Annotated in this window: 403 protein-coding genes, 4 tRNA genes, 4 pseudogenes, 2 CRISPR repeat arrays and 1 riboswitch (2 of these 414 cut by a window edge); of the genes and pseudogenes, 188 read left to right on the top strand and 223 right to left on the bottom strand. The window is 72.6% G+C overall.

The window, feature by feature from the left end:
• The 6 genes from ACQ9ZG_RS20590 to ACQ9ZG_RS20565 form a co-directional block, all read right to left on the bottom strand.
• Positions 1-943: the 5' portion of a UDP-N-acetylmuramate dehydrogenase gene (locus ACQ9ZG_RS20590; protein ID WP_099219697.1), read on the bottom strand. It extends 113 nt beyond the left edge of the window; 943 of the gene's 1,056 nt are visible here — the first part of the coding sequence; it begins with the start codon at positions 941-943; its stop codon lies off the left edge, out of view.
• Between the two features lie 109 nt (positions 944-1,052).
• Positions 1,053-1,481 carry a MaoC family dehydratase gene (locus ACQ9ZG_RS20585; protein ID WP_028416711.1) on the bottom strand — a complete coding sequence of 143 codons (429 nt, stop codon included), beginning with the start codon at positions 1,479-1,481 and terminating at the stop codon, positions 1,053-1,055.
• A complete protein-coding gene (locus ACQ9ZG_RS20580; protein ID WP_018490779.1) occupies positions 1,481-1,933 on the bottom strand; it encodes a MaoC family dehydratase N-terminal domain-containing protein in 453 nt (150 codons plus the stop codon). Before ACQ9ZG_RS20580 ends, ACQ9ZG_RS20585 begins: the two co-directional genes overlap by 1 nt.
• Positions 1,934-2,049: 116 nt before the next feature.
• Positions 2,050-2,214 (bottom strand): 50S ribosomal protein L33, encoded by a 165-nt coding sequence (rpmG, locus tag ACQ9ZG_RS20575; RefSeq protein ID WP_003956487.1) that lies wholly within the window; start codon positions 2,212-2,214, stop codon positions 2,050-2,052.
• Positions 2,215-2,302: 88 nt separating this feature from the next.
• Positions 2,303-2,375: transfer RNA gene (locus tag ACQ9ZG_RS20570), tRNA-Met, on the bottom strand.
• A gap of 45 nt (positions 2,376-2,420) precedes the next feature.
• A tRNA-Thr gene (locus ACQ9ZG_RS20565) sits at positions 2,421-2,493 on the bottom strand.
• Between the two features lie 285 nt (positions 2,494-2,778).
• On the opposite strand from ACQ9ZG_RS20565, the gene ACQ9ZG_RS20560 reads away from it, so the two are divergent.
• Together ACQ9ZG_RS20560 and ACQ9ZG_RS20555 are read left to right on the top strand one after the other, a co-directional pair.
• Positions 2,779-4,062 carry an amidohydrolase family protein gene (locus ACQ9ZG_RS20560; RefSeq protein WP_084992890.1) on the top strand — a complete coding sequence of 428 codons (1,284 nt, stop codon included), beginning with the start codon at positions 2,779-2,781 and terminating at the stop codon, positions 4,060-4,062.
• Positions 4,063-4,096: 34 nt separating this feature from the next.
• Entirely contained in the window at positions 4,097-4,753 is a 657-nt protein-coding gene (locus ACQ9ZG_RS20555; RefSeq protein ID WP_499281035.1) for an SDR family oxidoreductase, read from the top strand.
• 110 nt (positions 4,754-4,863) lie between these two features.
• Here the strand turns inward: ACQ9ZG_RS20555 and ACQ9ZG_RS20550 are convergent.
• A tRNA-Tyr gene (locus ACQ9ZG_RS20550) sits at positions 4,864-4,945 on the bottom strand.
• Between the two features lie 167 nt (positions 4,946-5,112).
• Between ACQ9ZG_RS20550 and ACQ9ZG_RS20545 the strand changes: the two genes are divergently transcribed.
• From ACQ9ZG_RS20545 to ACQ9ZG_RS20535, 3 genes are all read left to right on the top strand, one after another.
• Positions 5,113-5,601: a YajQ family cyclic di-GMP-binding protein gene (locus tag ACQ9ZG_RS20545; RefSeq protein WP_018490776.1), complete on the top strand. Its 489-nt coding sequence runs from the start codon at positions 5,113-5,115 to the stop codon at positions 5,599-5,601.
• Between the two features lie 206 nt (positions 5,602-5,807).
• Positions 5,808-6,332: a methylated-DNA--[protein]-cysteine S-methyltransferase gene (locus ACQ9ZG_RS20540; protein WP_028416714.1), complete on the top strand. Its 525-nt coding sequence runs from the start codon at positions 5,808-5,810 to the stop codon at positions 6,330-6,332.
• Positions 6,333-6,387: 55 nt separating this feature from the next.
• Entirely contained in the window at positions 6,388-7,071 is a 684-nt protein-coding gene (locus tag ACQ9ZG_RS20535) for an alpha-ketoglutarate-dependent dioxygenase AlkB family protein (RefSeq protein WP_109916920.1), read from the top strand.
• Between the two features lie 125 nt (positions 7,072-7,196).
• Here ACQ9ZG_RS20535 and ACQ9ZG_RS20530 read toward each other — a convergent pair whose 3' ends face one another.
• From ACQ9ZG_RS20530 to ACQ9ZG_RS20465, 14 genes are all read right to left on the bottom strand, one after another.
• A complete protein-coding gene (locus ACQ9ZG_RS20530; RefSeq protein WP_019764833.1) occupies positions 7,197-7,469 on the bottom strand; it encodes a GlsB/YeaQ/YmgE family stress response membrane protein in 273 nt (90 codons plus the stop codon).
• Positions 7,470-7,534: 65 nt separating this feature from the next.
• Positions 7,535-7,927 carry a YccF domain-containing protein gene (locus ACQ9ZG_RS20525; protein WP_018490772.1) on the bottom strand — a complete coding sequence of 131 codons (393 nt, stop codon included), beginning with the start codon at positions 7,925-7,927 and terminating at the stop codon, positions 7,535-7,537.
• A complete protein-coding gene (gene htpX / locus ACQ9ZG_RS20520; RefSeq protein WP_018490771.1) occupies positions 7,924-8,787 on the bottom strand; it encodes a zinc metalloprotease HtpX in 864 nt (287 codons plus the stop codon). Before htpX (ACQ9ZG_RS20520) ends, ACQ9ZG_RS20525 begins: the two co-directional genes overlap by 4 nt.
• A 236-nt stretch (positions 8,788-9,023) precedes the next feature.
• On the bottom strand, positions 9,024-9,479 hold the full coding sequence (mscL, locus tag ACQ9ZG_RS20515) for a large conductance mechanosensitive channel protein MscL (protein ID WP_028416716.1): 456 nt from the start codon (positions 9,477-9,479) through the stop codon (positions 9,024-9,026).
• A 116-nt stretch (positions 9,480-9,595) separates the two neighbouring features.
• Positions 9,596-11,164, bottom strand: a complete 1,569-nt coding sequence (locus tag ACQ9ZG_RS20510) for an NADH-quinone oxidoreductase subunit N (RefSeq protein ID WP_109916921.1) — start codon at positions 11,162-11,164, stop codon at positions 9,596-9,598.
• Positions 11,161-12,867 carry a complex I subunit 4 family protein gene (locus ACQ9ZG_RS20505; RefSeq protein ID WP_181398351.1) on the bottom strand — a complete coding sequence of 569 codons (1,707 nt, stop codon included), beginning with the start codon at positions 12,865-12,867 and terminating at the stop codon, positions 11,161-11,163. The genes ACQ9ZG_RS20510 and ACQ9ZG_RS20505 overlap by 4 nt, the downstream gene beginning before the upstream one ends.
• Positions 12,864-14,864, bottom strand: a complete 2,001-nt coding sequence (locus tag ACQ9ZG_RS20500; protein ID WP_109916922.1) for an NADH-quinone oxidoreductase subunit 5 family protein — start codon at positions 14,862-14,864, stop codon at positions 12,864-12,866. Before ACQ9ZG_RS20500 ends, ACQ9ZG_RS20505 begins: the two co-directional genes overlap by 4 nt.
• Positions 14,861-15,283, bottom strand: a complete 423-nt coding sequence (nuoK, locus tag ACQ9ZG_RS20495) for an NADH-quinone oxidoreductase subunit NuoK (RefSeq protein WP_109916923.1) — start codon at positions 15,281-15,283, stop codon at positions 14,861-14,863. The genes ACQ9ZG_RS20500 and nuoK (ACQ9ZG_RS20495) overlap by 4 nt, the downstream gene beginning before the upstream one ends.
• Positions 15,283-15,969 (bottom strand): NADH-quinone oxidoreductase subunit J family protein, encoded by a 687-nt coding sequence (locus ACQ9ZG_RS20490; protein ID WP_109916924.1) that lies wholly within the window; start codon positions 15,967-15,969, stop codon positions 15,283-15,285. The genes nuoK (ACQ9ZG_RS20495) and ACQ9ZG_RS20490 overlap by 1 nt, the downstream gene beginning before the upstream one ends.
• Positions 15,966-16,541: a NuoI/complex I 23 kDa subunit family protein gene (locus ACQ9ZG_RS20485; protein WP_109916925.1), complete on the bottom strand. Its 576-nt coding sequence runs from the start codon at positions 16,539-16,541 to the stop codon at positions 15,966-15,968. The genes ACQ9ZG_RS20490 and ACQ9ZG_RS20485 overlap by 4 nt, the downstream gene beginning before the upstream one ends.
• Positions 16,541-17,509: a complex I subunit 1/NuoH family protein gene (locus ACQ9ZG_RS20480; RefSeq protein WP_084992948.1), complete on the bottom strand. Its 969-nt coding sequence runs from the start codon at positions 17,507-17,509 to the stop codon at positions 16,541-16,543. The genes ACQ9ZG_RS20485 and ACQ9ZG_RS20480 overlap by 1 nt, the downstream gene beginning before the upstream one ends.
• Positions 17,506-18,897 (bottom strand): NADH-quinone oxidoreductase subunit C, encoded by a 1,392-nt coding sequence (locus ACQ9ZG_RS20475; RefSeq protein WP_499281029.1) that lies wholly within the window; start codon positions 18,895-18,897, stop codon positions 17,506-17,508. The genes ACQ9ZG_RS20480 and ACQ9ZG_RS20475 overlap by 4 nt, the downstream gene beginning before the upstream one ends.
• On the bottom strand, positions 18,894-19,595 hold the full coding sequence (locus ACQ9ZG_RS20470; RefSeq protein WP_109917648.1) for an NADH-quinone oxidoreductase subunit B: 702 nt from the start codon (positions 19,593-19,595) through the stop codon (positions 18,894-18,896). The genes ACQ9ZG_RS20475 and ACQ9ZG_RS20470 overlap by 4 nt, the downstream gene beginning before the upstream one ends.
• Positions 19,586-20,020 carry an NADH-quinone oxidoreductase subunit A gene (locus tag ACQ9ZG_RS20465; protein ID WP_375138373.1) on the bottom strand — a complete coding sequence of 145 codons (435 nt, stop codon included), beginning with the start codon at positions 20,018-20,020 and terminating at the stop codon, positions 19,586-19,588. Before ACQ9ZG_RS20465 ends, ACQ9ZG_RS20470 begins: the two co-directional genes overlap by 10 nt.
• Before the next feature lie 198 nt (positions 20,021-20,218).
• On the opposite strand from ACQ9ZG_RS20465, the gene ACQ9ZG_RS20460 reads away from it, so the two are divergent.
• From ACQ9ZG_RS20460 to ACQ9ZG_RS20440, 5 genes are all read left to right on the top strand, one after another.
• On the top strand, positions 20,219-21,409 hold the full coding sequence (locus ACQ9ZG_RS20460) for a sensor histidine kinase (RefSeq protein WP_109917647.1): 1,191 nt from the start codon (positions 20,219-20,221) through the stop codon (positions 21,407-21,409).
• Between the two features lie 196 nt (positions 21,410-21,605).
• Positions 21,606-23,021, top strand: a complete 1,416-nt coding sequence (locus ACQ9ZG_RS20455) for a sensor histidine kinase (RefSeq protein ID WP_109917646.1) — start codon at positions 21,606-21,608, stop codon at positions 23,019-23,021.
• Between the two features lie 482 nt (positions 23,022-23,503).
• The gene (locus tag ACQ9ZG_RS20450) at positions 23,504-24,175 is read left to right on the top strand and encodes a response regulator transcription factor (protein ID WP_109917650.1); all 672 of its coding nucleotides are present in this window, start codon (positions 23,504-23,506) and stop codon (positions 24,173-24,175) included.
• A 339-nt stretch (positions 24,176-24,514) separates the two neighbouring features.
• On the top strand, positions 24,515-26,479 hold the full coding sequence (locus ACQ9ZG_RS20445; RefSeq protein ID WP_028416728.1) for a 2-oxoacid:acceptor oxidoreductase subunit alpha: 1,965 nt from the start codon (positions 24,515-24,517) through the stop codon (positions 26,477-26,479).
• Entirely contained in the window at positions 26,472-27,545 is a 1,074-nt protein-coding gene (locus ACQ9ZG_RS20440; RefSeq protein ID WP_028416729.1) for a 2-oxoacid:ferredoxin oxidoreductase subunit beta, read from the top strand. The genes ACQ9ZG_RS20445 and ACQ9ZG_RS20440 overlap by 8 nt, the downstream gene beginning before the upstream one ends.
• Positions 27,546-27,742: 197 nt before the next feature.
• Here the strand turns inward: ACQ9ZG_RS20440 and ACQ9ZG_RS20435 are convergent, their stop codons facing one another.
• A complete protein-coding gene (locus ACQ9ZG_RS20435) occupies positions 27,743-28,087 on the bottom strand; it encodes a winged helix-turn-helix transcriptional regulator (protein WP_078562554.1) in 345 nt (114 codons plus the stop codon).
• Positions 28,088-28,291: 204 nt separating this feature from the next.
• Here ACQ9ZG_RS20435 and ACQ9ZG_RS20430 point away from each other — a divergent pair, with 204 nt between their 5' ends.
• The 3 genes from ACQ9ZG_RS20430 (at position 28,292) to ACQ9ZG_RS20420 (ending at position 30,886) form a co-directional block, all read left to right on the top strand.
• Positions 28,292-29,152 (top strand): SDR family oxidoreductase, encoded by an 861-nt coding sequence (locus ACQ9ZG_RS20430; RefSeq protein ID WP_109917461.1) that lies wholly within the window; start codon positions 28,292-28,294, stop codon positions 29,150-29,152.
• Positions 29,153-29,284: 132 nt separating this feature from the next.
• Positions 29,285-30,337 (top strand): EamA family transporter RarD, encoded by a 1,053-nt coding sequence (gene rarD, locus ACQ9ZG_RS20425; RefSeq protein WP_499281026.1) that lies wholly within the window; start codon positions 29,285-29,287, stop codon positions 30,335-30,337.
• A 78-nt stretch (positions 30,338-30,415) separates the two neighbouring features.
• Positions 30,416-30,886: a hypothetical protein gene (locus tag ACQ9ZG_RS20420; RefSeq protein ID WP_084992962.1), complete on the top strand. Its 471-nt coding sequence runs from the start codon at positions 30,416-30,418 to the stop codon at positions 30,884-30,886.
• Positions 30,887-30,911: 25 nt separating this feature from the next.
• On the opposite strand, the gene ACQ9ZG_RS20415 is transcribed toward ACQ9ZG_RS20420, so the two are convergent.
• Both ACQ9ZG_RS20415 and ACQ9ZG_RS20410 read right to left on the bottom strand, forming a co-directional pair.
• On the bottom strand, positions 30,912-31,301 hold the full coding sequence (locus tag ACQ9ZG_RS20415) for an SRPBCC family protein (protein ID WP_109914760.1): 390 nt from the start codon (positions 31,299-31,301) through the stop codon (positions 30,912-30,914).
• A gap of 105 nt (positions 31,302-31,406) precedes the next feature.
• On the bottom strand, positions 31,407-32,111 hold the full coding sequence (locus ACQ9ZG_RS20410) for a CGNR zinc finger domain-containing protein (RefSeq protein ID WP_499281025.1): 705 nt from the start codon (positions 32,109-32,111) through the stop codon (positions 31,407-31,409).
• Positions 32,112-32,133: 22 nt separating this feature from the next.
• Between ACQ9ZG_RS20410 and ACQ9ZG_RS20405 the strand changes: the two genes are divergently transcribed.
• Together ACQ9ZG_RS20405 and ACQ9ZG_RS20400 are read left to right on the top strand one after the other, a co-directional pair.
• Complete coding sequence (locus tag ACQ9ZG_RS20405; protein ID WP_109915422.1) at positions 32,134-32,589, top strand: VOC family protein; 456 nt, start codon at positions 32,134-32,136, stop codon at positions 32,587-32,589.
• A 232-nt stretch (positions 32,590-32,821) separates the two neighbouring features.
• Positions 32,822-34,681, top strand: coding sequence for a glycoside hydrolase family 18 chitinase (locus ACQ9ZG_RS20400; RefSeq protein ID WP_109915421.1), 1,860 nt, complete (start codon positions 32,822-32,824; stop codon positions 34,679-34,681).
• Positions 34,682-34,816: 135 nt separating this feature from the next.
• Here the strand turns inward: ACQ9ZG_RS20400 and araD are convergent, their stop codons facing one another.
• The 4 genes from araD to ACQ9ZG_RS20380 all read right to left on the bottom strand — a co-directional run bounded on the left by araD (position 34,817) and on the right by ACQ9ZG_RS20380 (position 40,209).
• Positions 34,817-35,554, bottom strand: a complete 738-nt coding sequence (gene araD, locus ACQ9ZG_RS20395) for an L-ribulose-5-phosphate 4-epimerase AraD (RefSeq protein WP_375138308.1) — start codon at positions 35,552-35,554, stop codon at positions 34,817-34,819.
• Between the two features lie 26 nt (positions 35,555-35,580).
• Positions 35,581-37,137, bottom strand: a complete 1,557-nt coding sequence (araA, locus tag ACQ9ZG_RS20390; RefSeq protein ID WP_109915420.1) for an L-arabinose isomerase — start codon at positions 37,135-37,137, stop codon at positions 35,581-35,583.
• A 56-nt stretch (positions 37,138-37,193) separates the two neighbouring features.
• Positions 37,194-38,939: a ribulokinase gene (gene araB / locus ACQ9ZG_RS20385; protein ID WP_109915419.1), complete on the bottom strand. Its 1,746-nt coding sequence runs from the start codon at positions 38,937-38,939 to the stop codon at positions 37,194-37,196.
• Positions 38,940-39,156: 217 nt separating this feature from the next.
• Positions 39,157-40,209, bottom strand: coding sequence for a LacI family DNA-binding transcriptional regulator (locus ACQ9ZG_RS20380; RefSeq protein WP_109916059.1), 1,053 nt, complete (start codon positions 40,207-40,209; stop codon positions 39,157-39,159).
• Between the two features lie 344 nt (positions 40,210-40,553).
• Here ACQ9ZG_RS20380 and chvE point away from each other — a divergent pair, with 344 nt between their 5' ends.
• The 4 genes from chvE to ACQ9ZG_RS20360 all read left to right on the top strand — a co-directional run bounded on the left by chvE (position 40,554) and on the right by ACQ9ZG_RS20360 (position 45,670).
• Positions 40,554-41,663: a multiple monosaccharide ABC transporter substrate-binding protein gene (gene chvE / locus ACQ9ZG_RS20375; RefSeq protein ID WP_028416742.1), complete on the top strand. Its 1,110-nt coding sequence runs from the start codon at positions 40,554-40,556 to the stop codon at positions 41,661-41,663.
• 77 nt (positions 41,664-41,740) lie between these two features.
• Positions 41,741-43,378, top strand: a complete 1,638-nt coding sequence (gene mmsA / locus ACQ9ZG_RS20370) for a multiple monosaccharide ABC transporter ATP-binding protein (RefSeq protein ID WP_109916061.1) — start codon at positions 41,741-41,743, stop codon at positions 43,376-43,378.
• Positions 43,375-44,610, top strand: a complete 1,236-nt coding sequence (gene mmsB, locus ACQ9ZG_RS20365) for a multiple monosaccharide ABC transporter permease (RefSeq protein WP_109916060.1) — start codon at positions 43,375-43,377, stop codon at positions 44,608-44,610. Before mmsA ends, mmsB begins: the two co-directional genes overlap by 4 nt.
• Positions 44,611-44,857: 247 nt before the next feature.
• Positions 44,858-45,670: an HAD family hydrolase gene (locus tag ACQ9ZG_RS20360; protein WP_499281022.1), complete on the top strand. Its 813-nt coding sequence runs from the start codon at positions 44,858-44,860 to the stop codon at positions 45,668-45,670.
• Positions 45,671-45,699: 29 nt separating this feature from the next.
• Here the strand turns inward: ACQ9ZG_RS20360 and ACQ9ZG_RS20355 are convergent, their stop codons facing one another.
• The 6 genes from ACQ9ZG_RS20355 to ACQ9ZG_RS20330 all read right to left on the bottom strand — a co-directional run bounded on the left by ACQ9ZG_RS20355 (position 45,700) and on the right by ACQ9ZG_RS20330 (position 53,732).
• Positions 45,700-47,958, bottom strand: coding sequence for an ATP-binding SpoIIE family protein phosphatase (locus tag ACQ9ZG_RS20355; RefSeq protein WP_499281020.1), 2,259 nt, complete (start codon positions 47,956-47,958; stop codon positions 45,700-45,702).
• A gap of 158 nt (positions 47,959-48,116) precedes the next feature.
• Entirely contained in the window at positions 48,117-48,707 is a 591-nt protein-coding gene (locus ACQ9ZG_RS20350) for a TetR/AcrR family transcriptional regulator (protein WP_018490737.1), read from the bottom strand.
• A gap of 249 nt (positions 48,708-48,956) precedes the next feature.
• Positions 48,957-49,937: an ABC transporter permease gene (locus ACQ9ZG_RS20345; RefSeq protein ID WP_109917383.1), complete on the bottom strand. Its 981-nt coding sequence runs from the start codon at positions 49,935-49,937 to the stop codon at positions 48,957-48,959.
• The gene (locus ACQ9ZG_RS20340; RefSeq protein WP_028416748.1) at positions 49,924-50,940 is read right to left on the bottom strand and encodes an ABC transporter ATP-binding protein; all 1,017 of its coding nucleotides are present in this window, start codon (positions 50,938-50,940) and stop codon (positions 49,924-49,926) included. Before ACQ9ZG_RS20340 ends, ACQ9ZG_RS20345 begins: the two co-directional genes overlap by 14 nt.
• 265 nt (positions 50,941-51,205) lie before the next feature.
• Entirely contained in the window at positions 51,206-52,471 is a 1,266-nt protein-coding gene (locus ACQ9ZG_RS20335; RefSeq protein WP_109915526.1) for a LolA family protein, read from the bottom strand.
• Positions 52,472-52,721: 250 nt separating this feature from the next.
• A complete protein-coding gene (locus ACQ9ZG_RS20330; protein ID WP_018490733.1) occupies positions 52,722-53,732 on the bottom strand; it encodes a polyprenyl synthetase family protein in 1,011 nt (336 codons plus the stop codon).
• A 159-nt stretch (positions 53,733-53,891) separates the two neighbouring features.
• Here ACQ9ZG_RS20330 and ACQ9ZG_RS20325 point away from each other — a divergent pair, with 159 nt between their 5' ends.
• From ACQ9ZG_RS20325 to ACQ9ZG_RS20305, 5 genes are all read left to right on the top strand, one after another.
• A complete protein-coding gene (locus tag ACQ9ZG_RS20325) occupies positions 53,892-55,391 on the top strand; it encodes a peptide MFS transporter (RefSeq protein ID WP_028416751.1) in 1,500 nt (499 codons plus the stop codon).
• A gap of 67 nt (positions 55,392-55,458) precedes the next feature.
• Positions 55,459-57,453: a CocE/NonD family hydrolase gene (locus tag ACQ9ZG_RS20320; protein WP_109915525.1), complete on the top strand. Its 1,995-nt coding sequence runs from the start codon at positions 55,459-55,461 to the stop codon at positions 57,451-57,453.
• 247 nt (positions 57,454-57,700) lie between these two features.
• On the top strand, positions 57,701-58,930 hold the full coding sequence (gene fahA, locus ACQ9ZG_RS20315) for a fumarylacetoacetase (protein ID WP_028416753.1): 1,230 nt from the start codon (positions 57,701-57,703) through the stop codon (positions 58,928-58,930).
• Entirely contained in the window at positions 58,927-59,643 is a 717-nt protein-coding gene (locus ACQ9ZG_RS20310) for a GOLPH3/VPS74 family protein (protein WP_499281019.1), read from the top strand. The genes fahA and ACQ9ZG_RS20310 overlap by 4 nt, the downstream gene beginning before the upstream one ends.
• 121 nt (positions 59,644-59,764) lie before the next feature.
• Positions 59,765-60,373, top strand: a complete 609-nt coding sequence (locus ACQ9ZG_RS20305; protein WP_109914769.1) for a Uma2 family endonuclease — start codon at positions 59,765-59,767, stop codon at positions 60,371-60,373.
• Positions 60,374-60,395: 22 nt separating this feature from the next.
• Here the strand turns inward: ACQ9ZG_RS20305 and recQ are convergent, their stop codons facing one another.
• The 15 genes from recQ to ACQ9ZG_RS20230 form a co-directional block, all read right to left on the bottom strand.
• Positions 60,396-62,492: a DNA helicase RecQ gene (recQ, locus tag ACQ9ZG_RS20300; RefSeq protein ID WP_499281624.1), complete on the bottom strand. Its 2,097-nt coding sequence runs from the start codon at positions 62,490-62,492 to the stop codon at positions 60,396-60,398.
• A gap of 189 nt (positions 62,493-62,681) precedes the next feature.
• On the bottom strand, positions 62,682-64,346 hold the full coding sequence (gene nuoN, locus ACQ9ZG_RS20295) for an NADH-quinone oxidoreductase subunit NuoN (RefSeq protein WP_181398085.1): 1,665 nt from the start codon (positions 64,344-64,346) through the stop codon (positions 62,682-62,684).
• Positions 64,343-65,914, bottom strand: coding sequence for an NADH-quinone oxidoreductase subunit M (locus ACQ9ZG_RS20290; RefSeq protein WP_028416756.1), 1,572 nt, complete (start codon positions 65,912-65,914; stop codon positions 64,343-64,345). The genes nuoN and ACQ9ZG_RS20290 overlap by 4 nt, the downstream gene beginning before the upstream one ends.
• A 4-nt stretch (positions 65,915-65,918) precedes the next feature.
• A complete protein-coding gene (gene nuoL, locus ACQ9ZG_RS20285) occupies positions 65,919-67,814 on the bottom strand; it encodes an NADH-quinone oxidoreductase subunit L (protein WP_109914454.1) in 1,896 nt (631 codons plus the stop codon).
• Between the two features lie 13 nt (positions 67,815-67,827).
• Positions 67,828-68,127 (bottom strand): NADH-quinone oxidoreductase subunit NuoK, encoded by a 300-nt coding sequence (nuoK, locus tag ACQ9ZG_RS20280; protein ID WP_018490724.1) that lies wholly within the window; start codon positions 68,125-68,127, stop codon positions 67,828-67,830.
• A complete protein-coding gene (locus ACQ9ZG_RS20275) occupies positions 68,124-68,993 on the bottom strand; it encodes an NADH-quinone oxidoreductase subunit J (RefSeq protein WP_109914453.1) in 870 nt (289 codons plus the stop codon). Before ACQ9ZG_RS20275 ends, nuoK (ACQ9ZG_RS20280) begins: the two co-directional genes overlap by 4 nt.
• Positions 68,990-69,688 carry an NADH-quinone oxidoreductase subunit NuoI gene (nuoI, locus tag ACQ9ZG_RS20270; RefSeq protein ID WP_078562540.1) on the bottom strand — a complete coding sequence of 233 codons (699 nt, stop codon included), beginning with the start codon at positions 69,686-69,688 and terminating at the stop codon, positions 68,990-68,992. Before nuoI ends, ACQ9ZG_RS20275 begins: the two co-directional genes overlap by 4 nt.
• Positions 69,681-71,081, bottom strand: a complete 1,401-nt coding sequence (gene nuoH / locus ACQ9ZG_RS20265; protein ID WP_050451264.1) for an NADH-quinone oxidoreductase subunit NuoH — start codon at positions 71,079-71,081, stop codon at positions 69,681-69,683. The genes nuoI and nuoH overlap by 8 nt, the downstream gene beginning before the upstream one ends.
• Entirely contained in the window at positions 71,081-73,591 is a 2,511-nt protein-coding gene (locus tag ACQ9ZG_RS20260) for an NADH-quinone oxidoreductase subunit G (RefSeq protein ID WP_028416760.1), read from the bottom strand. The genes nuoH and ACQ9ZG_RS20260 overlap by 1 nt, the downstream gene beginning before the upstream one ends.
• Positions 73,588-74,961, bottom strand: a complete 1,374-nt coding sequence (gene nuoF / locus ACQ9ZG_RS20255; RefSeq protein WP_181398381.1) for an NADH-quinone oxidoreductase subunit NuoF — start codon at positions 74,959-74,961, stop codon at positions 73,588-73,590. Before nuoF ends, ACQ9ZG_RS20260 begins: the two co-directional genes overlap by 4 nt.
• Positions 74,958-75,782: an NADH-quinone oxidoreductase subunit NuoE gene (gene nuoE / locus ACQ9ZG_RS20250; RefSeq protein ID WP_018490718.1), complete on the bottom strand. Its 825-nt coding sequence runs from the start codon at positions 75,780-75,782 to the stop codon at positions 74,958-74,960. The genes nuoF and nuoE overlap by 4 nt, the downstream gene beginning before the upstream one ends.
• Positions 75,783-75,811: 29 nt before the next feature.
• A complete protein-coding gene (locus ACQ9ZG_RS20245; RefSeq protein ID WP_018490717.1) occupies positions 75,812-77,134 on the bottom strand; it encodes an NADH-quinone oxidoreductase subunit D in 1,323 nt (440 codons plus the stop codon).
• Positions 77,134-77,865 (bottom strand): NADH-quinone oxidoreductase subunit C, encoded by a 732-nt coding sequence (locus tag ACQ9ZG_RS20240; RefSeq protein ID WP_028416762.1) that lies wholly within the window; start codon positions 77,863-77,865, stop codon positions 77,134-77,136. Before ACQ9ZG_RS20240 ends, ACQ9ZG_RS20245 begins: the two co-directional genes overlap by 1 nt.
• Positions 77,862-78,416, bottom strand: a complete 555-nt coding sequence (locus ACQ9ZG_RS20235) for a NuoB/complex I 20 kDa subunit family protein (protein ID WP_018490715.1) — start codon at positions 78,414-78,416, stop codon at positions 77,862-77,864. The genes ACQ9ZG_RS20240 and ACQ9ZG_RS20235 overlap by 4 nt, the downstream gene beginning before the upstream one ends.
• An 18-nt stretch (positions 78,417-78,434) precedes the next feature.
• Positions 78,435-78,794, bottom strand: a complete 360-nt coding sequence (locus tag ACQ9ZG_RS20230; RefSeq protein WP_018490714.1) for an NADH-quinone oxidoreductase subunit A — start codon at positions 78,792-78,794, stop codon at positions 78,435-78,437.
• Positions 78,795-79,604: 810 nt separating this feature from the next.
• On the opposite strand from ACQ9ZG_RS20230, the gene ACQ9ZG_RS20225 reads away from it, so the two are divergent.
• Positions 79,605-80,465 (top strand): C40 family peptidase, encoded by an 861-nt coding sequence (locus tag ACQ9ZG_RS20225; RefSeq protein ID WP_109915049.1) that lies wholly within the window; start codon positions 79,605-79,607, stop codon positions 80,463-80,465.
• A gap of 67 nt (positions 80,466-80,532) precedes the next feature.
• On the opposite strand, the gene ACQ9ZG_RS20220 is transcribed toward ACQ9ZG_RS20225, so the two are convergent.
• Complete coding sequence (locus ACQ9ZG_RS20220; protein WP_109915048.1) at positions 80,533-81,093, bottom strand: ATP-binding protein; 561 nt, start codon at positions 81,091-81,093, stop codon at positions 80,533-80,535.
• Between the two features lie 267 nt (positions 81,094-81,360).
• On the opposite strand from ACQ9ZG_RS20220, the gene ACQ9ZG_RS20215 reads away from it, so the two are divergent.
• The 3 genes from ACQ9ZG_RS20215 (at position 81,361) to ACQ9ZG_RS20205 (ending at position 83,060) form a co-directional block, all read left to right on the top strand.
• The gene (locus tag ACQ9ZG_RS20215) at positions 81,361-82,215 is read left to right on the top strand and encodes a helix-turn-helix domain-containing protein (protein WP_028416765.1); all 855 of its coding nucleotides are present in this window, start codon (positions 81,361-81,363) and stop codon (positions 82,213-82,215) included.
• 11 nt (positions 82,216-82,226) lie between these two features.
• The gene (locus ACQ9ZG_RS20210; RefSeq protein ID WP_026238006.1) at positions 82,227-82,424 is read left to right on the top strand and encodes a DUF397 domain-containing protein; all 198 of its coding nucleotides are present in this window, start codon (positions 82,227-82,229) and stop codon (positions 82,422-82,424) included.
• A 192-nt stretch (positions 82,425-82,616) separates the two neighbouring features.
• Positions 82,617-83,060 (top strand): hypothetical protein, encoded by a 444-nt coding sequence (locus ACQ9ZG_RS20205; protein ID WP_146225658.1) that lies wholly within the window; start codon positions 82,617-82,619, stop codon positions 83,058-83,060.
• Here ACQ9ZG_RS20205 and ACQ9ZG_RS20200 read toward each other — a convergent pair.
• The 3 genes from ACQ9ZG_RS20200 to ACQ9ZG_RS20190 all read right to left on the bottom strand — a co-directional run bounded on the left by ACQ9ZG_RS20200 (position 82,969) and on the right by ACQ9ZG_RS20190 (position 85,844).
• On the bottom strand, positions 82,969-84,258 hold the full coding sequence (locus ACQ9ZG_RS20200) for an MFS transporter (RefSeq protein WP_499281623.1): 1,290 nt from the start codon (positions 84,256-84,258) through the stop codon (positions 82,969-82,971). The two genes, ACQ9ZG_RS20205 and ACQ9ZG_RS20200, sit on opposite strands and share 92 nt — an antisense overlap.
• A gap of 462 nt (positions 84,259-84,720) precedes the next feature.
• On the bottom strand, positions 84,721-84,930 hold the full coding sequence (locus tag ACQ9ZG_RS20195; RefSeq protein WP_109917441.1) for a hypothetical protein: 210 nt from the start codon (positions 84,928-84,930) through the stop codon (positions 84,721-84,723).
• A gap of 176 nt (positions 84,931-85,106) precedes the next feature.
• Complete coding sequence (locus tag ACQ9ZG_RS20190) at positions 85,107-85,844, bottom strand: metallophosphoesterase (RefSeq protein WP_109917440.1); 738 nt, start codon at positions 85,842-85,844, stop codon at positions 85,107-85,109.
• Between the two features lie 140 nt (positions 85,845-85,984).
• Between ACQ9ZG_RS20190 and ACQ9ZG_RS20185 the strand changes: the two genes are divergently transcribed.
• The gene (locus ACQ9ZG_RS20185) at positions 85,985-86,575 is read left to right on the top strand and encodes a CGNR zinc finger domain-containing protein (protein WP_499281622.1); all 591 of its coding nucleotides are present in this window, start codon (positions 85,985-85,987) and stop codon (positions 86,573-86,575) included.
• 5 nt (positions 86,576-86,580) lie between these two features.
• Here ACQ9ZG_RS20185 and ACQ9ZG_RS20180 read toward each other — a convergent pair whose 3' ends face one another.
• Positions 86,581-87,864 carry a geranylgeranyl reductase family protein gene (locus ACQ9ZG_RS20180; protein WP_018490705.1) on the bottom strand — a complete coding sequence of 428 codons (1,284 nt, stop codon included), beginning with the start codon at positions 87,862-87,864 and terminating at the stop codon, positions 86,581-86,583.
• Positions 87,865-87,961: 97 nt separating this feature from the next.
• Here ACQ9ZG_RS20180 and ACQ9ZG_RS20175 point away from each other — a divergent pair, with 97 nt between their 5' ends.
• Positions 87,962-88,495, top strand: a complete 534-nt coding sequence (locus ACQ9ZG_RS20175) for a GNAT family N-acetyltransferase (protein ID WP_109915462.1) — start codon at positions 87,962-87,964, stop codon at positions 88,493-88,495.
• Between the two features lie 13 nt (positions 88,496-88,508).
• Here the strand turns inward: ACQ9ZG_RS20175 and ACQ9ZG_RS20170 are convergent, their stop codons facing one another.
• From ACQ9ZG_RS20170 to ACQ9ZG_RS20130, 9 genes are all read right to left on the bottom strand, one after another.
• Positions 88,509-89,201: a demethylmenaquinone methyltransferase gene (locus ACQ9ZG_RS20170; RefSeq protein ID WP_018490703.1), complete on the bottom strand. Its 693-nt coding sequence runs from the start codon at positions 89,199-89,201 to the stop codon at positions 88,509-88,511.
• 30 nt (positions 89,202-89,231) lie between these two features.
• Positions 89,232-90,158, bottom strand: a complete 927-nt coding sequence (locus ACQ9ZG_RS20165; protein ID WP_109915461.1) for a TauD/TfdA dioxygenase family protein — start codon at positions 90,156-90,158, stop codon at positions 89,232-89,234.
• A 90-nt stretch (positions 90,159-90,248) separates the two neighbouring features.
• Positions 90,249-91,070, bottom strand: coding sequence for an ABC transporter ATP-binding protein (locus ACQ9ZG_RS20160; RefSeq protein WP_109915460.1), 822 nt, complete (start codon positions 91,068-91,070; stop codon positions 90,249-90,251).
• Entirely contained in the window at positions 91,054-92,106 is a 1,053-nt protein-coding gene (locus ACQ9ZG_RS20155) for a taurine ABC transporter substrate-binding protein (protein WP_109915459.1), read from the bottom strand. Before ACQ9ZG_RS20155 ends, ACQ9ZG_RS20160 begins: the two co-directional genes overlap by 17 nt.
• A 76-nt stretch (positions 92,107-92,182) precedes the next feature.
• The gene (locus ACQ9ZG_RS20150) at positions 92,183-93,055 is read right to left on the bottom strand and encodes an ABC transporter permease (RefSeq protein ID WP_109915458.1); all 873 of its coding nucleotides are present in this window, start codon (positions 93,053-93,055) and stop codon (positions 92,183-92,185) included.
• Positions 93,056-93,476: 421 nt separating this feature from the next.
• A complete protein-coding gene (locus tag ACQ9ZG_RS20145; protein WP_499281009.1) occupies positions 93,477-94,184 on the bottom strand; it encodes an imidazolonepropionase-like domain-containing protein in 708 nt (235 codons plus the stop codon).
• A 7-nt stretch (positions 94,185-94,191) separates the two neighbouring features.
• Positions 94,192-95,391 carry a cyclic dehypoxanthinyl futalosine synthase gene (gene mqnC / locus ACQ9ZG_RS20140; protein ID WP_018490697.1) on the bottom strand — a complete coding sequence of 400 codons (1,200 nt, stop codon included), beginning with the start codon at positions 95,389-95,391 and terminating at the stop codon, positions 94,192-94,194.
• A gap of 71 nt (positions 95,392-95,462) precedes the next feature.
• Entirely contained in the window at positions 95,463-97,496 is a 2,034-nt protein-coding gene (locus ACQ9ZG_RS20135) for a serine/threonine-protein kinase (protein ID WP_499281007.1), read from the bottom strand.
• 254 nt (positions 97,497-97,750) lie between these two features.
• On the bottom strand, positions 97,751-98,644 hold the full coding sequence (locus ACQ9ZG_RS20130; RefSeq protein ID WP_028416778.1) for a menaquinone biosynthetic enzyme MqnA/MqnD family protein: 894 nt from the start codon (positions 98,642-98,644) through the stop codon (positions 97,751-97,753).
• Positions 98,645-99,077: 433 nt separating this feature from the next.
• On the opposite strand from ACQ9ZG_RS20130, the gene ACQ9ZG_RS20125 reads away from it, so the two are divergent.
• Positions 99,078-99,281 (top strand): cold-shock protein, encoded by a 204-nt coding sequence (locus ACQ9ZG_RS20125; RefSeq protein ID WP_003967102.1) that lies wholly within the window; start codon positions 99,078-99,080, stop codon positions 99,279-99,281.
• Between the two features lie 104 nt (positions 99,282-99,385).
• Here ACQ9ZG_RS20125 and ACQ9ZG_RS20120 read toward each other — a convergent pair whose 3' ends face one another.
• Positions 99,386-100,606 (bottom strand): amidohydrolase family protein, encoded by a 1,221-nt coding sequence (locus ACQ9ZG_RS20120; protein WP_109914776.1) that lies wholly within the window; start codon positions 100,604-100,606, stop codon positions 99,386-99,388.
• 323 nt (positions 100,607-100,929) lie between these two features.
• Here ACQ9ZG_RS20120 and afsR point away from each other — a divergent pair, with 323 nt between their 5' ends.
• On the top strand, positions 100,930-103,887 hold the full coding sequence (gene afsR / locus ACQ9ZG_RS20115; RefSeq protein WP_109914777.1) for an SARP-family global regulator AfsR: 2,958 nt from the start codon (positions 100,930-100,932) through the stop codon (positions 103,885-103,887).
• Positions 103,888-104,124: 237 nt separating this feature from the next.
• Positions 104,125-104,304, top strand: a complete 180-nt coding sequence (locus ACQ9ZG_RS20110; protein WP_018490692.1) for a hypothetical protein — start codon at positions 104,125-104,127, stop codon at positions 104,302-104,304.
• A gap of 160 nt (positions 104,305-104,464) precedes the next feature.
• Here ACQ9ZG_RS20110 and ACQ9ZG_RS20105 read toward each other — a convergent pair whose 3' ends face one another.
• The gene (locus ACQ9ZG_RS20105; protein ID WP_499281621.1) at positions 104,465-106,021 is read right to left on the bottom strand and encodes a FadD3 family acyl-CoA ligase; all 1,557 of its coding nucleotides are present in this window, start codon (positions 106,019-106,021) and stop codon (positions 104,465-104,467) included.
• Positions 106,022-106,124: 103 nt separating this feature from the next.
• Here ACQ9ZG_RS20105 and ACQ9ZG_RS20100 point away from each other — a divergent pair, with 103 nt between their 5' ends.
• From ACQ9ZG_RS20100 to ACQ9ZG_RS20090, 3 genes are read left to right on the top strand one after another with little or no spacing between them, the layout of a single operon-like run.
• The gene (locus tag ACQ9ZG_RS20100) at positions 106,125-107,273 is read left to right on the top strand and encodes a lipid-transfer protein (RefSeq protein WP_109917604.1); all 1,149 of its coding nucleotides are present in this window, start codon (positions 106,125-106,127) and stop codon (positions 107,271-107,273) included.
• Between the two features lie 12 nt (positions 107,274-107,285).
• Positions 107,286-107,741, top strand: coding sequence for a Zn-ribbon domain-containing OB-fold protein (locus ACQ9ZG_RS20095; RefSeq protein WP_109917603.1), 456 nt, complete (start codon positions 107,286-107,288; stop codon positions 107,739-107,741).
• A 3-nt stretch (positions 107,742-107,744) separates the two neighbouring features.
• Positions 107,745-108,536: an enoyl-CoA hydratase/isomerase family protein gene (locus ACQ9ZG_RS20090; protein ID WP_499281002.1), complete on the top strand. Its 792-nt coding sequence runs from the start codon at positions 107,745-107,747 to the stop codon at positions 108,534-108,536.
• A gap of 170 nt (positions 108,537-108,706) precedes the next feature.
• On the opposite strand, the gene ACQ9ZG_RS20085 is transcribed toward ACQ9ZG_RS20090, so the two are convergent.
• The gene (locus ACQ9ZG_RS20085) at positions 108,707-109,240 is read right to left on the bottom strand and encodes a hypothetical protein (protein WP_109917224.1); all 534 of its coding nucleotides are present in this window, start codon (positions 109,238-109,240) and stop codon (positions 108,707-108,709) included.
• Positions 109,241-109,482: 242 nt separating this feature from the next.
• On the opposite strand from ACQ9ZG_RS20085, the gene ACQ9ZG_RS20080 reads away from it, so the two are divergent.
• Complete coding sequence (locus ACQ9ZG_RS20080; RefSeq protein WP_499281000.1) at positions 109,483-110,217, top strand: hypothetical protein; 735 nt, start codon at positions 109,483-109,485, stop codon at positions 110,215-110,217.
• A 238-nt stretch (positions 110,218-110,455) separates the two neighbouring features.
• Here the strand turns inward: ACQ9ZG_RS20080 and afsK are convergent, their stop codons facing one another.
• Entirely contained in the window at positions 110,456-112,918 is a 2,463-nt protein-coding gene (afsK, locus tag ACQ9ZG_RS20075; RefSeq protein WP_032755086.1) for a protein serine/threonine kinase AfsK, read from the bottom strand.
• A 240-nt stretch (positions 112,919-113,158) separates the two neighbouring features.
• On the bottom strand, positions 113,159-113,968 hold the full coding sequence (locus tag ACQ9ZG_RS20070; protein WP_109917661.1) for a VOC family protein: 810 nt from the start codon (positions 113,966-113,968) through the stop codon (positions 113,159-113,161).
• A gap of 515 nt (positions 113,969-114,483) precedes the next feature.
• Between ACQ9ZG_RS20070 and ACQ9ZG_RS20065 the strand changes: the two genes are divergently transcribed.
• Positions 114,484-115,131, top strand: coding sequence for a TetR family transcriptional regulator (locus ACQ9ZG_RS20065; protein ID WP_026237999.1), 648 nt, complete (start codon positions 114,484-114,486; stop codon positions 115,129-115,131).
• A 105-nt stretch (positions 115,132-115,236) separates the two neighbouring features.
• Here the strand turns inward: ACQ9ZG_RS20065 and ACQ9ZG_RS20060 are convergent, their stop codons facing one another.
• On the bottom strand, positions 115,237-115,755 hold the full coding sequence (locus ACQ9ZG_RS20060) for a nitroreductase family deazaflavin-dependent oxidoreductase (RefSeq protein WP_109914206.1): 519 nt from the start codon (positions 115,753-115,755) through the stop codon (positions 115,237-115,239).
• Entirely contained in the window at positions 115,755-117,023 is a 1,269-nt protein-coding gene (locus ACQ9ZG_RS20055) for an acyl-CoA dehydrogenase family protein (protein WP_499280999.1), read from the bottom strand. Before ACQ9ZG_RS20055 ends, ACQ9ZG_RS20060 begins: the two co-directional genes overlap by 1 nt.
• Before the next feature lie 160 nt (positions 117,024-117,183).
• Between ACQ9ZG_RS20055 and ACQ9ZG_RS20050 the strand changes: the two genes are divergently transcribed.
• The 4 genes from ACQ9ZG_RS20050 (at position 117,184) to pspAB (ending at position 120,786) form a co-directional block, all read left to right on the top strand.
• Positions 117,184-118,359, top strand: coding sequence for a thiolase C-terminal domain-containing protein (locus ACQ9ZG_RS20050; protein WP_499280997.1), 1,176 nt, complete (start codon positions 117,184-117,186; stop codon positions 118,357-118,359).
• Positions 118,360-118,469: 110 nt separating this feature from the next.
• Positions 118,470-119,159 (top strand): pyridoxine/pyridoxamine 5'-phosphate oxidase, encoded by a 690-nt coding sequence (locus tag ACQ9ZG_RS20045; protein WP_499280995.1) that lies wholly within the window; start codon positions 118,470-118,472, stop codon positions 119,157-119,159.
• A gap of 86 nt (positions 119,160-119,245) precedes the next feature.
• Complete coding sequence (htpX, locus tag ACQ9ZG_RS20040; RefSeq protein WP_028416795.1) at positions 119,246-120,154, top strand: zinc metalloprotease HtpX; 909 nt, start codon at positions 119,246-119,248, stop codon at positions 120,152-120,154.
• Between the two features lie 47 nt (positions 120,155-120,201).
• Positions 120,202-120,786, top strand: coding sequence for a PspA-associated protein PspAB (gene pspAB / locus ACQ9ZG_RS20035; RefSeq protein ID WP_028416796.1), 585 nt, complete (start codon positions 120,202-120,204; stop codon positions 120,784-120,786).
• A 17-nt stretch (positions 120,787-120,803) separates the two neighbouring features.
• Here the strand turns inward: pspAB and ACQ9ZG_RS20030 are convergent, their stop codons facing one another.
• From ACQ9ZG_RS20030 to fepB, 6 genes are all read right to left on the bottom strand, one after another.
• Complete coding sequence (locus ACQ9ZG_RS20030; RefSeq protein ID WP_258312293.1) at positions 120,804-121,277, bottom strand: hypothetical protein; 474 nt, start codon at positions 121,275-121,277, stop codon at positions 120,804-120,806.
• Between the two features lie 182 nt (positions 121,278-121,459).
• Positions 121,460-121,942, bottom strand: coding sequence for a Zn-ribbon domain-containing OB-fold protein (locus tag ACQ9ZG_RS20025; RefSeq protein WP_109916555.1), 483 nt, complete (start codon positions 121,940-121,942; stop codon positions 121,460-121,462).
• The gene (locus ACQ9ZG_RS20020; protein ID WP_109916556.1) at positions 121,939-122,391 is read right to left on the bottom strand and encodes a DoxX family protein; all 453 of its coding nucleotides are present in this window, start codon (positions 122,389-122,391) and stop codon (positions 121,939-121,941) included. Before ACQ9ZG_RS20020 ends, ACQ9ZG_RS20025 begins: the two co-directional genes overlap by 4 nt.
• Before the next feature lie 151 nt (positions 122,392-122,542).
• Positions 122,543-123,649, bottom strand: coding sequence for a FecCD family ABC transporter permease (locus ACQ9ZG_RS20015; RefSeq protein ID WP_499280993.1), 1,107 nt, complete (start codon positions 123,647-123,649; stop codon positions 122,543-122,545).
• Positions 123,646-124,689, bottom strand: a complete 1,044-nt coding sequence (locus ACQ9ZG_RS20010) for a FecCD family ABC transporter permease (protein WP_499280991.1) — start codon at positions 124,687-124,689, stop codon at positions 123,646-123,648. Before ACQ9ZG_RS20010 ends, ACQ9ZG_RS20015 begins: the two co-directional genes overlap by 4 nt.
• A gap of 49 nt (positions 124,690-124,738) precedes the next feature.
• The gene (gene fepB, locus ACQ9ZG_RS20005) at positions 124,739-125,779 is read right to left on the bottom strand and encodes a Fe2+-enterobactin ABC transporter substrate-binding protein (RefSeq protein ID WP_109914088.1); all 1,041 of its coding nucleotides are present in this window, start codon (positions 125,777-125,779) and stop codon (positions 124,739-124,741) included.
• 224 nt (positions 125,780-126,003) lie between these two features.
• On the opposite strand from fepB, the gene ACQ9ZG_RS20000 reads away from it, so the two are divergent.
• From ACQ9ZG_RS20000 to ACQ9ZG_RS19990, 3 genes are all read left to right on the top strand, one after another.
• Positions 126,004-127,197 (top strand): flavin-containing monooxygenase, encoded by a 1,194-nt coding sequence (locus ACQ9ZG_RS20000; RefSeq protein WP_499280989.1) that lies wholly within the window; start codon positions 126,004-126,006, stop codon positions 127,195-127,197.
• A gap of 323 nt (positions 127,198-127,520) precedes the next feature.
• Positions 127,521-129,059 (top strand): M28 family peptidase, encoded by a 1,539-nt coding sequence (locus tag ACQ9ZG_RS19995; protein WP_109916993.1) that lies wholly within the window; start codon positions 127,521-127,523, stop codon positions 129,057-129,059.
• A gap of 163 nt (positions 129,060-129,222) precedes the next feature.
• Positions 129,223-130,173: an AraC family transcriptional regulator gene (locus tag ACQ9ZG_RS19990; RefSeq protein WP_028416803.1), complete on the top strand. Its 951-nt coding sequence runs from the start codon at positions 129,223-129,225 to the stop codon at positions 130,171-130,173.
• Between the two features lie 77 nt (positions 130,174-130,250).
• Here ACQ9ZG_RS19990 and ACQ9ZG_RS19985 read toward each other — a convergent pair whose 3' ends face one another.
• Positions 130,251-131,123 carry an NAD(P)H-binding protein gene (locus ACQ9ZG_RS19985; protein WP_109914706.1) on the bottom strand — a complete coding sequence of 291 codons (873 nt, stop codon included), beginning with the start codon at positions 131,121-131,123 and terminating at the stop codon, positions 130,251-130,253.
• 328 nt (positions 131,124-131,451) lie between these two features.
• Between ACQ9ZG_RS19985 and ACQ9ZG_RS19980 the strand changes: the two genes are divergently transcribed.
• Together ACQ9ZG_RS19980 and ACQ9ZG_RS19975 are read left to right on the top strand one after the other, a co-directional pair.
• Entirely contained in the window at positions 131,452-133,689 is a 2,238-nt protein-coding gene (locus ACQ9ZG_RS19980; RefSeq protein ID WP_109916947.1) for an acetate--CoA ligase family protein, read from the top strand.
• A gap of 146 nt (positions 133,690-133,835) precedes the next feature.
• Positions 133,836-134,720: an enoyl-CoA hydratase/isomerase family protein gene (locus ACQ9ZG_RS19975; RefSeq protein ID WP_258312341.1), complete on the top strand. Its 885-nt coding sequence runs from the start codon at positions 133,836-133,838 to the stop codon at positions 134,718-134,720.
• 169 nt (positions 134,721-134,889) lie between these two features.
• Here the strand turns inward: ACQ9ZG_RS19975 and ACQ9ZG_RS19970 are convergent, their stop codons facing one another.
• From ACQ9ZG_RS19970 to ACQ9ZG_RS19960, 3 genes are all read right to left on the bottom strand, one after another.
• Positions 134,890-135,084, bottom strand: coding sequence for a ferredoxin (locus ACQ9ZG_RS19970; RefSeq protein ID WP_084993072.1), 195 nt, complete (start codon positions 135,082-135,084; stop codon positions 134,890-134,892).
• Between the two features lie 82 nt (positions 135,085-135,166).
• Positions 135,167-136,111 carry a pyridoxamine 5'-phosphate oxidase family protein gene (locus tag ACQ9ZG_RS19965; RefSeq protein WP_109916229.1) on the bottom strand — a complete coding sequence of 315 codons (945 nt, stop codon included), beginning with the start codon at positions 136,109-136,111 and terminating at the stop codon, positions 135,167-135,169.
• Positions 136,112-136,160: 49 nt separating this feature from the next.
• Entirely contained in the window at positions 136,161-136,616 is a 456-nt protein-coding gene (locus ACQ9ZG_RS19960) for a VOC family protein (RefSeq protein WP_109916230.1), read from the bottom strand.
• A gap of 301 nt (positions 136,617-136,917) precedes the next feature.
• On the opposite strand from ACQ9ZG_RS19960, the gene ACQ9ZG_RS19955 reads away from it, so the two are divergent.
• On the top strand, positions 136,918-137,508 hold the full coding sequence (locus ACQ9ZG_RS19955; RefSeq protein ID WP_499280986.1) for a CGNR zinc finger domain-containing protein: 591 nt from the start codon (positions 136,918-136,920) through the stop codon (positions 137,506-137,508).
• A 102-nt stretch (positions 137,509-137,610) separates the two neighbouring features.
• Positions 137,611-138,228 carry a flavin reductase family protein gene (locus ACQ9ZG_RS19950; protein ID WP_109914373.1) on the top strand — a complete coding sequence of 206 codons (618 nt, stop codon included), beginning with the start codon at positions 137,611-137,613 and terminating at the stop codon, positions 138,226-138,228.
• 16 nt (positions 138,229-138,244) lie between these two features.
• On the opposite strand, the gene ACQ9ZG_RS19945 is transcribed toward ACQ9ZG_RS19950, so the two are convergent.
• Entirely contained in the window at positions 138,245-139,573 is a 1,329-nt protein-coding gene (locus ACQ9ZG_RS19945; RefSeq protein ID WP_084993082.1) for an MFS transporter, read from the bottom strand.
• 481 nt (positions 139,574-140,054) lie between these two features.
• Between ACQ9ZG_RS19945 and ACQ9ZG_RS19940 the strand changes: the two genes are divergently transcribed.
• The gene (locus ACQ9ZG_RS19940; protein WP_028416812.1) at positions 140,055-141,044 is read left to right on the top strand and encodes a GlxA family transcriptional regulator; all 990 of its coding nucleotides are present in this window, start codon (positions 140,055-140,057) and stop codon (positions 141,042-141,044) included.
• A 70-nt stretch (positions 141,045-141,114) separates the two neighbouring features.
• Here the strand turns inward: ACQ9ZG_RS19940 and ACQ9ZG_RS19935 are convergent, their stop codons facing one another.
• The 3 genes from ACQ9ZG_RS19935 to ACQ9ZG_RS19925 all read right to left on the bottom strand — a co-directional run bounded on the left by ACQ9ZG_RS19935 (position 141,115) and on the right by ACQ9ZG_RS19925 (position 144,375).
• On the bottom strand, positions 141,115-142,164 hold the full coding sequence (locus ACQ9ZG_RS19935) for a Zn-dependent alcohol dehydrogenase (RefSeq protein WP_109916085.1): 1,050 nt from the start codon (positions 142,162-142,164) through the stop codon (positions 141,115-141,117).
• Positions 142,161-143,309 carry an acyl-CoA dehydrogenase family protein gene (locus tag ACQ9ZG_RS19930; RefSeq protein WP_109916086.1) on the bottom strand — a complete coding sequence of 383 codons (1,149 nt, stop codon included), beginning with the start codon at positions 143,307-143,309 and terminating at the stop codon, positions 142,161-142,163. The genes ACQ9ZG_RS19935 and ACQ9ZG_RS19930 overlap by 4 nt, the downstream gene beginning before the upstream one ends.
• Before the next feature lie 133 nt (positions 143,310-143,442).
• Positions 143,443-144,375 carry an SDR family oxidoreductase gene (locus ACQ9ZG_RS19925; RefSeq protein ID WP_109916087.1) on the bottom strand — a complete coding sequence of 311 codons (933 nt, stop codon included), beginning with the start codon at positions 144,373-144,375 and terminating at the stop codon, positions 143,443-143,445.
• 83 nt (positions 144,376-144,458) lie between these two features.
• On the opposite strand from ACQ9ZG_RS19925, the gene ACQ9ZG_RS19920 reads away from it, so the two are divergent.
• A complete protein-coding gene (locus tag ACQ9ZG_RS19920) occupies positions 144,459-145,385 on the top strand; it encodes a cyclase family protein (protein WP_109916088.1) in 927 nt (308 codons plus the stop codon).
• 45 nt (positions 145,386-145,430) lie between these two features.
• On the opposite strand, the gene ACQ9ZG_RS19915 is transcribed toward ACQ9ZG_RS19920, so the two are convergent.
• The 4 genes from ACQ9ZG_RS19915 to ACQ9ZG_RS19900 form a co-directional block, all read right to left on the bottom strand.
• The gene (locus ACQ9ZG_RS19915) at positions 145,431-145,952 is read right to left on the bottom strand and encodes an ATP-binding protein (protein WP_499280983.1); all 522 of its coding nucleotides are present in this window, start codon (positions 145,950-145,952) and stop codon (positions 145,431-145,433) included.
• A 446-nt stretch (positions 145,953-146,398) separates the two neighbouring features.
• Positions 146,399-147,511 (bottom strand): acyl-CoA dehydrogenase family protein, encoded by a 1,113-nt coding sequence (locus ACQ9ZG_RS19910; protein ID WP_499280982.1) that lies wholly within the window; start codon positions 147,509-147,511, stop codon positions 146,399-146,401.
• 7 nt (positions 147,512-147,518) lie between these two features.
• Positions 147,519-148,676, bottom strand: coding sequence for an acyl-CoA dehydrogenase (locus ACQ9ZG_RS19905; protein WP_499280980.1), 1,158 nt, complete (start codon positions 148,674-148,676; stop codon positions 147,519-147,521).
• Positions 148,677-148,687: 11 nt separating this feature from the next.
• On the bottom strand, positions 148,688-149,887 hold the full coding sequence (locus tag ACQ9ZG_RS19900; RefSeq protein WP_109916372.1) for an amidohydrolase family protein: 1,200 nt from the start codon (positions 149,885-149,887) through the stop codon (positions 148,688-148,690).
• 206 nt (positions 149,888-150,093) lie between these two features.
• Here ACQ9ZG_RS19900 and ACQ9ZG_RS19895 point away from each other — a divergent pair, with 206 nt between their 5' ends.
• The gene (locus tag ACQ9ZG_RS19895; RefSeq protein ID WP_109916371.1) at positions 150,094-151,671 is read left to right on the top strand and encodes a class I adenylate-forming enzyme family protein; all 1,578 of its coding nucleotides are present in this window, start codon (positions 150,094-150,096) and stop codon (positions 151,669-151,671) included.
• 94 nt (positions 151,672-151,765) lie between these two features.
• Here ACQ9ZG_RS19895 and ACQ9ZG_RS19890 read toward each other — a convergent pair whose 3' ends face one another.
• Positions 151,766-152,293 carry an EF-hand domain-containing protein gene (locus ACQ9ZG_RS19890; protein ID WP_018490648.1) on the bottom strand — a complete coding sequence of 176 codons (528 nt, stop codon included), beginning with the start codon at positions 152,291-152,293 and terminating at the stop codon, positions 151,766-151,768.
• Positions 152,294-152,430: 137 nt separating this feature from the next.
• Positions 152,431-152,805: an STAS domain-containing protein gene (locus ACQ9ZG_RS19885; protein ID WP_018490647.1), complete on the bottom strand. Its 375-nt coding sequence runs from the start codon at positions 152,803-152,805 to the stop codon at positions 152,431-152,433.
• 302 nt (positions 152,806-153,107) lie between these two features.
• Here ACQ9ZG_RS19885 and ACQ9ZG_RS19880 point away from each other — a divergent pair, with 302 nt between their 5' ends.
• Complete coding sequence (locus tag ACQ9ZG_RS19880) at positions 153,108-153,701, top strand: RNA polymerase sigma factor (protein ID WP_499280979.1); 594 nt, start codon at positions 153,108-153,110, stop codon at positions 153,699-153,701.
• Positions 153,698-155,278, top strand: coding sequence for a zf-HC2 domain-containing protein (locus tag ACQ9ZG_RS19875; RefSeq protein WP_499280977.1), 1,581 nt, complete (start codon positions 153,698-153,700; stop codon positions 155,276-155,278). The genes ACQ9ZG_RS19880 and ACQ9ZG_RS19875 overlap by 4 nt, the downstream gene beginning before the upstream one ends.
• Before the next feature lie 9 nt (positions 155,279-155,287).
• Here the strand turns inward: ACQ9ZG_RS19875 and purU are convergent, their stop codons facing one another.
• Positions 155,288-156,187 carry a formyltetrahydrofolate deformylase gene (gene purU / locus ACQ9ZG_RS19870; protein ID WP_018490644.1) on the bottom strand — a complete coding sequence of 300 codons (900 nt, stop codon included), beginning with the start codon at positions 156,185-156,187 and terminating at the stop codon, positions 155,288-155,290.
• Between the two features lie 28 nt (positions 156,188-156,215).
• Entirely contained in the window at positions 156,216-156,662 is a 447-nt protein-coding gene (locus ACQ9ZG_RS19865) for an SCO4402 family protein (protein WP_028416824.1), read from the bottom strand.
• A gap of 174 nt (positions 156,663-156,836) precedes the next feature.
• On the opposite strand from ACQ9ZG_RS19865, the gene ACQ9ZG_RS19860 reads away from it, so the two are divergent.
• On the top strand, positions 156,837-158,114 hold the full coding sequence (locus ACQ9ZG_RS19860; RefSeq protein WP_109916875.1) for an ABC transporter substrate-binding protein: 1,278 nt from the start codon (positions 156,837-156,839) through the stop codon (positions 158,112-158,114).
• 97 nt (positions 158,115-158,211) lie between these two features.
• On the opposite strand, the gene ACQ9ZG_RS19855 is transcribed toward ACQ9ZG_RS19860, so the two are convergent.
• Complete coding sequence (locus ACQ9ZG_RS19855) at positions 158,212-159,768, bottom strand: hypothetical protein (protein WP_499280976.1); 1,557 nt, start codon at positions 159,766-159,768, stop codon at positions 158,212-158,214.
• Positions 159,769-159,954: 186 nt separating this feature from the next.
• Positions 159,955-161,337 (bottom strand): NsdA family TPR-like regulatory protein, encoded by a 1,383-nt coding sequence (locus ACQ9ZG_RS19850; RefSeq protein ID WP_028416827.1) that lies wholly within the window; start codon positions 161,335-161,337, stop codon positions 159,955-159,957.
• Between the two features lie 296 nt (positions 161,338-161,633).
• On the opposite strand from ACQ9ZG_RS19850, the gene ACQ9ZG_RS19845 reads away from it, so the two are divergent.
• The 5 genes from ACQ9ZG_RS19845 to ACQ9ZG_RS19825 all read left to right on the top strand — a co-directional run bounded on the left by ACQ9ZG_RS19845 (position 161,634) and on the right by ACQ9ZG_RS19825 (position 166,396).
• On the top strand, positions 161,634-162,320 hold the full coding sequence (locus ACQ9ZG_RS19845) for a bifunctional DNA primase/polymerase (RefSeq protein WP_028416828.1): 687 nt from the start codon (positions 161,634-161,636) through the stop codon (positions 162,318-162,320).
• A gap of 61 nt (positions 162,321-162,381) precedes the next feature.
• Entirely contained in the window at positions 162,382-163,245 is an 864-nt protein-coding gene (locus ACQ9ZG_RS19840) for an ABC transporter ATP-binding protein (RefSeq protein ID WP_109916734.1), read from the top strand.
• Positions 163,242-164,879 carry a transporter gene (locus ACQ9ZG_RS19835; protein ID WP_109916735.1) on the top strand — a complete coding sequence of 546 codons (1,638 nt, stop codon included), beginning with the start codon at positions 163,242-163,244 and terminating at the stop codon, positions 164,877-164,879. The genes ACQ9ZG_RS19840 and ACQ9ZG_RS19835 overlap by 4 nt, the downstream gene beginning before the upstream one ends.
• A 96-nt stretch (positions 164,880-164,975) precedes the next feature.
• A complete protein-coding gene (locus ACQ9ZG_RS19830) occupies positions 164,976-165,545 on the top strand; it encodes an RNA polymerase sigma factor (protein WP_309076642.1) in 570 nt (189 codons plus the stop codon).
• Positions 165,542-166,396 carry an Ada metal-binding domain-containing protein gene (locus ACQ9ZG_RS19825; RefSeq protein WP_499280973.1) on the top strand — a complete coding sequence of 285 codons (855 nt, stop codon included), beginning with the start codon at positions 165,542-165,544 and terminating at the stop codon, positions 166,394-166,396. Before ACQ9ZG_RS19830 ends, ACQ9ZG_RS19825 begins: the two co-directional genes overlap by 4 nt.
• Positions 166,397-166,447: 51 nt before the next feature.
• Here ACQ9ZG_RS19825 and ACQ9ZG_RS19820 read toward each other — a convergent pair whose 3' ends face one another.
• The 6 genes from ACQ9ZG_RS19820 to ACQ9ZG_RS19795 all read right to left on the bottom strand — a co-directional run bounded on the left by ACQ9ZG_RS19820 (position 166,448) and on the right by ACQ9ZG_RS19795 (position 172,850).
• Positions 166,448-167,116, bottom strand: coding sequence for a LysE family translocator (locus ACQ9ZG_RS19820; protein WP_028416832.1), 669 nt, complete (start codon positions 167,114-167,116; stop codon positions 166,448-166,450).
• Positions 167,113-168,411: an ATP-grasp domain-containing protein gene (locus tag ACQ9ZG_RS19815; RefSeq protein ID WP_258312281.1), complete on the bottom strand. Its 1,299-nt coding sequence runs from the start codon at positions 168,409-168,411 to the stop codon at positions 167,113-167,115. Before ACQ9ZG_RS19815 ends, ACQ9ZG_RS19820 begins: the two co-directional genes overlap by 4 nt.
• A gap of 49 nt (positions 168,412-168,460) precedes the next feature.
• Entirely contained in the window at positions 168,461-168,796 is a 336-nt protein-coding gene (locus tag ACQ9ZG_RS19810; protein ID WP_018490632.1) for a Rieske 2Fe-2S domain-containing protein, read from the bottom strand.
• On the bottom strand, positions 168,784-170,205 hold the full coding sequence (locus tag ACQ9ZG_RS19805; RefSeq protein ID WP_018490631.1) for an iron-containing redox enzyme family protein: 1,422 nt from the start codon (positions 170,203-170,205) through the stop codon (positions 168,784-168,786). Before ACQ9ZG_RS19805 ends, ACQ9ZG_RS19810 begins: the two co-directional genes overlap by 13 nt.
• Before the next feature lie 99 nt (positions 170,206-170,304).
• Positions 170,305-171,342: a class I SAM-dependent methyltransferase gene (locus ACQ9ZG_RS19800; protein ID WP_258312280.1), complete on the bottom strand. Its 1,038-nt coding sequence runs from the start codon at positions 171,340-171,342 to the stop codon at positions 170,305-170,307.
• A gap of 350 nt (positions 171,343-171,692) precedes the next feature.
• Entirely contained in the window at positions 171,693-172,850 is a 1,158-nt protein-coding gene (locus ACQ9ZG_RS19795) for a transposase (RefSeq protein ID WP_499280971.1), read from the bottom strand.
• 508 nt (positions 172,851-173,358) lie between these two features.
• Between ACQ9ZG_RS19795 and ACQ9ZG_RS19790 the strand changes: the two genes are divergently transcribed.
• The 8 genes from ACQ9ZG_RS19790 (at position 173,359) to ACQ9ZG_RS19755 (ending at position 181,514) form a co-directional block, all read left to right on the top strand.
• Positions 173,359-174,834: an amidase gene (locus ACQ9ZG_RS19790; RefSeq protein ID WP_109916891.1), complete on the top strand. Its 1,476-nt coding sequence runs from the start codon at positions 173,359-173,361 to the stop codon at positions 174,832-174,834.
• Positions 174,835-174,943: 109 nt separating this feature from the next.
• Positions 174,944-176,446: an MFS transporter gene (locus tag ACQ9ZG_RS19785; protein WP_109916890.1), complete on the top strand. Its 1,503-nt coding sequence runs from the start codon at positions 174,944-174,946 to the stop codon at positions 176,444-176,446.
• A 59-nt stretch (positions 176,447-176,505) separates the two neighbouring features.
• The gene (locus tag ACQ9ZG_RS19780) at positions 176,506-177,177 is read left to right on the top strand and encodes an HAD family hydrolase (protein ID WP_499280969.1); all 672 of its coding nucleotides are present in this window, start codon (positions 176,506-176,508) and stop codon (positions 177,175-177,177) included.
• Between the two features lie 200 nt (positions 177,178-177,377).
• Complete coding sequence (locus ACQ9ZG_RS19775) at positions 177,378-178,610, top strand: glycosyltransferase family 2 protein (RefSeq protein WP_499280968.1); 1,233 nt, start codon at positions 177,378-177,380, stop codon at positions 178,608-178,610.
• A 62-nt stretch (positions 178,611-178,672) separates the two neighbouring features.
• A complete protein-coding gene (locus ACQ9ZG_RS19770) occupies positions 178,673-179,185 on the top strand; it encodes a methylated-DNA--[protein]-cysteine S-methyltransferase (RefSeq protein ID WP_109917115.1) in 513 nt (170 codons plus the stop codon).
• A 116-nt stretch (positions 179,186-179,301) separates the two neighbouring features.
• Entirely contained in the window at positions 179,302-180,087 is a 786-nt protein-coding gene (locus tag ACQ9ZG_RS19765) for a 2OG-Fe(II) oxygenase (protein ID WP_109917116.1), read from the top strand.
• Positions 180,088-180,112: 25 nt separating this feature from the next.
• Positions 180,113-180,844 carry a 2OG-Fe(II) oxygenase gene (locus tag ACQ9ZG_RS19760; RefSeq protein ID WP_109917117.1) on the top strand — a complete coding sequence of 244 codons (732 nt, stop codon included), beginning with the start codon at positions 180,113-180,115 and terminating at the stop codon, positions 180,842-180,844.
• 100 nt (positions 180,845-180,944) lie between these two features.
• The gene (locus tag ACQ9ZG_RS19755) at positions 180,945-181,514 is read left to right on the top strand and encodes a hypothetical protein (protein WP_499280966.1); all 570 of its coding nucleotides are present in this window, start codon (positions 180,945-180,947) and stop codon (positions 181,512-181,514) included.
• 109 nt (positions 181,515-181,623) lie between these two features.
• Here the strand turns inward: ACQ9ZG_RS19755 and ACQ9ZG_RS19750 are convergent, their stop codons facing one another.
• Both ACQ9ZG_RS19750 and ACQ9ZG_RS19745 read right to left on the bottom strand, forming a co-directional pair.
• Complete coding sequence (locus ACQ9ZG_RS19750; protein ID WP_084993132.1) at positions 181,624-182,613, bottom strand: alpha/beta fold hydrolase; 990 nt, start codon at positions 182,611-182,613, stop codon at positions 181,624-181,626.
• A gap of 688 nt (positions 182,614-183,301) precedes the next feature.
• Complete coding sequence (locus ACQ9ZG_RS19745; protein WP_028416843.1) at positions 183,302-183,994, bottom strand: iron-dependent transcriptional repressor DtxR; 693 nt, start codon at positions 183,992-183,994, stop codon at positions 183,302-183,304.
• Between the two features lie 219 nt (positions 183,995-184,213).
• On the opposite strand from ACQ9ZG_RS19745, the gene ACQ9ZG_RS19740 reads away from it, so the two are divergent.
• Complete coding sequence (locus tag ACQ9ZG_RS19740; RefSeq protein ID WP_018490616.1) at positions 184,214-184,969, top strand: SIS domain-containing protein; 756 nt, start codon at positions 184,214-184,216, stop codon at positions 184,967-184,969.
• A gap of 202 nt (positions 184,970-185,171) precedes the next feature.
• Here the strand turns inward: ACQ9ZG_RS19740 and ACQ9ZG_RS19735 are convergent, their stop codons facing one another.
• Positions 185,172-186,650, bottom strand: coding sequence for a PAS domain-containing protein (locus ACQ9ZG_RS19735; RefSeq protein ID WP_499280964.1), 1,479 nt, complete (start codon positions 186,648-186,650; stop codon positions 185,172-185,174).
• 458 nt (positions 186,651-187,108) lie between these two features.
• Positions 187,109-187,735, bottom strand: a complete 627-nt coding sequence (gene pdxH, locus ACQ9ZG_RS19730; RefSeq protein WP_109917075.1) for a pyridoxamine 5'-phosphate oxidase — start codon at positions 187,733-187,735, stop codon at positions 187,109-187,111.
• A gap of 287 nt (positions 187,736-188,022) precedes the next feature.
• On the opposite strand from pdxH, the gene ACQ9ZG_RS19725 reads away from it, so the two are divergent.
• Both ACQ9ZG_RS19725 and ACQ9ZG_RS19720 read left to right on the top strand, forming a co-directional pair.
• Positions 188,023-189,123, top strand: a complete 1,101-nt coding sequence (locus tag ACQ9ZG_RS19725; RefSeq protein ID WP_018490613.1) for a citrate synthase 2 — start codon at positions 188,023-188,025, stop codon at positions 189,121-189,123.
• A gap of 189 nt (positions 189,124-189,312) precedes the next feature.
• Complete coding sequence (locus ACQ9ZG_RS19720; protein ID WP_109917074.1) at positions 189,313-189,876, top strand: VOC family protein; 564 nt, start codon at positions 189,313-189,315, stop codon at positions 189,874-189,876.
• 29 nt (positions 189,877-189,905) lie between these two features.
• Here ACQ9ZG_RS19720 and ACQ9ZG_RS19715 read toward each other — a convergent pair whose 3' ends face one another.
• A complete protein-coding gene (locus ACQ9ZG_RS19715) occupies positions 189,906-190,529 on the bottom strand; it encodes an SMI1/KNR4 family protein (protein ID WP_109917077.1) in 624 nt (207 codons plus the stop codon).
• A gap of 265 nt (positions 190,530-190,794) precedes the next feature.
• Positions 190,795-191,679: a CRISPR direct-repeat array (repeat unit 29 nt; unit sequence GTGGTCCCCGCGCGTGCGGGGGTGGTCCC).
• Positions 191,680-191,900: 221 nt separating this feature from the next.
• On the opposite strand from ACQ9ZG_RS19715, the gene ACQ9ZG_RS19710 reads away from it, so the two are divergent.
• From ACQ9ZG_RS19710 to ACQ9ZG_RS19695, 4 genes and pseudogenes are all read left to right on the top strand, one after another.
• Positions 191,901-193,223 carry a cytochrome P450 gene (locus ACQ9ZG_RS19710; RefSeq protein ID WP_109917073.1) on the top strand — a complete coding sequence of 441 codons (1,323 nt, stop codon included), beginning with the start codon at positions 191,901-191,903 and terminating at the stop codon, positions 193,221-193,223.
• A gap of 263 nt (positions 193,224-193,486) precedes the next feature.
• Positions 193,487-193,819: an SCO4225 family membrane protein gene (locus ACQ9ZG_RS19705; protein WP_109917072.1), complete on the top strand. Its 333-nt coding sequence runs from the start codon at positions 193,487-193,489 to the stop codon at positions 193,817-193,819.
• Between the two features lie 241 nt (positions 193,820-194,060).
• Positions 194,061-194,654, top strand: coding sequence for a DM13 domain-containing protein (locus ACQ9ZG_RS19700; RefSeq protein ID WP_109917071.1), 594 nt, complete (start codon positions 194,061-194,063; stop codon positions 194,652-194,654).
• Positions 194,655-194,785: 131 nt separating this feature from the next.
• A pseudogene (locus ACQ9ZG_RS19695) lies at positions 194,786-195,027 on the top strand (hypothetical protein); the annotation flags it as partial.
• Here ACQ9ZG_RS19695 and ACQ9ZG_RS19690 read toward each other — a convergent pair.
• Complete coding sequence (locus ACQ9ZG_RS19690; RefSeq protein WP_109917070.1) at positions 195,008-195,670, bottom strand: HAD family hydrolase; 663 nt, start codon at positions 195,668-195,670, stop codon at positions 195,008-195,010. The pseudogene ACQ9ZG_RS19695 and the gene ACQ9ZG_RS19690 overlap by 20 nt on opposite strands.
• 195 nt (positions 195,671-195,865) lie before the next feature.
• Between ACQ9ZG_RS19690 and ACQ9ZG_RS19685 the strand changes: the two genes are divergently transcribed.
• Positions 195,866-196,453 carry an HD domain-containing protein gene (locus tag ACQ9ZG_RS19685; protein ID WP_109917069.1) on the top strand — a complete coding sequence of 196 codons (588 nt, stop codon included), beginning with the start codon at positions 195,866-195,868 and terminating at the stop codon, positions 196,451-196,453.
• 123 nt (positions 196,454-196,576) lie between these two features.
• Here ACQ9ZG_RS19685 and ACQ9ZG_RS19680 read toward each other — a convergent pair whose 3' ends face one another.
• Positions 196,577-197,218: an HAD family hydrolase gene (locus tag ACQ9ZG_RS19680; protein ID WP_109917068.1), complete on the bottom strand. Its 642-nt coding sequence runs from the start codon at positions 197,216-197,218 to the stop codon at positions 196,577-196,579.
• A 135-nt stretch (positions 197,219-197,353) separates the two neighbouring features.
• Between ACQ9ZG_RS19680 and ACQ9ZG_RS19675 the strand changes: the two genes are divergently transcribed.
• Both ACQ9ZG_RS19675 and ACQ9ZG_RS19670 read left to right on the top strand, forming a co-directional pair.
• Positions 197,354-197,668 carry a 4a-hydroxytetrahydrobiopterin dehydratase gene (locus ACQ9ZG_RS19675; protein WP_109917067.1) on the top strand — a complete coding sequence of 105 codons (315 nt, stop codon included), beginning with the start codon at positions 197,354-197,356 and terminating at the stop codon, positions 197,666-197,668.
• 202 nt (positions 197,669-197,870) lie between these two features.
• Positions 197,871-198,387: a CRISPR direct-repeat array (repeat unit 29 nt; unit sequence GTGGTCCCCGCGCGTGCGGGGGTGGTCCC).
• A gap of 403 nt (positions 198,388-198,790) precedes the next feature.
• A protein-coding gene (locus ACQ9ZG_RS19670; RefSeq protein WP_375138249.1) for an IS5 family transposase occupies positions 198,791-199,641 on the top strand; the annotation gives its coding sequence in 2 pieces (ribosomal slippage) (positions 198,791-199,115 and positions 199,115-199,641; 852 coding nt in all).
• On the opposite strand, the gene ACQ9ZG_RS19665 is transcribed toward ACQ9ZG_RS19670, so the two are convergent.
• Positions 199,631-200,443, bottom strand: coding sequence for an amidohydrolase family protein (locus ACQ9ZG_RS19665; RefSeq protein ID WP_109914269.1), 813 nt, complete (start codon positions 200,441-200,443; stop codon positions 199,631-199,633). The two genes, ACQ9ZG_RS19670 and ACQ9ZG_RS19665, sit on opposite strands and share 11 nt — an antisense overlap.
• A gap of 207 nt (positions 200,444-200,650) precedes the next feature.
• Between ACQ9ZG_RS19665 and ACQ9ZG_RS19660 the strand changes: the two genes are divergently transcribed.
• Entirely contained in the window at positions 200,651-201,727 is a 1,077-nt protein-coding gene (locus ACQ9ZG_RS19660; protein ID WP_109916278.1) for a MarR family transcriptional regulator, read from the top strand.
• 349 nt (positions 201,728-202,076) lie between these two features.
• Here the strand turns inward: ACQ9ZG_RS19660 and ACQ9ZG_RS19655 are convergent, their stop codons facing one another.
• The 9 genes from ACQ9ZG_RS19655 to ACQ9ZG_RS19615 form a co-directional block, all read right to left on the bottom strand.
• Positions 202,077-207,392: a hypothetical protein gene (locus ACQ9ZG_RS19655; RefSeq protein ID WP_499280960.1), complete on the bottom strand. Its 5,316-nt coding sequence runs from the start codon at positions 207,390-207,392 to the stop codon at positions 202,077-202,079.
• Between the two features lie 128 nt (positions 207,393-207,520).
• Positions 207,521-208,129 (bottom strand): TetR/AcrR family transcriptional regulator, encoded by a 609-nt coding sequence (locus tag ACQ9ZG_RS19650; RefSeq protein ID WP_018490600.1) that lies wholly within the window; start codon positions 208,127-208,129, stop codon positions 207,521-207,523.
• A complete protein-coding gene (locus tag ACQ9ZG_RS19645) occupies positions 208,117-208,851 on the bottom strand; it encodes an enoyl-CoA hydratase family protein (protein ID WP_109916350.1) in 735 nt (244 codons plus the stop codon). Before ACQ9ZG_RS19645 ends, ACQ9ZG_RS19650 begins: the two co-directional genes overlap by 13 nt.
• Complete coding sequence (locus ACQ9ZG_RS19640) at positions 208,848-210,458, bottom strand: 4-coumarate--CoA ligase family protein (RefSeq protein WP_109916351.1); 1,611 nt, start codon at positions 210,456-210,458, stop codon at positions 208,848-208,850. The genes ACQ9ZG_RS19645 and ACQ9ZG_RS19640 overlap by 4 nt, the downstream gene beginning before the upstream one ends.
• Before the next feature lie 216 nt (positions 210,459-210,674).
• Entirely contained in the window at positions 210,675-211,847 is a 1,173-nt protein-coding gene (locus tag ACQ9ZG_RS19635; protein WP_028416861.1) for an acyl-CoA dehydrogenase family protein, read from the bottom strand.
• The gene (locus ACQ9ZG_RS19630) at positions 211,844-213,850 is read right to left on the bottom strand and encodes an acetyl/propionyl/methylcrotonyl-CoA carboxylase subunit alpha (protein WP_499280958.1); all 2,007 of its coding nucleotides are present in this window, start codon (positions 213,848-213,850) and stop codon (positions 211,844-211,846) included. Before ACQ9ZG_RS19630 ends, ACQ9ZG_RS19635 begins: the two co-directional genes overlap by 4 nt.
• Positions 213,851-213,895: 45 nt before the next feature.
• Positions 213,896-215,494, bottom strand: coding sequence for an acyl-CoA carboxylase subunit beta (locus ACQ9ZG_RS19625; protein ID WP_109916247.1), 1,599 nt, complete (start codon positions 215,492-215,494; stop codon positions 213,896-213,898).
• Complete coding sequence (locus ACQ9ZG_RS19620) at positions 215,491-217,221, bottom strand: acyclic terpene utilization AtuA family protein (protein WP_109916249.1); 1,731 nt, start codon at positions 217,219-217,221, stop codon at positions 215,491-215,493. Before ACQ9ZG_RS19620 ends, ACQ9ZG_RS19625 begins: the two co-directional genes overlap by 4 nt.
• 38 nt (positions 217,222-217,259) lie before the next feature.
• Positions 217,260-218,099: a TIGR03084 family metal-binding protein gene (locus ACQ9ZG_RS19615; protein ID WP_499280957.1), complete on the bottom strand. Its 840-nt coding sequence runs from the start codon at positions 218,097-218,099 to the stop codon at positions 217,260-217,262.
• A 207-nt stretch (positions 218,100-218,306) separates the two neighbouring features.
• Here ACQ9ZG_RS19615 and ACQ9ZG_RS19610 point away from each other — a divergent pair, with 207 nt between their 5' ends.
• The 3 genes from ACQ9ZG_RS19610 to ACQ9ZG_RS19600 all read left to right on the top strand — a co-directional run bounded on the left by ACQ9ZG_RS19610 (position 218,307) and on the right by ACQ9ZG_RS19600 (position 219,828).
• Positions 218,307-218,549 carry a ribbon-helix-helix domain-containing protein gene (locus ACQ9ZG_RS19610; protein WP_109916967.1) on the top strand — a complete coding sequence of 81 codons (243 nt, stop codon included), beginning with the start codon at positions 218,307-218,309 and terminating at the stop codon, positions 218,547-218,549.
• A complete protein-coding gene (locus ACQ9ZG_RS19605) occupies positions 218,546-218,980 on the top strand; it encodes a type II toxin-antitoxin system VapC family toxin (RefSeq protein ID WP_109916966.1) in 435 nt (144 codons plus the stop codon). Before ACQ9ZG_RS19610 ends, ACQ9ZG_RS19605 begins: the two co-directional genes overlap by 4 nt.
• A gap of 125 nt (positions 218,981-219,105) precedes the next feature.
• Positions 219,106-219,828, top strand: coding sequence for an NUDIX domain-containing protein (locus ACQ9ZG_RS19600; protein ID WP_109916965.1), 723 nt, complete (start codon positions 219,106-219,108; stop codon positions 219,826-219,828).
• Between the two features lie 39 nt (positions 219,829-219,867).
• On the opposite strand, the gene ACQ9ZG_RS19595 is transcribed toward ACQ9ZG_RS19600, so the two are convergent.
• A complete protein-coding gene (locus tag ACQ9ZG_RS19595; protein WP_028416869.1) occupies positions 219,868-220,839 on the bottom strand; it encodes an EamA family transporter in 972 nt (323 codons plus the stop codon).
• Positions 220,840-220,978: 139 nt separating this feature from the next.
• Between ACQ9ZG_RS19595 and ACQ9ZG_RS19590 the strand changes: the two genes are divergently transcribed.
• Positions 220,979-221,899, top strand: a complete 921-nt coding sequence (locus tag ACQ9ZG_RS19590; protein WP_499280955.1) for a LysR family transcriptional regulator — start codon at positions 220,979-220,981, stop codon at positions 221,897-221,899.
• Between the two features lie 226 nt (positions 221,900-222,125).
• Here the strand turns inward: ACQ9ZG_RS19590 and cpt are convergent, their stop codons facing one another.
• Together cpt and ACQ9ZG_RS19580 are read right to left on the bottom strand one after the other, a co-directional pair.
• Positions 222,126-222,665: a chloramphenicol phosphotransferase CPT gene (gene cpt, locus ACQ9ZG_RS19585; RefSeq protein WP_109917463.1), complete on the bottom strand. Its 540-nt coding sequence runs from the start codon at positions 222,663-222,665 to the stop codon at positions 222,126-222,128.
• A 51-nt stretch (positions 222,666-222,716) separates the two neighbouring features.
• Positions 222,717-225,893 (bottom strand): FAD-binding and (Fe-S)-binding domain-containing protein, encoded by a 3,177-nt coding sequence (locus ACQ9ZG_RS19580; protein ID WP_499280953.1) that lies wholly within the window; start codon positions 225,891-225,893, stop codon positions 222,717-222,719.
• Between the two features lie 250 nt (positions 225,894-226,143).
• Here ACQ9ZG_RS19580 and ACQ9ZG_RS19575 point away from each other — a divergent pair, with 250 nt between their 5' ends.
• The 8 genes from ACQ9ZG_RS19575 (at position 226,144) to ACQ9ZG_RS19540 (ending at position 233,880) form a co-directional block, all read left to right on the top strand.
• Complete coding sequence (locus tag ACQ9ZG_RS19575; protein ID WP_499280952.1) at positions 226,144-227,763, top strand: sensor histidine kinase; 1,620 nt, start codon at positions 226,144-226,146, stop codon at positions 227,761-227,763.
• A complete protein-coding gene (locus tag ACQ9ZG_RS19570) occupies positions 227,760-228,182 on the top strand; it encodes a roadblock/LC7 domain-containing protein (protein ID WP_018490576.1) in 423 nt (140 codons plus the stop codon). Before ACQ9ZG_RS19575 ends, ACQ9ZG_RS19570 begins: the two co-directional genes overlap by 4 nt.
• Positions 228,179-228,550, top strand: a complete 372-nt coding sequence (locus ACQ9ZG_RS19565) for a DUF742 domain-containing protein (RefSeq protein WP_018490575.1) — start codon at positions 228,179-228,181, stop codon at positions 228,548-228,550. The genes ACQ9ZG_RS19570 and ACQ9ZG_RS19565 overlap by 4 nt, the downstream gene beginning before the upstream one ends.
• Positions 228,531-229,214 (top strand): GTP-binding protein, encoded by a 684-nt coding sequence (locus ACQ9ZG_RS19560; protein ID WP_499280951.1) that lies wholly within the window; start codon positions 228,531-228,533, stop codon positions 229,212-229,214. The genes ACQ9ZG_RS19565 and ACQ9ZG_RS19560 overlap by 20 nt, the downstream gene beginning before the upstream one ends.
• Positions 229,211-230,668: a cytochrome P450 gene (locus ACQ9ZG_RS19555; protein ID WP_109915539.1), complete on the top strand. Its 1,458-nt coding sequence runs from the start codon at positions 229,211-229,213 to the stop codon at positions 230,666-230,668. The genes ACQ9ZG_RS19560 and ACQ9ZG_RS19555 overlap by 4 nt, the downstream gene beginning before the upstream one ends.
• Positions 230,665-231,894 carry a cytochrome P450 family protein gene (locus ACQ9ZG_RS19550; RefSeq protein WP_109915540.1) on the top strand — a complete coding sequence of 410 codons (1,230 nt, stop codon included), beginning with the start codon at positions 230,665-230,667 and terminating at the stop codon, positions 231,892-231,894. The genes ACQ9ZG_RS19555 and ACQ9ZG_RS19550 overlap by 4 nt, the downstream gene beginning before the upstream one ends.
• Positions 231,895-231,989: 95 nt before the next feature.
• On the top strand, positions 231,990-233,108 hold the full coding sequence (serC, locus tag ACQ9ZG_RS19545; protein ID WP_028416877.1) for a phosphoserine transaminase: 1,119 nt from the start codon (positions 231,990-231,992) through the stop codon (positions 233,106-233,108).
• Between the two features lie 211 nt (positions 233,109-233,319).
• The gene (locus ACQ9ZG_RS19540; RefSeq protein WP_181398247.1) at positions 233,320-233,880 is read left to right on the top strand and encodes a DinB family protein; all 561 of its coding nucleotides are present in this window, start codon (positions 233,320-233,322) and stop codon (positions 233,878-233,880) included.
• A 142-nt stretch (positions 233,881-234,022) separates the two neighbouring features.
• On the opposite strand, the gene ACQ9ZG_RS19535 is transcribed toward ACQ9ZG_RS19540, so the two are convergent.
• The 6 genes from ACQ9ZG_RS19535 to ACQ9ZG_RS19510 form a co-directional block, all read right to left on the bottom strand.
• A complete protein-coding gene (locus ACQ9ZG_RS19535) occupies positions 234,023-234,436 on the bottom strand; it encodes a DUF4259 domain-containing protein (protein ID WP_028416879.1) in 414 nt (137 codons plus the stop codon).
• 131 nt (positions 234,437-234,567) lie between these two features.
• Positions 234,568-235,008 (bottom strand): Asp23/Gls24 family envelope stress response protein, encoded by a 441-nt coding sequence (locus ACQ9ZG_RS19530; protein WP_028416880.1) that lies wholly within the window; start codon positions 235,006-235,008, stop codon positions 234,568-234,570.
• A 59-nt stretch (positions 235,009-235,067) separates the two neighbouring features.
• Positions 235,068-235,781, bottom strand: coding sequence for a class I SAM-dependent methyltransferase (locus ACQ9ZG_RS19525; RefSeq protein WP_109915541.1), 714 nt, complete (start codon positions 235,779-235,781; stop codon positions 235,068-235,070).
• Between the two features lie 329 nt (positions 235,782-236,110).
• Complete coding sequence (locus ACQ9ZG_RS19520) at positions 236,111-236,407, bottom strand: (4Fe-4S)-binding protein (protein WP_258312304.1); 297 nt, start codon at positions 236,405-236,407, stop codon at positions 236,111-236,113.
• 37 nt (positions 236,408-236,444) lie between these two features.
• Complete coding sequence (locus ACQ9ZG_RS19515) at positions 236,445-236,753, bottom strand: GNAT family N-acetyltransferase (protein WP_018490565.1); 309 nt, start codon at positions 236,751-236,753, stop codon at positions 236,445-236,447.
• A gap of 69 nt (positions 236,754-236,822) precedes the next feature.
• The gene (locus tag ACQ9ZG_RS19510; protein WP_109916665.1) at positions 236,823-237,497 is read right to left on the bottom strand and encodes a hydrolase; all 675 of its coding nucleotides are present in this window, start codon (positions 237,495-237,497) and stop codon (positions 236,823-236,825) included.
• Between the two features lie 136 nt (positions 237,498-237,633).
• On the opposite strand from ACQ9ZG_RS19510, the gene ACQ9ZG_RS19505 reads away from it, so the two are divergent.
• A complete protein-coding gene (locus tag ACQ9ZG_RS19505) occupies positions 237,634-238,098 on the top strand; it encodes a MarR family winged helix-turn-helix transcriptional regulator (RefSeq protein WP_028416884.1) in 465 nt (154 codons plus the stop codon).
• Between the two features lie 59 nt (positions 238,099-238,157).
• On the opposite strand, the gene ACQ9ZG_RS19500 is transcribed toward ACQ9ZG_RS19505, so the two are convergent.
• Both ACQ9ZG_RS19500 and ACQ9ZG_RS19495 read right to left on the bottom strand, forming a co-directional pair.
• The gene (locus ACQ9ZG_RS19500; RefSeq protein WP_109916664.1) at positions 238,158-239,000 is read right to left on the bottom strand and encodes an ABC transporter permease; all 843 of its coding nucleotides are present in this window, start codon (positions 238,998-239,000) and stop codon (positions 238,158-238,160) included.
• Positions 238,997-240,034 (bottom strand): ATP-binding cassette domain-containing protein, encoded by a 1,038-nt coding sequence (locus tag ACQ9ZG_RS19495; protein ID WP_109916663.1) that lies wholly within the window; start codon positions 240,032-240,034, stop codon positions 238,997-238,999. The genes ACQ9ZG_RS19500 and ACQ9ZG_RS19495 overlap by 4 nt, the downstream gene beginning before the upstream one ends.
• Positions 240,035-240,161: 127 nt before the next feature.
• On the opposite strand from ACQ9ZG_RS19495, the gene ACQ9ZG_RS19490 reads away from it, so the two are divergent.
• Together ACQ9ZG_RS19490 and ACQ9ZG_RS19485 are read left to right on the top strand one after the other, a co-directional pair.
• A complete protein-coding gene (locus ACQ9ZG_RS19490) occupies positions 240,162-241,157 on the top strand; it encodes a TetR/AcrR family transcriptional regulator (protein ID WP_499280949.1) in 996 nt (331 codons plus the stop codon).
• Between the two features lie 31 nt (positions 241,158-241,188).
• A complete protein-coding gene (locus tag ACQ9ZG_RS19485) occupies positions 241,189-241,590 on the top strand; it encodes a PPOX class F420-dependent oxidoreductase (protein ID WP_018490561.1) in 402 nt (133 codons plus the stop codon).
• 146 nt (positions 241,591-241,736) lie between these two features.
• Here the strand turns inward: ACQ9ZG_RS19485 and ACQ9ZG_RS19480 are convergent, their stop codons facing one another.
• Positions 241,737-243,023: an esterase-like activity of phytase family protein gene (locus tag ACQ9ZG_RS19480; RefSeq protein ID WP_187330541.1), complete on the bottom strand. Its 1,287-nt coding sequence runs from the start codon at positions 243,021-243,023 to the stop codon at positions 241,737-241,739.
• On the opposite strand from ACQ9ZG_RS19480, the gene ACQ9ZG_RS19475 reads away from it, so the two are divergent.
• Entirely contained in the window at positions 243,022-243,729 is a 708-nt protein-coding gene (locus tag ACQ9ZG_RS19475; RefSeq protein WP_028416890.1) for a GDSL-type esterase/lipase family protein, read from the top strand. The two genes, ACQ9ZG_RS19480 and ACQ9ZG_RS19475, sit on opposite strands and share 2 nt — an antisense overlap.
• A 167-nt stretch (positions 243,730-243,896) precedes the next feature.
• Here ACQ9ZG_RS19475 and ACQ9ZG_RS19470 read toward each other — a convergent pair whose 3' ends face one another.
• The 3 genes from ACQ9ZG_RS19470 to ACQ9ZG_RS19460 form a co-directional block, all read right to left on the bottom strand.
• Positions 243,897-245,522, bottom strand: coding sequence for a right-handed parallel beta-helix repeat-containing protein (locus tag ACQ9ZG_RS19470; protein ID WP_499280947.1), 1,626 nt, complete (start codon positions 245,520-245,522; stop codon positions 243,897-243,899).
• Positions 245,523-245,889: 367 nt separating this feature from the next.
• On the bottom strand, positions 245,890-246,531 hold the full coding sequence (locus ACQ9ZG_RS19465) for a TetR/AcrR family transcriptional regulator (RefSeq protein WP_028416892.1): 642 nt from the start codon (positions 246,529-246,531) through the stop codon (positions 245,890-245,892).
• Between the two features lie 257 nt (positions 246,532-246,788).
• Positions 246,789-247,343 (bottom strand): MarR family winged helix-turn-helix transcriptional regulator, encoded by a 555-nt coding sequence (locus ACQ9ZG_RS19460; RefSeq protein ID WP_499280945.1) that lies wholly within the window; start codon positions 247,341-247,343, stop codon positions 246,789-246,791.
• A 19-nt stretch (positions 247,344-247,362) separates the two neighbouring features.
• Here ACQ9ZG_RS19460 and ACQ9ZG_RS19455 point away from each other — a divergent pair, with 19 nt between their 5' ends.
• Positions 247,363-248,307 carry a DMT family transporter gene (locus ACQ9ZG_RS19455; RefSeq protein WP_181398165.1) on the top strand — a complete coding sequence of 315 codons (945 nt, stop codon included), beginning with the start codon at positions 247,363-247,365 and terminating at the stop codon, positions 248,305-248,307.
• A gap of 192 nt (positions 248,308-248,499) precedes the next feature.
• Here ACQ9ZG_RS19455 and ACQ9ZG_RS19450 read toward each other — a convergent pair whose 3' ends face one another.
• Entirely contained in the window at positions 248,500-250,785 is a 2,286-nt protein-coding gene (locus tag ACQ9ZG_RS19450) for an exo-beta-d-1,3/1,6-glucosidase (RefSeq protein WP_109914925.1), read from the bottom strand.
• A gap of 234 nt (positions 250,786-251,019) precedes the next feature.
• Between ACQ9ZG_RS19450 and ACQ9ZG_RS19445 the strand changes: the two genes are divergently transcribed.
• Together ACQ9ZG_RS19445 and ACQ9ZG_RS19440 are read left to right on the top strand one after the other, a co-directional pair.
• Entirely contained in the window at positions 251,020-251,238 is a 219-nt protein-coding gene (locus ACQ9ZG_RS19445) for a hypothetical protein (protein WP_499280942.1), read from the top strand.
• The gene (locus ACQ9ZG_RS19440) at positions 251,235-251,834 is read left to right on the top strand and encodes a TetR/AcrR family transcriptional regulator (protein ID WP_109914797.1); all 600 of its coding nucleotides are present in this window, start codon (positions 251,235-251,237) and stop codon (positions 251,832-251,834) included. The genes ACQ9ZG_RS19445 and ACQ9ZG_RS19440 overlap by 4 nt, the downstream gene beginning before the upstream one ends.
• A gap of 145 nt (positions 251,835-251,979) precedes the next feature.
• Here ACQ9ZG_RS19440 and ACQ9ZG_RS19435 read toward each other — a convergent pair whose 3' ends face one another.
• Complete coding sequence (locus ACQ9ZG_RS19435) at positions 251,980-253,377, bottom strand: CPBP family intramembrane glutamic endopeptidase (protein ID WP_499280941.1); 1,398 nt, start codon at positions 253,375-253,377, stop codon at positions 251,980-251,982.
• Positions 253,378-253,486: 109 nt separating this feature from the next.
• Positions 253,487-254,131, bottom strand: coding sequence for a dihydrofolate reductase family protein (locus ACQ9ZG_RS19430; RefSeq protein WP_028416897.1), 645 nt, complete (start codon positions 254,129-254,131; stop codon positions 253,487-253,489).
• A 317-nt stretch (positions 254,132-254,448) separates the two neighbouring features.
• Here ACQ9ZG_RS19430 and ACQ9ZG_RS19425 point away from each other — a divergent pair, with 317 nt between their 5' ends.
• Together ACQ9ZG_RS19425 and ACQ9ZG_RS19420 are read left to right on the top strand one after the other, a co-directional pair.
• A complete protein-coding gene (locus ACQ9ZG_RS19425) occupies positions 254,449-254,931 on the top strand; it encodes a GNAT family N-acetyltransferase (RefSeq protein ID WP_109916012.1) in 483 nt (160 codons plus the stop codon).
• Positions 254,932-254,964: 33 nt separating this feature from the next.
• Entirely contained in the window at positions 254,965-255,393 is a 429-nt protein-coding gene (locus tag ACQ9ZG_RS19420; RefSeq protein ID WP_109916014.1) for an NUDIX hydrolase, read from the top strand.
• Between the two features lie 55 nt (positions 255,394-255,448).
• Here ACQ9ZG_RS19420 and ACQ9ZG_RS19415 read toward each other — a convergent pair whose 3' ends face one another.
• The 3 genes from ACQ9ZG_RS19415 to ACQ9ZG_RS19405 form a co-directional block, all read right to left on the bottom strand.
• Positions 255,449-255,922 (bottom strand): hypothetical protein, encoded by a 474-nt coding sequence (locus ACQ9ZG_RS19415; RefSeq protein ID WP_078562549.1) that lies wholly within the window; start codon positions 255,920-255,922, stop codon positions 255,449-255,451.
• A gap of 113 nt (positions 255,923-256,035) precedes the next feature.
• A complete protein-coding gene (locus ACQ9ZG_RS19410) occupies positions 256,036-257,844 on the bottom strand; it encodes an alpha/beta hydrolase (RefSeq protein ID WP_109916016.1) in 1,809 nt (602 codons plus the stop codon).
• A 12-nt stretch (positions 257,845-257,856) separates the two neighbouring features.
• Entirely contained in the window at positions 257,857-258,156 is a 300-nt protein-coding gene (locus ACQ9ZG_RS19405; protein WP_258312215.1) for a hypothetical protein, read from the bottom strand.
• 345 nt (positions 258,157-258,501) lie between these two features.
• On the opposite strand from ACQ9ZG_RS19405, the gene ACQ9ZG_RS19400 reads away from it, so the two are divergent.
• The gene (locus ACQ9ZG_RS19400) at positions 258,502-259,035 is read left to right on the top strand and encodes a GNAT family N-acetyltransferase (protein WP_109916018.1); all 534 of its coding nucleotides are present in this window, start codon (positions 258,502-258,504) and stop codon (positions 259,033-259,035) included.
• A 271-nt stretch (positions 259,036-259,306) separates the two neighbouring features.
• On the opposite strand, the gene ACQ9ZG_RS19395 is transcribed toward ACQ9ZG_RS19400, so the two are convergent.
• A complete protein-coding gene (locus tag ACQ9ZG_RS19395; protein WP_028416904.1) occupies positions 259,307-259,633 on the bottom strand; it encodes a nuclear transport factor 2 family protein in 327 nt (108 codons plus the stop codon).
• Between the two features lie 198 nt (positions 259,634-259,831).
• On the opposite strand from ACQ9ZG_RS19395, the gene ACQ9ZG_RS19390 reads away from it, so the two are divergent.
• Both ACQ9ZG_RS19390 and ACQ9ZG_RS19385 read left to right on the top strand, forming a co-directional pair.
• The gene (locus ACQ9ZG_RS19390) at positions 259,832-260,653 is read left to right on the top strand and encodes a GAF domain-containing protein (protein WP_109917558.1); all 822 of its coding nucleotides are present in this window, start codon (positions 259,832-259,834) and stop codon (positions 260,651-260,653) included.
• Between the two features lie 65 nt (positions 260,654-260,718).
• Complete coding sequence (locus tag ACQ9ZG_RS19385; protein WP_146225933.1) at positions 260,719-261,042, top strand: hypothetical protein; 324 nt, start codon at positions 260,719-260,721, stop codon at positions 261,040-261,042.
• A 174-nt stretch (positions 261,043-261,216) separates the two neighbouring features.
• Here the strand turns inward: ACQ9ZG_RS19385 and ACQ9ZG_RS19380 are convergent, their stop codons facing one another.
• A complete protein-coding gene (locus ACQ9ZG_RS19380) occupies positions 261,217-262,128 on the bottom strand; it encodes a LysR family transcriptional regulator (protein ID WP_499280938.1) in 912 nt (303 codons plus the stop codon).
• Positions 262,129-262,159: 31 nt separating this feature from the next.
• Positions 262,160-262,915, bottom strand: coding sequence for an SDR family oxidoreductase (locus tag ACQ9ZG_RS19375; protein ID WP_099219203.1), 756 nt, complete (start codon positions 262,913-262,915; stop codon positions 262,160-262,162).
• A 239-nt stretch (positions 262,916-263,154) separates the two neighbouring features.
• On the opposite strand from ACQ9ZG_RS19375, the gene ACQ9ZG_RS19370 reads away from it, so the two are divergent.
• Both ACQ9ZG_RS19370 and ACQ9ZG_RS19365 read left to right on the top strand, forming a co-directional pair.
• Positions 263,155-264,006, top strand: coding sequence for an SDR family oxidoreductase (locus ACQ9ZG_RS19370; protein ID WP_375138314.1), 852 nt, complete (start codon positions 263,155-263,157; stop codon positions 264,004-264,006).
• Between the two features lie 467 nt (positions 264,007-264,473).
• Positions 264,474-266,330, top strand: a complete 1,857-nt coding sequence (locus ACQ9ZG_RS19365; RefSeq protein WP_499281620.1) for a serine/threonine-protein kinase — start codon at positions 264,474-264,476, stop codon at positions 266,328-266,330.
• A 232-nt stretch (positions 266,331-266,562) separates the two neighbouring features.
• Here the strand turns inward: ACQ9ZG_RS19365 and ACQ9ZG_RS19360 are convergent, their stop codons facing one another.
• Complete coding sequence (locus ACQ9ZG_RS19360; protein WP_109915635.1) at positions 266,563-267,054, bottom strand: hypothetical protein; 492 nt, start codon at positions 267,052-267,054, stop codon at positions 266,563-266,565.
• 64 nt (positions 267,055-267,118) lie between these two features.
• On the opposite strand from ACQ9ZG_RS19360, the gene pip reads away from it, so the two are divergent.
• Positions 267,119-268,111 carry a prolyl aminopeptidase gene (pip, locus tag ACQ9ZG_RS19355; RefSeq protein WP_109915636.1) on the top strand — a complete coding sequence of 331 codons (993 nt, stop codon included), beginning with the start codon at positions 267,119-267,121 and terminating at the stop codon, positions 268,109-268,111.
• 222 nt (positions 268,112-268,333) lie between these two features.
• Here the strand turns inward: pip and ACQ9ZG_RS19350 are convergent, their stop codons facing one another.
• The 5 genes from ACQ9ZG_RS19350 to ACQ9ZG_RS19330 form a co-directional block, all read right to left on the bottom strand.
• Positions 268,334-269,323 (bottom strand): aldo/keto reductase, encoded by a 990-nt coding sequence (locus tag ACQ9ZG_RS19350; RefSeq protein ID WP_028416915.1) that lies wholly within the window; start codon positions 269,321-269,323, stop codon positions 268,334-268,336.
• 204 nt (positions 269,324-269,527) lie between these two features.
• Positions 269,528-269,815: a hypothetical protein gene (locus ACQ9ZG_RS19345; protein WP_258311881.1), complete on the bottom strand. Its 288-nt coding sequence runs from the start codon at positions 269,813-269,815 to the stop codon at positions 269,528-269,530.
• A 125-nt stretch (positions 269,816-269,940) separates the two neighbouring features.
• Entirely contained in the window at positions 269,941-270,534 is a 594-nt protein-coding gene (gene thpR, locus ACQ9ZG_RS19340) for an RNA 2',3'-cyclic phosphodiesterase (protein WP_499281619.1), read from the bottom strand.
• 442 nt (positions 270,535-270,976) lie between these two features.
• On the bottom strand, positions 270,977-272,311 hold the full coding sequence (locus ACQ9ZG_RS19335) for an MFS transporter (protein WP_109917181.1): 1,335 nt from the start codon (positions 272,309-272,311) through the stop codon (positions 270,977-270,979).
• Between the two features lie 135 nt (positions 272,312-272,446).
• Complete coding sequence (locus ACQ9ZG_RS19330; RefSeq protein WP_028416918.1) at positions 272,447-272,887, bottom strand: MarR family winged helix-turn-helix transcriptional regulator; 441 nt, start codon at positions 272,885-272,887, stop codon at positions 272,447-272,449.
• A gap of 134 nt (positions 272,888-273,021) precedes the next feature.
• On the opposite strand from ACQ9ZG_RS19330, the gene ACQ9ZG_RS19325 reads away from it, so the two are divergent.
• Positions 273,022-273,246 (top strand): hypothetical protein, encoded by a 225-nt coding sequence (locus tag ACQ9ZG_RS19325; RefSeq protein ID WP_028416919.1) that lies wholly within the window; start codon positions 273,022-273,024, stop codon positions 273,244-273,246.
• 132 nt (positions 273,247-273,378) lie between these two features.
• Here ACQ9ZG_RS19325 and ACQ9ZG_RS19320 read toward each other — a convergent pair whose 3' ends face one another.
• Positions 273,379-274,833, bottom strand: coding sequence for an NCS2 family permease (locus ACQ9ZG_RS19320; protein WP_018490529.1), 1,455 nt, complete (start codon positions 274,831-274,833; stop codon positions 273,379-273,381).
• 296 nt (positions 274,834-275,129) lie between these two features.
• Between ACQ9ZG_RS19320 and ACQ9ZG_RS19315 the strand changes: the two are divergent.
• Positions 275,130-275,376: pseudogene (locus ACQ9ZG_RS19315) on the top strand (hypothetical protein); the annotation flags it as partial.
• A gap of 354 nt (positions 275,377-275,730) precedes the next feature.
• On the top strand, positions 275,731-278,208 hold the full coding sequence (locus ACQ9ZG_RS19310; protein WP_109917174.1) for an HAD-IC family P-type ATPase: 2,478 nt from the start codon (positions 275,731-275,733) through the stop codon (positions 278,206-278,208).
• 85 nt (positions 278,209-278,293) lie between these two features.
• On the opposite strand, the gene ACQ9ZG_RS19305 is transcribed toward ACQ9ZG_RS19310, so the two are convergent.
• Entirely contained in the window at positions 278,294-281,509 is a 3,216-nt protein-coding gene (locus tag ACQ9ZG_RS19305; protein ID WP_499280935.1) for a sacsin N-terminal ATP-binding-like domain-containing protein, read from the bottom strand.
• A 512-nt stretch (positions 281,510-282,021) separates the two neighbouring features.
• Positions 282,022-282,957, bottom strand: a complete 936-nt coding sequence (locus ACQ9ZG_RS19300) for a DUF3027 domain-containing protein (protein ID WP_181398062.1) — start codon at positions 282,955-282,957, stop codon at positions 282,022-282,024.
• 462 nt (positions 282,958-283,419) lie between these two features.
• Between ACQ9ZG_RS19300 and ACQ9ZG_RS19295 the strand changes: the two genes are divergently transcribed.
• Genes ACQ9ZG_RS19295 through ACQ9ZG_RS19280 form a run of 4 tightly spaced genes read left to right on the top strand, consistent with a single transcriptional unit; the run spans position 283,420 to position 287,007 of the window.
• Positions 283,420-284,874 (top strand): MFS transporter, encoded by a 1,455-nt coding sequence (locus ACQ9ZG_RS19295; RefSeq protein ID WP_499280934.1) that lies wholly within the window; start codon positions 283,420-283,422, stop codon positions 284,872-284,874.
• A gap of 27 nt (positions 284,875-284,901) precedes the next feature.
• Positions 284,902-285,381, top strand: coding sequence for a hypothetical protein (locus ACQ9ZG_RS19290; protein ID WP_026237972.1), 480 nt, complete (start codon positions 284,902-284,904; stop codon positions 285,379-285,381).
• A 56-nt stretch (positions 285,382-285,437) separates the two neighbouring features.
• The gene (locus ACQ9ZG_RS19285; RefSeq protein ID WP_499280933.1) at positions 285,438-286,133 is read left to right on the top strand and encodes a futalosine hydrolase; all 696 of its coding nucleotides are present in this window, start codon (positions 285,438-285,440) and stop codon (positions 286,131-286,133) included.
• Entirely contained in the window at positions 286,123-287,007 is an 885-nt protein-coding gene (locus ACQ9ZG_RS19280; RefSeq protein WP_028416926.1) for a 1,4-dihydroxy-6-naphtoate synthase, read from the top strand. Before ACQ9ZG_RS19285 ends, ACQ9ZG_RS19280 begins: the two co-directional genes overlap by 11 nt.
• A gap of 18 nt (positions 287,008-287,025) precedes the next feature.
• Here ACQ9ZG_RS19280 and ACQ9ZG_RS19275 read toward each other — a convergent pair whose 3' ends face one another.
• Entirely contained in the window at positions 287,026-287,409 is a 384-nt protein-coding gene (locus tag ACQ9ZG_RS19275; RefSeq protein WP_006126557.1) for a cold-shock protein, read from the bottom strand.
• Between the two features lie 179 nt (positions 287,410-287,588).
• On the opposite strand from ACQ9ZG_RS19275, the gene ACQ9ZG_RS19270 reads away from it, so the two are divergent.
• Positions 287,589-287,828 (top strand): hypothetical protein, encoded by a 240-nt coding sequence (locus ACQ9ZG_RS19270; RefSeq protein WP_018490520.1) that lies wholly within the window; start codon positions 287,589-287,591, stop codon positions 287,826-287,828.
• Positions 287,829-287,988: 160 nt separating this feature from the next.
• Positions 287,989-288,306: a hypothetical protein gene (locus tag ACQ9ZG_RS19265; protein WP_109917040.1), complete on the top strand. Its 318-nt coding sequence runs from the start codon at positions 287,989-287,991 to the stop codon at positions 288,304-288,306.
• 69 nt (positions 288,307-288,375) lie between these two features.
• Here the strand turns inward: ACQ9ZG_RS19265 and ACQ9ZG_RS19260 are convergent, their stop codons facing one another.
• Entirely contained in the window at positions 288,376-289,062 is a 687-nt protein-coding gene (locus ACQ9ZG_RS19260; RefSeq protein ID WP_026237971.1) for an HAD family hydrolase, read from the bottom strand.
• Between the two features lie 319 nt (positions 289,063-289,381).
• Here ACQ9ZG_RS19260 and ACQ9ZG_RS19255 point away from each other — a divergent pair, with 319 nt between their 5' ends.
• Genes ACQ9ZG_RS19255 through ACQ9ZG_RS19240 form a run of 4 tightly spaced genes read left to right on the top strand, consistent with a single transcriptional unit; the run spans position 289,382 to position 293,471 of the window.
• Complete coding sequence (locus ACQ9ZG_RS19255; RefSeq protein WP_499280932.1) at positions 289,382-290,440, top strand: FecCD family ABC transporter permease; 1,059 nt, start codon at positions 289,382-289,384, stop codon at positions 290,438-290,440.
• Positions 290,437-291,513: a FecCD family ABC transporter permease gene (locus ACQ9ZG_RS19250; protein ID WP_109916598.1), complete on the top strand. Its 1,077-nt coding sequence runs from the start codon at positions 290,437-290,439 to the stop codon at positions 291,511-291,513. The genes ACQ9ZG_RS19255 and ACQ9ZG_RS19250 overlap by 4 nt, the downstream gene beginning before the upstream one ends.
• Positions 291,510-292,475: an ABC transporter ATP-binding protein gene (locus ACQ9ZG_RS19245; RefSeq protein ID WP_109916599.1), complete on the top strand. Its 966-nt coding sequence runs from the start codon at positions 291,510-291,512 to the stop codon at positions 292,473-292,475. The genes ACQ9ZG_RS19250 and ACQ9ZG_RS19245 overlap by 4 nt, the downstream gene beginning before the upstream one ends.
• Positions 292,476-292,478: 3 nt before the next feature.
• Entirely contained in the window at positions 292,479-293,471 is a 993-nt protein-coding gene (locus ACQ9ZG_RS19240) for an ABC transporter substrate-binding protein (RefSeq protein ID WP_109916600.1), read from the top strand.
• Between the two features lie 64 nt (positions 293,472-293,535).
• On the opposite strand, the gene ACQ9ZG_RS19235 is transcribed toward ACQ9ZG_RS19240, so the two are convergent.
• On the bottom strand, positions 293,536-294,810 hold the full coding sequence (locus ACQ9ZG_RS19235) for a hypothetical protein (protein WP_499280930.1): 1,275 nt from the start codon (positions 294,808-294,810) through the stop codon (positions 293,536-293,538).
• A gap of 64 nt (positions 294,811-294,874) precedes the next feature.
• On the opposite strand from ACQ9ZG_RS19235, the gene ACQ9ZG_RS19230 reads away from it, so the two are divergent.
• Positions 294,875-297,346: a helicase-associated domain-containing protein gene (locus tag ACQ9ZG_RS19230; RefSeq protein WP_499280929.1), complete on the top strand. Its 2,472-nt coding sequence runs from the start codon at positions 294,875-294,877 to the stop codon at positions 297,344-297,346.
• 59 nt (positions 297,347-297,405) lie between these two features.
• Positions 297,406-298,164 (top strand): YqjF family protein, encoded by a 759-nt coding sequence (locus tag ACQ9ZG_RS19225; RefSeq protein WP_109914892.1) that lies wholly within the window; start codon positions 297,406-297,408, stop codon positions 298,162-298,164.
• A gap of 120 nt (positions 298,165-298,284) precedes the next feature.
• Here the strand turns inward: ACQ9ZG_RS19225 and ACQ9ZG_RS19220 are convergent, their stop codons facing one another.
• The 6 genes from ACQ9ZG_RS19220 to ACQ9ZG_RS19195 all read right to left on the bottom strand — a co-directional run bounded on the left by ACQ9ZG_RS19220 (position 298,285) and on the right by ACQ9ZG_RS19195 (position 307,226).
• Complete coding sequence (locus ACQ9ZG_RS19220) at positions 298,285-301,212, bottom strand: helix-turn-helix transcriptional regulator (RefSeq protein ID WP_499280928.1); 2,928 nt, start codon at positions 301,210-301,212, stop codon at positions 298,285-298,287.
• Between the two features lie 69 nt (positions 301,213-301,281).
• Entirely contained in the window at positions 301,282-302,841 is a 1,560-nt protein-coding gene (locus ACQ9ZG_RS19215) for an ABC transporter substrate-binding protein (protein ID WP_109917165.1), read from the bottom strand.
• A gap of 97 nt (positions 302,842-302,938) precedes the next feature.
• Positions 302,939-304,165 (bottom strand): metalloprotease, encoded by a 1,227-nt coding sequence (locus tag ACQ9ZG_RS19210; protein WP_109917166.1) that lies wholly within the window; start codon positions 304,163-304,165, stop codon positions 302,939-302,941.
• A gap of 77 nt (positions 304,166-304,242) precedes the next feature.
• Entirely contained in the window at positions 304,243-305,019 is a 777-nt protein-coding gene (locus tag ACQ9ZG_RS19205) for a hypothetical protein (RefSeq protein ID WP_499280927.1), read from the bottom strand.
• Between the two features lie 8 nt (positions 305,020-305,027).
• On the bottom strand, positions 305,028-305,624 hold the full coding sequence (locus tag ACQ9ZG_RS19200; protein ID WP_084993278.1) for a papain-like cysteine protease family protein: 597 nt from the start codon (positions 305,622-305,624) through the stop codon (positions 305,028-305,030).
• Between the two features lie 618 nt (positions 305,625-306,242).
• Positions 306,243-307,226: a collagenase gene (locus ACQ9ZG_RS19195; RefSeq protein ID WP_028416942.1), complete on the bottom strand. Its 984-nt coding sequence runs from the start codon at positions 307,224-307,226 to the stop codon at positions 306,243-306,245.
• A gap of 481 nt (positions 307,227-307,707) precedes the next feature.
• Here ACQ9ZG_RS19195 and ACQ9ZG_RS19190 point away from each other — a divergent pair, with 481 nt between their 5' ends.
• Positions 307,708-309,150, top strand: coding sequence for an aminopeptidase P family protein (locus ACQ9ZG_RS19190; RefSeq protein WP_109916674.1), 1,443 nt, complete (start codon positions 307,708-307,710; stop codon positions 309,148-309,150).
• Between the two features lie 107 nt (positions 309,151-309,257).
• Here the strand turns inward: ACQ9ZG_RS19190 and ACQ9ZG_RS19185 are convergent, their stop codons facing one another.
• A complete protein-coding gene (locus ACQ9ZG_RS19185; RefSeq protein WP_109916968.1) occupies positions 309,258-310,241 on the bottom strand; it encodes a TrmB family transcriptional regulator in 984 nt (327 codons plus the stop codon).
• Between the two features lie 394 nt (positions 310,242-310,635).
• Here ACQ9ZG_RS19185 and ACQ9ZG_RS19180 point away from each other — a divergent pair, with 394 nt between their 5' ends.
• Entirely contained in the window at positions 310,636-310,953 is a 318-nt protein-coding gene (locus ACQ9ZG_RS19180) for a hypothetical protein (protein WP_109916969.1), read from the top strand.
• A gap of 290 nt (positions 310,954-311,243) precedes the next feature.
• On the opposite strand, the gene ACQ9ZG_RS19175 is transcribed toward ACQ9ZG_RS19180, so the two are convergent.
• Positions 311,244-311,696: an SRPBCC family protein gene (locus ACQ9ZG_RS19175; RefSeq protein ID WP_258312349.1), complete on the bottom strand. Its 453-nt coding sequence runs from the start codon at positions 311,694-311,696 to the stop codon at positions 311,244-311,246.
• 90 nt (positions 311,697-311,786) lie between these two features.
• Here ACQ9ZG_RS19175 and ACQ9ZG_RS19170 point away from each other — a divergent pair, with 90 nt between their 5' ends.
• The 7 genes from ACQ9ZG_RS19170 to ACQ9ZG_RS19140 all read left to right on the top strand — a co-directional run bounded on the left by ACQ9ZG_RS19170 (position 311,787) and on the right by ACQ9ZG_RS19140 (position 320,789).
• Positions 311,787-312,341, top strand: coding sequence for a MarR family winged helix-turn-helix transcriptional regulator (locus ACQ9ZG_RS19170; RefSeq protein WP_109916971.1), 555 nt, complete (start codon positions 311,787-311,789; stop codon positions 312,339-312,341).
• Between the two features lie 187 nt (positions 312,342-312,528).
• A complete protein-coding gene (locus ACQ9ZG_RS19165) occupies positions 312,529-314,169 on the top strand; it encodes a DNA repair helicase XPB (RefSeq protein ID WP_499280926.1) in 1,641 nt (546 codons plus the stop codon).
• A 29-nt stretch (positions 314,170-314,198) separates the two neighbouring features.
• Positions 314,199-315,065 (top strand): helix-turn-helix domain-containing protein, encoded by an 867-nt coding sequence (locus ACQ9ZG_RS19160; RefSeq protein ID WP_258312259.1) that lies wholly within the window; start codon positions 314,199-314,201, stop codon positions 315,063-315,065.
• A gap of 313 nt (positions 315,066-315,378) precedes the next feature.
• Positions 315,379-316,227: an ABC transporter ATP-binding protein gene (locus ACQ9ZG_RS19155; RefSeq protein WP_109916358.1), complete on the top strand. Its 849-nt coding sequence runs from the start codon at positions 315,379-315,381 to the stop codon at positions 316,225-316,227.
• A gap of 91 nt (positions 316,228-316,318) precedes the next feature.
• Positions 316,319-317,386 (top strand): iron-siderophore ABC transporter substrate-binding protein, encoded by a 1,068-nt coding sequence (locus ACQ9ZG_RS19150; protein WP_109916359.1) that lies wholly within the window; start codon positions 316,319-316,321, stop codon positions 317,384-317,386.
• A gap of 263 nt (positions 317,387-317,649) precedes the next feature.
• The gene (locus ACQ9ZG_RS19145; RefSeq protein ID WP_499280924.1) at positions 317,650-319,719 is read left to right on the top strand and encodes an iron ABC transporter permease; all 2,070 of its coding nucleotides are present in this window, start codon (positions 317,650-317,652) and stop codon (positions 319,717-319,719) included.
• Positions 319,716-320,789, top strand: a complete 1,074-nt coding sequence (locus tag ACQ9ZG_RS19140; RefSeq protein WP_109916474.1) for a peptidase C39 family protein — start codon at positions 319,716-319,718, stop codon at positions 320,787-320,789. The genes ACQ9ZG_RS19145 and ACQ9ZG_RS19140 overlap by 4 nt, the downstream gene beginning before the upstream one ends.
• 112 nt (positions 320,790-320,901) lie before the next feature.
• Here ACQ9ZG_RS19140 and ACQ9ZG_RS19135 read toward each other — a convergent pair whose 3' ends face one another.
• Entirely contained in the window at positions 320,902-321,093 is a 192-nt protein-coding gene (locus ACQ9ZG_RS19135) for a hypothetical protein (RefSeq protein WP_028416954.1), read from the bottom strand.
• 355 nt (positions 321,094-321,448) lie between these two features.
• On the opposite strand from ACQ9ZG_RS19135, the gene ACQ9ZG_RS19130 reads away from it, so the two are divergent.
• The gene (locus ACQ9ZG_RS19130; RefSeq protein WP_109916475.1) at positions 321,449-323,668 is read left to right on the top strand and encodes a HelD family protein; all 2,220 of its coding nucleotides are present in this window, start codon (positions 321,449-321,451) and stop codon (positions 323,666-323,668) included.
• 221 nt (positions 323,669-323,889) lie between these two features.
• Here ACQ9ZG_RS19130 and ACQ9ZG_RS19125 read toward each other — a convergent pair whose 3' ends face one another.
• Positions 323,890-324,579 carry a copper homeostasis protein CutC gene (locus ACQ9ZG_RS19125; RefSeq protein ID WP_018490491.1) on the bottom strand — a complete coding sequence of 230 codons (690 nt, stop codon included), beginning with the start codon at positions 324,577-324,579 and terminating at the stop codon, positions 323,890-323,892.
• 275 nt (positions 324,580-324,854) lie between these two features.
• On the opposite strand from ACQ9ZG_RS19125, the gene ACQ9ZG_RS19120 reads away from it, so the two are divergent.
• Entirely contained in the window at positions 324,855-327,173 is a 2,319-nt protein-coding gene (locus ACQ9ZG_RS19120) for a heavy metal translocating P-type ATPase (RefSeq protein WP_499280922.1), read from the top strand.
• Between the two features lie 54 nt (positions 327,174-327,227).
• On the opposite strand, the gene ACQ9ZG_RS19115 is transcribed toward ACQ9ZG_RS19120, so the two are convergent.
• The 4 genes and pseudogenes from ACQ9ZG_RS19115 to ACQ9ZG_RS19100 form a co-directional block, all read right to left on the bottom strand.
• Positions 327,228-328,106, bottom strand: a complete 879-nt coding sequence (locus ACQ9ZG_RS19115; protein ID WP_084993295.1) for a 5-oxoprolinase subunit C family protein — start codon at positions 328,104-328,106, stop codon at positions 327,228-327,230.
• A 326-nt stretch (positions 328,107-328,432) separates the two neighbouring features.
• A pseudogene (locus ACQ9ZG_RS19110) lies at positions 328,433-329,182 on the bottom strand (5-oxoprolinase subunit B family protein); the annotation flags it as partial.
• 32 nt (positions 329,183-329,214) lie between these two features.
• Positions 329,215-329,964 (bottom strand): LamB/YcsF family protein, encoded by a 750-nt coding sequence (locus ACQ9ZG_RS19105; RefSeq protein ID WP_499281618.1) that lies wholly within the window; start codon positions 329,962-329,964, stop codon positions 329,215-329,217.
• 140 nt (positions 329,965-330,104) lie between these two features.
• Complete coding sequence (locus ACQ9ZG_RS19100; protein ID WP_109914460.1) at positions 330,105-330,806, bottom strand: maleylpyruvate isomerase family mycothiol-dependent enzyme; 702 nt, start codon at positions 330,804-330,806, stop codon at positions 330,105-330,107.
• 82 nt (positions 330,807-330,888) lie between these two features.
• Here ACQ9ZG_RS19100 and ACQ9ZG_RS19095 point away from each other — a divergent pair, with 82 nt between their 5' ends.
• From ACQ9ZG_RS19095 to ACQ9ZG_RS19085, 3 genes are all read left to right on the top strand, one after another.
• Positions 330,889-331,629, top strand: a complete 741-nt coding sequence (locus ACQ9ZG_RS19095; RefSeq protein WP_499280919.1) for an HD domain-containing protein — start codon at positions 330,889-330,891, stop codon at positions 331,627-331,629.
• A 176-nt stretch (positions 331,630-331,805) separates the two neighbouring features.
• Positions 331,806-333,071, top strand: coding sequence for a PQQ-binding-like beta-propeller repeat protein (locus ACQ9ZG_RS19090; protein ID WP_109916994.1), 1,266 nt, complete (start codon positions 331,806-331,808; stop codon positions 333,069-333,071).
• A gap of 336 nt (positions 333,072-333,407) precedes the next feature.
• Complete coding sequence (locus tag ACQ9ZG_RS19085) at positions 333,408-334,784, top strand: Cmx/CmrA family chloramphenicol efflux MFS transporter (protein WP_499281617.1); 1,377 nt, start codon at positions 333,408-333,410, stop codon at positions 334,782-334,784.
• A 109-nt stretch (positions 334,785-334,893) separates the two neighbouring features.
• Here the strand turns inward: ACQ9ZG_RS19085 and ACQ9ZG_RS19080 are convergent, their stop codons facing one another.
• Positions 334,894-335,163 (bottom strand): DUF4031 domain-containing protein, encoded by a 270-nt coding sequence (locus tag ACQ9ZG_RS19080; RefSeq protein ID WP_018489061.1) that lies wholly within the window; start codon positions 335,161-335,163, stop codon positions 334,894-334,896.
• Positions 335,160-335,528: a DUF8819 family protein gene (locus tag ACQ9ZG_RS19075; RefSeq protein WP_109914175.1), complete on the bottom strand. Its 369-nt coding sequence runs from the start codon at positions 335,526-335,528 to the stop codon at positions 335,160-335,162. Before ACQ9ZG_RS19075 ends, ACQ9ZG_RS19080 begins: the two co-directional genes overlap by 4 nt.
• A 127-nt stretch (positions 335,529-335,655) precedes the next feature.
• Between ACQ9ZG_RS19075 and ACQ9ZG_RS19070 the strand changes: the two genes are divergently transcribed.
• The 5 genes from ACQ9ZG_RS19070 (at position 335,656) to ACQ9ZG_RS19050 (ending at position 341,866) form a co-directional block, all read left to right on the top strand.
• Entirely contained in the window at positions 335,656-336,573 is a 918-nt protein-coding gene (locus ACQ9ZG_RS19070; RefSeq protein ID WP_028419813.1) for a MurR/RpiR family transcriptional regulator, read from the top strand.
• Between the two features lie 124 nt (positions 336,574-336,697).
• Positions 336,698-337,696, top strand: coding sequence for an N-acetylmuramic acid 6-phosphate etherase (murQ, locus tag ACQ9ZG_RS19065; RefSeq protein WP_109916837.1), 999 nt, complete (start codon positions 336,698-336,700; stop codon positions 337,694-337,696).
• 53 nt (positions 337,697-337,749) lie between these two features.
• Positions 337,750-339,309, top strand: coding sequence for a PTS transporter subunit EIIC (locus ACQ9ZG_RS19060; protein WP_109916836.1), 1,560 nt, complete (start codon positions 337,750-337,752; stop codon positions 339,307-339,309).
• Between the two features lie 213 nt (positions 339,310-339,522).
• The gene (locus tag ACQ9ZG_RS19055; RefSeq protein ID WP_499280917.1) at positions 339,523-341,379 is read left to right on the top strand and encodes a PP2C family protein-serine/threonine phosphatase; all 1,857 of its coding nucleotides are present in this window, start codon (positions 339,523-339,525) and stop codon (positions 341,377-341,379) included.
• Between the two features lie 76 nt (positions 341,380-341,455).
• Complete coding sequence (locus ACQ9ZG_RS19050) at positions 341,456-341,866, top strand: response regulator (protein ID WP_018489055.1); 411 nt, start codon at positions 341,456-341,458, stop codon at positions 341,864-341,866.
• A gap of 154 nt (positions 341,867-342,020) precedes the next feature.
• Here ACQ9ZG_RS19050 and ACQ9ZG_RS19045 read toward each other — a convergent pair whose 3' ends face one another.
• Positions 342,021-344,450, bottom strand: a complete 2,430-nt coding sequence (locus tag ACQ9ZG_RS19045; RefSeq protein ID WP_109916162.1) for an ATP-binding protein — start codon at positions 344,448-344,450, stop codon at positions 342,021-342,023.
• Positions 344,451-344,617: 167 nt separating this feature from the next.
• On the opposite strand from ACQ9ZG_RS19045, the gene ACQ9ZG_RS19040 reads away from it, so the two are divergent.
• Positions 344,618-344,971 (top strand): PRC-barrel domain-containing protein, encoded by a 354-nt coding sequence (locus ACQ9ZG_RS19040; RefSeq protein WP_028419807.1) that lies wholly within the window; start codon positions 344,618-344,620, stop codon positions 344,969-344,971.
• A gap of 417 nt (positions 344,972-345,388) precedes the next feature.
• Here the strand turns inward: ACQ9ZG_RS19040 and ACQ9ZG_RS19035 are convergent, their stop codons facing one another.
• The 3 genes from ACQ9ZG_RS19035 to ACQ9ZG_RS19025 form a co-directional block, all read right to left on the bottom strand.
• The gene (locus ACQ9ZG_RS19035) at positions 345,389-345,643 is read right to left on the bottom strand and encodes a hypothetical protein (protein WP_202537717.1); all 255 of its coding nucleotides are present in this window, start codon (positions 345,641-345,643) and stop codon (positions 345,389-345,391) included.
• A 143-nt stretch (positions 345,644-345,786) separates the two neighbouring features.
• Positions 345,787-346,053: a hypothetical protein gene (locus ACQ9ZG_RS19030; RefSeq protein WP_018489051.1), complete on the bottom strand. Its 267-nt coding sequence runs from the start codon at positions 346,051-346,053 to the stop codon at positions 345,787-345,789.
• A 108-nt stretch (positions 346,054-346,161) separates the two neighbouring features.
• On the bottom strand, positions 346,162-347,847 hold the full coding sequence (locus ACQ9ZG_RS19025; protein ID WP_109914102.1) for an FG-GAP-like repeat-containing protein: 1,686 nt from the start codon (positions 347,845-347,847) through the stop codon (positions 346,162-346,164).
• Between the two features lie 240 nt (positions 347,848-348,087).
• On the opposite strand from ACQ9ZG_RS19025, the gene ACQ9ZG_RS19020 reads away from it, so the two are divergent.
• The gene (locus ACQ9ZG_RS19020; RefSeq protein ID WP_018489049.1) at positions 348,088-349,131 is read left to right on the top strand and encodes a LacI family DNA-binding transcriptional regulator; all 1,044 of its coding nucleotides are present in this window, start codon (positions 348,088-348,090) and stop codon (positions 349,129-349,131) included.
• Positions 349,132-349,355: 224 nt separating this feature from the next.
• On the opposite strand, the gene ACQ9ZG_RS19015 is transcribed toward ACQ9ZG_RS19020, so the two are convergent.
• Positions 349,356-352,196, bottom strand: coding sequence for a glycosyl hydrolase (locus tag ACQ9ZG_RS19015; protein ID WP_109914103.1), 2,841 nt, complete (start codon positions 352,194-352,196; stop codon positions 349,356-349,358).
• Positions 352,197-352,432: 236 nt separating this feature from the next.
• Between ACQ9ZG_RS19015 and ACQ9ZG_RS19010 the strand changes: the two genes are divergently transcribed.
• The 7 genes from ACQ9ZG_RS19010 (at position 352,433) to ACQ9ZG_RS18980 (ending at position 360,286) form a co-directional block, all read left to right on the top strand.
• Positions 352,433-353,743, top strand: a complete 1,311-nt coding sequence (locus tag ACQ9ZG_RS19010) for an ABC transporter substrate-binding protein (RefSeq protein WP_109914104.1) — start codon at positions 352,433-352,435, stop codon at positions 353,741-353,743.
• A 153-nt stretch (positions 353,744-353,896) separates the two neighbouring features.
• Entirely contained in the window at positions 353,897-354,877 is a 981-nt protein-coding gene (locus ACQ9ZG_RS19005) for a carbohydrate ABC transporter permease (RefSeq protein ID WP_018489046.1), read from the top strand.
• Positions 354,874-355,785, top strand: coding sequence for a carbohydrate ABC transporter permease (locus tag ACQ9ZG_RS19000; RefSeq protein WP_028419802.1), 912 nt, complete (start codon positions 354,874-354,876; stop codon positions 355,783-355,785). Before ACQ9ZG_RS19005 ends, ACQ9ZG_RS19000 begins: the two co-directional genes overlap by 4 nt.
• A gap of 111 nt (positions 355,786-355,896) precedes the next feature.
• On the top strand, positions 355,897-357,363 hold the full coding sequence (locus ACQ9ZG_RS18995) for a GH1 family beta-glucosidase (protein ID WP_109914105.1): 1,467 nt from the start codon (positions 355,897-355,899) through the stop codon (positions 357,361-357,363).
• An 861-nt stretch (positions 357,364-358,224) separates the two neighbouring features.
• Entirely contained in the window at positions 358,225-358,656 is a 432-nt protein-coding gene (locus ACQ9ZG_RS18990; protein ID WP_109915159.1) for a hypothetical protein, read from the top strand.
• Positions 358,656-359,798: a hypothetical protein gene (locus ACQ9ZG_RS18985; RefSeq protein WP_109915160.1), complete on the top strand. Its 1,143-nt coding sequence runs from the start codon at positions 358,656-358,658 to the stop codon at positions 359,796-359,798. Before ACQ9ZG_RS18990 ends, ACQ9ZG_RS18985 begins: the two co-directional genes overlap by 1 nt.
• Positions 359,799-359,845: 47 nt before the next feature.
• A complete protein-coding gene (locus ACQ9ZG_RS18980; RefSeq protein WP_258312127.1) occupies positions 359,846-360,286 on the top strand; it encodes a hypothetical protein in 441 nt (146 codons plus the stop codon).
• A 1,080-nt stretch (positions 360,287-361,366) separates the two neighbouring features.
• Here the strand turns inward: ACQ9ZG_RS18980 and ACQ9ZG_RS18975 are convergent.
• Both ACQ9ZG_RS18975 and ACQ9ZG_RS18970 read right to left on the bottom strand, forming a co-directional pair.
• A complete protein-coding gene (locus ACQ9ZG_RS18975; RefSeq protein WP_109915162.1) occupies positions 361,367-361,855 on the bottom strand; it encodes an ATP-binding protein in 489 nt (162 codons plus the stop codon).
• 70 nt (positions 361,856-361,925) lie between these two features.
• Positions 361,926-362,195, bottom strand: coding sequence for a hypothetical protein (locus tag ACQ9ZG_RS18970; protein WP_109915163.1), 270 nt, complete (start codon positions 362,193-362,195; stop codon positions 361,926-361,928).
• 115 nt (positions 362,196-362,310) lie between these two features.
• On the opposite strand from ACQ9ZG_RS18970, the gene ACQ9ZG_RS18965 reads away from it, so the two are divergent.
• From ACQ9ZG_RS18965 to ACQ9ZG_RS18950, 4 genes are all read left to right on the top strand, one after another.
• Positions 362,311-363,159 (top strand): helix-turn-helix domain-containing protein, encoded by an 849-nt coding sequence (locus ACQ9ZG_RS18965; protein WP_258312128.1) that lies wholly within the window; start codon positions 362,311-362,313, stop codon positions 363,157-363,159.
• On the top strand, positions 363,135-363,332 hold the full coding sequence (locus ACQ9ZG_RS18960) for a DUF397 domain-containing protein (RefSeq protein ID WP_109915164.1): 198 nt from the start codon (positions 363,135-363,137) through the stop codon (positions 363,330-363,332). The genes ACQ9ZG_RS18965 and ACQ9ZG_RS18960 overlap by 25 nt, the downstream gene beginning before the upstream one ends.
• Positions 363,333-363,457: 125 nt before the next feature.
• Complete coding sequence (locus ACQ9ZG_RS18955; RefSeq protein WP_109915165.1) at positions 363,458-363,655, top strand: DUF397 domain-containing protein; 198 nt, start codon at positions 363,458-363,460, stop codon at positions 363,653-363,655.
• A 97-nt stretch (positions 363,656-363,752) separates the two neighbouring features.
• Positions 363,753-363,950 (top strand): DUF397 domain-containing protein, encoded by a 198-nt coding sequence (locus ACQ9ZG_RS18950; protein WP_109915166.1) that lies wholly within the window; start codon positions 363,753-363,755, stop codon positions 363,948-363,950.
• 94 nt (positions 363,951-364,044) lie between these two features.
• Here ACQ9ZG_RS18950 and ACQ9ZG_RS18945 read toward each other — a convergent pair whose 3' ends face one another.
• From ACQ9ZG_RS18945 to ACQ9ZG_RS18935, 3 genes are all read right to left on the bottom strand, one after another.
• Positions 364,045-365,343, bottom strand: coding sequence for a mannosyltransferase family protein (locus ACQ9ZG_RS18945; RefSeq protein ID WP_375138299.1), 1,299 nt, complete (start codon positions 365,341-365,343; stop codon positions 364,045-364,047).
• A 146-nt stretch (positions 365,344-365,489) separates the two neighbouring features.
• A complete protein-coding gene (locus ACQ9ZG_RS18940) occupies positions 365,490-366,032 on the bottom strand; it encodes a hypothetical protein (RefSeq protein WP_499280910.1) in 543 nt (180 codons plus the stop codon).
• Entirely contained in the window at positions 366,025-366,525 is a 501-nt protein-coding gene (locus ACQ9ZG_RS18935) for a SigE family RNA polymerase sigma factor (RefSeq protein WP_018489040.1), read from the bottom strand. Before ACQ9ZG_RS18935 ends, ACQ9ZG_RS18940 begins: the two co-directional genes overlap by 8 nt.
• A gap of 510 nt (positions 366,526-367,035) precedes the next feature.
• On the opposite strand from ACQ9ZG_RS18935, the gene ACQ9ZG_RS18930 reads away from it, so the two are divergent.
• Both ACQ9ZG_RS18930 and ACQ9ZG_RS18925 read left to right on the top strand, forming a co-directional pair.
• Positions 367,036-367,878: a hypothetical protein gene (locus tag ACQ9ZG_RS18930; protein WP_499281616.1), complete on the top strand. Its 843-nt coding sequence runs from the start codon at positions 367,036-367,038 to the stop codon at positions 367,876-367,878.
• Between the two features lie 56 nt (positions 367,879-367,934).
• Positions 367,935-368,522: a Uma2 family endonuclease gene (locus ACQ9ZG_RS18925; protein WP_109915723.1), complete on the top strand. Its 588-nt coding sequence runs from the start codon at positions 367,935-367,937 to the stop codon at positions 368,520-368,522.
• A gap of 4 nt (positions 368,523-368,526) precedes the next feature.
• Here ACQ9ZG_RS18925 and ACQ9ZG_RS18920 read toward each other — a convergent pair whose 3' ends face one another.
• From ACQ9ZG_RS18920 to thrC, 10 genes are all read right to left on the bottom strand, one after another.
• Positions 368,527-370,296, bottom strand: coding sequence for an ABC transporter ATP-binding protein (locus ACQ9ZG_RS18920; protein ID WP_109915722.1), 1,770 nt, complete (start codon positions 370,294-370,296; stop codon positions 368,527-368,529).
• Positions 370,297-370,384: 88 nt separating this feature from the next.
• Positions 370,385-370,861, bottom strand: coding sequence for a lasso peptide biosynthesis B2 protein (locus tag ACQ9ZG_RS18915; RefSeq protein WP_109915721.1), 477 nt, complete (start codon positions 370,859-370,861; stop codon positions 370,385-370,387).
• On the bottom strand, positions 370,858-371,109 hold the full coding sequence (locus ACQ9ZG_RS18910; RefSeq protein ID WP_084993331.1) for a lasso peptide biosynthesis PqqD family chaperone: 252 nt from the start codon (positions 371,107-371,109) through the stop codon (positions 370,858-370,860). The genes ACQ9ZG_RS18915 and ACQ9ZG_RS18910 overlap by 4 nt, the downstream gene beginning before the upstream one ends.
• Positions 371,106-373,160 (bottom strand): asparagine synthase-related protein, encoded by a 2,055-nt coding sequence (locus ACQ9ZG_RS18905; protein WP_109915720.1) that lies wholly within the window; start codon positions 373,158-373,160, stop codon positions 371,106-371,108. Before ACQ9ZG_RS18905 ends, ACQ9ZG_RS18910 begins: the two co-directional genes overlap by 4 nt.
• Before the next feature lie 50 nt (positions 373,161-373,210).
• On the bottom strand, positions 373,211-373,345 hold the full coding sequence (locus tag ACQ9ZG_RS18900; protein WP_018489031.1) for a keywimysin-related RiPP: 135 nt from the start codon (positions 373,343-373,345) through the stop codon (positions 373,211-373,213).
• Between the two features lie 749 nt (positions 373,346-374,094).
• Positions 374,095-374,679 carry a hypothetical protein gene (locus ACQ9ZG_RS18895; protein ID WP_499280907.1) on the bottom strand — a complete coding sequence of 195 codons (585 nt, stop codon included), beginning with the start codon at positions 374,677-374,679 and terminating at the stop codon, positions 374,095-374,097.
• Between the two features lie 293 nt (positions 374,680-374,972).
• A complete protein-coding gene (groL, locus tag ACQ9ZG_RS18890) occupies positions 374,973-376,595 on the bottom strand; it encodes a chaperonin GroEL (RefSeq protein WP_003967345.1) in 1,623 nt (540 codons plus the stop codon).
• A gap of 424 nt (positions 376,596-377,019) precedes the next feature.
• Positions 377,020-377,226, bottom strand: a complete 207-nt coding sequence (locus ACQ9ZG_RS18885; protein WP_003967346.1) for a cold-shock protein — start codon at positions 377,224-377,226, stop codon at positions 377,020-377,022.
• Between the two features lie 409 nt (positions 377,227-377,635).
• Positions 377,636-377,914, bottom strand: a complete 279-nt coding sequence (locus tag ACQ9ZG_RS18880) for a MoaD/ThiS family protein (protein ID WP_018489029.1) — start codon at positions 377,912-377,914, stop codon at positions 377,636-377,638.
• A 53-nt stretch (positions 377,915-377,967) separates the two neighbouring features.
• Entirely contained in the window at positions 377,968-379,263 is a 1,296-nt protein-coding gene (thrC, locus tag ACQ9ZG_RS18875; RefSeq protein ID WP_028419553.1) for a threonine synthase, read from the bottom strand.
• 18 nt (positions 379,264-379,281) lie between these two features.
• Positions 379,282-379,409: riboswitch (SAM riboswitch) on the bottom strand.
• A 153-nt stretch (positions 379,410-379,562) separates the two neighbouring features.
• On the opposite strand from thrC, the gene ACQ9ZG_RS18870 reads away from it, so the two are divergent.
• Positions 379,563-380,513: a glucosyl-3-phosphoglycerate synthase gene (locus tag ACQ9ZG_RS18870; protein WP_109915106.1), complete on the top strand. Its 951-nt coding sequence runs from the start codon at positions 379,563-379,565 to the stop codon at positions 380,511-380,513.
• A 177-nt stretch (positions 380,514-380,690) separates the two neighbouring features.
• Positions 380,691-382,079 carry an alpha,alpha-trehalose-phosphate synthase (UDP-forming) gene (locus tag ACQ9ZG_RS18865; protein ID WP_109917253.1) on the top strand — a complete coding sequence of 463 codons (1,389 nt, stop codon included), beginning with the start codon at positions 380,691-380,693 and terminating at the stop codon, positions 382,077-382,079.
• A gap of 135 nt (positions 382,080-382,214) precedes the next feature.
• Here ACQ9ZG_RS18865 and otsB read toward each other — a convergent pair whose 3' ends face one another.
• The 3 genes from otsB to ACQ9ZG_RS18850 form a co-directional block, all read right to left on the bottom strand.
• Positions 382,215-383,066, bottom strand: a complete 852-nt coding sequence (gene otsB / locus ACQ9ZG_RS18860; protein WP_028419551.1) for a trehalose-phosphatase — start codon at positions 383,064-383,066, stop codon at positions 382,215-382,217.
• Between the two features lie 310 nt (positions 383,067-383,376).
• A complete protein-coding gene (locus tag ACQ9ZG_RS18855; RefSeq protein WP_028419550.1) occupies positions 383,377-383,595 on the bottom strand; it encodes a DUF3263 domain-containing protein in 219 nt (72 codons plus the stop codon).
• Positions 383,596-383,924: 329 nt separating this feature from the next.
• Positions 383,925-385,202: an ABC transporter substrate-binding protein gene (locus tag ACQ9ZG_RS18850; protein WP_028419549.1), complete on the bottom strand. Its 1,278-nt coding sequence runs from the start codon at positions 385,200-385,202 to the stop codon at positions 383,925-383,927.
• Positions 385,203-385,652: 450 nt separating this feature from the next.
• Between ACQ9ZG_RS18850 and ACQ9ZG_RS18845 the strand changes: the two genes are divergently transcribed.
• The 3 genes from ACQ9ZG_RS18845 to ACQ9ZG_RS18835 all read left to right on the top strand — a co-directional run bounded on the left by ACQ9ZG_RS18845 (position 385,653) and on the right by ACQ9ZG_RS18835 (position 388,844).
• The gene (locus ACQ9ZG_RS18845) at positions 385,653-386,546 is read left to right on the top strand and encodes an ROK family protein (protein ID WP_375138264.1); all 894 of its coding nucleotides are present in this window, start codon (positions 385,653-385,655) and stop codon (positions 386,544-386,546) included.
• The gene (nagA, locus tag ACQ9ZG_RS18840) at positions 386,546-387,703 is read left to right on the top strand and encodes an N-acetylglucosamine-6-phosphate deacetylase (protein ID WP_018489021.1); all 1,158 of its coding nucleotides are present in this window, start codon (positions 386,546-386,548) and stop codon (positions 387,701-387,703) included. The genes ACQ9ZG_RS18845 and nagA overlap by 1 nt, the downstream gene beginning before the upstream one ends.
• Positions 387,704-387,917: 214 nt before the next feature.
• On the top strand, positions 387,918-388,844 hold the full coding sequence (locus ACQ9ZG_RS18835) for a 1-phosphofructokinase family hexose kinase (protein ID WP_499280903.1): 927 nt from the start codon (positions 387,918-387,920) through the stop codon (positions 388,842-388,844).
• 71 nt (positions 388,845-388,915) lie between these two features.
• Here the strand turns inward: ACQ9ZG_RS18835 and ACQ9ZG_RS18830 are convergent, their stop codons facing one another.
• Together ACQ9ZG_RS18830 and cdgB are read right to left on the bottom strand one after the other, a co-directional pair.
• Positions 388,916-389,914 carry a CBM35 domain-containing protein gene (locus ACQ9ZG_RS18830; RefSeq protein WP_109916717.1) on the bottom strand — a complete coding sequence of 333 codons (999 nt, stop codon included), beginning with the start codon at positions 389,912-389,914 and terminating at the stop codon, positions 388,916-388,918.
• A gap of 144 nt (positions 389,915-390,058) precedes the next feature.
• Entirely contained in the window at positions 390,059-391,714 is a 1,656-nt protein-coding gene (gene cdgB / locus ACQ9ZG_RS18825) for a diguanylate cyclase CdgB (RefSeq protein WP_084993343.1), read from the bottom strand.
• Between the two features lie 471 nt (positions 391,715-392,185).
• On the opposite strand from cdgB, the gene ACQ9ZG_RS18820 reads away from it, so the two are divergent.
• A complete protein-coding gene (locus ACQ9ZG_RS18820) occupies positions 392,186-392,692 on the top strand; it encodes a flavin reductase family protein (protein WP_018489017.1) in 507 nt (168 codons plus the stop codon).
• A 232-nt stretch (positions 392,693-392,924) separates the two neighbouring features.
• Here the strand turns inward: ACQ9ZG_RS18820 and arfB are convergent, their stop codons facing one another.
• Positions 392,925-393,359, bottom strand: coding sequence for an alternative ribosome rescue aminoacyl-tRNA hydrolase ArfB (arfB, locus tag ACQ9ZG_RS18815; protein ID WP_019762784.1), 435 nt, complete (start codon positions 393,357-393,359; stop codon positions 392,925-392,927).
• 209 nt (positions 393,360-393,568) lie between these two features.
• On the opposite strand from arfB, the gene ACQ9ZG_RS18810 reads away from it, so the two are divergent.
• On the top strand, positions 393,569-394,144 hold the full coding sequence (locus ACQ9ZG_RS18810) for a TerD family protein (protein WP_018489015.1): 576 nt from the start codon (positions 393,569-393,571) through the stop codon (positions 394,142-394,144).
• Between the two features lie 284 nt (positions 394,145-394,428).
• The gene (locus ACQ9ZG_RS18805; RefSeq protein WP_109916582.1) at positions 394,429-396,072 is read left to right on the top strand and encodes a M4 family metallopeptidase; all 1,644 of its coding nucleotides are present in this window, start codon (positions 394,429-394,431) and stop codon (positions 396,070-396,072) included.
• A 50-nt stretch (positions 396,073-396,122) separates the two neighbouring features.
• Here the strand turns inward: ACQ9ZG_RS18805 and ACQ9ZG_RS18800 are convergent, their stop codons facing one another.
• The 4 genes from ACQ9ZG_RS18800 to ACQ9ZG_RS18785 all read right to left on the bottom strand — a co-directional run bounded on the left by ACQ9ZG_RS18800 (position 396,123) and on the right by ACQ9ZG_RS18785 (position 400,468).
• Positions 396,123-397,670 (bottom strand): M1 family metallopeptidase, encoded by a 1,548-nt coding sequence (locus tag ACQ9ZG_RS18800; RefSeq protein WP_499280900.1) that lies wholly within the window; start codon positions 397,668-397,670, stop codon positions 396,123-396,125.
• A 96-nt stretch (positions 397,671-397,766) separates the two neighbouring features.
• Positions 397,767-399,254 carry a YncE family protein gene (locus ACQ9ZG_RS18795; protein ID WP_499280898.1) on the bottom strand — a complete coding sequence of 496 codons (1,488 nt, stop codon included), beginning with the start codon at positions 399,252-399,254 and terminating at the stop codon, positions 397,767-397,769.
• Positions 399,251-399,847, bottom strand: coding sequence for an ankyrin repeat domain-containing protein (locus ACQ9ZG_RS18790; protein WP_018489011.1), 597 nt, complete (start codon positions 399,845-399,847; stop codon positions 399,251-399,253). The genes ACQ9ZG_RS18795 and ACQ9ZG_RS18790 overlap by 4 nt, the downstream gene beginning before the upstream one ends.
• Before the next feature lie 63 nt (positions 399,848-399,910).
• Positions 399,911-400,468, bottom strand: a complete 558-nt coding sequence (locus ACQ9ZG_RS18785) for a GlcG/HbpS family heme-binding protein (RefSeq protein ID WP_109916858.1) — start codon at positions 400,466-400,468, stop codon at positions 399,911-399,913.
• Between the two features lie 229 nt (positions 400,469-400,697).
• Here ACQ9ZG_RS18785 and ACQ9ZG_RS18780 point away from each other — a divergent pair, with 229 nt between their 5' ends.
• The 3 genes from ACQ9ZG_RS18780 to ACQ9ZG_RS18770 all read left to right on the top strand — a co-directional run bounded on the left by ACQ9ZG_RS18780 (position 400,698) and on the right by ACQ9ZG_RS18770 (position 403,358).
• On the top strand, positions 400,698-402,017 hold the full coding sequence (locus ACQ9ZG_RS18780) for a sensor histidine kinase (protein WP_109916857.1): 1,320 nt from the start codon (positions 400,698-400,700) through the stop codon (positions 402,015-402,017).
• Between the two features lie 121 nt (positions 402,018-402,138).
• On the top strand, positions 402,139-402,804 hold the full coding sequence (locus ACQ9ZG_RS18775; protein WP_028419540.1) for a response regulator: 666 nt from the start codon (positions 402,139-402,141) through the stop codon (positions 402,802-402,804).
• 56 nt (positions 402,805-402,860) lie between these two features.
• Complete coding sequence (locus ACQ9ZG_RS18770) at positions 402,861-403,358, top strand: hypothetical protein (RefSeq protein WP_028419539.1); 498 nt, start codon at positions 402,861-402,863, stop codon at positions 403,356-403,358.
• 135 nt (positions 403,359-403,493) lie between these two features.
• Here the strand turns inward: ACQ9ZG_RS18770 and ACQ9ZG_RS18765 are convergent, their stop codons facing one another.
• Positions 403,494-404,231, bottom strand: coding sequence for a pentapeptide repeat-containing protein (locus ACQ9ZG_RS18765; RefSeq protein ID WP_258312158.1), 738 nt, complete (start codon positions 404,229-404,231; stop codon positions 403,494-403,496).
• Positions 404,232-404,331: 100 nt separating this feature from the next.
• Here ACQ9ZG_RS18765 and ACQ9ZG_RS18760 point away from each other — a divergent pair, with 100 nt between their 5' ends.
• A complete protein-coding gene (locus ACQ9ZG_RS18760; protein WP_499280895.1) occupies positions 404,332-405,537 on the top strand; it encodes an NAD(P)-binding protein in 1,206 nt (401 codons plus the stop codon).
• Between the two features lie 120 nt (positions 405,538-405,657).
• Here the strand turns inward: ACQ9ZG_RS18760 and ACQ9ZG_RS18755 are convergent, their stop codons facing one another.
• Positions 405,658-406,614, bottom strand: coding sequence for an aminoglycoside phosphotransferase family protein (locus ACQ9ZG_RS18755; RefSeq protein ID WP_499280893.1), 957 nt, complete (start codon positions 406,612-406,614; stop codon positions 405,658-405,660).
• On the opposite strand from ACQ9ZG_RS18755, the gene ACQ9ZG_RS18750 reads away from it, so the two are divergent.
• The gene (locus ACQ9ZG_RS18750) at positions 406,613-407,389 is read left to right on the top strand and encodes a rhomboid-like protein (RefSeq protein WP_258312290.1); all 777 of its coding nucleotides are present in this window, start codon (positions 406,613-406,615) and stop codon (positions 407,387-407,389) included. The genes ACQ9ZG_RS18755 and ACQ9ZG_RS18750 overlap by 2 nt on opposite strands.
• A 76-nt stretch (positions 407,390-407,465) precedes the next feature.
• Complete coding sequence (locus tag ACQ9ZG_RS18745; protein ID WP_109916535.1) at positions 407,466-408,875, top strand: NAD(P)/FAD-dependent oxidoreductase; 1,410 nt, start codon at positions 407,466-407,468, stop codon at positions 408,873-408,875.
• Positions 408,876-408,938: 63 nt separating this feature from the next.
• Here ACQ9ZG_RS18745 and ACQ9ZG_RS18740 read toward each other — a convergent pair whose 3' ends face one another.
• Positions 408,939-409,568, bottom strand: a complete 630-nt coding sequence (locus tag ACQ9ZG_RS18740; protein ID WP_109916534.1) for a sortase domain-containing protein — start codon at positions 409,566-409,568, stop codon at positions 408,939-408,941.
• 187 nt (positions 409,569-409,755) lie between these two features.
• On the bottom strand, positions 409,756-410,202 hold the full coding sequence (locus ACQ9ZG_RS18735; protein WP_109916533.1) for a MarR family winged helix-turn-helix transcriptional regulator: 447 nt from the start codon (positions 410,200-410,202) through the stop codon (positions 409,756-409,758).
• Between the two features lie 121 nt (positions 410,203-410,323).
• Here ACQ9ZG_RS18735 and ACQ9ZG_RS18730 point away from each other — a divergent pair, with 121 nt between their 5' ends.
• Positions 410,324-411,814, top strand: a complete 1,491-nt coding sequence (locus ACQ9ZG_RS18730; protein WP_499280891.1) for an MFS transporter — start codon at positions 410,324-410,326, stop codon at positions 411,812-411,814.
• Positions 411,815-412,196: 382 nt separating this feature from the next.
• Positions 412,197-412,451: pseudogene (locus tag ACQ9ZG_RS18725) on the top strand (helix-turn-helix domain-containing protein); the annotation flags it as partial.
• Positions 412,452-412,822: 371 nt separating this feature from the next.
• Here the strand turns inward: ACQ9ZG_RS18725 and ACQ9ZG_RS18720 are convergent.
• From ACQ9ZG_RS18720 to ACQ9ZG_RS18705, 4 genes are all read right to left on the bottom strand, one after another.
• Positions 412,823-413,314, bottom strand: coding sequence for a hypothetical protein (locus ACQ9ZG_RS18720; protein ID WP_109916643.1), 492 nt, complete (start codon positions 413,312-413,314; stop codon positions 412,823-412,825).
• 368 nt (positions 413,315-413,682) lie between these two features.
• Entirely contained in the window at positions 413,683-414,189 is a 507-nt protein-coding gene (locus tag ACQ9ZG_RS18715; RefSeq protein ID WP_109916642.1) for a hypothetical protein, read from the bottom strand.
• Between the two features lie 4 nt (positions 414,190-414,193).
• Positions 414,194-420,670 (bottom strand): RHS repeat-associated core domain-containing protein, encoded by a 6,477-nt coding sequence (locus ACQ9ZG_RS18710; RefSeq protein WP_258312302.1) that lies wholly within the window; start codon positions 420,668-420,670, stop codon positions 414,194-414,196.
• A 241-nt stretch (positions 420,671-420,911) separates the two neighbouring features.
• Positions 420,912-424,658, bottom strand: coding sequence for a LamG-like jellyroll fold domain-containing protein (locus ACQ9ZG_RS18705; RefSeq protein ID WP_258312301.1), 3,747 nt, complete (start codon positions 424,656-424,658; stop codon positions 420,912-420,914).
• Between the two features lie 1,352 nt (positions 424,659-426,010).
• Here ACQ9ZG_RS18705 and ACQ9ZG_RS18700 point away from each other — a divergent pair.
• From ACQ9ZG_RS18700 to ACQ9ZG_RS18650, 11 genes are all read left to right on the top strand, one after another.
• Positions 426,011-426,403 (top strand): hypothetical protein, encoded by a 393-nt coding sequence (locus ACQ9ZG_RS18700; protein WP_499280890.1) that lies wholly within the window; start codon positions 426,011-426,013, stop codon positions 426,401-426,403.
• Between the two features lie 105 nt (positions 426,404-426,508).
• Positions 426,509-427,591, top strand: a complete 1,083-nt coding sequence (locus ACQ9ZG_RS18695) for a DUF6907 domain-containing protein (RefSeq protein WP_109915154.1) — start codon at positions 426,509-426,511, stop codon at positions 427,589-427,591.
• On the top strand, positions 427,588-428,007 hold the full coding sequence (locus tag ACQ9ZG_RS18690) for a DUF6907 domain-containing protein (protein ID WP_109915153.1): 420 nt from the start codon (positions 427,588-427,590) through the stop codon (positions 428,005-428,007). The genes ACQ9ZG_RS18695 and ACQ9ZG_RS18690 overlap by 4 nt, the downstream gene beginning before the upstream one ends.
• Positions 428,004-428,201, top strand: coding sequence for a hypothetical protein (locus ACQ9ZG_RS18685; protein ID WP_181398208.1), 198 nt, complete (start codon positions 428,004-428,006; stop codon positions 428,199-428,201). The genes ACQ9ZG_RS18690 and ACQ9ZG_RS18685 overlap by 4 nt, the downstream gene beginning before the upstream one ends.
• A complete protein-coding gene (locus tag ACQ9ZG_RS18680; RefSeq protein ID WP_181398207.1) occupies positions 428,198-428,350 on the top strand; it encodes a hypothetical protein in 153 nt (50 codons plus the stop codon). Before ACQ9ZG_RS18685 ends, ACQ9ZG_RS18680 begins: the two co-directional genes overlap by 4 nt.
• Positions 428,347-428,574 (top strand): hypothetical protein, encoded by a 228-nt coding sequence (locus tag ACQ9ZG_RS18675; RefSeq protein ID WP_109915151.1) that lies wholly within the window; start codon positions 428,347-428,349, stop codon positions 428,572-428,574. Before ACQ9ZG_RS18680 ends, ACQ9ZG_RS18675 begins: the two co-directional genes overlap by 4 nt.
• Positions 428,575-428,793: 219 nt before the next feature.
• Positions 428,794-429,066, top strand: coding sequence for a hypothetical protein (locus tag ACQ9ZG_RS18670; protein WP_109915150.1), 273 nt, complete (start codon positions 428,794-428,796; stop codon positions 429,064-429,066).
• Positions 429,067-429,072: 6 nt separating this feature from the next.
• A complete protein-coding gene (locus tag ACQ9ZG_RS18665) occupies positions 429,073-429,195 on the top strand; it encodes a hypothetical protein (protein WP_258312126.1) in 123 nt (40 codons plus the stop codon).
• Positions 429,192-429,569 carry a hypothetical protein gene (locus tag ACQ9ZG_RS18660; protein ID WP_109915149.1) on the top strand — a complete coding sequence of 126 codons (378 nt, stop codon included), beginning with the start codon at positions 429,192-429,194 and terminating at the stop codon, positions 429,567-429,569. The genes ACQ9ZG_RS18665 and ACQ9ZG_RS18660 overlap by 4 nt, the downstream gene beginning before the upstream one ends.
• Positions 429,570-430,221: 652 nt before the next feature.
• Positions 430,222-430,821, top strand: a complete 600-nt coding sequence (locus ACQ9ZG_RS18655; protein ID WP_109915148.1) for a DUF5753 domain-containing protein — start codon at positions 430,222-430,224, stop codon at positions 430,819-430,821.
• Positions 430,808-430,999, top strand: a complete 192-nt coding sequence (locus tag ACQ9ZG_RS18650; RefSeq protein ID WP_109915147.1) for a DUF397 domain-containing protein — start codon at positions 430,808-430,810, stop codon at positions 430,997-430,999. The genes ACQ9ZG_RS18655 and ACQ9ZG_RS18650 overlap by 14 nt, the downstream gene beginning before the upstream one ends.
• A 74-nt stretch (positions 431,000-431,073) precedes the next feature.
• Here the strand turns inward: ACQ9ZG_RS18650 and ACQ9ZG_RS18645 are convergent, their stop codons facing one another.
• A complete protein-coding gene (locus tag ACQ9ZG_RS18645) occupies positions 431,074-431,613 on the bottom strand; it encodes a hypothetical protein (RefSeq protein ID WP_146225677.1) in 540 nt (179 codons plus the stop codon).
• Positions 431,614-431,824: 211 nt separating this feature from the next.
• Here ACQ9ZG_RS18645 and ACQ9ZG_RS18640 point away from each other — a divergent pair, with 211 nt between their 5' ends.
• Positions 431,825-432,019 carry a hypothetical protein gene (locus ACQ9ZG_RS18640; protein WP_499280886.1) on the top strand — a complete coding sequence of 65 codons (195 nt, stop codon included), beginning with the start codon at positions 431,825-431,827 and terminating at the stop codon, positions 432,017-432,019.
• Positions 432,020-432,078: 59 nt separating this feature from the next.
• On the opposite strand, the gene ACQ9ZG_RS18635 is transcribed toward ACQ9ZG_RS18640, so the two are convergent.
• The 14 genes from ACQ9ZG_RS18635 to ACQ9ZG_RS18570 form a co-directional block, all read right to left on the bottom strand.
• Positions 432,079-432,390, bottom strand: a complete 312-nt coding sequence (locus ACQ9ZG_RS18635; protein ID WP_109915144.1) for a hypothetical protein — start codon at positions 432,388-432,390, stop codon at positions 432,079-432,081.
• A gap of 87 nt (positions 432,391-432,477) precedes the next feature.
• The gene (locus tag ACQ9ZG_RS18630) at positions 432,478-433,320 is read right to left on the bottom strand and encodes a helix-turn-helix domain-containing protein (protein WP_109915143.1); all 843 of its coding nucleotides are present in this window, start codon (positions 433,318-433,320) and stop codon (positions 432,478-432,480) included.
• Positions 433,317-433,850 carry a DUF6879 family protein gene (locus ACQ9ZG_RS18625; RefSeq protein ID WP_109915142.1) on the bottom strand — a complete coding sequence of 178 codons (534 nt, stop codon included), beginning with the start codon at positions 433,848-433,850 and terminating at the stop codon, positions 433,317-433,319. Before ACQ9ZG_RS18625 ends, ACQ9ZG_RS18630 begins: the two co-directional genes overlap by 4 nt.
• A gap of 2 nt (positions 433,851-433,852) precedes the next feature.
• On the bottom strand, positions 433,853-434,056 hold the full coding sequence (locus tag ACQ9ZG_RS18620; RefSeq protein ID WP_097886722.1) for a hypothetical protein: 204 nt from the start codon (positions 434,054-434,056) through the stop codon (positions 433,853-433,855).
• A 100-nt stretch (positions 434,057-434,156) separates the two neighbouring features.
• Positions 434,157-434,621 (bottom strand): TRADD-N-associated membrane domain-containing protein, encoded by a 465-nt coding sequence (locus ACQ9ZG_RS18615; RefSeq protein WP_258312125.1) that lies wholly within the window; start codon positions 434,619-434,621, stop codon positions 434,157-434,159.
• A gap of 660 nt (positions 434,622-435,281) precedes the next feature.
• Positions 435,282-435,716, bottom strand: coding sequence for a hypothetical protein (locus ACQ9ZG_RS18610; protein ID WP_109915141.1), 435 nt, complete (start codon positions 435,714-435,716; stop codon positions 435,282-435,284).
• The gene (locus tag ACQ9ZG_RS18605) at positions 435,713-436,363 is read right to left on the bottom strand and encodes a hypothetical protein (RefSeq protein ID WP_109915140.1); all 651 of its coding nucleotides are present in this window, start codon (positions 436,361-436,363) and stop codon (positions 435,713-435,715) included. Before ACQ9ZG_RS18605 ends, ACQ9ZG_RS18610 begins: the two co-directional genes overlap by 4 nt.
• Entirely contained in the window at positions 436,360-436,770 is a 411-nt protein-coding gene (locus ACQ9ZG_RS18600; protein WP_181398206.1) for a helix-turn-helix domain-containing protein, read from the bottom strand. Before ACQ9ZG_RS18600 ends, ACQ9ZG_RS18605 begins: the two co-directional genes overlap by 4 nt.
• Positions 436,760-437,014, bottom strand: a complete 255-nt coding sequence (locus ACQ9ZG_RS18595) for a hypothetical protein (protein WP_109915138.1) — start codon at positions 437,012-437,014, stop codon at positions 436,760-436,762. The genes ACQ9ZG_RS18600 and ACQ9ZG_RS18595 overlap by 11 nt, the downstream gene beginning before the upstream one ends.
• Positions 437,011-437,481 (bottom strand): helix-turn-helix domain-containing protein, encoded by a 471-nt coding sequence (locus tag ACQ9ZG_RS18590; RefSeq protein ID WP_109915137.1) that lies wholly within the window; start codon positions 437,479-437,481, stop codon positions 437,011-437,013. Before ACQ9ZG_RS18590 ends, ACQ9ZG_RS18595 begins: the two co-directional genes overlap by 4 nt.
• A 58-nt stretch (positions 437,482-437,539) precedes the next feature.
• Positions 437,540-438,145: a GNAT family N-acetyltransferase gene (locus tag ACQ9ZG_RS18585; protein WP_109915136.1), complete on the bottom strand. Its 606-nt coding sequence runs from the start codon at positions 438,143-438,145 to the stop codon at positions 437,540-437,542.
• A 31-nt stretch (positions 438,146-438,176) separates the two neighbouring features.
• Positions 438,177-440,021, bottom strand: a complete 1,845-nt coding sequence (locus ACQ9ZG_RS18580; RefSeq protein ID WP_219995605.1) for an AICE element replication initiation protein — start codon at positions 440,019-440,021, stop codon at positions 438,177-438,179.
• Positions 440,018-440,872, bottom strand: a complete 855-nt coding sequence (locus ACQ9ZG_RS18575; RefSeq protein ID WP_258312124.1) for a bifunctional DNA primase/polymerase — start codon at positions 440,870-440,872, stop codon at positions 440,018-440,020. Before ACQ9ZG_RS18575 ends, ACQ9ZG_RS18580 begins: the two co-directional genes overlap by 4 nt.
• A gap of 247 nt (positions 440,873-441,119) precedes the next feature.
• The gene (locus ACQ9ZG_RS18570; protein ID WP_109915134.1) at positions 441,120-441,365 is read right to left on the bottom strand and encodes a helix-turn-helix transcriptional regulator; all 246 of its coding nucleotides are present in this window, start codon (positions 441,363-441,365) and stop codon (positions 441,120-441,122) included.
• A 126-nt stretch (positions 441,366-441,491) separates the two neighbouring features.
• Between ACQ9ZG_RS18570 and ACQ9ZG_RS18565 the strand changes: the two genes are divergently transcribed.
• Both ACQ9ZG_RS18565 and ACQ9ZG_RS18560 read left to right on the top strand, forming a co-directional pair.
• The gene (locus ACQ9ZG_RS18565; protein WP_146225676.1) at positions 441,492-442,184 is read left to right on the top strand and encodes a helix-turn-helix domain-containing protein; all 693 of its coding nucleotides are present in this window, start codon (positions 441,492-441,494) and stop codon (positions 442,182-442,184) included.
• Positions 442,185-442,353: 169 nt separating this feature from the next.
• The gene (locus tag ACQ9ZG_RS18560) at positions 442,354-443,367 is read left to right on the top strand and encodes a tyrosine-type recombinase/integrase (protein WP_258312123.1); all 1,014 of its coding nucleotides are present in this window, start codon (positions 442,354-442,356) and stop codon (positions 443,365-443,367) included.
• Positions 443,368-443,461: 94 nt separating this feature from the next.
• Here ACQ9ZG_RS18560 and ACQ9ZG_RS18555 read toward each other — a convergent pair.
• Positions 443,462-443,535 (bottom strand) — tRNA-Thr (locus ACQ9ZG_RS18555).
• Between the two features lie 177 nt (positions 443,536-443,712).
• Here ACQ9ZG_RS18555 and ACQ9ZG_RS18550 point away from each other — a divergent pair.
• The 3 genes from ACQ9ZG_RS18550 to ACQ9ZG_RS18540 form a co-directional block, all read left to right on the top strand.
• On the top strand, positions 443,713-444,849 hold the full coding sequence (locus ACQ9ZG_RS18550; RefSeq protein ID WP_028419530.1) for an ABC transporter ATP-binding protein: 1,137 nt from the start codon (positions 443,713-443,715) through the stop codon (positions 444,847-444,849).
• Between the two features lie 246 nt (positions 444,850-445,095).
• Positions 445,096-445,509 carry a hypothetical protein gene (locus ACQ9ZG_RS18545; protein WP_018488994.1) on the top strand — a complete coding sequence of 138 codons (414 nt, stop codon included), beginning with the start codon at positions 445,096-445,098 and terminating at the stop codon, positions 445,507-445,509.
• Positions 445,510-445,642: 133 nt separating this feature from the next.
• A protein-coding gene (locus ACQ9ZG_RS18540; protein ID WP_019762191.1) for a nucleotidyltransferase family protein crosses the window boundary here: on the top strand, positions 445,643-446,082 show its 5' portion. Its footprint extends 280 nt past the window's final position; the window shows 440 of its 720 coding nt (coding positions 1-440); its start codon is at positions 445,643-445,645; the stop codon falls past the right edge of the window.

Raw genomic sequence — 446,082 nt, 5'->3', positions numbered from 1 at the left:
CGCCGCGGTTGGTCAGGGCGAGGGTGTGCTTGGTGGAGATCCGGGCGGGGCCGGTCCCGTACCCCTTGGTGAAGCCCGCCCGGTCGATCAGCCAGGCCGCGGAGGTCTTGGTGCGGCCGTCCCCGGCGGGGAACGCGGGGGGCGTCACCTCCGGGCCGAGGCGCTCGTGGACCCGGGCCAGGAACTCCTCGAAAGCGGCCCCGTCGAGGATCGGATTGGTGAAGAAGGAGCCCGCGGACCAGGTGTCGTGGTCCTCCGGGTCGAGCACCATGCCCTTGCCCGCGCGCAGCTTCAGCACGGTCTCCCGGGCGGCCGTCAGGGCGACGCGCTCCCCCTGCCCGACGCCCATGGCCCGGGCCGTCTCCGGGTACGCGAGGGGCGCGGAGAGCCCGTCGGCGTCCTCCAGCGCGAACCGGACGCGCAGGACCACGAAGCGGTCGGGCTCCGCCTTGAAGCGGCTGTGGCGGTACGAGAAGGAGCACTCCGCGTTGGGCAGGGTGACCGTCTCCCCGGTGCGCCGGTCGTAGGCGACGACCTCCGTGATGGTGGAGGAGACCTCCTGCCCGTACGCCCCGACGTTCTGGATCGGCGTGGCGCCCGCGGAGCCGGGGATTCCGGCCAGGCACTCGATGCCCGCGAGGCCCGCCTCCACGGTCCGGGCGACGGCGTCGGTCCAGACCTCGCCGGCCGCCAGCTCCAACGACGTGCCGGAGAGGGCGAAGCCCTCGGTGGCGATGCGCAGCGCGGTGCCGTCGAAGCCCTTGTCGCCGATGACCAGGTTGGAACCGCCGCCGACGACCAGCAGCGGGGTGCCGCTCGCGTCGGCCTCGCGCACGGCGGCGATCACCTCGGCGTCGGTGGTGGCCGTCAGCAGCCGGGTGGCGGGGCCGCCGAGCCGGAAGGTGGTCAGGGGGGCGAGGGGGGCATCGTGGAGTTCCTGCACGGGACAAGGGTACGGTCCGCGGCTCCGCCGCTCGGGCGGGGCCACGGACCGTGGGTCCGGTTCGACCGTCGTGCGCCCGCTCAGGCCCCGTACGGCTTCCGCGTGCTGCTCAGGCGAGCCTGACGACGGCGCGGGACATGCCCAGCACCTTCTTGCCGTCGCAGACGGCCACCAGGTCCACCCGGACCAGGTTGTCCTCCAGCTTGGCCGCGACCTTGCCGCTGACCTCGATCAGGGCGCCCTTGTCGTCGTTGGGCACGACGACCGGCTTGGTGAACCGCACCCCGTAGTCGACGACCGCGCCCGGGTCCCCGGCCCAGTCCGTGACCACGCGGATCGCCTCGGCCATCGTGAACATGCCGTGCGCGATCACGTCCGGCAGCCCGACCTCGACCGCGAACTTCTCGTTCCAGTGGATCGGGTTGAAGTCGCCCGAGGCGCCCGCGTACCGCACGAGCGTCGCCCGTGTCACCGGGAACGACTGCGCGGGCAGCTCCGTACCGACCTCGACCTCGTCGAAGGAGACCTTCGCCGTCATCACGCCTCCTCGGCGGCGCGCGCCACCAGCTTCGTGAGCGCCGAGACGACCAGCTCGCCGCTCTCGTCGTGCACGTCCCCGCGGATGTCCACGATGTCGTTGCCCGCCAGGGACTTGATGCCCTCGATGGTGGAGGTGACCGTCAGCCGGTCCCCCGCCCGTACCGGACGCACGTAGGAGAACTTCTGGTCGCCGTGGACGACCCGGCTGTAGTCCAGGCCCAGCTGCGGGTCCTGCACCACTTCGCCGGCGGCCCGGTAGGTGATGGAGAAGACGAAGGTGGGCGGGGCGATCACATCGGGGTGGCCGAGCGCGCGGGCCGCGTCCACATCGACGTACGCCGGATGGGCATCGCCCACCGCCTCGGCGAACTCGCGGATCTTCTCCCGGCCTACCTCGTACGCAGGGGTGGGCGGATAGGTCCGCCCCACGAAGGACTGGTCGAGCGCCATGCGCGCGCTACCTCCTGATGGAAAGACGAATAAGGGCACGCCCCTGTGCGGGGAACGACCCCGTACAACGACACGAGGCCGCCCCCAGAGGGGGCGGCCTCGTGTACGAGCCTGATTCAGCGCGTTTCGCGGTGCGCGGTGTGCGAGTTGCAGCGCGGGCAGTGCTTCTTCATCTCAAGACGGTCCGGGTTGTTACGCCGGTTCTTCTTGGTGATGTAGTTCCGCTCCTTGCACTCCACGCAGGCCAGCGTGATCTTCGGGCGGACGTCGGTGGCAGCCACGTGAGTGCTCCTTGGACGGACGATGGACGGATGAACGCATAAAAGAGTAGCCGATCGAAGGACCGACCCAACAATCGGCTACCGTTAGTAGCGGTGACCGGACTTGAACCGGTGACACAGCGATTATGAGCCGCTTGCTCTACCGACTGAGCTACACCGCTTTGATGATGAGTCCCCCCGCCGAAGCGGGGTTTCCCGATCACCAGAGCCCCAATGCGGAATCGAACCGCAGACCTTCTCCTTACCATGGAGACGCTCTACCGACTGAGCTATTGGGGCGAGCGAGGAAGACATTACACGGTCCCCGGCCGATCGCCCAAATCCGTTTCCGCACCGCCCCCGGGCCGTCGGGCCGGGCCCGCCCACACCCCCTGATCAGGCCTTGATCCACCTCACGCGGCCTTCCGGACGGCCTCCTTCCCCGGCTCGGCGCGGCCGCGCCGGTACGACTATTCAGCTCCCCCCGGAAGCCGCCGTGCCACGGGCCGCCGACGCGGCCATGATCGACGGGACCACTCCAGGCCCGGCCGCTCCGTGCGGTCCCGCACCCCTCCCAGGAGCGCGATGCCCGACAGCCGGCCACGGCGGCCCGACGACAACGCGCCGGACAGCGCCGACGCGGCCACCACCGACCCCGCCCCCGCCCTCGTCCTGAGCGGCGCCCGCCTCGCCGACGGACGCGCGGTCGACGTACGCCTCGGCGGCAGCCGTATCGAGGCCGTCGGCACCGCGGGCAGCCTGACCTCCCGCGGCCCCCGCATCGACCTGCGCGGCTACCTCCTGCTCCCCGCCCCGGCCGAACCCCACGCCCACGGCGACACCGCCCTCACCGCCGACGCGGACGGCCCGGGGCCCGCGTCGCACCGCTCCGAGGACATCCAGCGCCGCGCCACCGAGGCCGCCCTGCTCCAGCTCGGCCACGGCGCCACCGCCCTGCGCGCCCACGTCCGGATCGGCGACGTCCAGGGGCTCGCCGCGCTGGAGGCGGTGCTCCAGGCCCGCCGGGCGCTGCGCGGCCTCGCCGACCTGACCGCGGTCGCCGTCCCCCGGCTGCTCACCGGGGTCGCCGGGGCCGAGGGCCTCGCCCTGCTCCGGGACGCCGTGAAGATGGGCGCGGCGGTCGTCGGCGGCTGCCCCGACCTGGACCCCGACCCGACCGGCTACACGGCTGCGGTGCTGGAGGTCGCCGCCGAGCACGGCTGCCCGGTCGACCTGCACACCGACGGCGACGACCCGGCCCGGCTGGCCCGTCTCGCCGCGATGGCCGGGGGGCTGCGCCCCGGGGTCGCCCTCGGCCCCTGCGCCGGGCTCGCCCACCTCCCCCTGGAGACCGCGGGCCGGGCCGCCGACCAGCTGGCCGCCGCCGGGATCACCGTCGTCTGCCTCCCCCAGGGCGGCTGTACGGGCTCCGAGCGCCGCACGACCGCTCCCGTACGCCTCCTGCGCTCCGCGGGCGTCCGCGTGGCGGCGGGGAGCGGCGCACTGCGCGACACGGCCAATCCGGTGGGGCGCGGCGACCCGCTGGAGGCCGCGTACCTCCTCGCCTCGCAGCACGGCCTGCGCGCCGAGCACGCCTACGCCATGGTCTCCGCGACGGCCCGTGCCGCCCTCGGTCTGCCCGACGTCCGGGTGGAGGCGGGTTTCCCGGCCGAACTCCTCGCCGTACGCGGTGAACGGCTGTCCGCCGCGCTCTCCCTCGCGTACAGCCGGATCGTCATCCACCGCGGCCGGGTCGTCGCCCGTACCAGCGCCGTACGGGAGTACTGCGACTCCGAGCCCGATCCGGCCGCCGGTCCCGATCTCCCCCGCCAGGGGCGGCCCGACTCCGGTGGCGGGCCGGGGAGCTGAGCACACGGTGGCCGCCGGGCGTACGGTCGGAGGTATGCGCATTGTCATCGCAGGTGGACACGGACAGATCGCCCAGCGACTGGAGCGGCTGCTCGCCGCTCGCGGGGATGAGGCCGTAGGGCTCATCCGCGACCCCGGACAGAGTCAGACCCTCACCGATCTCGGTGCCGAACCCGTCGTGCTGGACCTGGAGTCGGCCACCGTGGAGGAGGCCGCCGAGGTGCTGCGCGGCGCCGACGCGGCCGTCTTCGCGGCGGGTGCGGGGCCCGGCAGCGGCGCCGCCCGCAAGGACACCGTGGACCGGGGCGCCGCCGTCCTCTTCGCCGACGCGGCCCAGGCCGCGGGCGTACGCCGGTACATCGTCATCTCCTCCATGGGCGCCGATCCCGAGCACCCCGGCGACGAGGTGTTCGACACCTACCTGAGGGCGAAGGGCGCGGCGGACGCCGACGTACGCTCCCGGACCGCGCTGGACTGGACGATCCTGCGCCCCGGCATGCTCACCGACGACGCGGGCAAGGGCCTGGTCCTGCTGGCCGCGAAGACCGGCCGCGGACCGATCCCCCGCGACGACGTGGCGGCCACGCTCCTGGAGCTCCTGGACACCCCGGCGACGGCGGGCCTGACCCTGGAGCTGATCGCGGGGAACGTCCCGGTCACGGTGGCGGTGAAGGACGTGGCGGGGAACTGAGCCGGGGATCGGCGCCGGGGCCGCGGGCCGGGGGTCTCCTCCGGCTCCGGGCCCGCTCCGACAACGAGGAAGCCCCCGACCGGAAGAACCGGTCGGGGGCTTCGTTCGCGTGGCGGCGCCAGGGTTCGAACCTGGGTAGGCTGAGCCGGCAGATTTACAGTCTGCTCCCTTTGGCCACTCGGGCACACCGCCTCGAACGACGCGTCGGATCCCAGCTGGTGGGCTCCTTGGCGACGACGTAAACAATACCTGATGGCCAGGGGTGCTCCGCCACCTCATTGATCAGCAGCCGGAGGGTGCGGCGGTGGCTAGGCTTTGCGCTGTATCCCACGCACATTCGACGCAAGGAGCCACACGTCATGGCCGACTCCAGTTTCGACATCGTCTCGAAGGTCGAGCGGCAGGAGGTCGACAACGCCCTCAACCAGGCCGCCAAGGAGATCTCCCAGCGTTACGACTTCAAGGGCACGGGCGCCTCGATCTCGTGGTCCGGCGAGAAGATCCTGATGGAGGCGAACGGCGAGGAGCGGGTCAAGGCGATCCTCGACATCTTCCAGTCCAAGCTGATCAAGCGGGGCATCTCGCTGAAGTCCCTGGACGCCGGTGAGCCGCAGCTCTCCGGCAAGGAGTACAAGATCTTCGCCTCCATCGAGGAGGGCATCTCCCAGGAGAACGCCAAGAAGGTGGCGAAGATCATCCGCGACGAGGGCCCCAAGGGCGTCAAGGCCCAGGTCCAGGGTGACGAGCTGCGTGTCAGCTCGAAGAGCCGGGACGACCTCCAGGCCGTGCAGACGCTGCTGAAGGGCAAGGACCTCGACTTCGCGATCCAGTTCGTGAACTACCGGTAGTCCGTGAACTGCGGGCAGAACGGTTCGCGCGTGAAGGGGCATGTCGTCGGGGTGGGCCCGGACGCCGTGCCCCTTCGCGTTCCGGGGCCGCCCTGCTCCATGTCCGAATACCGCCAGCCGGGAGCCCCGGCGCGGAGCAGACTGTCCGTGCGGACACGGACGGGCCGTGGTCCGCACGGTTCTCCGGTCGAAGGAAGTGAGCGGTCGTGACGACGGTGTACACGCGGGTGGCGAGTCCCCTGGGCGAGTTGCTGCTGGTGGGCGAGTCGGACGGGACGGCGGGCGGGCTGCGGCTGGTGTCGCTGTCCGTCCCCGGGCAGAAGGGCGGCGCGGCCGTCCAGGACGGGTGGCAGCGGGAGCCCGAGCTGTTCGCGGAGGTCGTGGCGCAGGTGGAGGCGTACTTCGCCGGGCGGTCGACGGGGTTCGACGTGCCGTTCGCGGAAGGCGTGGGTACGGAGTTCCAGCGGCGCGTCTGGAAGGTGCTGGAGGAGATCCCGTACGGGCAGACCCTGTCGTACGGCGAGGTCGCCGCGCGGGTGGGGGCCTCGGGTGCCGGAGTGCGGGCGGTGGGGACGGCGATCGGGAGGAACCCGCTGCTGGTCGTGCGGCCGTGCCACCGGGTGATCGGCGCGGACGGGGCGCTGCGGGGGTACGCGGGCGGGCTGGAGCGCAAGCAGTTGCTGCTGGGGCTGGAGGGGGCCGCCTGTGTGGCGGGCGCGGAGCCCGCGTGACGTGGTGAGGGTGGGCTGTCGAGGCCGGTGTGATGGCTTGAGGGCGGTGTGACGGATGGGCGCGCGTGGGGTTCCGGGGGCTTCGGGCGGGCTGTTCCCCCGGCCCCGGCAGGTGGTCGCGCCCGGCGCCGTACACGTACCGGAGTGGCTTCCGGCGGAGCGGCGGCGGGAGTTGGTGGCGGCGTGCCGGGAGTGGGCGCGGGGGCCCGTTCCGCTGCGGCACACGGTGTTGCCGGGCGGCGGGGTGATGTCCGTGCGGACGGTGTGCCTGGGGTGGCACTGGCAGCCGTACCGGTACACGCGCACGGCCGACGACGTGAACGGGGCCCGGGTGGCCGCCGTGCCGCGCTGGCTGGTCGACCTGGGGCGCGCGGCGGTGGCGGAGGCGTACGGGGACGAGGGCGCGGCGGAGGCGTTCACTCCGGACACCGCGCTGATCAACTTCTACGACGGCGCGGCCCGGATGGGGATGCACCAGGACAAGGAGGAGCGGTCGGGCGCTCCGGTGGTGTCGTTGAGCGTCGGTTCGACGTGCGTGTTCCGCTTCGGGAACACCGAGGGCCGCGGGCAGCCTTACACGGACGTGGAGTTGGTCTCCGGGGACCTCTTCGTCTTCGGCGGTCCCTCGCGCTTCGCGTTCCACGGGGTGCCGAAGGTCTACGCGGGAACGGCCGACCCGGATGCGGGGATGCGGGCCGGCCGGCTGAACGTGACGTTGCGGGAGACCGGGCTGAGTTGAACGGCGCCCTCGGTCGGCCGCACCTACGGCCCTGACGCCCGGTCAGCGGTGCGCGGGCCGAGGCCCAGGCCCCCTGCGGGTGGGTCAGCGGTGCGCGGCCCGACGCCCAAGCTCCTGCGGGTGGGTCAGCGGCGTTCGCGGGAGTGGCCGAAGAGCACCCGGTAGAGGATCAGCAGGACCAGGGAGCCGGCGATGGCGGCGATCCAGGTCGCGGTGTCGTAGAAGTCGTTGCTGATGGGACGGTCGAGGAACTGGCTGGAGAGCCAGCCTCCGACGAACGCACCGGCGATGCCGATGAGGGTGGTCCCGACGATCCCGCCCGGATCGCGACCCGGGAGCAGGATTTTCGCTATGACTCCGGCGAGCAGCCCGAGAACGATCCAACTGATGATGCCCATGTCGACCTACCTACCCCTTGCTCGGTTCTGAAACACAGGACGCCGGGGGTGGGGTGATCGGTTGCTCAGCGGGTGGCGAAGGGCTGGTCGCTGGGGACGATCTCCTTGCCGAAGGGCATGAGCGAGACGGGGATCAGCTTGAAGTTGGCGATGCCCAGGGGGATGCCGATGATCGTGATGCAGAGGGCGATGCCGGTGGTGATGTGGCCGAGGGCGAGCCACCATCCGGCGAGGATCAGCCAGAGGACGTTTCCGGCGCAGGAGGGCGATCCGGCGTCCCGGCGGTCGACGACGGTGTAGCCGAAGGGCCAGAGCGCGTACACCCCGATCCTGAAGGCGGCGATGCCGAACGGGATGCCGATGATGGTGATGCAGAGCAGGACGCCCGCGAGGAGATAGCCGAGGAACATCCAGAACCCGCACAGCACGAGCCAGATGATGTTCAGGATGGTTTTCATGGGCGGCGACCTGCCATCTGTTCCAGTCGGGCGATGCGCTCCGCCATCGGCGGATGGGTGGAGAACATCTTGGCCATCCCCTGTCCGGGGCGGAAGGGGTTCGCGATCATCATGTGGCTCGCGGTCTCGATCTTGGGCTCCGGGGGCAACGGTAGCTGTTTCGTTCCTGCGTCGAGTTTGCGCAGGGCGCTGGCGAGGGCCAGGGGGTCCCCGGTGAGCTGGGCCCCGGAGGCGTCGGCCTCGTACTCCCGGGAGCGGCTGACGGCGAGCTGGATGACGGAGGCGGCGAGCGGGCCCAGGATCATGATGAGGAGCATGCCCAGCAGACCGGGGCCCTCGTCGTCGTTGGAGCGGCCGATGGGGATGAGCCAGGCGAAGTTGACCAGGAACATGACGACGGAGGCGAGGGCTCCGGCGACGGAGGAGATGAGGATGTCCCGGTTGTAGACATGGCTCAGCTCATGGCCCAGGACGCCGCGCAGCTCCCGCTCGTCGAGGATCTGGAGGATGCCCTCGGTGCAGCACACGGCCGCGTTGCGCGGGTTGCGGCCGGTGGCGAAGGCGTTGGGCGCCTGGGTCGGTGAGATGTAGAGGCGGGGCATCGGCTGCCGTGCCGCCGTGGACAGCTCACGGACGATCCGGTAGATCTGCGGCGCCTCGAACTCGCTGACGGGGCGGGCCCGCATGGCGCGCAGGGCGAGCTTGTCGCTGTTCCAGTAGGCGTAGGCGTTGGTGCCGACGGCCACGACGAGGGCGACCACGAGACCCGTACGTCCGAAGAAGCTGCCGATGATGATGATGAGTGCGGACAGTCCCCCGAGGAGTACGGCGGTTTTCAGCCCGTTGTGCCGGCGGTGCACGGTACGCCCTCCAAGTGGTGCAGCAGGGGAACCCTTTGCGTGGTGGTGCTCCACTCCCCCAGTGGAGCCTCCCGTACTGGTCAACGCCAGGCGAGGGGAGCTGGTTCCCCGGTGCGTGCGGCCGGAGGGCGGGCCCGGTGCGGCGTGATCCGGCCGGTCCGGGCCCCTGACCCGTGCGGCGCGGCACTGAGCCGTACGGGTGGAGGGGTGCGACGGTGGGGGCGCGCCCCCGTGCGTCAGCGCTGGACGGGCAGCTTGGCGAGGGAGAGGGCCTCGGGGTCGGGCTCGACCTCGCTGGTGCAGTGGCCGCAGCGGGAGGCGATGGCGGGGATCGGGCTGTAGCAGCGCGGGCAGTCGCGGAGGGCGGCCTTGATGTCGACCTCCTCCTCCTTGGCGAAGCGGTTCTGCACCTTGGTCATGGGGACGACGACGCAGAAGTAGAGCACCGCGGCGGTGATGAGGAAGGCGATGGCGGCCGCGAGGAACTTTCCGTACGGGAAGATCGTGCCCTCGACCGCGAACTCGGCCGCGCTGAAGTCACCCACCGAGCCGGTGGCGAGGCCGATCAGCGGGGTGATGAAGGCGGTGCTGAAGCCGGTGACGACGGCGGTGAAGGCTGCTCCGACGGCGAGGCCGATCGCCATCGAGATGACGTTTCCGCGCAGGATGAAGTCCTTGAACCCGTTCAGCACTGCTCTCTCTCCTCTGTGGATTTCGTACGTCTTCGTCGTGTACGGGACGCATGCAGCCATGACCTTGCCCTGTGGCGGCGGCCCCGGGCAAACCGATCTTCGGGGGCAGGCGGGCGTCAGAAGAGGGTGACTGCGGCGAACCTCAGGACGAGCTGGGGGGCGCCGGAGAGGAGGACGCCGACGACGGCGGTGAGGGCGATCGCCGTGGTCAGCGGGGCGGGGACGGAGGGTCGGCGGGGCGTTCCGGAGGCCGGCGCTCCGCCGCTGGTCCCCGCCTCGTCCGGGCTCCTGAAGAGGATCGCGGTCCACTGAAGGTAGTAGTAGAGCGCGATCACGACGTTGACGGCCATGACGACGGCGAGCCAGCCGAGACCGGCGTCGACGGCCGCCGAGAAGACGGTGACCTTCGCGAAGAGCCCGATGATGCCGGGCGGCAGCCCGGCCAGGCAGAGCAGGAAGAAGCCGAGCGCGAGGGCGGCGAGGGGGCGGGTGGCGTACAGGCCCCGGTAGTCGTCGACGCGGTTGCCGGGGTGCGTACGGGAGACCAGGGCGGCGACGGCGAAGGCGCCGAGGTTCACGACGGCGTACATGAGGGCGTACGCGACGGTGGAGCCGATCTGTTCGTCGCTGGAGTACGCGGCGGCCGCGATCGGGACGAGCAGGTAGCCGGCCTGCGCGACGGAGGACCAGGCGAGCAGCCGGACGGCGCCGCGGTCGCGGTCGGTCCGCTGGCGCAGGGCCGCGACGTTGCCGACGGTCATGGTGAGGGCTGCCAGGACGGCGACGGCGGGGCCCCAGACGTCGGCGTAGGAGGGGAACGCCACGACCGTGACCAGGATGAGCCCGGAGAAGCCGACCGTCTTGCCGACGACGGACAGATAGGCGGCGATCGGGAGCGGCGCCCCTGTATAGGTGTCGGGAACCCAGAAGTGGAAGGGGGCTGCCGCCACTTTGAAGGCGAAGCCCACGAGAGTGAGCACGACACCGGTCTTGGCGAGCGTGTCGAGCGCCGGGGGCACGTCGTCCAGGCGGGCGGCGATCTCGGTGAGGTGCAGGGTGCCCGTGACCGCGTACACGAAGCTGACGCCGAGGAGGGTGACGGCGGTGGCGACGACGGAGGAGAGGAAGAACTTGAGCGCGGCCTCGGAGGAGCGCCGGTCGCCGCGCAGGATGCCGACGAGCGCGAAGGCGGGCAGCGAGGCGACCTCCAGGGCGACGACGAGCGTGGCGAGGTCGCGGGAGGCGGGCAGCAGGGCCGCGCCCGCCGCGGAGGCCAGGAGCAGGAAGCCGTACTCCCCCGCCGGGAGCTTCCGGGTGTCGTCGAGGGAGAGCAGCGCCGTGAGGAAGGCCCCGCCGAGGACGAGGGCCTGGATGACCAGGGTGAAGTGGTCGGCGGTGTAGCTGCACGGCTGGGTGCCGGTGGTGACGCAGAAGGTGGCTCGGTCACCGGCGCGCAGCGGGATGAGGAGGGCCAGGGCGGCGGCGAGGGCGGTGAGGGTTCCGTAGCCGAGGAGCTTCTTGCGGTGGGCGGGGAGGAAGAGGTCCGCGACGAGGACCAGGAGGGCGGCCAGCGCGGTGAGGGTGGGCGGTGCGATGGCGAGCCAGTCGACGCTCTGGACGACGCTGGGGGCGGTGTCGGCCGCGGTGGTGAGGGCGCCCGGGGCGGCGCTGGGGTCCGCGGTCACGACTTGCCTCCTGCGAGGAGCTTCTGCACGGCCGGATCGGTGAGGCCGAGGAGGACCGCGGGCCAGAGTCCGGTGAGGACGGTGAGGGCGGCGAGCGGGGTCCAGGTGGCGGCTTCGTACGTCTGGATGTCGGCGAGTCGGGCGGTGGTGGCGCCCGGCTGCGCGGTGGCGGGCCGGGGCGGGGTGGCCGTGGACGGCCCGGTTCCGGAGGGTTCGGGTGCGCCGGCCGGTTCGGGTACGTCGGCCGGGGTGGCGGCGGGCGAGAGCTCGGAGTGGGGCGTGTGCTCGCCCATGCAGACGCGGCGGACCACGATCAGCATGTACGCGGCGGTGAGCAGGGTGCCGAACGCGCCGATGGCCATGAACGTGCGGAACGCGGGGCGGCTGAGGCCTTCGGCGGGGCTGTAGGCGCCGAAGAGCGTGAGCATCTCGCCCCAGAACCCGGCGAGTCCGGGCAGGCCGAGCGAGGCGACGGCGGCGAAGGCGAGGAGGGCGCCGAGGCGGGGCGCGCGGCCGTAGAGGGCGGCTCCGGTGGCACCGGCGAGGGTGTCCAGGTCGGCGGTGCCGTACCGGTCCTTGACGGCTCCGGCCAGGAAGAACAGCAGGCCGGTGATGAGGCCGTGGGCGATGTTGGCGAAGAGCGCGCCGTTGACTCCGGTCGGGGTCATCGTGGCGATGCCGAGCAGCACGAACCCCATGTGGCCGACGGAGGAGTAGGCGATGAGCCGCTTCAGGTCGCCCTTGGCGCCCCTGCGGGCGAGGGCGAGGCAGGCGAGCGACCCGTAGACGATGCCGACGACGGCGAACGCGGCGAGGTAGGGCGCGAAGGTGCGCATCCCGTCGGGGGCGACGGGGAGCAGGATCCGGACGAATCCGTACGTTCCCATCTTCAGCAGGACGCCCGCCAGGAGCACCGAGCCGACGGTCGGGGCGGCGGTGTGGGCGTCGGGGAGCCAGCTGTGCAGGGGCCACATCGGGGTCTTGACGGCGAGTCCGACGCCGATCGCGAGAACGGCGATGACCTGCACGGACGTGGTGAGGCCACGGCCGTTGTCAGTGGCGAGTGCCACCATGTCGAAAGTGCCGCTCCGCAGTCCGATGAGGAGGAGGCCGAGCAGCATGACGACCGAGCCGAGCAGCGTGTAGAGGATGAACTTCCAGGCGGCGGCGCGCCGCTGGTCACCGCCCCAGCGGGCGATGAGGAAGTACATGGGGATGAGGACCATCTCGAAGGCGAGGAAGAAGAGCAGCAGGTCGAGGACGGCGAAGGTGGCGAGGGTGCCGGATTCCAGGACGAGGACGAGGGCGGTGAACGCCTTCGGGGAGGGGCCCGCAGGGGGCTTGAAGTAGCTGTACAGCGCGCAGAGGAAGGTCAGCAGCGCGGTCAGGAGCAGGAGGGGGAGCGAGATGCCGTCGATGCCGAGGTGGATGCGGACGTCGAGCGCCGGGATCCAGCTGATGTCGGTGGTGGCCTGCATCGTGGCGGGGTGGTCGTGGTCGAAGCCGGTGGCCAGGACGATCGCGGCGATGAGGACGGCGCCGGTGACGGTCACCCCGTGGCGGAGCACGGCCTGGTCGGGGTTCCTGCCCTTGAGGCCGGGCGGGGCGGGGAGCAGGGCCGCGACGGCGCCGAGGAGCGGGGCGACGACGATGAACGCGAGAAGGAACTGCATCACGGACGGGCTGATATCGATCACGGTCACGACCCCGCGTTGACGTTGGCGAAGACGACGGCGGCGATCGCCAGGACGAGGGACCCGGCGAGCAGGGCGCCGAGGTAGGTCTGGACGTTGCCGGTCTGGGCGCGGCGGACGGCGGTTCCGAGGAGGCGAGTGACGGCGCCCGATCCGTTGACGTAGGTGTCGACGACCGTGCGGTCCAGGAAGCGTACGAGGCGGGCGGCCTGCTGGACGGGCCGGACGAACAGCCCCGTGTAAAGGGCGTCGAGGTGGAAGCCGGTGGCCGCGTGGCGGTGGAGCGGGCCCAGGAGGAGGCGCCCGGGGTCGGCCGGGTCGGCGGCGGCCGCGATGGTGCCGTAGGCGGCGGTGTGGGACGTCATGGCCTCGGCTTCGACGAGGGCGGGTTCCGCACCGGGGTGGGCGGCGACGGCACCGATGGGGGTGCGGGCGGCGAGGGCGGTGGTGTGGCGCCACGCCCCGTAGGTGACCACGCCGCCGACGAGGGTGGCGCCGGTGGCGAGGACGGCCGTGGTGAGGGACGGGGTGAGGGCGTGGCCGTCGAACCAGTCGCCGATCACGCCCGCGGTGAGTCCGAAGGCGATGGTGGGGACGGCCAGGATCCACAGGACGGCGGTCATGGCGACGGGCTGGCGGCCGTGGTCGGGGGCTTCGGCGCCACGGCCCTTGAAAGCGAGGAGCCAGAGGCGGGTGGCGTAGGCGGCGGTGAGGACGGCGGCGAGCAGCCCGGCGACGAGGACCGTCCAGCCCGCGGCGGCGGGGGCGACGGTTCGGTCCCCCATGGCGGTGTGCTCGGCGGCGACGAGGACGGCTTCCTTGGAGAAGAAGCCGGCGAACGGCGGGATGGCGGCGAGCGCGAGGAGGGCGACGGTCATCGTCCAGTAGGCGTCGGGGATCCGGCGCGCGAGGCCGCCCATGCGGGACATGGCGGCCAGTGAGTTGGTGCCGGCGGCATGGATGACGACCCCGGCCGCGAGAAAGAGGACGGCTTTGAACGCACCGTGCGAGATCAGATGGAAGACGGCGGCGCCGCGGTCACCGACGGCCAGGGCGCCGGACATGTAGCCGAGCTGGCCGATCGTCGAGTAGGCGAGGACGCGTTTGATGTCGTCCTGGGCGAGGGCGGCGAGCCCGGAGCCGACCATCGTGACGGCGGCCATCACGGCGAGGACGGTGAGGGCAGCGCCGGAGGCGGCGAAGACGGGGAGCAGCCGGGCGACGAAGTAGATCCCGGCGGCGACCATCGTCGCGGCGTGGATGAGCGCGGAGACGGGGGTGGGGCCGGCCATCGCGTCGGGCAGCCAGGTGTGCAGGGGGAACTGTGCGGACTTCCCGGCGACGCCCGCGAGGAGCAGCAGGGCGATGAGGGTGGGGTGTTCGAGGCCGCCGTTGGTGACGGCCGCGAGGATCTTGGTGATCCGGAAACTGCCGGTGTCGGCGGCGAGGGCGAACAGGCCGATCAGGAAGGGGACGTCACCGAGCTTGGTGACGAGGAAGGCCTTCAGGGAGGCCGCGCGGGCCTCGGGCGTCTCCCAGTAGTGCCCGACCAGGAAGTACGAGCAGATGCCCATGATCTCCCAGCCGACCAGGAGCACCATCAGGTCGCCGGAGTAGACGACGAGCAGCATCGCGGAGGTGAAGAGGGAGACCAGGGCCGCGTAGGACGGATAGCGGGCGTCGTTGCGGAGGTAGGCCGTGGAGTAGAGCTGTACGCAGGTGGCGACGAGCCCGACGAGGACGGCGACCAGGACCGCGAATCCGTCCAGGTGCAGGGCCAGGTCGATGGGGACCGACCCGGTGGGGGTGAGCTGGGTGGCGGCGTCGATGGCGCGGCCGCCGCCCTGTCGGACGGCGACGACCACGGCGAGGACGGCCGCGGTGAGCGTCGGCAGGATCGCCAGGGGGCGGACGAAGCCGGGGGCGGTGCGGCCGAGCGCGAGCCCGGCGACCGCACCGAGGAAGGGCAGGAGCGGGACGAGGGCGGCGAGGGTCGTCGTGGTCACGCGGTGGCCTCTGCGTTCTTGGTGTGTCCTGCCGTGGCGTCCTCCGCCGTGCCGTTCTCCGCTGTCGCGGGGTGGCCGTCGGTCCTGGTGTCGGCGGTGCCGGTCCCGGCGTCGGTCTCGGCGGTGTCGCGGAGCCGGTCGATGTCGGAGGAGCCGCGGTTGCGGTAGACGGCGAGGACGATCGCGAGGCCGATGCCGATCTCGGCGGCGGCGATGGCGATGGTGAAGAGGGTGAGGGCCTGGCCGGAGTGGAGGGTGTCGCGGAGCCAGACGTCGAAGGCGACGAGGTTGAGGTTGACGGCGTTGAGCATCAGCTCGACGGACATCAGGACCAGGATCGCGTTGCGGCGGGCGAGGACGCCGTAGAGGCCGGTGCAGAAGAGGAGGGCCGCGAGTACGGCGGGGTAGGCGAGGTGCATCAGCTCTGCTCCTCCTCGCCGGGCCCCTGGCTCCGACTCCGGTCCTGACCCGGGGTTCCGTCCGTGCCGCTGTCCGGCCGCCGTCGGGTGGCGGGCGCCGGGGTGGGCCGTACCGCCGTGTCCGTGTCGTGCTTGCGGGACAGCACGATGGCGCCGACAAGGGCGGCGAGCAGGAGGACGGAGAGCGCCTCGAAGGGGAGGACCCAGTTCCGGAAGAGGAAGGCCCCGGTGACGGCGGTGGAGCCCTGGGTCGGTCCTTCGAGGTCGATCCAGGTCGTACGGAAGGCGTCCACGACGACCCAGACGAGCGCGGCCGCCGAGGCGAGGGCCACCCCGAGGGCCACCCATCGGTTGCCGGAGTCGGCGTCCGGGGAGCGGCCGACGGGGGCCCGGGTGAGCATCAGGCCGAAGAGGAGGAGGACGACGATGGAACCGACGTAGATCAGTACCTGCACCCAGGCGATGAACTCCGCGGTGAGCAGCAGGTATTCGACGGCCAGCCCGCCGAGCGCCACGACGAGCCAGAGGGCGGCGTGCACCAGCTGCTTGGTCGTGACGGTGATGACGGCGGCGCCGAGAGTGGCGAGGCCGACGAGGACGAACGCGATCTCGACGCCGGTCGGGGAGAGGAAGCCGGGGTGGTCGGCGGCCGAGGCGAGGACGAACGGCGCGGTGGGGAACGTCACGGGGCCCCTCCCTCCTCGCTCTGATGAGTCTGCTGGGCCTGCTGGGCCTGCTGGACGGCGAGCTTCTCGGCCGTCTTGCGGGCGGCGGCGATCTCCTTGGGCTCCTCCGCCCCGGGATCGAGCGCGGGCGGCTCGGGCACGGTCCACATCCACTCGCGGAGCTTGTCCCGCTCATGGGTCAGCTCGTGGATGTCGGTCTCCGCGTACTCGAACTCGGGCGACCAGAAGAGGGCGTCGAAGGGGCAGACCTCGATGCAGATGCCGCAGTACATGCAGAGGGAGAAGTCGATGGCGAAGCGGTCGAGGACGTTGCGGCTGCGCTCACGTCCGCCGGGCGCGGCGGGCGGCACCGTCTCCTTGTGGGAGTCGATGTAGATGCACCAGTCGGGGCATTCACGGGCGCAGAGCATGCAGACCGTGCAGTTCTCCTCGAACAGTCCGATGACGCCCCGGGAGCGGGGCGGGAGTTCGGGCTGGATGTCGGGGTACTGCGCGGTGACGGTCTTCTTCGTCATCGTGCGCAGGGTGACGGCGAGACCTTTGGCGAGGCCCGAGCCGGGGATCGGGGACATCAGTTGATCGCCACCTTCACGATGCCGGTGAGCGCGATCTGCGCGAGGGCGAGGGGGACGAGGGTGGTCCAGGCGAGCTTCTGCAACTGGTCCTCCCGAAGCCGCGGGTAGCTGACGCGCAGCCAGATGACGACGAACGCGAGGAGGGCGGTCTTCAGGAGGGTCCAGAGCCACCCGAGTCCGTCGGCGCCGAACGGGCCGTGCCAGCCGCCGAGGAAGAGGACGGTGGTCAAGGCGCAGAGGATGACGATGCCCGCGTACTCGGCGAGGAGGAACAGGGCGAAGCGGAGCCCGGTGTACTCGGTGTACGCGCCGAAGATGATCTCGGAGTCGGCTACCGGCATGTCGAAGGGCGGGCGCTGGAGTTCGGCGAGCCCGGCGACGAAGAAGACGAGGGCTCCGACGATCTGCCAGGGCAGCCACCACCACTCGAAGGCGTCGAGGATGCCGGTGAGCGAGACCGTACCGGCCGCCATGGCCACAGAGGCGGCGGCGAGGAGCATCGGCAGTTCGTAGGAGAGGAGCTGGGCGGCCGTACGGAGGCCGCCCAGCAGGGAGAACTTGTTGGCCGAGGCCCAGCCGCCCATGAGCGAGCCGAGGACGCCGATGCCCATCACGGCCAGGACGAAGAAGATGCCCGCGTCGACGACCTGGCCCACCGCGCCGTCGCCGGGGCCGACGGGGATGGCCACGAGGACGAGGAGGTACGGGAGGAGGGCGACGGCGGGGGCGAGCTGGAAGACGCGGCGGTCGGCGGCGGCCGGGACCACGTCCTCCTTCTGCGCGAACTTCACGCCGTCCGCGACGAGCTGGGCCCAGCCGTGGAAGCCGCCCGCGTACATGGGGCCCAGGCGGCCCTGCATGTGGGCCATCACCTTGTGCTCGGCCTGGCCCACGAGGAGGGGGGCGACCAGGAACACGACGAAGACGATGGCCAGGCGGAGGGCGACGTCGAGTACGTCGTTCACTCGGTATCGCCTCCGGCGGGGTGGGCGGTGTCGGGGCCGGACGCGCGCCCGGCCTGGTCGGGGCCGGGAGCGGGCGTCTCGGGCTCGGGGGCGGGCGTCCTCGGTTCGGGCTGCTCGGACATGGGGGTGGGCTGCTCGGACGCGGGGGTCGGCTCTTCGGGCGCGGAGGGCTCGGAGGCAGGGTTGCCTTTCGAAGGCTCCGGGGGGCGAGGAGGGTCGTCGAACGCCGGTTGGGCGTCGTGCCAGGGGGCGTCGGTGCTGCGGACACGTTGGCCGGCGGAGCCCTCCGACGCGGAGCGGGACCGGCGCGGCGGACGCGGAGCGGGTGCTTCCGGGCCCTGTTCGGACCGCTGGCTCGCGGAGCCGTCCGATGCCGAGCGGGACCGGCGGGGCGGGCGCGGTGCGGGAGTCTCAGAGGTGTCGGGGGTCTCGGGAGTCGAGCGAGCTCCGGCGGTCTCGGACGTGTTGGGAGTCCCGGGAGTCGAGGGGGTGCCGGGGCCCGGCTGTCCGGCCGCCGTCCCCTCCTCGCTCCGCTGGCTCGCCGAACCGCCGGATGCCGAACGGGAGCGGCGTGGGCGCGTGGGCGCGGGTGCGGGCGGCTGTACGGCCTCCGGCCGGGCGGCGCCCGGCGGTTCGGTCGGCGTCCCCGTGCCGGTGGGGGCCTCTGCCGCTGCCCTCTGCGGGCGTTGCGCGGCCGAGCCCTCGCCGGCCGAACGGTTACGGCGGGGTGGGCGGTCGCCCGTAGGGGCGGGCCGGGCCGCGCGGCCCGGGCGGGCGGCGGCCGGGGGGAGCTGGCCCTTGAGGGGGCCCCACTCGTTCGGGTCGGGGACGCCGGGGGGCAGCATCGTGCGGCGCTTGGGGCCGCCGTGTTCGGACTCGCCGGGCTCCTTCGCCCCGGGCCAGGCCTTGGCGACCCGGGCGGCCAGGACGAAGTCCTTGCGGAGCGGGTGGCCCTCGAAGCCCTCCGGGAGCAGGAGCGGGGCGAGGCCGGGGTGGCCCTCGAAGGCGACGCCGAACATCTCGTGCGTCTCGCGCTCGTGCCAGGCCGCGCCCGCGTAGACGTCGACCGCGCTGGGCAGGACGGCCGCGTCGTGCGGGACGGTGGTCCGCAGCATGAGCCGCCGGACCGTGCCGTTGCCGAGAGCCGCGACATGGGCGCAGACCCGGAAGCCGGAGCCCGGCTCGTCGACGGCGCTGAGCCAGTCGAAGTAGGTGCAGCCGAGTCCGTCGCGGGCGGTCCGGAGCGCGGCGATCCACTCCGTGGCGGGGACGTCGACGGTGAGCAGGTCGTAGGCCGACTCCGCCGTCGCGTCCTCGCCGAACAGCTCCGTGACGGCGTCGGGCAGCCCGTCGTACGGGTGGTGGCCCGGGTGCTGACGCTCGCTCACCGCTGCCCCTCCTCCCCCGCGCCACGGCCTGCCCCCGTGCCCGGCTCCGTACCGGGTGGCGTCGGCGCGGCGACCAGGTTGCTGCGCAGCGCCGCCGTGGACGGGGCTCCGCCGGCGGGGGCGTAGCGCTCCGCGAGGGACTCGCGCGCGATCTTCTCCTGGAGCTTGAGGATGCCCTGGAGCAGCGCCTCGGGCCGGGGCGGGCAGCCGGGTACGTACACGTCGACGGGGATGATCTGGTCGACGCCCTTGGTGACGGAGTACGAGTCCCAGTAGGGGCCGCCGCAGTTGGAGCAGGCGCCGAAGGAGATGACGTACTTCGGCTCGGGCATCTGTTCGTAGAGGCGCTTCACGGCCGGGGCCATCTTGTCGGTCACCGTGCCGGAGACGATCATCAGATCGGCCTGGCGGGGGCCGGGGGCGAAGGGGATCACGCCGAGCCGGATGAAGTCGTGGCGCGCCATGGACGCGGCGATGAACTCGATGGCGCAGCAGGCGAGTCCGAAGTTGAAGACCCAGAGGCTGTAGCGGCGGCCCCAGTTGAGGACGACCTTCATCGGCTCGGGCGCGAGCCGGGAGAGGATGCCGAGGCGTCTGGGTTCCGGGAGGAGCACCGGCTGCGGCGCGTCGGGCCCGTCCGACGGGGGCTCCGGCTCGGGCTGCTGTCCTGCGGCGGTCGTCCGGCTCGTCAGGCCCATGCGAGGACGCCCTTCTTCCATGCGTAGAGCAGTCCCACGGCGAGGAAGCCGAGGAAGATGAACATTTCCACCAGCGTGGTCGCGCCGTATCCGGGTGCCGCGAAGACCGTCGCCCACGGGAACAGGAAGATGGAGTCGACGGCGAAGATGACGTAGAGGAACGCGTAGACGTAGTAACGGACCTGGGTGTGGGCCCAGCCCTCACCGACCGGGTCGACCCCGCACTCGTAGGTGAGGAGCTTCTCCGGCGTCGGGACGACGGGCCGCAGCAGCCGCCCCGCCCCGAACGCGACGGCCACGAAGAGGACGCCGACCAGCGCGAGCAGGCCGACCACCGAGTAGCTCTGGAAGTACTCCGCTGCGAGGGCGGTCTGCTGGTGGACCGGCAGGTACGCCGCGTGCGGCACTTCCGGCACGTACGCCACGTCCTTCACGTCCGCCCCTCGCTGCTCGTCATCCAGTTCTGGCCCGGCACGTTCCCGGGCCCCTTACGTACGCACGGGAGTCTAGGCCCTGATAAACGGACCGTAAGCAGCCGCGTCGCGCCCAGGTGGGGTTATCCCTACTTCATGCCACCTACGAGCCCCATGGCGTGGGCGGACAGGGCCCGGCAGGCTGGTTCCATGACCATGAGCCCTCCCGTTCCGGACCCCGACCGGCCGCCGCCCGCCCGCTTCGCCCTCGACCGATGGACCTGGCGCGAGACGGCGCACCTGCTGCTCAATCTGCCGGAGGCCGTCATCGGCTTCGTGTACGCGCTCCTGGTGGTCTCCGTCGGCGTGGGCCTCTCGGTCACGGTGGTCGGGCTGCCGGTGCTCGTCGGCGGGTTGGCGGGTGCGCGTTGGCTGGGCCGGGTGGAGCGGGCCCGGGCCCGGTCGTTGCTAGGGGTGCGGGTGGAGGAGCCGAGCCCGCTGTCGCGCGGTCGCCGGGACGAGGGGGCTCTCGCCTGGCTCTGGTCGGGGCTGAAGGACCCGGTGGGCTGGCGCTCTCTGCTGTACGGATTCGTCCGGCTGCCGTGGGGCGTGCTGACGTTCACGGTGACGCTGGTGAGTCTCTTCGTCCTGTGGCCGGTGCTCCCGTTCATCACGCGGGGGCTGACGGCGGTCGACCGGGCACTGGTGCGGGGGTTGCTGTCGCCCTCGGACGAGCTGGAGCGGCGGATCGCGGAGCTGGAGTCGGACCGGGGCGTGGTCGTGGACACCGCCGCCGCCGACCTGCGGCGCATCGAGCGGGACCTCCACGACGGGGCGCAGGCCCGGTTGGTCGCCCTCGCGATGGGGTTGGGGCTGGCGAAGGAGAAGCTGATGGACGACCCGGAGGCGGCCGCACGGATGGTGGAGGAGGCCCACGGCGAAGTGAAGGTGGCACTCCAGGAACTGCGCGACCTCGCCCGGGGCATCCACCCCGCCGTCCTCACCGACCGAGGACTCGACGCCGCACTCTCCGCCATCGCCTCCCGCTGCACCGTCCCCGTCAGTGTGTCGGTGGATCTGCCGGGGCGTCCGGCGGAGGCGATCGAGGGCATCGCGTATTTCACGGTCTCGGAGCTGTTGCAGAACGTCAGCAAGCACAGCGGTGCCCGGTCGGCCTCCGTCGAGGTGTGGCGGGCGGCGGACCGGTTGCTGATCCAGGTCACGGACGACGGTTCGGGGGGCGCGCGGCTCGACGGCGGTTCGGGCATGGCGGGGCTGGCCGAGCGGCTGGGTGCGGTGGACGGGCTGTTCGTCCTGGACTCCCCGGTGGGCGGGCCGACGGCCGTCACCGCCGAGCTGCCCTGGCGCGACCGGGTCCCGGCGGGCAGCCGGGCGTCCTGAGCCGTTCCGGGTTCCGGGCCCCTGCGGGGCGGGGGTAGGGAAAACCCCCGTACGGATACGGAGACCGGCCTCATGGTGCCGGAGGTGGCGGCCCAGCACCCTTGAGGGAGTAGGGCGGGGACACGGAACCCTCCGCCGGTCGCCGGAAGAGTCGGCGGAAGAGTTTCGGCAGAAGAGACGGAAACGGACGGCACTCATGGCCACGGCATACGGACCGGACACCCGGGACCATCAGGCAGCGGGCTCGCACGGCCACACGGGCCGCCACGGCTACGCGGACCCGCTTGGCTACGCGGGCCGGGGCGGCGGACCTCAGGGGCCGGCGCCGTCGAAGCGGTTTCTCCCCGCGGTGCTGCGCGCGCCGTTGGAGGCGCGCAGCTGGCGCGAGCTGCTCTATGTCCTGCTGGGCCTGCCGCTGAGCACGGTGATGTTCGTCTTCGCGATCACGATGACGTCGGTCAGTGCCGGTCTGCTCATCACCTTCATCGGGATACCCCTGCTGGCGGTCGGCCTGGCCGCCTGCCGGGGGTTCGGGGTGATGGAGCGGGCCCGGGCACGTGGGCTGCTGAAGCTGGACGTGGCGGAGCCGGTGCGGGTGCGGGGCAGGACCGGCGGCCCGGTGGCGTGGATGGGGGCCATCCTCAAGAGCGGGGTCTCCTGGCGCCACCTTCTCTACACGCTGCTGCACTTCCCCTGGGCGGTGTTCACGTTCTGCGTCGCGGTGACGTTCTGGACGTACGGCCTGATGGCGCTGACGTACCCGCTCTGGCAGTGGATCTTCCCGGTCTTCGTGGGGGCCGACGGCATCCAGCTGTACGGGGACCGCACCCACGCGGTGTATCTGGACTCGCCCGCCGAGCTGGTGGTGACGAGTGCGGTGGGCCTGGTGCTGGTGCTGGTGTCACCGTGGATCGTGCGGGGGCTGGTCTCGGTGGACCGGCTGATGGTGTCCGGTCTGCTGGGCCCGTCCGCGCTCTCGGCCCGGGTCACCGAGCTGGAGTCGGACCGGGGCGTGGTCGTGGACACCGCCGCCGCCGACCTGCGCCGTATAGAACGGGACCTCCACGACGGGGCGCAGGCCCGGCTGGTCGCCCTCGCGATGGACCTGGGGCTGGCGAAGGAGAAGCTGACGGACGACCCGGAGGCGGCCGCACGGATGGTGGAGGAGGCCCACGGCGAAGTGAAGGTGGCCCTGCAAGAGCTGCGCGACCTCGCCCGGGGCATCCACCCCGCCGTCCTCACCGACCGAGGACTCGACGCGGCACTCTCCGCCATCGCCTCCCGCTGCGCCGTCCCGGTGACGGTCGAGGTGGACCTGGACGCGCGGCCCGCACAGGCCATCGAGGGCATCGCGTACTTCACCGTGTCGGAGCTGTTGCAGAACGTCAGCAAGCATGCGGGGGCGACCCGGGCGACGGTGGATGTGTGGCGGACCTCGGACCGGCTGATGCTCCAGGTCACGGACAACGGGCGGGGTGGCGCGGCTGCGTCGGCGGGCGGCGGGCTGGCGGGCCTGACGGAGCGGCTGGATGCGGTGGACGGGGTTCTGGTGGTGGACTCGCCGTCCGGCGGCCCGACGACGGTCACGGCCGAGCTCCCCTGGCGCGGCTGACCCCGAAGCTCTCGCCCGCCGCGGCGCGGCTGACCCCGGAGGCATCGCCCGCCGCCCATCCCGCTTCGCCGCCCGCCGCCCTCCGCCTTTGCCGCCCGTCCTCCTTCGCCGCCCGTCACCCTTCGCCTCCGGGGCCCGACCGGCGCGTCCCGGCCCTGCGGGATTGATGGGTCGCCCCGTCGAGGGCTCCGCCCCCAGTCGCCGGACGGGCCGGATGCCCACCGCACCGTCCCCCGCAAAGCCGACGCCCCCCCTCCCAAGGCTCCGCCCTCGAACCTCGAACGCCGGGAGGGCCGGAAATCCCCGGGTGCCGGGCCGGAGCACTCCGAACGGGCCGGAACTCCCCCGGGCCGGCTCTGAAATGGGCGTGGTTATCCACAGGCGGCCCATCTGTGGGGCGGGCCTGGGATGCTGGTGGTGTCGGGCGCAGGGCGCAGAGCAGAACCAGCGGGGGACACAGCGACGTGGAACACGTGAAGCACGTGGAGAACAGGGTTCGGGTGGTCATCGCCGAGGATTCGGTCCTCCTGCGGGAGGGGCTCACCCGTCTGCTGACCGATCTGGGGCACGACGTGGTCGCGGGGGTGGGCGACGCGGAGGCCCTGCTGAAGACCGTGGCGGAGTTCGGCGCGGAGCAGGCGCTGCCCGATGTGGTGGTGGCCGATGTACGGATGCCGCCGACCCACACCGACGAGGGCGTGCGGGCGGCGGTGCGGCTGCGCAGGGAGTACCCGGGGATAGGGGTGCTGGTCCTCTCGCAGTATGTGGAGGAGCAGTACGCCACCGAGCTGCTGGCGGGCAGCAGCCGGGGCGTGGGGTATCTGCTCAAGGACCGGGTGGCCGAGGTCCGCGAGTTCGTCGACGCGGTGGTGCGGGTGGCCGGGGGCGGGACGGCGCTGGACCCGGAAGTGGTGGCGCAGTTGCTGGGCCGCAGCCGGAAGCAGGACGTGCTGGCCGGGCTGACCCCGCGCGAGCGGGAGGTCCTCGGTCTGATGGCCGAGGGGCGGACGAACTCCGCGATCGCCCGGCAGCTCGTGGTGAGCGACGGGGCGGTGGAGAAGCACGTCAGCAACATCTTCCTGAAGCTGGGGCTCTCGCCCAGCGACGGGGACCACCGGCGCGTCCTCGCCGTACTCACCTACCTCAACTCCTAGCGATCTGACACCCTGTCAGGCATCTGCCCGAGCCGTCGCCGCGCACCCGGCGAGCGGACGGCGCACACCCCGCCGATCTCCGCCCGGGGTGTCCGGCGGACCCTCGCCGGGCAGTCCTGGGCGGTAGGACCTAGCACCAAAGACCGACGGACAGGGCACGTCCATCCAGCGATCGGAGGGCTTGAGAAAGATGGCAAAACGGGCTAAAAGGGTGTCTCAAAACAGCGTCCACCATATGATCGGCCTCTGGAGGGCGAACCGCACGGACGTAGGGTTGCCTCTGGAACCGCCGGCCGGCCGGACGATTCCGAGCCGCCGCCCCAAGGGAGGTCCAGTTCAGTGACGAGCCAGGTCAGTAGCGCGGCAGAGAAGGCCGATGAGGCCAATGACGCCGTCCTCGGGGGCCAGCGTGCCCCCCTGTCAGGTACGACGGGAACGACCGGCGGCGACGGAAAAGAGGTCCGCCGCCTGGACCGGGTGATCATCCGCTTCGCGGGCGACTCGGGCGACGGGATGCAGCTCACGGGTGACCGGTTCACCTCGGAGACGGCCTCGTTCGGGAACGATCTCTCCACCCTGCCCAATTTCCCCGCCGAGATCCGGGCCCCCGCCGGTACCCTGCCCGGGGTTTCCTCCTTCCAGCTGCACTTTGCCGATCACGACATCCTCACCCCCGGCGACGCCCCCAATGTCCTGGTCGCGATGAACCCCGCCGCCCTCAAGGCGAACATCGACGACGTGCCGCGCGGCGCCGAGATCATTGTCAACACCGATGAGTTCACCAAACGGCCGATGGCGAAGGTGGGGTATGCGACCAGTCCGCTGGAGGACGGGTCGCTGGAGGCCTACAACGTCCACCCGGTGCCGCTGACGACACTGACGATCGAGGCGCTGAAGGAGTTCGGGCTCTCCCGCAAGGAGGCCGAGCGGTCGAAGAACATGTTCGCGCTCGGGCTGCTGTCGTGGATGTACCACCGGCCGACCGAAGGGACGGAGACGTTCCTGCGCCAGAAGTTCGCGAAGAAACCGGAGATCGCCGAGGCGAACGTGGCGGCCTTCCGGGCCGGGTGGAATTTCGGCGAGACGACCGAGGACTTCGCCGTCAGTTACGAGGTCGCTCCGGCCGCGCAGGCCTTCCCCACCGGCACCTACCGCAACATCTCGGGGAACCTGGCCCTCTCCTACGGCCTGATCGCCGCCGGGCAGCTCGCGGATCTGCCGCTCTACCTGGGCTCGTATCCGATCACCCCGGCCTCCGACATCCTGCACGAGCTGTCCAAGCACAAGAACTTCGGCGTGCGCACCTTCCAGGCCGAGGACGAGATCGCCGGGATCGGGGCGGCGCTGGGCGCCGCGTTCGGCGGAGCGCTCGGCGTGACCACGACGTCGGGGCCGGGCGTCGCGCTGAAGTCGGAGACCATCGGGCTCGCGGTCTCCCTGGAGCTGCCGCTGCTGATCGTCGACATCCAGCGCGGGGGGCCCTCCACCGGGCTGCCGACCAAGACCGAGCAGGCGGACCTGCTCCAGGCGATGTACGGGCGGAACGGCGAGGCCCCGGTGCCGATCGTGGCCCCGCGGACCCCGGCCGACTGCTTCGACGCCGCGATCGACGCGGCCCGGATCGCCCTGACGTACCGGACCCCGGTGTTCCTGCTCTCCGACGGCTATCTGGCCAACGGTTCCGAGCCGTGGCGCATCCCGGAGACCGAGAGCCTGCCCGACCTCTCCACCCCCTTCGCCACCGGCCCGAACCACACCCTGGCCGACGGCACCGAGGTCTTCTGGCCCTACAAGCGCGATCCGCAGACCCTGGCCCGCCCCTGGGCCGTCCCCGGCACCCCCGGCCTCGAACACCGCATCGGGGGCATCGAGAAGCAGGACGGCACCGGCAACATCTCCTACGACCCCGCCAACCACGACCTGATGGTCCGCACCCGCCAGGCGAAGGTCGACAACATCGACGTCCCCGACCTCGAGGTCGACGACCCCGCCGGAGCCCGCACGCTGGTGCTCGGCTGGGGTTCGACGTACGGGCCGATCACCGCCGCCGTCCGCCGGCTCCGCGCCGCCGGGCTCTCCATCGCCCAGGCCCACCTCCGCCACCTCAACCCCTTCCCGAAGAACCTGGGCGAGGTGCTGAAGGGGTACGACAAGGTCGTCGTCCCGGAGATGAACCTCGGCCAGCTCGCCACCCTGCTCCGGGCGAAGTATCTGGTGGACGCCCACAGCTACAACCAGGTCAACGGCATGCCGTTCAAGGCCGAGCAGCTCGCCACCGCCCTCAAGGAGGCCATCGATGCCTGACACCGGGGAACTGCTCCACAACGAACTGCTCCAGCTGGTGCCCAAGGCCGAGGCCAAGCAGTCCATGAAGGACTTCAAGTCCGACCAGGAAGTGCGCTGGTGCCCCGGCTGCGGCGACTACGCCGTCCTCGCCGCAGTCCAGGGGTTCATGCCGGAACTGGGCCTCGCCAAGGAGAACATCGCCTTCGTCTCCGGCATCGGCTGCTCCTCCCGCTTCCCGTACTACATGAACACCTACGGGATGCACTCCATCCACGGCCGCGCCCCCTCCATCGCCACCGGGCTCGCCACCTCCCGCCGGGATCTGTCGGTCTGGGTGGTCACCGGGGACGGCGACGCGCTCTCCATCGGCGGCAACCACCTCATCCACGCCCTGCGCCGCAACGTCAACCTCAAGATCCTGCTCTTCAACAACCGGATCTACGGGCTGACCAAGGGCCAGTACAGCCCCACCTCCGAGCTGGGGAAGATCACCAAGTCGACGCCGATGGGTTCGCTCGACGCGCCCTTCAACCCGGTGTCCCTCGCCCTCGGCGCGGAGGCCACATTCGTGGCGCGCACGGTCGACTCGGACCGCAAGCACCTCACGAGCGTGCTCCGCGCGGCGGCCGAGCACCCCGGCACGGCTCTCGTGGAGATCTACCAGAACTGCAACATCTTCAACGACGGCGCGTTCGAGGTCCTCAAGGACAAGGAGCAGGCCGCCGAGGCCGTCATCCGCCTCGAACACGGGGAGCCGATCCTCTTCGGGGCCGACGGCTCCAAGGGCGTCGTCCGCAACCAGGCCACCGGTGACCTGGAAGTCGTCGCCGTCACCGACGAGAACCGCGCCCAGGTCCTCGTCCATGACGCCCACGCCGCCTCCCCCACCACGGCCTTCGCCCTCTCCCGGCTGGCCGACGCCGACACCCTGCATCACACCCCCATCGGCGTGCTGCGCAGCGTCGAGCGACCCGTCTACGACACCCTGATGGCCGACCAGGTGGAGTCCGCCGTCGAGCGCGACGGCAAGGGCGACCTGGGCGCGCTCCTCGCCGGGGCCGACACCTGGACCGTCATCGGCTGACCGGCCACGCGGCCGTCGTCGGACGGCAGACGGCACGGCGCCACGGCAACGGCCCGGGCCCGCTCCCGCGACCAGCTGGATCGGGCCCGGGCCTCGTCATGCGCCCCGCCCTTCCCGGGGCCGGACCCCGACCCCGCCTCGCCCTCTTCGCGGGCCGGACCCCGGCCCCGCCCCGCCCCCTCCCCGTGAACCGCGCCTCAGCCCTGCTGCGCCCTGTCCTCGTCGTACGCCTTGCGGGCCGCCTGCACCGCGTCCACCTGGCGTTCGGTCCAGCGGGCGAGTGCCCACACCTGTTCGGCGGCCTCGGTGCCCAGCGGGGTCAGCGAGTAGTCCACCCGCGGCGGGATCACCGGTTTCGCGTCCCGGTGGACGAAGCCGTCACGCTCCAGGGTCTGGAGCGTCTGGGCCAGCATCTTCTCGCTCACCCCGCCGATCGTGCGGCGCAGCTCGCTGAAGCGGTACGAGCGCTCCAGCAGGGCCGCCAGCACCAGGACACCCCAGCGGCTCGTCACATGCTCCAGCACCAGCCGGGACGGACACATCGGCTGGTTGACGTCCTGGACGGGCTTGGGCAGCCCCTGCAGACCGACCGGAGCCACCCCGACACTCCCCACCTCGTCACTCACTCCCATGCCAGTACCTTACTTCAAAGTGGGTACTTTCCATTAGTTAGTGTCCGTCCTACGCTCGATCAGGAGCACACCAGCCCACGCAACCCACCGAAGAACCCGAAACAGGAGCCCCCCATGAGCATCGTCGTCACCGGAGCCACCGGAGAACTCGGCCGCCTCGTCATCGACGAACTGCTGGCCACGGTCCCGGCCGGCGAGATCGCGGCGGTCGTCCGCGACAAGGAGAAGGCCGCTCCGCTCGCGGCGCACGGTATCGAGCTGCGGATCGCCGACTACAACCGCCCCGAGACCCTCGCCGGGGCGTTCCGGGCCGGCGACCGGGTGCTGCTGATCTCCGGCAGCGAGGTGGGCAAGCGGGTCGCGCAGCACACCGCGATCGTCGAGGCGGCCAAGGCGGCGGGCGTGGCGCAGCTCGCGTACACCGGGATCCTCGGCGGACCGGACGCCGACTTCGCCCTGGCCGACGAGCACAAGGCCACCGAGCGGCTGATCCTGGACTCCGGGCTGCCCCACACCTTCCTCCGCAACGGCTGGTACACGGAGAACTACACCGCCAACCTCGCCCCCGTCCTGGCGCACGGCGCGGTCGTCTCCAACGCGGGCGAGGGCCGGGTCGCCTCCGCCTCCCGGGCCGACTACGCCGCCGCGGCCGCGGCCGTGGTCACCGGCGAGGGCCACCTCGGCAAGGCCTACGAGCTGAGCGGCGACACCGCCTGGTCGTTCGCGGAGTACGCGGCCCTGCTCTCCGAGGTGACCGGCAAGGAGATCGCGTACAACGACGTCCCGGCCGCCGTGCACCAGGAGATCCTGGTCGGCGCGGGCCTGCCGGAGGGGTTCGCCGCGATCCTCACCGACGTGGACGAGGCCATCGGGCGCGGGCGCCTCGCGGGGACCAGCGGTGACCTGGCCCGGCTGATCGGCCGCCCGACGACACCTCTGGCCACGACCGTACGAGCGGCCCTCGCGACCGCCTGACCGGCACCTCCCGACGGCTGTCATGAGTGTTTACCTGAAACGGCTATGACACGGGGCCCCTCCGGCGTTACCGTCATCCCGTCGGCAGACGTGCCGGCGGAGCGAGCGGCGCAGGTAGTCCTGGAGGGGCCCGTGAAGGGGAAGAACGAACAGCGGGCCGGCCTGCTGTACGGAGTCGGCGCGTACGGGATGTGGGGCATCGTCCCCCTCTTCTGGCCGCTGCTGAAGCCGTCCGGGGCGCTCGAGATCCTGGCCCACCGGATGGTCTGGTCCCTGGCCGTCGTCGGGATCGCCCTGCTCGTGGTGCGCCGCTGGGCCTGGATCGGCGATCTGGTCCGGGACCCGCGGAAGCTGTGCCTCATAGCCTTCGCGGCGGCGACCATCACCATCAACTGGGGCCTCTACATCTGGGCCGTGAACAACGGCCATGTCGTCGAGGCCTCGCTCGGCTACTTCATCAACCCGCTCGTCACCATCGCGATGGGCGTCCTCCTGCTCTCCGAGCGGCTGCGCCCCGTCCAGTGGGTCGCGGTCGCCACCGGTCTGGCCGCCGTGCTCGTCCTGGCGATCGGCTACGGGCGTCCGCCGTGGATCTCGCTGATCCTGGCGTTCTCCTTCGCCACGTACGGCCTGGTGAAGAAGAAGGTCAACATGGGCGGCCTGGAGTCGCTGGCCGCCGAGACCGCCGTCCTCTTCCTGCCCGCGCTCGGCTTCCTGATCTGGCTGACGGCGACCGGCGCGTCCACGTTCACCGCCGGGGGCACCGGCCACGGGGCCCTGCTCGCCGCGACGGGGATCGTCACGGCGGTGCCGCTGATCTGCTTCGGCGCGGCGGCGATCCGGGTGCCGCTCTCCACGCTGGGGCTGCTCCAGTATCTGGCGCCGGTCTTCCAGTTCATCCTGGGCATCGTCTACTTCCACGAGGAGATGCCGCCGGAGCGGTGGGCCGGGTTCGGCCTGGTCTGGCTGGCCCTCACCCTCCTGACCTGGGACGCGCTGCGCAACGCCCGGCGCAACCGGATCCTGGCGGCGAAGCTGCTGGCGACCGCGGCGGCCGCCCCCGCGCAGACGACACCCGCTCAGGCGGCCCTCACGCAGCCGTCCCCGGCAGCGGCAGCCCCCGCGCCGGCGACGCCCGGGACCACGGTCCCGGAGACCGCGGCCCCGGAGACCGCGACCCAGTAGGTGTCCGCGGCCCCGCCCTCGCAGTCGACCTGACCCGGCTCGGTGGACGCCGCGCGGCAAGGCTGGTTGAGTGCCCGGATGGGGACTGTCCTGGGCGGGATGAGGAACGTGCGATGGCACGAGTTGCAGCACGCGTACGGCTCCGCATCGCAGGTCCCCGGGATGCTGTCGCGGGTCGCCTGGGGTGACGGGCCGACCGCCGGGGACGCCCTGGGCGAGCTGGCCCGGTGGATCGGCGCCCCGGCCGCCTTCGACGGGACCGTGGCGGCGGTGCCGTTCCTGTGGGAGCTGGCGGGGACGGAGACGGTCAAGGACCGGGCGGGCGTCCTGGGCCTGCTCACCACGATCCTCGCCGCCGGTCACGCCGAGCGTCCGGAGTGGGCGCGCGCCGCGCACGAGGCGGTGGCGGAGGGGCGCCCGACGGCGGTGCGGCTGACGGCCGGCGCGTCCTCGCCGCCGCACGCCGACCCCGTACGGGAGGCCGCCACCCGGCTGCTGACGGCGCTGGACGGCCACAGCTGCCCGGCCTGCCCGCCGCGCACGGCCTGACCCCCGGCCCGCCGGCCCGGACGGATCAGCCGAGCCCGGCCGCCACCCGGTCCATCACGCCCTTCCAGTGCGTACGCCGTTCCTCCCGCTCCGCCGCGCTCGCCAGCCGCTCCTGGTGGAAGCGGAGGACGGCGCGGCCCTCGGAGCTGCCGGGGGTCACCGTGACCTGGACGGTGGACGGGCCGTAGGTGAGGCGGACGCGGCGACCGGGGCGGTAGCTGCGGACCTCACCCTCGGTCCCGTCGGCCGTACGGTACGGAGCGCCCTTCTCCGCGGGGAGCGGGCCCTCCGCGCCGAGCCACAGGGCGACACCCTCCGGTCCGGTGATGAACTCCCAGACGGCCTGCGGGGGTTGGTGGAGAGTCCGGGAGACACCGATCTCCCAGCCGGCGTCCCGGGTCAGTCCGACAGGCATGGCACACCCCTTCGGTCGGTCGTCGCGCAGTCGACGGTTTCGTGGTCGGTCGTCGCGCCGTCGGTCGGTGCGCAGTCGCTCGTTTCGTCGTCGGTCGTCGCGTCGTCAGTCGCCCCGCGCGGCCGTCCGCGCCCCGGCGGAAGCCGTTGGCGTGTCGGCGGAAGCCTTCCGCGTACCGGCGGACGTCGCCCGTGCCCGGTGGGCCCGGACCTTGTGGCGGTTCCCGCACCGCTCCATCGAGCACCAGCGCCGCCTGCCGGGCCGGGAGGTGTCGACGAACAGCAGGCGGCAGCCGTCCCCTCCGCAGGTGCGGATCCGGTGCGCGTACGCCCCCGTGAACAGGTCGACCGCATCCCGCGCGACGGTGGAGAGCAGCCCGGTCCCGGTCGCCCCGGCGGCCGACCACTCCCGCCCCCCGTCGGCCGTCAGCCGGGCGGTCAGGGGCGGCCGCTCCGCCGCGTCGTTCACGGCGGCGAGGTCGTCCGCCCCGGCCGGCTCCCCCGCCGCCCGGGCCTCCGCCAGCCGCCACAGCGCATCGCGCAGCCGCCGCGCGGCAACCACCTCGGCCGGGCTCACGACCAGGTCGAGCCCGCCCGGCAGCCGGCTCCGCCCCGCCCAGTCCACCAGGTCGGCGGGGCCGTGCAGCACCTCGAAGTACGCCAGCGGCCCGGGCCCGCCGGTCGGCAGGAGGTCCAGGCAGAGCGCGCCCGGGTCGAACCGGAACGAGCTGCCGTCCGGATGCACCAGCAGCATCCCCGGAGGCGCCGCCTCCGCATCCGCCCCCGGCGTGTCCGTTGCCCTTCCGCTCATGTAACCACTATAAACGGTTTCCATGACACGCACACTCGCCTGGAAGCTCGTCGTCGACAGCGCCGACCCGCACGCCCAGGCCGGATTCTGGGCCGGGGCCCTCGGCTATGCGGTCGAGGACAACAGCGCCTTGGTCGAGCAGCTGCTCGCCGCCGGAGCGGTCCCCGAGGCGGCCACCACCCATGCCCACGGCCGCCGCGCGTGGCGCGATCTGGCGGCGGCCCGGCACCCGGACGACCCGTACGACGAGAACAGCGGTACGGGGCTGGGGCGACGGCTGCTCTTCCAGCGCGTCCCGGAGTCGAAGACGGTCAAGAACCGCCTGCACATCGATGTGCACGCACCTCCCGGGGAGCGCGACACGGAGGCGGAACGGCTGGTCGGGCTGGGTGCGCGCATCCTGCGCGCGGTCGACGAACAGGGCGGGAGCTGGCTCGTCCTGGCGGATCCCGAAGGCAATGAATTCTGCCTCAACTGACCGCAATGGGAAGTAATGAAGACATTCGATGACGGAGTCGGCATCCCCGGCGGCAGCTCGACAGCCTCCTCAACAGCCTTTTGGTCCAGACCTCTTGACGATTGGTCTAGGCCTTCTTAGGGTCGCGGAAACACTGCGGGGGTGCCGAGGTGAGGCGCGAAGCGCTCAGGGCCACGCAGGGTTGACAGGCCAGGGGTCCCCCCTGTCCGCCCAGAGTCCCCAGGGAGCATCCTTGAGCACGGAAACACGCCGGCGCCGGACCAGATCGCCGCACGGCAGCACCCCGAACAAGCGGTTCAAGTTCCTCGCGGGCGCCACGGCGCTGGCCCTCCCGCTGGCCGCCATGGTCGGTCTCGCCTCCCCCGCGTCCGCCGCGGCCTCGGCCACCGCCACCTACGCCAAGGCCTCCGACTGGGGCTCCGGCTTCGAGGGCAAGTGGACGGTGAAGAACACCGGTACCACCACGCTCTCCTCCTGGACCGTCGAGTGGGACTTCCCCTCGAACACCAAGGTGACCTCCGCCTGGGACGCGACCGTCACCAACTCCGCGAACCACTGGACGGCGAAGAACCTCGGCTGGAACGGCACCCTCGCCCCCGGCGCCTCCGTCTCCTTCGGCTTCAACGGCTCCGGCAACGGCGCGCCCTCCGGCTGCAAGCTGAACGGCAACCCCTGCGACGGCTCCACCAACCCCGGTGACACGCCCCCCTCCGCCCCGGGCAAGCCCACCGCGAGCGACATCACCAACACCTCGGTGAAGCTCTCCTGGACGGCCGCCACCGACGACAAGGGCGTCAAGAACTACGACGTCAAGCGCGACGGCGCCACCGTCGCGACGGTCACCGGCACCAACTACACCAACACCGGCCTGACCGCGGGCACCGACTACACGTACACCGTGGTCGCCCGCGACACCGCCGACCAGACGGGCCCGGCCTCGGCCGCCACGGCGGTCCGCACCACCGGCGGCGGTGGCGGCGAGAACCCGGGCGGGGGCAAGATCAACCTGGGCTACTTCACCAACTGGGGCTCCTACACGGTGAAGAACCTCGTGACCTCCGGCTCCGCCGACAAGATCACGCACATCAACTACGCCTTCGGCAACGTGCAGAACGGCAAGTGCACGATCGGCGACGCGTACGAGGACTACGAGAAGACCTACACCGCGGCCAACTCCGTCGACGGGGTCGCCGACACCTGGGACCAGCCGCTGCGCGGTCACTTCAACCAGCTCCGCAAGCTGAAGGCGCAGTACCCGCACATCAAGATCCTGTGGTCCTTCGGCGGCTGGACCTGGTCCGGCGGCTTCGGCCAGGCCGTCCAGAACCCCACCGCGTTCGCCCAGTCCTGCTACGACCTGGTCGAGGACCCGCGCTGGGCCGATGTCTTCGACGGCATCGACCTGGACTGGGAGTACCCCAACGCCTGCGGTCTGACCTGTGACAACAGCGGCCCGGCCTCGATCAAGAACATGATGCAGGCGATGCGGGCGAAGTTCGGCCCGAACAACCTGCTCACCGCGGCCATCACCGCCGACGGCTCCAACGGCGGCAAGCTCGACGCGGCCGACTACGGCGGCGCCGCGCAGTACATCGACTGGTACGACGTGATGACGTACGACTACTTCGGCTCCTGGTCCGCCCAGGGCCCGACCGCCCCGCACTCCCCGCTGACCTCGTACCCCGGCATCCCGGCGCAGGGCTTCAACTCGGCCGACGCGATCGCCAAGCTGAAGGCCAAGGGCGTCCCGGCCAAGAAGCTCCTCCTCGGCATCGGCTTCTACGGCCGCGGCTGGACCGGAGTCACCCAGTCCGCCCCCGGCGGCAGCGCCACCGGCCCGGCGGCCGGCATCGAGCCCGGGAACCAGTACTACAAGGTCCTGAAGACCACCTGCCCGGCCACCGGCACCGTCGGCGGCACGGCGTACGCCCACTGCGGCAACAACTGGTGGAGCTACGACACCCCGGCCACCATCAACTCCAAGATGGCATGGGCCAAGGACCAGGGCCTGGGTGGCGCGTTCTTCTGGGAGTTCAACGGTGACACCACCGACGGCGAACTCGTGAAGGCCATCAGCAACGGTCTGAAGTAACCTCCGGCCCGGAGGGTTCCGGCCCGGTCCACTCGGACCCGGAACCCTCCGGCCCGAAGCCCCTCCCGTACGGTCGCGAGCCCGTCCGCCCCCCACCGGGGCGGGCGGGCTCGCCCCGTTCGCGCCCGTCCCGGATCAGACGGCGTCCGGGTTGCCGTAGTAGGCCCCCGCTCCGTGCTTGCGGGTGAAGTGGCGGTCCAGCAGGTGCTGCGGGGGCGCCACGGCTCCCAGGGCGAGGGTGTGCAGCGCCATCTCGGCGACCGCCTCGCAGACGACCGCGTGGTCGAGCGAGGCGTGGGCGTCGGCGCCCCAGGCGAACGGCCCGTGGTGGGCGACGAGCGCGGCGGGGACGGTACGGGCCCGCTCGTCGTCGCCCTCGAGCAGCTCCACGATGATCTGTCCGGTGTTGAACTCGTAGTCCCGCGCGCACTGTTCGCGGGTGAGCGGCTCGGTGACCGGCACCGCGCCGTCGAAGGTGTCCGCGTGGGTGGTGCCGAGGACCGGTATCGGCCGGCGGGCCTGCGCGAAGGCGACGGCGTACGGGGAGTGGGTGTGGGTGACGCCGCCGATCGACGGGAAGGCCCGGTAGAGGCTGCGGTGGGTCTCGGTGTCGGTGGAGGGCCGCAGCTCGCCCTCGACCACCCGCCCGTCCGCGAGGGCGACGACGACGAGGTGGTCCTCGGTCAGCCGGTCGTAGGGCACCCCGGAGGGCTTGATGACGAAGACGCCCGCCCCCCGGTCAACCCCGCTGACATTGCCCCAGGTCAGGGTGGCCAGACCGGCGCGGGGCAGGCGCAGGTTGGCGGCGAGGACCTCGCGGCGCAGCGACGCGAGCCCGGTCCGGGGCAGGGCAGGGCCTCCTGGCGCGGGCACGGGGGAGGCCGGTTCGGCGGGCCGGTTCACAGCGCGTCGGCCAGCCGGTGGTACGCCTGGTTCCAGCGCAGCTCCTGGGCGAACCGCCGTACGGTCGTCCCCGCGTCGATCACCGCGAGTTCGACGGCCAGCATGTCGGCGAGGTCCTCGAACTCCTCGCGCCCCAGGGCCGTGGTCAGCACCGTGTGGTGCGGGGCCCCGGCCGTCAGCCACGCCTCGGTGGAGGTGCGCAGGTCCGGTGCGGGCCGCCAGACCGCGCGGGCCACGGGGAGCAGCGGCAGCGGGGCCGGCGGGGCGATGACCTCGACCTCGTTGGCGACCAGGCGGAAGCGGCTTCCCATGTCGGCCAGGCCGACGACGAGCCCGGGGCCGGGGTCCGCGTCGAAGACCAGGCGGACGGGGTCCTCCCGGCCCCCGATGCTCAGCGGGTGGATCTCGCAGGAGGGGGCCGACGCGGTGAGGGAGGGGCAGACCTCCAGCATGTGGGCGCCGAGGACGAGGCCGCTCTCCGGGGTGAGGTCGTAGGTGTAGTCCTCCATGAAGGAGGTGCCGCCGGGCAGCCCGTACGCCATGGCCTTGGCGGCGCGCAGCAGGGCGGCGGTCTTCCAGTCGCCCTCGCCCCCGAACCCGTGGCCGTCGGCCATCAGGCGCTGGACGGCCAGACCGGGCAGCTGCCGGAGCCCGCCGAGGTCCTCGAAGTTGGTGGTGAACGCGGCGAAGCCGCCCTCGGTGAGGAAGCCGCGCAGCCCGGCCTCGATGCGGGCGGCGTACCGCAGGGAGGCGTGGCGCTCCCCGCCGGGGCGCAGCTCGGGGGCGAGGGCGTAGGTGTCCGCGTACCGCTGGGTGAGGTCGAGTACCGCGTGGTCCTCGACGGCGTCGACGGCGGCCACCAGTTCGTTCACGCCGTAGGTGTTGACGGAGGTGCCGAGGCGGTACTGGGCCTCGACCTTGTCGCCCTCGGTGACCGCGACATCGCGCATGTTGTCGCCGAAGCGGGCGAGGCGCAGCCGGGCGAACTCGGCCCGGCCGACGGCGGCCCGCGTCCACGCGTCGACGCGGCGTACCGCCTCGGGGTCACGGACGTGTCCGGTGACGGTCTTGCGCGCGACGCCCAGGCGGGACTGGATGTGCCCGAACTCGCGGTCCCCGTGGGCCGCCTGGTTCAGGTTCATGAAGTCCATGTCGATGGTGGACCAGGGCAGGGCGCGGTTGGCCTGGGTGTGCAGGTGGAGCAGCGGCTTGCGCAGGGCGGCCAGTCCGGCGATCCACATCTTGGCCGGCGAGAAGGTGTGCATCCAGGCGATGAGGCCGATGCAGCGGTCGTCCGCCTCGGCGTCCAGGCATATCCGGCGGATCGCGTCGGCTCCCGTCAGAACGGGCTTCCAGACGATCCGCGGACCCGGTGCCGGCTCCCGTCCCGCTCCTGTCCCCGGCCCGGCGTGGACACCGGCGGCGAGGCCTGCGGCGAGTTCCTCGGCGGTCTGCCGTGACTGGGCGGCGACGCGGGCGAGGGTGTCCTCGCCGTAGAGCGACTGGCTGCCGGTGAGGAACCAGATCTCGCTGTCGGTGGGAGCGGCGGGCATGGGCGGGGTCTCCTTCGTGCGGGGCGGGGACGGTGGACGGCCGGGGGTCCGCCCGTTCAGGGGGCCGGCTGCCGGGACCTGGCCCGGTTGCGGAGTCTGCGCAGCCGGTGCGGCAGCGGATCGGTACCGGTGCCGAAGTGGTCGTGGAGCAGGCGGTATTCGGCGAAGAGGAGGTCGTAGACGTCGGCCGCCTCCGCGTCGGGGCGGTAGACGTCGTGCTCGACGCTCCCCATCCGGGCGGCGGCGGCGCGGACGTCCGGATAGGCCCCGGCGGCGACGGCGGCGTGGAGGGCGGAACCGAGGGCGGGGCCCTGGTCGGAGGTGGCCAGCGAGACGGGGCGGCGCAGCACGTCGGCGTAGACCTGCATCAGCAGGGGGTTCTTCTTGAGCCCGCCCGCGACGATGAACTCCGTGACCGGCACCCCGTGTTCCTCCAGGGTCTCCACGATGACGCGGGTGCCGAAGGCGGTGGCTTCCAGCAGGGCGCGGTAGACGTCCTCGGGGCGGGTGTCGAGGGTGAGCCCCACCAGGACTCCGGAGAGGTCGTGGTCCACCAGCGTGGAGCGGTTGCCGTTCATCCAGTCGAGGGCGACCAGTCCGTGTGCCCCGACCGGCTGTTTCGCCGCGAGGGCGGTCAGGTGCCCGTGCAGGTCCTCGCCCGCGGCATCGGCGGCGGCGCGGTACTCCTCGGGCACGCCCTGGCGCAGCCACCAGGCGAAGATGTCGCCGACCCCGCTCTGCCCGGCCTCGTAGCCGTACGCCCCCGCCACGATGCCGCCGTCGACCACCCCGCAGATGCCGGGGACGTCGGCCAGGTGCCGGCTGTTGACGACGTGGCAGGTGGAGGTGCCCATGATGGCGAGCAGCCGGCCGTCGTCCACGGCCCCGGCGGCGGGTGCCGTGACGTGGGCGTCGACGTTGCCCACGGCGACCGGTGTCCCCTCGGCGAGCCCGGTCAGGGCGGCGGCTTCGGCGCCGATCGTCCCGGCGCGGGCGCCGAGGGGCAGCAGAGGGTGTTCGAGCCGGGTGGCGGGGAAGTCGGCGAAGTCGGGGTGGAGCCGCGCGAGGTAGGCGGGCGAGGGGTAGGAGCCGTCCTGGTGGATGCCCTTGTATCCGGCGGTGCAGGTGTTGCGGGACTCGGTGCCGGTGAGCTGCCAGACGATCCAGTCCGCCGCCTCGATCCAGCGGGCGCAGGCCGCGTAGACCTCGGGGTCCTCCTCCAGGACCTGGAGGGCCTTGGCGTACTGCCACTCGGCGGAGATGCGGCCGCCGTACCGGCTGATCCAGGTCTCCCCCCGTTCGTGCGCGAGGGCGTTGATGCGGTCGGCCTGGCCCTGGGCGGCGTGGTGCTTCCACAGCTTCGGCCAGGCGTGCGGGCGGTCGGCCCAGTCGGGCTGCTCGGCCAGCGGCACCCCGTCGGCCGTGACCGGGAGGACCGTGCAGGAGGTGAAGTCGGTGCCGATGCCGATGACGTCGGCGGGTGCGACGCCCGCCGCGGCGAGCGCCTGCGGTACGGCGGTGCGCAGGGCCTCCCGCCAGTCACGCGGGTCCTGGAGGGCGTAGTCGGGCGGCAGCGGGACCGCCGAGCCGGGCAGGCTCCGGTCGATGACGCCATGGCGGTAGGTGTGGACGGCGGAGCCGAGTTCGGCGCCGTCGCGGACCCGCACCACGACGGCGCGCGCCGAGAGGGTGCCGAAGTCGATGCCGACCGTGCAGGCGTCGTGGGCGCAGGCCGGTCCGGTGCCCGGGAGGGCGGCTCCGGCGTCGGAGGGGTGGCTGGGCGGGACGGGCTGAGGAGGCACGGACGAGACTCTCTGTCACGGGAATCGAGGTGCGGGGAGTGTCACCGCCCTCTGATTGTTAGCGCTAACAATCATTTTGGGCAAGAGGCGGGACAGGCGGGAACGGGCAGGGGGCGGCGGTGCGGCCGCCGCGGTAGGACGGCTGCGGAGCCGTACGAGCGCGGCGGCCGGGCGGCGGGCGTGGAGCCGGGCGGCGGCGCGTCGGCCGGGCGGCGGCTCAGACGGGGGCGTCGCCCGGGGCCCGGGTGCTGGCGCGGACGATCAGCTGCGGCTCCACCACGACGTGCTCCACACCGGTCGCCACGCCCTCGATGTGCTCCAGCAGGAGTTGGATGCTGCGGCGGCCGATGGCCGTGAAGTCCTGGCGGACGGTGGTCAGCGGCGGCGGGAAGAACCCCGCCTCGGGGATGTCGTCGAAGCCCGCGACCGCCACCTGGCGGGGGGTGTGGATGCCCGCCTCCCGCAGGGCCCGCAGGACGCCCAGCGCCATCTGGTCGTTGGCGACGAAGGCCGCCGTCACGGGGGCCGAACCCCGCCTGGCCAGGGTCAGCCCGGCCAGTTCCTGTCCCGCGTGGTAGCCGGAGAGCGGGCTCCAGTCCCCGCGCAGCACCCGGGGCGGCGCGATCCCGTTCTCCTCCAGGACCGCGCGCCAGCCCTGGGTGCGGGCGGCGCTCTCCAGCCAGTCCTCCGGCCCGGCCACGTGCCAGACCGTCTCGTGGCCGGCGGCCAGCAGGTGCTCGGTGACCAGGCGCGCGCCCAGTTCCTGGTCGAGGGAGACGCCCGGGATGTCCAGGTCGTGGCTGCCCTCCACCGTGACGATCGGGAAGGGCGGGGCCAGCCGGGCCAGCGCCTGGACGCTGGAGCGCTGCGGAGTGATCACGACGGCCCCCTCCACACCCCAGGCCGCCAGGTGGTCGAGTGCGTCGGCCAGGGCGTGTCCGCCGCCGCTGCGCAGGGTCACCGCGGAGACGAGGTACCCCTCGTCGCGGGCGGCCTCCTGGAGTCCGGCCAGCGTGCTGGCGGGGCCGTAGAGCGTCGGGTCCACCGCGACGACGCCGAGCGTGCGGGTGCGCCGGGTGACCAGCGCCCTGGCCGCCGGGTTGCGGCGGTAGCCCAGCCGCTCGATGGCGGCCGTCACCTGCTCGCGTGTGGAGGCGCGCACGTTGGGGTGGCCGCTGAGCACCCGGGAGACGGTCTGATGGGAGACCCCCGCCTCCTTGGCGACGTCCGCCATGGTCGGCGGATGGACGGCCTCCGTGGAGCGGGTCATGGCCTTACTTCCTTCGGACGAGGGCCGCGGCCGGGCCGGGCCGCCGGACGCGTTTCGAAGACGACCGGCTCACCTCGAATACGACAAACACCTTAACGCCTCTTGCCCTGATCATGTGTGAGCGCTAACAATCCAGTGGCCGACAGCCAGTCGCCGTCCCGGTGGCGCTCGTCCGGGCGGTCCCACGGCCGCCCCGCTCCCGCCCCCGTGCCGCCCCGGTCCCGTCGCGACCGCTCCACAGCCCCACCGCAAGCACACCGCGGCAGCTCCGCAAGCCGTCACCAGCCACCACCCCGCAAGCCGACCCAGAGCCGACCCAATGACGGGAATGCCAGGTAACGACCATGAAGAACCGACGAGCCGCTCTTCCCCTCCTCGCCACCGCCACCGCCTGCGCCCTGCTGCTGACCGCCTGCGGTCAGAACAGCGAGGGCGGCAGCCGGGAGGGTTCCGGTGACGGTCCCCGGACCATCGGGGTCGCCATGCCCACCAAGTCCTCCGAGCGCTGGATAGCCGACGGCCGGAACGTGACGGCGAGCCTGAAGAAGGCGGGGTTCACAACCACCCTCCAGTACGGGGAGGACGACCCCGACCAGCAGGTCTCGCAGATCGAGAACATGATCACGCAGGGTGTGGACGCCCTCGTCATCGCCGCGATCAACGGCGAGGCCCTCTCCAACGTGCTCCAGCAGGCCTCCGAGGCCGACATCCCCGTCATCTCCTACGACCGCCTGATCCTCGGCTCCCCGCACGTCGACTACTACGCCTCGTTCGACAACGAGAAGGTCGGCGAACTCCAGGGCGGCTACATCGTGGAGAAGCTCGGCCTGAAGGACGACCCCGGCAAGGGCCCCTTCAACATCGAGCTGTTCGCCGGGTCGAACGACGACAACAACACCAAGTACTTCTTCAACGGCGCGATGAAGGTCCTCAAGCCCTTCATCGACGACAAGCGCCTGGTCGTCCGCTCGCAGCAGACCCGCCTCAACCAGATCACCACGCTGCGCTGGGACGGGGGCACCGCCCAGCGGCGGATGGACGACCTGCTGACCTCGGCCTACTCCTCGGCCCGGGTCGACGCGGTCCTCTCCCCCGCCGACGGGATCTCCATCGGCATCCTCTCGGCCCTCAAGTCCGACGGCTACGGCTCGAAGGCCAAGCCCCTGCCGGTGGTCACCGGGCAGGACGCGGAGGTGTCGTCCGTGAAGTCGATCATCAAGGGCGAGCAGACCCAGACCGTCTACAAGGACACCCGCAAGCTCGCCCAGGTGGCCTCGGACATGGTCGAGGCGGTGCTGAAGGGGGAGAAGCCGGAGACCAACGACACGACGACGTACGACAACGGCGAGAAGGTCGTGCCCTCCTACCTGCTGCCCCCGGTCAGCGTGGACAGGAGCAACTACCGGGCCGAGATCCTGGACTCCGGCTACCTGAAGGCCGAGGACCTGCGGTGACCGCACCGATACCCGGCACCGCCCCTTCCGGGCCGGACACCGCACGGCCCCCCTCCGCCGCGGATCCCGTGCTCGACATGCGCTCGATCGGCAAGTCCTTCCCCGGGGTGAAGGCGCTGAGCGACGTCACCCTCCAGGTCCGGCGCGGCGAGGTGCACGCCCTCTGCGGGGAGAACGGGGCCGGCAAGTCCACCCTGATGAAGGTGCTCTCCGGCGTCCATCCGCACGGGAGTTACGAGGGGGAGATCCGCTACGCGGGCGAGGTGTGCCGGTTCCGGGACATCCGTGCCAGCGAACGGCGCGGCATCGTCATCATTCACCAGGAGCTGGCCCTCGTGCCGCAGCTCTCCATCGCCGAGAACATCTTCCTCGGCCACGAGCCCGCCCGGCGCGGCGTCGTCGACCGGCGGCAGATCCTGCGCCGGACCGCCGAACTCCTGCGCAGGGTGGGCCTGGACGAGCGCCCGCAGACCCGGGTCGCCGACATCGGCGTGAGCAAGCAGCAACTGGTGGAGATCGCCAAGGCCCTGGCCAAGGACGTCGGCCTGCTCATCCTCGACGAGCCCACCGCCGCGCTCAACGACGAGGACAGCGCTCACCTGCTCGACCTGATCAGGGGGTTGAGGGACCAGGGGATCACCTCGATCATCATCTCGCACAAGCTCAACGAGATCGCGGAGATAGCCGACTCCGTCACCGTGCTCCGCGACGGCCGGACCGTGGAGACCCTGGACCTCGCCGACCCCGGGACCACGGAGGAGCGCATCATCCGCTCCATGGTCGGCCGGAGCCTGGAGAACCGCTTCCCCGACCGGACGCCCTGCGCCGTGCCGCCCTCGCACTCCCCGGCGCTGGAGATCCGGGACTGGACGGTCGGCCACCCCGTGGACCACCACCGCAAGGTCGTCGACCGCGCCTCGCTGCGGGTGCACCGGGGCGAGATCGTGGGGATCGCCGGACTGATGGGCGCCGGCCGCACGGAACTGGCCATGAGCGTCTTCGGCCGGTCCTACGGCAGGTATCTCGGCGGCACCGTGCTCCGCGACGGCGGCGAGGCCCGCACCCGGACCGTGCCCGAGGCCGTCGCGGCGGGCATCGCCTACGTCACCGAGGACCGCAAGCACTACGGCCTGGACCTCCAGGACACGGTGAGCCGGAACATCTCGCTCGCCTCGCTGCCCCGCCTGGCGCGCCGCCGGGTGGTCGACGCGCACCAGGAGCGGCAGGTCGCGGAGGAGTTCCGGCGCACCATGAACATCCGCACCAGCACCGTGTTCGAGCAGGTGGGCCGGCTGTCCGGCGGCAACCAGCAGAAGGTCGTCCTCAGCAAGTGGATCCTCGCCGGTCCCGACGTCCTCATCCTGGACGAACCCACCCGGGGCGTGGACGTCGGCGCGAAGTACGAGATCTACACCGTCATCGACCGCCTGGCCGCCGAGGGCAAGGCGGTCCTGCTGATCTCCTCGGAACTCCCCGAACTCCTCGGCATGTGCGACCGCGTCTACACCATGGCGGCGGGCCGGATCACGGGTGAGGCCACCCGCGCCGAGGCCGACCAGGAACTCCTCATGCGCTACATGACGCGGGACCGCACCGCCTCCCCGTCCCCGTCCCCCTCGCCCGAAGCGGCCGGTGCGACGGCCACGGCCCCCGCACCGGCCGGCCCCACCGCGGCACCACAGCACGGCGCACCCGACGAAGGACCCTCCCGATGACCACTGACACCAGCCCGCCCCCTCCCGCCGCCGAGGAACGGCCGTCCGGTGCCGCGCCCGCGGTGGCCAGGCTGCTGATGGACAACGTACGGCGCAACACCCGCCAGTACGGGATGCTGTTCGCCCTCGGTCTCCTCGTGCTGCTCTTCCAGATCTGGACCGGCGGAGACCTGCTGCTCCCCCGCAACGTCTCCAACCTCGTCCTGCAGAACAGCTACATCCTCATCCTCGCCATCGGCATGATGATCGTCATCATCTCCGGGCACATCGACCTCTCCGTCGGTTCCCTGACGGCCCTGGTGGGCGCGGTCGCCGCCGTCCTGATGGTGGAGCACCAGATCGCCTGGCCGCTGGCCGTCGGGATCACGCTGCTGATCGGCGCGGCGGCGGGCGCGCTCCAGGGATTCTTCATCGCCTACATCGGCATCCCCTCGTTCATCGTCACCCTCGCCGGGATGCTCCTCTTCCGGGGGCTCACGGAGATCTTCCTCCAGGGGCAGACCCTCGGCCCCTTCCCCCAGGGTCTGCAGAAGGTGGCCAACGGCTTCCTCCCGGAGGTCGGGCCCGTCACCAACTACCACAATCTGACGCTGCTTCTGGGCCTCGGTGTGATCGCCGTGGTGATCAACCAGGAGGTACGGACACGTCGGCGCCAGGCGGAGTTCGACCTGACCCCGCTGCCCAGGAACCTGTTCGTCCTCAAGCTCGTGGCACTCGTCGCGGCGGTCGCCACGGCGACCCTGCTCCTGGCCAGCTACAAGGGCGCGCCCGTCGTCCTGCTCATCCTCGCCGTCCTGCTCGGCTGCTTCGGCTACGTCATGCGCAACGTGGTCGTCGGGCGGCACATCTACGCGATCGGCGGCAACCTCCCGGCGGCGAAGCTCTCCGGCGTCAAGGACCGGAGGACCACCTTCGCGGTCTTCCTCAACATGGGTGTCCTCGCCGCGCTGGCCGGGCTGGTCTTCGCGGCCCGCTTCAACGCGGCGTCCCCCAAGGCGGGCATCAACTTCGAACTGGAGGCCATCGCCGCCGCGTTCATCGGGGGAGCCTCCATGAGCGGCGGAGTGGGCACCGTGCTCGGCGCGATCATCGGCGGTCTCGTCCTCGGCGTGCTCAACAACGGCATGAACCTGGTGGGGATCGGCACCGACTGGCAGCAGGTGATCAAGGGGCTCGCCCTCCTGGCCGCCGTCGGCTTCGACGTGTGGAACAAGCGGCGGGCCACCACCTGACCCGCCCGGCCGGACGATCCGCCCTCCCCTCTCCTCCCCCTCCCCCGTGGCCAGGGTGCGCAGGACCGCCTGGCCACGGGGGGCGGTCCGGACGCGAAGCTCTCACCCCCACCCCGCGGTTGGGGGCTTCCGGGCCCCTCGCGCAACCGGGAGCGGTGGCGCGCAACCGGATACGGCGGCGCGGGCCCGATACCCGATCCGCCCCTCGTCCGCAAGCCGCCGTCCGGGCCCTTCTAGGCTGTGCCCCATGCCCTCGCCCATGCCACCCGCATACGCCCTCGTCGCCACCGACCTGGACGGCACCCTGCTCCGCCCGGACGACAGCGTCAGCGCCCGCTCCCGCGCCGCGCTCGCCCTCGCCGCCTCGGCGGGCGCCCGGCACCTGATCGTCACCGGCCGCCCGGTGCCCGGCATACGGGCCCTGCTCGCGGACCTGGCCTACACCGGGCCGGTGGTGTGCGGGCAGGGCGCGCAGCTGTACGACGCCGACAGCGCGCGGCTGCTGCGCTCGGTGACCCTGGACCGGGAGGCCGCCGACACCGCGCTCGGCAAGCTGGAGGCGGAGGTCGGGGCGGTGTTCGCGGCCGTGGACCAGGACGGGCCGGACGGCGTCACGCTGATCGAGCGCGGCTACCGGATGCCGAACCCCGCGCTCCCCGCCCTCCGTGTGGACTCCCGGGGCGCCCTGTGGGAGCGCCCCGTCATCAAGGTGCTGGTCCGTCACCCGGAGCTGGGCGACGACGCCCTGGCCGCCGCCGCGCGCGGGGCAGTGGGGGACCTGGCGAGCGTCACCCTGGCGGGTCCGGGCACGGTCGAGCTGGCTCCGTACGGTGTCGACAAGGGCACCGGCATCGCGGCGGCGGCCGAGCTGCTGGGGATCGGGCCCGAGCGGACCGTCGCCTTCGGGGACATGCCCAACGACCTGCCGATGTTCCGCCGCTCCGGCCACCGGGTGGCCATGGGCAACGCCCACCCGGAGCTGCGCGCGGCGGCGGACGAGGTGACGGCCTCCAACGCGGAGGACGGGGTGGCGGCGGTGCTGGAGCGGCTGTTCGGCTGAGGCCCGTACCCGCGCGCCCGGACAGCCGGTCAGCCGCTGCCCGGCAGCTTCTGCTCCGTCCAGAGCACCTTGCCGTCCGGGCCGTGCCGGGCACCCCAGTGGGCGGCGAGGCGGGAGACGATGAAGAGGCCCCGGCCGCCCTCATCGACCGTGTGGGCGTGGCGCAGGTGCGGGGAGGCCGTGGAGCCGTCGTGGACCTCGCAGGTGAGCGTGGTGTCCAGGAGCAGGCGGAGCCGGAGCGGCGGGGTGCCGTAGCGGACGGCGTTGGTGACCAGCTCGCTGACGATCAGCTCGGTGGCGTCGACGGTGTCCTCGTCGAGCCCCCACCCCTGGAGCCGGTCGCGGACGAGCAGCCGGGCGGTGGCGGGGGTCGTCCGGTCCTGGGCGAGGTCCCAGGTGGCGACGCGGTGGTCGGAGACCGTACCGGTCCGGGCCAGGAGCAGCGCGGCACCGGCGGACCGGGTGTCGTCGGGGAGGGCGTACACGATGTCGTCCCCCAGCTGCTGGAGGCCGCGGCCGGACCGGACGCCGTCGGCCAGGACCCGCGTGACGCGCTCCTCGGCGTGCTCGTCGGGGAGCAGGTCGCCGGTGCCGAACGCCAGGACGCTGCCCTCCTCCAGGGTGACGGCGGCGGGGGCGAAGAGGCCGCCGTCGGCGTCGAAGAGGCCCGGGCCCTCGGGGACGTCGAGCGCGACGGCCCGCCCGTCGGGCCCGATGGCCAGGGGCGCCGGGTGGCCGGCGCGGACGACCGTACAGGTGCGGGTGAACGGGTCGTAGACCCCGTACACGCACCCCGCCCGCAGCTCCTCGCCCTGGAGCGCGTCGCTCGGGGGCAGGGCCGCGCGTTCGGAGGCGAGACGGTCGGCGGTCTCCTTGAGGCGGGCCAGCACCTCCTCCGGCTCCAGGTCGAGATCGGCCAGCGCCTGGATGACCGTACGGAGCTGGCCCATCGCGATGGCCGACTGGAGCCCCTCCCCCGCGACTCCGCCGACGACGAGTGCCGTACGGGCCCCGGAGAGCGCAATCGTGTCGAACCAGCAGCCGCTGTCCCGGCCCGGCAGCAGCACATGGGCGGTCTCCACGGCGGCCTGGTGGCGCTCGGCCTGCGGGAGGAGGCGGCGCTGCACGGTGGAGGCGATGACGTGCTCGCGCTCGTAGCGGCGGGCGTTGTCGATGGCGAGGGCCGCCCGGGTGGCGGCGCTGGTGGCGAGGGAGACGTCGTCCTCGTCGAAGGGTTCGGCGGGCCCGCAGCGGTAGAGGCTGAGCAGGCCGAGCACGGCTCCGCGCAGGGTGAGGGGGACAACGATCAGGGAGTGCGCACCGGCCTGCGTCAGGGCACCGGCCCCGTCCGGGTCGGCGGCCAGCCACGGGGTGCCGGCGGTGAGCGGGACGAGCCGGGGCCGTAGGTCCGCGACGGCGCGTGCGTACGGCGTATGGGGCGGGAGGCGGCGGGTCCCGCCGACCGGGCGGCCCCGGGAGGGCTCGCCGCCCGGGGCGGTCCGTACGGTCGCGCAGCGGCCGGTCGCCGCGCGGCGCAACGGGGTCTCGGGCGGCAGCGGCCCCACCGGCGGGTCGGCCCCGCGCAGCACCTCGTCCACCACCTCGACGACGGCGACTCCGGCGAACCCGGGCACCAGCGCGTCGATGAACGACCGGCAGGTGGCCGCCACGTCCAGCGAACCGCCGACCGCGTCCCGCACGGCGGCCAGCGCGGCCTCGCGCGCCCGCGCCCGCTCCCGCTCGGTGACGTCGACGACCGCGCTGAGCAGACCGATGGTGGGGCCACCGGGACTGTCGGTGCCCGTGGGACTGCCGGGGCCTGCGGCTTCTGCGGGTTCTGCGGGTTCTGCAGGGCTCACAGGCTCTGCGGGGCCCACGGGACTGTCGGGCCTTGCAGGTCCTGCGGGGCTCACGGGACCTGCGGGGCTCGCGGGGCCGACGAGGCGGTAGGCGGAGACCAGGAAGGTGCGGTCGCCGGGGGTCCGCCGGAGCCGGCCGCGTACGAGATGCTCGCGAACGGGCCCACCCCCCGCGAGGACCCGCCTCAGGAGGCGCTCGCACCCGTCGGGGTCGTCGAGCCGGAAGGCCTCGGCGAAGGGGAGCCCGATGTACTCCTCGGTGCCGACGCCCTCGACCAGGGAGTTGGCACGGACCAGCCGCAGCTGCGGGTCGAGCACCACGAGCCCCACGGCGGACTGGGCGAACAGGACCTCCAGCAGAGCCTCGTCCAGGGCGCCGGACCCGTCCTTCCCGGCTCCGTCCCCGGCCGGGGTATCGGCGTACGACACGGCTTCACCCACCCTCAGGCTCCGGCCCCGGCTCCCCGGACCACCGGAGCGCCGACACGTGCCGGTCCAGCATCGCCCGGGGCCCGGGGAGCGGCCACCCGGGGGGAGCGGGGGTGTGACAGGCACGCCCGCGCGCCGTCGGGAGCCCGGGGAGCGGGTCAGTACCCCGGGGACCCCAGCGAGCGCAGCACATGCGCGACCAGGGCCGCGATCGTCTCCTCGTCCTGGACCGGTTTGCGCAGGACATGGCGGTAGTAGACGGGGCCGTACAGCATCTCCACCGCCAGCGGGAGGTTCGCGCCGGGCGGGATCTGGCCCTGGTCCTGGGCGCTGCGCAGCCGGGCCACCGCCTCCTCCACGCGCGGGTCGACCAGCTGGTCCCTGAGCGCCCGGGCGAGGACGTCGTCGTGGTGGAGTTCGGAGAGGATGCCCGCGTACGCCGGTCCGAAGGGCGGGACGGTGAGCAGCTTCACCGCGCCCGCCACATGCGTACGCAGGTCGGCGCCGATGTCCCCGGTGTCCACGAACGGCGTGGCGTCCACCAGGGCGTCCGTGAAGGCCTCCAGCAGGACCGCCCCTTTTGACGGCCACCAGCGGTAGATCGTCTTCTTGCTGACACCCGCGCGGGCCGCGATGGCCTCTATCGTCACGCGCCCGTACCCCTTCTCCGTACAGAGGTCGAGGGCGGCCTGGAGCGTCGCGCGGCGTGATCTCTCGCTGCGGCGCAGACTACTGGGCGGCGTGATCATTCGGTGAGCATAGGACGGTTTGAGCCATTCCTTATTGACAGCTAGTCGTCATAGGCCGAACAATACCCAGGCGGAAACGGAACGTACCGTGTCGGTTCGATCCCGCCTTCCGCACCGTTCGTGCCGTTCGTGCCGCGACGAGCCGATCGGGGGACGGCTCGCCCGGCCGACGGCGCGGACGACCGCTCACCGATCCGATCCGGCCACGGGACGACCGCCCCGCGGTCCTGCCCCGTCCCCGCCCGCCCCTCAGGCCGTGATGTCCTTCGTCGTGAAGCGCGCCCAGGCCGCCGAGCCGAACACCGCCGCGTAGACGCCCTGGAGCTGGAAGTTCTTCACCAGGTCGTCCCAGAGGACCGGCTCGCGCAGGACGTCCGTGAAGGACATCCAGTAGTGCGGGAACAGATAGGGGTGGATGCCGCTCAACTGCGGGATGCTGTCCAGGATCTGCGCCGTGATCAGCAGTCCGACCGTCGCCGCCATCGCCCCGATCCCGCTGTCGGTCAGCGTCGAGACGAACAGGCCCAGCGCGGCGAACCCGGCCATCGACGCCGCGACGACCGCCGCCGTCAGCCCGGCCCGGGCCAGCCCCTCGCCGAACCCGATCCGGGTCCCGGAGATCGTCGTGACCTCCCCCACCGGGAAGAGCAGCGCCCCGACCGCCAGCGCCGAGGCCGCCACCACGAAGGTCGCGACCAGGCAGAAGGTCAGGACCGAGGCGTACTTGACCAGCAGGAGCCTGGTCCGGCCCGCCGGGGCGACGAGCAGATAGCGGAGTGTCCCGGCGCTCGCCTCGCCCGCGACCGCGTCGCCCGCCACCACCCCGACGGCCATCGGGAGGAAGACCGGGAGGGTGGCGGCGAGGGTGGCGAAGACCAGGAAGACGCCGTTGTTGGTGACCTGCGTCAGGAACGCGGGTCCCGCCCCGCCGTCCGGGCCGCCCCCGGCCCCTCCCCCGGATCCGTCGCCGCCCGTCTCGATGCGGACCGCGATCCCGATGAGGACGGGGACGGCGGCGAGCACCGCGAGGAGGGCGTAGGTCCGGTGGCGGCGGAAGGTGGTGGCGACCTCGGAACGGAGGAGTCCGAGCGTGCGGAAGGGGTGGGAGAGGGGGGTACGGGGACGGGGTCCCGGAGTTCCGCCCCCGACCCCGGTCCCGGCCTCGGCCCCGCCCCCGCCCCCGGTCCCGGCCCTCGTCCCGCTGGGCGGAACCGTCTCAGCCTGCGACATCGAAGCCCTCTCCCGTCAGTGCCATGAACGCGTCCTCCAGCGACCCGCCCTCCACCCCGAACGACCGCACCCGCACCCCGCCGCCCACCAGCGCCGCGTTGAGGTCCGCGAGGTCCACGGCGGCGGGCGGGGCGTCGGCGGTCAGCCGGTCGCCGTCGGTCGCCAGGCCGGTGAGGCCGTGCGCCGTGAGGATACGGGCGGCGGCGGCCGGGTCGGGGGTGGTGACGGCCAGCCGGCCCCGGGCGCTCGCGGCGAGTTCGGCGACCGGGCCCTGGACCAGCAGCCGGCCCCGGGCCATCACCGCCGCGTGCGTGCAGACCTGCTCGATCTCGTCCAGCAGGTGCGAGGAGAGGAACACCGTCGTGCCCTCCGCCGCCAGCTCCCGGACCAGGGAGCGGATCTCGCGCATTCCCTGCGGGTCGAGCCCGTTGGTCGGCTCGTCCAGGACGAGCAGGCGGCGCGGGCGGAGCAGCGCGGCGGCGAGGCCGAGGCGCTGCTTCATGCCGAGGGAGTACGCCTTCGCCTTCCGGTCCGACGCGGCGGTGAGGCCGACCCGCTCCAGGGCGTGGCCGACGCGGGCCCGGCGGGTGCGCGGGTCGGCTGTGGGGTCGGCGCTGTCGTACCGCAGGAGGTTGTCACGGCCGCTCAGAAAGCCGTACAGCGCGGGGCCCTCGATCAGCGCGCCGACCTCCGGGAGGACCGTGCGGGCGGCCTGGGGCATCGGGCGGCCGAGGACCCTGGCGGTCCCGGCGGTGGGGTCGATGAGGCCCATGAGCATCCGGATGGTGGTGGTCTTGCCGGAGCCGTTGGGGCCGAGGAAACCGAAGACGCTGCCGCCGGGGACGGTGAGGTCGAGCCCGTCGACGGCGGGGCGGCCGCCCCGGTAGCGCTTGGTGAGGCCGTGGGTCTCGATGACGGGGGCCGGGTGGCCGGGCGGCCGGGGATCGGGGGCGGCCGCCCCGGCAGGTCCCGGCGCACTCCGCGCAGCCGCTGTATCCGTCATGCCGCATCGCCGCCCGTCATGCCGCCGCCCCGCAGTCCGTCATGCCGCCTCGCACCTCTCAGCGCTCGTACCGGGACCCGCGTCCGCGCCTGGACCTGCCGCCCCTGTCTCCCACGCAGTCCGGACCGTCGCGAGGGGCAGGGCAGCCGCCCGGTGCGGAAGCACGCCCTCCGGGCGACCACCCGGCAGCCGGGCCGGGCCGCCCCGTCGCCCACTCTCTCGCGACGGGGCGGCCCGGCCGGTGAACCACGGCGGCCCGAAGGCGCTACCGGGCGCCGTTCGCCGCCCGTACCAGCTCGTCCTTGGTCACCGCGCCGACGTACACCTTGCCGTCGTCCGTCAGCAGGGCGTTGACCAGGCGGGTCTTGAAGACCGTGCCCGAGCCGAACTTCCCGGTGACCTTGTCGCCCAGCGCGTCCAGGAAGCCCTGCGCCTCGGCCGGGACGTCGCCCGAGCCCGCCGGGGGCAGGAGCCCCTTGCCGCCGGGGATCTCGATGGCGGCTATCGACGTCCAGCCCTCGCCGATGACGTTGACGCCCTCGGAGCCTTCGAGCCCGCCCAGCCCCTCCAGGCCGGGGATCTGCCCGGAGAACTTCTCCTGGAGCGACTTCTCCGCCGCGCCGGTCCCGCCCTCGCCGTGCTCCAGCTCGTCCGCCTCCGTCACCTTGGCGCCCTTGGGCGGGGTGAAGTCGAAGGTGGAGGCGGCGGGCTTGGCGAAGTCCACCTTGGTGAAGCCCGCGTCGACCACGGCCTTGCCGCCGTCCGACGCGGCCAGGGTGAACTTCAGCGGCACGCCGTTCTCGGCGTCCACCGCGATCCGTACCGAACCGACCGTCGAGCCGGACTGCTTGGGCTTGATCACCAGCTGGTACGCGTCGCGCCCGGCCACCTGCGCGGTGCCGTCCACGGTGACCGACGTGGTGTCACCGACCGCCGCGAGCGCCTGCTCGGCGAAGTCCTTCGGGGTGGCGGGGGCGCCCTCGGGAGCCTTCGGCTCCTTCTCGGCGCCGGCGTACCCCTCGGGGGCCTTGGAGTGGTAGACCTCGTCGGACTGGGAGTCGTACGCCCAGACCTCGCCCCGGTTGTGGATGACGTTGTACTCGGAGGCCTTGCCGAGGACGGAGAGCCGCTGCTTCTCCGGGCCGTCGACGGCCACGCGCAGGGTGTGCGTGCCGGACGTCAGCTCCATGAGCTTGTCCTCCGGCGCCGCCGCACCCTTGTCCCTGCCCTCGCCGGCGCCCGGGAGGAACGATCCCGCGAGGCCGTCGAGGGGCAGACCGAGGTCCGTGCTGATCTTGAAGGTTCCGGAGAGCTGCTCCTCGTCGGAAGCGGCGATCTTCTCGATGAGTTCCTGTGCGCTGATCTTCGGCAGGTCCGGGTCGCCGCTGTTCGCGAGGGCCGGGACGAGCCCGATGGTCGCGGCCGCCACCCCCGCGACCGCGACGGGGACGATGTAGCGCGCCGCCTTCCGACGGCCCACGGGGGTGCCCGTGGCCTCGCCGGTGGTCTCCGCGCTGTCGTTCGGTGCCATGTGTGCCCTACCTCCGTGGTCGGCGGCTTCCGTCCGGTTGCCCGTCCACTCCCTGCCGCCCTTCTCACCCGATGGGGTCAGGAGTGGTTCTGGTCCGTCTACTGTCCATCTGACCAAATCGGGCGGGCTGAAGCGTCAGACCCGGGGATCAACTCGCCTACTGCTGCGGTATGACAACCGGGCGGGCCTCGTCGGCCATCCACTAGGGGTAGGGCTCCTTGAAGGCAGGGCCTCGCCCGGCCGGGGGCACTCAGCCCGCGCGGTGGACCACCGCGTCGCACAGCTCCTCCAGGGCCGACTTCGCGTACCCCTCGGGCAGCGGCGCCAGCGTGGCGCGCGCCTCCTGGGCGTAGCGGACGGTGTCCTGGCGGGCCTGCTCCAGCGCCGGGTGGGCCCGGAGCAGCCGCAGCGCCTCGGCCAGGGTGGCGTCGTCGGCCAGGTCGCCGTCGAGCAGTTCGACCAGCGCCAGGTCCTCGGGCCTGCCGTCCTTCGCGGCCCGGGCGCGCAGCCGCAGGACCGGGAGGGTGGGGATGCCCTCGCGCAGGTCGGTGCCGGGGGTCTTGCCGGACTCGTGGGTGTCGGAGGCGATGTCGAGGACGTCGTCGGCGAGCTGGAAGGCGATGCCGAGCCGCTCCCCGTACTGCGTGAGGATGTCCACGGTCCGCTCGTCGGCCCCGGCCATCAGCGCGCCGAACCGGCCGGAGACGGCGACCAGCGAGCCGGTCTTGCCGCTGAGCACGTCCAGGTAGTGGTCGACCGGGTCGCGGCCGTCGCGCGGGCCCGCGGTCTCCAGGATCTGGCCGGTGACCAGCCGCTCGAACGCCTCGGCCTGGATGCGTACGGCCTCGGGGCCGAGGTCGGCCAGGATGTGGGAGGCGCGGGCGAAGAGGAAGTCGCCCGTCAGCACGGCCACCGAGTTGCCCCAGCGGGTGTTGGCGCTGGGCACCCCGCGGCGTACGTCGGCCTCGTCCATCACGTCGTCGTGGTACAGCGTGGCCAGGTGGGTCAGCTCGACGACGACGGCCGAGGGCACGACACCCGGCGCGTCCGGGTCACCGAACTGTGACGCGAGCATGACCAGCAGGGGGCGGAACCGCTTGCCGCCCGCCCGCACCAGGTGCTGGGCGGCCTCCGTGATGAAGGGCACGTCGCTCTTGGTGGCTTCGAGCAGCCCCGCCTCGACAGCGGCCAGGCCCGCGTGGACATCGGCCTCAAGAGCCTGGTCCCGCACGTGCAGTCCGAACGGCCCGACGACGGTCACGGGGGCATCTCCTGTCTGCTGACGATCACACCCGATGTCGATGTGTCGCTGTCTCTCTTTGCAACTTCAGCGTATCCGGTCCTCTGTGGATCACCGTGGGCGCCTTCCCGCCACCGCCGGTATGTTCGTGATCAGCCCATATGGTCAGGAGCAACCGCTTTGTCCCACAGCCCCGCCGCCACCGAACCGGCCCAGCCCCCGCCCGAGGACGACCGCGCCTTCTTCGGCCAGCCACGGGGGCTGATGACCCTCTCCGGGCTGGAGGTCTGGGAGCGGTTCTCCTTCCTCGGCATGCAGGCCATCCTGGTCCTGTTCTTCGCCGACACGGTGGCCGACGGCGGTATGGGGATGGACCCCGGCACCGCCGCCTCCGTCTCCGCCGCCTACGGCACCCTCGTCTACCTGGTCTCCGTGGCCGGCGGCTGGCTGGCCGACCGGATCCTCGGCTCGTACCGGGCGGTGCTGTACGGCGGCATCCTCATCGCCTGCGGCCACTACTCCATGGCCGTGCCGACCGACGCGATGACCTGGGTCGGGCTCGGCCTGATCAGCGCCGGAACGGGCCTGCTGAAGCCCAACGTCGCCTCCATGGTCGGCAAGCTCTACCGCACCGACGACGAGCGGCGCGACGCCGGCTTCGCCCTCTACTACATGGGCATCAACATCGGCGCCTTCGCCGGACCGCTGATCACCGGCTGGCTGGGCGACCACGCGAGCTGGCACTGGGGCTTCTCGGCCGCCGCGATCGGGATGACCTTCGGTCTGATCCAGTACGTGGTCGGCCGCCGTCACCTGGTCGGACGCAAGGAGGGCGCCGAGTTCGCCCTCGCCCCGGCCGCCATGCGCCGCGCGGTGCGGCTGATCATCGGCGGGGCCGTCCTGGCCGCCCTCGTAGCCACCGCCCTGGCGCTGGCGGGCTGGCTCACCATCGACCGGTTCGTGGACGTGCTCACGGTGGTCTCGGTCATCGCCCCGATCGCGTACTTCGTGGTGATGTTCCGCAGCCCCCGGGTGACCGCGGAGGAGCGCGGCAGGCTGCGGCCGTACGTCGTGCTCTTCCTGGGGTCCGTCGTCTTCAACTTCATCCTGTTCCAGGCGTACTCGACGATGATCCTGCTCGCCTCGACCAACGCCCGCACCGAGGTCCTCGGCTTCACCTTTCCCGCCAGCTGGTACGCCTCCGCGCTCGGCGCCTTCGAGGTGGCGCTCGCGCCCGTGGTGGCCGCCACCTGGGTCAGGATGGGCCGCCGCCAGCCGCACGCCTCCAACAAGATCGCCTTCGGGGTGATCCTGGGCGGCCTGTCGTTCCTGCTGATGGTCCTGCCCACGTCCGGGCACGCGGACGACACGTACAAGATGGCCGCCTGGTGGATCGTCGGCTCCTACCTGCTGCTCGGCCTCGGTGACGTACTGCTGGAGACCTCCGGGCTCTCCGCCAGCAGCAAGCTCGCCCCGAAGGCGTTCGCCAGCCAGACGATGGCCCTGTGGTTCCTGTCCCTGGCCGTCGCCAACGGCATCCAGGCCCAGATCGTGAAGCTGTACGGCCAGGTGTCCAACCCGGCGTACTTCGGCGTCAACGGGGCGATCGCGGTGGCGGCCGGGGTCGCGATGATCGCCGCCGCGCCCTGGCTGAAGCGCACGATGCACCCCGTCCACTAGCGCCGTGCCGAGAGAAGGCGCCGCGTCCCCAGGAGAAGGCGTCCCCCGTCCCCCACCGAGGTGACCCATGAACATCACGACCGAGTTCCCGTACGAGACGACCCGCGAGGACGTCCGCATCCCGCTCCCCGGCGGAACCCTGCTCTACGCCCGGATCTGGCGCCCCCTGACCGACGAACCGGTCCCCGCGCTGCTGGAGTACCTGCCCTACCGGCTCGGCGACTGGACCGCCCCCCGCGACTGGCAGCGCCACCCCTGGTACGCGGGCCACGGCTACGCCTCCGTCCGGGTCGACGTCCGGGGCCACGGCAACAGCGAGGGGCTGCCGGGCGACGAGTACGACGCCCAGGAGCTGGCCGACGGGGTGGCCGTCATCCACTGGCTGGCCCAGCAGGAGTGGTGCTCGGGCCGGGTCGGCATGTTCGGGATCTCCTGGGGCGGCTTCAACTCGCTCCAGATCGCCGCGCTCGCCCCCGACCCGCTGAAGGCGATCGTCACCGTCTGCTCGGCCGACGACCGGTACGACAACGACGTCCACTACATGGGCGGCTCGGTCCTCGCCGTGGACATGCACGCCTGGGCCGCCACCATGCTCGCCTTCGTCGCCCGCCCGCCGGACCCGGCGCAGGTCGGCGACGCGTGGAAGGCGATGTGGCTGAAGCGGCTGGAGGCGGTCGAACCCTTCAGCCACACCTGGCTGGCCCACCAGAGCCGGGACGACTACTGGAAGCACGGCAGCGTCTGCGAGGACTACGGGGCGATCAAGGCGAACGTCCTCGCGGTCGGCGGCTGGCACGACCCGTACCGGGACACCGTCCTCCGGCTGGTCGAGCACCTCGACCCCGGGCAGGTGCGCGGGATCATCGGCCCGTGGTCGCACCAGTACCCCGACCGGGGGCTGCCGCCGGGGCCCGCGATCGGCTTCCTCCAGGAGACGCTGCGCTGGTGGGACCAGCACCTGAAGGGCAAGGAGACCGGCGTGATGCGGGAGCCGCTGCTGCGGTCCTGGATCAGCGGCTCGCACCCGCCCGCCACGGTGTACGAGACGCTGCCCGGCCGGTGGGTCGGGGACGCCTCCTGGCCCTCGGAGAACGTCAGCCCGGTGGCGTACGCGCTCCAGGGCGGTGAGCGGATCGTCGACTCGCCGCAGCAGACCGGGCTGGACGCGGGGCGGTTCTTCCCGTTCGGCAACGAGGCGGACCTGCCGCCGGACCAGCGGGACGAGGACGCGAAGTCGGTGTCGTTCGAGTTCCCGGTGGAGGATGCGCCGATCGAGATCCTGGGCCGCCCCCGGGTGAAGCTCCGCCTCCGGATGGACGTCCCGCGCGGGCAGGTCGTCGCCCGGCTCTGCGACGTGGCGCCCGACGGGGCCTCCACCCTGGTCACCCGGGGCGCCCTCAACCTGGCCGCCCGGCACGGCCGCGACCGCACCGACGACTGGCCGCCCGGCGAGACCGAGGACGTGGTCCTCGACCTCAACGGCATCGGCCACACCTTCCCGCCCGGCCACCGCATCCGGATCGCCGTCTCCTCCGCGTACTGGCCCTGGATCTGGCCCCAGGCGGGCTCGGCCGGCTTCACGCTCGACACCGACGGCAGCTTCGTCGAGCTGCCGGTGCGCCGCCACACCGAGGACCCGGCGATCACCTTCGGCGAACCGGAACAGTCCGAACCGCTCGGCGTGGTCTACCCGGTCACGCTGGAGGAGCCGCGCCCCGAACGGCTCGTCGTCCGCGATGTCGCCAAGGGCGAGTGGCGGCTGGAGGTGGACCCCCGCTACGGCGGTACGCGGGTCTACCCGGACGGCCTCGAATTCACCGAGGACGCCCTGGAGACGTACACGATCCAGCAGGACGACCCGCTCTCCGCCCGCACCCGCTCCGACTGGCGGATCCGGCTGCACCGGCCGGAGATGGCCTGGGACGTGGAGATCGAGACGCGCTCCGAGATCACCGCCGACGAACACGACTTCATCACGTCCGACGAAGTGATCTGCAAGGACGGCGGCGAGATCGTCTTCCACCGGACGTGGGAGAAGCGGATTCCGCGCACGGCGGGCTGAGCGCCCCGATGAGGTGGCGGGCTGAGCGGTCCCACCCCGGCGAGCAGGCCGAACGCCCCGCTGAGCGGAGTGCGCACTCCGCTCAGCGGACCGTCCGCCCCACCGACGGGTTCCCCCGGAACTCCGGGAGGACCCGTCGAACTTTCCGGGCAATGGGCACAGTTGGGGAGGGTCCGGGCACTGCCGTGGGGCAGGGCCTCCGACGTAACGTGTCCTCCACACGACCTGGAAAGCGAGGCAGCAACACATGCCCGAGCAGAGCAGCCCGCTCGACCTCCCCGAGGGCGACCCCTTCGGCCCGCACAACCTTCCCTACGGTGTGTTCTCCACCCCCGACCGCCCCGAGGACCGCCGGGTCGGTGTCCGCATCGGCAACCACGTCCTGGACGCCGGCGCCGCCGCCCACGCCCTCGGCTCGCCCTACGCCGGGCTGCTGGCCCAGCCGAGCCTGACGCCGCTGCTCGCGGCGGGCCGCACCGCCTGGAGCGATGTGCGCCGCGCGCTCACCGCCTGGGTCACGGTCCCCGCCCACCGCTCGGACATCGAACCGCTGCTGCACCCGGTGGACGAGGTGACCCTGCACCTGCCGTACGAGGTCGCGGACTACGTCGACTTCTACGCCAGCGAGCACCACGCCACCAACGTCGGGCAGATGTTCCGGCCGGACGGCGACGCGCTCACCCCCAACTGGAAGCACCTGCCGATCGGTTACCACGGCCGCTCCGGCACCGTCGTGGTCTCCGGTACGGACGTGGTCCGCCCCAGCGGCCAGCGCAAGGCCCCCACCGACCCGGCGCCCGTCTTCGGGCCCTCGGTGAAGCTCGACATCGAGGCGGAGGTCGGCTTCCTCGTCGGCGTCCCCTCCGCCCACGGCACCCCGGTCCCGCTGGCCGGCTTCCGCGAGCACGTCTTCGGGCTCTTCCTCCTCAACGACTGGTCGGCGCGCGACCTCCAGGCCTGGGAGTACGTGCCGCTGGGCCCGTTCCTCGGCAAGTCCTTCGCCACCTCCGTATCGGCGTGGGTCACCCCGCTGGAGGCCCTGGACGCGGCCCGCACCGAACCGCCCGCCCGGGACGTCCCCCTCCTCCCCTACCTGGACGACTCCGGCGAGGAGGAGCACGGCGGCTTCGACATCCGGATCACGGTGGAGATCAACGGCCAGGCCGTCTCCGAGCCGCCGTTCGCCACGATGTACTGGACGGCGGCCCAGCAGCTCGCGCACATGACGGTCAACGGCGCCTCGCTGCGAACGGGCGACCTGTACGGCTCCGGCACGGTCAGCGGCCCGGAGACCGCCCAGCGCGGCTCGCTCCTGGAACTGACGTGGAACGGCCGCGACCCCCTCGAACTCCCCGAGGGCAAGCGGACGTTCCTGGAGGACGGCGACACGGTCACCCTGACCGCCTGGGCCCCGGGCCCGCACGGCACCCGGGTGGGCCTGGGCGATGTGACCGGCAGGATCGTCACGGCACCATGACGACCCCCGCGGCCTCCGGCCCCGGCACCCCCGCGCTGACGCTCCCCGAGGAGCTGATCCTGCTCACCCTGGACCCGGGGAGCGGCAAGCCGCTGTGCGCGGCGGCCGCCCTCGCGTACGGGGCGGCGGGGGCGGCGCTCGCGGAGCTGGAGCTCCAGGGCCGGATACGCGAGGAGCGCGGCCGGGTCCAGGTGGTGAACCCGCTGGACCCGGCCGACCCGCGCCTCGCAGCCCTGCTGCGCACCCTGCCCCAGGGCAAGGCCCCCCGCTCGGGGACGCGCGCCCGGCGCTGGGTGGCCGACTTCGACCGGCACGTGCGGGACACCCACCTGGACTCCCTGGTCGACCGCTCCGTGCTCTCCCGGGAGACCCGCCGCGTCCTCGGCCTCTTCCCGTACCACCGCCACTTCCCGGTCCACCCGGACCTGGTGCCCGGCCTCCGCAGGCGCTTCGCCCACGCCGAGAAGGCCGGCTACCCCGACCCCCGCGACCGCCTCCTGGCCGCCCTGGTCTCCGCGCTGGGCCTCGCCTCCGCCCTCACCCGCAACGGCCGCCCCGGCCGCACCGCGATGAAGGTCCTGCGCCGCTCCGAGTGGACCGCGACGGCCGTCCACCACAACGTGAAGCAGAGCGAGTCCGGCGGGGGCGGCGGAAGCGACGGCTGGAGCGGCGACAGCGGGGGCGGGGGCGGCTGCGGCGGGGGCGGGGACTGACGGGTGCCGCCCGGGAGCCGGTCAGCGGTGCGTGATGCGGCCACACGTTCGGGGGAGCCTTATCCGGTTTCCGGCGGATACGCTGGTCAGGCCCGCGAGACTCCTCCCCATGGGAGCAATGATGAGCATCGAGCCCGAGGCCTCCGAGCCGCGGTGGGCGGTCCCGCCCGAGGGCGGCTGGACCGCCGATGACCTGGACACACTCCCGAATCTGCCTCCGCACACGGAGCTGATCGACGGGAGCCTCGTTTTCGTGAGTCCGCAGACCCTGTTCCACACCCGGGCGGTCAGCTTCTTCGAGTGGCAGTTGCAGTCCCTGGCGCCGCCCGAGCTGGAGGTCGTGCGCGAGTTCACCATCGACATCGACCGCTACAACCGGCCCGAGCCCGATGTGATCGTCATCGGCGGTGATGTCATCCAGGACGCGGACCAGACCCGGTTCCCCGCCGAATCGGTACGCCTCGCGATCGAGGTCGTCTCCCCCGAGTCCCGGTCCCGCGACCGGGAGACCAAGCCCGTGAAGTACGCCCGTGCCCGCATCCCCCACTACTGGCGGGTGGAGAACCACGACGGACGGGCCGTGGTGTACGTCTTCGAGCTGGAACCGGCCACCGGGGCGTACACCTCCACCGGGATCTTCCACGACCGGATGAAGGCGTCGGTGCCGTTCCCCGTGGACCTGGACCTCACCGCGATCACACCCCGGCGCCGGGCGGCGGACCAGCAGTAGCCCCGCCGCCCGGGCCGCGCCCTCACTCGTACTCGGGCGGTTCCTCGTCCCAGGCGAACTCGGGGTCGCCGTACTGCTGGGCGGCGGCCGGGGGCCGCGGGGCCTGGTCGGTACGGGCCGGGGCCCCGGGGGCCTTCGTGCGAGACGGGGCCGCCGCCGGGAGGGGCGTGGGAGCCGCTGCCTCCGAGGGGGCCGGTGCGTCCGTGGCAGCCGCCGCCCCCGGGGACGTCTCCGCCAGGACCTCCAGCACGCCCTCCCCGTACGTCGCGAGCTTCTTCTCGCCCAGGCCGCTGATCCCGCCCAGCTCCGCCAGGGACGTCGGGTGGACCGTGGCGATCTCCCGCAACGTCGCGTCGTGGAAGATCACGTACGCCGGAACGCCCTGCTCCTTGGCCGTCGCGCCGCGCCAGGCCCGCAGGGCCTCGAAGACGGGGACCGCGGACGACGGAAGATCGGCCGGGGCCGCCTTGCCCTTGGCCCCCTTGCCGCCGGACGAGGACGACGAGCGGGTCGTGGGCTTCTTGGGCTCCTTGCGGAGCAGGACCTCGCGCTCGCGGCCGAGGACCGTGGCGCTGGCGTCGGTGAGGACCAGCGTGCCGTACTCCCCCTCCACCGCCAGCAGGCCCTGGGCCAGCAGCTGACGAACCACGCCGCGCCACTCCGCCTCGGCCAGCTCCTCGCCGATGCCGAAGACGGAGAGCTGGTCGTGGTCGAACTGGATCACCTTGGCGGTCTTGCGGCCCAGCAGGATGTCGACGATCTGGCCCGCGCCGAACTTCTGGTTCCGCTCGCGCTTGAGGCGGACCACCGTGGAGAGCAGCTTCTGCGCGACGACCGTGCCGTCCCAGGTCTCCGGCGGGGTCAGGCAGGTGTCGCAGTTGCCGCAGTTCGCCGCGGTGGGCTCCTGGCCGAAGTAGGTCAGCAGCTGGGACCGGCGGCACTGGACCGTCTCGCAGAGGGCCAGCATCGAATCGAGGTGGGCGGCGGCCCGGCGGCGGAACGCCTCGTCGCCCTCTCCGCCCTGGATGAGCTTGCGCTGCTGGACGACGTCCTGGAGTCCGTACGCCATCCACGCCGTCGACGGCTCCCCGTCCCGGCCCGCGCGGCCCGTCTCCTGGTAGTACCCCTCGACGGACTTCGGGAGGTCCAGGTGGGCGACGAAGCGGACGTCCGGCTTGTCGATGCCCATGCCGAAGGCGATGGTCGCGACGACGACGAGACCCTCCTCACGGAGGAAGCGCGACTGGTGGGCGGCGCGCGTCCCGGCGTCCAGGCCCGCGTGGTACGGCACGGCTTCGATGCCGTTGCGGGTGAGGTACTCCGCGATCTTCTCGGTGGAGTTGCGCGAGAGGCAGTAGACGATGCCCGCGTCCCCGGCGTGCTCCTCCTGGAGGAAGGTGAGGAGCTGCTTCTTCGGGTCGGACTTCGGGACGATCCGGTACTGGATGTTGGGCCGGTCGAAGCTGGCGACGAAGTGCTTCGCCTCCGGCATGCCGAGGCGGCGGGTGATCTCCTGGTGCGTGGCGTCCGTGGCGGTCGCCGTCAGGGCGATGCGCGGGACGTCCGGCCACCGCTCACCCAGCACGGAGAGCGCCAGATAGTCCGGGCGGAAGTCGTGGCCCCACTGGGCGACACAGTGCGCCTCGTCGATCGCGAAGACGGAGATCTCGCCGCGGGCCAGCAGCGAGAGGGTGGAGTCCAGCCGCAGCCGCTCGGGGGCCAGGTAGAGGATGTCCAGCTCGCCCGCGAGGAACTGCGCCTCCATCGAGCGGCGCTCGTCGAAGTCCTGCGTGGAGTTCATGAAGCCGGCCCGGACGCCGAGTGCCCGCAGGGCGTCGACCTGGTCCTGCATGAGGGCGATCAGGGGGGAGACGACGACTCCGGTGCCGCGCCTGACCAGGGACGGGATCTGGTAGCAGAGGGACTTTCCGCCACCGGTCGGCATGAGCACGACGGCGTCGCCGCCGGCCACCACATGCTCGATGACCGCGCCCTGCTCGCCGCGGAACGCGTCGTACCCGAAGACCCGGTGCAGCGTCCGCAGCGCCTCGGTCTCGGCCCCGCCGGTGTTGCTGTCGGTGTCGGTCCCGTTGCCGGTCACCGTCCCGGTCACATCCATGGTCACGCCCAATGCTCTGTCCCCCGGGGTCCGTGCCCGTCCGGTCCGCCGTCGGTCGCCCGTCGTCCCGGCCGCACGCCCGGCCCTGTCCGTCCTTGCTCCGTCCCCGACCACGATAGGCGGCTCCTACGACAACGCCGGACGGTCTGTGGATATCGACCGTCCGGCGCTGTGCGGCAAGGGTTCCGGCTACCGCACGAAGACCCCCGCCTGGCCCGCCAGGTCCAGGAAGTACTGCGGGGCCAGGCCCAGCACCAGCGTGACCGCCACACCGACCGCGATCGTCGTCATGGTCAGCGGGGACGGGACGGCGACCGTGGGGCCGTCCGCCTTCGGCTCGCTGAAGAACATCAGGACGATCACCCGGATGTAGAAGAAGGCGGCGATGGCGGAGGAGATCACACCGACCACGACCAGCGCACCCGCGCCGCTCTCCGCAGCCGCCTTGAAGACGGCGAACTTCCCGGAGAAGCCCGAGGTGAGCGGGATCCCGGCGAAGGCGAGCAGGAACACCGCGAAGACCGCCGCGACCAGCGGCGAGCGGCGGCCGAGCCCGGCCCACTTCGACAGGTGCGTGGCCTCGCCGCCCGCGTCCCGTACCAGCGTGACGACCGCGAAGGCGCCGACCGTCACGAAGGAGTACGCGCCCAGGTAGAAGAGGACCGAGGAGACTCCCTCCGGACTGGTGGCGATCACACCGGCCAGGATGAAGCCCGCGTGCGCGATCGAGGAGTAGGCCAGCAGCCGCTTGATGTCGGTCTGGGTGATCGCGACGACCGCCCCGCCCACCATCGTGACGATCGCGACCGCCCACAGCACCGGCCGCAGGTCCCAGGTGAGCCCGGGGAGCGCCACGTACAGCAGGCGCAGCAGCGCGCCGAACGCGGCGACCTTGGTGGCGGCGGCCATGAAGCCGGTGACCGGGGTCGGTGCGCCCTGGTAGACGTCCGGGGTCCACATGTGGAACGGGACGGCACCGACCTTGAAGAGCAGGCCGGTCAGGATCAGCGCGCCGCCCATGAGCAGCAGCGCGTCGTTGCCCATGGTGCCGGCGAGGGCGGGGTCGATCTCCAGGACCGCGCCGTCGACGACGTTGGCGATGGTGGCGTACGAGAGGGAGCCCGCGTAGCCGTAGAGGAGGGCGATCCCGAAGAGCATGAACGCCGAGGAGAACGCGCCGAGCAGGAAGTACTTCACGGCCGCCTCCTGCGACATCAGCCGCTTGCGGCGGGCGAGGGCGCAGAGGAGGTAGAGCGGGAGCGAGAAGACTTCCAGCGCGATGAAGAGCGTCAGCAGGTCGTTGGCGGCGGGGAAGACGAGCATGCCCGCCACCGAGAACAGCGTCAGCGGGAAGACCTCGGTGGTGGTGAAGCCCGCGCGGACGGCGGCCTTCTCGCTGTCGCTGCCGGGGACCGTGCCGGCCTGGGCGGCGAAGGAGTCGACCTTCCTGCCGTGGGCCGTCGGGTCGAGCCGCCGCTCGGCGAAGGTGAAGACGGCCACCACGGCGACCAGGAGGATGGTCCCCTGCAGGAACAGGGTGGGGCCGTCGGTCGCGATGGCCCCCATGGCCGCGATCTGGGCCTTGGTGGTGGCGTATCCGCCGGCCGCGAGGGAGACCACGGCGGCGAACGCGGCGGCCAGCGCCACCACGGTCAGCAGGAGCTGGGTGTGGTAGCGGGCCTTACGCGGGACGAAGGCCTCGACCAGGATGCCCAGGACGGCCCCGATCACGACGATCATGACGGGTGCCAGCTGGGCGTACTCGATGGTGGGCGCCGTGAAGCGGTCCCCCGGGGCTGCGGATGTCACCCCGCTCGCCGTCGTCCACAGGCTGTGGACAGCTGTTGCGCTCACTTGGCGGCCTCCACCTCGGGCTGGGGGTCCTTCTTCTGTACGTCGGACATGGTGTGCTGGACCGCCGGGTTGACGACCTCGGTGAGCGGCTTCGGGAAGACGCCCAGGAAGAGCAGGAGCGCGATCAGCGGCACGGCGACCGCCAGCTCACGCGCCTTGAGGTCGGGCATGGTGCGGACCGACTCGTTGACCGGGCCGGTCATCGTCCGCTGGTAGAGGACCAGGACGTAGAGCGCGGCGAGCACGATGCCGGTGGTGGCGATGATCCCGGCCACCGGATAGGCGCTGAACGTGCCGACCAGGACCAGGAACTCGCTGACGAACGGGGCGAGTCCCGGCAGCGACAGCGTCGCCAGACCGCCGATGAGGAAGGTGCCCGCCAGCACGGGGGCGACCTTCTGCACCCCGCCGTAGTCCGCGATGAGCCGCGAGCCGCGCCGGGTGATGAGGAATCCGGCGACGAGCAGCAGCGCGGCGGTGGAGATGCCGTGGTTGACCATGTAGAGCGTGGCGCCCGACTGGCCCTGGCTGGTCATCGCGAAGATGCCGAGGATGATGAAGCCGAAGTGCGAGATCGAGGCGTAGGCGATGAGCCGCTTGATATCGCGCTGGCCGACCGCGAGCAGCGCTCCGTAGACGATGGAGACGAGCGCCAGGGCGATGACGACCGGGGTCGCCCACTTGCTCGCCTCCGGGAAGAGCCCGAGGCAGAAGCGGAGCATCGCGAAGGTGCCGACCTTGTCGACGATGGCGGTGATGAGCACGGCGACGGGTGCGGTGGCCTCGCCCATCGCGTTGGGCAGCCAGGTGTGCAGCGGCCAGAGCGGGGCCTTGATCGCGAAGGCGAGAAAGAACCCGAGGAAGAGCCACCGCTCGGTGCTGGTCGCCATCGCCAGGTCACCGTTGGCACGGGCCGCCGCGATCTCGGTGAGCGAGAAGCTGCCCGCGACCACGTAGAGCCCGATGACGGCGGCCAGCATGATCAGGCCGCCGGCCAGGTTGTAGAGGAGGAACTTGACCGCCGCGTACGAGCGTTGCTTCGCGGCGTTCTCGTCGCTGCCCCCGTGGGCCCGGTCCCCGAAGCCGCCGATGAGGAAGTACATCGGGATGAGCATGGCTTCGAAGAGGATGTAGAAGAGGAAGACGTCGGTCGCGAGGAACGACAGGATCACCATGGCCTCGACCATGAGGATCAGCGCGAAGAAGCCCTGGGTGGGGCGCCAGCGCGAGGACTTCGTCTCCAGGGGGTCGGCGTCGTGCCAGCCGGCCACGATGACGAACGGGATCAGCAGCGCGGTGAGCCCGAGGAGGGCCACCCCGATGCCGTCCACGCCCAGCTCGTACCGGACGCCGAAGTCGGCGATCCAGGCCTTGGACTCGGTGAGCTGGTAGCGGTCGCCGCCCGGCTCGAAGCGGGCGAAGACGATGCCCGCCAGGACGAGCGTGGAGAGCGAGAAGAGCAGCGCGACCCACTTGGCCACGGTGCGCTGTGCGGCGGGGACGGCGGCGGTGGCGATGGCTCCGATGGCCGGGAGCGCCGCCGTCGCGGTCAGGAGGGGAAAGGACATGTGATCAGACCGCCCTCATCAGCAGGGTCGCGGCGATGACGATCGCCGCGCCGCCGAACATCGAGACCGCGTAGGAGCGGGCATAGCCGTTCTGCAGCTTGCGCAGTCGGCCGGAGAGCCCGCCGACCGAGGCGGCCGTGCCGTTGACGACGCCGTCGACCAGGGAGTGGTCCACGTAGACCAGCGAGCGGGTGAGGTGCTCGCCGCCGCGGACCAGGACCACGTGGTTGAAGTCGTCCTGGAGCAGGTCGCGGCGGGCGGCCCGGGTGAGCAGCGAGCCGCGCGGGGCCACGACCGGCACCGGCTTGCGCCCGTACATCGCCCAGGCGATCGCGACGCCGATGACCAGGGCCACCACGGTGGCTCCGGTGACGGTGGCCACGCTCAGCGGGGAGTGGCCGTGGTCGTAACCGGTGACCGGCTCCAGCCAGTTGACGAAGCGGTCACCGATGGCGAAGAACCCGCCGGCGAAGACCGACCCGACGGCCAGCACGATCATCGGGATCGTCATGGACTTCGGGGACTCGTGCGGGTGCGGCTCGCGGCCCTCGGCGTCGGGCTGCCAGCGCTTCTCGCCGAAGAAGGTCATCAGCATCACGCGCGTCATGTAGAACGCGGTGATCGCGGCGCCGAGCAGGGCGACGGAGCCGAGGATCCAGCCCTCGGTGCCGCCCTTGGCGAAGGCCGCCTCGATGATCTTGTCCTTGGAGAAGAAGCCGGAGAGGCCCGGGAAGCCGATGATGGCGAGGTAGCCGAGGCCGAAGGTGATGAAGGTGACCGGCATGTACTTCCGCAGGCCGCCGTACTTGCGCATGTCGACCTCGTCGTTCATGCCGTGCATCACCGAACCGGCCCCCAGGAAGAGCCCGGCCTTGAAGAAGCCGTGCGTCACCAGGTGCATGATCGCGAAGATGTAGCCGATCGGGCCGAGGCCGGCGGCGAGGATCATGTAGCCGATCTGGGACATCGTGGAGCCGGCCAGCGCCTTCTTGATGTCGTCCTTGGCGCAACCGACGATCGCACCGAAGATCAGCGTGACGGCACCGACGATGGCGACGACGAGCTGGGCGTCCGGGGCGCCGTTGAAGATGGCGCCGGAGCGGACGATCAGATAGACACCGGCGGTGACCATGGTCGCGGCGTGGATGAGGGCGGAGACCGGGGTCGGGCCCTCCATCGCGTCACCGAGCCAGGACTGCAGCGGCACCTGGGCCGACTTGCCGCAGGCGGCGAGCAGCAGCATCAGGCCGATCGCCGTCAGCTTGCCCTCGCTGGTGTCCCCGGTCGCCTCCAGCACGGGCCCGAAGGCGAAGGTGCCGAAGGTGGTGAACATCAGCATGATGGCGATCGAGAGCCCCACGTCACCGACGCGGTTGACCAGGAACGCCTTCTTCGCGGCGGTGGCCGCGCTGGGCTTGTGCTGCCAGAAGCCGATGAGCAGGTACGACGCCAGACCGACGCCCTCCCACCCGACGTACAGCAGCAGGTAGTTGTCGGCGATGACCAGGATCAGCATCGCCGCGAGGAACAGGTTGAGATAGCCGAAGAAGCGGCGCCTGCGCTCGTCGTGCTCCATGTAGCCGATGGAGTAGATGTGGATCAGGGTGCCCACACCGGTGATGAGCAGGACGAACGTCATCGACAGCTGGTCGAGCTGGAAGGCGATGTCGGCCTGGAAGCCCTCCACCGGAATCCAGCTGAACAGGTGCTGGTGCAGGGCCCGGTCGTCGGCGCCCTTCCCCAGCATGTCGGTGAAGAGGACGACACCGATGACGAACGAGGCGGCGGCGAGTGCGGTGCCGAGCCAGTGCCCGGCCTTGTCCAGCCGTCGGCCGCCGCAGAGCAGGACCGCCGCTCCGAGCAGGGGCGCCGCGACGAGCAGCGCGATCAGGTTCTCCACGATTCCGGTCCCCTTACAGCTTCATCAGGCTGGCGTCGTCGACCGAGGCCGAGTGGCGGGAGCGGAACAGCGACACGATGATCGCGAGCCCGACGACGACTTCCGCGGCGGCGACGACCATCACGAAGAACGCGACGATCTGCCCGTCGAGGTTTCCGTGCATCCGGGAGAAGGTGACGAGCGCCAGGTTGCACGCGTTGAGCATCAGCTCGATGCACATGAACAGGACGATCACGTTCCGCCGGATCAGCACCCCGCAGGCGCCGATCGCGAAGAGCAGGGCCGCGAGGTAGAGGTAGTACACCGGGTTCACTTGGCGGCCTCCGAGTTATCCGCCGCGGAGGCGGGGTTGGCCCCCCGCGCCACGGCGTCCGCGTCCTCACGTCCGAGCCGCTCGCCGGAGCGCTGCTCCAGCGCCTTGAGATCGGCGAGCGCCTCCTGCGAGACATCGCGGATCTGGCCCCGGTTGCGCAGCGTCTTCATGACCGTCAGGTCGGACGGGGTGCCGTCGGGGAGCAGACCGGCGATGTCCACCGCGTTGTGCCGGGCGTAGACGCCGGGGGCGGGCAGCGGCGGGAGGTGCTTGCCCTCGCGCACGCGCTGCTCGGACAGCTCCCGCTGGGTCCGGGCCCGCTCGGTGCGCTCGCGGTGCGTGAGCACCATGGCCCCGACGGTCGCGGTGATCAGCAGGGCGCCGGTGATCTCGAACGCGAAGACGTACTTGGTGAAGATGAGGTTGGCGAGGCCCTCCACGTTCCCGCCGTGCAGGGCGTTGGCGGCGCCGAGCCCGTTGAACGTGGACAGCGACGCGTTGCCGATGCCCCCGATCAGCAGGATGCCGAAGCCGAGCCCGCAGCCGACGGCCAGCCAGCGCTGCCCCTTCAGGGTCTCCTTGAGGGAGTCCGCCGCGGTGACGCCGACGAGCATGACGACGAAGAGGAACAGCATCATGATCGCGCCGGTGTAGACGATGATCTGGACGATGCCGAGGAAATAGGCGCCGTTGGCGAGGTAGAAGACGGCCAGGATCACCATCGTCCCGGCGAGCGCCAGGGCGCTGTGCACGGCCTTCTTCAGCAGGATCGTGGCGAACGCGCCGATCACGGCGACGGTCCCCAGGATCCAGAACTGGACGGCCTCACCGGTGGAGGTGGTGGTGGCCGCGGCGATCGCGTTCATGCGCCCGCCCCCCTGTCCTGCCGTGCGCCGCCCGTGGACACGGACTCGGCGTCGGCGGACTCGTCGGACTTCTCCCGCTCGCCCTTGGAGAGCGCCGGCTGCACCACCGTGCCGGGGGCGGCCTCGGTGACCAGGCCCCGGTAGTAGTCCTGTTCGTCCATGCCGGGGTAGATCGCGTGCGGGCTGTCGACCATGCCCTCCTCCAGCCCCGCGAGCAGCTCGTCCTTGGTGTAGATGAGGCTCTCGCGGCTGGTGTTGGCCAGCTCGAACTCGTTGGTCATCGTCAGCGCCCGGGTGGGGCAGGCCTCGATGCAGAGTCCGCAGAGGATGCAGCGCGCGTAGTTGATCTGGTAGACGCGGCCGTACCGCTCGCCCGGGGAGTAGCGCTCCTCCTCGGTGTTGTCCGCGCCCTCCACGTAGATGGCGTCCGCCGGACACGCCCAGGCGCACAGCTCGCAGCCGACGCACTTCTCCAGGCCGTCCGGGTGGCGGTTGAGCTGGTGGCGGCCGTGGAAGCGGGGCGCCGTCACCTTCGGCGTCTCGGGGTACTGCTCGGTCAGCCGCTTCTTGAACATGGCCTTGAAGGTCACGCCGAAGCCGGCCACCGGGTTCTGGAACTTCTCCCCCGCCGAACCCGATTCGCCCGAGGACCCAGCGGATCCCGATGAGCCCGTGAGCTCTGGTTTCTCAGACACCGCCGGCCTCCTTTCCGTCACTCGCGTTTCCGTCACTCTGAGTATCGGGCCCACCACTGACAACGAGCTCCCGCTCGCGCCTCGGCACCCGCCTGGGCACCGGCGGCAGGGTCTGCCCGGGCAGCGGCGGCACCGGATAGCCGCCCGCCATCGGGTCGAAGGCGGGCTCCGGTCCGGCGGCCTCCTCCTGCGCCTTGGCCCTGCGGTCCCGGAACATGTCCACGACCAGGGAGATCAGCAGGATCGCGAGGACGGCCCCGCCGACGTACAGGACGATCCGCGAGAAGTCGTACCCCTCGTTCCGCAGCGCGCGGACGGTGGCGACGAGCATCAGCCAGCCCACCGAGACCGGGATGAGGACCTTCCAGCCGAGCTTCATCAGCTGGTCGTAGCGGACGCGTGGCAGGGTGCCGCGCAGCCAGATGAAGAAGAAGATCAGCAACTGGAGCTTGAGGAAGAACCAGAGGATCGGCCACCAGCCGTGGTTCGCCCCCTCCCAGAACGCGGAGATCGGGTACGGGGCGCGCCAGCCGCCGAGGAACAGCGTCACCGCGATCATCGACACGGTCACCATGTGGATGTACTCGGCGAGCATGAACATCGCGAACTTGATGGAGCTGTACTCGGTGTTGAAGCCGCCGACGAGGTCGCCCTCGGACTCCGGCATGTCGAATGGCGCCCGGCTGGCCTCACCGACCATCGTCACCATGTAGATGAGGAAGGACATCGGCAGCAGGATCAGGTACCAGCGGTCCGCCTGCGCCTCCACGATCGCGGAGGTCGACATCGACCCCGAGTAGAGGAAGACCGAGGCGAACGCGGCGCCCATGGCGATCTCGTAGCTGATCATCTGGGCACACGAGCGGATCCCGCCGAGCAGCGGGTACGTCGACCCGGAGGACCAGCCGCCGAGCACGAACCCGTACACCCCGACCGCGCCGACGGCGAGGATGTAGAGCGCGGCGATCGGCAGGTCGGTGAGCTGCATCGTCGTACGGGTGCCGAAGATCGAGATCTCGTTGCCCGCCGGGCCGAAGGGGATGACCGCGACGGCCATGAAGGCGGGGATCGCCGCGAGGATCGGGGCGAGGATGTAGACCGCCTTGTCCGCCCGCTTGACGATGACGTCTTCCTTCAGCATCAGCTTGACGCCGTCGGCGAGCGACTGGAGCAGCCCCCAGGGGCCGTGCCGGTTGGGGCCGATGCGCAGCTGCATCCAGGCGACGACCTTGCGCTCCCACACGATGGAGAAGAGCACGATCAGCATCAGGAACGCGAAGCAGAAGACCGCCTTGAGCAGCACCAGCCACCAGGGGTCGGTGCCGAACATCGAGAGATCCTCGGCGGCGAGGACGGCGCCCCCGGGCGCCGTCGCGAGTGCGGTGAGGCCCATCACGCTCGTACCTCCGATGGTTCGACGGGAGCACCCGGTGCGGCGGCGGGGCCGATGCGCACCAGGCCGCCGGGGTTCGCACCGGTGTCGGCGGGGATACCGCGTCCGACCGAGTTCAGCGGCACCCAGACCACGCGGTCCGGCATGTCGGTGACCTGGAGGGGGAGTTCGACGGTGCCGGTGGGGCCGGTGACGGCGAGCAGGTCGCCGTCCTTGACGCCGGTCTCGGCCGCGGTGGCGGGCGAGAGCCGGGCGAGCGCCGCGTGCCGGGTCCCGGCGAGCGCGGTGTCGCCCTCCTGGAGCCGGCCGAGGTCGAGCAGCAGCCGGTGGCCCGCGAGGATCGCCTCGCCGTCGCCCGGCCGGGGCAGCGGACGCGACGGTTCGCGCGGGTCGTCCGCGTGGCCGCCGTCCCAGCCGCCGAGCCGGTCCAGCTCGCGGCGGGCCGCGGTCAGGTCGGGCAGCGCGAAGTGCACGTCCATGGCGTCGGCCAGCATGTGCAGCACACGGGAGTCGGTCGGCGAGAGCGTGCGGGGCATCTGCTCCGGCTTCAGCGCCGCCTGGAACATCCGGACCCGGCCCTCCCAGTTGAGGAAGGTGCCGGACTTCTCCGCGACGGCGGCGACCGGGAGGACCACGTCGGCCCGCTCGGTGACCGTGCTCGGCCGCAGCTCCAGCGAGACCAGGAAGCCGACCTCGTCCAGAGCCTTCAGCGCCCGGGCCGGGTCGGGCAGGTCCTCCACGCCGACCCCGGCGACGAGCAGCGCGCCCAGTTCGCCGGTGGCCGCCGCCTCGATGATCTGGCCGGTGTCGCGGCCGTGGCGGGAGGGGAGTTCGGCGACGCGCCAGACGGCGGCCACCTCCTCCCGGGCCCGCGGGTCGGTGGCCGGGCGGCCGCCGGGGAGCAGCGAGGGGAGCGCGCCGGTCTCCACCGCGCCCCGGTCGCCCGCCCGGCGCGGAATCCACACCAGGCGTGCGCCGGTCGCGGTGGCGGTACGAATGACAGCGGAAAGTGCGCCGGGCACCCCCGCCAGCCGCTCCCCCACGATGATCAGGGAGTGCTCACCGCGCAACGCCTCGGCGGCGGCGGCCCCTTCGGCGTCCAGGCCGACCCCGCCCGCGAGCGCGTCCAGCCACTCGGTCTCGGTGCCGGGGGCGGCGGGCAGCAGCGTGCCGCCCGCCTTCACCAGGCCGCGCGTGGCGTGCGAGGCGAGGGCGAAGGTCTTCTGGCCGCTCTTGCGGTGGGCCTTGCGGAGCCGGAGGAAGACGCCGGGGGCCTCCTCCTCGGACTCGAATCCGACGAGCAGGACCGCGGGGGCCTTCTCCAGCGCGGAGTACGTGACTCCCTGGCCGTCCAGGTCCCGGCCGCGCCCGGCGACCCGGGCGGCCAGGAAGTCGGCCTCCTCGGCGCTGTGCACGCGGGAGCGGAAGTCGATGTCGTTGGTGTCGAGGGCGACCCGGGCGAACTTGCTGTACGCGTAGGAGTCCTCGACGGTCAGCCGGCCGCCGGTCAGGACGCCGGTACGGCCCCGGGCGGCGAGCAGTCCGGCCGCCGCGGCCTCCAGCGCCTCGGGCCAGCTCGCCGGCTCCAGGACGCCGTCGGCGTTGCGGACCAGCGGGGTGGTGAGGCGGTCGCGCTGCTGGGCGTAGCGGAAGCCGAACCTCCCCTTGTCGCAGATCCACTCCTCGTTGACCTCGGGCTCGTTGGCCGCGAGGCGCCGCATGACCTTGCCGCGCCGGTGGTCGGTGCGCATCCCGCAGCCGCCCGCGCACTGTTCGCACACCGAGGGGGTGGAGACCAGGTCGAAGGGGCGGGAGCGGAAGCGGTACGCCGCCGAGGTCAGCGCGCCCACCGGGCAGATCTGGATGGTGTTGCCGGAGAAGTACGACTCGAAGGGGTCGCCCTCGCCGGTGCCGACCTGCTGGAGGGCGCCGCGCTCGAGCAGCTCGATCATCGGGTCGCCCGCCACCTGGTTGGAGAACCGGGTGCAGCGCGCGCAGAGCACGCACCGCTCACGGTCCAGCAGCACCTGGGTGGAGATGGGGACCGGCTTCTCGAAGGTCCGCTTCTTGCCTTCGAAGCGGGATTCGGCGTCGCCGTGGGACATCGCCTGGTTCTGCAGCGGACACTCGCCGCCCTTGTCGCAGACCGGGCAGTCCAGCGGGTGGTTGATCAGCAGCAGCTCCATCACGCCCTTCTGCGCCTTCTCGGCGACAGGAGAGGTGATCTGCGACTTGACGACCATGCCGTCGGTGCAGGTGATGGTGCAGGAGGCCATCGGCTTCCGCTGGCCCTCGACCTCGACGATGCACTGGCGACAGGCGCCGGCCGGGTCGAGGAGCGGGTGGTCGCAGAAGCGCGGGATCTCGATGCCGAGGAGTTCGGCGGCGCGGATGACCAGGGTCCCCTTCGGGACGCTGATCTCGATGCCGTCGATGGTCAGCGTGACCAGGTCCTCGGGCGGGATGGCCGCCTCGCCGCCCCCGGAGGGCGCACTCGTGGTGACTGTCATGCGTTCACCCCCCGGTGAGCGTGTGCGGTCTTGTCGTCGGCCCAGGCCGTGGATTTCGCGGGGTCGAAGGGGCAGCCCTTGCCCGTGATGTGCTGTTCGTACTCCTCGCGGAAGTACTTGAGCGAGGAGAAGATCGGGGCGGCGGCGCCGTCGCCGAGCGCGCAGAACGACTTGCCGTTGATGTTGTCGGCGATGTCGTTGAGCTTGTCCAGGTCGGACATCTCACCCCTGCCCGCTTCGAGGTCGCGCATCAACTGGACCAGCCAGTACGTCCCTTCGCGGCAGGGAGTGCACTTGCCGCAGGACTCGTGGGCGTAGAACTCGGTCCAGCGGGTGACGGCCCGCACCACGCAGGTCGTCTCGTCGAAGCACTGGAGCGCCTTCGTGCCGAGCATGGAGCCGGCGGCGCCGACGCCCTCGTAGTCGAGGGGGACGTCGAGGTGCTCGTCGGTGAGAAGCGGGGTGGAGGAGCCGCCGGGGGTCCAGAACTTGAGGCGGTGGCCGGGGCGCATCCCGCCGCTCATGTCGAGCAGTTGGCGGAGCGTGATGCCGAGCGGGCCCTCGTACTGGCCGGGGCTGGCGACGTGGCCGCTGAGCGAGTAGAGCGTGAAGCCCGGGGACTTCTCGCTGCCCATCGACGTGAACCAGTCCTTGCCCTTGTTCAGGATCGCGGGAACCGAGGCGATGGACTCGACGTTGTTCACCACAGTGGGGCAGGCGTACAGACCGGCGACCGCAGGGAAGGGGGGCCGCAGCCGGGGCTGGCCACGCCGTCCTTCGAGAGAGTCGAGCAGCGCGGTTTCCTCACCACAGATGTACGCACCGGCACCCGCGTGCACCGTGAGTTCCAGATCGAGCCCTGAACCCAGGATGTTCGTCCCCAGATAGCCCGCCTCGTACGCCTCTCGTACGGCCTCGTGCAGTCGTCGCAGCACGGGGACGACCTCACCGCGCAGGTAGATGAACGCGTGCGACGAACGGATCGCGTAACAGGCGATCACGATGCCCTCGATGAGGCTGTGCGGGTTCGCGAAGAGGAGCGGGATGTCCTTGCAGGTCCCCGGCTCCGACTCGTCGGCGTTGACAACCAGATAGTGCGGTTTGCCATCGCCCTGCGGGATGAACTGCCACTTCATCCCGGTGGGGAAGCCGGCCCCGCCGCGTCCGCGCAGGCCGGATTCCTTGACGTACGCGATGAGGTCGTCGGGGTCCATGGCGAGGGCCTTGCGCAGCCCCTCGTACCCCTCGTGGCGGCGGTAGGTCTCCAGGGTCCAGGACTCGGGCTGGTCCCAGAAGGTGGAGAGGACGGGGGCGAGCAGCTTCTCGGGGCTCGTCCCGTTGTGGTCGATCTCGGCGGCCAAGGTCATCACTCCCCCTCCTCGGCGGCGGGCCCGGCCGGGTGCTCCGGGTCGGAGGCCGAGGTCTGCTGCGGTGCATCGTGCGAGCTGAGGTGCTCGGACGGCGAAGGGTCGTGCGGCCCGCCGTCCTTGGGCCGGCCGTCGCGCGGGGCGACGACGCGGGCCTTGGGCAGCGCCTCGCCCCTGGAGAGCCGGAGGCCGACGAGGGAGGCGGGGCCCGCGCCACCGGAGGCCTCGACGGCGCCGGGGCGCTCGTCGGGGAAGCCGGCCAGGATGCGGGCGGTCTCCTTGTACGAGCAGATCGGGGCGCCCCGGGTGGGCTCGACGGTCCGCCCGGCGATCAGGTCGTCGACGAGCTGCGTGGCGCTCTCGGGTGTCTGGTTGTCGAAGAACTCCCAGTTCACCATCACGACGGGCGCGAAGTCGCAGGCGGCGTTGCACTCGATGTGTTCGAGGGTGACCTTGCCGTCCTCGGTCGTCTCGCTGTTGCCGACGCCGAGGTGCTCCTTGAGCGTGTCGAAGATGGCGTCGCCGCCCATGACCGCGCACAGGGTGTTGGTGCAGACCCCTACCTGGTAGTCACCGCTGGGCTTGCGGCGGTACATGGAGTAGAAGGTGGCGACGGCCGTGACCTCGGCGGTGGTGAGGCCCAGCGTCTCGGCGCAGAAGGCCATCCCCGTACGGGAGACGTACCCCTCCTCGGACTGGACGAGGTGGAGCAGCGGCAGCAGGGCGGAGCGGCTCTCCGGGTAGCGGGCGATCACCTCCTTCGCGTCCGCGTCGAGCCGGGCGCGCACGTCGGCCGGGTAGGGGGTGGCGGGGAGCTGCGGCATCCCCAGACTGACCTCTTGATTTGCTGCGGTCACCGGTCGACGCCTCCCATCACGGGGTCGATGGACGCGACGGCGACGATCACGTCGGCGACCTGGCCGCCCTCGCACATCGCCGCCATGGCTTGCAGATTGGTGAAGGACGGGTCGCGGAAGTGGACCCGGTAGGGGCGGGTGCCGCCGTCGGAGACGACGTGCGCGCCGAGTTCGCCCTTGGGGGACTCGACGGCCGTGTAGGCCTGTCCGGCCGGGACCCGGAAGCCTTCGGTCACCAGCTTGAAGTGGTGGATCAGGGCTTCCATGGAGGTGCCCATGATGTTCCTGATGTGGTCGAGCGAGTTGCCGAGTCCGTCCGCGCCGAGGGCGAGCTGGGCGGGCCAGGCGATCTTCTTGTCGGCGACCATGACCGGGCCCGGCTCCAGCCGGTCCAGGCACTGCTCGATGATGCGGAGCGACTCGCGCATCTCGTCCATGCGGATCAGGAAGCGTCCGTAGGAGTCGCAGGTGTCCGCGATCGGCACCTCGAAGTCGTAGGTGTCGTAGCCGCAGTAGGGGTCGCTCTTGCGCAGGTCGTGCGGGAGCCCGGCGGAGCGGAGGATCGGCCCGGTGGTGCCCAGCGCCATGCAGGCGGTGAGGTCGAGGTAGCCGACGTCCTTCATGCGGGCCTTGAAGATGGGGTTGCCGGTGGCGAGCTTGTCGTACTCCGGCAGGTTCTTCTTCATGGTCTTGATGAACTCGCGCAGCGCGTCGACCGCGCCCGGGGGCAGGTCCTGGGCGAGGCCGCCGGGGCGGATGAACGCGTGGTTCATCCGGAGGCCGGTGATCAGCTCGAAGAGGTCGAGGACCAGTTCGCGGTCGCGGAGGCCGTAGATCATGATCGTGGTCGCGCCCAGCTCCATGCCGCCGGTGGCGATGCAGACCATGTGCGAGGAGATCCGGTTCAGCTCCATCAGGAGCACGCGCAGGATCGTGGCCCGGTCGGGGATCTGGTCCTCGATACCGAGGAGCTTCTCCACGCCCAGGCAGTACGCCGTCTCGTTGAAGAACGGCGTCAGGTAGTCCATGCGCGTGACGAACGTGGTGCCCTGGGTCCAGCTGCGGAATTCGAGGTTCTTCTCGATCCCGGTGTGGAGGTAGCCGATGCCGCAGCGGGCCTCGGTGACGGTCTCGCCGTCGATCTCCAGGATCAGCCGCAGCACGCCGTGCGTGGACGGGTGCTGGGGACCCATGTTGACGATGATGCGTTCGTCGTCGGACTTGGCGGCGGATTCGACGACCTCGTCCCAGTCGCCGCCGGTGACTGTGTAGACAGTCCCCTCGGTCGTGGCACGGGGTGTTGCGTGGGGAGTGGTCATCAGGAGTACGACCTCCGCTGGTCCGGAGCCGGGATCTGGGCGCCCTTGTACTCGACGGCGATGCCGCCGAGCGGGTAGTCCTTGCGCTGCGGGAAGCCCTGCCAGTCGTCCGGCATCATGATCCGGGTGAGGGCCGGGTGCCCGTCGAAGACGATGCCGAAGAAGTCGTACGCCTCGCGCTCGTGCCAGTCGTTGGCCGGATAGACCTCGACGAGGGATGGGATGTGCGGGTCGCTGTCCGGGGCGGAGACCTCCAGCCGGATGATCCGGCCGTGGGTGAGGGACCGCAGGTGGTAGACGGCGTGCAGCTCGCGGCCCTTGTCCCCGGGGAAGTGGACACCGCTGACGCCCGTACAGAGTTCGAAGCGCAGGGCGGGGTCGTCGCGCAGGGTGCGGGCGACCCGGACCAGGTGCTCGCGGGCGATGTGGAAGGTCAGCTCACCGCGGTCGACGACGGTGCGCTCGATGGCGTTCTCGGGGAGCAGGTCCTGCTCCTCCAGAGCCCCTTCGAGTTCGTCGGCCACCTCGTCGAACCAGCCGCCGTAGGGGCGGGTGGCTGCGCCGGGCAGGGTGACGGTGCGGATGAGGCCGCCGTAGCCGGAGGTGTCGCCGCCGTTGTTGGCGCCGAACATGCCCTTGCGTACGCGGATGACCTCGCCGCCGGTGTCGCGCGGGGCGGGTACGGCGTTGCCGTTCTGTTCGCCGCCGTCGGTGTTCGGGTTGTCGGTCACCGCAGGAGCCCCTTCATCTCGATCAGGGGCAGCGCCTTGAGGGCCGCTTCCTCGGCCTCGCGGGCGGCTTCCTCCGCGTTGACCCCGAGCTTGCCGTCCTGGATCTTCTGGTGGAGCTTGAGGATGGCGTCCAGCAGCATTTCGGGGCGCGGCGGGCATCCCGGCAGATAAATATCGACCGGGACAATATGGTCGACTCCCTGCACAATGGCGTAATTATTGAACATTCCGCCCGATGAAGCGCAAACCCCCATCGAGATGACCCACTTGGGGTTCGGCATCTGGTCGTAGACCTGCCGCAGGACGGGCGCCATCTTCTGGCTGACCCGTCCGGCGACGATCATCAGGTCGGCCTGGCGCGGCGATCCGCGGAAGACCTCCATCCCGAACCGGGCCAGGTCGTAGCGGCCGGCGCCGGTCGTCATCATCTCGATGGCGCAGCAGGCGAGGCCGAACGTGGCCGGGAAGACGGAGGACTTCCGCACCCAGCCCGCGGCCTGTTCGACCGTGGTCAGCACGAAGCCGCTGGGCAGCTTCTCTTCGAGTCCCATGGTGTGCTCCTCAGCCCCTCAGTCCCATTCCAGGCCGCCGCGACGCCAGACATACGCATAGGCGACGAAGACGGTGAGCACGAAGAGCAGCATCTCCACGAGCCCGAAGATCCCCAGGGCGTCGAAGGAGACGGCCCAGGGATAGAGGAAGACGATCTCGATGTCGAAGACGATGAAAAGCATCGCCGTCAGGTAGTACTTGATGGGGAAGCGGCCGCCTCCGGCCGGTGTCGGCGTGGGTTCGATGCCGCACTCGTACGCTTCGAGCTTTGCCCGGTTGTAACGCCTGGGGCCGATAAGCGTGGCCATGACCACGGAGAAGATCGCAAACCCTGCCCCCAGGGCGCCGAGCACGAGGATGGGCGCGTAGGCATTCACGCTCCTCGCTCCTTCCAGTCGTCCTTGACCGTTGGACCGCATCGGGCGACCGGCTCGCCGCCTCACCAAGATCGTGCACATGTGAGGCAGTTCACAAGCCCGACTGCCCCGCATCCTATGCCCGTCCCCCTGTGATCTGCGACACGGGGTACGACAACGTCTTTGTGATCTCCACCACCTGACGAAGGATCATGAAGTCGTATGAGCGGTGATCTTCGTACGCGAAGCGCCGAAGTGATCACGAGACGTGACATTCATCGGCGTTACCCCTGGTCAAAGGGGTGTGGCAGTACCAATGGAAGGCCCCTGCAAGCAAATTGGCGATGGACGCCGATGAAGTGATAAGGGAGTCGATCTTCGGTCACCCTCACCCGGACGAGGGGCCATCGGGATCGAAGGGGACATGTGCACGCATTCACGAACTTCCCGGATCGCGGACGCGCGGTCCGGAGAGGGAGACGGCGGCCGACGGGGAGGGCGGCGGAAGGGTCGCCTCCACTCGGCCGGGCGGACCCCGATCGCGTGCGCGAGGGTTGCCTGCCGCCGGCCACTCACCCTGTGACCTGCACCACGGCGGCCCGCTCTCAGGAAAGCCGGGCTTGGCCATCGGTGTGAACGGATGGTAAGCGACGGGCAATTCGGGCGTATTGCCGAAAGTCCGTGATCACGGCCGTGATCACCCATGCCCGTTTTGCCCGTTACGGCGTCAATAAAGGCGTCCGGAAAGCGGATTCACAGATTCCGGACGTAACTGTGTCGCAACACACGTTTCTTGATGGGACCCCTACGGCCCTGATAGCGCTAGTACCCATGTCCCACACCGCTCACATACCCAGCCACCGGAAGCCCCGCCGTCGCGCCTCGAAGTCGGCGCTGCGAGCCGGAGTTGCCGGTGGCGTCCTCAGCACCGTCGCGGTCGCGGGTGCGGCCGGTCCGGCCCAGGCCGAGCCGGTGACCCAGACGATCGAGATGCCCACGATCACCTCCGGGCTCGCCACCGCCGTCGCCGCCTCCGCGCAGGCCACGCAGCAGGTCGCCCTCGACCTGGAGGCCCAGGCCCGCGAGGACGCCGCGGCCGAGGACGCCGCGAAGACGGCCAAGAAGGCCAAGGCCGAGGCCGTCCGCAAGGCCGAGGCGGAGAAGAAGGCCGAGGCCGCCGCCAAGGCGAAGGCAGAGGCCGAGGCCAAGGAGCGCGCCGAGCGCGCCTCCCGTACCGCCGCGCGCACGACGCTCAGCGCCCCCTCCAGCTCCTCCTCGGGCAACTCGGCCACCGCTTCGGCCCCGTCGTCCGCCCCGTCCACCTCGTCGAACGCCACGGGCTCCGCCGCCTCCATCGTCGCGTTCGCCAAGGCCCAGGTCGGCGACGCGTACGTGGCCGGCGGCACCGGCCCCAACGCGTGGGACTGCTCCGGCCTGGTCCAGGCCGCGTACCGCTCGGCCGGCATCGACCTGCCCCGCGTCTCGCAGGCCCAGTCGACCGCCGGCACCCAGGTCTCGCTGAGCAACCTCCAGCCCGGCGACATCCTGTACTGGGGCGCCGCGGGCAGCGCGTACCACGTGGCGATCTACGTGGGCGGCGGCCAGTTCGTCGGCGCGCAGAACTCCAGCACCGGCACGGTGCAGCGCTCCATGGACTACGACCGGCCGACCGGCGCGGTCCGCGTTCTCTGATTCACAAGCACGAAGCAGCACGGCCGAGGGCCGCCCTCCCCCGCTCGGGAGTGGCGGCCCTCGGCCGTCACCGGTGCGATCGGGAGCCGGTCGGGCCGCTCCCGGAGCGCGCGCCGACGCCCGGCGGAGCATCGGGGGTGGCGGCAGCGGGGGTGGCGGCAGCGGGGCCGGTGTCCGGCTCGGTGTCCCGGCCGGGGGGCGTGAGGACGAACCAGACGGTGTTGGTCCGGCGGCTGTTCGCCTGGCGCGTGCTGCTCCCCCAGCTGGTGGCCAGGCCGTCGACGACGAGCAGGCCGCGGCCGCCTTCGCCCTCGGGGCGCTCCGGCGGGTCCGGCAGGGGGCCGGGGGCGTCGTCCGTGACGTGGATCGCCACCTGGTCGCCGTCGACCGTGATCTCGACCCGGACCAGCCGCGAGCCCGTATGGCAGTACACGTTGGCCACCACCTCGCTCACGCAGAGCCGGGCGTCGTCCGCGAGTGCGGCGTGCGGGCCGGTCCGCAGCAGCGTTCCGACGAAGTCCCGCGCGATCTTCGCGGCGGTGGGTGAGTTGGGCATCGCCAGCTGATAGCGCTCGAAGGGCCGGGGGGCGTTCGCGAAGGGGGCGGGTGGCGCGATGACGGCCGGCATGGGGGTCTCCCTACGTGAGCCAGAGTCGGTGGGCGCGCCGTTCCGTGTTCGGCTGCCGTGGCTCCGGCCGCATACAGGTACCGGTCAAGGCCCCTGCGTACGGCTGCACTTCGGCGTTCATGTCCGGCGCGTCGGTCTCCGGAACACGCTAGGGTCAATAAATGGCCCGGAACAATAATGCGCTCCCTTCATTCACTCGCATGGGTGAACTCGTCGCCGGCCGCCCGGAGCCCTGCGACACTGCACACGCAGACAGGGGAAGGTGACATGCCACCAAGGGACAACCCGACCGCCCGCCAGGTCCGTCTGGGCGCCGAACTGAGAAAACTCCGGGAGCGTGCGGGCAAGACCGCCCGGGAAGCAGCCGGGCGCATCTCGACCGATCAGGCCAGGATCAGCAACATCGAGGCCGGACGCAGCGGCATCGGCGAGGAGCGCATCCGCCGGCTGGCGAGCTTCTACGCCTGCGACGACGAGGCCCTGATCGACGCCCTGTGCGCGATATCCCGTGAGCACCGGGGGCAGTTCTGGTGGGACGAGTACCGCGGGGTGCTCGCGCCCGGCTTCCTGGACATCGCGGAGCTGGAGCACCATGCGCGCTACATGCGCAGCTTTCAGCCGGTGACCGTGCCGGGGTTGCTCCAGACCCCCGATTACGCGCGAGCGCTGTTCAGCGCAGCCCTGCCCAGACTGCCCGAGGATGAAGTGGAGGCCCGGGTGGAGCACCGTATGCGGAGAGCGACCGTTCTCGACCGGGACGAGCCGCCGGAGTTCGCGTCCATCGTTCATGAGGCGGCACTGCGGGTGCGAGTCGGTGGACGCAAGGTCGCCCGCGCCCAGTTGGAGTATCTGCTGGAAGCGACGGACCGGCCCAACGTGTCCCTGCGGGTCATCCCGTTCGCCAGCGAGTTGCACGTGGACATGACCCACACCGTTCTGTACGCGGGTGGCGTGGTGCCCCAGCTCGACACCGTGCACATCGACGCCCCCACTCGCAGCCCTTACCTGGACGCGGAGGCGGAGTTGCACCGCTTCCGGCTGTTGCTCAATCTGGGCCGGACAGCATCGCTGGACCCTGCGGAGTCACTGAGCTTCATCCAACACCTGGCACGGGATATGTGAGAATTCCCTGCATGAACTCAGCGCTTGAGTGGCAGAAGTCCACCTTCTCCAGCACGCAGGAGCAGTGCGTGGAGATCACCGAGCATGCCGGTCAGATCCTCATGCGCGAGAGCGACGAACCCGGCACCGTGGCCGTCACCTCCCGCGAGAAGTTCGCCGCGTTCATCAAGGGCGTCAAGGCAGGCGAGTTCGACCACTTCGCCCAGTAGGGCGTTCCGGACCCTCCACGCCACGAAGGCCCTCCACCGTGCGGTGGAGGGCCTTCGTACGGATGAGCCAGCATTTTTGTTCCGGAACATGGTTGCGCCGTAGCGACGCGTGACGTTACGGTCACCGCAGTTGGACCGGGCCGCCCTGTCGAGGTGCCCGGTGTCCCGGACGCTGCGATCGGACGGTCGACCATGCGCACTTCTCCCCGCACCACCGCCCCCGTACGGGCCCTGGTCCAGCGCGGGTTCCGGTTCGAGGTCCTGCGGTACGGGCCCGCCAACGGGTTCGCCCCCGAGCCGGTCGATCTCCGGCTTCTCGCCGAACCCCGGGACGCCATCCGGGTCCTGCGCGTCCAGCTCCGCTCCAGCCGCGTTCTCGGGCTGACCTCGTACGAAGCCGGGCGGGCCCTCTACTGGGCCGACCAGGGCGGCTGGGTGCAGGCCCTCGGGGCGCTGCACCGGGGGGAGAGCTGCGGGTTCACCCTGATGCTCCGCAAGGGGCGGCACATGGAGTGGCATGTGCGGCCCCTCGCGTACCTGACGCTCAGCCCGCCGTGCTCCCCCTCTCCCGCTCCCGCGAGCGCGCGGGCCGGCGCACCCGACACACCCGCCACACCATCCGCGCGCCCTCGGTGAGCAGCGCGAGGGCCATCAGCGCGGCGCTCACCCAGACCGGCGCCCGATAGCCCCCTCCGGCCTCCAGGGCCAGGCCGCCCGCCCACGGGCCCACCGCCGCCCCGAGGTTGAACGCGCTCGTGCCGAAGGCGCCCGCCAGCGTGGACGACCGGCCGGCCAGGCCGAGGACCCGGGTGATCAGGGCCGTGCCCGTACCGAAGGCGAGCATTCCGAGGAGCGGGATCAGGGCGAGGGCGGCGACCGGTCTGCCCGCCGTCAGGGCCAGGGCGCTCCAGCCGAGGGCCAGGGCGGCCATCCCGTACGCGATGAAGGCCGTGGGCCGACGTTCGGCGTACCGTCCCGCCGCCCCCACTCCGAGGAACGCCCCCGCCCCGAAGAGCGCGAGGGCGAGCGGCACCCAGGTGGTGGTGAGGCCGGTCGTGCGGGTGAGGAGCGGTTCCAGGTAGGAGAACGCGCAGAAGGTGGCGCCCTGGACGAGAGCCATGGTGAGGAGGGTGGGGCGGAGGTGCGGGGCGGCGAGGAGGCGGAGTTCGTCCCGTACGGAGGTGGGGGCGGGTGCGGAAGCCGGGGCGAGGGCGGGGGCCGGGGCGGGGGCCGGGGCCCTCCCGGGCCCCTCCCCTGCCGAGGCCGTCCCGCGCCCCCGGCCGTCCGGGATGCCGCCCGGGATGGACCGCGTGATCGCCCAGAGCGCCGGCAGGGACACCACCGCGACCGCCCAGAACGCCGCTCGCCACCCCCACCGCTCCCCCAGCACCGCTCCGGCCGGTACGCCGACCACGCAGGCGATCGTCACCCCGCCGACGACCACGGCCGTGGCCCGGCCCCTCAGCCCGTCGGGGACCATCGAGACCGCCGCCGCCAGGGCGACCGCCCAGAAGCCCGCGTTGGCGAGGGCGCCGACGAAGCGGGCGGCCAGGAGGACTCCGTAGCTCGGGGTCAGCGCACCCACGACGTGCACCGCGATGAACACGGCGAGGAAGAGCAGGAGGGCCCGGCGCCGGGGCCACGTACGGCTGAAGAGGGCCATCAGCGGTGCGCCGAGGACCATCCCCGCGGCGAAGGCGGAGGTGAGGAGTCCGGCGGCGGAGAGGGAGACGTCCAGGTCGGTGGCGATGGACGAGACGAGGCCGGAGAGCATGAACTCGGAGGTGCCTTGGGCGAAGACCGCGAGCCCGAGGACGTAGACGGCGAACGGCAGCGGCAGTCGCAGCCGCCGTGACCGTGACTGTGGCTGTGGCTGTGGCTGTGGCTGTGGCTGTGGCTGTGGCTGTGGCTGTGGCTTGAGCGTGAACGGCATGAGTGCAGACCCCTTGACGGAACCGTCGATGGACAGACGTACCGAAGTGCGGGGATGCGGGGCGTTGCCGAGAAGCGCCCGGTCGGAGGGTGCGGTACAGCGACCGGGGCGCGCGGACCCGACGTGCGTACGCCGGTGGATCGGCGCGTACGTGGGGTGGGAACGGCCCGTACCCGCGGTGGTCCGGCGGGGGCGTGGCCGTGGGAAGGAGGCGAGGGGCGCCGGCGGCCCGGGAAGGGGCGTCCGGCGGCGCTCGGGCTCCTAGACGTTCAACGGCAGTCGGCCCACCGGTACCACCGGTGGGCGGAGTCTGTCGGACTCGGGGCTGGACATGCCGGGCATGGGGTCGAGGCTACCGTCCGGTCAGCGGCGGCGGGCCGGTCGCGCCGGTTCCGGGGCGGGCAGGGCGTCGCCCTCGTACCCGTCCTCGTACTCGTCGTCATCGAGGGCGCGCGACCCCGGGGCGAAGTGCGGTTCCAGGAAGAGGCCGTGGTGCTGGGGCGCGGCGACGGCGGGCGCGGTGGGCGCCGGTTCCGTACGGGAGGTCTTCCGGGGCAGGGATGCGGTGGTCATGGCTGAGTCCTTGGGGTCGAGCAGCGCTGTGTCGGCTTGTTCCGTACCCCGCCGGCCTGCGTTCGATGGGAGGTGAGGGGGGAAAACCTGAGCGTGCGTCATGAAGAGGTGCGCGTACGCCCGGCGCGTGAATCATTGCACATGGGTGCGCGGACGGCCCGGCAATATGCGCCGGATCAGAGGACGGTGCGGAAGTGGGTGGTCAGCCGCCGGTCCTCGCCCAGGACGTGGAACGCGAGCCCCGGGGGCTGGTCCCGGTCGGCCGGGCGGTCCCCCTCCCAGGGCATGCGCAGGGTCCAGGTCACCGCGGGCCCGACGATGAGCGGGCGCCCGGCGAAGGTGGAGGCGGCGGCGGTGTGGGCGTGGCCGGTGAGGACGGCGGCGACCCGGGGGTGGGCGGCGAGAAGGGCGGCGAGGCGTTCCGGTTCCTCCAGACGGCAGGCGTCGGGGAGCGGGTGGTGGAGTTCGACGGGCGGCTGGTGGAAGGCGATGAGGGCGGGGACGCCGTCCGGGAGCGCGGTGAGGGTGGCGTCGATCCAGGCCAGCGTCTCCGTGTCGAGGCGGCCCTCGTCGCGTCCGGGGAGGGTGGAGTCACACATGAGGATGGCGGTTCCGGCGATCCGGTGCACACGGTTGACGGGGCCTTCGGCGGGGGCCTCGCCGAGGAGGGCCTTGCGATAGGCGGGGCGGGCGTCGTGGTTGCCGGGGCAGGGCAGTACGGGGAACGGGGCGGCGAGGATGCGGGCCGCCTCCTCGTACTCGGCCTCCGTCCCGTGGTCCGCGATGTCCCCGGTGACCAGCAGGGCGTCGACCGGGCGGGGCAGGGCGCGCAGGTACTCCATGGTGCGGGTGGCCCGGCGGGTCGCGCGGTCGCTCCCGTCCAGGTGGAGATCGCTGATCTGGGCGAGCAACATGTAGGACCATCCCCCGTATAACGTTAATTCTCGATCTTCCGTTAGGACTCTAGAGTGGGGGCCGGACAGAGTTCAAGAGGCCTTCGACGACCGGCGGCCGAGGGCGGTGAAGGGGGCGAGCGGTGGCAGAGCGGCCCGTCATGGCGCTGGCGAGCACGATCCACCACGGCGGAGACGACGGCATCGTCGACGACCTGGACACGGTCCGGGGGGTGGTCCGGTGGCTCCAGCAGCAGAGCGAGAGCCTGGCCGCCGAGGGCCTGGCCACCGGTGACCTCGTGGCGGACGAGGAGTTGCGGGACGGGATCATCGGCGTACGGCGGGCTGTGCGGGCCCTGTTCGCGCGGGTGGTGAGCCCGGCCGCGCCCAGTCCGGCCGACGCCCACCGCCTGATGCCCGCCGACGAGGCCCTCGCCCACCTCAACGCGGCCGCCGCCCGGGAGCCCGTCGCCCCGCAGCTGGACTGGCCCGCGGAAGGGGCCCCGGCGGCCCGCCTGCTGTCCGCCGAGGCCGACCCGCAGGTACGGCTCATCGCCGCCCTGGCACGCGACGCCGTCGACTTCCTGAGCGGGCCCGAGCGCGTGCAGCTCCGGGCCTGCCACGCGCCGCGCTGCGTCCGGTACTTCCTCAAGAGCCACGGCCGCCAGGAATGGTGCAAGCCGTCCTGCGGCAACCGGGCCCGGGTCGCCCGCCACTACGAACGCACGCGGGGGGCGACGGCGGGCCCGTGAGGGCCCTACGCCTTGGGAGCCACCTTCGAGAGGCCGTTGATGATGCGGTCCATCGCGTCGCCGCCCGTGGGGTCGGTCAGGTTGGCGAGCATCTTGAGGGTGAACTTCATCAGGAGGGGGTGGGTCAGGCCGCGCTGGGTGGCGACCTTCATGACCTTCGGGTTGCCGATGAGCTTCACGAAGGCGCGGCCCATCGTGTAGTAGCCGCCGTAGGTCTCCTTGAGGACCTTCGGGTAGTTGTTCAGGGCCAGTTCGCGCTGGGCGGGGGTGGCGCGGGCGTGGGCCTGGACGATGACGTCGGCGGCGATCTGGCCGGACTCCATGGCGTACGCGATGCCCTCGCCGTTGAACGGGTTGACCATGCCGCCCGCGTCGCCGACGAGCAGGAGGCCCTTGGTGTAGTGCGGCTGGCGGTTGAAGGCCATGGGGAGGGCCGCGCCCCGGATCGGGATCGTCATGTTCTCCGGGGTGAAGCCCCAGTCCTCCGGCATCGAGGCGCACCAGGCCTTGAGGACCTCGCGCCAGTCCAGCTCCTTGAAGGCGGAGGAGGAGTTGAGGATGCCGAGGCCGACGTTGGAGGTGCCGTCGCCCATGCCGAAGATCCAGCCGTAGCCGGGGAGCAGGCGGTCCTCGGCGCCGCGGCGGTCCCACAGCTCCAGCCAGGACTCCAGGTAGTCGTCGTCGTGGCGGGGCGAGGTGAAGTACGTACGGACGGCGACGCCCATCGGGCGGTCCTCGCGGCGGTGCAGGCCCATCGCGAGGGAGAGCCGGGTGGAGTTGCCGTCGGCGGCGACCACGAGCGGGGCGTGGAAGGTGACCGGGGTCTTCTCCTCGCCGATCCTGGCCTCGACGCCGGTGATCCGGCCCGTGCGCTCGTCCCGGATGGGCGCGCCCACGTTGCAGCGCTCGTAGAGACGGGCGCCCGCCTTCTGCGCCTGCCGGGCCAACTGCTCGTCGAAGTCGTCGCGTTTGCGGACCAGTCCGTAGTCCGGGTAGGAGGCGAGTTCCGGCCAGTCCAGCTGGAGCCGGACACCGCCGCCGATGATGCGCAGGCCCTTGTTGCGCAGCCAGCCGGCCTCCTCGGAGATGTCGATCCCCATGGAGACGAGCTGTTTCGTGGCGCGGGGCGTGAGGCCGTCGCCGCAGACCTTCTCCCGGGGGAAGGCGGTCTTTTCCAGCAGCAGGACGTCAAGTCCGGCCTTGGCGAGGTAGTACGCGGTCGTGGAGCCGGCTGGGCCCGCTCCGACGACGATGACGTCCGCGCTGTGCTCGGAGAGGGGCTCGGTCACGGTCGGATCTCCCGAAGACTCGAATTCGCGTGCCGCGCGGCACATGTCCCGTGCAGTCTATGGGGGCCTGCAGAACAACCCTCCGAAGGGCTCCCTCATGTCGATAGCACCCGTTCCGCCGCCCACCGCTCCGGCGCCCGCCGTACGCCTGCGCGTACCGACCGACGAGGACGCCCTGATCTGGCACCGGATCTTCGACGACCCCGAGGTGATGGAGTTCTTCGGCGGCCGGAGAGCGGACTTCTCCGTGTACGAGGAACTCACCGCCCGGCAGCGGCGCCATGACGCGGAGCTGGGCTACTGCCTGTGGACCGTCACCGACGAGGACGGCACGGTGCTCGGCTTCACCGGGGCGCAGCCGTGGCCGCACACCCACTACGGGCCGGTCGGCGCCATCGAGATCGGCTGGCGGCTGGGGCGCACCGCCTGGGGGCGCGGGTACGCCACCGTCGCCGCCCGCACCACACTGGAGAGGCTGCGGGCGGCCGGGGTGCCGGACGTCGTCGCGATGATCGACTCCCGTAACGCCCGGTCCATCGCGGTGGCGGAACGGCTCGGGATGCGGCTCGCGGAGACCTTCACGACCCCGCGCGCCGGGCAGGAGGCGCACTGCTACCGGCTGGAGCTGTAACGAACGGCTGAGCTCAGGCGCGGGTGGCCCGGTGCAGGGCCACCACGCCGCCCGTGAGGTTCCGCCACGCCACCTTCGACCAGCCCGCCTTCTGCAGGAGTGCGGCCAGGCCGGGCTGGTCGGGCCAGGCGCGGATGGACTCGGCGAGGTAGACGTACGCGTCCGGGTTGGAGGAGACCGCCCGTGCGGTGGGCGGGAGCGCGCGCATCAGGTACTCGGTGTAGACCGTGCGGAACGGGGCCCAGGTCGGCTGCGAGAACTCGCAGATCACGACCCGGCCGCCCGGCTTCGTCACCCGGTACAGCTCGCGCAGCGCGGTCTCGGTGTCCTGGATGTTGCGCAGGCCGAAGGAGATCGTGACGGTGTCGAACACCTCGTCCTTGAACGGCAGCCGCATCCCGTCACCGGCCGTGAACGGCATCCACGGGTGGCGGCGCTTGCCCACCTCCAGCATGCCGAGCGAGAAGTCGCACGGGACGACGTAGGCGCCGGCCCGGGCGAAGGGCTGCGAGGAGGTCGCGGTGCCCGCCGCCAGGTCGAGGATCTTCTGCGCGGGGCGGGCGTCGACCGCCGCCGCGACCGCCTTGCGCCACAGCCGGGCCTGGCCCAGCGAGATCACGTCGTTGGTCAGGTCGTAGTTGGCCGCCACACCGTCGAACATCGAGGCGACTTCGTGCGGCTGCTTGTCCAGGGAGGCTCGGGTCACCCCTCCATTCAAGCAGCCGGGGCGTACGGATCAGTGAGGGCGGTCCCCCGCTATCGCCACCCGCTCCGCGATACGGCGGTGCGGGGCGTAGTCGTTGACCGCGTAGTGCTGCGTGGCCCGGTTGTCCCAGAATGCGACATCGCCCGCCCGCCAGCTGTACCGCACCTGGAACTCCGGCGCGTGCGCCTGCTGGAACAGCAGGCGCAGGAGGCGGTCGCTCTCCTCCTGCGCGAAGCCCACGATCCGGGTGGTGAAGGACGCGTTCACGAAGATCGTCCGGCGGCCGGTCACCGGATGGCGCCGCACCACCGGGTGCTCGACCGGCGGGAACCGGTCCTGGTGCGGAGCCAGCCGCTCCGGCGGGTAGAAGCGGGAGAACCCGGGGATGAAGTCGTGCACCGCCCGCGCCCCCTCGACGCGCTCCTTCACCTCATCGGGCAGGTTGTCGTACGCCGCCGCCATGTCCGCCCACAGCGTGTCCCCGCCCACCGGCGGCACCTCCCGCAGCTGGAGGACCGCGCCGAGCGCCGGGCGCTCACGGAAGGTGACGTCCGCGTGCCAGACGTTCTCGAAGGTGGGCACCGCGGTCCGGTCGAGCCGGGCCACCTCAGGGTCGTCGCCCGTCGCCAGCAGCGGGTTCGTCTCCAGCTCGCCCCAGTGCCCGGCGAAGGCCCGCTGCTGCCGCGAAGTGAGGTGCTGCTCCCGGAAGAACAGCACCTTCCACTCCAGCAGCGCCCGGTCCAGCTCGGCCCGCAGCGGAGGAGCGAGCGGACGGGACAGGTCGACGCCGTGGATCTCGGCGCCGATCACCCGGCCGCGCGGCACCAGCTCGAAGAGCTCGTACGGCCGGTCGGTCCACCCCTCCGGGACCCGGCGCAGCTCGCGCGGGCCCTCGTAGAGGCCGTCGGCGGGGATGCGGTGGTCGCGGAGGGCGGGGGGTGCGGTGGTGGGGGTCATGGTTCCTCCTGCTGGGGATGCGGGGTGGGGGGCGAGATGCGGTACGTCGGTGAGCCGGGGACCGGCCCCGTACGGCGGTACGCCCGTACGTCAGCGGGCCGCGTCGCGTACCGCCGTACCGATCTCGGCGCGCAGCGCGGCGTACTCCGGCAGCCCGCGCAGTTCGTCCGGGCCGGTCCCGGAGCGCGGCAGGCCGATCGGGATGTCCAGCGCGACCCGGCCCGGCCGCGCGCTCAGCACCACCGTGCGGGTGCCCAGGAACACCGCCTCGTCCACGCTGTGGGTGACGAAGACCGACGTGGTCCCCGTCTCGGCGCTCACCCGGCGCAGGTCCTCCTGGAGCCGTTCCCGGGTCAGCGCGTCCAGCGCGGCGAACGGTTCGTCGAGCAGCAGCAGCCGCTTGCCGCCCGCCAGGGCGCGGGCGATGGCCACCCGCTGCTGCTGGCCGCCCGAGATCTGCCAGATGCGGCGGCCCGCCGTGTCGGCGAGGCCCACGCGCTCCAGCAACTCGGCCGTCCTCTCCGTGCGTTCGGCCCGGTCCACCCCCGCGTACTTCAGCGCCAGACCGATGTTGTCGCCCACCGTGCGCCACGGGAAGAGGCGGGGCTGCTGGAAGACGATGCCCGCCTGGTTGCCGGGCTCGGGACGTTCGCCGAACACCTCCACCTCGCCCGACGAGGCCCGCTCGAAGCCCGCGATCAGGCGGAGGAGCGTGCTCTTGCCGCAGCCGGAGGGGCCGACGAGGACCAGGAACTCGCCGGCCGGGATCTCCAGCGAGACCGGGCCGAGAGCCGTCACGCTCTCGGCGCCCCGGCCGCCGTAGGTGTGCTCGACCTCGCGTACGGAGACGACGGACCCGGTCGTCCGTCGCCCGGGTGCGGGCGCCTTGTCCGGGTCAGGGAGCGACGGCATCGGTCAGCCCCTCCACGTAGATGGACTTCCGCAGCTTCTCCAGGTCGGGCGCGGCGTCGATCTGCTTCTGGTCGACCAGGAACCGGGCCGCGCTGTGCAGGTTGTCCGCGAGCTGCCCCACCTCGCCGGGCGTCCCGAGCCACTTCGCGTCGGCCTGCTCGGCCGGCTTGAGGAAGATGCCCTGCTCGAGCTGGGCGCCCGCCTCGGCCGGGCTGATCCCGAGCTGCTTGCCGACGGCGGCGGAGGCCGCGTCCGGGTCGTCGTGGATCAGGTCGAGCGCCTGTGCCTGCGCCTTCCGCCAGGCGGGCAGCACGTCGGGGTGGGCCTTCAGGAAGCTGGTGGAGGCGACCCCGAGGTCGAGGGTGGGCTTGCCCGCGGCGGCGAGTTCGCGGCTGGAGACGAGCACCTTGCCGGTCTTCTTCAGCTCCTCCAGGGTGGGCAGCCAGACGTACGCGGCGTCGATGTCGCCGCGCGTCCAGGCGGCCAGGATGTCCTGCGGCTCCAGGTCCAGGAGCTGGACCTTCGAGGCGTCCACCCCGGCCTGGTCGAGCGCGGCGAGCAGGCTGTAGTGCGAGGTGGAGCTGAACGGGGTCGCGACCTTCTTGCCCTCCAGGTCCTTCACGGAGGAGATCCTGGAGCCGTTACGGGCGACCAGCGCCTCGTTCTCCCCGGCCACATCGAGCACCCACGTCACCTGGTACGGGATGTTCAGCGGCTCGGAGAGGCCCCGGGCGACCGGGCTGGATCCGATCGCCGCGAGGTCCACGGAACCGGCCACGAAGGCGGTGTTGATGCTGGCGCCCGAGTCGAACTTGGTCCACTTCACCGTGTAGCCGGGGAGCGCCTTCTCCAGCCAGCCCTTCTCCTTGACGATCAGGTCGCCGCTGGGAAAGGCCTGGTAGGCGATGCGTATCGTCGTGTCGCCGTCCTTGCCCCCGCCGCCGGAACCGCCCTCGCCGCAGGCCGTCACCACCAGCAGCGCTCCGAGTGCCGCGGCGATCGAGGAGAGGCGGAGCCAACCGCGTGTTCCGGCCATGTGCGTGTGTCCTTCGTGCTGGAGGGGATGGGTGGGATGAGGAGGAGGAAGGGGAAGAGAGGGAAGGGCGGTGGTCTTACGTGTGGCTGCGCCACGGCGCCAGCCGGTCCGACAGCACCCGCAGCCCCGCGTCGATGAGCAGGCCCGAGATGCCGATGGCGAAGAGGCCGAGGACGACCGTGTCCGACTGGTTGTAGCGCTGGGCGTCCCGGATCAGACCGCCGATGCCCGGCAGCCCGTTGACCGTCTCGGCGGCGACCACCGAGGAGTACGCGATACCGAAGGCGAGCCGGACGCCGACCAGGATCTCCGGCAGCGCGGACGGCAGCACCACCGATGTCACGACCTGGCCGCGCTTCGCCCCGATCGCCCGGGCCGCCTCCACCAGCGCGGTCGGTGCGGACGCCACGGCGGAGGCGGTGGCCACGGCGACCGGCGGCATGGCGGCGATGGCGAGCAGCCAGAGCTTGGGCGCCTCGTCGATGCCGAACCAGATGATCAGCAGGCTGAAGTAGGCGAGCGGCGGCAGGGTGCGCAGGAACGCCACGGCGGGCTCCAGCACCACCCGTACCCACGGCAGCGTCCCCATCAGGACCCCGACCACCAGACCGGCGACGACACCCGCACCGGCCCCGATGAAGATGCGGCGCAGGCTGATGCCGAGGTGCTCGATCAGAGTGTGGCCCTGGTAGCCGCGCACCCCGTCGTGCGTACCGGAGGTCTCCAGCAGCGCGTTCCACACGGCGGCGGGTGACGGGACCAGCACCGGGGACCAGAGCTGGAGCGCGGTCACCGACTGCCAGAGCGCGAGGAGCGTGGCGAGGGCGACGAGGCGAAGCCCGACCCGGCGCCGACGGGCCCCGCGTTCCGGCCGCCGCCCCACGGGCACGGCGGGGGCGGGAGCAGGGGCGTCGGCGGCCCGTTTCCGTACGGAAGTGGGCGTGGTCATGGAGGGCTCCGGGGACGAGGGCAGGGCACGGCAGAGCCCCGCAGACCGCCATACACATGGCTGGTTCAGGCTCGGAGAGCTGCCGGGAGGCAAGGGGAGACGGGCAGGACCGCCGCGATGTGCGGCAGCGCCCAGGCATCAGCGCGTCAGCGCGTCACATGAGTCAACGGATCAACGTGTCAGGGCATCGCGGAAGATGCCGCGGCAGGGCTTCAACAACAGGAAGCGCTGGACACGCGGCAGAGATCGATGTGGAGGCACTCCACCAGAAAACGATCGACTGTCACGGCAGTTGTTCTAGCACAGGGGCTCAGCCGTTCACCAGGTTCGTACCGCGGAGTGAGACGTTCCGTCCCGTTGACCGCGTAGTGCTGCGTGGCCCGGTCGTCAGGCTCGGCCGACGCGCGAACCGGGCGCGGGCTCAGCGGGCGCGGTGGACGAGCCGGCCCGCCAGCACCGTCGCCACGCACCGGGCGGCCCCGCCCGTGCGCAGGGCCTCCTCGTCGGGCACGTCGAAGACGGCGAGGTCGGCGCGGCCGCCCACGGTCAGCGGGCCGTGGACGGTGGCGGCCAGGTCACCGCCGTACGCGAAGGGGTCCAGGTCGCCACCGGACACGGGGAGGCCCAGGCCGCCACCGGGCGTGGAGGGGGCCGGGTCGGCCGTGCCGGAAGGGGCGGGGGCACCCGGCACGACGACCGTCAGCCCGGACCGGGCCAGTGCCGTCCGCAGTGCGGGGTCCTCCGCGCCGAAGGGGCCCACCACCTGGGTGGTCCCGTGCCGCAGCATCCGCTGGAGGCCCCGCCGTACGCTGCCTGCCCGCCGGGCCGTGTCCATGGCCGTCGCGATCCGCTCGAACTCCTCGCCCCACAGGGGAAGTTCGCCCAGTTCGTCGGCCTCGCGCGGGTCCGGGTGGTAGCACCGGGTGAGCAGCGCGCGGGCCCGGTCCTGGCGGAGGCCCGGGGTGAGGAGGCCGGGCCAGCGGCGGACCCGGGCGGCCGGGTACCCGGCGGCGGCCTCCTCGTACGGGCCGATGGCCGCGATCCGGTCGCCGTCCACCACGACCGCCCCGTCCGCGACGGCCGCCGCGCCCACCGGGAGGACCAGCGGCGCGGCGTGGATCGTCAGCACGGGGACGTCAGTTGGCGTTGAGGAGCTTCAGCTCCGGGTGGGCCGTGCCGCCCTCGATCGCGGTGGAGGAGATGTGCGAGACCACGCGCTCGTCGACCGGGTCGTTCGCCGGGTCGTCGTGCACGACGAGGTGCTCGTACGTGGTGGCGCGCTGCGCCGGGACCCGGTCCGCCTTGCGGATCAGGTCGATGATCTCCAGCCGGTTGGAGCGGTGCTTGGCACCGGCCGAGGAGACGACGTTCTCCTCCAGCATGATCGACCCGAGGTCGTCGGCGCCGTAGTGCAGGGAGAGCTGGCCGACCTCCTTGCCGGTGGTCAGCCACGAGCCCTGGATGTGGGCCACGTTGTCGAGGAAGAGCCGGGCGATGGCGATCATCCGCAGGTACTCGAAGAGGGTGGCCTGCGTACGGCCCTTCAGCTTGTTGTTCTCCGGCTGGTAGGTGTACGGGATGAAGGCGCGGAAGCCGCCCGTACGGTCCTGGACGTCCCGGATCATCCGCAGGTGCTCGATCCGCTCGGCGTTGGTCTCGCCGGTGCCCATCAGCATGGTGGAGGTGGACTCGACGCCCAGCCCGTGGGCGATCTCCATGATCTCCAGCCACCGCTCGCCGGACTCCTTGAGCGGGGCGATGGCGGTGCGCGGCCGGGCGGGCAGCAGCTCGGCGCCCGCGCCCGCGAAGGAGTCGAGACCGGCGGCGTGGATGCGGCGGATGGCCTCCTCGGCGGAGACCTTGGAGATCCGGGCCATGTGCTCGATCTCGGAGGCGCCGAGGGAGTGGATCACCAGCTGCGGGAACGCCTTCTTGATCGCGGAGAAGTGCTCCTCGTAGTACTCCACGCCGAAGTCCGGGTGGTGGCCGCCCTGGAACATGATCTGGGTGCCGCCCAGCTCGACGGTCTCCGCGCAGCGGCGCAGGATGTCCTCGATGTCCCGGGTCCAGCCCTTGTCCTTGGCCTTCGGGGGCGCGTAGAAGGCGCAGAACTTGCAGGCCGTCACGCACACGTTGGTGTAGTTGATGTTGCGCTCGATGATGTACGTCGCGATGTGCTCCGTACCGGCGTAACGGCGTCGGCGTACGGCGTCGGCGGCTGCCCCCAGCGCGTGCAGCGGCGCCGAGCGGTAGAGGTCGAGTGCCTCCTCCGGGGTGATCCGACCGCCCTCGGCGGCTCGGTCGAGGACGGGCTGGAGATCGGCCTTCTCGGTCACCGGGCTGTCACCTTTCGGCGGTTTTTTGAGGATCCTCGGACCGATCCAGCGTACGCCAGCCCCTTGTGCCGTCAGCCGCCGGACCTGGTGAGGTTCCCGTACGGGAGACCCGCGCCGCGCTCCTCCGAGCGGTAGTCGAGGGTTCCGTCGCCGGTGAGCCCGAAGACGAGGTCGGCCTCGGTGGTGGTGCAGAGGCCCGGGGTGCTGGGGCGGTCCGGGTCGGTGCGCTCGCGGACCTTCAGCTCCTCGGCCGTGCCGGAGGTGAGGGTGCCGACGCTGTTGCAGGTGATGGTGATGCCGAGCTGGGAGACGGTGTTGGACATCCGGACGACCTGGCTGCCCCGCTTCCCCTCGGTGAAGACGGCGGTGAGCGTGCCGTGCGGCTGTCCGCTCGTCCGCTCGGTGAGCGTGCCCTTCCAGGTGCCGACGAACGCCTTGGGCAGCTCGGCCACGGAACCGGCCTCGGCGCCGTCGGGGGCGGATGTGGCCGGGGCCGGCTCCTCCGGCTCGGGGGCCGAACCTGAGGCGGAGGCGGTCGGGGAGGGCGGTCGGGCCGCGGTGTCGTTCCCCTGCCGCCGGTCCGCGTCGCCGCCCGGGAAGAGGCCGTCGAGCAGTCCCGAGCCCAGGGCGACGACCGCGAAGGCGCCCGCCACGGCCAGTGCCACCGTGCAGCTCACCCGGCGGCTCCGGCGCGCCCCGGCGCCCGCGTCGGGGTCGGCGCCCGGGCTGGTCCGCGTATGGGTCCGCGAGTCGGCGGTGACCGAGACGGAGAACCGGGGGTCGCGGGCCCGCTGCCCGGGGAGCCCGGCCTCCGGCGGGGTGCCGGGCGGGGGCGGGGTGTCGGGCGGAGTGCTGCCGTCCGGTACGTGGGCGGGCGGCGGGCCGACGGCCCCTAGGGCGCCGGAGTGCGGGCCGGATCCGGCGCCCGCACGGGGATCGGAGCCCGTAGGAAGGAAGTCGGCGCCCGTCCCGGGGGCGGAGCCCGCACGGGGATCGGCGCCCGTACGAGGGAAGTCGGCGCCCGTCCGGGGAGGGGTATCCGGTTGTGTGGCGGAGCCCGTACCGGAAGAGGAACCCGGTTCCGTGGCGGAGCCCGTACGGGGATCGCCTCCCGGTCCCCCGTGCGGGTCCGCGCCCGGCCCCGCCCCGAAGCCCGCCCCCAGCGACGCGCTGCTGAACGGCACCGGGCCCGACCCCACCGGCGCGTCCTGCGGTTCCAGGTCCAGCAGGGCCACCGCCGACCGGCTCACCTCGCCCACCAGGCGGCCCGGCAGCCACCCCGCCGCGACCATCGACGCCGCCCCGTCCGGCGCCAGGGTGCGGGCGAGGTCGGCGGGGGCGAGCCGCTCGTCCGGGTCCTTGGCCAGACACCCGGCGACCACCTCGCGCAGATCGCCCTCCAGGTCGCCCAGTTCGGGCTCCTCGTGCACCACCTTGTAGAGGAGTACGGCGGAGGAGTCGCCGGAGAAGGGGGCGCGGCCGGTCGCCGCGTACGCCAGGACCGCGCCCAGCGAGAAGACGTCCGCCGCCCCCGAGATGTCCCGGCCCCGGATCTGCTCGGGCGCCATGTAGCCGGGCGAGCCGACGGAGACGCCGGTGGAGGTGAGCGAGACGGTAGCGCCGAGGGCCCGGGCGATGCCGAAGTCGATGAGACGGGGGCCGTCCAGGGCCAGCAGGACGTTGGAGGGCTTCACGTCGCGGTGGACGATGCCCTGGCCGTGGACGACGTGGAGGGCCTCGGCCAGGCCCGCGCCCAGGGTGCGGACCGCGTGCTCCGGCAGCGGGCCGTGCTCGGTGATCGCCTGGGAGAGCGGCGGTCCGGCGACGTAACCGGTGGCGACCCACGGCACCGGCGCGTCCGGATCGGCGTCCAGGACCGGGGCGGTCCACTGCGCGCCGATGCGCCGCGCGGACTCGACCTCGCGCCGGAACCGGGCGCGGAACTGCTCGTCCAGCGCGAAGTGCGGGTGGACCACCTTCACCGCGACCGTGCGGCCGCCGGTGCTGCGCCCCAGATAGACCCGGCCCATGCCGCCCGCACCGAGCCTGCCGAGCAGCCGGTAGGCACCGATGCTGCGCGGCTCGCCCGCCTCCAGCGGCTGCATAGGGACTCCCCCGATCCTGTGACGCGGTCCGGCCGGCCCTGTGACGGCCCGGACCCGGACCGAAGCCTAGGCGGCGCCACCGCCCCGGTCACCGGGAAACGGCCGGACCATTCCCCCTTCTCCGGGCAGGAGGGGATGTTTTCGCCCCGGGGAAAGGCGCAAATGCGTTGGCCGCCGCGTTGTCCGGCCGTTCTCCTCCCCTTTCCCGTCCGGGAACCGGAAAGTGAATTCGAAGCGGACGGACCATTCCCGGCTCAGCCGCCGAGCAGCTCCACCCGGACATCCGCCGGGTATCCGGTGTCCGCTCCGGTGCGGCGGGCGAACTCGCGGACACCGGCCAACTGGTCCCGGCCGAAGCGGAAGTCCAGGGTCGTGAAGTACCGCTCCAGCACCCCGGCGTCGAAGGCCTCCCAGCGGGCCGCCTGCTCCGCGACCTTGGCGACCTCCTCCAGGGAGAGGTCCCGGGAGGCGAGGAACGCCTCGTGCACCTTGGCGGCCGTCTCGGGGTGGGCGGCCAGGAAGTCCTTGCGGGCCGCCCAGACGGCGAAGACGAACGGCAGCCCCGTCCACTCCTTCCACATCGCGCCCAGGTCGTGGACCTGGAGGCCGAGGCGCGGGGCGTCGTGCAGATTGGCCCGCAGGGCGGCGTCCCCGATGAGGACGGCCGCGTCCGCCTCCTGCATCATCAGCCCGAGGTCGGGCGGGCAGGTGTAGTAGTCGGGCCGGACCCCGTACCGCTCGGCCAGCAGCAGCTGGGCCAGGCGTACGGAGGTGCGCGAGGTGGAGCCGAGCGCCACCCGGGCCCGGTCCAGCTGCTCCAGCGGGAGCTGGGAGACGATCACGCAGGACATGACCGGCCCGTCGCAGCCGACGGCGATGTCGGGGAAGGCCACCAGGTCGTCGGCGTTGCGCAGGAACTCCACGAGGGTGACCGGGCCGATGTCCAGATCACCCCTGATCAGCTGCTCGCTGAGCCGCTCCGGGGTGTCCTTCGACAGCTCCAGGTCGAGCAGGGTTCCCGTACGCGCCAGACCCCAGTAGAGCGGCAGGCAGTTCAGGAACTGGATGTGGCCGACGCGGGGGCGGCTGCGACGGTCGTCGCCCTCACCGGCCGGGACCTCGCGGGCTGAGACGGTTGAATTGTCCACATCGCGAGGCTAAACCCGCGCCGGAGGCGGAGCACCACCGGGGCGCCTCCGGGGCGTTTCCAGGAGGTCTCCGGGAGGTCTCCGCGGTACGTACGCGACCCCCTTCCGGGCCGCTCACGGGGAGGCCGCGAGACCGCCGCCCGAGGCATCTCCGGAGCGCCTCCCGGGCCGCCTCAGGAAGGCCTCCCGGGCCGTCTCAGGGCGCCTGGAGACGGTCTCCGTCACCTCTCCGGCGGGGCAATCAAACATTCGAGTGAAGTGATCTTTCCCTCTACCGCTCTCCAGAGGCTGCGTGCTAGGCTCGCCCGCAAGTTGCAGTTTGGTTTCCCTTGCAGTACAGAGCCTGCGGAGCATGTAACCCGCAGGCTTTTGTAGTTTTCAGACTTGTTTGCAGGTTCTGGAGCAGGGCAACCCTTTGGCCCAAGGAGGGCTTATGGCTACCGGAACCGTCAAGTGGTTCAACGCTGAAAAGGGCTTCGGCTTCATCGCCCAGGACGGCGGCGGCCCGGATGTCTTCGTTCACTACTCCGCGATCAACGCGTCCGGGTTCCGCTCCCTCGAGGAGAACCAGGTCGTGAACTTCGACGTCACTCAGGGTCCCAAGGGTCCGCAGGCTGAGAACGTCACCCCGGCCTAGTTGCCCGGGTCGGCCGATCGCGGTCGCACCAGCAGTACCCAAGGAGCCCCGCTCCCCCGCTTCGGCGGGGGAGCGGGGCTCCTGCCTGTGCGAACGTACGCCCCCTACGCCCCCGCCCAGAGTCCGTCCTCCGTCAGCCCCAGCAGGTCGATCGCGTTCCCGCGCACGATCCGGTCCACGACATCCGGGGCGAGGTGGCCCATCTGGGCCTCGCCCACCTCGCGGGATCGGGGCCAGGTGGAGTCGGAGTGCGGGTAGTCCGTCTCGTACAGGACGTTCCCGACGCCGATCGCGTCCAGGTTCCGCAGCCCGAAGGCGTCGTCGAAGAAGCAGCCGTGGACGTGGTCGGCGAACAGCTCGGACGGCGGGCGGTGGACCTTGTCCGCGACACCGCCCCAGCCCCGGTTCTCCTCCCAGACGACGTCGGCGCGCTCCAGGATGTACGGGATCCAGCCGATCTGGCCCTCCGCGTACATGACCTTCAGGTGGGGGAAGCGCTCGAACTTGCCGCTCAGCAGCCAGTCCACCATCGAGAAGCAGCAGTTGGCGAAGGTGATGGTCGAGCCGACGGCGGGCGGGGCGTCGGCGGAGGTGGACGGCATCTTCGAGGAGGAGCCGATGTGCATGGCGATGACGGTCCCGGTCTCGTCGCAGGCGGCGAGAAACGGATCCCACTCGTCCGTATGTATCGACGGAAGCCCGAGATGGGGAGGTATCTCGGAGAACGCGACCGCGCGCACGCCCCGGGCCGCGTTGCGCCGGACCTCGGCGGCGGCCAGCTCCGCGTCCCAGAGCGGGACGAGGGTGAGCGGGATGAGGCGGCCGCGCGCCTCGGGGCCGCACCACTCCTCCACCATCCAGTCGTTGTACGCGCGCACGCCGAGCAGCCCCAGTTCGCGGTCCTTCGCCTCGGTGAAGGTCTGCCCGCAGAAGCGCGGGAAGGTGGGGAAGCAGAGCGCGGACTGAACGTGGTTGACGTCCATGTCGGCCAGCCGGTCGGGGACCGAGAAGGAGCCCGGACGCATCTGCTCGTAGGTGATGATCTCCAGCTTGATCTCGTCCCTGTCGTAGCCGACGGCCGTGTCCAGGCGGGTGAGCGGCCGGCGCAGGTCCTCGTAGACCCACCAGTCGCCCACCGGCCCGTCGTCCCCCTTGGCACCCATCACGGGCGCGAACTTTCCGCCCAGGAAGGTCATTTCCTTCAGCGGCGCGCGGACGATGCGCGGGCCGGAGTCCGCGTATCTGGACGGGAGCCGGTCCCGCCAGACATGAGGGGGCTCCACCGTGTGGTCGTCCACCGAGATGATCTTCGGGAAGGTCTCCATGCGTTCCACGGTAGCGTCGATCTGACGACCCGTCAGCTATCGTGCGCGCATCGGCGGAGGGCACGGCCCCGCGCACGGTTCCCCGATCGTTGTCGAGGGCTTGTGCAGAGCGTCACCCACTGCTGACGTGCCCGCCCGCGACAAGGCAGACTGTTGAGCGCGATACCAGCGGTACCGAGCAATCCGGGTGTACGCCGCACTTCGACGCACGGGCGGACAAGGGGCGGACAGGCGGGGCGGAGAAACGAGCGCTCGGAGACCGGCACCACCGGCAGAGCCCGCTGAAGAGCAGGGCCGGCAGGCGAGCAGGACAGGGGGCATCAATGGACCGTGACCGCGGGCCACGCGTGCGCGTACCGGGGCAGCGCGCCCCGGAGGAACCGGGGGCCGCCGACTCCCTCAGGTTCACCGTCCTCGGTCCCGTACGGGCATGGCGCGGCGGGGAGCCGCTCCCCTCCGGATCCCCGCAGCAGCGCGCGCTCCTCGCGGCCCTGCTGCTGCGCGAGGGGCGGACGGCCACGGCGGGCGAGCTGATCGACGCGTTCTGGGGCGAGGACCCGCCCTCGCAGGCGCTGGCCACCATCCGTACGTACGCCTCCCGGCTCCGCAAGATCCTGGGCCAGGAGACCCTGGTGACCGAGTCCGGCGGCTACGCGCTCCGGATCGGCCGGGGCGCCCTCGACCTCACCCTGGCCCAGGACCTGGTGACCGAGGCGGAGAAGGCCCGCGCGGCGGGTGACCGGCTCCAGGCCCGGACGCTGATCAACAAGGTGCTGGGGCTCTGGGACGGGGAGGCGCTGGCCTCGGTGCCGGGGCCGTACGCGGAGAACCAGCGCACCCGGCTGGAGGAGTGGCGGCTCTCGCTCACCGAGGCCCGGCTCGATCTGGATCTGGAGATCGGCAGCCACGCGGAGGCCGTCTCCGAGCTGACCGCGCTCACCGCGGCCCACCCGCTGCGCGAACGGCTGCGGGAGCTGCTGATGGTGGCGCTCTACCGCAGCGGCCGGCAGGCGGAGGCCCTGGCGGTGTACGCGGACACCCGGCGGCTGCTCTCGGAGGAGCTGGGGGTGGACCCGCGCCCCGAACTGGCCCAGCTCCAGCAGCGCATCCTGCGCGCCGACGAGGAACTGGCCCGCCCGGCGGACGAACCGGCCCCGGCGCCCGCGCCGCTGCGCCCGGCACAGCTTCCGGCGACCGTCCCCGACTTCACCGGCCGGGACTCCTTCGTACGGGATCTGGGTGCCCAACTGGCCGCGGCCGAGGGTTCGGTGATGGCCGTCTCCGCGCTGGCCGGGATCGGCGGGGTCGGCAAGACGACGCTGGCCGTCCACGTGGCCCACCAGGCCCGCCCGCACTTCCCGGACGGGCAGCTCTACGTCGACCTCCAGGGCGCGGGGGCGCGGGCGGCCGAGCCGGAGACGGTCCTCGGCTCGTTCCTGCGGGCGCTCGGCACCGCGGAGTCGGCGATCCCCGGCACCCTGGACGAGCGGGCCGCGCTCTACCGCTCGACGCTGGACGGCCGCCGGATCCTGGTCCTGCTGGACAACGCCCATGACGCGGCCCAGATCCGCCCGCTGCTGCCGGGGACGCCGGGGTGCGCGGCGCTGGTGACGAGCCGGGTGCGGATGGTCGACCTGGCCGGGGCGCATCTGGTGGACCTGGACGTGATGTCGCCGGACGAGGCGCTCCAGCTCTTCACCCGGATCGTGGGGGCGGAGCGGGTCGGCGCGGAGCGGGAGGCGGCGCTCGACGTGGTGGCCGCCTGCGGCTTCCTGCCCCTGGCCATCCGGATCGCCGCCTCCCGGCTGGCCGCCCGGCGCACCTGGACGGTCTCCGTGCTGGCCGCCAAGCTGGCGGACGAGCGGCGCCGGCTGGACGAGCTCCAGGCGGGCGATCTGGCGGTGAAGGCCACCTTCGAGCTGGGGTACGGTCAGTTGGAGCCGGGCCAGGCCCGCGCCTTCCGGCTGCTGGGCCTCGCGGACGGCCCGGACATCTCGCTCGCCGCCGCGGCGGCCCTGCTGAACCTGGAGCCGCACACGACGGAGGACCTGCTGGAGGCGCTGGTCGACACGTCCCTCCTGGAGTCGGCCGCCGCGGGGCGCTACCGCTACCACGACCTGGTCCGCCTCTACGCCCGCGCCTGCGCCGAGCGCGACGAGCAGGGTGCCGAGCGGGAGGCGGCCCTCTCCCGGCTGCTGGACTTCTACCTGGCGACGGCGGCGGGGGTGTACGCGCTGGAGCGGCCGGGCGACCGGCTGGTGGACCACCTGGAGCCGACGGAACAGGCCGGGCTCACCTTCGTGGACCGGCACCCGGCGCTGGACTGGCTGTACACGGAGGCGGGCAACCTGCTGGCCTGCGTACGCCAGTCGCACGGCCCGGCCACCCTGCGGCGGGGCGTGGACCTGCTCTGGGCGGCCCTGGACCTGGGCGAGTCGGGGGCGAACGCGAAGCAGTACGAGACCGTCGCCCTGGCCCTGCTGGAGGCGGCCCGGGCGGGCGGTGACCGGCGCTCCGAGGTGCGGGCCCTGGTGACGCTGGCCGATGTGCACCACACGTCGGGCCGGTTCGACCAGGCCGAGCAGGAGGCGGAGAGCGTGATGCTGCTGGCCGGGGCCGACCAGGACCCGCTGCCCGTCTGCTGGGCGTCGAACGCCCGGGGCATCATGGCGCTCTACCAGTCCCGCCACGAGGACGGGGAGCGGTACCTCAACCGGGCCATCGACAACTTCCGCTCCATCCAGGACCGGCCGGGCGAGGCCAGCGCCCTGTGCAACCTCTCCCGCATCCACCTGGCGACCGGCCGCACCGAGAGCGCGGTGGCGCTGGCCGAGGAGGGCACGGCCGTCTACGACAGCATGGGCCACGCGCTGCGCAGCGCCAACGGCCGCTACGCGCTGGGGATGGCGCTCACCCAGAGCGGCAGGTTCGCGGAGGCGTCGGAGCGGCTGCTGGAGGCGCTGGACGTCTTCCGGGCCAGCCGGCAGCGGCTGTGGGAGGGGATGACCCTCTTCCGGCTCGCGGAGGTGGATCTGGCGGCGGGCAACGCCACGGACGCGGCGGTCAAGGCGGAGCAGGCCCTCACCGCGCTGCGGGGCATCGGCGGCGAGTGGCGCCGGGGCAACATCCTGACGGTGCTGGGCCGTTCGCTCGCCCGGATCGGCCAGTTCGGCCGGGCGGAGGTCTGCTGGCGCGAGGCGCTGGGCATCTACGACGCCCTCGGCTCGCAGGAGGCGGCCGAGGTCCGCGCCCTGCTCGCGTCGACGGCGTCCACGCCGTGACACCGCAGGCCGGAACGGGTTTCCGCGCCTCCCTCCGCCGGTGTTCATCATTCGTTTATCGCGACCGGCCAGTCTCATGCCTGTCGATCCGTCGCGTCGGGGGGCAGACGGGCTGACAGTGAGGCCGCGACGTAAGGTGAGCGGCCCTGAGGCGCCCGCCCGGCCGTCCACGGGGGAACAGCCGGGCGGGCCGCCCATCAACCGGAAAAGAAGCACTGCCTAGGGGAGAACAGCGATATGGCTGACGCGAAGAAGAACCCGGTCATCAAGCCGCAGGACATGCACGCCACCGGCGGCGAGACGACCAACGGCGACATGCACGCCACCGGCAGCCCGCTCCAGGCCAAGGACATGCACGCCACCGGCGGCGACACCACCAACGGCGACATGCACGCCACGAGCGAGCCCGCCCACTAGACCTTCACGTCGGGGGACGTCGGGGGATACGGGGGACGGGGGTACGTACGGGGGAGCAGCCGCTGCGGCGCGGAGGGGGAGCCGCCGCGGCTGCCGTACGCCGAGAGGCCCGAGCCTGGGGATGGGCTCGGGCCTCTCGGCATGTGGGTACGGGGGGGCGCTACCCCCTCCCCCGCAGCTCCCCCTTCACCACCTTGCCGCTCGCGTTGCGCGGGAGTTCCGGGACGAACTCGACCGCTCGCGGGACCTTGAAGTTCGCCATCTCGCGGCGGGACCAGGCGATCAGGTCGTCGGCCGTCAGCGTGGCGCCCCGGCGGCGGACCGCGTAGGCCTTGCCGACCTCGCCGAGGCGCGGGTCGGGAATGCCGATGACCGCCACGTCGGCGATGTCGGGGTGGAGGCCGAGGAGCTGTTCGATCTCGGCCGGGTAGGCGTTGAAGCCGCCCACGATGAACATGTCCTTGATCCGGTCCGTGATCCGCAGGTTGCCCGCCGCGTCCAGGACGCCCACGTCGCCGGTGCGGAGCCAGCCGTCGGGGGTGAAGGCGCGGGCCGTGGTCCGGGGGTCCTCGAAGTAGCCGGTCATCACGGTGAATCCGCGGACCTGGACCTCGCCCGGAGAGCCGGGTTCCGCCAGGACGCGGACCTCGGTGCCGGGGATCGCCCGGCCGGAGGTGGTGGCCACGGTCTGAGGAGAATCGCTCCGGTGGCACATCGTGACGATGCCGCTCGCCTCGGAGAGGCCGTACGCCGTGAGGACCGTGGGGATGCGGAGTTCGCCGCGCAGGCGCTCCACCAGGCGCAGGGGGACCACCGCCGCGCCGGTCACCACCAAGCGGAGGGCCGAGAGGTCGTGGGCGTCGCGCGCCGGGTGGTCCAGCAGGGACTGGTAGAGCGTGGGCGGGCCGGGCAGGACGGAGATGCGTTCCGCCGCGATGTTCGCCAGCACCGTGTCCACGTTGAACACCGGCTGCGGCACCATCGTGGCCCCCCGCGTCAGACAGGCGATGATGCCCGCCTTGTAGCCGAAGGTGTGGAAGAACGGGTTCACGATCAGATAGCGGTCGCCCTCGCGCAGCCCCGCCAGCTCGCTCCAGATCGCGTAGGCGCGCAGCGTCTGGGCGTGGGTGATCACCGCCCCCTTGGGGGCGCCCGTGGTGCCCGAGGTGTAGATGATGTCGGAGGGGTCCGAGGGGCGGATGGCCTCGGCCCGTTCCCGTACCGTCCGGGCCGGGATCCGCTCCCCCGCCGCCAGGAACTCCGGCCAGCTCGTGTAGTCCTCGGGCGCCGTGTCCGCCAGCACCACCACCCGCTCCAGGTCCGGCAGCTTCACCTCCGTCCGGCGCAGGGACGCGACGTACGACGTGCCCAGGAACGTGCCGGTGACGAACAGCAGCCTGGCCCGGCTGCGGCGCAGGATGTGGGCCGCCTCCGTGCCCTTGAAGCGGGTGTTGAGCGGGACGAGCACCGCCCCGGCGCTCACCGCCCCGAGCGCGGAGACGATCCAGTCCGGGGTGTTCGGGGCCCAGATCGCCACCCGGTCGCCCGGCTCCACCCCGGCGGCCAGACACGCGGCGGCGGCGCGCTCGACGCGGGCGCCGAGTCCGGCGTACGAGAGGCGGGTGCGGCCGTGGGCCACCGCCTCGGCCGGGCCGTACCGCTCGGCGGCCGCCCGTACCAGCCCCGGGATGGTGCCCCACTCCTCGTCGCCCCGCATCACGCGCCCGCCCTCCTGCCGCCGCCGCACTAGCTGACTATCCGTCAGATTAGCGGTAGCCTCTGCCGCTGTCAGCAGGCGCGGGAGTGCGGGAGGTTGGCGGATGGCGACGCTCAAGGACGCGACAGCGATAGCCGGGATCGGGCAGACGGCGTTCGCGAAACGGCTCCCGGAGTCCGAGAAGACCCTCGCCTGCCGGGCGATCCTGGCCGCCCTCGACGACGCGGGCATCGCCCCGTCGGAGGTCGACGCCTTCGCCTCGTACACGATGGAGGAGACCGACGAGGTGGAGGTCGCCAAGGCGATCGGCGCCGGGGACGTCACCTTCTTCAGCAGGGTGGGGTACGGAGGCGGCGGCTCCTGCGCCACCCTCGGCCATCTCGCCGCCGCCGTCGCCACCGGACAGGCGAGCGTCGGGGTCGCCTGGCGGTCCCGGAAGCGCGGCTCGGGCCCCCGGCCGTGGAAGAACACCGCCGTGCAACTGCCGACACCCGCCCAGTGGACCCGGCCCTACGGGCTCCTCCGCCCCGCCGACGAGATCGGCATGCTGGCCCGGCGCTACATGCACGAGTACGGAGCCACCCGCGACCACCTCTTCAACGTCGCCCTCGCCTGCCGCAACCGGGCCAACCAGAACCCGGACGCGATCATGTACGACCGGCCGCTGACCCGCGAGATGTACATGACCTCCCGATGGATCAGCGAGCCGCTCTGCCTCTTCGACAACTGCCTGGAGACGGACGGCGCGCTGGCCTGCGTCATCGTCTCCGCCGAGCGCGCCCGCGACTGCCGGCAGAGACCCGTCTACCTCCACTCCGTCGCCCAGGGGCTGCCCGCGCAGCACCACGGGATGGTCAACTACTGGAACGACGACCCGCTCACCGGACCCGCCTGGACAGCGGCCCGACAGCTGTGGAAACAGGCCGACTTCGGGCCGGACGACGTCGATGTGGCCCAGATCTACGACGCGTTCACCCCGCTCGTCCCGCTCTCCCTGGAGGGGTACGGCTTCTGCGGGCGCGGGGAGGGCGGGGCGTTCACCGAGGGCGGGGCGCTGGAGACCGGGGGCCGGCTGCCGCTCAACACCGGGGGCGGCGGGCTGAGCGAGGCGTACGTCCACGGGTTCAACCTCATCACCGAGGGCGTCAAGCAGATGCGCGGCACCTCCACCGCCCAGGTACCGGACGCCGCCACCTGCCTGGTCACCGCCGGTGAGGGCGTACCGACGTCGGCCGTCCTGCTGCGGAACTGAGGAGTCGAGAAGATGGCTGTGAACGATGCCCCGCTGCTGCCCGTCGTCGACGAGGACGGCGCCCCCTTCTGGGAGTACGCCGCCCGGGGCGAACTGCGCGTCCAGGCCTGCGCCGCCCCCGCCTGCGGCGAGCTCCGCTTCCCGCCCCGGCCCTGCTGCCCGCACTGCGGGTCGTTCGACAGCGAGTGGCGGGTGATGAGCGGGCGCGGCCGGATCTGGTCGTACGTGATCCCGCACCCGCCGCTGCTCCCCGCGTACGCCGAACAGGCCCCGTACAACGCGGTGCTGGTGGAGCTGGTGGACGCCCCGCGGATCCGGCTGGCCGGGAACGTCGTCGCCTCCGCCGACGCGCCGCTGGACTCCGTCGATCCGGCGCGGCTGCGGATCGGGGCCCCGGTGCGGGCGGTGTTCTGCCCGGCGGGCCCGAGTGGGTCGGTCACGCTGGTCCGCTGGCTGCTGGAGCGGTGAGCGGTGGCGCTGCTCATCGAGCGGGAGGCGGCCGACGGGGTGGCCCTGGTCACGCTCGACCGGCCGGAGAAGCTCAACGCGATCGATCTCGGGACGGCAGAGGAACTGGCGCAGTTGTGGCGGGAGTTGCGGTACGACGTGGGCGTGCGGGCCGTCGTCCTCACCGGGAGCGGCACCCGCGCCTTCTGCACCGGGATCGACCGGGGCGTGAGCGTCCCGCAGCCTCCGTCCCCGTACGCCGTCGACGATCCGCTCCTCCGCATCGGGCCCAAGGCGAACGACCTGTGGAAGCCGGTGGTCGCGGCGGTGGAGGGGATGGCGTGCGGCGGGGCGTTCTACCTGCTGGGCGAGGCGGAGTTCATCGTCGCCTCGCGCGACGCGACCTTCTTCGACCCGCACACGACGTACGGGATGGTCTCGGCGTACGAGGCCGTCGCGATGGCCCAGCGGATGCCGTTCGGGGAGGTGGCCCGGATGGCGCTGATGGGCACGGCGGAACGGATCGGCGCCGCCCGGGCGCACACGATCGGTCTGGTCAGCGAGGTGACCGAGCCGGGCGGGGCCGTGGCGGCCGCGCTGCGGGCGGCGGGCGTGATCGCCGGGTATCCGACCGACGCGGTGCAGGGCACGGTCCGGGCGGTGTGGGCGGCGACGGAGGCGGCCCGGACGCAGGCGATGGCCCAGGCCCCCGCGCTGATCGCCCTGGGGAACCTGGGGCCGGAGCGCCAGGCCGAGCTGTTCGCGGGGCGGAAGGGAGGGGGCGGGGGCGGTGGGGGCGCGCCTCGGGTGCGGTGAGGGGGTGGCCGTGCCTCCGTCGGTGGCTGTGTGCCCCGGTGCTTCTGTCGGTGGCTCTGGGCCCCGGTGCTCCCCGCCGGTGGCACCGTGCCCCGGTGCTCCCCGTCGGTGGCTCCGTGATCCGGTGCTCCCGTCGGTGGCTCCGCGCCCCGGCGCCCCCGGCCCTCGGGTCAGAGCAGCTGGGCCGTGACCTCGCAGCGGCTGACCTGGGAGACCTTGCGCGGGCTGTCCATCCGGACGGTCAGGCTGCGGACGTCCCCGGCGTCGAGCGTGGTCGTGGTCTCGGCGGTGTCGACGGTGTTCCCGCGCGCGTCCAGGAACGTCACGTCGACCTCGTACCGGTGCGAGCGGGTCTCGTTCGACCTCAGCTCGACGACGGACGCGGTGACCGCCTTGCGCTTGCCCTTGCCGGGCCGGGCGCACCGGATCACCCGGACGACGGGCGCGTCGGACGCGGTGGGCGTCGGGGTCCCGTAGGACGAACCGGAGGAGCCGGACGAGGAGTTGTCACCGTAGTCGTCGTCGCTGTAGTCGTTGTGGCGGTAACCGCTGTTGCTCTTCTTGGAGTTGGAGCAGCCGCCGCCCGAGCTGCTGCTGCCCTTGCTCTTGCTGCCCTTGCCGCCGCTGCTGGCCGTCGAGAAGCCGGTGAGTGCGAGCACCACCACGACCAGGACCGCCGCCAGCTTGATCTGTCGCCGCATCACGGATGCAGCCCCCCTTGTTGTCGTCCTCGGCTCTCCGCCGCTTCCCGTACTGCCGGACCACAGCTTGCCGGATGCCGTCGGCACGTAGGTCATGACCCTGTCACGGTCCGGTCATGGTCTGCGGGGCGGGGCATCTGCGGGGCGTACGGCGGCGTCCGCGTGGCGGGGGTGATCACCCCGGCGTAGCGTCGGCCGTACGGGGGGTGTTCGCCGTACGCCGTGCGCCCCTGGAGGCCTCTCCGATGATCCGCAACATCCTCGGCTCCCTCGTCGCCCTGGCCGGGGCGGTCTCCGCCGTGCTGAGCCCGTTCCGCGACTGGTACGCCGGGCGGACCGGGCGGGACTACCGGGTGCGGGACCTCTTCGAGGGCATCACCGGTACGGAGTCGGGGGTGCTGGTCTCGATCCTGCTGCCGTTCCTGTTCGCGGCGCTGCTGGTGACCGGCGGAGTTCTGGTGCGGTCGCGGATCGTGGTCGCGTTCGCGGGGGTCGTGGTGCTGGGCTTCACGATCCTGTGGATGGTCCGCCAGGGGCAGGCGGCGGGGTCGCTCACGGTCGGCGGGGACGGGGAGGGGCTCCAGGTGGGGGTGGTCAACGCGTTGGCGGGCGGGGTGCTGATGCTGATCGGGGCGTTGCTGATGAAGGGGCGGTCCCGGGGGGCGGGGCGGGGGCGGTCCCGGTCCCGGGAGCGAGCGGTGGAGGAGCCGTACGCGGCGCCGCCGGCCGATCAGGTGGACACGTGGCCGCCGACGCAGGAGCCGGGGATGTCGGTGCAGACGTCACCGTGGCCGGAGCCGGAGGTGGAGCCGTACACGGGGCCGGATGCCCGTGACCCTCATGGGTCCCGAGACCCTCATGGGTCCCAGGACGCCCATGGGTCCCAGGACGCCTGGGGTGCCGGTACGCGGTCGTATCCGCAGGCGGAGGGGGATCCCCGGGATCCGGTGCATCCGCCGCACCGGCCACCCCAGGGTTGACGGTCACCCCGTCGAGGGTTCCGTCCTCAAACGCCGGACGGGCTGGAATTCCGCCGCACCGGCCACCCCAGGGTTGACGGTCACTCATCCAGGGTTCCGTCCTCAAACGCCGGACGGGCTGGAATTCCGCCGCACCGGCCACCTCAGAGCCGACGCCCACCCCGTCCAAGGTTCCGTCCTCAAACGCCGGACGGGCTGGATTTCGCCGGACGGGATGGAATTACGGCGGGTGCGCGGTTCAGGTTCGGGCTCTGTTGCCGGTGCCGGTGCCCTTCAGGGCGTCCAGGGCGTAGACGCAGCGGTCCTTGCTGCAGGCGTACACCACGCCCGCCTCCGCCACCGGGGAGCCCGTGATCTCGCCGCCCGTGGCGAGCTTCCAGCGGAGCTGGCCGCCCGCCGCGTCCAGGGTGTAGAGGACGTGGTCGGCCGAGCCGAAGTGGACGCGGCCGTCCGCCACGACCGGGGAGCCCACCACGTCGCCGCCCGCCGCGAAGCGCCACTTCGGGGTGCCGGTGACCGCGTCCAGGGTGTAGAGCGCGCTGCCGCTGCCCACGTGGACGTTGCCGACGGCGACGAGGACCGGTTCGAGGGAGGCCCGGGCCTCCGTGGCGATGCGCCAGCGGTCCTTGCCGGTCGTCGCGTCGAGCGCGTACACCGTGCCGAGGTAGTCCGCGAGGTAGACCCCGCCCCCGGTCACCGCCGGGCCCGGGGCGAACGCGGGCGGCGAGAGGAAGACCGCCGGGGCCTCGAAGTGCCAGCGCACCAGGCCCGAGACGATGTCCACGGCCAGCACCCGGGTGCCCGCCGCGATGTAGACGTAGCCGTCGGGGGCCGGGGTCACCCGGACCGGGACACCGCCGCAGGAGGCCGCGTCGCCGATCGGGTACGACCAGCGCTCCAGGCCCGTGCGGGCGTCCAGCGCGCGCAGCCGGGCGTCCTGCCAGACGTAGACCGTGCCGTCGTGGATGACCGGGGCGGCCTCGGCCGTCTCGAAGTCGGTCTGGGCGCCGGTGATCTCCCACAGCTTGTCGCCGCTGGACGCCTCCCACCCCTGGACGCCGCCGCCCCGGGTCGCGGTGAGGACCGTGCCCCGGTCGGCCTTGAGCGCGTACACCCAGGCGTCGGTGCGGATCCGCCACTGCTCGGCGCCGGTCGCCGCGTCCAAGGCGTAGAGGGAGGGGCCGTCCGACGCGTGGATACGGCCGCCCTCGACGGCCATCGCCCACGCCACGTCCCGGGTCTTGAACTGGCGCCGCCCGTTGCCGACGTCCAGCGCGTGGATCTCGAAGGACGTCACGTACAGCAGGTCGCCGGAGACGACGGGCGTCCCCCAGACGTCGTTGGACATACGGAAGCGCCAGGGCCGCCAGCGGTCGGGCGCGGCGGGCGAGGGGTCCGGGCCGGGGCCCGGGGACGGCACGGGGGCGGTGGACGCCGCCGGGGCGGCGGGCGAGCCGTTCAGGCCCGCGGGCGGGCGGACCCAGCCGGTCGCCGCGGCCGGGTGGGCGGCGGCGGGCCCCCGGACCTCCCCCACCCGGGGGCCGGGCCCGATCGGCGCCTTCGCGCCGGGCAGGTGGACGGGTCCACTGTCGGGGGCGGGGGCCGAGGAGGAGAGCGGGGAGGGCGAGGAGAGCGGGGACGGTGAGCGCAGGTCGTCGCCGCCGCGCCAGTCGGGCCTCCGGTCCGGGGCGTGGCCGGGACCGCCGTCCGGGCCGTGGCCCGACCCGTGACCCGGCGCGCGGTCCGGGGCGCGCGGCGGCTGCGGGGGGCGCGGCGGGTGTGCGGCGGGCGCGGGCGGGGCGGTGCGGCCGCCTCCCCTGCGCCGTTCGATCATGGCCGTGGCCTGGGACGGCAGCCAGGCTGAGGCCGTACCGCTGTCGTCGCTGCCGGAGGCGAAGAGGTGCGGGGCAAGCTGGGCCTGGAGGTCGGCCGGGGTGGGCCGGCGGGAGGCGTCCAGCTGCATGCAGGACTCGATCAGGGGGCGCAGGTCGTCCGGCAGCCCCTCCAGGTCCGGCCCCTCACGCAGCAGCATGAACACCGTCTCGACCGGGTTCGCCCCGTGGTAGGGGGCGTGGCCGGTGGCGGCGAAGACGAGGGTGGAGCCCAGCGAGAAGATGTCGCTGGCCCCGGTGACGCTGCGGGAGTCGCGGGCCTGCTCGGGCGACATGTAGGCGGGGGTGCCGACGGCGACGTTCGTCATGGTCAGCCGGGTGTTGGAGACTCCGGAGGCGATGCCGAAGTCGATGACCCGGGGGCCGTCCTCGACGACGAGCACGTTGGACGGCTTCAGGTCGCGGTGGACGAGTCCGGCGCCGTGGATGGACTGGAGGGCTTCGGCGATCCCGGCGGCCAGCCAGCGCACGGCCTGGGTGGGCATGGGGCCGCACTCGTTGACGATCTCCTCGAGCGAGGGCGCGGGCACATAGGCGGTGGCCAGCCACGGCACGGCGGCACGGGGGTCGGCGTCGACGACGGCGGCGGTGTAGAACCCGCTGACCGCGCGGGCGGCCTCCACCTCGCGCGTGAAGCGGACCCGGAAGAGCTGGTCCTCCGCCAGCTCGGTCCGTACCGTCTTGATCGCCACCCGCCGGCCCGATGCCGACCGGGCGAGATAGACCAGCCCCATGCCGCCGGCCCCGAGCCGTCCCAGCACCTCGAACGGGCCGATCCGTCTCGGGTCGTGCTGCGTCAGCTGCTCCATCACGTGCCTGCCACCTCCCCGTACGGACCTCAGGAACGAAGCCCGCGAATTACCGCCCGTCACCGCCCGGTGCGATTCCCGGCCTCCGCAGCGTCTCACCGCTGGGCACCACCTGGCGGTGCGCACCCTGATTCTTCCTGGCTCGGGCGCCGGTGGCGAACCCGGGGGCGGATGTGGGTGTCTCATGCCACTTGGGCTGATTCTCGCCCACAAGGTGTGGGGAACGGGGGCGTGGCCGGGTTACGGAAGCAGCTCGTTCGGCTGGAGGACGGCGAAGAGCGCGCCCTGGTCGTCGTGGAGGACCGCCATCCGCCCGTACGGGATGTCGAAAGGCGGTGCGGAGACCCGGCCGCCGAGCTGTACGGCGAGCTCGGCGGCAGCGTCGCAGTCGGCGACGGCGAAGTAGGTGAGGAAGTAGCTGGGCAGCTCGGCGGGGAACGCGTCCGTGATGACGCTGCGGCCGCCGACGGCGGTGTCCGGGCCGGGTTCGGTGCCCTCGGGCGACCACATCCGGAAGTCGACCAGCGCCTCGGCGTCGCCGGAGACGTCGTTGCCCCCCTCGTCCAGGTCGGTGCCCTGGAAGCCGAAGACCTTCTCGTAGAAGGGGTCCACCCGCTCCGGCCGCCGGGTGTGGACCTCGGTCCAGCAGAAGGAGCCGGGGTCGTTCTGCTTCTCGAAGCCGGCGCGCTCCCCGGGCTGCCAGAGGCCGAAGACCGCGCCCCCGGGGTCGGCCGCCTGGGCCACGATCCCGGCCCGTCCGGCCCGTACGGGGTCGGTGATGACCTGGCCGCCGTGTTCACGGATGGCGGCGACGGTGGCGCGGATGTCGTCGGTGGCGAAGTAGACGCCCCAGGCGGTGGGCATCCGCCCGTCCTTCTTGGCGGCGAGCGCCGCGACGAGCCTGCCGCCGCTCAGGGCGTCCGCGAAGGGCATGCCGTCGCCCGCGCGGAAGGTCCAGCCGAAGAGGCCGCCGTAGAAGCGCTTGCCCGCTTCGAGGTCGGAGAGCTGCACGTCCACCCAGCACGGCGCCGAGTGCGCGAATGCGGCCATGGGGCCTGGTCCCTTCCGTCGCGGTTCAGCCTTCGGTGTCGCTCCGGTGTCGCTTCAGTGACGCCCGTCACAGTCAACGTAACGTCGCACCCGGCCCGGCGCGCCCCGGCGCCCGCCGAACGCGGCCCGCACACCGTTCACACACTTCGAAAAGGAACATTTGCCCGATCAGTGAAGATCGGGGCACCGCATGGACGAAAGTTGTCCACCGAAGTTGTCCACAGGCTGTTGATAACACCATCACAGCGGGGCGCTCGGCTCTCCGCCGGGAGCGCGCACCGGGTCCGTACCGAGTCCGCACCGGGCCGTGCCCGGTGCCCGCCGAGCCCGTACGAGCCTGCGCGCGGGCCCCGGATCAGGCGCCGCTCCCGCCGCCGTTCCGGCCGTCGCCCCAGCAGCCCCCGCGGCGGCCGAAAACATTCGCCCCCGCCCCTTCGCACCCCGCCGGTCCTGCGACGTTCCCCATTTGCACTCGGCCGAATCGCGCTCTCATCGCCCCTCGGTAAGCTGACGGCATGACAGGACAAGTACGTACCGTCGACGGCCGCGTGGCCGGTCGACGCGGCCAGGCGACGCGGCAGAAGCTGCTCGACTGCCTCAGCGAGATGCTCAGCTCCTCGCCGTACCGGGACGTCAAAGTCATCGACGTCGCCCGGAAGGCCGGGACTTCACCCGCGACTTTCTACCAGTACTTCCCCGATGTGGAGGGCGCCGTCCTCGAAATCGCCGAGGAAGTCGCCAAGGAGGGTGCCGGACTGACCGAACTGGTCGCCGGACGCCCGTGGGTCGGCAAGGCCGGCTGGCACACGGCCGAGGAACTCGTCGACGGATTCCTCGACTTCTGGCGCCGCAACGACGCGATCCTCCGCGTGATCGACCTCGGGGCGGCCGAAGGAGACAAGCGGTTCTACAAGATCCGCATGAAGATCCTGAACTCGGTCACCAACTCCCTCACCGATTCGGTGAAGGAGCTCCAGACCAAGGGCAAGGTCGACAAGGACGTCAGCGCCGCCGCGATGGCGGGCTCCCTGGTCGCGATGCTGGCCGCGGTCGCCTCGCACCAGAAGGGGTTCACCACCTGGGGTGTGAAGCAGGCCGAACTCCGCCCGAACCTGGCGCTCCTGGTGCACCTGGGCATCACCGGCAAGAAGCCCACCAAGTAGCCCACCGGCACGTCCTGTCTCACCGACGGCGGACCACCACGCACCCCTGCCGGTGGTCCGCCGTCGGCGTACCCGGACATCGCCGACGGGAGCCGGACCGGGTGGCTACCGCCGCTCCAGGCGGAAGAGCCGGATCCGCCGTTCCACCCGCTCCTGGTACGCCGCGTACGGCGGCCAGAACGCCAGCGCCACCCGCCACACCTCCTCCCGCTCCGCCCCCTCCAGCAGCCGTGCCCGCACCGGGATGGACCGGCCGCGCCAGCTGATGACGGCCTCCTCCGGGCGGGCCAGCAGATTCGCGGTCCAGGCGGGATGCCCGGGGCGGCCGAAGTTGCTGCCGACCAGGATCCAGGTGCTCTCCGCCTCCCCCTCCGGCATACAGGCCAGCGGGGTCACCCTCGGCCGCCCGCTGCGCGCCCCCGGCACGGTGAGGACGAGCCCCGGCAGCATCCGGGCGCTGGGCAGCACCCGGCCCCGGGTGATCCGGTGCACAGTGCGGTCCAGGAGGGGCACGAGGTACGGGGCGACCTTCGCGAAGGCGCGGGTGGAGGAGACCTTCTGGACCAGCCGGGGGGCCCGGCCGGAAGCGGGGCCCTCCGAGGCGGGGCCGGGGCCGGGGGCCATCAGACGGCCACCTCGTGCGTGAGGGCCCGCGAGGGTACGTCCCCGAACAGCCCCGCCCGGACCGCCGCGTGGTCGCGCAGCCGGTGCACGGGCCCGAAGAGCAGCCCGTCCGCCGCCGCCCGCTTCACGTACAGGTGCGCCTCGTGCTCCCAGGTGAAGCCGATCCCGCCGTGCAGCTGGACGGCCTCACCGGCCACGGTCCGGGCGGTCTCCAGCGCCTGGGCCAGGGCCAGCGGGCCCGCCGCCGGGTCCCAGGCGGCGTAGTACGCGGCGGAGCGGGCCGCCTCCACCCGTACGTACAGGTCGGCCAGCCGGTGTTTGACCGCCTGGAACGACCCGATGGCCCGGCCGAACTGCTCGCGCTCCTTCACGTACGCCACGGTCCGCTCCAGCGCACCCGCCGCGGCTCCGACCGCCTCGGCGGCGAGCACGGCGGCGGCGGTGCGCCCGGTGGCGGCGAGCGCCCCGCAGACGTCGGCGGTGTCCGGGTCCGCACCCAGGAGCGCGGCGGGGGTGTCGCGCAGTTCGACGCGGGCGAGGGGCCGGGTCGCGTCCAGGGAGGTGAGCCGCGTGCGGGTCAGCCCTTCGGCTCCGGAGGGCGCGCCGGCGGGCCCCCCGGCGGACGCACCGCCCGACGCCCCGGCGGGCGCTTCGGACTCGGCGCGCACCAGGAAGAGGAGGGTCCGGCTGCGCGGATAGCCGCCGGTGTGGGCGGCGACCAGGAGGAGTCCGGCGCTGTGCCCGTCCAGCACCCGGTCCGCCTCCCCGTAGAGCCGCCAGCCGCCTGCACCGGGGCGGGCCTGGACGCCCCCGGCCCGGCCGCCGCCCGACCAGGGCACGGCCCGGTTGTCGCCGGTGAGGCCGAGGGCGGCGGCCATCGACCCGCCCGGTACGGCCAGGGTGGCGGTGAGGGTGCCGTCGGCGATGCGGGGCAGCAGCCCGGCGCGCTGCGACGGGGTGCCCAGGGCGGCGACGAGGGGGGCCGCGAGGACGGCGGTGGCGAGGAGCGGGGAGGGCAGCAGGGCGCGGCCCGTCTCCTCGCAGGCGAGGGCCAGCTCGGTGGAGGTGCAGCCGGCCCCGCCGTACTCCTCGGGGAGCGCGAGCCCCGGCAGCCCGAGCCCCTGGGCGAGCCGGCGCCACAGGGCCGGGTCGTGGCCCCCGGCGGTGTGCCCGGCGGCACGGGTCCCGCCGGGCCCGGCGTGCCGGGCGAGCAGGTCGCGCAGGGTGCGGCGGATCTCGTCCTGTTCCGCGGTGAAGGCGGCGTCCATCGTGCGGCTCCTCCCCTCAGGAACCGGCGGCTCCTGATCTGACGATCCGTCATATTAGGTGCGGGGCACGTCCATTCCCAGAGTCCCGCACACAGCCGGAGCGGGGAAGGAGCGTGCGCACACGGTCACAACCACTCGTATCTGATGTACCGTCAGATTCATGCCCGCCGCCCGCCTCCCCCGCAAGGTCGCCGCCGTCGGAGTCGCCCTCGCGGAGTGCGGGCGCGTCGACCACGCCACGCCGTACGCCCTGCACGCCCAGGCGGCCCGCCGCGCCCTCGCGGACTCCGGCCTGGACCGCTCGGTGGTCGACGGCCTCGCCTCCGCCGGGCTCGGGACGCTGGCCCCGGTGGAGGTCGCGGAGTATCTGGGGCTGCGGCCCACCTGGGTCGACTCCACGGCGGTGGGCGGCGCCACCTGGGAGGTGATGGCCGCCCACGCGGCGGACGCCATCGCGGCGGGCCGGGCCCGGGCGGTGCTGCTGGTCTACGGGTCGACGGCCCGCGCCGACATCAGGGCGGGCCGCCGCACGGCGAACCTGTCCTTCGGGGCGCGGGGGCCGGCGCAGTTCGAGGTCCCGTACGGGCACAGCCTGATCGCCAAGTACGCCATGGCCGCCCGCCGCCACATGCACGAGTACGGCACCACCCTGGAGCAGCTGGCGGAGGTGGCGGTCCAGGCCCGGGCCAACGCGGCGGCCAACCCGGAGGCGATGTTCCGGGACCCGATCACGGTCGACGACGTCCTCTCCGGCCCGATGATCGCGGACCCGTTCACCAAGCTGCACTGCTGCGTCCGCAGCGACGGCGGGTGCGCGGTGCTGCTGGCCGCCGAGGAGTACGTACCGGACACGGCGAAGGCCCCGGTGTGGATCCTGGGAACCGGGGAGCACACCTCCCACGCCGCGATGTCGGAGTGGGAGGACTTCACGGTCTCCCCCGCCGCCGTCTCCGGCCGCCTCGCCTTCGAACGCGCCGGGGTGCGCCCCGCCGACATCGACCTGGCGGAGATCTACGACGCGTTCACGTACATGATGCTGGTGACGCTGGAGGACCTGGGGTTCTGCGCGAAGGGGGAGGGCGGCGCGTTCGTCGAGAAGGGGCGCACGGGCCTGCGTGGCGCACTCCCGGTGAACACCGACGGCGGCGGACTCTCCGCCTGCCATCCCGGGATGCGCGGCCTGTTCCTGCTGGTGGAGGCGGTACGCCAGCTACGCGGGGAGGCCGGGGAGCGCCAGGTCCACAAGGCGGGGGGCCGCCTCCCGGAGCTGGCGGTGGCCTCGGGGACGGGCGGCTGGTTCTGCTCGTCGGGGACGGTGGTGCTGGGGCGGGGGTGAGGGGCCGCACACCTACGCGCAGGGGCCCGGTCAGGGCCCGCCGCCCGGGATCGGGCAGGGCCCACCGCCCGGGCTGGCCCTCCACGGCCCGCAACCGGTCCAATGACCCCATGAACGAACCCGACGCCCCCGCCCCGTCCTCCCCCGCCGGCTTCACCGGTCTCCTGCACGCCCAGCGCGTCTGGGAGAACGAACTGCCGTCCTTCGACCCAGCGGCCGCCCCGGACGCACCGCTGCCGCTCTTCCACACCTGGTTCGCGGAGGCCGTGGCCGCCGGGCAGGTCGAGCCGCACGCGATGGCGCTGGCCACGGCGGACGCCGACGGGCTCCCCGACGTACGGACGCTGCTGCTCCACGGCGCCGACGGGCGCGGGTTCCACTTCGCGAGCCACGCCACCAGCGCCAAGGGCCACCAGCTCGCCGCCCGGCCGTCCGCCGCGCTCGGCTTCTACTGGCCCGCGCAGGGGCGGCAGGTGCGGGTCCGGGGGCCGGTCGCGCGCTGCACCCCGGCCGAGAGCCACGCCGACCTGCACGCCCGGTCCACCGGGGCCCTCGCCGCCGCCCTGACCGGGGCGCAGAGCGAGGCCGTGGCATCGGTGGCGGAGCTGAACCGGGCGGCGGACGCGGCCTGGGAGCGGGCTCGGTCGGAACCGGACGCCGAGGCCCCCACCTGGACCCGGTACGTGGTCGAGCCGGCCGAGGTGGAGTTCTTCCAGGGCGACGCCCGGCGGCGCCACATCCGGCTCCGCTACCGCCGGGACGGGGGCGGCGAATGGGCGCGTGATCTGCTCTGGCCCTGAGGCGCCCGGACTGGCGGCTTAACCCGGTTTCAACAGGAAGGGGGCACTATGGAGACAGGTGAGAGCCGAGCTGTTGGGAGGCACCGATGCCACGAGCCCGTTCCCGCTACGCCCCGGACCGGGGGCTGACCGGTCGCATGGTCACCACCATGTTCCTGATCGGTCTGCTGTACGTCGTCTTCGTGGGCGTGCTCCTCGCGGCCCTGCGCGGCTCCTGGCCGATCATCCTGATCATCACGGGCGGCCTGTTCATCGCCCAGTTCTGGTTCAGCGACCGCATCGCGGCGTACGGCATGGGCGCCCGCGAGGTCACCCCCGAACAGGCCCCCGAGCTGCACGGCACCATCGACCGGATCTGCGCGCTCGCGGACATGCCGAAGCCGAAGGTGGCCATCGCCGAGAGTGACGTACCGAACGCGTTCGCCACCGGGCGCAGCGAGAAGACCGCCCTGGTCTGCGCGACGACGGGGCTGCTCCGCAGACTGGAGCCGGAGGAGCTGGAGGGCGTCCTCGCCCACGAGATGTCGCACGTGGCGCACCGGGACGTGGCCGTCATGACCATCGCCTCGTTCCTCGGCGTCCTGGCGGGCATCATCACCCGGATCGCCCTGTGGGGCGGGTTCGCGCGCAGCCGCCCGGGGAACGACCCGGCGGGCATCCTGCTGCTGCTGATCCCGCTGATCAGCGCCGTCGTGTACGCGATCAGCTTCCTGCTCACCCGGCTGCTCTCCCGCTACCGGGAGCTGTCCGCCGACCGCGCCGCCGCCCTCCTCACCGGCCGCCCCTCCGCCCTCGCCTCGGCCCTGACCAAGGTCAGCGGGCAGATGGCCCGCATCCCGACCGAGGACCTGCGCAAGGCGGAGCCGTACAACGCGTTCTACTTCCTGCCCGCCTTCTCCGCGAAGGAGTCCATCGGGCGGATCTTCTCCACGCACCCGACGCTGGAACAGCGCCTGGACCAGCTGTCGCGCATCTCCACCGACCTGTCCCGCTGATCCGACATGGATCCGTCCCGCTGATCCGACATGAAGGAGTGCCGTCCGTGGGCCTGCTCGACGCCATCCTCGGCCGCAGCAAACCCGTCCGCCCCGACCTCGACCAGCTCTTCGCCGTCCCCTCCGCCGCCCTGACCCTCCAGGCCGCCACCGGTTTCACCCCGACGGGCCGGGGTTCGGTCTGCTTCGCGGGGGTGGAGGGCGGCGGATTCGCCCGGCTCCAGGAGGACGTACGGGAGTTGCTCGACGCGGACACCGGGCGCGGCGGCGTCCCGGTGGAGTTCAGCCGGGACGCGTACGGCTACACCTGGCTGCTCGCCGACCACCCGGCCGACGACACGGCGGCCCTGGTCAACGACCTGCACGCGGTGAACACCCTGCTCCAGGACGGCGGGTTCGGGCCGCACCTGCTCTGCTCGCTGATCGGCTTCCAGGACGCGGAGGGGCGTGCGCTGGCGCTCGTGTATCTGTACAAGCGCGGCACGTTCTACCCGTTCGCCCCGCTCCCCGGCGACGCCGAGAAGCGGGACAACCAGCTGGAACTCCAGGTGCGGGGCGCCCTCGGGGACGATCTCCGGGTGGAGAAGGACCTGTCCCGGTGGTTCCCCGTGTGGGGCGCGCCGGGGCTGTGACCGTGCCCCGACTGTGATCAGTCCGCGTCGCCGGGCGGCTGGGGCCGCCGGTCCCCGGTGCTCAGCGTGATGCCCCGGGACGTGGGGCCCAGGCGGGCGCGGTAGCGGCGGATGCCCCAGCTGCGGTGCTCCAGTTCGGCGGCGACCAGCACCTCCGCCGTGTTCACCAGGCCGGGGACCAGCTCCACCAGCGGGGCCACCGGGTGGAGGTCGTACGCCGGCCGGAGGCCGCCGGGACCGAGGACGGTGACGACGCCCGCCGCGTCCCGGTGGACGTGCCACCGCGCGTCCACCGGTTCCGTGAACGGCAGTTCGTCCAGCGAGGCGAGCGGTGCCAGTCCCCGTACGCGGGCGCGGGTGTACAGGCTTCCGCCCGGTCCGGCGCCGGGGAACGGGCCGGGCACCGCCTGCCCCACCGCCACTCCGGCGTGCGGGACCCCGTCCACCTCGGCGAGGAACGCCCAGCCCGTGACCTCTTCCGACCGCCGCACGCCGCCCCCTCGCGCCCTGGATCATGGCCCTGGGCCGCCAGCCTGCCACAGGGGCCCGCCCCGTCGGTCCGGGGCGGCCGGAACCCGCCAGTCCCTCGGGGCCCGCCCCACCGGTCCCACCGGTAGGGGCCCGTCCGTCAGCTCAGGGGCCGAAACCCCTCAGCCCCAGGCGTCGGAACCCGTCAGCCCCGGGGGCCGGAACCCGTCAGTCCAGGGGCCGGGGCCGGACCCACGTCAGCCCCGGGCCGGAAGACGGCCACCGCCTCCCCGACACCCCCCTCCGGGCCCCGGAAGGCGACCGTCAGCCCCATCCCGATCCGGAGGCCGGCGGGCGCGCACTCCACGACCTCCGTCATCATCCGGGGCCCCTCGGCCAGGTCGACGACGGCGGCGACATACGGAACGCGCCCGCCGAAGGGCGGCAGGTCGTTGCGGTGCACGACGGACCAGGTGTACAGGGTGGCCCGGCCGCTCGCGGTCTCCCAGGCCACGTCCTCGCTCCAGCAGTACGGGCAGAACTCCCGGGGATAGTGGTGCGCCCGGCCGCACCCGCCGCACCGCCGGATCAGCAGCCGCCCCTCCGCCGCCGCGTCCCAGTACGGGCGGGTGAACGCGTCCGGCTCGGGGAGGTCGAAGCGGGGAGCCGCCCCGGGGTCCTGGCTCACAGGAACAGCCCGAACGCCGCGTCGAGCGACCAGACCTGCCAGCCCATCGCGAACAGGGCCACCAGCGAGATCAGGGCCATCATGGCGTTCTGCCCCTGCTCGGCCCAGTCGTGGATCATCAGGGTGAGGTACAGCAGATTGAGCAGGAGGCCCGCCACCAGCGCCACCGGGGTGAGGAAGCCCGTCACCAGGCCGAGCCCCAGGGCCAGTTCGGCGTAGACGACGACGTAGGCGATGAGCTTCGGGCGGGGTTCGACGACCCGCCGGAAGCCGGTGCGGACGACACCCCAGCGGTGCTTGCCCGCCACGTCCGCCGCCCAGGCAATCCCCGTGCCCCGCTCGAACCAGCCCTTCCTGTCCTTGTGCCGCCAGCTCTCCAGCCACCACAGGCCGAGGCCTATGCGCAGGACGGCGAGCCATTCCGCACCGCTGAGCCAGATCGTCCGCATGGGGCAGCCTCCGGTCACCTCGCATCTGACGATACGTCAGTTCAGCGGATGCGGACCGGCTCACGCAAGAGGCCCGCACGGACCGGCCACCTCCAGGGCCTGTCGTCAAACTGCCGTCGCCGCCCGGCAGGCGGCAGTTTGACGACAGGCCCTAGCGCCGCCGCCTCCGCCCCAGCAGCCACGCCAGGTAGACCCCGCCCAGCGCGCCCGTCACCACCCCCACCGGGAGCGGGCCCGCCGTCGGCAGGGTGATCGCCACCAGGTCGGAGGCGGAGAGCAGGAGGGCGCCCATCGCGGCGGCGGGGAGCAGCCCCGTTCCCGTACCGCGGCTCAGGCGGCGGGCCAACTGCGGCGCGCAGAGCGCCACGAACACGATCGGCCCGGCCACCGAGACCGCAACCGCGCTCAGCCCCACCGCGACCAGGAGCACGAGGGCACGGGTGCGGCCCGCGTCGACGCCCAGGCCGCCCGCCGCCTCGTCGCCCATCTCCAGCAAGTCCAGGCGGCGGACGAGAGGGAGGGCGAGCAGGAGCAGGGCCGCCAGGGCGAGGAGGGCGGGGAGGATCTGGTGGCGTTCGGTGGAGCCGAGGCTGCCGATCAGCCAGAGCTGGGCGGACTGGGCGTGGTCGAGGGCGGCCCGGGTGAGCAGGTACGAGTTGACCGAGGTGAGCAGTGAACCGACCGCGATCCCGGCGAGGATGAGCCGGTTCCCCCGGAACGAGCCGCGCCGGGCCAGGAGTTGGACGATCAGCGCCGTGGCGAGGCCGCCACCGGCCGCGCCCGCCGCCACATACGCCGGGTCGCCGTGCAACAGGACCAGCAACGCCCCGGTGGCGGCACCCGAGTTGAACCCCACGATGTCCGGGCTGCCGAGCGGGTTGCGGGAGAGCTGCTGGAACAGCGCACCGGCCGCACCCAGCGCCGCGCCGACGACGAGGCCGAGCGCCACCCGGGGCAGCCGCAGCTCCAGGACCACGAACGCGGCCTGCTCCGAGCCCGCCCCGAACAGCGCGCCCAGCACCTCGGCGGGCGGGACGAGCCCGTCCCGGGTGAGCGCGAGCGCCCCGCTGCCCGCCGCGAGGAGGGCCAGCAGGAGCGTGACGGCGAGGGGGCGGGGGCGGACGCGGAAGGAGAGCCGGCCGGGGGCGAGGCGGAGGGGCCGACGGGCGGGGCCCCGGCCCCGTGCGGGGACGGGGCCGGCCGCCGCCTCCTCCGTACGGGAACGGGCACGGGATCGGGTACGGGTCGCGGCGTTCACGCCGGGGCCACCGCCTTCCGGGAGGCGCTCCGGCGGGCCCGCCGGTTGCGGCCGATCAGCCAGATCAGTACGGGCGCGCCCACGAACGCCGTGACGATGCCCACCTGGATCTCGGCGGGGCGCGCGATCACCCGGCCCACGATGTCCGCGACGAGCAGCAGGCCCGCGCCGACGAGGACCGCGTACGGCATCAGGCGGCGGTGGTCCGGGCCGGTGAGGAGGCGGCCCACGTGCGGGGCGACCAGGCCGACGAAGCCGACCGGGCCGATGGCGGCGGTGGCGGCGCCGCTGAGCAGCACCGTGGCGAGCGTGCCGAGCAGCCGTACGCGGCCGGGGGCGACGCCCAGCGCCCGCCCCGCCTCGTCCCCCAGCGCGAACGCGTCGAGCGCGGGCGCCACGGTGAGCGCGAGAACGGCTCCGACCAGCAGGAACGGCAACACCTCACAGAGCACCGGGAGTTCGCGCCCCGCCAGGGTGCCGACGGACCACATGCGCAGGGTCCCGTACGCGTCCGCGTCCAGCACCCCGAGCCCGCTGACCACCGCCCCGAGCACGGCGGTGACGGCCACCCCCGCGAGCACGAGCCCCTCGGGGGTGCCGCGCCCCGCGCCCCGGCCGCCGAGCAGATACACCACGACCACCGCCACGGCCGCCCCCAGCAGCGCCCACCAGACGACGGCCTGGAGCGAGCGCGTACCGAGCAGCACGGTCGCGGCGACGACGGCGCAGGCGGCCCCGGTGTTGACGCCGAGGATGCCGGGGTCGGCCAGCGGGTTGCGGGTCATGCCCTGCATCACCGCCCCGGCGAGGCCCAGCGCGGCCCCGGCGGCGACGGCGAGGAGCGTGCGCGGGACCCGGACCTCCCGGACGATCGAGGCGTGCGGGGCGTCGGGGTCGAGCAGGGCGGCGAACACCTCGGCCGGGGGCACGGACCGCGCGCCCACGGCGAGGCCGCCGGCCACGGCGAGGGCCAGGAGGAGCAGCCCCGCCGTGAGCCCGGCGGCGTACCGTACGCGTACGGTGGATCGCTTGACGGTCACGGTGCCTGAGGTTCCCGGCGATCGAGGTTCACGTCGCTCCCGGCCACCGTCAGCCGAAGGCCTTCTCGATCTTGTCGATCAGGTTGCCCGCGCTGTAGTAGTCCAGCCGGAAGGTGTCCAGGCCGAGGTCGTACACCCGCTTGTCCTTGACGGCGGGCAGGTCCTTCCAGACCGGGCGCGCGGTGGCGGCGGTGATCTCCTCGGGGGTGTGGCTGACGAAGAGGAGCGAGCTGTCCTTCTCGGTGTCGGCCACCTTCTCCTGGCTGAACTCGGCGAAGTCCGAACGGCCGCCCTGCGTCTCGCCCTTGCCCGCGGGGGGCTCCAGCACCGTGAAGCCGAGCGAGGTGAGCAGCCGGCCCTGGGCCGACTCGGGGGTGAAGACGGTCATGGCGGACTGGTTGTCGCGGACGAGCGCGGCGGACTGCTTCGGCACGGTGATCGCGGCCTTGACCTCGCCGACCCGCTTCTCGTGGGCGGCGACGACCTCGGTCGCGCGCTTCTCCAGGCCGAGGTCCTTGCCGAGACGGGCGGTCAGGTCCTGCCAGGAGACGTCGTCGTGGCGGTAGAGGAGGGTGGGGGCGACGACGGAGAGCTTGTCGTAGAACTTCTCGGCGTTCTCCGCACCGGAGGAGGCGCCGATGATGAGGTCCGGCTTCAGCGCGAGGACCTTCTCCACGTCGGGCTCGAAGCCCTGGTAGGCGACCTTGACGCTGTTCTTGGCGGCGGCCTCGGACCACTGGGTGAAGAAGCCCTGCTGGTCGGTGATGACCGAGGGCGGAGTGGCCTGGGAGGCGATGACCGGGGCGTCGAGGGCGAGCAGGTGGCCCGTCATGGTGACGCTGACCGAGACGATCCGCTTCGGCTGGGCGGGGACCTTCTCAGCGGTTCCGGCGTCGTGCTTGACGGTACGGGTGGCGGCGGCGGCCTTGTCGCCGCTCTTCTCGCCCTTGGCGCTCGCGTCGCCCCCGCCACCGCAGGCGGTGAGCGCGAGGAGCCCGGCGGCGACGACCGCCGCGCCCTTGAGTCCGGCCCGGAGCCCCGGGAACCCGCCCCGACCGGTCGTGGTCCGGGCCGACTGTCTGCCGTTCATGTGCGTTCCACCCTTCGACCGCCTGGTGGGCGCGCGGCACGGCACCGCGCGACGGCCCCCCGGTGGTCACCTCGCGTCGAGCGAAGCAAGGTTAGCCTTACCTTAGATGGGGCGAGGGGCGCGCATGACCGCAAACGCCGCATCACGCCCCCCGTGATCAATTCGCAATCGATTTCCACCTTGACCGAGACCCATCAACAGAGCGGGCGATTACGCTCCGAACCATGCCCAACAGCCCGTCCCCCAGCGGCCGCACCGACGCCGTCGCCCTCACCGACCGTACGGACGACCGCCCCGTCTACGTCATCGGCGGCGGCCCCGGCGGTCTCGCCACCGCCGCCGCGCTCCGGGCCCGGGGCGTACGGGCGGTGGTCCTGGAGAAGGCGGACCGGATCGGCGCCTCCTGGCGCGGCCACTACGACCGGCTGCACCTGCACACCACGCGCCGCTGGTCGGCGCTGCCGGGGCTGAGGATGCCGCGGAAGTTCGGGCGGTGGGTGGGCCGGGACGACCTGGTGCGGTATCTGGAGAAGTACACCGAGCACCACGAGCTGGAAGTGGTGACCGGCGTCGAGGTGACCCGGATCGACCCGCACCCCGACGGCTCGGGCGACTGGCAGCTGACCGCCACCGGCGGCCGGGTCCTGCGCGGCCGGGCGGTCGTCGTCGCCACCGGCTTCAACCACACCCCGCGCATCCCGGAGTGGCCGGGGCGCGACACCTTCACCGGCGAGCTGCTGCACGCGGCGGAGTACCGCAACCCGGCCCCGTACGCCGACAGGGACGTCCTGGTCGTCGGCATCGGCAACACGGGGGCCGAGATCGCGGCGGACCTGGCGGAGGGCGGGGCGGCCCGGGTGCGGATCGCGGTGCGCACGGCCCCGCACATCGTGCGCCGCTCCACGGCGGGGTGGCCCGCCCAGGCGACCGGCATCCTGGTCCGCCGGCTGCCGGTGCGGCTGGTGGACAGGGCGGGGTCGCTGCTGGCCCGGGTCGCCGTGCCGGACCTGTCGGCGCAGGGCCTGCCGCGCCCGGAGAAGGGGCTGTACTCACGGGTCCGCGAGGGTGCGATCCCGGTGCAGGACGTGGGGCTGATCGACGCGGTGCGGAACGGCCGGGTCCTTCCGGTGGCGACCGTCGCCTCCTTCGACAAGGACGCGGTGGTGCTGGCCGACGGCACCCGGCTCACCCCGGACGCGGTGATCGCGGCGACCGGGTACAGCCGGGCCCTGGAGCCGCTGCTCGGCCACCTGGACGTACTGGACGGGCGGGGGCGGCCGGTCGTCCACGGCGCCCGCACCCCGAAGCAGGCCCCGGGGCTCTACTTCACCGGCTTCACCAACCCGATCAGCGGGATGCTCCGCGAACTGGCCCGGGACGCCGAGAAGATCGCGAAGCGGGTGGCACGGGCGCACTGAGGTCCGGGGTGGGCGGAGGCGCGGGTCCGCCGAGGTCCGCGGCGGCCTGAGGCACGGGTGCGCTGAGGTCCGCGGCGGCCTGAGGCACGGGTGCACTGAGGTCCGGGTGGGCGGCGGCTCGGTTCTGCGGGGCCGGCTACGTGGGTCCGGGCCCACCGCTCCGGTGCTGCGGCACCCGGCGTAGATCAAGGACACGCCGGAGTGACTACGGCGACATGATGACAACTGTGTGATTAATGGCCTGAGTTGTAGCGCGGCTGTTCCCAGGTCGGCGCGGAGATCGCTAGCTTCCGGTCAACTCGTCTGCACCGGGAAGGACTTCTGTGAGCGCCTCCGTTCGAAGATCCGTCGCCGCCCTCGCCTCCGCCGCCCTCGTCGCCCCGCTCCTGCTGGTCTCCGCCTCACCCGCCTCCGCGCACCGGGACCGGGCGGCCGAGGACGCCGCCGCCCTCTCCCGGACCCTCGTCCGGGACGCGTCCGCCGCGAGCGCCGGCAAGCATCTCGTGGCCCTCCAGGCGATAGCCCGGGCGACGGGCGGCCACCGGGTCGCCGGCTCGCTCGGGCACGACCTCTCCGCCGCCTATGTGCACACGCTCCTCAAGGCGGCCGGGTACGACGTCTCCTACCAGACGTTCGACTTCGTCTACACGGAGACGCTGGCGGAGAAGGCGTCGGTCCTCTCCCCCACCCCGTTCGACGCCGAGATCAAGGCGCTCACCTACACCACCTCGACCCCGGTCGGCGGGATCACCGCCGAGCTGGCCGCCGTACCGGTCGACGAGGACGGCACCACCGGCTGCGAGCCCGGCGACTACGCGGCGGGCGCGTTCACCGGCAGGATCGCGCTGATCAAGCGCGGTGGCTGCACCTTCGGCGCCAAGCAGGCGCAGGCCGCGGCGGCGGGTGCGGCCGGAGCCATCATCTACAACAACATCGACGCCGGGTACGGCCCGCTCTCCGGCACCCTCGGCGGCCCCGGCGACGGGAAGATCCCCACCGCCGGGATGAGCAAGCCCGACGGGGACCGGCTCGCCGCCGACCTCGCCCGCGGACCGGTGACCATCTCCTTCGAGGTGCGCCAGCTCCAGGAGACCCGTACGACCCGGAACGTCATCGCGGAGACGCGCGGCGGCGACCCGGCCGACACCGTCGTCCTCGGCGCCCACCTGGACGCGGTGAAGGCGGGTCCGGGCATCAACGACAACGGCTCCGGCTCGGCCGGGCTGCTGGAGGTCGCGCTGAAGCTGGCCAAGAAGGAGAAGCAGCCGCGCAACAAGGTGCGGTTCGCCTGGTGGTCGGCGGCGGAGAGCGGCCTGTTCGGCTCCGCGCACTACGTGGACGGCCTGACCCCCGCGGAACGCCAACGGATCAAGCTCTACCTGAACTTCGAGATCATCGCCTCGCCCAACTACGGCCTCTTCGTCTTCGACGGCGACAACTCCGACGGCCTCAACTTCCCCGAGGGCCCGACCGGTTCGGAGCAGATCGAGCGGGATATCACCACGTTCCTGGGCGACCGCGGCCTCCCGACGGCCGGAACGCCCTTCATCGGCCGCTCGGACTACCACCCCTTCGTCCTGGCGGGCATCCCCTCCGGCGGCACGACCACGGGCGCCGAGGCGCTCAAGTCGCCCGCGGAGCAGGCGAAGTGGGGCGGCCGGGCGGGGGTCGCGTTCGACCCGAACTACCACGCGGCCGGGGACACGCTGCACAACATCAGCATGAAGGCGTACGACATCAACATCGACGTCATCGCGCACGCGGTGGGCACGTACGCGCACGACCTGGGAGCGCTGAAGAATCCGCGGCCGACGGTGGCGGGCCGGCAGCAGGCACCGGCGTACGCGACGGGTTCGCGGTGACCCCCGGATCGACCGGCCTGGAATAGCCGGTCGGGGATGACCGGCCGCAGATGACCGGCCTGGGACGACCGGTCGGAGATGACCGGTCGGGAGCGCGGGCCCCGAGCACCGGCGTGGGGCCGGGGGCCGCGCCCCGTGGGCGTTTCTGCCTATCGTGACGGCCATGGACGTGTTCGACGAGCTGTTGCAGGGCGTGCGGGGCCGAGGAGCGGTGTTCGGCCGGTCGGTGCTGTGGCCGCCGTGGTCGCTGCGCTTCACGGACGGGGCGTACCTGACGCTCTGCCTGCCCATGCGCGGGGCCGGGTGGATCGTGCCGGAGGGCGGTGAGCCGCTGCGGCTGTCGTCCGGGGAGGCCGCGATCGTACGGGGTCCGGCACCGTTCACCTTCACCGACGACCCGGCACGGCTGGACGACCCGACGGCGGGCGTACGGGAGGTCCACTGGCAGGACGAGGCACCTCCGCCCTCCGGACCCGGCCCCGAACTGGCGGGCCCGACCGTGCTGTTGGCCGCCGCCTACGACGTACGGGCCGAGGTGCCCCGGCGTCTCCTCCAGGCCCTGCCGCCCGCTCTCGTCGTCCCCGACGAGGACGACTGCGGGCCGCTGCGCGACTATCTGGCCGCCCAGATCGGCGGCGCGCGGCCCGGTCACCAGATCGTGCTGGACCGGCTGCTCGACTGGATGCTCGTGTGCACCCTGCGGGACTGGTTCGACCGCCCGGAGGCCGAGCCGCCCCGCTGGTACGGAGCCCTCGGCGACCCGGTCGCGGGGCCCGCGATCAAGGCGATGCACGACGACCCGGCGCACCCCTGGACGACGGCGGAGCTGGCGGCCCGGGCCGGGGTCTCGCGGACGACCCTGGCGAAGCGGTTCACCGAGCTGGTCGGGGACGGCCCGGTGGCCTATCTGACCGAGTGGCGCATGACCCTCGCCGCCGACCTGCTGACCGGCCCGGACCTGACGGTGGCGGCGGTGGCCCGCCGGGTCGGCTACGCGGACGCCTTCGGCTTCAGCGCGGCCTTCAAACGGCTCCGGGGCGAGAGCCCGACCGCCTACCGCCGGGCGGCGACGGCGACACGGGGCGAGAGCGGGCGGAAGACCCCGGCGGGGTGAGCCCCGGGACCCGGAGCCCGGCAGGACGAGCCCGCCGCGCCCCGGGGTCCGACGGGTGGGCCCGAGGGAGGGCGCGGTCAGCCCCAGGCCCCCTCCGCCGCCGCGTCCCGGAAGACGTCGGACACATCGCGCGGGGGGCGGCCCAGGGCGCGGTGGACGCCGTCCTTCAGCGGGGCCTCCCGGCTGGTGCGGATCGGGTCCAGGGCGGCCGTCCAGAGGTCGGCCTCCACCTCCGTCATACCGCGTACGACCAGCGCGTCCCGGAACGCGGACTCCTGCAGCGGGGCGTAGGCGGCCCGCCGGCCGGAGGCCTTCTCGATCTCGTCCAGGACCTCGGGGACGCTCAGGGCGCGCGGGCCCGAGAGTTCGTACACCTCGCCGTCGTGGCCGTCCTCGGTGAGCGCCGCCACCGCCACCGCGGCGATGTCGTCCACGTCGATGTAGGCCGCCCGGCCGTCGCCGACGGGGAGGGCGAGTTCACCGTCGCGTACGCCTTCGAGAAAGACGCCCTCGCTGAAGTTCTGGGTGAACCAGCCGGGGCGCAGGATCGTCCAGGCCAGGCCGGAGGCGCGTACGGCCTGCTCGCCCCGCAGGTGCGGGCCGTCGTCGAGGAGCGGGGAGCCGAAGTAGCCCGGCACGTCGACGCCCCGGGCCGAGAGCAGCACCAGCCGCCGCACCCCGGCCGCCACGGCCTGCTCGACGAAGGCGGGGGTCGGGGAGGGCTCGGTGTCCAGCGGGACGATGTAGACGGCGGCCGCCCCCTCCAGGGCGGGCGCCCAGGTGTCCGGCGACTCCCAGTCGAACCGGGTCCCGCCGGACCGCGAGGCCTCCCGGACCTCCACTCCCAGGTCACGGAGGCGGGCCACCACCCGGCGGCCGGTCTTGCCGGTGCCGCCGAGCACGAGGACGGGGGACGAAGGCTGCGCTGCTGCTTCTGTCGGCTGTGTCATGGCTCCAGCCTCGCCCGGTGGACCGCACCCCGCCATGGGTCAGCGTCCGGGAGGGATGTCCGGCCGTCCGGCCCGCGACCGGGCCCCGGCCCCGGCCACCCCGGCGATGTGCGCTCCGGACCGGGGGCACCCCCGCGCTCCGGGCGGAGGGCGTCTCCGCGACACCCGCCCCGGCCGGACGGCGCGCCCGAGCCTTTGCCTGCACGACCATTCCTGACGGAGCGTCAGTTCAGTAAACTGACAGAGCGTCAGTTCATCGTGCCGGTCCCGCGGTACACCGGGCACCGGCCGACGGACTCCATCGAGCAGGACAGGAGTGGGCGGAACGATGCTCGGATCGACTCACGGCACCCTCACCACCGACTTCCGCGCCCGGGTGGTGGCCTGCGGCGAGGAGCCGCACGCCTCCGTCGTCAGCCTGCCCACCGCCACCCGGCAGGGCGGGCTCGACGTCAGCGGGCGGCCGCTCCAGCTGGCCGTGCCCGACCTGGACCGCTTCTTCCGGCCGCGCTCGGTGGCCGTCGTCGGCGCCTCCGACGCCGAGGGGCGGCCCAACGCCGGTATCACCCGCCAGCTCATCGCCTGGGCCGAGCGGGTCGGGGCACGGCTGCATCCGGTGCACCCGGCGCGGCAGACCGTGTTCGGGCTGCCCTGCGTGGCCTCGGTGGCCGAGCTGGCCGGGCTGGACGAACCCGTCGACCTCGCCGTCCTGCTGGTCGCCGACCCGCTCCCGGTCGTCGAGGAGCTGGGCGAGGCCAAGATCCCCTTCGCCGTGGCCTTCGCCTCCGGGTTCGCGGAGACCGGGGAGGCGGGCGCGGTGGCGCAGGCCCGGCTGGCGGCGGCCGTGGAGCGGTCCGGGGTGCGGCTGCTCGGGCCCAACACCAACCTGAACGCCTTCGAGCGGTTCCGGGACGACCTGGAGGGCCCCGCCATCGCCCTCATCACCCAGTCCGGGCACCAGGGCCGCCCGCTCCACACCCTCCAGGAGCTGGGCATCCGCCTCTCGCACTGGGCACCCACGGGCAACGAGGCCGATCTGGAGACCGCCGACTTCCTCGCGTACTTCGCCCAGCGGCCGGAGGTCGGGGCCATCGCCTGTTACGTGGAGGGGCTGAAGGACGGCCGCGCCTTCCTGCTCGCCGCCGACCGGGCCGCCCGCGCGGGGGTGCCGGTGGTGGCGGTGAAGGTGGGGCGTACGGAGGCGGGGGCCGAGGCCGCCGCCTCGCACACCGGGAAGCTGACCGGGGCGGACCAAGTGGTGGACGCGGCGATGCGGCAGTTCGGGGTGGTCCGCGTGGACGGGCTCGACGAACTCCAGGACACCGCAGCCCTGTTGGCCCGCGCCCGGCCGCCGCGGGCCGAGGGCGTCGCCGTGTACTCCATCTCCGGCGGCACCGGCGCCCACTTCGCGGACCTGGCCACCGCCGCCGGGCTCACCCTGCCCGCCCTCTCCACCGCCAAGCAGGACGAGCTGCACACCTGGATACCTGACTACCTCAACGTCGCCAACCCCATCGACAACGGCGGCCACCCAGTCGGGGACTGGCGCGGCCGGAAGATCATCGACGCGATCCTCGCGGACCCGTCCGTCGGTGTGCTCGTCTGCCCGATCACCGGCCCGTTCCCGCCCATGAGCGACCGCCTCGCGCAGGACCTGGTGGACGCCGCCGAGGCCACCGACAAGCTGGTCTGCGTGGTCTGGGGCTCCCCCGTCGGCACCGAGGACGCCTACCGTACGACCCTCCTCGGCTCCTCCCGCGTCGCCACCTTCCGTACGTTCGCCAACTGCGTCACCGCCGTGAAGGCCTATCTGGACCACCACCGCTTCGCCTCCGGCTACCGCTCCCCCTTCGACGAGGCCCCCCGCACCCCCTCCCCCTCCTTCCGCAAGGCGCGCGGCCTGATGCGGCCGGGCCGGCAGCTCAGCGAGCACGCGGCGAAGCAGCTGCTGCGCGCGTACGGGATCCGGGTGCCGCGCGAGCAGCTCGTCACCAGCGCGGCGGGCGCCGTCCGGGCGGCCGGACCGGTCGGCTACCCGGTCGTGATGAAGGCCTCCGGGCCGCACCTCGCGCACAAGACGGAGCTGGGCCTGGTGAAGGTCGGGCTCACCTCGGCCAGTCAGGTGCGCGACGTCTACCGCGAGTTGACCGACATCGCCCGGTTCGAGTCGGTCGACCTGGACGGCATCCTGGTCTGCCAGATGATCGACCGGGGCGTCGAGATGATGGTCGGCGTCACCCACGACCCGCTCTTCGGCCCGACCGTCACGGTCGGGCTCGGCGGGGTGCTGGTGGAGGTGTTGCACGACACGGCGGTACGGGTTCCTCCCTTCGGCGAGAAGGAGGCCCGGGACATGCTCGGCGAGCTGCGCGGGCGGGCCCTGCTGGCCGGGGTGCGCGGCGGTGCGCCCGTCGACGTGGACGCCCTGGTGGAGGTGGTGCTGCGGGTCCAGCGGATGGCCCTGGAGCTGGGCGACGACCTGACCGAGCTGGACATCAACCCGCTGGTGGTGCTGGGGCGCGGGCAGGGCGCGGTGGCGCTGGACGCGCTGGCGGTGTGCCGGTGAACGCGGAGCCGGTACGCGCGGACGCCGCGGGAGCGGAGCCCGTACGGAGGGAAACCCCGGGAGCGGAGCCCGTACGGAAGGAAACCGTGGGCGCGAAACCCGTGCCGAGGGAAACCTCGGGCGCGGAACCCGTGCCGAGGGAAGCCGTGGGCGCGGAACCCGTGCCGGGGGAAGCCGTGGGCGCGGAACCCGTACGCGCGGACGCCGCGGGGGCGGCTCCGGCGGGGGGCGCCCTCCCGGACGACACCGTCCGCCACTCCACCACCGCCTCCGGCGTCTCCTGGATCACCCTCAACCGGCCCGAGGCCCTGAACGCCCTCACCCCGGAGCAGCGCGAGCGCGTCATCGCTCTGCTCACCGACGCCTCAGCCGACCCCGCCGTCCGGGCCGTCGTGCTCACCGGCACCGGGCGCGGCTTCTGCGCGGGCGCCGATCTGCGGGGCGCCCCGGACCGGGTGCGCGAGCGGCTTCCCGGGGACGTGGCCCGTACCGTCCGGCTCGGGGCGCAGCGGCTCGTCGCCGCCGTGCTGGACTGCGAGAAGCCGGTGATCGCCGCCGTCAACGGGACCGCCGCCGGGATCGGCGCGCATCTCGCGTTCGCCTGCGATCTGGTGCTGGCGGCCGACACCGCCAGGTTCATCGAGGTGTTCGTCCGCCGGGGGCTCGTGCCAGACGGCGGCGGCGCCTATCTGCTGCCCCGGCTGGTGGGGCCGCAGCGGGCGAAGGAGCTGATGTTCTTCGGGGACGCCCTGTCGGCGGTGGACGCTGAGCGGATCGGGCTCGTCAACCGAACGGTGGGAGAAGGGGAGTTGGAGGCGGTGGCCGCCGCGTGGGCCGAACGGCTGGCCGCCGGGCCGACCCGGGCGCTCGCCCTGACCAAGCAGCTCGTGAACGACGCGCTCACCAGCGACCGGACGACCGCGTTCGCGGCGGAGGCGGCCGCCCAGGAGATCAACATGGCCACCCGGGACGCGGTGGAGGGCGTGGCCTCCTTCACCGAGCGCCGCACCCCGGACTTCCAGGGGCGTTGAGCGGCCCCTCGGGGGGAGGCGGAGGAGCCATGTACTCCCCCTGTTCCGCGACCTGTTCCGCCAACGACCGCCATTACGCGGCCAGTCGGGAAATCCGGCCGGCGGACAGCCGGGCGGCGGCGGCCCGGCCGACGGGGCCCCGGCGGTCACGAGGACGGCCGGCGCCCCCTCACGGGGCGGGGACCACGGTGATGGCGCGGACCGGGCAGGAGGCCGCGGCCTTCGCGATGCTGTCGCGCAGCGCGTCGTCCGGCGCCGGGTCGTACCGGAGGTACTCGTCGTCGTCGAAGGAGAAGCTCTCGGGAGCTGCGAAGACGCACTGGCCGTGGCTCTGGCAGACGTCCATGTCCACGGTGATCCGCATGGTGACTCCGTCACAGGTAGGGCGGGTGGAAACGGCTGAACGGCGATACGGGAGGGGAGGAGGGTGCTGCGGCCGGGTGGGGTCAGGCGGCCGGCGGGTTGAAGCGGGAGTAGGCGGGCGCGGACCAGCGCAGCGGGGAGGCCGCCGTCACTTCCCGTACGGCGGTGATCTCGAACTCCACCAGCCGCTGAGCCCCGGGGTGGCGGGCCGCCTCCTCCGCGTCCCAGACCGTGCGGGCCGAGCCCGTGAGGTGGAGGGAGGTGCCGGTCTCCCACCCGGGGACAAGGAGACCGGCGGCCGGGTTGAGTTCGAGGTTGCCGAGGGTCAGGAACATGCCGTTGCCGACGTAGTCGGGCCAGCGCAGCAGCCGGGGTGAGAGCACCCGGACGAAGCCCGGGTTGCCGCCCCGGTGCGAGGCGTCGGCGTCACCGTCCGGGGAGGCGGTGGCGACGAAGAAGGTGTCGGCCTCCCGCAGGGTCCGCTGCTGGTCCGGGCTCAGCTCCGTGGAGTCGACGGCGTCCCGGGGGGCCGGGGCCGCCGTCCCCGCAACCGGGTGGTGGTCGCGTTTCTGGATGTACTTGGGGCAGTTGGAGAGGACCTGGTCGAGCTCGACGCGCAGGCCGTCGCCGTCGCGGACGGCCCGGCCGTTCATCCGCATCCGGCGCCGGGTAGCCGGCTCGATGCCGATCATGCCGATGCGGGCGGCCTCCGGGCCGGAGCCGGAGCCTGCCGCGGCACCGGCCCGGCTCAGGACCGCGGCTAGGGGGTCCTCCGGCGGGGGCAGCGTCCCGATGCGCAGGGTGTGCGGGCCGGGGACGGTCAGGAAACCGGGCTCCCCGGTGAGCTGGGTGGCCCAGATCCGGCCCCCCTCGTCCGTGCCGCCCACCACCACATGGGGCTGCTGCGCGAGGAAGGCCACCGCCACCTCGGGGACGGTGTTGCCGATGACGACCCGCGCGTGCCCGGCTTCGCGGGCGAGGCCCGCCCGCGCCTGTACGGCGATCTCACCGTGGTGGTAGCCGCCCATGGTCCTGCCTTTCGCCGGAGGGTGGAGCGTGTCGGCCCGGTCCGCGGGGCTAGAAGAAGCCGCAGGTCGGGGCACCGGTGGTGGGGGCGGCCGCCGGGTCGGCGCCGGTGAGCGCGTAGACCTCCAGGCGGATGCCGTCGGGGTCGGCGAAGAAGATGCCGCCCGAGGTGGCGCCCTCGCCGTGCGGCACGACGCCGTCGTAGGCGAAGTCGGCGCCCAGGGTGCGCAGGACCTCCTCGGTGGCCCGTACCTCCTCGACGGTGTCCACCTGGAAGGACAGGTGGTGCAGGCCCGGCAGCCCGGCGGGGAAAGCGCCCTCGCTCTGCTGCCACAGCGTCACCAGGAGACGGGAGCCGCGTCCGAGGAAGGCGTGGCGGCGGCCCTCCTCCTTGCCCTCGCCCAGCACCTCGAAGTCGAAGACCTCGCGGTAGAAGGCGATCGAGCGGTCCAGGTCGGTGACGTTGAGGCCGATGTGGCCGGTCCGCAGGTTCTCCGCCTTGCTCATGGTCGATCCCCATGCTTTCGGTCAGGGCCGCGAGGTGATCTCGTAACCTGTAAAAGTGAATTTAATGGTTAGACGCAGAGGCAGTCAACCGGTGATCTTCGCTTGGCCGGTTATCATCGACGTGCCGGTCCCGACCGGACCAGGCTCTGCACCGGGCCCCGGACCAGGCTCCGGAGCCGGACTCGGAGCCGGACCAGGCCACGACCCCGGACCCAGCCCCGGACCCGGGCCTTCGGTCGGCCCCGGAGCCTCGGCCGGGCCACGGCGAGACGCGACCGAGCCGCGACGGAAGGAGACAGCCGTGCCGCACCCCGCAGGGGCCGACCCCCGGCCGCTGACCGGTGAACCGCTCGCCCTTGACCTGCTCAACACCCGCTGGGTCGACGCGGAGGGCCCGCGCGACCTGCTCGCCTCCCTGGACGGCCTGGCGCTATGGCTGGGCAGCCCGCCGGTCCGCGAGCAGACCGGGCCGCTCACCCCGGCCGCCGACCGCGCCACCCTGGACCGGCTGCTGGAGACCCGCACCGCCCTCGGCGCGCTGGCCTCGGCCGCCGCCCTCGACGCGCCGGCCGCCGCCGGAGCCGCCGCCGCGCTCAACGCCGTCCTCGCCCACGGCCGCATCCGCCGCACCCTGGGGGCCGACGGCCTCCCGGAGTCGGTGGTGGAGGTGGACGATCCGGCCTGGGGCCCCGCCTGGCACGCGGCGGACAACTGGCTCGAACTGGTGGCGGACCGGCCCGGCCGCATCCGCCCGTGCGCGAACGACGCCTGCGTCCTGCACTTCTACGACGTCTCCAAGAACGGGACCCGCCGCTGGTGCTCCATGGCCGGGTGCGGCAACCGCGCGAAGGCCCAGCGCCACTACGCCCGCCGCACGAACGCGGGCGGGTGAGCCGGCCCGGAAACAGGCACCGCCGCACGAGCGCCCCGCTCCCCGGGCTTCACATCTGACGGGCCGTCAGTTCTAATGGACGGTGTGATGGGACACGCAGGCATGGCCGCCACCGCCGTCCGGTACCTCCGGTCCGCAGGCGCCGCGGCGACGGCGGCAGGGGATCCTCAGCCGCCGCCGCAGGCGCTGCCCCGGCCGGATCTGAGGGCCGTCCGGGACGGTGAGCGGCTCCCGGTGGACCCCGCCGAATTCCGCCGGGTGCTGGGCCACTTCGCCAGCGGTGTCACCGTCGTCACCGCGCACGACGCGGACGGGCCCGCCGGTTTCGCCTGCCAGTCCTTCGCCTCGCTCTCGCTGGACCCGCCGCTGGTCGCGTTCATGGTCGCCCGTACGTCGACGACCTGGCCGCGCATCGCCCGCGCCGGGTCCTTCTGCGTGAACATCCTGGGGGACGGACAGGGCGCGCTGTGCCGGGCGTTCGCGGTGAGCGGGGCGGACAAGTTCGCGGGGGTGGGCTACGGAAGCGCCCCGGCGACCGGCTCCCCGCTGCTCGACTCCGTACCGGCGTGGGTGGACTGCCGTGTCCACGCCGTCCACACGGGCGGGGACCACCTGATCGTGGTGGGCCGGGTCGAGGCGCTGGGCGCGACGGCGGACGCGGACGGACCGGCCGGTCCGCTGCTGTTCCACCGGGGCGCGTTCGGCCGCTTCACCGGCTGAGGCCCCGCCGCGGCACCTAGGGGCCGTCGGAGCCCGCCGGTCCGGTGCGCGCCTCCGCCGCGGCCCTCCGGATGACCAGCGCCATCAGCGCGGCCACGGCGCAGAGCGCCCCCGAGGCGTACCAGACGACGTCGTACGTACCGAAGACGTCCCGCGCGACCCCGCCGAGGAACGCCACCACCGCCGCCCCCACCTGGTGCGAGGCGAGCACCCAGCCGAAGACGATCGCGCTGTCCTCGCCGTACTGCTCCCGGCAGAGCGCCAGCGTCGGCGGGACGGTGGCGACCCAGTCCAGCCCGTAGAAGACGATGAAGAAGACCATCGGCGGGCGGACGTCGGGGGCCATCAGCATCGGCAGGAAGAGCAGCGAGATCCCGCGCAGGGCGTAGTACACGGCGAGGAGGCGGCGGGCGTCGAAGCGGTCGGTGAGCCAGCCGGAGAAGATCGTGCCGATGACGTCGAAGACACCGATCACCGCGAGCAGCGAGGCCGCCGCCGTGATGGGCATGCCGTGGTCGTGGGCGGAGGGGACGAAGTGGGTGCGGATCAGCCCGTTGGTGGAGGCCCCGCAGATCGCGAAGGTCCCGGCCAGCAGCCAGAAGGGGCCGGTGCGGGCCGCGTCGAACAGCACCTTCACCGCGCGGCGGGCGGCGCCCCGGGCGGGCGCGGGCTTGGCCACGTACGCCCCGCCGTACGGGGCGAGCCCCACGTCGGCCGGGTGGTCGCGCATCAGGAGCCAGACGAGCGGCACCACGACGAGGGCGGCCAGGGCGACGGTGACCGAGGCGGGCCGCCAGCCGTGCTCGGAGACGATCCAGGCGCAGAGCGGGAGGAAGACGAGCTGCCCGGAGGCCCCGGCGGCGGTGAGGACGCCGGTGACCAGGCCCCGGCGGGCGACGAACCAGCGGTTGGTGACGGTCGCGGCGAACGCCATGGCCATGGAGCCGGTGCCGAGGCCGACGAGCAGCCCCCAGTAGATCATCAGCTGCCAGGAGGCCGTCATCCAGACGCTGGCGAGCGCCCCGGCGGCCACCATGGTCAGCGCGGCCGCCACGACCCGCCGGATACCGAACCGGTCCATCAGCGCGGCGGCGAACGGCGCGGTCAGCCCGTAGAGCGCCAGGTCGATGGAGACCGCGAGCCCGATCTCACCGCGCGACCAGCCGAACTCGGTGTGGAGCGGGTCGATGAGGAGCCCGGGGAGGGAGTTGAAGGCGGCGCCGCCGATGATCGTCACGAAGGTGACGGCGGCGACGATCCACGCCCGGTGGATACGGGGGCGGCGCCCCGCGCGCGGCCGCTGCCGGTCACCGTCCTGGGCCGCGCTTTCGATGGTCTCGGTCACGGGGACCAGCTTCTTGGTCCGCCGCCCCGCCCCGCGAGTGGCCGGAGGGACATGGTTCGCAGGGATCGGGCCACGGTGCGGGGCCGGACTCCCCGGCGCACACCCGCGTGCACGACCCACGCCACCGCCGCGCCCACCGCGCAACGGAACAGACCCGGCCCGTTGAACGTCGGCCCGAGCACCGGCCGGACGGCAGCGCCCCGCTCCGACAACCCGGCGGGCACCCCTCGCCCGGTCCACGCGGGCACCCCTCGCCCGGCCCCGCGCGGGCCGTCCCCAGGTCCGCGCGGGCCGTCCGCCGCGGTCCACGCGGGCCCGTCCGCCGGTCCGCGCGGGCGTCGGGAATGGACGCCGTCCCTGTCGGCTTCTTCCTCACGTCGCTAACCTGTGTCAGCCCTGGTCTATACCAACCAGTGAGTTTCAGCCGGTCAGTGCTCCGGCGCGCTCCCCACGGGCCGCCGGCGCAGTGGAGGAGGCCCCCATGCCGCACCGCGTCGCCGTCCTGGCCCTGGACGGGCTGCTCCCCTTCGAGCTGGGCATCCCGCACCGGATCTTCGGCCGCTCGCTGAGCCCCGGACCGGGCAACCGGGGCGAGAAGCTGTACGAGGTCGTGACCTGCTCGGTCCGCCCGCCGGGGCCCGTACGGACCGACTCGGACTACGCGATCCTCGTGGAGCACGGCCCCGAGGCGCTCGCCACCGCCGACACGGTGGTCGTCCCGGCCTCGTACGAACTGGGCCCGGTCTTCGAGGAGGGCAGGCTCACCGAGGAGCTGGCCGCCGCCTTCGCCCGGATCCGGCCCGGCACGCGGATGGTCTCCATCTGCACCGGCAGCTACGTCCTGGCCGCCGCGGGCTGTCTGGACGGCCGCCCGGCCACCACGCACTGGTCCGCCGCCGACCACTTCCAGCGGACCTTCCCGCAGGTCCGCGTCGACCCGGACGTGCTGTTCGTCGACGACGGCGACGTCCTGACCTCGGCCGGGGTCGCCGCCGGGATCGACCTCTGCCTGCACCTGGTCCGCCGTGACCACGGATCGGCCGTCGCCAACGAGATCGCCCGGCGCACGGTGGTCCCCCCGTACCGGGACGGCGGGCAGGCCCAGTTCATCCACCGCCCCGTCCCCGAACCGCAGTTCGCGACCACCACGGCGGCCCGCGCCTGGGCGCTGGGCCGGCTGGACCGGCCGATCCTGCTGCGGGACATGGCCCAGCAGGAGTCGATGAGCGTACGGACGTTCACCCGCCGCTTCCGCGAGGAGGTGGGAGCCAGCCCCGGCCAGTGGCTGACCCGGCAGCGGGTGGAGCGGGCCCGCCACCTCCTGGAGTCCTCGGACCTCTCCGTCGACCAGGTCGCCCGCACCTCCGGCTTCGGCACGGCGACGTCCCTGCGCCAGCACTTCCAGGCGGCTCTGGGCGTGCCGCCGACGGTCTACCGCCGTACGTTCCGCACGTCCGCGGAGAGCGCGTAGACGGCGTTACGGGCTACGGGCTCCGGACTCCGGGATCCGGGCTCCGGGATCCGGGCTCCGGGATCCGGGATCAGAAGACCAGCACCCCCCGGGCCACCCGGCCGTGGCGGGCGTCGGCGGCGGCCTTGGCGAAGTCCTCCACCGGGTAGGTCGCGGTGACGAGTTCGTCCAGGAGGAGTCGGCCCGAGCGGTAGAGGTCCGCGTACAGGGCGATGTCCCTTTGCGGGCGCGAGGAGCCGTAGCGGCAGCCGAGGATCGACTTGTCCAGGTACATCGAGGAGACCGTGAACGACGCCTCCGCGTCGGCCGCCGGGACGCCGAGCAGGACCGCCTGGCCGTGGCGGTCCAGCAGGTCGATCGCCTGGCGGATCAGCTCGGTGCGGCCGACGCACTCGAAGGCGTGGTCGGCCCCCTCGGGAAGGACGTCCCGTACGCCGTCGGTGCTCGTCAGGAAGTGCGTGGCGCCGAACCGCCGGGCCACCGCCTCCTTCGCCGGGTTGCTGTCGACGGCGACGACGGTGAGCGCGCCCGCCAGCCGGGCGCCCTGGAGCACGTTGAGGCCGACGCCGCCGGTGCCGATGACCACGACGCTGTCGCCCCGGTCGACCTTCGCCCGGTTCAGTACGGCCCCGACGCCCGTGAGGACCCCGCAGCCGATCAGGGCGGCCGAGGTGAGGGGCAGGTCGGCGGGGATCTTCACGGCCTGCACGGCCCGGACCACCGTGCGTTCCGCGAAGGCCGAGTTGGCGGCGAACTGGAACAGCTCCCGGCCGCCCCGCGAGAACGGCCTCCCCGGACGGCCGATCGCCCGCCGGCACATCGTCGGCCGGCCCCGGTCGCACTGGGGGCAGGTCCCGCAGTTGGCCAGGGTGGAGAGGGCTACATGGTCCCCCGGCCGTACATGGCCGACGCCGCGCCCGACCGCCTCCACCACACCGGCGCCCTCGTGGCCCAGCACGACCGGGACGGGGAACGGGATCGTGCCGTCGGTCACCGACAGGTCGCTGTGGCAGAGCCCGGCGGCGGCCACCGCCACCAGCACCTCCCCCGGGCCCGGGTCCCGTATCTCCAGGTCGTCGACGACCTCGGTCCGTGTGCCGTCGAAGACGACGCCTCTCATCGCGGCTCCCTCGGTAGGCCGAGCACCCGCTCGGCGATGATGTTCCGCTGGATCTCGTCGGAGCCGCCGTAGATGGTGTCGGCCCGGGTGAAGAGGAACAGGTGCTGTGCGTCGGTGAGTTCGTACGGGTCCGTGACCGACCAGGGGCGCGGGCCGGTCGCCCCCGCCCCGCCCCCCACCTCCAGCGCCAGTTCCCCCAGCCGCTGGTGCCAGCCGCCCCACAGCAGCTTCGCCACGCTCGGGGCGCCCGGCGCGTCCGTCGTGCCCAGGGTGCGCAGGGCGTGGCGGCGCATGGTGATCAGCTCGGCCCACTGGCGGACGAGGCGGGCCCTGATGAGCGGGTCGTCGGCGGCCCCGCTCCGCTTCGCCGCCGCCACCACCTCGGCCAGCTCCTGTGCGAAGCCGATCTGCTGAGCGAGGGTGGAGACGCCGCGCTCCCGGGACAGCAGGCCCATCGCGACCTGCCAGCCGTTGCCCTCGCCACCGACCGCCTCGGTGGCCCGGGCCCCGTCGAAGAAGACCTCGTTGAACTCGCTCGTCCCCGTCAGCTGGCGGATCGGCCGCACCTCGATCCGGCCCGGCTGGTCCATCTCGACCAGCAGGAAGGTGAGTCCGTGGTGGCGGGTGGAGCCGGGGTCGGTGCGGGCGAGGACGAAGCACCAGTCGGCGTCCCGGGCCAGGGAGGTCCAGATCTTCTGGCCGGTGACGGTGTAGCCGCCGGTGCCGTCGGGGGTGGCGGCGGTACGGAGCGCGGCGAGGTCGGAGCCGGCGCCGGGTTCGCTGTACCCCTGGCACCAGAAGGTCTCGCCCCGGGCGATGGGGGGCAGGTGGCGCAGGCGCTGCGCCTCGGTGCCGTACGCGATGAGGGTGGGCGCGAGGAGGTTCTCGCCGATGTGGCCCAGGCGGGGCGGGGCGGTGGAACGGGCGTACTCCTCGGCCCAGATGACCTGGTGGGTGAGGGGGGCGGGGGTGTTGCCGTAGCTCTCGCCGGGGCGGGGCGGCCAGCCGATGCCGATCCAGCCCGCCCGGCCCAGCTCGCGTTCCCACGCGTGGGGGGCGGGGGCAGGGTCGGTGAGATGGGTGCGCAGCCAGGTGCGGGCGTGCGCGCGAAAGGCGTGGTCGTCCTCGGTGAACCCGAAGTCCATGCGTGCCTCCTGTCGTTCCCGGGGGCGCGGCCCCCGGCTCCTCCGCTCGTGAAGCGGCCACCCCCAGCCCCTCCGGCGGGCCGGATCGTCGGCCCCAACGCCGGAGCGGCCGGAAGCGGGGGCGGCCCCGTCCTCAATCGCCGGACGGGCCGGGGGCGTTCGGCCGGGCGCCCGTCCGCGCCGCCTGCGCCATCTCCTCCACCCGCGCCAGCATCGGCATCGGGTCCGTCCCCACCGTCCCGGGCAGGAGGTCCGCGATGCGTTCGGGGGTCCAGGGGGACTCCCCGTAGGCCGCCCTCAGCTCCCTCGGCTGGGCCCACACCGCGATCTTGGGACCGGCGACCGTGTAGACCTGCCCGGTGATCCCCGCATCCCGGGCCCGCTCGCTCAGCAGGTAGACGACCAGGGCCGCCACGTCCTCCGGCTCCCCGATCTCGGCCAGTTCCACCGGCACCCCGGCCGACATCCGGGTCCGGGCCACCGGGGCGACCGCGTTGGCGGTGACGCCGTACCGGTGCAGGCCGAGCGCCGCGCTGCGGACCAGGGAGATGATCCCGCCCTTGGCCGCGCTGTAGTTGGCCTGGGAGACGCTCCCCTGGTGGTTGCCGCTGGTGAAGCCGATCAGTGTGCCGCCGCCGTCCTGCTTGCGCATGACCGCCGACGCGGCCCGGAAGACCGTGAACGTGCCCTTGAGGTGGGTGGCGAGGACCGGGTCCCACTCCTCCTCGGACATGTTGAAGAGCATCCGCTCCCGCAGGATCCCGGCCACGCAGACGACCCCGTCGAGCCGCCCGTACTCCGCCAGGGCCGTCTCCACGATCCGCTGCCCGCCCGCCATCGAGGAGACGTCGTCGGCCACCGCGACCGCCTGTCCGCCCGCCGCCCCGATCTCCTCGGCGACCGCCCGCGCGACCTCGCCGGCCGGCTCGGAGCCGTCGACGGAGACGCCGTAGTCGTTGACGACGACCCGGGCGCCCTCCGCCGCCGCCGCGAGCGCGACCGCTCGTCCGATGCCCCGGCCGGCCCCGGTGACGGCGACCACCCTGCCTGCCAAGAAGTTCCCCATGTCCGGCCCTTTCCGCGGTTTCTGACGGACCGTTAGATTTTATGGCCAGCCCGATACCCCGGCACAAGACCCAGGAGGCCGCCATGTCCCTGCCCGCCCCGTTCCACGAGATCGCCCGGCGCGTGAACAACTGGGGGCGGTGGGGCGCGGACGACGAGCGCGGCACCCTCAACCTGATCACCGACGCCGTCGTACGGGAGGCCGTGGCCACCGTCCGCACCGGCCGCCGGATACCGCTCGCCCTCCCCCTCCGCCACGGCGGGGTGCAGAGCGGGTTCATCCCGGGGCGGATCGACCCCCTGCACACCATGGTCCAGATCAACCACGAGACCTTCGGGCCCGGCACCGTCGCCACCAGCGACGACACCGTCACCATGGGGCTCCAGGCAGCCACCCACTGGGACGCCCTGAGCCATGTCTCGCACGGCGGGCGGATCTACAACGGCCGTCCCGCCACCACCATCACGGCGCACGCGGGCGCGCAGTTCTCGTCCGTCGCCGCCGTGGAGCACCTCGTGTCGCGGGGCGTGCTGCTCGATGTGGCGCGCGCCCGGGGCGTGGACCGGCTGGGCGCCGCGCACGCCGTCACGCCGGAGGACCTGGAGGCGGCGGAGGAGTTCGGGGGCGTACGCGTACGGGCCGGGGACATCGTCCTCGTACGGACCGGGCAGGTGCGGGTCGTCCTGGCCGGGGACCGGGAGGCGTACGGCTATCCGTCACCCGGGCTGTCCCTGCGCACGCCCGAGTGGTTCCACGCCCGGGACGTGGCGGCCGTCGCCAACGACACCCTGACCTTCGAGATCTTCCCGCCGGAGGTCGAGGGCCTGTGGCTGCCCGTGCACGCCCTGCACCTGGTCGAGATGGGGATGCTCCAGGGCCAGAACTGGGACCTGGAGGCGCTCTCCACCGCCTGTGCGGAGGAGCGGCGGTACGGCTTCCTGCTCACCGCCGCGCCCGAGCCGTTCACCGGGGCCACCGGGTCTCCGGTCGCCCCGGTCGCGGTGCTGTAGGCGCGACCGGGAGGCCGCGGGGCCTCCCTGGTCGGGCAGGACGGGTCAGGCCAGGCCCGGCACGTTGGTGAAGACGCAGGACGGCGGCTCGCAGGCCTCGCCGCCCTGGACCACGACCTTGGGCAGCACCTCGCGCACCGCCGGAGCGGCCGCCACCGGCGCCCCCCGGTCCACCTCGCACCAGATCTGCTTCCCGGCGCCCTCGCGCTGCCAGCCCCAGCGGTCCGCGAGGCCGTCGACCAGCTCCAGGCCCCGGCCGCCCGTGTCCTCGCCCTGCGCGTGGCGCGGGCGCGGCGGGCAGTCGCTGGCGTCCGCGACCTCCACCCGGACGGTCCCGGCCTCCCCGGCACCGCCTCCCCCGCCGAACAGCATCCGCAGCACGGCGGGGCAGCCCGTGTGGACGACCGCGTTGGTGACCAGCTCCGAGATCAGCAGGATGAGCGTCTCCGCGAGCGGCTCGTCATCCCCTATCCCGGAACCGACCAGACGCGACCGCGCCCACCTACGGGCCCGCCCCACCTCTGCGGGATCCGGACCGACCTCCAGCTGAACCTGAAGCACCTGCACCGCTCACACCATCCGAACCGGCGGACACATCGCCTCGCGCCTCCTCAGGGTCACGGAACGTGATTCCCTTACGCGACAGCATGGTTGACGTACAGTCACCGCAACAAGCGCTTCGGGCATATTCCAGCGCGAAGGAGTACGCGTGGTGCATACTGTGCGACGCACGCTGCGGGGAGTCGAACAGGAGCGCGCAGAGACCGCGAGAATCGCTTCCCGGGCAGGCCCGGCACATCTCCGGCAAGAGCCCTCGCCCCGGACCGGAGCCGCCGCACAGGCCACCCCCGGATCGTCCGGTTCCAGAACCACTCGCATCCCACGGAGCGTACCCGAGCGCGGCCCCGACTCCACCCGGTGACGAATCACGCAAAGGACACAACCCGGTATCGACGCCGACCGGCTGCACTGAGTCACCCTCCGCCCTCCGCTTCTCCCGGCCCCGCCGTGCGTCAACCCGAGGCCGCTGAACCGCTGTACAGCGGCGGTACGGGGCCGGAGCCGGCGCCCAGAGCGGCGGCCAGGACCTCCTCCGACTCGGCCGCCGTGAGCCACCGGGACGCCCTCAGCCAGGCCCGCTTCAGATGGAGGTGAACATCTGCCTCCCAGGTGAACCCCATCCCGCCGTGGATCTGGAGGCAGTCCCGCGCGTTGCGTACGGCCGCCTCGTCGGCCAGCAGTTTGGCCGCCGCGATCTCCACCGGGTCGGCGGTGAGCGCGGCCGCGTAGAGGGCGCCGCGGGCCGGTTCGGTGCGGGCGAGCATGTCGGCGCAGAGGTGCTGGACCGCCTGGAACGATCCGATGGGCGATCCGAACTGTTTCCGCGTACGGGCGTGTTGGACGGCCATCTCGGTGGTGCGCGTGGCGCTCCCGAGTTGTTCGGCAGCCGTGAGAAGCGCCCCCTCGCGGCAGAGTGCGCCGGGGTACGCCTCCAAGCCACCCGCGAGCCCCGCGCCCGCGCCCGCAAGCCCTTCCGCCCGGTACGCCTCCGGCCCGCGCGCGGGCCCCGGGGCGGCCGCCGCGCGCTCCTCCGCCCGGTGCAGCGGGGTCAGCGGGTCCAGCGACCGCACGGGCCCGGCCTCCGCCACGAACGCCGCCAGCGCCTCCCCGGTCAGCGCGCCGGGGCCCGCCGGCAGGCCGGAACCCGTCGGTGCGGCGGGATCCGTCAGTACGTCCGGGCCCACCAGCACCGCGTCCGCGTCCGCCAGATACGGGACCGGCCGCCCGCCGCCCTCCAGCGCCGTGACCACCGCCTCCCCCTCCGCGGCACCGTCCACCGCCCCCGCCGCCAGGTGTGTGGCCACCAGCGGGCCCGGCAGCAGCGCCCGGCCGGCCTCCTCGAAGAGCAGCACCGCCTCCGGCAGCCCGAGCCCCACCCCGCCCGAATCCTCCGGCAGCCGCAGCGCGAAGAGCCCGGCCGCCCCCAGCTCGCGCCAGAGCCCCCGGTCCACCGTCCCGCCCCGCTCCACCGCCGCCCGGAGCGCCTCCCGGCCGAACACCGCGCCGAGCAGTTCGCGCATCCCGGACCGCAGGGCCCGCTGGTCGTCCGAGAGCTGGAGGTCCATGGCCGGGTCAGCGCCCCTTCGGCAGGCCGAGGATGCGCTCGGCGACGATGTTCCGCTGGATCTGCGAGGTGCCCGCCGCGATCGTGTACGCGAGGGAGGAGAGCCGGTCCAGGACCCACTCCCGGTCCAGGTCGAACGCCCCTTCCGCGCCCAGCACCTCCGCCGCCGCCTCGTACAGCTCCTGACGGGCGCCGGAGTAGCGCAGCTTGAAGACCGAGCCGCCGGTGCCCGGGACCCCGCCCGTGCGCTCCGACTCCCCGACGTTCGCCTGGGTGAGCCGCCACAGGGCCCGGAATTCGGCGTTCAGGCGGCCGAGCCTGCGGCGCAGCACGGGGTCGTCCCAGCGGCCGTTGCGGCGGGCCTCGGCGGCGAGGGCGTCCAGGGTGCGGCGGCAGGCGACGACCTCGCCGACGAAGGCCGTACCGCGTTCGAAGGAGAGGGTGACCATGGTGACCCGCCAGCCGTCGTTCTCGGCGCCGACCCGGTTCCCTGCCGGCACCCGGACCTCGTCGAGGAACACCTCCGCGAACTCCGTCGACCCGGCCGGTGTCCGCAGCGGCCGGACCGTGACGCCGGGCGCGTCCATGGGCATCGCCAGCCAGCTGATCCCCCGGTGCTTCGGCGCGTCCGGGTCCGTCCGCACCAGCAGTTCGCACCAGTCGGCCACCTCAGCGTGCGAGGTCCAGATCTTCTGCCCGCTCACCACGTACGTGTCCCCGTCGCGCACCGCCCGCGTCCGCAGTGCGGCCAGGTCCGATCCCGCCTCCGGCTCGCTGAACCCCTGGCACCAGATCTCGTCCCCGCGCAGCACCGGCGGCAGCCAGCGGGCCCGCTGCCCGGCCGTGCCCTCGGCGGCGACGGTCGGCCCGGCGTGCAGCAGCCCGACGAAGTTGGCCCCGACGTAGGGGGCCCCGGCCCGCTCCGTCTCCTCCAGGAAAATCAGGTGCTGGGTGGGGGTGGCGCCCTGCCCGCCCGCGTCCACCGGCCAGTGCAGGCCCGCGTATCCGGCGTCGTACAGCATCCGCTGCCAGGCCGTGTCGTACGCGCGCCGCGCGGGCCAGTCGTCGGGCGAGGGCTTCGGGGGCAGGCCGGGGAGGACGGCGGCCAGCCACTCCCGCAGCCGGCCCCGGAACTCCTCCTCGGCCTCCGTGTACGCGAGATCCATGGGCCCGCCGCCTACTTGTCCAGGTCCAGGCCGAGCATCCGGATCGCGTTGCCGCGCATCAGTTTGCGGACCGTCTCCTCGTCCAGGCCCTTGACGTGGTCGAGGGCGACCTCCTTGGTGTGCGGGAAGGTCGAGTCCACGTGCGGGTAGTCGGTCTCGAAGGTGGCGTTGTCGCGGCCGACCACGTCCAGCGACGCGATGCCGTGCTTGTCGCGGAAGAAGCAGCAGAACATCTGGCGGTAGTAGTACGTGGACGGCGGCTCGGGGATCAGACCGCGCACCCCGCCCCACGCCCGGTGCTCCTCCCACACGTCGTCGGCGCGCTCCAGGGCGTACGGGATCCAGCCCATCTGGCCTTCGCTGTACGCCAGTTTGAGCGTCGGGAACCTCACCAGCACGCCGCTGAAGAGGAAGTCCATCATCGAGGCCATCGCGTTGTTGAAGGAGAGCGAGGCCTGCACGGCGGGCGGTGCGTCCGGCGAGGCGGCGGGCATCTGGGAGCTGGAGCCGATGTGCATGTTGACGACCGTGCCGGTCTCCTGGCAGACCGCGAAGAACGGGTCCCAGTAGCCGGTGTGGATGGACGGCAGACCGAGGTAGGTCGGGATCTCGGAGAAGGTGACCGCGCGGACGCCCCGCGCCGCGTTCCGCTTGATCTCGGCGACGGCCAGATCGATGTCCCAGAGCGGGATGAGGCAGAGCGGGATCAGCCGGCCGCCGCTGTCGCCGCACCACTCCTCCACCATCCAGTCGTTGTACGCGCGCACGCAGGCGAGAGCGACCTCCTTGTCGTGCGCCTCGGCGAAGGTCTGACCGCAGAAGCGGGGGAAGGTCGGGAAGCAGAGGGAGGCCTCGACATGGTTGAGGTCCATGTCCTTGAGCCGCTCGGCCGGGTCCCAGCAGCCGGGGCGCATCTCGGCCCGGGTGATGCCCTCCAGCGTCATGTCGTCGCGGTCGAAGCCGACGGCGGCGATGTTCCGCTTGTACGGGAACCTCAGGTCCTCGTAGACCCACCAGTCGGTGGGCGGCCCGTCCGGGTCCATGGTGATGACGTACTTCCCGCCCGTGTACGCCAGTTCGCCGATCCCGGCCGTCAGCGGCTGCGGACCCCGCTCGCGGTACTTCGCGGGGAGCCAGGTGGCGAAGAGGTGCGCGGGTTCGATCACATGGTCGTCGACGCTGACGATCCGGGGCAGTTGCGCGGCCGTCATGGTGCCGTCGTCCGTCGTGGTGCCGTCATCCGTCATGGCGTGTCGTCTCCTCCGGCGCGCGCACCCCGACGTCCCGCGGGCGCTTTCTGATGGTCCGTCAGATTGAGTTGCGGCCATCAGGCTAGCCCCGCACCCCTGGACCGACAAGGCGCGGAGCCCTACGCTCTGCGCAATATCTGACTGACCGTCAGTTTGGAGGGACGCCTGTGACCGCCGTGAGAGACGTGACCGCGACCGCCCGCGCGCTCGGCGCCTCCCGCACCTTCTGGGGACTGCTCGAAGCCCGCTCCGCCCGCACCCCCGACCGCCCGGTCCTGATCCAGGAGGACCGGTCCCTGACCTTCGGCGAGCTGCGGGAGGGGGCGGAGCGGGTGGCGGCCGGGCTGTACGGGATGGGGGTGCGCGCGGGCAGCGTGGTGGCCTGGCAGCTGCCCACCCGGCTGGAGACGGTCCTGCTCTCCTTCGCGCTGAGCCGGCTGGGAGCCGTGCAGACTCCGGTCATCCCGTTCCACCGGGACCGTGAAGTGCGTTTCGCGCTACGGGAGTCGGGGGCCGCCTTCTTCGCCGTGCCGGGTGTGTGGCGCGGCTTCGACCACACCGCGATGGCCGAGCGGATCGCGGCCGGACTCCCCGATCCGCCGCGCGTCTTCGAGGCGTACGACGCGCTCCCTGACGGCGACCCGGCGGTGCTGCCGCCGCCACCGGGGGCGGAGTCCGGCGACGACGTCCGCTGGATCTACTGGACCTCCGGCACCACCTCCGACCCCAAGGGCGTGCTGCACACGGACCGTTCGCTGATTGCGGGCGGCTCCTGCCTCGCCCACGCCCTGAAGTTGGACGCCGACGACGTGGGCTCGATGGCGTTCCCGTACGCGCATGTCGCCGGGCCCGACTACACGGTGATGCTGCTGCTCTACGGGTTCCCGGCGGTGCTGTTCGAGCGGTTCGCCCTGCCGGACGCGCTGGCCGAGTACCGGCGCCACGGGGTCACCGTGGCGGGCGGCTCGACGGCCTTCTACGCGATGTTCCTGGCCGAGCAGCGCAAGGACCCGGGCCGCCCGGCCGTCCCGTCCCTGCGGCTGCTGGCCGGCGGCGGGGCGCCCAAGCCGCCGGATCTCTACCACGCGGTGGTACGGGAGATGGGGGTGCAGCTCACCCACGGGTACGGGATGACCGAGGCCCCGATGATCACCATGGGCGCCCCGGACGACACCCCGGACCACCTGGCCCGCACCGAGGGGCGGCCGGGCGAGGGGATGGAGGTCCGGATCACCGACGGGCGGGGCGCGCCGCTGCCGTACGGCGTGGAGGGCGAGGTGCGGCTGCGCGGGGAGGCGGTCTGCCGGGGCTATCTGGACGCCGCCGCCTCGGCCGCCGCCTTCGACGCGGACGGGTTCCTGATCACCGGGGACCTCGGCCGCCTCCAGGAGAGCGGGCATCTCACGCTCACCGGACGGCTGAAGGACATCATCATCCGCAAGGGCGAGAACATCTCCGCCAGGGAGATCGAGGACCTGCTGCACACCCACCCGGGCGTGGCGGACGCGGCGGTGATCGGACTCCCGGACGCCGAGCGCGGTGAGCGGGTCTGCGCGGTGGTCGAGCGGGCGCCGGGCGCGGTCGCGCCGACCCTGGCCGAACTCGCCGCCCTGCTGCGGTCCGCCGGGCTCGCCGTCCACAAGGTGCCGGAGCAGCTGGAGGTGGTGGACGCCCTGCCCCGCAACGAGACGCTGCGCAAGGTGCTCAAGTACAAGCTGCGGGAACGGTTCGGCGGAACCGCCTGACCGCCAGACTGCCGGGGCCCGCGGGCTCGCGGGCTCACCCGAAGGCTCGGCACTCGTTACGGGGGTGGGCCGCCCACCCCCGTAAGCCCCGGGGTTACTTGTCGTCCGGCTCGATCACCGTGAAGTACACGGCGAGCGCGGAGACCACATCGCCCTCGGCGATCAGCCCGTCCCGGTCCGTGTCCAGGCTCTGGGCCGCGATGCCCGCGATCTCGGGGCTGGCCCCGAGCACCCGCAGCGCCCGCTCCACGGAGGCCACCGACGCCCGGCCGCCGTTGTCGTCGCTGTCCGCGACCGCGATCGCCGCCCGCAGGAAGGGGCGGGCGATCTCCGCGAACCGCTCGGGATTGTCCCGCAGCCGCTTCACCGCCCCGCCGACGAACTCCTCGCGGGTGACCCGCTGGTCGCCGTCCACGTCGGCGATGCCCGCCATGCCCTGCCAGAAGGCCTCGGCCCCGTGGTAGAGCGCCTGGCCCTTGTCGCAGCGGGCCGTCGTACCGAACTCGGCGAGCAGACGGGCGGCTGCGGCGTTGAAATCGGCGCGATCGATGGTGCCGTTGCCGTCCTGGTCGAAGGCGGCGAAACGGTGCGCGATCTTGCGCTCGTACTCTGCGCTGTCCATGCGGGGAGCGTACGTCGCCGGAGGCCTTCACGTGTCACTCCGGGACGGCTCCTGTGTGACAACCTCGCTTCAGCACCGAACGCTTTCGGCCGGTCACGGTCAGCGGTCACCCACCGGGCGCAGTCGCCTGCGGGCGGTCAGGCGGTCAGCGGCTGGCAGGTCTCCCCCGCGGCCGACTCCGCGTCCGGGTAGACGTCGAAGAGCCGGCGTACGCCCAGCGCCCCCAGCACCTTGTTGACGTGCGAGCCGTCCTCGGCGCCCCGGGCGGGGAGGATCAGCCGCAGCCGCCCGCCGCAGGACTTCATCAGCCGACGGGAGGCGATCAGCACCCCGACCCCGCTGGAATCGCAGAAGAAGACCTCCGACAGGTCGAGCACCACGTCGTGGCGCCCTTCCGCGACCGCGTCGTGGACGGACTGACGCACGACGGGTGAGCTGACGAGATCGAGTTCACCCTGTATGCGCAGCACGGTCCAGTCGCCCTGCTCGGTCTCGTCCACCTTCAGCGTCACGCGACTGGACCTCTCGTTCCGGGGGCTCCCGGCGATCCGGAAGTTTCCGTTCCTCCTCGCGGCTGCCCAACCGCGTATCCATGAAACACCGCTCACACCCCCGGGGCCCAGGCGGTTTCCGGTGGAAATGATCACTTCGGCCGGTTTCCCCTGCTCAGCGGAGCGGGGGCGGCAAGAACGGCCGAAAGAGATCGGTGGAATTCCCGGCGTCCTTACATCGGACAGTTGCGGCAAAGGCAGGTACGGGGCTTGCGCGGGCGACTACATTCGGACAGCGAGGACAGAGGCTGGGGGTTGGTTCGATGGCGAAGGACGCACCGCCCCGCTGGGACCGCGGGATGCAGCAGAGGCTGGTCCGCGGTGAGGCGGCGGCGCTCGGCGAGCTGTACGACCGGTTCGCCTCCCTCGTCCACAGCCAGGCGCACCGGATGCTCGACGACGAGGACGCGGCGGACCTGGTCACCCGGGAGGTCTTCGCCCAGGTCTGGGAGAACCCCGAGGCGTACGACCCGCAGCAGGGCTCGATGCGCTCCTGGGTCGCCCGGCTCACCCACCGCCACGCGGTGCAGCGGCTGCGGCGGGCGGTCACCGCGTCGTACGCGGAGGAGCACGGCGAGGGCGGCGCGCCCGACCCGGAGGAGCTGGAGCGGCGGGTGCGCAGCGCGACCTCGGCGGCCCGCGCCGACTTCATCGTCTCCTCGATGCCCGCGTCGCTGCGGCAGGCGCTGGAGCTGGCGTACATCCAGCGCCGGGACTACCGGCAGACCGCGGCCGACCTCGGGGTGACCGAGGACGAGGCCCGCCGCCGGCTCCGGCTCGGCCTCCAGCTGCTCTCCACGGCGGGCACCCGGCCGCTCGACGGCCCTCCGCCCCCCGCTCCCGGACGTGCCCGGTGACCGGCGACGGGCGCGAGGGCGACCGCCGCGACGACGAGGTGCGGGACGCGCGGCGGATACCGGGTCCGCGCGGTGCGGTGGACGACCTCGACCTGGAGTCGGTCCCCCGGCCGGTGCTGCCGCCGCGCGGCGAGCACGTGCCGGAGGAGACGGTGCCGAAGCAGGAGGCGCCGGTGTCTGAGGACGGGGCGCCGGGGCAGGAGGCGTGGGAGGAGGAAGCGCGGGAGGCGCCGGGAGCGGCGGAGCCGAAGGAGACGTGGGAGGCCCCGGAGACCCCCGGGGTTCCGGACGCGCCGGAGGCCCCCGGGGCCCAGGCGGATCCGGAGGCCCAGGAGGAGCGGGCGGCCGAGGAGGAGGGCGAGGACGTCGTGGACGAACCGTTCTCCGAGGCCGCCGCCGAACCGGCCGCGTCGGCCGCCTCACCGCACCCCGGGACCACGGACGCCCCGCCCGCCCCGGCCCTCTCCCACCAGGTCCTCAAGTCCCTCCTCGGCGCCTGGGCGCTCTCCGCCTGTTCGGCCGAGGAGACCGCCGCCGTCGAGGAGCACCTCACCTCGTGCGCGCCCTGTGCGGACGAGGCGCTGCGGCTGCGGGACGCGGTGGGGCTGCTGCACACCGACGGGTCCCTGGATCTCGACCCGGGGCTGCGGGCCCGGGTGCTGGACGGCTGCCTCGGGCGGCGCCCGGCCCGGATCCCGGTGCCGGAGTGGGTCACGCCGTACGACGCGGAGACCGCCCGGCTGGACGCGCTGGTGCGGGACTTCGGGGCCGCGGAGTGGCATGCGCCGGTGCGGCTCCAGTGGTTCGAGGAGGAGCGCGCGGCCACCCGCCGGACCACGGTCGCCGGGGTGATCGGCCACCTCATGGCCGTCGACGGGCTGCTCTCCGCCGCGCTCGGCCTGGAGGACCCGCTCGGCGCGGCCCAGGGGCGCACCGGCTCCGAGGTGCCGCTCACCCCGGTCCGGCGCACCGAGGCGTACTGGGCGGCCACGCACCCGCCCGCCACCCGGGCCGTCCGCGAGCCATGGCGCGATCTCACCCACCGGCTGATCAGCACGGCGTCGATCGCCGGCCGCAACGTGGCCGAGCGCTCCGTCTCGTACGGGGACTTCGCCCTGCCGCTCCAGGACGCCCTGCTGGACCGGGCCTTCGAGTGCTGGGTGCACGGCACGGACATCGCCGAGGCGGTGGACTATCCGTACGGGCCGCCCTCCGCCGTCCATCTGCACCGGATGGTGGACCTCGCCGCCCGGATGCTCCCGGCCGCCCTGGCGGGGCGCCGCGGCGCCGGGCTGGCCGGACCGGCGAAGGAGCTGGTGGCGCCCGGGGAGCCGGGCCGCTCGGTCCATCTGGAGGTCGAGGGGCACGGCGGCGGTGACTGGTACATCGCGCTCGACTCCCCGGCCGCCGTCGGCTCGCCCGACCGCGTGGTGGCGCAGGTGGCCCTGGACGGGGTGGAGTTCTGCCGGTTGGTGGCGGGCCACATCCCGCCGGTGGAGGCCGCCGCGGGCCAGGAGGGCGACCGCGAGGCCATCCGCGACGTCCTGTTCGCGGCGGCCTCGCTCAGCCGGCTGTGATCAGCCGGATCAGTTGAAGATCACCGTTCGGTGGCCGTTGAGCAGGATGCGCCGCTCCGCGTGCCACTTCACCGCGCGGGCCAGCGCCTGGCACTCCACGTCCCGGCCGATCGCGACGAGCTGGTCGGGGGTCACGTCGTGGCCGACGCGCTCCACCTCCTGCTCGATGATCGGGCCCTCGTCCAGGTCGGCGGTGACGTAGTGGGCGGTGGCGCCGATCAGCTTCACGCCCCGGGCGTGCGCCTGGTGGTAGGGCTTGGCGCCCTTGAAGCTCGGCAGGAACGAGTGGTGGATGTTGATGATCCGGCCGCTCAGCTGCTTGCACAGGTCGTCCGAGAGCACCTGCATGTAGCGGGCGAGGACGACCAGTTCGACGTCCTCCTCACGGACCAGCTCCAGCAGCCGCGCCTCGGCCTCCGCCTTGTTGTCCCGGGTCACCGGGAGGTGGCGGAAGGGGATGCCGTACGAGGCGACCAGCTCGGCGAAGTCCGTGTGGTTGGAGACGACGGCCGCGATCTCGACGGGCAGCGCCCCCGTACGGGAGCGGAACAGCAGGTCGTTGAGGCAGTGGCCGAACCTGCTGACCATCAGGACGACGCGCATCCGCTCCGCCGGCCGGTGGATCTGCCACTCCATCCGGAAGGCCTCGCCGATCGCGGCGAAGCTGGCGCGCAGCTTGTCCACGGTCACGGTGGCGTCCGCCGAGAAGTGGACGCGCATGAAGAACAGACCCGTGTCGTGGTCCCCGAACTGCTGGCTGTCCTCGATGTTGCAGCCGGTCATGAAGAGGTAACTCGACACGGCGTGCACGATGCCCTGTTTGTCGGGGCAGGAGAGGGTGAGGACGTACTGCTCGGGCAGGGCGGTGTCCGAGGCGGCCGGGGGCGTGGCGGGCTGCGGTGCGGTCATCCTCGTAGGGTGCCACAGCCGCCCGGTGTCAGGCGGCTCTGGTCATGATGCGGATGACGTCCAGCGAGCGCGGCGGGATGTCGGGGTCCTCGCCGTCGTTGGTGGCGAGCATCACATGCGCCTCGCGGGCCGCGTGGACCGCCTCCGGCCAGCCGTGGTGCTCCAGGTAGGCCGAGACGGGGGCGTCCGCGCCCACCTGGTGCATGATCCGCAGGACCCGCAGGGCGGCGGCGTCGACGGCGGCGGCCTCGGCGGAGTCCCTGAACATGGTGCCGACGTACTTCTCGGCGGACCAGTTGTCGAGCCAGGTGTCCTCGACCAGGCGGTACACGGCGTCGGTGACGTCCCCGTACCCCTCCCGGCCGGCGAGCCAGCACTCGTGGTGGAAGACGGGGTCGGAGAGCATGTGCAGCGCCGAGCGCACGTTGGTGCGCCAGCGCCACCACGGCATGTCAGTGAGCGGCATGACGCCCATGGTGGAGGAGCGACGGCCGCGACGGGAAGAGTTCTCCGAACCTTGCTGCACGGTCGTCGATCGTACGTTCCCCTCCGGAGGGCTCGCGCGGGCCCCCGCAATTCACCTCCTCGTCACCGAGCGTTGAAGAGCGCACACCATGGCGTTACCCCGGGGGTGCGAGCGTTGCTGAACATGACCGGACGGAGACGCACCGCCTTCCCCCGCCCCTTCCCCCTCCTCATCGGCACGGCGGTGGCCGGAGCGCTGCTGCTGTCCGGCTGCGGCGTGCTCCCCGGAGGCCCGGGGGGCTCCGGGGAGCCGGTCACGGTGATGACCTGGGCCCCCGACCAGGTGGACGACGTCGACGCGGTGAGCATGCCGGGCGTGCCCGCGATGGCCCGGACGTACGCCCGCTGGATCAACGAGCGGGGCGGCATCCGCGGCCGGGAGCTGCGGGTCATCACCTGTGACGAGCGCGACACCGCGGCGGGCGCCGAGCGGTGCGCCCGGCAGGCCGTGGACCGGGGGGTGGCCGCGGTCGTCGGTTCGTACAGCCGGCACGGGCAGAGCGCCATCCCGGTGCTGGAGTCCGGCGGCATCCCCTACATCGGCGGGTACGGCGCCTCCGAGGAGGAGTTCCGCAGCTACCTCTCGTACCCGGTCAACGGCGGCCAGTCGGCGCTCCTCGCGGGGCACGGGCGGCAGTTGGCGGACGGCTGCGAGCGGGTCTCGCTGGTGCGGCCCGACTCGATCGGCGGGGCCCGGATGCCGCAGCTCCTCAACACCGGGCTGCTCGCCGCCCGGCGGCCCGAGTCCACCGACATCCTGGCCCCGGAGCGCGCCACCTCCTACGACGAGCAGGCGGCGAAGGCGTTGCGGCGGGCGGGCGGCACCTGTGTCGCGGCGGTGCTCGGTTCGCGTACGGAGACCTTCTTCGACTCCTTCCGGCGGCTGGAGCCGGAGGGCGAGCGGGTGCGGATCTCCTCCGTGCTGGGCAGCGTCAGCCAGCCGCTCATCAACCGCACGGGCGGCCGGAAGAGCCCGTTCGAGGGGGCCTACGTCACCGGCTGGTACCCGGACGCGGGCGATCCGCGCTGGCACGAGATGCGCGAGGTGATCCGGAAGTACGCCTTCGGGGACAACCGCATCGACCCGGACGACACGGGCGTGCAGACCACGTGGATCGCGTACACCGTGCTGCGGGCGGTCGTCGGGACGATCGGCGACGACACGGTCACCGCCGGCAAGGTCACCTCGTCGCTCAACCGGGGCACCGAGGTCGACACGGGCGGTCTGACCCCGGTGCTCCGCTGGCGGTTCAAGGACCTGCTGGGGACCTCGCCGTACCCGCGGATCGTCAACGCGGAGGTGACGTTCCAGGTGGTACGGGAGGGGCGGCTCACCGCCCAGAGGAAGGGCTTCGTGGATGTCGCGGAGGCCCTGTCGGACGCCCGGCGGACGGCGGGCTGACGCTCCGGGCCGCCGGGGCCGCCGCTCCGGAGGCCCAGACCGCCGCTCCGGGGGCCCGGGGTCCAGGCCCCGCTCGGGGCCCCGGACCTCCGTCGGATCACAGCTCCACGGGGGTGTGCTTCGTCAGGCCGTACTTCTCGGCGATGGCGTTCCACAGCGCGGCGGCCTCCTTCTTGGCCTTGGTCGCCTCGCCGCTCTGCCGGTTGGCGCGGGCCGTCTCGTTCGTCGACCGGGCCTTGCCGTCCTTGCAGACGCTCTTGCTCTTCTTCGCCTGCCGGGCCCACGCGGCGTAGTGGTCGTCGGCGGCGGCCGAGGCCTTCCACGCCCTGGTGAGCGAGGAGTTGAGCGCCTCGTGCTGCGGCAGCTCGTCCAGGGTGAGGGCGTCCAGCCGGGTCACCAGGTCGCGGCGCTGCTGGGCGGCGCCCTTCAGATCGGCGTCGGCCGTGTCCAGGTCCGTGCAGGACTTGATCTTCTCGACCGCGCTGATCACCGCGGCCCGGCTGTTGTTGCTGTCGGCCAGCAGCTTGTCCAGCGCCTCGGCCTGCGGCTTCGCGGGGTCGGGCGGCGGCGCCTCGGTGGTGGGGGTGGCGGGCGGTGAACTCTGCGAGGCGACCGTCTGCGTGGTGCCCTTGGCCTTGTCGTCGTCACCGCCGCCGCTGAGCAGCGCGCCCGCGCCGAGTCCGATGACCGCGCAGCCGACGACGACCGCCGCGATCAGGGGCACATGGGCGCCGCGCCGGCGCGGGGGGTCACCGCCGTCGTCGTACGGGGGCGGCTCGGCGGCCCCGTCGTCGCCGCGGAACCCCTGGAGCCCGGACTGGTAGCCCTGCGGGTCCTGGGGCGGCAACCGGCCGCCGGGGTGGCCGTGCCGGGGCTGCTGGGAGGCGCCCTGATGGCCCTGGTGGGGCGGTTGGTCGTAGCGCTGGGGCGGCAGCTGCTGGGTGGCGTCCGCGGGCGCCTCGGCCCGGAACAGGTTGTCGAACTCGGAGGGCGGTTGCCGCTCCTCCGGCGCGCCCGGCCTGATCCCGTACGGGGCTCCGCCGGGCACGGGCGGGATGTACTGCGTGGCGTCCGCGTCGCCGCCCGGGGCGGGGGCCGGGACCGGCGCGATGTACTGCGTGGCGTCGGCGTCCCCGCCGGGCGCGGCCTCCGGCGGCAGCGGCTGCGCGTACGGCTGGGGCTGCTGGTACGGCTGCTGCTGGTGGGACTGCTGGGACTGCTGGGGCTGGTACTGCTGGTGCTGCTGGTAGGGGTCGGAGTGCTGCGGCTGCTGGGGCTCCTGGTACGCCCCGGCGCCCCCCTGCCCGTACGACTGCGGAAGCTGCCCCTGCCCGCCGTACGCCTGGTCCTGCCCCTGGGCGGGCGGCAGCGGCTGGGAGTGCTGCTGGTGGGACTGCGGGTAGCCGTACGCCCCCGGCGCCTGCCCGCCCGGCTGCTGCGGGGCGTCGGACCGCGGCCCCCAGGGCTGGCCCCACGGCTGCCCGCCCGCGGGCACGGCCTGTCCGGCGTCCTGCCCGGCGCCCTGGTCGGCCGGGCCGCCGGTGGGCGCCCCCGGGATCCAGGGGGCGCCGCCGTCCGAGGGCAGCACGACACCTTCGTGCGCGGGCCGTCCGGCGGGGTGCTGTTGCTCGCCGCCCTGTCCGCTCTGCGTCACCGGGACTCCTACGTGTCAACCAACGGAATCGTCGGCTCACGCTATCGGGTGGTCGCCCGCCTCCGCCAAGCGCGTGGTCCCCCTCACCACCCCTTCACAGGCGGGTAACACCCAGCTCCCGAAGGACGCTGTTAACGGACGGCCCGCCGCGTCCGGACGGACCGCACCCGGGGGTTCACCCCGTTCTCACGCCGCCTGGAGCTCCAGCCGCTCGCCGAACTCCCGTACGGCGGGCTCCTGTCCGTACGGCGCCAGGCGCTGCTGGAGGTCGTCGAGATACTCGGCGCCCCGGCTGGAGCGGACCGTCCCGAGCAGCTCCATCGCCCGCGTGCCGGTGTGGCAGGCGCGCTCCACCTCGCGCTGCTGGACCTGGGCCGAGGCGAGCAGCACGAGCCCGATGCCCCGGCGCCGGGCCCGGGTCTCCGGCAGCGCGGCCAGCGCCTCCTTGGCCCGGCGCGCGGCCTCCGCCGCCTGGCCGAGGTCCCGGTGGCAGTGGGCCAGCTCGTCCGCGAGGTAGCCGTGGTCGAAGTGGGCGATCCAGTCCGGGTCGTCGCCCGTCTCCGGCTCGGCCTGCTCCAGCGCGGCGACCGCGCGGGCCATCACCACCTGGCAGGTGCGGGCGTCCCCGAGGAGCGCGTGGCCCCGGGCCTCCGCCGCGTGGAACATCGCCTGGGCGCGCGGGGTGACCTGGCCGCGGGCGCCCTCCTGGGCGGCGCGGGCGAGTTGGGCGATCTCGCGCGGGTTGCCGAGCTGGGCGGCGAGGTGGCTCATCGAGGCGGCGAGCACATAGCCGCCGTACGCCCGGTCACCGGCGGCCTGGGCCAGCCGCAGCGCCTGGATGTAGTAGCGCTGGGCGAGACCCGGCTGGCCGGTGTCGACCGCCATGTAGCCGCCGAGTTCGGTGAGACGGGCGACTGCGGCGAACAGCTCGCGGCCGACCTGTTCGCGGTACGCCCCCGAAAGCAGGCCGGAGACCACGCTGTTGAGGTAGTGCACCAGGACCGGGCGGACATGGCCGCTGCCGAAGCGGTGGTCCAGGTCGGTGAGGGCGGTCGTCATCGCCTTCACCGCCGCCACGTCGGCCATCCCGACCCGGGCCCCGGCCGCGCGTTCGACCTGGGGGTCCTTGCCGGAGATCAGCCAGTCGCGGCTGGGCTCGACGAGGGCGGAGGCGGCGACGGCGGAGCCGGTGAGCAGATCGCGGCGGCCGACGTCGCTGCGCCACAGCTCGCAGACCTGCTCGATCGCCCCGGCGACGGTCGGTGCGTAGCTCAGGCCCACACCGGAGGCCAGGTTCTTGCCGTTGGCCATGCCGATCTCGTCGATCGTGACCGTACGGCCCAGCTTGCGGCCGATCGCCTCGGCGATGATGCCCGGGGCCCGGCCCCGGGGCTGCTGTCCGCGCAGCCAGCGGGCCACGGACGTCTTGTCGTACCGCAGATCGAGGCCGCGCTCGGCCCCGACCATGTTGACGCGGCGCGCGAGGCCCGCGTTGGAACAGGCGGCTTCCTGGATGAGTGTCTGGAGCCGTTCGTTGGGCTGGCGGGCTACGAGAGGCCTTGCTGCCATATTTCCCCCTGGAACAGTCTGAATAGGTGGATACGCGGATACGCGCTGATCGATGGAAGGATCACTGCCCGTCACCTGCTCAAGAAATGCGCATATTCCATCGGCATTCGGTACGGGCACGGCGAGTTGCCCGTCCAGGGCAGGACGGGACGCCCCGGCCCTGGTGGGTGCTACCCCCGCAACGGGGCACCGCCTCACGCGCGCCCCCGCCCGTGCTCCGATGCGCCCCGCATGCAGGATCGATGCGCCGCCCCCCGGTTCAGGGCAGGCCGTAACCCCAGGTGACGGCGGGAGTTGTGCTGGTCGTGGAAGAGCCCATGGGAGTCACGGAAGCCGCAACGGTCCCTCAGCAGCGGGGCGAGCAACTGCTCGACGCCGCCGTGCGATACGCGGAAGAGCGCCACTGGGACGTGTTCCCCGGCACCTGGCTGGAGGCGGTGGAGGGGATCGAGCGCTGCTCCTGCGGCGAGCGGGCCTGCCCCCTGCCCGGGGCCCACGCCGACCGCCCGGACTGGGCGGGCCAGGCGACCGGCAGCGGGGCGGCGGCCCGGCGGATGTGGTCCCGGCAGCCGCGCGCCTCGGTGCTCCTGCCGACCGGCCGCGCGTTCGACGCGCTGGAGGTGCCGGAGTCGGCCGGGTTCCTGGCGCTGGCCCGGATGGAGCGGATGGACCTCACGCTCGGCCCGGTGACCTGCACCCCCGACCGCCGGATGCTCTTCTTCGTGCTCCCGGGCGCGGCGGCCAAGATCTCCGAACTGGTGCGCGCGATCGGCTGGAACGCGGAGGCGATCGATCTGACCGGCCGCGGCGAGGGCCACTACATCGCCGCCCCGCCCACCCGGGTCGGCGGGCGCGGGGCCGTGCAGTGGGCCCGTAAGCCCACGACCGTCAACCGGTGGCTGCCCGATGTGGACGAGCTGGTGAGCCCGCTGGCGTACGCCTGCGCACGCGAGGCTGCGGACGCCCGCGCCCGCGCTTCGTAGCACCGGAAGGCGCCTTTCGTAGGCTGGTCCCCGTCAAGTGGGGACATCGAAAGGCTGTGCCATGCCGGACCGGGCAGTTGCACGTGACAACACGGGCGCGCACGACGCGCCCACGGGAGCGACGGAAGCGGGGGCGACGGCGGGCGGTGCGCGGACCGCGCCCCCCGCCGTCCGCGTACAGGGGCTGTGGAAGCGGTTCGGGGACCAGGTCGCCGTCTCGGGGATCGATCTGGAGCTGCCCGCGGGCAAGTTCATCGGTCTGGTGGGGCCCAACGGGGCCGGCAAGACGACGACGCTCTCCATGGTCACCGGGCTGCTCCGGCCCGACATGGGGAAGATCGAGGTCGCGGGGCACGACGTGTGGACGGACCCGGTCGCGGTGAAGTCCCGGATCGGGGTGCTTCCCGAGGGGCTGCGGCTCTTCGAACGGCTGTCGGGGCGCGAACTGCTCGCGTACAACGGCCGGTTGCGCGGGCTGCCGGGCGACGAGACCGACAAGCGGGCCGCCCAACTGCTGGACGTCCTCGACCTGGCGGGCTCGCAGGACAAGCTGGTCGTCGACTACTCGACCGGTATGCGGAAGAAGATCGGCCTCGCCGCCGCCCTCCTGCACAACCCGGAAGTGCTCTTCCTGGACGAGCCGTTCGAAGGCGTCGACCCGGTCTCCGCCCAGACCATCCGGGGCGTGCTGGAGCGCTACACCCGGTCCGGGGCGACCGTGGTCTTCTCCAGCCATGTCATGGAGCTGGTGGAGTCGCTCTGCGACTGGGTGGCCGTGATGGCGGCGGGCCGGATCAAGGCGCAGGGCACGCTGGAGCAGGTCCGCGGTGACGCGCCCTCGCTCCAGAACGCCTTCCTCGAACTGGTCGGCGCGGGCGGCCGGGACGCCGGGGACGCGCTCGACTGGCTGGGCGGCGCCCGATGAGCGTGCTGGACGCCCCGGTCACCGCCGCCGCCCCGGCGCCCCCGGCGACGGGCCTGACCTCCACCTTCGTACGGCTCAAGCTGACGCTCCTGCGGAACGGGCTGCGGCAGTCGTCCGGGCGGAAGGCGGCGTTCATCGCCTCCCTCGTCTTCGCCCTGCTGGTCGCGGCGGGCCAGGTCCTCGCCCTCGTCCTGCTGCGCGGCAACGCGAACGCGGGCACGGTCGTGGTGCTGCTGACGGCCGTGGTGGCGCTCGGCTGGGCGGTGCTGCCGCTCTTCTTCCCCAGCGGGGACGACACCCTCGACCCGACCCGGCTGGTGATGCTGCCGCTGCGGCCCGAGCCGCTGGTGCGGGCGCTGCTGGTCTCCTCGCTGATCGGGATCGGCCCGCTGTTCACCCTCTGCCTGGTGGTCGGCTCGGTGATCGCGCCGGCGCACGGGGCGGCGGGCACGGTCTTCGCGGTGCTCGCGGTCCCGCTGACGATGCTGCTCTGCGTGGCGCTGTCCCGGGCCGTCACCACCGCCAACGTACGGCTGCTCAACTCCCGCAAGGGCCGTGACCTGGCGGTGCTCAGCGGGCTGGTGATCGCGGTCGGCATCCAGTTCGTCAACTTCGGCGCGCAGCGGCTCGGCGAGGCCGGCGGGCTCTCCACGCTGGAGCCGGTCGCGGACGTGGTCCGCTGGCTGCCCGGCGCCTCCGCCGTGGCGGCGGTGGACGCGGCGTCGCGGGGGTCGTACGGGGTGGCGGTCGCGCAACTGCTGGTCACGGTGGCGGCCCTGGGAGCGCTGGTGTGGCTGTGGCAGCGGGGTCTGGTCAAGCTGATGACCGCGCCGGACGGCTCCACGGTGGCCGCCGCCGCGCCGACCCGCAGGGAATCGGGCCGCACCGGGCTGTCGGGGCTGCTGCCGGAGGGCCGTACGGCGACGGTCGCGCACCGCAGCCTGCTCTACATCGCCCGGGATCCGAAGACCAAGGCGGCCTGGGTCACCGCGCTGGCGATCGGCGCGATCGTGCCGCTGATCAACGCGCTCCAGGGCACCGGCTCGATCTACTTCGCCTGCTTCGCCGCCGGGATGCTCGGCATGCAGATGTACAACCAGTTCGGCCAGGACACCTCCGCCTTCTGGATGGTCGCCCTGACGATCTCCTCCACCCGGGACGCGTACGTCGAACTGCGCGCCCGCGCCCTCGCCCTGCTGCTGATCACGCTCCCGTACACGGTGGTGGTCTGTGTGGCGACGGCGGCGCTGCTGGGCAGCTGGCAGGCGCTGCCGGGGGTGCTCGGCATCTCCTTCGCGCTGCTGGGCGCGATGCTGGGGATCGGTGCGGTGGCCTCGGCGCTGTTCCCGTACTCCATCCCGCAGGAGGGCGCGTTCAAGAACGTGGCGCCCGGGCAGGGCGGGCTGGCGTGGATCTCCATCCTCGGCGGCATGCTGGCCGCGCCGGTGCTGGCCGGTCCGGTGATCGCGCTGACGGTCTGGCTGCACCTGGCGGACCACCAGTCCGCGCTCTGGCTGGTGATCCCGGCCGGGGCGGTGTACGGGACGCTCCTCGGGTCGGCGGGCCTGCGCATCGCGGCCCCGCGCACGGCGAACCGGCTGCCGGAGATCCTGACGGCGGTCAGCAAGGGGTGAGGCCCGGGGTCCGTACGGCGTCCGGGCGGGGGACGCCGTGCGGGCCCGCGTGCAACCGCCGGGCGCGGCGTGGTGTTGTGATGGGTGATGGATGAGATGCCTCTTCAGACGCCCGAGCTGCTCGCGGTGGATCTCGACCGCGGCTTCGCCGAGCTGGTGCGCTCCCACGGCGGGGTCGTGTACTCCGTGCTGCTGCGCCTCTCCGGCAGCTCGCGCGATGTGGAGGATCTCGTACAGGACACGTTCCTGCGGGCGTACACCGCGCTGTCCGGGTATCCGCCCGAGCGGCGCGCGGCCCTCCAGCCGAGGGCCTGGCTGCTGGCGATCGGTACGAATGTATGGCGCAACCATGTACGGACGCTGACCCGCCGGCCGGTCGCGGAGTCGGGCGTGGACGTCGGGGAGCTGCCGCTCGCCGACGGACGGCCGGGCCCCGAGCAGCGGGCGGAGCACGTGGTCGAGCGGGAGAGGCTGGTGGCGGCGCTCGCCGAGCTGCCCGAGCGCTACCGGGTTCCGGTGGTGCTCCGGCATATCGCCGAGCTTGGGTACGCGGAGATCGGGGACCTGCTGGGGTGTCCGGTCGGCACGGTCAAGGCCCAGGTGTCACGAGGACTGGCGGCGTTGCGCGCGATGCCCCGGCTGGCGCAGGAGGAGGTGATCCGATGAGTGGTCGGTACGAGGGACCCGATGGACCGGCCGGTGCGGCGCGGGCCGGGCTGAACGGTACGGCGAGCGCCGACGGCACACCGTTCGGGTTCGACGGCCTGCGGGAGCCCATGCCGGTGGATCTGGGGATCCGGATCCTGCGGCGGGCGGGCGTCGCCGAGCGCGCGTACGACCGGTACTCCCTGGTCGAGGGCCCGGTGGTGGCGCTGTTCGTGGCCCACGGCCGGGGGGCGGTGACCGGGGCCGGTCCGGTGGACGGGTACGCGGGGCCGGAGGACTTCGAGGAGCGGCATCTGCTGCGGACCGGCCGGGCGGCGCTTCCGGCGGGCAGGCCGCTGCCGGGGGTCGTCGGGGCGCTGCGGACCGGCCGGGACCGGAACCTGCGCTACGACTACGGGGCGCTGCCGGAGTCCCGGTCCCGGGTCCTGGAGGCGGTCCGGGGCATTCCGCGCGGCCAGGTGCGGCCGGTGGCGTGGCTGGGGGCCGAGGCGGGGGTGCCGGAGGCCACGGCGGCGGAGCTGCTGGAGGCGGTCCGGTCCGGCCCGGCCCCGGTGCTGATCCCCGTCCACCGGCTCGGTGACGAGGACGGCCGGCCGGTGGAGTGCGGGCTTCCGACGGCGCTGGTCGAGCGGCTGCGGGCCCACGAGGGGATCGACGAGGAGCGGCTGGGGCGGTTCGCCGCGTCCGGTACCCACTATCTGGGCAGCGGCACCACGAGGATCTTCTGCTACCCGACCTGTGCGCACGCCCGCCGGATCACCGACCGGCACCGGGTTCCGTTCGGGTCGGTGGCCGCGGCGCGGCGGGCCGGGTACCGGCCGTGTCTGAGCTGCCGTCCGGTGGCGGCCTGAGCTTCCGTCCGGTGGCGGCCGTATCCCGGCCGCCCGGCGCCGCGCGGCCGGTCAGCGGACGAACAGGGTGAGGGCGAGGCCCAGGAGGACGAGCCCCGCGACGGCGTTGCCGATCCGGGCGGCGAGCGGGGGGAACGCGGCCTCGCCCGCCGTCCGCCGCGCCACCACCCGTACGCCCACTTCGGTGAGGACCAGCAGCCAGAGCGCGCCGATGGCCAGGTAGACCAGGGCCAGCAGGGAGAGCGCGGCGGCCGACGGGGCCTCGACGGGCAGGAACTGCGGGAGGAAGACGGTCAGGAAAAGGCCGACCTTCGGATTTCCGGCGGTGCAGAGGAAGCCGAGCAGCAGGTGTCGCGGCAGCCGGTCGGCGGGCGGTTCTCCCGCCGCGGGGGGCTGCGGGGCGGCCTGTCCGGGCCGCAGGGCCTCCCACAGGGCCCGGGCGCCGGTCAGGGCCAGCACCAGCGCCCCGGCGATCTGCCAGAGCAGGAACAGTTCGGGCCGGAGCAGCACCACGGCCATGCTGCCGGTGACCGCGGCGACGGCGTATCCGGCCCCGGCGATCAGCATGCCCGCCGCGGCGGCCAGCACCGGAGGGCGACGGCGGGCGCGGCTGACCAGGCGCAGGACCAGCATGCTGTCCGGGCCTGGACTGCAGATCACGGCCGTGCAGCTGGCGAGGAAGGCCGGGCTGGCCGCCACGGCGAGGGCCGTGGAGGTCACCGGGGGCCGCCCGGCCCGGTGGGCGCGGGGGCGGGCGCGGGGGTGACGATCAGGGCGTCCTCCATCGCGCGGACCGCCGCGGTGTCCTTGGCGACCTGCTCGGGGTCGGGGTGGGCGAGGACGACGAAGCCGAGGGTGAGGGTGGCCAGCAGGTCGCGGGTGACCTCGATCAGGTCGCCGTCGCGGAGCCTGACCGCCGAGTGGTGGTAGGAGGGCAGCTCCCGGATCCCGTGCAGGGCGGCGGTGTTGGAGACGGTGCCGGGCCGGCGGGCCATCAGGAACAGCACGGTCATGTGCCGCAGCAGGCGGTACGCCTCCGGGGCGGCCTCCTCCCCGGCGTACCAGCGGACCGCGCGGTGCACCTGGCTGTCCCCGGTCGCCGCGAGGTTGAAGGCGGGGTGGCCGCCCCCGTGCGGGCGGCAGTTGATCTCGATCAGCCGGGGGCCGTCGGCGGTGAGCATGATCTCGATGTGCGCGGTGCCGTGCCGCAGGCCCACCGCGTCGAGGACAGCCTCCGCGTAGCGGGTCAGCACCGGCACCTCGGGGGTGTCCGGAGCGACCCAGGTGAGGCTCTCGTAGACGGCCATCTGCCCGTCGTTGTCCGTCTTCCCGTAGCGGCAGATGTCGGCGACGGTGTGCCGGCCCCGGTGGCTGAAGGTGTCGACGACGAACTCGGTGCCGTGGGCGTACTCCTGGACCAGCATCCGGTCGTTGAGATTGTGCCACTGGTTGATCCGGCCGAGCTGGGCGTCGAACGGGATCCGCCAGTCCGTCCCGGCCCTCACCCGGGTGACCCCGTCGGTGCTGCCGCTCTTGGGCGGCTTGACCACGAGGTCCCTGCCGTGCAGGCCCTCCCGGTCGATCCAGGCCCGTACCGCGTCCGGGTCGTCCGTGCAGATCTGGGCGATCGTGGGGACGCCCGCGGCGCGCAGGGCCCGGTCCATGGCGCCCTTGTCCCGGCGCGCGGCGGCGAGCGCCGGAACGTTGGCCTGGTCCGGGAGCAGCCGTTCGGTGAGCTGGTCGGCGAGTTCGACGCCGCTCTCGGCGCCCGCGAGCACACAGCGCGGCGACAACGGCCGCAACGCTTCCACCAGTTGCTCCAGATCGCCGTCGAAGTGGAGGATCCGGTGGTGGAGCTCGGGGTCCCAGGAGTCGGCGTAGGCCGCGGGCACGGCCGGCAGCGAGCTGACCGCGACCGTGGCGATGCCCCGGGAGGCGAACTCCGGTGCGTACTGCGCCCCGGAGGAGAACGGATCGACGATGACGGCTGCCTGGGAGACGGGCAAGGGGTTCAACGGGGGATCCTGTTCTGCCGGGGCGGTCGCACGCCGCTCCCGCGGCGGTTCAGACCCCGGCGGTGAGCGCCGGGGACAGCGGTAGATGGCAGAGTTCCACGGCGGCGCCCGCCGGGCCCGGCAGCACCGCGGTGACGGTGTCGCCGGACCGGACGGCGGGCACCTGGCGGCGGAGCCGGGTGAGCGAGGTGCCCCGCTCGTGCCAGGGGCAGACGAGCCGTCTGCCGTCCGGGTCCGGCACGCCCAGGTTGAGCGGGCCGCCCCGGTGCGGGCAGGAGGCGGGGAGCACCGCGCCCCCGGCCTCGGTGCGGATGTACACGTACGGGAGGTCGGCGACCCGGACGCAGTTGCCCGCGCCGCCGGTCCGGAAGGTCACGAGAGGCATGTGCGGTGGTCTCCGACCGAGTAGATCTGGTAGACGCACTCGTCGGACTCGATGATCGCGCCGTGCAGGCGGTTGCGCTGGATCACCGTGCCCTCCCCCGCCTCCAGGATGCGGTAGGAGTTGAAGCCGCTGACGAAGCGCATGGTGCCGCTGACGATGTGGCAGAGTTCGTCGCCCTCGTGGCTGTGGGTGTTCGACAGTTCGCCGTGGGGTTCCACGATGTCGGCCACGGGGACGGTGACCCGGCCCTCCTGGATCGCCGCGTAGACGGGGGCGTGCAGCTCCTTGTAGCGGTCGGCGTCGTCCATCCAGGCGATCTGGGTGGCGAAGTCGTCGTCCGCGATGGTGCTCAGCAGCCGGAACTCCTCGATGCCGCGCACGATCTCCGGGATGATCTGCTCGCCGTGCCGCTCGATCAGCGGCTTCACCAGCTTGTCCAGCGCCATCCGCCCGTGGTGCTGGTCGATGTGGACGTGCTCGGAGAAGTACCGGGCGTCCGCGGCGCCCTCGAAGACGTCCGCGAGAAGGCTCTCCGCGCGGCGGCAGAAATCGACCAGCGTGCTTTCCGTGTAGTACAGCGCGCCGACATAGCGGAAGAAGTTCTCGTGGTTCTTCCCCAGGTAATGGAAGTAGTTGTTCAGCGCCAGGCTGGAGACCAGGTAGTACTGCCAGTACCGGTGGACGTCGGAGCCCAGCCCGACGGATTCCAGGGTGGCCTCGAAAAGCGTGCTGTGCTTGGTGTCGTGGACGCCGTAACCGTACTCGTCGATGAGGATCTTGAACCATTCGGACTGCTCGGGCCCGTAATAGCCGAGGACGTTCCGGGCCATCGGCGAGGCCTCGGAGAGGAAATCGGGGGCGAACTGGATCAGCCACATCCGGGCCGCCCGCCGCGGGTCGGCGGAGTCGCGGATCGCCTTCTCCGCGGGGGACGCCTCGCCCTGGGCGTAGACGTCCAGGCCTTCCAGGTAGGTGAGCAGGCCTTCGGTGGTCCAGTCGCCGCTGACCTCGACCTCCTGATCGAGGAAGCCGAAGGCGAAACGTTCCAGCGCGGGCCTGATCATCTCGCCGCGGGCCCGGTTGTCCGGGCTGTAGTAGCGGCGGAAGTCCTCCGTCAGCTTGCCGAGACCGGCCTTCGGGAAGAACACGAGGTCGGCCTCGTAGACGCTGGTGAGCAGGCGCTGGGCGGCCAGGCTGCTGTACTCCAGGACCTGTGCGCGGCCCGGCACCCGGTCGAAGTCCAGATACGGCAGCACCTGCGGGCGCAACTGCCGGCGGTAGGGGTTGTCGGAGTTCTCCCACTCCTCGTTGTCCGTGTAGACGGGGTTGGCCGCGTAGGCGATGACGGCCTCGCGGAGCGCGTCACCGCGCAGTTCGAACGGCTGGTAGGGAACAGGTGCGTGCGACATGTTCGGGTCTGCCTTCCGCTGATGAAGGGGGTGGGGCCGGGGTCCGGGAGGCCACACGAGGGGTGGCCGGACGGGGGCCGGTCCCGCGAGGGGCGGGGCTCAGGCGAGGGAGAGGCTGGTCTCGCTCCAGGAGAGGTCGAGCACCAGGGTGGATCCGGCCTCGACGTCGAGCGGTTCGGCCAGCGGGACCAGCGCCTGCATCCAGTGGGAGCCGATGTTCTCCGGCGAGTTGCGCAGGGTGACACCGCCCCCGAGGTCCATCTCGAACCAGGCGGCCAGTCCGTGCACCGTTCCCGACTCCCGTACCGGAACGGCCAGTTTGCGTCCGCCGGGCCCCAGCGGATCCGCGGAGAAGTCGAAGGAGACCAGCTCCACCGGCTCCGAGAGCGCCCGGTGCGGCCAGGTGTGCAGCCGGATCGGGAAGTGGCCCGGGGTGGCGAAGGAGTTGAGGCGGGAGACGTCGAATCCGCTGGCCGAGCCGACCCGGTTGAGATTCACCGCGTTCTCGCTCTGCAGCAGCAGGCCCAGCAACCGGGCCCGGCGCGGGAGCATCACCCCGCCCGGGGCGAGGAGTTCGGCGCGCGCGTGCCGGATCGAGGGCAGGATGCCCTCACCGATCAGACCGCAGTCCACGATCTCGGAGATCACCGCGTCCACCCGCCGGGGCAGCTCCCGGCCGACCACCAGCTCGTCGGAGCGGCAGGACAGCACGGTCACCCGGTCGGCGAAGCCCTCGGCCGCCACCACCTGCCGGGCCACCTCCGCCATCAGCGGGTTCGCCTCGCAGCTGTAGACGTGGGCGGCCCCGGCGCGCACGGCCATCATCGCCAGCAGGCCGGTGCCCGCGCCGATGTCCAGCACCGTGCCGCCCCGTGGGACGACCCGCTCCAGGGCGGTGGCCAGGGCGTCGTTGCGCTCGTGGTCGTTGAGCATGGCGAAGTGCCAGCGCGGCACCGACGCGCGGGCGAACTCGCGGAAGGCGGGGAGCGCCGTCGACAGTCCGTCCGGCTCGGCCAGCACCTGGGCCGTCGCCTCCGCGACCCGGCTGAGCTCCTGGGCCCTGGCGCGGAGTCCCGCCAGGGCCAGTCGTATGTCGCCCTCAGCCGTCAGATCGGTGATGCTCGTCAATTGAGGCATGTCGATTCGCAGACTCCTAAGCGGAATGGCATTCGAGACACGCTGGCACGGGAAACGGCGCCGGGCCGCCCTGACCGGGCCCCGGTCTGCCCCTTGCCCCGTTCGGGAATAGCACCGCACGCGAGAGGAACATGGATTTACGGGTGGTGTCGAAAAGTCGAACCTGTGCCGGCGGTGGAGTTCCCGGAAGGGAATTCCTGTGTTCGGTTCCCTCTGCGCCGCGTCGATTAGAGCATTGCCCCGAGTACAGGGCAAGGGCATGCGCCGAGGAGCAGTACTTGGCCCCGGCGGGTCTCAATGACCTCGGGAATAAGCCCAGTTGGGCCGCACCGGAGGCGGGAATCCGTTCTTCACCGGCTGCGGGGGGCCCGGCCGCGCGGGTGCGAGGGTTCGGTCCTGACCGGGTGCGGGGAGCCGGGCTGCGGGGGGCCCGGCTTCGCCGCCCGCGGGGCGGCCTCCAGGCGCAGGGCGGCGGCCGTCATCGCCAGGGTGGTGTGCCGGTACCAGGCCACCCAGCGGCGCACATGGTGGCTGCTGAGCCCGGCCCGGGCGTCGGCCTCGTGGACGGCCCGGGCGGCGGCCGGGCCCGCCGCGGTCATCGTGCGGGCCGCCGGGATCCCGGGGGCGGAGAGCGAGGCGTGCAGCAGGAAGCGGGAGATACGGCCCGAAGGGTGGCGGCGGGCGAGAAGGGTGAGGCCGAAGCCGGGGGCGGGGCGCCCGAACGCGGCTCCGAGGCTCCGGCTGAGCAACTGCCAGGACTCGTTCTGCCGGGACTCCGCGGGCGGCACCGGGGGGCCGGGGATCTGCGGCAGCTCGACGCAGAACGGCAGGCGCTGGTGGCAGAGCCACCGGCGCAGCCCGGGGTCGGCGAACTCCGGTCCGCCGAAGACCCAGCCGATGGGGACCGAGGCCGCGACCGCGCGCTCCAGCATCTCCTGGCCGAGGTCGGCCATGCTCTGCGGCCGGACGCGCTCCGGCGGCACCCCGGCCCGGGCGCAGCGCTCCGGGTCCGAGGTCCACCGCGGCGGCAGGTGCAGCTCCCGGTCGATCAGGCCACCCACGCCCCGGGACACGTAGCAGAGCAGGGCCGCCACCTGGGTGTTGCGCTCATGGCCCGCCGCCCCGGCCGGGGTGACCGCGACCGCCCCGGCGCCCGCGCGCACCGTCTCGTGGCGGCAGAGCACCACACAGGGCCCGGAGGCCCCCAGGCGCGGCACCACATGCGAGCGGACGCTGTCGCGGAGCAGGTCGGCGTCCCAGACCGTGCGGGTGAGCAGCCGCTGGGTGCTCCACACACTGCCGGACCCCGCCCGGGCGGCGATCTCCACGGCGCTGCCCCGGGCAGGGTCGGCCAGCAGTGCCTGTACGTAGGCCAGCGCCAGGTCACGCGGCTCCGCCCGGGCGAAGTGGCCGCCGAGGAGCGCCAGCATCTCGGGGGGAGCGGGGGGACGGGCGGGGGCGGCGGGACGGGCCGGACGGGATCGAGACGAACGAGGTAAGCCGGTCACAGCCGAAACCTCCGATAGGTCTAGACCTGAATATGCGCGGCGAGGATAGTCGGTCCCCGGCGCTCCGGGTAACCCCCCGGAAGCGCCCGGTGACAGCGGCGCAGGTCCACGGTCCGGGCCGGGTCGGACGCCCCCGTACAGCACCGGCGCCACCCGGTCCGGGAGCACCGGCGCAGCCCCGCACCGCCCCCGCGGGAATCCGTACACCCCGCCACGGCACCCGGGCGCGCCCCGGACCCGCCGCCCCGTGCCGTCCCGCGCACCCCCGTCCACCCCGCGCACCCCCCGGGCGCCACTCCCCGTACCCCGCCGCCCCGTGCCGTCCCGCGCACTCGTCCACCCCGCGCACCCCCGTCCACCCCGCGCACCCCCCGGGCGCCACTCCCCGTACCCCTCCGGCCCACCGCCCCGTGCAATCCCCGTGCCGCTCTGTGCAACCCGCGTGCCGCGCCCGGTGTTTCCTCCACGTCCGCATCGATCAGACCCCCGACTCCAGACGAGGCGTGAGATGAGCGAACCCACCGAGCTGAGCGCCATCCGGCTGGCCGAGGCGATCCGCAACCGCGAGATCTCCCCGGTCGAAGCGGTCCAGGCCGCGCTGGACCGGATCGAGAAGGTCAACCCGGCCGTCAACGCCTTCGTCACCGTCTGCGGTGAGCGCGCGCTCGAACGGGCCGCCGAGGCCGAACGGGCCCTCGCCGACGGCACCGCGACCGGTCCGCTGCACGGTGTCCCCATCGGGGTGAAGGACCTCGACCCGGTGGCCGGGGTCCGGATGGCCCGCGGCTCGCTCGTCTTCGCCGAGGACATCCCGCAGGAGACCATCCTCTGCGTCGAGAAGCTCGAACAGGCCGGCGCGATCGTCGTGGGCAAGACCAACACCCCCGAGTTCGGCTTCAAGGCCACCACCGACAGCGCCCTGTTCGGCCCCGCCTCCACCCCGTTCAACCGGGCCATGAACGCGGGCGGTTCCTCCGGCGGCAGCGCCGCCGCGGTCTCCTCCGGCATGGTGCCGCTGGCCCAGGGCTCCGACGCGGGCGGATCGCTGCGCGTGCCCGCCGCCTTCTGCGGGGTCTTCACCCTGATGCCGACCTTCGGCCGGGTGCCGGTGCCCGCCAAGCCCAACGCCTTCCGCCGGTTCAACCCGATGGTCTGTTACGCGCCCCTCGCCCGCACCGTCGCGGACGCCGCACTCGGCGTCGACCTGATGTCCGGCGCCCACCCCTACGACCCGTACTCGTTCCCCGCCCCCGAGAAGCTCACCGACGCCCTCCACGGGGACCTCACCGGGCTCACCGTCGGCTACAGCCCCGACCTCGGCGGCTACCCGGTCGAGCCGGAGGTCGAGGCCGCCGTCCGGGCCGCCCTGCCCGCGCTCCGCGACGCCGGGGCCACGGTCGAGGAGACCGGCTTCCGGCTGCCCCTGCCGCACGGGGACCTCACCGCCATGTGGCGCCGCTACCTGTCGGTCGCGCACGCCGAGTCCGCCGCGATCTCCCGCGACAACGGGATCGACCTGCTCGGCGCCTACGCCGGCTCCATCGACCAGGGCTATCTGGACTCCGTCCGGGTCGGGGAGTCGTTCAGCGCCGTCGACTTCCGGCTGGAGGACCTCGACCGCACCCGGGTGCTCTACGCCTTCGAGGAGCTCTTCGACCGGTACGACCTCGTGGTCAGCCCGGTGAACGCCGTCGCCGGCATCCCCAACTCCGCCGGACGCGACACGGTCGGCCCCGACACCGTCGAGGGCCAGGCGGTCGACCCGTTCGTCGGCTGGTCCCTCACCAGCCCGTTCAACCTGATCGGCAGTCCCGCCGCCTCCGTTCCCGTCGGCCGGGCCCGCAACGGCGTCCCCGTGGGACTGCAGCTGGCCGCCCGCCGCCGGAACGACGCCCTCGTCGTCCGCGCCGCGGCCGCCATCGAGAGCCGGCTGCCCTGGGCGGCCGGCTACGAGGACCTGGACCTGGACGCCACCACCGTCTGACCCGGCCACCGTCCGACCCGGCCACCGGCCGGACGGACACCGGCAGCCACCGGGGCCGTCCGGGCGGGCGGCCCCCTCCCCGGGCGGGGAGCGAAGATCGGAGAAACCCGTGCACACCACCACCGGCGGGCGCAGCGGAGTCGGCGGCAGCGCCGCCCTTCTCGTGCTGCTGGTCGGACAGGCGATGGCCAACATCGACCTGGCGATCGTCAACCTCGCCGTACCCGCGATCAGCACCGACCTCGACGTCGGCAGCTCCGAGCTGACGCTCATCGTGACCGCGTACGCGCTCTGCTCCGCCGTGCTCCTCGCCCCGGCCGCCCGGCTCGGCGAACGCCAGGGCGTCCGCCGGGTCTACCTCTGGGGGCTGACGCTCTTCACCTTCGCCTCCGTGGTCTGCGGGCTGGCGACCAGCGCCGCCGTCCTCATCGCCGGACGGTGCCTGCAGGGGGCCGCGACCGCCCTGATGATCTCCCAGGTGCTGGTCGGCATCCACCGCTGGTTCACCGGCCCGGCCCGCGCCCGCGCCCTGGGCTGGAACGTGCTCACCCTCTCCGGCGGCGCCGCGCTCGGCCAGGTCCTCGGCGGCACCATCGTCTCCGCCGACCTGCTGGGCACCGGGTGGCGGGCCGTCTTCCTGCTCAACCTGCCCATCGGCGTGCTGATCCTGGCGCTCGGCCTCTTCCTGCTCCCGCACGACCGCCCCGCCACCGCACCCGGCCGGGGCGACAACGACATCCCCGGCACCGTGCTGCTCGCCGCCACCGTGCTCGCCGTCCTCATCCCGCTCAGCCTGGAGCGGCCCGACTGGATCTGGGTGCTGCTGGCCGCCGCCGTACCGCTGGCCGTGCAGTTCATCCGTACGGAACGGCGGGTCATCGCCCGCAACGGCACGCCCGCGCTCGACCTGCGCCCGCTGAGCGCCACCACCGTCCGCTGGTCGCTGGCCTCCTACGCCGGCACCACGCTGACGTACATCGCCATGCTCTACCTGCTCTCCCTCCACCTCCAGCAGCAGCTGGGCCTCCCGGCCTGGCAGGCGGGCCTGGTCCCGCTCGGCTGGGTCCTCGCCTTCGGTCTGGCCGGCCCCGCCTTCGCCCGCTCCCCGCAGGCCCTGACCCGCTTCCTGCCGTTCATCGGCTGCGCCATGCTCACGGTGACGTACGCGCTCGCCTCCTTCGTCCCCGCCGGTGCGGGCACCGCCATCTGGCCGCTGACCGCCGTGCTCTGCATCGGGGGCTTCGGCCTGGGCATCAACCACACCTCGCTGCTCAACCTGCTCACGGCCACCGTCTCGCCCCGTCACGCCGGGACGCTCAGCGGCACCGTCAACACCCTCTCCACCGTCGTCGGGGTCACCGGCGTCGCCCTCTTCGGCGCCGCCTACTCCTGGTTCAGCCGCAGCGACTGGGCCGGGTCCGCGACCGCCTGGGTCCTCACCTGCGCCGGGCTCGCCCTCATCGCCGGGCTCTGCAGCTTCGCCGCGCTCCGCGCCATCGCCACCGCCCCGGACGGCCCTGCGGACCCCGACGCCACGGCCGACGCAACCGTCGCGCCCACCACGGTGTTCTCCACCAAGGAGAACACCGGACACACGACCCCCGCCGACTGATCCGCCCGCACCGCCCGCTCCCCCGGCGGGAGGCGCCGAACCACGAAGGACGACCAGCGATGACCGCGCCCGAACCGCACTCCCTCCAGGCCAAGGCAGCCCTGTTCGACCTCGACGGCACCCTGGTGGCCACCGAGCACCGCAGCCGTGCGGCCTGGACCCGGCTCTTCACCACCCACGGCCTGCCCGTCGACGACGCGCTGCTGGCGACCTTCGTCGGGCGGCGCGGCCAGGAAGCCCTGGCCGACCACGTCGACCGGTTCGGCGGGCCCACCGTCGACGAACTCTTCGAGGAGGCGTGCGGCTATCTGATGGGCCCGGACAGCCCGCCGCCGTACGCCGTTCCCGGGGCCGCCGGCCTCCTCGCCGACCTGCACGGCCGCGGTGTGCCCCTCGCCGTGGTCACCTCGGGGCTGCGGGCCCACGCCACCGAGCTGCTCGAACACGTCGGCGGCGCCGGACTCTTCCAGGTCATCGTCACCGCCGAGGACGTCCAGGCGGGCAAGCCCGACCCCCAGGGGTATCTGGCCGCCTGCCGGGCCCTCGGGGTCCACCCCGCCGACGGGATCGCCTTCGAGGACGCCCCGGCCGGGGTCAGCGCCGCCGCGGCCGCCGGGCTGCGCTGCGTCGCGCTCACCACCACCCACCCGGCGGCCGACCTGGCCCACGCCGATGTGGTGGTGCCCGACCTCACCGCCCTGCGCTGGGCCCGGGACGCCGAGGACCGCTGACCACCGGCCGGGCCCGGGGCCCGACGGCAGCAGGCCCCCGGCCCCGTACGCCGGTGACCGCCGGCCTCGTACGCCGGTGACCGCCGGGCGCTCAGGCCGGTGACCGCCGGTCCCGTACGCCGGTCCCTCGGCGCCCGTCCCGTACGCCGGTCCCGTCCGGCATCACCGAAAGTCACCCGACCCCCTGGGGAGCCGCGAACATGTCCGCCGCCCGCCCGTCCGAGCCCGCCGCCCTGGCCGCCTCGGTCACCAGCAGCCTGGTCCTGGTCCACGACCCGGTGTGCCGCGCGACCGCGCCCGACTACTGGGACTGGTCGGCCGACGCCCATCGCACCGCCGTGCGGGCGCTCACCGCGATCGACGACGAGCGCGTCCGGACGGCGGCCGGACGCCTCACCGGCGACCCCGCCGACGACACGGCCGCCGCGGCCCTCACGACGGCGCTCACCACGCTGCTGTCGCGCCCGGACGGTCCGGGCGACACCGCCGCCGGCGCGCTGCGCGACGCCGCCGCCCGCACCGAGTCGCTCTCCCGGCTGCTCGTCCGGCCCGGCTCCCCCTCCCCGTCCGGGCCCGCCGGGGAGGCACCCGGCGCCGAGGAGCTGCTGGCCGCGGTGGCCCGCAAGCCGCACGGCGGCGACCACCCCGTGGACGCCGCCGTGGTCATCCCGTTCCGCGCCCCCGACGACGCCACCGGCCGGGTCCGCAACCTGGCCGCCGTCCTCAACGCGCTGGCCGACCAGTCCCACCCCCGCGACCGCTACCGCGTCGTCGTGGTGGAGAGCGACAGCCGGTCGCGCTGGCGCGACCTGTTCGCGGACGCCTGCGACGCGTACGTGTTCGCCCCCGATCCGGGCCGGTTCAACAAGTCCTGGACGGTGAACGTCGGCGTGGTCCACGGGGCCCGCCCCGCCGAACTGGTCTGCGTCCTGGACGGGGACATCCTCGTCGACCGGGACTTCGTCGCCCGCGCCGTCGAACGGTTCGCGCGCCCCGGGACCCAGGCCCACTGGCCGTTCGAGGACATGCTCTTCCTCGACCCCTCCGCCAGCTCCCGCGCCGTCCGCGCCCGGTGCCTCGACGGGGCCGCCGAGCCCGGCCGGGAGCGGCTGCGCGGTGTCCTCCTGCGCCGGCCCCCGGGGGGCTGCGTCTGGCTGCGCGAGGACCTGTTCACCCGGATCGGCGGCATGGACGAGCGGTTCTGCGGCTGGGGCGGCGAGGACCAGGACTTCGTCTGGCGCGCCGAGCGGTACGGCCCGATGGACCGGCACGGCGATCCGCTCGTGCACCTGCACCACGACCGCGCCGCCCACCGCGGCGACGGCGGCATCCCCTTCTACGAGGAGGTGGAGCGCGCCGGGTTCTGCAGCTGGCCCTGCGACTCCGACTTCGGCCGCCTGGACAGGAACTCCGGCGCGTCCGGCGGAGGATGAGCACCGCGCCCGGCCCGGCCGCCACCCCTCACCCGCCTCCCGACCAGAGACGAGGACCGACCATGGACACCCGGCACACCGTCATCGAATCCGGCCTCGGCCCCCTCACCGTCGTCGCCCGGGGGCAGGCCCTGACCGGCCTGTACTTCGCCGACCACGTCCGCCGCCCCGCCGAGGAGGCGCTCGGCCCCCGGGTCCCGGCCGAGGACGACCCCCTGTTCGCGGAGGCCGCCGAGCAGCTCCACGACTACCTCGCCGGGCGGCGCGACGCCTTCGCCCTGCCGCTCGCACCCGAGGGGGACGCCTTCCAGCACGCCGTCTGGGACCTGGTCGGGGCGATCCCCCACGGCGGGACCACCACGTACGGAACGATCGCGGAGCGTCTCGGCGCCCCCGGGCTCGCCCAGCGCGTCGGCCAGGCCGTGGGGGCCAACCCGCTCTGCGTCCTCGTCCCGTGCCACCGGGTCGTCGGCGCCGACAACTCCCTCACCGGCTACGCGGGGGGCCTCGCCCGCAAACGCGCGCTGCTCACCCTGGAGGAACCCGCCGAGGTGACGGCCTCACGCCTGTTCTGACCGTCCTTCCGTCCATCCCGTCGCGCCTGTTCCGACCGCCCCGTCACACCTGTTCCGACGGTCCCGTCCCGGGGCGCCCCGCCCGGAGCGCCCCTCCCGACAGCGAAAGCACCACCATGAACCACTCCGCCGGTCTGCCCGCCACCCTCTTCGACGACGCCTTCGGGTCCGGCGGGGCGCCACGGACGGCGGCCGACGGCGAGCTGCCCGCGCTCCAGGGCCTGGACTGGGCAGCGCTGTACGCGCGGCTGAACGAGAACGGGGTGGCGCTCACCGAGCCGCTGCTCTCGCCCGAGCAGTGCGAGGAGGTGATCAGGACCTACGAGAACCCCGCGCTGTTCCGCTCCACCGTGGTGATGCAGCGGCACCAGCTCGGCCGCGGCACCTACAAGTACTACGCCGACCCGGCCGCGGTCCCCCTCGTCCGGGCGCTGCGCGAACAGCTGTATCCGCCCCTGGCGTGGATGGCCAACCAGTGGGCGCCGCTGCTGAACGAGCGCGCCTTCCCCGCCACCCTGGACGAACTGCTCGCGGAGTGCGCGGCCAACGGCCAGACCCGGCCCACCCCGCTGATCCTGCACTACGGCGAGGGCGACTACGCCTGCCTCCACCAGGACGTCTACGGCGACATCGTCTTCCCGTTGCAGATCACCGTCATGCTCACCCGGCCCGGGGAGGACTTCACCGGCGGGGAGAACGTCTTCGTCGAACAACGCCCCCGGGCCCAGTCACGGGCCGTCGTCGTCAGACCGTTGCTGGGCCAGGCGATGATCTTCCCGGTCCGCCACCGTCCCGTACGCGGCGAGCACGGCTTCCGCCGCCATCCGATGCGGCACGGCACCAACGCCGTGGAGTCCGGCCGCCGCACCACCCTCGGCGTCATCTTCCACAACGCCCGCTGACCCGCCCGCGCAGCAAGGAGGCACCATGACCGACACCGCTCCCCCGACCGGCCCCCTCGGAGACCGGGTCGCAGCGGGCGACTGGGACGCGCTGACCAGCGAGCTGGACCTGCACGGCAGCGCGCTGACCTGGCCGCTCCTCACCCCGGCCGAATGCGCGGAGATCGCCGGACTGTACGACGAGGACGACCGCTTCCGTACGACGGTCGACATGGCCCGCCACCGCTTCGGCTCCGGCCAGTACCGCTACTTCACCCATGATCTGCCCGACGCCGTACGGACGTTGCGGGAGGCGTTCTATCCGCGCCTGCTGCCCGTCGCCCGCGCCTGGGCCGGGAAGCTCGGCCGGCCCGCGCCCTGGCCCGACACCCTGCGGGAGTGGCTCGCGATGTGCCACGACGCCGGGCAGGACCGCTCGGCCCAGATCCTGCTGCGGTACGGCCCCGGCGACTGGAACGCCCTCCACCGGGACGTGTTCGGGGACATGGTCTTCCCCCTCCAGGTCGTCATCGGCCTCGACGCGCCCGGAACCGACTTCACCGGCGGCGAGTTCCTCATGACCGAGCAGCGCCCCCGCGCCCAGACGCGCGGCTCGTCCACCACCCTGCCGCAGGGGCACGGACTGGTCTTCACCACCCGCGACCGGCCGGTCCCGTCCAAGCGCGGCTGGTCCAACGGCCCCATGCGCCACGGGGTGAGCACCGTCCGCTCGGGCCACCGCCGCACGCTCGGCCTGGTCTTCCACGACGCCGCGTGAACCAGGCGACGGGTGGTGTCATGCGAGGAGCGACGGGTGACGTGCGAGGAGCGACGGGTGTCATGCGAGGAGCGACGGGTGACGTGCGAGGAGTGACGGGATGAACGTCCGCAAGGGGTGGCGGCAGCGCCGCTCACCGCTCATCAGCGCCCTGGACCAGGCGGCGTACGGTGATCTCGTCGCCGCTGCGCCCGCACCCCACACCGGGGCTGAACTCGCCGCCCTGACGGCCCTGTTGGCCGGGTCGCGGAAACAGATCGGGGCCGTCGCGGTGGGCCGCAGCAGGGACGCGCCCTCCCGGGCCGCCGCCGAGGCCTTCACCGCCGCGTGGGAGGCCCGCGGCGGGACGGTGCTCGCCGTGGTGGACTGGCCCGAGAGCGCCGCCTCCTGGCTGCGCCCGGCGGTCCGGCTGACGGAGACGGCACCGGACGCCTGGGTGGTGGCCGCGGCCCCGCTCGGCTTCGCCCAGCTCGCCCGCCGTCTGCGCCACTCCACCGACTGGGACCCCGCCCGCACCTACGCCTTCGCCGCCCTCGGGGACCCCCGCCTCCCGGACCTCGCCGGGGACGGGACCCTGCACGGCCTGCGCGGCGCCACGGCGGACGGCGGCACCTGGGAGGTACGCCACGACGAGGTGGCCGTCCTCCCCCCGGCCGCGGGCCCCCGCTAGGGCCGCTCCCGCAGGGCCGCGGGCCGCGTCACGGGGCGGCCGAGGGCCGCTCCCGGAATCTCATCCCGGGGGCGGCCGAGACCCGCTCCCCCAGGGCCTCGGGCCCCCGTCACGGGGCGACCGGCTCCCGGTCGCCCCGGGGGTCCTCGGCGAGCTGTTCCAGGAACGGCTCGACCGCCGCCCGCCACCCCTCCGGCTGGTCGTAGTGGACGAGATGGCCCGCGTCGGCCACCTCCGCGTACTGGCCGCGCGGCAGGACCCGCACCATCTCCTGCGCCTCGGCCCGGCCCAGCTCCCCGTCGAGCCCGCGCAGCACCAGGGCGGGGCAGCGGACCTGCGCCAGCTCCTCCCAGTGGGCGTCGAAGACCCAGGTGGCGCGGGAGCGGAGCATCTGGTGGCGGGAGAAGACCGGGCGCCAGCCGTCCTCGGTCTCCGTCATCACCTCGGCGTAGAACTCGCCGCGCGAGGGGTTCGGCCGCTCCACCCAGGGGTCGTCCTCACCGAACCACTTCCGGACGTCGGCCAGCGTGGCGAAGGGCAGCGGCCAGGACGCGAACCAGTCGGTCCACTCGCGCTGCGAGGCGGCCCCGAGGGCGGAGGCCCGCATGTCGCAGATGACGAGGGCGCGCACGAGGTCGGGGCGCTTGGCGGCGAGCTGCCAGCCGGTGAGCGCGCCCATCGCGTGGCCGACGACGGTGACGGGCCCGAGCCCGAGCTGTTCGATGGCGGCCTCGGCATCGCCGACGTACGCCTCGCGGGTGTACGGGCCTTCGGCCGGCTTGTCGCTGCGGCCGTGGCCGCGCTGGTCGAGGCCGACCGCGCGATAGCGCTCGGCGAGCCAGCGGGCGGTGGGGGCCCAGTGGGAGGCCCGGCCCATCAGCCCGTGCAGCAGTAAGACCCCGGGGGCTCCGGGCGCCTGATCCGCTCCGGGGGCCCGGCCCGCGCCGGCGGCGTCGCCCGTTCCGGGAGGCCGACCCGTTCCGGGGGTGTGGCCCGCGTCCTCCCCGACCGTCCCCGTGTGCTCCTTCGGCGGATCCGCGAACTCCCACGCCGCGAGGCGTGCGCCGTCGGTTCCGGTCACATCGATGCGCCGCACCATGGTCCTGGCACCCCCTTCTGGTCCTCGGTCACTCACCGCGTGGTCGCACAACGCCAGACTATCGAACTCTTATTCGAAAACAGGGGTCCGCCGCTCAACACCCCACGTTCGAGTGACACCCGGCGAGGGTTGCGGCCGGACGCCCTGGGGAGATCTCCAACGGGAGGCGGACCGCTCGGGGACAGGGGTCCGCAGGGAATGACCTTGAGAGCTCGGGGCTCCGGGTCAGCACAGGGGAGGACCGACCCCGGCGCCTTCGGGCGCCGGGGTCGACATCTGTTCGCGACAACGATGCCAGAGCGGTCGAAGAACGGCGGAGGCGACGCCGAACCGCCCCTGACCAGGGCATCCGGGACCGCGGCAACCACCGGACGGCGGGCGTGCCGATACGACGGGCGCATTCCCTGCTCCCTCCCCGACCGTGCCGACCGCATCCGGTCCGGCACCCTCAGGTCATATGCCTGGCCTCAGCCTGGCACGCGATCCGCCCGGCCGCTGCCATTCCGAGGGAAACCCACCCGGCTCCGTGCCGGCCCGTCCGGGACCCACCCCGTCCCGTCCGGCGTTCGACGGCGGAACCCTCAGCGAGGTGGCGGAACCCTCGGCGAGGCGAGCGACGCGGGGACAGGCTCCCCGCCCCAAGGGCCGACCGGAACCCCGACGCCCAAGGCGTCACCGCGTCACCGCGTCAGCGCTTGGCGACGAACACGTGCGAAGCGACCTCCGAGTCCAGCTCCGCCGCCTCCCCGCTCGACCCGACCAGCACCCCGCCGGGCGACTCCGTCACGCTCACGACCGACCCGGGCTGCACCCCGGCCCGCCGCAGCGTGTACATCAGCTGGGCGTCCGTCTGGATCGGCTCCCCGATCCGCCGCACGACCACGGTCTTGCCCTCCGCGCCCGGGTCCAGCTCGGCCAGGCTCACCATCGAGGCGTCCAGGAACGGATCGGCCTCGGCCTTCTCGCCCAGCTCCTCCAGGCCCGGGATGGGATTCCCGTACGGAGACTCCGTCGGGTGGCGCAGCAGCTCCAGCACCCGCCGCTCCACGGCCTCGCTCATCACGTGCTCCCAGCGGCAGGCCTCGGCGTGGACCTGCTCCCACTCCAGGCCGATCACGTCGACCAGCAGGCACTCGGCGAGCCGGTGCTTGCGCATGACGCGGGTGGCCAGGCGGCGGCCCTCCTCGGTCAGCTCCAGATGGCGGTCGTCCGCGACCTGGACCAGGCCGTCGCGCTCCATGCGGGCCACCGTCTGGCTGACCGTGGGACCGCTCTGGTCGAGCCGTTCCGCGATCCGGGCGCGCATGGGGACCACGCCTTCCTCTTCGAGTTCGAGGATGGTGCGGAGATACATCTCCGTGGTGTCGATCAGTCCGGACATACGTGCCCCTCGATGCTGTGACAGAAGACGTCGTGCGATGGCCCTCCACCAATTCTGACGCATCGCACCGACAACCGTGCCGCGCCGGTCGAAGACCGTGCGACGGCCGGACGGCGGAGGGCGTCGGGCGGTATTGACAGGCCACTGGTCCAGACCGCAACGTGATCGGCGGCACAGCCATTCCCGCCCCGCAGAAACCCGTCGAAAGGGTCCTTCCCGATGAGCGAAAGCAAGCTGGCCGGTCAGTTCTTCGATGCGGCGATCGGACTGCTCCAGCGGGTACGGGACGAGGAGTCGGACACCATCGCGGCCGCCGGGACCGCCATCGCGGACACCGTCGAGGCGGGCGGCCGGCTCTTCGCGTTCGGCGCCGGGCACTCCTCCCTGGCCGCCCAGGACGTGGTCTACCGGGCAGGCGGGCTGGCCCTGATGAACCTGCTCACCGTGCCCGGCACCGTCGGCGTGGACGTCATGCCCGCCACCCTCGGCTCCGCCCTGGAGCGGGTGGACGGCCTGGCCTCGGCGGTCCTGGACTCCAGCCCCGCCACCGCCGGCGACGTCCTCGTGATCATCTCGCTCTCCGGCCGCAACGCGCTCCCGGTCGAGATGGCCCAGAACGCCCGGGCCCTCGGGCTGAAGGTGATCGGCGTGACCTCGGTGGCGTACGCGGAGAACACCCGCTCCCGGCACACCTCGGGCGGCTTCCTGCGCGACCACTGCGACATCGTGCTGGACAGCAAGATCGCGATCGGGGACGCGGAGCTGACCGCCCCCGGCATCGAGGCCCCCTTCGCCCCCGCCTCCACCGTCGTGACCAGCGCGATCATGCAGTCGATGATGGCGGCGGCGGCCGAGCGGCTGGTGGCGCGCGGGATCGAGCCGCCGCTGCTGCGCTCGGGGAACGTCGACGGCGGCCACGACTGGAACGGCCGGGTGATGACGGAGTACCGGGAGCGGATCTTCTACCGCCACTGACCCCCGGCCCCCTCCTCCCTCACCCGGCGCGTGGCGGCGGGCCCGCGCCGGGTGGGAGGGCTCGATCAGCGGCCGTACGGTCTCGGGCTGGAGGGCGCCACCACGGGCCGCCACCACGGGCCCGCGGTGGCGCCCGCAGCCCGATCGCCCCGGCCCCGGACCCCGTACCGTCCCGCCCGACCGCGACGCCCCGCCCCGGCGGCTACTCCGCGCGCTCCCCCGAACCCGCCCCCACCGCCCGGGCCAGGTCCACGGCGCCCGCGACCCGGGCGGCGACCGTCTCCGCGTACGCCGTGTCCGGGCGTTCGAAGGCGGCCCGGTTCGCCGCGCGGAGGAACGTCAGGACGCCCAGCGTCCGCCCCCGGCTCCGGAGCACCGTGGACAGGGCGTGGGCCGCGTCCCGGGGCCAGCGCCGGTCCGCCGCCCAGGCCGCCGCGCCTTCCGCGTCCCCGGCGCCCGCACCCGCGCTCGTACGGACCGAGCCGGTGCGCTCGACGGCCTGGAGGGCGGGGTGGCCGGGGCCGTAACGGACGGGGATGGAGCCGCCCGCGACCAGCAGGCAGGGGCCGGGCGCGTCGGCGGGGGTGGCGGCCGTACGGACCAGGCGCTCGCCCTCCACGAGGTCGAGCAGGACGTGGTCGGCGAACCCGGCCAGGGCGAAGTCGAGCAGGGAGGTCGCGGCCTCCATCGGGTCCTCGCACTCGGAGACCGTACGGGCCGCCCGGTGCAGCTGCCCGGTCCGGAACCGCAGCCGGTCCGCCTCCTGCTGGGCGAGCTTCTTGGCCGTCACGTCCCGGAACATCCACCCGACCCCGAGCGGAACCGGTTCCTCCGTGAGCGGTGAGGCCAGCCGCAGGAACCCGCTGCGCCAGCACCGCCGCCGCTCGCCCTCCGCCGTCCGCAGCGTCACCCAGAACTCCGCCGGAGCCCCCGGCGCCCCTTCGGCCAGCACATGGGCCAGGGCGGCCTCCAGCTCCTCCACGCCCTGGACCACCAGCTCGCCGAGCGGCCGGCCCAGCAGGCCCGTACGGGTGCCGCCCAGAGCACGGCCGGCGTACGCGTTGACGACGGTCGGGCGGAGGTCGACGTCGACGAGCACCACCCCCCAGGAGACGTCCTCCAGCAGCGCTTCGCTGAGCGCGATGGCGCGCTCCAGGTCGATCTGCGCGTGCACCTCGCTGAACGCGCAGTAGACCCCGGCCGGTTTGCCTCCGGCGCCCAGGACCCGGGCGGACTGGGTCCGCACCAGCACCCGGCTGCCGTCCTTGCGCAGCAGCGCGAACTCGTGGACCTGGCGCCCCGGCGCGTCCATGGCGGCCATCAGCCGCCCCTGCACCTCGTGCGCGTCGGCCCGGCGCACCGCCCACCCCGCGAACCCCTTGCGCCCCACGGCCTCCTGGGCGGACCAGCCGAGGATGCGCTCGGCCTCGCGGTTCCAGTGGGTGACGGTGCCGCCCGCGTCGAAGGCGCAGAGGGCGGCGTCCATGCCGTCGAGCAGGGCGGCGAGCAGTTCGGCACCGGAGTCGGCTCCGGACCCGGCCCCGGAGCCGGGCGGGGCGGAACGAGCACCCTGCCCGTCCGGACCGCCCTGTCCGCCCTGTCCGTCGGCCCGGCCGGGCTCGTCGGGCCCTTCGTCCGGTCCCAGCGCGTCGGTGGTCCCGCTGCTCCTGGAAGCACCCACTCCGTACCCCCCGCAGAACGTGTCGGCCGTTTCCCCGCGCGTCACCACGCGTATTGCTGCACGTCAGACCATTGAACTCGAACGTGACCCAGCGCACATCCCACTTCGCCAAATAAATCGGTTGAACGGCCGCCGGGCCCGCTCCTAGGCTTCACAGCACACAAGAAAGGAGGTGTTCCGGAAGTGATTTCTCTTCGGACTCGTGAGGTGGCTGCGGGCTGACGCCCGTTGTCACGCACTTTCGCAGTGCATGGCCGGATGCCGGCCAATACCCAGCAGTCACCGACCCGCAGGCTCGCCGGTAAGTCCGGCCGGCTCCTCTGTGCACGGAGGACCCAGAGCCTGCGGGTTTCTGCGTTTCCCCAGGTGGAAGCCCGCCCACCCCGTCCGTCGGCTCCGTCAGCTCCATCGGCTCCGTCAGCTCCATCACCTCCATCGGCTCCGTCAGCTCCATCGGCCTACGGGCTGAGCCGCTCCACCCGCCAGGAACCGCCCTCCCTGACGTACCGCAGCCGGTCGTGCAGCCGGTTCCCGTGCCCCTGCCAGAACTCGACGGTCGCGGGCACCACACGGAAGCCGCCCCAGTTCGGCGGGGCGGGCACCGTCTCGCCCTCCGGGTAGCGCGCGGCCAGTTCCTCGTACCGCTCGATCAGCTCTTCGCGGGAGCCGATGACGGTGGACTGCTCGCTGGCCCAGGCGCCGAGCCGGGAGCCGTGCGGCCGGGTGCGGAAGTAGTCGGCGGTCTCCTCGCGGGAGACCCGGGAGGCGGTGCCGGTGACGATCACCTGGCGGGTCATGGGGTGCCAGGGGAAGAGGAGCGAGACGTGCGGGTTGGCGGCCAGCTCGCGGCCCTTGCGGGAGCCGTAGTTCGTGAAGAAGACGAAGCCCCGGTCGTCGTACTGCTTCAGCAGGACCGTACGCGAGGAGGGGCGGCCGTCGGGGGTGGCGGTGGAGACGACCATCGCGTTGGGCTCGTGGAGCACACCGCCCGCGGCGACCTGGCGGAACCAGCGGGCGAACTGGTCCATCGGGTCGGGGCTGAGATCGCCCTCGGTGAAGCCCTCGGAGCGGTAGTGCTCGCGCATGGCGGCGGGATCGATGGTGGAATCGACGGGAAGGGGTTCCGATCCCGGTCCCGGTTCCGATCCAGGAGAACGGTCTGGTGTGGGCACGGGCCCATCCTGCCGCAGCGGCCGAGTCTGCCCGGCGGGGCGTCCCCGTAACCGCGTACCGGAGGAATGGAGTCCTGTGCCGGACGTCACGCTTCCCCGCTCCCCGGGAACCCGCCAATATCGTGAGGCAGGGCGTCAGGGAACCCTCCGGGGCGCAGGGGACCGCCGCCCATCCACCGCCGAACCGAGGGAGCCGCCTGATGTCCGACTTCGTACCCGGTCTTGAGGGAGTCGTCGCTTTCGAAACGGAGATCGCCGAACCGGACAAGGAAGGCGGTTCGCTCCGCTACCGAGGGGTCGACATCGAGGACCTGGTCGGCCATGTCTCCTTCGGCAACGTCTGGGGCCTGCTGGTGGACGGGGCGTTCAACCCCGGGCTGCCGCCGGCCGAGCCGTTCCCGATCCCGGTGCACTCGGGTGACATCCGGGTCGACGTCCAGTCCGCGCTGGCGATGCTCGCCCCCGTCTGGGGGCTGAAGCCGCTGCTGGACATCGACGAGGCGACGGCCCGGGACGACCTGGCACGGGCCGCGGTGATGGCCCTGTCGTACGTCGCCCAGTCGGCGCGCGGCCAGGGCGTGCCAATGGTTCCCCAGAGCGAGATCGACAAGGCGCAGTCCGTCGTGGAGCGGTTCATGATCCGCTGGCGCGGCGAGCCGGACCCGAAGCACGTGAAGGCGGTCGACGCGTACTGGACGTCGGCGGCCGAGCACGGCATGAACGCCTCCACGTTCACCGCCCGGGTCATCGCCTCCACCGGCGCGGACGTGGCCGCCGCCCTCTCCGGCGCGGTCGGCGCGATGTCGGGCCCGCTGCACGGCGGCGCCCCGTCCCGGGTCCTCGGCATGATCGAGGAGATCGAGCGTACGGGCGACGCCACGGCGTACGTGAAGGGCGCCCTGGACCGGGGCGAGCGTCTGATGGGCTTCGGCCACCGCGTCTACCGCGCCGAGGACCCCCGCGCCCGCGTCCTGCGCCGCACCGCCCGCGAGCTGGCCGCCCCGCGCTTCGAGGTGGCGGAGGCCCTGGAGAAGGCCGCCCTGGAGGAGCTGCACAACCGCCGCCCGGACCGCGTCCTGGCGACGAACGTCGAGTTCTGGGCCGCCATCGTCCTGGACTTCGCGGAGGTCCCGGCGCACATGTTCACGTCGATGTTCACGTGCGCCCGCACGGCGGGCTGGTCGGCCCACATCCTGGAGCAGAAGCGTACGGGCCGCCTGGTCCGCCCGTCGGCCACGTACGTGGGCCCGGGCTCGCGGAACCCGCGCGAGATCGAGGGGTACGCGGACATCGCGGGGTGAGCCCCCGGGTGGGGGCGCGGTGCGGCCTCCGGCGGGGTGAGCCCCCGGCAGGGGGGGCGGGCGCGGTGCGGCTTCCGGCGGGGCGTGCCTCAGGTGGGGCGGGTGAGATCCGCTCATCGGCCGGACGGGCGGTGAGCGTGCCGTTACGGGGTACGCGTACCGGCACATCTCCGACCCGAGGAGGCCGCTGTGACCACCGCCCCGCGCCCGCCGCGCCCGTCCCTGACCCTCTCCAGCACGGTGCTCGACGCCCCGGACGCGGCGGAGCTGGCGGACTTCTACCGCCGCCTCCTGGGGTGGGAGCCGGTGCAGCAGGAGCCCGACTGGGTGAAGCTGCTCCCGCCCGGCGGGGGCCCGGGCCTGGGCTTCCAGACGGAGAAGGCGTACACGCCCCCGACCTGGCCCGCCCCCCTGGGCGCGGACGGCGGCCAGCTGATGATGCTGCACCTGGACTTCGAGGTGACGGACCTGGAGGCGGGGGTGGCCCACGCGGTGGCGGAGGGCGCGACACCGGCGGAGTTCCAGCCCCAGCACGACGTACGGGTGCTGTTCGACCCGGCGGGCCACCCGTTCTGCCTGTTCGTACGCGACCGGGTCCCGGGCGACACCCCGGCGATCAGCCCCGAGTGGGTGGCCGAGCAGGCCCGGGACATCAGGACGCAGGATCCGCTGGTGGCGGAAGCGGTCACACCGGACCGGCGGGAGGCGACGGAGGAGCCGGAGTGGGGCCCCGGGGACGGCGTCCCCGTCTGACGGGCTCCCGGTCCCGCCCCGGACCGCCCCTACTCGTCGTCCTCCATGTCCTCGTACCCGTCGTGGAACAGCTCGGAGAAGCTGGAGAACTCCTGGAGATCGCCGTACTTCGGCGCGAACAGGTAGGCGGCCCACTCGCCGTCCGGCCCGGCGTCGGTCGGATCGAGCAGCCAGAAGTCCTCCCCGGCGGCCACTTCGACGGACCGGCGGAACAGCTGCACGTAGTCGTCGTTGTCCGGGTCCTCTCCGTAGATCTCTATCAGGCCGGGGCCGGCTTCGCTGTCCCGCATCCACGCGACCTCACCGCACGGCTGGACCAGGTCCGCCCACCCCTTCACCCGCTTCCACCCGTTGCTGGCCAGGAAGAACCCCCGGAGACTCGGAGGGAACCGCACCCCGAGCCGTTCCTCCGCCGCCGCCAACTCCTCCTCCCGCGCGGGCGCTTCGCCGAGCCACTGCTCCAGCCGCCCTTCCTCCTCCAGCAGATCCAGCTGGTCCTCGTCCAGCAGATCGACGAGCTCCTGGTCGGAGGCCTCGCTCCTCATGTACCGCTCGTCGTACCGCTCCAGAAAGCGACGCCACTCCTCAGGTGTGGTCAGGACGTCGGTAACTTCACTGTCTTCAGGCTTGGTTGTCTCATCCACACGCCCCATGCTCGCAGGCCCCTCTGACAACACCCTCGGCGTCCGGGTCCGCGCACCGGCCATCGGACGCCAGCACAACCACCAGCCGAGGGAACCACGCCAACTGGACGCGGTTGGCGCTCCGGTGCCACGCGCAGCACCGGGGAAGGGCAGAATCACTCCTGACGTATTCGGCTGAAGGCAGGGCTCTTCCCAAGACCGGAGAGATATGTCCGTTTCTCAAGAAGTAAGCAAAAACAGCCCCTCAGCCGCATAGACCCGCAGGTCACGAACTGTGGTCCCCGCGCGTGCGGGGGTGGTCCCGTGCAGTCGTAATAACGGAGGGCGGGGAGTTTGTGGTCCCCGCGCGTGCGGGGGTGGTCCCTCCTGTTGGCACAAGGAGGTGTCGGATGCCGAGTGGTCCCCGCGCGTGCGGGGGTGGTCCCCGAGAGGCCCGGACGCCGGACGTACGGTTAGCGTGGTCCCCGCGCGTGCGGGGGTGGTCCCCGACGTCCACCCCTTGGCCGACGCGTACGCCAGTGGTCCCCGCGCGTGCGGGGGTGGTCCCGTATGTCCGCCGGCTGTTGTCAGAATCCAGCCGTGGTCCCCGCGCGTGCGGGGGTGGTCCCGCGACCGCCCAGCAGCCCCCGGCGATCGGTACGTGGTCCCCGCGCGTGCGGGGGTGGTCCCGATCGAGTGCCGGGCCTGGGCTAGTTCGGCATCAGTGGTCCCCGCGCGTGCGGGGGTGGTCCCCACATGTGCCCGCTGGGCAGAACGATGCTTGAGTGGTCCCCGCGCGTGCGGGGGTGGTCCCGGCTGGCTCTACAGGATCGGCATCGTCCTGTGGTGGTCCCCGCGCGTGCGGGGGTGGTCCCTCCCACGTGGGTGCCGGTCGGCTCGCCCTCGAGTGGTCCCCGCGCGTGCGGGGGTGGTCCCTCCCACGTGGGTGCCGGTCGGCTCGCCCTCGAGTGGTCCCCGCGCGTGCGGGGGTGGTCCCACCCCGGGCGAGGTTAACGGCCTGCTGCCGCCGTGGTCCCCGCGCGTGCGGGGGTGGTCCCACGTTCCTCGCCTGCGCCGTCGCCGTCGCGTCGTGGTCCCCGCGCGTGCGGGGGTGGTCCCTCCAGGCCGCTGTAGGTGCCGGGGCCGTCGCCGTGGTCCCCGCGCGTACAGGGATAGTCCAGAAGCTCACAGGCCCACAGGCCCCGCCGTACCCGAATGAAGTCATCGGGCGTCGGCTGACGCCTGCCATGCCTCCGCGCCGCCCACGGCCAGAGCACCCAGCACCCAGCACCCAGCACCCAGCACCCAGCACACGTAACGCCGTCATCGTCCGACTCGTTGTCGCGAGAGGCGAGAGACATGGGTGGTCGACGCCCGCGGAGCCCAGGAGGCTTGGGAATCATGATCGAAGAGGGCGGCCCCGGGGGATGTCCGGCATCACGGGAGGAGCCTCGCGTCGCGCACTCCCGTACGCTGCGGTTCTGGCTCGATCCGGCGAACATCGCGGTGCGCCTCGGCCAGGCGGGCCCCGTCGCCCGGACGAAGGCCGGACCGGCGGTCGCCTTCCAGGTCAACGACCCTTCGCTGCTCAGGAAGATCGGCTGCGGGGAGGACAACTTCCAGGCCTGGAGCGCGGACCCGTGCCTCCGGGACTTCACCGGGAACGGTTTCGCCGGGGCCGAGGGGCAGCCCCACCGCGACCGGCGCGCGCTGATGAAGCCGGCGCTCGCGGCACCCCGCCTGACGGCTCTGGGACCGTCCGTACGGGACAGTGCCGAACGCCTGATCGCGGACCTCCCCACCGACCGCCCGCTCGACATCCCCTTCGAGATGAGCCGTCTGGTGGCGGGACTCGTCATCGAGACCGTCCTGAACAGCGCCATCTCCCCGGACGCGCTGACCAGGCTGGCGCGGGCGCGTTCCGTGCTGTCCGCAGGGGTGTTCTGGAGGTACGCGCTGTCGCCGTGGCCCTGGGTGCCCACGCCCCGGCGGCGCGCCTTCCGCCGGGCGTTGGCGACGCTGGACGAGGCCGCCCGGGAGGTGTACGTACGCCACCGGCCGGACGCGGACGGAAATGACGTCGTCTCCCTGCTCAAGCGCTCTCCCGACGACCGCCCGGACGCGGCGCTGCACGACGTACGTGCGCTGCTGTTCGCCGGCATCGAGGCCACGGCTTCGACCTTCGCCTGGGCCTGCTACGAGTTGGACCGGCACCCCGACCACCAGACCGCCATCCGGGCCGAGGCCGACGCCGTCCTGGGCGCCGACTCCCCACCCGGGGCCGTACAGCCCCGTCTGCTGCCCCGTACCGCAGGATTCGTCTCCGAGGTCACCCGGCTGCACGGCATCCCGTTCCTGGTGCGCCGCCCCCGTCAGGAGACGTACGTGGGCGAACAGCCGGTACCCGCCGGTGCCCTGGTGACCCTGCCCCTGGGCGCGCTGCGCCGCGACCCCGCGCGGTACGCACGGCCGGAGGAGTTCGACCCGCTGCGCTGGGCGCCCGGGGCCCGGCCCCCGCTCTCGCCCGCCGCCCTGTTCCCCTACGGCCTCGGCCCCCGCTACTGCCCCGGTGCCGCGGCCTCCGAGATCATGGTGCCGGTCGCGCTGGCGAGTCTGGTCCGCTCACGGACGCTCCGTACGGCACCGCCGGGCGGAACCGTCCGCGTGAGCCTGGAACTCACCCCCATGCCCAAGGGGTTGACCATGGTCGCCGCGCCCCGCTGAGCCTCGGCTGCCTCTCCCGGGACATCGCGCGATGAGCAGGCCGCCCCGCCCCGGCGGCCCCCGGCGGAGCCTCCCCCGGACCGGCACACGGCCGACCCGGACCCGAGAGGCGAACCCAAGACGTAGGCACAGCAGGTCGGTTCACGGATACGGACGTGAGTAGGACAACTCATGTGGCGGGCCCCGGCGGGCGGCAGAGTTCACGTCGTCGACAGAACGACCACCGCACCGGACCCACCGACCCTCTCCCAGGGAGCCGACTCATGGCCAAGACCTCTCGCTCGCTGCCGCAGACCTTCCGCCACTACCTGGTGAACCCGCTGGCCCTGGGCTACCTCGGCGTCGTGCTCGCGGTGTGCCTCTGGGTCGCCGTGGACGCCTCCTTCGCGGCCTCCTCCGGAGATGCCAGCTTCGCCGGGGTGTGGGCCGTACTGGTCACCGCGCCGATGTCGCTGATGATCCCCTTCGAGGGCCCCGTGGCCCTGGTGGGGATCCCGATCGGCGCGCTCGTCCAGGCCTTCGCCCTCGGTGCCATGTACCGCTACGCCACCGAGCGGCGCTCCCACGGCACGGCGAACGGCCCCATCGGAGCCTGACCCTCCGGTTCCGTCGACGATGCTCCCCACCCGGACGGTGGGGAGCATCCTCGCGTCGCCCGGCCACCGACCGGGCGACCGATCCGCTCGTTCCTGGCCGACCCGTCGGCATGCCCTTGCGGGAACCCGGAGCCCGCCGCCTCCCGTTCGTCCTCAGGGTGGCTTCCCCACCTCCACGCCCTCCGAGGAGTCCTCCGACGGCGCCAACACCCTTCCGGCAGAACGAAGAAGAAGAGGAACCATGGCCAAGCCCGACCCGACGGCCCGCGCCCCGCGGAAGCGACGGCGCTGGAGTGCTCCGGTGCTCACCGGCGCGGTGATCGCCTTCGCCCTGGTGGCGACCGCGGGACTGTACTGGTTCCAGCCCTGGAAGCTGTGGCAGGACGAGACGGTACGGGAGGAACTCGCCGTGCCCACCGCCCCGCCGCAGACCGCTCCCCCCGCTCCCGGCGCCCCTTCGTCGTCGGCACCGACCGGGCCGACGACTCTGGCGACCGGCAAGCTGATCAGCCACGAGCACCGCACGACCGGCACGGTGAAGGTGGTGGTCCTGCCGGACGGCTCACGGACACTGCGCCTGGAGAACCTGGACACCAGCAATGGCCCCAAGCTGGAGGTGTGGATCACCGACGCCCCGGTCAAGGAAGGGCGAGCGGGCTGGCACGTCTTCGACGACGGCGCGTACCAGAGCCTCGGCGCGCTGAAGGGCAACAAGGGCGACCAGAACTACGCTCTGCCGGACGAGATCGATCTGAACCGGCTCACCAGCGTGAGCATCTGGTGCGCGCGCTTCAACGTCTCCTTCGGAGCGGCCGAACTGACCGCCGCCGCCTGAGGCCGACCCGCCGGGCGGTCCCGTCGATACGGAGCGGACCGGCCCACCCTCCCACCGCATCACGGTCCTCCGTCACCCGCCCACCGCATCACAGCCACCCGCCACCGGCCCACTCTCCAGGCCGCGTTCCCCGCCGCGCCCCGCTCCCGCCCTTGCTGCTGGCGTGGCTCGATGCTGTAGAAGCCGAATGCGAGACACGGGCGGGCCACACCAGCACAGCCCTGCACCTCATCGACCACGGCGAGACCATAGTTGCCACCGGCGAAGGCCAGTTCGGCAAGCTCTGGTCGCCCATCAGCACGAGAAATGCGTCAAGGGCCTGGACGAACGGCTCTACGACTGGTCGACGACCGTCAGCGCTCTCGCTCGTTGAACCGCATGACCGACGGCGACAGTTCGAGGAGGCTCTCCACCCGGAAGGTGGGGAGCCTCCTCGCCTCCTCCGTCTCCCACTGGATCGTGGCCCATGGACCGCGGTGCACGAGCGCCGTGTGCATGCCCGCCGCGACAGCCGGCCGCACGTCGTTGTCGACGCGGTCACCGACGTAGAGAATCTCTTCGGGCTCGGCCGGGACGACCTCGCCCACGCGCACGAAGAACTCGGGGTCGGGTTTCGACGCGCCCCAGTCGTCCGATGTGCCGATCAGGTCGACATCCTGGGCGAACAGGCCCCTCAGGATGCCGCCCGCCCGGATGGTCTGGTTACCCGCGATACCGAGCCACAGGCCGTCCGCACGCAACGCCGCCAGGGAGTCGCGTACGTCGGGGTACAGGTCCGACTCGTCGAAGTGCTCCGGCTGCCCGGCGGCGGCCCGTGCCTCTCGCTCGGCGTAGAGATCGAAGCCGGGGCGGAAGACCTGGAACGTCTCGCGGTAGTCCCTCCCCTGGGCGATCACCGCGCCGAACTGCGCGGCAAAGGTATGGCGGGGGACCCCGAGCCAGTCCGCCCAGGTGCCGTACTCGCGGGTCTCGTCCACCAGGCACTCACCGACGTCGAACACCACTGCACGAATCATGCCGAGATCGTAAGGGCCGACCGAGTGGCCATGCGAAGGCGGCCCCACATGCCCTCGGTGAACCCACACCCCCGGCCCGTCCGAGCAACCGCGAAGGGAGCGTGGGCAACGCTCCGGCGATGTTGAATGGCCGAGCACAGGGGGAGAGCAGGTAGACGATCCGCCTCTCCCACCGAGGCGTGAGAGGAGCAACTCGTGGCCGGTGACGACCTGTCCGCAGTGGGCCGCTTCCTGTACGAGGCGGGCACGCTCAAGCACGCCCGGCGTACCGGGTGGTGGATGGCCGGGGTCCGGGACCCCGAGAGCGTTGCCGAACACTCGTGGCGTACGGCCCTGATCGCCACGATCATCGCCAAGCTGGAAGGCGCCGACCCCGCCCGGGCCGCCTACCTCGCCGTGTGGCACGACACGCAGGAGAGCCGGACCGGAGATGTGAACCACCTCGGCAAGAGGTACGCCCCCGCCGGCGACCCGCAGGAAGTGACCGCCGACCAGACGGCAGGCATGCCCGAAGTCCTCGCCTCGGCGGTCCGCGAACTGGTCGCGGAGTACGAGGCCAAGGAGTCACCGGAAGCGATCTGCGCCCGCGACGCGGACAAGCTGGAGTGCCTGCTCCAGGGCATCGAGTACAAGGCCCAGGGCTACGAGAACGCCCAGCGCTGGATCGACAACAGCCGGAGGCGCCTCACCACCGGGACCGCGAACCGCCTGGCGGACGAGCTGCTGGCGCAGGGCAGCATCGATTGGCTGCGCGCGGCGCTGGGAGAGGAGAAGCAGAGCTAGCCGCAGTGCAGCCCCTCAGAGGGGCACCGGCAACCGGGAGCAGGGGCACCGGCAACCGGGGGCAGGGGCCTCGGCACACCCGCGACCGGCCTCGGCCCCGCGCAACCCTGGTGTGGCGGCGAGCTAGCCGCTCCCCGCGATCGCGATCAGATCGGTAAGGGAGTCGATCACCCAGTCAGCCGCTTCTCGCACCTGCGCGTCGCTCGCCCACAGGTGCCCCCAGGGGCCACGTCGGAGATGCACGGTACGCAACCCCGCCCGGGCTGCAGGGAATGCGTCGTTCGCGGGATGGTCCCCGACGTACACGGTGTCCCTCGCAGAGGCACCGGACACTTCGAGGACCCTCGCGAAGAAGTCCGGGGAAGGCTTGGCGCAGCCCCACTCCCCGGAAGTCGCCACGAGATCGGCGGGCAGGTCCAGGGCCCGGAGCAGTTCACCCGCACGTACCGTCTGGTTACCGGCGACGATCACACGCATCCCGCCCCGGCGCAGCCTCGCGAGCGCGGGCCGGACATCCTCGTACAGGTCCCCTTCGTCGAGATGCTCACCCCGGCCGGCTGCCTCGCGCGCGGCGTACTCGGCCGAAATGTCGATCCCCGGCCTCACGAGCTTCAACGCCTCGGCGTTGTCGAGCCCTTGAGCGGTTACGGCCCCGACCAGAGCGGACAGTGTGTGTCCGGGAACGCCCAGCCACTCGGCCCAGGAAGCCCAGTACCGGTCGTCGCGCACGAGGGTCTCCCCCACGTCGAACACGAACGTCTTCACCTGACGAGCCTAGGGGCGGGCGCCCGATGGTGCCACGGCCTCTTCTTCCATGAGCGCGGCCCGTGGCACGATGCCCGAGTCGGCCGTGACGCTGCGGGGTTCCTGCCCCTCCCTGAGCACAGAGAGGTTCTGACGATGGCCGGAGATCCGCTGCCGGATGAAGAAATCGCCTTGCGAATCGTTGAGTTGCCGGGCTGGGAGCGTGATGGCGACACGATCACTCGCACGTTCGCGATCCGCTACCACGGCGGCGTCGCCATGATCGTGAACGTCGCGGACATCGAAAGACTCATCGGCCACCACGCGGACATCGACCTGCGCTGGGACCACGTACGGTTCCGCATCACGACACACGACGCCGGACACCGTCTCACCACCGCCGACTTCGACCTGGCCGCCCGGATCGACCGCATCGCGGCGGCACACGAGGCACAGGCGCACAACTCTTGATCAGGGCGCCCGGGTTGCAACCGCAGCGTTTGGTGAACGGCCCTTCGGCGGTGGAGACGCGGCACTGTGGGGGTGCAGCCGAGTAAGGAGCCCGTTCGCTGTGTTCACTCTTGGACCACCTACGACAAGGGAAGATATGTCCGTTCCTCTGGAAGTAAGTAAAAACAGCCCCTCGGCGACATAAAGCTGCAGGTCACGAACTGTGGTCCCCGCGCGTGCGGGGGTGGTCCCAGCAGCGCGACCGCGACCTCGCGGCGTAGCTCGTGGTCCCCGCGCGTGCGGGGATGGTCCCTACGTGATCTGGAAGTGGAACAACTTCAGCTTGTGGTCCCCGCGCGTGCGGGGGTGGTCCCCTCGGTGTGGACATCGTGCTGGACGGGTCCGGGTGGTCCCCGCGCGTGCGGGGGTGGTCCCGGTGGCGATGTCGTCGTCGGGGCGTACGCGTAGTGGTCCCCGCGCGTGCGGGGGTGGTCCCCGCCAAGCCGCTTCCTCCCGCGCTGCGCGACTGTGGTCCCCGCGCGTGCGGGGGTGGTCCCGCCTCCGCCGTCAACGACGGGACGATGTCCCAGTGGTCCCCGCGCGTGCGGGGGTGGTCCCGGGACCCGAAACTCGACCGGGAACATGTCCTTGTGGTCCCCGCGCGTGCGGGGGTGGTCCCTGTCGCTCGAACCAACGCGCTGCACGAGACGCGTGGTCCCCGCGCGTGCGGGGGTGGCCCCGGGGCGATGACGATCCTTACCTTCCGGCACCCGTGGTCCCTGCGCACGCGGGGGATCCCTGCCTTGCCCGTCTCTTGGGTACCGAGCCTCGGGCTTCGAGGCCGGTCCGTTCACTCTTTCTCGTGTATGGGTACGGGCGTGGCCCGAAGCTTGGGCTCCGAGACCCGGGCGTCGGGACACGAGGCCCGGGATTCGAGCGCCTTCTTTAACCGGTAGGTAAGAGAGGGGGTTTGGGAAAACCTCCCGCCCACCCCACCCAGGTCACAGCTGGGGAAGTATGACTAATGGTGGCGGCTTGCGGCGGAGTGTCACGAGTGCTTACGGTTCGAGAACTAGAGCGTGTCTCTTTGATGTGACGGACTGTTGAACGGATGTGTCTATCCGTCTAGTGATCACCGACGCGATGTGGGACCGGATCGAGCCGCTGATGCCAGCCGATCCGCTTCGTGGACGGCGTTGGGCCGATCATCGCCGGACCCTGGAGGCCATCGCGTGGAAGTACCGCACATGCTCGCCGTGGAGGGACCTGCCCAGTGAGCTCGGCTCGTTCAAGACCGCGCATAAGCGCCTGGTCAGGTGGGCCGTGGACGGCACCTGGGAACGGATCTTCGCAGCACTCCTCGCCGACGCGGACGTGGCCGACGAGGTTGGCTGGACAGTGGCGGTGGACTCTACCGTCTGCCGGGCCCACCAGCATGCCGCCGGGGCCAGGAAAAGGGGGCGCCTGGCCGGTCCGAACCCAACGATCACGCGCTTGGACGTTCCCGCGGCGGCTTGAGCACAAAGGTCCATCTGGCCAGTGACAGCCAGGCACGTCCTCTGGCCCTGCACGTCACCGCAGGCCAGGCGGGAGACGCGCCCGCATTCGCAGCGGTCATGGCGAGGATCCGTGTCCCGCGAACTGGGCCGGGGCGACCCAGAACCCGTCCGGAAGTTGTCCTCGCGGACCGTGCTTACTCCTCCCGTGCCATCCGGGGGCATCTGCGCCGCCGCGGGATCCGAGCGGTCATCCCGCAGCCCGCCGACCAGATCCGACACCGCCTCCGGCGAGGGCGCACCGGAGGCCGCCCTCCGGGCTTCGACGTTGAGGCGTACAAGGAGCGCAATACGGTCGAGCGATGCATCAACCGATTCAAGCAGTGGCGCGGCCTTGCCATGCGGACCGACAAGCTTGCTCTCGCCTATCGGGCTGCGCTTCATCTCGCGGCGATCCTCATGTGGGCTCGGCGCCGCCCCGGCGCTGTCAGACCCTGAAGATCCGTCGTGCGTTGCCGGACAGGAACAGCTCGGTGGTTTCCTCGTCCAGGCCCAGTTCGCCGAGGTGTTCCAGTGCCTGGCCGGGGGTGATCATGGGGTAGTTGGTGCCGAAAAGCACCTTCCTGCGGCCCCGGCCGCGCAGGTAGTCGACCAGCTCGCGCGGGTAGCGGCGGGCGGTGTAGGCGCTGGTGTCGATGTGCACGTTGGCGTGCTTGTCGGCCACCGCGATCATCTCCGTGGTCCACGGGTAGCCGATGTGCCCGCACACGATGGTCAGCTCGGGGAAGTCGAGCGCGACCTGATCGATGTAAGGAATGGGGCGGCCGGTCTCGGAAGGGCGCAGTGGGCCGGTGTGGCCGACCTGCGTGCAGAACGGGATACCGAGGTCCACGCAGGCCGCGTACAGCGGGTAGTAGAGCCGGTCTGTGGGCGGGAGTTGCCACAGCCAGGGCACGATCCGAAGTGCCACGAAACCGAGCTCTTCCACGGCCCGGCGCAGTTCCCGTACGGCCTGGACCGGCCGGGTGAGATCCGCGCCAGCCACCCCGCACAGTCGTCCCCCGGACTCGGCGACGAACTCGGCCACTTCATCGTTGCTGATCAATGGCCCCTGGGGCCCGTACCAGGCCGCCGAAAGCCCGATCTCCACATCCGCCGCCGTCATCGCCGCCACCGTGACCTTGACCGGCAACGGTTCCTCCAGCAGGCCCCTTCCTGTCCACCGACGCAGCGACTCGAACATCTCGTGGTTGGAGTGACGGAGCGTGGGGTGCTGCATCCACGCATCGATGACCGGCATCGGGCGTCCCTACCTCTCTCGCGACGCCGCTGGTCCTACCGAAGGGCGGCTAAGCGAACGCTTACCGTGACCCTAGCCGGTGCGTGCCACCCCCGACCAGCCCCCGCCTCAGAGATCAAAGAGACAGGCCCTAAGCGACCCCGACAGGTGTAGGAAGCACCAGGCCGGGGTCTGACCGCAAGATCGCTAACGAAGAAGGACGATCCCGTGGCTACCCAGCACATTAGCTCTGCCCTGCAACCTCCCGCACTTTCCGACGCGTACCCCATGGCGAATCCGGGCTACGGAAAGCGCTCAGCGCCGGACCAACTTCCCCGTGGCGCGCAGGATTTCTCCTTACTGCCGACGCGTGAGCGGTACGTGGCCGGGTTCGTCGACCACCTACCCGAGGGCGCGTCGATGAGCGTGAAGCAACTGGCCAAGCAGCTCCCGCTCTACGGCCAGCAGGCCATCTCCACAGCCCTGACGGCCCTGTCGGTGGCGGGCCATCTACGACGCGTACGGTGCCCCGTCGGCGCAGGCGAGGAGACGAGGTGGGTCTTCCGCACCTTCTGGTCCCGCACCGCACGGGACAACGAATGGTGGAACACCTTCCTGGCCACCGAAACCGCGACCACCCAGGCTGCAATCACTGACGTAGCTGTACCGCCTCCGTCGGCACGCACGGAGGAGCCGTCGCGGCCCGCAACAGTAGGCGCTGGTATCCGCCGACACCCCGAGTCCCCCTCCGTACCGCAGCAACGCAGCACACCCCCGACGGGCACGGCGCCCCAGCCCTCTTCCGCCTTTGCCAGAAGGGCAGTCACGCCTCCGGCGGCCGAGCCCGGTCCGTCCCCCGCGTATATCGCCTTGGCGCGCCTGGGCCGTGCGGACCACCGCCTGGCCCTGTCGGCGGACGACTGCGCGGCCCTGGAGCCCCGGGCGGCGGAGTGGCTGGCGAGGGGCGTCACGGTGGACTACCTGACCTCCGCCCTCACCGCGGGCCTCCCGGCCGAGATCAACTCCCCCGTCGGGTTCCTCCGCCGCCGCCTGACCACCAAGCTCCCCCCGAACCTGCCCCCGCAGACCGCCCGCCCCACCCCGGCCACTCCCGCCGCCCGCGTCCTGGTCGAATGCACGGAATGCGGCACCCCTGGCCCACCCGAAGCCCTCCCCGACGGCCTCTGCCGCCCCTGCCGCCAAACCCGCGACACCAGCCCCGAGAACCCGCCACCCGCCCTGACCACGCCACCCGACATCAAGACCCAGATGGCCAACCTCCGCAACCTCCTCAAGCCCGTCTGAACCAGACGCTCACCGTGCTGCTTGGCCTCAGGGAAACGAGGGACGGTCTCGGCAGCCGAGAGGCAGAATTGCCTTTGACAGACGAGCAACCGACCAGCAACGGCCCGTACGGTGGGGAAAATGTCCGTTTCTCAAGAAGTAAGTAAAAACAGCACCCCGGCCGGATAAACCCGCAGGTCACGAACGGTGGTCCCCGCGCGTGCGGGGGTGGTCCCCAGGTCTACGCGGACAACGCCACCATCCTGCTGCGGTCCCCGCGCGTGCGGGGGTGATCCCGATGGCCAGCTGACCATAGCCGGGGCCTGTTTGTGGTCCCCGCCCACGCCGGGCTATCGGCCCACCAGCCCCCTCACACCCCCAACTCCCCCCGCGAATCCGCCACCGCCTCCGGATGCGCGGCCAGCAACCGACGGGCCACCGGCAGTGGCATCCGCACCACCACCGGCTGCGGGAGCGTCAGTTCGCGTTCGGCGACCGCCGTACGCGATGAACGCACCCGGTCCGTCACCCGTGCCACCACCCGGACGTCCAGGGTGAACTGGACCAGCACCGAGGCGAACTTCGGCTTGTGCAGGGGCATCGAGCCCGCTCCGCTCGCCGATGCGCCGGTGGCCGAGCCCGAGCCGCCCCCGTTGGCCATCAGTTGGTTGAGGCGGAACTCGTCGGCGTTGAGGACTCCGGCGCCGAGGAGGCCTCGGGCCTGGCGGCTCTTCTCGGCTGCGGACTGGGCGTCGGTCTGGGTGGGGCGGGGGGCGGTCAGGTCGCTCTGGGCGACCGTTTCGAACGTCATCTTCTCCCCCGCCCCGAGGATCCGGCCGGCTCTCAACCGGGCGTGGACGGAGGCCTGGAGGTCCTGGCCCTTCGCGCCGGTCGCGTGGACCGGGGGGAGGTCGGCGCCGGCCTGGGTGAGGAGGGGGAGGGCGGCGATCAGCCACTCCGTGGAGACCGCCTCGCCCAGGGTGTACGCGGCGGCCTGGCCCTTCTCGCGGAAGCGGGGGTTGCCGCCCGCCGCCTGGACGGTGCGTGAGACCAGGTCGCGTACGCGCGGCGCGCCCTGGAAGCCGTTCACCTGGGCCTCCATCGGGAGGGGCGCCCCGCTCGCGCGCCAGGCGCCCAGGGCGGCGTTGCTTCCCTGGGGGGCGTCGGGGCGGGGGTGGGCGGCGGGGCGGCGGGGGGTGGTCACACGGGAGAGGGCCTTGAGGTCGGCCTCCAGGATGCGGTGGACCAGCGTCGTACGGCCCAGGCCTGCCACGGCCAGTCTGCGGTCGCCCCGGTGGAGCTCCAGGGACGGCACGACCGGTACCCTCATGCGGGCCGCCTTGGCCGTCTTCGCCTCCGCCACCGTCTTCATGCCGAGTTGGCCCCTGGTCGCGCCTCCGCGGCGGCGGCCGGAGCTCTTGGCCAGTCCCAGGCCCGCCGCTGCGCCGGTGCTCTTCACCTGGCCCTTGCCGCCGTCCGGTCTGCCGGAGGCCGCGAGGACGCCCTGCACGCCCGCCGACTCCCCCTCGTCGTGGGCGGTGGACTGCTGGGCGACCGCCGAGGTGATGTACTCCATGTCCCGGCCGTCGTCCGCCTCGCCGTCCCAGACGCCGTCGCCCACCCGGTCCACCTTGAACACCGCCCAGTACGGGGTCCTGCGGCCGTCCAGCAGCTCCACCGTGACCCCGCCGTCCATGGCGCTCGCCAGCAGGCCGGTGGAGCCGTCGCGGTCCAGCACCCGGAGCAGGCGCTGCACGTTGTCGTTGCGGTCCCGCAGCTGCTGCCGGGGCAGGAGTTCGTCCGCCAGGTCCTGGCGGCCCGTGAGCGCCAGGGTGGTGCGCAGGCCGGACAGGAGGGGGACGAAGTCGGGTACGTCCTCGATCATGCCGAAGCCCAGGGGGAGCCCTCGGGACAGCGTCGGCCGGGGGCGGGAGCCGCCGCCCGATGCCTCCCCGGGCCCGGATCCGACCCCGGACCTGGTCCCGGGTCCGGCCCCGGAGACCGCGACCGCGCTCGTCGTCGTGGCCGCCGCCGGTGTCTCGTCCATCTTCAGCGTCCTACGTGCCGACCTCGGCAGGTCCACCCCCGCCGCCCGCAGCTGCGCCGCCGTCAGCCACACCGCCGCCGCGCCCGGCAGGGTCCGTGCCGCGCTCGCCACGTACGGGCCGCCGCCTGTGACCTTGACCTCCGCGACCATCGTGACCAGGAGATCGCACCGTACGAGGTAGAGCGGCGCCTTCTTCGGGGTGTGGGCGTTGCGCTCGACCGTGCCCGCGACCGTGGCCGCCTCGCTGTCGCCCGTGCCCGTCGACCCGTACGCCGACAGTCCCTCGCCCACCCGCCAGTCCGCGCCGTTCTGTACGAGGGTGGCCCCGGCCTGCACCGTGGTGGAGGTGCCCCCGCCCTGCTGTCCGCCCGCCTGGTGGCCGCCCAGGACGAAGGTCTCCGTGCCGGGGCCCGCCGCCTCGTGCACCAACTGGGGCGAGGACAGGGCCAGTCGGGTGCCCACCGCCCCGTTCAGCGCTGCCAGGCGGCGGGGGTAGCGCAGGTTCTTCACCACCCAGCCCGACGAGGCCGCCTGCCGCAGCGACGCCGTGATCGCCCGCGGGCTGAACCGCTCCTCCACCGCCAGCCGGGGCGCCAGGCCCTCCGTGGTCAGGGCCGGGTCCCGGCGGCCTGCCTCTCCCCGGGCGGCGGCCCGGGACAGCAGGCTCAGGGCCAGGTCGCGGATCGGCCGGCCGTCGCCCACCGTCTCCACCAACTGCCAGTCCTGTACGAGGCGTTGGCCGGTGGGTGCGGTCGGTGCCGCACCTGCCAGGTCGCCTATGCCCGTGGCCGCCGTCGCCCGTTCCGCGCCGGGCGCCCGGCCCGCGCCCGCGTCCAGGCGGCGTTTCTCCTCCGCCCCTACCGTGAACTCCGTCGGAGTGAGGAGGCGTACGTCCTGTTCCTCCAGGTGCAGGCCGGACAGCAGCTTCGCCTCCGGTACGTCCCTGCCCGGGGTGCCCGGGGTCAGCGCGCGGGTCATCTTGCGCGGCCGTGAGGTCATCGTGACGTCCACGTTCAGCCGCAGCGCCGCCCCGAACGCGGCCGCCTTCTCCGAGCCGTTGGTGAGAACGTCCGTACGGGTGGTGGGGCCGGCCTGGTTGCGGCGGGTGCCCGACGTCGTCCGCTCGTAGCGGGCCGAGCCGGTGAGCGCGCCCGGGATCAGCCGCGCCTGGGCCAGGACCATGCCGCCGATGGAGCGCGAACTGCTGCGCCCGCTCTGCGCGTTGGACGCCACTCCGGCATGGGCACGGACCAGCCAGTCGTCGATGTCGCCCAGGTGGCCGGCCTCGCCCATGGTCCCGTGGACCCGCAGCTGCACGTCATGGGAGTGCATCGCCGTCTTGCGGCGCAGCCGGACCCTGATCCCCGTAGACAGCAACTGGTCCTTGTTCACGCGGAGGTTGGCCTCCGAGAGCGCCGTCGTCAGTTCGCGGTGGTTCGCGCGCTGCGCCGCCGCCTCCTCCTGGCTGAGGCCGGCCGCGGGTGGTGTCGTACCGAAGGCGGGGAGGTAGCCGGTCAGCCGGGGGTCGGTGGCGAACAGTTCCCTTACCGCCTTCATCATGGGCGCCGTGTCGAGGCGGCCCAGCGTCACGCTCGATCCCATCGCACCGAAGGGGAGGTGGCGTTCGGACCCGGACCCGGACCCGGACCCGACCCCGGCCTCGGCCGCAGCCGATGGCGATGTCGATGCCTCGCCCTCGCCCCCCGCCGCCGACGTCGGCGCCGCCCCCGGTCGCGGTGGCCGGATGAAGTGCCCCGCCGTCACCCCCGGCGGCAGCGGCAGGCCCAACTCCTGTGCCTCGTCGGCCCGCAGGCTGATCCACACCCGCATCGCATGCGTGGCCACCCGCGCCCCGGGGTGGCGGATCATCCGCATCGACCGGGGGCCCGTGCCCTCCACCGTGAACCGGACCGTCCCCGTGTACAGCACCTTCTCGCCCCGCACCTCCGCCCCCTGGCGGCTGGAGACGGTCTGCTCGTTCACGCTGAACCGGGCCTTGCGGGCCGCCGCGACCGGCATCGCCGTGGCGCGCACCACCGCCGCGTTCGCCGCCGCCCCGACCCCGGCCGCCGGGCCGATCCCGCCCGCGACCGCGCGGCCCTTGCCCGCCGACTCGGTCGCGGTGTGCTGGGCCTGCTGGTGGGTACGGAGCTGGGTCCTCCCGGTCGACCAGGCCGGGGCCAGGCCGGTGACGGCGGCGCGCATGCGGTAACTGCCCGCGCTGCTGCCGTCCTTGGAGTAGAGGTCGTCCCCTGTCACACCGTCGCCGCCCAGCAGCCGGGGCAGGTCCTCCAGCACGGTCGGGGTCGCCGTCGCCTCGTAGAGCCGGGCGCGGCCGGGGGAGCCCGGCGCGGTCAGCGAGGGGTGCAGGACCGAGGCGACCGCGTCGAACAGCCCGCCGCCGCCCTGGTGCGGTCCGGCCGCGTCGAAGACGCCCACCGGGGCGAGGGAGTCGGCCAGCGCCACCCGCCGCGCGAGGCCCGCGTCCACCGGCTCCGGGCGGGCCGGCGCCCCGGTCCCCGCCGGGACCAGGTGCTCGGTGGGCACCCGCTGGGTCAGCCCTCCCGAGCCCCGGAACACCTGCTCGTCCCCGCCCGCCTGGGGCCACACCCGTACGACGTACACCACCCGGCGCGCGACCTCCACCGACCCCTTGTCGCTGCGCAGCACCCGTGGTTCGGCCACCCCGCGCTGGGAGCGGGAGTCCCGCGAGGACTGCCAGGGCTGGACGTTCCCCGTCGCCGCGCCGCCCAGCCACAGCCCCGGCGCGACCGGGGCGAGCCCGAACGCCGTACCGCCCACGCCCCTGCTCGCCGAGTTCCCCACCGAACGGGCCGCCGTCGCACCGGTGTTGTGCTGGACGTCGACCTTGGTCTCCTTGCCCTCCGGGTCGTCCAGGGCGGCGAGCGGCGCCCCGCCCGGGTCCGGCGGGGCCGTGCCGAGGCCGGCGGCGGGGTGGAACGTGGGCGGCCGGTCGTCGGGGGCGGGTGCGATGGAGACCGTGACGTCGTAGCCCCCGCCGCCCCGGGCGCCCTCCCCGCCCTGCCCGCCCGCGGAACCGCCCCCGGAGCCGCCCCCGGGACCGGCCTCCACCGCGAACGCCCGCCCCCGGCCGAAGAACGACTCGGGCCGGCCCGCCAGTTCGGCCGCGATCCCCGCCACCGTGCCGCCGCCGTGCCCGACCACGGCCGCCACCGCGCTGCGCACGAACTCGTGCCCGGTCAGCCCGTACGCCGTCGACAGACCGCCCGCCTCCAGGTCCATCAGGTACGGCGGCAGGACGAGCCCCTGCTCCGCCCGCTCGTCGATCGCCGGAGGGCTCGGCCGGAGGGCGGGCCGCTTCCCGCGCCCGACCGCCCGTGCGGTGGCCGCGTTCCCCAGCGTCCGCTGCATCCCCGACAGGCTGCGCGGACCGCCGCCGAGGACGCCGGGGCCACCGCCGAGGAAACCCGGTCCGCCGCCGAGGACGGCCGGGGCGCTGCCGAGGGCCTCCGGGCCGCCGCCGTCCGTACGCGGCAGGGGAGACTCCCGGGGCGTCCGCGCGGCGGTCTCCTCGGGCCCGCCCCGCGCCCGCGCACCCGTGCTCGCCCCCGAGCCGCCGCTTCCGCCGCCGCTCCCCGACCCCTGCCGTCTCCGCACAGCGTCAACGTAGCCAGCGGTACGGCCCCCGGCGCCCGATCGGCGGGCCCTGCGGCCGTTCGCCGCCGACTCCACATCCGTACGTCAACTGCCGTACATCCGGGCGTCCGTCGCGGATCCGGCGGGCCTCACCCCAGCCCCTCCTCCACCAGCGCCGCCCACTGCGCCACCACCCGCGCGCGCCGGGCGGTGTCGTCGGTGAGGAGGTTGGCCAGGCCCAGGCCGCGGGCCATGTCCAGCAGGCCCTGGACCGTCTCGCGGGCGCCGGGGCGCGACTCGTCGGCGCCCAGGAGTTCGACAGCGATCCGGTGGGTCTCACGGCCCACCCGCGCCTCCAGCTCCGTCACCCGCGGCCGCAGCTGCTCCTCGTTCGACGCCGCCACCCACAGCTGCAGCGCCGCCCGGAACAACGGCCCGGTGTACAGGTCCACCAGCGCCGCGACCACCTCCGCGCGCCCCTGCACGGGGAGCGCGCGCAGGGCGGCGGAGCGCTCCTCCGCCACGTACTCCACCGCCCCCGTGAACAGGTCCTCCCGGGTCGGGAAGTGGTGCTGGGCCGCGCCCCGCGAGACCCCGGCCCGCTCGGCGACCACCGAGACGGTGGAGCCCGCCCAGCCGTGTTCGGCCAGGCAGGCCACCGCCGCCTCCAGGAGCCGCTGCCGGGTGGCCCGGCTGCGGTCCTGCTTGGGCGCGTGCACCGCTTTGGGAGTGGAGGAGGAAGAGGTCACCGCACCCATACCGGATCCCGTCGTTCGAGGAAGGCCGTCATCCCCTCCCTCGCCTCGTCGGAGGCGAACAGTTCCGCTGAGCGGGCGATGAGGTCTTCGGCGTACTGGTCGAAGCTCCTCAGCACCGTAGCCGTGACCAGCTCCTTCGATGCGGCCAGCCCCTGCGGTGACGCGCGGCGCACCCCGTCCAGGACCGGGACGAGCGCCTTGTCCACGTCCTCGGCGGCCTCCGCCACCAGGCCGATGCGCGCCGCCTCCGCCACGTCGAACCGCTCCCCGGTGAGGAAGTACCGGTGCGCCGCCGTGCGGTCCATGCGGGGCAGCAGCGTCAGGGAGATCACCGCCGGGGCCAGCCCCAGCCGGGACTCCGTGAGCGCGAACGTCGATGCCGGGCCCGCCACCGCGATGTCGCACGCGGCGAGCAGGCCCAGGCCACCGGCCCGGACGTGCCCGTCGACCCGGGCCACCACCGGTTTGGGCAGCGCCACAACGTCCCGCATCAGCCCGACGAACGCCTCCGGGTCCGGCGGCGCCTTCAGGTCCGCCCCGGCGCAGAACGTCGACCCGGTGTGGGCCAGCACCACCGCCCGTACGGTCTCGTCGGCGGCGCAGGCCGCGAGGGACCCGCGCACCTCCGCCACCAGCTCCGCCGAGAGCGCGTTGCGGTTGGCCGGGGAGTCGAGCGTCAGCGTGACGACGCCCCGCTCCTGGGTCCGTACGATCAGCGTCACCGTTCCTCCGCGATTCCCGAACCACTCGTCTTCTCCCGGTCGCGCAGCTCGCGCCGGAGGATCTTGCCGGACGCCGCCCGGGGCACCGCGTCCACGAACTCGGCCCGCCGCACCTTCTTGTACGGGGAGACCCGCTCGGCGACGTACGCCAGCACGTCGTCCTCGGTCAGCCCCGCCGCCCCCGGCGACCGGACCAGGAACGCCTTCGGGACCTCGTTGCCCTCGGCGTCGTTCACCCCGATCACCGCCGCGTCCGCCACCTGTTCATGGGTGAGCAGCAGGGCCTCCAGCTCGGCGGGCGCGACCTGGTACCCCTTGTACTTGATCAGCTCCTTGACCCGGTCGACGACGTACAGCCAGCCGTCCTCGTCCACCCGGCCCACGTCCCCCGTGTGCACCCACCCGTCCGCGTCGATCATGTCGGCGGTGGCGTCGGGGCGGCCCAGGTAGCCCTTCATCACCTGCGGGCCGCGGATCAGGATCTCGCCGTCCGTCCCCGGCTCCGCGTCCCGCGCCGGGTCCTCCAGCGACACGATCCGCATCTCCGTGTTCGGCAGCAGCCTGCCCACGGTGCCCGGCGGCGGCCGCTCCGCGGAGAGCGGCACCACGTGCGTGCCGGGCGACAGCTCCGTCATCCCGTACGCCTGCCGCACCGGCGGCAGCCCCAGCCGGGACGAACAGGCCTCCGCCAGCTCGGCGTCGAGCGGGGCGGCGGCGCTGACGATGTAGCGGAGCGAGGACAGGTCGTACTCCCCCACCAGCGGGTGCTTGGCCAGCGCCAGCACGATCGGCGGGGCGACGTACAGACCGGTGATGCGGTGCGTCTGGATGGCCGCCAGGAACTGCGCCAGGTCGAAGCGGGGCAGGACGACGACCGTGGAGCCGGAGCGGAGGGGGGCGTTCATGAGGGCGGTGAGCCCGTAGATGTGGAAGAAGGGGAGCACCGCCAGGATGCGCTCCCCCTCCCCCATCGGGATGAACGGCCTCAGCTGCTCCAGGTTCGTCCCGATCGACCGGTGCGTGAGCATCACGCCCTTGGGCGTGCCGGTCGTGCCGGAGCTGTACGGGAGGGCGGCGACGTCCTCGCCGGGGTCGATGGCGACGGCCGGTTCGGGGGCGGTGGAGGCCAGCATGTCCAGGATGGAGGTGTGGCCCTCCGAGGCCGGCGCCCGGTCGCAGACGTAGATCTCCTGGACGCCACCCGTCAGTTCGGCCGCCCGGCGGGCCGTCTCCAGGAGCGGCGAGACGGTCACGATCCACTTGGCCCCGCTGTCGGCGAGCTGCTTGGCGAACTCCTCGGGCGTCGCCAGCGGGTGGACGGTGGTGACCGAGGCGCCGGCGCGCGTGGCCCCGTAGAAGACGGCCGGGTAGGCGATGGTGTTCGGGCTGTGCAGGGCGAGCACGTCGCCCTTCCGGAGTCCGGCCTCCGCGAGTGCGGCGGCGATGCGGCGGTGGAAGCCGTCGAGCTGGGCGTACGTGAGGGAAGTGCCGTTCACCCCGTCGATCAGGGCGACCGTGTCGCCGAACTCCGCGGCCCCGCCGAGGACCGCTTCGTGGATGGGCGTGTCGAGGGCCGGTACGTCTGCGTACTCGCTGCGGAACACCATGGCAGTACCCCTGTGTGGTCGCGGTGGCCCGCGCCGCCCGGGAGGGGGCGGGCGGTGCGGGACGCCGTGCGGGTGTTGTGTGGAGAGCCAGAATCACCCCTGGGGGCGGGGATCCGGGAGAGGTCGGACGGCAGTGGCTGGAGTGAGGCCGGAGGGAGTTGGAGGGAGCCGGAGGGAGGGAGGCCGGAGGGAAGGGGCTCCGGAGGGGGCTCGGCCTCAGTACGACTTCGGCAGGCCCAGCGACTGGTGCGAGACGTAGTTCAGGATCATCTCCCGGCTGACCGGGGCGATCCGGGCCACCCGGGAGGCCGTGATCAGGGAGGCGAGACCGTACTCGCGGGTCAGGCCGTTGCCGCCGAGGGTGTGGACCGCCTGGTCGACCGCCTTGACGCAGGCCTCGCCCGCCGCGTACTTCGCCATGTTGGCCGCCTCGCCCGCCCCGATGTCGTCGCCCTCGTCGTAGAGCCTGGCCGCCTTCTGCATCATCAGCCGGGACAGCTCCAGGTCGATGTGGGCGGTGGCGAGCGGGTGGGCGATGGCCTGGTGGGCGCCGATCGGGTCCTTCCAGACCTGGCGGGTCCGGGCGTACTCCACGGCCCGGCCGAGCGCGAACCGGCCCATACCGATCCCGAACGCGGCCGTCATGATCCGCTCGGGGTTCAGCCCGGCGAAGAGTTGCAGCAGCCCCGCGTCCTCGTCCCCGACCAGGGCGTCGGCGGGCAGCCGCACGTCGTCGAGCACGAGCTCGAACTGCTTCTCCGGGGCGTGGAGTTCCATGTCGATCGCGTTGCGGCCGAAGCCTTCCGCATCGCGCGGGACGATGAACAGGCAGGGCTTCAGCTTCCCGGACCGGGCGTCCTCCGTACGGCCCACGATCAGTGTGGCGTCGGCTATGTCGACGCCCGACACGAAGACCTTGCGGCCGGTGAGGACCCAGTCCGTGCCGTCGCGGCGGGCGGTGGTGGTGATCCGGTGCGAGTTGGAGCCGGCGTCCGGCTCGGTGATGCCGAAGGCCATGGTGAGGGTGCCGTCGGCCAGGCCCGGCAGCCACTGCCGCTTCTGCTCGTCCGTGCCGAACCGGGCGATGACCGTGCCGCAGATCGCGGGCGACACGATCATCATCAGGAGCGGGGAGCCCGCGGCGCCCAGTTCTTCGAGCACGATGGAGAGTTCGGCCATGCCGCCGCCTCCGCCGCCGTACTCCTCGGGGAGGTTCACGCCGAGGTAGCCCAGCTTGGCGGCCTCCGCCCACAGCTCGCGGGTGTGGGAGCCCTCGCGGATGACGGTGGTCATGTAGTCGCGCCCGTACCGCTTGCCGAGGGCGGCGACGGCGGCGCGCAGGGCCTGGTGCTCTTCGGTCTCGAGTGCGGCGGTGCGGACGGTGCTCATGCGGTCTCCTCCGGTACGGGGGCGCCATCGGCGCGTTCCTGGACTACGGCGAGCAGGGCGCCCACCTCGACCTGGTGGCCGGGGGCGGCGTGCAGGGCGGTGAGGGTGCCGGAGGCGGGGGCGAGGATGCGGTGCTCCATCTTCATCGCCTCCAGCCAGATCAGCGGCTGCCCGGCCTCGACCACGGCCCCCGGCGCCAGGCCCTCCGCGAGGCGGACGACGGTGCCGGGCATGGGGGCGAGGAGGGAGCCGGGGTCGGTCTGTGCGGTGGGGTCGGTGAAGCGGGGCAGGGCGGTGAGGGTGTACGAGGCTCCGGCGGTGTCCACGTGGACGCGGTCGCGGTCCCGGTCGTACGCGAGGTCGAAGTGGCGGGTCACGCCGTCGAGTTCGAGGGTGACGCGGGTGGGGGTGACGGAGACGGCCCGGGTGCCGCTGTCGGCCTCGTACGGCTCCGGGATGCCCGTGCGCGGGGTGCGGTAGGCGATCTCGTGCTCGGTGCCGTCGGGTTCGCTGCGGTAGCGCTTGACCTGGGGCTGGGAGGGGACGTTGCGCCAGGCACCGAAGCGGCTGGGCGTGGGGGCGGGGGCATGTGCGGGGGTGTGTGCGGGGGCGGCCACGGCTTCCGCCAGGGCGGCGGCGAGGGCGGCCGCCGCCGGATCGCCGTCGCCGGGGGCGGTGAGGGCCGGGAGATGGCGGTCGTAGAAGCCGGTGTCGAGGCGGCCCGCCACGAAGTCCGGGTGGCGCAACGACCGTACGAGCAGAGCCCTGTTGGTGACGGGGCCGTGGATGCGGGCGCGCTCCAGGGCCCCGGCGAGCAGCCGGATCGCCGCCGTCCGGGTCGGGGCGTGGGCGATGACCTTGGCCAGCATCGGGTCGTAGTGGACGCCGATGGTGTCGCCGCCGGTGTACCCCGTGTCCAGGCGCAGGCCGGGCGCGTCCGGCACCTCCAGCGTGAGCAGTGCTCCGGTCTGCGGCTGCCAGTCGCGCGCGGGGTCCTCGGCGTAGAGCCGGGCCTCGACGGCGTGGCCCGCGGGCGACGGCGGCTCCGGGGCCGGGAGCGGCTCCCCCTCCGCCACCCGTAGTTGCAGCGCGACCAGGTCGACGCCGAACACGGCTTCCGTCACCGGGTGTTCGACCTGGAGGCGGGTGTTCATCTCCAGGAAGTACGGCCGCCCCCCGGCCGAGACCAGGAACTCCACGGTCCCCGCCCCCCGGTAGCCCACCGCCCGCGCCGCCGCCACCGCCGCGTCGTGGAGCCGGGTGCGCAGGGCGTCGTCCAGGCCGGGCGCCGGGGCCTCCTCGATGACCTTCTGGTGGCGGCGCTGGAGCGAGCAGTCCCGGGTGCCGAGCGCCCACACGGTGTCGTACGCGTCCGCCATGACCTGCACCTCGACGTGCCGGCCCCGCTCCACGTACGGCTCCGCGAACACCTCCCCGTCCCCGAAGGCCGACGCTGCCTCGGCGGCGGCCGCCAGCAACTCGCCTCCCAGCGCTTCCAGTTCGCGGACGATCCGCATGCCCCGGCCGCCCCCGCCGGAGGCGGCCTTCAGCAGCAGCGGCAGATCGTCCGGGCCCGCCGTCGCCGGGTCCACCGGGGCCAGCAGCGGCACCCCGGCCCCCGCCATCAGCTCCTTGGCCCGGGTCTTGGAGGCCATCAGCTCGATCGCCTTGACCGGCGGGCCCACCCAGACGAGCCCCGCGTCCTGCACGGCGGCGGCGAAGGCGGCGTTCTCGGAGAGGAAGCCGTAGCCGGGGTGCACGGCGTCCGCCCCGGCGGCCAGGGCGGCGGCCACGACGAGATCGCCGCGGAGATAGGTGTCGGCGGGGGCGGCCCCCGGCAGCCGTACGGCGAGGTCCGCCTCGCGTACGTGCAGGGCGTCGGCGTCCGCGTCGGAGTACACGGCGACCGTGGTGATGCCCAGGTCACGGCAGGTGCGGAAGATCCGGCAGGCGATCTCGCCCCGGTTGGCGACGAACAGGGTGTGGATCACGTCTCTCCTCATGCGCGGGTCACATCCGGACGGTTCCTCGGGGGCCTCACGTGCGGGTCACATCCGGAAGACGCCGAAGCCGCCGCGGGCGCCCTCGACCGGTGCGGTGTGGATCGCGGACAGGCACATCCCGAGGACGGTCCGGGTGTCGCGCGGGTCGATCACGCCGTCGTCGTACAGCCGCCCGGACAGGAACATCGGCAGCGACTCGGTCTCGATCTGCTGCTCCACCATGGCGCGCAGCCCGGCGTCCGCCTCGTCGTCGTACGGCATCCCCTTCGCGGCGGCCGACGCGCGGGCCACGATGGAGAGGACCCCGGCGAGCTGCTGCGGGCCCATGACGGCGGACTTGCTGCTCGGCCAGGCGAAGAGGAAGCGCGGGTCGTAGGCGCGCCCGCACATGCCGTAGTGCCCGGCCCCGTACGAGGAGCCCATGAGCACCGACAGGTGCGGGACCCGGGAGTTGGCGACGGCGTTGATCATCATCGCACCGTGCTTGATGATGCCGCCCTGCTCGTACTCCCTGCCGACCATGTAGCCGGTGGTGTTGTGGAGGAAGAGCAGCGGAATGTCCCGCTGGTTGGCGAGTTGGATGAACTGGGCGGCCTTCTGCGACTCCTCGCTGAACAACACCCCCTGCGCGTTGGCGAGGATGCCGACCGGGTAGCCGTGCAGCCGCGCCCACCCCGTGACCAGGCTCGTCCCGTACAGCGGCTTGAACGGGTCGAAGTCCGAGCCGTCGACCAGCCGGGCGATCACCTCGCGCGGGTCGAAGGGCACCTTCAGATCGCCCGGCACGATCCCGAGCAGTTCCTCCTCGTCGTACTTCGGCGGCTCGGCGGGCCCGGGATCGCCGTTCGCCTTGCGCCAGTTGAAGCGGGCGACGATCCGCCGGGCCTGCCGGATCGCGTCCTGCTCGTCGACGGCGAAGTGGTCGGCCAGCCCCGACGTCCGGGCGTGCATCTCGGCCCCGCCGAGGGACTCGTCGTCGCTCTCCTCGCCGGTGGCCATCTTCACCAGGGGCGGTCCGCCGAGGAAGACCTTGGAGCGCTCGCGGATCATCACGGCGTGGTCGGACATCCCGGGGACGTACGCGCCTCCGGCGGTGGAGTTGCCGAACACCACGGCCACGGTGGGGATTCCGGCCGCCGAGAGCCGGGTGATGTCCCGGAAGAGGGCCCCGCCCGGGATGAAGATCTCCTTCTGGGAGGGCAGATCGGCGCCGCCCGACTCCACCAGGCTGATGACGGGCAGCCGGTTGGCGAAGGCGATCTCGTTGGCGCGCAGGGCCTTCTTCAGCGTCCAGGGGTTCGACGCCCCGCCGCGTACGGTCGGGTCGTTGGCGGTGATCAGGCACTCGACGCCCGCCACCACCCCGATCCCGGTGACGAGCGAGGCGCCGACGGCGTAGTCACTGCCCCAGGCGGCCAGCGGCGACAGCTCCAGGAACGGGGTGTCGGGGTCGACGAGCAGCTCGATCCGCTCGCGCGCCGGGAGTTTGCCGCGCTTGCGGTGGCGGGTCACGTACTTCTCGCCGCCGCCCGCGAGCGCCTTGGCGTGCTCGGCCTCCAGAGCGGCGATCTTCTCCAGCAGGGCGGCCCGATTGGCCGCGTACTCCGGGCTGTCGGTGTCGAGCGCGGTGGGCAGGACGGTCATGCGGTCACCTCCGGTACGGGGTCGGCGCCGTCCAGCAGGGCCACGGGGATCGGCAGCCACCGCGACCGGAGCCACTCCCCCACCGCCTTGGCCTGCGGGTCGAACCGCGCCTGGGACGCGACGCCCTCGCCCAGGAGCCCGTGCACGGTGAAGTTGAGGGCCCGCAGGTTGGGCAGGACATGGCGTACGACGGACAAGTCCGCGGTCTCAGGCAGGAGTTCCTTCAGCCTCTCCACGGTCAGCTCATGCGCCAGCCACCGCCAGGCGTCGTCGTCGCGCACCCAGACGCCCACGTTGGCGTCGCCGCCCTTGTCCCCGCTGCGGGCTCCGGCGACGAGTCCGAGCGGAGCGCGGCGGGTGGGGCCGGAGGACGGATACGGGCCGGGGAGCGGCGGCGCGTCGACGTCGGCCAACTCCTGAGTACGGGACGGTGGTTCGATGGGCGTGCGGCTTCCGTCCGGCAGCACGGCGATGTGCTCGACCTCTTCCACCGGTACGGGGATCGCCTCGAACACCCCGTAGGGCGCGCCCTTTCCGGGCGGGGCGGTGACGTGGAAGCCCGGGTAGCTGCCGAGGGCCAGTTCGACGGCGGCCCCGGAGACCGCCCGGCCCACCGCCTCCGCGTCCTGGTCCCGGACGGTGAGCCGGAGCAGCGCGCTGGCCCCCTCCTCGGTGTCGGCGTCGGGCCGGTCGGTACGGACCAGCTCCCACCGCACCTCGGCGGGCATCCGTCCCCCGCCCCGCTCCAGCGCATCCGCGAACTGCCCCTCCACGAGACGGGCCTTGGCCTCCACATCCAGCCCCGTGAGGACGAAGACGACCTCGTTGCGCCAGCCGCCCAGCCGGGTCAGTCCGGCCTTGAGGGTGGGCGGCGGGGCCTCGCCCCGTACCCCGTCGACGCGCACCCGGTCCGGGCCGTCGGGGGTGAGCCGTACGGTGTCGAGGCGGGCGGTGACGTCGGGTCCGGCGTACCGGGCTCCCCCGGTCTCGTACAGGAGTTGGGCGGTGACCGTCCCGATGTCGACGACGCCTCCCGTACCGGCGTGCTTGGTGATCACGGAGGACCCGTCGGCGCGGATCTCGGCGAGCGGGAAGCCGGGGCGGCGCACGTCGTGCCGGCCGAAGAAGGCGTAGTTGCCGCCGGTCGCCTGCGTACCGCACTCCAGGACGTGCCCGGCGACCACGGCCCCGGCGAGGGCGTCCAGGTCGTCGGGCCCCCAGCCGAAGTGGGCGGCGGCCGGTCCGGTGACGAGGGCCGCGTCCGTGACCCGGCCGGTGACGACGATGTCGGCCCCGGCCCGCAGACACGCGGCGATCCCGGCCCCGCCGAGGTAGGCGTTGGCGGTGAGGAACCCGTCGGGCACGGGCAGGCTGTCGCCCTCGGCATGGGCGACGGTGACGGGAACCCCGACCTTGGCCGCCAACTTCCTCACGGCGTCGGCCAGTCCGGCCGGATTCAGCCCGCCCGCGTTGGTCACGATCTTCACCCCGCGCTCATGGGCGAGGCCGAGCCCTTCCTCCAACTGGCGCAGGAAGGTGGTGGCGTACCCCTTCTCCGGGTCCTTGAGGCGGCTGCGGCCGAGGATGAGCATGGTCAGCTCGGCCAGATAGTCGCCGGTGAGGACGTCGAGGGGGCCGCCGGTGAGCATCTCGCGTACGGCGTCGAAACGGTCGCCGTAGAAGCCGGAGGCGTTGCCGATGCGGAGGACGGGGGCGGGGGCGGTCACCGGGTTGGGGCCGGGGGCCGAGGCCGGGCCGGGAGCGGTCACCGGTCACCTCGTACGGCGTGCTCGTCGCGCGCGGCATGTACGGCTTCCTGGGCGCGGGGCGGGCGGCCCGGTCCGGGCGGTCCGGCGAAGGCCTGGGCGATGGAGAGCCACCGGTCGGCCTCGCCCCCCTCGGCGGTGACGGCGAGGTCGGAGCGGTGGGCGCGCTGGGTGACCAGGAGGCAGAAGTCCAGCAGCGGCCCGGTGACCCGCTGGGTGGCGTCTTCGGGGCCGTACGCGATCAATTCACCTTCTGGAGAGCGGAGTTCGACCCGGAACTCCTCCCCGGGCGCCTCGATCCCCCGTACCGCGTAGGCGTAGTTCCGGGCCCGCACCCCGATCCGGGCGACATGCCGCAGCCGGGCGGTGGGGGTCCGGGTGACCCCGAGGGCGTCGGCGATGTCCTGGCCGTGGGCCCAGGTCTCCATCAGACGGGCGGTCGCCATGGAGGCGACGCTCATCGGCGGCCCGTACCAGGGGATCCGGGTCCCCGCCGGGGCCTCCCGCAGCACCGTGTCGAGCCGCCGCCGCCCCTCCCGCCACCGGGCGAGCAGCGCCTGCGGGGCATGGGCGGCGACCAGGGCGCCGGCGGCCTCGTCGACGAAGGCGTCGGGGGCGGCGAGCGCCTTCGCCACCTCGTCCCCGAACCGCTCGGGCTCGGTGGCGGCCAGCAGCGCGACCTCGTCGGTCCAGGCGAGGTGGGCGATCTGGTGGGCGACGGTCCACCCCTCGGCGGGCGTCGCCCCCCGCCAGGCCTCGTCACCCAACGCACCGACCAGAGCGTCGAGTTCGCCGCTCTCCTCGCGCAGATCGTCGACCACCGCTGCGACATCGGACACGTGCGCTCCCCTCGGGACCGGGTGTGGTGCCCAGGAGCATGGCAGCGCGCCAGAAAACAATCAAGCACGCTTGCATGATTTTCTGCCCGAACCCGTCGACCCATCGGCCTCGTCGGCACCGGGCCCGGTCACACGCGCCAGGGAGGCGGGACGTATGGGCCGAAGCACCACCCTGCCCTACGTAGGGCAGGGTGGTAAGCTGGCTGCATGATAAAGACGACCGTGTACCTTCCGGAGGATCTGGAAGTGCGGCTCGACGCCGAGGCGGCCGCGACCGGTATCAGCAAGGCCGAGCTCATCCGGCGCGGCATCGCCCTGCTCCTGGAGCACGCGGAGCGGCCGAAGCGGAGCCTTGAGCTGCCGGTCTTCGACAGCGGGCGGCCCCGCACACCGGACGAGATGGACGACTCGGTGTACGAGCACATCAAGGAACGGGCCGCACGCCGTTGATCATCGTCGCCGACACTTCCGCCCTCTACGCCGCCTTCGATGCCGCACAGCCGGAGCACTCCGCAGCGGCAAGGATCCTGGAACACGAAAGGCTGGCCATCTCACCCCTGGTCGTCACCGAGCTGGACCACCTGGTCCACCGCGACCTGGGGTTCCCGGCCGCCCTGCAGGTGATGGAGGCGCTGAACTCCCGCATGGACGACGGGCAGTACCGCCTCGCCGAACTCAAGCTCGCGGATCTCCGTACCGCCCACGAGGTCCGGGAGAAGTACGAGGGCCTGCGGCTGGACCTGGCCGACGCGGTCGGGGTGGTCCTGGCCGACCGCTATCGGACCGACCGGATCTTCACCCTGGACCAGCGGGACTTCCGGGCCATGACCCCGCTCACGCCGGGGCTGGACGCCTTCCGGATCGTGCCCGCGGACCACTGAGGCCTCCCGCTCCCGGCACACGCCTCCACGCCCGGTCGGCACAGGCCCGCTGCGGCTCCCCCGTCACGGCCGGATCGCGGCCACGCACCGGCGCCCGTCCGCCCCGCCGCTGCTACCCTCCGCCGATGACTGCCGAACCCCACCTGGTGAAACCGCACTTCGACGGCGACCGGCTCGTCCTGGAGGAACACCGCGAGGCGGATCACGTCCGCTACCTCTTTCCCGGTACGGCGACGGGGCCCGCCGGCCCCCTGCGCGCGCTGACCCTGACCGAGGCCCTGCACGCCCGCATAGGGCCGGCCGGTACGGCGGAGGCCGTCCTGCGGGCCTGGGCGCAGGGGGCCGGACCGGCGGAGGCGGTGGAGGTGAAGGTGGCCGATCCGGCGGCCGTTCCTCCCGTACGGGTCCGGGCCGGTGCGATCGTGATCCGGGACGGGCACCTCCTGCTCATCCACTTCCGGGAGCCGGACGAGGGCGGCCCGCACTACGAGATCCCGGGCGGCGGGGTGGAGGCGGGCGAGACACCGGAGGAGGCCGCCGTACGGGAGCTCCGCGAGGAGACCGGCCTCCACGGCAGCGTCGAGCGGAAGGTGGCACGGGTCTGGAAGGAGGGCCGGCACGAGCACTACTTCCTCCTGACGGCCGAGGGCGGCATCGGCCCCGCCGAGACCCTGGACACCTACGGCGGCACCCCGGTCTGGATCCCCGTGCCCGACCTGCCCGCCCTCCCCCTCTGGCCGCGCCGCCTCTCCTGGCGCATCGAGCACTGGCACCGTACGGGCTGGCCCACGCCCCCGGCCGAACTGGCCGACTCGGTCACCGACCTCCGGGCGCCCTGCACGTGGTGAGCCCGTCGGCGGCCGGTCCCGGGCGCGCCGCCGCGACGGTCACGCCTTCTTCTTCCGCTTCCGCGCCCCGGTCTGGCTGCGCACCGCGCCCATGCTCGCCCCGATGACCAGGGCGATGGCGAGGGCGTCCGTCGTGGAGAGGGCCTGGTTGAGGATGAGGAAGCCCGCCGCGGCCGCGATGGCCGGTTCCAGGCTCATCATGACGGCGAACGTGGAGGCGGGCAGGCGGCGCAGGGCCATGAGTTCCAGGGTGTACGGGAGGACGGAGCTGAGGACCGCCACCGCCGCGCCGAGCGCCAGGGTGGAGGGGACGGTGAGCTTGGCGCCGGACTCCCAGATGCCCAGGGGCAGCGAGAGCACCGCGGCGACCACCATCGCCAGGGCCAGCCCGTCGGCCTGCGGGAAGCGGCGGCCGGTGCGGGCGCTGAAGACGATGTACGCCGCCCACATCGCCCCGGCCCCCAGCGCGTACGCCGCGCCGACCGGGTCGAGGCGGTCGAAGCCCCCGCCGCCGAGCAGGACCACGCCGACCAGGGCGAGCCCCGCCCAGACCACGTTGATCAGGCGGCGGGAGGCGAAGACGGAGAGCGCGAGCGGGCCGAGCACCTCCAGGGTGACGGCGATACCGAGCGGGATGCGGTCCAGCGCCTGATAGAACAGCGTGTTCATGCCGCCCATCGCCACGCCGAAGGCGAGCACCGTGCCCCAGTCCGCGCGTGAGTGGCCGCGCACCTTCGGCCGGCACACCACCAGCAGGATCAGCGCGGCCGCCGCCAGCCGGAGCGTGACCACGCCCAGCGCGCCCGCCTTCGGCATCAGCAGCGCCGCGACGGCCGAGCCGAACTGGACCGACAGGCCACCCGCGACCACCAGCGCGACCGGCACCAGCGCCGCGCCCCTGCCCGGTCCGGAGCCCTTCCGGCCGGCGGCGTCCAGAGCGGGTGCCGCCTCGGGTACGGCGACGGCCGCCGCGGCGGAGGCCGGCTCCGGAGCACTGCGCTGGACGTTCACGGGCGGCCTTTCGGAGGTACGGGGAGCGGCGGGGCGGCACGCCCGCGCCCACCCACGGTAGAGACCCGCGCGCCTCCCGTGAAATGACTTCTGCGCTCCCGTTATGCTCCGGGCGCATGAGCCGATGGGAGCGCACCGCATGAGCCGTCCCGAGGACCCGGACCGCACCGCGCCCCCCGGCCACCACCCGGCCCCCGCCTCCCGGGCCGTCGAGCTGCGTCATCTGCGGGCCTTCCTCGCCGTCGCCGAGGAGGGCAACGTCACCCGGGCCGCCGCGCACCTCGGCCTCACCCAGCCCGCCGTCTCCCGCACGCTCGCCGCCCTCGAACGCCACCTGGGCCTCCGGCTCGTCGACCGCTCCACCCACCATCTCGCCCTCACCCCCGAGGGCGTCGCCTTCCGGGACAAGGCCGCCGCGGCGGTGGCCGCCTTCGACGAGGCGCTGGACACCGGGCGGCTGCGCCACTGGCCCCTGCGGCTCGGGCACGCCTGGTCGGCCTTCGGCCCGTACACCACACCGCTCCTCCGCGCCTGGCGGGAGCGCCACCCGGCCACCCCGCTGGAGCTGCTCCGGATCGACGACCGCACGGCCGGGCTCACCCGGGGCGAGGTCGACGCGGCGCTGCTGCGCGGACCGGTCCACGCGCCGGGGCTCGTCACCGAGGTGCTGTTCACCGAGGGCCGGGTGGCGGCGGTGACGGCGGACGGCCCGCTCGGCTCCCGTACGTCGCTGCGCCTGGCCGACCTGGTGGACGGCCCCGTCGTCCTGAACACCGTCTCCGGCATCACGACCCCCGAACTGTGGCCGCCGGACGCCCGGCCCGCCGCCACCCTCACCGTCGCCAACACCGACGACTGGCTGGCCGCCATCGCCGCCGGGCGCGGCAGCGGGGTCTCGGCCGCCTCCACCGCCGCCATACACCCGCACCCGGGCGTCGCCTACGTGCCGCTCGACGACGCCCCGGGCGTCCCCGTCCTCCTCGCCCACCGCGACGGCCCCGGCCACCCCGCCCTGCCGAAACTGGCCGCCCTGGCCCGGGAGATCGTGGCGCGGGGGTGAGTCCCGGGGCCACCGGGGGCCGTACGGCGCACGGCCCAGCCGGTGCCGCCGTGGCTCGCCTCGCCGGAGAAGGCGCGGGCCGGCGCGGGGTCGACGACCGACGTCAGGCGCAGATCCGCCGGGGAGCAGCGGCCACCGGCCTCGCAGGTCCGCGCGGCGCCGCCGTCGGTCCCACGCGCACCCGCCCCAGCGACCCGCCGCGGCGATCACGGCAAACCCGTCGATGCTAGCGCCCGGCCGTCTCCCCCTTGACGTGGGCGGCGATCGTCCGCGCGCAGTCCAGGGATTCGGTACGGGTGGTGTCGACCTCCAGGTCGTAGATGACACCCCGGTGGACGCTCTCCGCCTGTGCCGCCGCCATGCCGACGGTCCGGTCGCCCCGGGCGATCTCCCGCCCCGCCGCGACCTCGCCCGCGCACCGGACGCCGACCCACAACACCCCCAGCCCGTCCAGCCGTTCGCTCCACCGGCGCCGGCCCGCCGCCCCGCTGAGGAACACCTCGTCGACGATGATCCGGGCGCCGGCGCGGGCCATCGCGGCGATCCCCTCGGTCCAGGCGTCCTCCAGCTCCCGGAACTCCGACCCGATGCTCACCGAGCCGTCCGGGCCGAACACGATCCCCGTCTCCGCGGCCTGGAGGGCGGCGGGCATCGCCTCGACCATCGTGTCGGTGCCGAGCGCGAGCCACGGGTCCGGCAGGAGGGCCTGGAGGCACCGGGCGATCCCGGACTTTCCGGAGCTGGAACCACCGTTGAGCACGATCACTTGAGTCTTCACGCGCGTCACCGTACAAGCGCCCCGCGCCCACCGCCGTGATCACCGTTCGCCGTCACCGTGCTCCAGCGCTTCCGCGATCACCTCGGCCAGGTGCCGGGCCCGGCGTCCGGCCCGCGGGCCGAGCCGGTCCAGTTGCGTACGACAGGAGAAGCCGTCCGCCAGCAGCTCCGTGCCCGGCTCCGACTCCCTCACGGCAGGGAGCAGTTGCTCCTCGGCACATGCGACGGACACCTCCCAGTGCCCCTTCTCGAAGCCGAAGTTCCCGGCCAGGCCACAGCATCCGCCGCTGAGTTCACCGGTCAGCCCCAGCCGCTCCCGCAGCCGCCGCTCCGCCGCGTCCCCGAGAACCGCGTGCTGGTGGCAGTGGGTCTGGCCGACGACCGGGCGGTCCAGGCGGGGCGGGATCCAGTCGGGGGCGTACTCCTCCAGGTACTGGGCCAGGGTACGGACGCGCGCCGCCAGTTCGGCGGCTCGCGGGTCGTCGGGGAGGAGTTCGGGCAGATCGGTGCGGAGGGCGGCGGCGCAGCTCGGTTCGAGGACGACCACCGGGTCGCCGGGGAGCGGGGCGAGCCGGTCCAGGGTGCGGCGCATCACCCGGCGGGCCGCGTCCAGCTGGCCGGTCGACACGTACGTGAGCCCGCAGCAGACCCCGGCCGGTGGCGGCAGGACCGTGCGGCCCGTCGCCTCCTCCAGGACCCGTACGGCCGCCCGCCCCACCTGCGGGGACAGATACTCGGTGAAGGTGTCCGCCCAGAGGTGGACCACCCGGCCGGGGGAAAGGACGCGCGCTCCCTCGCCGTCCTGCCTCCCGCCCTCCCCGTCGTTCCGCCTCTCGCCCTGCCCCGTGCTCAGCCCCTTGCTCTGCCTCTCGCCCTGCCCCCTGCTGTGCCCGTTGCTCAGCCCGTTGCTCAGCCCCTTGCTCTGCCCTTCGCTCTGGCCCCTGCCCCGCCCCCTGCCCTTCCTCTCGCCCTGCCCATCGCTCTGATGTCCGCGCAGCCAGCGGCTGTACGTCTCCGTCGCCAGCACCGGGATCGTCCGCTCGGGCGCGATCCCCGCCAGCCGCTTCGCGAGCGCGGCCAACGGCCGCACGCGCGCGAGGGTGTTGAGCGGGCGGGCGAAGGGAGCGGCCAGGCGCAGCCACTGCGGGAGGCGGCCCAGGGCGTAGTGGGCGGCGGGGCGGATCCGGCCCCGGTAGTGGTGGTGCAGGAACTCCGCCTTGTACGTGGCCATGTCGACACCCACCGGGCAGTCGCTCCGGCACCCCTTGCAGGAGAGGCAGAGGTCGAGGGCGTCCCGTACCTCCGTGCTCCGCCAGCCGTCCGTGATCACCTCGCCCGCAAGCATCTCGTGCAGCAGCCGGGCCCTTCCCCGCGTGGAGTGCGCCTCCTCGCCGGTCGCCCGGAAGGAGGGGCACATCACGCCCGCGCCGCCACCAGGGGCCTCCGCCGTACGGCACTTGGCGACGCCGACGCACCGCCGTACCGCGCCCGCGAAGTCGCCGCCGTCCTGCGGATAGCCGAAGGCCACGTCCACCGGGCGCTTCGGGAGGACCGCGAAGCGGAGGTTGGCGTCCAGCGGGGCCGGGCGGGTGAGGATGCCGGGGTTCAGGCCGCCGTCCGGGTCCCACACGTCCTTGAACGCGCCGAAGAGGCCCACGAGTTCGTCCCCGTACATCCGGGGCAGCAGCTCCGCCCGGGCCTGGCCGTCGCCGTGCTCACCGCTGAGGGAGCCGCCGTGCGCGACGACGAGATCGGCCAACTCCTCGGAGAAGCTGCGGAATCGGGCGATGCCGGACGGGGTGAGGAGGTCGAAGTCGATGCGTACGTGGATGCAGCCCTCGCCGAAGTGGCCGTACGGCGTGCCGCGCAGGCCGTGCCCGGCGAGCAGGACCCGGAAGTCGCGGAGGTAGGGGCCGAGCCGGCCGGGCGGGACCGCGCAGTCCTCCCAGCCGGGCCAGGCCTCTGTGCCGTCGGGCATCCGGGTCGCGGTCCCGGCGGCGTCCTCGCGGATGCGCCACAGGGCCCGCTGCCCGGCCGGGTCGGTGACGACGGCCCCGTCCACCGCGTCGGCGGAGCGCAGGACGCGCTCGGCGTGCGCCCGCGCCTCGGCCGGGGTGGCACCGCCCGTCTCGACGAAGAGCCAGGCGGCCCCGCGCGGCAGCCCGGCCGGTTTCCGTACGAGGTCGGCGGCCATGCCCTCGACGGTGAGCGGGCCGTACGGGAGGAGACCCGGGGCGGCTTCGGCGGCGGCCGCCTCGTCGGCGTACCCGAGGACGGCCAGGGCGCGGGCGCGCGGGGTCTCGACCAGGCGCACGGTCGCCTCGGTGACCACGGCGAGGGTGCCCTCGCTGCCGCAGAACGCCCGGACCGGGTCGGGGCCGCCGGGGTGCTCGGGGAGCAGGGCGTCCAGCGCGTAGCCGGAGATGCGGCGCGGGAGGCGGGGGTAGCCCGTGCGGAGGAGGGCGAGGTGGGCGCCGATCAGTTCGCTTACGCCGTGGGGGCCGTGGGGCGAGGTGCCGCCTGCGCGACCGGCGTCGTGGGGCGATGCGCCACGTGCGCCGTCGGGTCCCTGGGACGAGGTGCCGCGTACGCCGTCGCGCCCCTGAGGCGATGCGCCGCGTACGCCGTCGCGTCCCGTGCCCCGGGTCTGTTCCAGCCGCAGCGCCTCGCCCCCGTACCGGACCACCTCCAGCGCCGTCACGTTGTCCGCCGTGGTGCCCCAGGCCACCGAGTGCGCGCCGCAGGAGTTGTTGCCGATCATGCCGCCGAGGGTGCAGCGGCTGTGGGTGGACGGGTCGGGGCCGAAGGTCAGGCCGTGCGGGGCGGCGGCGGCCCGGAGGCTGTCCAGGACCAGGCCGGGCTGGACGGTGGCGGTGCGGGCGGCCGGGTCCAGGTCGAGGATCGCGTTCAGGTGGCGGGTGAGGTCGAGCACCAGGCCGGTGCCGGTGGCCTGGCCCGCGATGGAGGTGCCGCCGCCGCGCGGGACGACGGGGACCCCGTACTCCCGGCAGACCGTCAGCGCCGCCGCGATGTCGTCGGCGTCGCGCGGGGCGAGGACGCCGAGGGGGACGCGGCGGTAGTTGGAGGCGTCCATCGTCGTCAGGGCCAGGGCGGTCGGGCCGAAGTCGGTCTCGCCGCGCACGGCGGCGCGGAGTGCGGCGGCGAAGCCGGCCGGCGGTGCCGGCGGTCCGGTATGCGGGCGATGGAGTTCGGCCATGGCCTCAGCATGCCGTCGGTACAGATGAACTCTTGGGATGTGGGCGGACAAAATCTCTCAAGCTTCACAAAAAAGCCCACAAGATCTTCCCAAACAGACCGTCAAGTCTCCTATAGTGACCAAGACTTGAGCAGGAATTATCAGCTCCAGTTGTGCATGATCGTCCACTCCCGTGGTGAACTGTCCGGATTTCACCGGTGCGGTTTCGCCTCGTCCCACGTCCCGCACCGTCCGCCACCGAGGACTCCGATTGCGCCCCTCATTCAGGCCCACCGCACTCGCCCTGCTGATCTCGGCAGCCGTCACCGGCGCGCTGACCCTGTGGGCCGTGGTCGCGGCCCCCGATGCGGTACGGACCCCGCTGGCCTGGGGCGCGGCCGGGGCCGCCGTCCTGCTGAGCATCTGCGTGGCCGTCACCGTCCACACCCTGGGGACCGTCCGCGCCCTGCGCGCCCAGCGGTCCGCCGACAACCAGCGGTTCACCGCCGAGACCTCGCGGCTGGTCTCCGCCTCCGCCGCCGAGGCCCAGCGCTTCACGGCGGAGACGGCCCGGATCAAGGCCGCCGCCTCCGCCGAGACCGCCCGGGTGACCGCCGAGGCCCGCGCCGAGAACGAGCGGACCACCGCCGAGGCCGCCGCCGAGAAGGCCCGGCTCTCCGTCACCGTGGACCGGCTCACCGCCCGGGCCACCCGCGCCGAGACCGAGCGCTCCGCCGCCGTCGCGGCCTGCGCCAACGCGGCCGGGCGGATGCAGGCCCTGGCCACCAGCATGCTGGCCGACCTGCGGGAGATGGAGCACCGGCACACCGACGAGTCCGTCCTCGGGGACCTGCTCCACCTGGACCACCGCACCGCCCAGGCGGGCCGGCTCGCGGACTCCATCGCCGTACTGACCGGGGCGCGCTCCGGGCGGCGCTGGGCCAAGCCGATCGTCATGGAGTCGATCCTGCGCGGCGCGATGGGCCGTATCGGCTCCTACCAGCGGGTCCGCCTCCACTCCACCAGCGATGTGGCGATCGCCGGGCACGCGGCCGAGGGCGTCATGCACGCGCTGGCCGAACTCCTCGACAACGCGGCCAACTTCTCGCCACCCACCGCCGAGGTGCACGTGTACGTGGAGGAGGTCCCGGCGGGCATCGTCATCACCGTCGAGGACAGCGGGCTCGTGATGAGCGAGGTGCAGCTGCGCCGCGCCGAGCAGGCCGTCTCCGCCGACCACCAGAACCTCACCAACCTCTCCGGCACCCGGCTCGGACTGGCCGTCGTCGGCCGGCTGGCCCGTAAGCACGGCCTGACCGTCTCCTTCCGGCCCTCCGCGCGGGGCGGCACCGGCGCGCTGATGATGCTGCCCCAGGACCTGATCTCCCGGACCGCCGCACCGGCCGCCGTCCCGGACCGGGCACCGGCCGCGCCGCCCGCCGCCGCGACCGCCACCGCCGCGCTCCCGGCCGCCACGCCTTCGGCCGCACCGGCGCCCGCACCCACGGCCGCGCCCGCCGAGCCCGAGCCGTCCCACGCGTCGGCCGAGGGTGCGGGCCGCTCCGGGACCGTGCCCGCGGCCCGGTCCACCGCCGGGAACCAGGCCTCCGACGGCTCCACGCCCCTGACCCCGGCGGCGGAGCCGCAGCGCACGGAGTCGGAGTCCGAATCCACCGGCGGCGTCCCCGCGTTCGGCGAGAGCGGCCTGCCCAAGCGCCGCCGGGGCCGCACGCTGGCCGCCGCCGAAGCCCGTAACGGCAACGCCGCCCCCGGCGGAGCCGACACCCCCCAGGCCCGTACCACCGACGCGAAGGTCCAGGCTGCGCGCTTCAGCACCTTCAGCCGGGCGGTCCGTGCCAACTCCCCGCACCCGGAAGGCAACACCCGATGACCGCGACCACCGACGAGAAGCTCAACTGGCTGCTGGAGGGGCTGCTCGACCGCACCCCCGGCACCCGCCACGCCCTCGTCCTGTCCCGCGACGGCCTCAAGCTGTGCCGCACCCCCGAACTCTCGGTCGACCAGGCCGACCAGCTGGCCGCGATCTCCGCCGGGATCCAGAGCCTCTCGCACGGCGCGTCCATCGAGTTCGGTGACGGCAGCGGCGGCGTACGCTCCGCGATGGCCGAGTTCTACGGCGGGGTGCTGTTCATCGTCGAGGCGGGCGCGGGCGCCCACCTCGCGGTCGTCGCCGACGAGGACTCCGACGTGGGCCTGGTCGGCCACAACATGAGCGAGCTGGTCGAACAGCTCGGTGAGCACCTCGTCGCCCCGCCGCGCACCCCCGTGGCAGAGAGTTCGGCCGTATGACGACGGCGCCCCGCCCGCGCCCGGGCCGCGACGACGATCCGGACCGGCTGTACACCCTCACCGGGGGACGCAGCCGCTCCGACTCGGCCGCCTTCGATCTGGTGACCCTCGTCGTCGCGGAGTGCGACCCGGCCCCCGGTATGCAGTCGGAGCATGTGGCGATCCTGCGGATGTGCCAGAGCCCGACCGCCGTCGTCGAGATCTCCGCGACCCTGAACCTGCCGGTCAGCATCGTCCGCATCATGCTGTGCGACCTGCTGGACACCGGCCGGGTCAGCGCCCGCCACCCCCGTACCGCCCGTGTCGCGGACCGGCTCCCCGACCCCGACATCCTGGAACAGGTGCTCGTTGGACTCCGCAACCTCTGACCGCGCCACCCTGAGCGACACCGCCGACAACGGACTCAAGATCGTTGTCGTCGGCGGCTTCGGCGTCGGCAAGACCACCATGGTCCGATCCGTGAGCGAGATCCGTCCGCTCAACACGGAGGAGACGATGACCCGCGCGGGCGAGGCCGTCGACCACCTCGACGGCGTCCAGGCCAAGACGTCCACCACCGTGGCGTTCGACTTCGGCCGCATCACGCTCGACGCCCGCTCGGTGCTGTACCTCTTCGGCGCGCCCGGCCAGGAGCGGTTCTGGTTCCTGTGGGACCGGCTCTTCTCCGGCACGCTCGGCGCGGTCGTCCTCGTCGACACCCGCCGGCTGGCCGACTCCTGGTACGCCATCGACCGCCTGGAGCACCACGGCACGCCGTTCATCGTGGCGTGCAACGACTTCGGCGGGCCGCTCCACAGCGAGCAGCAGATCCGGGAGGCCCTGGACCTCGCGGACGACGTGCCGCTGGTGGAGTGCGACGCGCGCGACCGGTCCTCCAGCAAGTACGTGCTCATCACGCTCGTCGAGCACCTCGCCGCGCTCTCCGCCGCCCGGCTGCGCGCCCCCGGAGCCGACGCGCCGGGAGCCGCCGTGCCCGGGTCCGCCGTGCCCGCGGCAGCCCTGGCCAGCCCGACCCCGGAGCCCGCCCCGTGACGACCACCTCCGACACCACCGGACCGACCTCCTCCGGCCCGACGGACTCCGGCCCGGCGACGGCCTCCGGCACCGCGGCCTCCGACCCGACAGCCGCCACCGGGCGGACCGCCACCACCGGAACGGCGGACTCCGGGGCCACCGCGTCCGCCACGGCCACCGGAACCACCGCCTCCGGAGCCACCTCCCCCGCAACCACCCCCTCCGGCTGCCCCGTCGCCCACGGCTCCGTCCCGCTCTCCGGCCCCCGCTTCCAGAGCGACCCCGTCCAGCTCTACCGGGACATGCGGCGCGACCACGGCGCCGTCGCCCCGGTCGTGCTCGACGGCGGCGTGCCCGCCTGGCTCGTCCTCGGCTACCGCGAGCTGCACCAGGTCACCGGCGACCCGGTCCTCTTCAGCCGCGACTCCGAGCTGTGGAACCAGTGGGACCGCATCCCCGCCGACTGGCCGCTGCTGCCGATGATCGGGCGCGGGCAGAACTCGATCCTCTACACGGTCGGGGAGCGCCACAGCGTCCGGGCCATGATGATCAGCAACGCGCTGGAGGGCGTCGACCCGTTCTCCCTGAAGCGGTACGCGGAGGAGTTCGCGGACGAGCTGATCGACCGGTTCTGCACCAAGGGCGCGGTCGACATCATCGCGGAGTACGCCAAGCTGCTCCCGGCGCTCGTCCTGGCCAGGATCTACGGCTTCTCCGACGAGGAGGCGTACCCGCTGGTCGGCGCGATCAACGACATGATCGACGGCCGCGAGCGGGCGCTGGCCGGACAGCAGCACCTGGCCACCTCGATGTTCCGGCTGCTGGCCGACAAGCACGCCGAGCCCGGTGACGACGTCGCCAGCCGGATGCTCGCGGACACGGGCGGGTTCACCGACGAGGAGGTCGCCCAGGACCTCATGGTGATGATGGCGGCCGGCCACCAGCCGACCGCCGACTGGATGGGCAACTCGCTGCGCCTGATGCTCACCGACGAGCGGTTCGCCGCCTCGCTCTCGGGCGGCCGGCACAGCGTCGCGGAGGCCATGAACGAGGTGCTCTGGGAGGACACCCCGACCCAGAACGTGGCGGGCCGCTGGGCCTCCCGCGACACCCACCTCGGCGGGCGCCACGTCCGCGCCGGTGATCTGCTGCTGCTCGGGATCGCCGCCGCCAACGGCGACCCGCAGGTGCGGACCCACGCCTCGGCGCTGACCGGCGGCAACAACGCGTTCCTCTCCTTCGGCCACGGCGAGCACCGCTGCCCGTTCCCGGCCCAGGAGACCTCCGAGGTCATCGCCCGTACCGGCATCGAGGTACTGCTCGACCGGCTGCCGGACGTGGACCTCGCCGTCCCCGCCGAGCAGCTCACCCGCCGCCCGTCGCCGTGGCTGCGCGGCCTCACCGACCTGCCCGTGCTCTTCACGCCCACGCCCGCCCTCGGCAGACCCGGAAGCCACGGAGGCCCCGCATGACCCGCATCGCACTCGACCCGTTCGTCAGCGACCTCGACGGCGAGAGCGCCGCGCTGCGGGCCGCCGGGCCGCTGGCGGAGGTGGAGCTGCCGGGCGGTGTACACGTGTACGCGGTCACCCACCACGCGGAGGCCCGGGCGCTGCTCACCGACAGCCGGGTGGTCAAGGACATCGACGTCTGGAACGCCTGGCGGCGCGGCGAGATACCCATGGACTGGCCGCTGATCGGCCTGGCCAACCCGGGCCGCTCGATGCTCACGGTCGACGGGGCCGACCACCGCCGGCTCCGTACGCTGGTGGCGCAGGCGCTCACCGTACGCCGGGTGGAGCGGCTGCGGGAGGGCATCGAGGCGCTGACGAACGCGAGCCTGGAGAAGCTGGCCGCCCACCCGGCCGGGGAACCGGTGGACCTGAAGGCGGAGTTCGCGTACCCGCTCCCCATGAACGTCATCAGCGAGCTGATGGGCGTGGACGCGGCGGACCACCCGCGGCTGAAGGAGCTGTTCGAGAAGTTCTTCTCGACGCAGACCCCGCCGGAGGAGGTCCCGCAGATGATGGCGGACCTCGGCACGCTCTTCACGAAGATCGTGAACGACAAGCGGGCGAACCCGGGCGACGACCTCACCAGCGCCCTGATCGCGGCCTCCGAGAACGGTGACCACCTCACCGACGAGGAGATCGTCAACACGCTGCAACTGATCATCGCCGCCGGACATGAGACCACCATCAGCCTGATCGTCAACGTGGTGGAAGCCCTCCAGACCCACCCGGAGCAGCGCAAGAAGGTGGTGAACGGCGAGATCGGCTGGGACGGCGTGATCGAGGAGACGCTCCGCTGGAACACCCCGACCTCGCACGTCCTGATCCGCTTCGCGACGGAGGACATCGAGGTGGGCGACCGGGTCCTGCCGAAGGGCGAGGCGCTGATCGTCTCGTTCGCCGCGCTGGGCCGGGACGAGCGGCAGTACGGCCCGACGGCGGGCGAGTTCGACGCCACCCGCACCCCCAACCGCCACATCGCCTTCGGCCACGGCCCGCACGTCTGCCCCGGCGCGGCCCTGTCCCGGCTGGAGGCGGGCATCGCGCTCCCGGCGCTCTACGAGAAGTTCCCGGAACTGGAGCTGGCGGTCCCGGCGTCCGAGCTGCGCAACAAGCCGATCGTGACGCAGAACGACCTGTACGAGCTGCCGGTGAAGCTGGGCTGCCCGTTCGGCCACGAGGGGTAGCCGCCCGTTGGTGAGAGGTCCACGAGCCGGAGCGTGTGTCTCACCGGACGGACACGGTTGCGACGCCGTGCCGCCGAGGGACTACGCTCCGACTCGTGGCCGACATCCAGATTCCCGCTGACATCAAGCCCGCAGACGGACGCTTCGGCGCCGGTCCTTCCAAGGTGCGGACGGAGGCGCTCGACGCGCTGGCCGCCACCGGCACCTCGCTCCTCGGTACGTCCCACCGCCAGGCCCCGGTCAAGAACCTGGTCGGCGAGGTACGGGACGGGGTGCGCGCGCTCTTCTCCCTGCCCGAGGGGTACGAGGTCATCCTCGGCAACGGCGGCTCCACCGCCTTCTGGGACATCGCGACGCACGGTCTGATCGAGTCGAAGTCCCAGCACCTGAACTTCGGTGAGTTCTCCTCCAAGTTCGCCAAGGCCGCCAAGCTCGCGCCCTGGCTCTCCGACCCGACCGTCATCGCCTCCGACCCGGGCACCCACCCGGATCCGCGGGCCGAGGCGGGCGTGGACGTCTACGCCTTCACGCACAACGAGACCTCCACGGGTGTCGCGGCCCCGGTCGAGCGCGTGGCGGGTGCCGACGAGGGCGCGCTCGTCCTGGTGGACGCCACCTCGGGCGCGGGCGGCCTCCCGGTCGACATCACCGAGTCGGACGTCTACTACTTCGCCCCGCAGAAGTCCTTCGCCTCCGACGGCGGCCTGTGGATCGGCGTGTTCTCCCCGGCCGCCCTGGAGCGCGCCGCCCGGATCCACGCCTCGGGCCGGCACATCCCTGAGTTCTTCTCCCTGCCGACGGCGATCGACAACTCGCTGAAGAACCAGACGTACAACACCCCGGCGCTGTCCACCCTCTTCCTGCTTAACGAGCAGCTGAAGTGGATGAACTCCCAGGGCGGCCTGGACTTCACGACGGGCCGCACGGCGGCTTCGTCGGGCCACCTCTACACCTGGGCCGACGAGTCCAAGTACGCCACCCCGTTCGTCACGGACCCGGCGAAGCGCTCGCAGGTCATCGGCACGATCGACTTCGCGGACGAGATCGACGCGGCGGCCGTCGCCAAGACCCTCCGCGCCAACGGCATCGTCGACACCGAGCCGTACCGCAAGCTCGGCCGCAACCAGCTGCGCGTGGCCATGTTCCCGGCGATCGACCCGGCGGACGTCCAGGCACTGACGGCGTGCATCGACTACGTGATCGAGAAGCTGTAGTACGCGGCTCCCCCCTCGGTACGGAGACGGCCCGGCACCTGTTGAGGTGGCGGGCCGTCTCCGTGTCACCCGACCAGGTGACACGGAACTCCGGCCCCCATCCCCCGTTCCCCTCTCCCGGCCGAAGTCGCCCCGGACGCCGACGAGACCGTGCGCGCGGGCCACCCGAAACGCCGAGGACCGCTAGAGGGGAGCGCACTAGGGTGCGCACATGAGTTCACCCCAGCCCGAGCACGGTCCCGTAACTCCGGCCTCCTCCACCCCCGCGACCGCCCGCGTCCTCCATGTCCCGTACACCGGAGGCGAGAAGGAGAGCCTGCACGCCAGTCTGGACCTGCACCGGGATGCGGTGCTGTGGAAGCTGGCGGGGCTCGACGACGAGCAGGTGCGGCGGGCGATGACGCCGAGCGGGACGAATCTGCTCGGGCTGGTGAAGCATCTGGCGGCGGTCGAATACGGGTGGTTCTGCTCGACGTTCGGGCGGGAGACCGAGCCCTTCTGGTTCGACCCCGCGACCGAGGACATGGCGGCTTCCCCGGACGAGACGACCGCCGGCATCGTGGCCTTCTACGCCCGTGCCCGCGCGGCCGCCGACGCCGCGATCCGGGAGACGGACCTGGAGGCGACGGGCACCGCGTGGGACGGGCGGGTGGTGTCGATGCGGTGGGTGCTCATCCACATGCTGGAGGACACCGTCCGGCACGCCGGGCACATGGACATCCTGCGCGAACTGATCGACGGCGCGGTGGGGCGCTTCCCGGGCGTGGAGTGACCGGGGCGCACCGGCTCGGAGTGACCGGGGCACAAGGGCGTCGCGAGGAGGGAGTACCCGGGGTCGGAGCGAGTGGGGCGCACCGGCGCTGCGTCGACGGAGCCCCGGGCTCTGCGTGACCGGGAAGCCCGGACTCACGTACTCACTCCGCCGGTGCCGCCACCAGCACCGCGCGCAGGGCGGCTATCCCGGCCAGCCACTCCTTCTCCGCCCCGGCCTCGGCCCACAGGTCCAGCGGCTCCGCGTCGGCGCCGGTGAGGCGGTCCAGGGCGCGGACCGCCAGGGGGCGCAGGTCGGCCGGGAGCGGGGGGACGGGGTCCTTGGGGCCGTACGCCGTGGTGATCGGCTCCCCGCCGGGGCACTGGGCGGCGACCAGGGCGGCCGCCGCGACCGCCTCCTCGCCCTCGTCCAGATACTCATCCGGGGCGGTGTCCGCGGCGGCGGTCAGGACGGCCCGCAGGACGTCCGCCTTCTTCTCCGGCTCGGCGTCGTCGACCCGCCCGCCGAAGTCGGCCGCGGTGTCGTTGTCGAAGTGGCCGATGTCCCAGGCGCCCATGGCGTCCCCCCTCAGTCCGCGTGCTCGGTCCGTGTACACGGAGTGCACGGTCTGCTCTGTCGTGGTGCGCCCCATCCTCACAGCCACCACTGACAATCAGCCCTCCGAGCGCCCCGGACGCCGGCCCGGCCTCATTGCACGCGGCCGCCCGAGCCCTCCTCGTCGTCATCGTCGTCGTCCGGGATGTGCACGTCGAAGACGTTGATGTTGACCTCGACGACCTCCAGCCCGGTCATCGACTCCACGGCCTCGACGACCTGGCCTCTGATCCGGTCGGCCAGTTCGTGGATCGCGACGCCGTACTCCACCTCGACGTCGACGTCGATCGCCGTCTGCTTCTCACCCACCTCCACCTTGACCGCGCGCCCGGCGCCCGAGGATCCGGAGACCCGGCTGGTGACGGCGCCCAGCGCCTTCGACGCGCCCTTGCCCACCGAGTGGACGCCTTCGGTCTCCCGGATGGCTATGCCGGCGATGGTGGCCACGACGCCGTCGGCGATGGTGGTCGTGCCGCGCACGCCGCCTCCGCCGCTCTTCGCCGCGTTTCCGCTCCGCGTTTCGATGTCGGCCATGTCCGCCTCACAGAGAGTGGTTGCCACGGGCGCTCTCGCCGCGCCCGCACGGAACCCCCTCATCCACTCTCCGCCCCTCCGCACCCGTCTGCCATTCGGGGCCGCCGGGCCAGGAGGAACCCCTGCGGCGCCCGCTCGGGGAACGGCCCCTCCGTGTCCCGCTCCCTGCGCACCACGGCCCGCACCTCCAGCCCCGCCGCCCGCAGCAGCTCGGCCACCCGCTCGGGCTGCCGCCGGTGGAAGACGAGCGAGACCTCCTCGCCCAGCGCCTCCGTGAGCCGCAGCGGCTCGTCGCCCACCTGGAAGCCGAGCTGTACGGGGGCGCCCGGGGCCAGCACGCGGCGGAACTCGGCGAAGGCGCGCGGCAGTTCCGTGTCCGGCACGTGGATGGTGGAGTACCAGGCGAGGAGGCCGCCCAGGGAGCCGTCCGGCAGGTCGAGAGCGAGCATGGAGCCCTCCTCGAACCGCAGCCCGGGGTGGTCCCGCCGCGCCTGCGCCACCATGCCCGGCGCGAGGTCGATCCCGAACACCTCGACGCCCAGGCCGAGTCGGTGGAGATGGCCGGTCACCCGGCCCGTACCGCACCCGACATCGGCCAGCGGGAGCCCTCCCCCGTCCGTCACCACGTGCTCGGCGAAGGCGGCCAACAGGCCGCGCTCCAGGGGCTTGGCGGCGAGTTCGTCGCGGGTCCACCGCGCGTATCCACCGGCGATGGCGTCGTACGAGCGGCGGGTGGCGCGCACGAAGTCCGGCGCCGGATCGGGTGCGGTCATGGCGCACCACCCTAGGGCCTGCCGTCACGGCCTGGGGCCTGCTGGCACCCGGCTGACGTTGCCGTCACACAGCTACGGTCACCCCGAAGGCGACCGTACGCCGGGCCGCCGCGCGGCAGCGGGCCCCGCACCTCCCGGCACGCTCCGGGCCTTCGGGCGCGGCGCTCCCGGTCCCGGGCCGCCGTGCGATACCGGCATTCTCCGGGCCTTCGGACGTGCCGCTCCCGGTCCCGGGCCGCCGTGCGACACCGGCATTCTCCGGGCCATCGGGCGCGCCGCTCCCGGTCCCGGGCCGCCGTGCGACAGGGCCCCCGTACTTCCCGCCGGGATCACTCCGGGCCCGCGGCCTCCGTGGGCGGGGGCGACGGGGGCGGAAGCTCCTCGCCGCCGGCCTCGCCCCCGCCCTCGTACCGGAGCGCCCCCGAGGGGCAGCGCCGCACCACCTCCGCCACCCGCCCGGCGTCGGCGGCGTCGGGCGTGATCCATGGCCGCCGGGCCGGATCGAACACCTCCGGCAGCCCCCTGACGCACTCGGCGGCGTGCCGGCAGCGCCCGGCCTCGAAGGTCACGGTGATCGAGCGGCCCTCGTAGGCTCTCCTGCCCGTTCCACCCGTCGTGTCGCTCATGCCGCCTCCCGTAGCGGTCGTGGCCGCTTCCGGCCGCTCAGTCGCTGACCTTGCTGCGGGACTGGTACAGCAGGTCCTGGTAGTCGGGGTGCCGGGCGATCCAGGCCGCGAAGAACGGGCAGGTGGCCAGCACCCTCAGCTGTGCGGCACGCGCCTCGTCGAGGGCGGTGCGGACCAGCGCCGAGCCGACCCCCTTGCCCTCGTACTCCGGCGCGACCTCGGTATGGACGAACGCGACGAGTTCCGCCGTACGGATGTAGTCGGCGAAGCCCGCGACGTCGGGGCCCCCGTCCACTCTCGCCTCGTACCTCTTGGCCTCGGGAACGTCATCGACCTGGACCGTCATGGGACCTCCGTCCGCTGTTCCCCACCGTGAACCGATGCGGTTGATACATCATCTTCGACCCCCGGGCGGTCAGGCGCCACCGCCGGCGCGGCCGGCGGCGAGCAGTTGCATCTCCCAGGCGAAGGCCACCCCGGAGCCCCCGCCGTGCTGGGCCTGGATCTCGGCGGCCGCCGGAACGGTCTCCTCGCGGGCCCAGTCGCGCTGCCACTCGCCCAGGACGGCCATCCACGTGATCGGGACGACGCCCGCCTGGACCATGCGGCGCACCGCCATGTCGTGGGCCTCCGCCGAGACGCCGCCCGAGGCGTCGGTGACGGCGTAGACGTCGAAGCCCTCGCCCGCCGCCTGGATGGCGGGCATGGCCAGGCAGATCTCCGTCCAGAGCCCGGCGAGGACCAGCTTCTTCCGGCCGGTCGCCTTCACGGCGTCGACGACGCGCTGGTCCTGCCAGGTGTTGATGAAGGTCCGGTCGATGGGCTTCTGCTCGGGGAACACGTCCTGGATCCCCTGGATCAGATAGCCGCCGCGCTCCTCCAGCACCGTGGTCAGGATGGCCGGGACGCCGTACGCCTTGGCCGCCTTGGCGAGTCCGACGACGTTGTTGACGATTGTCGCCGGTTCGTGGCTGTTCAGGTTGGCGAACTGGAAGGGCTGGTGGTCGATCAGCACCAGGACGCTCTCCTCGGGCGTCAGCAGCGCGTCGAGTCCGGCCTTGCTGGATCCGGCCGTGTTCGGGGTGCTCATGGGGGTGTCCCTTCTGGAGCCGCACGCCATTTGGTTGACGTGTCACCCACCCTAGGCAGGGGATGGTTGATGCGTCAACTAGTGCTGGTGGCGGCCGATTCACGGGGCGCCCCGGCCGTCTCGCTACGCTCCTTCCATGGACGCACCTCCTCGCTGGCTGACCCCCGAACAGCAGGCCGCCTGGGACAGCTTCATCCGCATGCAGGAGAAGCTCATCGGACGGCTCTCCCGCCGGGTCCAGGCCGACTCCCACATGTCCGCCGCCGACTACCTCGTGCTGGCCAAACTCACCGAGGCCGGCGGGCGGATGCGCCTCACGGACCTGGCCAGGCTGCTGGAGTGGGAGAAGAGCCGCATGTCCCACCAGGTCGGACGGATGACCAAGCGCGGACTGGTGGCGAAGGAGGAGTGCGCCGACGACGGCCGGGGAGCGTTCGTCGTCGCCACCCCGGCCGGCCGCACCGCGATCGAGGAGGCCGCGCCCGTGCACGTGGACCATGTGCGGCGGCTCTTCGTCGACGCGCTCACCCAGGAGGAGCTGGACGCCCTCGCCCGCATCTCCAACCGCGTCCTCGCCCACATGGAGAAGCAGCCCGACTGACCGGCCGCTCCCCCGGACCGCCCCCGCGCCCGTCGCCGCGTCCCCCGCCACGACCCCGGTCACCGGCTCAGCAGCCGGAACCGGCGGACCGCCAGCGGCAGGAAGACCAGCGTGATCGCCGCCGGCCAGACCACGGCCATCAGCAGGGCGTGCTCCTCCACCCAGGTGCCGCCCCCGGCCACCGGGTTGCCGAACAGCTCGCGGGTGGCGGTCGCGGTGGAGGAGATCGGGTTCCAGGCGGCGACCGCACCCAGCCAGCCCGGCATCAGGGACGGGGCGACGAAGGTGCTGGAGATCATCGTGAGCGGGAAGGCGACCGCGTACAGCCCGCCCGCCGCCTCCGGGGTCGGCACCAGCAGGCCGAGCCAGACGCCCACCCAGATCAGGCTGAACCGCAGCAGCAGGAGCAGCCCGAACGCCCCCAGGGCGGGCACCACCCCGCCGCCCGCGCGCCAGCCGATCAGCAGCGCGGTGGCGGCCAGGATGGCCAGTTCGGCGGCGGCCACCGTCAGGTCGGCCGCCCCCCGGCCGGAGGCGAAGGCGGAGGGGGCCATCGGCATCGACCGGAAGCGGTCGACGACCCCCTTGCCCGCGTCGGTGACGACGGCCACGGCGGTGTTCATGAAGCCCATGGCCATGGTCATGGCGAACATGCCGGGCATCAGGAACTCCCGGTAGTCGCCGCCGCCCGGCACCTTCATGGCGCTGCCGAAGACGTACCCGTACAGCAGCACGGAGAGGATCGGGAAGCCGAGCTGCCAGACGACGGCGGACGGCTGCCGCTGGTAGTGGGTCAGGCTGCGGCGGGTGATGTTCCAGCAGTCGGAGACCGCCCAGTAGGCGCGTCCGCGCCCGCGGGGCGCCTCGGCCACCGCCTCGGGGTCCGGTGCGAGTACGGTCATGCCGCCGCCACCTCCCGTACGGACTCCGCGTCCCCTGCGGCCTGCGCGTCGTCGGCGCCCGTGCCGTGGCCCGTCAGCCGCAGGAACACGTCGTCCAGGCTCGGCCGACGCAGCCCGATGTCCTCCACCGCGATCCCGTCGTCCTGAAGGCTCCGGGCCACCTCGGTGAGGGCGGCCACCCGGTCGGTGACCTGGGCGTGCACGCGGCGGGTGGTGTCGTCGGTGACGACGAGCCCGCCCCCGGCCACCCGACCCACGGCCCGCGCCACCGCCGCGAGGTCGCCCTCGTCGGCGGCGACGACCTCGATCCGGTCGCCGCCGACCCGGTCCTTCAGGGCGTCCGGGGTGTCGTCCGCGATGGCCCGCCCCCGGTCGATGACGGTGATGTGCGAGGCGAGCCGGTCCGCCTCCTCCAGATACTGCGTGGTGAGCAGCACCGTCGTACCGCCCGCCACCAGGTCCCGTACGGTCTCCCAGACCTCGCCCCGGCTGCGCGGGTCGAGCCCGGTGGTCGGCTCGTCCAGGAAGAGCACATCGGGCGAGAGGATCATGGAGGAGGCGAGGTCGAGCCGCCGCCGCATGCCGCCGCTGTACTCCCGGGCACTCCTCCCGGCCGCCTCCACCAGGTCGAACCGCTCCAGCAGCTCGCCCGCGCGGAGGCGGGCCCCGCGGTTGCCGAGATGGAAGAGGCGCCCGAACATCTCCAGGTTCTGCCGCCCGGTGAGCCCCTCGTCGACGGCCGCGTACTGCCCGGCGAGCCCGATCCTGCTCCGTACGCGGCGGGGCTCGCGCCCCACATCGAGCCCGGCGACCTCGGCCCGGCCCCCGTCGTACCGCAGGAGGGTCGCGAGGACCCGTACGGCGGTGGTCTTCCCGGCCCCGTTCGGGCCGAGCAGCCCGTGGACGGTGCCGGGGCGGACGGCGAGGTCGAACCCGTCGAGCGCCCGTTCCTCCGCCCCGCCCCTCCCCCGCCCCCGGTACCGCTTCACGACCCCTTCGGCGAGCACCGCGTAGGCGCTCCCAGACGTGGACATGGCACAACCCCCTGTTCTGCGACCGGCGTTCGAGCGAACTGAGTACACCGTACCCCAAACTGAGTACGGTGTACCTGAATACGAGTACGGTGTACCCATATCACCTCCGGCGCATTACGCTGCCCCCATGGCGAAAGACGGAGCGACCACGGAGCCGACCGACGGCCCGGCGACGGCGACGACGGCAGGGACCGGAGCGGCGGCGGGGGCGGCCTCTGCGGCGACCGGCCGGGCGGCGGACGGCACGGCGACCGGCAGCGGCGACATCGCGCGCAGCCTGGAACTCCTGTGGGGCACCGGGGACCGCCCCAGCCGCGGCCCGAAGCCGGCCCTCACGCTGGACCGGATCGTCACGGCCGCCATCGCCGTCGCGGACGCGGAGGGCCTGTCCGCCGTCTCCATGCGCCGGATCTCCACGGAGCTGGGCACGGGCACGATGTCGCTCTACCGGTACGTCCCCGGGAAGGCCGAACTCCTGGACCTGATGCTCGACCGGGTGCTGGGCGAGCCGCTCTCCGCCGAGCCCGGCCCTCCGGCCGCCGACCACCCCGTACCCGGCGGACGTCCCGCACTCGGAGGCCGCCCCGTACCGGGCGACTGGCGGGGGGCGATCGACACGATGGCCCGCACCTACCTGGACAACCTGGGGCGCCACCCCTGGCTGCTGAAGATCAACCAGGCGCGTACGGTGCTCGGTCCCAGCGCCCTGCGGGGCCTGGAGTCCGCCCTCACCGCCCTGCGCTCCATGGGGCTGCGCGACCCCGAGCTGATCGGCGTGATCATCACGGTCAACAGCTTCGTGGAGGGCCTCGCCCGCACCCGGGCCGACGCGGCGGAGGCGGTGGCGCAGACGGGGCTGGGCGACGAGGAGTTCTGGGAGAACCAGCGCCCCTACCTGGAGCGGGCCATGCTCAGCGGCGCGTACCCGACGATGGCGGGGATGTCGGAGGACACGTTCAGCGCCGACTTCGACCACTTCACGTTCGGGCTCCGGCGGCTGATCGCCGGCTTCGAGGCCCTGGTCGCGGAACGCGCGGCGGAGGAGGCGGAGGAGGCGGAAACGGACGGGCCGAGGACGGAGAGGACGGAGAGGACGGCGGAGGCCACCGCGGACCGGACATGACAGCCCGCCCGGCCCGTGCCCCAATGGACCTATGGAAGCCAGCCGGGAACTCGCTCCCTTCGTGCAGCAGTACGCCGTCCTGCTGAGCACGCACCGACAGGACGGCAGATCCGTCGGCACGCCCGTGAACATCGCCGTGGAGGGCGATCACGCCTTCATCCGTACGTTCTCCTCGGCCTGGAAGGTCGAGCGGATGCGCAACCACCCCACGGTGGAGCTGACCCCCTGCACGGTCCGGGGCAGACCGACGGGCCCGGAGATCAGGGCCCGGGCCCGGCTGCTGCGGCCGGGCACGGAGGAGAACACGCACGCGGCGCGGATGCTGTCGCGGAAGTACCCGATCGTGCAGGGGGTGCTGGTGCCGCTGGTGCACCGGCTCAAGCGGGACCGGACGCTGCACTACGAGGTGTGGCCGATCACGGACGGCCACTGACCACTCCGGTGGGCCACCGCCCTGCCCGCACCCCTCGGCCCCGTCACCGCGTGCGCCTCCCCCCTTGGCCCCGTCGTCCTGCGCGCCGCGTCCGGCCGGGGCGCGCGGCCTGTGCGCCCCGCCCCGGCCCCGTCACCGCGTGCGCCTCAGCCCTGCCCCCGCCCCCGCTTCCGCCGGAGCGCGAACCAGAGCGCCCCCACGCCGATGATGATCACGGCCCCCAGCCCCACGCTGCCCTTGCCGTCGTCCTCCTGGCCGGCGCTCCCGCCCTGCCCCGGGCTCCCGTTCCCCGAGGGCTTCCCCTGCTCCTGACCGTCCCCCGTGCCCCCGCTCCCGCCCGGCTCGTCCGGCTTGCCGCCGCCCTCGACGTCGACGCGTACGACACCGCTGCGCGTCCCCTCCGAACCGAACATCAGGGCCGTGCCGTCCGCCGTGTACGTCACCGACTCCGCCTGACGCTGGAACGGCGCCGCGACCGCCCGGCTCTCCCCGAGGCGGCCGTTCTCGAAGGCGTACACCCGGGCACTGAAGTACGAACGCAGCGCCAGCGAGCGCCCGTCGGGCGAGAAGGCCCCGTCGGTCACCCACGGCACCTCGTCCACGCGCCGGAAGACGTTCATAGAGCCGGTGGTGAGCTTGCCGGGGCCCTCGTAGAGGCCGCCGCCGTTCTCGTTCTTGGAGGCGATGTAGACGCGGCCGGTCTTCGGATGGACCATCAGCGATTCGGCGTTGCGCGGCCCGTCGGCGTACTGGACGTCGTACTGGGTGGCGGTGACGGTGGTGTCCCGGAGGGTCTTCGGCTCGGGGAAGCGGTAGATCCAGACGTGGTTCCAGGTGCCGTCGAGGTTGTCCCCGATGTCACCGACGTAGATGTCCCCGTCGGGGCCGATCGAGATGCCCTCCACATCGCGCGGCTCCCCGATGCCCCGCATGGTGACGGTGGCGACGGTCCTGCCGGTGCGGGAGTCGACGGCGAAGACGTACGGGCCGTCGTCGCTGTCGTTGTGCGTCCAGTAGACGCCCGGGTGCAGGCGGCTGGCGGCGAGGCCGCTGGACTCGGTGATCCGGGGGTCCTCGATCGTGAAGTCACGGTCGGGCTCCCCGTCGGCGGCGACGGCGGGGCAGGCGGCCCCCAGGAGCAGCAGGAGGGCCGCGGCGGGAGCGGCGAGCCCCGCGACGGCCCGGCGGCTGCCCGGATACGGGCGGGCCGCCGGGCCGCCGGGACGCGGACGGGCCGCACGGAGGCCGCTCGGACAGGGACGGGCCGCCGGACGGCTGGGACGCGGAGGGGCCACCGGGCGGCTCGGATACGGACGCATGGCCCAAGTGTCCACGGTCGCGGCCTCCTCCGCCCCGGCGTCCGGCCCGGTCCACCCCACCGTGTCCATCGTCACGTCGCAGGCCACAGCCGTGATCGGCCATGATGACGCCATGCGTTTTCTCCCGGTCGGCGACTCCATGACCATCGGCGCCACCGGCGACTTCACCTGGCGCTACCGGCTGTGGCAGCACCTCGACGCGGTCTGCCCGGGCTCGTACGAGATCGTCGGGCCGCGGACGGCGCTGTACGACCCCGGGGCGGGCGCCCCGCTCTCCCACACGTACGCCGACCCGTCCTTCCCGCCCGCCGCGCGGCGGCATCTGGCGGGGTGGGGCGAGGGGTGGCTGCACATGGCCCCGGTCATCGCGGACGCGGTGCGCGGGGCGGAGGCGGACGTGCTGCTGGTCTCGCTGGGCCTGATAGACCTCGGGTTCTACACGGACGCCGAGCAGACCGCGGCCAACGCCCGCGCGTTCATCGAGGCGGCCCGCACGGCGAACCCGCGCGTCCGGATGGTCCTGCTCCCGGTGATACCCAACATCCGGGCCGAGTCCGACCCGCCCTTCGCCGCCTCCTGCGCCCGCTTCAACGACCTGCTGGCCCGGGCCGTCACCGACCTGGACACGCCCGGCTCGCCCCTCCTGCTGGCCCCCACCCCGCCGGGCTACGACATCCACACGGACACGTACGACGGCACCCACCCCGGCCCGACCGGCGAACACCTCCTGGCCGCCGCCTTCGCCGACACGCTGCACCGGGCGTGGGGCGTGGGCGGGCCGTACGCACAGCGGCAGCACGCGGAGCCGGTCTCGGCCTGAGCGGGGCCGGTCCGGGCAGGGTGGTCTCGGCTGAGCGGAGCCAGTCCGGGCCTGCGCGGACCCGGTCCGGGCGGGTCGGTCTCCGGCTGAGCAGGGCGGCCCGAGCGCGGACAGACACACCCCGGGGGCGGTCCGAGCGCGGGCAGACGCCCCCCGGGGCCACCGGCTCAGCCGAGGTTCCCCTCGGCCACGGTTCCCGCGCCCCGGTCACGGACCGCGGTGCCCCAGCCGCGCAGGTCGTTGGCGGTGATCCAGGCGGCCTGGCTCCCGGCCATCACCCCCACCCCGGCCTCGGCGCCGCCGCCCTCGCCGACCCTGGCGACATTGCCCTGGCACGACACGTTCACCGCGTTGCCGCCGATCCGGATCGCGTAGGTCCCGGCAGGTCCGCCCGTGCCCGCCCCGGTGATGCGGTTGTCGCGGACGGCCGCTTCGGAGGAGGCCACGGAGATGCCGTTGTGGGTGGCGCCGAGCACGGTGTTCTGGGCGATGAGGGCGTCGGTCGACCCGGTGTCGACGCCGATGCCGTCGCCTTCGATGTCCGACAGGTGGTTGCCGGTGATCACGGCGTGCGGGGAACGCTGCACCTGGATGCCCTGGCAGTTCCCGCCGGACGGGTGGCGGGTCGTGGCCACGGTGTTGCCGGTGATCGAGACCCCGTCCGTCTGGTTGACGTAGATGGCCGTCTCGCCGTTCACGGAGCGGATGAGATTGCCGCTGACGGAGACCGAACTGTTGCGTCCGGCGGCGGTGTTGGACACCACGATGGCCCCGCCGGACCCGGCACCGCGGATCGTGTTCCCGGTGATGGAGACGTCCTGGAGCGCGCTGCCGGAGCCCGAGCTGACATAGATGCCGTTGACCGGGGCCGACTCGATGGCGTTGTCGGTGATCACGGACCGGACCCAGTCGGTGGCGCGGACACCGTAGGCGCCGCTGCTCTCCACCCGGTTGCCCAGGACGCGGATGTTCCGGTGGACCGGCCGGTGGGCATCGCCGGACGCGACGTAATGGTCCCCGCAGAGGGCGTCGTACGGGGAGTTCAGGGCGGGCCGGGAGTTCCGCATCACGCATCCGCTGATCAGGACGTCCTCGCACGGGGTGCCGTCGAAGGCGGGGGCGGGGAGGTTGGCCGCGTCGGTGGCGCCGGTGATCTGGACGGCCTCCAGCCGGTTCGGCACGGCCGGGGTTCCGGTTCCGGCGTACACGCCGTCGAAGAGGCAGTCGGCGATCCGGGCCCGCCGCACCGCGTTGAGTTCCACCGCGTGCGCCCGGGGCACATCGAGCACGGTCACGTCCCGGAGGGTGAACCCGTCGGCGTGCGTGAACACGAAGGCGGGGCACGTCGAGGTGAAGCTGCTGCCGCGCATGTCCCACGTACCGCCGAAGACGGAGATGTCCCCCGCGCCCTGGTAGCCCGTGACGGCGGGCATACCGCTCGCGTAGTTCTTCACGAGGGCCGAGGTGTTGCCCGTACGGAACAGCCGGGCCCCATGGGCCTGCACGGTCATCCCGGGGCCGAGCAGCAGGGATTCCCCGAGCGGGTACGAGCCGGGCGGCACCAGCAGGGTCGCCCCGCCGCCGGGCACGGCCCGCGCGGCGGTGAGCGCGGCGCGGAAGGCGGCGGTGTCGTCGGCCACGCCGTCCCCGACCGCCCCGTACGCCCGTACGTCGAAGACGGGGACCACCGGCGGGGCCGGATCGGCGGCGGCCGGCCCGGCGGCCAGCACCTGCGCGGCGCCGGCCCCGCCGAGAAGCCCGCCGGTGGCCAGTATCAGGGCGCGTCTGTCCATGGTCCGAGGTCATCCTTCACGGGTCGGGCGGCCACGGGGGCCCGGGCCGCAGGGGTCCGGCGGCCGCAGGGCGGGGAAGCCGTCCCCACCGACACCGAAAGAGCCGTCGACCGGCGGACGTTCCGGTCCCGGGGCCCCTCGCATCCGCTCGGACGGCTCCGCCGTACCCACGCGGTCCGGAGTCTGCGGCGCATCCTGTCACGGCCCGTCCTCGGGCACGGGCGCGCCCGCCAGGAGGGAGTTGCCGGCCCATCCGGCCGGAAGCCGGACGGAATCCGTCCGACACGCATGCCCCACAGCCCGGGCAACGCAGGAAGCCACCCGCCCGGCACACGCTCCCCGCAGCCCGGACCGAGCAAGTGCCCCCTCACCCCACCGGCTGCGACCCCAGCATCGTCAGCGCCAGTTCCGTCAGTTCGCGCGAGACCTCCTCGGGGCGGGCCCGGCGGCTGCGGCGGGTGTGGTGGGCCATCAGTTCGTGGACCGTGCCGACCATGACCATGACGCCGACCCGGTGGTCCCGGTCCTCCGCCTCGCCCCGCTCCACCGCCCGCTCCGCCTCGCCCGTGAGGAACTCCGTCCACAGGGCCCGCCAGAGCTTGCAGTGCTCGTCGACCACCGCGCTGACACCGAGCACCTCGACGAAGGTCACCCGGGCCTCACGCGGATCACGGGTGACGGCCCCCACGTACGCGTCGAAGAGGCGCCGGACCCGCACCGCGATCGAGCACTCGTCCATCCCCTCGGCGAGCAGCTCGGCCTCCATGGCCCGCAGGCCGACGGTGGTGACCCGGTTGTGCAAGGCGACGAGCAACCCTTCACGGGTCCCGTACTCCTGCCGGAGCACCTCGGGTGTGACGCCGGCCGCCTCGCAGACGTCCGCCTCGGAGGTCTCCCGGTAGCCGACGACCCCGAACAGCTCCCGTGCGGCGTCCAGCAGTTGTTCCCTCGCCTGGGTACGGGCCTGGTCACCGGGCCCCGTCCGCTGAACCGCCCAGCCATCCGCCACCGGTCCTCCTACAGCGCAAGGTGCGGGAGAGGGCCTCGGCACCTCTGCACGAACCGCCGCCCCATTGTGCGCGCCCCAGGAGCCACGGGAGTGCCGCGCCACACCCGTACGGGGGAATGCTCGTACGCCGAAACGCTTCTTCTCGGCGCGTCCCGGAGAGGGGTCGAAACGGAGTTTGAGTGGGGCGGTGCTTGCCTCCGCGACGGTACTCGCTGCCGCGACGGTGCCCACCTCCGCGGCGGAGGCGCCGCCGCGGCTCACCCGCCCGGGACCCCCGCCCCCGCCGCCGGCTCCATCCGCCCCAGCCACACCGTCAGCAGCCGTTCCAGCTCCGCCGCCTCCTCCGGGTCCAGCGCGTCCAGCAGACCGCGCTCGTTGCGCATGTGGTCGGCGAAGGCCCGGTCGATCAGGGACCGGCCCGCCGGGGTGAGCGCGACCACCCGGCCCCGGCCGTCCACCGCCGAGCGGTGCCGGTCCACCAGACCGGCGCGCTGGAGGCGGTCGATCCGCTTGGTCATCGCCCCCGTGGTGACCATCGTGTGCGCGGCCAGCTCGCCCGGCGCCCGCTCGAAGGGCGCCCCGGCCCGGCGCAGCGCGGCCAGTACGTCGAACTCGCCCTCGGACAGGCCGTGGGCGGCGTAGACGGCGTCGAGGCGGTCGGTCAGGAGGCGCCCCAGGCGGTGCAGCCGGCCGATGACCGCCTGCGGGGACACGTCCACGTCCGGCCGCTCCCGTGCCCACTCGGCCTGGATACGGGCCACATGGTCGAGCCCAGCGCCTTCCGGAAGCGCATCCCGAAATTTACCTTCCATGGAAGGCATAATAGCTTCCATGGAAGGTAACCTGAAATGGTCGCTGGTCACGGCGGTGGCCCCCGTCGCCTGGGGCACGACGTACTACGTCACGCGCGAGTATCTGCCCGAGACCCACCCCCTGTACGGCGCCGCCTTCCGCGCGGTCCCCGCCGGGCTGCTGCTCCTGGCCCTCTGCCGGAAGCTGCCGCACGGCAGTTGGTGGTGGAAGTCCCTGGTGCTCGGCGCCCTGAACATGAGCGGCTTCTTCGCCCTCGTCTACGTGGCGGCGCAGCGCCTCCCCACCAGCCTGGCGTCGATCATCATGGCGCTCGCGCCGCTCTTCATGATGATGCTCGCCTGGCCGCTGGTCGGCGAGCGCCCCGGCCGGAAGCACCTCGCCGGGGCCATGACCGGGGTCGCGGGCGTCTGCCTGATGGTCTTCACGGCCGCCGGTTCGGTGGACGCGGTCGGCGTGCTCGCCTCCGTCGGGGCCATGGCGATGTCCTCGTACGGCTATGTCCTGGCCAAGCGGTGGAGCGGCGAGGTGGACGTCCTCGCGGCCACCAGCTGGCAGTTGCTCGGCGGCGGGCTGCTGCTCCTGCCGTGCGCGGCCCTGGTGGAGGGGGCGCCGCCCGCGCTCGACGGGCCCGCGCTGCTCGGCTTCGGCTACCTGGCCGTCGTGGCGACGGCCATCGCGTTCGCCGCCTGGTTCCTGGGGCTGAAGCACCTGCCGGCCGGCACGGTCGGCCTGCTGGGACTGCTCAACCCCGTGACGGGGGTGCTGCTGGGGCTGCTGCTCGCCGGTGAGACCCTCTCGGGGCGGCAGGTCGTCGGCCTCGTGCTCACACTGTGCGGGGTGGTGCTCGGCCAGCGGGCGGCCCGGACACCGGCACCGCCGCCGGAGGCCCCGGAACCCTCCGAGCCGCCCACCCCCTCCGCCGCCCCGGCCGAGCGCCCCTCCCGCACCGACCCATCACCGTGAACCGAACAGGCCCGGCCCGGCACGGCACGGCACGGTGAACCGACCAGGCCCGGCACGGCACGGCACGGCATGGTGAACCGACCCTGCCCATCACCGGGAATCGGCCCGCCCCCTCACCTTGAACCGATCCGGCCCATCACCGTGAACCGCCCCGGCATGCCACGGTGAACCCCCTCAACTCCCCGCCACACATCAGCCCTTCACCGTGAACTCCGCCCGCAGCAGCGCCTCGTCCCGCGACGACGGACCCACCAGCAGCTCGAACCGCCCCGGCTCCACCACGCGATGCCCCCGCGCATCCACCAACGTACAAACGGATACGGGCAGTTCGATCGACACCTGCCGGGACTCCCCCGGTTCCAGAGCCACTTGTTCGTACTGCTTCAGCTCCTTCTCCGCCCAGGTCACCGACGTCACCGTGTCGCTCACATACACCTGGAGCGTCTCCAGCGCGGGCCGGGAACCGGTGTTGGTGAGCGTCACCCGGGCCCGTACGGTCCCGTCCGGCTCGACGACGCCCGTCAGCAGCTCCAGTCCGGTGTAGGTGACCGTCGTGTAGCTCAGCCCCTCCCCGAACGCGAACGCCGGGCTCTGCGTGAGGTCCGCGTACCGCGCGCCGTGCTGGCCGCGTACCTGGTTGTAGTAGGTCGGCTGCTGCCCCGCGTGCCGGGCGAAGGAGAGCGGGAGCCGGCCGGTCGGCTCGATCAGGCCGAGCAGCAGCTCCGCGACCGCCGTGCCGCCGAGCATCCCCGGGTTGGCCGCGTAGACGATCGCGGCCGCGCCGAGGGCGGAGGGCGGCAGGACCAGCGGCTTGGAGCTGATGACCACGACGACCAGCGGCTTGCCCGTCGCCGCCAGCGCGTCCAGCAACGCCACCTGGTCACCCACGAGTTCGAGGGTCGCCGTGGACTTGCCCTCGCCGATCAGCTCGATCCGGTCGCCGACGACGGCGACCACGTGGTCGGCCCCCTCGGCGGCGGCCACCGCCTCCGCGATCAGCACCGGATCGGGGGCGGCCGGGACGACGACCTCGGGACGCGGCTGCCCGTCGGGGAAGAACGCCCCCTCCGGGTCCGGCCCGACGTCGAGGATGCGGGCGCCGGGCGCGTACGAGACGGTCCAGTCGGCGGGCACCTTCTCCCGGAAGCCGTCGAGGACCGTGCGGATCATGGCGCGCGGCTGCCCGTCCGGGAGCCAGTCCGCCTGCCCTGAGGAACCCGCCCAGTCGCCCAACTGGGTCTGCGCGTCATCGGCGTTGGGGCCGACGACAGCGACCGTACGGGGACCGGGGCCCATGGCGCGGCCCTCGGCACCGCCGCCCTCCAGCCCGCCCGCGAACGGCAGCGTGCCGTCGTTGGTCAGCAGCACCAGGGAGCGGCGGGCCGCCTCCAGGTTGAGGGCGGCGTGCGCGGAGCCGCCGATGTACGCGGCCTGCCGGGCGGGGTCGGGATGGCGGGGGTTCTCGAAGAGGCCGAGTTCGAACTTGAGCGTCAGGATGCGGCGTACGGCGGCGTCGATCTCCGCCTCCGTGAGCATGCCCTCCGCCACCGCCTCCTGGGCTCCCTCGAAGAACTTCGCCGTCGTCATCACCATGTCGTTGCCCGCGCGGACGGCGGCCGCCGATGCCTGCGCGTAGTCGGCGTAGATCTTCTGCTCCCAGACCATGCGGCCGACGTTGTCCCAGTCGGTGACCAGCGTGCCGGTGTACCCCCACTCGCCGCGCAGCACCTCGCCCAGCAGCCACTCGTTGACGGTGATCGGCACGCCGTCCATGGACTGGTAGCCGAGCATGAAGGTCCGGCACCCCTCCGCGGCGACCCGCTCGAACGGCGGCAGGAACCAGGAGCGCAGCTTGCGCCGCGAGATGTCGGCCTCGCTGGCGTCCCGGCCGCCCTGGGTCTCGGAGTACCCGGCGAAGTGCTTGGCGCAGGCGAGGATGGCGGTCGGGTCGTCGAGCCCGTCGCCCTGGTAGCCGCGCACCATCGCGGAGGCCAACTCGCCGATCAGGTGAGGGTCTTCGCCGAAGGTCTCGCTCACCCGGCCCCAGCGCAGATCCCGGGTGATGCAGAGGACCGGCGAGAACGTCCAGTGCACCCCGGTCGCCGCGACCTCCACCGCCGTCGCCCGCGCGATCCGCTCGACCAGCCCGGCGTCCCAGGTGGCCGCCATGCCGAGCTGCGTCGGGTAGATCGTGGCCCCCTCCCAGAAGGAGTGGCCGTGGATGCAGTCCTCCGCGACGAGCAGCGGGATGCGCAACCGGGTCTCGGCGGTGAGCGCGGCGGCCTCCAGCACCCGTTCCGGCGAGGCGTGCAGGATCGACCCCGCGTGCAGGTCCTCCACGAGGTGCCGCACGCCCTCCTTGGCGTTGAGCTGGAGCATCTGGCCGACCTTCTCGGGCAGCGTCATACGGCCCAGGAGATCGGTGACCCGGTCCGCGACGGGGAGCGCGGGGTCGAGGTACGACGGCTGCAGGCCCACGGGAGTTCCTTTCACGACGGCACTCCGCAGTACCGTACGCTCAATACCGACCGCTTGGTAAGTATTGAAGTGGTACGTATTCGGCCCTGTGAGAATCTGGGCCGGAGCGCGGGGTGCGGCCCCGGCCGGAATCCGGGGGCGGAACGAGAGAGGCGTCCGATGACAGCAGCAGCGGGTGCATGCGCGACGGCGGCGGGGGGCGGCGATCCGGTGGCGGCGGCCGCAGGCGCACCCATGACGCCGACGGCAGCGGGCGAACGCGCGGCGACGACGGCGACGACGGCTGCGACGGACACCCGCACGGCGGCGACGGCAGCGAGCGAACACACGACGCCTGGTGCGGGCAAGCACATGGCGACGGCGGCGGGCAAGCGCACGACGCCTGCTGCGGGCAAGCGCACGGCGACGGCTGCGGGTGAGCGCACGGCGACGGCTGCGGGTGAGCGCGCGTGACCGCGGGGGCGCGGGGCGGCTATGCCAAGGGCCGGGCCAAGCGGACCGAGATCCTCGACCAGGCGATGGCCCTGTTCGGCGAGGCCGGATACCGGGGCGCCTCGCTCCGCGTCATCGCCACCCGCTGCGGCATCTCCCACCCGGGCCTCCTGCACCACTTCCCGACCAAGGAGGCCCTGCTGCTCGCGGTGCTCCAGCGCCGCGACGACGTGGACGACGAGTGGCTGGCACTCGGCGTCACCCGGGGCATCGACCATCTGCGCCGGCTGGTGGACCTCGCGGAGCTGAACGCCAAGCGGCGCGGGATCGTCGAGCTGTTCTCGGTGGTCGCGGCGGAGGCCACATCCCCCGACCACCCCGCCCACGCGTACTTCGAGGCCCGCTACCGTACGTCGGTCGCCAACACCGAACGCGCCTACGCCCAGGCCCGGGAAGCGGGCGAACTGCGCGACGGCGTCGAACCGGCCGCCTCCGCCCAGCAGTTCATCGCGCTGATGGACGGCCTCCAGATCCAGTGGCTGTTCAGCGACTGCACGACGGACATGGCGGGGGTGCTCCGGGCCTATGTGCAGGCGCAGTTGACCGTACGGTTCTGACCGTACGGCGATCTGTACGGCGAACCGTGCGGCGATCCGTACGGACCGGACCCGGCCCGCCCCTCCCTCCCGCCTGCTCCCGACGCCACTCGACGGGGCCGTAGGGCGTGCGGACGGGGAGGGAAGGGCGTCGGCCCGATTCGGGCTAGGGCTCGTCGCGAGGCCCGGCCCCAAGCCCCGGGCCGGACTCGGGCGCGGCCCCCGGCCCGAACCCAAACTCTGGCCCGGCCCCAGGCGCAGGCCCCGCCCCGGGCGCGGACTCAGGCCCGGACCCAGGCACCGCCCCGGACCCAGGCGAGGGCCCCGGCCCGGACCCAAGCCCCGGCCCGGACCCAGGCCAGGCCCCAGACCCAACCCCGGGCGCCGCCCCAACCCCGGGCGCCGCCCCGGACCCGGCGGAACGCCCCTCCCCCGGGCTGACCCGCGCCACCCCGCGCCGGTCCGCGATGCGGGCCATCACCAGGCAGTACAGAGGCGCGAAGACGAACTCGACGACCATCGCCTGCCAGGGAGCGTCGGCGGCCGTCTCGGTGGAGGCGAGTTCACCGAAGCCGGCGGCGAGGCCGAAGGCGAGGAGGTTGTTGGCGGCGTGCATGGTGATGACGGCTTCGAGGCCACCGGTCCGGATGACCAGCCACCCCCACCACAGGGCCGAGTAGAAGAGCAGGACGAACCCGGACAGCTCACCGAACCCGTGGGCCAGGGCGAACAGCAGCGAGGCGATGACGACGGCGGGCCAGGGCGACCGCACGGCCCGCCCGATCACCTGGACGAGCCAGCCCCGGAAGACGTACTCCTCGGCCGCCGCCTGGAACGGCACCAGCGCCCCGAGCACGGCCAGGCTCACCAGGAACGCGGTCCAGCCGGGGAAGCCGTCCCCGGCCGGTTCGGCGGACTCCTCGCCCCAGGTCCAGGCGATCATGATGCCGAACTGGACGATGATCATCGGCACGGCGACGGCGGCGCACAGCCCGAGCCACTTCCACCGCAACCGCCCGAGGACCGAGGAGACGGTCCCGGCGGGCCGTCGGCCCAGATACCGGGCGCCCCACAGGACCACGGGGATCCCGATGGCGATGCCGACGAGCTGGAAGGCCATGTCGGTGACGGGGTCCTCGAAGAACATCTCGCTGCCGGGGGCGTCGGGCCCCGCGTCCAGCACCGCCGCGAGGACGGCGGCGAAGCCGGTGACGACCACGATGCCGACGAAGAGCAGGAGCACGACGAGCGACAGCTCACCGAGCCACCCGAACCGCCCGCCCTGCCCGTTGCGCCCCTGCTGGTCGTAGCGCGACCCGGCCTCGGCAGGTACGGGCCCGGCCGGCGGCACAGCGCCGGGCGGCCCCTGCCACCCCTGCGGCCAACCGCCCCCGGGCTGCTGCGGCCACCCCTGCTGCCGGGCGGGCCCTGCGGGCGGCTGCTGCCAGGCGGCCCCGGTACTCCCCGTGGGCCCGGCGGCCGACGGCGAGGGCCACGACGAGGGCGAGGACGCGGACGAGGGCTCGGGCGGGTCCCAGGGCGAAGGAGGTATGTCAGGTCTCACACCAGGGATCTTGCTTGCGCCGGATGCCCGAGGTCAATGCGGCACAGCCGCACCCGCCCTCGTACCCACCCCCGTACCGGCATCTCCCCACGAACCGGCGCCCCGGTCCTCACCTCCGCCAGAACAGGTGGTGCGTCACCCCGCTCGGGCTGGGCACGACCTCCAGGTGGAACCGGTCGAGCAGGTCGTCGGGCGAGTCCCAGAGCCGCAGCCCGGAGCCGAAGGTCAAGGGCGCGACCACCACATGCAGCGTGTCGACGAGGTCGGCGTCCAGGAACTCCCGGACGGTGGTGACCCCGCCGCCGAGCCGCACGTCCTTGCCCCGGGCCGCCTCCCGGGCCTGCGCGAGCACCTCGGCCGGTTCGCCGCCGACGAAGTGGAACGTGGTGTCGGAGAGCGTGAAGGAGGGACGCTCGTGGTGGGTCATGACGAACACCGGCGTACGGAACGGAGGCTCGTCGCCCCACCACCCGCGCCACCCGTCCTCGGGCCAGGGCCCGCGCTGGGGCCCGAACTTGTTGCGGCCCATGATCTCGGCCCCGATGTTGCGGGCGTAGTCCCGCGTGAAGTAGTCGTCCAGCCCCCGGCTCCCGCCGGGATCGGTCCGCATAGGCCAGCTCGCCGTCGCCCCGGCCCAGGTGAACAGCTCCCCCGGCTCGACGTCCCCGAAGGGCCGCTCCAGGGTCTGGTTCTCCCCGGCCGCGATCCCGTCGCTGGAGATGCAGAAATTCTGGACCCGCAAGAGCTGAGCCATGGGTGTGTTCCTCCCGGATCTGTCGACGACACAGTCAGGACGTTCCGTACGGGGAAAAATCATCGCGCGCCCGGCACCGGGACCGCTCGTCCGGCTCGCGGAGTTCACCCGGGAACCTGCCGTCACAGCTCCCGTGCCGTCCGCCCGTGACCGACAAGGAGTCCCGGCCCCCGGGGCACCCCGCGCTCTCCCGGGCCCCTACAGCCCGGCCGAAATTCTCTGCGCGGATCCACGCGGCTTGCGATCATGCGGCCACGGGATCACGCAGGATGCGCGCCGGCCGGGGCGCGTCCGGGGCAGAGAGCGAGTGACGAGAGATGCGGATACAGGTCCGTCCGTTCGAGGCGCGGGACCTCGACCCGGTGGTCGGTCTCTCGCTCCGCGCCTGGGCACCCGTCTACGCGAGCTTCGCCGAAGTGATGGGGCCGGAGGTCTTCGGCCGCCAGTACCCGGACTGGCGTACGTCCCAGCGGAGCGAGGTGGAGGCGGCCTGCACGGAGGGCAAGGCGCACGTCTGGGTCGCCGAGGACGGGGGGAAGGTTGTCGGCTTCGTCGCCGTGGTGCTGGAACCGGACGGCACCGCGGGTGCGGTGGAGTTGCTGGCGGTCGACCCCGACTGCCAGGGCCGGGCCGTCGGTACGACGCTGACGGAGTTCGCCACCACCTGGATGAAGGAGGCCGGGGTGACCCTGGCCTCGATCTGGACCGGCGGCGACCCGGGCCACGCGCCCGCCCGGAGGACGTACGAGAAGGCCGGATACACGGCGTTGCCCCTGGTCCGCTACTACAAGGCTCTGTAAGCGGAACCGTCACCATCACAGGGAGCCACTGACGTGACACCAGAGACCCTCCTCACCGACGCCCGCCGGGACGGCATCGAGAAGTACGTCGTCGGCGCGCTGGTCACCGACGCGGAGGGCCGGGTCCTGCTGCTCAGGCGGCGGGCCGACGACTTCCTCGGCGGGCTGTGGGAGCTGCCCAGTGGCGGAGTGGAGCCCGGCGAGCGGCTGGAGGACACCCTGATCCGGGAGGTCCTTGAGGAGACCGGGCTCACCGTCACGGGCGTCACCGGGCATGCGGGCAGCTTCGACTACGCCTCCGGAAGCGGCCGCAGGACCAGGCAGTTCACCTTCACCGTCACCGTGGCGGCCACCTCCCCGGTCACCCTCACCGAGCACGACGGCTTCACCTGGGCCGACCGGGACAAGGGGCTGCCTGCCGTGAGCGATGAGACGCGCGCTCTGCTGGCGGGGCAGGGGTAGCCGCAAGGTTCTCGGCCCGGCCTCGGTCCGGCCTCGGTCCAGCCGGACCAGGAGGTCAGGACGAGGGCGTGGGGCCCGGCACCGGGGATTCGGCGGACCAGAAGTCGGAGTGGACGTTGGGGAGGGGTTTCTCGCCCTCGTACATACGGCCGTTGGCCGCCTTCGCGGGCTCGGCCACCTCTGACTTGTCCACGCAGGGGCTGGTCACCTCGAAGAACGCCTGTCCCTTGTAGCCGATGAGGACGCTGATACCGAAACCGTCCGGCGACGTGGCGATGATCTCAGGCATCTCCTTGCTCGGATTCACCATGCCGATCCGGTAGTCCTTCGCCTTCCAGAAGCGCTCGATCACCCCCAGGAAGCTACCGCGACGCTGCTCGGAGACGACCGTCATCACGGTCCAGTAGCGCGTCACGTCACAACTACCGGTCGTCGTGGCATCGTGGACCCACTCGATCTCCGGCTTGATCGCTCCCACCGTCGCGTAGAACATCCCGTCGGCGCGCTCCGCCGCTCCCTGCATGTCCATACCGGCCAATGCCCCTCCTCTGCCCTTGGCCCCACCCGACGACCCGCACCCGGCGAGCAGCGCTCCCGCCAAGGCCATCGCACAGGCCAGGCGCAGGGTCCGTGTGATGCGCCTCATCGATGGTTCTCCCTCACGATCTCCTCAGGACGTCCGACGACGACCCTGGCGATGTTGGCCGCCGACTCCCGATCCTTCACCGGATCGAAGTACTGGGAGTGGGCCGAGAACAGTCCTGCCTCCAGAACCATCCGGGGTCCGTCGTCGACCTCGAAGCGCTGCGCTCCGAAGGCCTCGCTCGCCGGATCCTTACCGAAGTACAGATCGTCGTTGCCGACATCGAAGAGATCACGCCCTGCCCTGACCCCCGCCGGACCTCCGAGCGCCCAGCCGAGCGCCGCCTCGCCCTTCGAGGGGAGATGGGTGACCGGGTCGTTGTCGGCCGCACCGACGAACACATGGTCCTTGCCCACGCCGAGTTCCGTCGCCTTCTGCGCGTCCACGCCGGGGCTGCCCAGCAGGATCACATCGTCGACGCCCGGAATTCCGCCGGACTGCTTGGCGGCCGTACCCACGGTGAGTGAGCCGTAGGAGTGCCCGATCGCCGTCATGTGCGGGTCCGCGTTCTCGTTCGTCACCGAGATGCCGGCCATGAACTCGTTGTAGGCCGGAGCACCCCGTTGCGCATCGCCTTTCGACATCACGTCCAGGTTCTGCGGGGCGTCGTAGCCCAGCCAGACGATCGAGGCCGTGGACCGGTCCATACGCCGGGTCCCGATGGCCGTGTCCTCGGCCCGCTTCATCGTGTCGTCGACGAAGTCGCCGTCGAGCTTGGTGCCAAGACCCGGGACGTACGCCGCGACATGCCGGGACGTGTCCGGATTGCCGTACGAGACGATCGCGCGGCCGTTCCCCTCGTCCCCGATGCCCAGGAGGAACATGGGCGGGTTGCCCGACTCGTTCAGCTTGCCCTGGATCATGCGCAGGGCATCGAGCTTGGTCTTGACGTCGTCGCCGCTCCGGCGCTCCAACTCGTCGATGAGAACCGGGAGATAGGTGCGGTTGGCCTGGTCGCGTGCGACCGCCGGGATGCCGTCCAGGCCGCCGACGAGGTCCGGAGCGACCTTCAGGTACTCCTGCCGCTGCTCGTCGGTGAGACCGTCCCACCACTTCCTGCGCTCGGCTGGGCTCTTGTCCTGCGGGATGGCCTGGGCGAGGTGCTTGCCGGCGGTGGAGCGGACGTCGGCCGTGTCCCGGGCCACGTCCCTCAACGTGGCCGCCGTGACGTCAAGGCCCTTCTCCGCCCTGAGGCCGTTGAGGGTCCTCGTGTACCGGGCGTCGATCTCCCGCGCGGACCGTACGGCCAGGGCGATACGGTCGGCCACGTCCTGCGCCTTCGCCGCGTTCGGGTTCACCGGGCGGAAGCCGGGGTGTGCGGCGTGCGGCGACAACCGGTCCGGCGCGCCGAAGGCGGGCGGTTCCAGCGGAAGGCGGGAGCTGCCCCGGGCCGTGCCGCCCGGGGCTTCCTGCTTCGCCCCGGTCAGATCCTCCACCTGGGCGGCCGGGTAGCTGACGGAACCGTCCTCGTGGACCGTGAAGTTCAGGGCGACGGCGTCCGCGAGGGCTCGTTTCACCTGGCCCTGGGGAGCCGCGAGGTCGCCGGCCAGTCCGTTGAGTGCTGTACGGACGAGTCCGCATTCGGTCTGGAGGTACTGGAAGTTGCGGCTGAGCCGGCGGAGCCGGTGGACGGCGGCCGTCGCCGCGTCGCTCTCCTGGGTCTCCGTGATCTTCGCGGTCATCGCGCGGCCGACCCGTCCGCCGTCGGACGCCGAACGGCCCGAGACCTCGTGCCATGCGTCGCCCGCCTCCGTCAGTTCGGAGGTCCTGATGTCACGCAGCTGCTGCCAGGTGAGGGTTCCGGTCATCGCTTCATCGCTTCATCGCTTCTCGTCCGCGTGGGCGGGGACACGGACACCCCGGAAGGACTTCTCGACCGCCGCCTCCGTCTCCCCCATCTCCTTGGCGACCGCCAGCAGGGCCCCTTCGAGGTGCTCGCACTCGTCCCGTACCGACTGGAGGCGGTCCTCCCAGGACGTCAGCACCTGCTTGAGGGCGGCGACGGAGCTGAGCCCGGCGGCTCCCGCGTCGACGCCCTCGTGGCCGCGGCGGAGGGCCGACCGGCTCGTCTCCGTCCTGGTGCGCGCAGGTCGGCGGCGGTGCCCGAGGCACCGGTCCAAGGGCCCTTGCTGTGCTTGAGGGTTCCGGTTCCGGCCGCCCCGGGGGCGGAGGCCTCCGCCGAGGCGAGCCTCATCGCGGGCCCCTCGCCGGTCGGCCCGAACATGTCCTGCCGGCGCTCCGCATACGACATGGCTCCCCCGCCCCTCCGCGTTCCGCTTCCGCGCCCCGGGAGACTAACGCAGGACTGCGCGCGTGTACGCGATCGGGAACGATTTCCGGACAGGAGAACAGCTGCTCGACGCAGCTGGCCCTCCGCGGATGCTTGCGCTTGCGCATGCAGTGGCGACAGCCGTAGTGAGCCACTGGCTAGGCTCTGCCGCCACGTCCTTCCGGAGGGATTCACGATGATCACCTGGCGCGGGCTCACCGAGGACGACTTCCCGTTGCTGATCTCCTGGCTGGAGCAGCCGCATGTCGCCCGGTGGTGGAACCACGAGACGTCCCCCGAGGGGGTGGAACGGGACTTCGGGCCCGCCGTGCGGCGCGAGGAGCCCGCAGAGGTGCTGCTCGCCCTCCTGGACGGCGTCCCGGTCGGCCTGTTGCAGTACTGCCGGCTGACCGACTACCCGGAGTACGCGGCGGAGTTGGCGCCCTTGGTCAACGTGCCTGCCGAGGCCATGACCATCGACTATCTGATCGGTGACCCGCAGTTGGTGGGCAAGGGACTCGGCCCGCGCATGATCCGGTCGGCCCTCCGGTCGATCTGGCAGGACCACCCCCGGGCCTCCTGCGTCCTCGTGCCCGTGGTGGCGGCCAACCGGGCGTCCTGGCGGGCGCTGGAGAAGGCCGGGCTGCTGCGGATCGCCTCGGGCGACCTGAAACCGGACAACCCCGTCGACGACCCGGCCCACCACCTCTACCGGATCGACCGGCCCTGACGTACGGGGGCGGGGCCGCCGTACGTCCTCCGCCCCGAGCCGGACTCGGCCCGGCGCGGGCCGGGCGGGAGCGCCGCAGGCGGCAGGTCGGGGCGTGGCTGCCCGACCCGCTCCCCCCTTCGCCGAGGTCGTCGGCGTCCTCGGCACGACCCTGCGGCCCGCAAGCGGCTTACCGCCTCCGCCCGGCCCCCGGCCCAAGGGGCTCGGAAGGCTCGGAGGGCTCCAAGGAGGGCTCGGAGGCTCGGAGGCTCGGAAGGATCCAAGGAGGGGCTCAGGCCGGCGCCTGGCCCGTCTCGAAGCGGCTGATGCGGTCGCCGGTGACCGTGAAGACCCAGCGCGTCCGCATCGTGCCCCAGGTGTCGTTCGTGTAGTCGACGACGAGCGTGCGGCCGTCGTCCGAGGCATCGACGACCTTCATACGGCCGTTCGCCTTCGGGGAGAAGATCTCCTTCTCCGTCCAGGCCGCCAGATCCCGTTCGCTGCCGTCGTCGGACATCGTGGCGTCCTCGGTGAGGACGGCGGTGAAGGCGGTCTCGTCGCCCGCGTTGACGGCGGCGACGAACTTCTCCACCACCGGGTCGCTGATCGATGTGGTCATGGCGCTGCGCTCCTCCTCTGCCCGGCCGGGGACGGGCGTCCCCGGGGATCCGTTCCGAGTCTCTGTCGGCCGACCCAACACCGCATGTCGGACGGCGACCACCTCGGGCATCCTCCCCCGTCGGCTACTCCGTTCGGGAAGAATGGCCCGGGGGTACGGGGTACGGGGTACGGGCAGAGCACGGGGTGGCACGGACGTATGAAGCAGTGGCTGGTCGAACGCGGCATCCATTACCTGTTCCTTCTCTTCTCCGCTTTCCTCGGTGTGTCCGTCGCCGTGGTCTCCGTATGGGCGGACGGCTCCTCCGGGCGGACCAAGCAGGGCTGGGCCCTCATCGCCGGGCTCTCCGCGTTCGGGGTCGTCCTGATCACGCACTTCGAGCGGCGCCTGGTCGAGAAGGGCAAGAAACGCGCGGAAGAACGGGCGATCCGCGCCGAGGCGGACATGGCCCAGCTCTACTCGATGTCGCTGCTGCCGCTGAGCACCGCGGTGAAGGAGCTGACCCACCGGTACGCCACGGCCGCGCCGCTGCCGGCCGCCGCCCCTCCGCAGACGGCCGCCGACCTCGACCAGCGCCGCGCCGACGTGCTCGACCGCGTCCTGCGCGGGGCCGTCGACCTCACCGCCCCGCCGATCGGTCCGACCTTCCTGCCCCGCGCCCGGTGCAGCTTCTACCGGTACGACGCGGCCACGGGCGGCTTCGCGCTGGAGGGCAGCCACCCCTACCCCAACGGCCCCCGGGCGGTCATCGATCCGGTCGGCGCGGCGCACATGAGGACCGAGATCCTCGGCGGCGGCGGAAAGACCTTCAGGATCGACGGGGTCACCGTCACCCACTCGTACCTGATCCCGCCGGGGACGGCGTACAAGGCGGTCATCGCCGTACCCGTCATCCACGGCACCGAGGAGATCGGTGTCCTCGCCGTGGACGCCCCCGAGTACGAGCACTTCATCGACGCGCACGTCCCCCTCATGGAGTCCCTGGCCCATGTCCTCGCCGCGTCCTACGCGCTCAGGTAAGGAGACCTCCGATGGCGTGGTGGAACCCGCGGCGCAGACGGACCGGTGACCCCGATGATCCGCCGATGCCCAGACGCATGGAGGGCGTCCCGGACGACGTCTGGATGATCATGCTGGAGGAGGAGGGCATGCGCCGTTACGAACGCGACCGTGCCCGCATCCGCGTCGAGGCCGAACTGGCCCGGCCGCACGAACGGGCCGTGTCGCACATGAGCCTCGCCGCCATGTCGTCGGCGGTGTTCGGCGGCATCGCCCTCGCCCTGCTCGTCATGGGGTTCGGCTGGTGGAGCCTCGTACCGGTGACGCTGATGCTGCCGGCCGTGTTCTCGGCGGTGTACTTCGGGGTCGAGGCCCGCCGGGGGTTCGGGGACGGGGCCCGGAACCACTGAGCGGGCGGTGCGGCCCGTGTCGGCGTTCCCGGGACCGGCCCCGGACCGGCTCACCGGACCGCATCACCGGACCGGGCCGGACGAACGGCCTCGTCGTCGGTGGCGTGGTGCTCGTCGGGCGCGGGGCCGAGGCGCGACTCGACCGGCGGGGCGTCGGCGGAGAACTTCATTGCGTCATATACCGCCTCCACCGACACCGCCTCCACCGAGCAGTTCCCCCACCCGGCTCAGGAACACATCCCGGTCCCGGCAGGTCGTGTGTGCGGGCCACAGCGCGTGGACCGGTACGTAGACCGGCGGGTCCAGGTCGACGACGTGGGCCGCGCCGCCCGCCACCGGGCCCACGGGGGTGGTCACGAAGGCGATACGGCCGGTCGCGCTGACGGCGGTGACGGGCGGGGTGCCCTGCACGGGGTTGCGCTGGGTGTCAGGCTCCACGCCCGCCTGGCGGCACAGGCCGATCAGCAGATCCGTGTACGCGGACGAGCCGGACTCGCCCCACACCGTCAGCGGCTCCCCGTTCAGGTCCGCCAGGGCCACGGCCGGGCGGGCGGCGAGCCGGTGGCCGGCGGGGACGGCGACCCGGAGGCGGTGTTCGGCGATCCGGGCGCGGGTGAGGCCCGGGTCGGCGGGCATGGACCGGCTGAGCCCCAGGTCGCAGGCGCCGGTGAGGAGTTGGTCGCGCAGCTCGTCGGGGAAGAGCTGGCGTACGTGGGCCTGTATGCCCTGCTCCTCCGTACGGGCCCGGGTCAGCAGGTCCACCACCTCCTCCGCCGTGACCGCCGGGGTGTGGCCGATCCGCAGGTGCCCGGCCTGGCCCCGGCCGATGCGCCGGGTGCGCTCCAGGGCGGCGTGGGCCTGGGCCTGGAGCGCGCGGGCGTCGTCGATGAGGGCCTGGCCGGCGGGGGTGGGGGCGACGTGCTGGTGGCTCCGGACCAGGAGCTGGACCCCGACGTACCGCTCAAGGGTGCGGATCGAGGTGCTCAGCGCCTGCTGGCTGAGGTGCAGCCGTTCGGCCGCCCGGGTGAACCCGCCCTCCTCGGCCACGGCGACGAGGTGTTCCAGCTTGTGCAGGTCCAGGGTCACGCGGTCCTCCCGTACGCCTGGTCGGGCGGGGTCAGCGGACGGTGTAGCCGCCGTTGGCGAAGATGGTCTGCCCGGTGATCCAACCACCCTCGGTGACCAGGAACTTCACCAGCGGCGCGATGTCCTCGATCTCCGTCAGCCGGCCGCCCATGGCCTGCGACTTGTGGAACTCCACGCGCTCCGGCGTCTCCTGCGGGTAGAAGAACGGCGTGTCCATCGGCCCCGGGGCCACATTGTTCACCGCGATCCCGCGCGAGGCGAATTCCTTGGCCGCCGCCCGGGTGAAGTGCTCCAGCGGGGCCTTGGCACCCGCGTAGGTGGCGTACCCGTCGGTGAAGGCGGCGAGCAGGGAGGTCACCAGGCTGACGATCCGCCCGCCGTCGTTGAGCCGGGCACCGGCCTCCTGGAGGAAGAAGTACGCCGCCTTGGAGTTGATCGCGAACATGCGGTCGTACTCCTCCTCGGACGTCTCCGCGATCGGCTTGCGGAGGACCATGCCCGTGGTGTTCACGGCCACGTCCACCCCGCCGAAGGCGTCCAGCGCCTGGTCGAAGAGGCTGCGTACGCCGTCGACCCGGGTGAGGTCCTCCCGTACGACGAGGGCCTGGGCACCCGTGCCCCGTACCGCCTCCGCCGTCTTCTCGGCATCGGCGGCGGTGTTCTCCCCGTGGTAGTGCACGACGACATGGGCCCCGGCCTCGGCCAGGCTCCGGCTGATGAGTCCGCCGAGGTTCTTGGCCCCTCCGGCGACGACCGCGGTCTTGCCCTTCAGCTGCTGCTCGCTCATGGTGACGGTCCTCTCTGCGGCCGCGTGCCGACAGTCGGTATGCCCGTGTGCCGGTATGCGGCGTTCGTCTGCGTTCGTTGCAGTTTCCGTCGTCCACGCTAGGAGCGCCCCCGGGGCCGGGGGAAACACAAAGATCGGGTCGGCCCACCAGGAAGATGGATCGCCGCAGGTCAGGGAGGGTACGGCGGCATGACGGGAAAGCGATTGACGCATCCGTACGGGCCCCGAAGGATGATCGCGTGACGACCGAGAAGCAGCCTCCGACCGCACCGCCCACGGCCTCCGCCCCGGCCCAGGGCCAGGGCCAGGCCTCGGACCAGGCTCCGCGGTCTCCCCGCCCCGTCGCCCTCATCACCGGCGTCGGGCGCTCCATCGGGATCGGTGCGGGCATCGCGCGGCAGCTCGCGGCCTCCGGGTGGGACATCGCGTTCACGTACTGGACGCCGTACGACCGGCGCATGGAGTGGGGCGCCGAGGACGGGGCCGCAGCGTCCATCGCGGAGGAGCTGGCGGGGGCCGGAGCCCGTACGGTGGCGATCGAGGCGGACCTCACCGACCCCGGCACCCCCGACCGCGTCCTCGACGAGGCGGAGCAGCGCCTCGGTCCGGTCACCGCGCTGATCCTCTCGCACGCGGAGTCGGTGGACTCGGGGCTGCTGGACACCACCGTGGAGGCGTTCGACCGGCACTTCGCCGTGAACGCGCGGGCCAGTTGGCTGCTGATCCGCGCGTACGGGCTCCGCTTCCGCGGCGAGCCGGGCGCGGTCGAGGGCCGGGTCGTCGCGCTCACGAGCGACCACACCGTCGGCAACCTGCCCTACGGTGCGAGCAAGGGCGCCCTGGACCGCATCACCCTGGCCGCCGCGCACGAGCTGGCCCATCTCGGGGTGACCGCCAACGTCGTCAACCCCGGCCCTGTGGACACGGGTTGGATGAACGACGAGCTGCGCCAGGTCCTGACCCGAGACACCCCTCTCGGCCGGCTCGGCACCCCGCGGGACACCGCGCATCTGGTGGATTTCCTGTGTTCGCCCCAAGGCCAGTGGGTCAACGGGCAGTTGCTGAAGAGCAACGGCGGCGCGGCTTCCTGAGACCCACGCGAAATCCCCTCCGGGCGAGCGCTGCGGAGAGCTGTGGAGAGCTGACCGAGCGTCTACTGTTTGCCTGGTCCATGTAGTGCACAGGGGGTCGCATGCAAGGCGAAGACAGGGCCGGGACCGACGATGTCCAGGGCGGCGGAACGGGCGGCCGGGGCGCCGGAGGCCACGGGGGCAGTGGCGGTCACGGGGGCGCCGGTGGTCACCGGGGCAACGGCCCCGAAGATTTCCGCCCCGAGGACTCCGTACCCGGTAACTCCATGTCAGGGGACCCCACGCCCGGGAACCCCCTGCCCGGAGGGCCGATGCCCGGAGACCCCCTGCCCGGAGACTCCGCATCCGCCCAGCAGTGGCCCCCCACGCCCCCGCGCGGCGCGACCCCGCGCCCTGCCGCCCACCCGGCCCCGCGTCTGGTGATCGACGGCCGCTACGAGTTGCTGGAGCCGATCGGCAGCGGCGGCATGGGCGAGGTGTGGAAGGCCCACGACCGGCGGCTGCGGCGCTTCGTCGCCGTGAAGGGGCTGCTCGACCGGAACGCGATGACGCCCGGCACCCAGGCGGCCGCGATGCGGCGGGCGCGCCGGGAGGCGGAGGCCATCGCCAAGATCGAGCACCTGAACGTGGTGACGGTCCACGACCAGGTCGAGACCGACAACCAGGTCTGGATCGTGATGAAGCTCCTCCAAGCCCGTTCCCTGGCCGACCTGTTGCGCGCCGAGCGGGTGCTCGCCGTACCGAGGTCGGCGGACATCGGCCTGCAGATCCTCCAGGGGTTGCGGGCGGTGCACGCGGCGTCGGTCGTCCACCGGGATGTGAAGCCGGGCAACGTGCTGGTCCACGACGAAGGCCCGGCGGTCCTGGTGGACTTCGGGATCGCGACGTTCGAGGGCGCCACGCAGGTGACCCGGTCCGGCAGCGTGATCGGCACGCCCCCGTACCTGGCGCCCGAACTCTTCACCCCCGGCTCCCCCGGCCCCACCCCCGCCTCCGATCTGTGGGCGCTCGGCATCACCCTGTACGAGATGGTCGAGGGCCGGACCCCCTTCGCGGGCGGCGAGGTGTGGGAGGTCCAGGAGAACATCCGGCACTCCCCCGATCCGGTCATCCGCTACGCGGGCCCGCTCGCCCCCGTGATCCAGGGCCTCCTCTTCCCGGACCCGGACGACCGGCTGGACGCGGCGACGGCGGAGGCGATGCTGCGGGAGGTGCTGGGCGGCCCGTCGGCCCCGCACACGTCCGGGCCCGGCGCGGCGACCCACCCGCCGACGGCCCCCTCGGAACCTGCGCCCGACCCCGTACGCACCCCCGTACCGACCCCCGTACCGGAGCCCCTGGGTCCGCCCGTCCCGGCGGCCACCACCCGCCCGAAGCGCCCCCGCCCCTGGCTGAGGGCGGCGACGGCGGTGGTGTGCGTGGCCCTGCTGGGGACGGCGGGGTGGCTGGTGGCGCAGGGCATCGGCGACGACGAGAAGACCGGCACGGGCAGCGGCAGCACCACGGCAGGCTCCGGCGGCGGCCCCGCGCCGGAGCCGTGGAAGAAGACGAACCCCACGCTGAAGATCGGGGTCAAGGACGACCAGCCGGGCCTGAGCAAGTACGACAAGAAGACGGGCACGTACGCCGGTTACGACATCGACCTGGCCTACGCGATCGCCGCGCACATGGGGTACAGCCGGGACGAGGTCGCCTTCACCACGGTCGCGACCGACTACCGGAGCACCGCTCTCAAAGCGAAGCAGGTGGACCTGGTCATCGCCTCGTACAGCATCACCGACGACCGCAAGTCCGCCTCGCCCGGCGGCTACAGCGTCGACTTCGCGGGCCCGTACTACGAGGCGAGCCGGAGTTTCCTGGTCCGCGAGAAGTCGAGCAAGTACACGATCAGGGACTCCAGCGACCTGCGCCGCCTGGGCGTCGAGGTGTGTACGGCGCGGGACTCCACGTACGAGAAGGAGCTGCCCAAGCGCGGCTTCACGATGACGGAGTCCCAGCCCAACACCTACCAGGACTGCCTGGACCAACTCCTCGACGTACGCTCGGACGTCTACGCGGTCGCCTCGGACGACATCGTCCTGGCGGGCTACGAGAAGGCGAACTCGGGGAAGGTCCGGCGGCTGGAGAACATCCAGGGCGCGGAGGGGTACGGCGTGGCGATGCGCCCCGAGTCCCCGGTCCTGAAGGGCGAGGTGTGCGCGGCGCTGCGCACGATCCTGGGCAGCCGGACCTGGGACGAGATGTACGAGAAGAACCTCTCCGCCCTCCTGGACAACAAGCCCCCACCGGGCCGCCCGGACCTGACGGAGTGCGAGGGCCACTGACCGGCGGCGGTTGTCCGGGGACGGCCGGGCCTCAGCGCTCTGTCACGGGAACTGTCCGGCCTGACCACTCTGTTACGGGGACGGCCCGGCCCCACCTCTCTGGTACGGGGTCGGATCGGGCCCGGCCTACGGGACCAGGCGCCACGGCCCCGCCGCCACCGCCCCGGGCGACCGGCCGACCGACCCGAGCGCAGGTCGGCCGGCCCGACTGCAGGGTCGGCCGGCCCCGCTCTCACCGCTCCGGAAACCGCTCCCCGCACCGGCTGCAGAAGACCGGCGCGGGATCCTCCGACAGCCGCCCGCACTCCGCACAGACCCGGTCCAGCATGCAGGGCCCTTCGCCGCCTTCGTACGCGGGCGTCCCGCCCGGCCCCTTGACAGCCATTCCGGGCCGCCGACGATGAACGGTGAGGTAGGTCAGCCCCTCCGGCCCCGCGACGAGGGCGCGCCGCGACGACCGGGGCAGCCAGAGGACGGAACGCGGCCCCAACACCAGCTCCCCGCCCGCCACCCGCACGAGCCCCCCGCCCGCCACCACGACGAGCAGCACATCGAGCACGTCCTCCTGGTGCTCCCCCACCTCCGCACCGGCAGGCAGCCGCACCAGGTTGGCGTCCAGCTCCCGCCCCGCCTCGGCCAACTGCCACAACGCCCCGCGCTGGTCGGGACGGGCGGCGGCAAGGACGTCGTCCAGCAGGGCAAGGACCCGGGGAGTGGCGTTCACGGCGCCCAGATTACGCCGCGCGCATAAGGTGTTCCGGCCTCACGAACCGACAAGGAGCAGCCCAGTGGACCCCAGCGAACCCGACGAGCTGTACCCGCCGATCGAGCCGTACGCGAGCGGCATGCTGGAGGTCGGGGACGGCAATCGCGTGTACTGGGAGGCGTGCGGGAATCCGGACGGGAAGCCCGCGCTGGTGGTGCACGGTGGGCCCGGGTCGGGGTGCGGACCGCGGGCGCGGCGGTACTTCGACCCGGAGCGGTACCGGGTGGTCCTCTTCGACCAGCGCGGCTGCGGGCGGTCGACCCCGCACGCGAGCGACCCGGCGACCGACCTGCGGCCCAACACGACCCACCATCTGATCGCCGACATGGAGCGCCTCCGGGAACACCTCGGCGTCACGGACTGGCTGCTGTACGGGGGTTCCTGGGGCTCCACGCTGATCCTGGCGTACGCGCAGGCGCACCCGGAGCGGGTCACGGAGGCCGTCATCGCCTCGGTCACCACGACCCGGCGCAGCGAGATCGACTGGCTCTACCGGGGCGTCGGGCAGCTCTTCCCCGAGGCCTGGCACGCCTTCCGGGAAGGGGCCCCCGAGGCGACGGACCCCACCGGTCCGGCGACGGAGCCCGCCGGGCTGGTCGCGGCCTACGCGCGCCTGCTGGAGAGTCCGGACCCCGCCGTACGGGAGCGGGCCACCGCCGCCTGGTGCGCCTGGGAGGACGCGGTCCTCTCCCTGGAGGCCGGGCCGGGGCCGGCTCCGTACAGCGGGCGCCCCGACCGCGACCAGCGGGCCATGGTCCGCATCTGCGCCCACTACTTCTCGCACGGCGCCTGGCTGCGGGAGAACCAGCTCATCGACGAGGCCCACCGGCTGGCCGGCATCCCCGCCGTCCTCGTCCACGGCCGCTTCGACCTGGGCAGCCCCCTGACCACCGCCTGGGAGCTCGACCGGGCCTGGCCGGAGGCGGAGTTGACGGTCATCGACGACGCGGGGCACCTCGGCGGGCCCGCGACCCGGCGGGCGGTGCTGGCGGCGCTGGACCGGTTCGCGGGGTAGCGGGGGCAGGACAGCGCCGTCGGCCTCCGTCCCACGCAGGGCAGCGCGGTCGGCCGCCGCCCACCAGCCGGACGGACCGGCCCGCCGCCCCACGCAGGGCAACGCCGTCGGCCGCCGCCTCTCTGGGCGCGGACCCTGGTCCTCCGCCGTCCCCACCCCAGGCAGCGAGACCGGCCGCCACCCCTACGCGGGACGGCGGCCGGTCTCGTCCGTCGGCTCACCTCACCAGGCGAAGGCCTCCGGAGACGGCCCCGGGCCCGGGAAGATCTCGTCGAGGCCGGTGAGTACCGGCTCCGGGAGGTCGAGTTCCAGGGCGCGCAGGGCGCTGTCCAGCTGTTCCGCCGTCCGGGGGCCGACGATCGGGCCCGTGATGCCGGGGCGGGTGAGCAGCCAGGCCAGGGCCGCTTCGCCGGGTTCCAGGCCGTGCTTCTCCAGCAGGTCCTCGTACGCCTGGACCTGGGAGCGGACCGCGCTGTTGGCCAGGGCGTCGGCCGAGCGGCCCGAGGCGCGGCGGCCCTCCGTGGCCTCCTTCTTGATGACGCCGCCCAGCAGGCCGCCGTGGAGCGGGGACCAGGGGATGACGCCGAGGCCGTACTCCTGCGCGGCCGGGATGACCTCCATCTCGGCGCGGCGCTCGGCCAGGTTGTAGATGCACTGCTCGCTGACCAGGCCGAGCGAACCGCGCCTGGCTGCCTGCTCGTTGGCCTGGGCGATCTTGTAGCCGGGGAAGTTCGAGGAGCCCGCGTACAGGATCTTGCCCTGCTGGACCAGGACGTCGATCGCCTGCCAGATCTCCTCGAACGGGGTGTTCCGGTCGACGTGGTGGAACTGGTAGAGGTCGATGTGGTCCGTCTGGAGCCGCTTGAGCGACGCGTCGACCGCACGGCGGATGTTCACGGCGGAGAGCTTGTCGTGGTTGGGCCAGGCGTCGCCGTCGGGGGCCATGTTCCCGTACATCTTGGTGGCCAGGACCACCTTGTCGCGGCGGCCGCCGCCCTGGGCGAACCAGGTGCCGAGGATCTCCTCGGTGCGCCCCTTGTTCTCGCCCCAGCCGTAGACGTTGGCGGTGTCGAAGAAGTTCAGCCCCGCGGCGAGCGCGGAGTCCATGATCGCGTGGCTGTCCGACTCGTTGGTCTGCGGGCCGAAGTTCATCGTGCCGAGCACGAGTCGGCTGACCTTGAGTCCGGTGCGTCCGAGCTGTGTGTACTTCATGACGCCCCAGCCAACTCCTTCGAGTCCACTCCAGGCAAGGACGCGTCGGCCCCGTGTCCCGTCACGGCCCCTGGCGGGTTCTCTGCGAGGCCCTGTGAGGCCGTGGCGGGTTCCCTGTGAGGCCTTGGCGGGTTCCGGTGGGCCCCTGCGGGTTTTCCGGTGGGCCCCGGCGGGATTTCCGGCGGGTCGCCGGTGGGGCGGTCCTCAGCCGTCCTTCTCCGGCGGGTTCACCGGCGTACGCAGCCGTCTGTCCAGCTCCTCGCAGTCCGCCGCCGCGTCCGGCTCCACGTCCGGCTCCGCGCGTCTCCTGCGCTTGTTGCGCACATGGCCCTCGACCGTGGAGGCGGCGGGCGTCCGTCCTCGACGACCTGTTCCTCGGGCGGACGCCGGGGCCGCTCCCGTGGCTGGGCGCGGCGAAGCCGTCGGCGGGGTGGTGCTGGTGCAGCGGGGCGCGGGGGCGGCACCGACGGCACCGACTGCCCGTACGGTCACCCCGCCGTCCGTCTCAGGCGCCGAAGGCGGCCGACACGGCGACGACGAGGAACATGAGCACGAGCGCGGCCGCCATGATGCGGTTTCTGGTCTTCGGGTCCACCCTTCGAGCGTAACCGCACCGCTCACCGCCCCAGCGCCCAGGCCCGCACCACCGCGTAGCGCGGCCGCTCCCCCGGCACCCCCGAGTGCGGGAGTTCACTCCGTACGAGACTCAGCTCACCGGCCTCCCAGCCCTGCCCCTCGAACCCCGCCAGCGCCTCGGTGAACGGCCGCAGCTCCGCTCCCGCCCGGCTCCGGGCCAGCGTGAGGTGCGGGGTGAAGCGGCGGTGCTCCTCCAGCGGCACCCCGGACCGCCGGCCCGCCGCGTCCGCGCGCTCGGCCAGCAGCCGCAGCGCGTCGAGCCCGCCCGCCGCCCCGGCCCACAGCGCCCGCCCGCCGAAGTGCCCCGCCCCGTGGACGCGGAGGCGGAAGGGCTCGGTCCGGTGCGCGGCCCGCCCCAGCCGCGCCTCCAGCTCCGGCCGTACGTCCTCGTCCGGCACCTCCCCGTAGAACGCCAGCGTGACGTGCCAGTCCTCGGGCCGCGTCCAGCGCAGGTCCCGCGCGCCGGGGAGTGCACGGAGGGGCGCCACCGCCGTACGGAGTTCGGCCACGGCGGAGGGCGGCGGCAGGACCGCGGCGAAGAGACGCTGGGCGGGGCGGCGGGGCCGGGTGGGCAGAGCTCCCGGCTGACAGCCGGGCTGACGGCCGGGGTCACAGTCCCGCTGCCGGCCGGGGTCACGGTCCAGGTGACGGCCGGGGTCACGGTCCAGGTGACGGCTGGGGACACGGTCCGGCTGACGGCCGGAGTCACAGTCCCGCTGCCGGCCGGAGTCACGGTCCAGGTGACGGCCGGAGTCACGGTCCAGGTCACTGCCGGGGTCGCGGCTGCTCATGGGCGCGAGTCTGGCAGAGGCCCTCCGGGAGGCGGGGAGGCCCGGCGACCCGGCACCGGTAGCGGGTCAGCACCCCCGGACACGCGGAAGACGCCCGTCCCCCTGGTCAGAGAGAGGGCGCCTTCCGCGTGAGCCCGTGAGCCGCCTCGACCTCGCGAGTCCGTCCCATGACCCGCCTGGACCCGGCGAACCCCACACGTCCCGCAGGCCCCACGGAGTACCTACGTCACGCCGCCGTCGCCAGCCGCTCGCGCGGTACGAAGCGGACGTGCGGGCGGCCCTGGCGGAGGTCGACCTTCAGGCGGAGGCCTCCGACGCGGGCGAGGGCGAAGCCGACGGCCAGGGCGGCGATCACCGAGATCACGCCGCCGGACGCGAAGCCGACGCGGGCGCCGTACGTGTCGCTGATCCAGCCGACGATCGGGGCGCCCACCGGCGTACCCCCGGCGAAGACCATCATGTAGAGGCTCATCACCCGGCCCCGCATCTCGGGGTCGGCCGCCATCTGCACGCTCGTGTTCGCGGTGATGTTCGTCGTCAGGCCCAGCATCCCGATCGGGACCAGGAGGAGGGAGAACAGCCAGACGTACGGGGAGAGCGAGGCCGCGATCTCCAGCAGGCCGAACGCCGTGCCCGCCGCCACCAGCATCCGCAGCCGGGTGGAGCGGCGCCGGGCCGAGAGCAGTGCTCCGGCCAGGGAACCGGCGGCCATCAGGATGTTGAAGAAGGAGTACATCCCGGCGCCGCCGCCGAAGACCCCGTCCGCGAAGGCGGTCAGCCAGATCGGGAAGTTGAACCCGAACGTGCCGACGAAGCCGACCAGGACGATCGGCCAGATCAGCTCCGGGCGGCCCCGGACGTACCTCAGCCCCTCGCGCAGCTGGCCCTTGGCGCGGGGCACCCGGACCGAGGCGTGGAGTTCGCTCGTCCGCATCATCAGCAGGCCGATGAGCGGGGCCAGGAAGGAGAGGCCGTTGAGCAGGAACGCCCAGCCGCTGCCGACCGTCGTGATCAGGACACCCGCGACGGCGGGGCCGATGAGCCGGGCGGACTGGAAGTTCGCCGAGTTGAGGCTGACCGCGTTACGGAGCTGGGCGGGGCCGACCATCTCGGAGACGAACGACTGGCGGGCCGGGTTGTCGACGACCGTCACCATGCCGAGCAGGAACGCGATCAGGTAGACGTGCCAGACCTCCACGACCCCGGTCAGGGTCAGGACGGCCAGCGCGATACCGCACAGGCCGAGCATGGCCTGGCTGACGAGCAGGATCTGCCGCTTCGGGAGGCGGTCGGCGATGACACCGCCGTACAGGCCGAAGAGCAGCATCGGAAGGAACTGGAGGGCCGTGGTGATGCCCACGGCCGTGGCGGAGCCCGTCAGGCTCAGGACGAGCCAGTCCTGCGTGATGCGGGACATCCAGGTACCGGTGTTGGAGATCACGGCGCCCGTGGCGAACAGGCGGTAGTTGCGGATCTTCAGCGACGAGAAGGTCCCGCCGGTCTTGCTCTCGTGGGTGGAAGCCGGTGCGGGGGCGGAGTCTGCTCCGGGTCCCGTACTCAAAAGGGTTCATCTCCTCGTACGTCTGCGGCGTGCTGTCCGACGAGGACGTGACGGCGGGCGCTCCGGCGGTGGTCGGTCCGGTCCGCCGTACGTCGGGTGTACGGCGGACCGGTCACCGGCGGTGCGCCCGCGGGGTCACAGGTGGGCGAGCTTCTCCAGCACGGGCGCGGCGGCCCGCAGCTTCTCCCACTCGTCCTCGTCCAGGCCCTCGGCGAGCTGGGACAGCCAGGCGTTCCGCTTGCTGCGGCTCTCCGCGAGCATGGCCTCGGCCTGCTCCGTCTGGCTGACCATCTTCTGCCGACGGTCATCGGGGTGCGCTTCCAGCCTGACGAGTCCCTTCGCCTCCAGCAGCGCGACGATGCGGGTCATCGACGGGGGCTGCACGTGCTCCTTGCGGGCAAGCTCGCCGGGGGTGGCCGAGCCGCAGCGGGCAAGGGTGCCGAGCACCGACATCTCGGTGGGGCTCAGCGATTCGTCGACGCGCTGGTGCTTCAGGCGCCGGCCCAGCAGCATCACGGCCGAGCGGAGGGAGCTCACGGCGGCGGCACTCTCGCCGTCGTGGATCAGGTCAGGCATGTTCGTTAGCGTAACTCATTACCCTATCTAAATACCACCCGATAAGGCGCCAGCGGAATTCCGGTCACCCGAACGGGTGAGTTGGAAGCGGAAAGTGACGCGCGGAGCGCCCCGGGGCGGCGACCCTGCTGGGCATGGGATCGACAGTGCTCAGCCTGCGGATAGACGGTGAGCTGCTCGACCGGCTCCGGCAGCATGCGGCCAAACGCGGAATGAGCGTCCAGGACTACGTGGTCCGGACGCTCATTCGCGACGACTTCGACGAGCGCTTCAAGGCGGCCGTCGACGAGACGGAGAAGTTCTACGGCGACTCCGCGGAAGGGCGTGACGCCTCCGATCACGCGAGACCCGTCACGTGAAGCCGGTGACGTGCAGCAGGTGACGTGCAGCCAGTGGCCTGAGACCGGTTGCGTGGGACCGGCGACCTGAAGCCAGTGGCCCGAGGCCGGTCACGTGAGGCCGGTTACGTGAGGCCGGTTACGTGAGGCCGGTTACGTGAGGCCGAGCGCCGGCATCGCGTAGTAGAAGACGAAGACCGCCGACACCACGTACATCGCGATCGGGACCTCACGGCCCCGGCCCGCCGCCAGCCGCAGCACGGAGAAGGCGATGAAGCCGATGCCGATGCCGTTGGTGATCGAGTACGTGAACGGCATCATCACCATCGCCAGGAACGCCGGGACCGCCAGCGTGTAGTCGCTCCAGTCGATGTCCCGGACCGACCCCGCGATGATCAGGAAGCCGACCGCCAGCAGGGCGGGGGTGGCCGCCTGCGACGGGACCATGGTCGCCAGCGGTGTGAGGAACAGCGCCACCGAGAAGAGCAGACCGGTCACCACGCTCGCCAGTCCGGTGCGGGCGCCCTCTCCGACGCCCGCCGTGGACTCCACGAAGCAGGTGGTGGCGGAGGCGGAGGTCGCACCGCCCGAGGCGACCGCGATGCCGTCCACGAACAGCACCTTGTTGATGCCGGGGAAGTTGCCGTCCCGGTCCATCAGCTTGGCCTCGTCACCGACGCCCAGGATGGTGCCCATCGCGTCGAAGAAGCAGGACAGCAGCACGGTGAAGACGAAGAGGATGCCGGTCAGCAGCCCGACCTTCGCGAAGCCGCCGAAGAGGCTGACCTCGCCCAGCAGCCCGAAGTCCGGCGCCGAGACGGGGTTCCCCGGCCACGACGGCGTCGTCAGCCCCCAGGCCCCCTCGGGCAGCCCGGCCACCGCGTCGATGACCAGGGCGACCACCGTCATGGCGATGATCGAGATGAGGATCGCGCCGGGCACCTTGCGCACGATCAGCGCGAGCGTGAGCAGCGCGCCGAGGACGAAGACCAGGATCGGCCAGCCGTTGAGGTGGCCGTCGCCGCCGAGCTGGAGCGGGACGGTGGTGTGGGCTGCGTCGGGGATACGCGAGACGAAGCCGGAGTCGACCAGGCCGATGAGCAGGATGAAGAGGCCGATGCCGATCGCGATGCCCTTGCGGAGCGAGCGCGGTACGGCGTTCATCACGCGCTCCCGCAGCCCGGTCGCGACCAGCAGCATGACCACGATGCCCGCGAGGACGACCATGCCCATCGCGTCCGGCCAGCTCATCCGGGGGGCGAGCTGGAGGGCGACCACGGTGTTGACGCCGAGCCCGGCCGCGAGCGCGATCGGCACATTGCCGATGACGCCCATCAGGAGCGTGGAGAAGGCGGCGGAGAGCACGGTGGCGGTGACCAGCTGACCGTTGTCGAGCTGGTGGCCGTACATGTCCTTCGCGCTGCCCAGGATGATCGGGTTGAGCACGATGATGTACGCCATCGCGAAGAACGTGGCGAACCCGCCGCGCACCTCGCGCGCGAGGCTCGACCCCCGCTCGGAGATCTTGAAAAACCGGTCCAGGCTGCCCGTGGGCTGCGGAGCCGAGGGCTGCGGGGCGTCGACCGGAGCGGTGGCCGAGGGGGGCATGGATGACCTCAGTCGTACGTAGGAGGGGTGGACGGAGAAGGGCGGAAGGGGGGCGGACGTGCGGGGGTGAAGACGGGGCGCCAGCGGCAAAGAGGGCGAAAGGCGATCGAAATTGGATGTTCAGACGAACAAATCGAGCCAGCCCAAAGCAGATTCAGTATGAATACATCAGGCGAAGATCGCTATCTCCGCGCGTAGACCCTTGGGGGGAGTGCGATCGCTCGCGGGGAACCCGTGCGGGCAGCCGGGAGGACCGGCCCCCGAACGGCCGCAGGGGGTCCCCATACACTGAACTCATGGAGAAGTGGACACCGAAGCACGAGGCGCCCGAGCCCCTGGAGGGCCCCGTCGTCTCCACCATCGTCGGCGGCACGGTCCTCTGGTTCGTCCTCTTCCTCGCCCAGCTCCCCTTCTACGGCTGGTTCGCCGACCGGGGGCACACCTGGTGGGTGTGGACCCCGCTGGCCGGCGCCGGACTCGGGCTGATCGGCATCTGGTACGTACGGGGGCGCGACGCCGCCCTGAAGCGGCACGCGGCGGCCCGGGCGGAGGCGGAGGCCCGGACCGACACGCCGGCCGACACCCAGGCCGACACCCGCGCAGAGGCCCGGACCGACAGCCCCGCGGACGCCCGCGCAGAGGCCCGGACCGGCACCCCGGCCGACACCCAAGCGGAGGCCCGGACCTCCGGGGCGGACCGGCGCCCGGCCTGAGCCGCCCGCCCGCGCCGGGCACCGGCACGGCGACCCGGCCTCCCCTCCCGTACGGGCAGCTCCTCTTCCCGTACGGGCAGCTCCTCCTCCCCGTACGACCACGGGACCGACTTGGTCCTCCCCTGGTCGGATCTTTCGACCCCCCGGCGGGAGATTCCCCGCGCACGCCCGTACCGTCTAATCCATGACGCAGCGGGCACTCGATTCCTCCGGGGAGCAGACCCCCGGATCCTCCCGGCCGGCCATGATCGACGCGGGGGCGGAACTCGACCCCGTGCATCCGGTCGGCCTTCCGCCATCCGGCCATCGCGCCACCGGCCTCACCACGGCCGAGGTGGCCGAGCGGGTGGCGCGGGGTGAGGTCAACGACGTACCCGTGCGGTCGTCGAGATCCCTCACCGAGATCGTCCGCGCCAACGTCTTCACCCGGTTCAACCTGATCATCGGCGTCCTCTGGGTGATCATGCTCTTCGTGGCGCCGATCCAGGACAGCCTCTTCGGCTTCGTGATCGTCGCCAACACCGGCATCGGCATCATCCAGGAGTGGCGGGCCAAGCGGACCCTGGACAGCCTCGCGGTGATCGGTGAGGCCAAGCCGACCGTGCGGCGCGACGGGACCGCCGGCGAGGTCTCCACCCACGAGATCGTCCTCGGGGACGTGATCGAGCTGGGGCCCGGCGACAAGGTGGTCGTGGACGGCACGGTCGCGGAGGCCGACAGCCTGGAGGTCGACGAGTCGCTGCTGACCGGTGAGGCCGACCCGGTCCTCAAGCGGCCCGGCGACCCGGTGATGTCCGGCAGCTTCGTCGTCGCGGGCGGCGGCGCGTTCACCGCGACGAAGGTCGGCCGCGAGGCGTACGCGGCCCAGCTCGCGGAGGAGGCCTCGCGCTTCACGCTCGTCCACTCCGAGCTGCGCAGCGGCATCAGCACGATCCTGAAGTACGTCACCTGGATGATGGTCCCGACGGCGATCGGGCTGATCATCAGCCAGCTCGTGGTGAAGGACAACAACTTCAAGGACTCCGTCGCCCGGACCGTCGGCGGCATCGTCCCGATGATCCCCGAGGGGCTGGTCCTCCTCACCTCCGTCGCCTTCGCCATCGGCGTCGTGCGGCTGGGCCGCAAGCAGTGCCTGGTGCAGGAGCTGCCCGCCATCGAAGGGCTCGCCCGGGTCGACGTGGTCTGCCTGGACAAGACCGGCACCCTCACCGAGGGCGGGATGGACATCACCGAGGTCCGGCCGCTGAACGGCAGCGACGAGGCCTACGTCCACCAGGTGCTGCGCTCCCTCGGCTCCTCCGACCCGCGCCCCAACGCCAGCCTCCAGGCCATCATCGACGCCTACCCGGCGGGCGGGGACGGGAAGGCCGCCTGGGCGGTCACCGAGGCGATGCCGTTCTCCTCCGCCCGCAAGTACAGCGGCGCGGCCTTCACCGAGGCCGACGGCACCTCCTCCGCCTGGCTCCTCGGCGCCCCCGACGTCCTCCTCCCCGAGGGCGACCCCACCCTCGGCGAGATCGACCAGCTCAACGAGCAGGGCCTGCGCGTGCTGCTCCTGGCCCGCGTCCCGAGCGGCGAGCTGGACGCCCCGGACGCGGCGGAGGGCGACGTGCCCACCGCCCTGGTCGTCCTGGAGCAGCGGCTGCGGCCGGACGCGGCGGAGACCCTGAAGTACTTCGCCCAGCAGAACGTGGCCACCAAGGTCATCTCCGGCGACAACGCCGTCTCGGTCGGCGCGGTCGCCGGGAAGCTGGGCCTCGCGGGCGCCGAGAACACCCTCGACGCCCGCCGGATGCCGACCGACCCGGACGAGATGGCCACGGCCATGGAGCAGAACGCCGTGTTCGGCCGCGTCACCCCGCAGCAGAAGCGGGACATGGTCGCCGCCCTCCAGTCGCGCGGCCACACGGTCGCGATGACCGGCGACGGCGTCAACGACGTGCTGGCGCTGAAGGACGCCGACATCGGCGTCTCGATGGGCTCCGGCTCCGAGGCGACGCGCGCGGTGGCGCAGATCGTGCTGCTGAACAACAGCTTCGCCACGCTGCCGTCGGTGGTGGCCGAGGGCCGCCGGGTGATCGGCAACATCACCCGCGTCGCGACCCTCTTCCTCACCAAGACGGTCTACTCGGTGCTGCTGGCGATCCTGGTGGTCTGCTCGCAGGTGGAGTACCCGTTCCTGCCGCGCCACCTGACACTGCTGGCCACGCTCACCATCGGCGTCCCCGCGTTCTTCCTGGCCCTCGCGCCGAACAGGGAACGCGCCCAGCCGCACTTCGTCCGCCGCGTCATGCGGTACGCGATCCCCTCGGGCGTCATCGCGGCGGCGGCCACCTTCACCACGTACCTGATCGCCCGCCACCACTACTCGGGCCCCGGCGCACTGGAGGCCGAGACGAGCGCGGCGACGCTGACGCTCTTCCTGGTCGCGATGTGGGTCCTGGCGATCATCGCCCGCCCCTACACCTGGTGGCGCATCGGCCTGGTGGCGGCGATGGGGCTCGGCTTCCTGATCGTGCTCGTGGTGCCGTGGCTCCAGGACTTCTTCGCCCTGAAGCTGGTCGGCACGACCCTGCCGTGGACGGCGGTCGGCATCGCGGTGGCGGCGGCCGCCCTGCTGGAGCTGAGCTGGCGCTGGGTGGGCCGGCGCTTCGGGGCCTGAGAGCCGGAGAGCGCGGGAAAGCCCCCGGGAGGCCGATGGCCTCCCGGGGGCTTCCGTGTGTGAGCCCGCTGCCGAGCCGGGCCCCTCAGTCGAACCAGCGGTCCCGGGCCAGCTCCTCCGTGCGGGACGGGTCCTCCAGGAGGGCCGCGACCTCGAAGCGGCGGGGCCACTGGCCGGCCGCCCAGGCGAGCCCGGCCGCGACGCCCTCCAGGGTGGCGGCGTGGACGACGCCGTCCGGGGTGCGGCGCCAGTCCAGTTCGACGCCGCCCGCGTGGAGTTCGGTGTGCTCGACGTACGTGTCCGGGGTGGCGGGGCCGAGCAGGACGCGGACCGGATCCGGCACCCGGTGCTCCTCGCCCTCGCTGGTGACGTCGGCCTCGACCGTCTCGCCCAGCCGCCGCACCTGGAGGAGGTCGGCCAACTCGGCCGCGCACGACGGGGATACGGGGAGCAGGGGCAGCCCCTCCGTCAGCGGCAGCACGTCCGGGGCGTCCGCGATGACGGCGTCCGCCGCGTCGACCACCGCCACCTCGCCGTCCACCACGGCCCGCAGCTCGTCCGGCAACGTCACCTGGTCCGGGTCGAGTCCGGCGAGGGCCGTGTAGAGGGCGTGCAGCTGTACGGGGGTGACGGGGCGGTCCTCGTCGGCGAGGCGGGCCAGCAGCTCGGCGGCGCCGCCCGGTTCGTCCAGGAGGGCGGCGACCGAGGTGCGCACCCCGAGGGCCCGCAGCACCTGGGCGTCGTCGAAGCCGGTGGCGTCCACCGCGTCGTACAGCCCGGCCAGACGCGGGTCGCCGCCCGCCGCGCGCAGCCCGGCGGGACGGCGGCCGTCCAGGACCGGGTGGTCGCGCAGCCACCAGGCGGTGTACGGGCGCACGGACTGGGTCGTGCCGTCCGGGAGCAGCACCCGCACCGGTTGGGTGAGCGCGTCCCGCAGGGGCGGCCGGGCCAGCATCGCGAGCGCCTGCGGCCAGGCGTCGTCGTCGACCAGGTCCAGATCCCGTACGGCAACGATCTCGGTGGCGACCGGCGGCACCGGAGTCTCGGGCAGCTGGTCGAGCAGGTCCTCGCACCAGACGTCGACGGCGTCCAGCAGTCCGGCGTCGTCGGGTTCGGCGAAGTCGCTGTCGCGGGGCTCCAGTTCGTCCGGGTCGAGGACGACGTCGGTGGCCCGGACGAGGGCGAAGGTGGCGAGGACCCCGCAGGCGGTGAGCGGGCCCTCGCCCCAGCGGTCGGCCAGCTCCTGCTCCGCGAGCGCGAGTTCGCCCTCGCGCATGATCTGCGCGAACGGGCTTCCGGGATAGACCAGTTCGCCCGCCGGGGCCGGTTCGCCGTCCTCGTCGGGGAGGGCCAGCGCACCGAGCCAGGGCTCGTCGCCGGGGGTCAGTTCCGCGTCGCGCACGAGGGTGAGGACGGTCTCCGCCAGCTCGTCGGCGTCGAGGGCGTCCTCGTCCCAGATCTCACCGGCGTCGAGCGATCCGGCGACGGCGGCCCGGACTTGAGGGGTCGTCAGTACGGCTCGCGGTGTGGCGGGCAGGGCGCCGAGCTTCTCCAGGAGGGGGTGTGCGGCCTCCGGGTGGGCGACCTTGAGGCCGAGCCGGGCGAGGCGGGCGAGCACGGGGCCGGTGAGGGCGTCCGGGAGGGGGAGCAGGATCTGGCGGGGGCCGATGGTGGTGCGCGGCGGGCGGCCCGCCCGCTCGTCCTCGGGGTCGCCCGCGAGCGGGACGGGGAGGCCGGAGAGCCGGTCGGGGTCGATGCCCGCGAGGCTGTCGTAGAGCCGGTGCCACCAGGCGGGGTCGCGTTCCAGTCCGGCGAGGCGGTCGACGGCCTCGGTGAGCGGCACCCGGGCGACCCCGAGGGTGCGCAGTTCGGGGCGGCGCTCCAGCCCGGCGGGGAGCAGACAGGGCAGCACCTCCGCGAGGACCCGTACGGTCTCGGCCCCGACGCCCTCGACGACCTCGGCCTCCACGGGGCGCAGGGCGGCCGGGGTGGCGTTCTCCGTACGGTCCCGGTCCCAGGCGTCGTCCCAGCCGTCCTCCGGCTCCGCCCCGGGGTCCCGGGGCGCGGCGGGCTCCAGGAACGCGACCCTCGGCAGCCGGGCCAGGACCGCCCCGCGCAGGGCCCCGTCCAGGCCGCCCTTGCCGAGCGGGCCCGGCACCAGGTCGATGGTCCCGGTCGACACCGGCCGCCAGCCGCCCAGCAGCTCCGCGTACGCGTCCGCCGCCCGCTCCACCAGGAAGTCCGTGAGCGGCCCGGGGGCGGGGTGCCTGCGGGCGGTGTCCAGGGGCAGGGAGGCGATGAGCAGGGCGGGGATGCCGAGGGGCTCGTCGGTGGGGGTGGGGGCGTGGACGACCGGGGCCGTTCGGGGGGCGCGCGGGGCGCCGGACTCGTCGACGGGGACCGCCCAGGTGACCGACCAGTGCGGGCGCAGCCGCTCCTCGACCGGGCGGTCCGCGAGGAGGGCGGGCTCGATGGGCCCGTGGTGGAAGACGGTGCGCCAGCGGTTCAGGCCGTGCGCGGAGTCGTCGATGTGCGTGTACGGGCCGTGGACCGTTCGGGTCAGGGTCCGTACGCCCTCCGGGGTCTCGACGACCACCTCGTCCAGGCCGGGCAGCGTGAGCAGCAGCGCGTCGTCCACGGCGGCCAGCAGCCGGGCGGCCAGGTCCTCGGCGGCGGCGTCGCGCAGGGGCAGCACGACGACGGTGTCGTACCCCTCGGGTGCGGAGCCCTCGGCGGGCAGCGGGAGGCGCAGCAGCGGTACGTGGCCGTCGCGGCGGCGCAGCTCGTCCCCGAGGCCCGGGGAGCCGACGGCGGCCTGGCGGGCCAGTTCGCGGGCCTCGGCCAGGGACCAGCGGACGCCTCCGTGGCGGCCGAGCACGGCCGGTTCGTCGGTGACCGCGAGGACGGCGGCGAACCCGACGCCGAACCGGCCCACGGACGCCTCGTGGCCCTCGCGCTTGGCGGAGGCCCGGAGGGTGGACAGGGACTCGACGCCGGTGGCGTCCAGGGGGGCGCCGGTGTTGGCGGCGGCGAGCACGCAGCGGCTGTCCGGGGCGCCGGGGGCGGCCGGGTGCAGGGTGAGGCGGAGCCTGCCGGGGACGCGGGCGCGGGCGGCGGCGTCGGCGGCGTTCTGGGCCAGCTCGACGACGAGGCGGTCGCGGTAGCCGCCGAGGGCGAGGTCCTCCTCGGCGTTGGCGTCCTCCCGGAAGCGGGCGGGGCCTGCGCCCCAGGCGTCGAGCACGCCGCGCCGCAGCCGTGCCGTCCCGAACGGATCGGCCCCCTCGGTCGCCCTGATGCTCACGCTGTCGACTCCGTCCGCCGTGGTGTCGGGTGGCTGTGGCCGTGCCCTGCCGCCCCGTGTGCGCCCGAAGGTACCGTGCGCGGGCCCGCCGCCTTGCGCGGGGCCCGGGCCCCCTCCCCGGCCAGCCCGTCGGGGGGCGCCCCCTTCGAACCCGTCCGGAGTACCCCCTCAGCCCGTCCGGGCGCCCCCTCCTCAGACCCGTCCGGGGTACCCCCAGCCCGTCCGGCGTTCGAGGACGGAACCGTCGATGTGGTGTCGGGCCGCCTCTGCGGGGTGCTGGGCCCCAGGGCACCGTGCTGTACGTGCTGTGTCCGCCCACCCAGGCAAGGGTTCCGTCCTCAAACGCCGGACGGGCTGGAATGGGTGACCGCCCCACCGGAACTGAAGTGGGCTGGACGGCGTGACCGCCCCACCGAAGCTGAAGTGGGTCGCCGCCCCACGGGCTGGAATGGGTCACCGCCCCACGAAATATCCAGCCCGTCCGGCGATTGAGGACAGACGGGGCCGCCCCCTCAGGAGTGGCCCAGGTCCTCCGAGGGGCCGTCGGCCTCGGACGGGACCGAGCCCTCGCCCCGCTCGGGGCGCAACGCGTACTCGTCCACCCGCATCGTGTCCAGCGCATGGTCCGCCGGCCGCACGGGCTTCGGCATCACCGCCGCCTCCGAGTGCCCCCCGCACCCGTACGCCAGCGACACCACATGCCCGTCCGCCGGGCCGAACTCGTTCGCGCAGACGCCGAAGGCCTGCTTCAGGGAGCCCGCCATCGGGATCAGGAAGGCGCAGCTCACACAGGCCGCCGGGGCCGCCTGGGCCATCGGGGTGTTCGGGCCGAACGCCTCGTCCCAGCGGTCGGCCGCCTCGTGCAGCCCGTACCGCGAGAGCACCCGCGCCCGCCGCGTACCCAGCTCCTCGGCCACCGAGGCGATGGAACCCCGGCTGGTCGCCACCGGCCGGTCCGTCAGCTCGGCGTCCTCCGCGTCGGCCAGCTCCGCCAGCTCGTCGGAGACGACCGAGTTCGGCGGCGGCTCGTCCTCACCGGTCCAGCCCGGCTCCAGGCGCAGGTCCTCCGCCTCGGTGGGCAGCAGGTCGCCGGGGCCCATGTCACCGGGGCGCAGCCGCTCGCTCCACGGCACCCACTCCGGTGCCAGGAGCGCGTCGGCCCCGGGCAGCAGCACCGTTTCGTCCAGGGTGACGTTCTTCGCGCGGGAGGCCCGCGCCACGGTCACCGCCCAGCGCCAGCCCCGGTAGCCGGGCTCCTTGGACTCGAAGTAGTGCGTGACGACGCGGTCCCCCTCGGAGACCACACCGACATGTTCGCCGACCACACCGGGCGCGGCGGCTTCCTCCGCCGCCGCACGGGCGAGGTCGACCGCCTCGGCGCACAGGCGGTCGGGAACGGGGGTACGGGCGGTACGGGCCGTACGGCTTCGCGTCGTCGCAGCACTCACAGGTCTTCGCTTCTCTCCATACGCCAGTCTCACGAGTGCGCCAGCTGCTGCACGATTGCCGTTTTCGGCCAGACAGTTGCGGGCGGAGCGGACCTGGGGGCCGCGTCGACGTCCACACCCGTTGTGCCTGCCTCGGGCGCGCCTTCTGCCACCCATTCTGCGGGATCGCGGAGAGGCGCGCGGCCAAGAACAACCGCCGGTGGCGCGTTACGCACGCTACCCTCTCCGCCGCCCCGCGCCCACCTGCACGTCCCAAACGTGCCGGATCCGTCTCTCCCGCGCCCCGCGCCGGGCGCCCCGCGAGCGGCCTCCCGGCGCGCCCGGCCCACCTGCGAGATCCGGCCGAACCCGGCCCGGGGGACTTGCGCGCCGCCGCCCGGCACGCTGGTCCGACAGGGCGTCACGCGCGAGTCCGCAGCCGATCACCGTTCATACCGGCCAGGGTTGGGGCACTATGACGGGGTGACTGCCGCCAGGTCGCACGACGGTCCCGGCCCGTTCCGCAGGGCGGGACGGGCGACCGGGCGTGCCCTGCGCGCCCCGTTCACCGGCACCGCGCGCGGCATCCGCCGGGCGACACACGCCCACGGGGCCGGGGAGTCCGGGCTCGGCAGGCTCATCGAGCTGCACGCGGTGAACGGTGCGGGTGACGTCATGATCACCGTCGCCCTCGCCTCCACCGTCTTCTTCTCCGTGCCGACCGACGAGGCGCGCGGGCGCGTCGCCCTCTACCTCGCCATCACCATGGCCCCCTTCACCCTGCTCGCCCCGGTGATCGGCCCGCTCCTGGACCGGCTGCCGCACGGCCGCCGGGCCGCGATGGCGGGCGCGATGCTGGCCCGGGCGCTGCTGGCCATCACCATGTCGGGGGCGGTCGCCACCGGCGGCCTGGAGCTCTATCCGGCCGCGCTGGGGGTGCTGGTCTCCTCGAAGGCGTACGGGGTGGTGCGCAGCGCGGTCGTGCCGCGGCTGCTGCCACCCAAGTTCTCCCTGGTCAAGGCCAACTCGCGGGTCACCCTGGCGGGGCTGCTCGCCACGGGGGTGGCGGCCCCGATCGGGGCCGGCCTCCAGACCATCGGCTCCGCGTGGCCGCTCTACGGCGCCTGCGCGATCTTCATCGTGGGCACCTTCCTCGCCTTCACGATGCCGCCCAAGGTCGACTCCGCCAAGGGCGAGCGCCGGGCCCGGCTGATCGACCCGCAGGACCACCCGCACCTCCCGCACCGCGAGGAGCCCGTACGGAGCACCGCCGCCCGGAAGCCGCAGCGCGGCAGAACCGACGGCAGGGCGAACGGGCAGAAGCCGCCCAGGGAGCGCCCGCCGGGCCTGCGGTCCGTCGGCGGGTCCGTCCTCCACGGCCTCCAGGCCAACGCCTCCCACCGGGCCCTCTCCGGCTTCCTGATCTTCTTCCTGGCGTTCCTGCTGCGCGAGCACCCGATGGCGGGCCAGAGCGCGGCGGTCTCGCTCGCCATCGTCGGCGTGGCGGCGGGGGTCGGGAACGCCTGCGGCACGGCGGTGGGCGCGTGGCTCCGGGCGCGCGGGCCCGAGGTGATCATCGCGACGGTGCTGGGGCTCGCCCTGGGCACGGCGGTCCTCGCGGCGGTCTTCTTCTCCACGGCGGCGGTCGCCGCGCTGGGCGCGGTCGCCGGGTTCACCCAGGCCCTCTCCAAGCTGTCGCTGGACGCGATGATCCAGCGGGACGTGCCCGAGGAGGTCCGCACCTCCGCCTTCGCCCGCTCCGAGACGCTGCTCCAGATGGCGTGGGTGGTGGGCGGCGGCATCGGCATCGCGCTGCCCCTCAACGCGGTGGTCGGCATGTCGGTCGCGGCGGGGATCCTCGCCCTCGGCGCCGCCGCGTCCGTACGGGGTCTCCTGGGGGCCGCACGACGCGGCTCGCCGCACCCCCGCGTGGCGTGAGCGGAGGCGACCGATAGCCTTCGGCCCATGACCGTTGCGTTCTTCTCCGGTAAGGGCCGTCGAATCGGCGTCGCTCTTGGTGCCGTGTCCGCGGGACTCCTCGTCCTCTCCGCCTGCGACAAGCCGACGCCGCTCGCCACCGTGACGGTCGGCACGACGTCGGTGAACTCCGAGGCGGCCTGCTACAACGACGGTGAGGCGATCAAGGAGTCGCTGATCCAGGGCTGCCTGAACAAGAAGGCCGACAAGGTCGTCGAGGTCGCCATGGACGACAAGGTCCGCTTCGGCGTCGACCCCGAGATCGCCGAGCGCGGCTGGACGCTCTTCATCAACGGCCAGCAGGCCGAGCAGGAGCCGTTCAAGAAGACCTACCGGACGATCCCCGGCAGCGCCTTCTTCGCCAGCCAGACGGGCGAGCCCACCACCAAGACCAACGTCTCCATCGTGGAGACCAACGGCAGCAAGCTCACCGGCATCTGGCAGTTCGAGCTGAAGAAGAAGTCCTGACCCTTCGCCGTCCCGTTCCCCCGCCCCTGCCCTCCCAAGGCTTCGAGGCTCTCCCTGTGCGTGTGCTCGTCGTGACCGCTGTCCCGGTGGAACGGGACGCGGTCACGCGTGCGTTCGGGGGCGGTACGGAGGTCCTCGCCCTGCCCGGGGCCGAGCTGCACCGCACCGGCGCGTCCGACGTCCTGGCGGGCGGGGTCGGCCCGGCGGCGGCTGCGGCGGCCACCGCCTTCGCCCTGGCCGCCGCCCCGTCCCCGTACGGGCTCGTCGTCTCGGCCGGGATCGGCGGCGGGTTCTCCCCGGCCGCCCCGCTCGGCTCGCTGGTCGTGGCGAGCGACATCGTGGCGGCCGATCTGGGCGCCGAGACCCCCGACGGGTTCGCGCCCGTCACCGCGCTCGGCTTCGGCCGCGACCGCTTCGTCCCGCCGCCCTCGCTCGTGCGGGAGGTGGCGTCGGCCACCGGCGCCGCCCTGGGCCCCGTCCTGACCGTCTCCACCGTGACCGGCACCGCCGCACGCGCCGACGCCCTGCGCGCCGCGCACCCCGGGGCGCTGGCCGAGGCGATGGAGGGGTTCGGGGTGGCCGAGGCCGCCGGACGGGCCGGCGTGCCCGTGCTGGAGCTGCGGGCGGTCTCCAACGCCGTCGGCCCCCGCGACCGGGCGGCCTGGCGCATCGGGGACGCGCTGGCGGCGCTCACGGAGGCGTTCGGGAAGACGGCACCCGTACTGGAAGGTTGGCACCGGCATGACCACTGACGCACACCCGGCCCCGGCCGAGCGCCCCGCCGGGGCCCCGGTCGAGATCGCCTTCTCGCCCTGCCCCAACGACACCTTCGTCTTCGACGCCTGGGCCCACGGCCGGATCCCCGGCGCGCCCGCGCTCGATGTGACCTTCGCGGACATCGACATCACCAACGGGATGGCCGAGCGCGGCGAGCTGGACGTCCTGAAGGTGTCGTACGCGGTCCTGCCCTGGGTCCTGGAGGAGTACGCGCTCCTGCCCTGCGGCGGGGCGCTGGGCCGGGGGTGCGGGCCGCTGGTCCTCACCAAGGAGCTGGGCCTCGACCTGGCGGGCCGGACGGTGGCGGTGCCGAGCGAGCGCTCGACGGCGTACCTGCTCTTCCGGCTCTGGGCGGCGGAGATGGTGCCGGACGGGGTCGGCGAGGTCGTCGTCATGCCGTTCGACGAGATCATGCCGGCCGTGCGGGACGGCAAGGTGGACGCCGGTCTCGTCATCCACGAGGCCCGTTTCACCTACCGGAACTACGGGCTCCACAACCTGGCCGACATGGGGCGCCACTGGGAGGACACCACCGGCCTGCCCATCCCCCTCGGCGCGATCATCGCCAAGCGCTCCCTGGGCGAGGAGACCCTGCGCCGCCTCGCGGAGACCATCCGCAGCTCGGTCCGGCTGGCCTGGGACCACCCGGAGGCCTCCCGCCCGTACGTCCGGGAGCACGCCCAGGAGATGGACCCGGCCGTCGCGGAGCAGCACATCGGGCTCTACGTGAACGAGTTCACCGCCGACCTCGGGGAGGACGGCTACGCGGCGGTCCGGGGCCTGCTCACCCGCGCGGCGGCCGAGGGGCTCGTCCCGCCCCTCGGCCCGGACGCGCTGGCGTTCCCCTGACCCCCGCCCGTCCGGCGGCTACACGTCCAGCTGGTCGGCGACCGCCCGCAGCAGGCCCGCGATCTTGGCGCCGGCGGCCTTGTCCGGGTAGCGGCCGCGCTCCAGCTGGGGCGTGATGTTCTCCAGGACCGTCGTCAGGTCCTGCACGATCGACGCCAGCTCGTCCGGCTTGCGGCGCTGGGCGGCCGCGACGGACGGGGTGGGGTCGAGGACCACCACGGACAGGGCCTGGTCACCGCGCTGGCCCGCGACCACGCCGAACTCCACACGCTGGCCGGGCTTGAGGGCGTCGACCCCGGCAGGGAGTACCGACGAGTGGACGAAGACGTCACCGCCGTCGTCGCGGGAGAGAAAGCCGAAGCCCTTCTCGCTGTTGAACCACTTCACCTTGCCGGTGGGCACGTCTGTCCCCGTCCTCGTACTCGTCGCTGAGCGGAAGAGCCGGTCCTTCGGGAGGACAACGGCTCCGGATAGCAGTACAGCGGGTCACCGTGACCCGCCCGGACCAAGGCTAATGGCCCTGCGGCCGGTGACAAGACGTCGCCGGAGTGTTCCTCCGGGCTGGGAACTACCCTGGTGGCGTGACCACTACTCCTTCAGGCGCCGGCGACCGGCTCGTTCAGGTCGGCGCGATCGTCTTTTTCATCGGTGCGCTGGCCACTCTCGTCACCGTCGCGCCGCTCTTCCTCGGTACGGAGCCGTTCCCCCCGATCGCCTACGGGGTCTGCATGTTCATGGGCGTCGGCTTCCTGATCGCCGGGGTGGGCGTCGTCCGCTCGGTCTGGCTCTCCTCGCCCAAGCGGGCCGCCGGCCGCACCTGACGGTTCCGCGCCGGTCCTCGTCGGCTTCCCGTCGTCGCCTGGATCTTTTCGGCCGGATCACGCCGGTCACCCCGCGAGCGTGCGTGCCGGACGCCGCGCGGCGGGCGGCGGGCGGCGGGCGGCGGGCGGCGGTTTGACGACAGGCCCTAGGCTCGGCCGGGTGAAACACCCAGGGAACGCCCTTCAGTCCGATCCGCCCCGCTCCGCGGCCTGTGAGGTCCCGGGCCGGGCGGCGGCGCACGTCGACGACCTCCTCGTGCAGATCGCGCACGGCAGCCAGGAGGCCCTCGGACAGCTCTACGACCTGCTCGCCCCGCTCCTGCTGGAGCTGCTGCGGTGCCGGCTGCCGGAGGGCGCGGACGCCCGGTCCGCCCTCGTCGACGGGTTCAGCAGGGTCTGGCGGCAGGCACCGTCGTACGAGACCGGGCCGCACGCCCTGGACTGGGTGATCGAGCTGGTGGCCCAGCAGGAGCGGTAGCGGTAGCAGCATCAGGCCTGGCTGTGACCTGTGGCTGTGGCTGTGGCTGTGGCTGTGGCTACAGCTGTCTCAGGATGCCGCGCGGGTCGCCTCGAACGTGCGCAGCCAGGCCGGGAACTCCGTCAGCTCCGACAGCACCACGTCCGCGCCCGCCTCCCGCAACTCCTCCGCGCCGCAGGGGCCGGTCGTCACGGCGACCGACACCGCCCCGGCGGCCCGCGCCCCGCGGACGTCCCCGAGGTGGTCGCCCACGTACACCTGTGCCCCGTACTCGCGCAGCGCCTCGCCCTTGGCCTCCGCCCAGAGCCAGCCGATCACCGCGTCCGGCTCGATCCCGAGGTGGGCCAGGTGCAGCTTGGCGTTCGGCTCGTACTTGGCGGTGACGACGATCGCCCGGCCGCCGAGCGCCCGCACCGCCGCCACGGACTCCCGCGCCCCGGCGAGGGCCGTGGTCGGGGCTATCGCGTGGTCGACGTACAGCTCCCGGTAGCGGTCGGCGGCGGCCGCCACCCGGTCCGCCGGGAACCAGTGCGCCAGCTCGTCCTCCAGCGGCGGGCCGATCCGGCTCACCACCAGGGCGTCGTCGATGCGCACGCCCGTCTCGGCCGCCAGGGCCCGGTAGGTGGCGGCGATGCCGGGGCGGGAGTCGATGAGCGTCATGTCGAGGTCGAAGCCGACGGTCAGGGGGCCGGCGGGCGGGACCGCGGAGGGGGCCGTGGACGGGACCGGGAGGGGGCTCGAAGCCGTGGAAGCCATGCGGACCATTGTGCTCGGCGGTGCGGGGGCGGGTGGGTACAGGCCACGGGACGGCCGGGGACCGCCCGTACGGGGCCACAGGACGGGCCACCGGACGGGCCACCGGACGGGCGGGGGACCGCCGGTCCGCCCCCGGTACCCGCCCCGGTCTCCGGCGAGAACCCGCCACCTAGACTGAGGCCCGAACTTAGCCAAGCCTTAGTAACTCTGCCGCGCGCCCTCCCCCGTACCGACTCCTCGTACCGACTCCTCGTACCGACTCCCTTCACCGGCCGCTCTTACCGACTCCCCGTACCGAGCACCCTCCCGATTGGTTCCGATGTCAGCGTCAGCGCCCGCCTCCGCGCCGGCCACCGCTCCGGCCGGCGTGCCCCCCGCCCCCCGCCGCCTCTCCCGACGCGCGGCGGCGACCGCCGCGGCCGTCGTGGCGCTGCTGCTGGCCGTCCTGCTCAGCCTGGCGGTCGGGGCGCGGTCCATCCCGCCGGGCGAGGTGGTGGACGCGCTGCTGCACGGCGGGTCCTCCGACGCGGCCGAGGTGATCCGCACGATGCGGGTGCCCCGCACGCTCGTCGGCCTGATGGTCGGGGCGGCGCTGGCCCTCGCGGGCACGGTGCTCCAGGGGATCACCCGTAACCCCATCGCGGACCCCGGCATCCTCGGGATCAGTCAGGGGGCGTCGGTGGCGGTGGTGCTGGCGATCGCGTTCGCGGGGGTGCACACGCTGAGCGGATACGTCTGGTTCGCCTTCGCGGGAGCCGCCGTCGCCTCGGTCGCGGTGTACGCCATCGCCTCCAGCGGGCGCGGCGGGGCGACCCCCGTGAAGCTCGCGCTCGGCGGGGCCGCGATCAACGCGCTGCTGGTCTCGGTGACGATGGGGGTCCTCACGACGAAGGCGTCGGCGCTGGACGAGTTCCGCTTCTGGCAGGTCGGCTCGGTCGCCGGGCGGGAGGCGGACGTCGTCCAGCAGGTCTGGCCGTTCCTGCTCATCGGTACCGTTCTCGTGCTCTCGGTCGCCCGTGGTCTGGACGCGCTCGCGCTCGGCGAGGACGTGGCCAAGGGGCTCGGGCAGAACGTCGCGGCGGTCCGGATCACCGGCGGGATCGGGGCGACCGTGCTGACCGGGGTCGGGGTCGCCGCCGCCGGGCCGATCGCGTTCATCGGGCTCGCCGTCCCGCACATCGCCCGCGCGGTCGTCGGCAACGACCACCGCTGGGTGCTGCCCATGGCCGCGCTGCTCGGGCCGGTGATGCTGCTCGTCTCGGACGTCGTCGGCCGGATCGTGTTCCCGCCGAGCGAGGTTCCGGCGGGTGTGATGACGGCCCTGATCGGGGTGCCGTTCCTGGTCGCCCTCGTACGCCGGAAGGCGGTGCCGGCATGAGCGAGTCGTCAACGGCCGTACGGGTGCGGCCCGCCGGGTACTCCGTCGTGAAGGCCGGTCCGCGCGGCCGGTTCCTGCTGCACCGGCGGGCGTCCGTCGTGGCGGCGGCTCTCGTCGTGCTGCTGGCCGCCGTCTGTGTCGCGTACCTCTGCGTCGGGGAGAGCTTCGTCGCGCCCGGCGAGGTGGTGAGGGTGGTCCTCGGGCAGCCGTCCCCGGCCGAGCTGGTCGTCGGCACGCTCCGGCTGCCCCGGATGACGGTCGGGCTGCTGGTGGGCGCGGCCTTCGGGATCGCCGGGGCGCTGATCCAGACCGTGGCCCGCAACCCGCTGGCCAGCCCCGACATCATCGGCGTCAGCCAGGGCGCGAGCGCGCTCACGGTCGGCGCGATGACCTTCGGCATCACCTCGTACACGGTCCTGCCCTACCTCTCCGTCGTCGGCGGCGTCGCGGCCGCCGCCCTCGTCTACGTCTTCGCGTGGCGCGGCGGTCTGCACGCCACCCGCTTCGTCCTCATCGGCATCGGCTTCGCCATCGCCCTGCGCTCGGTGACCACGCTCTTCCTGACCAAGGGCGACTACCTGGTGGCGCAGCAGGCGCAGATCTGGATGACCGGTTCGCTGAACGGGCGCGGCTGGTCGGAGGCCGCCCCGCTCGCCTGGACGCTGCTGCTCCTGCTGCCCGCCGTCGCGTGGGCGGCCCGCGCGCAGCGCACCGTGACGATGGACGACGACACCGCGACCGCGCTGGGCGTGCGCCTGGGGCGCGTACGGCTCGGGCTCGTCGCGCTCGGGGTGGTCCTGGCCTCCGTGGCGACGGGCACGGCGGGGCCGGTGGACTTCGTGGCGCTGCTCGCCCCGCAGATCGCCCGCCGGATGACCCGTACGGCACAGATCCCGCTGGTCTCCTCGGCGCTGCTGGGCGCGGTGATCGTCGTCCTGGGCGATCTGCTCGCCCGCAGGCTGTTCTCCCCCACCGAACTGCCGGTGGGCGTCCTCACGGCGGCGGTCGGCGCCCCGTATCTGATCTGGCTGATCATCCGCGGCCACCGTAGCCGCAGTGGAGGCACCGCATGAGCCCGAGCCCGACGAACGGTTCCCCGCAGGGCACCTCCAGGCTCTCCGCCCGCGCCCTGACCCTCGCGTACGAGGACCGCACCGTCGTCCACAAGCTGGACCTCGCCGTCCCCGACGGGCAGGTCACCGTGATCGTCGGCCCGAACGCCTGCGGCAAGTCCACCACCCTGCGGGCGCTCGGCCGGCTGCTGAAGCCGCGCGGCGGGGCGGTCCTGCTGGACGGTACGGAACTGGCGCGGATACCGACCAGGCGCATCGCCCAGTCCATCGGGCTGCTCCCGCAGACCCCGGTGGCGCCCGAGGCGATCACCGTCTCCGACCTCGTCGCCCGGGGCCGCCAGCCGCACCAGAGCTGGTGGCAGCAGTGGTCGGACGCGGACGAGCGGGCGGTGACCGACGCCATGGCCCGTACGGATGTGACGGCGCTGGCCGAGCGGTCGGTGGACGAGCTGTCGGGCGGGCAGCGCCAGCGGGTGTGGATCGCGATGGCGCTCGCGCAGGAGACGGACCTGCTGCTGCTCGACGAGCCGACGACCTATCTGGACATCGCGCATCAGGTGGAAGTGCTGGACCTGGTACGCCAGTTGGCCTCCCCTGCCGCCGACGGCAGCCGGGGCCGTACCGTCGTCACCGTGCTGCACGACCTCAACCAGGCGGCCCGGTACGCCGACCACCTGGTCGCCATGAAGGAGGGCCGGATCGTCGCGGAGGGCAGGCCGGAGGACGTCGTCACGGCCGGCCTGGTGCGCGAGGTGTTCGGCCTGGAGGCGGTGGTCGTCCCGGACCCGGTGACGGGTTCGCCGCTCGTCGTCCCGGGCGCGCCGTGGAGCCCGCCGCCCGGACCCGGCCCCGCCGCTCCGGCCGCCGCCCCGGCCGTCTCCTCCCCCGATTCCGCCTCCGATTCCGCCTCGGCCGCCGCCTCCGTTTCCGCCTCCGACCCGACTCCCGGAAAGGCCCTCTGAACGATGACCCTCCAGCACCGCTCCCGTACCCTCGCCGCCGCGTCCCTGACCGTGGCCGCCGCGCTGGCCCTGTCCGCGTGCGGCTTCTCGACCGACTCGGGCTCCGCGTCCGGCTCCTCCGGCTCCGACGACGCTTCCGCCGGGGCTCCCCGTACGGTGAAGACGGCCATGGGCGACGTGCGGGTCCCGGCCGCCCCGCAGCGGGTCGTCGTCCTGGACTCCGCCGAACTCGACTCGGTCCTCACCCTCGGGGTGAAGCCGGTCGGCGCGACCCACGCGGACGTGCAGTCGGGGTTCCTGAACTACCTGCCGAAGGACCAGGTCGCGGGGATCACGGACGTCGGCCAGATGATGACCCCGAACCTGGAGGCCATCGCCGGGCTGAAGCCGGACCTCATCCTCACCAGCAAGATCCGGCACGGCGACAAGTACGCCGAACTCTCCAGGATCGCGCCGACCGTGATGACGGAGAACACCGGCTACCCCTGGAAGGAGAACTTCCAGACCCACGCGGAGGCCCTCGACAAGACGGCCGAGGCGAAGATGGTCACCGACGACTACGCCCGGCACGTGGCCGATGTGACGAAGGCGCTCGGCGGCAAGGAGAAGGCGGCGGCGACCGAGGTCAACATGGTCCGGTTCGTCGAGGGCGCCGACATCCGCATCTACGGCAAGAAGAACTACATCGCCACGATCCTCGCCGACGTGGGCCTCGGCCGCCCGGCCGTCACGGACAAGGCGGCGGAGGGGTTCAGTTACGACGTGAGCCCCGAGAAGATCGATCTGGCGGACGCGGACGCGATCTTCCACTCGACGTACGGCGACCCGAAGAAGTCCAAGGAGACGCAGACCACCGGCAGCGGCCTGTGGAAGAACATGGACGCGGTCAAGAACGGCAAGGTCTTCGCGGTCGACGACCAGCTGTGGATCCAGGGCATCGGCTACACGGCGGCCGACAAGATCCTGAGCGAGCTGCAGACCAGCCTGACCAAGTGACCGCCGGGCTCCTTCGGGTCGTCCGCGTCACCGCCGGAGCCCTTCGGGGTGGTCGCCGAAGCCCTCAGGCCCGCCTCCGCGCCCGCCACACCAGGTAGAGCGCGGAGGCGACGGCGGCGACGCGGACGACCACGGGCCAGGCGCCGGTCAGCACCTCGCGCAGCGCCCCCTCTTCGATGGGCTCGCCCCAGCGCCCGTCCAGCCGCCCCCACACCCAGACCAGCGCCCCGGCCACGACGACGCCGGGCAGCCCCAGGGCCGCCCACTTCGCCTCCGTACGGGAGAGGGTCCGCGAGCCGTACGCGATGAGCCACCCGCCCGCCAGCGGGATCCAGGACCCGGTGACCACCCCGGCGATCAGCAGCAGGGCGGCCAGGAGCAGCAGGGGGTGGGCGAATCCGCCGCGAGGAGCGGCGGCGACGGCCGCGGGTGCGGCGACGGGGGCGGGGGCGGGCTTGCGGCGGCGGGGCCTGGGGACGGGGATGCGGAGGGCGCGGCGGGGGGCCGCTCCGCCGTCCCCGCCGTCTTCGGTGCCGGGTTCGCCGTCGTCCTTCCCGCCCGCCTCTGCGCCCGTCTCTTTCCTGCCCGCGTCCTTCTTGCCCGCGTCCTCCTTGCCCGCCTGCTTCTTGTCCGCCTGCTTCTTGTCCGCCTGCTTCTTGTCCGCTTCCTTGTCCTCGGCGGCGGGCTCGGCCGGGCGCCTGCCGAGCAGTTCCGGGGCCTCGATGCCGCCGAGGAAGCCGGGGACGGCGGTCCCCGCGTCGAAGGGGCCGGGCTCCAGGCGCCACCAGTCGGCGCCCCCGTCTCCGGTGCTCTGCTGGTCGGGGCCGAGGACGTGGGGGGCGGAGGGGTGGGGCCAGGGGGTGGCGGGGGGTTCGTCGGGGGCCTGGGCCCGGTCGCGGCCGGGGGACCCGGCAGGGGCGGATCCTCTGCCCGTCGGCGTGTCCGGCCCCTCCGACGCGTCGGGCGCCCCCACCGCCTCCGGCGCCGCCGACGTCTTCGGCCCCTTGCGGAGGAACCCGATCCGGGGGCGGGGAACGGCCGCACCGGACGCCGTACGTGCCCCCGCACCCGACCCCGTACGGGCCGGAGGCAGCGGCACCTCGCCGTCGCCCGACTCCGCCGCCGCGCCGACCAGTTCGTCCGGGGCGCCGAGCCTGCCGATGATGCGCCGCACGGCCGCCGGGGAGTCGGCGCCCTCCCTGGCGCGCTGCCGGTCGATCTCCACCCGGAGCGTCGAGACGAGCCGCATCCGGGCGCCCGACGACAGCTGGTGCTGCTGGGCCAGGTCGCCGACGCGGCTCAGATAGTCGTAGACGAGCTGATCGCTCTCGATCCCCACGCGGTTGCATCCCCTCTTGCGGCCCTGCCCCGACGGTAGCGTTTCAGCGGCTAACGTGGGACGGATGGGGACGACCACACCACCGCGCACGCTCGCCGAAGCCCTGCGCGCCCGGGGCGACGAATCGCTGGCCGGGCTGCTGCGTGCCCGCCCCGACCTCCTCAACCCGGTGCCGAACGACATCACGCAGCTCGCCACCCGGGCCGGGACCAGGGCTTCCGTGGTCCGCGCGCTGGAGCATCTGGACCGGTTCGCGCTGCAGACCGCCGAGGCGCTGGCGGTGGCCCCGGACCCGGCCCCGTACGACACGCTGCTCTCGCTCCTCACCGGCGACGGGCTCGACGACGGCGAACAGCGCGACGACGCGGGGGCGGCGGTCACCGCCGCGCTGCCGGGTGCGCTGGCGACGCTGCGGGAACAGGCCCTGGTCTGGGGCGAGGACGACCGGCTGCGGCTGGTGCGGACGGCCCGTGAGCTGCTGGCCCCGTCCCCGCAGCACCCCTCCCCCACGGGCCTGGGGCCCACGGTCGCGGAGGCGACGGCCGGGATGTCGCCGGGCCGGCTCCAGGAGATCCTGGCGGCGACGGGCCTGCCCGCGACGCACGACCCGGTCTCGGCGGTGGCGGCGCTGTCCGCCCTGTTCACCGACCGGACGCGGATGGCGGAGCTGCTGGACACCGCCCCGGTGGAGGCGCTGTCGGTGCTGGACCGGCTGGTGTGGGGCCCGCCGTACGGAGAGGTCACGCCGAATCCGACGCCGCCCGTGAAGTGGCTGCGGGACCGGGGCCTGCTGCTGCCGGTGTCGACGCGGACGGTGGTCCTGCCGCGCGAGGCGGCGCTGCATCTGCGCGCCGGCCGCGCCCACCGCGTACCGGAACCGGTGCCGCCGGTCGTCACGGCCGCCGCCGAACGCGATCCACAGGCTGTGGACAGGGCGGCGGCGGGCCAGGCGTTCACCGCCCTGGCGACCGTCGAGGAGCTGCTGAAGCTCTGGAACGGCGGCGGCCCGCCGATCCTGCGCGCGGGCGGGCTGAGCGTACGGGAGCTGAAACGTACGGCCACCGCGCTGGACACCACGGAGCCGGTCACCGCGTTCTGGCTCGAACTGGCCTACGGGGCGGGGCTGCTGGCCTCCGACGGGGAGACGGACGAGCGGTACGCGCCGACGCCCGCGTACGACGAGTGGCTGGACCTCTCCGCCGAGGACCGCTGGACGCACCTGGCCACCGCCTGGCTCCCCGCCACCCGGGTCCCGGGCCTGGTCGGCGGTCAGGACGCCAAGGGCCGGGCCCTGTCCGCGCTGGGCCCGGAGCTGGACCGCTCGGCCGCACCGGGCGTCCGGGCCAGGACGCTCGCCCTGCTCGCCGCGCTCGCCCCGGGTACCGCGCCGGACCCGGAGACGCTGTTGCAACGGCTGCGCTGGGAACGCCCGTTGCGGGGTGCGGCGCCCACGGCGGAGGGCTCGGACCTCCGCTCCCGCCTGGTGCTCTGGACGTTGAACGAGGCGGAGCTGCTGGGCATCACGGGCCGGGGTGCGCTGGCGGCCCACGCCCGCGCCCTGCTGCTGGACGAGGAGGAGGGGGCGCGGGCGTCGGCTCGCCTCCTGGCCCCGCTCCTCCCCGAACCCCTGGACCACGTCCTGCTCCAGGCGGACCTGACGGCGGTGGCGCCGGGCCCCCTGGAACGCCCGCTGGCGGAGACCCTCTCGGTCCTGGCGGACGTGGAGTCGAAGGGCGGCGCGACCGTCTACCGCTTCACGCCCGGCTCGGTCCGCCGCGCCCTGGACGCCGGGCAGGCGGCGGCCGACCTGCACGCGTTCCTGGCCGCGCACAGCCGTACGCCGGTGCCGCAGCCGCTGAGCTATCTGATCGACGACGTGGCCCGCCGCCACGGCCACCTGCGGATCGGGGCGGCATCCGCGTACGTACGCTGCGACGACGAGGCGGTCCTCAACGAGATCCTGGCCGACCGCCGCTCCACGGGCCTGCGCCTGCGCCGCCTGGCCCCCACGGTCCTGGCCGCCCAGGCCGACCCCGGCTCCCTCCTCGAAGCGCTCCGCGAGATGGGGTACGCCCCCGCCGCCGAATCCGCCGAGGGCGACGTCCTGATCACCCGGGCGGGCGCCCGCCGCACCCCGCCCCGCACCCCTCCGGCCCCGGTGCCCGAGGGCCCCCCGACCCCCGACACCACCCTCCTGGGCGCGGCGGTGCGGGCCATCCGCGCGGGCGACACGGCCGCCACGGTGGTCCGCAAGGAGCCGGGCGAGGGCGCTCCGGGCGCACACGCCTCCGGTTCCCTCCCCCGCACCACCTCCGCCGAGACCCTGGCCACGGTCCAGGCCGCCGCGATGACCGGCTCCTCCCTCTGGATCGGCTACGTCACCGCCGAGGGCTCCGCCAGCCAGCGCGTCATCGCCCCGGTCCGCGTGGAGGGCGGCTTCGTCACGGCCTACGACCACACGGCCGACGAGGTCCGCACCTACCCGCTGCACCGGATCACGGGGGTGGCGGAACTGGCGGAGGACGGGGAGGGGTAGCCGGCGCGGGGTACGGCACCCGCTCGCCGGGCCGCCCGGCCGTCTGCGATGCTGCGGGCATGCCCGCCGTCCGCCCCGTCCCCGAGCCCGTGGTGCCGGACCCGCCCGCCGCGCCGATGCCGCCGCTGCTCACGCAGTCCTGGCTGGATCTGGCGTTCCTGCACTGGGCGGCCGATCCCTCGGATGTGGCGCCGCTGCTGCCGGCGGGGACGGTGCCGGACACCTTCGACGGGGTGACCTACGTGGGGCTCGTCGCGTTCCGGATGCACCGGGTGGGAGCGCTCGGGCTGCCGGGCATCCCCTACCTGGGGTCCTTTCCGGAGACCAACGTGCGGCTGTACTCGGTGGACGGGCGGGGGCGGCGCGGTGTCGTCTTCCGGTCCCTCGACGCCTCGCGGCTGATCCCCGTTCTCGTGGCGCGGGCCGCGGTACGGCTGCCGTACGTGTGGTCGCGGATGGACATCGCGCGCTCCGGGGACACCCTCACGTACACGAGCGCCCGGCGGTGGCCCGGGCCGCGCGGCGCGCGGAGCAGGATCGTGCTGCGGGCAGGGGAGGCGATCGGCGAACCCACGCCCCTGGAGCACTTCCTGACCGCCCGTTGGGCTCTGCACAGCTCGTTCTTCGGGCGGACCGCCCATCTGCCCAACGTCCATCCGCGGTGGCCGCTGCACCGGGCGGAGCTGCTGGAGTGCGACGAGGACCTGGTGGCGGCCGGGGGGCTGCCCGCGCCGGCCGGGGAGCCGGTGAGCGTGCTGTACTCCCCCGGAGTCCCCGTGCGCTTCGGGCCGCAGCGCAGGCCCCGTACCGGCGGCTGAGCGCCGGGTCCCGGTCGGGGGCGCCGCGTCCTCGCCGACAGCGTGCCCGGACGGCGCACGGTGCCGCCGCTCCAGGAATCCGCCGCTTCAGGAATCCGCTGGCTCAGGAATCCGCGCGGCTCAGGAATCCGCGCGGCTCGTGGGCAGATGCCGGCGGGAGACCGCATGGGTCTTGCGCATGATGCGGTAGACGTGCTGCTCGACCGTGCGCGGCGACAGGTGCAGCGCACCGGCGATCTCACGGTTGGTCAGGCCTCCTGCGGCGAGGGCCGCCACCTCCTGCTCACGCGGGGAGAGCGCGTCCCCGTACGCCGGCCGGCCGCGCCCCCGGGCATCCGCCGCGTCGGCCGCGAGCGCGCGGGAGGGGCCGGAAGGCGCCAGTTCACGGAGGGTACCGCGGGCCCGCAGCGCGTCCCACGAGGCCCCGAGAGACGCGAAAACCCGGAGCGCCTCCTCCAGGTCCCGCAGCGGCCCCTCGGCCGGGTCTCCGGCTCCGGGTCCGGGTCCGGCTCCGGCCGCGTCTCCGGGTCCGGCTTCGGCCGCGTCTCCGGGTCCGGCTCCGGCTTCGGCCGCGTCTCCGGGTCCGGCTCCGGCTTCGGCCGCGTCTCCGGCCTCGGCCGCGTCTCCGGCTCCGGCCTCGGCTTCGGGAGGCCGAGCCACCAGGCCGCAGCGGCCGGCCGCCTCCAGGTCGAGCGCCCGGCGGTACGGGGCGCCCGACCGCTCGTGCACGAGGGCGGCCCGCCCGAACAGCCCGCGGGCCTCCGGGTGCTCCCCCGCGTGCTCCGCCAGCAGGGCCCGGCAGCGCAGCAGGGCCGCCCCCGCCGTGCGGCTGTGGTGGGCGCGCAGTCCTGCGGCGAACTCGGCGACCGCCGCCCGCGCGGTGTCCTCCCGGCCCGCGAGCAGCCAGGCCTCCACCGCCCACGGCGCGGCGTGCCCCGCCCACACCCACACGCCCTTCGCGCGCAGCCGGTGCCAGATCCGGTCGGCCGAAGCGACCGCCTCGGCGGTGTTCTGCCGGGCCACGGCCATGCGGATGCGGAGCCCGGCCGCCGACACCTCGTAAGGGAACTGGGAGAACACCCGCGGCATGTCCTCAAGGCCGGGCTGGAGAGTGACGCAGTCCTCCCACGCCCCCTGGGCGAGGCCGAGGTGCAGCAGGACGAGCCGGGCGTCCACCCGGGTGCCCACCCCCGACAGCAGTCCCCGGCTCTCCCGGCCGAGCCCGGACCACTCACCCCGCTCCAGCCGGAGCAGCAGCTCCGTCCCCCGGTCGCACTGGGTGATGAAGGGGGCCGCAGCGGCCGCCCAGGGGGTCGCGCTGCGGCGGAGCAGCACCGCCGCCTGCCGGAGGTCGCCGTTGAAGACGGCACAGCAGGCCGCGTTGCTCAGTGCGCGCGTGAGGTACTCGTTGCGCCGGGAGTCCGGCCCGCCGTCCGGATCGGGCAGCCTGCCGGGCCGTCCCGGGACGCGTCGGCGCTCGCCGCACGCCACCGCGATCGTCCCGCGTACGGCGCGGGCCGCGAGCAGGTCCGTGGGGTCCCCGGAGGCCTCGGCCGTGGCACGGGCCCGCTCCCACCAGTGCAGGTTGGCGTCCAGTCCGTAGACGGCTGACAGCGGGTTCGCGAGCGCGGCCAGGGCCCGTACGCGCAGGTCGGGCCGGGCACGCAGCTCGGACACGGCACGCTCGGTCTCGGCCTTTCCCTCGCTCCGGCAGAGCTGGCTGTTGAGGACCAGCCCGCGCTCCAGCCGGATCTCCCCGCGCACCTCGTCGGCGAGCTGGGAGAGGACGAGGATCTGCCCGAGAACGTCGACGGTGCCGGCCGAGGGGAGGGTGAGGAGGGCGTTGCGGGTCAGGCCGAGGGCGAGCCGACCGGCCGCGCGGGCGGGCAGGTCGGGGCGGCCGAGCAGGGACCGGAGCAGGCTCACCGCCGCGCCGGGGTCGGCCAGGGCGTTCGGATCGTCGGCGGCGCGCTCGGCGGCCCTGAGCCATGCGCCCTCCCGACCCCCGAGGCGTTCGTGGTGCGCGACGGCCACCCAGGACACCTCGCCGCCCCGGGTCAGGACGTCGGCGGCCCGCCGGTGCAGGGTGCAGCGGATCGGACCGGGAAGAGAGGCGAGGACGGCGGAGGCGGCGAGCGGGATCGTGAAGCCGTAGCGGTCGGGCGCCCGTTCCTCCAGGAGTCCCGAGCGCAGCGCCCGAACCAGTCCCGCCCCTCCCGCCGACCGCCCGAGCCCGGCCACCCGTCGCAGGTCCCGTTCGCGGGAGCCGCCGCCGAGCACGGCGGCGGCCCGCACGAGGGCGGTGGCCTCCTCCCCCAGGGAGGCCATCCGCGCGGCGATGTGCTGGCTGAGCCGGACCGGCGGCTCCACCTCCTCGTCCTGGAGGGCCGCTGCCGCGTCCGTGGTCTCGGCCAGGACGTCCAGCAGGTCCCGTACGGTCTGCGGGTTCCCCCCGGCCAGCAGATGCAGCCGGTCCGCGAGCCGCTCGGAGCTGCGCTCGGGGCCGAGGACCTCCAGCGCCAGTGCCCTCGTCCCCTCCCGCTCCCACGGCCCGAGGCGTTCGCGCCGGATGCGCAGAGCGGGCGGGAGCTCCGGATCCAGCCCCAACGGGCATGCGGGGTCGGGGAGTTCGGCGGGCCGGTAGCTGACCACCGTCACGAACCCCGGCCTGGCCTCCCGCAGCCAGGCGCGCAGCCACGGGACCGTCCCGTCCGGTGCGCGATGGACGTCCTCGACGACGAGGAGCGCGGGAGCCTCGACGGCCGTGAGGTCCGGTGGGGCGGTGCTGCCGGCGGCCGGCGTGTGCCGGAGGGTGCGGGCGTCCCAGTCGGCCGCGGCCCGGGCCCACCGCGCCGCCAGCGTGGTCTTGCCGGTCCCGGCCCCGCCCTCCAGCAGCACCAGCGCGGGGCGGCACTCGGCGCCCGCGAGGCTCGCCCGCAGGAACGCCTCACCCGGGAGTGGCTGGAAAAGGCCGGTTCTGTCGTCGCCCGTCACCGCACCTCCCGAAGGAAGGGCCGACTCCGCGGCCGACCGGAAATTCGTGCTCATACCGTATGTTTCGCCTGCTGCGCTGTACACCCTCGCGCACCGGGCGCCCCTTTGGTCTGCGAACCGGAGTCACATACGGCTCAGCCGCCACAGGCGCCAGACACCGGTGCCGTCCGAGAGGTGCTCGGAACCGGCCACGGCGGGCGCGGCCAGGACATAGTCCTTGCGCTGCCAGAGCGGGAGCACGGGCACGTCCACGGCGATCTCGTCCTGGATCTCCCGGAACAGCCCGGCCACCTTGCGGCGGTCGCCGTGGCGCTGCGTGAGGGAGATGAGCCGGTCGACCCGTGGGCTCGCGTAGGTGTTGTGCAGGGCGTTGGCCCGGCCGACCAGCGGGGTGGTGAAGTTGTCCGGATCGGGGAAGTCCGGTACCCAGCCGAGGCCGTAGGCGTCGTAGGCACCGCTCGCGTACCCCTTCTGGAACTGCTTCCACTCGGCGGAGACGGTCCGCACCCGGAACAGTCCGGTCGCCTCCAGCTGGCGCCGCAGTTCGGCGGCCTCGGCGGCGAACGCCGCGCCCGACCGGTGGCCGTAGGTGAACGCGACCGGGGTGCGCACGCCCGCGCGGCGGAGCAGCGAACGGGCGCGCGCCGTGGCGTCCTCGTCGCGGAAGTACCGGTCGAAGAACGAGGTGGTGTGCCCCGTGAGGCCCCGGGGGATGAGGGAGTACAGCGGTTCCACCGTCGAGTGGTGGACCCGGGTGGTGATGCGGCCGCGGTCGACCAGCACCGCGACCGCCTGCCGTACCTCCCGCTCGGCCAGGGGTGAGCCGGGGCGCAGGTCGAAGACCACCGTGCGGATCTCGGCAGCCGCCGCCTCCGTCATCCGCCCGGACTCCTCGCCCGGCTCGTAGGTGGAGGTCAGGTCCGAGGGCAGCTGCCGGTGGGCCACCTCGACATCGCCGCGCCGCCATGCGTCGGCGAGTTGCTCCGCGTCCTGGAAGTAGCGCACCTCGACGGCGCTCCGCGGCACGGCGACGGCGCCCCGGTAGCGCGGATTGGGCTCCAGCAGCGCCCGCAGGCCCGGGGTGTACGCGGCCAGGGTGTAGGGCCCCGATCCGTCGACGGCCGTGCCGGGGCGCAGCGCCTCGCCGGAGTAGCGTGACCGGTCGACGATCGCCCCGGCCCCGGTGGCCAGCTTCGACGGGAACGTCGCGTCCCGCTCGCGCAGCCCGAAGGTCACCGTGCGGCCGCGTGCCGAGACGCTGTCGAGGCCGGCGAAGAGCGTCGCCGGGCCGATGTCGGTGGCGATGCCGAGCATCCGCTCGAAGGAGAACCGAACGTCCTGGGCGGTCAGGGGGCGCCCGTTGGCGAAGGTCAGCCCCGCGCGCAGGGTGCACGCGTACGTGGTGAGGGACGCGTCGAGGAAGCGGCAGCTCTCGGCCGCGTCGGGCACCGGTGCGGCCGAGCCGGGCCGGAGGGTCAGCAGCGACTGGTAGAGGGTGCTGTAGAGGGCCCAGGAACCGGTGTCGTAGGAACCGGCCGGGTCCAGGCTGCCGACGACGTCGGTGGTGCCCACGGAGATCGGCCGTTCCCGGTCGCCATCCTCGGACAGCAGGAGCCGGACTCCCGCTCCGGCGGCCAGAACGGCGGTGCACAGCAGGGGTATCCAGATCCGCAGGGATCTCATGGTCGTGGTCCTTCGACGCCGTGGCGGACTGGGCAGGACGGGAGGAGCGCCGCCGGTCGGCGGCCGGAGGCCCGCACGGCCTCCGGCCGCCGCCCGGTCAGTAGACGATCGTGTTGCGGTTGATGATCGTCTTGGCCGCCCCCGTGGTGGGGAGCCCGGCCAGCGGGCGGTGCTGGGTGAAGTACTGCCTGAAGTCGGCGCTGACGTAGGTGTTCATGAGCTTGAGCGTGCGGTTCCAGTTGCCGCCGTCGGGTCCGTTCGGCCCCCACAGTTCGAGCAGTGCGGCGGCCACCCGGCCCTCGACCCAGTCGCCCTTGCCCCAGCCGCCCACGACCCGCTGGTCGAGCAGGTCGTAGGAGTCGCCGGTGCTGAACGTGTAGCGGGAGTCGCCGAGGGCGTACGCCGCGACGGCGTTGGCGAAGCCCTCCGTCCAGCCGCAGGCGGCCGAGGCGCCTCTGTCCAGGCTGTGGCCGTTGCAGTCGCGGACGGGGGGCCACTGCTTGTTGTGGAGCTGCCACTGGAACCAGTGGCCGGCCTCGTGGAGGATCAGGTGCTTCGAGTCCGGGTCGTCGGCCTTGAGCACGACCCAGTCGGTGCCGTCGCTGGTGTCGCCCGGGAAGGAGGGGTGGTCCCAGTAGCCGCCGCTGGAGCCGTCCTGCCGCCAGGCGACCGTGAGTTGATCGCAGTCGGAGGTCTGGTGGGCGGTCCAGCAGAGGGAGCCGGTGCCGCGCTTGCCGTACAGCTGGTTCAGGGTGTCGGTGATCTTCCACGCCTGCTGCATCGCCTTCGGGACCTTGACCGTGCCGAGGTCGGTGGTGGCCGCCGGAGTGTTCCGCGTGGCCGTGGTGAAGGTGTACTGCGTGGTGTTCTTCCAGTTCGGGTCGCCCTGCTTCGCCGTGCCCGCCCCGACGACCCGCCACAGGGTGCCGGCGCTGGAGAAGAACCGGACGTGGACGTCGCGCGGTGCGGCCGTGCCGGTGTGACAGGCGGAGAAGCGGCCGTCGGTGGCACCGGTGAGTCCGCTGCTCAGCCGTTCGACCTGGCCCGAAGCGGTACGGCGGCCCCACAGCTCCCAGTTGGAGTTCCGCGCCCGCTGGGTGACCAGGGGCTTGTGCGTCCCCGCCTCGGCGTCGTTGTGGTCGAAGGCGAGGGTGCCGTTGAGACAGGTGGTGGACGCGGCGGCGGCCGTCCCGGCCGTGAGCGGCGTGGCGAGGGCTATGCCGGCGCCCAGGGCCAGGGCAGCCGCCAGGGCACGACGTCTGGTGGCCGGGGCGGTGGTGGGCCCGGCGGCCGGGGCGGACGGAGCGTGCGATCGGATGGGCATGACGACTCCTGGAATCGAGGGGGGTGTGGCTCCTCGGGGCCGACGGGCCCGGGGAGAGGTGTGCGGGTGAGGGGGGTTCAGCGGTGCCGGTCGGCGTGGCCGCGCCGGTGGCGCAGGGCCGCGAAGCCGCCCGCCGCGACGACGGCGGCGGCGCCGACGAGGAACCACGGCCGGTCGCCGGACCGGTGGGGCCGATCGGCCGCGGCGGGAGGGACCACCGGCCCGGCCGAGGCGGCGCGCTCGCGCAGTGCCTCGGTGTAGCTCGCGATCGTCACGGTCTCCGGGGGTCCGGACCGGCCGCGGCCCTCGGTCAGGGGGCGCAGGGCCCGGTCGTCGAGTGCGTACCACTCCCGTCCGCGCGGCCCCTGGCTCTCGAAGAGGACCTCGTCCTCCTCCAGCCTCCGGGCCAGGCCGGCCTCGGTGGCGTCCTGCGCCGCCGCCACCGCGGCCCACCGCGGTGCTCCTCCGCCGGCCGGGGCCACCCGGGCGATCTGGAGGGTGACCGCGCGGCCGTCGTCCGCGTGTGCGGTGACGGCCACATAGCCCGGCACCGCGAGCGGGAGGCGTCCGCCGCGTTCGGCGAAGTCGGGGTCGAGGTGGTGGACCACGGTGCCGCGGTCGTCGACGCGCAGCGCGGCGGACCGCCCGGCGGGGATACCGAGGTTGCTGCGCGCCAGGTCGACCGCGGCGGGTGTACGGGCCGCGGCCACCGCCACCCGTACGTCCTGCTCCGGCAGTCTCTCGACCACCGGCCGCGGGGGATCGGCCACCGCGGCGGCCTGCGCGGCCGGGGACCACAGGGCCGCGGCGGACAGGACGGTGACGGCCGCCCGTCGGGCGGTGTGCCCGGACACGGCCTGCCTCAGCCGCTCTTGCGGATGTTGTAGATGGTGTCGGTCCACCTGAACTGCGAGGTGGGCGTCCGCACACCCAGGTCGTTCCAGGCCACGGTGGTCCTGCGCTGGGAGTCGGGCCCGGGGTCGGCGTAGCTGACCGTGGGGTTGGCGGTGCTGTAGGAGTCGTCGTAGCCGTAGACGACCACCGTGTGCTGGCTGTTCACGCTGGGGCCGTTGGTCCAGGTGACCCCCATGACGAAGGGGCTGTCGGCGTCGATCTCCCGCTTCACGGTGGAGAACGGCAGGTAGGACTGGGTCCACTTGGCCGAGTAGCCGGTCGCGTTGTAGCCCTTGACGATGTTCGGCCAGGCCAGGCCCTCGTCGGGGCACGGGCGGTTCGCCGGGATGTTGCGGGCCGCGTGGCAGAACCGGTCCTGGTCGATCTGCGAGCCGTGGTACTTCTGGATGCTGACGGCGGTCGCGGCCCAGCACCAGTAACCGCCCTTCTGCACCTCCTGGGTGTACGGGAGGACGGCGGCCACCGAGCTCTGCGCTCCGGCCAGGGTGCCGGCTATGGCGAGTGCCGCGGCGGCGGCGGTACGGGCGATACGTGGGGACAGCATGGGGGGTCGGCCTTCCTTCGTGCCGTCTCCGGGCAGCCGCGACCCGCGGAGGGCGGGCGGGAAGTGCCGGAGAGCGGCGGGGGACGTGCGGGGCGGGCGTCGCGGAGAGGCGGATCGGAGAGGTCCGTCGCGTGCGCGCGGGTCCACGGGACCACGCGCCTCGGGCCGCGGCGAAGAGGCGTTGCACCGGTCGTGCCGGGGTCTCCGTCGATCGGTGGGGTCTTTATACATGGACGTTGGGTAAACACGGCGACACGGAGTTGCCACCGGCACTTTTACGCCTGTCCGGCGCTCGGGCCGGAATCCCTCCGCCCACCCGGGCGGTCACCGGGAGACGCGCGGGTGCGGGACGGCCACCGGCACGCCGGTGCCGTGGGGCGGGGCCGGCGGTCGCGAGGGGAGACACGGGCACGGGCCACGGAGGGCGAAGGGCTTCCGGGCAGCACGTCGTCGGCCGCGGGCAGGCCGCTGCCCGTGGCCGACGACGTGGAACCTATTCCTGCCGGGCGGCGGCGCATATACGGGGTGGCGGAATTGCTGATACGCAATCAATGCGACCCCCGGACGGCGCCCCTGGACGCGGGGCACCCTCCCCCCGGAGGGTGCCCCGCGTCCCGGTCAGGTGAGCAGCCACCTGCGGAAGTCGGCGTCGTAGCGGGTGCCGATGTTCTGCTTGATGTAGGTGCGGGCGGCCTGCCAGGAGCCGGTGCGGTAGTAACCGAGGATCTTGGCGACGTCGGCGGGCCGGTTCTCCATCAGGTAGTAGACGGCCAGGTACCCCCAGGCGTAGACACGGTCCTGGTCGTGCTGCTGCGTGGTGTCGAACAGGGTGCTGAGGTTGTACGTCTGCCGGGGGGCCACACCGGCCGCCCAGGTGTTGTGCCGGCGGAGGTAGCCGTAGGAGACGTACTCGGCCAGGCCCTCGATCCACCACAGGGTGGGGGTGGAGATGTTGGCGTTCCAGTCGCCGTACATGTTGAACCGGCCGTCGAGATAGTGGGTGTACTCGTGGTTGAGGTTCTTCACGGTGAACGTGGACGCGGTCTCGTCGCGGTAGGCGATGAAGCGGGCCTGGTTGCCCGGTGCGGAGGGGTTGCCCTCCTGGTACACGCCGCCGTTGTTCGTGCCGACCCCGTAGAGGCTGCCCGCCAGTCTCCGGTACTCGGAGCTGGAGTTGAACACCACGACTTCGAGGCTGGTGTTGTTGTCACCGCGGACCGGCTGGCCGTTGCTCTTCACGACGTTGTGGAAGTAGGCGGCCTGGCCGGCGAGGCTGGTACAGACGGAGCTGAGCTGCCCGCTCGTCATCTGCTGGGCGCGGACGCGCAGGGTGCTGCTGCAGCTGTGGTCGACCGGCAGGGTGGAGTTCACCGCCTGCGTCGCCACCTTGGCCGGGGCGCTGGAGCGCACGGCGGACGGAGCACCGGACGGCGCCGTGACGGCGGGGCCGTACGGGGCCGGGGCGGCCGCGGCGCGGGGGGCCGCGACGCTCTGCGGGGTACTCGCTGACGTCGGTGCCACGGCGAGGGTCGTCACCGCGCAGGTGGCCAGGACGGAGACGGCGAGCGGTATGAGACGGCTGCGGGCCGGAACGTGGGGCATGGCTCTCCCTGGGTGCGTGCCGTCGGCCGGACGGGCCGGGGCTGCCGAGACCTGGAACCGCTGTGCCTTGCCGCACGAACGGTTCACAGGGGCATCGGAATGGAACGGAGACTTTCGGCCGGACGGCGCCGGGCCGTCGACTGGTGGAACTGTGGCGGGCCCCGTCGAGGGGCGACAAGGCAGGAAGGGCGAATTGCGGATACGCAAGAAAACGGGCGTCGGCGGCGGTGCGCGCGACGGCGCCCCCGTGGGGGCGTGGGCCGCTACAACTGTCCGACATCGCACCGCCGAGTCCTGTGCGTCTGTATGAAGTGGACGGGGGCAGCCGGTGCGAGACTGCCGCGCATCCCCTCCCCCCGCTCTCCGCCGCACGGCCGGTCCAGCCGAATCCGGCCGTGGGCAGGGGACTTCGCCGGACCGGGAGGGGTGATCGCGCGCCGACCGGGCGCGGCGGGGACCACGAGACGCCAGGAGGCGCACGATGGATCGACGGGACCAATCACCCGGCACCGGGGACCGGGCGACCGGGAGGCCGACCGCACCGGAGGGACTCTTCGGGCACGGCTGGGCGGCGACCGATACGGCCCCGCGGCCCGTACCCGGCGCGGCCTGGGCGGCCAAGCGGCGTGCCGCGGTCTCCGCGAGGTTTCCCGGGGAGCGCGTCGTCGTCCCCTCGGGCGGGCTGAAGGTCCGCAGCAACGACTTCGACTACGCGTTCCGGCCGCACTCCGCCTTCGTGCACCTCACCGCCGAGCAGGGCACCGGGGCGGTGCCCGACAGCGTCCTGGTCTTCGAGCCGACGGGGGCCGGCCACGAGGTCACCCTCTTCGTCCGGCCGCGCTCTCCGCGCGATCCCGGCGCCGGCAGCACCGAACTGCACCGGGACCCCCGGCACGGCGAGTTCTGGGTGGGCCGCAGGCGGACCCTGGCGGAGACCGCCGACGCCCTCGGGATCGGCACGGACCACCGCGACCGTGTCGAGGCCGCCCTCACCGCCCGCGTCCCGACCCGGGTGGTGCGCGGCCAGGATCCGCTGGTCGACTCCTTGGTGCCGCCGTCCGCCGCCGACGAGGAGTTGCTGACCTTCCTGTCGGAGCTGCGGCTGGTGAAGGACGCGTGGGAGGTCGAGCAGTTGGACTCGGCCGTGCGCCACACGGTCGCCGGGTTCCACGACGTGGCCGGCGAACTGTCGCACGCGATGCGCGCCCGGCGCGGTGAGCGCTGGATCGAGGGCACCTTCAACCGGCGCGCCCGGCTCGAAGGCCACGGCCTGGGCTTCGAGACCATCGCGGCGGCCGGGGCGCACGCGTGTGCGCTGCACTGGACCCGCAACGACGGCCCGGTCAGGGACGGGGACCTGCTCCTGCTGGACGCGGGTGTCGAGGCCGACTCGTTCTACACCGGGGACGTGACCCGGACCCTGCCGGTCGGCGGGCGGTTCTCCGACGTCCAGCGCCGCGTCTACGACCTGGTGTTCGCCGCCCAGTCGGCGGGCATCGCCGCGCTGCGCCCGGGGGCGCCGTACGGTGCCTTCCACGACGCGGCCACCCGGGTCATCGCCGAGGGACTCGACGCCTGGGGGCTGCGGCCCGGCGGCCGGCACCTGCCCCACGGTCCCGCGCTGTACCGCCGCTACACCGTGTGCGGCACGGGCCACATGCTCGGTCTGGACTGCCACGACTGCGCCGCCGCCCGTGACGAGACGTATGCCGACGGCGTTCTGGAGGCCGGGCACGTCCTCACCGTCGAGCCCGGCCTCTACTTCCAGCCCGACGACCTGACCGTGCCCGAGGAGCTGCGCGGCATCGGCGTGCGGATCGAGGACGACTTCGTCGTCACCGCCGACGGCGCCCGGTGTCTCTCCTCCGGGCTGCCGCGGGACGCGGACGGGATCGAGGCGTGGATGAGCGCGACACGGGGATAGCTACGACGCCCGGACCCGGCTCCCGGGTCCGGGCGTCCGGACACCGCGTCCCGCCGACCGGCGCCCGGCGCCCGGCGCCCGGCGCCCGGGCGGCTCCCCGCGTCGGCTCAGAGCCACCCCTCGGACTTGGCGTGCACGCCGAGCTGGAACCGGGACGACACCCCGGCGAGCGACATCAGCCGTTCGACGGCCCGCGCCAGCGTCCGCTTGCTGATGTCCAGGTTCCGTGCGGCGGCCTCGTCCGCGACCCCCGCCGCCAGCAGGGCGAGCAGCCGCCGCTCCAGGGGGCGCAGCACCGTGGTGCTCGTGCCCTCCCTGGCGGCGAGCGGGCGCGCCGACTGCCAGGCGGACTCGAACAGGGCCGACAGGGCGGGCAGCAGACTGCACCGGTGGACCAGCAGGGCTCCGTGATGGGTGTCGGCGTGCACGGAGCTGAGCGAGACGAGCGCGAAGCGGTCGTCCACCAGCATCATCTTCGCCGGGACCGAGGGCGCCATCCGGGCCTCCTCACCGGCGGCCGTGCACGGCACGATGTTGCCCTGGAAGTAGTCCGGCGTCTCGACCGAACTCTGCGCGTAGAGCACCCGGTAGGACACACCGCGGCCCAGGTTGGCGATCTCGACGGGGTTGGCGATGGTCGCCGCACCGTAGGGCGCGGTGTCGAAGCTGCGTACCTGGCTCACCGCACTGCGCTCCAGCTCGACCACCTTGCGTTGCAGGGAGGCCTGTTCGAGGACCTCGACGGTGGGCGCTCCCGGGGGGAGGCTGTGGGTCCGCCGATAGGACTCGTAGGCCGCGACGACCGCGGTCGTCCCCGCGTTCAGGTCCGCCTGGCGCCGGGAGGCCAGGAGTTGGAGACCAGCGGCCGGGTCCAACGGGACGACCGGATCGCCTTCCTGGCCCAGGGGGGCGAGCAGGGCGACCGACGCCAGCTCCGACAGTGCGGCGGTCAGCCTCTCCTCGGGCTCGCCCACCCGGGCGGCCAGCTGGGCCGGGGTCAGCGGGCCCGTTTCGAGCAGGCGGCTGTAGAGCGCGGCGGCCTGCTCCGAGAGGCCGAGCGAACCGAGGTGGGAATGCGTCACGTCGGACATCCTTGTCTCTACCCTGGCCGCACCGCCGGGCACACAGCCGTCGCCAGGGCGTCGCATTCATGCCCGCGGCACTTCTCTGCCACAGATGAAAGTGCGGCGAGTGTATAAAAGAACCACCGGATGAAGGAAGATCCAGGTTTCTGCGTCTTCGCCTCCCGGGCCGTGTGCGACACGTACACACGAGCCCTTTCGCCCACCGGAGGGCAACCCCTGACGGGACGGCCGAATGCCGATCGGGCATTCCACCGCGTCCTGCTCCCGGTCCGCCCTCCCCACGCCGGGTGACGGGCCGGGAGCAGAACATCCGCAAAGAATCCCGCGCCCTTGACCGCAGGGACGTCCTGAATGCCGACGCGTGCGATCACGGGGCGGCTCCAACCGAGGAGAAGGCGTCATGACCAACCCCTATTTCCAGGTCAGCGTCCCCACCACACACCGTGAGCAGCCCGGTAGGCATGGTCTGCACATCTTCACGGGACCGGCCTCGACCAGCGAGGAAGCCGTGCGCTGCGCCCGCGAGGCGTGCGAGGCGGCGCTCGCCGCCGGGCGGACGGCCACCGACGGCGCGGTGCCGTCCGACGCTCGTTGGAGAGTCCGCGGTGTGTGCCGGGAATGGGCCATGGACTGGGAAGCGGCGACGGCCGCGTTCTGGGAGAACGAGAGCAGTCTGGAGTATCCGTTTCCCGTCGTCCGCACACGTTCGGAAGTCTGATCGCACACGGACGGTTATCCGGCGGCCCACCGGGAGGGGAATGGCCCGTTCGGATATCACCAGGACCGCAGAGGAGACGGCGAGGAAATACTGTCCGCGACCGGTCCGCGGCCAGAGGGAAAGGTACGGGCGGACGGCCGAAAACAAAAGTGGGGGGACCCGGAATACCCCTACGTAATCAATTCGGTCCACCACCGGACTCACCGCCGGGCGTCCCCGTGCGGTTCGGGCCGCAGCCGCGCGGGCGCCGGGACCGGCTCAGCGGCTCACCGGCTCAGCGGCTCAGCGGCTCAGCGGCTCAGCCAGGAACGTTCCAGCAGGTGCTTGACCCGGCGGAGGTCCCCGCGCTCCGTACGCGTGATCACCGCCGCGATCACCGGGCGCAGGAGGCGGTCGCTCCCCGTCAGGGTCACGCGCTTGACGATGTCCACCCGGCAGGACGTCTCACCCACGGCCGTCACCGCGCGGCTGCCCTCCGCCGTCGCGCCCCCGGCCACCCGCCAGGTGAAGGAGCGGCCCTCGCGGACGTCCGCCACCTCGACCACGCTCTCCACCACCCGGCCCAGCACGCGCAGGGTCTCCTCCACCCGGGCCCCGTCGCGCACCGGACCCGGCGGGGTCTGGGCCATCTTCTCCAGGCCGGAGCGCCACTCCAGGTCATTGGCGTAGACGTGGAGGAAGTCCCACACGAACCCTGCGGGAGCCTGCACGACGGCCGAGGAACGCACAGCTATGGGCTTCATCAGAGAGCGCCTTTCCGAGCACCTTGCACCTGCACAATGTAGTTAACCAGTTGACCATATACCGGTTAGCGACTGCGTTACCATCACCGTATGGCCGACCGACACCGGACTCCCCCCGACTTCGCCGACATCGCCGTCGCCCACTGGGAGCGCGAGCGGCCGGATCTCGACTTCACCGCCATGGGCACGCTCGCCCGCTTCGCCCGTCTCCACATCGCCGGAAGCCGCCGCGTGGAGGAGGTCTTCGCCGCGTACGGTCTGGACCGCGGGGAGTTCGACGTCCTGGCCAGCCTCCGCCGTACGGGCGCTCCGCACGAGATGCCGCCCTCGCAGCTCGCGGAGATCCTCCTCATCACCCGCGCCGGGATGACCAAGCGCGTGGACCGCCTGGAGGCACGCGGCCTGGTGAGCAGGCGCGCCGATCCCGAGGACCGCCGCGGCCTGCGGATCGGCCTCACGCCCGAGGGGTTCGACCTCGTCGACGCCGCCGTCACCGAACACGCCGCCAACGAGAACCGCCTCCTCGGGCTGCTCACCGAGGACGAGGCGCGCGCCTTCGACGCCACCCTGCGCAAGCTGCTGGCCGCCGTCGAAGGGCACCCGCCGCAGCCCAAGCAGGCGAAGCGACGGGAGCAGCCGGAGTGAGTCGAGGGTGCCCCGGGGGCCACGGGTCCCCGGGGGCCACGGGAGAGAGATCACAGCCGGGTGAAAGGGCGGCAAGGTAGAATCTTCTGTTCGCGTGAGCGTCCGACGACGACCGAACGTCCGACGTAGCCGGCAGTGCGCACCCCGGCTGGCTCCCCACGGGACCTTCCCACTTCCGGAGGTACATGTGTCCTGCCTGATCGTCCAGAGCGACAAGACGCTCCTCCTGGAGGTCGACCACGAGCTGGCCGAGGCCTGCCGCCGGGCCATCGCCCCCTTCGCGGAGCTGGAGCGTGCGCCCGAGCACATCCACACCTACCGGGTCACCCCGCTCGGCCTCTGGAACGCCCGCGCCGCCGGGCACGACGCCGAGCAGGTCGTCGACGCGCTCGTCGAGTACTCCCGCTACCCCGTGCCGCACGCGCTCCTGGTCGACATCGCGGAGACCATGGCCCGCTACGGGCGGCTCACCCTCTCCAAGCACCCCGTGCACGGGCTCGTCCTCACGACCACCGACCGGCCCGTGCTGGAGGAGATCCTGCGGTCGAAGAAGGTGCAGCCGCTCGTCGGTGCCCGGATCGACCCGGACACGGTGGCCGTGCACCCCTCCGAGCGCGGGCAGGTCAAGCAGACCCTGCTCAAGCTCGGGTGGCCGGCCGAGGACCTCGCGGGATACGTGGACGGCGAGGCCCACCCCATCGAGCTGGCCGAGGACGGCTGGGCGCTGCGGCCCTACCAGAAGCAGGCCGTCGAGGGGTTCTGGCACGGCGGGTCGGGCGTCGTCGTGCTCCCCTGCGGGGCCGGGAAGACGCTCGTCGGCGCCGGGGCCATGGCCGAGGCCAAGGCCACCACGCTCATCCTCGTCACCAACACCGTCTCCGCCCGGCAGTGGAAGCACGAGCTGGTGAAGCGGACCTCGCTCACCGAGGACGAGATCGGGGAGTACAGCGGGACGAAGAAGGAGATCCGGCCGGTCACCATCGCCACCTACCAGGTGCTGACCACCCGGAGGAAGGGCGTCTATCCGCACCTGGAGCTGTTCGACTCCCGTGACTGGGGGCTCGTCGTCTACGACGAGGTCCACCTGCTGCCCGCCCCCGTCTTCAAGTTCACCGCCGACCTCCAGGCCCGGCGGCGGCTCGGGCTCACCGCCACCCTCGTCCGGGAGGACGGGCGGGAGTCCGACGTCTTCTCGCTCATCGGGCCCAAGCGGTTCGACGCCCCGTGGAAGGAGATCGAGGCGCAGGGCTACATCGCGCCGGCCGACTGCGTGGAGGTACGGGTCAACCTCACCGACTCCGAACGGCTCGCCTACGCCACCGCCGAGGCTGAGGAGAAGTACCGGTTCTGCGCCACCACCGCCACCAAGCGGAAGGTGACCGAGGCGCTCGTACGGAAGCACCGGGGCGAGCAGACCCTCGTCATCGGGCAGTACATCGACCAACTCGACGAGCTGGGCGAACACCTGGACGCCCCCGTCATCAAGGGCGAGACCAGCAACGCGCAGCGCGAGAAGCTCTTCGACGCGTTCCGGAACGGGGAGATCAGCGTCCTCGTCGTCTCCAAGGTCGCCAACTTCTCCATCGACCTGCCGGAGGCGACCGTCGCCATCCAGGTCTCCGGAACCTTCGGGTCGCGCCAGGAGGAGGCCCAGCGGCTGGGGCGCGTCCTGCGGCCGAAGGCCGACGGGCACGAGGCCCGGTTCTACTCGGTCGTCGCCCGCGACACCATCGACCAGGACTTCGCGGCGCACCGCCAGCGGTTCCTGGCCGAGCAGGGGTACGCGTACCGCATCGTCGACGCGGACGAACTGCTGGCGGAGAGCTAGGCAGAGCCGGACCTGGATACAGTCGGCCCATGCCCCGTCGCACCTCCGACGTCACCGCCGATGCCGGCATCGGCGTCACCGGCGTCGGGACCTGGTCGCGGGAGCCCGGCACCGTGACGTGCCGGGCTTCGGCCGTTCCGCCGGGGGCCGACGCCCCGTTCGTGATCATCTCCGAGTCCCACGTCTCCGGCGTCCCCACCGAGTGGGAGCCTCACACCCACCCCCTGCACGAGCTGGTCTGGGTGCACGGCGGGACCCTGGTGTCCCGGGTCGCGGACCGGGTGTTCACCGTCTCCGAGGGGCAGGGGCTGTGGATGCCCGCGGGGGTGGTGCACGGGGGGCGGCTGACGGCGGGCGTCGCGTTCCACGACGCCTTCTTCGCCCCCGAGCGCACGCCGGTCGCGTTCGACGGGCCGACCGCCATCGAGATGACCCCGTTGCTGGAGTCGTTGCTGGCCCATCTCGTCCGTACGGACCTCGACGCGGCGGCCCGGGCGCGGGCGGAGTCCGTCGTGTTCGACGTCCTGCTGCCCTCGGAGCGTCAGCTCGCGCTCCAGTTGCCCGGTGACGCCCGGATCGACGTGATCGCCGAGACCCTGCTGGAGGACCCCGCCGATCCCCGGTCGCTGGATGAGTGGGCGCGGGCGCTCGGCACCAGCGACCGGACGATCACCCGCGCGTTCCGCCACTCCACGGGGCTCTCCTTCGCCCAGTGGCGGCAGGCGCTGCGCGTCCACCGGGCGTTGACGCTGCTCTCCGAGGGGTTCGACGTGCAGACCGTCGCCCTGCTGCTGGGCTATGCGCAGACCAGCACCTTCATCGCCGCGTTCCGGCGGGTCATGGGGACGACGCCGGGGGCGTTCTCCCGTACGAGCGCGGCGGAGCCGGAGGGCTGAGCCTCCGTGGCCGTCGACCCTTCCGGCGCTCCCGGTGCTCCTGGCACTCCCGGTGCTCCTAGTGCTCCCGGTACTCCCGGTGCCGGTGCTCCCGGTGTCCGGAACGCCGTATTCGCTGTCCCCAACTCCTGATTGCCGACAACTCGGGCGGAATATAGCCTTCCAGGGACTTAGGCAACCCTTAGTTGTTGCCCGCCGCAGGCAGTCGTCGTCATCGGGCCAGGGCAGCTCCCGGGAGAGCTGACAGCCCCGTCGGCGGCGCGCGGCGCCGGGGTGCCGTGCGCCCCTCCCCTCGACACGACCGGACCCTCCCATGCTCACCAGCCATGCCCCGCCCTCGGCCGCCCTCAACGGGCGTGACCTGGTCCTGCGGTACGGAAGGACGCCGGTCGTGCACGGCGTCTCGCTCTCCCTGGAGCCCGGGCGCGCGACCGCTCTGGTGGGCCCGAACGGCAGCGGGAAGTCCACCCTGCTCCGCTCGCTCGCCCGGCTGCACCGCGTCGACGACGGCGAGGTGACGCTCGGCGGGGGCCGGGACAGCGACGGGCCCGAGCGTGCCGTGTCCCTGCTCAGCGGGCGGGAGTTCGCCCGGGAGGTCACCCTGTTCTCCCAGTCCCGGGCCGCGCCGCAGGGCCTGACCGTGGCCGAGGTCGTGGCGTTCGGCCGCCACCCCTACCGGCGCGGGTTCGCCGGGCTGTCCGCCGACGACCGCGCGGCGGTCGCGTACGCGATGGACGCCACCGGGGTCCGGGACATGGCCGACCGGCCCGCCGGGGAACTCTCCGGCGGCGAGATGCAGCGCGTCTGGCTCGCCGCCTGCCTGGCCCAGAACACCGGGGTCGTCCTGCTGGACGAGCCGACCAACCATCTCGACCTGCGCTACCAGATCGAAACGCTCGACCTCGTACGCGACCTCGTCGAGGACCACGGCATCGCGGTGGGGGTCGTCCTGCACGACCTCGACCACGCCGCGCGCGTCGCGGACACGCTGGTCCTCCTGCGCGCGGGCCGCGTCCACGCCCTGGGGCCGCCCGCCGAGGTCCTCACCGCGGACCACATCCGCGAGGTCTACGACATCGAGGTCGAGGCGGGCGTCGACCCGCGCACCGGCCGGGTCCGTATCGACCCCGTCGGACGGCACCGCGCCCCGGCCGCCCGGTGACCTCGCCGGGCCGCCTCCCCCCTTTCCCCTTTCCCTTTTTCCTTCCCCCATCAGCAACCCGCTCGAACAGCAGTGACCGAGAGGAACCCTCATGATCCGCGTCCGCCGACTGACCGCATCAGCCGCCACCGGGCTCGCCCTCGCCCTCGCCACCACGGCCTGCGGCACGACCGACGTCTCCTCCGCGACCGGCGCCAAGGCGTCGTCCGCCGCCCCGGCGTCGAAGGACTGCGCCGGTGACACCACAGCGACGTCCACGAAGCCGGTGACCCTCACCGACAGCCTCGGCCGGAAGGTGGAGCTCGACAGGCCCGCGAAGCGCATCGCCGTCCTGGAGTGGCAGCAGGTCGAGGACGCCCTCACCCTCTGCGTCACGCCCGTCGCGGTCTCCGACGCCAAGGGCTACCGGACCTGGGTCAGCGCGGAGAAGCTGCCCGACGGCGTGACCGACATCGGGGCCCGCGAGGAGCCCGACCTCGACACCCTCGCCGCCGCCGAACCCGACCTCGTCGTCGTGGAGGCGTTCGACGCCAAGGACAAGACCCTGGCGGCCCTGGAGAAGCGGGGCATACCCGTCATCGCCACCAAGGGCGCCGACCCCAAGGACCCCATCGGCAACGTGCGCGACGTCTTCAACCTGATCGGTGAGGCGACCGGCCGCACCGAGCGGGCCGAGCAGGTGATCGGGGAGTTCGACACCCACCTCGCCGAGGCCAAGAAGAAGGTGGCCGACGCCAAGCTCCCCACGCAGGACTTCCTCTTCTTCGACGGCTGGCTCCAGGGCGGCAACCTCACGGTCCGTCCGTACGGCGAGGGCGCCCTGTTCACCGCGATCGGTGAGGAGCTGGGGATGAAGTCCGCCTGGACCGAGGACATCAACAAGGCGTACGGCGACGGAGGCGTGGACCCCGCCTACGGTCTCGCGCAGACCGATGTCGAGGGGCTGACCGGGGTGGGCACGGCGAACCTCTTCTACGCCAACGACGAAGGCGTGGGCGGTTACGTCGAGGCGCTGGAGAAGAACCCGGTCTGGAAGTCGCTCCCCGCCGTGAAGGAAGGCCGCGCGCACAGCTTCCCGGCGCGGGTCTGGGGCGCGGGCGGGCCGCGCTCGTGCGAGCAGGCGATCGACGCGTACGTCGACGCCATCACCAAGAAGTGAGCACTCCGCACCCGGACGTGAGTGCCCAGGGGGCGGGAGCCACCCCGGGGCAGGAGACCTCCCCGGGCCCGGGGGCCTCCCCAGGGCCGGAAGCCACCCCCGGACGGGTGCCGGAGCCGGAGCCGGTGGCCTCCGCGGGCCCGGGGGCCGGTGCGCCGCCGGGCCCGGGGGCCCGCCTCCGTACGGCCCCCTCGCCGGCCCCGCACCCGGCCTCGGCGTCGGCATCCGTCCCAGCCCCCGCCCCGGCCTCCGCCCCACCGCCGGTGCCCAGGGCCTCCCCCCGCCCCGGCGGCGCGCTCGCCGGGGGCGCCGTCCTCGTCCTTCTCGCCGCCTCGATCGTGGCCGTGGGCCTCTGGCATCTGACGCAGGGGACCTCCGGCGCGGGCATGGGGGACATCGTCCGGTACGTCGGCGGGGCCCGGGAGGACGTCGGCGGCGTCCCGGTCGGGGACATCGTCGCCGGTTCGCGGCTGCCCCGGCTCCTCGCGGGCGTCGCGGTCGGCTTCGCCCTCGGTGCGGCCGGGGCGCTGCTCCAGTCCGTCACCCGTAACGCGCTCGCCTCCCCCGACACCCTCGCCGTCACCGCCGGGGCCTACTTCACCCTGTCGTGCGTCGCCGCCTTCGGGCTCACCGTGCCGCTCTGGGCGTCGGGCGCCGTCGCCTTCGCGGGCGGTCTGGCCGCGGCGGCGCTCGTGCTCGCCCTCACGGGCCGTACGGCGGGCACCTCGGGCACCCGGCTCGTCCTCGCCGGATCGGCGACGGCCATGGCCCTGGACGCGGCGACCGCGATGCTGCTCATCCTCTTCGACCGGAACACCACCGGCCTCTTCGCCTGGGGCAGCGGCTCGCTCGCGCAGCTCAACATCGACGCGTCGATGCGCGCGCTGCCGCTGGTGGCCGTCGTGCTGTGCGTCGCGCTCGCGCTCTCCCGGAAGCTGGACGTGCTGCGCCTGGGCGAGGACACCGCGTCCTCCCTCGGCGTGCCGATCCGGGCGACCCGGATCACCGCCGTGCTCTGCGCCGTGCTCCTGACCAGCACGGCCGTGACCCTCGCGGGCCCCATCGCCTTCATCGGGCTCGGCGCTCCGGTGCTGGCCCGGCTGATCGCCGTACGCGTCCGGGGGCTGCACCGGCACGCGCTGCTCGTCCCCGGGGCCGGGCTGCTCGGCGCGCTGCTCGTGCTGCTCGCGGACACCTCGCTGCGCGCGCTGCTCGGCGCGGAGGGGGCCGCCTCCGTCCCGACGGGTGTCCCGACCGCACTGCTCGGGGCCGTCGTGATCGTGGTCCTCGCACTCCGCCTGCGGGACACCGGACCGGTCCGGCAGCCTCCGCAGGCGCGGTCCGCCACCCGTTCGCGCCGGTCGTTCCTCCTCGTGGTGACCGCCGCGGTGGTGCTGCTGGCCGGAGCCGTACTCCTCGGGACCCTCGCCGGAAGCCTCTGGCTGCGCACCGGGGATCTCCTGCTCTGGGTGCAGGGCACCGCACCGGAACTCGTCGGGCGGGCGCTCGACGACCGGATGCCCCGGGTGGCGGCCGCCGTGCTCGCGGGCGCGGCGCTCGGGCTGGCCGGGTGCGCCGTGCAGAGCGCGGTACGCAATCCGCTGGCGGAGCCCGGCGTGCTCGGCATCACCTCGGGGGCCGGGCTCGGCGCGGTGGTCGTGGTGACGTCGGGTCTGCCGGGCGGGCAGCCGGTGCTGGTCGCCACCGCGGTCGCGACCGGTCTGGCCACCTTCGCGCTGATCGCCCTGCTGGCCTGGCGCGGCGGCTTCCTGCCCGACCGGTTCGTGCTGATCGGCATCGGCTGCGGCTACGGGCTCAGCGCCGTCTCCACCTTCCTGCTGCTGCGCGCCGACCCGTGGAACACCCCGCAGATCTTCACCTGGCTCTCGGGGACGACCTACGGGCGCGCGTTCTCCGACGTCGTCCCGGTGGCGGTGGGGCTGCTGCTCGCGCTGCCGCTGCTCCTCGCGATGCACCGTCAGCTCGACCTGCTCGCCGTCGACGAGGACACCCCGCGCATCCTCGGCGTCAGCCCGGCGCGCACCCGGTTCGCCGCGCTCACCGTCGCCGCCGTGCTCGCGGCGCTCGGGGTGATCGCGATCGGTGTCGTCGGCTTCGTCGGGCTGGTCGCCCCGCACCTCGCCCGGGCCCTGGTCGGCGCCCGGCACGGCCGCGCGATACCGGTCTCGATGCTGCTCGGCGGGCTGCTGGTCTGCGTGGCCGACACCCTGGGCCGCACCGTCGTCGCCCCCTCCCAGGTGCCCGCCGGGCTGATGGTCGCCCTGGTCGGTGCCCCGTACTTCGTCTGGCTGCTCCGGAGGTCCCGCGCATGACGCCGGCGTACGCCGTGTTCCCGTACGAACCCGCCTCCTGGCCCGAGGAACTGCGGCGGATCGCCCGGCCCGACGTCCTGGAGCGCTGGGGCGCGGTCGACCGGTCCCCGCACGCCCCCCGCCTGGTGGCCGTCCCCGGCGGCGGTGGCAGTGACGGCCACGGTGACGGCTGGGCGGCGGCCGCACTGGTGACCGCGCGCCCCGGTACCGCGTACGTGAAGATCGTCGATGCCGTGGGGGACGTACCGGCGGCGGCCGGAGCGGTCGTCTCGTACGCGGGTGAGCAGGGGCTCGTCCAGGTCGCGTGGGAGGGCTGGACCGTGAGCGCCGAGGACGCGGCGGCGGCCGGGTTCGCTCCGCTGCGGCCTCCGCTCACGCGGGAGGGGCCGGGGGCGGGCGGGCCCGGGGCCGGGTATGTGCGGTGGCTGGTCGCGGAGGACGTGGCCGAGCCCGCGTACTACCGGCAGAGCACCGACTTCACCTGCGCGGCCGTCACCGCCCTGGTCGCCCGGGCTCTGGCGGGCGCGGAGCGCTGGGAATCCCTCGACCGGGCGGCGGAGCTGACGCTCTGGCGGGACGCGACCAACTTCCCCGCGTGCGAGCCCGTGGGGCTCGGGGTCGCCGTCCGCCGCCGGTGGCCGACGGCGTCGGTCGAGGTGTTCCTCGATACGGACGAGCCCGTGCTGCTGGACCATCTGTCCGGGAGCGAGCGGGAATGGCGGGCCGTGCTCCAGCGGGCGTCACGGGCGGACGCGCGGCGGTCCGGGGTCCCCGTCGGCGGCCGGCGGGTGTCGCTGGTGGAGCTGCGGGAGGCGATCGGGCGGCAGGAGCGGCAGGTGCTGCTGCTGGTCTCGTTGACGACGATGCAGGGGTTCGACGTACCGCACTGGGTGCTGTGCCACGGGGTCGTCCCGGGTGCGGTGGTGCTGGAGGACCCGTGGTGCAACGCGGCGGCGGGAGAGAGCTGGGTGGACGCCCATCTGCTGCCCGTGTCGGACGCGTCGCTCGACGCGATGTCCCTGCTGGGCGAGGACCGCGTGCGCGGCGCCGTACTCATCGGACCCGGCTGAGCAACGGGACGCCGGGGGCCGGATCCGGAGAACCGGGGGCTGCCGGCCGGTGGCTGGTGGCTGGTGGCCGGTGGCAGGGTCGTGACGGAGGGCTTCGGACCGGGGCGAGGAGTCAGCGGCCGCGGCGGACGACGCCCGCCTCCTCCGCGTACTCCCCCAGGACGACGACGCCGAAGGCCGCCGTCGCGAAGACCTTGAGCGCGCGGACCGCGTCGCCGACGCGGTGGGGTCGGTGGTGACCGGAGACCGCGGTCGCGCCGTGCGCGGGGCCGGTCCTGCGTGGGTTCAGGGTGGCTGTACTCATGCGTCCATGGTGCTCCCGTCACCCGTTCGGACGCGTCGGTCCGCAGACGGAACCCGTACGCCGGGCTCGTAGCCCTCCGGTACCGCTCGGGCCGTGGCCGTCCCCTACGGGTATCCCTGGCCTCTCCCCCTCCGGGAGCACCGGAATCCGTTTCGCCCCGGCCCGGACCTGTGGCTACAATCGCCGGTCTGCCCGCCTCCCGCGCCGTGTCCACGGCCCCGGGAGCGCCGCCGACCGGACGGAAACCGGCCGACACCTACGCGATCGAACCTTCCGAGCGGACCGTCCTGCTCCGGCTCCCGCCGGCGCCGGCGAACGGTCCGCCGTCCTGCGTTGAAGAGCCGGAGGCAACACCGTGCCCGCGCACGTAGCAGAGAGCGATTCCACCCCCGATCCGACCGGCCGCACCGGCACTCCCGACCCCACCGGCACGACCGGCACAACAGGAACCACAGGCACCACCGGCACTACCGGCACTACCGGCACTACCGGCACAACCGATCCGGGCGGTCCGGGCGGTCCGGCGGACCACTCCGACCCCCTGGCGCACGAGCGCGCCCATCTCGCCGCGTCCCGGGCCGCCCTGCGGGCGATGCGCGAGGACGTCCAGGCGCTCGACATCCGCGACGTCACCGCGAACTGGGTCAACGCCGCCGTCCTCCAGTCCCAGATCGACGACCGCATCAAGGCGCTCGCCGACCTGTCCCACACCCCGCTGTTCTTCGGACGGCTCGACTATCTGCACGCGGTCGGCGGCGAACTGGCCGAGGGCGCGGAGGGCGAGCGGTTCTACATCGGGCGCCGGCACGTCCACGACGCCGCCGGGGACCCGATGGTCATCGACTGGCGGGCCCCGGTCTCCCAGCCGTACTACCAGGCGTCCCCGAAGGACCCCCAGGACGTCGGCCTCCGCCGCCGCTTCGGCTACACCGGCGGCGAGCTGACCGCGTACGAGGACGAACACCTCACCGACCCCGCCGAGGCGGCGCACACCAGCCGGCTCCTCCAGGCGGAGATCGAACGGCCCCGCGTCGGCCCCATGCGTGACATCGTCGCCACCATCCAGCCCGAGCAGGACGAGATCGTCCGCAGCGGCCTCGGCGGCACCGTCTGCGTCCAGGGCGGTCCCGGCACCGGGAAGACCGCCGTCGGCCTGCACCGGGTGGCCTTCCTGCTGTACGCGCACCGCGAGCGCCTCGCCCGTACCGGCACGCTCGTCATCGGGCCGAACCGGTCCTTCCTCCACTACATCGAGCAGGTCCTGCCCGCCCTCGGTGAGCTGGAGGTCAAGCAGGCCACGGTCGACGACCTGGTGACGGCGGGGGTGGAGGTGCGCGGCACGGACGACGCGGCCGCCGCCGTCGTCAAGGGCGACGCCCGCATGGCCGAGGTGCTGCGCCGGGCGGTCCGCTCGCATGTGACCCGGCCGGCCGAGCCCGTCGTGGTCGTGCGCGGGTCGCGGCGCTGGCGGGTGCCCGCGTACGAGATCGGGGAGATGGTCGACGAACTGCTCGCCCGGGACATGCGGTACGGCTCCGCCCACGAGGCCCTGCCGCAGCGGATCGCGCACGCCGTTCTCGTACGGATGGAGGAGGCGGGCGAGGCGCCGGACGACCGGGTGCAGAACACCGTGGCCCGCAACCCGGCGGTGAAGGCGGCCGTCAAGGCGATCTGGCCCGCCGTCGACCCGGAGAAGCTGGTGCTGCGCCTGCTGGCCGACCCGGAGTTCCTGGCCGCCCACGCGGAGGGGCTGCTCACCGAGGACGAGCAGAAGCTGATCCTCTGGGCGAAGCCCGCTCGGAGCGTGCGGTCGGCCCGGTGGTCGGCGGCGGACGCGGTGCTCATCGACGAGGCCCGCGATCTGGTGGCCCGTACGCACTCGCTCGGCCATGTCGTGCTCGACGAGGCGCAGGACCTCTCCCCCATGCAGTACCGGGCGGTGGGGCGGCGCTGCTCGACCGGGTCGGCCACCGTCCTCGGGGACCTCGCGCAGGGGACGACGCCGTGGTCCACGGAGAGCTGGGACGAGGCCCTGTTCCACCTGGGCAAGGCGGACGCGGTGGTGGAGGAGCTGACGGCGGGCTTCCGCGTGCCGCGCGAGGTGATCGCGTACGCCTCCCGGCTGCTGCCGGCGATCTCGCCGGGTCTCGCGGCGGTGGAGTCGGTGCGGGAGTCGCCGGGCTCCCTGGCCGTACGGGAGGTGCCGTCGGCCGAGGAGTTGGACGCGGCCGTGGTCGCCGCCTGCGGGGAGTCGCTGCGCCACGAGGGGTCCATCGGGCTGATCGCCGCCGACGCCCGGATCCCGGAGCTGGGCGCGGCGCTGGAGGCGGCGGGCCGCGCGTACCTCGCGCCCGGTGAGGAGACCACCGCCGAGTCGCGGCTGACGCTGGTGCCGGCGTCGCTGGCGAAGGGGCTGGAGTACGACTACGTGGTGCTGGACGAGCCGGCGGCCGTGGTGGACGGCGAACCGGACGAGCGGACCGGGCTGCGGCGGCTGTACGTGGCGCTGACCCGTGCGGTGTCGGGGCTGACCGTGGTGCACGCGGCGGCGCTGCCGGGGGCGCTGGAGCAGTAGCCGGTGGCCGGTAGTCGGTAGCCGGTGGCCGGTGGCCGGTGCGGGTACGGCGAAGGGGACGGGGACGGGGACGGGGCGGGGGCAGGCGCAGGGTCCGGCGAGCGGGCCGGGGCGGCGACGGCACGGGGTCCGGCGAGCGGGCCGGGGCGGGGCCTGCGCGGCTCCCGCCCCCTGCCTGCTGCCTGGCCGCCTGCTGCCTGGCTGCCTGGCTGCCTGCGGGCTCAGGCGTCGAGCGCCTCGCGCCACTCCCGTACCGCCGCCGCGTCCACCGGAGCCGACCAGCCGGAGGGACGGGCCGCCCCGCCGATGTGGAAGGCGTCGATGCCCGCCGCCCGCAGCCGGGGCAGATGGTGGAGCTGGAGGCCGCCGCCCACCAGGATCTGCGCCTCGTACCCGGGCTCCTGGGTACGGGCGGCCTCCTCCAGGAGCGTCGGGATGCCCGCGTCCACGCCGTCCGCCGAGCCCGCCGTGAGGAACGTGTCCAGGCCGGGCAGGTCCGCGAGCTGCTTGCGTACGGCGTCGCGGTCGGCCGCCCGGTCGATCGCGCGGTGGAACGTCCACCGGCAGCCGTCCAGCTCGGCCACGATCCGCTCGACCGCCACCAGGTCGGCGTGGCCGTCCTCGTCGAGGAAGCCGAGGACGAACTCGTCGGCACCCGCCGCCCGCATCTCGCGGGCCTTGCCGATCAGCACGTCGACGTCACCGGCGGCGAACCCGTCGGCCACCCTGAGCATGACGCGCAGCGGGATGTCCACGGCGGACCGGATCGCCGCGAAGGTCTCCCGTGACGGCGTCAGGCCGTCCGCGGCCATGTCGGTGACCAGTTCGAGACGGTCTGCACCACCCGCCTGGGCGGCGACCGCGTCCTCCGCGTCGAGAGCGATCACCTCCAGGACTGCACGGTTGCTCATGGGTCCCCATTCCTCAGATATACGCGGCTACAGGTCTAGTCCAATGGCCAGACTACGGGGCGGCCGAGCGGCCGCGCAGCCTTCCACCTGAACGCATGATCGCGGAATGGTGCGACCCGGCACGGCAGGCACCTCCCGGCGCGCCTTGCGCTTCATAGGGGTGGGGGGTATACATGGAGAGAGGAAGAGATACCCCCTAGGGGTATAAGGACGGGGTCGGAGGCCGGAAGGCCCCGGAGACCCGCGTACCCCAGGGACCGCTCCGAGGAGGACCCATGACCACCCGCTCCGCCACCCCCAGCGGCACCTCCCGCGGTTCCGCCCCCGCCCCCGGCTCCGCCTCCGCCTCCGTCGAGCTGGCCATCGGCGGCATGACCTGCGCCTCCTGCGCGGCCCGGATCGAGAAGAAGCTCAACCGGATGGACGGTGTGGAGGCGACCGTCAACTACGCCACCGAGAAGGCCAAGGTGACGTACCGGGACGACGACGTCTCCGTACAGGACCTGATCTCCACCGTCGAGGCCACCGGCTACACCGCTCAGCCACCGCCGCCCCCGGAGACGAGGCGGGACGCCCCCGGCACGGACGAGGCGGAGTCCGAACCCGACGACGGGCTCACCGCCCTGCGCCAGCGCCTGATCACCTCGCTCGTCCTCTCCGTTCCCGTCATCGCGATGGCGATGGTCCCGGCCCTCCAGTTCGACAACTGGCAGTGGCTCTCCCTGACGCTCGCCGCCCCCGTCGTCGTCTACGCGGGCTGGCCCTTCCACCGTGCCGCCTGGACCAACCTCAAGCACGGCGCGGCGACGATGGACACGCTGGTCTCGGTCGGCACGTCGGCCGCGTTCCTCTGGTCGGTGTGGGCGCTGTTCTTCGGTACGGCGGGCATGACCGGGATGACCCACCCGTTCGAGCTGACCATCGCGCGCACGGACGGTGCCGGGAACATCTACCTCGAAGCCGCCGCCGGGGTGACCGCCTTCATCCTCGCCGGGCGCTGGTTCGAGGCCCGCTCCAAGCGGAAGGCCGGGGCCGCGCTCCGGGCCCTGATGGAGCTGGGCGCGAAGGAGGTCACGCTGCTGCGGGACGGCCGTGAGGTGACCGTGCCGACCGCCGAACTCCAGGTCGGGGACCGGTTCGTGGTCCGGCCCGGGGAGAAGATCGCCACCGACGGCACCGTCACCGAGGGCACCTCCGCCGTCGACGCCTCCATGCTCACCGGTGAATCCGTGCCCGTCGAAGTCGCCGCCGGAGACACCGTCACCGGCGCCACCATCAACGCCGGCGGCCGCCTCCTCATCGAAGCCACCCGCATCGGCTCCGACACCCAACTCGCCCGCATGGCCCGCCTGGTCGAAGACGCACAGAACGGCAAAGCCGCAGCCCAACGCCTCGCCGACCGCATCTCCGCCGTCTTCGTCCCCATCGTCATCGCCCTCGCCCTGGCAACCCTCGGCTTCTGGCTCGGCAGCGGCGCCGGACCCACCGCCGCCTTCACCGCAGCCGTCGCCGTCCTGATCATCGCCTGCCCCTGCGCACTGGGCCTGGCGACCCCCACCGCCCTCATGGTCGGCACCGGACGCGGCGCCCAGCTCGGCATCCTCATCAAGGGCCCCGAAGTCCTCGAAACCACCCGCCAAGTCGACACCATCGTCCTCGACAAGACCGGCACGATCACCACCGGCAAGATGACGCTGCTCGGCGCCCACACCACCGAAGGCACCGACGAGAACGACGTTCTGCGCCTCGCCGGTGCGGTGGAGCACTCCTCCGAACACCCCATCGCGCAGGCAGTGGCCGCAGGCGCCGTCGAACGCCTCGGCGGGGCGGCCCTCCCCACCCCCGAGGACTTCACCAACATCCCCGGACTCGGCGTCCAGGGAGTCGTCGACGGCCACGCCGTCCTCGTCGGCCGGGAGAAGCTGCTGGCCGAGTGGGAGATCCGGCTGCCGGAGAGCCTGGCCCGCGCCAAGGCCGAGGCGGAGAGCGCCGGGCGGACGGCGATCGCGGTCGCCTGGGACGGCGAGGCGCGCGCGGTCCTGGAGGTCGCGGACGCGGTGAAGGAGACCAGCGCCGAGGCCGTCGAGCGGCTGCGCGCCCTCGGGCTCACCCCGATCCTCCTCACCGGCGACAACCGGGCCGTCGCGGAGGCGGTCGCCGCCGAGGTAGGCATCGACGCCGGGCAGGTGTTCGCGGAGGTCATGCCCGAGGACAAGGTCGACGTCGTCAAGCGCCTCCAGGCGGAGGGCCGGAGCGTCGCCATGGTCGGTGACGGGGTCAACGACGCCGCCGCCCTCGCCCAGGCCGATCTGGGCCTGGCCATGGGCACGGGGACGGACGCCGCGATCGAGGCCGGTGACCTCACCCTCGTACGGGGAGACCTGCGGGCCGCCGCCGACGCCATCCGGCTCGCGCGCCGCACCCTCTCCACGATCCGGACGAACCTGTTCTGGGCCTTCGCCTACAACGTCGGCGCGCTGCCGCTGGCGGCGGCGGGGCTGCTCAACCCGATGATCGCCGGGGCCGCGATGGCGTTCTCGTCGGTGTTCGTGGTCGGCAACTCGCTGCGGCTGCGCGGCTTCAAGGGGGCGTGAGGGGATACGGGTAACCGTGCGCGGCGGGGCTGCCGCCCGTACGTACGGGGTGCCTCACGCCCGTACGACGAACCGCACCCGCGTCCCCGGAACCGCCTGCGCCGCCCCGGCGAGGGCGGTTTCCGCCACGACGCCGACGACCGGGTACCCCCCGGTCGTCGGATGGTCGTTGAGGAAGACCACGGGCCGCCCGTCCGGGGGCACCTGGACCGCGCCCAACACCATCCCCTCGCTGGGCAGTTCACCGTCCCGGGCCCGCTCCAGGGCCGGGCCCTCGGTGCGGAGGCCGATGCGGTTGCTGTGCGGGGAGACCCGGTAGGCGGCGGTGGTGAGCGTACGGAGGGCGGCGGGCGTGAACCACGTGTGGCGCGGGCCGGGATGGAGGGGCAGCACCAGTTCGGCGGGGGCGCCGGGCCAGGGGGTGGGGCCTTCGGCGTCCGGCGGATCCCCGGCCGGTTCCCCCAGGGGCAGCGTGTCGCCCGCGCGCAGGGGGGCCGGGCCGAGCCCCGAGAGGAGGTCGGCGGAGCGGCTGCCCAGGACCGGTTCCGGCACCAGGCCGCCCGCGAACGCCAGATAGCCGCGTACGCCGTCGAGCGCGGGGCCCACGTCCAGCACCGCGCCCGCGGGGACCCGGACGGGGGCGCCCCACGCCACCGGCCGCCCGTCGACGCTCACCCGGCACCCCGCACCGCCGACGACGGCCACCACGGGCCGGTCGGGGCGGACCGCGCACCCGGTGACCGTGGTCTCCAGGAGGGCGGCGCCCGGCGCGTTGCCGACGAGCCGGTTGGCCAGCCGGGCGGCGGGCGCGTCCAGCGCTCCGGCCCGCCCGACGCCGAGATGCGCCCAGCCGGGCCGGCCGGCGTCCTGGACGGTGGTGAGGGCGCCGGGGCGGACGACGTGGAGAAGGCCACCCCGTGCTGCGGAGGTCATCGGCCACTCTCCGTACGGGACTTGGGTACGGGGGCCGTCGCCTGCGCGGGAACGGCCGCCGGGGCTGCCACCGGCGCGGAGGCAGCGGCGTGAGCGGGGGCGGGGGCGGGGGCCTGCGCGGGGGCGGGGGCCTGCGCGGGGGCGGGGGCCTGCGCGGGGGCGTGAGCCGCCGTCGGCGTGTGCGCGGGCACCGGCGCTTGTGCGGGCACCGGCGCTTGTGCGGGCACCGGCGCTTGTGCGGGCGCCGGCGCTTGTGCGGGCGCCGGCGCTTGTGCGGGCGTCGGCGCAGGCGCTTGTACGGGCGCGGGCGCTTGTGCGGGCACCGGCGCCGGCACGGGCACGAACCGCACCCGGGTGCCCGGCGCCAGCAGCGCCGCCGGTTCCCTGGCCGGGTCCCACAGGGCGGGTGCCGGGTCCGCCAGCCGCCCGATCAGCTGCCAGCCGCCGGGCGAAGGGCGCGGGTAGACCCCGGTGTACGGCCCGGCGAGGGCCAGCGACCCGGCCGGAACCCTCGTACGCGGGGTCGCACGCCGGGGCACATGCAGGCGCTCGGGCAGCCCGGCGAGGTACCCGAACCCGGGCGCGAACCCGCAGAACGCCACCCGGAACGCGGTACGGGAGTGGAGTCCGGGCACCTCGTCGACCCCGACGCCCCAGAGCGCGGCGACCTCCGCCAGATCGGGCCCGTCGTACACGACGGGGATCTCGACGGCGTCCCGCTCCTCCCGGCGCAGGGGCGGGACGGCCCAGGAGAGGAGGTCACGGGCGAGGCGGTCGCGGGCGGCGGAACGGTCGCGGGCCGCAGGACGGTCGCGGGCGGCGGAACGGTCGCGGGAGGGCCGGTCGCGGCCTGCGGAAATCCGCCCGTCACCGTCCTCGATACCGTCGAGCAGCACGGTCCGGGCGCCCGGCACGATCTCGCGTACGCCGGGGAGTGCGCCCCGCTCACGGCGGCGGAGCAGCTCGGCGTGGAAGGCCTCCGCGCGTTCCCCGTCGGCGAGTTCGACGAGGAGCGCGTACGGACCGGCGGGCAGCACCCGTATCCCGTCGGCCTCCAGGGCCTGCCCCGGAGTCACGGTCCCGTCGGCCTCCAGGGCCTGCCCCGGGGTCACGTGAACGCCTCCACCCGTACGCCCGCCTTCTCCAGCGCGGCCCGCACCCGGCGGGCGATGGCGGCGGCGCCCGGGGTGTCGCCGTGGACGCAGAGCGAGCGGGCCTCGACGGGGACGCGGCCGCCGTCCGCCCCGGTGACCGCCCGGTCGAGCGCCAGGCCGACGCTCCGGCGCACGACCTCGTCGGCGTCGTGCACCACCGCACCCGGCTCGCCGCGCGGGACCAGCGTGCCGCGCGCGGTGTACGCCCGGTCCGCGAAGGCCTCCTCCACGGCGGGCAGCCCGGCGGCGGAGGCATGGGAGAGGAGGTGGGAGCCGGGCAGCCCGAGGACGGTGAGGCCGCCGCCCGCGAGCCGGACGCCCGCGACGACGGCGGCGGCCTGCTGCTCGTCGTGGACGGTCCGGTTGTAGAGGGCGCCGTGCGGTTTGACGTACGAGACGGTGGAACCGGCGGCCTCCGCGAACACCCGCAGGGCGCCGATCTGGTACGCGACCTCGGCGGCCAGTTCGTCGGGCGGCACGTCCATCGACCGGCGCCCGAACCCGGCCAGGTCCCGGTAGGAGACCTGGGCCCCGATCCGTACGCCACGCGCCGCCGCCGCGTCGCAGACCCGCCGCATGACGGAGGCGTCGCCGGCGTGGAAGCCGCACGCCACGTTGGCGCTGGTGACACAGGCGAGGAGCGCTTCGTCGTCGGTCAGGGTCCAGCGGCCGAAGCCCTCGCCCAGATCCGCGTTCAGGTCCATCTTCACCAGCCGCACGCTATTGACCGCGCTCCCGGCCGACAAGGCCCGGTCCGAGGGGCGGAAACCCCGCGCTGGTCCCCGCCCCTGGTCCCCACCCCTCACCCTCCGCCCTCTTGCCCCCGGCCCGGGTTCCCGCGCCCTCAGTCGTCCAGCTTCGGCGGGCTGTCGAAGAGGCGCAGGTCGCCCTCCCGTACGCCGTGCAGCTCGTACCGCGTGCCGACCAGCGGCCGGTTCGCGTACAGCCGGATCAGGGTGGGCGCGTCGCCCCGAAAGCGGCCGGGCGGACGGCCCTCGGGCGACGGGACGCCGACCGGGCGGGGCTCCTCCCAGCCCGCAGGTTCCGCCCCCGTCACCTCGACCACGGTCCGGGGCATCTCCTTCCGGTACGCCACCCCCTCCAGCAGCCCCAGGGCGTACGGCAGTCCGCGCCCGGCGTACGCCCCGTCGAGCCCCCACGCCTCGCGCACATCACCGGCGTGCACCCACTCGCCGAGCGCGACGCCGTCCAGCTTCCCGCCCGCAGCGGCGATCACCGGACCGGCCTCGGTCATCCCGCGCTCCAACTCGTCCAGGAGGGCGGGAAGGGGCAGCCCGGCCCGCTCCTCGATGTCCCGTTCGTTGGACTCGGGCGAGAACACCCCTTTCTCCAGTCGGTCCTCGACCACCCGGGTCAGGGCGGCGGCGCAGTGCGCGAGGACATGGCGGACGGTCCAGCCGGGGCACGCGGTGCGGAGGTCGTACGCCGACTCCGGGGTGGCGCGGAGGAGGGGGAGGAGGGCGTCGCGCTCGGTGCGCAGGAGCAGGCCGGGGAGTTCGGGGTCGCGTACGGGAGCAGAAGTCATGGCTCTCAGCCAACCGCAGGGAGGCCGCCGGTCGCGGCGGGATGCCGGAATCCGTCCGGGACTCAGCCTCTAGGGTCGTCCCATGACGGACAGCCCGCGCCCCCATGACGCCCCCGCCGACCTGCCCGGCCTGCCCGAGCCGGCGGGCCTCGCCGACCCGGCCGACCTGCCCGGCCCCGCCGATCCGGCCGACCGCTGGCGGGAGACGCTGCTCGCCGCCCGCGCGGGGGCGGAGGGCCCCGACCCCCTCCCGTACGCCGAGAACCTTCTCGCCCGGTGGGCCGAACCTCAGCGGCGCTACCACACCACCGCCCATCTGACGGCGGTGCTGGACCGGATCGACACCCTCGCCCCGTACGCCGACGACGTGCACGCGGTACGGCTGGCCGCCTGGTTCCACGACGCGGTGTACCGGCCCGACCGGACGGAGAACGAGGAGCGCAGCGCCGCCCTCGCCGAACGGGCGCTGCCCGAGGCGGGGGTGGGCGAGGCGGTGACGGCGGAGGTGGCGCGGCTGGTGCGGCTCACCGTGACGCACGACCCGGCCGAGGGGGACCGTGACGGCGAGGTGCTGTGCGATGCGGACCTGGCGGTGCTGGCGGGCGGCCCGCAGGAGTACGCGGACTACGCGGCGCAGGTGCGGGAGGAGTACGGGTTCGTCCCCGACGAGGCGTTCAGGGCGGGGCGGGCGGCGGTGCTGCGGCAACTCCTGGCGCTGCCGAGGCTGTTCCGTACGCCGTACGGGGCGGCGGAGTGGGAGGAGCGGGCCCGGCACAACCTGGCGACGGAGCTGGAGCTGCTGGAACCGTCCGGTGGGCGGTGACCGGCGGTCGGTGCGGACGCCGGCGATCGGTTCGGACGCAGGTGATCGGCAAATGTTCCGGTTCCTTCACGGAGTTGTTCCGGTCATGACCTGCCCCGGCCCGTGACGCGTCACGAACGCTAACGTCTGGCATCGCAGTTGCACACACTCTGATGACTCCACGGGGGTACGACTCCATGTCCAAGGGGAACGCGGCAGACGGCACGGCGGCCGGCGGATATTCACGGCGGCGAATACTCCGCCTGGCCGGGGCCGGGCTCACGATGACGGCGCTCGGGGCCGGGCTGACCGGCTGCGAGGACGACCTCTCGACCGGCGGCGAAGGCAGCGTTCCGCCGCCGCGCACCGCCTCTCCCGGCGCCGGCACGGGCACGGGGGACGGCAAGGGCGCCGAGGACGGCCGGGCCCCCGCCCCCCTGTGGACGAAGTCCACCTCCGCCCAGACCTACGGGGACAACGACGAACTCGTCGCCGTCGACGGCGTGGTGATAGCGAGCGGTGACCCGCTGGCCGCCCTGGAGGGGGCGAACGGCGGGACGCGCTGGTCGCTGGCGGGCGGCGCGGTCCCCGGCGCACCGCTGCTGCTGGGCGCCGGGACCCTGTATCTGGCCAGCGGGAAGTACGACGGCAACGTCGTCGGGTACGCCCCGGCCACCGGCGAGGAATCCTGGCGCAGCCACCTGGGCAAGGAGTACCGCCAGCCGATGCCGGTCGCGGTGGACGAGCAGCAGGTGTACGTCATCGCGGAGATCCTGGAGGCCGACCACTCCTCCCGTACGAATGTGATCGCCGCGCTCAACAGCCGTACGGGCAAGGTCGTCTGGAAGGAACAGCGCGACCTCGGCACCCAGCAGAACGGGATCCACGCCGCCGTCCGGGGCCGCTACCTGGTCTACACGGACTTCAAGAAGAACCTCACCGTCCGCGACACCGCCACCGGCCGGCAGGTGTGGACGCAGAAGACGACGAAGACGAGTTACGGCCCCTTCGCCGTGCACGAGGACCTGGTGATCGTCCCGCAGGGGCAGCGGCTCCAGGCCTTCGCCCTCGCCGACGGCAGGGAGAAGTGGTCCGTGGAGGCCGGGCAGTTCACCACCTTCAGCGAGCCGGCCGTCCTGGACGGCGTCCTCTACATCGCGGACAGCGGGCGGACGCTCCGGGCGATCGAGCCGGCGACCGGAAAGAGCGTCTGGCGGTCGACGAGCCTCAAGGAGTCGGGCGGGCAGGTGCCCCGGCAGTTCGTCCGCGTCGGCTCGACCCTCTACGGGGCCACCGACCTGGACGAGAAGGGCGGTGTCCACGCCTTCGACGCGGAGAGCGGCGAGCTGCGCTGGACGTTCAACGACAAGTCCGGCGACTACCACGCGTGGCTGGTGGCCACCGACGGCCGGAACGTCTTCGCCCTGCACGGCAAGAAGCTGCACGCGCTGCCCGCCGCGTAACGGCCGGTCCGGCGGACGGTCCGGCGGACGGTCCGGCGGACGGTCCGGCGGACGGTCCGCAGCCGCTCCGGCAGCCGGAGGGATCCGGAACCGGGGCACGGGGTCCAGCGCCGGTGCGGCCCCGGCGACCGGGTCCCATTCCCTGGGACTGGGACCCATTCCCGGGGACCCGGGACCGAGACCCGAGACCCGGGGCCCAAGGCCGGGCCCCGAGCATGCGCGGGGTTCTCCGGCGCCGGAGAACCCCGGGTTCAAGGCCGGGCCCCGGGAATGCGCGGGCGTTCTCCGGCGTTGGGACGAGTCATGCCCGACTCCACCTCCCGCCGCCGCACACCCATGCCGCTCGCCGTATACATCCTCGGCCTCTCGGTCTTCGCCCTCGGCACCAGTGAGTTCATGCTGTCGGGCCTGCTGCCACCGATCGCGGACGACATGAACGTCTCGATCCCGCAAGCCGGACTCCTCATATCCGCCTTCGCGATCGGCATGGTGGTCGGCGCCCCGCTGCTCGCCGTGGCCACGCTGCGGCTGCCGCGCCGGACGACCCTGATCGCGCTGATCTCGGTCTTCGGCCTGGGGCAGGTGGCGGGTGCGCTGGCTCCGACGTACGAGGTGCTCTTCGCCTCCCGGGTGGTGAGCGCGCTCGCCTGCGCGGGCTTCTGGGCGGTCGGGGCCGCGGTGGCCATCGCGATGGTCCCGGTGAACCAGCGGGCCCGGGCGATGGCCGTGATGATCGGCGGCCTCTCGATCGCCAATGTGCTGGGCGTGCCGATGGGGGCGTTCCTCGGTGAGCACCTCGGCTGGCGGTCGGCGTTCTGGGCGGTGGGCGTGGCGTCGGCGGTGGCGCTGGTCGGGGTCGTCACCCGTATCCCGCACATCCCGCTGCCGGAGCGGAAGCCGGAGCTGCGGCGGGAGCTGGCGATCTACCGGGACCGGCAGGTCTGGCTGGCGGTCGTGATCACCGCGCTCGCGGCGGGCGGGGTCTTCTGCGCGTTCAGCTATCTGGCGCCGGTCCTGACGGATGTGGCGGGCCTGGACTCGGGCTGGGTGCCGTGGATCCTCGGCCTCTTCGGGGTCGGCGCGCTGATCGGTACGACGATCGGCGGCCGGGTCGCGGACGCCCACCTCTTCGGGGTGCTGCTGAGCGGCATCACGGCCTCCACGGCCTTCCTGGCGGCGCTGGCCCTCTTCGCCTCCAGCCAGGTCGCGGTGGTGGCGCTGGCGTTCCTGCTGGGCCTGTCGGCGTTCTACACGGCCCCGGCGCTCAACGCCCGGATGTTCAACGTGGCCGGGGCCGCCCCGACGCTGGCCGGGGCCACGACGACGGCCGCGTTCAACCTGGGCAACACGGCAGGCCCGTGGCTGGGCGGCACGGTGATCGACGCGGACTTCGGCTTCGCGGCGACGGCGTGGGCGGGCGCGGCGATGCTGGTCGTGGCCCTGGCGGCGGTGGCGGTCTCGCTGCGGCTCCAGCGCGGCGGGGACGGCCCGTCGCGCTCGCGCCTGATCGCGAAGAGCGGGGCGGGAGCCTCGGACAGGGCTGGGGCCTCGGACGGGGCGGGGGCTGCGGCCGACGAGGGACGGTCCGTGCGTACGGGGTCGGCGGGCGCGGACCGTACGGGGTCGGCGCACCCGGACCGTACGGAATCGGCGCGTCCCGGCCGCCCGGCGGGGGTCGAAGCGGCCGACTGTGCGACGGGCGGCACTTCCTGACCGACCGGGCGGCCGCCCTCGGCACGCCCCCCAAGCTCCTTGGGCGACCCGAGCGGCCCGGGCACCCCGGGCGACCCAGGCACCCCGAGCAGCCCAGGCACCCCGGGTCCTAGGGAGCCGCCCGCCCCTTGGGCCGCCGGAGCCCGGCGGCGGTGAGGCGGCGCACCAGTTCCTTCGAGCCGATCTCCCGGGCCCCGGCCCGTACGGCATCGGCGTAGTACGTCTCCGGCACGTCGTAGTGGTCGCGCTCGAAGGCGCGCGGCGGGCAGCCGATCGCGGCGGCGAAGGTGTGCAGTTCCTCGAAGGACACATCGCTGACCAGGTGCGACCAGAGACGGCCGTGGCCGGGCCAGGTGGGCGGGTCGATGTAGAGGGTCACCGCCGCGCTACCCCGCCCAGCTCCCCCACCGGCGCCACGGCCACGGCCGCCTTGGTGCACACCCAGTGGGGATCGGGCCCCAGCTCCGGCTCGACGTCGAGCGCGTGCGGCTCGTCCTCCGGGCAGGCGGGGCAGAGCGGCCACCGCCCGTACTTCTCCAGCAGGGCGTCCTGCACGTCCTGGGCGATCAGCCCGGCGACGAACTCCGCGCCCTCGGGCCACTGCTCGACCCACCACCGGCGGTGCGTCACCGCGTCCTCGACGAACGAGACGACGTCGGCCTCGGCGACATCGCCCGCGACGAGATCGGCCATGACCAGTGCGCGGGCGGAGTGCAGTGCCTGCTCCAGGGGGTTCAGCTCCATGCTCCCCATTGTGCGCCGGGGGCGGGGGAAGCACTGCCAGAGGTACGGACCACCAGGGGGCCAGGAGGGGTTCACCAGGGGGTCATGAGGGGTTGACGCACCCCCGCGTTGAAAATACCTTTCAGATGTGACCCAAGACGTGAAGGAAATTTTCAGCGGCGACTCCCCGCCCGCCCCCGCGGCCCTCGCCGCGAAGGTGCGGACGCTCGCGCCGTCCATGACCCGCTCCATGCAGCTGGTCGCCGAAGCCGTCGCGGGGGACCCGGCCGGCTGCGCCGCCCTCACCGTCACCGGTCTCGCCGAGCGCACCGGCACCAGCGAGGCGACCGTCGTCCGCACCGCCCGCCTCCTCGGCTACCCCGGCTACCGGGACCTGCGCCTCGCCCTGGCCGGGCTCGCCGCGCACCAGGAGTCGGGCCGGTCCCCCGCCGTCACGGCGGACATCGCGGTGGACGACCCGATCGCGGAGGTCGTCGCCAAGCTGGCCTTCGACGAGCAGCAGACGCTCGCGGACACCGCCGCCGGGCTGGACACCGTGCAGCTGGGCGCGGTCGTGGCCGCCGCGTCGGCCGCCCGCCGCATCGACATCTACGGGGTGGGGGCCTCCTCCCTCGTCGGCCAGGACCTGGCGCAGAAGCTGCTCCGGATCGGGCTGATAGCCCACGCGCACACCGACCCGCACCTGGCGGTCACCAACGCCGTGCAGCTGCGCGCGGGCGATGTGGCGATAGCCATCACGCACTCGGGCTCGACCGGGGACGTCATCGAGCCGCTGCGGGTGGCGTTCGACCGGGGGGCGACGACGGTGGCGATCACCGGGCGGCCCGACGGGCCCGTGTCGCAGTACGCGGACCATGTGCTGACCACGTCCACGGCCCGCGAGAGCGAGCTGCGGCCCGCCGCCATGTCCAGCCGGACGAGCCAGCTGCTGGTCGTGGACTGCCTGTTCATCGGCGTGGCCCAGCGGACGTACGAGACGGCCGCACCCGCCCTCGCCGCCTCCTACGAGGCGCTGGCCCACCGCCACGCGCCGCGCGCCCGCTGACCCCTGCCCCTCCCCGGCCCGGCCCGGGACGGACGGCCCGCACCGCCCCCGTACCTCCTGGCCCCGGGCGGGCCACGCACCACCCGTACGCGTACGACACCGAGAAAGCAGAGCGGCCCACACCATGACCTCCACCACCGACGGCCCCACCACCGACACTCCTGGCACGCCCGCCTCGCCCGCCTCGCCCGCGGGCTACGGCGAACTGCGCGCCCAGCTGGCCACGCTCGCCACCGAGGCGTTCCGCCCCGAGCTGGCCGAGATCGACCGGCTGTCCACGGCGGAGATCGCGCGGCTGATGAACGGAGAGGACGCCACCGTCCCGGCCGCCGTGGCCGAGCGCCTCCCGGAGATCGCCGCGGCCATCGACGCCGCCGCCGGGCGGATGGCCCGGGGCGGGCGGCTGATCTACGCGGGTGCGGGCACGGCGGGGAGGCTCGGAGTACTGGACGCCAGCGAGTGCCCGCCCACCTTCAACACCGACCCGTCGGAGGTCGTCGGCCTGATCGCGGGCGGCCCGTCCGCCATGGTGAAGGCCGTCGAGGGCGCCGAGGACAGCAAGGAGCTGGCCGCCGCCGACCTGGACGCGCTGAAGCTGACGGCGGACGACACGGTGGTCGGGATCTCCGCCTCGGGCCGTACGCCGTACGCGATCGGCGCGGTCGAGCACGCCCGCGCGCAGGGCGCCCTGACCGTCGGCCTCTCCTGCAACGCGGGTTCGGCGCTGGCCGCCGCCGCGGAACACGGCCTGGAGATCGTCACCGGCCCGGAACTGCTCACCGGCTCCACCCGGCTGAAGGCGGGCACGGCCCAGAAGCTGGTGCTCAACATGATCTCGACCATCACGATGATCCGGCTGGGCAAGACGTACGGGAACCTCATGGTCGACGTCCGCGCCTCCAACGAGAAGCTGCGGGCCCGCTCCCGGCACATCGTCTCCCTCGCCACGGGCGCGTCCGACGCCGAGATCGAGGCCGCGCTCGCCGCCACGGACGGCGAGGTGAAGCACGCGATCCTGGTGATCCTCGGCCGGGTCGACGCGGCGGCGGCGGCCGAGCGGCTGGCGGAGTCGGACGGCCACCTGCGCAGGGCGCTGGACGCCGGACCCACCACCGCCACCTGACCCACCCACTCCCCCCCTGCACCACACCCCCGCACAGCAAGGCACCGAGCACCATGGCCACAGAAGACAAGAACAGCGCCACCGCCGCCGCGATCCTCCCGCTCGTCGGCGGCGCCGCGAACGTCGGCTCCATCGCCCACTGCATGACCCGGCTCCGCCTGGGCCTGCGCGACCGCTCCCTGGTGGACGACGAGGCGCTGAAGGCCCTGCCCGCCGTGATGGGCGTGGTGGAGGACGAGACGTACCAGATCGTGCTGGGACCGGGCACGGTGGCGCGGGTGACACCGGAGTTCGAGCGCCTGGTGGCGGAGGCCCGCGAAACGGCTCCGGCACCGGCTCCGGACGAGCCCTCCACGGCCGACGGTCTGGCGGCCCAGGGCGCGGCCATCAAGGCGGAGCAGAAGGCGCGGAACGCCACCCCCTTCAAGCTGTTCCTGCGCCGGATCGCCAACATCTTCGTCCCCCTGATCCCGGCCCTGATCGGCTGCGGGATCATCGCGGGCCTGAACGGCCTGCTGCTGAACCTCGGGTGGCTGCCCGCCGTGACGCCCGCACTGGCGGCGATGGCGTCCGGGTTCATGGCGCTGATCGCGGTGTTCGTGGGCTACAACACGGCGAAGGAGTTCGGCGGCACGCCGATCCTGGGCGGTGCGGTGGCGGCGATCATCGTGTTCCCGGGGGTGGCGAAGATCGACGCGTTCGGCCAGACGCTCTCGCCCGGCCAGGGCGGTGTGCTCGGCGCGCTGGGGGCGGCGGTGCTCGCGGTGTACGTGGAGAAGTGGTGCCGGCGATGGGTTCCGGAGGCGCTGGACGTCCTGGTCACCCCGACGCTGACGGTGCTGATCTCCGGCCTGGTGACGATCTTCGGCCTGATGTACGTGGCGGGCGAGGTGTCCTCCGCCATCGGCACGTTCGCCGACTGGCTGCTCTCCAACGGCGGCGCGGGCGCGGGCTTCGTCCTCGGCGGCCTGTTCCTCCCCCTGGTCATGCTGGGCCTGCACCAGGCGCTGATCCCGATCCACACGACCCTCATCGAGCAGCAGGGCTACACGGTCCTGCTCCCGATCCTGGCGATGGCGGGCGCGGGCCAGGTGGGCGCGGCGATGGCGGTGTACGTCCGCCTCCCCCGCAACGAGTCGATCCGCCGCACCATCAGGTCCGCGCTCCCGGCCGGCCTGCTGGGCGTCGGCGAACCCCTGATCTACGGCGTCTCGCTCCCGCTCGGCCGCCCGTTCGTCACGGCGTGCGTGGGCGGCGCGTTCGGCGGCGGCTTCGTCGGCCTCTTCCACCAGCTCGGCGACACGGTCGGCTCGACCGCCATCGGCCCGTCCGGCTGGGCCCTGTTCCCCCTCCTGGACGGCAACCACGGCCTGGGCCCGACGATCGCGATCTACGGCGCCGGTCTGCTGGCCGGATATGTGGCGGGCTTCCTGGCCACGTACTTCTTCGGCTTCAGCAAGGACCTGCTGGCGGAGTTCGACGTCTCCCAGGAACCGCCGTCGTCCACGGTCGCGGCCACCGGCGGCCACCGAACCCCGCCCACCCCGGCCGGCACCACCCCGCAGAACCCCAACGACCCCGGCTCCCCGGCGAAGGCCCCGGCGGGCGTGTGAGGGGAGCGGGACCCGGGCCCGGCCCCGGCTCTCCAGGCGGCCTCCCGGCGCCCCCGGCCCCGCCGGGACCGAGCCTCAGATCCCGCCCCGCCCCCGTCACCCCTACCCTCCGTGATCACGCCCACGGCATGAATCCGGGCCCGCCGGTCATACTGGCCGAGGACGGAAAACCAGGCGGTACGGGGGACGAGACGGAACCGGAGGGCGGGGCACATGGTCGATGACCCTTGGTCCAGTGCGCTGCACCGGCTCTGGCAGGCGGCTTCGCGGGCCGAGGAGGTCGCGGCGCTGGCGGACGACGTCTACGCACCACTCCTCGCCACCCCGGGCGTCCACCGTGTGGTGGGCACGCGGTGGGACGGCCGGCAGGTCCTGCGGTACATGCGGGCCCTGAGCGCCGGGAGCGACACCCCGGTGATCGTCGCGACGACCCGGTCGATGCCGGGGGCAGCCGTACGGGAGCCGGGCGGCGAACCCGTGGTGGACCGGCTGGAGGCGGCGGGGCTCGACGACGCGGTGTGGCCGGAGGCGGAGTTCCTGCGGGAGGCGCCGGGCGGCTCCGTGGTGAGCTGCACCTTCCGGCTGGACCAGCGCGGCTGGGCGGCGCTGGCCCTCGCCGTGGACGCCTCGGCGGACCTGGCGGTGGTCGAGAGCCGGCTCACCCAGGCCGTCGACGTCATCGTCGCCTGCCACACCGGCATCCTCCAGCGCGGCCGCGAGGCCCGGCGGGGCGCGGACGACGCGCTGCTGGCCGAGGCCTCGCTCCAGATGGACTCGTCCCTGGACGTGGAGGACACCCTGCGGCGAGTGGCCCGTATCGCCGTTCCGGCCGTCGCGGACGGGGCGCTCGTCCACCTGGCGCGCGGCGAGGGGCCCGAGTTCGTCGCCGCCACGCACGTCGCCGTCCAGCAGCAGCGCGCGCTGGAGGCGGCCGGACGCGACGACCCGTGGCTGGCGGAGCTGCTCGCCCGCCGGGGCGAGGACGAGGACACGGTGTTCCTGACCGGCGCCGCACTCGACGGCTCCCCCTTCACCGGCCCGGCCGCCCCCGTCCCTGCCCCCGCCACAGCCACCTCCGGCACAGACGCCGGTGCCGGTGCCGACGCCGGGGAGGGCCACCACCCCACCGTCGTCAGCATCAGCCCGCTCCGCGCCCGGGGCCGCGTCCTCGGCACCATCACCTTCGTCTACCAGCGGCCCGAGGCCCGGCTGCCGGACAGCGCCTTCCTCCGCAGCCTCGCCACCCGGGCCGCCCTCGCCATCGACAACGCCCTGCTGTACGAGCTGCGGCGCACGGCCGTCCTCTCGCTCCAGGAGCACCTGCTCCCCTCCCAGCTCCCGGTCACCGACCGCTGGGACCTGTCCGCGAGCTATGCCGTGGGCGACCCCATGCTCGACGTGGGCGGCGACTTCTACGACGCCGTCCTCCGCCCCGACGGCTCCATCGCCCTGCTCATCGGTGACGTCTGCGGCCGCGGCGCGGAGGCCGCCGCCCTCACCGGCCTGGCCCGTCACACCCTGCGCACCCTCCTGGAGGAGGGCACCGACGCGGGCACCGCCCTCAGCCGGCTCAACCGGGCCCTGCGCCAGGAGCGGGCCAGCCGCTTCCTCACCGCCGTCGTCGCGACCCTGGCGCCCCAGTCCGACGGCACGGTCCTGCTCAGCACGTGCAGCGCCGGGCACCCCCCGCCCCTGGTGCTCCGGGGCGACGGCACCGTCTCCGAGGTGCTCTCCGGCGGGCTCCTCCTCGGCGTCCTGGACGACGTCTCCTACCAGAGCCACCAGGAACGCCTCACCCCGGACGACACCCTCGTGCTCTTCACCGACGGGCTCACCGAGTCGCGGGAGGCGGGCGGCACGTTCTTCGAGAGCGTCCTGCCCGCCCGGCTCGCCGCCCTGCGCGGCTCGGACGCCGCGCACATAGCGGAGAGCCTGGCCCGGCAGGCCCGGGCCTTCCGCGACTCCGGGCAGGACGACATCGCCCTGCTCGTGGCCCGCTGGACCGGTCTGCCACCGGATCCCGGGCTGCTCCCTCCTGACCACCGGCTCGAACAGGCGGCCCTGCGATGACCACCCGGACCAGCAGCATCCGGACCGAACCCAGGGCCGGCGGAACCCCGGCCGACGGCGGACAGGCGGCACCCCGATGAAGAGCGACGGCCTGATCCTCGTCGTGGAGGACTCGGAGGAGGACACCGAGGCCATCCAGCGCGCCCTCTCCCGCTCCCACCCCTCCCTGGGCGTGGAGTTCGCCCCGCGCAGCGACACCGTCGTCCCGCGCCTCCTCGACCCCGCCGCGCGTACGCCGGACCTGGTGCTCCTCGACCTCAACATGCCGGGCACCAACGGCCTGACGCTCCTGTCGAACCTGCGGGCACACGCCGCCCTCGCCACACTGACCGTGGTGGTCTTCACCTCGTCCACCTCCTCGGCCGAGGAGGACGCGTGCTACGCGGCGGGGGCCGACAGCTACATCTACAAGCCCGTCAACTTCGAGCTGTTCCAGACCGTGCTGCGGGGCGCGGTCGACTTCTGGATCGCCCAGAAGAAGGGCTAGAGGAAGGCATGGAAGAACGTCCGGAAGTTCCCGGGCGATCCCGAACCTACGGATCCCCGGACCGCCCCGAACCTACGGAGGTTCCCGGGCGACCCCGAACCTCCGGCCCCCTGGACCGCCCCGAACCTCTGGAGGTTCCTGGCAGCCCCCGGGCTCAGCCGCCCAGGGTGAACCACACCGCCGTCCCCGGTCCGCCGCCGGGCGCGGGCGCCGGGCTCTCCAGCCAGAGCCGTCCGCCGTGGCGCTCCACGATCCGCTTCACCACCGCGAGGCCCACGCCCGAGCCGCCGCCCCGCTCGTCGCGCCGGTGCAGCCGCCGGAAGAGCTGGAGCACGTCCTCCTGCTGCTCGGCGGGGATGCCGATGCCGTTGTCCCGTACGACGACGGCGGTCACCCGGCCCCCGTCCGGCCCGGCCACCGGCACCGCCTCCACCCAGACCCTCCGCTCCCCCGCCGCCGCCTCGTCCACCGCGTACTTGGCCGCGTTGACGAACAGGTTCTCCAGCACCTCGCGCAGCCGCTCCCGGTCCGCGTGCAGCCGGGGCAGGGGCGCCGGGCGCACGACCGTGACGCCCTGCTCCGCCAGCCGGTCACCGGCGACCAGCAGCGCGTCGTCCACCACCTCGTCCAGCTCCAACAGCTCCTGCTCCAGGCCCACTTGACCGAGCCGCGAGAAGTGCAGCAGCGAGTCGAGCAGCCCGTCCATCCGCTCCGCGAGGCGGCGCACGGTGGTGAGCCGGCGCAGCGACGTGGCGTCCAGTACGTCACCGGCGTCCTCGACCATGAAGGCGGCGGCGTTCGAGATGCCCCGCAACGGCTCCTTCAGGTCATGGGCCGCCGCATGCGCGAAGGAGTCCAAGTCCTCGTTCGTCCGGGCCAGTTCGGTGTTGCGTGCCTCCAGCTCCGCCATGTGCCGGCTGAGCAGCCCCGACATCTCCCGCCACAGCTCCCCGGCGACGGCCCGCTGGGCGGGGGTCCACGGCGTGCTCCGCCCCCGCACGGTCGCCCGGTAGACGGCCGCCGAACCGCGCGGGGTCAGCCGCTCACCGCCCGGCCCCGTCTGCACCGGACGCGCCGGATCGGCCGCCCACTCCCGGGACGCGGGCCGCTCCCGGCGCCACCACGCGAGCAGATCGCCGTCCCGGTTGAGGGGCAGGAAGAGCAGGCCCGCCGGCACCCCCCGCGCCTCCGCCTCCGCCGGGTCGAGCCCCAGCACCTCCGGCACCCGGTCGCTGCTCCACACCTCGCCCACCGGACTCGGACCCGGGCCCGCCAGCTGCCCCAGCAGCCCCGGCAGCGCGGCGGGGAGCGGGTCGCCCGTAGCCAGCGCCTCCGTACCTCGCAGGAGCAACGCACCGTCGGCGTGCAGGAGTTCGGCCAGCCCGGAGCCGGGGCGCAGCAGCGCCTCCGGCGCCTGGGAGGAGAGCCGGGCCAGCAGCGTGGCGAGTGCCCGCCGGTAGCCGGACAGCTCGTCGACCTGCTCGCGCTCGGCGACCGCCGCCAGCTGCAGGGACAGCGCGATCCCGAAGAACTCGCAGGCGGCCCGGACTTCGGGCGTCAGCCGCCGGGGCGCGTCCCCGTGACAGGCGATCAGCCCCCACAACTCCCTTTCGTGCAGCAGCGATACGGACATGGACGAGGCCACACCGATGTTGCGCAGGTACTCCAGGTGGTAGCCGGAGACGGTACGCAGGGTCGAGCCCGACAGGTCCAGCGGCTCACCGGTCCCCTCCCGCACCTCCGGCAGCAGCCCCACGGTCGCGTCGTCCACGTCCCCGATGACCCGGATCCAGTTGCGGGTGTAGAGGCGGCGGGCCTGCGGCGGGATGTCGCTGGCCGGGAACCAGAGCCCGAGCCACGGCTCCCGCCCCTCCCCCCGCGCCTCCGCGATGACCTGGCCGGGTCCGTCGGCGCCGTCGAACCGGTACGCCACCACCCGGTCGTAGCCGGTGAGCGCCCGGACCTCGCGGACGGCGGCCGCGCAGCACTCGGTGACGTCGGCGGCGCCCTGGAGCCGGTGCAGGGCGCTGCGCACCCGGGGGTAGAAGTTCTGGAACACGAACGGCCCCTCGGCGGAACGTGGTTCGAACTCCAGCACCAGCAGGTCGGCCGCCCGGTGGACGGTCATGTCGAAGAGCCGCGCCTGCCCGTCCCGCTCCAGCGAGAGGGAGAACACCCCGGACGCGACGGGCCCCGACGGCTCAGCGGCCCCACCGGGCGCCCCGGTGACGGCGGGCCCGGGCGGGGACCCTTCCGGTGCCCCTGGCTCGGCGGCTCCCTCCGGCGGTCGCGCCGCCTCCGTGACCTCCCGCGCCAGCGCCCACTGCTCGTCCCCGATCAGCTCCGTGACCGGCCGCCCCACCAGCTCCTCGGGGGCCAAGCCCAGCACCTCGCCCGTGTTCCGGCTCACCGTGTCCACCACGGCCCCGTGCAGCCGGGCGGCGATCAGGGCCCCGTACGACTGGACGCCGCCGAGCAGGTGGATCGGCTCCCGTACGCACTGGGAGAGGTCGAACTCCTGGCTCACGCCGGCCTCGGCCGCCACCGCCTTCGGGGTGAGCCATCCCCGTACCTCGTCCGTCACTGTCGCCACTCCGTCCACCGCCACACCGGACACCCATCGTGCCCCAGCCGAGGCGCGCGGCGTGTAAAGGGGGCGATGCCGGGAACCCGATCGATTCAGCGGCGCCGAGCGCAGCCGAAGCCGAACGGAAGGCCGAGCCGAGAACGACCTTCGAGAAAGGGGCCACCATGAACGACTCCCTGTGGGGATACCAGCCGTCCAGCGGTCACACCGTGGGCACCGATCTCTCCGGATACTCCGTGGAGGCGACCGACGGCAGCGTCGGCAAGGTGGACAAGCACTCCGACGAGACCGGATCCGCCTATCTGCTCGTCGACACCGGAACCTGGATCTTCGGCAAGGACGTCCTGCTCCCGGCGGGCACGGTCAGCCGGATCGACGGGGAGAACCGCACGGTGTACGTGGACCTCACCAAGGAACAGGTGAAGGACGCGCCGGAGTTCGACCGCCACCGCCAGACCGGGGACCCGGGCTACCACGCCCAGGTCTCCGCGTACTACATGGCCTTCCGGATCATGTGACCGGCGCCTCGCGGGACCCACGTCTCACGTGACCGGGCCCGCCCCACGGACCGGGCACGCCCCGCGTACCCGGCTCGTCGACTGACCCGGCACGTCCCACGGACCCGGCACGCCCCGCGGACCTGGCACGCCCCACGGACCCGGCACGTCCCACGGACCGGGCGCGCCCCGCAGACCGGCACGTCGGCTGACCCGGCACGCCCCGCAGACCCGGCTCGTCGACTGACCCGGCGCATCCTCCGATCCTCCGATCGCCCCGCGCACGCGCACGCCCCGGAAGCCGGGAGCGGGGAGTCCGGCAGCCAGGCGCCACACGTACGCCCCCGAACGGCGGCGGGTCCGACCCCGAAGAGGGGTCGGACCCGCCGTCCTGTGCGCACGGCAGCCCGCCGTCCCGTACGCACGGCAGCCCGCCGCTCAGCGCGGCAGCTGCCCCTCCCGGTTGATCTCGGTCACCCGGGCCCGCAGCACCTCGCCCGGGGACGCCGGCTGTACGTCCTCCGCCGGGCAGACCCACTCCGGCCCGCCGCCCGGCGGCCGCAACCGCACCAGGTCCCCGGACCGCTCCAGCACCCGGCCGACGCGCCCGTCCCGTCCGTCCACCGCGAACGCTCCCGCCGCGGGCACAGCCGCCCCCGCCCCGGCCACCGGCACCGGCTCGGGCGGAGGCACCCCGGCTCCCGCGTCCGGGCCCGCGTCCGCACCAGCCCCCGCCCCCGCGTCCCCGCCCACCCCCGGCGCCCGCACCGCCCGTCCCGGCCCGGGCCCCGGCCCCGGCGGACACGGTCCCGCTCCGGCGCCCTCACCGGCCGCCGTCATGACCGCTCCCCGCTACCGCTCTCCTCACGGCCGCTCGCACGCTCCGCCAGCACCTCGCACAGCCGCAACGCGGTGTCGATGTTGCAGCGGCCCAGGTCGACGAGGGGCGTCGGCTCGTTGCCCGCGCAGGAGACGGGGTCGACCCGCAGCGAAGGAAGGGTCACGCCCACTCCGGCGAGCCCCTCCTTCAGCCGCGCCACCGCGTCCTCCGCCGCCCGCACCCGGTCGGCCGCCACCTTGCGCCGCTGCTCTGTCGCTTCCATGCCGCACACCTTCCACTCCAGGCAGGGACAAATGCCTGCCCACCGTGTCCAACGCGCGGCGGGCCCGGAGGAGGCGCCCCGGGAATCATCCGGCCGGAATCACCGGCATCACCCGAGCCGGGAGAAGTACCCCCAGCCGCCGGTCCCCACGGTCACCCCGCCCGCCTCCGCGAACGGCGTGCCGCCCGGGTGGAAGACGAGACCGGCGGACGAGGTCGTGGTCCAGAGGTCGGCCCGGCCGTCCCCGTCCGCGTCACCGAGGGAGAGCGCGAGCGGGTGCGATCCCCGGGGCAGGGTGCCGAGCGCGGTGGGGGCGCCCAGGCTCTTCGTACCGCTGTCGTAGGTGTACTGCCGGACGTCCCCCGCCGGGTCCCGGGCCCAGACCTCGGCCTTCCCGTCACCGTCCGTGTCGCCGGGGAGGAGGACCTCGTACTCCTTCCACTCCGGTCCGCCGATGCGCGCGGCGCTGAAGGAGAGCCAGCCGCCGTCCGCCGCGACCCGGCCCCGGTGGAGCCAGAGGCCGGTGGCGCTGGTGGCCAGGACGTCGGGGCCGCCGTCGCCGTCGACGTCGCCCGCCGCGACCGGGGAGGCGTGGGCCCAGCCGGTCTCGGACACCTTCATCACGACGCCCGGCGCGAGGTCGCCGGTGCCGGTGTTGCGGTGGAGCAGCAGCTGATCGCCCTTGCGGGCCACCACGTCCTCGTGGCCGTCGCCGTCCCAGTCGCCGCGGTGGCTGACCACCGCGCCGTTCCACTCGGGCCCGCTGCCGATCACGCGCGGGGAGCCGAAGGTGCCCCGGCCCGTCCCGGGGTAGAGGCGGAGGGTGTCGTCCTTGCGGACGGCGAGCATGTCCGGGCAGAGGTCGCCGGTCAGATCGCCCGGGACGCGGACCGCGGTCCGGGCCAGCGGCCGGGCCTCCGCCCACACCAGCTTGTGGTCCTCACCCGGCGTCAGGTCGATGTCGGCGGTCCGGGCCCGCAGCTGGGTGAAGTCCCGGCTGCCGAAGAAGGCGTGGTCGTACTTGAGCCGGTAGGTGAACGGCGCGGCGGTCGCGTAGGCCGTCGGGGCGTTCCGCCCGGCGTCGGCCTCGGCGAACGGGCCCGTACCGCACAGTCCCGTACGCATCGGTGCCAGCCCGGCGTGGCTGGGGATGGCGTTGAAGTCTCCGGTGACCAGTGCGGGGGCGCCCGCCGCCCACCGCTCCATGTTGGCGAGGAGGACCGGCGTCCCGTTCAGGGGCAGCGAGGGGGAGAGATGGGTGCCGCAGGCGAGGGTGGTCCGGCCGCCGATCGGGCCCTTGAGGCAGAGCATCCACCGCTGCTGCGGGATCGACGTCTCCGCGGGGTCGGCCAGGGCCCGGTACGCGGTGAAGTCCGCGCTCTCCCCCTTCACGAAGAGCACCTGCCCGAACTTCGTCGAACTGCCGCCCCACCGCGCGCACCCCGGGGGCTCCTGCTCACCGGCCCAGTGCGCGGTGTAGCCGACCAGCAGCTTCCGCAGGGCCTCGTACTGCCCCGTGCACATCTCCTGGAGCGCGATCACGTCGGCGGGCCCGCCCTCGGCCTCCATCCGCGACCGGAACTTCGCGGCCCAGGTGTCGGCGTCGTCCACGGTGTTCTGGCAGGTGTGCGCCCCGCAGGCGTTGTACGAGACGGTACGCACCGGGGTCGGTGGCGCCGGGTCGGCCGCCACCTTCTGCCCGCTCCCCGCCACCCCCACCGCTGCCACGAGCAGGGCCATGCCGACGGCCAGCCGGACGGCCGCGCCGCCGCGGACTCTGTGCAGTGCTCTCAAGGCCCCACCCCTACGACTCGGACTCGGACCCGGATTCGGAATCCGGAACTCGGAACTCGGACACCCGGGCGCTCGGCCGCCCGGATGTGATGATCATGTGAAGTATGAAGGGTCGTCGCCGAAGTCCCGCCCCCGCACGGACCGGAAGCGCCCCCGGTCCCCGCCCGTCCCGGCGCTAGGCTGTAGACGATCCGGCGACGGCCCGCGTGTCGCCGCCCCCGTCGACGAGGAGCGACCGCCTTGCCCGAGCAGTCCCCCGGATCCCGGCCCACCCTGGAAGCCGTCGCGGCGCGCGCGGGGGTCTCCCGGGCCACCGCCTCCCGGGTCGTCAACGGGGGCGACGGCGTCCGCAAGCCGCTGGTGGACAAGGTGCTCCAGGCGGTCGACGAGCTGGGCTACATCCCCAACCACGCGGCCCGGACCCTGGTGACCCGGCGGACGGGCGCGGTGGCCGTCGTGATCGCCGAGCCGGAGATACGGATCTTCTCGGACCCCTTCTTCTCGCAGCAGATCCGGGGCATCAGCAAGGAGCTGACCGCCCACGACACCCAGCTCGTCCTGCTGCTGGTGGAGGGGCCCGGGGACTTCGACCGGATCGCGCGCTATCTCTCCGGCGGCCATGTGGACGGGGCGCTCGCCTTCTCCCTGCACACGGACGACCCGCTGCCCGCGATCACCCGGCGGGCGGGGATTCCGACGGTGTTCGGGGGCCGGCCCAGCTGGACCGCCGACCCGGGTGACCAGGCCGTTCCGTATGTCGACGCCGACAACCGGGGCGGGGCCCGGCTCGCCGTGCGGTATCTGCGGGACCTCGGGCGGCAGCGGATCGCGCACATCGGCGGGCCGCCCGACCAGACCTCCGCGCTGGACCGCCTCGACGGCTACCGGGACGTGCTCGTCGATGTGGACCCGACGCTCGTGGCCGAGGGGGCGTTCACGGTGGAGAGCGGGGAGCGGGCGATGGCCGAGCTGCTGGACCGGCGCCCCGACCTGGACGCGGTCTTCGTCGCCAACGACCTGATGGCCTCGGGCGCGCTGCGGGTCCTGCGGGAGCGCGGGGTGGCCGTGCCGGAGCAGGTGGCGCTGGTCGGGTTCGACGACATGGACTCGGTGGCGGGGACGACGGACCCGCCGCTGACCACCGTCAACCAGGACATCGAGGCCCAGGGCCGGCTGATGGCCCGGCTGCTCCTGCGCGGCCTGGACCGCGACCGTACGGGGAACGGCCCGGCGCCGGAGTCGGTGATCACCCCGACCACGCTGGTACGCCGCGCCTCGGCGTGACGCCCGGCCTCGGCGTGACGCCCGGGGCGCAGGCGCGCGTACGGCGGCCCCTGGGCGCATGAGTACGGCGGGCCGCCGCCCTGAGGAGCCGGAGACCCGCCGCACCGATCGTGCCCGCAGTCGAGCTGTTCACACCTGCGGGATGTTCTTCACCGTCATGTCCACACGTACGGAATGTTCTCCTCCGTCGCGCCTACACGTACGGGATGGTTCTCGCCGTCCGTCTAGACGTACGGGATCCTGAGCACCGCCGCGTCCGTGCCCGTCTGGACCTGGGAGGTGCCGTTGCCGAGCGCGTTCCAGATCTCCAGGCGGACGGTGCCGTTCTTCAGCTCGCCCAGGCTGCCGGTGGTGGCCCGGACGCCCGCCGCCTGCGTGTACTCCTCCCACCCGTTGACCGGGTCGGTGGCGAAGTAGCGGAAGGTCTCGATGCGGTCGAAGGTGCCGTCGCCGGTCAGGTCGTAGCTGACCCGGACCTGCGGGGCGAGCCCGACCCTGGTGCCCGCGTCGACCCGGAGGCGGAACGCGGTGGCGGCGCCGGCGGAGACCTTGCCGTTGACCCGCTTGATCTCGTAGACGGTCGGGCGGTACGGGGTGCCGTCCCGGTTGACCCCGTCGGCCGAGGCGATGGTGTCGGCGCCGGCCGGGTCGGTGGTCGCCGTGGTGAGGACGCCACCGGTCTTGAGGCGGAAGGTGTTGCCCGTGGACGGGTTGCCCGGGTCGGGGTTGCCGGGGTCCGGGTTGCCGGGGTCGCTGCCGCCGGGGCCCGTGCTGACGGCCGTCGAACGGGCGGGCACGGACAGGGTCTTGCCGTCGGAGAACGTCACCGTACGGGTCGAGGATCCGTGGTTGTGGGCGGTGTAGGTGCGGGTGCCGTTCTTGGAGAACACGGCCGAGGTCGGGATGTCCCCGCTGACCGTCATCTCCGGTGCGCCGACCGCGTTCAGGGTGTTGATCCAGTGGTAGGTGTGCGCCTTGGACTCACCCTGCTCGGGGGTGTAGTTCCCGTTCACCCCGTCCCACTTGGCCTTCGCGGAGGCCGGGTCGGCCAGCGCCTCGAACTCCCAGAGGAGGTCGCGCCACTCCTGGGCCGGTCCGCCGTTCTCGCGCTCCATCTCGGCGATGTTCCGCTTGATGGCCGCCTTCTCGCGGGCCAGGTGGAGTGAACCACCGGTCACGGGGAGGACGTTGATGCCGTGGATCTCCTCCGGGTTGGCGGTCCACCAGGTGGCGTAGGCGCCGCCGCTGCCCCAGACCATGCCGACGGTGTCGTGGCGGAAGGAGGAGGGGAAGACCTGCTCGTTCGCGTCGAACCAGTACTGGGTGATCGCCTCGGACTCGGTCGTCAGCAGGTAACTGCCGAGGTCACGGAGGGAGTTGTCGCCCATGGCCGAGCCCCAGAGCACCAGTGCGGCGCTGAGGTTGATGGACTCCGACGAGGACTCCTGGTTGTTGCCCGCGGCGAAGCCCTGGTGGCCGGAGGCCCAGCTGTGGCCCGCGTAGATGTCGAAGCCGCGCAGGAAGGGGTAGGCGGAGTCGGTACGGCTGGGGTTGGCGGTGTCGCGGATGAGGTGCTTGACCATCGTGCCCCAGGCCGAGTCGGCCGCCCAGGCCTGGTCGTACTGGGCGATGATCGCCGCCGCGTAGACGTAGTAGCTGTAGTGGAAGTGGTGGTCGTTGAGTTCGGTGTCGCTGCCGTACGAGGCCGGGTAGCCGGTGAGGGTCTTCCAGTCCTTGTCGTAGCTGAACTCACTGGCCCCGCCCGCCGTGAACCACTCCTGGAGGCGGCCCTTCATCAGGCCGAGGAGCTTGTCGCGGGTGGCGGTCTGGCCGATCTGGTCGGCGACGGGCACCAGCTGGGCGAGCCGGCCGAGCGCCTTGCCGGTCCAGTAGGTGTCCGTGGCGCCCGAGAACGGGTCGGAGGCGTTGGCGACCTCGTTGAGATAACCGGTCAGCCGGGCCCGGTCGACGCCGTCGGAGACGGGCAGCGCGGGCACCACGCCGTTGTTGCGCTGGCTGGTGGTGAAGGAGGCGGACTCGCGCACCTTCATCGTGCCGCGCGGCGAGACGTACGTGTACGGGGTCAGCGCGTCGGTCGTGTGCAGCCACTGGTGGCGGTAGAGCGCCTGGAGCGTGCCGCGCTCGGTGCCCTCCCGGGCCTCCGTGGTCAGGGTGTAGGTCGCCCGCACGTTGCCGCCGGTGGTCTGCCAGGACACCTGGGAGCCGGTGACGAAGCTGAAGGCGTACTTCCGGTAGGTGGCCAGCGCGTCCGTGGAGGGGAGCACGGCGAGGGAGAAGTAGTCCTTGGAGCCCAGCCCGGCGGTGATCGTGGTGCCGGAGATGTTCCAGTTCGACCCGGTCGGCGCGAAGAGGGCGTAGTGGTGCCCGGCGACCGTGATGCCGACGACGTTGCCCTGGTTGGAGAAGACCGTGGGCGTGGAGGCGGTCGTGATCCGTGCGTCGCCGCCGGACCCCTTGGCGTACACGAACGGCATGCCGTGGCCGATGGTGGCCCGGAAGGTGCGGGAGCCGTCCGCCCAGTAGGGGGTGACCGTCCAGTCGGACCAGGCGTCGGCCTTGGTGTCCGGGGAGTTCAGGCCGGTGAGGCCGACGGTGAGGTCGGCCTTGTGGGCGTACTCGTACTGGCGGCCGTCCCCGACGATCGCGGGCGTGGTCGGGTAGCCGACCTCCAGGCCGGAGGCCTTGGCCTGGTAGGTGAGCGGGTGCCCGTACATGGGGGTGGAGTACGGGTTGTCGCCGTAGCGCTGGAAGGCGAGCGAGGACCACCAGTCGTTGGTCGGGACCGGGTTGTTCCGGGCGGCGGCGGTCACCTTGGGGGTGACCGGGGCGCCGGTGTTCGTCGTCGGGCCCTGGGTACCGGCGGGGCGGGAGTCGGTGTAGCTGCCGGCACCGGCGGGGATGGTGGCGGCGGCCGCGGGGGAGGCGGCGGGGCCCAGGGTCACGGCGGCCAGTGCGGCGGCCAGGAGCGCGGCGGCAGCGGGTCTGGCTCCGGTTCGGGAGACGAGTCTGGAGAGGGAGGCTTGCACGAGCAGCACCTCGATCATGGGGGGGCGAAGAGCGCGTTCGAGAGCGCTCTCAAGTGTCAAGGAACGTAAAACTCCTGAAACGTGAGTGTCAAGAGATGGCGCACGAGAGGCAGTTGGACGGCGACCGGATGTAACGCCAACCTGTTATGCGTTCGAGTCTTGACGGGGCGGGGGTGGTGGGGGACGCTCCAGACGCAGGTTTTGAGAGCGCTCTCAACGCGCTCGGTTCATCCCGGAGCCAAGGGAGGCTTCCCATGCCCATCGCCCGAGCCGCCAAGAGAGCCAGCGTCCGCCTCGGCGCGGTCGTCCTCGCCGGGGCCCTCCTCGCCGCCTGTGGATCCGGATCCGGCGACTCGTCGGACGACTCCGGCAGCGCGGGCGGGAAGATCACGCTCACGATCGACCTCTTCGGGTCCTTCGGCTTCAAGGAGGCCGGACTCTACGAGGAGTACCAGAAGCTCCACCCGAACGTGACGATCAAGCAGAGCGACACCCAGGACGAGGTCGACTACTGGAAGTCGCTCCAGACCCGCCTGGCGGGCGGCGGCGGGCTCGCGGACGTGCAGGGGGTGGAGGTGGGCCGGATCGCCTCGGTCACCCAGCAGCAGTCCGACAAGTTCCAGGACCTGAAGGAATTCGGCGCCGACAAGCTCAAGGGCGAGTTCGCCGAGTCCAAGTGGCAGGCGGCGACCACCGAGGACGGCAAGATCCTCGGCCTCGGCACCGACGTCGGCCCCGAGGCGATGTGCTACCGCACCGACCTCTTCGAGCAGGCCGGGCTGCCCACGGACCGCGAGGAGCTCGCGAAGAAGTGGTCCACGTGGGAGGGCTACCTGGAGCTGGGCAAGGAGTACAAGAAGAAGGCCCCCGCCAAGAGCGCCTGGCTGGACAGCGTCGGCTCGCTCTACGCGATCATGATCGGCCAGGAGAAGGAGCGTTACTACGACGCCTCCGGCGAGCTGATCTACGACAAGAACCCCGCGGTCAAGAAGGCCTGGGACACCTCCGTGGCGGCGGCCGAGGCGGACCTGAGCGCCAAGCTCGACCAGTGGTCCCCGCAGTGGAACCAGGCGTTCGCAGCCGGTTCGTTCGCCACGATCCCCTGCCCGGCCTGGATGCTCGGCTACGTCAAGGGCCAGGCCGGTGACGCGGGCAAGGGCAAGTGGGACATCGCCAAGCTGCCCGGCGGGGCCGGCAACTGGGGCGGCTCGTACCTCTCCATCCCGCGTGCGGCCAAGCACAAGAAGGAGGCGTACCAGCTGATCGAGTGGCTGACCGCCCCCGAGCAGCAGGCGAAGGTCTTCCAGAAGCAGGGCAACTTCCCCTCCGCCACCGGCACCATCGAGCAGATCGCGGACGCCAAGGACGAGTACTTCTCCAACGCCCCGATCGGCCAGATCTTCGGTGACGCGGCCAAGGAGTCCCCGGTGCAGGTGCTGGGCGTCCACGACCAGAACGTGATGCAGCAGCTGACCAACGCGCTGAGCGAGGTCGAGCGGAAGGGCGTCTCGTCGGAGAAGGCGTGGGAGACGGCGAAGAAGGGCGTGGCGAACGTGATCGGCTGACCCCGGTCCACACCGCTCCTCCTCCCCTCCCCCGTCTCTCCTGGGGCCGGTCCACCGGTGCGCACGACGGTGGACCGGCCCCGCTCCCGTACACCTCCCTCTCCGTCCCCTCCTCCCCGCAACTGATCGCCCCCGACCCCGAAGGGCCGCACCGTGTCCCTCACCGCCACCGCGAAGGCGGGGCCCAGCCGCCCCGCCGGAACCGGACCCGGGCCCGACGACGGCCGGGCTGCAACGCTCCGGCGTACCTGGCGCAAGGCATCGCCGTACGCCTACATCGCCCCCTTCTTCACCCTCTTCCTCGCCTTCGGCCTCTTCCCGCTCCTCTACACGGCGTTCGTCTCCCTCTACCGGGTCGAACTCCAGACGAGCGGCGAGATGGAGTGGCGGGGCATCGCCAACTACACGGCGCTCTTCACCGACGAGTACTTCTGGATCTCGCTGCGCAACACGTTCACCATCGGCGTGCTGTCCACGGTCCCGCAGCTCGCGATGGCGCTGGGCCTCGCGCACCTGCTCAACTACAAGCTGCGCGGGCGGACATTCATCCGGACGGCGATCCTGCTCCCGTACGCGACCTCCGTCGCCGCTGCCACGCTGGTCTTCGCGCAGCTCTTCGGCCGGGACTTCGGGCTGATCAACTACGCGCTGGGGCTGGTCGGGTTCGACCCGGTGGACTGGCAGACGGGCACGGTCGCCTCGCAGATCGCGGTGTCGACGATCGTGATCTGGCGGTGGACGGGGTACAACGCGCTGATCTACCTGGCGGGGATGCAGTCGATCCCGCACGAGCTGTACGAGGCGGCGGAGATGGACGGGGCCTCGCGCTGGCGCCAGTTCATCCACGTCACGCTGCCGGGACTGCGCCCCACGATCATCTTCACGGTCATCATCTCGACGATCGGGGCGACCCAGCTCTTCGGTGAGCCGCTGCTGTTCGAGGGTTCGATCTCGGGCGGTATCTCGCACCAGTACCAGACGCTCGGCCTGTACATGTACGAACAGGGCTGGGGTTTCTTCCACCTGGGCCGGGCCGCGGCCATCGCCTGGGTGATGTTCGTCGTGATCGTGGTGCTCGTCGGGGTCAACGCCCTGATCGTGCGCCGCCGCGCTCGCAAGGAGGCCGGCCGATGACCGCGCTCGCCGCACCGCCGACGGCCCCCGAGAAGGACGGCCCGCTCCAGACCTCTCCCGGGAAGCGGGTACGCAAGGGGGGCGCGGGCCGGACGATGAAGGGCGGCTGGCTCTCGTACCTCATCCTCGGCTTCGCCCTGCTCCTCTCGGCGTTCCCCTTCTACTGGACGATCGTGACGGCCAGCCGGTCCAACGCGGACATGGCGAAGGTGCCGCCGAGCCTGCTGCCGGGCCCGAACCTGATCAAGAACTTCGAGCAGGTCCTCGAAGAGGCGGACATCGGCAAGGCGCTGCTGAACTCGCTGATCGTGTCGTCGTCGATCACGATCGGCACGGTGCTCTGCTGCACCCTGGCCGGCTTCGCCTTCGCCAAGCTGAAGTTCAAGGGCCGGAACGCGCTGCTGACGCTGACGATCGGGACGATGATGATCCCGCCGCAGCTCGGGGTGATCCCGCTCTTCATGCTGATCGCCGAACTCCAGTGGGTGAACCAGCTCCAGGCGGTGATCCTGCCGGGCCTGGTCTCGGCCTTCGGGGTCTTCTTCATGCGCCAGTACCTGGTGCAGTCGCTGCCGGACGAACTGATCGAGGCGGCCCGGGTGGACGGGGCCTCCACGGCCCGCATCTTCTGGTCGATCGTGATCCCGATCGCACGGCCGGGGATGGCGGTGCTGGGGATGCTCACGTTCATGACGGCGTGGAACGACTTCTTCTGGCCGATCATCGCGCTCTCCTCGCAGGAGCCGACCGTGCAGGTGGCGCTGCGGCAGCTGGGCGGCGGCTATGTCAACGACCAGTCGGTGATCATGGCGGGCACGCTGCTGGGCACGCTGCCGGTGCTGCTGGTGTTCGGCCTGCTCGGCCGGCAGATCGTCGGCGGGATCATGCAGGGCGCGGTGAAGGGCTGAGGCGACCGGTTCCAGGTCGCTCCCCGTCCCCTTCTCTCCCTTTCTCCCCCTCTCCCCTCCCTCCCCTCCCCTCCCCTGACGTCCTCCCCTCACATCTGGAGAGTCCATCTCATGACAGCTGTCGACGCACGCCCGGAATCCACGGCGGGTGCCCGCGTGGAATCCGCCACGGACGCCTCCGCGGCCCCCCGCCCGGAGGCCGGCACGGTGCTCCGCTTCCCGGCCGGATTCCGGTGGGGCACGGCCACCGCCGCGTACCAGATCGAGGGCGGGGCCACGGAGGACGGCCGTACGCCGTCCATCTGGGACACCTTCAGCCGCACCCCCGGCAAGGTCCGCAACGGCGACACCGGGGACATCGCCGCCGACCACCTGCACCGGATGCCCGAGGACGTCCGGCTGATGAAGGAACTGGGCGTCACGGACTACCGGTTCTCGGTCTCCTGGCCCCGGGTCCAGCCGACCGGCCGGGGCCCGGCGGTCGAGCGCGGCCTCGACTTCTACCGCCGCCTGGTGGACGAGCTGCTGGGTGCGGGCATCAGACCGGTCGCGACGCTCTACCACTGGGACCTGCCGCAGGAGCTGGAGGACGCGGGCGGCTGGCCGGAGCGGGACACGGCGCACCGGTTCGCGGAGTACGCGGGCCTGGTGGCGGGGGCGCTGGGCGACCGGGTCTCGACGTGGACGACGCTCAACGAGCCCTGGTGCGGGGCGTTCCTCGGGTACGGGAACGGGGTCCACGCCCCCGGCCGGACCAGCGACCTGGCCGCTCTGCGCGCGGCGCACCACTTCAACCTGGCGCACGGCGGGGCGACCCGGGTCCTGCGCGACCGCCTCCCGTCCACGGCGGAGATCTCCCTCACCCTGAACCTCCACGCGCTGCGCCCGCTGACGGACACCGACGCCGACCGGGACGCGGTGCGGAGGATCGACGCGGTGGCGAACCGGATCTTCCTGGACCCGGTCTTCCACGGGCGGCTTCCGGAGGACCTGGTGGCGGACACGGCGGCGGTGACGGACTGGTCGTTCGTGAAGGCGGGTGACCTGGAGGTCACGTCGACCCCGATCGACTCGCTGGGCATCAACTACTACTCCCCGAGCGTGGTTTCGGCGGGCAGCTCCGAGTCGCCCTCCCCCTGGGCGGGGGCCGAGGAGCACGTGGCGTTCACCCCGGCGGAGGGCCCGCGCACGGCGATGGACTGGCCGGTGGACGCGGACGGCCTGTACGAACTGCTGACCCGCCTGCGCGACGAACTCCCGGGCCTGCCGCTGCTGGTGACCGAGAACGGGGCGGCGTACGACGACTACGCGGACCCGGAGGGCCAGGTCCACGACCCGGAGCGGGTGGCGTACCTGGACGCGCACCTGGGGGCGGTGCACCGGGCGATCGAGGACGGGGTCGACGTACGCGGGTACTTCCTGTGGTCGCTGCTGGACAACTTCGAGTGGGCGTACGGCTACAGCAAGCGGTTCGGCATCGTGCACGTGGACTTCGCGTCGCAGCGCCGGACGCCGAAGGACAGCGCGCGCTGGTACGCGGACGTCATCGCGCGGGGCGGGGTGACGGCGGAGGGCTGAGGGGCCTGGGGACCGGGCTCGGGGCGGCGGGGCCTTGGGGCCTCCGGGGCGGGCGTCGGGGCCTTCTGGCCTTGGGGCCTCCGGGGCGGGCGCCGGGGCGTCGGGGGCCTGATGGGCCTGCGGGCCACGGGGCCTTGGGGCCTCCGGGGCGGGCATCGGGGGCCTGATGGGCCTCGGGGTCCGGAGCTCCGGGCCTCCGGGCCTCCGGCCCCAGGGCGGCGGAGTCGGCCGGGGCGCGGGCCGGGGCGCGGGCCGGAACCGGCTGAAGGGACCCTCGGCTCGTGCCCCCTCCCCTCTCCCCCCGTCGGCTACCCGTTGTTACGTGCCTGCAGGGCGTGAATGGCCGCGACGAGGGCGCGGACCAGGACGTCCCAGCTGGCCTTCGCGGTCTCGATCGCTCCGGGGTCCACCACCCCTGGTGTGCAGATAGACGTGCTTCCTCCCGGACCCCCGCAGCCCGGCGACCATGGCGGTGGTCTCCGGGGCCCTCATGATCCGGTCCCTGATCTCCCCGTAGGGAATGGTCCGCGATCGATCACGCCGCCAGGAGCCTGAGGGCAGAGTGGAGTGGCCGGAGGGGCAGTGTGGGGTGTGGCGTGCAGGGGCGTCGCGACGGCCCACGTACTCAGCCCGCCTGCAGTTCCCGGATGATCCGGTCGGCCGCCTTGCGAATCGCCGCTCCTGCCCATCGGCGGGAACCGAAAGCACCATGGGTCGGCGGGAGCCGCAGGGCCTGCGCTGTCGGACGTGCGCGGGTGCCCCGCCGCAGCCCCGAGGCCGCAGGGCCCGCCATATCCCCGTTAGCCTGTGCGAAGGGTTCGCCTACGGGGGCGTCCTGCCGGACGGGGGAGAACAGCGCACATGGCCGAGGAAGAGGAATCAGGCACCGGAAACCGCAACGTCCCGCTGCCCTACGCGCCCCTGCCACCCGGCGCAAGCGGCCCGTTGGACCCACCGCCGCTCGGGGCCCCGCCCCCGGGATTCGGGCCGCAGCTCGTCATCGCGGAGGGCGTCCTCACCAAGGCGGCGGGGGCGGCCGACCGGGTCTTCGACGCCTTTCACGGCCCGGCCCGGTCGGTGGACGAGCCGACCGGGAAGGCGGCCAGGGAGCTGGCGGGACGGGAGAGCGCGGCAGCCCTCCGGACCTCGCTGAAGAACTGGCAGAACCAGTCGAAGGCCGCCGAGACCTGGCTGACCCGGATCGCGGAGAGCCTGCGTGCCTCGTCCGGGACGTACACCTCGACCGAGAAGGGCGTGGAGCAGCAGTTCAGCGTCCTGAGGACGTACGGCTGATGCCCGCCTTCTACCGGGAACTCCTCGAAACCGACCTGTCGGTCCTGGACGGCCTCGCCGACAAGTGGCGGGAGGCCCACACCGGAACGGAGAAGCTGCCGAAGCGACTGATGGACGAGGTCCTCAAGCCGCTTCGCGACAAGGGGTATTGGGAGGGGGCGGCCGCCCCGCACGCCTGGTCGCTGATCGATGACATCGCCCGCCAACTGGCAGCCGCCACCAAGGTGGCCGAGGCATTGTCCGGCGTGCTCGACGACGCGGTGGCCGACCTCAAGGCCATCCGGCGCGAACTCACGGACGCGGTACGGCGGGCGCGGGACCAGGGGCTGGCGGTGGACGCCTCGGGCACGGTCTCCGGATACATCACCGCCGAGCAGCAGATCCCCATGGGTCAGCGCACCCAGAGCGCCCATCACACCGAGCTGGCCCAGGACGAGATCAACGGAATCGTCCGCCGGGGCATCACCGCCGACCAGAACCTGTCCATGGCGCTCATGGCGGACGTCGGTCTCGGCTCGTGGTTCAACAGCGCGCCCCAGCACAGCTCGATCGACACGACCGACCGGATCGGCGTCGACGATTACAACGCCTACCACCGTGCCCTGGCAGGAAAGGACCCCTATCCGAAGGGCAGGGACGACAGCCCCTACGGGCTCGGGCTGGACTACGTCACCGGTATCGGCCCCCGCCACAAGGACTTCACGAACGGCGACCGGATGGCCGGCCTGATGCAGTCCATGGAGAGCATGAAGGACATCCGGAAGCAGACGGTCGAGCAGTGGGAGCAGACCGGGGAGAAGGAAGGCCAGGCAGCTTTCTCCATCTCCGCGTCCGGCAAGGCGGGCGCCGCGAAGAAGCTGCTCACCGAGGATCTGCCCGCCATCATCACGAACGACCCCGACCACCTGGGTGAGGCCTTCATGGGCTCGTACAACGTCGACTACGTGGTGCGGGGGCAGGATCCGGACGGTTCGCTGGTGGTCGAGTACACCTTGAACAACACGACGAGTTCCGAGTCCGCCCTGCACTTCATCGGCTACTACGACTGGTTGAAGTACGCCGAGATCGCCGACGGTCCGCTGACGAGCGCGGTCAGCCAGACGGTCACCTGGACCGAACGCATCCCCGGGAAGGGCAAGTGAGGCGCGTCCGGCGGGCGGGCCGCCATCCCATGATCACGTGGCCGGTCGTGGCGACAGCGCTCACGACACTGTTCCTCGCCACCGGATGTTCCGGGGACACGGCCCGCTGTGGGCCGCCCCCACTGGACGAGGTCAGCCAGAACGACCTGTACGGCACCTACACGGGCCCGCACGGGGCCCGCCTGACCCTGACGAACATCGGCGGCACCACCGTCACCTTCACAGCCCGGAACTGGCCCGCCGAGAACGGTGTGGGCATTCTCCGGAAGGACGCCGAGACCTTCGACGGCCAGGGCACCTGGTCCCTGACGAGCGCCCCGGGCGAGGACGGCCTGATCCGCCTGGGCTTCGAGGACCGCGAGGCAGTGCAGCCCGGCCCGCCGCTCTATCAACTGGCGGTGGGCAAGGGAGATGTGAGTGGGAAGCCGATGCTGTTCGCGCGATTGGGTGACCCGGATGTGTGCCGGGTGTACGAGTTGAAGCCGTAGGAGCGAACCGCCTCGGGCCGTCCGGACTCGCCGATCAGGGACTGTGGTCGCACGCACCGAGCCTCGCACAACCGCGCACTTCTGAGGAGACAGGCCGCGGGTGAGAGCCTCAGTTCCGTTGCGGCAGAGGCCCTTTCGGAACCGATGCTCGCCGCATGTGCTCCCCGCCCAGCCCGCCGCGTCGCCCAGGTCCGCCCACCGTCCCACGGCGGAGGAACTGGCCACCGGGCTGCACGTACGCCCGGAGGCGGGCCCTGGGCTCATCGCCCTACGAGCAGTCCTCCGCCATTCCCGGCTGTACCCCGTCGACTCGCTCCCCATAGCGCGCCTGGGAGCAAGGTGGCAGGCCGCCGACAAGGGGCTGAGGCGGGGGTGGGGTGGCGGCTCTGGTGAAGGGGGTTGAGTTGCGGGCGGTGGGACGCCGAGCTCACCGCTGCGGTGGCGGGGCCGGAGCCGGAGGCTCGTCCGGCGGGGTGGACAGCGTGGCCACGACCGGAACAATGGGGACTGGACTCGCACCGCGTGCCACTACCGAGTTGAGGTCGATACGCCCGTTTCTCGGAAAGTGATGGAAAACAGTAAATCGGCCGCATAGACCCGCAGGCCAGGAACTATGGTCCCAGCGCCTGCGGGGGTGGTCCCGGGAAGAACTGACTGGTCAGCACGCTCTTACCATGGTCCCCGCGCTTGCGGGGGTGGCCCCTGATCGTCGTCGTCTGCCCAGTTGACGTACGGATGGTCCCCGCGCGTGCGGGGGTGGTCCCTGGGCGGCGGTACACCCCGGCGGGCCCGGGATATGGTCCCCGCGCCTGCGGGAGTGGCCCCGCGTACGCGGGCTCCGCAGTCGTCTCGGCGGCATGGTCCCCGCATCTGCGGGGGTAGTTCTCGGGGAGCCATCCATGTACTCGTTTCCCAGGGCGTGCGCCCTCCGAAGCACCGCGAAGGACGGCCGGCAGAAGATGCGCAGCCCCGGATCTAGCGGCGGCAGCCGGCGCTCGGTGCAGGCGCTCAGTGGTCGTACGCCCCGCACAGGCCCCGGCCGCCGCCTTCCGCCGCTACCGTCCCGCAGCGTTACGGAGGTCACGCCCGCGCCGCATACTCCGCGAGGGCGAGCGCGCAGTGAACGGTACGGCCGTCCTCGCTGACTCCCCACGCGTCGGCCAGCGCCTCCACGATGCTCAGGCCACGACCGCCCTCCGAGGTCTCGTCCACGGCCCGGAGCACAGGACGCACGGGAGAGCTGTCCTCCACCCGCATCGTCAGATGCGTGACGTCGGCACACCAGGTGACGGTGATGTCCTCTCCGCCTCCGTACTGGAAGGCGTTCGTCACCAGCTCCGTGAGGACGAGCGCGGCCACGTCGATGCAGGGTCTCAAGTCCCACAGCGTGAGGAGCGCACCGTTCATGCGCCGCAGTTGTCCGGGGCGGCGCCGGTCTTCCGACGCCATCGGCTGTCCGGCGGGGGTCGACCGCACGATGCTGACTTGGCATCGCCGAATCATGGGCGCACTTCTCCCGGCGTCGTCGTGAACCTGCTGCTCTTGTCGAGCAGGCACGGTGGTGGTCATGGGGTCGCGTCCTCCGAGGTGGTTTCCCGGGCCCGCGCCGCGTCGCCGCGCGGGCCGCACGTGACTCGTGTCAGGTGCCGGACGGCGTGAACGGCTGTGCCACGGGTTCCCTCACCCGTACGTCCAGCACGAAGTTCAGCTCGTCCACGAGGTCGATCACCTCGTCCACTTCCAGACGGAGGTACGCCGGACCCTGCGCACTTCCACCGAAGGTGATCACCAGCGGCAGGTCGAAGTACGTCTCCTGCCTCTGTACGTCGATGACGCGCGCGACGGGTCGATCAGGGATGCGCTCGGCCCGCCAGGTGCAGTGGGGGTCGTACTTCGGTAGTGCGCTCATGGCTCTCACCTTCCGTGCGGACTTCGGATCTTTCTGTCACGAGCATCGGCGTTGCTGGCTACGCTCGGAAGGGGGTTTCTGTAGCCCTATCCCCCCAGGACACAGGGGAGTTGGAATGCCCAAACGCGCGTCCGATTCGAGCGGGGAGGCGTCCGCCCGCAAGATGCTGCACGAGACGCTGAAGCGGCTGCGGGACCGGTCCGGGCTGAGTCTGGAGGAGTTGCACGACGAGACGACGTACGACCGGTCGTACCTGCACAAGCTGGAGACGGGGGCCCGCCTGGGCTCGCTGGAGGTCATGGCGGCGCTCGACAAGGTCTACGGCACGGGTGATCAACTGCAACAGCTCTGGGAGCTGGCCCGGGACGATGCCTTCGGCAGCCGGTACCAGCGGTTCATGAGGCTGGAGCGGGAGGCGACGGTTCAGTATCAGTACGCGAGCAGCACCATTCCGGGACTGCTCCAGACGAGGGCGTACGCGACGGAGGTTCTGGAGCAGGCGCGCCCCCGGGACGCGGCGGCGCTGCAGGAGGATGTCGACGCGCGTATGAGCCGTCAGTCCATCCTGGAAAGCGAGGACGCTCCGTACTTCCGGGCGATACTCGACGAAGCGGTGTTCCACCGAGCGGCCTCGCAACCTGCCGTCTGGCTTGAGCAGTTGGAGGCCCTGCTGGAGTGGCAGAAGCGGCCGAACGTGACGCTTCAGTTACTGCCCTTCTCCGCAGGTCTGCATGATCTGATGGGTGGTTCACTGACCGTCCTGTGGCTGGCCAACGGCAAGGCCGTGGCCTACCTGGAGGGCAGCAAGTCCGGTGAACTGGTTGAGGACTCAGGACGCGTCGAGGAGCTGCGGTTGTCCTACGATCTGGAGCGAGACAAGGCGCTCTCTCCGGAGCAGACAACCGAGTTCATCCAGCAGTTGGTCAAGGAGATCCGATCATGCCTTTCCGCCGAGCCGACCTGACTTCCGCGACCTGGCGGAAGTCCTCGTACAGCAACTCCGACGGCGGTCAGTGCGTCGAGGTGTCCGACGACTTCCCGGGCGTCGTCCCGGTCCGCGACTCGAAGCGGCCGGAAGGACCGGCCGTCATCTTCGCCGCCTCCGCCTGGTCGGTGTTCGTCAACGACGTGCGCTGAGCCCTTCCGGCGCCCTGCGGCTCCCCGGCCATGCCTGAGTCCCAGTGGACCCCGCCCCGGCGGGGTCCACGCGCTGCCCGCCCGAATCCAGTCACTGCCCCGCAGCTGATCAAGGAGATCCGAGCATGCAATACCGCCGAGCCGACCTGACCTCCGCAACCTGGCGCACGTCCTCGCACAGCAACTCCGACGGCGGTAACTGCGTCGAAGTGGTCGACGGCCTTCCAGGTCTCGTCCCCGTCCGCGACTCCAAGCAGCCGGAAGGACCAGCCGTCATCTTCGGCGCCCCCGCGTGGACGGCGTTCGTCAACGACATGCGCTAAGCCCCGCCTGCGTCCTGCGGCTCCCCGCCCCGGCGGGGTTCATGCCCTGTTCGCCCGGTCCAGTCACTGCACCACAGCTGATCAAGGAGATCCGAGCATGCCTTCCCGCCGAGCCAACCTGACTTCCGCGACCTGGCGGAAGTCCTCGTACAGCAACTCTGACGGCGGCGACTGCGTCGAGGTGTCCGACGACTTCCCGGGTGTCATCCCCGTCCGCGACTCCAAGCAGCCGGAAGGACCAGCCCTCGTCTTCGGCGCCCCCGCCTGGGTCGCGTTCGTCAACGACGTGCGCTGAGCCCTGCCAGCACACGCCTCAAGTCCTGCGGAGCACAGGAGAGTTCCCTGGTCCCGCGCGAGCGGGGCTCCGGCGCCTGTGGGCGCCCAACGGGTCACCCCGCCCACCTCCCCGTGAAGAACGCCAGGGCCACCAGGGCCGCCAGCGGGGCCGAGACGCACAGGTACGCCGTCCGGAACCAGGGGCGGCGCAGGCTCACGGCCGCCAGGCCGATCCACAGCGGCCACCACAGCAGCGTCGCCCGGGGGATCGACGTGTACCAGTACGACGTTCCCAGCGCCCACAGGCTCAACGCCACGTACACCGCCTCCGGCCATCGGCCATACCGTGCGAGCAGCGCGACGAGGGCCACGCCCATCAGCATCGCCGCCAACTCGGCCTGGAACATGGCCGCGTAGCCCGTCGTGTGCACGCCGTCGAACGCCGCGTTCCAGGTGTTCGCCCACGCCTCCCACGGGGTGTGGAACTCCCGGTACCAGCCGCGCTCCTGCGCGTGCTTCCAGGCCATCCAGTCGCCCGTGTGCGCGTGCAGATACCAGCTGTACGCCAGTGGCGGCAGCCCGGGCAGCGCCAGCCAGGCCACCCCACGCCAGGCCGTCCGCCGCCCTCTCCCCTTCCCCGCCCGCTTCCCCGTACCCGCCTGGAGCGCCGTGACCACGAACAGCACCGCTACCGCCGCCGCCAGGAACAGACCGCTGACCCGCACCGTCGTCGCCAGAGCCGTCAACGCGCAGGCCCACGCCCACTGGTGGCGCCGGGCCGCCAGCCAGGCCGGGAGCGCGAAGGCCAGGAACAGGGCCTCCGTGTAGCCGGCCGCGAGGAAGACCGCGCACGGGGAGAGCAGGAAGAACAGGACCGTACGGTGACCGGCTCCGTCCTCGGGGACGTACGAGCGGGCTATTCGGGAGAGCGCCAGCACGGCCACCGCCCCGGCTACCAGCGAGATCAGCAGGCCCGCCGCCGTCCAGTCCGGGATGACGACATGGACCGCCCGCAGGAGGAGCGGGTAGCCCGGGAAGAACGCCTCCCTGTTGTCCCAGTCGCCCAGCCACGGGCCCGCGCCCGCCGGGAAGTAGCCGTCGCGCGCTATGTGGAGGTAGTGGTTCGCGTCCCACTGCTGGAACGGGGCGAGCAGCGGCGCCGCCTCCCGCACATCCGAGCCCCGGGGAAACAGCCACCGGGCGCCGTGGGCCATGGTCCACAGGGACAGACGCGTCAGCAGGTAGAGCTGGAGCACCCTGCGGTCGGCCGGGGTGAGCCAGGATGCCCACCGGTCTCGGCGGGGCACCTCGGATGCGTACGGTACGGGCCTGACCGGCCGGTTCGCCCGGGGCGCGGAGGTGGCGCCCAACCGGGGCTCGGCCGGGCGCAACCCAGGGGATGAAATAGGCACTCGGGCACCTTTCGGGCGCGCCCGGGGCGCGCGGGATCACCCGGATCGCCCGGTGGAGCCGCCAGGGCACGGGGGGGGGAGGCAGGGAAGGAAGGAGGGTGCTTACGCGGGCGGGTCGCCTGCCGTCCTGGCGCCGCCCTCCGCGATCACGGGCTCGACGTCGACCCGAGCGTCGAGGTCGGCGTCGAGCCGGGCGCCCCCGTGGACGTCGACGGAGCCGTCGGCGCCTCCGCCGTCGGCATGCCTCCCGGCGCGGACGAACCGGGCGCGGACGAACCAGGCGTGTACGAACCGGAGGGGTGCGATCCCGGGCCCGTCCCCTGCGTCCCCTGCGCCCCCGGCATCGTCGTGCTCGGCGTCGGCGGCTCCGTCACGGTTCCGGCGGGCGGCGGGGGCGAGGGGGACGGGTAGCTGGGGGACGGGCTCGTCGCCGGAGGGGCGGGGGCCGGGGTGACCGGGTGGAGGCCGACCGCCACCGCGCCGCCACCGCCCACCACCAGGCAGACCCCCACCGCGAGCGCCGCCATCCGGCGCCGCTGGGCGCGCATGCCGCGTTCGGTGATGTGGGCCGCCGGGTCCGCGACCGCGCGGCCCTGGCCGAACTCCCCGGCCTGGTGGAACAGGGTCCTCAGCGGATCCTGCGCTCCCCGGGGCTCCTCCGGGCCCGACGGGTCCCGTGGTTCAGACATCAGGAGCCTCCTCCATGCGGGGGTCCCGCAGCCGGTGGGCGAGCGCCGCCCGGCCGCGGACCAGATGCGTCTTGATCGTGCTGGTGGAAAGGCCGGTCTCCCCGGCGATCTGCTCGACCGTGAGGTCGCACAGGTAGTGCAGGGTCAGCGTCCGCCGCTGCTGGGCGGGCAGTCCGCGGAGCGCCTCGACGAGCACCACGTGGTCCGGGTCCGGCGGCGCCACGTGCTCCGGCGCGCCGCTCCCCCGGTCCCAGGCGTCCGCCGAACGCCGCCGGAAGCGCCACCGGCTCACCGCCAGGCGCCACGCGACCGTACGGATCCACGCCTCGGGCTGCCCGTCCCGCTCCAGCCGGCCGCGCCGGACCCACGCCTTGACGAAGGCCTCCTGCACGACGTCCTGCGCCTCCTGGAGGTCCCCCGTCATCACGTACAGCTGGCCTGTGAGACGCGCGACCGCCTGGGCGTAGAACTCTTCGAACTCCTCGACGGTCAAAAGTTGCTCCCGGATCTTTCGCTTCACCGGGTATACGCCTGCCGCCGGGCATCCGGTCTACAGCGCCCGCGGAGTTCGCCGGTGACGGTCGTCACAACCCCCGGACGGCCGATCCGGTCGGAGAGGGTCCCATGAAATCGGACATCAGTTCCCACCGAACCCGTCGACGCCCGCCCCGCACCCGCCCCGCACCACCCCGCGCCCACCCCGCCCCTCCCGGAGCTCAAGCGGCGAGATCCGAGCGCTCTTAACAGTGATGGGGTGGGTGGGTCAGTTGTCCCACCCACCCACCCTGCGACCGAAGTTGACCGTTTGCGACCGACTTGCGACGCGCCGTCGCGTGGCTTTAGCGTGCGGAGAACGAGAGCAGAACAAAGACGACCCCCGCTGGTGCTGGAACACCGAACAGGGGTCTGACCAACGAAGATCGGACCAACAACGATCCCCATGGCTGACAGCTACCTTAGTGCTGCCCACAGCACCTCGCATGAGACCGCGCCCCCGCACCCCCTGGCCAAACCCGGCTACGGCAAGCGCTCCGCCCCCGGCGAACGACCGCGTACCGAACGCGACTTCGCCCACCTCCTCCCCCGCGACGCCGCCGTCGCCGCCTACATCGACCGGCTGCCCGACGGCTCCGACATCTCCGTGAAGACGCTCGCCAAGCACCTCCCGTACGGGCAGTGCGCCCTGAGCACCACCCTCAACCGGCTCCAGGCCGCGGGGCACTTACGGCGCGGCAGCGAGTGCGTGGTGGCCGACGACGTGATGCTCTGGGTGACCCGTACGTTCTTCTCGCGCACCGCCCGCGAGGACTCCTGGTGGAACGCCTTCACCCGGGGCGACGCCCCGCCCGACCAGCCCCAACGGCCCACCCGCTCGCGCGCGTTCATCCTGTTGGCCGCCCTGGGGCGTACGGCCCCGACGCTCTCCCTCTCCTCCGCCGACTGCGTACGGCTGGAACCGCGGGTCAGCGAGTGGTTCGCCCGGGGTGCGACCGAGGCCGAGCTGCTGCACGCCCTCACCGCGGGCCTGCCGTCCCCCGTCCACTGCGCCGCCCGCCTCGTCGAACGCCGCCTGGCCGACAAGCTGCCGCCCGAGCGCGTCCCGCCGGGGCCGGGGCCGCGGACCGTCCTGCGCACCCTGGAGTGCGGCGAGTGCGGGGTCCCCGGCAGCCCGGAAACCCTCCTCGGCGGGCTGTGCCGCGCCTGCCGGGGGCCGTCCCCCGAGCCGCCGGCGGGTCCGCCGGGGGCCGTGCAGCCGCCCGGCGTACGGGAGCGGATGAACGCGGTCCGGGCGGGGCTGGTCCCCCGTTCGGAGCGGACGTACCGATTCGAGAGGACCCACCGGTGACCGTGCAGCTCATCCGCAGATTCGGCAGGGCACGATGGAGGGGAGGAGGCGACGCCATGACCCCCAGCCCCGCCGATCACGCACCACGGGCCGAGCTGTCCGTCGAGGAGTTCGAGCAGCTCGCCCTCTCGGCCCCGGAGACCGTGACGCTTGAGCTCATCAACGGAAAGCTAGAGGTCAAGCCCGTGCCCGACGGCGACCACGGAACCATCTTCATGTGGCTGCTCCGCCAGTGCATGCAACATCGGCCCGACCTGGACCTGCATCCGGAACAGGGGCTGATGGTCGAGGCGTACCGACAGGGGCGGGCCCGTCCCGACGGCGCCCTGGCCCCTCGCCGGCACTTCGCCGGACAGGGCGAGTGGTCACCCGCCGACGGCGTCCTGATGACCGTGGAAGTGACCTCCTACGACCACGACACCGATCACCGCGACCGCACGGAGAAGCCCCACGGATACGCCTCGGCGGGCATCCCGGTCTACCTCCTGATCGACCGCGACTCCGGCACCCTCGTCGTCCACAGCGAGCCCGACCGAGGCCGCTACCGGCAGCAGCACTCGTATGACTACGGGGACCGGGTGACGCTTCCCCACCCCGTCTCCATCACCCTGGACACCGAGGAGCTCAAGGACTACGCCCGCTGACCTCTCACCGCGCTCCCGCCTCCACTCCTTCTGAAGCCGCCGCGAGCTGCGTCGTCGCCAGTTCGCGGTAGAGGTCGTCCTTGGCCATCAGCTCCTCGTGCGTGCCCGCCGTGCGGACGCGGCCGTCCTCCAGGACCACGATGCGGTCGGCGTGGCGGACGGTGGAGAGGCGGTGGGCGATGACCAACACCGTTGACTGTGCGGCCAGTTCGAGGATGACGTCGCGCAGTGCCTGTTCGTTGACCGCGTCGAGCTGCGAGGTCACCTCGTCGAGGAGGAGCAGGCGCGGGCGGCGCAGCAGGGCGCGGGCGATGGCGATGCGCTGGCGTTCGCCGCCGGAGAGGGTGACGCCCCGGTGGCCGACCGCCGTGTCCAGGCCCTCGGGCAGCCGGGCGACCAGGGCGTCCAGGCGGGTGCGGGCGACCGCCTCCGTCAGCCGCTCCTCGGGGGCGTCGGGGGCCGCGAAGAGCAGGTTCTCCCGGAGGGTGCCCGCCAGGACCGGGGCGTCCTGTTCCACGTACGCGAGCGAGGCGCGCAGCTCCGCGAGGGGCCAGTCCCTGATGTCCCGGCCGTCCAGGGCGATGGTCCCGGCGTCGTGGTCGTAGAACCGTTCCAGCAGGCTGAACACCGTCGACTTGCCCGCTCCCGACGGGCCCACCAGCGCCACCATCCCGCCGGCCGGGACCTCGAACGTGACGCCCTTGTGGGCCGGGGCGCGCTCGTCCCCGTACCCGAAGGTGACGTCCTGGAAGGTGACCCGCAGCGGGCCGCCGCCCTCCTTCGATCCGCCGAAGCCCTCCGCCGGTTCGCCCGGCAGCGACTCCACCTCGTCGATCCTCCGTACGGCGGCGAGGCCGCTCTGCAACCCCGTCCACCCCTCCACCAGACCGCCGATCGGGCCCATCAGGTAGAAGAGGTAGAGCAGGAACGCGATCAGCGAGGAGATCTCCAGGGAGCCCGACGCCACCCGCGCCCCGCCCACGCCCAGCACGGCCAGGAAGGCGAGCTGGATCGACATCATCATCGTGACGTCGGAGACCGACGACCACTTCGCCACCGACACACCCCGGTCGTGCGCGTGCCGGGCCGCCCGCGCGACCGCCGCCGTCTCCCGCTCCTCCGCGCCGCTCGCCTTCACCGTACGGAACGCCTGGAGCACCCGGTCCAGGGCCGCGCCCATCGCCCCCACGGACTCCTGCGCCCGGAGCTGCGCGCGCTGAATGCGCGGCATGAGCAGGGCGGTCACGGCTCCGATACCGACGATCACCACCAGCGTCACGCCCAGCAGCGTGAGGTCCATGTACGCCATGAACGCGACCGTCCCCAGCAGCATCAGCACGCTGTTGAACGACTCGACCAGACCGCTGGAGAGGACCGTCCGGAGGAGGGTCGTGTCGCTGGTCACCCGGGACTGGAGGTCGCCGGGGGTGAGACGGTCGACCGCTGGGACCTTCAACCGCATGATGCGGCCGACCAGTTGGTCCCGTGCACGGAGGACGACGCCTTCTCCCGTACGGGCCATGAGGTAACGCCCGTACGCGGAGAGGCACGCGCCCGCGAGGACGAGCGCGGTGAGGGCGATGAGCGGGGCCACGGGCGAGCGGTCGGCGGCGAACGCGTCGACCGCGTACTTCGCCATCAGCGGCATCGCCAGCCCGGCCGCCGACCCGGCGAGCGAGAGCAGGCCCGCCCGGACCAGGATGCCCCGGTGCGGGCGGACCCGGGCAAGGAGCAGACGGAGGGGGGAGGGGCCGGACGTGCCGGTGGCGCTCACTTCGGAAGGTGGTGCACTCCCCTCAGGCCCTCCCGGTTCCTCAGGCGCCCCAGGCCCTCGCAGCCCCCCAGGCCCTTCCGGCCGCCCCTCAGGGCTCCTGTCCGCCCCCGCCCCCGTCGTCGTCCCCGCCACCGCGCTCACCCGGAACCCCCTCGCGTACCGTCACCACCATCAGAGGACGCAGATCGGCCGCCTCCGCCTGCTCGCCGACCGTGCGGCCCCCCGCCTCCACCCAAGCATGCGGGGAGAACGGCGGTGCCGTCCGGACCCCGGCGCACCAGTCGGGCCACGCCCCCGACATGCGGCACGCCAGCGCGATGGCCACCGAGCGCGGCAGACAGCCGTAACGGCCCGCGCAGCGGCGGCTGGTGGCGGTGACGGCTTCGTACATCTCCAGCGTCTCGTCGTACGTCGCCGGGCGGGCGCCCCTGCTGCACCGGGTCAACACCCGTCGCAGGCGGCCCGGTTTGAAGCGGGCGAGGACGAACGCGGCGGCGATGGCGGCCCGCAGCCGCACGCCTCCCGGGCCCGCGCCCCGGCGGGGCATGGTCATCTCGGTGGTCATGGGCGCAGGATCTTCGCCTCGACGAGCTGGCGGGTCAGCTCGGCCACGTCCGCTTCCGCCTCGGCCCGCTCGACGTCGAACTCCGCGACGATCCGGTCGACGGCCGCCTCGGGGGTCTGCCCGGCGGCGAGAGCCTCGACCACGATGACGCTGGTGTCGTTCAACTGCCAGTAACTGCCGTCCTTCTCGTCGAGCAGGACTCCGCCGTACTCGGTCGTCGTGACGGCGATGCCTTTTCTGAGCTTCACTGCACTGCCTCGCTGGTGGTGGGGGTCAACTGGTGGGTCGGCCAGGCGTTTTCCGCCGTGCGGAGCCAGGTCTCCCCGGCCACGGTGGAGCTGATGGAGTGCTCGACCAGGACCGGCGAGAAGGGTTCGGCCGCCAGCCGGAGCAGGTGGCGGGCGTCCACCAGCCCGTGGTCGGCGAGGCGGGAGCCGGTCCACAAGTCCGCCAATTCCGGGGCGTGTTCGCGTAGTCCCTGGTGCTCGTCGGAGGACATGTGGTCCTTCGTCGTACGGGCCAGCAGCGCGTCCGGCACGACCCCGCGCATCGCCTCGACGAGCAGCGGCTTGTAGCGCCAGGGGCTGATCCGCTCCGGGAGGCGTACCGCGAGGGTGGCCTCCAGGACCCGGTCGTCGTAGAAGGGGGCCGCGACCGGCAGCCCGATCGTCATGCCGATGTCCTCCATCGCCTGGAAGTGCCGCGCCCCCATCCGTACCGCGTCGATGTCCACGTGCCGCCCCCGCCACGGGTCGATCGGCTCGGCCCGCTCGGCGGCGGTCCGGAACTCCTCGGTGATCAGGGTGCGCGCGTGGTCCGTGAACCAGGGGCGCAGGGACTGCCGTACGCCCCAGGAGAGCAGCGGGGTCCGGGTGACCGGCTGCGGTTCGGTGGTGACCGCGCCCGCCAGCCAGCGGGGGAACGTGGAGCGGTTCAGCAGGGCCTTGAGGGTGGGAAGGAGGGGCCAGCCGAGCTGGTGGCGCAGGCCGCTGAGGTGGTTCCAGGCGGTGAGGGGGTTGCCGTGGAAGAGGTCCTGGTAGGCGTGGGGCAGGCCGAGGAAGAGTTCGTCGCCGCCGTAGCCGGTGAGGTGGTAGCGCGATCCGGTGGCGCGGGCGCGGCTCAGGAGCAGGTGCGCGCGGGCGCGGCCGGGGGCGACGGGGAGCGGTTCGTCGTTCAGCTCGGCCGAGGTGGCGGTCAAGTCCGCGTAGAAGTACGGGGCTTGGTCGGCCGGGATGATGTGGTGGGCCGGGGCGGGGGTGTCCGTGGGCCCGCCATGTGCCGCTTCCACCGCCCGCCGCGCCCACGTCTCGTCCTCGCTGTAGCGGTCCCGGGCCGCCACGGTGAGCAGTGACAGCTCCGCCGGGGCGGTCGCGCGGGCGGCGAAGGTGAGGGTCGTGGAGTCCAGGCCGCCCGACAGTTCGCAGCTGATCCGGTCCAGGCCGCCGACATGGGCCCGTACGGAGGCGGCGATGGCCTCCCCGACCCTGCGGGCGCCCTCCGCCAGGGGGAGTTCCGGCGGCGGGGGCTCCCACCAGCGGTACTCGTGAGGGCCGGGGGCGGCGGCCGTGCCCGGTGCTGCGACGGGCAGGGCCAGTCCGTACCCGGCCCCGGTCTCGTGCACGCCCCGCCACAGGGCGCGCCGGCTCAGGGGGTGCGGCAGGAAGTCGAGCAGGCGCAGGGCCAGCGCGCCGTCGTCCAGGGGGGCGCCGGTCAGGTGGGCCAGGACGGCCGGGCGGTCCGAGGCGATGGTCCCGGCCTGCGGGTGCCGGGCGTGGTAGATCCGGCGCAGCCCGGAGGCGGTGCCCCGGATCCAGGTCTCGCCGGAGATCCGGGCGATGACGTGGTGGAGGCCGGGGAGCCGGGCGAGGCGCCGCTCCAGCCCGGCCCGGTCGCGGGCGCCCTCCAGGAGGTCGGCGAGCACGGCCTCGGGGACGCGGCCGGGGCCGATGAGCACCAGGGCGTCACGGCCTCGGCGGAGGTGGCTGACCTTGCGGAACAGGGGGCGCGCGAGGACCCAAGGGCGGCCGGAGGGGTGCGGGACGGTCACGACGTCTCCGGTCCCGGTCGCGGTACTGGTCCCGGTCGCGGTGCTGGTGCTGGTGCCGGTCCCGGCCTCGATCCCGGGGCCGGTCGCGGTGCTGGCGGTGCCGCCGATCGCCGTCGGGGCGAACGCGGGCCCGGTCCTGGACGGGTCCGACGCCGCCCCGGTCGTCCCCGGTGCGGGAAGCTGCCCGGCCACCGTGTGGCCCGCCACGCTGTCCGGCAGGACGACGAAGTAGTCACGCAGCAGGCCGGGCATCTTCACCTTTCGGAAGTTCTCACACCGTGCACAGGGAACCGGTCGGCGGTTCAGATGATGCGCCGGACCCAGTACTCCTTGTACGAGCCGTAGAAGTAACCGGCGGTCTTCTTCGAAAAGTCGCCCTGCTTGAACAGCGACGGCTTCATGTAGGCCTTCTTGGCCTTCTCCTGCTGCTGCTTCATGACACCTTCCCTTCTGTGCGGTTGACGACCGTTATGCCCAACAGGTGGTCGCATAACTGGAGTTATTGGTGGGCCTGGTGTTCACCAGGTGATCACCAGGGCCATCATGTCCCGCCGCCGGACCGGTACGCGTGATTCCGACTTACCGCGCGAAGTTGGCCGGATAGTGCGAGCGGAGAGAGCGCGGCCGCGACGGCCCGTACCACCGCCGAGGCACCGACCGGTCGGCATGTGCAGTCGCACAGCGGCGGGCCGGTCCGATGCAATGGACTGGACCAATAACTACGGGCGGCGAGCCGACCCCGGCAGTGAGCAGCCAAGAGATCGCGCGGGGCGCGGCCGGACGGAGGAACCAGCGAGGCGGGGGCCCGGCAACGCCCGCACCGGCCCTACCTCACGCACGGTCGGCGCGCCACCGGCATCGACGAAACCGCTCGAACGTGTGTTGCCGTACGGTGCCAGGCACGGCAAGTAGCCATTCGGCCACTCCCGACCGCTCGTTCGGTTCCGTCCGGGACCGCTCGGGCACGCCGAGGCCCCCTCCGAGCCCGTCCGCACCCGCCCGAGCCCCGCCCGAGCTCCGCCTGCACCCTGTGGCCGCCCGCCCGCGCCCCCGCGAACACGCCGCGAGTGCGCTGTGATCGGGCGGCCCCGGGCCCGCCCTCGGGCCCATCCCGAGCGCGCCTTGGGCGCCCCATGAGGGGGGCCTGAGTCCGCCGGGGCGTCCGCCAAGACGTTCGCAGCGGCCCTCAGCGGCCCCGCGCGCCCGCCGCCTCGCGTACCCGGTAGACGCCCCACGCCGCCGCTCCGACGCCCGCGAGGAGGGGGATCATCCCGTAGACGACGAGCTGGCCCGAGTGCGCGTACCACCGGCCGCCGTCGAAGACCTGGGTCGCGGTGATCGTCTCGGGGTCGTCGCGGCCGTCGTGGTCCGCGAAGGTGATCCGGGTCCGCTCGATCCGCGCCGACGCGGGCATCCCGTCGACGTGGACGCGCAGGGACTCCCGGGCGACCCTCTCGCGCTCCGCCTCGTTGGCGCGCTGCTGGGCCCCGGTCTCCCCGAAGCAGTGCCAGACGGTCTGCCCCTTCTCGGCGCGCGTGTCGTGGCACGCGATCCGGCCGAAGGTCTCCACCCGCATGCCGAACAGCTTCGAGAGGCCCGTGCCGGTGACCACGATGAGGCCGCCCACCGCGCACAGGAGCGCCCCCGCGAGGAGCAGCGCGGCGCCCTTGAGCCGCCGCCCGCTCCACCGCCCGCGCTCCCCGCGCCCCGGCCAGCCACCGGTGTTCCCCGGCCTGGTGTTGCCCGACCCGGTGTTCCCCATGGCCGTCATGACCGCCCCGCCCCCGTTCCCGTGCCGCACGCGTCCCCCGCGCGCGTCAGCCGTTCCCGCGTATCCACCGTCGCCCGCGTGAACCGCTGCCCGTATGAACCGTTGGACCGTTCCCACGCGCCGGCGGTTCCCGTACGGCCCGGCTCCGCACTCCCCCCGCGGCCACGGACACGCCACAGGGGCGGCGCCTCCCGGCTGGGAGATGCCGCCCCTGTGGGACGTACCTGCGTACTCGGCGCACCTGACGCACCCGTCGTACGCGGAACCTCGATCGACCGGCGGACCGGAACCGATCAGAAGTCCATGTCACCGCCCGGCATGCCACCCGGGGCGGCCGCGCCGGCCTTCTCGGGCTTGTCGGCGATGACGGCCTCGGTGGTGAGGAAGAGCGCGGCGATGGAGGCGGCGTTCTGCAGGGCGGAGCGCGTGACCTTCGCCGGGTCGAGAATGCCCTCGGCGATCATGTCGACGTACTCACCCGTCGCGGCGTTGAGGCCGTGACCGATCGGCAGGTTGCGGACCTTCTCCACGACGACGCCACCCTCGAGACCACCGTTGACGGCGATCTGCTTGAGCGGGGCCTCCAGCGCGAGCTTCACGGCGTTGGCGCCGGTCGCCTCGTCGCCCGTGAGGTCGAGCTTCTCGAAGACGGCCGAGGCCTGGAGCAGGGCCACGCCACCACCGGCGACGATGCCCTCCTCGACGGCGGCCTTGGCGTTGCGCACCGCGTCCTCGATGCGGTGCTTGCGCTCCTTGAGCTCCACCTCGGTGGCGGCGCCGGCCTTGATGACGGCCACGCCGCCGGCCAGCTTCGCGAGGCGCTCCTGGAGCTTCTCGCGGTCGTAGTCCGAGTCGGAGTTCTCGATCTCGGCGCGGATCTGGTTGACGCGGCCCTGGACCTGGTCGCTGTCACCGGCACCGTCGACGATGGTCGTCTCGTCCTTGGTGATGACGACCTTGCGGGCGCGGCCGAGCAGGTCGAGACCGGCGTTCTCCAGCTTGAGGCCGACCTCCTCGGAGATCACGGTGCCGCCGGTGAGGATGGCGATGTCCGCGAGCATGGCCTTGCGGCGGTCGCCGAAGCCCGGGGCCTTGACGGCGACGGACTTGAACGTGCCCTTGATCTTGTTGACGACCAGGGTGGAGAGCGCCTCGCCCTCGACGTCCTCGGCGATGATCAGCAGCGGCTTGCCCGACTGCATGACCTTCTCCAGCAGCGGGATGAGGTCCTTGACGCTGCCGATCTTCGAGTTGACGATCAGGATGTACGGGTCGTCGAGCGACGCCTCCATACGCTCCATGTCGGTCGCGAAGTAGGCCGAGATGTAGCCCTTGTCGAAGCGCATACCCTCGGTGAGCTCCAGCTCCAGACCGAAGGTCTGGGACTCCTCGACGGTGATGACGCCTTCCTTGCCGACCTTGTCCATCGCCTCGGCGATCTTCGCGCCGATCTCGGTGTCGGCGGCGGAGATGGAGGCGGTCGAAGCGATCTGCTCCTTGGTCTCCACGTCCTTGGCCTGCTCCAGCAGAGCGGCGGAGACGGCCTCGACGGCCTTCTCGATACCGCGCTTGAGGGCCATCGGGTTGGCGCCCGCGGCGACGTTGCGCAGACCCTCGCGGACGAGAGCCTGGGCGAGGACGGTGGCGGTGGTCGTACCGTCGCCGGCGACGTCGTCCGTCTTCTTGGCGACCTCCTTGACCAGCTCCGCACCGATCTTCTCGTACGGGTCCTCGAGCTCGATCTCCTTGGCGATGGATACACCATCGTTGGTGATCGTGGGCGCGCCCCACTTCTTCTCGAGGACGACGTTACGGCCCTTGGGGCCGAGGGTGACCTTGACGGCGTCGGCGAGCTGGTTCATCCCGCGCTCGAGACCGCGCCGTGCCTCCTCGTCGAACGCGATGATCTTGGCCATGTGAAGTGGTCCTCCCGGACAGGGGTGGATTGCTCCGGACCGAGAGGCGCCCGCGACGGACGGCCTGCGTGCGTGGTGGTTCCTTGCCCCAACACGCCTGCGGGCCTCACCGGCCCGGTCCAAGTTCTGTCACTCTCACCTGGAGAGTGCTAATGCCAATGATTAGCACTCGACCCCCGAGAGTGCAAGCGCCTTGGACGAGAGCCCGCCATGCGGTCCCGGGTCGGTCCCCGCCCGATCCGGGACCGGTCCGGGCGTCCTCGCAGGCCGGTCCGGGCGTCCCCGGGGTCCGGTCCGGGCATCCCCAGGGTCCGGTCCGGGCGCGCCCGCGGATCGGTCCCGGCACGCGCGTAGGGCCCGATCCCCGGATGCCGGGGTCGGGCCCTACGTGCGTGAGTAGTGACGGCGGACGGCCGTGTCGGGCTCAGCCGACGGCGAGCTTGACCATGTCTGCCTGGGGCCCCTTCTGGCCCTGCGAGATCTCGAATTCAACTCGCTGACCCTCTTCGAGGGTGCGGTACCCGTCCATCTGGATCGCGCTGTAGTGGACGAAAACATCCGCACCACCGTCGACCGCGATGAAGCCGTACCCCTTCTCCGCGTTGAACCACTTGACGGTGCCCTGAGCCATGCCTAACTCCCCTATAACTGGCCCTTGCACGGGACCGCACTTCGCGGCCCCGGGTCGGAACTCACCCTCCGACAGGAGAGGGTGGGCAGCGCCGCAGCGCGTCGACCGCGGCCGAATGTATCCGCCCAACTGCCCTCTGCAACAGGTCAATCGGACGAGAATTCCGGGCACGGCCGAACGCCCGAATATGCGGGATTGCTGAGATTTACGGGCAAGTCGGGCCAGGCAAAGGTGACTTATGCCTCAAGGGGTTCACGCACTTTGGCTGCTTCTTATCGGGTCCGGGCGCATTCTCATATGCGGGCGGCGCGTGCAGCGAAGGGGGCTTCCCCAACTGTACCGTGCTCAACCATGCAGAATTGCCCCCTCCTCCCCGAGGGGCGGAGGGGGCAATGGTGTTCGTTCGGGTTCAGCAGCCGCCGGCCACGGCAGGGATGATCGAGATACCGGCGCCGTCGGGCGTGGCCGCGTCCAGGCCGCCCTCGAAGCGCACGTCGTCGTCGTTGACGTACACGTTCACGAAGCGGCGCAGCTTGCCCTGGTCGTCCAGGACGCGGGCGGCGATGCCGGGGTGGTCCTTCTCCAGGGACTCGATGACCTCGGCGAGCGTGGCGCCCTCGGCCGGGACCTCGGCCTGGCCGCCCGTGTAGGTGCGGAGGATGGTGGGGATGCGGACCTTGACGCTCATGACGGACGCCTTTCTGACTGCTGCGGTCGGGCCGATCGGGGCGATCGGGATGATCAGGCGGAGGCGAGGCCCGCGGCGCGGAACGCGTCCAGGCTCGGCTTGATGGTGGCCGTCGCCTGCGAGGTCGCGGAGACCGCGTCGAGCGTCTTGAGCCCGTCACCGGTGTTCAGGACGACGGTGGTGAGCGCCGGGTCGATCACCCCGGCCTCGATCAGCTTCTTCGTCACGCCGACCGTGACACCGCCCGCCGTCTCGCCGAAGATGCCCTCGGTGCGCGCCAGCAGCTTGATCGCGTCGACGACCTGCTCGTCGTTCACGTCCTCCACCGCGCCGCCCGTGCGGCGGGCGATGTCCAGGACGTACGGGCCGTCCGCCGGGTTGCCGATGGCCAGGGACTTGGCGATGGTGTTCGGCTTCTGGGGGCGGACCACGTCGTGCCCGGCCTTGAAGGCGGCGGAGACCGGGGAGCAGCCCTCGGCCTGGGCGCCGAAGATCTTGTACGGCCGGTCCTCGACCAGGCCGAGCCTGATCAGCTCCTGGAACCCCTTGTCGATCTTCGTCAGCTGGGAGCCGGACGCGATCGGGATGACGATCTGGTCGGGCAGCCGCCAGCCGAGCTGCTCGCAGATCTCGTACGCCAGGGTCTTGGACCCCTCGCCGTAGTAGGGCCGCAGGTTGACGTTGACGAAGCCCCAGCCCTCGCCGAGCGGGTCCCCGATCAGCTCGGAGCAGAAGCGGTTCACGTCGTCGTAGTTGCCCTCGATGCCGACCAGCTCACCGCCGTACACCGCGGCCATGACGACCTTGCCCTGCTCCAGGTCGTGCGGGATGAAGACGCAGGAGCGCAGTCCGGCGCGGGCGGCGGCGGCGCCGACGGCACCGGCCAGGTTGCCCGTGGAGGAGCAGGAGAGGGTGGTGAAACCGAAGGCGCGGGCGGCCTCGACGGCGATCGCGACGACGCGGTCCTTGAAGGAGTGCGTCGGGTTGCCGGAGTCGTCCTTGACGTACAGACCGCCGGTGACGCCCAGCTCGCGGGCGAGGTTGTCGGCCTTGACCAGCTTGGTGAAGCCGGGGTTCAGGTTGGGCTTGCCGGCCACGTCGGCGGGGACCGGCAGCAGCGGGGCGTAGCGCCAGATGTTGTCGGGACCGGCCTCGATGCGCTTGCGCAGGGCCTCCGGGTCACCGGCCGGCAGGTCGTACGCCACTTCCAGTGGCCCGAAACAGGACGCACAGGCGAAAAGGGGGCCGAGGTCGAAACGCTCGCCGCACTCGCGGCAGGAAAGCGCCACGGCGGGACCGAGGTCCACGGAAGCGGTGGTGGCATTACCTGCGATGGTCTGAACAGCCATGATGGCGGAGGCCCTTTCTCCTCATCTTCCTCGCAGCGCATTTCGCCGCAAGACGGAATTGGCACCTTCCCCACCGTGACCTCGCGGTCGGCAGGAGGGTTGCCGGGACTTCAACGGGCCGTTCCCTCAGTCCCTCTGGATGAGCTCTGTGGCACCGGATCTTCGATCCGGGCGTTTGTGTGACGACGGACCCCGACATGCGACGGTCGTCCGCGTTGTTCAAGACTGTAACCGAAGGACGGGACGGTTGAGATAGTCGTCCGAACGGCGAGATGGATCACACACAGGGAGTTCAGACCGTGCTCGAAGAGGTGGAACGCTGGCTGACCAGGCGGTCCTGGTCGTCCGCCGACCGCCCGCTGGACCGGCTCCTCGACGCCCGGACCGCCGAACCGCACCGCACCTCGGTGAGTGTGGTGCTGCCCGCGCTGAACGAGGAGGCCACGGTCGGGGCGATCGTGGCGACGATCCGGCGGGAGCTGATGGAGAAGGTCCGGCTGGTGGACGAACTGGTGGTGATCGACTCCGGTTCGACCGACGCGACCGCCGCCGTCGCCCGGGAGGCGGGCGCGCGGGTGGTCCACCGGGACGCGGTGCTGCCCCGGATACCGGCCCTGCCGGGCAAGGGCGAGGTGCTCTGGCGGTCGCTCCTGGTGACCAGCGGGGAGATCGTCTGTTTCGTCGACGCGGACCTCAAGGACTTCTCGGCGGACTTCGTCTCGGGGACGGTCGGCCCGCTGCTCACCGATCCCACGGTGCACTTCGTCAAGGCGATGTACGACCGCCCGTTCGGCGACACCGCAGGTCAGGGCGGTCGCGTCACCGAGCTGGTGGCCCGCCCGCTGCTCAACCTGCACTGGCCGCAGCTGGCCGGGTTCGTGCAGCCGCTGGGCGGTGAGTACGCGGTACGGCGCTCGCTGCTGGAGCGGCTGCCGTTCCCGGTCGGTTACGGAGTGGAGCTGGGGCTCCTGGTCGACGCGCTGCACACCGTGGGCCTCGACGCGCTGGGCCAGGTCGACGTGGGGGTGCGGCGCCACCGCCACCAGGACGGGCAGGCGCTGGGCCGGATGGCGGCGGCGATCTACCGCACGGCCCAGCTGCGGCTCTCCCGGGGCCATCTGGTGCGGCCCGCGCTGACCCAGTTCGAGCGGGGGGCGGAGGGGTTCGTGCCGCGCACCCATGCGGTGGACACGGAGGAGCGGCCGCCCATGCGGGAGATCGCGGAGTACGCGGAGCGGTGGGCGGCGTGAGGCGGGCGCGGGGCTCCGGCAGCTCCGAGGCGGGCGCGGAGCTTCGGCAGCCCCGAGCCGTGCGCGGGCGAGGCGGCCGGCGTGAGGTGTGCGCGGGCGCGGTGGGTGGCGCGGTGCCGGTGACCGGTCCGCCGGACGCGCGTTTGGCGGCTTCCCTTACGGGCTAGGTTCCGCTACATGGTCACCGAGCATGCCGAAGCCACCGCCCAGGTCCTCGTCGCGTCCAACCGCGGCCCCATCACGTACACGCTCGGCGAGGACGGAGCGCTCGACGCCAAGCGCGGCGGCGGGGGGCTCGTCTCCGGGCTGAGCGCCGTCGACGACAAGCTGTGGGTCTGCGCGGCCCTCGGGGAGGGCGACCGCGAGGCGGTGCGGCGCGGGGTCGGTGAGCCCGGCGTACGGATGCTGGACATCGACGCCGAGGTGCACGCCGACGCGTACAACGGCATCGCCAACTCGGTGCTGTGGTTCGTCCACCACCTGCTGTACCAGACCCCCGTGGAGCCGGTCTTCGACGCGGAGTTCCGGCGCCAGTGGGCCTCCTACGAGACGTACAACCGGGCCTTCGCCCAGGCCCTCGCGGAGGAGGCGGGGGAAGGGGCGGCGGTGCTGGTCCAGGACTACCACCTGGCCCTCGTCCCCGGGATGCTCCGCGAGCTGCGCCCGGACCTGCGGATCGGCCACTTCTCGCACACCCCGTGGGCGCCGGTGGACTACTTCCGGCTGCTGCCCGACGACATCGGTGAGCAGTTGCTGCGGGGCATCCTCGGCGCGGACCGGGCCGCGTTCCTGACCCGCCGGTGGGCGGACGCGTTCATCGGCTGCTGCACGGAGATCCTGGGCGGGACGGGCCGGACCCGGATCGGGGTGCACGGGCTGGGGGCGGACGCGGACTTCCTGCGCCGGCGCTCGCGCGAGGCGGACGTGGACGAGCGGATGGGCGCGCTGCGGGAGCAGGTGGGCGAGGACCGGAAGACGATCGTACGGGTGGACCGCACGGAGCTGTCCAAGAACATCGTGCGCGGCCTGCACGCCTACCGGGCCCTGCTGGAGACCCGCCCGGAGTGGCGCGAGCGCGTGGTCCACGTGGCCTTCGCCTACCCCTCCCGCCAGGACCTCGCGGTCTACCGGGACTACACGGCTGCGGTGCAGTCGCTGGCCACGGAGATCAACGGGACGTACGGGACCGAGAGCTGGACGCCCGTCGTCCTCCACGTGAAGGACGACTTCGCCCGCTCGCTCGCCGCGTACCGGCTGGCGGACGTGGCCCTGGTCAACCCGATCCGCGACGGCATGAACCTGGTCGCCAAGGAGGTCCCCGTCGTCTCCGACCACGGCTGCGCGCTGGTGCTGTCACGGGAGGCGGGGGCGTACGAGGAGCTGGGCGAGGACGCGATCGTGGTGAACCCGTACGACGTGGCGGGCACGGCGGAGGCGCTGCACGAGGCCCTGTCGATGGGCACCGAGGAGCGGACGGGCCGCACGAAGCGGCTGGCGGAGGCGGCGACGGCGCTTCCGCCGCAGCGCTGGTTCCTGGATCAGCTGGAGGCGCTGCGGCAGGAGTGAGGGGAGCCGCTCACGGCGCTCACGGCGCTCAGCTCCGTACGCCCGGCGTTCCCGGCGCTCAGCTCCGTGCGCCGGCACTTCCGGCACTTCCGGTACGGCTCGGAGGCGGTCGGGCCAGATGTGCGCGAGCGCGGCTCAGAGGCGGTCGGCCAGCGCCGCCAGGAGCTCCACCACGGCGGCCGGTCCCGGCACCAACAGGTCCGCGCGCTCGGCCAGTTCGGGCACCTCGGCGCTGCCGCTGCACACCAGCAGTCCCGGGATCCCCTCCGTGCCCGCGCCGCGCAGCTTCTCCACCGTGGCGAAGGCGGCGAGGTCCCCGAGGTCGTCGCCCGCGTACAGCACGGAGGTGGCGTCCACCTCCCGTACGTACTCCGCGAGCGCGACGCCCTTGTCCATGCCCGGCGGGCGCAACTCCAGGACCTGGCGGCCCGGTTCGAGGATCAGCCCGTGGCGGGCGGCCAGCTCGCCGAGGGGGCCGCGCAGGGTCTCGAAGACGGCCTGCGGGTCGTCGGCACGGCGGGTGTGGACGGCGACGGCCTGGCCCTTCTCCTCGATCCAGGTGCCGTGCCAGGCGCCGAACTCGTGCAGTACGCCGGGGAGTTCGGCACGCGCCTCGGCCACGCCGGGGTGCGGGGCGGGAGCGTTCACGGTGCCGGTGGCGGCATCCCAACGCTCGGCGCCGTAGTGGCCGAGGACGACGAGGTGGTCCAGGCCGGGGACGCCCGCGAAGCCGCCGTACCGCACGGCCACGCCTGCCGGGCGGCCGGTGATCACGGCGATCGAGGCGACCTTCGGGGCGAGCGCGGCGAGCGCCTCGGCGGCGCCGGGGTGGGCGCGGGCCTGCTCGGGGTCGGGGACGATGTCGGCGAGCGTGCCGTCGAAGTCGAGAGCGACGACCGCGCGGCCGGGCCGTTGGAGGATGGCCTCCAGGCCCTCCCGTCCGGCCGGAGTGGTCGGGGTCGGCAGAGGTACGGAGTGGCTGCCCATGGGGTGAGCGTAGCAATGCGGCCCCTCCGGCGATCGGGGAGCGGAGATTCGGGGCAGCGCCGCCCGACGCGGACCATCGACGCCCCAGGCCCGCCCGGGGCTCCGCCCCGCACCCCGCTCCTCGATCGCCGGAGGGGCTTGAACTGCGCGCCCCGGCCCGTCGACGCGGGCCCGCCGGGCGCATCCGCCCTCCTCAAGCGCCGGAGAGGCTTGAATCGCGCTTCGCAGCCGAAAGCCGAGGGGGCGAATCCAGCCCCTCCGGCGTTCGAGGAGCGGGGGCACGGGGGCAGCGCCCCCGAGGGGCCGGGATTCACCGTCTCCCCCGGCGCTCCTCCTTCAGGCGGCGGAGGCGGTTCACCGTGACCGGGTCCTCCCGCAGCGCCCGCTCGTCCTCGATCAGCGCGTTGAGCAACTGGAAGTACCGCACCGGGGACATCCCCAGCTCCTCCCGGATCGCCCGCTCCTTCGCCCCGGGCCCCGCCCACGGCCTCCGCTCCAGCGCGAGCACCGCCCGCGCCCGGGCGGACAGCCCGGCGGAAGCGGAAGCGGACGGCGGGGGCCCGGAGCCGGATCCGGGCTCACCGGAGCCGGGCTCGGCACCGGAGGCGGGCTCGGCACCAGGCTCGGAGTCGGAGCCGGGCTCGGCACCGGAGGCGGGCTCGGCACCAGGCTCGGAGTCGGAGACGGACTCGGCACCGGAGGTGGGCTCGGCACCGGACTCGGCACCGGAGGTGGAGTCAGCGCCTGGCTCGGAGTCGGAGGTGGTCATACCGCCAACCTAGCCGCGACCACCCACACCGCGCCCAGGCCCCGATCCACGCGCCCCGACCCCGGGCCCGGCTGGGCCCCCCGCGCCCGCTACTCCGCGCTCTCCGCGCGCGTCGCCTCGGACGCTATCGAGCCGAGCACCCGCTCGGGGCTGCCGCCGGGGGCGACCGCCTCACCGATGTTCTTCTTGACCGACTCGCTCACCGTCGCCCAGGACGTCTTGCCGAAGGGGGGCAGCTGGGAGTTGGGCAGCGCGGCCAGGAACTCGCGCAGCTTCACGTGCTTGTTGTCGGTCTCCATCTCGGCGGAGGCGCTGCCGGTCACCGGGAGCAGGTCGTACTCGTCGGCGAAGGCGAGGACGTTCTCGTCGGAGTAGGCGTAGTCGAAGAACTTGCCGATCGCCTGGCGGTTGCCGTTCTGCTTGAAGCCCATCATCCAGTCGGCGACGCCCATCGACCCCTTGGTCGGGCCCTCCGCGCCGGGCAGCGGCACCATGCCGACCTTGACGCCCTTGGCCTCGGCCTCCTCCATCAGCGTGGGGTGGCCGTTGAGCATGCCGACCTCGCCCTTGGTGAACGCCTCGAAGGCCTTCGCGCGGTCCAGCTTGCCCGGGGCGACGGGGCCGGTGAGGCCCTTGCCGACGAGGTTGTCGCGGAGCCAGGTGAACGTGGCGATGTTCTGGGCCGAGTCGATGTCGTACAGGCCGACGTCGTCGACGTAACCGCCGCTGTTGCTGAGCAGCCACATCATGGTCTCGGCCTGGGCCTCCTCCTGGCCGAGCGGGAGGGCGAAGGGGTACTTCACCCCCTGGGCCTTGAGCGCGGCGGCCCCGCTCTGGATGTCGTCCCAGGTCTTGGGGGCCTTCAGGCCCGCCTGGTCGAAGAGGTTCTCGTTGTAGAAGAGCAGCCGGGTGCTGGCGACGAACGGGAGCCCGTACAGCGTGCCGTCGACCTTGCCCGCGTCCGTGAGGGAGGGGAGGAAGTTGGCCTGGGTGCGGATGGAGACCATCTGGTCGACGCTGTAGAGCTTGTCGGCCTTGGCGAAGTCGGCGTAGGCACCGATCTGGGCGATGTCGGGGGCCTTGCCCTCCTTGACCATCTCGGCGACCTTGCGGTCGACGTCCTTCCAGGAGAGGACGTTGACCTCGACCTTGATGCCGGGGTTCGCCTTCTCGAAGCCGGCCACGAGGCCGCTCCAGTACTTCTCGGAGCTGTTGGCCGCGCTCGTGCCGTAGTCGGCGGCGACCAGCTTCAGGGTGACGTCGCCCGTGCCGCTGTCCTCCCCGCAGCCCGACAACGTTGCCGTCATACCCAGCGCGGCAACCACCGCGGTCAGAACCGTAAAGCGCCGCTGCACAGCCTCGCCCATCCTCGTTGACACTCCACCTGATCACGGACGGTGGCGTACCGTCACCGTGCGGGACCTCTCCTGGGCCGGCCGCGGTGCCGCCACCCGTCCTGCCACCGTCCGGGTGAACAGCGATTTTCCCCCATACCGGAGGGGGAGGTCTACACCACCGGAGTATCGCTTCGGCAACGTGTACGGGCTCCGGAGGCCACAACTGGCTTACGTGGTCTGGCAGTCGGAGCCCCGAACCCGTATCTTGGTCCAGACCATTGGGCGCGCGGAGCCCTGCCATGGATCCTTTGCGGGTGCCCATTTCACCGCTTTCCCAGGGAAAACACCCCGCGCCCCTTCGTTCATCATTTTGTATGGATGCGCAACAAACTGCGCTAGTGGACTAGACCTTTTAGGGGTCGGCGGGCGAAACTGTCTCCCGTGAGACATGTCATCGCCCTCGATGTGGGCGGCACCGGAATGAAGGCCGCGCTGGTCGGGACCGACGGCACGCTGCTGCACGAGGCGCGGCGGGCCACCGGCCGGAAGCGCGGCGCCGACGCGGTCGTCGAGACCATCCTCGCGTTCGCCGCGGAGCTGCGCGCCTACGGCGAGGAGCACTTCGGCGAGACCGCCGTGGCCGCCGGGGTCGCCGTGCCCGGCATCGTCGACGCCGAGAGAGGGATCGCGGTCTACTCCGCCAACCTGGGCTGGCGCGACGTGCCGATGCGGGCCCTGCTCGCCGAGCGGCTCGGCGGGATCCCGGTCGCCCTCGGCCACGACGTCCGCACCGGAGGGCTCGCGGAGGGCCGTATCGGCGCCGGGCGGGGCGCCGACCGCTTCCTGTTCATGCCGCTCGGCACCGGGATAGCCGGGGCCATCGGCATCGGGAGCACCATCGAGGCGGGCGCCCACGGGTACGCGGGCGAGATCGGCCACATCGTGGTCCGCCCCGACGGCCCCCTGTGCCACTGCGGGCAGCGCGGCTGTCTGGAGACCCTGGCCTCCGCCTCCGCCGTGACCCGGGCCTGGGCCGCCGCGTCCGGCGACCCGGAGGCGGACGCCGCGGACTGCGCCAAGGCCGTCGAATCCGGCGATCCGGCGGCGATCGCGGTCTGGCGGGACGCGGTCGACGCGCTCGCGGCCGGACTCGTCACCGCGCTCACCCTGCTGGACCCGCGCACGCTCATCATCGGTGGCGGGCTGGCGGAGGCCGGGGAAACCTTGTTCACACCACTGCGTGCGGCCGTCGAGGAACGCGTCACGTTCCAGAAGCTGCCCCGCATCGTCCCGGCGGCCCTCGGGGACACCGCCGGATGCCTGGGCGCGGGGCTGCTCGCCTGGGATCTACTCTCCACGGAGGTTTCCGCCTGATGGCCGGACGCGCAGCAGACAGCACGGTCCTCGCGGGCGCCCGGGTGGTCCTTCCCACCGGGACCGTGGAGGACGGCCGGGTGACCGTCGAGTCCACCCGGATCTCCGGCACCGCTCCCGAGGACGCCCGGGTCGTCGACCTCAGCGGCCACTGGGTGGTTCCCGGCTTCGTCGACATGCACAACCACGGCGGCGGCGGGGCCTCCTTCACCTCCGGCACCGCGGCCCAGGTCCTCGACGGGATCCGTACGCACCGCGAGCACGGCACCACCACCCTGGTCGGCTCCATGGTCACCGGCGAGATGGACTTCCTCGTCCGGCAGGCCGGGATCCTCTCCGAGCTGGTCGAACAGGGCGACCTGGCCGGACTCCACTTCGAGGGCCCGTTCATCTCGCCCTGCCGCAAGGGCGCCCACAGCGAGCAGCTGCTGCGCTACCCGGACCCGGCCGAGGTCCGCAAGCTGGTCGACGCCGGGCGCGGCACCGCCCGGATGGTGACCCTCGCCACCGAGCTGCCCGGCGGCATCGACTCCGTCCGGCTCCTCGCCGACCTCGGGGTGATCGCGGCGATCGGCCACACGGACGCCACGTACGCGCAGACCGTCGAGGCGATCGAGGCGGGCGCCACCGTCGCCACGCACCTGTTCAACGCGATGCCCCCCATCGCCCACCGCGAGCCCGGCCCGATCACCGCGCTCCTGGAGGACGACCGGATCACCGTCGAGCTGATCAACGACGGTACGCATCTGCACCCGGCGGTCCTGGAGCTGGCGTTCCGCCACAAGGGCGCCGGCCGGGTCGCGCTGATCACCGACGCGATGGACGCGGCCGGGTTCGGCGACGGCGCGTACCAGCTCGGCCCGCTCGCCGTCGAGGTCCGCGACGGCGTCGCCCGGCTGGTGGAGGGCGGCTCCATCGCGGGCTCGACCCTCACCCTGGACACCGCGTTCCGCCGGGCCGTCACCATCGACCGGATCCCGGTGGAGGACGTCGTACGGTCCATCTCGGCCAACCCCGCCCGCCTCCTCGGCGTCGACGACCGGGTCGGTTCGCTGGAGCCGGGCAAGGACGCGGACCTGGTGGTGCTCGACGAGGACTTCGTCCTGGCCGGGGTCATGCGCAAGGGCGAGTGGATCATCGAGCCGAAGACGGCGTGAGCGCCCGTCCCCGGCGGGCAGGTCCTGGCGGGGCACGTAACGAAGAGATGGCGGTCGGAGCCGAGGTCTGGGCCCGGCCGCCCTCCCTTTGGCATGATCAACGGGCTTGCGGCCCGTACCACCGGGCCGGGACCCGTGGCGCGTACCACCGGGCGAAGGACCGACGGGCCGACGGCCCGGCGCGCCGGCGGATCGAGGGAGAGGGCCGGACCACGTGATACTGACCGTCACGCTGAACACCGCGCTCGACGTGACCTACACCGTCGACGCGCTCGTCCCGCACCGCAGCCACCGGGTCGGCGAGGTCATCGAACGCCCCGGCGGCAAGGGTCTCAACGTCGCCCGGGTGCTCGGCGCGCTCGGCCACGACACCGTGGTCACCGGCTTCGTCGGCGGGGCCACCGGAGCCGTCCTGCGCGACCTCCTCGCCCCGCTCCCGCCCCGCGACGCGCTCGTCCCGGTCGCCGGGAACACCCGCCGTACGCTCGCGATCACCGACCGGTCGACCGGCGACACCACCCAGCTCAACGAGCCAGGACCCCAGGTCGGCGCCGCCGAGTGGGCCGCCTTCCTGCGCACGTACGGGGAACTCGTCGCGGACGCCGACGCGGTGGCCCTCTGCGGCTCGCTGCCGCCGGGCATCCACGTCGGGGCGTACGCGGAGCTGATCCGGACCGCCCGCGCCGCCGGCGTGCCCGTCCTCCTGGACACCAGCGGCGAACCCCTGCGCCGGGGCGTCGCCGCCCGCCCCGACCTGGTCAAGCCGAACGCGGACGAGCTGGCCCGGCTGACCGGCTTCCGCGAGCCGCTGCGCGCCGCCCGGGACGCCCGGCGCCGCGGGGCCCAGGCGGTGATCGCCTCCCTGGGCCCCGAGGGGCTCCTCGCCGAGACCCCGGAGGGCGGCTGGCGGGCCGCCCCGCCCGCGCCCGTCCGCGGCAACCCGACCGGAGCGGGCGACTCCGCGGTGGCCGGGCTGCTCTCCGCCCTGGCCGAGGGGCTCGGCTGGCCCGACCGGCTCGCCCGCGCGGTGGCCCTGTCGACGGCGACCGTCCTGGCCCCGGCGGCCGGCGAGTTCGACGCGGCGGCCTACCCGGAGCTGCTCCCGCGCGTGCGGGTGGAGCCGTACGCCGCCGCCTCGTGACCCCGGGCCGGAACGCGTACGCCGGGCCCCGGTCGGGGCCCGGCGTCTTCACCAGGGGATGAGGCGGTCCGCTACTTCTGCGTGACTTCCAGCCAGTCGAGGACCACGTCGCACTGGTTGCCGTCCTCGCACGAGATCTTGATCTCGTTCTCGCCCTTCTTGAGGTCGACCGGCGCCCAGGTGGTCTGCCAGTTCTTCTCCAGGTTCGTGTCCGAGGAGTTGATGAAGTTCTTCAGCCCGATCGGCTGGGTGTTCGGCTTCCCGTTGACCGTCAGGGTGGCGTTGGCGTCGACGGCCGGGATGGCGTAGCGCACGGTGAGCCGGTAGGAGCCCTCGGTCGGCATGTTCGCCTTCCAGGTCACCGAGGAGCCGACGTTGTTGAACCCGGTGACGTACGTGCCGTTGACCCCCTGGGCCCCGTCGACCGAGCTCTCGACCGTGGTCGAGCCGCCCAGCGTCAGCGTCGCCGCGTCCTGCTTCGGCAGTTCGAGGGCCGGGGTCTCCTCGGGCTTCTTCTCCGGCTCCTTCGCCTTGTCGGACTCCTTCGCCTCACCGTCGGAGCCCCCCGAGGACGCGGCCTCGTTCTTCTTGTCCTGGTCGCCGTCGTTGCCCGACAGCAGTGCGGCGCCGATGCCGATGAGGACGACCGCGACCACGGCGACCGCCGCGATCAGCAGCGCCTTGGTGTTGGGGCCGCCCCGGCCGCCGGAACCGCCGCCGTCCTGGGCCGGGCGGTGCGCGGTGGGCGCCCCGCCCGGGTAGGTCTCGGGGGCGGCGTACTGCGGGTTCGGCTGGTGGTACTGGGGGGCGGGCTGCTGGCCGTAGGCCTGCTGGGGCGGGTAGCCGTACCCGGGCTGCGGGGGCACCTGCTGCTGCCCGTACTGGCGCTCGCCGACGGCCCGCACCTGGTTGTACGACGTCCTGGGCACGCCGGGCTGCGCGGCCGGACCCGGGTAGCCGTAGCCGCCCTGTCCGGGCGGCTGGGCGCCCGCCGCCTGTCCGTCCGCGTACAGGTAGCCGAACGGATCGTCGTCCTCGGGCTTGCTCGCGCCGTTGTTCCCGGCCGTCATCCCTGGGTCACTCCTCACCATCTCGCCAGCCGTCGCCGACCGGGCGAGCCTACCTCGAACGGAGCACCGTCCGAATGACGATCACCCGCGGGACGGATCCGGCGGAACGGGTACGGGGTAGGGGCAGGGCCGGGCGGATGAACGTCAGCCGGCCCTGCGGTGAACCTTGGACCGCGACCGCTTCTCGACGTACATCCGCTGGTCGGCGGAGCGCAGGACCTCTTCCACGCTCATCCCGCACTCGGCCCAGCCGATGCCGAAGCTCGCTCCGACCCGGACGGCACGCCCGTCGACCCTTATGGGCGGAATGATGGCATTTCTGAGGCGTACGGCCAGGTCAGCGGCGTCCGCCGCCCCGAGCCCGTCCGCGAGCACGACGAATTCGTCACCTCCGAGCCGGGCGACCGTGTCGCCGTCCCGGACACAGGTGGAGAGCCGCCGCGCGACCTCGATGAGCACCGCGTCACCCGTGTGGTGCCCGAACCGGTCGTTGATGGACTTGAAGCCGTCGAGGTCGCAGAAGAGGACCGCGAGCCCTTTCGTGCCGTCGTCGTGCTCCGCGTCGGGGGCGAGGGCGTGCACATGGTGGTCGTAGAGCCCGCCCGCCGGCACCGCCTCCCCCTCGTACCCGTCCGCCTGGTAGCTGTGGGTGAGCGACGACTCGACGTCCCCGTACGCCGCGTCCAGCGCCTCGATCGCGGTCGCCGCCGGGGAGTCCGGGCGTTCGCAGAGCCGGGCGCCGATGCGGGACTTCAGCTCGGCGCTGTTGGGCAGGCCGGTGAGCGCGTCGTGCGAGGCGCGGTGGGCGAGGTTCAGCTCATGGCGCTTGCGCTCCTCGATGTCCTCGACGTGGGTGAGGAGGAAGCGCGGGCCGTCGGCGGTGTCCGCGACGACGGAGTTGCGCAGCGAGACCCAGAGGTACGTGCCGTCCCGGCGGCTCAGCCGCAGCTCCGCCCGGCCGCCCTCGGCTGAGGTGCGCAGCAGGGTGCCGATGTCCTCGGGGTGGACGAGGTCGGCGAAGGAGTAGCGGCGCATCACGGAGGCGGGGCGGCCGAGCAGCCGGCACAGGGCGTCGTTGGTGCGCAGCAGCCGGCCCTGCTGGTCTCCGCCCATCTCCGCGATGGCCATGCCGCTCGGCGCGTACTCGAAGGCCTGCCGGAAGGACTCCTCGCTCGCCCGCAGCGCCTGCTGCTCCCGCTCCAGCCGGACCAGCGCGCGCTGCATGTTTGCTCGCAGGCGAGCGTTGCTGATCGCAATGGCGGCCTGGGAGGCGTACATCTGGAGCGCCTCGCGCCCCCACGCGCCGGGGCGGCGCCCGTTGCGCGGCCGGTCGACGGATATGACCCCCAGGAGGTCCCGGCCGCCCCCGGAGGCGTACATCGGGGCGTAGAGGCGGTCCAGCGGGTGCCACTCGTCCTCGAACCGGGGCTCGGGCCCCTCGGTGTGCCACTGCGGTACGTCGTCGTCGAGCAGGACCCAGCCCTCGGTGTGCGGGATGAACCTCAGCTGGTCCCAGGACTCGCCCATGGCGAGGCGGCGCTCCCAGGAGGCACGGGAGCCGACGCGGCCGGTGATCAGGGCCTCGGCGGCGGCGTTGCCCGCGAAGGCGGCGATGACGAGGTCGCCGTCGGGCCGGACCAGGTTGACGCAGCCCAGCTCGTAGCCGAGACCGGTGACGATGCCGTCCGCCACGGTCTGCAGCGTGTCCGCCAGACTCCGCGCCGTGTTGAGATCAGCGACGGCCTGGTGCAGCTGCCGCATGGTCGCAAGGCGGACATAGGGTTCCGACTCGGCCTCCATCGCTCGCACTCCCCGAGACCTCGACAGCAACTCCAGGTTTCATATCGACGTACTTGTTGCAGTGTCACGGCCACTGAATCACAGTGAGCTGTGCACCCGGTACACAGGGTCAGCAGAAAATGGACTCTGTGACCCAAGTCACAACAGATGGTTCAGGGATCGGGAGTGACTCTTCCGCCCTTCCCTCGTTTCCCTGGCGCAAATTCGGCCACGCCTCTCCCGGGCGTTTCGGCCACTCTCCGGGGTCCGGACACGGTCGCCGAGCGCGCCGCCGTACGGCGCCGGGCCTAGGACCGGCCGGGGCCGGACTGGTCCCCTGGCCCGATGCGGCGGCCGGGCGGGCGCGGTTAGCGTTCCGGTGTGCTCCAGAAGACTCCCGCCACCCAACGCCCCGAGACCGTGCCCCCCGCCGCGGGAGCCGGTGCCGCCCCGCCTGCCGAGGGGGCGGGCGCCGTCCCGCATGCTGAGGGGGTGAGCAACGACGAGTTCCGCGCAGCACTCGCGCGGCTGGCCGCCGGAGTGGTGCTGGTCACCGCCCAGGAGCCGCCGCTCGACGAGGAGGGCCGCGGCGAGGACGTCGGGATGACGGCCACCGCCTTCATGTCCGTCTCCCTGGACCCGCCCCTGGTGATGGTGAGCCTGCGCAACGGCTCCCGGATGGACGACCTGCTCGACGAACAGCCCCTGTGGGCCGTCTCCGTGCTGGCCGCGAGCCAGCGCCACATCGCGGGACGGTTCGCCATGAAGGGCCGGATCAGCGACCGGCTGCTCTTCCAGGACCTGGCGTACGTACGGGGCGGAGTGAGCCACGCGCCCCTGATCGGCGGAGCGCTGGCGACGCTGGAGTGCCGTACGGAGCAGCGCGTGGTGGCCGGTGACCACACCCTGGTGATCGGGCGCGTGCTGACGGCGGAGCTGCCGAGCCCGGAGGGCGAGCCGCTGACCTACTTCAAGGGGCGTTACCGGCAGTTGGGGTGAGGCCCGACCGGCAGTTGGGGAAGGCCCGCCTCCGGTCCGGGTGAGGAACCTCTCCGGTGACGCGCCTCGCCGGTCGTGTGCCCCTCCGGTGACGCGTACCTCTCCGGTCGTGCACCTCTCCGGTGACGCGCACCTCTCCGGCCGCCGGGCGTGGCCGCCTCCGGTCATGCGCCTCTCCGTTCGCGCCCGGCCGCCTCCGGCGCGGCGGCGGAGCCGGACCGTCGCGCCCGGGCTACCAGTCGCGCCCCGAGCGGCCCCTTTTGGTCTCGCCGCGCTGCTTCTTCTCGCGCAGCCTGCGCTCGTTGATCCCGCGCGGGATCTTCCGCTTGATGCGCGGCTTGGGCGGCGGCGCGGTGGCCTCGGCCAGGAGCGCGGCGAGCCGGACGGCGGCCGTCTCGCGGTTGCGCCACTGGGAGCGGTGCTCGGAGGCCCGTACGGAGACGACCCCGCCCACCAGCCGCCCCGCCAGCCGCTCCAGCGCCCGCGCCTTCCACACCTCGGGGAGCGCGTCGGTCGCGGCGAGGTCGAAGCGCAGCTCCACCTGGGAGTCGCTGGTGTTGACGTGCTGGCCGCCGGGACCGGAGGAACGCGAGAAACGCCACATCAGCTCGGCCTCCGGAAGGGAGACCGAGCCGCGGATGACATAGGGCCCGGACATGACACCCATGTTCCCCGCTCCCCGCCCGGTCCGTCACCTCCTTATCGGCCTCCGGTCCTTATCGGCCTCCGGGACCGCCGGGGGTCTCTTCCGGAGGAAGTTCGGCAAAGAAAGTAAAGAGAGCAGGAACCTCATGGTCTGCTGACTGCGTTATGACGGGTGACGGTAGCTTTCGTGATGGCACGAATGCCCGCACACGACGAGGAAAGGGACTTCCCATGGCTGTAAGCCTGTCCAAGGGCGGCAACGTCTCGCTCACCAAGGAGGCCCCGGGCCTGACCGCCGTCACGGTCGGCCTCGGCTGGGACGTCCGCACCACCACCGGCACCGACTTCGACCTCGACGCCTCGGCCATCGCGGTCAACGCGGCGGGCAAGGTCGTCTCCGACGCCCACTTCGTCTTCTTCAACAACAAGTCGACGCCGGACCAGACCATCGTGCACACCGGTGACAACGTCACGGGTGAGGGCGAGGGCGACGACGAGCAGATCAACGTCAACCTGGCAGGCCTGCCGGCCGACGTGGACAAGATCGTCTTCCCGGTCTCGATCTACGACGCCGAGAGCCGCAGCCAGAACTTCGGCCAGGTCCGCAACGCCTTCATCCGCATCCTCAACCAGGCCGGCGGCGCCGAGATCGCCCGCTACGACCTGAGCGAGGACGCCGCCACCGAGACCGCCATGGTCTTCGGCGAGCTGTACCGCAACGGTGCCGAGTGGAAGTTCCGCGCGGTCGGCCAGGGTTACGCCTCCGGCCTCAGCGGCATCGCCCGCGACTTCGGCGTCAACCTCTGATCCAGCTCTGATCAGCTGATCACGAGCTGACCCGCTCAGCACGAGAGCCCCCGGCCGCCTGCGCGCGGCCGGGGGCTCCCGCGTCTGCGCACCGTAGCCAACTCCCGTGCGCGACGCAGTGGAATCACGCCACTCCACCGGATACCGGACAGCACAGCACCCCAGTCGGACAAGAACTGGTCAAAAACTTGTGAGGCAATTGTCGGCACACGGTCAACTTCGCCGATTCGGTGGCACGCTCTCCGCTCGTAGTCCCCCCACAGGACGACCGACGGAGAACACACATGAACCTCCATTCCACCCCCCACAACTCCCCTGTCGCACGCACCACTCGGGGAACCCGCACCACTCGGCGGCTCGCGGCGCTCGCGGCGGTCGCCGCCATGGTCGTCGCCGGAGTCCAGACCGGCTCGGCGGTCGCCACCCCGGCCGACGGCAACGGCGACAACGGCAGCGCATCGGCGGCACCCACCACCGCCGCCGCACTCGGCGTCAACTCCTCGGCCGACCGCGCCACCGCCATCAAGTCGGCGCAGAACGGGACCGCTTCGGCCGCCAGGGCCCTGAAGCTGGGCGACCAGGAGAAGCTGGTCGTCCGTGACGTGATCACGGACGCCCGGGGCACGGTCCACACCCGCTACGAGCGCACCTACGACGGCCTGCCCGTCCTCGGCGGCGACCTCGTGACCCACACCGCCGCCGACGGCACGCTCAAGGGCGTCGACAAGGCGACGGACGCGAAGATAGCCGTGGCGTCGACCACGCCGAAGCTGAAGAGCGCGGCGGCCGACGCCCGCAAGGTCATCTGGGCGGGCCACGGCGGAAAGCCCGTCCTCGCCTTCGAGACCGTGAAGACCGGAGTGCTGAAGGACGGCACGCCCAGCCGGGTCCACACCCTCACCGACGCCACGACCGGCGAGAAGCTGTACAGCTACGAGGCGGTGAAGACCGGCGCGGGCCACGGCCAGTACAGCGGCGAGGTGGAGATCACCACGACCAGGACCGACGCCGGCTTCGAGCTGACCGACGGCGAGCGCGGCGGCCACAAGACGTACGACCTCGACCAGGGCTCGTCCGGCACCGGCGCCCTCGTCACGGACGACGACGACACCTGGGGCGACGGCACGGCCGGGAACCGGCAGACCGCCGCCGTCGACGCCCACTACGGCGCCGCGAAGACCTGGGACTTCTACAAGTCGGCGCTCGGCCGCGACGGCATCCGGGGCGACGGCCAGGCCGCGTACTCCCGCGTCCACTACGGCAAGGCGTACGTCAACGCGTTCTGGGACGACAGCTGCTTCTGCATGACGTACGGCGACGGCGAGGGCGACAAGAAGCCGCTCACCTCGCTCGACGTCGCGGGCCACGAGATGACCCACGGCCTGACCTCCGCCACCGCCGACCTCAACTACTCCGGTGAGTCCGGCGGCCTCAACGAGGCGACCAGCGACATCCTCGGCACCTCGGTGGAGTTCTTCGCCGACAACGCCTCGGACGCCGGTGACTACCTCATCGGCGAGATGATCGACATCAACGGCGACGGCACCCCGCTGCGCTACATGGACCAGCCCAGCAAGGACGGCAGCTCGGCGGACTACTGGGACGAGAACCTCGGCGACCTGGACGTCCACCACTCCTCCGGCGTCGCCAACCACTTCTTCTACCTGCTCGCCGAGGGCAGCGGGAAGAAGACGGTCAACGGCGTCGACTACGACTCCCCCACCGCCGACGGCTCGACGCTGACGGGCATCGGCCGGGAGAAGGCGTACCAGATCTGGTACAAGGCCCTCTCCGTCTACATGACCTCCACCACCGACTACGCGGGCGCGCGCGTCGCGACCGAGAAGGCGGCGACCGACCTGTTCGGCGCGGACGGCGAGGAGCTGAAGGCGGTCTCGGCCACCTGGGCGGCGGTCAACGTCAAGTAACCGCAGGCTCGGTACGGTGCAACGCCAGGCCCCGTGCGTGCGGAAGCCGGTCAGTCCTCCACGGACGGCCGGCTTTCGCCGTACAGCCAGTCGTCCCACAGCCCGGTCAGGTCCTCGCCCGTCTCCTCCTCCACGTAGGCGGTGAAGTCGTCGGTGGAGGCGTTGCCGTGCCGGTGCGTCTCCGTCCACCCCCTGACCAGGTCGAAGAACGCCTCGTCGTCGTCGATCGCGAGCCTGAGCCGGTGGACGACCATGGCCCCGCGCCCGTACACCGGCGCCTCGGAGATGTCGGCGGCGGACGGCGGTACGGCGGGCGGGAAGGCCCAGTTGGCCTCGTCCTCGTACGCCTCGTCGAAGCTCTCCTCGACCGGTACGCCGTCGTGGTCGGCGGCCCAGAGCCACTCCGCGTACGTGGCGAAGCCCTCGTTGAGCCACATGTCCCGCCAGCTCTTCGGGGTGACGGAGTTCCCGAACCACTGGTGGGCCAGCTCATGGACGAGGAGCGCGGTGTCGGGCGGGCCGGGGAAGACGGGCCGGTTCTGGGTCTCCAGGGCGTACTCCGCGTCGCCCGTACGCTCCACGATCGCCCCGGCGGAGGTGAAGGGGTAGGGCCCGAACTTCTCCGCCGACCACGCGAGCACCGCCGGGATCCCGTCCAGCACCTCCTCGCTCGCGGCCTCCGACTCCGGGTCCACGGCGGTGAAGAGCCGGATGCCGTCGGGGGTGGCGGACTGGTGGGTGGAGAAGCGGCCGACGGCGAGCGTCGCCACATAGCTCGCCATGGGCTCGGCGGTCCGCCAGTGGTAGGTGGTACGGCCGCCCTCCGTGCGCCGGGAGACCAGCTCGCCGTTGGAGACGGCCGTCAGCGGTTCGGGGACGGTGACCTCGATGTCGTACGCGGCCTTGTCGCTCGGGTGGTGGTTGCCGGGGAACCAGGCCATGGAGCCGGTCGGCTCCCCGAGGGCGACCGCCCCGTCCGCCGTCCGCAGCCAGCCCTCCTTCGACCCGTCCGGGTCGGTGATGGTCTGCGGGGAGCCGGAGTAGCGCACGACGGTGGTGAACGTGCGCCCCTTGCGCAACCGGCCCTCCACGGCGGCGCCCGGACGGATGATCAGCTCCTTGCCCGCCCGGTTCACGGCCGCCGGGCGCCCCTCCACGGTGGCGCTCTCGACGTCAAGACCGGCCAGGTCGAGGTGGAAGGCGCTCAGGTCCTGGGTGGCGCGGGCGGTGATGGTGGCGGTGCCGCGCAGGCGGTCGGCGGGGCGGTCCGACGGCCGGGCGGCGGGGCCGCGGCTGTCGTCCGCGGGACCTTCGTCGTCGGCGGAGCCGTGCTTGCCGTCGGTGGCACCGTGCTTGCCGTCGGCGGAGGGGCGCTTGTCGTCGGCGGGGCCGTGCTCGTCGTCGGCGGAGGGGTCGATGTCGAGTTTCAGGCTGTAGTGGGTGACGTCGTAGCCGCCGTTGCCGAGCGCCGGGAAGTACGGGTCGCGGAGCCCGGCCGCGCCCGGGGTGCCCTCGACGCCGCCGGTGCAGCCCGCGCCGAGGAGGGCGAGGGCGAGGAGCAGGGCGAGGGGGGCGGCAGCGGGAGTGCGGCGGTTCACCGGTCGATCCTAGGCGTCGGGGCACGAGCCTCGGGAAGAGCGGCCCGGGAAGGGAAGGAGCCGCCCGCCCCGGGGGATGGGCGGACGGCTCCCGACTCAGAGGATGGCGATTCCGAGCGGACGGTTGCCTGCGGCAAGGCGAATCGGCTTGTTCTTCTCGCCGTTGGGGCGGGCGTGGGCGTCGGCGTCGGCGTCGGCGAGCTTGTCGAGTTCGACGACGGTGATGCCGTTCCAGTAGCCGTCGCGGGTGAACCCTCCGGTGACGTACGCGGTGTTGCCGTCCGCCGACACCGCCACGTCCTCGTGCGGCCCCTCCAGGGGGACGATCCGCTCCTCGCCGTCCGGGGCGCGGACCGTGAGGGAGGGGCCCTCGTCGGCCGAACCGATCGGGCCGGTGCCGACGACCAGGAGGGTCCCGTCGGGGGCGAGGGCCGCGCCGTGCTGGTGGGTGTCGGCCGTCATCGGCTCGATCGTGACCGTGCCGTCGCGCGGGTCGAGCACGGCCAGCCGCTCCCCCTCGAACGGCAGCAGCAGCGTGCCGTCCTGGGGGCGTACGACGGCGTAGTGCGGCTTCAGCCAGGAGCCGAGACCGCCCTCGGTGCCGTACGGGGCGACCTCCATGCGCCGGGTCCCCAGGGTGTCCGCGTCCACCGCCGTCACGTCGAAGGAGTCGTGGTTGGTGGCGTACACCTCGCGGCCGTCCGGCGACACGTCCACGTCGAAGGGGCGGCGGCCGACGCCGGCGACACCGATGACCTCGCGGGTCGTGGTGTCGATGACCTCCAACGTGCCGTTGCCGCCGGGCACGTTGACCCCGACGTAGACGTGCCGGCCGTCGGGGGCGAGGGCGATGCCCATGCCGCCGCCCCGGTACTCGCCGGTGGTGACGGGCCCGGTCTCCGTCTCGTACGGGATCAGCGCGAGCCGGGTCCGCCGCCGCGTGTCCACGACGGCGACGCCCTCGGCGGTGGCGACCCAGGCGCGCCCGTCCTTTCCGACGACGAGTCCGTAGGGGGCGGTGCCGACCTCGACGGAGGCGATGGCACCGCCGTTCCTGCCGGAGCCGCCCTGCCCGGGGTCGACGAAGGTGACGGTGTCGCTCCCGAAGTCGGCCACGAGGAGGGTGCCTTCGGGGGTGGGGGTGGGCGCGCCACGGGAGGGGGCCCGGTCCGGGGTGGCGGTCGCCGTGCTCCCGGACGCGGCGGGGGTGCTGGGGGTGTGGGGGGTGCCCGTCGTGCCCGGGGCGGCCTCCGTCGGGCCGCTCGTGCACCCGGCGAGCACGGCGGCCGCGAGGAGGCCGAGGACGAGGCGGCGGACGGGGGCGGCGCGTACGCGGGTGGGGCGGGCGGCGGTGGGGCGAGCGGCGCGCGCAGGGGCGTTGGTGCGGGCGTCGCGCGCAGGGGCGTTGGTGCGGGCGTCGGGCGCGCCGGGGGCACGCCCAGCGACCCCGCGTCCGCCGACGTCACGCCCGCCGGCCCCGCGTGCGTCGCGCCCGCGCGTGCCCGGACCGCGTGCGCCGGACCCGCGTACGTCAGCCCCGGGTACGCCGACCCCGTCCGCGTCGACCCCGCGTACGCCGGTCATACGGCGGCCCGCAGCAGCGCGGCGATCTCCGCGAACCCGCGCCGCTCGGCGTGGGCCAGGGCCGTGACCCCGTCCCCGTCCGGCAGCCCGGGAGCGGCGCCGGCGGCCAGCAGCGCCTCCACGACCTCCTGGTGCGCCCGGCCGCCGTCGCCCAGGATCACCGCCTCCAGCAGGGCGGTCCAGCCGAGCCGGTTGACGTGGTCCACGTCGATGTCGGTGCGGCGCAACACCTCCCGTACGTAGGCGACATGGCCACGCTCGGCGGCCGGGATCAGCGCGATGCCGCCGAACCGGTTGCGCAAGGTCAGATCGGGCCCGGCGGGCAGCAGCACCTCCAGCATCGCGACGCTTCCGGTGACCCCGGTGACCAGCCAGGGGCTGTCCTCCCGCCGGTCCTGGGCGTCCGGGTCGGCCCCGGCGGCCACGAGCAGCCGGGCCGCCTCCACGTGGTCGCCGAGGGCGGCGAGGAGGAGCGGGGTGCGCAGCTCCTCGTCGCGGGCGTCGACACGGGCGCCGCCCTCGATCGCGGTGCGCACTCCGTCGGTGTCGCCGGTACGTGCGGCGGTGAGCAGGGCGTGATCGAGGGCGTTCATGGGCCTCTCCGTTCTCGGCTCTCGGTGGTGCGGTGGTGCGGTGGTGCGGTGGTGCGGTGGTGATTATCGGGCGAGGGCGGCGACGCCCGCCTTGGCGAACTTCTCGTCCAGGTCGCCGCTGGGCGCGCCCGCCACGCCGATGCCGGCGACCGGGGCGCCCTTGACCTGGACCGGAGCGCCGCCCCCGAGGAACAGGGTGCCGGGGATGTCCTTCAGGTTGGGGGTCTGCTCCAGGCGCTTGACCAGCTCGGAGGTGGGGGCGTTCCAGGAGACGGCGGTGAACGCCTTCTTCACGGCGGACTCGGGCGACTGCGGGCCGGCGCCGTCGCCGCGCAGCGTCACGATGGTGTTGCCGTTGCGGTCGACGACGGCGACCGAGACGCGCTGGTTCTCCTTCTTCGCGGCGTCCAGCGTGGCCTGCGCGGCCTTGGTGGCGGCGGCCACGGTGAGGTGGGTGCTCTGCTGGAGGTTGCGGTTGTGGGTGTCGGCCTTGACCGCGGCGGCGGGTGCGGCGGCCGGAGCGGAGGCGTTCGCGGAGACGGCCCCGAAGGTCCCGGCCCCGAGGGCGGCGACGGCGACGGTACCGGTGAGGATGCGGGCCCGCAGCGACAGCTTCTTCATGGTGGCTCCCTGATGGTTTCCGGGCCGCCCCGACGACGGCCCCGGCGTTTCGTTCTCTGCCATCGATCCTCCGGGCGCATCCGGCCCCGTACGGTCGACGTACCGGCTGGAAGCGGCGCGCGGGACGGTCGATGTCCCTGTCGGCCGATCGGTTGATGCGCGGGTGGTCCGACGGGGTCACCATGGAGGGATCTGCGCAGGTCAGCGAGGAAGAGTGAGGAGGTACGGGGTGGAGCACCGGAGCGACGCACGGGAGCCGGGAAGGTCCGGCGCACGGGACGCGGCGGGGGACGGTACGGTCGCCGGCCCCGACCCCGACGCGCGCTGGCTCGCGCTCCTCCTGCACGCCGCGTTCTTCCTGCTGCTCGGCGCCTCGCTGACCCGGTTCCTGATGCGGCACCCCGGCGAGGCCCGTACGCCGTGGATCATCGCGCTGTCGATCACCCTGGCCGTCCTGTATCTGCTGGGGCCCGTCCTCGGCTCACGCCCCACCCCGCGCCGGGTGGCCTGGCTCGGGGTGCTGGTCGCCGTCTGGATGGTGCTCGTCGTGCTGGCGCCGAGCTTCGCGTGGTGCGCGGTGCCGCTGTTCTACACCGGGCTGCGCATCCTGCCGCCGCGCGCGGCACTCGCGCTGGTCGCCCTGCTCACCGCGTTCGTGGTGGCCGCCCAACTGCGCCTGGCCACCGGCTTCGACCCGAACCTGGTGCTGGCCCCGCCCGCCGTGGCGGCCGTCGCCACCGCCGTCTTCGTCCACATGCAGCGGCAGGCCGTACGGCAGCGGGAGCTGGCGGCCCGTCAGCGCGAGCTGATCGACGACCTGCTGCGCACCCGGCGCGAACTGGCCGCCACCGAGCGGCGCGAGGGCACCCTCGCGGAGCGCCAGCGGCTCTCCATGGAGATCCACGACACGCTGGCGCAGGGCCTGTCCAGCCAGCAGATGCTGCTCCAGGCGGCCGACCGCACATGGGAGGCCGACCCGGCGGCGGCCCGCCGCCATGTCCGTACGGCCACGGGCATCGCGGAACGCAACCTCGCGGAGGCCCGCCGCTTCGTCCACGACCTGGCCCCGGCCGATCTGGCGGAGGGCGGCGGCCTGGAGGCGGCCCTGCACGCACTGGCGGCCCGTGAGACGGCCCAGGCGGCGGGGGCCCTGACCGTCCGCTGTCATGTGGAGGGCACGCCGTACGCCCCCCTGCCGGACCGGGTGCAGTCCGCACTGCTGCGGATCGCTCAGGGGGCGCTAGCGAACGTACGGGAGCACGCCGACGCCACCGCCGCCGGGCTGACCCTGACCCACCTGGGCGACCGGGTGGTCCTGGACATCGGGGACAACGGCCGCGGCTTCACACCGGAGCCCGGCGCCCCGCGCACGACGGGTGCCGTACGGGGCCACGGGCTCCCCGCGATGCGGGCCCGCGTGCACCAGCTCGGCGGAACACTGACGATCGAGTCCGCCCCGGGCGAGGGCACGGTGCTCTCGGCCGGAATCCCGCTCATCCCACCGACGCCCACCCCGCCGGCGCCCACCCCGCCGCAGGACCCCACGTGACGTACGAAGCACCCGACGTGACACACGGAGACCCGCACGTGACGCACGAAGCACCCCACGCGACACACGGAGACCCGCACGTGACGCACGGAGGCCCCTACCTGACCACGGAGGACCCCACATGACCGGCGAGGCGACCGCGTCCCCCGCTCCCGCCCCTTCCCCCGCCCCCGTCCGCATCCTGCTCTGCGACGACCACGTGGTCGTCCGCGCCGGGCTGCTGGCCCTCCTCGGCAGCGAACCGGACATCGAGGTCGTCGGGGAGGCGGGCAGCGGCGAGGAGGCCGTGGTGCTCGCCGCCCGCCTCACCCCCGACGTCGTCCTCATGGACCTCCAGCTCGGCGCGGGCATCGACGGCGTGGAGGCGACCCGCCGCATCGCCGCCGACGGCACGGTCCACGTCCTGGTACTGACCACGTACGACACGGACGCCGACATCACCCGCGCCATCGAGGCCGGGGCCACCGGCTATCTGCTGAAGGCCGAGCGGCCTGAGGAGCTGTTCGCCGCCATCCGCTCGGCCGCCCAGGGCCGCACCACGCTCTCGGCCCCCGTCGCCAGCCGGGTCATGGCCCGGATGCGCAGCCCCCGCCCGAGCCTCACCGACCGCGAACGCGACATCCTGGCCCAGCTCTCCCAGGGCCTCGGCAACCGGGACATCGCCCGCGCCCTCTTCATCAGCGAAGCCACGGTCAAGACCCACCTGGGCCGCATCTACGACAAGCTCGGCGTCGACACCCGCGCGGGCGCGGTCTCGGTGGCGAAGGAACAGCGGCTGCTGCCCTGACGCCCGCGCCTTCGGGCGCGGCGCCCCGGTGTTTCCCGGCATGACACCATCGACCCGTGCTCGACATCGGCTACTCCCTCTCCCGCCGCTTCCCCGACCCCCCGCAGACCGACTACCGCCGTGCGGACGTCCGTGCGCTGCGGCACGACCTGTTCTCCGGGGACGTCTATCTCGCGGACACCAAGGCCGACCGCGAGGTGTCCACAGCCTGGGGATGGGTGCCGGTGCTCGACTTCGCGTGGGCGCTGTGCGACATCGTCGAGCAGATCGACCAGGACCCCCGCGGCAACCGCTCGCACCGCAGGCAGTACGCCGAGCTGGACTTCACCGAGTCCTCCGACGTCATGATCTTCGAGCGGCGGTTCGGCTGGGTCGACGTCGAGGCGGACTGGATGCCCGGCGACGAGCCCCCGCTCACCTTCAGCCACTCCCTTCTGCGCCGCGAGGCCCGCGACTTCCTGCACGACCTGATCGCGGACCTGGCCGACATGCACGACGGCCTCGCCGACAACCCCGTGATCTGGGACCTCCAGGCCCGCTTCCCCCGGCTCTGACCCCTCCGCAGGCTCCGCCTCCGTCCCCCTGCCCCTGCCTGCCCCTCGGCCGCCTCCGTCCCCCGGCGGTCCGGCCGCCCGAAGCCGCCTCCGGACACGCCGGAAGCAACCCCGGACGGTCGGCGCCGCTGCCGATCACCCCTCCACCCGCACCCCGATCTGCGCCGCGAACGCCGGGGCCAGCTCCATCAGCTGGGCCGGGCTGATCACCGCGCCCGCCAGCCGGTCCACGCCCCGGGCGATGTCCAGCTCGGCCACCGCACGCAGGTCCACCGACTCCATCCGCGCCGCGCTGAAGTCCGCCCGCTTCAGCACACAGCCCCGGAACTCCACCCGCACCAGGTGCGCACCGCCGAAGTCCGGCTCGGAGAGCACACAGTCCTCGAAGACCACGTCCTTCAGCCGGGCCTCGCGCAGATTCAGGTAGTCGATCTTCCCGCCGCGCACGACCACCCGCTCCAGCACCGCCCCGTGCAGCTGCACCCCGCCCAGCCGGGCGTCCACCACCTCCACGTCCCGCAGCGACGCCTCCGCCAGGTCGGTGCCCACGCCCCGGACGCCGGTCAGCACCGCGTCGATGAAGGGGGACCGCGCCAGCTCCGCACGGTCCAGGGCACACCCGTCCAGGGCGCAGTCCATGAACCGCGCGCCCGGGCCCGACGCGTCCGACAGATCCACCCCCTCGAACCGCACCCCGTCGTAGTCGCCGTCCGGCTCCAGGCCCCCGCCCCCGTACGGAACGAGCGGCGGAAGCCGCACCTCCGGGCGCCGCGCCGCCGCAACGGTGTCCTTCTTGGCCCTGCCCGGCCCGGATGCCCTGCCCGGCCCGGATGCCCTGCCCGGCCCCGCCGTCCTGCCCGTACTCGCTGCCATGACCCCATCGTGACGCACACCACTGACAACGCCCCGCGTTCCGTGTCACGTCCCGCCTCCCCCGGTCCGTCGCATCATCGAAGAAGCGAAGGAGTTCCCCATGGAGCACGCTCACGTCCACGTCGTCGGGGGTGGCCTCGCCGGGCTGACCGCCGCGATCACCGCGGCCGAATCCGGCGCCCGGGTCACCCTGTACGAAGGCCACCGCACGCTCGGCGGCCGGGCCAGGACCGCCGACGGCCCCTACCGCGCCAACGAGGGCCCGCACGCCCTCTACCGGCGTGGCCCCCACCGGTCCTGGCTGGTCCGGCGCGGGCTGCTCGGGCCCGTCGTCTCCGTACCGCCCCGCGAAGGCCTCCGGTTCCGGTTCCGCCGTGACGGGGCCGCCCGCCGGACGCCACCCGTCGCCCTGCTGCGACTCGCCCGGCGCAGCGCCGTGACGGCGCCCGTGGACGCCGACTTCCGGAGCTGGGCCACCGGGCAGGTCGGCGCGGCGGGGGCCAGGGCCGCCGCGAACTTCGCCGCCACCGCGCTCTTCCACCACGACCCCGGCGCACTCTCCGCCCGGTTCGTCCAGGAGCGGCTGCACCGGCTCGGCTCGCTCCCGCCCGAGGCCCGCTACCCCGTCGGCGGCTGGGCGCGGCTCGTCGAACGCCTCGCGGGCCACGCCCGCGGTCTGGGGGTCGCCGTCGAGACGGGTGCCCGCGTCGACACCCGTACGCTCGGTGAACTGGCCCGTACGGGACCGGTCGTCGTCGCCACCTCGCTCCCCGCCGCCCGCGTCCTGCTCGACGACGCGTCCCTCACCTGGGAGAGCGGCCGGACCGTCCTGGTGGACCTGGCCCTGCGCACCCGGCGGGGCGACGCGTTCGTGGTCTCGGACCTGGACGCGCCCGGCTGGCTGGAACGGTTCACCGCCCAGGACCCCGGACTCGCCCCGGCCGGGGAGCAGCTCCTCCAGGGCCAGTTCCCGGTCGGGCCCGACGGGCGGAAGGCCGAGGGGACCGCCCGCGCCGGGGAACTCCTCGACCTCGGCTTCCCCGGCTGGCGGGAGCGCACCACCTGGCGCACCGAGGCGCTGGCCGACGGCCGCACCGGGGCCGTCGACCGCCCCGGCACCACCTGGCGGGACCGGCCCTCCGTCATCCGGGGCGACGGCGTCTTCCTCGCCGGTGACCAGGTCGCCGCCCCCGGCCTCCTCAGCGAGGTCTCCTTCACCAGCGGCCTCGAAGCCGGGCTGCTGGCCGTACGCGTACGGGGCACTGGGCGGAGCTACGGAGCGAGGGGTGGCCTCGACCAGGCTTGAGGGACGGGGTGGGGCGGGACGGGCCGGCCCAAGCGGGTCGCCCGGCCCGCACCACTCGTCCGCACCACCCCACCTCACCGCCTCACCCCACCTCACCGCCTCACCCCACCCAACCTCACCTCACCGACCCAGCAACCGCCGTGCGATCTCCGCATGGTCGGGGGCGATCCGGCCCTCCCCCTCGCCCTCCTCCACCGCCCACACCGTGTTCTGGAGCACGCGCCCCAGCGTCCAGGCCCGCGCCCGCCCCCGGTCCCGCTCCAGGCCCAGCGCCTCCGTCAAGGCGTCGAACCGCCACACCACCTCGTCGGCGTCGAAGAGGTTGACCAACGCCGGGAACAGCTCGAACCCCGGGTCACCCGCCAGCGGCTTGGGGTCGAGCGCCACCCACTCCCCCGCCCGCCCCGCGTCCGCGCGCCCCGCCAGGACGTTGTCGTAGTGCAGGTCCCAGTGGAGCAACCGGTCCCCCGGCTCACCCGCAACCTCCCGCACCGCCGCCGCGCAGTCCGCGAGCAGCCGCCGGTCCGCCGCGTCGGCCAGCCGCGCCACCATCCCCGGAGCCGCCGCCAGCATCCGCTCCACCGCACCGCTCAGGGTGCGCAGCCCCTCCGGCGCGGGCACCGCCGCCAACCGGGCCAGCACCCCGCCGAGTACCCCTACGGCACCCCTCACGTCAGCCACCCCCGACAACGGCCGCCCCTCGTCCAGCCGCTCCAGCAGCAGCGCGCCGGTCTCCGGGTCATGGCCGAGCAGCTCCACCGCCCCGGCCCCCGCGGCGCCCCACGCCCGCAGCGCGACCGGCTCGCCCGCCGTCTCCTCGTCCACCGGCTGGAGCTTCAGCGCCGCCGGTACCCCGTCCGCCTCGCGCACCACGGGCAGGACCAGCGCGCACACGCCGTACATGGACGGCCCGTCCGGCCGCAGCCCCCACTCCTCCAGGAACCGCCCGGCCAGCTCCGGCAGCGCGGCGATGAAGGCCCGTCCGGCGGCCCCGTTGTATGCGTACTGAGTAGCGATCAGTTCGTCCGGGATGTCGATCACACCGGCGATCCTAGGGCCGTGCGTCAATCGGACCATGTCCCGTAAATCCCCGGGCCCCACCGCGGACAGCGACACCGACAACACCGGCGACACCGGCGGCGACACCAGCAGGAGAAGAGGCCGCCGTGCCCTCTCCGCCGTACGCCGCTGGATCGTCACCGCCCCGGGCACGTACATCTGGCTGGCGGTCCTCTTCGTCACCACGGTCCTGCTCCACCGGACCACCCCCGCCTTCGAGGACGGGACCTCCGGCGGAGTCTCCGACGGGTCCTCCGGCGGCCCCTCCTGGGACCCCGTCCGCCCCCTGGTCTCCGGCGTCCTGTGGATCGACGGCGGCCACTGGCTCCCGTACGCCGTCCTGTTCACCGTCTTCCACGCCACCGCCGAACACTGGCTCGGCACCCTGCGGTGGCTGGCCGTCGCGGTCCTGGCGCACGTCCTGGCCGTGCTGCTCGGCGAGGGCGTCCTCGGCTGGGCGGTCCGGTACGGGGACGCCTCGCAGTCGGCCGGCAACACCCTGGAGGTCGGGGTGAGTTACGCCCTCGCCGGGGTGGTCGCCGTCCTCACCTACCGGGTGCCGCACCCCTGGCGGTACGTCTACGCCTTCGCGGTCCTCGTCTTCTACGGGGTGCCCCTGGCCGCCGACGGCCGCACGGTCACCGACCTGGGCCACGTCACCGCCGTACTGACCGGACTCGCCTGCTACCGCCTCACCCGCGGGGCCCCCTCCCCCGGGAGACGCGGGAACCTCTCCCAGGGGAAGCGTGGAGCCCCCTCCCCGGAGGAGACGGAACGCCCCGCCGCGCAGTAACGTCCCGCCACACATACGCTCGGCATCACACCGAAGACCGGGCGCCGGCGGCACCGGACAGGGACCCAGGGGCATCATGAGCACCGTCAGCAACGCCAGTACCGTCAACGGCGGCATATCGTTCTGGTACGCGCAGGAGGGCACCCCCACCCCCCGCGAACCCCTGCCCGGCGACGCGAGCGCCGACGTCTGCATCGTCGGCGGCGGCTACACGGGGCTCTGGACGGCGTACTACCTGAAGAAGGCCGCCCCCTTCCTCAACATCACCGTGCTGGAGGCCAAGTTCTGCGGCTACGGCGCCTCCGGCCGCAACGGCGGCTGGCTCTACAACGGCATCGCGGGGCGCGAGCGGTACGCGAAGCTGCACGGCCACGACGCCGCCGTACGGCTCCAGAAGGCGATGAACGAGACGGTGGGCGAGGTCGTCCGGGCCGCGGCCGAGGAGAAGATCGACGCCGACATCCACCAGGGCGGTGTCCTGGAGGTCGCCCACACCCCGGCGCAGCTCGCCCGGCTCAAGGACTTCCACAGCGTCGAGATCGCCTTCGGGGAGACCGACCGGGTCCTGCGCGGCGCCCGCGAGACCGCCGAGCGCATCCGGGTCACCGGGGCCGTCGGCTCCACCTGGACCCCGCACGGCGCCCGGCTGCACCCGGCCAAGCTGGTCAAGGGGCTCGCGGACGCCGTGGAGGCGCTCGGGGTCACGATCCACGAGTCGACGCCGGTCACCGAGATCAAGCCGAAGCACGCGGTCACCCCGTACGGCACGGTCCGCGCCCCCTACATCCTGCGCTGCACCGAAGGCTTCACGGCAGGCCTCAAGGGGCTCAAGCGGACCTGGCTCCCGATGAACTCCTCCATGATCGCCACCGAACCGCTCCCCGCCCGCGTCTGGGACACCATCGGCTGGGAGGGGCGCGAGACCCTCGGCGACATGGCCCACGCCTACCTCTACGCCCAGCGCACCGCCGACGACCGCATCGCCATCGGCGGCCGCGGCTACCCCTACCGCTACGGCTCCGCCACCGACCACGACGGCCGCACCCAGCCCGCCACCATCACCGCCCTGCGCGACCTGCTGGTCCGCCTCTTCCCCACCACGGCGGGTGTCCGCGTCGACCACGCCTGGTCCGGCGTCCTCGGCGTCCCCCGCGACTGGTGCGCCACCGTCACCCTGGACCGCTCCACGGGGCTCGGCTGGGCGGGCGGGTACGTCGGCTCGGGCGTCGCCACCGCCAACCTCGCCGCCCGCACCCTGCGCGACCTCATCCAGCAGGACTCCGGCCAGGCGGGCCCGACCGACCTGACGGCGCTGCCCTGGGTGAACCACCGCGTCCGCCGCTGGGAGCCGGAACCCTTCCGCTGGCTCGGCGTGCACGGCCTGTACGCGGCCTACCGCGCCGCCGACCGCCGCGAGACGGTCTCGCCGCGCCCCGGCACCGACCCCATCGCGAAGGCGGCGGACCGTATCTCGGGCCGCCACTGACCCGCTAGGGCCTGTCGTCGAACTGCCGTCGTCGCACGGCAGGCGGCAGTTCGACGACAGGCCCTAGCGGGACTTCTCCTCGGCCACCAGCACACCCACCTTGTCGATCCGGTGCTCGGGGTTGCCGAGGTCGTCGCGCCAGAAGTTCCCGGCCGCGTCGTCCTCGGGGGTGGCACAGGTGGAGATCGTGATCATGGCCCGGGCCGGCTCCTCGCCCGGCTTCCCCGGCACCTCCGCCCGCTGCTCGTCGAGCGACCGCTCGCTGCGGAAGGAGGTCTTCCGGGTCTCGGTGATCTCGTACGTGTACGTGGTGCCGTCCTCCGTCACGTACACGGGATCGCCCTTGCCGAGATCCGGCAGCTCGCGCAGCACGCCCCCGGCGCTGAGCCGGTGCGCGGTGACGAGGTAGTTGCCGACATCGCCCGGCCCGACCCCGCCCTCCTCCCCGTACGGGCTGGAGGCGACGCCCCGGTCCTGGATGCGGCTGCCGGGGCGGTCGTCGGTGGTGCCCTCGTACGGCACCACGTCCAGGTCCTCGACGCCGATGGCAGGGATCTCCAGGACGGCGGTGCCGGTGCGGGGTTCGGTGCGGTCGGCGGGGGCGGCCGACGCGAAGGCGGTCGTCAGCAGGACGGCGGCACCGGCACAGGCGAGAGCCGTGGGAAGCGTACGAGAACGGCGGCGGCGGTTCATGGGCGTCCATCCCCATCCCGGTCCGGGGCAGTACCTCCAGTACACCAGGACACGGCCAGGACCGCGCCGGGGAGCAGGCGGCACCGGGAAGCGGACCGTGCCAGGGAGCGGGCCACGCCGGGAAGCGGACCGTGCCAGGGAACAGGCCGCACCGGGAAGCAGGCCGCTCCGAGAAGCGGGCCGCGCGTCAGTCGCGGGGCCAGGGCCGCCCGTCGAGCCGCTCGATGGAGAGGTTCAGCCGGCTGAGCGAGTCGGCGAGCTGCTCCGCCTCCTCCGGCGTCCAGTCGGCCATGACCTTGGCCAGGCCCGCCACGTTCCGGTCGCGGTCGCTGTCGAGCCGGCGGGCGCCCTCGTCGGTGATGGCGAACTTGCGGGCGATGCCCCCGTCGGGGTCCGGGATGCGTTCGACGACCCCGGCGCGCAGCATCGCGGCGGTCTGCCGGTTGAGGGTGGAGGCGTCCAGGCCGAAGGCCTCGCTGAGCTGGCTGATGGACATGGGGCCCTCCACCTCGATCCGGCTGAGCAGGATGTAGGCGCTGCGGTCGAGCCGCCACTCCGCACGCGGGGCGAGCAGGTGCATGTACCGGCCGAGCAGCATGGTCTCGCGTTCGATCCGGTCGAGGGGCATGTCCACGCATCCAGGTATATCACGATGGATATGCGCAATACATAAGCTATGCATGATGCACATTACCTGTATCTTGCATAAGCGAGCAGCCCGCCGAGGTCCGAGGGCTGAGAAACGGAGACACCCCGTGGAGACCCCACCGCCCGCAGCAGCCTCCCCGGGAGCACCCACGGCCCGCCCCGGCGCCATCGTGGCCGTCCTGGCCCTCGCCGGGATCGTGGCCGCGCTCACCCAGACCCTGGTGGTGCCGCTGATCGCGCAACTGCCGGTCATGTTCGACACCTCCGCGTCCAACGCCTCCTGGGTCATCACCGCCACCCTGCTGGCCGCCGCCGTCTCCACGCCGGTCGCCGGACGGCTCGGAGACATGTACGGCAAGCGGCGGATGCTGCTCGTCTCCCTCGTACCGCTCGTCCTCGGCTCGGCGGTCTGCGCCCTCTCCTCGTCCGTGATCCCGATGATCACCGGACGCGGCCTCCAGGGGTTCGGCATGGGCGTGGTGCCGCTCGGCATCAGCCTGCTGCGGGACGTCGTCCCGGCCGAGAAGCTCGGCCCGTCCATCGCGATCATGAGCGCATCGATGGGCGTGGGCGGCGCGCTCGGCCTGCCCTTCGCCGCGGCCGTTGCGGAGAACACCAGCTGGCGCGTGCTCTTCTGGGTGGTCGCCGTGCTCGCCCTCGCGGTCGGCGCCCTGATCGCCGCCCTGGTCCCCGCCGACCGCCCGGCCGCCGCCGCGGCGGGCCGCTTCGACCTGCCCGGCGCCATCGGCCTCGGCGCCGGGCTGATCGCCCTCCTGCTCGCCGTCTCCAAGGGCGCCGACTGGGGCTGGTCCAGCGCCACGACGCTCACCCTCTTCGCCGCCGCGCTCGTCCTCCTGCCCGCCTGGGCCCGGTGGGAGCTGCGGCTGCGCGACCCGCTGGTCGACCTGCGCGTGACCGTCCGCCCCCAGGTCCTGATGACGAACACGGCCTCGGTCCTGGTCGGCTTCGCGATGTACGCGCAGTCCCTCGTCATCCCCCAGCTGCTCCAGCTCCCCGAGGCGACGGGCTACGGCCTGGGCCGGTCGATGCTGGCGATGGGCCTGTGGATGGCCCCGGCCGGGCTGATGATGATGGTGATGTCCCCGCTCGGAGCCAAGCTCTCCGCCGCCAAGGGCCCCAAGGTCACGCTCGCCGTCGGGAGCCTCGTCATCGCGGCGGGCTACGGACTCTCCGTCCCGCTGATCGACTCCGGCTCCCCGTGGGGCCTGCTGCTGGTCACCCTCGTCTGCAACTCCGGCGTCGGCTTCGCCTACGGGGCCATGCCGGCCCTCATCATGAGCGCGGTCCCCGCCTCCGAGACGGCCTCCGCCAACAGCTTCAACGCCCTGATGCGCTCCATCGGCACCTCGTTCGCGGCGGCCGTCATCGGCGTGGTCCTGGCCCGGATGACGACCGACTTCGGCGGCTTCCCGCTGCCCTCCGAGAACGGCTTCCGCACCGCCATGCTGATCGGCTGCGGGGTGGGCCTGGCGGCGGCGGTGGTCGCTGCGCTCATCCCCGTACGGACGATGAAGGCACCACTTCAGCCGGCCGCACCCGCTCCGGAAGTGCCGCACGCGCCCGCCGCCAGGGCCTGAGCACCTCCGCCGCCGACCGTCTCACGCGCCGCCACCGTACGGAAGTCGTGGGGCGGGCGGCCAGTGATCCGCTCGACGGTGCGGGAGGTCCGTTCCTCCGCACCCGCCGCGACGGCCAGGTCCAGGTCGGCCGGCATCCCGACGAAAGCGGCGGGCGTCTCGGCGGCCAGCAGCTCGGCCGTCGCGTCCCCCGCGAGAGCCGCTGATGGACGACCGTACGCCCGGTGACCTCGGTGAGCACGGCGGCGACATCGGCGTCACTCAGCGCATTCGGACCGGTGATGAGCAGATCGGTGTTCGGGGCGTGGTGGTCGGCGAGGGCGCGTCGCAGGAACGGCAGCATGACAGCGGCCGGATCGGGGGCACCGGGCGGCGGGACGAGGTGGACCCGGTCCACCACCCCGCCGCGGAGAGGGCCCAGAGCTCCGCGGCCCGCGACCGGGAAGCGGTCCTCGCGGCGGCCGACCGGCTCTTCGCCGAACACGAGAACCCGGGAACCGTCACGATGGCGGACATCGCGGCGGCCGGTGTCGGCAAGGCCACCCTCCTCCGGAGCTTCGGCGACCGCACCGGCCTCATCCGCGCCCTGCACGAATCCCGCCTCGCCCCCGGCCGGACCGCCGTGGAAGCCCGCCCCCGCCGGGCCTCATCACGCGGCGAGTGCTGGGAGCGGGGGCGCCGTCAGCGCAGGTCCTCCTGGCAGGCGCTGACGGCAATGCGGCGTCTTCCGTCGCGGTGAAGCGCTCATGGCGAAGGAAGTCGGGAACGCCTTCGGCCGACAGCAGGTCATCCAGAACCGCACAGGTGTGCCTTCCGGCGCCCGGACCCGTGACACGAAGACACCGCGGAGGCAGGCGGCGCACCAAAGGAGCGCGTACCCGACTCGGTATCGGGATTGACAATGAAGCAGACCTGCAGCCTGGGCAGGCCGCAGTCCAGCGAAGTCGCCAGTGCCGAAGGGCCAACGTGACAGCCTTGCGGATGCACGTATCAATCCGCTCACACCGGTCAGTCCTCTTCACAGACGTCCTCCGGCAAGAGGTGCCGCGCTGTCGCCAGCAGCCGCTCCAGCCGCGCCGGAACCGTCTCCACATCCTGCAGAAGCCAATACGCGTAGGCTGCAGTGCCTTTGGCCCGGCCGGATAGCACCTCCTCGTACAGAGCCCAGGTGCTGGCTCGCACCGCCTTTCTGCACTCCTCTGCGATTCCTTCGTCATCGACGACGGTGAAAGAACTGAGAAGCTCAAGAAACCGATGGCGGGCGGAAGGAGAAATACCACGGTCGGCCAGCCCGGCCATGAGCACCCGTGCAACGGGAACCGCAGTCTTCGTCGTCCAGCCTTCCTGGATCACGTGGAAGTCGATACCGCGCGGTTCAGCCTCCTCCAGTGTCCTGGCACGGGCCATCCGCAACAGATCTCCTGGCACATGCGCGGCTGATGGGCACTTGCGGCAGGGGAGCGCGGACCAGTCGTACAGCCCGATCTCCAACTCCATCATGGTGATTACCTTGACCTGCTCAGTACCCCAACTCGTCCCACAAGACACCCGACTCCCCTTCTACTCCGGGTTCAGACTGGCCGGGGGACGGGTAGTCGAGCTGACACTTCAGGCCGCCTTTCTTCGGCCCCGCGACAACAGTTCCATCCGGCTGACGATTCGCGTTGTACTCGATGGTGAACCGGACCTTCGTGGGGTCACCGCCGAGTGCGTGCACGACATTGCCCTCGGCACAGTGCCTGAGTCCGGTATTACAGCCGCCCGACTGGACGAGGGCAACGTCTCACGTATCAACCCGCTCACACAGAGAACGGGCAGGACCTCGCCTCCTTGGCATGAGGTCCTGCCCGTCATCCGCCCGCCGCCGGTCAGTCCTCCTCGTAGAGGTCATCCGGCAGCAGGTGTCGCGCTGTCGCGAGGAGACGGTCCACGCGGGCCGGGTTGGTCTCCGCGTCCTTCACGAGCCAGTAGGCGAGAAGGGCGCTTCCCTTGGAGTCACCGGACAGGATCTCCTCGTACAAGGTCCAGATGCCGCCTTTGACCGCGTCCAGGCACTCAGCGGCAAGGTCCTCGTCATCCACGATGACGAATGACCAGAGAAGGTCCAGGAACTGGTTCCGGGCCACCGCCGAGATACTGCGGTCCGCCAGGCCTGCCATCAGCACCCGGGCGACCGGAACAACTGTCGGTGTCGCCCAGCTCTCCTGGAGCACGTGGTGCTCAATGGCTCTCGGCCTGGCCTCCTCCCGGTTCTGCGCCCGGGCCATCCGCAGCAGTTCCGCAGGGACGTGCGCGGCTGACGGACAACTGCGGCAGGGGAGCGCGGACCAGTCGTACAGCCCGATCTCCAACTCCATCATGGTGATTGCCTTCATCGCCTCAGTATCCCAACTCATCCCACAAACCACCCGGCTCCCCCTTTACGCCGGGTTCAAACTGGCCGGGGGACGGGTAGTCAAGCTGGCATTGCACACACACTTCCTTCGGCTTGACCGTGCGTACACCGCTGGCGAAATCCACGTTGTACGCGATGGTGAACCGCACCTTCGTCGGGTCGCCGCCGAGCGCGCGCACGGCGTTCCCCTCCGCACAGAAGCTGAGTCCGGGCTTGCAACCGCCCGACTGGGCCAGGGCGATGTCTCCCGTCTCGATGTTGTAGCCACCCACGTACGCCTTGGACGCCTTTCTCTTTGAAGCGTGCTTGAGGGCGAAATCGGCCACCTGGGACGATGCCTTCTCCATCTGCCCGGCGTGTGTCCAGCCGGTCGGGGCCTTCTGGACCTCCACCGCAGGCGCGCTCTTACCACCCACCCCACGTGGACTGACATCAGCACGGGGAACAATCCTCGGTGCCACCTTCGGCGGCGCCGCCTTCTGCGCCGTGCCCGAGAACAACCTGCCGAGGGCACCCTTGACGACCTTGCTGACGCCTCCGGGCTTGGCCAGCGCCTTGCCGCCGGCGCCCGCTCCGGCAGCACCGGGGAAGAACGGCGTGAGGAACTTGCCGACCCAGTACGAGGCCTTGTACCAGGCGCCGCTCTGGTCCGGTCCGCGGACGGTCTTGTAGAGGCTGATCGGGGTCTTGCCCGCGCGGTCGTTCTTGATCTTCTGGGCGTTGCCGTCCGTCCAGCCCAGCCGGTCGGTCCACGTGTAGACGCTCTCGGCCAGGTCGTAGTAGCCGTCGACGACACCGTTCTTGAAGCCCTTGACAGCCTGCTTGCCCTTGGAAGCGAGCTTGTCCAGCCACTTCCACTGGCCGGTGCTGTCGCTGAAGGTGACCGGGGAGTTCTCCGCGTACGCGTAGCCGTTGAGCTGTTGCGGATCCGTGAGGTCCATGATCGGGTCGACGCTCAGGAAACGGCCCGTCGAGGGGTCGTACTCCCGGGCACCGAGGTGCGTCAGCCCGGTGTCACCGCTGTCGTCGGTACCGCCGACGAACCCCTTGCTGCCCACCCACGGAACCGGAGCCGCGCCCCGTGCGCCGCCGAACGGCAGGGTGCGCCGCTGCGACAACGCCTGGGTGGCGGCGTTCACGGACAGGAGACCGGTGCCCTGGTGGTCGGCGAGAGTGAAGGTGACGGAGCCGTCGTCCTCCTTGACCGCCTGGTTGCCTCCGCCGAGCGGGGTGTAGCGGGTCGCCTTGGCCTTGGCCGCGCCCTTGTCGAGGGTCACCTCGGTGTGGCCGAGGTACAGCGTGCTCTTCGAGCCTGTACGCCCGATGAGGCGGTTGCCCCCGGTGTCGTACAGGTACTCGGTCACCTTGCTGCCGCCACCCGCCGCGGGCTCCGTGACCTTGGCCAGGTGACCCTCGGCGTCCCAGGTGAGCTGCTGAAAGGCGTCGCCCCGGGGACGGGCCGTCGTGTTGCCGACCTCGTCGTAGGAGTAGTCGTCCTGGTCGGTGGTGCCATCGGGCAGCCGGGTCGAGACCGAGGTCAAGCCGTGCGGACGGGCGCTGCCCGGAGCCGGGTAGCTGTAGGTCCGCAGGGTGTCCTTGGCGCTGTCGCCGGAGACGTCGTGCAGGGTCTCGGACAGGCGGTTGCCCGTCTTGTCGTACGAGAAGGACTGCCAGTACGGTGCCGGGCCGCCGACCGTCCCGGCACCGGGCGCCGTGGCGCAGGTCTTGTCACCCTGCGTCCACGCCTTGGTCAGCCGCTGCAGATGGTCGTAGTCGAAGCACTGGGTGTCGGTGCCGGACCTGGAGGTGTCCGAGATCGACAGGATGTTGCCCAGGTCGTCATACCGGTAGGTGTTGAACCGGTCGACGCCTGCCACGTCCTGACGGTCCACCCGCGAGGTCGCGACCCGCTGGGTGCCCCACTCGTAAGTGTTGGTCACCTGCACCGGCTTGGCGCCGGCGGCGGTGCCGGACATCCGGTGCTGGAGCGGCTTGCCCGTCGAGGAGTACACGGTCTCCGCCGTGAATCCGTCACCGAGGAGGCCGGTCGGCCGCAGCGTGTCGGGGGCATAGCTGACGGTGTGGCTGCCGCCCGGCAGCGAACCGGCCGCCGAGTAGCTCACGGTGCTGGGCAGGCCGGAGGGGAGATAGGCGGTGCCGGTCTGGTACGTGCCCGCGAGGGCGCCCTCCTGGGAGGGGATCACCACGGCGGTCCTGACCGGGCGGTAGAGCCGGTCGTACTGAGTGACCTTCGAGGTGTACTCGGCGCCGTCCACATAGCGCGTGGACTGGGCGAGTTGGCCCTTGGCGCCGCTGATGGTGTCGTAGGTCCACTTGGCGCGCAGACTGCCTGTGGCGGAGCCGTCGCGCAGCTCGGTCTGGCGGCCCAGCCCGTCGTACACGTGCGCCAGGACGGTGCCCCGGGCGTCCTCGGTGGTGGTGAGCTGGCCCCGGTCGTCGTAACGGCGGGTGGTGACGCCCCGGTCGGGGTCCTCCGTCCGGACCTCGTGGCCGCGCTGGTCGTAGGCGTACTTCCAGGAGTTGCCCGCCGGGTCGGTGACCTTGGCGAGTTCGCCCCGGGTCGTGTACGCGTAGGTGGTGGTGTCGTAAGCCGCGGCGGCGCTGCGAGAGTGGTGCTGGCGCAGCTCGGTCACCAGACCACGGGCGTCCGCAATCACAGTCGTGGCGGTGCCGCCCTCCGGCGGGATCACGGTGGTGCGGTCGCCGCCGTAGGTCTTCCGGGTAATCGCGAGTACGGCGCCTCCGTCACCGTTTCCGGCGATGTCCTTGATCTCGGTCTCGCGGCCGAGGCCGTCGTAGACGTATCTCGTCTGGGTCTCGACGCTGAGGGCGTCGGCGGGCTTGAACAGACCGCGGTTGGGCGGCTCCTGGTCGTTGTAGTACGGAGCGAAGGTCTTGGCTGTCAGGCCCCGTTCGTCGTAGAAGACATCCGTGAGGATCCGGCCCCCATCCGGTCCGGGCTCCTGTACCTGGCGCTCCCGCAAGAACCCGTCGTACAGCGTGTAGGAAGAACGCTGGCCGCCCTTGTTGTCGAGGGTCCGGGCGCGGATCGCGACGGGCTTGTCCGCGTCGATGAAGTAGGTGAACTCGTAGCTCGGAGTCTGGTCGGTCCGTCGGTCGGCAAGCCAGATCCGGCTGATCCGGCCGAGCGCGTCGAAAGAGAACTCGGATCGTTTGCCGTTCGTGTCGACCTGTGCGGCGGGTCGACCGCGCACCGGGTCGAACTCGGTCACCACGTTCTGCGCCGTCGCCGGGGTGCCCGCGGTGGCGGGCGGTGTCGTCTCGGTGACCTTGGCCGGGAAGCCGGTAGCAGGACTGTAGGCGGTGGTCGTCGTACGTCCGTCGGTGCGGGCGGTGCGGGCGGGCTGGCCCGTGCCGGTCACGGTGACGTCCGACGTCAGGTCGGTGGTGTTCAGGCGTCGGCCGTAGGAGTCGAATGTCGCCTTGGACTCCAGGTAGACGGCCTTGGTGCCGTCGTGGCTCTTGATCGTGGCCGACGCTGTTGCGTCACCCTTGGTCGGAGCCGCGCCGTACTCCCCGCCGTCGTAGGCGGTCCGGACGTCGGAGACCACGTCCTTGGAGCGGTCCGGCGTGGCGGAACAGGACCTGGCGACCGTCTCCTCCCTGGAGGGGAGGGTGATGATGCCGGTGCCACCGCCGGCGTAGGTGGTACGAGTGCAGCGGTCGTCGGACGGGGTGGTCGGGTCCCCCAGGTCCTCGGTCATGGTGACCCGCCCGGCCACTGTGTCGTAGGTGTTCCTGGTCTCGCTGACGCTCCAGGACTTCCCCGCACCGCCGTCCAGGGAGGTCCAGGAGGTGGACCGGGCGGTGCCGGTCAGGTTGGAGGTGACGGTGCCCCAGGTGCGGGTCTTCCTCGCGGTCTCGTGGTACCAGGGCCGGTCTACCGACTTCGACAGGATCTTGCCGTCGACGCCTGAGTGGACGACCGATTTGTAGGCGAAGCCCGCCACAGACTCGTGGTCGGTGATGGGGTCTCCCTCACCACTGCCCAGAGTGACGGAGACCTTCTTGGTGCCGCCCGAGGTGGATTCCCTGTCGCCGTCCATGCCGCGCAGGAAGTAGCTGTCCTGCTGCGTCCTCAGGGCTGCCTGGCCGCCCTGACCGCCGGTCTTGACCCGGACCTGGCCGTAGCCGCGCCACTGGGACCAGGTCTTGTGCTTCTCCTTCGTCAGGCCGTCGTCATCGTCGTAGTGCCAGGCCGCGTCACCGAGGTACTCGTACTGGGTCACGCCGTCGGGCGCGCCGCCGGTGCGGTCGGTCTTGGTGGTGGAGGTGACGACGTACTTGTTGAACCACTGCCGTTCGGGCGCGGCGTCGGCGTCGCCGCCGATGAACTGCGGGTAGCAGCGAGTGCCGTTCTTCTCGGGCGTGGGCAGCTTGTCCCAGGAGCAGACGGGGTCCGAGTAGTTGATGTCGACCTGGCCGCCGTACTCGTCGGTGACGGTGGACAGCCGGGACTTGATGAAGGGCGCGTAGCCGTCGCCGATCCGGTCGAGCCGGTTGGCCCGCTGGGTGTAGGCGAAGCTGGTCTTCGGCAGGGTGACCGCCGGGGTGGCGGTGTGACCGGTGCGCTGGACGGAGTCCAGGAGCAGCTGGTAGTCGATGTCGGCCTGGCCCCAGCGGTGGCCGAGCTTCCAGGAGTCGACGTCCGCGTACGCGCTGCCCTTGAGGACCTGGGTGGTGATGCCGGTCAGGCGGTCACGGGTGAAGAAGACGGGGGACAGCCGGCCCTTGTCGCAGTCCTTGCCCTCCGCGCAGTGCAGGTCCCAGGGTGTGTCGTACCAGTAGAAGGCGTCCTTGTCGATCGACTTGCAGTCGGTGTTGGCGTCGGGCAGGCAGCGCTCGGAGGTGGCGAAGTTCACCTTGCCCAGCGCCTTGGCGCTGTAGGCGGAGCCGTCCTTCAGGCCGTACTCGATCCGGTCCAGCGAACCGCCGCGCACGTACGGCGTATTGTCCTTGGCCTTGAGGTTACGGCCGTAGGCGTTCTTCTCCTGGTCGTAGTAGTAGGCGACCGCGTTGCCGTGCGGGTCCACGACGTAGTCGAGGTTCCAGCGCCAGCCCTGCTGGCACCAGGAGTCCGCGAAGGCCGCCTTGTAGCAGGGCTCCCCGCTGTTGTTGCCGAAGACCGGAACCGTCCACGTGGAATCGGTGGTCTCTTTCCCGCTGCTCCAGCCGGGCAGCCGGTTGTAACCGAAGTAGTAGTGCACGCCGTCGGGGTCGGTGAGCCGCCAGTACTCGCCGTCGTTGTCACCGTTGCCGCGGTCGGCGGAGCGCAGCCGGGTGATCCGGGTGCCGTCGTCCTGCTTGAGGCGGAACTCGTCGTCACCCGTCGGGACCAGCTCACCACCCTTGCCGTTGAAGGTGATGAACGCGTTGTCGTAGCCCCAGCACAGGTCCGCCGGCTTGTTGCCGTCCGCGTTCTTGACACCGTCGTCGTAGCACGGCTTGTAACGCCGCTCGATGTAGCCGGACCAGAGGTCGAACCCGTCGCCCACCCAGGACGACTGGTTGTTGGTGGTACCGGTGCGCCCGTCGATGTGGCCGGAGTTGTACGACAGGCCGAGCTCGGGCGTGAGCCCGCCAGGCACGTCGGGGACCGGGATGTCGTAGGACCAGCTGAAGTCACCGGTGTTGAGGTTGGTGTCCCAGGACGCGGACGGTGAGAGCTTCGTGGCGGTGAAGTCCCCCGTTCCGGCGGTCTCCGCGGCCATGGCGGCGAGGACCGTGGGGCCGGACGACCGCAGGGCGACCGAGGAGGCGGTGAGGGTTCTCCGTTCGGTGTCGTTGACCGTCGGTACCGGGGTGACCGTGCGGCATTCTTCCCGGGAGGGTTCGTCCACGGCACAGGCGGGCAGCTGGACAAGCGTCAGACGGGAGCCGTAGCCGCCGCCGTACGCCTCGGAGAACGAGGAGTAGTCGACGGTGGCGTCCACCTTTCCAGGGCGGTCGTCCCGGCCGTCGCCCGCCTCCAGGGTGAAGAGCACCCCGTCGATCCCGGCGCGTTCGGCAGCTCGGTGTCCGAGCACCTTGGCTTCGAGGCGCCCCTTGGCGCCGACCGGGGTCTCCAGCAACGGCACATCGCTCGGGGTTCTCCGAACGGTGCCCGCGCTCTCAGCCGCCGCGCGAGGAGCGGTAACCGCGATCGGGAACGAGCGGAGCGCTGTGGCGGGCCTGTTCTCGGCGGCACGCTCGCCCGCAGCCGGTGCGGGGGAGACACTGATGACCCGCTCGCCCGGCTCGGGCCAGGCCGCACGGGGGCTGCCCTTCGGCGCTCTCGGCTCATCGGCGGCGGAGCGTGGCTCGGCGCCGAAGACATCTCGCCCCTTGACCGGCATCTCGGCAGAGGGCAGGCCGGGCAGGTCCCACCGCGGTGAGGGAGCTGCTGACGCGGCGGCCCCCTGCATCACTGTGGCCACCATGACGGTGGACAGGAACAAGGCCACTCTTCGTCGGGCCACCGAAGGCGGGAGCAATTTTGATGTTATGGACATATGAGGAGTGAATCCTTGGTTGTGATCCGAGGTCGTGCGGCTGCGCACGACCATGAGGACAAGGAAGAAGGAAGAGTAGAAACGGGACAGTGGAGCGGCATGGGATGCCGTGCTGTGGACACTGGCCCAGAGCACGGCATCCGGCCGGTGCCGGTCGGCGGAGCGGCGCTCAGCCGTTCCCGGGAACCTCGGTCGGGATGTCGAACCATGTCCCGGCAAGCTTCTCGACCTGAGCATCGGTCAGCGTGCCCTGGAACGTCCAGACGTCATCGATCAGGCCGGGGAAGTACTCGCCCCAGGTGCCGCCAGTCTTGGCCCGGCCGACCTGGAGGGACTTGGTGGCCTTGAAGGACAGGGTGTTCACCGACCAGGAGACCCGGTTCCCGCACGCGGCCTCGTCAGCTTCCCCGTCCCCGTCCCCGTCCCCACAGGCGATCTCCTGGAGGACGCCGTTGACGTAGAGACGTGCCTCCCTGGTGAACCCGTCGTAGACGAACGCCAGATGGTTCCATTCCCGCGCATCGTAGAACTCGCCGTTGACGACACGCACCGTCGAGGCCTCCGTGCTGTCCTTGTCCGGCAGGGCCAGCTCCCAGTGGCCGAGGCCGTCCGGGCCGGAGGCATCCGGCACGAAGCGGACGTTGAAGGCGCTCTGGACGGTGCCTTCAGCGCTGACCACCGACGCCGCTCGCTGGGGAAGTGCCGCTGCCTGGGCCCAGGCGGTCACCGTGTAGCTGGCCCCGGTGTCCACCGGGACGGACGCGGTGGCCGCGTAGCCGCCGACGCCGTCCAACTCCAGGCTGCCCGCGTCGATGTAGGCGAGGTCCGACTTCTTCGCACCACCGTTGAGGGTGAGCGCGCTGCCGCCGGACACGGCGTTCGACGTCGTGACCGGGCTGGTGCCGGAGGTCTGCTCGAACGTCCAGCGGCTCTTGACCAAGGGCCGCCGCTGGAAGATCTGGCGGACCTCGTCGTCGGCCACCGGCCGGTCGAAGAGCCGGACATCGTCGATCGTGCCGGGGAAGTGGTCGACGTACGTGCCCTGCCAGATGGCACGGCCGATCTGCACGGCACCCTGCGCCTCCCACGTCCTGGGAGCCGTGGCGACACCTTGCAGCTGCCCGTTGACGTAGAGGCGAATCTGCTGGGCCGTGGCGTCGTGAACCGCCACCAAGTGGGCCCATTCACCGGGTCTGGCCGGCTGGGTGGCGACCACCCGCTGGTCGCGGATGTTGCCCACCTGCACATCTTCCAGCGAGGTCCGCAGGCTCCAGGTATTCGCCCCGCCCTCGTAGGACAGGTAGAAGGGGCTGTAGAACGTGCCGTCCTGGCTGACCACGGTCCGGTTGCCGGTGGCCGTGGTCTCGGGGAGCTTCGCCCACGCTGAGACCGTGTACGAGCGGGCCGTGTTGAGCACCGGGCGGTCGGTGGCCGCGTAGGAGGCGGCTCCGTCGAACTTCAGGGCCTTGCCCGCGACCCCGTCCACACCGCCGGCCACCGGCCCGTGCAGGGTCAGCGGCTGCTCGGGCGCGGCCCCGCTGACCTCAGTGGCGCCCGTCGGCTCGTCCAGCGGGAAGACGGCGCTCGGCGGCCGGCCCATGGTGGTCTCCTGCCCCTGGTGCAGTCGCGTGGCCTCGGCCGCCGAAACGGCTCGGTCGAAGATTTGGACGTCGTCGACCGTACCGGGGAAGAATGACTTGTGGGTGCCGCTGTAGATTCCGGCTCCCAGTTGCAGCCCCCGGCGCGCCTCCCACGCGGTGGTGTACGCGGTGGAGCCGGCGAGCTTGCCGTCGACGTACAGCCGCAGTTGCTTGGCCTTGCCGTCGTACACGCCCACCAGGTGGGTCCACCGCCCGACTGCGTCGCCGCCCGCCGCAGGGGCCATGGCCCGTGCGATGGAGGCACCGGCGGTGTCCGAGGTGTACTGGTTGAACACCCAGCGGTCGTAGTACTGGGAGTAGTACAGCTCAAAGCCCGGCGAGTGGTTGCCCGGCTGCGCCGCGATGATGGCCGCCCCACTGGGCATCCGGTCGAGCCGTGCCCAGGCGGCTACGGAGAAGCTGTCGGAGGTGTCCACCACGGTCAGGTCGGACGAGGCGTATCCGGTCGTGCCGTCGAAACGCAGGCCCGAGCCCGTCCTGCCCTCGGCACCGAGTTCCGCTCCGCCGTGCAGTCGCACGGTCCGCGATGTGGTGGCACCGGCGGCCTTGGTGGCACCCTCCGGTTCGTCCAGCTGCCAGACGGCGCGCTCGGGCTGCCCGGCCTTCACACGGAACTGATAGGTGCGGATCTCGGAGCCGTTGCCCGCCTGGTCGAACGCCTGGGCAGTCACGAAGTTGAGCCCTGGCCGTGCGGGAAGCAGCCGTGCGGACTTGGCCGCGCCTCCGGTGGTGGTGATCTGGTTCCCGGCGGACGGGTCGGTGTTGAAGCCGTAGCGGTAGCGGATCACGTCCGTCGAGGGCGAGTCGATGGAGAACGTACCGTACTGGCCCACTCCGTCGTACCACGGATCGTCCGGGTTCTCCGGGTCCGATGCCGGATAGTGGCCCGAGGAGATCGCCGGTGCGGCAGGCACGCTGGTGTCGTACACGAAGTAGCAGGCCGTCGGATCACCCGCCGACGACCAGGGCGAGTAGTGTGCCCCGTCGTACGAGCGCACCTGCCAGTGGACGGTCCTGTTCGCCGGGATCGAGGTCGGCAGGCTGATGGAGAAGCTGGAACCGGACTTCTTGTACGACGTGCGGGCGGGCTTCCACCGGGCGATCAGGCCCTTGCCGTCGCCGGAATCCCAGTTCGCCTGGAACTCCACCGCGATGTCGTCACCATCCGGGTCGGTGACACCGTTCGCGTAGATCTTGCCCAGGGACCGCACCCGGGGTGCCTTGTCCCACGCCTTGCAGGTACCTCCGTACTCGGCGGTCAGCTGGGACATCTTCACCTGCGTAGGGGGACGGTTGTACTTCACCCGCAGGAACGCCTTGTCGGAGAAGCGCTTCCAGCCGTAGTGGTCACCCTCGTCGGCGGCGCGCAGACCGAAGGTCATCGTTGACCACCTGCCGTTGGCGGCCTCCTGCACTGCCGCCTTCACGTCGAACTTGGCGTCCTTCGCGGCACAGCCGGTGTACCCGTGGGCGAACGACTTCGCCGCGAGCTTCTTGAGCCAGAACGCCGCCGGGCTCTGGGTGTTCCATGTCGTCGACGAAGAGATGTCCTTCGTACGCCACAACTGCACCTCGCGCGCCGAGCACGACGCCGAGTGGACGTTGCGCACCACGAACTCGGCGGAGAGAACGGTCTTCCCGGCGTAGGTCGCGGTGGGCAGACGGTAGAACAGCCGCTTGGTGTCATGCGGTGCGCAGTAGTCCCAGCCGCAGTACCCCATGCCCGCGTCGGATTTTCCGTTGAACTTCCACTGCGGAGACGAGGCCCAGTGTTTCGACGCCATGGTCCATGCCGACGCCCGGGGCGAATACCACTGGGGGTCGATAAAGACCGGGTACTCGGTGTCCTTGCTCCTCAGCACGCCGAGATCGGGCTTGAGTACCAGTTCGCCATTCCCCGGGGGGATTTCCACGCCGACAGGGGCGAGCTTGCCGCTCTCGGCGGGACGGGCTTCGGTGACGCCTGTCGTCGGTGGAACGGTGGCCGTACGGGCCGTGAGTCCACTTCCGCCTGCAGCACGGACGTCTTCCCCGTCCGTACCACCACTGGAGTCCCACATCTGTGGCACCGGGGCTTCGAAGACCGACGTGCCGGCTCCCTTGTCGACCGCGACCAGACCGCCGTTTTCCGTCTCCTTGACGTCCATCCCGCCCGCAGCGAGTTTCATCCGCAGCTCGGAGAGGGCAGGACTGGCCGCGGCTGCGGCGCTGTTGACGACGAGCAGTTGGGTGAATCCGTCCTCCTGCGCGCCCATCCTCAGATCGACGTCAGGCAGAACGTTTCGGTACGTTGCCGTGGCACCGTCCAGTTCGGGTACGGGCAACCTGCCGGGCCAGGACAGCGCCAGCTCTCGGCCCGCCTTGTTCATCCGTACCAACGGTGTGTCGGACCCGCCATCGGAGAACTCCAGCCCGACGGTGACGGCCCTGGGCACGACCACCCCCCTGCCGGTAGACACCAAGGCCGTGTCCACCGGCTTCCACTCACCGCCGACCCTCGTGCGGACGGGACGCACGTACTCCCTTTGTTCCAGATCCCCCTCGGGGGTCACGAACACCTCGGTGCTCGCACCACGCATCGAGACGATCTCTACACTCCGGCCGGTCCGTTCGGCCTCCGCCCGCGCTTCCTCCTCGGAATACGGTGCCATATCGGCAGCCTCACGAGGCGGATTCGCCGGAGTGCTCGACGAGACCGCAGCCGCGGTTGCGGGCAGTAGCCCGACCGCGAGAAGAGAGCTCAGAGCAATCGCCGCGATTCCCCCAACGCCGCGCATACGCGCATGCGCCATCATTCCCAATCCCCCGCATCATGAATATTTTATGTAGATCTTATGAGCGACAGGAACCTAGCTCATGAACGGACGTCCGGTCCAAGTCGTTCGCTTCCGGCCCACGCCGACCTGCGCGACAACAGGCACCGCCCCCATCCACTGCGGACACTCCCCATTCCGGTGAACCATGGGCATCCAAAGGGGAGTTCATCCAATAGACGCGGCCGACTGCAGGACCGGGTTCCAGCAACTCCCGGGAGATCCGACGATCAGGCCAGGAAGTCCATCCCCTGCTTTTCCCGCAGGCCTGCGGCAGGGCCGGCATCCAGACACGGCATGACTCCGCCTTCTGCCGAGCGGATGGCAGCACCGTTGCCTTGGAGATGGGCCGGCCGCTGGCAGGAGCACGCATCACACATCCCGGACGGAGAGGAGGTCCCCGACAGACCTCTCGCCCAAGAGCGATCCGAAGAAGCACAGAAGCCCAGGTCAGACGGCGTCTGACCTGGGCTTCCCAGAGGGCCCCCTGTCGGATTCGAACCGACGACCTACGCATTACAAGGTCTCTCAAGGCGGATTCGGGACCTGCGGCGGAAGCCTATATGGCCTTTGACCTGCGAGTTTGCCATCCGTGCCCCTCCGTCGTTATCCCGCAACGTCTGGGGATCACCCGTACTGAATGTGTACTGGAATCCCGCCTCGGTCTGTTGCACGTTAGGAACAGACGCTGCTAACATGTACCACGCACTCCGGAAACGGATGCGGCCCCCGCCGGTGCTACCAACACCGAGCGAGGGCCTGACGGAAACACCTGCCTGAACAGGAGTACCGCTATGCCGCAGTCTCTCACCCCCCGCCAGCGTCGGGCGAACCGCCGCACGGCCCGTAAGGCCCTCCGCCAGCGCACCGCCCTCAACCGGCTCGCCGCCTCCTGCCGCCGCCGCCCCCGCTCGCTGGCCTCCCACCTCATCGCGACCGGCACCGACCCCGCCACCGCCGGCGGCGCGGCGAACGGGCTCCGCTCCGTCGCGAAGCGCCTCGGTATCGCCCCGGCCCGGGTCGCCCGGACCCGCCGCACCGTGAACGGCGGCCGGTCCCGCAAGAGCCGCACCGTCTACCGGTACACCCTCGCCCAGCTGGTCCGCCTGGTCGCCGCCTACGCCCCGCGGAAGGCCGAGTTCAAGGCCGCCGTCGCCCGCTTCACCCTGGCGACCGTCACCGCCTGACGGGCCCTGCCCCACCACCGTGTCCCGCGGTTCCGGGACAGCCCCGGCCGGACGTGTCACCGTCCGCCCGGCCGGGGCCCCTCACAGCCTTTGAGGAGACCCGCCATGCGCAACACCGCCCAGACCAGCATCCCGGCCACGTTCAAGCCGTCCGGCGGCATCGTCGCCCAGCCCACCGCCGAGCCCGTCGAGCCGCCCCCCGCGTCCCCCACCGCCACCGACGACCTGTACGCCGCCTGGCAGAACCTGACCGCCAAGGAAGCGGCCAGCACCCCCGTCGCCCAGCTGCTCACCCTGCTGGGGATCCGCCTCATCGAGGTCGACCCCGAGGGCCTGGAGGGCGACACCATCAGCTCGTTCATCGGGAAGGTCGGGGAGGGCATCGTCGTCGTCCCGAGGACGATGCCGCAGGCCGACCGTGAGCCGATCGTCCGCCGGTTCCTCGACCAGATCGGCACCGAGTACAAGGTGCTCAAGGAGCGCGACCCGAACCGCCCGCTGCTCCGTGAGGCCCGGCTGAAGATCGAGTGCTTCGACTGGTGCACCGAGGACCACACCGAGCCGCAGTTCGCCGACGACATCATTCACGCCGGTCAGCCCGCCGACCTGGAGGTGACGGGTGAGACCGGGGACCGGGTGCCGCTGCTGCACTCCCGGCTCGGTGTCGACCCGTTCAGCCCGGACACCGCCCAGCACAACCCGCACGTCGTCCTGGACGACGAGCAGAGCATGTACTTCCTGCCGCCGATGCAGGCCCTGGAGTTCGCCGACGAGATGACCGCGTTCGCCGACGAGGTGCGGGCGCAGGCCCGGCGGGCGGCACAGCGCCCCGGGGACAGGGTTCCGCCGGCTGCGGAGCCCGGCCACTACCCGTGGTGCAACACCACCGCCTGCAACACGGAGCCACGGGGCGACGGAACCGACAGGACGTACACCGAGCACTACGGCCCGGACTTCAACATGCCCATCCCTGACGGAATGGACGTGCCGCACGACGAGATGCTGCGGATGACGCTCGGTGCGACCGAGGCAGCCGGGGACGGCCGCCCGGAGATCAGCTTCAACTGCGGTGGCAGCGGGGTCCTCCTCGACGAGGACGGCACCGACCAGGCCATCGCGAGCCTGGAGGCCGCCCTGTCCGCCCTCCGTGCGATGCGCGCCCAGATGGTGCAGGAGAAGCAGGCATGAGCGGCGACCGGCCCACCGTGGCCCCCGAGCCCCGCCGCAACGCTGACGGCACCCTCACCATCCCCACCGACGACGCCGGGGACGTGCGGTTCGCCTGCCCGCCATGGTGCAGGTACGAGCACCCCTACCGCACCTCGCGGACGAAGGCGGAGATCGCCCACAAGAGCGAGCCGCAGTGGGCGCTGACCGCCCCCACCGCGTTCGGGGAGGTGGGTGTCGGCCCGGTGCACATCTCCCAGCACCCCTACGACCCGACCGGGTCGGCGGTGCTGGTGGTCGTCGAGACGGACACCGAGGAGTTCGCTGTCGGCCCGGCGGACGCCCGCCGGTTCGCCGTGGCGTTCCGGGCGTTGGCCGATCTCATCGACCAGGCGGCCGACCAGGTCGAGGCGATCCGGGCCGGTGAGGGCCAGTGAGCACCGCGCTCGTTCACCGGCCCACGGAGAACGCCGCCCTCCGGTCCGTCCCCCACAACGTCCGGACGCCCCCGGCGGTGGTCCTGGCGGATCTCCTGATCGAGGCCCGGCATGCGGGCGACCGGTACGGGGCGCGCATCCTCGACTGCATGCTCGACCGGGCCCTCGGGCTGACCGCGGGGGAGGCGTCGTGATCCTCATCGAGCGTGGCGGGGATCTGGTGGCAGTGCCGGACGACTTCGACTTCGGGCCGGTGTACGCCCCCCGCACGATGGCGTTCGAAACGCCGCAGCTGGGGGCGCTCGCCCCCGACTTCGAGGCGAACGTGAGGGAGGGCCGATGAGGAAGCCGCCGCCCCCGGGCAAGGGCCTGTCGGTCCGGATGGACGCCGAGCTGTATGACGACCTCACGGTGATGATGTCGACCGGCATCACGGCGTCCGACGCGGTGAAGCACGCGGTGTCGCTCGTCGCCCAGATGTACAGCGGAGCGTGGGAGGAAGGACTCGTCCCCGAGGGCGAGCAGCCCCGGATCGACTCGTTCAACGCGTCTCGGTATGACACCTGAGTCGCACGTCGAATCCCATCAGCCCCCTGTCATACATCGCAGGTGGAATCTCAAATGCCCCCGGGTCCGTGAAGGGCCCGGGGAGGCCCGCAACCCGTGCGGTAAAGGGCTCCGCATCAATCCCCCCAAGGGGGCGGAGCCCTTTACGCCCAACGTAATACGGGCCCCGGGACAGCACCCCGGGACCCGCCATTCCGCCCCCTCATGGAAGGGCAGAACATGACCACTCTCTCCCACACCGAGACTGAGCCGGTAGCCCTGCCGCCGGCCGTCCCGACCGACTACGTCTTCGGCGCCAGCGATACGAACGACATCCTCGGCGGCGACGACGTACACGCGGTCGTCACGCTCAAGGTGGCGATGACCCGGGACATGCTCGCCGCAGCGTTCGACCTGGCGATGCGCGGCGCCTACGACGAGAACATCGACGAGCTGCCCGTCGCGGAGATCCGGCACCGGGTTGAGCTGTCGCTCCACATGGAGTCCCCGTGAGACCTGATGCGGGACGGCGCCAGCTTCTCGGATCTGCTGTACGACGAGAGCGTTGCGGAGCTGATCCGGTCCGAGTACCGGGCGATCGACCGCGCCTACCCGCTCATGGCCCCGAGGGTGGAGTCGTGAGCGAGGTCGTCACCACGTGGACCGGCCGCACCGCCTGCGCCCTGCAGGCCGCGCTCCGCATGACGAACGAGGGCTTCGCCGCGAAGCTCGGTGTCGCGGTTCGCACGGTCGCCGGCTGGCACCGGAACCCGGAGATCGTGCCACGCACCGAGATGCAGCAGATCCTGGACGTCACGTTGGAGCGGGCCAACGGCGGGGTCCGGGAGCGGTTCGCAGCCGCCCTGAGTCGTGGGGATGTCCCCACGACTGCAGCCCCGGCTCCGGCGGTTGACCCGGTGGTGTCGCAGATGGCTGCGGACATGGCGTTGATGCAGGCCCGCATCGACGCGCTACAGGAACAGCTAGGGGCGCTGGCTCTCCGCATGCTGACCTAACCCGTCTTGACCCCGGCTATGGCCCGTCTGGTGATCGTCGGCTGGGCGGGTCTTAGACGGCCCATAGTCGGCCTGTAGACGGGGGTTAGTCGGGCCGTAGACGCCCGGCGGGGGCCCGGCAGGACCCCGGCAACAGCCCGGTGGAAACCCGGCGAACCTTGTATCGCATACAAGATTCCGCCGGGTGTCCGCCGGGTCTGCGCCGGGTGCAAACCGGGCATCTGCCGGGTCCGCCACCGCGCCCCGACCCTGCCCCTAGCGCCCGCCCGCCAGAGGCTCCACCAGACCGCTATGCCCCGATATCGCCTACTGCTCACGGGGTGCTCACGGGTGCTCGACCGCAGGTCACAGCCGCTCAAGGCACTGCTCACGGGGTGCTCAAGAATCTGGTGAGCAGTTGCTTGAGCAGCAACCTGAGCGGCCCTGACCTGCAACGGAGCAGCGCTGAGCACCCCGTGAGCACCCTCCTGTCAGACCCCCGTCAGACCCCCGGCACCCCCTCTGACCTGCGGTGACACCACTTCTGACACCTGCCGACTGTCAGAACGGTGTCAAAAGGGTGTGTCAGACCCCGGTTTCACCCCGATTTCCTTAGGTCAACGCGTGTGCGCGCGCGAGACCGTCACCCCCGACTGACACCAGGAAGGACCCCATGCCCGTCACCGACCCCCAGAGCCTCGACGAGCATCTTGACCGGCTGCTCGCCTTGGAGACCGCGGCGGACCACATCCACGGATGGCACCCCACCCTGATGCCGGGGATGCTCCAGACCGCCGACTACGCCCGCGCCGCAATCCGCGCCTCAGCGCCCGCCCTGCCCCCGCACGACGTCGAGGCCATCGCCGCCGCCAGGCTCACCCGCATCGACACCCTCGGCCAGGCCGCCGGCCGCCGAGCCCGGTTCGTCATCTCCGAAGACGTCCTCACGAAAGCCGTGGGCGGCCCTGTCGTCCACGCTCAGCAGCTCGCCCACCTCCTCACCCTCGTCGCTCTCCGCCCATCCCTGGAGGTGCGCGTACTGCCCGCCACCACCGACGCCCACGCCGGACTCGCCGGCGAGTTCACCATGTACAGCGTCGCGGGCCGCCGGTCGGTGTTCGTTGAGACGCTGATGGGCGGCACCATCATCGATCGGGTCGAAAGGGCCCTCCTGTACGCCCACGCTTGGGATGATCTTCAAGGGCGGGCCGCTTCCCCTGCGGCGTCGCTGGAGATGATCGAGGCCGCGAGGAGCGCACTTGTACAGGCTTGAGGACGGGCTGACCTGGCAGACGTCGAGCTTCACGAACAGCGGGGCGTGCGTCGAGGTCGCCCGCCCGCCCGGCGAAGTCCTCGTCCGGGACTCCAAGCGGCGCACCGGGCCCCGCATCAGCATCGCCCCCGGCACGTTCGCCGACCTCGTCGACTGGGCCAAGACCCATCAGGTGTAACGAAATGCGTCACGGAACCCCCGCCCCAAACGGGGGTTCCGTGCCCCCCTGCAAAGGAAGCAACCCCCTACGGGTCAGCTTGGCCGCCCTGACTGACCGGCATAGATCTCCCTCACGCGCTTCGACAACGCCGCGTACACAGCCGACGCGCTCTCGAAGGCTGGAGATAGATCCGCTTCCCCCTCGCCGAAGATGCTTGCGCTGTTCTCGCCAATCACATCAACCGCGTCTCGGGCGAGCAGGCGCACATCTTCCTGGAGGATGAAGCCGATCTGCGCGTACACAGCACCTTCTGCGGCCTCCAGTTCCTCGCTTGCTGCACGCAGCTCATCTCCTGGGGCTGAGGATGGGCTTTCGGCTTCCTCTGCTCGCCGGTATCGAGTCACGGCGTTCGATAGCTCAAACAGACAGTCCATCTGATGTCGTAGTAGGCCATTGAACTCCACCAAGTGCGCCAACTCGAACTCTTCGCGCCGCTGCTGCATGGCTGCCGAATCGTCGGCGGCCTTGTCCGCCCGTTGTCGTCGATAATTGATCCACCCCGTCAACTGAGTGGCGAGTCCCCCAAGGAAGAACGCTGCGACTGGCCATACGGCCATCCATCCCTTGTCCATCGCGGCAGTGTAGAAGCGGCCACAGGCTAGGGTGCCCGGCATGGAAGCAGGGGACTGGGCAACGTGGGTCGGTTCAACAGCCGCAGTAGTAGCTGCTGGCACTTCGGTCGCTCTGCTGGTGCGTAGTCGTGCGGGTGTCACCTGGCAGCTGCAAGCGGCAACAAGCGGTCGATCCCACGTCCTGAACACAGGCAGCAAAACCGCTCGGCAGGTGCGGGTCCGTGTGGGCTCGGCCTCCGACGAGACGGGTATCGAGGCCCAGGAGACTGCGGCCGTGGTCGCTCCCGGCGAGGTCGTCCCCATCATGGTGGCGACCACATACGCGAGCCGGGGGGATGTGGCCGTGGTCGTTACGTGGCGCGGGCGCACCGGCAAGGCCAAGCGCTGGACGCATCTACTCACGTGAAGCGCCCCCCGCCAGAGCCTTCACCGGCCGGGCAGGGGGCGCCGTCGTGCGTCCGGGCGTCAGGCCGCCCCGTCCAGTGCCTTCTGGTAGATGTCCCGCAGCCGCCTGCCGACTTCGCACCGCCCGATCCTGCTGCACCCCTCACAGTCCGTGGTGTGGAGCAGGTAGTCCCGGTACGCCGCCTCATGGGTCTGCTCCGAGTACGTGACCAGACCGCGTTGCTCACGGCACGGGGCGCACGCGTACAGGCCAACACCCGGGCCCGAGTTCTGCTCGATGATCTGCACCAGTACGGCGGTTCCGGAAGGGCCCTTGTGCCAGTGGCACCAGCCGAACGGGACTGGGGCTTCGGTGTTTGATGGTGTGGTCATGGCCAGGACCGTAGGAGCGGCAGGCGGGGCCGGTCCTGATGGTTGCGCGAGATTGCGCGACCCCGGCCCGGGGTTGGGGCGGATTGCTCACGTCGGAGCAATCAGGTGCCGGGCGCGGGCGATGATGCGGTGCGCTCTCGCCCCGTAGGCGGCTGACTCGTTCAGCGCGTCCCACGTCCGCCCGTACAGGGCCAGGTCATCGGCGGTGTCGAACGACAACTCGGTGTTGATCGTCTCGACGACGACCCGGGACTCATCGAAGATCCAGAACCCGTGCTTCGGGGTCAGGCGCATCGGGGCGCCGAGCGGCACGATGCCGAACTCGACGGTGCTCATCCCGATCAGTCCGACCAGCCGGTCCAGCTGCCCGGCCATCACCTCCCGGGGGCACACCAGGGCGTGCAGCGCCCCTTCCCACACCAGGACCCGGAACAGCTTGCCCGCCTCGTACAGCACCTCTTGGCGTCGCATCCGGGCGGCAACCGCGGCTTCGGTATCCCGGGGGGTGCGCATGAGATCGGCATTCCGTACCAGTAGGTGCCGGGCGTAGTCCGGGGTCTGGAACAGGCCCGGGATCACCGTCGCCTCATAGCCCCGCACCGTGGCGGTCCGTTGGTACTCGACGACGTACCGGTCCTGCACGGGGGCGTGCCCTGCGGCGAGCTGCTTACGCCAGTGCCGTTGCCGGGATTCCAGCACCCGCAGCTGGCCCAGCAGGTCCGCGGCGACCTCCGGGCGCCCGCACGCTTCCGCCCACGCCTGGAGGTCTTCGGGCGTCGCGGTCTGCCTGCCGTTCTGGAGCCGGGACACCTTCGAGGGCTGCCACCCGAGCCGCTGGGCGAAGTCACGGCCGTTGAGCCCGGCCTCGGTGCGCAGCTCGTTCAGCCGGGCACCGAGGGCTTCCCTCGCGCTCTGGAAGTCGGTGCTCACACCGACGAACGTACCTGCGCCCACACCTGCGCCGAAGGCATAGCCAGCGGCCAGGCAGCATCCCGGGCCCGGCACGCTGCCAGCACCTCCGCCGGATCCTCGGTCAGCTCGACGCCGGTCGTGGTGTCGGTGTCGTCGATGTGCATGCGGACCAGGGTCCGGGAGTCGAACAGCCAGAAGTCGTGGTCGGGCAGGCTCACGGACTCGGCAACGGTCCGGCTGATGACCCGGATATCCTCGCCGGCCGCGACGTTCCCCGCAGCCGTGGCCATGAGGAAGCGTTGGCCGTCGGTGGGCGGGTCGTCGACGATCCTGATCCGGGAGAAGTGCGCGCCCTGCGCGGCCTTCTCCCGGACGTTCACGTTCCACGGATGCTCCGGCTCCGGCCGGGGGTCGATACCCCGCTGGAACGCCTGGAACCGCTCGCCTGCCCGGTCGGTGGCGTACCCGCGGCGGGTTTCCAGGCGGAACGCGGTGTGCTCGAAGTCGGCGAACAGGTGGGTGATCTCCTCGAAGGGGACCAGTGGCACGGCTACTCCTTGGGGGCGAAGCGGGTCAGGAGGTCCCGGGGGATGACGACGAACGTTTCGTGTTCGCCAACGTCCCGGAGCTGCGCCAGGTCTTCGGGGTTGGTGAGCTGGTCGCCCTGGACGACGATGTCGCCGGTCTCTACGACCTCGTACAGGGTGGGGCAGTTGCCGTGCTCGGAGGTGGTGCCGATGAACCTGAGCGTCACAACAGGGGCTCCGTTCTCGCAGGTGAGGCACCAGCATGCAGGCGACCGGACGACCGCGGGGGACGGTTGCGCGAGATTGCGCGCGAGGCTCTCCGTGGACCTACGCCCCTTGTTGCCCGGGTACGGATGCGACGACAACGGACTGCGGCGGGGCTGGCGGCTGTGGTCCGGCGACCATGGCTTGCACGAGTGCGGAGAGGATTTCCCCCCGCTGCTCCTGGGTGAGGTCTCCGTCGGCGACGAGTCGTTCCGCGGCGAGGTAGCGGGAGAGTTCGAGGGGCTGGTCGAAGTAGGACCGCAGGTGGGTGGCGGAGGCTTCCTGGGAGCGGATGAACGTCTTGGCGACGTACCCGGCGAGGGCGGCTGAGACGGCACCGAGTCCGCCGGCGACGATCGCGACGGCGGTGGTGCTGGCCCAGACGGCGATGCAGGCGAAGACGACGAGGAGGAGGAACCCGGCTCCCATGGCGACTTGGGCGTTCCGGAACGACGTCTTGGCCTGGCCGGTGGCGATCTGGTGGTAGAGGTCGAGACGGGCGTGGGTGGTGTCCCACAAGGCTGCCAATTCCAGGGGGGAGCGGCGAGCAGGTTCTGCACTTTCAGAGCCTCTCTGCCCTGGCGGGACGACTGGGTCTGCATCTGTGTCGCCCGTGGGAGTTGGGTTTGTCTGGCCGCTGCGGATTGCCTCTGCGAGTGCGGCTTCGGCACGCGTCAGGCGCTCTCGGCTTTCGCTGACAGCTGTCCCCTCGTCTGGGGTCATTTTCTTCAGTGCAGAGATGGTGATCCAGACTGTGGGGAATGCAACCAGGGCGAACAGCACTGCCGCCCACAGGGGCCAGTCTTCGAACTCCCTTCCCCAATGGCTGATTCCCATGATCCCGCCAGCGATGAACAAACCCCCACTCGCCAACATGGCGAGCATGTGCCGCATGGACGGTTGACGACTGCGCGAATCAGGGGTCGGCTCTGGGGTGTTCTGCGGTGGCATGGACCAAGAGGATGCCGGGCCCGTGCCGGGGCGTCCACCGGTTCCGGTGAACCCGGCGGTGGCGAGCCGGCGACACGGCGGCTCGGCCGCAGCCTGTACCCCCCAAGGTGCTGCGGGCGACAGGAGCCCCGACCACTCGCGCGGTCGGGGCTCCATTTTCGATTCCAAGGCAGATAAGCAAATGAACCTGTGATTCATTTGTCAGAGCGCCACATCGACTTCACTGCATAGGTTCCTTCACTCCGCACCTCCAGCAGCCTGCGCCTGGTCGTAGTCGGCGAGCATCCCCTGAGCCCGGAACCTGGCCACCTCGTCCGTGTCCATCAGCGCCACGTGATCAGCGGTGAACTGCCAGCTGGCCCGCTCGGGGGCCGGAGCCGACGCGTCCGGCGGGGGCGGCACCACCTCGTGGCCCGCCATGTACGCGGTCAACTTCCCCGCCTTCGCCGCCGCATCGATCTCCGCCGCCGACATGACCTTCACCGCAGCCGCACCCAACTGCGGCACCGGGCGCCCCGTCTCCGGATCCGTCGGCACCTTGTACGGCAGAGCGTGTGTCGGCGGCGCACTCAGCTGCGCCTCCAGGTCATCGAGACGCCCCTCACGACGCGCCTCATCCATCTGCCACGGCGTCATCCCGACCACGTCGGTCGCCTTCAGCTGGTCAGTCATCGCTGCGCCCCCTTGGCCGCCGCGTCCAGCCGCTGGGCAAGCAGCCGCGACATCGGGTGAGAGGACGGCTCCGGGTCCGCATACCCCTGCGCCCGCCGCCCCGGGATCAGCGTCCGCCGGTGCCGCTCCCCCTCGATCACAGTCAGCAGCGCGCCGCCGTCGAGGTGATCCTGATTGGTGTCGTACCGGACCCCGCCGACCTCGAACACCACCCACGAGCCCGCATGGTGATGGACCCGGTCCAGCATCCCCAGTTCGAGGAACGCCTTCGCGTGGCGGACCACGGCCGCCTGCCGGGCATCCCCCAGCCGATGCACCCGCTCGATCGCTTGCAGCGCCTCCTCGCAGGCCTCCGCCAGACGCTCCGGGCTCAGGGCCTCCAGCTCCTCCGCAGCCGCCCGCACGGCCGCCTCCTGCCGCTCCCGCCGCTCCGCCGCCTCAGCCCGCTTCAGCTTCCGCTCGGCAGCCTCCTGCCGCAGCTCCGCCACCCGCAGCACCCCGTACTGCTCGCCGAGGGCCGTCGCCTCCGCCACAGCCTCGCCGTTCCGCACCTGCTCTTCGAGGCCGTCGATCAGCCCCTGGAGTTCGGCGATCTCCGCCTTCGTGTCGGCCAGCTCCCGCTGTGCTTCCGTCAGTTCCACCGTCACGCTGCACGCTCCGTCTCTGGGGCGACGATCGCCGCCTCGGCCACCAACCAGATCGGGCCGACCTTCCGGCCCTGGAGGCGGCCAGCACGGGCCAGGCGCCTCACGTAGCCCTCGGAGCAACCCAGTTCGCGGGCTGCATCCGCAGTGCTGATCTCCACACTGACCGGCCGTTCAGCAGAAGTTCCGGGGGCGGAACCCTCCTCGGCCTCGGCCCGCTCCGCCGCCAACGCCAACGCCCAGAACAAGCTGCTCACCGATGACGGCACCGCCCCTTGGTCCGACTGCAACCGGGCCCCCACATCCCGCAGAAGCACCCGCAGCACCGGACCCGCCAACGCGGCCGGGATCGTCACCGAGCCGTCCGGGCGCAACAGCCGGCGGGCCGCCGCCTCAACGTCAGGCCGCATCCGAACCACCCCCCTGGAGCGCGAGGATCTGAGCCCGCAACCCGGCGCACACCACCGCCCGCCGCTCCGGACCCTGCACCTCCGGCGCAATCGACTTCAACGCCAGATCGGCAAGGCCGGCGACCAACAGGATCAGGTCGTCAATCAGGAGATCGTCGATGAACGCGTCAACGTCCGCGTTCCTGCTCTCGGCCACCAACGCCAGCAAGGCCAGGATCCGCAGGTGTATCTCGTCGTTCGTCACACCGAACCACCGTCCTCGACCTGGTCGACGTCCTCCGCCGCCGCCACACCCAACGCGGTGGCCAGCTGGCCGAGCATCGACTTCGCCGCCTCGGTGCCCGTCGCATCGTCCTTGTCGACCGCGACCAGACGGACGTGAGTGGACGCCAACGCGGCAACCGCCTTCGCACCGTCGAGGAAGGCCCGGTTGTCGTCGGCACCGTGCATCCGCTGCCGGGCCGCCTGCACGTCATCGGGCATCGACGTCGCCAACCCCAACCGGGCCGCCTTCAGGTCAACGACCCTGGCCTGCACCGCCGCCGCAGTCGCCGACCGGTCGAAGCTGACCTTCTCGCCCTCGCAGATCCGACTCACGGACGCGGTCGACACTCCCGTCCGCCGGGTGATCTCGTTACGCGCCACACCCTGGCGGGCCAGGCTCAGCACCTCTTCCCGCTTGTCCTCGGGAATGGGAATCGCAACACCCATCAGACTTCTCCTCTCCGTGGCGCCCTCGCGCGAAAGGGCTGTACTGGTACAGGCGGCATCAGGTCGAAGCGCTCTGTCTGGCCGTTTCGCGCTGTTCGGTCAGGTAGCTCTGGACGACGTACTCGGCTGATCGGGACAGGGCCTTGCGGTAGCAGCGGGGGCAGGCTTTGGCGGGGTTGCCGCCTTTGTGGGGGCATTCCTTGCGGATGGTGCGGTTGATGTCGGTGAGCTGCCGGGCGTTGGCGAGCAGTGATTCCGGGCTGGGTGTGATGGGCCGCAGCCCGGTGCGTTTCACGAGGGCCTGGCTACTGGGGGTGAAGGGCATCTTGGCGCCCATGCGCTGAGGGCAGGTGGCCTTCATCTGGGTGACGACTGCGCTGACGATGCCTTTGCCTCGGTGTTCGGGTTCGAGGTAGACGAGTTCGAGGGCGTAGTTGTGTGGGTCGATGGCGCAGAAGCCGGCGATCTGGTTGCCGCATCGGATGAGGAGTGTGTTGAGGTGTGCGGCGACGGGGAGTCCGGGGGCGTAATCGCCGATGCGGTCGAACTCTTCGTGCAGGTAGCCGCGGTGAAGTTCGATGATGGCCCGAACGTGGGTGTAGGAGTTCGGGTTGAACTCGGTGGTGGTGGCGTGGTGAGCGGCGAGTATCTGCCGGGGGTTCATGGTGTCTCCGTTGTCGTGGGGGCCTGGCGAGTCATGCCGCGTCGCACCCGGGGTGCATGGTCTGGCCGTCTTCGAGGGGTTCGAAGGGGCCGCCGCATCCGGCACAGGTCGGGAGATTAGAGAGGCGCTGCATTTCAGCGTCCATAGCGTCCCTAGCGTCCATCGGTTGGCGTTTGCGCAGGTCAGACACGTTGCTTGGGGTGGACGCTGTGAACAGGTCAGCGTCCACGTCAGCGTCCCTAGCGTCCATGCGGCCCTGGGGGGTGGACGCTGTGGCACCTTCGCTAGCGTCCACCCCATTAGTGCTGGTCATAGGCCCTTTTCTGTCCGTGCTGGACGCTGTGGACGCTGTGGCGGACCTTCTCTCTGCTGATGCTGTGAGCTTGTAGAGGCGCTGTCGTTTCGGGGCGGGGCCGCGCTGGGAGTCGTCCACCTCGATCCCGATGGTCCGCAGTGCGGGGGCGAGCCGCTTCAACTGCCCGCCGGCCCGCGTCGAGTCCTTGGGCCACTTCTTCGGCAGCTTGTCCGGGGTGGCGACACTGTCGAGGATCTGCTGAGTCGTGAGGGTCAGCCCATCGGGGCCGGCTTGGTCGACCAGGGCGAGGACGGCTTGCGCGAACGGCTCGCCGTCGAGGACGTCGGCCACGGCATCGCGGGCGCTGGCCCGGTAGCTGCCCATGGTGTCCCAGCCCTTGACCTGGTCGACGGCGGCGAGGATGCGGGCGAAGTCGGCCATCCGGGGGCGCTCTGTCAGTACGACGTCGGGCAGCACCTTGAGCACCTCGGACAGCAGGTCGAACAAGGACGCCAGGATGGAAGCGTGGGCGTCGGCGTATGCCTCGTCCATCTCGTTTTCCTCGCGCCTCTTGGCGTCCGGAATGGTGTGGAGCTCGATCGTCACCAGGCGTTCGGCGAGGTCGCCTGCGAGGGCGCCTGCGTCGATGGTGGTCATGGCGAGGACCCGGCGGAACTCCAGTACGACGACGTCGTCGTCGGTGTAAAGGGCCCGGTCGACGATGCCGTCTCCGGTTACTGCACGGCAGAGCGCATCCGAGAGCCAGTCGGGGATGACGGAGACGTTGTCGAGGCACAGGGCCCAGGAGTTGAACGCCTGTGTGGCCCATGCCTTGATGTCCCGGGGCGCGGTTCGCTTGGGGGCGCCGGACGGGTCGATGATCCCGATGACCATTTTCGCGGCGTAGGACTTACCGGTGCCCTGCTCGCCTCTGAAGGTGAGGATGGGGTGGGGCAGGTCGGGGATGAAGCAGGCGACCAGCCAGGCGGTGAGGAGCCGGAAGCCTTCGTCGTCGGTGTTGAGCAGGGACTGGAGCTTGGCCAGGCCGTCGCCGTCCTTGATGGGTTCGGGCAGGGGCTTCATGGCGCCGGAGCGGCGGAAGAGAACGGGCGGTGACGGTTCGCGCTGCCACCCGTCCGGGCCGATCGAGACGCAACGCCCCTCGGGGGTCGCCAGGTCCACGATGATGCGTTCTCCGTGCCGGGCGACCCGGATGTGGAGCGGGCGCGGTTCGGCTTCTGCGGCGACGCCCTCAAGGACCGTCATCGCGTCGGCCAGTGCGGACTGCGAGGGCACGGAGCCGCCGTTGGCGTCGGTGAACTGGCGGGCGAGGCGGGACCGCAGACCGGCCTTTCCTCGCAGGGCATAGACGGTGGTCGCCCCGACCTTGTCGACGCCATAGGGGCGTCCGTCCTCGGACATGAACAGGTCGTATCGTTCCCGTGCCAGTGCGGCCAGCTGCGACGCCTGCGAGGGTCCGCGGCCCTTCTCGCCCGGGGCCGGCGGTTCATCGGCAACTCCGGCTTGCGCGAGGAGTTCACGCGCCTTGGCGTCGATGTCGTTCTGGTCCTCGTCGCTCATGGGCGGTTCCTCGTCGGTGCGTTGCGGGCGCTGGATACGGTGCGTTCTGCGGCCCGGTCGGGGTGCCCAAGGGACACAGCTGCGTCGACCAGGGCCCGGCTGATGGCGTCGGCGTCGGTGCCGGTTTCGTAGGCGCGGCAGGCAGCCCAGTACAGGCGGTTGTTCAGCTCCCCCTGGCCCGACTCAAGGACGAACTTGACGAGCCCCAGCAGTGCCGCACCGCGGCGCGGGCCGGGCATCGTCGGCATGGGGAGCCGGGGCTTCGGGGGCGGTGTGAGCGTCAGCGGGACCAGGGCGTCGGGGAACTCTGCGACCGGGTGGGCGTGGGCGACGGTGTACGCGCCTTTGGTGGTCATCGACCCCGGGCCGATGAGGTATCCGCCGTACCCGCGCACATCAATGCCGGGGCCAAGCTTGCTGGCGCTGTTCTGCACGGGCGCGCCTGCCGGGCCGATGAACCAGCGGTGCTGCCCCCCGGACGCTGTGGCGATGGTGGTGGTGTCCGGGATGGTGACCCCGTACTGCTCGGCTAGGCGGATGAACGCTGCTACGCCGTCGACACCGTTCTTACGGTCGAGGTCGACGCCGAGCAGCGGGTAGTCCCCACGGCCGCAGGCGACCCCGTACCCGGCCGCATAGGGAGCGGCGGCGAACATGTCGGCAAGTCGGTCCGGGTCGTTGGTGGCGTCGTGGACGCCGTGCCCGAACCGACCGCACTCGCCGCGGCACCGGGGGGCGCCAGGCGGGTCGTTGCGGTGCGGGCTGCGGAGCGCGGGCAGTTTCATGCGCGTGGTGGGGAAGACGTGATAGCCACGCTCCTGCATCCGCAGGGCGTATTCCAGGGGTGTCATGCTGCGGACCTCCCCCGTCGGGGTTCCAGCAGGTAGACGGCGCCGCACGGGGCGGTCTTCTCTCCCAGGCTGATGTGCCGGTGCCAGCCGCGGCATTGCGGGCAGCGCGCGGCGTACTCGATGCGTCCTGCGGTGACGACGGCGACAGGGCGGGCAATGAGCGATACAGTCTTCTCAGTCCCAGTGTTGAAGAGGACGTCTTGCCGATCGCCCCGGGTTGCCCCCCGGGGCTTCGTGCTGTGTCGGCTCATGCGGCGTTGCCACCCGCCTCTACGGTCTGGTCGTTCAACCACCGTTCGACGCTGCTACGCCGGTACTTGATGCGCCCAGAGCGGCCGGGGCCGACCTTGATATAGGCGGGCCCCAGTCCCTGCCACCTGTAATTGGCCAGGGTCTGCGCGGTGAACCCGTACTCGGCCTGCACCTCCTTCGGACTCATCAGTTCGTCTCGAATGGGCTGCCCGGGTGATTGCGGAGACGTCTTGTCAGCCATCTCGTTTCCTTCCAGCCGTACATGTTGCACGTTAGGACCATGTGGTGCCATGCTGCACCCATGACCCAGATAGTAACGGATAGCCGCAGCATTACAAGGCGAACCTTGGTGCGTAGGCTGATGCCCATGGCAGAGCAGCAGAAGGGCCGACGCAGCATCGAGGTCGGGCCCACAGGGCGAACGGTCGCCAGCAACCTCGTGCGTCTCCGGAAGCGGGCGGGTTACACGACCCGCCAGCTTGCGACCCTCCTGGAGCAGGCAGGGAGGCCCGTTCCCGCTTCCGGAATCACGCGCATGGAGAAGGCCGAGCGGGTAGTTACCGCCGACGATTTGGTGGCGTTCTGCATCGCGTTCAAGGTGTCACCAGCAGCCTTTCTACTGCCCCTGAAAGACTCCCCTCGGGACGCGGTTGAGGTCACCGGCGCGGGCGTCGTACCTGCTGACGCAGCGTGGGCATGGGCGAGCAATAGGCGCCCACTGATGACGCCGTCGAGCGAAACCGCCCGGACTGCCGAGTCGGAGTACGCCCTTGCATCGCTCCCCCCCACAGCCCGCGAGGCACGCCTGCACCCGGTCGGCCGGGCGATCGAGGCCGCTCGCGACGACGTGACCCGCCTGGCCTCTTACGCCGGCTGGTCCGTCGAAGGGGACAGCGACCAGGAGTTCGCCGATCTGCTCGACCAGGCCCGCACGTCCCTGGACCGGGCGCGCGCCGAGGTCGACCGGATCGCCGTCGAGCGCGACGAGTTGACCCGCTTCCGCGATGGGGCCAGGTCTAAGACTGGGGAGGGTGGCGGCGATGGCCAGAGTGTGGATTGAGGATCGGGAGAACCACGCCGACTACCTGGAGGCGATGGAGAAGTAGCAGGAAGCGAAGCGGAAGGGCAGTAAGCGGAAGCCGCCGGGGCGGTGGCGGGTCCGCTGGTACGGGCCGGACGGCAAGGGCAAGGCTGCCACGTTCGGGAAGCTCCCGCAGGCCGAGGCCGAGATGCACGCCATCACCGCCCGCCTCGACAAGGGGTCCTACCGGGACCCGAAGTCGGGGAAGGCCGCGACGAAGATTGTGGCCGAGGAGTGGTTCACGTCGAAGCGGAAGATCGGTCGGACGACCCGCCGGGACTACCGGGAACTTCTCGACAACTACGTCATCCCGAAGTGGGGGGACTGGCAGGTCGGGGCGATCCAGTGGGAGGACGTCTCGGCGTGGCTGACGGAGTTGGAGACGAAGCCCGGCAAAGGCGGGGGCATCCTCGGGGCGGCCCGGATCATCAAGGCGTACCGGGTGCTGTCGATGGTGATGAAGCACGCCGTGTTCTCGAAGCGGATCAGCTCCAGTCCTTGCCACGACCACGAACTTCCCCGGCCGGACGATGAGGACGAGCACGTCTACCTCACCTACGACCAGCTGGAGCGCCTGGCCCTGGCCGCTGGTGAGTACCGGCTGATGATCCTGACCCTGGGGTACAGCGGGATCCGGTGGGCCGAGGCGTCCGCGATCAAGACGGGGCGCCTCCAGGTGCCAAAGCGGCGCATCCGGATTGTCCAGAATTACACCGATGTGGGCGGTGTGCTGGAGTTGGGTCCGGTGAAGAACCACGAGAAGCGCAGCGTGCCGATCCCCCGGTCGTTCGCCGACGAGCTGGGAACCCTGGCCCGGGACAAGGCGACGGGTGACCTGTTGTTCACGGCTCCGGAGGGCGGGCCGCTGCGCTACAACAACTTCCGCAACCGGGTCTTCGATCCGGCGGTGAAGGCGGCCGGGCTGGGCGGCATGGGGATCACCCCGCACAAGCTGCGGCACACCGCGGCTTCGCTCGCCATCGCGGCCGGCGCCGACGTGAAGGTGGTCCAGTTGATGCTGGGGCACAAGGACGCGTCGATGACGCTGAACATCTACGGGCACTTGTTCCCGGACCGGCTCGATGAGGTCGCGGATGCTCTCGATGCGGGCCGACTCGTCGCACTGGCGATGAAGGATGCGCCGCTCGCGACGGCTGCCTAGCCGAAGCAGGGTGTACTAAATGCGTATGGGCCCCCGGGGTGATCTTCCCCGGGGGCCCATCGTGTACCGCGTCTCACCTGCGGTTTCCCTCTCGGGCCCCCTGTCGGATTCGAACCGACGACCTACGCATTACAAGTGCGTTGCTCTGGCCAGCTGAGCTAAGGAGGCGTGCCGGAGCAGTGTAACCAACCGGACACCCGCGCCGTCCACGGATTCTCTGTGCCCCGGACTACTGACAGAACGGAAAACGCCAGGTAGCGTCACGGCAGGTTCATCTCATTGGACCAGACCACTCCCTACTCGGATCGTCCGGCACGTTCCTGCCGGTGGAGGAGAAGATTCAGCATGGCCAGTGTCACGTTCGACAAGGCGTCCCGCGTCTACCCCGGCTCCACGAAGCCGGCTGTGGACCAGCTCGAGATCGACATCGCGGACGGTGAGTTCCTCGTCCTCGTCGGCCCCTCCGGCTGTGGCAAGTCGACCTCCCTGCGCATGCTCGCGGGTCTGGAGGACGTCAACGGCGGCGCGATCCGCATCGGTGACCGCGACGTCACGCACCTGCCGCCGAAGGACCGGGACATCGCCATGGTGTTCCAGAACTACGCGCTCTACCCGCACATGTCCGTCGCGGACAACATGGGCTTCGCGCTGAAGATCGCCGGGGTGAACAAGACCGACATCCGGGCGAAGGTCGAAGAGGCCGCCAAGATGCTGGACCTCACCGACTACCTGGACCGCAAGCCGAAGGCGCTCTCCGGTGGTCAGCGCCAGCGTGTGGCGATGGGCCGGGCCATCGTGCGTGAGCCGCAGGTCTTCCTCATGGACGAGCCGCTGTCGAACCTCGACGCCAAGCTGCGTGTCTCCACCCGTACGCAGATCGCCTCGCTCCAGCGCCGCCTCGGCATCACCACCGTCTACGTCACCCACGACCAGGTCGAGGCCCTCACCATGGGCGACCGGGTCGCGGTGCTCAAGGACGGGCTGCTCCAGCAGGTCGACTCGCCGCGCAACATGTACGACCGCCCGGCCAACCTCTTCGTCGCCGGCTTCATCGGCTCCCCCGCCATGAACCTGGTCGAGGTCCCGATCACCGACGGCGGCGTGAAGTTCGGCAACAGCGTCGTCCCGGTCTCGCGCGAGGCGCTGACGGCCGCCGCGGACCGCGGCGACACCACCGTCACGGTCGGCATCCGCCCCGAGCACTTCGACATCGTCGAGCACGGCGGCGCCGCCGCGAAGGCCCTGACCAAGGACGCCTCGGACGAGCCGGCCGGTCTCGCGGTCTCCGTGAACGTCGTCGAGGAGCTGGGCGCCGACGGCTTCGTCTACGGCTCCACCCAGGTCAGCGGCGAGCACAAGGACCTGGTCGTCCGTGTCGGCGGCCGTGCCGTGCCGGAGAAGGGCACCGAGCTGCACGTCGTCCCGCGCCCGGACGAGCTGCACGTCTTCGCGACCTCGACCGGTGAGCGCCTCACCAACTGACGCCCGCGAGAACCGACACCCGCGAGAACTGACGCGAACGGCCCCGCCTCCCCCTCCCGGGGACGCGGGGCCGTTTGCGTGGCGCGGGGCCGGTTCGGGTTTCGTGGCGGGGAGGCGTCAAATACCCCGGCACACAGGGCATTTCCCCCCGCCCCGTCAACCTGGCATTCGAAAGGACGCGTCGAACCATCCCCCGGGCGGGTGACGAAATGTCGTCATGCCATCACCGACCGCTACGCTCGCTGCGTGACCCACACCGCTCGGCGCATCGGCCGATCCTTCGCCCTCGTCCTGCCCGTCGTCATGGTGCTCTCCGGGACCCTCGCGGTCACCAGCGTCCAGTGGGCGGCCACGGACAACGACTCCACGCTACTGGCCGCCTCCTCGGAGACCGTGTCCAAGCCCGCCAAGCCCCGCGCCCCGCAGGACGTCCTGCGGGACAAGCTCCTCGTCGAGCTGCAGGAGAAGGACCCGGGCACCGCGCTCACGAGCCTCCAGCGCGCCGTCGAGCAGCGGCCCTCGCTCGCGCAGCACTGCATGTCGATCGCCAAGGCGCTCGGCAAGGCCGCGGTCGAGCAGTACGGCCCGTCGCGCGCCCAGCGCTTCTCCCGCCCGGTCTGCGACACGTCGTTCGCCTCCGGGGTCGCCCAGTTCAGCTGAGCGGAGCCGAGCCGCGTACGTACGGCCCCCACACCCCGCGTACGTACGCCTTCCTCCGTGCGGAGCCGCCGTCACCCGGCCGTCATCGGGCAACGGCGGCTTCTGCGCGCCCGCACCGCATATCGTGCCTGCCATGCATACGTATCCGACGCAGGCCGTCATCCTCGCCGGCGGTCAGGGGTCCCGGCTGCGGCCGTACACCGACGACCGCCCGAAGCCGATGGTCGAGATCCCGGGTACCGGGACCCCGATCATCGGCCATCAGCTGTCCTGGCTGGCCGCCGAGGGCGTGACCGACGCCGTGGTCTCCTGCGGCCATCTCGCCGAGGTGCTCCAGGAGTGGCTGGAGTCCGCCGTGCTGCCGCTGCGGGTCACCACCGTGGTGGAGAAGGAGCCGCTGGGCCGTGGCGGCGGGCTGAAGTACGCGGCGCAGCGGCTGCCCGATCCGGAGCAGCCCTGGTACGCCACGAACGGGGACATCTGGACCCGGTTCTCGCTGCGGGAGATGGCCGCGTTCCACGCCGAGCGGGACGCCACCGCCACCCTGGCCCTCGCACGGCCCCGGATCCCGTG

The organism is Streptomyces araujoniae (assembly GCF_050871195.1).
Classification (GTDB): domain Bacteria; phylum Actinomycetota; class Actinomycetes; order Streptomycetales; family Streptomycetaceae; genus Streptomyces; species Streptomyces bacillaris.
The sequence above is the reverse complement of the archived record's forward strand: the minus strand, read 5'-3'. Positions and strand labels throughout refer to the sequence as shown.

What these genes read in the sequence shown, in the direction of transcription:
- ACQ9ZG_RS20585 (WP_028416711.1), bottom strand. Translation starts at nt 1,481, where the DNA reads ATGACGGCGAAGGTCTCCTTCGACGAGGTCGAGGTCGGTACGGAGCTG.
- ACQ9ZG_RS20580 (WP_018490779.1), bottom strand. Translation starts at nt 1,933, where the DNA reads ATGGCGCTCGACCAGTCCTTCGTGGGGCGGACCTATCCGCCCACCCCT.
- ACQ9ZG_RS20560 (WP_084992890.1), top strand. Translation starts at nt 2,779, where the DNA reads ATGCCCGACAGCCGGCCACGGCGGCCCGACGACAACGCGCCGGACAGC.
- ACQ9ZG_RS20555 (WP_499281035.1), top strand. Translation starts at nt 4,097, where the DNA reads ATGCGCATTGTCATCGCAGGTGGACACGGACAGATCGCCCAGCGACTG.
- ACQ9ZG_RS20545 (WP_018490776.1), top strand. Translation starts at nt 5,113, where the DNA reads ATGGCCGACTCCAGTTTCGACATCGTCTCGAAGGTCGAGCGGCAGGAG.
- ACQ9ZG_RS20535 (WP_109916920.1), top strand. Translation starts at nt 6,388, where the DNA reads ATGGGCGCGCGTGGGGTTCCGGGGGCTTCGGGCGGGCTGTTCCCCCGG.
- ACQ9ZG_RS20530 (WP_019764833.1), bottom strand. Translation starts at nt 7,469, where the DNA reads ATGGGCATCATCAGTTGGATCGTTCTCGGGCTGCTCGCCGGAGTCATA.
- ACQ9ZG_RS20525 (WP_018490772.1), bottom strand. Translation starts at nt 7,927, where the DNA reads ATGAAAACCATCCTGAACATCATCTGGCTCGTGCTGTGCGGGTTCTGG.
- nuoK (WP_109916923.1), bottom strand. Translation starts at nt 15,283, where the DNA reads ATGCACCTCGCCTACCCCGCCGTACTCGCGGCCCTCCTCTTCTGCACC.
- ACQ9ZG_RS20485 (WP_109916925.1), bottom strand. Translation starts at nt 16,541, where the DNA reads ATGTCCCCGATCCCCGGCTCGGGCCTCGCCAAAGGTCTCGCCGTCACC.
- ACQ9ZG_RS20470 (WP_109917648.1), bottom strand. Translation starts at nt 19,595, where the DNA reads ATGGGCCTGACGAGCCGGACGACCGCCGCAGGACAGCAGCCCGAGCCG.
- ACQ9ZG_RS20460 (WP_109917647.1), top strand. Translation starts at nt 20,219, where the DNA reads ATGACCATGAGCCCTCCCGTTCCGGACCCCGACCGGCCGCCGCCCGCC.
- ACQ9ZG_RS20455 (WP_109917646.1), top strand. Translation starts at nt 21,606, where the DNA reads ATGGCCACGGCATACGGACCGGACACCCGGGACCATCAGGCAGCGGGC.
- ACQ9ZG_RS20440 (WP_028416729.1), top strand. Translation starts at nt 26,472, where the DNA reads ATGCCTGACACCGGGGAACTGCTCCACAACGAACTGCTCCAGCTGGTG.
- ACQ9ZG_RS20435 (WP_078562554.1), bottom strand. Translation starts at nt 28,087, where the DNA reads ATGTGTCCGTCCCGGCTGGTGCTGGAGCATGTGACGAGCCGCTGGGGT.
- ACQ9ZG_RS20430 (WP_109917461.1), top strand. Translation starts at nt 28,292, where the DNA reads ATGAGCATCGTCGTCACCGGAGCCACCGGAGAACTCGGCCGCCTCGTC.
- ACQ9ZG_RS20420 (WP_084992962.1), top strand. Translation starts at nt 30,416, where the DNA reads ATGGGGACTGTCCTGGGCGGGATGAGGAACGTGCGATGGCACGAGTTG.
- ACQ9ZG_RS20415 (WP_109914760.1), bottom strand. Translation starts at nt 31,301, where the DNA reads ATGCCTGTCGGACTGACCCGGGACGCCGGCTGGGAGATCGGTGTCTCC.
- ACQ9ZG_RS20410 (WP_499281025.1), bottom strand. Translation starts at nt 32,111, where the DNA reads ATGAGCGGAAGGGCAACGGACACGCCGGGGGCGGATGCGGAGGCGGCG.
- ACQ9ZG_RS20405 (WP_109915422.1), top strand. Translation starts at nt 32,134, where the DNA reads ATGACACGCACACTCGCCTGGAAGCTCGTCGTCGACAGCGCCGACCCG.
- araA (WP_109915420.1), bottom strand. Translation starts at nt 37,137, where the DNA reads ATGCCCGCCGCTCCCACCGACAGCGAGATCTGGTTCCTCACCGGCAGC.
- ACQ9ZG_RS20380 (WP_109916059.1), bottom strand. Translation starts at nt 40,209, where the DNA reads ATGACCCGCTCCACGGAGGCCGTCCATCCGCCGACCATGGCGGACGTC.
- chvE (WP_028416742.1), top strand. Translation starts at nt 40,554, where the DNA reads ATGAAGAACCGACGAGCCGCTCTTCCCCTCCTCGCCACCGCCACCGCC.
- mmsA (WP_109916061.1), top strand. Translation starts at nt 41,741, where the DNA reads ATGCGCTCGATCGGCAAGTCCTTCCCCGGGGTGAAGGCGCTGAGCGAC.
- mmsB (WP_109916060.1), top strand. Translation starts at nt 43,375, where the DNA reads ATGACCACTGACACCAGCCCGCCCCCTCCCGCCGCCGAGGAACGGCCG.
- ACQ9ZG_RS20360 (WP_499281022.1), top strand. Translation starts at nt 44,858, where the DNA reads ATGCCCTCGCCCATGCCACCCGCATACGCCCTCGTCGCCACCGACCTG.
- ACQ9ZG_RS20350 (WP_018490737.1), bottom strand. Translation starts at nt 48,707, where the DNA reads ATGATCACGCCGCCCAGTAGTCTGCGCCGCAGCGAGAGATCACGCCGC.
- ACQ9ZG_RS20345 (WP_109917383.1), bottom strand. Translation starts at nt 49,937, where the DNA reads ATGTCGCAGGCTGAGACGGTTCCGCCCAGCGGGACGAGGGCCGGGACC.
- ACQ9ZG_RS20340 (WP_028416748.1), bottom strand. Translation starts at nt 50,940, where the DNA reads ATGACGGATACAGCGGCTGCGCGGAGTGCGCCGGGACCTGCCGGGGCG.
- ACQ9ZG_RS20335 (WP_109915526.1), bottom strand. Translation starts at nt 52,471, where the DNA reads ATGGCACCGAACGACAGCGCGGAGACCACCGGCGAGGCCACGGGCACC.
- ACQ9ZG_RS20320 (WP_109915525.1), top strand. Translation starts at nt 55,459, where the DNA reads ATGAACATCACGACCGAGTTCCCGTACGAGACGACCCGCGAGGACGTC.
- fahA (WP_028416753.1), top strand. Translation starts at nt 57,701, where the DNA reads ATGCCCGAGCAGAGCAGCCCGCTCGACCTCCCCGAGGGCGACCCCTTC.
- ACQ9ZG_RS20310 (WP_499281019.1), top strand. Translation starts at nt 58,927, where the DNA reads ATGACGACCCCCGCGGCCTCCGGCCCCGGCACCCCCGCGCTGACGCTC.
- ACQ9ZG_RS20305 (WP_109914769.1), top strand. Translation starts at nt 59,765, where the DNA reads ATGAGCATCGAGCCCGAGGCCTCCGAGCCGCGGTGGGCGGTCCCGCCC.
- recQ (WP_499281624.1), bottom strand. Translation starts at nt 62,492, where the DNA reads ATGGATGTGACCGGGACGGTGACCGGCAACGGGACCGACACCGACAGC.
- ACQ9ZG_RS20290 (WP_028416756.1), bottom strand. Translation starts at nt 65,914, where the DNA reads ATGTCCTTTCCCCTCCTGACCGCGACGGCGGCGCTCCCGGCCATCGGA.
- ACQ9ZG_RS20275 (WP_109914453.1), bottom strand. Translation starts at nt 68,993, where the DNA reads ATGAACGCGATCGCCGCGGCCACCACCACCTCCACCGGTGAGGCCGTC.
- nuoH (WP_050451264.1), bottom strand. Translation starts at nt 71,081, where the DNA reads ATGGGCCTCACCGCACTCGCGACGGCGCCCGGGGGCGCCGTCCTCGCC.
- ACQ9ZG_RS20260 (WP_028416760.1), bottom strand. Translation starts at nt 73,591, where the DNA reads ATGACAGTCACCACGAGTGCGCCCTCCGGGGGCGGCGAGGCGGCCATC.
- nuoE (WP_018490718.1), bottom strand. Translation starts at nt 75,782, where the DNA reads ATGCCGCAGCTCCCCGCCACCCCCTACCCGGCCGACGTGCGCGCCCGG.
- ACQ9ZG_RS20245 (WP_018490717.1), bottom strand. Translation starts at nt 77,134, where the DNA reads ATGACCACTCCCCACGCAACACCCCGTGCCACGACCGAGGGGACTGTC.
- ACQ9ZG_RS20235 (WP_018490715.1), bottom strand. Translation starts at nt 78,416, where the DNA reads ATGGGACTCGAAGAGAAGCTGCCCAGCGGCTTCGTGCTGACCACGGTC.
- ACQ9ZG_RS20225 (WP_109915049.1), top strand. Translation starts at nt 79,605, where the DNA reads ATGTCCCACACCGCTCACATACCCAGCCACCGGAAGCCCCGCCGTCGC.
- ACQ9ZG_RS20220 (WP_109915048.1), bottom strand. Translation starts at nt 81,093, where the DNA reads ATGCCGGCCGTCATCGCGCCACCCGCCCCCTTCGCGAACGCCCCCCGG.
- ACQ9ZG_RS20215 (WP_028416765.1), top strand. Translation starts at nt 81,361, where the DNA reads ATGCCACCAAGGGACAACCCGACCGCCCGCCAGGTCCGTCTGGGCGCC.
- ACQ9ZG_RS20210 (WP_026238006.1), top strand. Translation starts at nt 82,227, where the DNA reads ATGAACTCAGCGCTTGAGTGGCAGAAGTCCACCTTCTCCAGCACGCAG.
- ACQ9ZG_RS20205 (WP_146225658.1), top strand. Translation starts at nt 82,617, where the DNA reads ATGCGCACTTCTCCCCGCACCACCGCCCCCGTACGGGCCCTGGTCCAG.
- ACQ9ZG_RS20195 (WP_109917441.1), bottom strand. Translation starts at nt 84,930, where the DNA reads ATGACCACCGCATCCCTGCCCCGGAAGACCTCCCGTACGGAACCGGCG.
- ACQ9ZG_RS20190 (WP_109917440.1), bottom strand. Translation starts at nt 85,844, where the DNA reads ATGTTGCTCGCCCAGATCAGCGATCTCCACCTGGACGGGAGCGACCGC.
- ACQ9ZG_RS20185 (WP_499281622.1), top strand. Translation starts at nt 85,985, where the DNA reads ATGGCGCTGGCGAGCACGATCCACCACGGCGGAGACGACGGCATCGTC.
- ACQ9ZG_RS20175 (WP_109915462.1), top strand. Translation starts at nt 87,962, where the DNA reads ATGTCGATAGCACCCGTTCCGCCGCCCACCGCTCCGGCGCCCGCCGTA.
- ACQ9ZG_RS20165 (WP_109915461.1), bottom strand. Translation starts at nt 90,158, where the DNA reads ATGACCCCCACCACCGCACCCCCCGCCCTCCGCGACCACCGCATCCCC.
- ACQ9ZG_RS20160 (WP_109915460.1), bottom strand. Translation starts at nt 91,070, where the DNA reads ATGCCGTCGCTCCCTGACCCGGACAAGGCGCCCGCACCCGGGCGACGG.
- ACQ9ZG_RS20155 (WP_109915459.1), bottom strand. Translation starts at nt 92,106, where the DNA reads ATGGCCGGAACACGCGGTTGGCTCCGCCTCTCCTCGATCGCCGCGGCA.
- ACQ9ZG_RS20150 (WP_109915458.1), bottom strand. Translation starts at nt 93,055, where the DNA reads ATGACCACGCCCACTTCCGTACGGAAACGGGCCGCCGACGCCCCTGCT.
- ACQ9ZG_RS20135 (WP_499281007.1), bottom strand. Translation starts at nt 97,496, where the DNA reads ATGCAGCCGCTGGAGGCGGGCGAGCCGCGCAGCATCGGTGCCTACCGG.
- ACQ9ZG_RS20125 (WP_003967102.1), top strand. Translation starts at nt 99,078, where the DNA reads ATGGCTACCGGAACCGTCAAGTGGTTCAACGCTGAAAAGGGCTTCGGC.
- ACQ9ZG_RS20120 (WP_109914776.1), bottom strand. Translation starts at nt 100,606, where the DNA reads ATGGAGACCTTCCCGAAGATCATCTCGGTGGACGACCACACGGTGGAG.
- afsR (WP_109914777.1), top strand. Translation starts at nt 100,930, where the DNA reads ATGGACCGTGACCGCGGGCCACGCGTGCGCGTACCGGGGCAGCGCGCC.
- ACQ9ZG_RS20110 (WP_018490692.1), top strand. Translation starts at nt 104,125, where the DNA reads ATGGCTGACGCGAAGAAGAACCCGGTCATCAAGCCGCAGGACATGCAC.
- ACQ9ZG_RS20105 (WP_499281621.1), bottom strand. Translation starts at nt 106,021, where the DNA reads ATGCGGGGCGACGAGGAGTGGGGCACCATCCCGGGGCTGGTACGGGCG.
- ACQ9ZG_RS20100 (WP_109917604.1), top strand. Translation starts at nt 106,125, where the DNA reads ATGGCGACGCTCAAGGACGCGACAGCGATAGCCGGGATCGGGCAGACG.
- ACQ9ZG_RS20095 (WP_109917603.1), top strand. Translation starts at nt 107,286, where the DNA reads ATGGCTGTGAACGATGCCCCGCTGCTGCCCGTCGTCGACGAGGACGGC.
- ACQ9ZG_RS20080 (WP_499281000.1), top strand. Translation starts at nt 109,483, where the DNA reads ATGATCCGCAACATCCTCGGCTCCCTCGTCGCCCTGGCCGGGGCGGTC.
- afsK (WP_032755086.1), bottom strand. Translation starts at nt 112,918, where the DNA reads ATGGAGCAGCTGACGCAGCACGACCCGAGACGGATCGGCCCGTTCGAG.
- ACQ9ZG_RS20070 (WP_109917661.1), bottom strand. Translation starts at nt 113,968, where the DNA reads ATGGCCGCATTCGCGCACTCGGCGCCGTGCTGGGTGGACGTGCAGCTC.
- ACQ9ZG_RS20065 (WP_026237999.1), top strand. Translation starts at nt 114,484, where the DNA reads ATGACAGGACAAGTACGTACCGTCGACGGCCGCGTGGCCGGTCGACGC.
- ACQ9ZG_RS20060 (WP_109914206.1), bottom strand. Translation starts at nt 115,755, where the DNA reads ATGGCCCCCGGCCCCGGCCCCGCCTCGGAGGGCCCCGCTTCCGGCCGG.
- ACQ9ZG_RS20055 (WP_499280999.1), bottom strand. Translation starts at nt 117,023, where the DNA reads ATGGACGCCGCCTTCACCGCGGAACAGGACGAGATCCGCCGCACCCTG.
- ACQ9ZG_RS20050 (WP_499280997.1), top strand. Translation starts at nt 117,184, where the DNA reads ATGCCCGCCGCCCGCCTCCCCCGCAAGGTCGCCGCCGTCGGAGTCGCC.
- ACQ9ZG_RS20045 (WP_499280995.1), top strand. Translation starts at nt 118,470, where the DNA reads ATGAACGAACCCGACGCCCCCGCCCCGTCCTCCCCCGCCGGCTTCACC.
- htpX (WP_028416795.1), top strand. Translation starts at nt 119,246, where the DNA reads ATGCCACGAGCCCGTTCCCGCTACGCCCCGGACCGGGGGCTGACCGGT.
- ACQ9ZG_RS20020 (WP_109916556.1), bottom strand. Translation starts at nt 122,391, where the DNA reads ATGCGGACGATCTGGCTCAGCGGTGCGGAATGGCTCGCCGTCCTGCGC.
- fepB (WP_109914088.1), bottom strand. Translation starts at nt 125,779, where the DNA reads ATGAACGGCAGACAGTCGGCCCGGACCACGACCGGTCGGGGCGGGTTC.
- ACQ9ZG_RS20000 (WP_499280989.1), top strand. Translation starts at nt 126,004, where the DNA reads ATGCCCAACAGCCCGTCCCCCAGCGGCCGCACCGACGCCGTCGCCCTC.
- ACQ9ZG_RS19990 (WP_028416803.1), top strand. Translation starts at nt 129,223, where the DNA reads ATGGACGTGTTCGACGAGCTGTTGCAGGGCGTGCGGGGCCGAGGAGCG.
- ACQ9ZG_RS19985 (WP_109914706.1), bottom strand. Translation starts at nt 131,123, where the DNA reads ATGACACAGCCGACAGAAGCAGCAGCGCAGCCTTCGTCCCCCGTCCTC.
- ACQ9ZG_RS19980 (WP_109916947.1), top strand. Translation starts at nt 131,452, where the DNA reads ATGCTCGGATCGACTCACGGCACCCTCACCACCGACTTCCGCGCCCGG.
- ACQ9ZG_RS19970 (WP_084993072.1), bottom strand. Translation starts at nt 135,084, where the DNA reads ATGCGGATCACCGTGGACATGGACGTCTGCCAGAGCCACGGCCAGTGC.
- ACQ9ZG_RS19965 (WP_109916229.1), bottom strand. Translation starts at nt 136,111, where the DNA reads ATGGGCGGCTACCACCACGGTGAGATCGCCGTACAGGCGCGGGCGGGC.
- ACQ9ZG_RS19960 (WP_109916230.1), bottom strand. Translation starts at nt 136,616, where the DNA reads ATGAGCAAGGCGGAGAACCTGCGGACCGGCCACATCGGCCTCAACGTC.
- ACQ9ZG_RS19950 (WP_109914373.1), top strand. Translation starts at nt 137,611, where the DNA reads ATGGCCGCCACCGCCGTCCGGTACCTCCGGTCCGCAGGCGCCGCGGCG.
- ACQ9ZG_RS19940 (WP_028416812.1), top strand. Translation starts at nt 140,055, where the DNA reads ATGCCGCACCGCGTCGCCGTCCTGGCCCTGGACGGGCTGCTCCCCTTC.
- ACQ9ZG_RS19935 (WP_109916085.1), bottom strand. Translation starts at nt 142,164, where the DNA reads ATGAGAGGCGTCGTCTTCGACGGCACACGGACCGAGGTCGTCGACGAC.
- ACQ9ZG_RS19930 (WP_109916086.1), bottom strand. Translation starts at nt 143,309, where the DNA reads ATGGACTTCGGGTTCACCGAGGACGACCACGCCTTTCGCGCGCACGCC.
- ACQ9ZG_RS19925 (WP_109916087.1), bottom strand. Translation starts at nt 144,375, where the DNA reads ATGGGGAACTTCTTGGCAGGCAGGGTGGTCGCCGTCACCGGGGCCGGC.
- ACQ9ZG_RS19920 (WP_109916088.1), top strand. Translation starts at nt 144,459, where the DNA reads ATGTCCCTGCCCGCCCCGTTCCACGAGATCGCCCGGCGCGTGAACAAC.
- ACQ9ZG_RS19910 (WP_499280982.1), bottom strand. Translation starts at nt 147,511, where the DNA reads ATGGACCTCCAGCTCTCGGACGACCAGCGGGCCCTGCGGTCCGGGATG.
- ACQ9ZG_RS19905 (WP_499280980.1), bottom strand. Translation starts at nt 148,676, where the DNA reads ATGGATCTCGCGTACACGGAGGCCGAGGAGGAGTTCCGGGGCCGGCTG.
- ACQ9ZG_RS19900 (WP_109916372.1), bottom strand. Translation starts at nt 149,887, where the DNA reads ATGACGGCCGCGCAACTGCCCCGGATCGTCAGCGTCGACGACCATGTG.
- ACQ9ZG_RS19890 (WP_018490648.1), bottom strand. Translation starts at nt 152,293, where the DNA reads ATGGACAGCGCAGAGTACGAGCGCAAGATCGCGCACCGTTTCGCCGCC.
- ACQ9ZG_RS19880 (WP_499280979.1), top strand. Translation starts at nt 153,108, where the DNA reads ATGGCGAAGGACGCACCGCCCCGCTGGGACCGCGGGATGCAGCAGAGG.
- purU (WP_018490644.1), bottom strand. Translation starts at nt 156,187, where the DNA reads ATGACCGCACCGCAGCCCGCCACGCCCCCGGCCGCCTCGGACACCGCC.
- ACQ9ZG_RS19865 (WP_028416824.1), bottom strand. Translation starts at nt 156,662, where the DNA reads ATGGGCGTCATGCCGCTCACTGACATGCCGTGGTGGCGCTGGCGCACC.
- ACQ9ZG_RS19860 (WP_109916875.1), top strand. Translation starts at nt 156,837, where the DNA reads ATGACCGGACGGAGACGCACCGCCTTCCCCCGCCCCTTCCCCCTCCTC.
- ACQ9ZG_RS19850 (WP_028416827.1), bottom strand. Translation starts at nt 161,337, where the DNA reads ATGGCAGCAAGGCCTCTCGTAGCCCGCCAGCCCAACGAACGGCTCCAG.
- ACQ9ZG_RS19840 (WP_109916734.1), top strand. Translation starts at nt 162,382, where the DNA reads ATGCCGGACCGGGCAGTTGCACGTGACAACACGGGCGCGCACGACGCG.
- ACQ9ZG_RS19835 (WP_109916735.1), top strand. Translation starts at nt 163,242, where the DNA reads ATGAGCGTGCTGGACGCCCCGGTCACCGCCGCCGCCCCGGCGCCCCCG.
- ACQ9ZG_RS19830 (WP_309076642.1), top strand. Translation starts at nt 164,976, where the DNA reads ATGCCTCTTCAGACGCCCGAGCTGCTCGCGGTGGATCTCGACCGCGGC.
- ACQ9ZG_RS19825 (WP_499280973.1), top strand. Translation starts at nt 165,542, where the DNA reads ATGAGTGGTCGGTACGAGGGACCCGATGGACCGGCCGGTGCGGCGCGG.
- ACQ9ZG_RS19810 (WP_018490632.1), bottom strand. Translation starts at nt 168,796, where the DNA reads ATGCCTCTCGTGACCTTCCGGACCGGCGGCGCGGGCAACTGCGTCCGG.
- ACQ9ZG_RS19805 (WP_018490631.1), bottom strand. Translation starts at nt 170,205, where the DNA reads ATGTCGCACGCACCTGTTCCCTACCAGCCGTTCGAACTGCGCGGTGAC.
- ACQ9ZG_RS19800 (WP_258312280.1), bottom strand. Translation starts at nt 171,342, where the DNA reads ATGCCTCAATTGACGAGCATCACCGATCTGACGGCTGAGGGCGACATA.
- ACQ9ZG_RS19790 (WP_109916891.1), top strand. Translation starts at nt 173,359, where the DNA reads ATGAGCGAACCCACCGAGCTGAGCGCCATCCGGCTGGCCGAGGCGATC.
- ACQ9ZG_RS19780 (WP_499280969.1), top strand. Translation starts at nt 176,506, where the DNA reads ATGACCGCGCCCGAACCGCACTCCCTCCAGGCCAAGGCAGCCCTGTTC.
- ACQ9ZG_RS19775 (WP_499280968.1), top strand. Translation starts at nt 177,378, where the DNA reads ATGTCCGCCGCCCGCCCGTCCGAGCCCGCCGCCCTGGCCGCCTCGGTC.
- ACQ9ZG_RS19770 (WP_109917115.1), top strand. Translation starts at nt 178,673, where the DNA reads ATGGACACCCGGCACACCGTCATCGAATCCGGCCTCGGCCCCCTCACC.
- ACQ9ZG_RS19765 (WP_109917116.1), top strand. Translation starts at nt 179,302, where the DNA reads ATGAACCACTCCGCCGGTCTGCCCGCCACCCTCTTCGACGACGCCTTC.
- ACQ9ZG_RS19760 (WP_109917117.1), top strand. Translation starts at nt 180,113, where the DNA reads ATGACCGACACCGCTCCCCCGACCGGCCCCCTCGGAGACCGGGTCGCA.
- ACQ9ZG_RS19755 (WP_499280966.1), top strand. Translation starts at nt 180,945, where the DNA reads ATGAACGTCCGCAAGGGGTGGCGGCAGCGCCGCTCACCGCTCATCAGC.
- ACQ9ZG_RS19750 (WP_084993132.1), bottom strand. Translation starts at nt 182,613, where the DNA reads ATGGTGCGGCGCATCGATGTGACCGGAACCGACGGCGCACGCCTCGCG.
- ACQ9ZG_RS19745 (WP_028416843.1), bottom strand. Translation starts at nt 183,994, where the DNA reads ATGTCCGGACTGATCGACACCACGGAGATGTATCTCCGCACCATCCTC.
- ACQ9ZG_RS19740 (WP_018490616.1), top strand. Translation starts at nt 184,214, where the DNA reads ATGAGCGAAAGCAAGCTGGCCGGTCAGTTCTTCGATGCGGCGATCGGA.
- pdxH (WP_109917075.1), bottom strand. Translation starts at nt 187,735, where the DNA reads ATGCGCGAGCACTACCGCTCCGAGGGCTTCACCGAGGGCGATCTCAGC.
- ACQ9ZG_RS19725 (WP_018490613.1), top strand. Translation starts at nt 188,023, where the DNA reads ATGTCCGACTTCGTACCCGGTCTTGAGGGAGTCGTCGCTTTCGAAACG.
- ACQ9ZG_RS19715 (WP_109917077.1), bottom strand. Translation starts at nt 190,529, where the DNA reads ATGGGGCGTGTGGATGAGACAACCAAGCCTGAAGACAGTGAAGTTACC.
- ACQ9ZG_RS19710 (WP_109917073.1), top strand. Translation starts at nt 191,901, where the DNA reads ATGATCGAAGAGGGCGGCCCCGGGGGATGTCCGGCATCACGGGAGGAG.
- ACQ9ZG_RS19705 (WP_109917072.1), top strand. Translation starts at nt 193,487, where the DNA reads ATGGCCAAGACCTCTCGCTCGCTGCCGCAGACCTTCCGCCACTACCTG.
- ACQ9ZG_RS19700 (WP_109917071.1), top strand. Translation starts at nt 194,061, where the DNA reads ATGGCCAAGCCCGACCCGACGGCCCGCGCCCCGCGGAAGCGACGGCGC.
- ACQ9ZG_RS19690 (WP_109917070.1), bottom strand. Translation starts at nt 195,670, where the DNA reads ATGATTCGTGCAGTGGTGTTCGACGTCGGTGAGTGCCTGGTGGACGAG.
- ACQ9ZG_RS19675 (WP_109917067.1), top strand. Translation starts at nt 197,354, where the DNA reads ATGGCCGGAGATCCGCTGCCGGATGAAGAAATCGCCTTGCGAATCGTT.
- ACQ9ZG_RS19665 (WP_109914269.1), bottom strand. Translation starts at nt 200,443, where the DNA reads ATGCCGGTCATCGATGCGTGGATGCAGCACCCCACGCTCCGTCACTCC.
- ACQ9ZG_RS19650 (WP_018490600.1), bottom strand. Translation starts at nt 208,129, where the DNA reads ATGGGTGCGGTGACCTCTTCCTCCTCCACTCCCAAAGCGGTGCACGCG.
- ACQ9ZG_RS19640 (WP_109916351.1), bottom strand. Translation starts at nt 210,458, where the DNA reads ATGGTGTTCCGCAGCGAGTACGCAGACGTACCGGCCCTCGACACGCCC.
- ACQ9ZG_RS19635 (WP_028416861.1), bottom strand. Translation starts at nt 211,847, where the DNA reads ATGAGCACCGTCCGCACCGCCGCACTCGAGACCGAAGAGCACCAGGCC.
- ACQ9ZG_RS19630 (WP_499280958.1), bottom strand. Translation starts at nt 213,850, where the DNA reads ATGAGGAGAGACGTGATCCACACCCTGTTCGTCGCCAACCGGGGCGAG.
- ACQ9ZG_RS19625 (WP_109916247.1), bottom strand. Translation starts at nt 215,494, where the DNA reads ATGACCGTCCTGCCCACCGCGCTCGACACCGACAGCCCGGAGTACGCG.
- ACQ9ZG_RS19610 (WP_109916967.1), top strand. Translation starts at nt 218,307, where the DNA reads ATGATAAAGACGACCGTGTACCTTCCGGAGGATCTGGAAGTGCGGCTC.
- ACQ9ZG_RS19600 (WP_109916965.1), top strand. Translation starts at nt 219,106, where the DNA reads ATGACTGCCGAACCCCACCTGGTGAAACCGCACTTCGACGGCGACCGG.
- ACQ9ZG_RS19590 (WP_499280955.1), top strand. Translation starts at nt 220,979, where the DNA reads ATGAGCCGTCCCGAGGACCCGGACCGCACCGCGCCCCCCGGCCACCAC.
- ACQ9ZG_RS19580 (WP_499280953.1), bottom strand. Translation starts at nt 225,893, where the DNA reads ATGGCCGAACTCCATCGCCCGCATACCGGACCGCCGGCACCGCCGGCC.
- ACQ9ZG_RS19570 (WP_018490576.1), top strand. Translation starts at nt 227,760, where the DNA reads ATGACCGCGACCACCGACGAGAAGCTCAACTGGCTGCTGGAGGGGCTG.
- ACQ9ZG_RS19565 (WP_018490575.1), top strand. Translation starts at nt 228,179, where the DNA reads ATGACGACGGCGCCCCGCCCGCGCCCGGGCCGCGACGACGATCCGGAC.
- ACQ9ZG_RS19550 (WP_109915540.1), top strand. Translation starts at nt 230,665, where the DNA reads ATGACCCGCATCGCACTCGACCCGTTCGTCAGCGACCTCGACGGCGAG.
- ACQ9ZG_RS19540 (WP_181398247.1), top strand. Translation starts at nt 233,320, where the DNA reads ATGAGTTCACCCCAGCCCGAGCACGGTCCCGTAACTCCGGCCTCCTCC.
- ACQ9ZG_RS19535 (WP_028416879.1), bottom strand. Translation starts at nt 234,436, where the DNA reads ATGGGCGCCTGGGACATCGGCCACTTCGACAACGACACCGCGGCCGAC.
- ACQ9ZG_RS19530 (WP_028416880.1), bottom strand. Translation starts at nt 235,008, where the DNA reads ATGGCCGACATCGAAACGCGGAGCGGAAACGCGGCGAAGAGCGGCGGA.
- ACQ9ZG_RS19525 (WP_109915541.1), bottom strand. Translation starts at nt 235,781, where the DNA reads ATGACCGCACCCGATCCGGCGCCGGACTTCGTGCGCGCCACCCGCCGC.
- ACQ9ZG_RS19520 (WP_258312304.1), bottom strand. Translation starts at nt 236,407, where the DNA reads ATGAGCGACACGACGGGTGGAACGGGCAGGAGAGCCTACGAGGGCCGC.
- ACQ9ZG_RS19515 (WP_018490565.1), bottom strand. Translation starts at nt 236,753, where the DNA reads ATGACGGTCCAGGTCGATGACGTTCCCGAGGCCAAGAGGTACGAGGCG.
- ACQ9ZG_RS19510 (WP_109916665.1), bottom strand. Translation starts at nt 237,497, where the DNA reads ATGAGCACCCCGAACACGGCCGGATCCAGCAAGGCCGGACTCGACGCG.
- ACQ9ZG_RS19505 (WP_028416884.1), top strand. Translation starts at nt 237,634, where the DNA reads ATGGACGCACCTCCTCGCTGGCTGACCCCCGAACAGCAGGCCGCCTGG.
- ACQ9ZG_RS19500 (WP_109916664.1), bottom strand. Translation starts at nt 239,000, where the DNA reads ATGACCGTACTCGCACCGGACCCCGAGGCGGTGGCCGAGGCGCCCCGC.
- ACQ9ZG_RS19495 (WP_109916663.1), bottom strand. Translation starts at nt 240,034, where the DNA reads ATGTCCACGTCTGGGAGCGCCTACGCGGTGCTCGCCGAAGGGGTCGTG.
- ACQ9ZG_RS19490 (WP_499280949.1), top strand. Translation starts at nt 240,162, where the DNA reads ATGGCGAAAGACGGAGCGACCACGGAGCCGACCGACGGCCCGGCGACG.
- ACQ9ZG_RS19485 (WP_018490561.1), top strand. Translation starts at nt 241,189, where the DNA reads ATGGAAGCCAGCCGGGAACTCGCTCCCTTCGTGCAGCAGTACGCCGTC.
- ACQ9ZG_RS19475 (WP_028416890.1), top strand. Translation starts at nt 243,022, where the DNA reads ATGCGTTTTCTCCCGGTCGGCGACTCCATGACCATCGGCGCCACCGGC.
- ACQ9ZG_RS19480 (WP_187330541.1), bottom strand. Translation starts at nt 243,023, where the DNA reads ATGGCGTCATCATGGCCGATCACGGCTGTGGCCTGCGACGTGACGATG.
- ACQ9ZG_RS19470 (WP_499280947.1), bottom strand. Translation starts at nt 245,522, where the DNA reads ATGGACAGACGCGCCCTGATACTGGCCACCGGCGGGCTTCTCGGCGGG.
- ACQ9ZG_RS19460 (WP_499280945.1), bottom strand. Translation starts at nt 247,343, where the DNA reads ATGGAAGGTAAATTTCGGGATGCGCTTCCGGAAGGCGCTGGGCTCGAC.
- ACQ9ZG_RS19455 (WP_181398165.1), top strand. Translation starts at nt 247,363, where the DNA reads ATGGAAGGTAACCTGAAATGGTCGCTGGTCACGGCGGTGGCCCCCGTC.
- ACQ9ZG_RS19445 (WP_499280942.1), top strand. Translation starts at nt 251,020, where the DNA reads ATGACGCCGACGGCAGCGGGCGAACGCGCGGCGACGACGGCGACGACG.
- ACQ9ZG_RS19430 (WP_028416897.1), bottom strand. Translation starts at nt 254,131, where the DNA reads ATGGCTCAGCTCTTGCGGGTCCAGAATTTCTGCATCTCCAGCGACGGG.
- ACQ9ZG_RS19425 (WP_109916012.1), top strand. Translation starts at nt 254,449, where the DNA reads ATGCGGATACAGGTCCGTCCGTTCGAGGCGCGGGACCTCGACCCGGTG.
- ACQ9ZG_RS19415 (WP_078562549.1), bottom strand. Translation starts at nt 255,922, where the DNA reads ATGGACATGCAGGGAGCGGCGGAGCGCGCCGACGGGATGTTCTACGCG.
- ACQ9ZG_RS19410 (WP_109916016.1), bottom strand. Translation starts at nt 257,844, where the DNA reads ATGACCGGAACCCTCACCTGGCAGCAGCTGCGTGACATCAGGACCTCC.
- ACQ9ZG_RS19400 (WP_109916018.1), top strand. Translation starts at nt 258,502, where the DNA reads ATGATCACCTGGCGCGGGCTCACCGAGGACGACTTCCCGTTGCTGATC.
- ACQ9ZG_RS19395 (WP_028416904.1), bottom strand. Translation starts at nt 259,633, where the DNA reads ATGACCACATCGATCAGCGACCCGGTGGTGGAGAAGTTCGTCGCCGCC.
- ACQ9ZG_RS19390 (WP_109917558.1), top strand. Translation starts at nt 259,832, where the DNA reads ATGAAGCAGTGGCTGGTCGAACGCGGCATCCATTACCTGTTCCTTCTC.
- ACQ9ZG_RS19385 (WP_146225933.1), top strand. Translation starts at nt 260,719, where the DNA reads ATGCCCAGACGCATGGAGGGCGTCCCGGACGACGTCTGGATGATCATG.
- ACQ9ZG_RS19375 (WP_099219203.1), bottom strand. Translation starts at nt 262,915, where the DNA reads ATGAGCGAGCAGCAGCTGAAGGGCAAGACCGCGGTCGTCGCCGGAGGG.
- ACQ9ZG_RS19365 (WP_499281620.1), top strand. Translation starts at nt 264,474, where the DNA reads ATGGGCGAGGTGTGGAAGGCCCACGACCGGCGGCTGCGGCGCTTCGTC.
- ACQ9ZG_RS19350 (WP_028416915.1), bottom strand. Translation starts at nt 269,323, where the DNA reads ATGAAGTACACACAGCTCGGACGCACCGGACTCAAGGTCAGCCGACTC.
- ACQ9ZG_RS19330 (WP_028416918.1), bottom strand. Translation starts at nt 272,887, where the DNA reads ATGCCTGACCTGATCCACGACGGCGAGAGTGCCGCCGCCGTGAGCTCC.
- ACQ9ZG_RS19325 (WP_028416919.1), top strand. Translation starts at nt 273,022, where the DNA reads ATGGGATCGACAGTGCTCAGCCTGCGGATAGACGGTGAGCTGCTCGAC.
- ACQ9ZG_RS19320 (WP_018490529.1), bottom strand. Translation starts at nt 274,833, where the DNA reads ATGCCCCCCTCGGCCACCGCTCCGGTCGACGCCCCGCAGCCCTCGGCT.
- ACQ9ZG_RS19310 (WP_109917174.1), top strand. Translation starts at nt 275,731, where the DNA reads ATGACGCAGCGGGCACTCGATTCCTCCGGGGAGCAGACCCCCGGATCC.
- ACQ9ZG_RS19290 (WP_026237972.1), top strand. Translation starts at nt 284,902, where the DNA reads ATGACCGTTGCGTTCTTCTCCGGTAAGGGCCGTCGAATCGGCGTCGCT.
- ACQ9ZG_RS19280 (WP_028416926.1), top strand. Translation starts at nt 286,123, where the DNA reads ATGACCACTGACGCACACCCGGCCCCGGCCGAGCGCCCCGCCGGGGCC.
- ACQ9ZG_RS19260 (WP_026237971.1), bottom strand. Translation starts at nt 289,062, where the DNA reads ATGGCTTCCACGGCTTCGAGCCCCCTCCCGGTCCCGTCCACGGCCCCC.
- ACQ9ZG_RS19255 (WP_499280932.1), top strand. Translation starts at nt 289,382, where the DNA reads ATGTCAGCGTCAGCGCCCGCCTCCGCGCCGGCCACCGCTCCGGCCGGC.
- ACQ9ZG_RS19250 (WP_109916598.1), top strand. Translation starts at nt 290,437, where the DNA reads ATGAGCGAGTCGTCAACGGCCGTACGGGTGCGGCCCGCCGGGTACTCC.
- ACQ9ZG_RS19245 (WP_109916599.1), top strand. Translation starts at nt 291,510, where the DNA reads ATGAGCCCGAGCCCGACGAACGGTTCCCCGCAGGGCACCTCCAGGCTC.
- ACQ9ZG_RS19240 (WP_109916600.1), top strand. Translation starts at nt 292,479, where the DNA reads ATGACCCTCCAGCACCGCTCCCGTACCCTCGCCGCCGCGTCCCTGACC.
- ACQ9ZG_RS19230 (WP_499280929.1), top strand. Translation starts at nt 294,875, where the DNA reads ATGGGGACGACCACACCACCGCGCACGCTCGCCGAAGCCCTGCGCGCC.
- ACQ9ZG_RS19225 (WP_109914892.1), top strand. Translation starts at nt 297,406, where the DNA reads ATGCCCGCCGTCCGCCCCGTCCCCGAGCCCGTGGTGCCGGACCCGCCC.
- ACQ9ZG_RS19220 (WP_499280928.1), bottom strand. Translation starts at nt 301,212, where the DNA reads ATGAGCACGAATTTCCGGTCGGCCGCGGAGTCGGCCCTTCCTTCGGGA.
- ACQ9ZG_RS19215 (WP_109917165.1), bottom strand. Translation starts at nt 302,841, where the DNA reads ATGAGATCCCTGCGGATCTGGATACCCCTGCTGTGCACCGCCGTTCTG.
- ACQ9ZG_RS19210 (WP_109917166.1), bottom strand. Translation starts at nt 304,165, where the DNA reads ATGCCCATCCGATCGCACGCTCCGTCCGCCCCGGCCGCCGGGCCCACC.
- ACQ9ZG_RS19200 (WP_084993278.1), bottom strand. Translation starts at nt 305,624, where the DNA reads ATGCTGTCCCCACGTATCGCCCGTACCGCCGCCGCCGCGGCACTCGCC.
- ACQ9ZG_RS19195 (WP_028416942.1), bottom strand. Translation starts at nt 307,226, where the DNA reads ATGCCCCACGTTCCGGCCCGCAGCCGTCTCATACCGCTCGCCGTCTCC.
- ACQ9ZG_RS19190 (WP_109916674.1), top strand. Translation starts at nt 307,708, where the DNA reads ATGGATCGACGGGACCAATCACCCGGCACCGGGGACCGGGCGACCGGG.
- ACQ9ZG_RS19185 (WP_109916968.1), bottom strand. Translation starts at nt 310,241, where the DNA reads ATGTCCGACGTGACGCATTCCCACCTCGGTTCGCTCGGCCTCTCGGAG.
- ACQ9ZG_RS19180 (WP_109916969.1), top strand. Translation starts at nt 310,636, where the DNA reads ATGACCAACCCCTATTTCCAGGTCAGCGTCCCCACCACACACCGTGAG.
- ACQ9ZG_RS19175 (WP_258312349.1), bottom strand. Translation starts at nt 311,696, where the DNA reads ATGAAGCCCATAGCTGTGCGTTCCTCGGCCGTCGTGCAGGCTCCCGCA.
- ACQ9ZG_RS19170 (WP_109916971.1), top strand. Translation starts at nt 311,787, where the DNA reads ATGGCCGACCGACACCGGACTCCCCCCGACTTCGCCGACATCGCCGTC.
- ACQ9ZG_RS19160 (WP_258312259.1), top strand. Translation starts at nt 314,199, where the DNA reads ATGCCCCGTCGCACCTCCGACGTCACCGCCGATGCCGGCATCGGCGTC.
- ACQ9ZG_RS19155 (WP_109916358.1), top strand. Translation starts at nt 315,379, where the DNA reads ATGCTCACCAGCCATGCCCCGCCCTCGGCCGCCCTCAACGGGCGTGAC.
- ACQ9ZG_RS19150 (WP_109916359.1), top strand. Translation starts at nt 316,319, where the DNA reads ATGATCCGCGTCCGCCGACTGACCGCATCAGCCGCCACCGGGCTCGCC.
- ACQ9ZG_RS19140 (WP_109916474.1), top strand. Translation starts at nt 319,716, where the DNA reads ATGACGCCGGCGTACGCCGTGTTCCCGTACGAACCCGCCTCCTGGCCC.
- ACQ9ZG_RS19135 (WP_028416954.1), bottom strand. Translation starts at nt 321,093, where the DNA reads ATGAGTACAGCCACCCTGAACCCACGCAGGACCGGCCCCGCGCACGGC.
- ACQ9ZG_RS19125 (WP_018490491.1), bottom strand. Translation starts at nt 324,579, where the DNA reads ATGAGCAACCGTGCAGTCCTGGAGGTGATCGCTCTCGACGCGGAGGAC.
- ACQ9ZG_RS19120 (WP_499280922.1), top strand. Translation starts at nt 324,855, where the DNA reads ATGACCACCCGCTCCGCCACCCCCAGCGGCACCTCCCGCGGTTCCGCC.
- ACQ9ZG_RS19115 (WP_084993295.1), bottom strand. Translation starts at nt 328,106, where the DNA reads ATGACCTCCGCAGCACGGGGTGGCCTTCTCCACGTCGTCCGCCCCGGC.
- ACQ9ZG_RS19105 (WP_499281618.1), bottom strand. Translation starts at nt 329,964, where the DNA reads ATGGACCTGAACGCGGATCTGGGCGAGGGCTTCGGCCGCTGGACCCTG.
- ACQ9ZG_RS19100 (WP_109914460.1), bottom strand. Translation starts at nt 330,806, where the DNA reads ATGACTTCTGCTCCCGTACGCGACCCCGAACTCCCCGGCCTGCTCCTG.
- ACQ9ZG_RS19095 (WP_499280919.1), top strand. Translation starts at nt 330,889, where the DNA reads ATGACGGACAGCCCGCGCCCCCATGACGCCCCCGCCGACCTGCCCGGC.
- ACQ9ZG_RS19090 (WP_109916994.1), top strand. Translation starts at nt 331,806, where the DNA reads ATGTCCAAGGGGAACGCGGCAGACGGCACGGCGGCCGGCGGATATTCA.
- ACQ9ZG_RS19085 (WP_499281617.1), top strand. Translation starts at nt 333,408, where the DNA reads ATGCCGCTCGCCGTATACATCCTCGGCCTCTCGGTCTTCGCCCTCGGC.
- ACQ9ZG_RS19075 (WP_109914175.1), bottom strand. Translation starts at nt 335,528, where the DNA reads ATGGAGCTGAACCCCCTGGAGCAGGCACTGCACTCCGCCCGCGCACTG.
- murQ (WP_109916837.1), top strand. Translation starts at nt 336,698, where the DNA reads ATGACCTCCACCACCGACGGCCCCACCACCGACACTCCTGGCACGCCC.
- ACQ9ZG_RS19060 (WP_109916836.1), top strand. Translation starts at nt 337,750, where the DNA reads ATGGCCACAGAAGACAAGAACAGCGCCACCGCCGCCGCGATCCTCCCG.
- ACQ9ZG_RS19055 (WP_499280917.1), top strand. Translation starts at nt 339,523, where the DNA reads ATGGTCGATGACCCTTGGTCCAGTGCGCTGCACCGGCTCTGGCAGGCG.
- ACQ9ZG_RS19050 (WP_018489055.1), top strand. Translation starts at nt 341,456, where the DNA reads ATGAAGAGCGACGGCCTGATCCTCGTCGTGGAGGACTCGGAGGAGGAC.
- ACQ9ZG_RS19040 (WP_028419807.1), top strand. Translation starts at nt 344,618, where the DNA reads ATGAACGACTCCCTGTGGGGATACCAGCCGTCCAGCGGTCACACCGTG.
- ACQ9ZG_RS19030 (WP_018489051.1), bottom strand. Translation starts at nt 346,053, where the DNA reads ATGGAAGCGACAGAGCAGCGGCGCAAGGTGGCGGCCGACCGGGTGCGG.
- ACQ9ZG_RS19015 (WP_109914103.1), bottom strand. Translation starts at nt 352,196, where the DNA reads ATGATCGAGGTGCTGCTCGTGCAAGCCTCCCTCTCCAGACTCGTCTCC.
- ACQ9ZG_RS19010 (WP_109914104.1), top strand. Translation starts at nt 352,433, where the DNA reads ATGCCCATCGCCCGAGCCGCCAAGAGAGCCAGCGTCCGCCTCGGCGCG.
- ACQ9ZG_RS19000 (WP_028419802.1), top strand. Translation starts at nt 354,874, where the DNA reads ATGACCGCGCTCGCCGCACCGCCGACGGCCCCCGAGAAGGACGGCCCG.
- ACQ9ZG_RS18995 (WP_109914105.1), top strand. Translation starts at nt 355,897, where the DNA reads ATGACAGCTGTCGACGCACGCCCGGAATCCACGGCGGGTGCCCGCGTG.
- ACQ9ZG_RS18990 (WP_109915159.1), top strand. Translation starts at nt 358,225, where the DNA reads ATGGCCGAGGAAGAGGAATCAGGCACCGGAAACCGCAACGTCCCGCTG.
- ACQ9ZG_RS18985 (WP_109915160.1), top strand. Translation starts at nt 358,656, where the DNA reads ATGCCCGCCTTCTACCGGGAACTCCTCGAAACCGACCTGTCGGTCCTG.
- ACQ9ZG_RS18975 (WP_109915162.1), bottom strand. Translation starts at nt 361,855, where the DNA reads ATGACCACCACCGTGCCTGCTCGACAAGAGCAGCAGGTTCACGACGAC.
- ACQ9ZG_RS18970 (WP_109915163.1), bottom strand. Translation starts at nt 362,195, where the DNA reads ATGAGCGCACTACCGAAGTACGACCCCCACTGCACCTGGCGGGCCGAG.
- ACQ9ZG_RS18965 (WP_258312128.1), top strand. Translation starts at nt 362,311, where the DNA reads ATGCCCAAACGCGCGTCCGATTCGAGCGGGGAGGCGTCCGCCCGCAAG.
- ACQ9ZG_RS18960 (WP_109915164.1), top strand. Translation starts at nt 363,135, where the DNA reads ATGCCTTTCCGCCGAGCCGACCTGACTTCCGCGACCTGGCGGAAGTCC.
- ACQ9ZG_RS18955 (WP_109915165.1), top strand. Translation starts at nt 363,458, where the DNA reads ATGCAATACCGCCGAGCCGACCTGACCTCCGCAACCTGGCGCACGTCC.
- ACQ9ZG_RS18950 (WP_109915166.1), top strand. Translation starts at nt 363,753, where the DNA reads ATGCCTTCCCGCCGAGCCAACCTGACTTCCGCGACCTGGCGGAAGTCC.
- ACQ9ZG_RS18940 (WP_499280910.1), bottom strand. Translation starts at nt 366,032, where the DNA reads ATGTCTGAACCACGGGACCCGTCGGGCCCGGAGGAGCCCCGGGGAGCG.
- ACQ9ZG_RS18925 (WP_109915723.1), top strand. Translation starts at nt 367,935, where the DNA reads ATGACCCCCAGCCCCGCCGATCACGCACCACGGGCCGAGCTGTCCGTC.
- ACQ9ZG_RS18915 (WP_109915721.1), bottom strand. Translation starts at nt 370,861, where the DNA reads ATGACCACCGAGATGACCATGCCCCGCCGGGGCGCGGGCCCGGGAGGC.
- ACQ9ZG_RS18905 (WP_109915720.1), bottom strand. Translation starts at nt 373,160, where the DNA reads ATGCCCGGCCTGCTGCGTGACTACTTCGTCGTCCTGCCGGACAGCGTG.
- ACQ9ZG_RS18900 (WP_018489031.1), bottom strand. Translation starts at nt 373,345, where the DNA reads ATGAAGCAGCAGCAGGAGAAGGCCAAGAAGGCCTACATGAAGCCGTCG.
- ACQ9ZG_RS18895 (WP_499280907.1), bottom strand. Translation starts at nt 374,679, where the DNA reads ATGACGGCCATGGGGAACACCGGGTCGGGCAACACCAGGCCGGGGAAC.
- groL (WP_003967345.1), bottom strand. Translation starts at nt 376,595, where the DNA reads ATGGCCAAGATCATCGCGTTCGACGAGGAGGCACGGCGCGGTCTCGAG.
- ACQ9ZG_RS18885 (WP_003967346.1), bottom strand. Translation starts at nt 377,226, where the DNA reads ATGGCTCAGGGCACCGTCAAGTGGTTCAACGCGGAGAAGGGGTACGGC.
- ACQ9ZG_RS18880 (WP_018489029.1), bottom strand. Translation starts at nt 377,914, where the DNA reads ATGAGCGTCAAGGTCCGCATCCCCACCATCCTCCGCACCTACACGGGC.
- thrC (WP_028419553.1), bottom strand. Translation starts at nt 379,263, where the DNA reads ATGGCTGTTCAGACCATCGCAGGTAATGCCACCACCGCTTCCGTGGAC.
- ACQ9ZG_RS18865 (WP_109917253.1), top strand. Translation starts at nt 380,691, where the DNA reads ATGGTCACCGAGCATGCCGAAGCCACCGCCCAGGTCCTCGTCGCGTCC.
- otsB (WP_028419551.1), bottom strand. Translation starts at nt 383,066, where the DNA reads ATGGGCAGCCACTCCGTACCTCTGCCGACCCCGACCACTCCGGCCGGA.
- ACQ9ZG_RS18850 (WP_028419549.1), bottom strand. Translation starts at nt 385,202, where the DNA reads ATGGGCGAGGCTGTGCAGCGGCGCTTTACGGTTCTGACCGCGGTGGTT.
- ACQ9ZG_RS18845 (WP_375138264.1), top strand. Translation starts at nt 385,653, where the DNA reads ATGAAGGCCGCGCTGGTCGGGACCGACGGCACGCTGCTGCACGAGGCG.
- nagA (WP_018489021.1), top strand. Translation starts at nt 386,546, where the DNA reads ATGGCCGGACGCGCAGCAGACAGCACGGTCCTCGCGGGCGCCCGGGTG.
- ACQ9ZG_RS18830 (WP_109916717.1), bottom strand. Translation starts at nt 389,914, where the DNA reads ATGACGGCCGGGAACAACGGCGCGAGCAAGCCCGAGGACGACGATCCG.
- cdgB (WP_084993343.1), bottom strand. Translation starts at nt 391,714, where the DNA reads ATGGAGGCCGAGTCGGAACCCTATGTCCGCCTTGCGACCATGCGGCAG.
- arfB (WP_019762784.1), bottom strand. Translation starts at nt 393,359, where the DNA reads ATGGGTGTCATGTCCGGGCCCTATGTCATCCGCGGCTCGGTCTCCCTT.
- ACQ9ZG_RS18810 (WP_018489015.1), top strand. Translation starts at nt 393,569, where the DNA reads ATGGCTGTAAGCCTGTCCAAGGGCGGCAACGTCTCGCTCACCAAGGAG.
- ACQ9ZG_RS18805 (WP_109916582.1), top strand. Translation starts at nt 394,429, where the DNA reads ATGAACCTCCATTCCACCCCCCACAACTCCCCTGTCGCACGCACCACT.
- ACQ9ZG_RS18795 (WP_499280898.1), bottom strand. Translation starts at nt 399,254, where the DNA reads ATGACCGGCGTACGCGGGGTCGACGCGGACGGGGTCGGCGTACCCGGG.
- ACQ9ZG_RS18790 (WP_018489011.1), bottom strand. Translation starts at nt 399,847, where the DNA reads ATGAACGCCCTCGATCACGCCCTGCTCACCGCCGCACGTACCGGCGAC.
- ACQ9ZG_RS18785 (WP_109916858.1), bottom strand. Translation starts at nt 400,468, where the DNA reads ATGAAGAAGCTGTCGCTGCGGGCCCGCATCCTCACCGGTACCGTCGCC.
- ACQ9ZG_RS18775 (WP_028419540.1), top strand. Translation starts at nt 402,139, where the DNA reads ATGACCGGCGAGGCGACCGCGTCCCCCGCTCCCGCCCCTTCCCCCGCC.
- ACQ9ZG_RS18765 (WP_258312158.1), bottom strand. Translation starts at nt 404,231, where the DNA reads ATGGCAGCGAGTACGGGCAGGACGGCGGGGCCGGGCAGGGCATCCGGG.
- ACQ9ZG_RS18760 (WP_499280895.1), top strand. Translation starts at nt 404,332, where the DNA reads ATGGAGCACGCTCACGTCCACGTCGTCGGGGGTGGCCTCGCCGGGCTG.
- ACQ9ZG_RS18750 (WP_258312290.1), top strand. Translation starts at nt 406,613, where the DNA reads ATGTCCCGTAAATCCCCGGGCCCCACCGCGGACAGCGACACCGACAAC.
- ACQ9ZG_RS18755 (WP_499280893.1), bottom strand. Translation starts at nt 406,614, where the DNA reads ATGGTCCGATTGACGCACGGCCCTAGGATCGCCGGTGTGATCGACATC.
- ACQ9ZG_RS18745 (WP_109916535.1), top strand. Translation starts at nt 407,466, where the DNA reads ATGAGCACCGTCAGCAACGCCAGTACCGTCAACGGCGGCATATCGTTC.
- ACQ9ZG_RS18740 (WP_109916534.1), bottom strand. Translation starts at nt 409,568, where the DNA reads ATGAACCGCCGCCGCCGTTCTCGTACGCTTCCCACGGCTCTCGCCTGT.
- ACQ9ZG_RS18720 (WP_109916643.1), bottom strand. Translation starts at nt 413,314, where the DNA reads ATGATGGAGTTGGAGATCGGGCTGTACGACTGGTCCGCGCTCCCCTGC.
- ACQ9ZG_RS18715 (WP_109916642.1), bottom strand. Translation starts at nt 414,189, where the DNA reads ATGAAGGCAATCACCATGATGGAGTTGGAGATCGGGCTGTACGACTGG.
- ACQ9ZG_RS18710 (WP_258312302.1), bottom strand. Translation starts at nt 420,670, where the DNA reads ATGGTGGCCACAGTGATGCAGGGGGCCGCCGCGTCAGCAGCTCCCTCA.
- ACQ9ZG_RS18705 (WP_258312301.1), bottom strand. Translation starts at nt 424,658, where the DNA reads ATGGGCGCGCAGGAGGACGGATTCACCCAACTGCTCGTCGTCAACAGC.
- ACQ9ZG_RS18700 (WP_499280890.1), top strand. Translation starts at nt 426,011, where the DNA reads ATGCCGCAGTCTCTCACCCCCCGCCAGCGTCGGGCGAACCGCCGCACG.
- ACQ9ZG_RS18695 (WP_109915154.1), top strand. Translation starts at nt 426,509, where the DNA reads ATGCGCAACACCGCCCAGACCAGCATCCCGGCCACGTTCAAGCCGTCC.
- ACQ9ZG_RS18690 (WP_109915153.1), top strand. Translation starts at nt 427,588, where the DNA reads ATGAGCGGCGACCGGCCCACCGTGGCCCCCGAGCCCCGCCGCAACGCT.
- ACQ9ZG_RS18675 (WP_109915151.1), top strand. Translation starts at nt 428,347, where the DNA reads ATGAGGAAGCCGCCGCCCCCGGGCAAGGGCCTGTCGGTCCGGATGGAC.
- ACQ9ZG_RS18670 (WP_109915150.1), top strand. Translation starts at nt 428,794, where the DNA reads ATGACCACTCTCTCCCACACCGAGACTGAGCCGGTAGCCCTGCCGCCG.
- ACQ9ZG_RS18665 (WP_258312126.1), top strand. Translation starts at nt 429,073, where the DNA reads ATGCGGGACGGCGCCAGCTTCTCGGATCTGCTGTACGACGAGAGCGTT.
- ACQ9ZG_RS18655 (WP_109915148.1), top strand. Translation starts at nt 430,222, where the DNA reads ATGCCCGTCACCGACCCCCAGAGCCTCGACGAGCATCTTGACCGGCTG.
- ACQ9ZG_RS18645 (WP_146225677.1), bottom strand. Translation starts at nt 431,613, where the DNA reads ATGGACAAGGGATGGATGGCCGTATGGCCAGTCGCAGCGTTCTTCCTT.
- ACQ9ZG_RS18635 (WP_109915144.1), bottom strand. Translation starts at nt 432,390, where the DNA reads ATGACCACACCATCAAACACCGAAGCCCCAGTCCCGTTCGGCTGGTGC.
- ACQ9ZG_RS18610 (WP_109915141.1), bottom strand. Translation starts at nt 435,716, where the DNA reads ATGACTGACCAGCTGAAGGCGACCGACGTGGTCGGGATGACGCCGTGG.
- ACQ9ZG_RS18600 (WP_181398206.1), bottom strand. Translation starts at nt 436,770, where the DNA reads ATGCGGCCTGACGTTGAGGCGGCGGCCCGCCGGCTGTTGCGCCCGGAC.
- ACQ9ZG_RS18590 (WP_109915137.1), bottom strand. Translation starts at nt 437,481, where the DNA reads ATGGGTGTTGCGATTCCCATTCCCGAGGACAAGCGGGAAGAGGTGCTG.
- ACQ9ZG_RS18585 (WP_109915136.1), bottom strand. Translation starts at nt 438,145, where the DNA reads ATGAACCCCCGGCAGATACTCGCCGCTCACCACGCCACCACCACCGAG.
- ACQ9ZG_RS18580 (WP_219995605.1), bottom strand. Translation starts at nt 440,021, where the DNA reads ATGAGCGACGAGGACCAGAACGACATCGACGCCAAGGCGCGTGAACTC.
- ACQ9ZG_RS18575 (WP_258312124.1), bottom strand. Translation starts at nt 440,872, where the DNA reads ATGACACCCCTGGAATACGCCCTGCGGATGCAGGAGCGTGGCTATCAC.
- ACQ9ZG_RS18570 (WP_109915134.1), bottom strand. Translation starts at nt 441,365, where the DNA reads ATGGCTGACAAGACGTCTCCGCAATCACCCGGGCAGCCCATTCGAGAC.
- ACQ9ZG_RS18565 (WP_146225676.1), top strand. Translation starts at nt 441,492, where the DNA reads ATGGCAGAGCAGCAGAAGGGCCGACGCAGCATCGAGGTCGGGCCCACA.
- ACQ9ZG_RS18560 (WP_258312123.1), top strand. Translation starts at nt 442,354, where the DNA reads ATGCACGCCATCACCGCCCGCCTCGACAAGGGGTCCTACCGGGACCCG.
- ACQ9ZG_RS18550 (WP_028419530.1), top strand. Translation starts at nt 443,713, where the DNA reads ATGGCCAGTGTCACGTTCGACAAGGCGTCCCGCGTCTACCCCGGCTCC.